Here is a 461,373-nt window from a genome sequence, read left to right on the forward strand (position 1 = left end):
GATTTGCCAATCGGCCGTAACATTGACGATACCATCCGTACCGTTGATGCACTGATTTTCCACGAGCAACACGGTGAAGTTTGCCCAGCTGGTTGGAAAGAAGGCGATGCAGGTATGGACGCATCACCAGCAGGTGTTGCTAAATACTTGGCAGAACATGCTGCCAAACTCTAAGTTTTACTTTCCATGGTAATTCTTGTAAAAAGCCCAGCTCTTTAGCTGGGTTTTTTAATGGGCGAATAGTAATGGCAGCACGCGATAAAAAAATCGATCTTCATCCGAGCTGGCTTGCTCATCTCGCCGCTGAATTTGAACAGCCTTATATGCAACAGCTAAAGGCATTTTTGCTGACTGAAAAACAGCAGAGCAAAGTGATTTATCCCGCCTCAAATCATATTTTTAACGCGTTTAACTCGACACCGCTCGATCAGATCAAAGTGGTTATTCTGGGTCAAGACCCTTATCACGGCCCAGATCAGGCCCATGGGTTATGTTTTTCTGTCCAGCCTGGTATTCGGCCGCCGCCTTCATTGAAAAATATGTTTAAAGAATTGCACCGCGATCTCGGCTTGCCGATTCCTGTCCACGGGTGTTTGCAATCCTGGGCTAATCAGGGGGTCTTGTTACTCAATGCAACTTTAACGGTTGAACAAGCGCAGGCAGGTTCCCATCAGGGGCGGGGGTGGGAGACTTTTACCGACAAAGCGATCCAGTTGGTGAATAATCAGTGTGACGGTGTTGTTTTTCTTTTGTGGGGTAGTTGTGCCCAGAAGAAAGCTGCCTTTATCGATGCCCACAAACATTTGGTACTTAAGGCTCCTCATCCATCACCGCTATCGGCTCATCGCGGGTTTATTGGTTGCGGTCATTTCTCCATGGCTAATCAATATCTGCAACGTTGTAACAAATTACCCATAAATTGGCAGATCTAGCGCTTTCCCCGAACATACGGCTATTTTCGAGTCATTTTGACTATAAGTTGTCACAAGCTCGTACTGCTTAAATTTACATTTAAATCCCCCTTCTTCTGTTTGACAGCGCTGTCATATAGTAGTAGCTTTGTGCGCAACTTAGGGGGGGGGCTGGCTTTTGAGCTTTAGTGGAAGTGGAGGCAATTTTTATTCGTAAAAAATGTTTTCGCGCCTTTCATATTTGAAAACTCAAGCTAGGGTTAAAGCCAGAAAACTAATTAAATAATTTAGAGAATTCGCCTTCATCTCGAAGGTGAAAATGCTTGAACTTAAATCTGCCCAGATTGCAGTTCAGACATGTGTGTACCGGAAAAACATAATTCCTGTCGATAATAAAGGAGAGCTCCATGTACAAAACTACAAGCTTTAAGAGAAAAGTACTGACCACTGCGATTGCCTCGGCAGTCGTGGCGGCTGGTTTCAGTGGTATGGCTTATGCTCAAGATGGCACCGTTGAAGAAGTAATGGTGACGGGTATTCGCGGTTCTTTGACTCGCGCTGTGGACGTCAAGCGTAACGCAGCAGGTGTGGTTGATGCCATCTCCTCAGAAGATCTTGGTAAAATGCCAGATTCAAATTTGGCTGAATCGTTACAGCGTATCACCGGTATTTCTATTGATCGTACCAACGGTGAAGGCGCCAAAATTACTTCTCGCGGTTTTGGTCCTGCATACAACCTAGTGACCCTGAATGGTCGTCAATTGTCGACGGCTGGAGTCATTGAAGGCGGTAATGTTGAGAGTACCCGTTCATTTGATATGAGCAACATTGCATCTGAGTCTGTTACAGGTGTACAAGTTTACAAAACCGGCAGGGCAAGTGTTCCTACAGGTGGTATTGGTGCAACGGTGAACCTTACAACCGCCAAACCCTTCGATTATGACGGTTTCAAAGCTACAGTCGGTGGAAAAGCGTTATATGACGAATCTAACGATATTGGCGACGACGTTACGCCGGAGCTGTCTGGTTTTGTTAGCTGGTCTAATGATATGTTTGGTGCGTCATTATCGCTTGCTCACCAAGAACGTGACAGCGGTCGTTCTGGTTTTGCTAATAGTGGTTGGGGTGACAAGCAACAACGCTACTCCGGCGGTGATATATTCAACAGCGGTTATACGCCAGGTGCTGTTGTGGTTAACGAGCCAACCAAGGCTACGCCAAACGTTCCGTTCACGGGTGACTTGGCTACACGTCTCCAAGAAGCGAATTTCTTCCATACTGATACAACGCGTGAGCGTGATAACGCTTTGTTGACATTGCAATTCCAGCCCACCGATAACCTTACGGCAACACTTGATGTTCTTAGTGTGAACACCAAAATCCAATCGCAACACTCGATTTACTCTTTGTGGTTCTCTGATGGCGCATGGCCAACAAATGCTGTGCAGTGGGATGACAGTCCAATTAGTAAATCACCACTATACGTGTGGCAAGCGAACCCGACCGGCGCACCTCGCGATATTGCGTTGAAAAACTCGTTACGTTCGATTGAGAATAAATTGGACGACGTAGGTTTTAACTTGGCCTTTCAAGCTACTGATGAGTTGAGCTTTGAACTTGATGTTCACAAAGCTGAATCAAGCGCAACCCCATTCGGTGCACCAGGCTCAAATGTTACGCTGGGTATAGGTGTAAACACCTTGCTGGCTCAAGGTTTGGATATGAGTGGTGATCTGCCGCTTATTGCAAGCGTTGTGCAAGGCGGTAGCATCGCGAAGAGCGATGTGGGCTCCACTATTAGCCAATTGGTAAATGCTCGTGCTTGGCAAGATGTTGAAGAGGCCAGAATTTCTGGTAAGTATGAGTTTTCAGAGTCAGGCTCTATTAACTTTGGTATAAGTTCGCTGCAAACTGAATCTATCCAAAAGCAATCCGACATTGGTAATGCCACAATGAGAGGCGGTTGGAGTGTTGCAGCACCGGGCGATATTGATCCTGATTTGTTTGAGCTAATTAATTTCAACGATTATTTTGATGGCTATAACTCCAACTTGTCATCTGGAGCTAAAGATCTGTTTGCTAGGGCAGGCAACAATGGTGACAAGGCTACATCAAACATTACCGGCGTACGCGTTACTAACTTCAATGCGGTGGCTGTGCAAATGTTTGCTGACTCACCGGATAAAATTCCTTATGCAGCTAACCCGGTTGACAGTACTGACCGTAAGATAGTTGAAGATATTCAGGCAGCTTATGTTGAGGCGAACCTCAGTGGTGATTTGGGTGGGATGCAAGTGGATGTGTCTGCTGGTCTTCGTTATGAAACTACAGATGTAGAGTCTTACTCGCGCGTTTCTCCAAGAAAGATCACTTGGACATCAGATAGGGACTTCAACAATGAGGCTGTTGGAGCAGCTGGCTCGCTTCCATACACTGTTAGCAAATATGATTATACCAATGTGCTCCCTAATTTGGACTTGACCTTCCATATTAGTGATGAGCTGATTGCGCGTGCATCCAGCAGTAAAACTATTTCTCGTGCAAACTTCAATGACCTACAGATGGGCGCCGCAGGTAATGCGCCAAGAGGCGGCCCACTGTTGGCTGGCGGTTCATTCGGTACTAGCAACGACGGTAACGTTAAGTTGAAGCCCATTGAATCTAACAACATAGACTTCTCGGTTGAATATTACTTCAACGATACCGACTATGTATCTATTGGTTTCTTCGATAAGCGTGTACCTAACTTCATTGGTACGGAGGAGAGCAATGTTACTTACGCTGGCACATTGGATCCAAGTAATGGTCCGCGTGCATTGGCTGCCGTTGCAGCATTGAACGCTGCTGGCGTTGCGGTAAATGAGCGGAATCTGTTTGAGCAGGTTGCCAGAATGAATGGCACCAATAACGGTTGTATAAATACGAGTGCTGCCAATTTGTGTGGTAGTGGTGGTGTTGCTTCGGGCGACGAAGCTACTTACTTGGCCTTTAAGGATGGAGTAGATATTGTTGCGGTGGCGGGTGATCCAGGTGTTACCAACATCACTTCTATGCCTACAAACTCTAAAGATGCGGTGTTAAATGGTTGGGAATTTGCAGGTCAACACTTCTTCGGTGATAGTGGTTTTGGTATTCAGGCCAACTACACTATTGTTAATGGCAGTATTGGTTATGACCTTTATGCAGAACCAGGCTCTGCTACTCAATTTGCATTGGCTGGCTTGAGTGATTCAGCAAACATCATTGGTATCTTTGAAAATGACCAATGGCAAGCACGTATTGCATATAACTGGCGTGACAAGTTCCTGAGTAATGCAAACGCGGGTGGTGGTGAGCCTGAGTTTACTGACGACTATGGCCAAGTTGACTTTAACGTGGGTTACAAAGTTACTGATGACTTAACCATATCGTTTGAAGGTACTAACGTCTTGGCTGAGGATAAGAAAACCTATGGTCGTACTAAAAACCAAGTAAGATACGTCGATATATTAGAGGCTCGTTATGCGCTTTCTGCGCGTTATAACTTCTAATAGTTTGTAGCTGGTGATAGTAAGAAAAAATGCCGCTCTATGAGCGGCATTTTTTTAGGTGGCTTATTTTTTTATTAAATACAAGAAAAGCGGACAATACGATGAAAGATTTTCAACCATTAAGCTTTGAGCGGCATAAAAACCTTGGTTACGTAGAAAAGTACGGCTCCGAATATGGGCACAAGGTTGGTGCAATCATGATATTGCCCAATGAGTTTTCCAAGGCTCAACGAGAATATCCAATTTTATTTCGCAAAGACTCTGAGACCGGTCGCTTTTTGCCAGTAGTTTTATTAGGATTTGAAGAACATGAAAATCTCTTCCTTGGTGAGAACGCAATTTGGAATGCGCGTTATATTCCTCTCGCAGTGAGACAGGGGCCTTTTCTTATTGGACTTCAGCAGCAAGAGGCAGAGCAGAGACTTGCTATTTATGCGGATCTAAATGATCCAAGGATCGAGCAAAACGCATTACCAGCATTGTTTAATACTGATGGCCATGCTTCAGCCACCCTAAATGTAATTAGAGATGTATTGTCAGCGCGCCATAAGGGCTCCGAACTTCTTGAGCCGATGATTGACGCTTTTTTAAAATACAATCTTCTGGAGCGGGTTGTGTTAGAAATTGACTTAAGTCATGGTGCAACTGTTAAATTTGATGCGGGTTATACAGTACATATTGAGAATTTGATGGCATTAGAAAACGATGCTGTAGTTGTATTACACAAATCTGGTTTCTTATCGCTTGCGTATAACGTTGCTGATTCTGTAAACAACATACAACGTTTGGTTGATATCAAAAATGCGAAAATGAAGTAAATTAGCATGCTTCGATTTGATTAATGTGAGCTGAGCAATGACCGGACATACAACAGTGAATCCTATTCGTAAAATTGTTATCGCGGGTGGTGGCACCTCGGGATGGTTAGCTGCAGCAGCTATTGCCAAAGTGTTAGGAAAAAACCTGGATATAACGTTGGTTGAATCACCGGAAATTGGACGAATTGGGGTGGGGGAGGCAACTATCCCTACCTTGCGAGTATTTCATAAACTGTTGGGTATTAATGAGCGAGAGCTCATGGCACATGTCCAAGGAACATTTAAGCTCGGCATTGAATTTAGCAACTGGGCTAAAAAGGGAGATAGATATTTTCACTCTTTTGGTCTTACAGGGAAAGATTGCTGGGCATGTCAATTTCAGCATTTTTGGCTTGCAGGAAAAAAATACGGTATAGATGCCCCGTTTGGTGATTATTGCCCTGAATCTAAAGCTGCACGTTTAGAAAAATGTAGTGATGAAAATGATGGGATCAATTATGCCTATCATTTGGATGCAACCCTATACGCCGACTTTTTGAAAAAATTTGCTATGCGGAACGGAGGGAGGCACGTTGAAGGTTATATCGAAAAAGTAATTGTCTCTCCTGAAAATGGTTTTATTAAGTCTTTGCTATTGAAAGATGGTCAGGAAATAGAGGGTGATTTATTTCTGGATTGTACTGGTTTTAGAGCACTGCTCATCGATGGAGCCCTAAACACACCATGGGTTCCTTATGGTCATTATCTTCCCTGTGATTCTGCAATTGCGCTGCAAACTGAATTAGTGCGCGCGCCCAGACCCTATACACAATCTATAGCTCATGACTTTGGATGGCAGTGGCGTATTCCGCTTCAGCATAGAGCGGGAAATGGAATGGTTTATTCCAGTCGGCACGTTTCGGATGATGAAGCGATGGCCACACTGATGAAGAATCTGGAAGGGCGTCCGGTTACGGAGCCGCGCGTGATTAAATATAACACGGGGCGACGACTCAAAGCCTGGAATAAAAACTGTATTGCTGTGGGGCTTGCCGCAAGTTTTATCGAACCGCTTGAATCGACCTCAATCCATTTGGCAATGTCCGCTATTTATCGCTTAATGAGATATTTCCCGCAGAATGAAATTGTAATGTCAAATGTGGATGAATTTAATAAGCAATCAGCTGAAGAAACAGATCGTGCACGTAATTTTGTTATCTTACATTATCATGCAACTCAAAGGGATGATACAGAATTTTGGCGCTATTGTAAAAATATGGAAATCCCCGAGGCTTTGGCGCATCGTGTTCAACTATTTAAAGATACTGCTGCCATTGCTTTAGAGGAAAAAGAATTATTCCTCAACGACTCTTGGGTTCAGGTAATGATGGGGCAGGGTATTGTGCCTAACGCATATCATCCTATTGCCGATGTGATGGACGAAAAAGAACTGAAAAACTTTTTGGGGTATTTAAAAAGTAGTGTAGGTGAAAAGGTGTCAGCAATGCCTAGTCATCAGCAGCTCATTGATCAATACTGCAAGGCGATTGCATTGGATCAATAAATATTTTCGACAAGATAAAAGATCTTGAAGCAAAATGGAATGTTTTAAGTGGATTATCTGAAAATATAGCACTACAAAATATTAATCTAGATTTTTAATTTAAGTTTGTAAAAAGTATAGAGAGTTGTATGGAGTCGATTGCATATGAACTGAGCGAAAATGCGAACATTGAATGTTATAGGGTGGGTAATGATCAGCAAGAGGTTTTGGTTGTTGATGATTTTCTTAAAGGTGCATTAGCCTTAAAGAAGCGAGCGATCCAAGAGAATAGTTTTGCGCGCGCTGATTCTTTCTATCCTGGTGTTCGCATGCAGGTGCCTCATGAATATACCTTTGCCATTGTTAAAGCTCTCGGCTTCTTTATGGAGCAATTTTTTCAACTAGAAGTAAGGAAAATAAAAAATGCTGTTTCTAAGTTTTCAATAGTAACTGCTCGTCCGAATGAGCTTGATTTATTGCAGCGCATCCCTCATTTCGATTCTCCGTCGCGCAAGGGTTTGGCTGTTGTGCATTACCTGCAATCGCTTCCAGACATGGGGACAGCGTTGTATCGCCATAAGCCAACAGGTTTTGAATATGTGGATGAACAGCGCTATACGCAATTCATGGAAAGCATACGGCAAAGATACCCTACAGTAAGTGACTACCCGGAAGGTTATATTAATGGTTCTACAGATCAATTTGAGGAAGTGGAGTCATTCGAAGCGGTATTTAATCGACTGCTTATGTATAGAGGGTCGAGTCTTCACTCGGGAAAAATTGGGAAAGATTATAATTTTGACCCCAATCCAGCTACGGGGCGGCTTACGCTTACATCGTTTTTTGAATTTAAATGATTCAATAGTAATTTTTAAGAAAAATCGCAATGGATAATCAGATTACAAAAGTAGTTATTGTTGGAGGCGGAACTGCTGGCTGGCTTACGGCGGGTATTCTAGCTGCTGAATATAAAAATAATTTAGCATTGGGTATGCAGATTACGTTGGTTGAGTCACCTGAAGTCAGCACTATTGGTGTGGGTGAGGGGACTTGGCCGTCAATGCGTGCAACGCTGAGAAAAATTGGTATCTCAGAGGCAGATCTGGTTACGCAATGCGCTGCATCTTTTAAGCAGGGATCGAAATTTGTGGGTTGGAAAACGGGTTTGGAGGGCGATGCCTACCATCATCCATTCACTATCCCGAATGGTTATCTGGAGTGTAATCTTGTGGCTGCTTGGCAGGCTCAGTTTTCGCACTTGCCTTTTGCAGATGTTGTCTCTGTGCAAAACTATGTTTCGGAAAGTGGCCGTTCACCCAAGCAGTTTACGACCCCGGAATATGCCGGTGCAGTAAATTACGGCTACCATATTGATGCAGGAAAATTTGGAGAGCTATTGCAAAAACATTGCACTTCACGTCTTGGAGTTAAGCATATAGTCGATCATGTCACCCATGTGATTTCTGCACCAAATGGAGAGATTGCTGCTGTTAATACTAAAGAGATGGGTGCTGTCGCGGGTGATCTTTTTATTGATTGCACGGGATTTAGTTGTTTGCTACTGGGGCAGCATTTTGGTATTCCCTTTATAGATAAGAATAAGTATTCAATTAATGATTCAGCGATCGCGACACAAGTCCCCTACGCCGAAAGTTCGAGTCCTATCGCATCGGCCACTGTGGCAACTGCTCAATCTGCGGGTTGGACTTGGGATATAGGGCTCTCTTCCCGGCGTGGCGTCGGTTATGTCTATTCCAGCGCGTACATTTCTGATGAGCAGGCTGAACTAGAGTTGCGTGCTCATATTGCAAAAAGCGCTGGAGTTGATGTAGCTGAGAAACTGAGTGCACGTAAATTCTCTATTCGTGTTGGGCATCGTGAACAGTTTTGGTATAAAAACTGTGTTGCGATTGGCATGGCTGCCGGTTTTATCGAGCCTTTGGAGGCATCTGCTTTGGCGCTGGTTGAACTGTCGGCCAATATGATTCGCGATGAGTTTCCGTTGACTGTCGCGACTATGCCGTTAGTTGCTAAGCGCTTTAATAGTGTTTTTCAATATCGCTGGGAGCGTATTGTTGAATTTTTAAAGTTGCATTATGTATTGACTGAGCGCCGCGATACTGAATATTGGCGCTATATGAGTAGCCCTGATGCAATGCCCGAACAATTGCAGCAACAATTATTGTTGTGGGCACAGCGCCCGCCTTATTTTAATGATTTGATTCAAGTAGAAGAGATTTTCCCATCGGCAAGTTACCAATATGTGCTCTATGGAATGGGATTTAAATCCAATGTCAGCGGTATTGTAAAGACATCGGATAATGTGAATCTGGGATTGGAAAAAATTAAAGATAATTTTGAGAAGTCGCGTAAATATGTGAGCTTGTTACCGTCAAATCGGGAACTTATCGATCATGTTTTTAAATACGGCATGCAAAAAATATAAGCTCAACTAAAGCTGCTATAAGGCAATATAAAAGGTGATTTAATGGCAAAGCATGAAATGTTAAATAACATTGCGCATGGCAATTTAAAGGTATTAACAAAGAAATCTGCAGCTTATGGCGATGATGTTAGTGGGGCGTTGATTTTCCCCAGTGAGTTTGTAGATGCTCAGCGCGACTACCCAATTTTTTTTCAAAAGGAAGCGCAGACGGGGGAGTTTCAGGCGGTAGCTATTTTTGGTTTTAAAAAAAATGAAAATTTATTTTTAGATGAACAAGGTTGGCACGCGAACTATATTCCTGCAGTGATCGCCCGCGAACCCTTTTTAATTGGTTTTCAGCGCGAGCAAGATGGAGATGGGGCTTCGCCGGTAATTCATGTTGATATGGATAGCCCTAGAATTAGCCATGGTGATGACGGAGAGGCGGTTTTTTTGGAGCACGGTGGCAATAGTCCCTACATAGAAAACATTAGCCGGATCTTGATGTCAATTCACGATGGTTTGGCGGAAAGTAAGGCAATGTTTTCTGCTTTTTTAGCGTTGGATTTAATTGAGCCTTTTGTGCTCGACATTGAATTTAATAATGGTGCTAAGTATCAAGCATCTGCCTACTACACTATTAATCAGGAAAAGTTTTTCGCGCTGGATGACTCGGCAGTAGGGCAATTGCATAAAACAGGTTATTTGCATTTTGCCTATATGGTTTTAGCGTCGCTCGGAAATATCCGCAAGCTAATTGATATGTGTAATAAGCGCGCTTAATTATTCGTCCTCGGCTGTAAGCTAAGAGTGGAAGTTGCGACTATCACAACTTATATATCAAATTTAATTTGACAGCGCTGTCATTAAGTTTTACATTAGTCTCAGTTGATTGAAACGGACTGAGCTTGAGTAGGTTAACAAACTTGGTTTTGGGTGATTAATGGTCTCTCACCGTCGATGTCTGGTTGATGCATCGACGTCTCCCTCTGCCCTCTGAATTTCAGAGGGCTTTTTTTTGTCTATTGATTTGGTGTTTTTACGGACAAATCCACTTTGGCTGGCTAGGTTATTTAGCATCTAGCTGGCATAATCGATGCCCCGAATTTTCCGGGTTTACTCTTTTTGAAAAGAGAGTAAGCCTCGTTTGGCACGCCTGATTAGCCCTGTTTATCGGATGTGCTGTTTCTGTCAGCTAGAGGATTACCATGAAGCCAGCAGTAAAACCCCGCAATCCCAATTTCTCGTCTGGCCCTTGCAGCAAGCGCCCGGGCTACAGCTTGGATCAGCTGGATGTGTCTACGCTTGGGCGTTCACATCGCTCCACTATCGGTAAAGCGGCATTGCAGCGCGCCTGTGTTGATACCGCCGAATTGCTCGGTCTGCCAGAAGGTTACCGTGTTGGTGTAGTGCCAGGGTCCGATACCGGTGCAGTAGAAATGGCCATGTGGTCGCTGCTGGGTGAGCGTGGTGTGGATATCCTGCAGTGGGAGTCATTTGGTAAAGGCTGGTTGAGTGATGCCACCAAAGAGCTGAAGCTGAATGTGAATGCCCATGAGGCGGATTACGGCTTGTTGCCTGATTTGTCCAAAGTGAACTTCGATAACGATGTAATCTTCACCTGGAACGGCACCACCTCAGGTGTAAAAGTGCCTAATGGTAACTGGATTCCAGCTGACCGCAAAGGTCTGACTATTTGTGATGCCACCTCGGCCGTGTTTGCGATGGAAATGCCCTGGGAGAAGTTGGATGTGATCACCTATAGCTGGCAGAAAGTGCTCGGTGGTGAAGGCGCTCACGGCATGTTGATTCTCAGTCCGCGTGCGGTTGAGCGTTTGGAGTCTTACAAACCAAGCTGGCCTATGCCTAAGCTGTTCCGCATGACCAGCGGCGGCAAAGTAGTTGAAGGTATCTTTAAAGGCGACACCATCAATACGCCGTCTATGTTAGCGGTAGCAGATTATTTGGATGCGCTGGATTGGGTGCGTGCCATCGGCGGTGTAAAAGAAACCATCGCTCGCTCTAACGCAAATCTGGACGTGTTGAAAAAGTTTGTCGCTGCCAATGATTGGATCGATTTTCTGGCGCAAACTCCGGAAACCCTGTCCAACACTTCTGTGTGCTTCACTTTGAAAGCCACTGCCGATCAGGTGAAAGCCATGATCAAATTATTGGATAAAGAAGGTGTGGCTTACGATATTGGCGCCTACCGCGACGCACCGGCTGGCTTGCGCATCTGGTGTGGCGCAACGGTTGAGGCGGCTGATTTGGAAGCGGTATTACCTTGGTTGACCTGGGCTTATAATGAAGCCACGGCTGCTTGATATAGATAGATTCAACGATAGGCCGTGTTTTTACACGGCCTTTTTGTTAGTAGATTTTGAGGAGTAAGACGATGTTTAAAATAAAAACGTACAACGCAATTTCAGTTAAAGGCCTCAACCGTTTTCCGCGTGAAAACTACGAAGTGGCCAGCGATATCGGCCAGCCCGATGCCTATATTCTGCGCAGCCATAAATTGCATGGCGAAGCTTTACCGGCATCAGTCAAAGCCGTTGCCCGTGCGGGTGCGGGTACTAATAATGTGCCGGTTGAGGAATACACCAAAAAAGGTGTAGTGGTATTTAATTCACCGGGCGCTAACGCCAATGCGGTAAAAGAACTGGTATTGACCGGAATGTTGTTGGGTTCACGCGGCATCCTGTCGGGCATGGCCTATGTCAATGGTTTGACCCACATGACCGATGCGGACGAAATGTCCAAATTGTTGGAGAAAGAAAAATCTAACTTTGCCGGTTTTGAACTGCAAGGTAAAACCCTGGGTATTGTGGGCTTGGGTGCAATTGGCTCTTTGATCGCCGACGCTGCTTTAGCCTTGGGCATGAATGTGGTCGGGTTTGACCCGGCCTTATCGGTTGAAGCGGCATGGCGCTTACCAAGTCAGGTTGGCCGCATGGAGAATTTGCAATCGCTGTTGGCGCGCTCGGATTACATCACCCTGCATGTGCCGGCGATTCCGCAAACCAAGCATTTGATTAATGCCGATACGCTGAAGGTGTGCAAAAAAGGCGCGACACTGTTGAATTTTGCCCGTGAAGCGATTGTGGATGCACACGCCGTAGTAGAAAGTTTGGATGCGGGTCATTTGGGTAAATATATTTGCGATTTCCCCGAGCCAATCCTGCTTAACCGTAAAGATGTTTACGCTATGCCGCACATAGGTGCCAGCACGGAAGAGGCGGAAGAGAACTGCGCCATTATGGCGGCCGACCAGCTGGTGGATTATCTGGAGAACGGCAACATCAAAAATTCCGTTAATTTCCCAACCGTGTATATGGATCGCTCGCCCGCAATAGGTTCGCGTATCACTTTCTCTAACGAAAACGTATCGGGCGTTTTGGGTCATGTGCTTTCAGTATTGGCTGACCACAAAGTGAACGTGGTGGATATGGTCAATAAAAGCCGCGGTGAGATTGCCTACAATATTATCGATGTGGAGCTGGTGCCCTCTGCGGAAGTGGTTGCAGCATTGGCAAGTGTTGAACACGTTATTGCAGTGCGAGTGATTTAATCTCGTTGTTGTTCCAGTCTGATAATCGGGGGCAGGGCAGATGTACAAACTAGTCTTCTTTGTTCCCGATTCCCATCTCGATTCAGTCAAAACAGCCGTCTTTGCTGCCGGTGCTGGCCGCATTGGCAACTATGATCAATGTTGTTGGCAGGTGTTGGGGCAAGGGCAGTTCAGGCCTTTGCCGGGTGCTGCTCCTTATCTCGGGCAACATGACCAACTTGCAACAGTGCCGGAGTATCGGGTTGAGATGGTCTGTGCTGATGAGCACATCCGTGCGGTAACTGCCGCATTGCGTGCTGCACATCCCTATGAAGAGCCAGCGTTTGATGTTTGGCGTTTGGCTGATCTGGAGGTGGATTAGTTTGAGCTCCCCTCTGTTTGATGCTCTATCGCAATTGCTTCTCCATGAGCCACTGGAGCCGGTTACTGAGCCGCAGGCGGCCGTGTTGGTGTTGATTGGTCGTGACGATAATCCAGCAGTCTTATTTACCAAGCGCGCAGAGCATTTGCGCCAACATCCGGGCGAGGTCTGTTTTCCTGGTGGTATGTGGGAGCCTGGCGATGCCGATTTGTTTGTCACCGCTCAGCGGGAGACCTATGAAGAGATTGGTTTGCTAGCCGCAGATATTCATCTTCTAGGGCGTTTACCTCAATTTCACACCCGCGCAGGAATCCGCGTCACACCCTTTGTTGCCAGTTTTGATACCGGCGTGCCTTTACTGCCGTCCCCTGATGAACTCGACAGTATTTTTTTGGTGCCTTTGAACGTTTTTAGTGTCGGTATTCAGGTGAGAGAGGATAGGTTCGAACGCAATGGTCGCGTTTTTAGCGTACCTGTCTATCATTATGAGGGGTATGAAATATGGGGGATTACTGCCGCGGTAACGGCGGAGCTACTGCAGTTATTGGGCGAAATCGGATGCTGATTTAGATTGGTCCTAACTTTTAGTTCTTGAAATAACAAAGAAGGCATCTATTTGACATAACGGCTTTATCTGCCAAGATGTAAACCATAATGAAACATCAGCCGCTAGCGATTCTTTTTTAGTAATCACTATTTTCCATTTCTTAACGAGCTTTTGCTGGGTACTTAAGGATGAATAACTACCGAACGCCTTTGCGCGATATTGATTTCACTTTGTTTGAACTATTTAAGTACGAGCAGCATTGCCGTGCGATAGGTCATGTTTCGTTGGATCGCGAATTGACGGGTGCTTTTTTGGGTGAGGCAGCACGTTTTGCTGAAGAAGTGCTGGCACCGCTTGGTTCGGTTGGCGATCAGCAGGGGTGTAAATTAATTGATGGCAAGGTGATTACTCCGCCGGGTTTTAAACAGGCCTATCAACAGTACTGCGAAGCCGGTTGGCCTACATTGTCGCGCTCAACGGCCTTTGGTGGGCAGGGTTTGCCACAATCCCTCGGTGTGATTCTGAGTGAAATTATCGGCACACCTAACTGGGCTTGGGGCATGTATGCCGGGTTATCCCAAGGCGCTATGCACACCATCGAAATCCACGGTAGCGAGCAGCAAAAGAGGCAGTATTTGCCCTCGCTGATATCGGGACGTTGGACCGGAACTATGTGCCTGACAGAAGCCCATGCGGGCAGTGATTTGGGGTTGTTACGTACCCGCGCTGAGCCTCAGCCCGATGGCAGTTACCTGATTACCGGCACCAAGATCTTTATTTCCTCTGGCGATCATGACCTCGCCGAAAATATTGTCCACATAGTACTTGCGCGCCTACCTGATGCGCCAGCGGGTACTAAAGGCATCTCGCTTTTTGTAGTACCCAAAATACTGTTAAAAGAAGATGGCTCGCTCGCCTCGGTCAATGGTGTTAGCTGCACATCGCTTGAAGACAAGATGGGGATTCACGGCAATGCAACCTGTGCACTGCAATTTGAGGAGGCAAGAGGTTGTTTATTGGGGGAGGTCAATAAAGGCTTGAACCACATGTTTACCTTTATGAATTTGGCGCGCATTGGTTCAGGGTTACAAGGCTTGGCTCATGCGGAGTTTGGCTATCAGCAAGCGCGCTTGTATGCTCGTGAACGTTTGCAGATGCGTTCTTTGACCGGGGTAAAAAATACGGCAGGCCCAGCTGACCCCATTATTGTGCACCCTGATATTCGCCGTATGTTGCTTACGCAAAAAACACTGGTTGAAGGGATTCGCATGTTGAGTTACTACGCAACCATAAAAATGGATACGAGCCAGCATTCCACTAATGCGGATGAACGCCAGCAGGCAGCAGATTTGCTCGGTTTGCTGACTCCTATAGTGAAAGCCTTTAGTACGGAAGCTGGATTTGAATCGGCAAATCTTGCACTCCAATGTCTTGGCGGCCACGGTTATATCCGCGATTGGGGCTTGGAGCAGAATTTACGGGATTGCCGCATCGCCACCTTATACGAAGGCACTACCGGTATTCAGGCGCTCGACTTACTGGGGCGCAAGGTGCTGGGAGCTGGGGGCAAAACGCTGGCGCCGTTAATTGATGAAATAACGCAGCTCTGCCGCAGTTGTGATGGCACCGAACAACTGGCAGCACATGCTGCACAATTAGCTACACTCACTGAGGAGTGGCAGCAATTGAGCATGCACATAGCGCGTCAGGCGCAGCAGAATCCAGACGAAATTGGTGCGGCTGCGGTAGATTATCTAATGTGTTCGGGCTATCTTGTGGTGGCTTTTTTATGGCTCAAAGCGCAACAAACGGCATTGCAACAGCTTGCGAAGCCAGTAGCTGACCCCGGTTTTTATCGGACAAAGTTGGCGGCGGCCGAATTTTATTTTGCGCGTATATTGCCGCGCACTATGGGTTTAATTAAGGCGATGGAATCTGGCGCAGACAATTTAATGAGTTTGGCGAGCGCCGATTTTTAATCTTGAAAAAATAACAAAAGTGGAGTGTGTTGTATGTCGCTGAATTATAACAGAACCCTTGCCGAGGTGTTTGCTGAATCCTGTAAATCATTTGCTGACAAAAGTGCGTTCACCTGTATGGATCGAACTCTTACTTATGCTGATCTCGATCGTTTATCCGGGCGTTTTGCTGCTTATCTACAGCAGCATACTGGATTAAAACCGGGCGATAGAATTGCAGTGCAGTTGCCTAATATTTTGCAGTATCCCGTCGTTATTTTTGGCGCATTGCGTGCAGGTATGGTGGTGGTGAATACCAATCCACTGTATACCGCACACGAAATAAAACATCAGCTCAAGGACTCAGGAGCAAAAGCTTTGGTAGTGCTGGCCAATATTGCAAAAAATGCAGCCGCTATTATCAAAGAGACCGGTGTTGAGCAGGTGATAGTAACCGAGTTGGCCGACTTACACTCGCCACTCAAGCGCATGTTGTTAAATTTTGCGGTAAAGCATATTAAAAAAATGGTTCCGCCCTATGAATTTCCGCAGCAGATCAGTTTTAATAAAGCGCTCGCGGTAGCTGCGCATCCTTGGCAAGCGGTAATCCAAACGCCAGATGATGTGGCGGTTTTACAATACACCGGCGGCACTACTGGTGTGGCAAAAGGTGCAATGCTTACCCATCGAAATTTGGTGGCCAATATGGCGCAGCTCAACGATCGTATGAAAGATGTTTTTCGTGCAGCTCAAGAGCTTTATGTCGCACCTTTACCTCTTTATCACATCTATTCTTTTACCATTCATTGCACCTCGGCAATGGCGTTGGGCAATCACAGCCTGTTAATTCCCAATCCTCGCGATATTCCCGGGTTTGTAAAAACACTGCAGGGTAAACCCATCACCTTTTTTGTTGGGCTCAATACTTTGTTTAATGCGTTGTTGCGCAATCCTGATTTTTGCAACTTGGATTTCAGTAATCTGCGCCTTACCTGTTCTGGCGGTATGGCACTCACAGCTGAAACTACCAAACATTGGATCGAGGTTACCAAAGCTCCGATCAGTGAAGGTTATGGTCTAACAGAAACCTCACCGGTTGTGTCCAATAATCCGCTTGTCAATGTGCAATATGGCACTGTAGGGCTGCCTTTAATCGATACTCAATGCAAAGTGATTGATGATGCGGGCAATAGCCTGCCAAGCGGTGAGGCGGGCGAGCTATGTGTGAAAGGCCCACAAGTGATGAAAGGTTATTGGCTGCGCCCCGATGCTACGGCAGAAGTGATTGATGCCGATGGCTGGTTCCAAACAGGTGATATCGCCGTAATTCAAGCAGATGGTTACATTAAAATTGTTGATCGCAAAAAAGACATGATTAATGTGAGCGGTTTTAAGGTGTTCCCCAACGAGGTAGAGGATGCGCTCAGTAGTCATCCTGATATAGTTGAAGTTGCGATTGTCGGTGTGCCTGATGGCGACGGCAGCGAAGCAGTCAAGGCGTTTATTGTTACCACCAATGAGCAATTAACTATTGAACAAGTGCGCAAGTTCGCTAAAGAAACTCTCACTGCGTATAAGGTTCCACACTTAATTGAGTTCCGCAAAGAGCTTCCCAAAAGCAACGTGGGGAAAATTTTACGGCGCGAGTTGCGTGATGAAGGGTTGGCAAAAGCAAAATAAACATACGACTTCAGGATGGTGCACTTGGGGGAATTGTTATGCTTAACCGAGCGTGAATAAATTGTGGTATTTCTGGAGTAAAAGCACCTGCAATCAGGTGCTTTTTTCTTTTAAGGTGTGATAGGTCGGGTTGATTACCGTGCCAATATGGGCGCCAACTGCTAAGCTAAGGTAAATCGATTAAGTCATTAATAAAAATAGATGTTGCAACAATGTTAAATAAAAAATGTAGGCAACTGGTTAAATAGCGTTATGAAAAGAGCTTTGGTCTTATCCGGCGGTGGTGCACGTGCCGCTTATCAAGTGGGTGTATTGCAGGCATTGACTGAAATATTGCCCGACGATTGTGAAAATCCTTTCCCTATTATCTGCGGTACTTCTGCTGGCGCGATTAACGCTATGGCGATTGCGGCTCACAAGGGTAATTTCAAGTCTGCTGTTGCTGCGCTAACCCGCATGTGGCTGAACCTGGAAATCGGTCAGGTATATCGCCATGGCTGGATGGATATTTTTAAAGGTCTGTCTTATTTAGGCTTGTCGTTAATGAATGAAGGTATGGGCCGTCGCAAGCCGCTCTCACTTTTGGATAATGGCCCTCTTTGGAATTTACTGGGTTCTAAAATTCATTTTGAAAATCTTAGCGAGGCGATAGATTCTGGAAAATTGTTAGCTGTCAGTATTTCTGCGATGGGCTATACATCCGGTCATTCGGTTAGTTTTTTTCAGGGTCACCCCAGCTTACAGGGCTGGTCGCGTTATCGTCGTGCAGGTGTGCCAACGCAGTTACGTTTGGAGCATTTGTTAGCCTCGTCTGCCATTCCTACGATTTTTCCCGCAGTGCGTATTAACCGTGAATATTTTGGCGATGGTGCGTTGCGTCAATTGGCGCCGATGAGTCCGGCATTGCATTTGGGTGCTGATTCTTTGTTTGTGGTGGGGGTGAGCGGTAACCGGACCGCGCAAAGAGCGAACCGGCGTGTGCCGCATCGCCATTCACCATCCATGGGGCAAATTGTCGGCCATTTATTTAACAGTGCATTTGTAGATGCGATGGAAAGTGATTTGGAGCATTTGGAGCGAATGAATCAGTTGCTAAAATTGATTCCAGAATCTGTGCGGGAAGAAAATGGGATTATTCTGCGGCCAGTGGCCAATATGGCGATTTCCCCTTCTTATCCCATTGATGGCATTGCGGGGCGCAATGTGCGTTACCTACCTAAGAGCTTGCGCTTTTTTATGCGCGCAACCGGTTCTACCGCAAAAGGTGGCGGTGCAACAGCGGCAAGTTACTTGTTATTTTCCAATGAGTTTATTACTGAGCTAATTGCATTGGGGCGAACAGATACCTTGGCAGAAGCAGACAATATTCGCCGTTTCTTTGCTGAATAATTTTGCCGAAGGAAATAAAAAAACGCCGCTGTTTGTGCAAACAGCGGCGTTTTTATTTAAACGCGGTAAGCGTTTATACATTCATAAAATCAAGCGCGACGACGGAATAGGGGCAGAGGTTGATCAACTGCGGCTTGATAGTATTCCTGCAAATCGCTGAGTGATTTTACCGCTTCTTCCAAGTTGGCTTCCGGGTTGGCAAATGCAAATGCATTTACACCACAGCGGCGTAGGTAGCAGAGCTGGTCGCGGATAAAGTTGCCGGTTGCGCGCAACTCACCTTTAAAACCGTAGCGCTCACGCAACAAGCGTGCAGTAGAGAAGGGGCGGCCATCCATAAAGCCGGGGAAGTTAATACCGATCACGGCAAAACGATTGGCGTCCTCACCAATCAGATCAGCGGTTTCATCACTATCAATCCATACACCAATATCGGTGCGGTTTTGCAATTGCACTTTTTGTGCGATCCATACTGCAAGCGGAATCAATACTTGCCCGGCAGGCACTGCAACCGCAGCGGCTTCACCTTCGGCCTTGGCGATAAATGCCCAAGTGTTTTCAGCGATAACGCCGTCTTTAATTAGCTTTTGCATAAACTTTCTCCTTGAAGGGAGCGGCACCTATACGGCGATAGGTATCGATAAATAATTCTTCCGCGGTGCGATTGGCAACATACACATCGACAATTTTTTGAATCACACTTGGCATATCGTCAGCACCGAAAGAGGGGCCGAGTACATCGCCGAGTGAGGCGTCGTTACTGGCGTTTCCGCCCAACTGTACTTGGTAAAATTCTTTGCCGGATTTATCCACACCGAGAATACCAATGTGACCCACATGGTGATGGCCGCAGGCATTCATACAACCGGAAATATTCAGGTCGATATCGCCCAGGTCATAGACATAATCCAAATCTTCAAACTGGCGCTGAATCGCTTCGGCGATGGGAATGGATTTGGCGTTGGCGAGTGAACAGAAGTCACCGCCGGGGCAGCAGATAATATCGGTAATAGTGCCGATGTTTGGTGTGGCAAAACCGGCTGCTTTACATTCTTGCCAAAGGGCAAATAGCTCGGTCTTTTTCACATCTGCCAGCACGATATTTTGTTCGTGGGTAGTGCGTGCTTCGCCAAAACTGAATTTGTCGGCCAGGTCGGCGATTTTTTCCAGTTGGCTATCGGTAATATCGCCCGGGGCAACGCCGGTCGGCTTCAGCGAGAGAGTGACTGATGCGTAACCAGCAATTTTATGTTCACGCACATTGCGCTGTAGCCATTTGCCAAACGCAACACTCTCGGCGGCTTGGGCATCGACCCTGGCTTGGGCGGCAGAGTTATCAATAGTCTCGTAAGCTGGCGCAGTAAAGAAACCTTTCGCGCGCTCAATTTCAGCTTGCGTCAGTTTGTTCATGCCATCTTTTAAATGCTGCCATTCGTCTTCCACTTTTTGTGCAAAGACTTCCGCAGTTAACGCGCGCACCAAAATTTTGATACGGGCTTTGTATTTGTTGTCGCGACGACCAAACAAGTTGTACACACGCAAAATCGCTTCAAGGTAAGACAGCAAATCTTCTTCCGGCAGGAATTCGCGAATCCCCACACCGATCACCGGGGTGCGACCCAAGCCGCCGCCCACATAGACTTTAAAGCCGACTTCGCCCTTATCGTTAAGCACTAATTGCAGACCGATATCGTGCACTTGCACTGCGGCGCGATCTTGCGTCGAACCGGTCACGGCAATTTTGAATTTGCGCGGCAAAAAGGCGAATTCAGGGTGGAAGCTGGACCACTGACGAATAATTTCGCAGTAGGGGCGCGGATCGATCAGCTCGTCTGGTGCTACACCGGCAAACTGGTCGGAGGTGGTATTGCGGATACAGTTACCACTCGACTGGGTGCCGTGCATGCCCACTTCTGCCAATTCGGCGAGAATATCGGGCACTTCGGTTAGATCCGGCCAGTTGTACTGGATATTCTGACGAGTACTGACGTGGCAGTAACCTTTGTCGTAATGACGCGCAATGTGCGCCAGCTTGCGCAGCTGGGTGGAATTCACCATGCCGTAGGGCACGTTAATGCGCAGCATAGGCGCCAAGCGCTGTACATAAAGGCCGTTTTGCAGGCGCAATGGCAAAAACTGCTCAGGCGGAAGTTCGCCTGCCAGAAAGCGCTCGGTCTGGCCGCGAAATTGCGCGATACGCTGGCGCAGAATGCTGTGGTCGTACTCGTCGTAGATATACATGTAGCTAGATACCTATTTATGTCTAGGGCTGTACCTACAGCTAGGTGAGGCCATCACGGAATGGCACTGTAGGCTGAAAATTGAGGCGCGCAGGATACAGGAAAAGCCCAGTTCCGGCGAGTTTTGCGGCGGCAAGATAGCAGCAGCTTATGCAGATGTGAACACACCTTTAGTGCTAAGTTTGTGCCTATCGGTTATGAGGCGCAAGTTTAGTGGGCTGGGGCTGGTATCATGGCCTTATTGATTTTTTGTCTATCTATTATCGATTTAACTTATGCAAGCAGATATTGACCAATTATTTATCCTTCCGCCTTGCGATGGACAGCTTGAGATATTGCAACGCGATGCCGATTTTCTCCTGATTAACAAACCCACACGCCTGCTCAGCGTGCCCGGCCGCCATCCACAAAACCGCGATTCAGTGATTAGCCGCCTGCTGCCGGATTACCCAAGTGCCGTCATTGTGCACCGGTTGGATTTTGATACCTCGGGCGTGATGGTGATTCCCCTCAATAAGCCTGCGCTGTCCCATATCAGCAAACAGTTTCAAGCGCGCACGGTGAGTAAACATTACACCGCAGTGGTCGCCGGTTTGATGGCGCAAGATGAAGGTGCTATCGATTTAGCTATCGCCGCGGATGAAGGGCCGAAATACAAAATCTGTTCGGCAACCGGTAAACCTTCTATCACTGAATACACGGTGATTAGTAGAGATGCGCAGGCGCAGACCACACGGGTGTTGTTACATCCCATCACTGGCCGCTCGCACCAACTGCGCTTGCATTTACAGGCAATAGGGCACCCCATTTTAGGTTGTGAGTTCTATGGTGGTGACTACGCCAAAGCGGCAGATCGTTTGCTGCTCCATGCAACGGATTTACGGTTTGTGCATCCGGTGAAGGGAGCTGAGGTTTTTATTGCAGCGAAGCCTGATTTTTAGGTGGGGGCATTCTGCGCTTTCTCGCTTAAAGTAAAAACGACATTTTCACTTTGCATTAACTTATGTAAATCCTCGTTAAGTTGCAGTGCTGAAATATCAAATCGGTTGACAACGTTGTCTGGTGTGCGAGAGATTTGCGATCTCAATCAACCACAAAGGATAACAACATGGGCCATCAACGTATTTTTCTCGCCAGTATTCTCTCCGCCTCAATTGCATTTGTCGGCTGCGGTTCCAAAACGGATTCGTCGGTTGAGCAAGTTTCATCGGTAACCCCAGTCTCATCTGCAGCGGCATCCTCAGTCACTGCACCTGCGCCAGCAGCGGTATTTTTCGATGATTTTAATTATTCAGATATGGCTGCCTTTAATAACAATGGCTGGAAGGTGAGAACGGAAACCGGCCACCCTGGGATTAAAGGTGCAACCTGGTCTGCAGAGGGGTTGTCGTTTCATGCCGATATCCCCGACACTGAAGCAGGTGCGGTGCGTATGAGTTCAGTCACCAATGGCACTGGTGAACAAACTCGTCACACACAATTCTGCCATGCACGTAAGTATCGCGAGGGGACCTATGCTGCGCGAGTTTTTTTTCGCGATGAACCAACTTACGGGCCAGACGGCGATGAAGTAATTCAAACGTTTTATGCGATTAGCCCACTCAACGCGCCGATGGATAAAAATTACAGCGAAACCGATTTCGAATACCTGCCCAACGGTGGCTGGGGAGAGGATGCCAATCCTGCGATGTGGACAACCAGTTGGGATACCTTCCAGCTGGAGCCGTGGACTAAGGTAAATGAATTTACCCGCGTAGAAGGTAGCTACGCAGGTTGGCGTACGCTGGTGTTAACGGTTGCCGATAACAAAGTCACTTACTTTGTAGACGGTAAATTATTTTCCGAGCACAGCAGTGCGGTTTATCCAGAAGATTTTATGTCGATCAATTTTAATTTGTGGTTTATGCCTAAAGGTGCGGACGGTTCTATCGGCCCAGTGGACTCACCCGAAATGCGAGAATATCAACAGGACATAGATTGGGTATTCTTTCAGGAAGGTGTGGCTATAACGACCGAGGAAGTAGAAGCCCAAATCGCTGATATGCGCAGCAAAAAAGTGACTTATATCGATAACGTGCAAGAGCGGGATCCTGCATTGCCATCGCCTTGTGGGCTTTAATCGTCGTTCGCTGGCAGTTTTCGATTGTAGGGATGAGTCAGCCGAACAGATTTCGCTTCAAATCGGACAAGGATTTGTCTGATTGTTGTCGCTTAAATGCTTGTCATTTAACCTTAAGGCTTTAAGATGCTCGGTTTCATATTATGAGTGTCCGACGTTGCGCAATGGTTATTCCCAACCTGCAAAACGATGGTCTAACAGGTAAAGAATGCAAAACCAACCTATTGATGAGCGCACTTTTTATCGTGGAGTGCTAGTGCTGCTTGTGCTCACTGGATTTATTGCCGCTTCCGCCAGTATTTTGCACTATCTGGAGCCAGAGCCGGAGTTAATGGATCTGGTGGTTCCGCCGATGGCGGCAGTGGCGAATATTGCTCTTGCTATATGGTTGATGTGTCGGCCGAAAAGTATTTTACGTGTAGTTTATTCTGCTTTTGGTGTGGCGATTGCTGCGCTCTCGTTGCCCGCTTGGTATTACAGTCTGCGCGCCCATCAGGCGCCTGATATACAGCTGATTAATATTTTCCCTCCTATATCATCCTTTCTTATTATTTTGATTGTGTTAGTAATGGTTATGCTTCCGCCACGCCGAGCATTTCCAATCATGATCGCCGCTTGGTTTTTAAATGCAGTACCGATTGTGAGTTATTTGTTGATTAACCGCGAGGAGTTGTGGACACCGCGCGGGCAGGAAATGTTTATGAGTTATGGCCTCGCCATTTTACTGTTATTGGTATTGTTGCCGTTTCAGCACCGCGCGCGATTGCAACTTGAGCGCCTACGTAATGATAATTCTCATATGCACAATGTGGCCGAACGGGATGCCTTAACTCAGCAATATAATCGTTGGGGTGGCCAAAAAATACTCGATGATTTTATGCGCAACGGAACCGTTGGTAGCATCATTATGCTGGACATAGATCACTTTAAATTAATCAACGATACTCACGGACATTTAGTGGGCGATAAAGTGTTACAACAATTTGCTACGCGCGTCAGCAGTGCGCTACGCAGCGACGGCCATCTGATTCGCTGGGGTGGTGAAGAGTTTTTGGTATTGATTCGTGGGATTGCAGAACGCGATGCCTTTACGGTAGCAGAGAGATTGCGCACTGCGATTAATAGTGATTTGTTTCCACCGATAGGCAAGGTGACGGTGTCAGGCGGCGCAACATCGCGTAAAGATGATGATACATTGGAAAGTTTACTTTCGCGGGCAGATAAAGCACTTTATCAAGCCAAATTAAATGGCCGTGATCAAGTGGTACATGATTAATAGCCGTTAATTCAATGTTGTGGGTGCCTTCCGAGGAAAGCACCCGAAATCATCTTAATGTTGCGAAGCTTGCTCGGCCCCAATACCGGTTTGTGAACGTACAAATTGTGCGTCAAATGCGGCTTGTTCGGTTGCGGCGGATGCGGATTTATCGGTGATTGAAAAGAACCAAATACCGATAAACGCAGCACTTACCGAGAAAATGGCGGGATACTTGTAAGGGAAAATCGCCTGTTCAAAACCAAATGCATCAACCCATACGGTCGGTCCAATCACCACTAAAATTACCGCGGTCAATAATCCCAAGCTGCCGCCCATAACCGCACCGCGGGTAGTGAGTTTGCGCCAATACATGCTTAGCAACAGAATCGGAAAATTGGCGCTGGCGGCGACGCAGAATGCAAGGCCAACCATAAAGGCGACGTTTTGTTTTTCAAAAACAATGCCGAGTAATACCGCGATTACACCCAAACAGACTGTAGCAATGCGCGATGTACGGATTTCTTTTTTCTCGTCGTGATTACCTTTTAATACCAGCGTCGCATAGAGATCGTGCGAAATGGCGCTCGACCCGGCCAGCGTTAGACCTGCTACCACAGCGAGAATGGTGGCGAAGGCAACTGCAGAAATAAAGCCTAATAATACATCGCCACCTAATGCTTGCGATAAGTGGATCGCTGCCATATTCGCACCGCCGATCAAAGCACCATCGCTAAAGTAGGCAGGATTTTTCAACAGTAGGATGATTGCACCAAAGCCGATAATAAAAGTGAGAATGTAAAAATAGCCGATAAAACCGGTGGCATAAAATACTGAGCGGCGCGCTTGTACCGCATCTTTCACGGTGAAGAAACGCATCAAAATATGCGGTAAACCAGCGGTGCCGAACATGAGGGCGATACCGAGTGAAATGGCGGAAATAGGGTCGCTCACCAGTGTGCCGGGCGCCATAATTGCGTTTGCTTTGGAATGTACTTTTACCGCTTCTGCGAATAAATTTTCAAAACTAAAACCAAATTGCATCATTACTAAAAAAGCCATTAATGAAGCGCCGGATAATAATAAAATCGCTTTAATTAATTGCACCCAGGTAGTGGCGAGCATGCCACCAAAGGTCACGTAGAGTGTCATCAATACTCCGACAATGATGACGGCATACTCGTAAGGCAGGCCGAACAGCAACTCAATTAATTTACCGGCACCCACCATTTGTGCGATCAGATAAAAAATAACCGTCACTAGCGAACCGCTGGCAGCAAGAATACGAATCGGTTTTTGCTGCAATCGAAACGAGGCTACATCGGCAAAGGTGTATTTGCCAAGGTTACGCAATGGTTCGGCAATCAGCACTAATACAATCGGCCAGCCGACTAAAAAACCAATCGCATAAATCAAGCCATCAAAGCCCGAGGTGTAAACCAATCCCGCGATGCCTAAAAAAGACGCGGCCGACATATAGTCGCCTGCGATCGCCAAACCATTTTGAAAACCAGTAATGCCACCACCGGCTGCATAAAAATCGCTCGCGGTTTTTGTGCGGCGTGCGGCCCAATAGGTAATACCCAGTGTTACTGTCACAAAAGCTAAAAACATCGCAATAGCGATAACATTAATACTTTTTTCACTGCTCGCTTGTGCCCAAGCGCAGGTCGCCATAGCAGAGAGAATTAATGCAATAGGAGCGTTGTACTTCATTGCTGGCCTCCGGCTTTCTGCACTATAGCCTTAGTCAAAGGCTCTAGTACCCGGTTGGCGTAGGAGACATAAATCCCGGTAATCACCATACAAAACAAAATCACACCCAAACCCAACACCATACCGATGGAAGTAACTCCATCGCCAATTGGCATACCAAGGGTAGTGGGGTGGAACGCGATGGTTAGGATAAGCGCAAAATAAGCACCGATAGTAGCTAATGACAAAGGCCACATAACTTTTTTGCGCGCGCGGGTCAGGGCCGCATATTCCGGCAGCTGCCGGATAGTTTCAATCTGCATTTCAGGTTCCCCTTGTTATTGTTAATTAGTAAGGGGGATTAAATGCCGAACTTGTATGCAAGGTCAAGGAATTATTAAATCCAACCTTTTTGACGGGCGATACGCGCAGCATCTACGCGGTTGGCGGCATTGAGTTTGGCAATCGCTTCTGACAGATAATTACGTACAGTGCCTTCCGATAAACACAATACCACCGCGATTTCGGCAGTCGTTTTTCCTTCGGCAGCCAAACGCAGCGCGCGACGCTCTTTATCATTGAGCGGGTCGCTTTCGCCCAGTGCCATCATGGCCAGTTCGCCGTCAATCACACGCTTGCCATCCATCACTTTATAAATGGCCTGAATGAGTTGTTCTGATGGTGCATCCTTTAATAAAAAACCGGAGACTCCCATATCAATCGCCCGGCGAATATAACCAGAGCGGCCAAAGGTGGTGATGATGATAGTTTTAATCGGCAGTTTTTGTTGCAATACCCACTGTGCTAATTCAAGGCCGGAGCGGCCTGGCATTTCAATGTCAGTGAGTAAAATATCGTAGCTGTTTTGTTTCATTAATAACCAAGCGCGATCACCATCTTCCGCCTGTGTGATTTCAAAACCTTCTTCCATGCTTAACAGTGCTGCCAAGGCGCCGCGCACCATGGATTGATCTTCAGCCAATAGAATTTTCATGGATTATGACGCCTGTTGTTGAAGTTCATTGCGCGGCAGCGAAATAACAAATTCACATCCTCTGTGAATAGATGACTGTAAGTCACCGGTTAACGCATGCAAACGCTCTTGTATGCCCTGCAAACCATTGCCCGGCACCAGGTTTTTTACGGCGCCGTTATCGCGCATGCTGACGAGAATTTTATCGCTACTCTGGCGAAATTCAATTTGGCAGTGGTTACCGTTGCTGTGGCGCAACACATTGGTGGTTAATTCCGTTAGTGCCAAAATAATAGCTGTTTCTGCACGTGGTGTAAGTTGTGGAATATCACCGTTTAAATCCACCACAAAACCGTTTTGGCGTAGCTTTTCGCACAGTTCCATTACCTCTCCAGAGAGGCCGCGGTGCTTATAGCCAGATACCGTTTGACGTACCAAACTCAAACTGTTGCGTGCAATGTGATGTAGCTCAGAGAGATGTTGTTTTACCTGCTCATGTTTTTCCTGCACTAATAGTTTTTCGGCCAGCTCGGCTTTGAGAGCAATGCTGGATAACGTGTGGCCAAGAATATCATGCAGATCGCGCGCAATCCGTTCACGCTCGGCAATCACCGCAAGCTGCTCAATTTCCTGATGACTTTTTTGTTGGCTAATACGCGCATCCAAGCGCAATTTTTCAATATAACCAACGATACCAATAGTCGCTAAGCCAGAGAGTGCAGGAAACGCAAAAAAGGGAAATGGGTAATTAAATTGATAATGCATCGCAATAATCAGCGCGACCAATAAGCTGGTAAAGAGCAACCAGGTTTTGGTGCGATAGGTAAATCCAACTAAAAAACCTATGTAAGAAAAAAACGTGCTAGAGCCAGGAGTGTAGGGCGTGATGACTAATGCTAACAATACAATTGCCAGTAATGGTTTCCAAACCTGGTTAGGTTTAAGTGTGATCGCCACTAGATACAGCGATACAAATACACAATAGACACCCACCAACAGTACTTGAGCGAGTGTGCTAAATGGCATGTAGTAGACGGGAACAAAATAATAAAGGCTGAAAACCAGCCAGATCCAAGATTTGGCGGAATAAATAGAGCCTGCGCATTGTTCAGCGTGTGGAGTCATAGTGACATGTCCGGGCGGTAGTTCCAGGGGGAGTGCTTGTCGGTATTATGATCGCCGTGCGTCTTGAAGTCAGCTTTGGCGGTAAATAATCGAACAAGCGAAAACGCAACTAGTTTGCGGTACCACGCATGTCTATGCCAGCCGTGAAAGTCATTAGCTGGCAGTGACAATTGTCAACGAACGCTGTGGATCTGTTTGAAATCTACTGAGAGTCTAGAAATTTCGGCGGCTAGCCAGTCCATTTTTAGAGCAATATTGCCGCATTTATGGTGCGATAGTTTTATGGCACTAAATGTGCTGACAGAGTTAATGGCGTTTGTGTTTATTCTTTCTATACTGGGGTGATAAAAATTTATTAAGGAGATTGTATGAAGGCTGTCATTTTAGCGGGAGGCCTAGGTACTCGCATATCAGAAGAGACCCACCTTAAACCCAAACCGATGATTGAAATCGGCGGCAAGCCTATTCTCTGGCATATCATGAAGCTCTATTCATCACATGGTGTAAATGAATTTATTATCTGCTGTGGTTATAAAGGCTATGTAATTAAAGAATATTTTGCCAATTATTTCTTACACATGTCCGATGTTACCTTTGATATGTCTACTAACGAAATGCAGGTTCATCATCATGCCGCAGAACCTTGGCGAGTGACGTTATTAAATACCGGTGAACATACCTTAACCGGTGGCCGTCTCAAGTATGCAAAAGAATTTTTAAAAGAGGATGAAGCCTTTTGCTTCACTTATGGTGATGGCTTGTCGGATGTCAATATTCGCGAACTGATTGCTTTTCATCAGCAACATAAAAAACGCGCAACGGTGACCGCTGTACAGCCACCAGGGCGTTACGGTGCATTAACCTGTGATGGTGAGCAGGTAAAAGGTTTTACCGAAAAACCACGTGGTGATGGCGGCATGATTAATGGCGGTTTTTTTATATTGTCACCCGATTGCATCGATTTAATTGATGGCGATCAAACTAGCTGGGAGGATAAGCCGCTCAAGTTTTTGGCTGAATCCGATCAATTAATGGCATTTGAACATCATGGTTTTTGGCAACCCATGGATACCTTGCGCGATAAAAATTACCTGGAGCAGCTGTGGGCGTCCGGCAGCGCGCCTTGGAAAATTTGGGAATAATAATTGTGATGCAATTTGCCGATATTTTTCGCGGGCGCAAAATATTAATCACCGGGCACACCGGTTTTAAAGGGAGTTGGCTCGCGCTCTGGTTAACGCAACTGGGAGCGGAAGTCACCGGCATAGCTTTGCCGCCCGATACCTCGCCAGCGCACTGGAACTTACTAAACTTGCCGCTTTCCAGTCACATGGCGGATATTAATAGCCTACATGCCGTCAAAAATTTGGTGCAACAAACACAACCTGAATTGGTTTTTCATTTGGCAGCGCAGCCGCTGGTTCGCGCTTCTTATCAAGATCCGCTCCACACTTGGCAAACCAATGTAATGGGCACTGTTAATGTGCTTGAGGCCTGTCGCGTTCAATCGAGTGTTCGGGCGATCGTTGTGATTACGACCGATAAAGTGTACGAAAATAATGAATCCGGCCAGCATTTTATCGAGTCGGATTCACTCGGTGGCTACGACCCCTATAGTGCCTCGAAAGCTGCATGTGAGCTGGTGGTGCAAAGTTATCGGCGCAGTTTTTTTGCAGAAAAAAATGTGCTGCTCGCCAGTGCCCGCGCCGGCAATGTGATTGGTGGTGGCGATTGGGCAGTAGACCGGCTAATTCCCGATATTGTTCGCGCTATGCAAGCCCAATCACCGCTGACGATTCGCTATCCATTTGCTACCAGACCTTGGCAGCATGTACTTGATGCACTCTCCGGATATTTGTGTTTGGCACATCGCTTGCTACTGCAAGAATCAGATAAAGCGACTGCATGGAATTTTGGTCCTGATTCGGAGCATTGCCAAAGTGTGACGAATGTTTTGACCCAAATGAAATTGCACTGGCCGGAGCTGAAATGGGTTGAAGATTCTCTCGCGCAAGTACATGAAGCCGAGCTGTTAACGTTAGATAGTTCTGCTGCGCAATCAAAATTGGGCTGGAAACCTGTTTGGGGTTTTGCAGAAACTGCCCGTTACACGGCTGAATGGTATCAGCACTTTTATCTGAATCAGCAGGTGATTTCACAGCAGCAGCTGGAAATCTATATTCACAATGCGCAGATGAATCAATCAATATGGGTCAACAACTAGTTGTTTCAGAGACTTCTTTGCATGGCGTTAAATTAATAACGTCTAATGCGTCGGTAGACGAAAGGGGTTCTTTCGCGCGCTGGTTTTGTTTGCCAACATTGGAATCGGTGCTGGGAGGGCAACACATTCGTCAAGTTAATCACTCGGTGAATTTGCGTGCTGGTACAGTGCGCGGCATGCATTTTCAAATTCCCGCTGTCGCCGAGTTAAATGCAATCGATAAATATAAATCGCATGCAGCAGAATACAAATTAGTGCGCTGCATTCGAGGTAAGGTTTACGATGTGGTGTTGGATTTACGCCCACAGTCGGAAACATTTTGTCGTTATTTTTCGGTAGAGCTCAGCGAACACAGTCAACAAATGTTATTGATTCCGCCGGGTTGTGCGCACGGTTTTCAAGCTTTGCTCGATAATAGCCAGCTTTTATATTTACATACACAAGATTATCAACCCGCATTAGATGCTGGTGTAAGAGTCGATGATCCCCAGTTCAATATTCAGTGGCCATTACCGATACAGTATTTGTCTGAGCGCGATCAAGCCTTTGTATTATTTTCTACATCCTCATTTTCTGAATTGTTACAGGGCGTCGGTTTATGAATTGCAGACACTGCCAGCAACCACTGACCTTACCTTTTATCGATTTGGGGGTTATGCCTCCCTCTAATGCGTACCTCAATTCACTCGTGCAATGTGCGCAGGAGCAATCTTATCCGCTCAAAGTATGGGTGTGTGAAAACTGTTGGTTGGTGCAAACAGAGGATTACACCAAAGCAGATGAATTGTTTACGGCGGACTACGCCTACTTTTCATCAACATCATCCACCTGGGTTGCGCATGCGCGACGTTTCGCTGATCAGGCGATCACACAACTTAAATTATCTGAAAACAGCCTTGTTGTGGAGTTGGCTGCAAATGATGGTTATTTGCTGCAACATTTTGTGCACTCGGGTATTCCCTGTCTAGGGGTAGAGCCTACGTCTGCGACTGCCGCTGCTGCTAGAGAAAAAAACATTGAGATTGTTGAAGATTTTTTTGGTGTTGCGCTCGCCAATCAATTGTGTAGCGATTATGGCAAAGCGGATCTAATGGTTGCTAATAATGTACTTGCGCACGTGCCAGACATTAATGATTTTGTCGCCGGTATCGCCGTCATGCTAAAACCCAAAGGTGTGTGCAGTGTGGAATTTCCGCATATTTTTAATCTGATTAAAGAGCGGCAATTCGACACGATTTATCACGAACACTATTCCTACCTGTCGCTGCACAGCGTGAGCAGCATAATGAAAACGGTAGGCCTAGCGGTTTATAAGGTGGAAAAGTTGCCAACCCATGGTGGTAGCCTCAGGGTGTGGGTTGCATTGACTGATGCCATGGAAATTGAATCGAGCGTGAGCACCATAATGGATGAAGAAGTACAAGCGGGGATGGCAAGTGCAGATGGTTATCGTAACTTTCAAACAGTTATTTCAACGGTGGCAAAAAAATTCCATGAATTCTTACAGCAAGCACAAAAGGAAAATAAAACTGTTGTTGCCTATGGCGCTGCCGCTAAAGGCAATACATTTTTAAACTATATACGGGTTGGCGCAGAGTTAATTCCGGCAGTGTTTGATGCGGCAAAATCTAAGCAGGGAAAATTTTTACCGGGTAGCCATATTCCGATATTAGCGCCTGAGCGGCTTGTAGAATTCAATCCTGATTACGTGGTAATACTGCCGTGGAATATTAGGGATGAAGTTACTGATCAATTGAAATCCATAGTGCCACCGCATTGCAAATTTGTGACTGCTATTCCGCAATTGACCGTGGTTTGATGTGCACCTATCTGCAACGATAAAGAATATTATTTGGGTTCGATACACTTATGATAATTATCGATAAAACTGCAAAGGTATCTTCAATGGTAGATATTGAAGATTCCGTAAAGGGAAGTACATTTTCTCTTGGGTCAGAATCCGTTATGGATAGTTTCGTTAAGGTGAAATTTGCTGGGGGTTCAGGAGATATTGTTATTGGCTCCTCCGTGTACATTAACTCAGGCTGCGTACTCTATTCCGGTAATGGGATTACGATTGGAAATAATGTGTCTGTTGCCGCAAATGTGGTTTTTGCTCCGGTCAATCATCAATATAAAGATAAGAATAAACTGATACAGCATCAAGGGTTTTGTGAAAGTAAGGGGGGGATTGTAATAGAGGATGATGTTTGGATTGGAGCGGGTTGCGTGATACTGGACGGGGCTATTGTGCGGCGCGGCGCGGTAATCGGTGCTATGTCACTTGTTCGTGAAGAAGTGGCTGCGTTCAGCATTCAAAGTGGTAACCCTTTGCGCGTGAAAGGCTGGCGCGAATGAAATTCACGATCTTTGGTGGCAGGGGATTTATTGGGCGGCACTTGGTTGAATTCCTTCAATCTTCAGGACATCAAGTTGTCGTGCCAGCACGAGAGGATGTGTTAAATGAAGAGCAATGTTTAGGGCATGTTATATATGCAATAGGCATGACAGGGAATTTTCGGACGCGGCCATTTGATACTGTAGACGCACATGTTGGTTTTCTAATGTCGCTACTGCAACATCATACTTATGAATCTTTCTTATATCTTTCTAGTGCGAGGATTTACTCAGGGCTCAATGCCGGCGCACTTGGAAGCGAGTTGACACCTGTGCCTCTAAGTTCGGGTCCTGATGCTTTGTATGATCTAAGTAAGATGCTTGGTGAATCCCTGTGTTTATCGATAGCTAATCCCAAAGTGCGTATCGCGCGGTTGTCGAATGTCTTTGGTCGAGGGCAGAGCGAACACACATTTTTAGGTTCTATTCTTGCGGCAATAAAGAGTGAAAATAGAGTTGAGATAAATGAGGCTCCAGAGTCTTGCAAAGATTATGTGTGGATAGATGACGTGGTTCCCGTGTTAGTGGAAATTGCCATGTCGGGAAAAGACAGAACTTATAATGTTGCAAGTGGAGAGTGCATTACACATGTAATGCTTGTCGAAAAATTAACTGAAATTCTGCATTGCACTGCCACCTTCAATCAGTATGCTGGTGCGCGAGTCTTTCCACAAATCGATGTGAGTCGAATTAAATCTGAGTTTGGTTTTACTCCTGTGTCATTGCTTGAAAAAATTCCGTTTTCCTGACAGGGTGAAAATTATTTGGCTGAAGATATGCTAATTCATTCTTCCAAATATAAATAAATGATTGTGCATTTTAGGTCGACATATTTCTGTCCTCCAATTATTTTTCAAACAATATGGTGAATTAATATGAATCCTATCGAACAATTTGAAATGGAGCGTCAGTCGAGAATTGAAGAATTAGGAAAAGATGAGGAGTTTCAAGAAAAATCAAAAGCATGGTTAGAGATGAGCATGAGGAAGCAATATGTTTATAACTTCTCATGGATGGGGCGGCCAATCATACAAAATCCAATTGATATAATGGCGATGCAAGAGCTGATATGGAAAGTGCAGCCTGATATTGTGATTGAAACAGGTATAGCGCATGGTGGCTCTATTATTTTCTCGGCTTCTATGCTCGAGCTCATCGCAGCTAGCGGGGGTAATCCGGATGGATTTGTATTGGGTATTGATATAGATATTCGTGAGCATAATCGAGATGCGATATTGCAACATCCCATGGCTAAACGAGTCAAAATGATACAGGGTTCCAGTGTTGCTGCAGATATTGTTGAGCAAGTGCAAAAAATTGTTAAAGATAAAAAGAGGGTAATGGTTTTTCTAGATTCAAACCATACTTACGAGCACGTGTTAGCAGAGCTGGAAGCCTATGCGCCATTGGTGACGAAGGGTAGTTATTGTGTTGTATTTGATACTTTTGTTGAGGATGTTCCTGCAGATGTTTTTGTGGATCGTCCATGGTGTCCAGGAAATAGTCCGAAAACCGCTGTGCATAAATACTTGAGTCAACACAAGGAGTATGTCATCGATAAAGATATGCAACACAAATTGCAAATTACTGTTGCGCCAGACGGGTTTCTAAAAAGAATAAGCTAATTATCAAGTTAATTATGGATGGGTTTATGGATCTGTCAGAAAAAAAAGATTTCGAAGAAAAGGGCTATATTATTTTGCGTCAATTTCTTCCTCTGGAAGTTTTTGATGATATTAAAAAAGAAATAAATAGCATTGGAAAATTTATAGTTGGCGAAGAATTCAATTTTTATCAGGAATCTTTAATTACACCTAAAATGCAATCGCAACTGTATGATCGCTTGCATTATTTACCTGGCTTGAGCCGCTTGTCGGGGAATTTAAAATTGCTTGACGCTTGTCGTAGCTTGGGAATTGAGATTCCCATATTAATGGGGTGTTGTAATATGCGCTATGATCGCCCGAATGATCATAAGCATTTATTTGATTGGCATCAAGATTCTGTTTATTTGTTGGGCTCAAGTAATGCGGTGACAATTTGGATTCCATTTGGTCCGGTGAGTGAATATTACGGGTCAATTCAAGTAATTGAGGGAAGTCATTTGCAGGGAATTCGTCCATTTAAAAAGATATCTAATAAAACTATCAACAGTCAAATTCAGTTCTTGCAAAGAGATTTGGCGATTGATGAAGTCGTTACAGAAAAACCTACTATCGTGGAAGCTGAAGCAGGAGATGTTGTTATCTTCAAGCAAATGTTGTTGCATCGTAGCCTTCCTAATTGTTCTAATGTTGTTAGATGGACTGCCCAAGTGAGGGTTTCTGATCTGGCTTTTCCGGGGTTTCTTGAAGCTGGTTGTCCCACTGGCGACAAGGCTAATATTTTCTTTCAGAGTTATGAAGGATTTAAATATCCAATGGGTGATTTAAAATGAAAACCAAGCTGGGCGAGTCTATTATGCGGAGCGAATTTGAAACGGCTGCTGATGAGCGATTGTTTCAAATAAAGCAATCGGTAGTTCCGTTGATGGGTCCGCATTGGAATATTCATTCAAATTTATTTATTAAAAGAGTCAGTTTGTCTAGAATTATTTACTTTAATAATTTGTACTCTTTAATAAAAGAAATTCCTGGGGTTATTTGTGAGTTTGGCGTCCAGTGGGGAGCGTCACTTTCATTGTTGATTAATTTAAGAGGTATGATTGAGCCTTACAATTACTCTAGAAAAATTATTGGCTTTGATACTTTTTCTGGTTTTGAAACTCCACATTTGAAAGATGGTGACTTGGTTTCCAAAGGGGACTATTCAAGTGTTGATTCCTATTGTGAGCAACTTGAAGAAATTTTGGTGTTGCAAGAGAGCCTTTCACCGTTAGCGCATATTAAAAAATTTGAGCTAGTAAAGGGCGATGCTTCTCTAACTATTAACGAGTGGATTCAAAAGAACCCACACACCATAATTTCAATGGCTATTTTTGATATGGACGTTTATCAGCCTACTAAAGACGTCTTAGAAAAGATTATTCCTAGATTGACGAAGGGTTCTGTACTGGTTTTTGATGAATTAAATTGCCCAAAATTTCCTGGCGAGACATTGGCCCTGATGGAGGTGCTTGGTGTGAATAATTTGAAGTTGCGACGGGACCCTAATCAGCCTTATTGTGCTTGGGCTGTTTTTGAGTGAGTCTGATTGTTCTGCTGTAATAGTTGATTTGATGGGGTCCGTCCCAAAGTCCGTCAATCACATATTTTAATGGTCAAGGCGTTATTTTTTGTCATTGATTGAATTTTGACTGATTCGCCATAACCATTTCGGTCAGGGCAGTTTCAAAATGGGTGGTAAATCTCGCAGCGTCAAATAGCGATGACGCCATAACGTTATCGCGCTGCTCACTGCGCAAGGTCGCTAAATAATCTCTATCCGCTGCAAATGCAGCTGCTTTATTAATGTAGTCTTTTTCATCCTCGGCGATCCAATTTTGCAGGCCAGCATAGTGTATAGGAGCTTCGCCCAGCCGAGACCAAAAGTCTCGACCTTTCATCGTGAGTACTGGCACACTCATCCATAATGTATCAGCGGTAGTTGTACCACCAGTGCATGGGAACGGATCAAGTGCGATATCTATTTTGTTATAAGATTTGAAGTAATCTAATCGTGCAGTAATTCCTTCTAGTATCAAACGATCAGGCGTAATGCCATGCTCTGAATAGCGTGCATAGGTTCGCTCTAGGACAGACGGCTCGCTGAGTTGTTTTGTTTGAAGGTGAAGTTTGGAATTGGGCACGGCATGTAAAATCTGTGACCAGGTGGCAACAACATTGTCACTCATTTTGATTAGGTTGTTAAAACAACCAAAGGTTGTGTAGTTATTCTGAAGTGAGGGTGGTGCGGCAATAGGAATGTCTTCTATTAAGGGCGAAAAACATGCGACCACCTCTGGAAGGCGCCAGACTTTCTCAACGAAAGGCTGTTCCTGGCCCACAGGAATTAGATGGTGATTAGCTAATATGTAGTCCATTTCTGTCATGCCGGTTGTAGCTGGGTACCCGAGCCAAGTGACTTGGATAGGTGCTGGCTTATAAGCAAACATAGGTAAACGATTGCCTGCAGTATGTCCTGATAAATCGAATAGGATGTGTGGGGCATCTTGATGAATAATTGCTGCAGCGACCTCATTATTTTTGCCATAGATTGGTTGCCATTTTGCAAAATTAGGCTTTAGTAAAGCGGTTATGTCATCTTCTTGGGGTTGTGTAGTATAGGCAAATAGCTCAAATTTATCTTTATTAAAGTTGCGGAATAGGCCTTCAATAAAAAATGCAACGGCATGTTTTCGAAAATCTCCAGATACAAAACCTACCTTAATTTTCCCACTAGTGGTGTCGATTGGAAATTTGCAATTCCATTTTGTGTATTTATTTTTTACTCGTGCTGAAGCATTGATTCCAAATGCCTTGGCTTCATCTAAGGCTTCCTCTTGGGACAGTTTTGCGTTGTAACCGGCGGTCAGTAACAGATTGCTATGGGCAATATTCATTGCGGGTTCTATGGTTATAGCTTTTCGAAAGTAGGCAATAGATTCATCGATGCGATTTAGATCTTTATAAATGTTTCCGAGTGTATTGAGCGCATCAGGAAAGTTGGGCTTCAATGCAATAGCTTGTAGCAATAGAGTTTCCGCATCCAGTAATTTTCTTTGAGCGTAATAATTGGTAGCCATATTATTGTATGCATTAGCAAAGTCCGGATTAAGTGCTAATGCTTGGCGATAGCTTGCATCAGCCTCAGAATATTTTCCTTGTTCATTGAGAGCTATGCCGAGATTGTTATGTGCATCTGCCATATTTGGGTTAAGTAGAATGGCGGTTCTGAAGGCAGTTTCCGCGGCCGTTATTTTTTTTTGCCCTAGCAACGCTATTCCCAATTGATCATGCGCTTCTGCCATGTCGTATTTGAGCGTGATTGCTTTAAGGCAGAGTTTTTCGGCGTTTGTAAAATCATCTTTTTCATTTAATATTTTGGCGAGCGAAATATGTGAAAGCGCATCATTTGGATCAAGAGAAATTGACGTGCGAAAATGCGCCTCGGCAGTTTTAATTTGTCCGATTTCCTTTAGCGCGGTTGCCAGGTTTCTATGTGCTTCCGCGTCCTTGGGAGCCAGCATTACGACTTTTTTCATTGGGTCTATGGCGTCTGCCATATTGCCTTGCTCTGCGATCGCAACCCCTAATATTTTCCAGACCACCACAGCTTTGGGGTAGGTTTTACCTAATGATTTTGCACTGGCTTCGGCAGCTGAAAAGTCTCCGCTATTGAGGAGTCGTACTAAATTATTTAATTCGCTTTGGCTTGGGCTTTTTTTAAGCATTAAGTCGTCCTTTGTGATTGTGCTGTACTGTTTAGTTTTAGTTAGAATTTTATATAGAACAAGTATGGATAAATGTATATAGCCTGCGGTGCTATCGCTGGCAATGTTTTAGTTATAAATGACTGATATTTCCAGCTTTAGGTTAAATCACTTTACATGGGGCAATTGTTGTATTATTTTGATATCTAAATGATATCAATAAGTGTTTAAAGGAGCATCTCATGGTTCATGAAGTAAAAGCGCGTAGTGGATCTGGTTACTTTTTGTTGGTGGTTTTGCTGGTCTTGCAGTTAATCAGTGTTGGTGGTGTTGTTCTGCTTCCTGGTTTATTGAAGGTTATAGCTGTTCTGGCAGCCATAGTGGTTTTTATTTGCTGGTTCGGCTTTTACATGGTGCAGCCAAACCAAGGTAAGGTGCTTCAATTATTTGGCCAATATAGCGGTACCGATCGCACAAATGGCTTGCGCTGGGCTAACCCGCTGTACAGTAAAAAATCGGTCAGTTTGCGCGTGCGTAACTTTGAGTCCGGTCGCTTAAAGGTGAATGATGCAAACGGCAATCCGATTGAAATTGCGGCGGTGATTGTGTGGCGCGTGGTAGATACCGCTGAAGCTGTGTTTGAGGTGGATGATTACGAAAACTACGTAACGATTCAAAGTGAAGCGGCCTTGCGTAACCTTGCGACTACTTATCCTTATGAGCACGATACAGACGATGAGCGTTTATCCTTGCGCAGTGATGCTAATGCAATCGCGCTGAAGTTAAAAAGTGAAGTGCAGGATCGATTGCAAAAAGCGGGTGTTGATGTGCTTGAGGCGCGCTTGAGCCACTTGGCTTATTCACCCGAAATTGCTCAAGCCATGCTGCAACGGCAACAGGCAAGTGCGGTGTTGGCGGCACGTAAAATTATTGTTCAAGGTGCGGTCGGGATGGTGGCTGATGCACTTGATCAATTAAAGGAGCAGGGTGTAGTGGATTTGGATGCTGAGCGTAAAGCAGCGATGGTCAGTAATTTATTGGTTGTGCTTTGCGGTGATCAGCAGGCAAGGCCGGTGATTAATACTGGCACCATTTACTCTTAATTCAGGCGTTAGACTGTGGCTAAAAAATCATTTCCGCTGCGTATTAATGATCAGGTTATCGCTGCTATGCAGCGCTGGGCAGATGATGATTTGCGTAGCCTGAACGCACAAATCGAGTTTGTACTTCGTGAAGCTTTAGTAAAAAGCGGGCGCGTTAAGCTCACCCAAAAAGTCACAACAGATCTTGAGTTGCTAGAGGGTGGTGCCGAAGAGTCAAGCTAACGTGGGCGGGGCTTTGCAAAATAATTCTTAAACCAAAAAAAGGGGGGGCTCAACGAGCTCCCCCTTTTTTATGATCGCACTTGCATTCTTATACTGTACGGTACATAGTATTTGCTGTGTGGTGCACAGTATGTGGGATTTATGATGTCAGAAGAGCATTTAGATAAGTTGCGACAGGAGTTGCGGCGAGGGATTTTGGTGTTAGCGGTGTTGGGCTCTTTGCGCCAGCCTCACTACGGCTATTCGCTGCGCAAGCAATTGCAAAACACTGGGCTGGATATAGATGAGGGAACTCTTTATCCGCTGGTGCGCCGTTTGGCTGATCAAGGTTTGTTGTCTAGTGAATGGCAACAAGGGGAGGGGCGGGAGCGGCGCTATTATCAGTTGTCCCCTGAAGGAGCTGTACTGCTCGAGAGTTTAACTGCCGAATGGCAAGCGTTGAACAATCATGTAGGCAACATATTGGAGGTAGAACGTGCAACTAATTGATCGATATATGAGTGCTGTGGCTTCTTATTTACCCGAGGCTCGTCGCGATGAAATTGCGCGCGAGTTACGTGCCAACATTCTCGATAAGCTGGAAGGTTTGGCGGAGCAGCAGAGGCGTGGGGTTACCGAAGCGGATGTGTCTGCAGTGTTGAAAGAATTAGGGCATCCGCAGCAGGTTGCTAGTCGCTTTTTGCCTGCGCAGCAGTTGGTAGCGACCGAGTTGTTTCCTCTCTACAAACAGTCACTTCACTACGGTGTGATTTTGGTATTCGTCTTGGGGTTGATTCAGTTTGCGGTGGGTTTTCTCAGTTCCGGTCATATGGATTTTATCGGCCTGCTGCATGGTTTTGTCATCAAAGGCCTTATTACTTTTGCGCTGATTACTGGGCTTTTTTATGTGTTTAGTAATCCTCCTGGAGGTAAATCTTTATTTAGTCCTTATCAGTCTTGGTCGCCAGAAAAACTGCCTCCCGTTAAAAGGTCTTGGCAGCGTATGAGCGGTGGGGAGCAGGGGGTAGATTTTGCTAGTGATTTATTTTTCTTGTCATTGCTGAATTACAGTTTTTGGATGCCTTCAGAGCAAGTATCAGGTTTGGCGGCAGTGTTTTCTGATTCAGTGAGTGAATGGATTCCACTGCTGTCGGTGGTGATGGTTGTCTCCTTGCTTTTTGGTGCATGGAATATGGTCTATCGTTATTGGACTGTTCCCAAGTTGGCGATAGAAGCATTGATTAATCTGGCCTCGGCTGTGATTTTGCTCAAGCTCAGTCGCGTGGGTCAGATTCTGGTGCCTACCCATAATCCGTTGGTTGAGCCGGTAAAAATGCTTGAGTTGGCCAACAATGTTATTGGAACAGGTCTCTTCTGGGTGGGCATGTGGTTGTTGTTTATGGCGGGTTGGAGTGTCTATCGTATTTGGCAGTTGTCGCGAACTCTGTGAGTGAGTGCAGACTACTTCAAAATGGGTGTGCTATGATCAACACAAGAGCAGCGGGCGTGGCTTGAAATGATTTTGGCGCCTCACTGCAAGGATTCCCTTTAATTTCTCACGTGCCTAATGGCGTAAGGAGTGGCTTAAATGATTCAACTGCAGCGCAACTATAGTAATACCTACAACAACAGTAATACGTCTAATGAGGGCGAATTAAGTCAGCCGTACACACTGACTTATGAAGAGTATCTAACACTGGCGAGAATTCCTCATTGTGATGGAGTGTCTGCACGCGTTATTAATGCGCTGCATTTGCGTGTTGGTCATACCGAGTTATCGATAGAGAAAATCGCTTCAGATTTGAATCTTACCAAGCGCACCTTGCAGCGTCGGTTGCAAAGCCAGAATACCAATTTTGCCCAGTTGCGCGATGATCTGCGATTTCATTACGCCATTAAATACTTGATTGATGATAATTTAAGTGTGGATCTTGTGTCGCGTGCACTGGACTTCTCTGACAGAACAAGTTTTACCAATGCATTCAAGCGTTGGACAGGTTTGTCGCCAAGTACATTCCGTAAATTGTTCCGGGATATCGCTTAAATGCATTCTGTGCAGAGAAGGATCTCTGTATAACTAATGAAGTGAACCTGTAGAAAGCTTGATGGCGGGGACTTCTGTTGCTCCGGTGTCGGCGATTATAGCGCAATAATAATTCACCACTCCTGATACATGTACTGCTGGGTAAATGCTGGCGGTTGCGTCTGCCATGCCCGGCTCGTAATACCCATCTGCCGTTTGAAATAAAGGAACAAGCTTGCGCGACTCTATTGCGCTGTAGAGTGATTTGGGGGCGTTTTCTTCCTGCAATATCTGCAAGTGTTCGGCTATATCATCTTCAGTATAAATAACACAGGAGAAGTTTCCACCATCACGTGTGCGCAACGCAAAGCGAGAAGGGTTGGTTAGATAGTAGTACTCGGTGACCCCTAAAGACTCACAGGATTCTTGAAAATAACGTGCAAGCTGAGGATCCGCAAAAAAAGGCGTGTCGCTATCAATGGCCTCGGCTTTAAAGCTATTTGATAGCTCATTGAAATAAGTATGCTGCAATTGGTTAATTGCAGCTTCTAAATCTTGCAGCATATTTGCATCATTTTTTTTAAGATAATAATGAATCGTATTGTTGTTAAAGGCGCTTACCGCATCTGCCGGGGTCGCATAACCGGTTAGCAGTATTTTCTTAATAGATGGGCTATTTATTTTCTCGCAAAATTCAATACCATTCATGTTAGGCATTGAATAGTCCACTATTAAGACGGACACCTCTTTAATTCGCAATTCATCGAAACGCTTGCTGTTCTTATGAGTAAGAACTTGTTTTACCCAAGCGTCAGAATCTCCCTGTGGCTTTGGCTTTTCACCATTGGCAACAAGCTCGGCTTCGCGTTGATACTCGTTTATATAGCGCAAGGCCGCGTCGGTATTATCAAAAGTTTGCACATTGAATTGCTTGGAAAATGTTGTAGACAGCGCATCTAAAAAGTCTGGGTTGTCATCGACAAACACAATTTGTGTTGGATAGAAACAAAGAGGAATTTTTGATTTCACGCTAAGAATCCCAAGTAATGTAAAGGCCTAATGGCTTGCATATGAGCCGACTATATTAAGTATATGATAGATATTGTAAGCCAATTACGTGGAGGAGGGGTAATCAAATAAGCCTGCTGATGATGGTGCTAGCGAGATGGCACACAGGTTTGCCTTTCTCGTGCTTTTAATCTATTGCATGCCGCCTATGACCTTCTGATGTTAATAGGGCTTCGGGGGGGAATTAGTAAGACTAAATTATTGGCTATTTCTCTTTTCCAGCAGATTGGCGGCACGTCTTTCAGCTAATTCGTCTTTTGTTATATCGGGGTTGTCACCTTCATGGGCAATCTGGGAGGCAAAAAAGCACAATGTAAATTCAGATCCTTTTGCAACCTCACTTGTCACATCAATGTGTGCATTATGCTCATCAACTATACGTTTAATGGCTTGCATGCCAATGCCATTACCAAATTTTTTCCTGCTAAAGCCAGCTTCCCATAAATTGGCTAGCTGGCTTTTGGTCATACCAGTGCCGTTGTCTGAGATGGAAAAGTAAACATTATTATTTTCGACCCAGGACTTTATTTTAATCGTTAGCTCTTCTGTGTCGCGTCGTGCTTCCGCTGCATTTTTGATTAGGTTAATAAAGAGAATTTTCAAATCTTCCGCGTCACCCCTGATATCGGGAATTCCGCTGAGTTCATATTCGATGCGGTCGAAAGATTTTTCGAATAGATAAAGACAGTCTTGAACGAGTGTTTCTAGGGCGCAGGATTGAATTCTCCGCTTATGATGCCCGCCCAGGATGCTGGCCATTGTTGCGATCAGTTTGGAGCCGCGCTCGACTTGTGCCAATACTATGTCCCGCTGTTTGTCGCGATCATAGATGTCATTCGACAAAATGCCGTCGATAATAGCAAAAGGTGCTTTGATATCATGGTGATAGTGATTCATCAAGCTGAGCATGGATAGTGTTTTTTTGGCTTCGCCTAATTGTTCATGCATATTGTTTAGGCGAATAACCCGGTTGAATACCTGCTCTAACTCTGTTCGCAACCATTCAAACACTTTCATATCGTCATAGCGATAATAAGAAAAGTGCGTAGGCTCACCGACGAGCACAATGGCTAAGGTTTTTTCTTCTGAAAGTACAGGAAAGCATAATCCTGCCTTGTGTTTCTCCATTTCACTGCGAATGGTTTCTGGCATTTCATCCGCCATAATCAATTGTGCTTGTTCAGTGCAGTAAATTACCAGTGGTCTGTTTTCGTTAATTAGCTCAAATGGTAGGCTGCTTAGTCTGTTGTTAATATCCCCATCGACTGATTCTACCTGCTGTTTAATCATTAAGATTTTGTAATTAGTTAGTTTAAGTACCTTTAAGAATAAATGATCTAGTACCTCAGTCATCATAGAGAAGTTGATTGAATTTCTCAGTGCTGCCTCGGTATCCTCTTTAACTTGGTCAAATTCATAGCCATGCTTGGCTAAAATCTTTTTTGCATTGGGTAAAATCCATTTTAATAATCTTGGGTAAGCCTCCAGGATTAGTGCGACAAATAACAATAAAATTAATACGCCACCTACTGACTCGGTATGATCGCCGACTACCGATGTCACTACAAAATACAACCAAATAAAGAATCCCAGTAAAATAGCCTTTGTCAGGCCGACACTAAGTGCCAACCTGAAGTCCATAAGGTTATGTTGGATTGTTGAGTAGAATAATAATGAAACGAAAACGACGTTAGTGATAACGCCAACAAATTTAGAGAGATAAAACTCTAATCCTGTTGGCATTGAAAAGAGAACGATTAAACCGCAGCTAAAGCTAACTAATAGAGTTATAAGCAGCCATTTTAGGCGTTGCTGTTCTCTGTTTGATGTTGATTTATAGGAGATGCATACTAAAAAAATAGAACCGACAAAGCACCAAACTAAATAGCCAATAAATATATAGTAAACGACGTCCAGTTCAGGTAGGTGTCCACTATCTGTTTCCTTCAGTGTGGAAGGCGCTATAAACATATTGTATAGCCACAAACCAGCACTAAAAAAAGCTCCAAAGAGAATAAAAGTATTTTTGAATATTTTAGATCGGCTACCAACTAACCTCCAAGTGAGTAATGCAAATCCGAATGGAATAAGGAACATCCCGCCACGCGTAAGATGAAAAACAATGTTTAATAATTCCGGGTTGGTGAGTGTAGTTAAAAAGAAAAGTTCTAATAGCCAAACACTAAGAGAAAACAATAAAAAAGCTAAAGCCTTAGCCGCAGGATTGTCCTTTTTCGAAAAGGCCAATCCAGCCAAGCCAAGATCAAACAGTGCCGTAATTAAGTACTGGATCATTCTTCTCTATGATTTCCACTTTGCTCTTAATAAAGTCTCTGCACTTCATAACGTCATCACAGATCATGAGTACTGTTTTAAAGTTGAGATGTGGGTATGATTTTTCTTCTGAGGCAAGTTTGCCGCCAAACATTTGATAAAATTTGATGTGCTCCGTCCGCACGGCAACTACTATATTAGCTGCATTTTTTCTTACTGCTTGTTCAACTGCAGTGCCTAGGAGCAAAAATCGGGCATGGATGCCTCCTCTTCTTTGGAACTGAGGGTCTATCACAAACTTATTGGGCTCTAAAAATATGCCGTCGTAGCCAATTGTATTGCGTAACTCTTTTTCAAAACAATCCATGATGGGAATGTTTAAACCTTTATCTGGCTCGTAGACGCACGCTCTAATTGACCCTACAACTTGATTCCGATGATATGCAAGAAAACAAGTACTGTTTGGCTTGTTGTCATATTCATCAATAAACTTTAGCGAAGAGTTCTCTTCAATGTAACCCTCCGAACTATAACTTCTATAACGCATTGAATATACCCGGTCTAGCATGGGGCCTTTTGCTACAACACTATAGTAGTCGCTTTGTGGTTTTTCTTGGGTTTGAAGGGCGGTAGTTAACATATGATACCTCTTGGCTTAGTGCACATTAAATTTGAGTAATGCGAGCACAAAAATCACAAATGATGCTTTAAGTGCCACATAAATAGTGTTGGCGCCATATTCAGCTTTGACTTGGCGTCAAACTCCATTATGCTCAAAAAATATGCGACCTAAAACAACACTTTAAATCTTCATAACGAAGTGATTGAATGGTGCGAATTAGTTGGCATTGCCATATTGATGGTAGAAAGCAGTGCTCAAGAAGAAGTGATGTTTGTTGCACAGATGTGCGAGAAAGAAATGCAAGGCGATAAATATCACCCTGTTATAAAGGAGGTAGCATCTTAATAGGACGTCACGATTAAAGAACCTAAGGTCCGCAAGCAATGACAGAAACCAGCAAAGCCCACCTAGAGTCGGATAGCGCGGAAACGCTATTTCATGACCTTGCTACTCCCTTACTAATTGCCAAAATGAAAGCCGGTTTATTGGCATCCTATCTACCGCAATTAATTAGAATATTGGCGGACTCGCCCCATTTGGTGCACTTATTACCCGACGATAAAAAAGTAATTGATGCGCTGATCAGTGCACCGGACATCATGGTCTCAAATTTGGAAGTGGTACAAAAAAAAATAAATTTACTGTCTGAGGCCATTCAGCATCAAGCCAATAATTTTGGCTCTTATCCGGCAGGCGATAACATGGACGCCAGAGTACAGAATATGAATCTTGATTCTGCAACGACAGCATCGGTAAGAACCGCTGCCATCAAAACGATTCTGTTAGTCGATGATGAGGTTGTACATCGCGATATAGGGGAGAGTCTGCTTGCCCCGCATTACCAAGTGGATTTTGCCGAAAACGGTTTGGAAGCCATCCGCAAATGTGAGCAGAAACAATATGATTTGATTCTGATGGATTTGCATATGCCCAAAATGAATGGGGAGCAGGCAACGATTGCCTTGCGTACCCGTGTCAGCGATGAAACGATTATTATCGGCCTGACTAGTTTGCCGCTAGGCGCTAATCAATCGGGACTACTGTCCAGAGGATTTACCGATTTCCTTGAAAAACCTCTGTCCATGAAGGGGTTACAAAATATCTTGCAGGCATACTCCCGCAATGCCTGATCGTTATATTTAATTTCATCCACAACTTTATCATTCCACTTTATTGAGCCAATTATTCATGAGAATAATAATGAAAAAAATACTACTTCCTGGTGGTTTTTGGTTTGCGGGATTTTTTATTACAACGGCGTATAGCCCGGGGGTTTTGTCGCAAAACACCAATAGCTCCGAGTTAGAAGAGGTGATTGTAACGGCACAGATGCGCGATGAAAGTGCGCAAGCCATACCCATTGCTATAGGTGTCTACGATAAAAAGTTTATCGCTCAAGTGGGCGCAAGCTCATTAACAGAAATGGAAGCGGCAATTCCCAATATCAATTTTGGACGGGGTGATAGAAATACTCGCGGAGAAATTGCTATACGTGGTGTCGGTGATTATGCGCGCAACATAGGCACCAATGCTCGCGTTGCAGTTTATATTGACGGTGTGTTGACCGGCCGCTCCTCAAGTTTCGACCAAAGTTTGTTGGACATTGCGCACATAGAAGTATTGCGCGGTCCGCAGGGCACCTTGGCAGGCACTAATGCATTGGCTGGCGCGATCAATATCATTACGCAAAAACCTGAGGATACTTTTAAAGCAGAGTTGCTTAGCAATATCGGCAATTACAATTTGCGCTCGCTTACGGGGAAAATAAATCTGCCTCTAACTTCCGATCTCTCTGCCAGTTTATTGTTGGGCGCTACTGAGCAAGATGGCTATATCGAGAACATCACGCTCAATCGCGACCTGCAGGGCGTTCAGCGTGATGTGGCGAAACTGAAATTTCGCTACATTGGTGTTGAAAATTTAACGCTGGACGTTGGGTTTGATTATTTAAAAGATGATGATCAATCCACCAACGCTGAAGCTCTCGCCAATGGCGGCCTCAATGGATTCACTTTAGCGCCAGAGCCATTTGTGGTGGCGCACAACGCCGATGAGTATGAGCGGCGAGAGTTGCAAGGCACAACCATTGAGGCTATTTACGATACTCCGCAACATTTCCGCTGGACATCGATTACCGGCATTCGCACCAATGAATTCAGTGAGCTGAGTGAAGAGGACTATTCCCCGCTGGATGTTGCATTCAGTGTGTTTGACGAAAAAAGTGATCAGCTCAGCCAGGAGTTTAGGTTGGCCTCTCCCAAAGGTGAGCGGGGCGATTATGTTATAGGTGCATATTTTTTAGAACAGGATATTTCGACCCAGCGCCGTGCCGTGACCGGCGCAATGTTTCGCTCAGCGCCTAATGCGTCAGTACAGACACCGGCTACGGCAGAGGTGCAATCAACATCTTTATTTGTGCATGGTAATTATTCTATTAACTCGCACTGGAGTTTGACCGGCGGAATCCGCTATGTACATGAAATTAAGGATATCGACTATTCCAGTATCGACAGTACCGGCTCATTTATTAACGTGAATCATCTGCGGGATCAAAAAAAGTTTAACGAGCCGCTGCCTAAAGTCGGTGTTAACTTACAGTTGAGTCCGGATGCGTTGCTCTACACTAGCGTGGCGCGCGGCTATAAAAGCGGGGGGTGGAATGCGGATTTTATTACCACGCTAGACAACTTCCAATTTGATCCGGAGTATGCCGTTAATTACGAGTTGGGCGCAAAATCGGTATTTTTTGATCAACGACTCTCGGTTAATCTCGCGGGTTTTGTAACAAAGTTTGATGATTTTCAGGTGTTCCAATTTGTACAAACCCAGTCGTCCGGTACTGTATTGTCATTGACTAATGCTGGGAAGGCCACCACGAAAGGAATTGAGTTGGATATCAAGGCACTGCTGGCTGAGTACTTGAGCGTAAGTTTTAATACGGCATTTACCCAGGCGCGGTTTGACGAATTTAAAAACGGTGGTGGCTTGGGAATGGATTACGATGCTAATTATCTTCCCTATGCGCCCGAGCACACTTACTTTATTGCCATCGATTACAGCAGGCCGCTGTTCCATCACACAGAGGTTTATGGTCACGTCAATTACGGCTACACCGGAGATCATTTTTCCAGCCCGGATAATAGCGCGACCTATGCCATCCCCAGCTATTTTGCTGCCAACGCACGCGTGGGAGTCAATATGAATTCTGGTTGGGATATTTCGTTGTGGGTAAAAAATATCACCGATGAAACCAACCTTCGCCAGCGGTCTCTTTCGTTTCTGCGGGTGCCGCGAGGCTTGTACAATCCACCGCGCAGTTTTGGATTGGCCATTAATTATAAAATGGATTGATGCGTTAAAAATTAATGTGGAGAAAATAGAGCAGGCTGGTTCAGGGGGCGGTATTGATGAAGAGGGCGTTGCCAATCATCGTTCAAGATAAATCAATTCAAATGTAAAAGAAGAAATAAAATGGAAGTAACTAATAGGTTAACGCCAGAACAGTGCGCCAATATGGCTGATATCCGCGAGTTGAAACGGGAGAGTTGCAATTGTGTGCGTGTAGCTGCGCGACTGTATTGGCTGAGTTTACGGAGATTAGGGGCGCGACGACACCATCTAATAATAAGTGATATATAAATTTCCATTCAAAAAAATCCCTCAAATAATGAGGGATTTTTTTACCAGCATATGAAAATTAATTTTTAATGGTCATATCTTGGTAGTTGGTACGGTAATAGCTGTGGATGTTTTTGGCCCAAGTTTCATCTGCCATGTCTGGCCAATCGTCCTTGTCAAAACCGGGTGCATTTTCCAAGCGCTCTTTGTCGATATCCAACACAAAACGTTTGTTAACCGTGTCTAAGGTTAAAGCGCTCCAAGGCACCGCAAATAATTTTCCTCCCATCCCTAAAAACGATCCGAACGATAACACAGCGTAGCTTATAGTACCGCTGGCAACGTCAAGCATAATTTCTTTGATGTCACCTAAGTCTTCATCGGCGCTATTGCAAACGTCATTGCCAATCAAGGTGTCCGCTCCCATTAAACGGGGGCCTGGTCCATTGTGATCAGTATGACTCAGGTTTGCTCTATATATGCCGTAAGTATCACGAGTTTCATAGTTCATGAAACACCTCCTAAGAAGAAGTTAAGCCGGATTGGCTAGGGCTACATTAATAACTCCGATATTGGATATCCGTTCGGAACCACACATTAGCAATTATATTCAACCAAAAAATTATTCACCTGCAATGTTAGTGATCGTACGGATTTATTTCACATCTTGGATCATTAATTTGGAGGTTATGTACAATTTATAAATTGGGAGGGGGGTATGTCAGTTGCTCAAAATGATTTTCTAGTTCTCATTGGATTGGTACTGTTTGTGGCGTTATTTATTGCGATTATGGTGCTGAGAAACCAAGCGGCGAAAAGGGATAGGGTCAACCATACAAAGTCGGATGAGACTGCTAATAGTGTTTCGATCAAGCCAAAAAAGAAAACGATCAAGCAGTTATAGAGTTCTAAACGCGGCGTTGCTACAGGATTTTTTCTCTACGGGGTGTGGGTTTGTCGTCCCAATATATGAAAGCGTAAAAGTGGGAGTTTCAGGTAGCTAAATGTTTGAAAGTTAGACGAGAACTATCTTACATTTTATTGTGTTACCAACTGTCACGTTGCGGTTCGGGGTTGTTCGCGTAAGTGTAACTGCGCTTAACAGCTACATTAAAATGAGTGCCACCTTAACGTAATAAAGTGGGATGATGCATTGGATAAAGTTCGACTTTTTTTAAAACGTATTTTTTTACATGTGGCTTTCAATGATCACATTATATTGTCAGCGCAGGATGATTGAATTTTTACCTAATATTTTTATACTCACTATCGGTTCGGTATCCAAATATAACAATAGCCGGATGCCGATTATGTTCTCTAACCGTTTTATCGTTATTTTTACTCTATCGCTTATGAAGGCTAGCTATATTGGTTTCGCATTAGCGCCATACCTTAACAAATTTTATAATTGGAATTTCATTATGAAGAATAAAAAATCAGTGCGATGGACATTATTATCAGCAATGTTTTTTGCTGTTATGGGTGTTTCATCGGTAGCGAATGCAGTTGTGTTTCAAGCGGAAAATTACAATGCTTTTTACGATACAACGCCTGGCAATACTGGTGGTGCATTTCGCGGCGATGCGGTAGATATAGAAGCCACTAGCGATACGGGCGGTGGTTATAACGTCGGGTGGATTGAGGCCAATGAGTGGCTCGCGTTTAATAACTTATCAATCCCTACTAGCGGAAGTTATACCATTCGCATGCGAGTCGCTTCACCCAATGGTGCAACCGCCTCGGTCGATTTAAATGGCGGTTCGATTGTGCTGGGGGATTTTATTATACCCGCGACGGGAGGTTGGCAAAATTGGACAACGGTATCGCGTACCGTCAATTTAAATGCCGGCAATTACAGCCTTGGTGTGTTTGCCAAAACCAACGGGTGGAATTTTAATTGGATTGAAGTAGTTGCTAATGGTGGTGGCACAGCAAAAGTAACTGTGTTCCAGCATTGCCCTTTTACCGGTTGGTCGGTCGGGTTGGATGTCGGCTCGTACAATTTGGCTGCGTTACAAGCGCGTGGTTTTATCGATAACGATATGTCATCGCTGCGTGTGACTGCGGGGTATGAAGCGGTGTTATATCAGGGTGATAATTTTACCGGTGCGTCGCGTGTAGTAACAGCAGATGATGATTGCTTAAATAACGAAGGTTTTAACGATAATGTCACCTCGGTTATTGTGCGTGCCGCAGCGAGCGGTCGCCAATTGGTATTTTCCGATGAATTCAACAGTATCAATACTGCTAATTGGACCTTTGAAACGGGTGGCGGCGGTTGGGGTAACAATGAGCGCCAATTTTACACGGGTGGACAAAATGCATTCATCCAAAATGATCCTGCAGCCGGTAGCAATGTATTAGTCATTGAGGCGCGTCGCGACAATCCAGCAAATTACAATTGTTGGTATGGGCGCTGTGAATACACCTCAACACGTATGGTGTCGCGCGATAAAAAAACTTTTAAATATGGCCGCATTGAAGCGCGTTTAAAACTGCCACAAACACAAGGCATTTGGCCCGCGTTCTGGATGCTGGGCAATAATTTAGGTTCAGTGGGTTGGCCCACTTCCGGTGAGATCGACATTATGGAACACGTAGGTTTTGAGCCAACGACGACCCATGGCGCTCTGCATGGCCCAGGTTATTCAGGCAATACCCCGTTTATGGGAACCCATAATATGGGTGAATATGTGGATGTGAATTACCACGTTTACGCGGTGGAGTGGGATGCGAATGGTATTCGTTGGTTCCGCGATAATATCCAGTTTTATTCAGTGACTCGCGCGCAAGTGCAGTCTTATGGCAACTGGGTTTTTGATCAGCCTTTCTTCTTGCTGTTGAATGTTGCTGTGGGTGGAACATGGCCAGGTAATACGGATGCAGGCAGCGTATTCCCGCAACGCATGTATGTGGATTATGTACGGGTTTATCAATAATATTTAGCTGTAAAGTTGAGTAATAAAAAACGGCAGCCAGATGGTTGCCGTTTTTATTGACGATGAAAATTAAAATGACTTAACGCGCTGTTACCTGAAATACACCGGCTAACTGATGTAGTTTGGTGGCGGTATTTTTCAAGCGATCCGAACTGGTTTGCAATGCGCGCACGACCTTATTCATGGTGTGACTTGCACTCGTCACTTCACGTACATGGTGGCCGTGTTGTTGGCTGTTGTTGTCAATGTGATGAATAATGTCAAACATGCGCTCGACAATATGATGCAGCTGCGAATTATCGGTTGATGCCTCTTCGGCTAAACGTAAACCACGATCTACATCGGCAACGCTGGCCTCCATATAGGCCGCCGCCGTTTGCGATTCATTGCGGATGGCTTCAATTTTTTCGCCAATATCCTGCGCAACACTGGCAGTTCTACCCGCCAAATTGCGAACCTCCTCGGCAACAACCGAGAATCCGCGCCCATGTTCACCTGCACGCGCCGCTTCAATTGCTGCATTGAGTGCAAGTAAGTTTGTTTGGCTGGTGATGTCGCTAATCAATGACACCATATTGCCAATTTCACTGGTGCGATTATTTAAAGTATGGATGGTGCGTGCAGAGGTCTCCACTACATCGCGAATAGTTTGAGTGCCGGTGCGCACTGATTCAAATTGACTGCGCGCTTGCTCTACTACAGTTTCCATTACTTTTTTCATATCGCTGGCCGTGCCAGAGGCATTGCTGATTTCCTGTAATTGGGTGTGTACCAATTCCAACATTTTTTCCATGGAATTAGATACATGTGTGGATGATTGATTGGCTTCGCTATTGCGCTTGAGTAAGCTGTCACTGTTTTTCATCACTTCATCGGCGGCGCGAATGACTTCGCCCACAATATGGTCGAGGTTATCGATAAAGCTATTGGTCCAGCGCCCTAAATCGCCGGTTTCATCATTTGCTAATTTTCGTGTATCCAAACGCTGTTGTAAGTTGCCACCGCCTTCGGCGATGGTGTGAATGACTTCGGTCATTTTTCCTAAACGTCGCGCCAGTTTGCGCGGCCCACGCTGTTTAAAAATATATCCACCGATGATAAAGGTTAATAAGGTCAACGTATTGATCAGAAGATTCGACCAGTTGGTGTATTCATGCAGTGCTGCGTTGGTTAAAAACCCACTGCCAACACAGGTAGCATAAATATTCATTAATTTAAAATTGAGTGAGCGGTGGCGATAGACTTCTTCTAAATCCGCTTCACACATCATGCCCCAAGTATCGGGTGATCCTTGCAGATTAAAAGTCACCCCTTTGCCAACTACCGGAATATGGCGATAGTCGGAATAGCCGGGGTAGGTGACAAATAAATTGCTGCCCTTGCGAATGGTTTCGCGCACGCCAGGGTGTAATTCGTTGGTAGCTGGGTCAGTAAAACGGATTTCAAATTCCGTATGATGCTGTATTTTGACTGTGCCCCAGTTGGTATGAATGCCTGACTTTAAGTTTTCACCGTGAGAAAAGGTGTTGTCCTCAAAGCGCGAGCGGGATAAGGCGGTGCCGGATTTAATCGCGGGATCGAAATGGGATTGCACCATGAATAAATAGTTATCGCCCGATTCGGTGAAAATATGCCCAGCTTCGCGCTGAATTAAATCACCTAATACATCATTGGGGATACGTGCACACAAGCAACCTTTCGTACTATCACTTAATTCCACCGGCAAATAAAACATCAATGTGACTTGGTCGTGAAAAGCAGAACTGCGTTTACCTATGTGTAATGTTTCGGCATCTTTATAGGGTCCATGTAAAAAGGGTGCGGCTAATCCTGCCGTTACTGCGCGCGGATCTAAATCGCCCGCACCCACTCGGCGGTTATAAGTGGAGAGAACTACTTTTCCATGTCGATCAATAACAAATAGTTCGGTGCAGTCGCTCATGGTCTGCCATGTCTTGCGCAAAATAGCGTCGTAATTCTCATCTTGCAGTTGCAGTTGGCTGCGGCAGGATTCCAATTGTGCCCACTGGCGTTTGGCCCATTGTTGTAAAATTTTGGTGCGGGTATTGGCGATACTGTCGAAAGTTTGTTCCATGATCGGGTAGCGGTTGCGGTTCAACCAGCAAGACCAGCCCATGGAAATTTTGCCTGTCTTTCCATACCAATTCAGCCAGCCTCGCTCCGCGGGCGACAATTGCATAGTCTCGCTTACTAAATGTTGCATAGGTCTTCTTCACCTGCTTCTAGAGTGCTGTAGTCATTTTAGAGGGATAGTTTTTTTGTTTTTTTATGTTGTATCTGACGCAATGCAGAATGTGCGCCAGTTCATTAGTGCTGGTAAAAATAAGCAATCAACTGAGTCTTAATACAAATTTGGTCTGTTTTGGAGCATTTGTGTGATTATTTTGGTGCATTGAGATTTAAAACGATCCATTTTGGCACCTAATCGTTTTCCATTGTTAGTCGTATCCAATGACGACTGATAACATCATCCAAGAGCATATTGCGGCTGGGGTCGTATGAACAATTTATTGCCAATAAAATCTAATCGCGCGAAAAATTTTTGGTTTTTACACAGTCTCGGCCGAAATGCGAAGTTCCGCAGCATGCGCTATGCATCGAATTTTTAACTTCAATATTGGTTTTTTATCGATAGGTCGGGCGAGGGATTTGAATCGCAATTGGGAAGAATGTCATGTTGCGGTTCGTTCCTCACCAGCAACCTACCGTAAGTGCTAATGTCAGTCCTTGTCTGTTATGCGAAGTTGATGTCATTAAAGTTCGGCAAGCGGCCTGCATGGAGGTTAACGTAATGCGGGGTTATTTAAGTAGTTTTAGAAAAATTAAAAAATTCACAGAATAAAAAGAGCCCGCACAACATAATTGTGCGGGCTCTTTTATTACTGGCGATTACGAATTAAATATAGTAATTCGCATCAATAATATCGCCCAGCTCTACTGTGGCAACTTGCGGCTGTGATTTAAGCCATGCGAGCAATTTTGCTTTGTCTGCTTCAGTGGCGGAGCCGTAGCGTTTGTTGGAGCCGACAAAACCGGACAGGCGTTTGCTGGATAAGCCGCCACCAAATGCCAAGCCTTCGGCGTTAATGGCGTCGATAAAAAAGCTATCGACAAATTGACTGATGGTTTCGTCGGTCAAATCATTTTTGAATTCACATTCCAGTTCAAAACCAAAGGTGGCGAATTCGTCTTGAAATAATTTCTTACGCAAACGTTTGCTGCGCTGTGGGGCTTTTTTGTTGTTTGTATTGTCGTTTGCATGGCTTACTGCGGTCATGGTTTTTACCTTTCTTTAACATCAAACTTGCATTAAAAATTTGCGTGGCGGCGCTTAGCTGAGGTCAGCATTGCTTACGCCATTTAAATCCATCAGGGTGGCGACTTGTTTTTCCAACAAGTCGATACGGTTTTCTAACTGCTGAACTTTTTGTTCCAGCTGTGTTACTTGTTCATCGTTGTTGCTGCTTTTACTGGCAGAGCTGCTGGTGCTGGCATTTTGCATGGCGGCGATAGCGGCTAGATCGGGTGCGCCGCAGAGCAGGTGCGTATAGCGGTCTTCGCGCTGGCCAACTTGACGTGGAATGTGAACGATCAGCGGTTTGGTTTTATTGCACAACTGTTGCAGTTTTTCTTCCAGTGCTTGGTGGCTGGCAAATTCCGCCATGCGCTGGGTGCGGGTTAATATTTCGGCGATGGTCTGCGGGCCGCGCAGCAGCAATACCGTCAAAATCGCGTGGGTCTGTTTGTCCACACTCAACACACGGGTCAGGCGCTGGTCGTAGCGCGCGGCGCGGTTGCCGTAATCGACGGCGATGTAGTTGCGGTCTTGCAGTTCGCTTACACAGCGTTGCACGGCGCCGCTTTCGTAATTGCTAATCGGTTCGCGGCTGGTTTTTTGGTTGCAGGCCAGTAATAGACTGTTCAGCGTTAAAGGATATTGGTCGGGAGTGGTGAGCTGTTTTTCCATCAGCGAACCCAACACACGAGCTTCAATGGCATTGAGCAGGGCGGGTTCCTCTGGAGGAAGGGCGGTGCTGGTAGGTTCCATAATGCATCTCGGCGGTATTAAACGGGGCTGCAACTCTACGCCCATAGGCACCGGATTTCACCCCTTTTAACGGGTTTTTGTGGCTGAGCAGTTCATCCTTGGGCGATTAGGCCTCGTCCTGAATAAAGTTATCGGCCTCGGCGTAGATGATCTCATCTAGTAATTGCTCCTGATGTTTGCCATTGCAATCGATCACTATATCGGCATATTGCAAATACAGCGGGCGGCGCTCGGCGTAGACATCGGCAAAGGTTTGATTGGCGGGGCGCGCTATGCCGCGGGTCTCCATATTGTGGATGCGCTGTTCCAGTGTGGCGATGCTGACATCCAGAAAAATAATCGGGCCGAATTGTTTTAAATGCTGCATACCGGTCGCGCTGTAAACCGCGCTGCCACCGGTGGCGATGATATGATTGGGGTATTGCGCCTGAAGCAGCACTTGCTCTTCTGCTTGACGCAGCGCCAGATAGCCTTTTTCATGCAAAATATCTTGCAGGGTTTTGCGGTGTTCCAGCTGAATTAACAAATCCGTATCGACAAAATCTTTGGCTAGATTTTTTGCCAGTAATAATCCCAGGGTGCTTTTTCCTGCACCGGGCATTCCAATCAAAATAAGGCTTTGGTGATAGGGATTCATAACGGGTTCCTGCGGCAGTGGTGTGGCGAGGTGTTTCACAACTATAGCTGATTCTATGCCATGGTAACCGCTAACCAGGTTTTCGATTTGATTAAAATGAAAAAACCACAGGCGCAAGGAGCGCTTGTGGTTGAGTGGTAGTGACAAAAATACAGCGTATTAGTGAACGGCTCTAAGCTGTGCCGGGGTGCTTAATTGGTTTAACAGCAGATTGCCGAGCGGCGCTATTTTGCTGCAGCTCATGCTGGCGGCCAGATTTAAATCTGTTGCGCGGCGGGCCAAATCATTGAAATTGCGCATTACCGCCGGGTTGCGCGGGTCTGGAATGGAGATTCCGGTGAGAAAACCAGAGAGTTGAGCTGGCATTCCGGGAACCGAGTTGTAATCCAAATGCGCAAAGGGCGTGCCGGTTTCCATCAGGTGACAGCCGCTGCAGGTGTTGAGTGCCAGTTCAAAGAGCGCATCATCTCGCACAGTAGCCGGTGGTGGTGTTACTGGTGCAGGTGTCACAGGCACCGTTAATAAGCCTGCTGGTGCATTCCACATCGACATAACAGGCGCACTGCCAGCTGCAAACGGGTTGCCTAAAAAACTTAGCGGGATTGTGTGCTGCCCCGCAGGTGGGCCGACCAGTAGCGGCCAATTGCTATTGATGTAAGTGGCCAGCGTAGCCGAATTATTGAAGCTGAGATGGGGCTCTTGTTTTACATCTGTCTCGATCAAGTTGCCGCCGCTGGTGGGTAGCACAAATTCGCGCAGTTCCCAAAATGGTGAGCCGGGCAATAGTTCATTGGTGCGCACTTGACCTATCGCACTTTGGTTTGGTGATGAGGGGCTGGCACCCGCTGCGGTGAACGCATTAGTCAGATTTTCCAGATCGCTGTTGTAATTGGCAGAACTGGCCAGAGCGACCCATTTTTGCGCCCAGGTGCGAATATTCGTACAGCCTGCGATGGGCACCTTGTATTCGAGAATCAGGGTTTTGCTCAGGTTGTTGCAGTTGCCATCGTGCAGGGCAAATACAAAGCGGCCTTCGCCTGCATCACCACTGGCATAGGGGCCGGTGCCGCCGCGCAAATCAGCGCGCAATACAATGCCGAGCAACCGAAATGGGCTTTCCTGCGGTAACAGGGTTGCGCTTGGGCCACCGCTGCGAATTTCCCAATCCTTAATCACTTTTTGATAAACACCGGGGCGAGCGGCAACATTGAAACCGTTGATTGTTTGATTAACTGTCCAGTGCTTAAATAAAACTTTAATAAAGTCGGAAGTGGACGAGGTGCCGTTGGCCATATTTTCCATTAATCGCCAAAAAGTCCATTCGCCGGTCGGATTGCCATTTGGCGATGTATTGTTAGTGGCGCATGCCCAGGTGCGGCTGGAGTCATTCACTACGCTGATGTCGGTAATCATCAGCGATTGCGGAATGCTAACGGCTGTTGCAGCAGGTGTTATATCGCCAGGTAAGCCCAGCGGGAAATTTAACAGCGGCAGTGCAATCGGCTGATTGGTTTTAATGCTGGATGCATCAAATGGCAGTGAAAATAGTTTTTCTTTGCCGTTATTTAAGCCGATAAAGTCCAGTGTGTTGGCGCCGATGTTAATCCGCTGTTGCGTTAATTCTTGCCTTCCTCCTGATGCAAAAAAACGCGTTTCTTTATTGGCTGCGGTTTGTGCCAATTGTTTATTTGCTTTGGCAAACGCATCAAAATCAAATTCTACTTTGGCACTTAATAAACCGTCGCCAGCGCGTAGATCACCGTTTTCTCCATCATCCGATAAAGTGATTATGTTTTTGTCGAGCATAATGCTGAGCTTTTTTTCGCGTTCAGATAATGTGGAGAAACGCGCACTAATGGTGGCGGTTGTGTCGTCTAATTTGGTGATGTTGAGTTCACTTGGTTTGCTGGTGGTATGTTGCGCCGATGCGGCTGACACAATGACTGTGCTGCTCAATAACAGCAGCATACTGGCTGAAAACAAGCTATTCCTGGCCTGCATAAAAACCCCCTTGCGACAAGAGTGATGAAGTAATCCATAAAGATTAATGCACCTATCGAAAGGGATATTTCCTTGTGCCCGTTATTGATAAGGGATGAGGGTAGGGGCTGTCAAAGGTCGCTGCGCAATATGTCGTATCAACCAACCAAATAAACAAAATAGATTTCTATGTGGATAATTTACTCAAAATGTTCTGTTACTAAATTTCCGCTTTTGTTTTTAATATTCTATTTTGCTTTTATGAAATGCGAGTTTTCTGTTTTTGGTTTTACGGCTTGCATTGGATATTTTTTAAATATAAAAAATCATAGTAATTGGCTGTTGTCGCGCGTGCTTGAATGAAATATGGAAACCAATGAGTAACGAAAAAAAGCGCTGCAACTGGCGAGGTAATCACTTAATAAAAATTTCACCAGCTCATTGGTGGCGGTGATTTTTTCTTGTTGTTCATTTTCCGGTAATGACTGCAGCTCGTGTTGCAGTTGTGCAAAGCGAGTACTGACGTTAATACTCGAATCCTGTTGTTTGCTGGCATCGGTGACCACAATGCTCAGGTCGGCGTGAATGGCATTCCATTCAAATAATAGATAGAGCGACTCGTCCTGAATGTTTTCATCCAATAGGCTAATGGCTTTTGCGGCGCAGGTTTCCAGCGCGTCTTTTAGTGGCGTTTGTACTGCAGGCGTAAATACATAGTGAACGCCTTGTGCGGAGTTTTGGATTTGCCAGTGATTCATTGTCATAGTGGGTGTGATTGTTGGGTGTGAAAGTGATTGACGCAGGTTTGGCAGATGCAGCTGTTGGTGCGCTGATCGGGAGCAAGCTGAGCCAGTAATTCGGGTGGAAATAATTGTGTTTTACACCAGCAAGCACCGGCAAAACTGCCGGTATTTGCGGGAGTACAATGATTGGGTTGACCGCACAGGGGGCATTGGCGGTGCGCTAGCGGTGTGACTGCATCAGGCATTACACAGGTCTTCAAACGCATCGACAACGGCCTCTTCATCGGCCTCGGATAGCTCCGCTAAATCCATAATACAGGGTTCATTGATGCCGAGTATTTCTTCAATATCTTCAAAGGGGAGATGGGCATCCAGCGCATGTTTGACGTAATTTTTTACCGCCGCGTGGATTGCGCTTTCGTTGTCGCGTGCGGCTTGTAATTCGGCGACGGTTTGTTGGGTGAGCCATTGAACAAAGGCAGTGCGCTCGGCGTCGGAAGTGTTGGTGCGGGCATCGTAATTCACGGGAGTACCTCTATAACTGGAAAAACCTCAGTATAAAGGTTTTTAACCTAGCTAGACGAGCGCTGTCTCGTGTAGGTCGATTTGATCGAGCGTATTGGTAAAGTGATTAAATTGAGCATCGTCCCGCGCAATACTTTCAATGATGCGTTCCATCAGGTTTTTAAGGTGTACTAGTTGATCGTAAATCTGGTCTTGCATCACACTGATTTCAACCAGGGACCAGCTGTCGGAATTGCTCTGGTCAGTGCTGATATTGACTAGCCAATCTTCCTGCTCTGGTTGCAAAATCCCACTGCGCACTACGGAAATGGCGAGTCTGCCCATCACGGCGGTGACCGAGCGTATTAGTGGATTTTTACTGCTTGCAAATAGTTGCTGTGCGAGCCCTTTAGCTGTTTCAAATTGGTTGCGCAATTTTTTTTGCCGGGCGAGCAACAAATTAATAGAAGGCAGTTGCACGAGTGCTTCAGTAGGGGGTGGTGTTTCTTTGAATAAAATAGTTGCCGCGTTATAAATCGACTCCAAATAAATATTGTCGCTGAGTTTTAATGCCGCGAGCAACATGCTATGTGCATGTACTCCATAATCTGCGTAGCGACTATGATTAAAAACGATATGATCGGTTGCTGCAAGAATCTGGCTGACCTTGGAAATTTTATCGCCAAAGATATGGCGAGGATAACCGGTGCCATCGATACGCTCATGATGATCGGCAATTGCCATGCCGATTTCTTTGGGTAGCCCTGGCACCATATCTAAAAAGCGTTGGGCGATGAGTGGGTGTACCTGTAAGGCTTTCCACTCCTCGGTACTGAAACCATGGTTTTTTTCCCGTAGTTTAGGCGCTAGATATAAAAATCCAACATCGTGAAATAGACCGGCAATAAAGGTAGCGTGAATTTCTGGCAAGCTGAGGTTAAGTTTGCGTGCGATGGCCATACCTGCCAAAGCGCTGAAAAGACCTTGATGATAAATGTCCTTTGCGCGTAACGCGAGTACGGTCAGGTTTTGTTGTAAGAGTGGAAACTTCTCATAATACAAACAGGCCAAGCGCAGGGTTTTTTGATAGCTCTCATTGTTCGTGACGGCATAGAGACCGGGTAAGTTTTTGGCGAACTTATTTAAATAAACAAATAGTTGTTGGGCATTCATGCTGTTGGCGATGCCGACACAATGCTCCAGGGGTTTGATTAGTTTGTGTTGTAGTAGCACCTGCGAGCGTTTTTCGTCGAGGTTGGCGCCTTCCGACAATAGCAGTAGCCCTTGCTGGTTATAAATGTTTTGATTCGCCGCAACGGGCTGTTTTTTGTTTACCTCTATAAGGTTCAGGCAATAGTAGTTTTGCTGGCTGTCGGTCATACAGGTTTCCAAGCGGATAGACTGCCGTTTACACACCGAAGGTGTGCGGTCAGTACAGGGATTAGAAGCTGCTGTAAGGATAGATCAGAGAACGGGAGACGCCAGACATTGAAGATAAATTATTATTTCAAGAAGCTTCGTTACGCAAAACCACCGCCAGCTTTTAAGAAGGGCAATATGCGCAAGCTGATGCGCTTTGGCCGATGGTCAAGCAATTGTTGGATGCTGGCTGTGGGTGCTAAATACTGTTCGTAATAGCTAGCGGCTGCTTGTGCCAAGGCGCTAACAGTACTCTCATCCATTGCCATCGCTTTAACAATAACGGTTTGTAATTCCGTTTCATTGCGAAAGGTCAGGCAATTTTTTCCATCTTCCAGAGCTGGAAAAAACATTTCCGGATACTGGGTGATGGGGACGCTACCCACCGCCATTGCCTCAATAATATTGTGCGACATAGGGTAGCGTACCCCGGGGCAGGCTAAAAAGAAGTGAGCGTGGGCGATAGTGCTCAACCAGTCCTCCGCTGCGACCTTGCATTGTCGGGTATTCATAACTACTAGTCCGGTATGGTGCTTTTCTTTTGCGTTTTGCAGCATCCCCTCATTTTGTAATTCGATACTGCATTCTGGTCGCAGTATTTTCTCGATGCTTTGCAATAATTGGGCGCGGCTTAATTTGGCATAAATTTTCCGAATCGATTTTTTATTGTATTTGCCGTGCTCGGCATCGCCGCCAAAAAATACCGTCCATTGGCGCTGCTGTTGACGAAAGGTCTCCAACTGCAAATCCTGCTGTGCGGCATAAATAGGTGGGAACATTGGAAACGGCATAGGAAAGCAAGCATCGCCTGCCTGATAATCCGGTTGGTAGTTGACCGTAATGATTTTTTTCGCGTTGCGCGCGAGGCTTGAATACCACTTATCGGTAATCAGTAAATAGTCCTGCGGTAAATCACGCTCGTGTTGGAGTACAGAAAAATCTTCTTGCAGGCAGAGTTGTTTGAACTTTTCCTGAATGTTGCCTAGGGCAAAATAGTTGTCGCGCAATACCGGATAAAACCCGGCGCGAATAAAAAAGATAAATAGGCAATAAAAGCGCCTTCCCTGAGGGCCGTCGATGCGAGTATCGCGAAAATCAAACACCACCAGCGGTTGGTTTTGTGGAACATCTCGCCGCTGCTGTTTCAGCCAGCGGCGATATTGCAGGTATCGCTGTGGATAGAGCACGGATTTATAGCGTTGGAGTGTGCCGTCTAGTTTATGGCCTACACTGGATAGTTGCTGCAACGCTGAATTCATGGTGAACCTGATACGCATTCTGATGGGTGAGCTGGCGTGCTCAAGAGCTTCAGATTAGCGGGCAATTGTTGCAGGATGATGTCGAAATGAGAGTGGTTTATTTTGTGATCAGCAATGGTTTAAGCGACAAACATTACTATACTTATCGGAGTTATAGGGTGTGGAGGTGTGTTTGTTTTGGTCATCTACGGCGTCTACCCAAGCGCTATTCCCTTGGTCACAGGCGCTTTTACTCATCCTGGTATATGCAGCGCTCGGCCATTTAGGGATTCATTACGCTGCTTTTCCCGGCACCTTTTTCGCTCAGGTTTGGCTGGCCTCAGGGGTCGGCTTGATCATGTTTTGCCAGTTTGGCCGCCTTGCCATCCCTGTTGTGTTGTTTGCATCGCTGTTAATCAATACGCCTTATGCCCTGCAGGATATGCCTGACAATGGTGTAGCTGGCACGGCGGCGCTGATTTTTTTCAGCCCCTTATTCGATACCTTGCAAAGTTTTCTCGCTTGGCGTTTATGGCGCCTGGATCGGGAACCGCGCTTTAGTCGTATTGGGTTACAGCGTTTTTTAGCCGCCATTGTTGTGGCGGTGTCGGTCAGTATTGCGGGTATTGCGCTTTTACATCTGGCCGTGGGGATTATTCATATCGATGAGCTATTAACGCGGTTTACGATGATGGTATTGGCGGATATGCAGGGGCTTTTTCTACTGGTGCCATTATGGCTTGCGCTTCGCCGCAACGCCGCCGCCATAATCAGTTACCCACTTTTTTTCAGCGCGTTGGCAATTCCAATTCCTCTCTTGTTGGCCCGGATTGAGCCATCGCTAGCGGCATTATTATTTCCGCTGGTGGCTTTTATTATTATTCGCTTGCGTTTTGTTGGCGCTGCGCTTGCTGTGGCCGTCGCGGGCGGCAGTGCGGCGTTAATGGTCATACTCGGGCTTGATCCGCTGAATTTTGGCGCGGGCATTGAAGCGTTTAGTCGTTGGTCGCTGATTGTGCTCGCACTGGGGACGCCCATGTTATTGATGGGCATAGTGTTAGATGACAATCTCGACTACCAAAGTCATTTGGAGGCGCGGGTAGATGAGCGCACTCATGCATTACAGCATGCGCTCGCCGCCGCCAATATATTGGTTATTACTGATTCCTTGACCCAGTTATTTAATCGTCGCCATATGGAATCCTTAATACAGGATGAGCTAGAGCGGGCGCAGCGCTACCAACAATCAACCGCATTGATTTTGTTGGATCTCGATCATTTCAAAGCAGTGAATGACAATTACGGCCACCCAACGGGCGACAAGGTATTGCGCCATCTAAGCGATATTTTGAGTGGCAACCTGCGGCAGTCTGATTTGTTGGGGCGCTGGGGGGGCGAAGAGTTTTTGATTCTTCTGCCGCAAATTAACCTCGCCGCCGCTGCTAGTGTTGCAGAGAAGTTGCGGCAAGCCGTATGTGCTGCAAACTTTGGTGTCCAAGAGCCGCTGAGTATTAGTTTGGGGGTAGCGGAGTTGTTGCCTGATGAAACTGCAGGTGATTGGATTAAACGTGCCGATCAAGCGCTCTATACGGCCAAGCATTTGGGGCGCAATCAGGTTGCGTTGGCAACAGAATAAATCTGGGGTTGGGCATGGATTGCACGGGATAATTGGCAATCCATGCAACTAGAGGTTATTTGCGGTTTTTCTTGGGTTTGTTTTTGGCTGTGGGTGTTGCGGTCATGTCTGCGCTGATCATCAATTGAAAAGCGCCAAAGAAAACGGCCATTAAACCAATAAGCGCGGAAAATAAAAACGCCCCACCATTGGCTACAAAATACATCCCGATAATGATGACAACACCAAAGAGAATAAATCCGAAGCCTAGTTTTTGTTGTAATTGCATATGCTGGATCACCTAGTCGAGGTTGGATAAACACGCCGGAGAACAATAAGCACCGGCGCAGTCAGCAATAATTTTATGTCAGATGCTGCTCGAGTCAATGAATAATCCTTATCACCCAATGTTTTAGCGACTTTATGGCAACACCACGATAAGTGCCCCCACGCTTGGATAGAGTACGGTGCCGCACAGATTAATCTCCGTGCTAAGCCTAATGTTTGATTTTTCATGGAAAGAGTACGAGGAGGTATTTATGCGCTTATCCACCTGTAATTGCGGGCAGTTGGTGTATTTTGAAAATACTTCGTGCACGCGTTGTAAGGCATTATTAGGTTTTAATCCAAATGACCTGCAAATGTATTCTTTTACTGCGTCATCCGATGGGGTTCTCAGTCGCATCAATGGTAAAAGTTCAACCCAATATCGCTACTGTGCAAACGGTGTAACGCACGGTGCCTGCAATTGGGTAATACCTGCGGATGATCCCAATGAGTTCTGCCAAGCCTGCCAATTAAATCGCACCATTCCCGATTTAACGCTGAATGAGAATGTGACCTTGTGGAAAAAATTGGAAACCGAGAAACGGCGCTTGGTTTACAGCTTGTTGTCGTTGGAGTTACCGCTGGCACCTACTGAGCCGGACGCGCCCCAGCTGGCCTTTGATTTTCTGGCTGAACCTGAAACGATAACGGATAAATCACAGCGGGTACTGACCGGACATGCCAATGGTTTGATTACGATTAATATCAATGAGGCTAATCCGGCCCACCGTGAAAAAATGCGTGAAAATATGGAGGAACCTTATCGAACCTTACTTGGACATTTTCGTCACGAATCAGGGCATTATTATTGGGATTTGTTAGTACGTAACTCGCCATGGTTAGAGCCTGTGCGAGCCTTGTTTGGCGATGATACTTTAGACTACAGCGCTGCTCTCGCCGCTCACTATCAACACGGCCCGCAAGAGGATTGGCAGGCTCACTACGTCAGTTCTTATGCGAGCTCACACCCATGGGAAGATTGGGCCGAAACCTGGGCGCATTATTTACATATTATCGATACGCTTGAGACTGCGCACGCTTTTGGGCTGACGATTACCCCGCAAGTATCTAAAAATCAAAATCTGAAAACTGAGATAAAAATTAACGCCTATGACAGTAAAAATTTCTCCAATATCATTCAGCATTGGCTGCCGTTGACCTACGCATTAAATAGTTTGAATCGCAGTGTAGGGCATAATCACGCATATCCGTTTGTATTGGCTAAACCGGTCATCGATAAGCTTGATCTTGTGCATCGTATTGTTCATGAAAACCGCTCCACCTGATGAAATAATGGCGCCATTGCAGATTCAGCTATCTGTGAGTGTGATAAGTAAAAAACTTCCGGTGTTCCTTGCCCGCGCTGAGCGCATTCACTTTGTTAGGGTGTTTGAATTCTTTCCAGCTATCAACTTGTTTGCCCATGTTTAAACGGGGAAAATCTCCCAGGTTTTGAGCATCTATCCCTATAAAGTCCAGTAATTGTTTCAGGCTGCCAGTTTGGCTGATATCAATACTCAATAAATCATTCCGGTTCGCAAAATAATTTTGTATTGTTTTTTGGTGCGCTAAATAGCATTGCGTTAAATGTTCGCGGCTAAGTGGTTCTGCTGCGCTGAATGGCATAAACGTGTTGTTCATGCAGCGTTTTAGCACAGGATTGAGATAACCTGTTTTGGGTGCTAGTTCCGGCAGCATTTTAGTCAATAACATTTGCATGGATGGCAACCAGGCATCCAAGGCTCTATTCAAATAAACAAATTTTGAATTGGGAAACAGTACATCCAGTTCTTGATAATCAGCAAAGCAAGGCGCATCGGCAATAACATTAGCCAATTCAAATGCGCGTTTGGTGTAAGCCGTGTGCGCCACCTTAAAACCGTAATCCAATAACGCTACGCTAATACTGGTGGTGCCGGTGCGGGGTAGGCCGATGATAAAAATCTTACTCACGTTTTATGCCCACAAAAAACGCATTGCCCGCGCCACTTTGCCAGGGCAATATTTTTTCGTAATCGTGTGCCAATGCATGCACTTCAAAATAGGGCGCCAGTAACTCCTGCAAGTGTTGAAAACTCAGCGCAACCATAGTGTGCTGGTCGCGCCAGTGTTGCGTTATGCCATTGCTGGTTTTTTGGATGCTCAGTTGTAATTCTTGCTGGTCTCCCGCTCCGCAATAATACCAATTGGACTGAAAATAAAAATCGCTGTTATCTTGCTGCAGATTGCGTTTAATGCCCGCGCGATTATCAATGGTATTTTTATCGACCGCATTAAAACAAAAAATGCCGCCGGGCTTGAGTGCAGCATGGATATGGGCAATGCATTTGGCAAGTGTGGCGATACTTTGGTTGTAGTGAATGGAATACAAAAAACAACTGATTAAATCTAACTGGCTGGTCGTTTTTAGCTCGCTCATATCCTGCTGGGTAAATTGCGCTTCGGGGCAGCGCAGCTGCGCAATGTCCAACATGGGCTGATTTATATCCACCCCCTTGGCAGTAAAACCAAAGTCGATAAAGTGACGAATATGCGGCCCGGTGCCGCAGGCTAAGTCCAAATAATCTGTCCCTTGATTACCAAACAGTTGGTGCAGCCTCCGCACATAATCGCTCTGTTCGCGATAATTGATATCAGCACACATTAAATCGTAATAGCCAGATAAGTCGGTGTAGAGCGCGTTGACAGACATGGGGAGGGAAATCCAGAAAGTGGTGTGTGGATTATACCCTGCGCACCGTTTAGCGACAGCTAATGAAACAGAATCTATTGTTGGAACCGTGATAGGATCAAGTTGATCACCATCATGACGTGTGTGAATCCACTTGCATTGCGCCTGTTTACTCCAGTTAAACGAGGGGAAAGAAAATGCAAATCAGACTCGGGTATGAATTACTGTACGAGTGCCCCCAACCTACGCCAATGTTACTGGCGTTAAATATTCACTTCTCGCGCGCCTCCGATATCCTTATTCCCGATCACATCATCACGCAACCCGCTGTTCCTATTACGGTTTATCGCGATGGATTTGGCAACTGGTGCAGCCGCATCGTTGCGCCCTGTGGGCAATTGCGCATTTCTACTGATGCCTTAATCAAAGACAGTGGCTTAACCGATGCTATTTCACTTACTGCACAACAACATGCGGTTGAAGACTTGCCCTCTGACACTTTGGTGTATTTGTTGGGGAGCCGCTACTGCGAAACGGATCGCCTGACTGAAACCGCATGGGGGTTATTTGGCAATACACCTTTAGGTTGGCAGCGGGTGCAAGCCATTTGCGATTTTGTTCATCATCATATTAGTTTTGGCTACCAACATGCGCGCGCTACCAAAACCGCGTTTGAGGTGTTTAATGAACGTGCCGGGGTCTGCCGGGACTTTACTCATTTGGCAATTGCGTTTTGTCGTTGTATGAATATTCCTGCGCGCTACTGCACCGGTTATTTGGGCGATATAGGTGTACCTGCTTCACCAAATCCGATGGATTTTTCGGCCTGGTTTGAGGCTTATTTAGGCGGCCGTTGGCATACCTTTGACCCGCGCAATAATGTCCCGCGTATCGGTCACATCTTAATTGCACAGGGGCGGGATGCAACCGATGTTCCATTGACCAATGTATTTGGCCCGAACACCTTAACCAGTTTTAAAGTGTGGGCCGACGAAGTAAAAAATTAATCTAGAGTTTTTATCTGGCTGTAATTCTATGAAAGATGATTGCAAAAACAGCGGTAATAATTTGCTGGCGGCTGATGAATCGCCAGCATTTACATTGGTTAATGCCGAAGGTAAAAGTAACGTGGTCCTGCTGTGTGATCACGCGTCTAATCGTGTACCACGAACGTTGAATAACTTGGGTTTAACTAACGCGCAGTTAGAAGATCACATAGGCTGGGACCCAGGTGCGGTCGACGTTGCTCGGCTACTCTCGCAACTGCTTGATGCGCCGCTACTACTAAGTGGTTATTCGCGTTTGGTTATCGATTGCAATCGGCCCCTGCACAGTGCGCAATTAATTCCAGAGCAAAGCGGGGGAGTTCTGGTGCCGGGCAATCAATCTCTCTCTCATGAAGATCGCGAGCGGCGGGTGAACGAATTATTTCATCCTTACCACAGTGCCATCAATGAATTGCTTTCTCATCGCCGAACCCGTGCAACACGACTCTTAAGCATTCACAGTTTTACCCCAAATTTGCAGGGGCAAATGCGACCATGGCATATAGGAATTTCCCATTGGCGCAATGATTGTTTAGCGGCTTTATTAATCGATGCGTTAAAGGCGGTGGATAATATTGTCGTGGGCGATAACCAACCCTACGCCATCGACACTGAGTTTGACTATGCCATTCCGATTCACGGCGAGGGGCGTGGTTTACCCTGTGCGATGATTGAACTTCGGCAGGATGGTATTCGCACACCTGAAGGAGGTACACGCTGGGCGGAGGTTGTTGCCCAAGCCTATCGGAAAATTGAAGGGCTGCTACTTACAGCGCGTGTTTAATTAATTAAGCAACTGAACGGTTGGTACAGATTAATAAGAAGAATTCGGCGTGCTATCCGGATTAATCTCACCATACACTTCTTCCGGGTCTACTTCATTCATCAGCAAAACCTCGCGCACGGTTTGAATCTGATCGAGCACGGTTTGGTATCTGTCTCCGTATTCGTATTTATTCACCTCGATAGCCTTAGGCATATAACAAAACGCAATTTTTAGCGCGTGAATAAGGTCTTCATTGGTTTGCTCGCTCATGGCTGTCTCCGTTTCAAAGCTGAGAGAAATTGACTCATAACGATAAGTATCAGCGCAATTAATGTACCTAAAAACTCCCGCGTTTCTTCAATGTACGGCTTATCAGGATTCATGCTCTGCATAAGTGGCTCTTCGGTGCTATGCAAATAATAGTTATAAGCACCGCTGGCATAGAGTGCTAAATTAATTCCGCACAGTGCCAGCGCAATCCAAAACATCGGCTTTATGGGTCGATTAAAAAGCGCCAAGCTGGGAACCACTGCACACACCAAATAAAATAAAATCCAGGTCGTTGGGTCCGGGTCATTGAATTGCAGTGCGGCGAAGGCCAGCAGGCACAGTGTAAATAATAGTTGTATTGTTTTTTCTATTATGATCATAAGCATCCCGTGATTACTTTTTTCGTGCCACTGCTTTTAAATGGAACAGTTCTGATTGAGCGTCTGCGCTTTTGAAGCGAAGTTATAGGTGTTCTGTTTTGGTAAAGTTTCAGTGAGTGTTGACCGCTAATTTTTAACGGTAGCGCTGCACACAATCCTGAACTCAAAGTAGTTGTTATTTTGCCCAAGGTAACTTATCAAGCTGTCTCCGGCAGGGGATTTGAATTTGTATTCTGAACCCACATCGGCATACTTGGTAAGGCCATTTAAGTTAATGGCTACTGATTTTCCGGAGCTGGATACTGATTCCACTCCCAGGGTGTTTTCATTACCGCACACCGTGACTGCGCGCCCCATTTGTAAGACGAGATCAGCATTGGGGTTGTACGCGGCTGAATTGTTGCCTCGTTTTACTGTGTTGGCTATACCTCTAACATCCCTTGATTTTGACTCAATATTTATGGTGGTCTGGACAATATTCGACACACGATTGGATATTTCCTGAAGTTGAATATTGATCTCCGGATTATCGGTGGTTTTTTTAGCGAGTTCCTCAATACTGGCGATGAGATTTTTCTGTTCAAGAACGAGTTCTTTTCCGGCAACTGAAAGTTCGACCACAGCATTATTTAGGGGGTCTTCACGGGTAAAAAACCGTTCTTTTAATAGGTCAAATCCGAACGTTGCTGCGGCACCTATAATGGCGCCTGCAGCACCAATCAAAATTTCTCTTTTCATGTAATGGTTCCTTGCGTATCTGTATAAAACTGCCAAACCTTAATATTTTTTCATGGTGTAAGAGTTCTTTTTGTCTTTTGAGGTGAGTTGTAACTCTCCATCTACCAGTTTGTAGTGAAATATTTGGAATCCATCTTCATCGACAATGCCCAGTTCATCGCCCAGAACATAGTAAATTCCTGAGTATTTTTGGATTTTATTTGCTGTATTAACGGTTTTGCCGGAGAACTTGTAACTTTTTTTGAATTCCAGCATGGCTGATGTTATGTCTTTGAATGGTCTATCGCTAGGTGAGTTATAGGACTTCCAGGTTCCGAGTAATTCTTGTTGGCTTAGCTGAAGATGGGTTTTGGTTTTCTTGGCAGTTTTTTGTAGTTTCTTTTCGTATAGGCTATAGCCAAGAGTGTCAGTTGTGCAGAACTCTGTATCTTCAAGATAATCATTCTTTTCAGAGTCATTGGCATAAACCAAATAGTGTTCGTCAATATTGAAATAGTTCCCGAGAAAGTAGCAGGCGTCGCCGGAAAATACATCAACCGTTTCCCTATCTGTTCCTTTTAATGTTTGATGTACAAACATTGTTGCGATTTTAGGCCCACAAACAACACTTTCATCGTCTTCCCCGTTAGAAATCTTTTTTCTAGCGACAACTTTCGCTATATAAATGTGATCAGCTTGGTTTACTAGCTCGGTCGTGCTGGGAGTTTCGCAAGTGGATGCGAATATGCATGTGGGTTGGAGTATGCCCAGCAATAGAGCGATAAAATAGATTGGTTTAATATACATATTTCTTTGTGATGTTTTACCAGATAGTGACTAGTTTGCCAACCAAATTTTCTGCTGGCACGAATCCCCACATGCGGCTGTCCGCTGAATTGTCCCAGTTGTCTCCCATCACAAAATAATGATTATCTGGCACAACTGTTTCGAAAGTGCGAAAAGAATTTTCTTCATTAAGATACTGTACACGATAAGTTGTTTTTCCAAGTTGTTCGGAAAACATGAAATCATCAACATTCTGTGTTTCTACCAGCACTCCATTTATCCTCAACCGTTTGTCGTTAAAACTAACCGCGTCCCCCGGAGTACCTATTACACGTTTTAGAAAGGTGATGTCGGGAGCTTGAGGTGATTTAAATGCAATAATATCTCCGCGTTGAGGCAGTGTTGCGTTGGCCGAGCCTTTCACTGCATCGCTAAAGATATGTTTATTGACAACAACAAAATCGTTTACATTTATTGTGGGAGACATTGATGCACCGGGGATTGAATACCAGTCATATAGATATGAACGCACCAAATAGCTGGTTCCAAAAAACGACCCTATCAATGCCAAAATGACTAGTAAATTGAACACATTTTTATGCGGCTTTGTGTTATTTTTCCCTCCATTTTTATTTCCTTAATGATATTGCTTAAATATTGATGGTTGTTCTATTGAGCTATTGATTAGCCGGTTGACTTGTCGACCTATGTGTTACTCTGTGTTGTGAGAGCTATCTTCAATTTTCACAGCGTATGTGCTTTTTTCTGCAATCGCTAATTGCATAACTTTTTTGGCGAGCAAGTAAAAGTCGTTAGCTTTTGATTCTTCAAAAGTTGGTGTGCCGATAGCATTTAATTGCTGTTGTGCCAACTGAAACTGACCGGTGCGGCGATACATATCGGTAATGATGATGCTAATCGGCCAATACTCATCATCTTTTTCGGTGAGTTTCGCTTTTTGTTCTGTCGCTTTTTCAATAACCAGAGCGGCGTATTGGGCATATTTATCCTGATTGTTGCAGCCATCTGCTTCCCACGTTGCCTGTAAGTAATACCACCAGAGACTATCTAAATTTTCCTGCAGGGCTTCAGATTGTTTGGCAAATAAAAAGAAGGAGGCATGCTTTTCTCTATACAGCTTTTTGTATTCCTGTGATTCGATAAACACCTTGCGCGCGGCAAGTTCTTTTTCATTAATATCTTGCTTATCTAGGATAAAGCCATTGTGAGGACAAATGGGAATGGCCACTGGGAAGCGCATGTAAGAAATAGGCTGCCAATCCAAATGTAGCCCCATAGTCGAATGGGTACCTAGCTCCAGCGCAGTGAATTTTTTGCCGCCCAACGGGCAGGTGTATTCTTCCTCATACACATGATGCCCACTTGGCCCCACACAGTTCAGTATCTTGGGGTTGTATTGCCTTGCTTCATGTGTGTGGTGTTCGTGATCATGTTTGGTCTGCTTTGTTTGGCTGGCGCAAGCAGATAACAACAAAGTGAGCGCTGCGGTATTGAATACTGCTTTTAACGCTGCATAGTGTTTCATCATTTCCTTCCTTAAGTTTTGAGCGTTGCTGTTTTATGTGGTGTTGCGGTACCAATTTACTAGATTATTCCAGCGTTATTATCCAGCAACCATACTTTTTCACAAGCAGGGCACTGACCTTTTAACATTCCTACCACTTCCGCGCTTTCTAACAGCTGGATTGTGTAGCTTGAGTTGTAGTGGCCTTTTACTTCATCATCGCTGATAGAGAAGGGAGGCCCAGCGAGCTGGGTTTGATCGTATACAAAACAAATTAAAAGTTGTTTGGCATTTTCAGTAATCGTTTTGATGTGCGAGGTGTAGTGCGCGCGCATCTCAAAGGGTAGGGCAACTAGCGCGGCGCGATCGTAAACAGCGTCGACATGACCGAGTAGGCTTGCGGTAACATTAAAAATATCACCTACAAAAATGTCGACATTGGGTGCGCGATAATGTTGCAGGTTTTCTAGTTGCGTAATCTCAGGCGTTACACCCAGCTCATCAAAAAGCTGTTCAATCGCGATAGGGCTTAACTCTGCCCCAACTACCTGAAAGCCTTGCGCGAGAAACCAATGAATATCCAGCGTTTTACCACACAAAGGCAAAAATACCCGGCTGCCAGTTGCTAAGCCCAGTGCGGGAAAATGCTTAACCAATAACGGGTGTGTATCACTGTTGTGAAAACCAATGTCGCTCTCTTGCCATTTTTTATGCCAGAAATCGGGTTGCATGGGGTGCTCTTGTTGTAGTGGGTGTTGTAGGTTGGGCAGTCATGCCCAACATGCCCAAGTTTCCAGTTAAGCCAAAAAATTAAAAATATTACTCTGTGTTCTTAACGGGCATTGTTCCGGTTTTGTTGATCGTGGTGTTGGGCATGGCTGCCAGCGTGGCCAGGCCCAACCGACGCGAACTTGTGAATGCTTGAATATGGCCAGTCTTGCGCGTTGCTTACGTATCCGTGTTTTACGGGGTTATTGTGTATATATTCAATGTGGTTGTAAAAATCCCGTTCGTCACGAATGGTGTGTTCCCAAAAGCGGCGTTGCCAGATTCCGCGTTCGCCCTTTTTTAAGCGCGTGGTTTTTATTAATTCATCTTTTGCAATGTGGCGGGAGAAGTTGGCTTTGATTAATGCCCAGCGGGTAGAGTAGTCAAAGTCATTGTGAGGTAAGGTCAACAGGCAATGTAAATGATCGGGCATTACCACCATCGCATTGATCTCGAATGGATGGTTTTGTTTTACCGTTTTAAATGCCGCCCGCAAACAATCAATTTCCCGCACCAATAAATCGCTCTTGCGATCCGCCAACGCCAAGGTGAAGAAATAACACCCACCCTCAACATAAACCCGCCGATATTGCATAACCACTCCTTGTAATTAACCCATTCCCCATTTATTTCACCGCACCCGTAGGTTGGCGGTGAGGAACGAACCCCAACATGACCATGTATCTGCACCCACCAAAACCAAAATCCATGCACCGTTAATTGGTTATTCATAATTCCAAAACAACGTGCCGTTTGCGATTGCGAATGTTGGGGTTCGCAAGCTCACCACCAACCTACATTTCGCGCGTAATTTAATTCAGGGTGCTCCGTAGGTTGGCGGTGAGGAACGAACCCCAACATGACCATATATCCGCACCCGCCAAAACCAAAATCCATGCACCGTTAATTGGTTATTCGTAATTCCAAAACAATGTGCCGTTTGCGATTGCGAATGTTGGGGTTCGCAAACTCACCACCAACCTACAACAGCCCAACCTACGTGCTCATGGGTTGCAATGATAATTTAAATAGGTTGATGAATTCATCGCTTATGTTACAGAAGTCTTGACCAATCTCTAAAGGTTCATTGGTATTATTTTTAAAAACAAAAATACCATAATGATTGTCTACATCGTCATAACCGACGTAAGTAACTTCATCGTTAATGTTTAATTTCCCAATAGGGATGACTACTTTAAAACGGTCGCCTGTTTTAATCCCTAATTTCTTTTCCTGCCAAGAATTATAAAAAATATAATCAGTTAAAGATTTCATATTTTGTCCTTAATTGTGTTTGTGTAGGTTGGGCAGCCATGCCCAACATGTCCATGTTTCCGATTAAGCCGAAAGTTAAAAATGTAAATCCGTATTTTTAAATTGGATTGTGCTGACTTTGTTGTTGATCGATATAAGGTGTTGGGCATTGCTGCCCGACCTACGTGCCACGGACTATTTTTTAATTTTATGGCTGTCAATTAAATGGCTGTCTTTTTTAACTTCTTTCTTTAATTCTGCAGATTTCAATTTTTCAATTGTTTCTTTGGTTGATTTCTCAATAGCATCTTTATTGCTAGGCTGCTCGTTGTTGCTCATCAGACTTCTCCTTCAGTAATAATAGGCTATGTTCTAACGAAATCCTCAAAACAAAATGATCAAGTATCCACCTATATAGTTCGGTGTGCTTTTCTTCTAAACATTTTTTCTTGTCTCCAGCAATTGTAATGACATATTCGATAGTTCCCGTGGTTGGATGTGTTATTGGATAGCATAGTTGTGCGCCTTCTGTAATTGATGATGATCCTTCTGCATATCTTCTTTCACCTTTTGATTTTTTCTTTAATTCCTTTTCTATGTCTTCAACAACTACAATGTTGTTGTTTTTGATGCTGTGAGATACGGTGCTAGATGGGGAGCTTAGTTGCTGGAAAGATGTTTTTGGTGGCGACTCATTTGGCTCAAAGTGAACCCATTTGGTGGGCTTCTTCTTTGAATCAATTTTCAATAACCCTACTCGGTAGCTTGCATTCGAAGAGTTATCTAAGCTTTCAAAAACGCCTTTAATTGCAGCCACAAGTAATTTAATTTGCTGGTCTGGTTTTGTTATGTTTGTAAAAATTTCTTTGGGACAACATAGGCTTGTTTTTGCTGAGTCTGAAATTCGTTTTGATTTATCACCAACTATAAGGTTCAGCGATTTGAGTATCAGAAGGATGTCATCTCTTCCAAGTTCTTTTTCAGGGCGAGCATTATTTTTTATAAAGGCATAAATGCCTTTTATTATCACAATATAAATATATGCCCCAATTATAATTAGCAATGATGACTGGTTAAGAAAGCTGCCTACTTTGTCTCCAAGTAATGTGACGAGTTCGGCGTTCAATCCATTTTTTGTCGCTATGTTCGTTAAAAGTATTGGGGGGAGCAAAAAAATAACGGGTCTAAGTATGTGTTCTACTGCCCAATGTTCACAAAAATCTACAATACGTTTGCAGGCTTTCGTAAACCAGCTTTCACCTGATATCGGTTTTCGCATATGCTTCCTTATTGTTTAAATTAAAAAAACCGCCATTCAGCCCCACCAGAAAACTCTCTGACAAAACTCAATAGCGGTTTAGGTTTATTCACTCCGGAATATGTAATCCGTTCGTATGGTTGTGGCTACTGCGCCAGCTGAATCAGCTCGATATCTTTTTTTAGCAATTCATTTATAAATACAGAATAATCTTTACCTTTTGCTGCAGCTAAGCTCACGAGTGTGGCTTGCACATCATCATCAAGGTAAACAGGTAAGTGTACTTTTGCATCGGGGCGATAAAATCCGCCGCGCTCGCCTTTGCTGAAATCGTATTCGTCACGCATAAAAATCACCCTTCGTAATTTTTGATCTCATGGACTGTAGCTTTACGTGCGGAAATAATCCGCACGTAAATATTGTCATCGTCTTCTTGCCATGTGTGGACGGTTACAACAATGCGCATGCTGCGAACTTGCCCAATGGTTACCCAGCGTTCTTCTTGTTCGCTGTGTTCATCATCGCGCAACTTAATAGCGAGCGGGTCATTAAATATCTCGCTCGCCTCAATAAAGCTAACACCATGCTTACGTAAGTTGCTGGCCGCTTTATTGCGATCCCATTCAAAGTGTATATCCATTTTGGCTTTCCTTTTAATTTGAAACTGGTTTAAGAGTTACAAATCAATCCCAGCTCAACGCCCCACCTGTTTGATACTCAATCACTCTTGTCTCAAAGAAATTCTTCTCCTTACGCAAATCCATAATCTCGCTCATCCACGGGAATGGGTTTTGTGCGCCGGGGAATTGTTCTTTCAAACCAACTTGTGCGCAGCGGCGGTTGGCGATGAAGTGGAGGTATTCTTCCATCATCGCGGCATTCATGCCGAGTACACCGCGTGGCATGGAGTCGCGGGCGTATTGAATTTCCAACTCGGTGCCTTCCAAAATCATTTGGATGACTTCTTGTTGGAATTCTGCCGTCCACAAGTGCGGGTTTTCCAATTTGATTTGGTTGATTACATCGATACCAAAATTCAAATGCATGGATTCATCGCGCAATATGTATTGGAACTGCTCGGCAACGCCGGTCATTTTGTTGCGGCGGCCCATGCTGAGAATTTGGCTGAATCCGCAGTAGAAGAAAATACCTTCGGTCACTACATAGAATGCAACCAGGTTGCGCAGCAATTCCTGATCAGTTTCTGGTGTGCCGGTGGTGAAGGTTGGGTCGCCCAGGGTTTGGGTGTGTTTCAAACTCCATGCGGCTTTGTTCGCAACGCTCGGCAATTCGCGGTACATGTTGAAGATTTCGCCTTCATCCATACCCAGCGATTCAATACAGTATTGGTAAGCGTGAGTGTGGATTGCTTCTTCAAATGATTGACGCAAAATGTATTGGCGGCATTCGGGGTTGGTGATCAAACGGTAAATCGCGAGTACGAGGTTATTCGCTACCAGTGAGTCAGCGGTAGAGAAGTAACCGAGGCTGCGCATTACGATGCGGCGCTCGTCATCGGTCAGGCCGTCTTTGCTGCGCCAAGTGGCGATGTCGGCGGTCATGTTTACTTCTTGTGGCATCCAGTGGTTGGAGCAGCCATCAAGGTATTTTTGCCATGCCCAGTCGTACTTAAAGGGTACAAGCTGGTTCAAATCGGCGCGGCAGTTGATCATGCGCTTTTCGTCTACCTGAATACGCGCAGCGCCCATTTCCAGTTCTTCCAAACCGGGAGCTGGGTCAAGTGCGGCGAGGCTGGCGCGGGCTTTGGCAAGCTCAGGGCTGATGCCGGTTTCTTTGGCGCTTTGGGCAAAGGCAGTATTCACTGCGTGTGCATCGGCAGCTTTAGAGGCTTGCGCTTGGTCATTTTTCGCTTGCGCTTGGGCAACCTGCGCTTGAGTAGGTTGTACCACTGGCTCAGCCGCTTTGGCTTGTGCGGCGCTGATGGCGTCCTGACGGGTGGTTTCTCTTACTGCTTCTTCGGTGTCGAATTCATCCCAACTTAGCATGGTGTTCCTCATTAATTCTTTAATGCTGGGGCTTTAACCCCACCCTAACCCTCCCCTTAAAAAAGGGAGGGGACTGGATCATCCCTCGGTATTAACTCCTCCCCATTTTGAAGGGGGAGGTTGGGAGGGGGTGTTATTTTTTGAGGCGGGGGTTTTACTGGCACGCCTCACAATCCGGATTGTCTATCGAGCAGGCCAGCGGCACGGGTGCTGCTTGGGTGAAGCTGGTTTCCTCTGCTGCGGCAGGTTTTGCTGCTGCCGGTGCGGCGGATAAACCACCCGCGCTGCCAGACGATACCGCGTTTAATGAGCCGGTATTGATGGTGGACTTCTCGGTGGTAGTCGCTGCCAGGGCACGCAGGTAATACGTAGTCTTTAAGCCGCTGAACCACGCCATGCGATAAGTAATGTCTAATTTTTTGCCGTTCGCGCCAGCGATGTAGAGGTTCAAGCTCTGTGCTTGGTCGATCCACTTTTGGCGGCGGCTGGCGGCTTCTACGATCCACTTGGGTTCTACTTCAAACGCGGTGGAATAGATGGCCTTCAGGTCGGCCGGGATGCGGTCGATCTTTTGCAGTGAGCCTTCGTAGTATTTCAAATCGTTAACCATTACCGAATCCCACAGGCCGCGCTCTTTCAAGTCGTGTACCAGGTGCGGGTTGACTACGGTGAACTCGCCCGACAGGTTAGATTTCACGTAGAGGTTTTGGTAGGTCGGTTCAATTGACTGAGTCACGCCGGTGATGTTGGAAATGGTTGCAGTCGGTGCAATCGCCATCACGTTGGAGTTACGCATACCTTGAGCTTTGACTTGTGCGCGCAGAGTCGCCCAATCGAAGGTTTGGCTGCGGTCGACTTTGATGTAATTCTCGCCACGGTTTTGTGCCAGTAACTCGATAGAGTCGATTGGCAGAATGCCTTGGCTCCACAAAGAACCGTCAAAAGTAGAGTACTTGCCGCGCTCGGCCGCCAGTTCGCTAGAGGCTTTGATCGCGTAGTAGCTGACCGCTTCCATGGAGGTATCGGCAAAGTCAACCGCTTGCTGCGAGCTGTAGGCGATACGCTGTGCGTAAAGTGCATCCTGGAAGCCCATGATGCCGAGGCCGATAGGGCGGTGGCGCGCATTGGATGCTTTAGAGGTCGCAACAGCGTAGTAGTTAATGTCGATCACGTTATCGAGCATACGGATCGCGGTTTTAACAGTGCGCTCCAATTTCGCTTGGTCGAGTTTGCCGTCCACAATGTGTTGCGCCAGGTTGATGGAGCCGAGGTTACAGACCGCGATTTCATCGTTCGCCTTGGTATTCAAGGTGATTTCGGTACACAGGTTGGATGAGTGAACCACGCCGACATGCTGCTGCGGGCTGCGCAGGTTGCATGGGTCTTTGAAGGTGATCCATGGATGGCCGGTTTCAAACAGCATGCCCAGCATTTTGCGCCACAGGTCTAATGCGCGCACGGTTTTGAATACTCTAATTTTGCCTTCGGCGGCCAGTTGCTCGTAGTGCTCGTAGCGCTCTTCAAAAGCTTTGCCGTACAGGTCATGTAAGTCAGGAACGTCGTTCGGCGAGAACAGGGTCCAGGGCTTGTCGTCAAATACGCGCTTCATAAAGGCATCGGGCACCCAGTTGGCGGTATTCATATCGTGGGTGCGGCGGCGGTCATCACCGGTGTTTTTACGCAGCTCAAGGAATTCCTCGACATCCATATGCCAGGTTTCCAAGTAGGCACACACAGCGCCTTTGCGCTTGCCGCCCTGGTTGACTGCTACGGCGGTGTCATTGGCCACTTTCAGGAAGGGAACTACACCCTGTGATTTACCGTTGGTGCCTTTGATGTAAGCGCCCAGTGCGCGCACAGGCGTCCAGTCATTACCCAAGCCGCCGGCGAATTTGCTCAGCATGGCGTTGTCTTGCATGGCGCCGTAAATACCGTGCAGGTCGTCCGGTACAGTAGTCAGGTAGCAAGAGGACAACTGCGGGCGTAAGGTGCCGGAGTTGAACAGGGTTGGGGTGGAGCTCATGTAATCGAAGGAAGACAGCAGGCGATAGAACTCAATCGCGCGGTCTTCGCGGTTCTCTTCTTGAATCGCCAAGCCCATAGCAACACGCATAAAGAAAATTTGCGGCAGTTCGATGCGGGTATCGTTGCTGTGAATGAAGTAGCGGTCGTACAGGGTTTGCAGGCCCAGGTAGGTGAATTGCAAATCGCGTTCGGCGATCAATGCTTTACCCATTTTTTCCAGATCAAAATTTTGCAGCTCGGGGGAGATCAGCTCCAGCTCAATGCCCTTTTTAATATACAGCGGCAGAGTTTGCGCGTAGAGGGTTTCCATATCCGCTTGGGTGGCTGAAGTGGCTACGCCAAAGAAGCTCAAAGCTTCGGCGCGCAGCTTGTCCATCAACAGGCGGGCGGTCACAAACGAGTAGTTAGGCTCTTTTTCTACCAGGGTGCGGGCGGTGATTACCAATGAGGTGTTCACGTCTTTTTCGGCTACGCCATCGTAAAGGTTGCGCATGGCTTCATCGAGAATCGCCTTCTCGGAAACACCGGCCAAGCCCTCGCAGGCTTCACGCACGATGGTGCGCATACGGCCAATATCGAGCAGGGAGCGGGTGCCGTCGGCCAGAATCACGTTCAGTGCGGGGTAATCTGGGTCCGGCTCTAGTGATACCGGTTTTTTCTGGGCGCGCAGGCGGGCGTGTTCTTCGCGGTAGAGCACGTAATCGCGGGCGACTTTTTGTTCGCCCGAGCGCATCAGAATCAGTTCGACCTGATCTTGAATCTCTTCGATGTGAATAGTGCCGCCCGATGGCATGCGGCGCTTAAAGGTGGCGGTAATTTGTTGCGTCAGGCTTTCAACCATCTCGCGCACGCGTGTAGAAGCAGCAGCTTTGCCACCCTCTACTGCCAAAAATGCTTTGGTCATAGCAACGGCGATTTTGCTGGCATCGAAAGGAACCACCGTTCCGTTGCGCTTGATAACGCGCAATTGCCCCGGCGCTGTTGCTGCAAGGCTCGACGAGCCGCCGTGGATGTCGTGTTGGATATTGGTTGTGCCGGTGGTTTGTTCAATGTCGGTGTGCATAGACGTCTCCCGCGTGAGGTCATTCCTGGTTGAATTTGTTACGTGATAAAAAGTACTGCTGATTAGCCTTGCGATCTTGCTGACCCGCTTGTTCACCTTTATAGATAGGGTGAGGCGGTTTCCGTTATTAAAATCAGGGTTCAGAACACCGTTTTCTGCTGATTTTGTCACCACTAGATATAGTGGTTACTACTCAGCCGGTTGTGCCCATACTACTGATGCACGCTTGGTGTGTTGAAACGCCAAGGTAGCCGTTAAAAACAGGCTGTATTTACGCAGTCACTGTGAATAACGTTCAATTGGGTCAAAAATCTGCTTGACGATTAGCTCTATGAACGATAGGGGCTGGCTAGGTGTTTGGCACCTGCAATACCTATATCTAGGGGTAAATCGCGAATGGGCTACAAGATAATGCGGTTATGGGTTTTATGCAAGCTTGAAAACCTGTGGATAAGGTGTGAGTGAGGCCGGTAAAAACTGGGGGCAACTGGTGAAATCCTTGTAAAACAACGGGAAATCCAGCATTCCCGCGAGTCATAGCAAAAATGACAATTTATCGTGCCGCTTAGACTTTTTTTGCATGTATGGGCGGGGGTGATATGACTACATATTGTGTCTGTGGTTTTTAGCAACAACTTGTACTTGCAGCGGGCAAAAGGCGCTATTTTTGAGCGCGATGAAATGAGCATTAGTGATGAATATAAAAAAAGGGGCCTAAGCCCCTTGTAGCGCACAACCTCCCTGTGACCTCCTTGCTATGTAGCCTCCTTACTCTTAACGCTTCTTATAATGAGCTGAGTGAGTTACAACTTGATGACACTTTTATCCTAAAGTGTCTTATTTGTTATCACATACCCATTGGGTTGTAGATCCACAACATGTTGTTTACATGGTTGCTGGTGTCTTCACCAATCAATACGCGACCGTCATCCAATACTTCGATGTTGTCTGGTTGTGCAATACCGTTGGGGTCACATTTGTCGGTCGTGCTGGTGCCATTGTATGTGCCACCTACTACCACCGGTTGCATACGATCCACGTTGTAGTTCATGTCGAAGCCCATGCGGTAAACCGCACCGCAACGGTTTTCTTTTACCTGAATGTCGCCGGTAGTGTCGGCCATTGCACCGCGAACTTCAGCGATGGCAACGTACATAAACGGCACGCTGCGGTCTTTAGCGCCATCGTGGTTGATGTTAATACCTTCCATTTTGTTGAACTCAACCGTTGCGCCTTTGGCTTTGGCGGCGCGCAGGGTTTCAAGGAAAGCGACACGGTTGTCGGGCGCGGTACCTGCGGCCCAAGCAGCTACGTCGGCATCGCTAATGTAGTTAGTTGAACCGGCAACGTAATTGGTTTCGTTGATCGCATCGTAGCTGTCGATCCAGGTTTCAATTTGAGCATTGGTTCCGTGTGCCAACATGATCCACTCGATATCGAAACCGGCTTTGGCTGTATCGTTAGTTGCGTCTTGGGTGACTTTCGCCGCGTAAAGAGTTCCTGCACTCATATCGCCTGCCACATCCGCTACAAATTTGTAGAAGCCTTTATTTGAGCCATCATCGGTCAGATACACGGTTTTTTTGTCGGGCATGATCACTGGGTTTTCATGAGCTGAGCGACCCATAGTGAAGTGCTTCACCGCCACTGGCGCCGCTGCTTTTGGCTGGGTGATTTCCACTATGTAGCCGTAGTCATAAGGGTTGGGGAAGGTGCCGCCCAAGTAGTCTTTGATTTTCAAGACATCGGCGTAGTTGGGGTAGCCGGTGGAGTAAGTCATATCATTCCAGCGCGCGGTATTTTCCGCTTCGTAGTTTTCTTCTGAAGTCAGCGGTGTGCCCCAAGGAGAAACCGTACCAAAACAGTTGATCATGGTGCCTTTTACATTGCCGAAGTTGACGTTCATCGCGTCATTCACGCGCCAGGTACCATCGTTTTGTTTGGCGATATTCAAGCGGCTTACGCCACCTGGGCGATCTTCCCATGCGCTGAACAAGTAACCTTCGCTGCCAGTGCTGTTGCTGGGGATGAACGCATTGAAGTCAGGGTTGTTGGATTGTTTGATGCTCACTGTGCCAGCAGGGTTGGTGATGTTGCCAAACCCAAAGGGCATAGCGCCTGCGTAGGTGTCACCTTCGCGGCCAAGTGCTTGGTAACTACCTATGGCAACTTTGGTAGTTTGTGACTCTGGCGAGCCTTTTACCGGGACCGGAACTGGAGTGATTTTAGGGTCAAGGTTGTCCAGATCGACGCCGTTCCATACACCTACAGCGGCTTTTTTTTCGTCGCCGGGTAAGGTGTCGGACGGGTGCTGGATATTGAAAAAGAATTCACCGTTGTCGGTTTTGAACATGCCGGTTAATTCGGCGCCCATGGGTATAGTCGCAAGGCGGATCAATTTTGCGGGAGCGGTGGCATCCACGCCATCTTTTCCATCGGCGCCATTGCTGCCGTTGGTGCCAGGGGTGCCTGCTGGGCCTTGCGCACCGGCATCACCTTTAGGTCCAGTGGTGCCATCTTTGCCATCGTCACCGCCGCAGGCTGTGAGCAGAAGGGAAGAGGAAATTAACACGGCTAATATTTTTTTGTTGAATGTCATGGTTTTTTGGTCCCAAGGTTAGTCTTTAAAAATGGTCTTTAAAAAGAGGTTTGCGAGACACGAAGCCTAGGGGCGCTGTGTGAAGGTTTGGCAACATATTTGTGTCAGTTAAATGAAGGTTTTTTGACGCCAAAAATCTCCTTGTCGGGCCGCTGTGGTTGTTATGGAAAATAAAAAAGCACTGGTGCTTACGCAGCAGTGCTTCAGAAAAAGAGCCGGCGATTAACCTTGTCTACTGCGCTTTGCTCCAGTCCAAACGGATATCCCAATTGTAAAAACGGAACTCCGGTGCCAATGGTGGTTCGGATTCATCAATCGTGTCGAACACGTTTTTAGCTGGATTCCAGGTTGCATCGCGCCCGTAGATGTAGCTTTGGTGGCGCACTATATGGGTATAGGCCTTGTTCAATTGCAGTGCGCGTTGGTGTGAGGGGGTGATCAGAGTGTACACATCAGCCGCTTTGACTTTATCTGTATCGACCATGCCGTTCCCGGTAAACCAACGGCTGAGCATTTCTGGATTTTCGCGGAATTCACTGCCGCCACCGGCGCGCTGTAAATAATGCAAAATTTCACCGCCGGGTTCGCTCACGCTAGGGGCGTCCTGCATGCCTTTTAAGTTGATGTAGCCCCAGCCTTGCGGGCCGGTGACTTTGCGCGCAAAGGCAAAGGTTTGGTCGATGGTGGCGCCTACTGCGGCGTGGCAGCCCATGCAAAAAAACGTTTCTTCATGGGTCTGGGGGCGCAGCTCACCGGAGTAGTCTTCTATAAACCCTTGCAGCATCCAGCCGAAACCATTTTCCATGCCCTGTTCGCCGTGGTCGACAAAATTGGGTAATTTTTCTTGATTCTTTTCTTTGCGTTCGCGGGCATAGCGGCCGGAAACATCGTATTGGGCAAGCTCCCGGATTTTTTTCATGTAGCGCAATTCTTTCATTCGCGCGGGCACAAAAATATTGCCCTGGGTATCGCTGCCCACATAGCGCACTGAGTGCATAAATTCGGTTTGCTCCGGGTATTGCTGGGCAATCACGGCGATTTGTGCGGCATCGCCAAAATAATGTTTTTGCGGCACGAGTGCAGTAGCAGTACCAAGCTGGCCATCACCGTCTAGATCCATGCCGAGTTGCTGTTCATTTTGCGCCGCAATTGGAATGCGGGTTAATTGTTTGATGTTGAGTTCAACCAGCGCCAAATTTAAAAAGTAGAGCGCGGTATCGTATTCACCATTGTGCTCACGAAATGCTTTGGGCAGGCGGATCATTACATCATCAGTGGCGCCATTTGTTGGCCAAAAGGTACCGGGAAAAGGTTTGTAATTAAAGGCGATCCAGTGGCTGCCGTCTTTGGCGATACCTTGCTCGTCAAAGGCGTCGGCTGCGGTGTGGTAGTTCTGCAGATCGGGGATAAAACCTTGCCAGTTGCGCGCCTGCAGTGATGGAGCGAGTTGAGTGTAGTTTTCACGGTTGACGTAAGTTTGAATGGTGTCGTCACTGATTTGTGCGAGCCAGTCGCTGCGGTCTTGAAACAAATTTGACCAGTGATTGCTCAGACCATCATCTGAAAAAATATAGGCGCCCTGTAGTCCTCCGTCGTCCAGCTCGTTCATGCGAAATTCGCCTTTGCTGCGGTCATACATTTGATGACAGGTATAACAAGGGTTATGGCGATTTTCGGTCTTGGTATAACACTGGGATGGAATGGGCGCTTCCAGATTAGTGATGCTGTCATTGGTCACCAGTGTCTGCTGGCTAGGAGCAACCTCGGGCAAGGCATTAATGGTTGCGGCGCTAGTTGTTCGCTCTGGGGTAGAAATTGCTAATGCGTCATTTAGCTGAGGCTCGCAGCCGCTTAGACAGCATAAAAGGGCGAGGGCCGCAGCCCCTATAACCGGTATAGTCTGTTTCATGGTGCAGCAAATCCCGCTGAATTGGATGACAAAGTGGCTGCAGCCTATCAAGTGGATGTGACATTTTTCTTGCAGCTTCGTACAGGCTCAGCGCGGCGGAGTTTGGTGATAATTGCAGCAGCGGATTCGCGCTTTTAGGCTGGGTGGAGCCAGATCTATGTAAATCTGCTACGCTTGGCGACATAGCTTATTAATGACAAATGTGTGTGATATGGATTCTAGCGTGACATCGGTTCAATCAGATTACTCTCTCTATCGCGATGTCATCCGCGATCTATTAAGCGGCCAGGAACAATTACCGAGCCTGCCTTCTATTACCTTTGAAATTCGCAATGCCATGGAGCAGCAAGACCTGTCCATGTCGGAATTGGGCCGGTTACTGGCGAAAGATCCTGAGCTATCGGCAGTGTTATTGAAGTATGCATCCAGCCCTTTGGTGGGCAGCCAAAATCCGCCCAATAATTTGCTCGATGTGATTCGCCTGTTGGGGATGAATCAAGTTGAGCGTATTACCATGGTGCATTCCATCAAGAGCCTGTTTTCTGTCCACTCAGTTAAACATAAACGTTTGTATCTGGAGGCTTGGCGCCGCTTGGCCTTAAAAGCCAGTGTCAGCACCTATGTTGCCAAGCACATGCATTTTAAAAATGTGCTGCCCGATAATGTATTGATGGCGGCGCTGTTGAGTGAAGTGGGAACCTTGGCGGTGTTGTCTGCTTTTAAAGATGCCGAGCAAACCCCCGATGTTCCCGCCTATGTTGCGCTCTGCCGTGAATACGCCAAATCCCTCGGTGTGATCACCCTCAAGCAGTGGCAGGTCGACGAGCAGTACATCAAGGTGGTGCAGGGTATTGGCAACTGGTCCGGCGAAAGCCCTGGTGCCCCCAATTTACTTGACCTGATCAATCTGGGTTTATATCACTCACTCAAACTCAGCAACGCCAAAACCGATTTACCACCCATTCAGGAATTAACTGCCTACCAAAAACTGGAAGCGCCAGAAAATTCAGTGGTTGCCGGTGGCCTCACTTTTGTGATGACCAATGTGCAGGAAATTAAAATCGTCGCTAAAAGCTTGTTCTGATACTTCTTCTGCGGCTCTCTTGACCGGGAGCCAGTTTATTTCCCTGCCGTAAAAGCCGCTTCTCATGTTGAATGAATTACTCGCTATTCTCGCTCCAATCGTTATTTCTGTTGGCGCCGGTTTTATTTGGGGTAAAACCGGTACTGATTTTCCCTCGGATTTTATTTCGCGCATTGTGATGAACATAGGCACGCCCTGTTTAATCATCAGTGTGATGGCGAAAGTAAAAATTGATCCAGCGGTGATGGGGCAGGTGGCGTTGGCGACCGCGATTGTGATGACGGCGATGGGTGTGTTTGGTTGGCTATTGCTGCGCTGGATGAAACTGGAGATCGGCACCTACCTGCCGCCGTTAATTTTCCCCAACAACGGCAACATGGGTTTGCCCCTGTGTTTATTCGCCTATGGGCAAACCGGCCTCGCGCTCGCGTTGGGTTCCTTTATGGTGATGATGGTCGCGACCTTTACTGTCGGCTTATTGTTAGTGACGACTAGTGAAGGTGGAATAGTAAAACGCATGGAAGCCATCGCCAAACAGCCGGTGATTTATTCGATGATTATTGCGGTGATATTGCTGGTCACTCACACTGAGTTGCCTCGCTGGATTAGCAATACACTCGATTTGCTCGGTGGTATCGCCATTCCCTTAATGACTATCGCACTCGGTGTTTCCCTTGCCACGCTAAAAATTCATTTTTGGAAGCGCAGTTTGTTGTTTAGTGTGTTACGCGTGGGTGGAGGGTTGTTATTCGGGTTTATCGTGTGCGAATTAATGGGGCTGACCGGCGTCTCGCGTAATGTGGTGTTATTGCAATCTGCCATGCCGGTGGCAGTATTCAACTATCTGCTGGCGCTGCGTTATGATCGCCATCCGGAAGAAATTGCGGCGATGGTGTTGGTATCGACACTGCTTGCATTTATCGGCCTGCCGTTTTTACTGGTTGCAATTTTGTAAATCTGTTGGTGGGTGGAGGTATTGGTCAGAAAAGGATTTCATTCAATGAATAAGAGCATTGTGAATGGAAAATCCGGTTATTTCTTTTGTAAAACTCCCTTGTGTTATTCAGCTCGCTGCATTGCAGGCAGACGTTGAAGCGCTGTTACACCACTCGCAACGCGTTGATGCCTGGGTTGATCACGTCAATAAAAACGATTACGCCGGTCGTTGGGATGTAATGCCCCTGCGTTGCCAACGCCAACACCTCAATGCACATCCCATCTTGCAAGGTTTTGCTATTGCCGAAGGCGATGAATGGGAAAATTTGCCGGTGATGCAACAGTGCCCTGAAATACACAAACTGTTTAATCAATTGCACTGCCCCATCAAAGCCGCACGCTTAATGCGCTTAACCGCGGGTGCCGAAATAAAACCCCATCGTGATCACGGGCTAAGTATTGAATTTGGCGAGGCGCGTTTGCATGTGCCGATCCACACCAGTAGTGACGTGAATTTTTTCGTCGATAATAAAAAAATTCCCATGCGCGCGGGTGAGCTCTGGTACTTCAATGCCAATCAAGTTCACGAGGTTTACAATCGCGGCAGCGAAGACCGGATTAATCTGGTGATTGATTGTGTCGCTAATAAATGGCTGTGTGAGCAAATATATTCAGGGGTATTGCAGTGAGTGATTTGTTTACAGCTTACTGCGAACTCATCAGTTCACCTGCACAATTAGCGCGCTGCCAGGAGGCGACTTCGGTTGGTGAATTGTTGTCTGTGATTAAAAATTTGTGGCAACAAACGGAGTTGAGTGATGATCAACTCATTGCTGAATTGGCGCAATTAAATCAGCAGGTTGTTGGTGGAGATAATATTCAATTAGCGGGGCATTGGTTGCCGTACCGCTATCACGCGAAAAGCCGCAATATTTATTGGTGTTTGCCAGCAGGCCATGCCACCGAGCCGTTTCAGGATGAAACGATTGCGCGCTATCGACAAACTGTTTTGGTAAATCAATTCATCGCACCTAAAACGGCTTTGTCATCGCTGGATATTCAAGCGCAGTCCGTGCAGCCTATAATGCCTGCAGGATTTATCTTTCATTTGTCACGCTGTGGCTCCACGCTTATTTCTGGTTGTATTTCAGAGTTGGATACAACCTGCGTATTTTCTGAATCCCCTGTGTTAACTGAAATTTTGCTCGATAAAACCTTGACGGAATCGGCCGGGCGAAGCTATTTGCAACAACTGGTCAATTTACAAGCGAGCGTGTTTCCGTCGCGACCGAATGTTATCGTCAAATGGAATGCGTGGGATATTTTTCGCTGGGGCACTATTCGTGCCCTTTATCCACAGGTGCCGAGTGTTTTTCTGGTGCGCGATCCAGTGGAAATTCTGGCGTCCCATCAACGTTTGGCAGGGCGGCATATGAGTGGTGACAAGGCACTGGCGCATTTTCATTCGGTATTTTTCCATTGGGATGATGGGGATGAGTTGTTTGGAAAAAGAGCAAATGTGCTGCATGGGTTGTTATGTGCAATGCATAATATTTTCCCTGAGCGGCACGCTTATTTAGTTGATTACCGACAATTGAGTTTTCAAACTATAGCAACATTACTTTATTTTATGGGGCTTGATTTGGATGAAAGTAGTTCGGTGAAAATACAAATGCGAATGAAATTTAACTCAAAAAATCCTGTGCAATTATTTTTGCACGATAAAGAAAAGCAACTAAACTTGCTGGCATCACATGAGCAAATGCCACATCACATTTTAACTGCATATAATAATTTGCTGATGATGACAAACAATTCGAAGGAAATGGTTATTAATGTTGGGTGAGATTTCTTTGCCATTCGGGTTACAGTTGCGCGAGCATGAGCCGCAAGATCAGCTGTTTATTGAAGCGTTATTTTTTTCTACACGCGAATTCCTCTATCAAATGCCAATATCGAAGACACAAGTGGATTTGTTGATAAAACAGCAGTTCATTCTACAGCAGTCGTCTTATACAACCTCTTTTCCTGGTGCGCATACGTTTATTATCCAGCTGGCTGCAGAGCCAATTGGAAAATTAATCATTAATAATTTTTCAGGTAGCCTACATATTGTTGATATTGCATTTACAGCATCAGCGCGTGGCAAAGGTTATGGCACAGCTGTTTTGCGAGGATTGAAGCGACTGGCCGATCAAACAAGCCTGTCTTTGCGGCTCTCGGTTGACCAATCCAATGTCGGAGCAAAAAAATTATATATGAGGCTAGGTTTTACCTTGGTTGAGTCCTCTGGCACACACGACATATTGTTATGGTAAAGAGCACTCGCAGCTTAATACATGAACTGTGCGTTATGCGGTGTAATAGCATTCATGTTTGAGTTGTTGTACTTTTTCGTGTGGTTTTTTAACAAGATCAGGCGTTTGAAAATAACGGACTGGTTTTTTTTGAAAACTCATCTAAGGTTTAGGCATATCTTAGGCTAGGAGTTGTGTTGTTTTTGATTCGCTGGATAAGAGTCTTGCAGGTATCGAAAATATAAGGAGCAATTTTTTCAAATAATCGTTCTAAAAACCCGTTAAGGAGAATAATGATGTCAGAGCCGTTTATTGGCGAAATTATAATGTTCGCGGGCAACTTTGCACCGCGTGGCTGGGCTTTTTGTAATGGGCAGCTGCTGTCTATTGCGGAAAATACAGCACTTTTTTCAATTCTGGGTACTACCTACGGTGGTGATGGTCGAACGTCTTTTGGGCTGCCCGATTTGCGTGGGCGCAGCCCTGTAGGTGTTGGAGATGGCCCTGGTCTGCGACCTATAAGCTTTGGGGAAAAAAGCGGTAGTGAAACCGTAACACTGACGACATCTCAGTTGCCTGTGCATACATCAGCAGTTACGGTTGAGGTTGCTATACCGGCATCTTCATCTGGAACAAGTGTTGACGCTGCGCCGTCTAACACCACGGTGTTAGGACCTGTGGCAGCGGGAGGTCGCGCCGGCACCTTGTATGCGACCGATGCTCCAAACACTACACTGAAACCGTTTCAGGCAACGGGTAGCGTTGCACCTGTCGGCGGCAGTCAACCTATTAATATTCGTGATCCTTACCAAAGTATTAATTTTATTATTGCTTTGCAAGGCTTGTTTCCGACGCGTAATTAATTTCATGTTCTAGTATCCATAAGCATTTATATAGTTGTTTATAAATGCTTATGGTCGTTAGATTTTGATTTGTCGTGTTTTAGATATCAGTATCCCATCGTGTTTGGCAATAGAGGAAATATCATGCCATTAAAAAAATTGAGTAATATCCTGAGCATGGGCAGTGGTTGGACTAAACCAATTAGTACAGCTTGGCTGCGTTTATGTTTGGGCATTTTTTTTGTGGCGTTGGTACCGGTCGCTTGGGCGGCGACGCCAGCCGATCAAAACTTTGATGGATTAGGACTGGGTGATCAGCTCAGTAATTCTGTCACTATAGGCGGTATTACCTACACCAATAATGCAAGTTTTAATATTAGGATTGTCAATGATGGCGATATTGCTTCAGGAGGGGATCATGCCTTGGCATATCGGTCTCCGGGCCCTAATACATCAACAGAGGTGAGTTTTAAGACGAGTGATGGCGATGAGTTTAAGTTGAATAGTTTTGTTGTCGCTACTGGCTTTGGGAGCACAACGATAACCATTAAAGGCTATAGAGATAACAGCGAGCAAGTGAGTTCAAGTTTTAATCTTGCAGGTATTTTTGTAGGTACTTTTGATGTTTCTGGCAATTCAAGCTGGGAAAATATTGATGAGGTTCGCATCACAGGCCCTGACCTGGATCTCGATATAGATGATTTGGATTTTAGCCCTAAAGTTTTACCCGCTCCTACGATTACATCTGCTACCTACAATGTCTCATCGGGTGCCTTAGTCGTCACTGGCACTAATTTTACTGCGACCTCTGGCGCAACCAATGATGTTGTCGCCAACAAATTTACCCTGACAGGTGAGGGTGGCAGTACCTATACACTGACCGATACCGCCAATGCTGAAATTGACTCCGCTACCAGTTTTACCTTGGCTTTAAGTGCAGCTGATCGCGCGGGCGTTAATGTTATTACCAATAAAAATGATAACAGCTCCACTGACGGAACCAGCTATAACCTTGCCGGTGCGGCAGGTTTTATTGCAGCTTCACCTGCAGCAGCAGACCTGACGGCTAATGCAATTACCGTCTCAAACGTGCCGCTGCCCCTTATTAGCAGCGCAACCTACAATGCCAGCACCGGTGTGCTCACCGTAGCAGGAACTGGCTTTACCAAGCGTGCAGGCGCCAACAATGACATAGTGGCCAATAAATTTACGCTCTTTGGGGAAGGGGCCAATAGCTATACCCTAACCGATACCAGCAATGTAGAAATTACCTCCAATATCAGTTTCGCGCTTACGTTAAGTGCAACCGATAAAGAGGCCTACAACCTGATAGCCAATAAAAATGGCGGTGTGTCTACCGATATATCTACCTTTTATTTGGAAGCCGCTGATGATTGGGCCGCGGGTGCCGATCCTGCGATCGATATAGAGGATTCTTCAGGCAATAACATTACTGTGAGCAATGTGGCGATTCCGACCATTACCAGTGCGACCTATAATTTCTCAACCGGTGTGCTGGTTGTTACCGGTAGTGGCTATCTAAGCCGGCAGGGTGCGGCCAATGATGTGATCGCCAACAAATTTACTGTTACCGGTCAGGGTGGTGCTACCTATACCCTCACCGACACCGCCAATGTGGACGTCAGTTCCAGCACCAGCTTCACTATGACTTTAAGTGCAACGGATAGAACTGGCGTTAACAGCTTGTTGAATAACAATGGCACCAGTGCGCAGGACAGTACCACCTACAATCTTGCCGCTGCAGATGACTGGGCCGCTGGCGCAGATGCGGCACTGAATGTGGCAGATGTTGCCGGCAATGGCATTACCGCAAGCAATGTAGTGACCTTGCCAGGCGCGCCCACTATCGGCACAGCGACTGCCGGTGACACTCAAGTAAGTGTGACCTTTAGTGCGCCGGGTTCTGATGGCGGCTCGGCTATTACCAGCTACACCGCGACGGCAAGTCCTGGGGGCGCCAGTGCCTCCGGCGCGAGTTCACCCTTAACAGTAACCGGCTTGACCAATGGAGTTGCCTACACCTTTACCGTGACGGCTACCAATGGGGTGGGCACTGGTTCGCCTTCCTCTGCGTCTAATAGTGTTACGCCCAAGGCCGCGCAGACCATTACCTTTGCTAATCCTGGCGCACGCGATTTTGATACTACACCGACTCTCACCGCTTCTTCGGACTCAGGTTTAACCGTGACCTTTAGTTCAGCAACTACAGGTGTATGTACGATCACCAGTGGCGGCGCCTTAACCTTCGTCACCGCAGGCGTTTGTATGATTGATGCAGATCAGGCGGGCGATGGCAGTTATTTGGCTGCATCTACTGTGAGTCAGTCATTTAGTGTCAATGCGGTAGTGCCGGGAGCACCTACGGCGGCGAGTGCAACAGCAGGAGACACCCAAGCCACAGTGAGCTTCACAGCGCCAGCCTCTACAGGGGGAGCTGCTATTACGGGTTACACCGTGACCTCTAGCCCTGAGGGGTTGACGGGGACGGGAGCTACTTCACCAATTACGGTAACCGGCTTAACCAACAGTGTGGCCTATACCTTCACCGTTACAGCCACCAACTCGGCGGGCACGGGGAGCGCATCAGCTGCGTCTAATTCAGTTACCCCAGCTGCTGCTCAGACGATTACCTTCAACAACCCGGGTCCACAAAGTTTTAACTCTCCGCCTACACTAACTGCGACGGCCTCCTCGGGTTTGACTCCCGTCTTTAGCTCATCGACTACGGGTGTTTGTACTATTACCAGCGGCGGCGCTTTAACCTTTGTGACGGCGGGTACATGTACGATTGATGCAGATGAGCCAGGTAATGGAAGTTATTTGGCAGCGCCCACCGTAAGCCAGTCATTTAATGTTAATGCGGTAGTGCCGGGAGCGCCGACTGCAGCCACTGCGACGGCGGGCGATACTCAGGTGTCGGTAAGTTTCACCGCTCCTGCGTTTACCGGCGGTGCTGCCATTACGGGCTATACAGTTACCTCAAATCCTGGTGGATTGACTGGGACTGGCGCAGTGTCACCAATCACCGTGACTGGATTGACCAATGGTGTTTCTTATACCTTTACCGTGACGGCGACTAACTCAGCCGGTACGGGATCGGCGTCAGCGGCCTCCAATGCTGCTGTTCCAAGAGCAACCCAGACGATCACGTTTGCCAATCCTGGTGCGCAAGACTTTGGCACTGCACCCACGTTGAGTGCAACGGCAGACTCTGGTTTGACGCCGGTATTTACCTCGGCAACGACTGGGGTTTGTACTATTACCAGTGGCGGCGGGTTGACCTTTGTGGCAACTGGGACCTGTACCATTAATGCCAATGAGGCGGGCAATGGCACCTACTTACCCGCAGCCCAAGTCAGCCGTAGCTTTACGGTGAATGCAGTGGTGCCGGGTGCGCCGACTGCAAGCACAGCGACTGCCGGTAATACTCAAGCGACAGTGACTTTTACACCTCCTGCTTCAAATGGTGGTGCGGCAATTACCGGCTATACCCTGACCGCTAGCCCTGGTGGCGCTACCACAACTGGCGCTGGTTCACCCATCACTATGACTGGTTTGACCAATGGCACCAGCTATACATTTACGGTGAGCGCAACCAACAGTGTAGGCACAGGTGCACCATCGGCTGCGTCCAATGCGGTAACGCCATCTGTGCCACCGAATAATCTACCGGTGATTACACAGGGCGCAGCTACCAGTGTGGCAATGAGTGAGGATGGCGCGCCTACGGCCTTCGCGTTAACCTTGACCGCAACGGACAGTGATAGCGACCCGCTGAGCTGGAGTGTGACTGGCGCAGCACAGCATGGTAGTGCAAGTGTCTCTGGTGGCAGCGTCAGCTACACCCCGATCGCCAACTACAATGGCAGTGATAGCTTTGTGGTGCAGGTAAGTGATGGCAAGGATACGGCAAGCATCACGGTGAATGTCACCATCACACCGGTTAATGATGCACCGCTAATCAGCGGTACACCAAAGACCAGTTTGGAGCAGGATCAGGCATATAGTTTTACCCCAACCGCAACTGACGTGGATGTGGGCGATATTCTGACCTTCAGTATCACCAACAAGCCAACTTGGGCGAGCTTCAATACTGCAACGGGTGCATTGACCGGCACACCAACAAATGCCGATGCAGGTATCTCAGGTGGAATACTCATCAGCGTCAACGATGGCACTGTGACTGTATCTTTGCCTGTATTTGAGATTGAAGTCATTTCGACTATCGACCCATTACAGCCCATAGTAACCGCTCCCTCCAAGTTGGATATTAATGCCACCGGGCTGTTTACACCTGTGACACTGCGTCAATTGTTGGGGCTGAGTTCATCGGCTACCCAGGCAGAGGTTGATCTTGTGTTGAAAACCTTGGCGAGCGATGGCGTGAGCGGCAACACCTGTTGCACCACCACTCCACAAGGCTTAACCAACAATACGGTGTTATTGGCTCCTGGTCGCCATCAAATCAAATGGAAGGCCACCAATGCGGTGGGTGTAAGTGGCGAGGCGATGCAAGTGGTGGACGTGAAACCGCTGGTCTCCCTGAGTAAATCGCAAATCGCAGTGCGCGGGAGCAATGTGACCTTCAGTGTGATCCTCAACGGTAATTCACCTACTTATCCGCTGGAAATCCCCTACGTTGTCGAAGCATCTAGCACAGCAACCGCTGCCGAGCATAATCTTGTTAGTGGAGTGGCCAGATTTACGCAGAAAGGGCAGCTGGAGGTCCCCATTCCAGTATCCCTGACGCAAGTGACCGGTTTGAGCGACAGCCAATTAGTAGTGACACTGGGCAATGGTATTAATAAGGGTGTAACCAATCGCCATGCCATAGATATCCGCACCGGCAATGTGGCGCCAGTGGTCAGCATGAGTATCAGCCAGGGCGGAGTTAATACCAGCTTGGTTACGCCTAATGGTGGGCCGGTCACCGTGAGTGTGACGGTAAAAGATCCAAACAAGCAGGACACCCACAGCTTTGATTGGTCAGCCACCAATGGCCTTGCAGATACCGATGGCAATCCGGTTGACGCTAGTCGTACATTTGATCCCAGCAATTTGACGGGTGGCCATCAACTGCAAGTGACTGTGACGGATTCAGCGGGCGCAGCTGTATCGACCCAAAGCTATTTCCGTATAGTCGCCAGTCTACCGGTGTTAAGTAACGATACAGATACTGATAACGACGGCATTAGCGATGCGTTAGAAGGCACGGGTGACACGGATGACAATGGCATTCCAGATTACCTCGACAATATGCCATCGCCCAATATCCTGCCGCAAACCGGCAAGACAACGAACTCCTATCTGATTGAGTGTGATCCAGGTGTGCGTTGTGGTCTTGGTTTGTTTGCACGTGGCAGCGCCTCTGGTGGTGTGCAGATCCTCAATGAAGAGGTAGGAAGCTTGGATAATCTGGTTGCCGACCCGGCATTTAAACCGGTTGGAGGCATCTTTGATTTTGCGATTCGCGATCTGCCAGCCCTCGGTCAAAGTGTGCGCGTGGTAGTTCCCCAACAGGCGCCCATCCCCGCCCAAGCTAGCTATCGCAAGTTCCAAAAAGGTCGTTGGGTGACCTTTATTGAGAATGCCAATAATAGTCTGGCATCGGCTGCGGGTAGCGCTGGCTACTGCCCACCTCCTGGCGCGGCTGAATGGACTCCAGGGTTAACGGCCGGTCACTTGTGTGTACAGCTAACAATAGAGGACGGCGGCCCGAACGATGATGACGGCTTGGTTAACTCGGCGGTAGTAGATCCAGGTGCGGTGAGTGAGGCGAAGGTTGTTGAGCCACCGGTTGAGCCGCCAAAACCACCAGTGCAGGTCAATTCCAAAGGTGGCGGTGCAGTGCCTGCGCTCTGGATTCTGCTGCTGGGCAGCTTGGTCATACTCAAACGTGTGAAACCAGCACGTTTGCTGGCCATCGCGGTCGCGGTGTTGTCTCTCAATGCGCAAGCGCGAGATTTGGAAAACACCTATGTGCGGTTGGATATATTCACGGTCAACAGCAGCCATAGTGAGGCCGATTTTACCGGTGCATTGGAAGAAGCCGGGCACAAGTTCACTCTCACTCGTTACGATGATAGTCGCACCGGTTTTCAGCTGGCACTGGGTTATCAGTGGAGCGCGCTAACCTACACCGAAGTAGGGTATCTCGACCTAGGTGATGTGGATGTTCAGCTGATGCTGGATGGCGATACCGATCTGGATGCCTTTGCCCGCGATTTTGCCAAAGAGTATCCAATCACTGCGACTGGTGCGACTTTGGTACAAGGTGTGAGTCACCAACTTAGCTCGGCGATAACGCTCTCTGCAGAAGCGGGTGCTTTTATCTGGAGCAGTGAGATTGATTTGGATAATGCAGTGTTTGCATTAAAAGACGATGACGGTGTTGATCCATTGCTAGGTGTAAAAATTGATCTCGCGTTGAACGATGCCTTTAGTTTTGGTCTGAGTGGGCGCCGCATATTCTTTGGCGGTCAGGATATAGATTTATATTCTCTAGGCAGTACTTTCCGCTTTTGATTTGTCTTAAAGCAGGCGGGTTGTTGCAGATGTTTGTCTGCAACAGCCCGCTTTTTTTTTGGGCTTTAATTTGTGCTGCAAGCCTTTGTGCCGCACATACAAACACTTTGTGCTGACGCACTGTTTTTACAATCGGTAGCTTGAAAACCAAAAATAGTTTTGCACTGCTGAGTAGTGTTGCATTGATCTATAGGCAAACTGTTGGGTAGCGAGCTACTGGATGTTGCGTTACTGCTTTTCGAACTGCTAGAAGCGGCCGCAGGTAAACTAAAATTAACCCAATTGATATTTAGCAAATAGGTGTTGTCACCGCTGAAGTCCAGGCGAATTTTTTGTTTGCCTGCGTTCAAGTAAGCCTGCAGGCTGCGGGTTGTCCAGCTTTGCCAACCGCCGGTATTGCCCAGGTTTAGGTTGGCGAAATTATTGCTATTGATCGATGCAAATATATTGCCGCCATTAGTGCCACTGGCAAGGCGGAAATCTATGGTGTAGCTGCCTGCAGTAGCGACATTAACATCAAACTCTAAAAAATCACCATTTTCGATATAGCCTACATTTTTACCACCATCGGTATCGGTTGTTGCCTCCGTTTGAGTGCCGCGTTCTGCTGAATAGTCTTCAGCTTGAATTTTTCCCGGTATATTCAGGGTTTTGCTGTTCTCCAATTTATAGGTGCGTACCCAGTCAACTTTCATTGTGTTTTTGGTTGGGTCATTAAGGTCTTCAGGAATAGGTAAACCGATATTAGCGACGCCTGCTGTCGCGAAGGGGAACACCTCGGTATCGAAAATCATTTTTAAATTTTCTTCGAGCGGATGTGTTGGCGTAATCTCCATTACTTTCACGTCGTTGTGGTAAAACCACAAGGTCTTGGCATCTTTCCACCAAAAGCCGTAGGTGTGGTACTCATCGCGCCCGCGGGTTGGCATTTTCCATTCTTTTGGCTGGGGGCTGGTGCCTTGGTATTGTCCATAAAAGTGCACGTTGGCGTGATACTGGTAGGGTAAATCAACATCGCGTTTATCTTGGCTTGGGTTGCCAATATGTTCTATCACATCAATTTCTGAATAATTGCCTACGCGGAACCAAAATGATGAGGTCATGGATAAATTTGACGCTTTAATTCGCGCTTCGTAGTAGTAACCCATTTGTGCCGATTTTTCTTTAGATGCGCAGGCGGCCGCATCGACCCAAATGTCATTAAACGGGTTGTTAACTGTAGAAGGGGGTTTGCGTAGAGTTGATTTCAGGTTGAGGTTGCCATTGCCTATATAACAATTGCCTTTTTTAAAAGCACTCGGCGCGCGTCCAGACCAGTTGGGGTGATAGTCGTCCCATTTGTTAGTATCCAGTTGACTTGCATTAAACTCATCGGTGAGTTCTGCAACGGGCACCCAGCCTTTTCCGCTCGGTGCACTTGGCGGTGCGGCAAGTAGTTGCGCGGAAGTGAGCGACAATAAAATAATGGTGTTACGTATAACCCGCTGGAAGCTATTCCGGTATTCAAATGATCGGATAAGAAAATTCATAGTATTGACCTATTATTGTTTTTTAGGGTTTGAATTTTTGTGTGAAGCTAACAAATTTTTGTTGGCTTCACGGATTTAGAATTATTAATTTGTGCTGCAAGCACTAGTGCCACACATACAAACACTTTGCGCCGATTGGCTATTTTTACAGTCAGTTGCCTTGGGGCCAAAAATATTTTTGCATTGTTGGGTGGTGTTGCATTGGTCAATGACTGGCGTTTGCGGTGATGAACTCGAACTCATAGAGCTCGCAGGCTTTGATGAAGCGGGTGTTGAGATCAAACTAAAATTGATCCAATTAATATTCAGTAGGTAGGTGTTATCGCCACTGAAATCCAAGCGAATTTTTTGTTTGCCTGCATTCAAGTAAGCCTGCACGCTGCGGGTTGTCCAGTTTTGCCAACCACCGGTATTGCCCAGATCAACGTTGGCAAAGTTGCTGCCGTTGGAAGATGCGTAAATATTGCCTCCATTTGTATTGCTGGCAACGCGGAAATTTATGGTGTAGTTGCCAGCGGTGGTGACATTCACATCAAACTCTAAAAAATCACCGTTTTCGATATAACCAACATTTTTTCCGCCATCGGTGTCCGTTGTCATTTCAACTTGAGTACCGCGTTCGGCTGTGAAGTTTTCGGCTTCAATTTTGCCGGGAATGTTAGCGGTGTTGCTGGCGGCGGAGCTTTGTGCCTGAGCGCTACTTTTACTGCTGCTGTTTGGCGTTGTGCCATCGACTAAACGATAGGTTTTTACGTAATCGTAGTAGGCAGTGTTTTTGTTGTTGTCGTTAAGTTGTGCTTGGGTTGGAATACCTGGGCCCCAAGTAAAAGTTTCCATATCAAAAAACAAGTACATAGGTTCGTCAAAGTTGCCACCGGTAACCACTGAGCCCATCTCTTGGCCGTCGCGGTAGAAAGTGATATTGCGGTTGTCCTTCCACCAAACGCCGTAGGTGTAGAATTTATCGGCATTGCGGCCATTGCCTGGGTTGGCGAAATGTTTTTGGGTTTTTATATCTTTATCCCACCCGTTGCGAAAATAATGGGTGTTACTTTCCATGGTGTAATCGAGATAGCGCAAGTTGTTGTTTTCAACGCGGCCATAGTTTTCAATCACATCAATTTCACTGTAGGCACCTTGCATCCAAAATGAAGAGGTGACGGATAAATCTGCCACTTTAATTTTCACTTCCGAATACATGCCCTGGGTAAATGCTTTGGTTTTGGAGGTGACGCAGGCAGCCCAAATCCAATTACCTTTTTGGCTTGGGTCTTTTACCGACATGTTTAATTTGAGTGAACCATCAGTCACGGCAATATTATTATTGTTGTAAACACTAGGTGCTCGCCCGCTCCAATAGGGGTGACCTTTTTGCCATTTGTTGTTATCAAAGCTATTGAAGTCATCGGTAAGCTCGCTAACCTCTACCCATTTCTTTCCGGTAGGGGCAGGGGGTAATGCATGGGCAGCTAATGAAAAAAACATACTGCTCAATAAACTGGAAATCATTATTTTTTTAAACATGTCATGCTCCGGTTATGGTGCGTCAAATATTGTGTGTGAAGCATTTTTCTCAGGGAAAAACAGCATAGATGTCACATTAATCCCATAAAAAAATACTAGAGAGTGTCTTCATTCAATGTTTTTGTCGTAATGACTATAACATTGGTTTTTGTATTTTTTATCCATTAATTAATTGTTTGTTCGTTTATGTAGGAGAATTATCGATGTAAACGAAATCATCTTGTGATGCTTATTGTGTTGCGATGTTTTATATTTTTTATTAATTTTTTTTGATGTGAAAATTTCTAGGAGGTAGAGAAAGAGGGAGTTTTTATGCCCTATTTTTTATTTATATGACTAGTGTATTAGTAATTTAAATGATTTTTAATAAGAGCACACTGAAAAAATGTCGGAAAAATATTTTTTAATCGCAATAGGTTCGCTTAATTTTCTGATTAGAAATTTGGTTCGCTCAGAGTTAAGGGGTCAATGTGTTATTGGCAATGAATTTAAGATGCGAGCAGTGTTAGCTCGCTGCAATCAACCCCGCCAAACTCATCAACGCTCGCTCAATACGACTGCCCCATACACAGGCGCAAGAGAGCCGGATAAATTGCCGGTACTTTTGACTCGCTGAAAAAATAGGCCCTGGTGCGATGCTGATTCCTTGTCCCAATGCCTTTCGTGCTAACGCAAAACTGTCTACCTCGCCCGGCAACTCTAGCCAGATCACAAAACCGCCTTCCGGCTTGGTGATTTTGGTGCCCTCGGGAAAATAGTGAATCACCGCTTCCGTCATGCGCGCGACTGACTGCGCATAGTCGCCGCGCACCCGGCGCACGTGACGCTCGTATTGGCCACTTTCCAGCAATTCGGTCACCGCCAATTGTGGGATGGTGGTGGTGGCCAGATTCAGCACATATTTCATGTACTCCACTTTTTCTTGATAGCGCCCCGGTGCAATCCACCCTACACGCAAGCCGGGCGACAGGGTTTTGGAAATCGAGCTGCACAGAATCACGTTCTCATCCAGACCTTTGAGCAGAGACGGGCGCGCATGGCTGAAACTTAAATCGCCGTAAATATCATCTTCAATTAACGGGATTCCACGCGCTTTAAGCATCGCCACCAGTTTTTGTTTGTGCTCGTCGGGCATCAAGCAGCCGAGTGGATTGCTGAAGTTGGGGGTGACCACACAGACTTTGACTGGCCAGCGGCTCAGTGCCAAGTCCAGCGCTTCCAGCGACATACCGGAATGTGGGTTAGTGGGGATTTCCAGTGCCTCCAGCCCCAGCGATTCAATTACCTGCAGCAGGCCATAAAAGGTGGGCGATTCGATGGCGACCACATCGCCGGGCGATGTCACCGCGCGCAACGCCAGCGTCAATGCCTCTTGGCAGCCGTTGGTAATCACCAGATTATCCGGGTGCACAGCGCAACCGGCATCGGCCAACCGGCGCGCGAGCTGGCGACGCAATTCCGGCGCACCGGGCGAGAACTCATAATTCGCAGTGCGTACCCGATAGTGCCGCGCCGCTTTGGTAAGTGCCTGCTCAATAGCGCGGGTCGGCAAAAATTCGGCGGCGGGTACGGCTGCACCCAATTGCACAATCGTCGGGTTGTTCGCCGCTTTAATCAGTTGCAACACCATATCCTGCCCGGTAACCAGAGCAGGGCGCATAGTGGTTACCACAATGCGTGGCGGTGCTACTGCAAGCGCGGTTTTGGCTTTGACGTAAAAGCCCGAGCGATTGCGCACCTCCAGCAACCCCCAATCCTCTAATTGGCGATAAGCGGTAATGACCGTGGCGATACTCACGCCGCGCGCCTGCGCCTGCGCACGCACACCGGGCATGCGGTCGCCCGCTTGAAATCCGCCTGCGTTGATCAGGCTGGCCAGCTCATCGGCAAGTTTGCGGTAGAGAATGTCCATTACAGCTCCAGCAGTGCGTCAGTGGTTCTATAGGTACAGTTTTGGTAGAAATTAATAGGTACAGATACGTATAACTAAAACTGTACCGTATCAATTTTGGCGTTCTGAAACTGTAATGGTTGTTGTTCAGGAAATACACTGCTTTCTCGCAAAACAGTCACCATTTATCCCAGTAAGGACATATCAGGAGGAGTCTATGAGTCACCCATTGTTTTTAGTTGATGCTTTTATCGACCGGCCGTTTAGCGGTAATCCCGCGGGTGTTTGTATTCTCGATCAGGAACAGCCCGCCAGTTGGATGCAAAATGTCGCGCTGGAAATGAATCAAGCCGAAACGGCGTTTGTGCATAAACGTGCCGATGGCAGTTGGAACCTGCGCTGGTTTACCCCAACGGTGGAAGTGAGCCTCTGTGGCCACGCGACACTCGCTGCCGCTCATGCTCTTTGGCAGCACGCGGGCGAAACAGCGGCGACCTTGGAATTCCATACGTTAAGTGGCCAGTTAACAGCAACCCGTATCGGCGATGAAATCCAACTGGATTTCCCTGCCGATTTCCCCCAGTCCATCGCAGCAGTTCCTCCCGTACTGTTACAGCTACTCGGCAGCCAGCCACATTGGTTCGGGCAAGGGCGAGATGATTTGATGGCAGTGTTGGATTCCGCCGATCAAGTGCGCAATTTTGTGCCTAATCCTGAACTAATAGCCTCTTTTACTACGCGCGGTTTAATCCTCACCGCACCTGGTGATACAGGTTCAGGGCTGGATATGGTCTCGCGCTTTTTTGCGCCCAAGGCTGGCATTAATGAAGATTCAGTCACCGGCTCAGCGCACTGTTTACTCGCCTGTTATTGGGGGAATCGCCTCGACAAAACTCATCTGCGCGCACAACAAGTATCATCACGCGGCGGCCTATTAACGCTGGATTGGCAAGGCGAACGGGTTCTATTAAGCGGTAAAGCCCGCACTATGCTCACGGGAGAATTTCATGGTTGATTTAGCGATTAACGATCCGCAGGCCACAGGTGTATCTGCAACCCCTATTTGTTGGTTGAACGGAAAAATAATGCCTGCCCAACAGGCAAGGGTTTCTGTATTCGACCACGGCTTGTTGTATGGCGATGGTGTATTTGAAGGCATTCGTTTTTACCACGGCAAAGCATTTCGTCTGCAGGCACATCTTGAGCGATTATTATTGTCAGCGCGCGCGATTGCATTAAATATTCCCTATAGCATCGAACAATTAACGCAAGCGGTTATCGACATCATTTCTGCCGCCCCAGATAGTAATGGTTATCTCCGCATGGTGGTGACTCGCGGTGTTGGGCCACTGGGTATAGACCCTGCGCGCTGCCATTCTCCGCAGCTTTTTATTATTGCGGACAGTCTGCACATGGTCAGCGAGCGAGTACGCAATGAAGGTGCAAAAGTCATCATCGCCGCCACGCGCCGGTTGGGTGCCGACGGTCTCGATCCGCGCATTAAAAGTTTGAATTACCTCAATCATATTCTCGCGCGAATGGAGGCCACTCATGCAGGCGCAGATGAGGCCATTTTGCTCAACAGTGCGGGTAGAATTGCAGAGGGTAGTGCGGATAATATTTTTATCGTACAGCACGGTGAATTATTAACCCCACCGGTTATTGAAGGCGCGCTCGATGGTATCACCCGTCAAGTTGTATTGGAATTAGCAGACAAACTCGGCATTAAATTTCGCGAGACTCCACTCGCACCTTACGATTTGTTCACCGCGGATGAATGTTTTCTCACAGGTACGGGAGCGGAATTAATTCCCGTTGGCTTTGCTGATGGACGAAAAATTCCCCAGTGCCCGGGCCCGATTTATCTACGCTTGGCGGCAGCCTTTAAAGAATTGGTCAATTAGATAGATTGAGTTTTTGACGCATCCTTGCGTTAAGTTAAAGAGTCCTTTTTATAATGGGGTAATACCTTAGATGCGCTAACAAAAAAATTTAATTAGCTACTTTAGTCATACCTTTAAAATAAACCGCAGGTTTAAAAGGCATTAAACGTGCGCGTTCATTTTTGACAACGGAATAACATTCGCAAACTTCGTTTTTAAGGCCCTCTTTGTCGAGGATTTGAATTTTGCCCCAGTTGTAACGTATGAGACCTTTTTGTGCCAATTTCCCGGCCGATTTAGTGATCCCTTCGCGTCTCACGCCTAACATATTGGCGATAAATTCATGTGTTAAATTAAACTCATCCCGCTCGAGCAAGTCGGCACTTGTTAAAAGGTAACGGCAAAGCTGTTGATCGATCGAGTGCAGGCGATTGCAGACGGCTGTTTGAGAAACTTGGGTGAAAAATAATTGCGAATAAAGCAATGTCATGCGTAACAAGTCCCCTTTCAGATATAGATCCTTTTTAAGGTGACTTGCTCTTATACGATAAGTAAATCCTGCGCTTTGTACAGTTGCATAACAGGTGGCTTGATCATTTCCCATAATGCAAGGCAACCCTACCAAGCCATCTTTTCCTACCAGTGCCACACTGGGCATGGAGCCATTCTCAGTCATGTAACCAATGCAGATCACCGCTGTGGTAGGAAAATAAATCCATTCAACAGGCATTCCTGCCTCGTGCAATACCTCTTCAGTATCTACGGGGTAGAGCTCCATAAAAGGAAGTAGACGTACATAATCATTAGGGGGCAGGGCAGCCAGTAAGTGGTTATGTTTCGGTGAATTCAATTCGGGATGGGACACATGCCCTTCCGCAGATGGGCGATAAATAGATCCTTTTTTTACGGTTGAAAAGTTGACTGCTGGCATAATGTTACCTCGAAAGTGGTTAAAACTAAAAAGTTGCAAGGGCAAATTTTTCTAACCTTTGTATGACTACAGACTCTGTACCAAATAATTAAAGAAATCGTACGGAATGCATCGCAATAGTAATGCCAACTTTTTTATGCCAGAGTTATCAAGGGTTTAGTGCGAATTGGGAGCGAATCAGCCCGAAAATAGAAACCTTTTTTCAAAGTTCATGAAACTTTTACATTAATGCGCTGCGCACTCATAGTTATGGGAAAAGCGGATTTAACGACGCTTCAAAAAAGTCGTTAGAGAAAAAAATCAATATTTTTTGATAAATTATTTTTTACTTGCATCGATTAGCTGCAGGGGAAACAAGACCCGTCATTTTTAGAGGGTCTCGGAGTCGCGAGAGTCTTACGAGCTTGATCAGTGAGCTATTCGCTGACTTCTTTAAAGTCCCCTACTGCACCTTTTATGATGTTTTTGACGACGGTACTTTCTTGTTCTGAGAGTGTTTTGACAACGATCACGTGTTGTCCACTCTTAATCGAGTCTTGCACCAAGTCTGAAAAAGCTTTTGATTTTTTACTCGCGCCCACAGTGGCTCCAAGAAATCCGCCTAGCCCTGCGCCCCAGCCTAATAGAACCAAGGGAGCCACCAAGGGACTTGCAACAAATAAACTAACATTGGCGGTAAGTAAGGCAATTTCTGCTGCAATGCCAGCACCTGTACCCACGGCCGCGCCAATTGCACCGTCTTTTAATATATCAGCTAAAACATGATTACTATCCTCTTGGGGTAAATGATTCGACGGTTCTTGTTTGGCGTGCATGCAATGTATACGTTCTGCTGGAATATCGAGTGTCATCAATTTCTTTGCCACATCCTCTATTTGATCTTTGTGGGCAAAAAAACCGGAAATGAAATGTTTGTAATTGTCCATGATCTTCTCCTTAAAAAAGTAGGTAGACCATACTTATCAAGGACAATAAAATGTTTCTGTTCGTTAATGCACATACCATTGTTCAAAAAAATCAGACTCTAATTTTTGTGAATGGGTAGAAAATTGAGAGTTTTAATTGAGCAAAATTAACGGAAGTTTCGCTCGCTTGTGTAGGTTAATGGCACAAAAATTATAGGGCGGCGGATAGATAAGTAACCGGCATGTTTTTACTCCTATTAAAGATTTGGTTTATACTTTATTAAAGCCTTTTTTCTTTAAGGAGAGTTTCGGTGAAATTTGATGCTCCGCTCGGCATGAATTCATATCATAAAATTAATCAAGTTTCGCAAGCTGATACCTTAACGCCTGCTGATCGTTATCAAGAACTTTTTGTCGATGTTCAGATGGGGTGTGTGTTTGATGATGGTAAAACGTTTGTCGACTGCGCTCCACGACAAGAACCGGAAAAAATAGTAGAGCTATATCGCAATACTCGTAACGATGCTGGCTTTGATTTAAAAGCATTTGTGCTGGAACAATTCGTCGTAGCTGAAGTTCCTACTAGTGCATTTGTGTCCGATTCCAATCGCCCTTTGGCCGCGCATATAGAATCTCTATGGCCGGTTCTGACGCGGCATCCGCAAGAGCATCCTCCTTGTTCATCTATTCTGCCACTACCTTATGATTACATAGTTCCTGGCGGGCGTTTTTCCGAGTTGTACTATTGGGATTCCTATTTCACCATGCTGGGTTTATACAGTGCAAATAGAACCCACTTGCTGGCCTCAATGGCAGATAATTTTGCTTACTTAATTGATACCTATGGCCATATCCCAAATGGCAATCGCACCTACTACCTTAGCCGTTCACAGCCACCGGTTTTTTCGTTGATGGTTGATCTGTTTGAAAAAAATGGCGTCAAACAGGCGATCGATTATTTACCGCAGTTGCGAAAAGAATATTGTTTTTGGATGGCAGGTGGTGATGATCTGAGACCTGGAGAAGACTATCGCCGCTGTGTTCGCATGAGCGATGGGGCTTTATTAAACCGTTATTGGGATGATCGCGATACGCCGCGAGACGAGTCATATCGGCAAGATGTATTAACCGCTCAACAATCCAATCGTCCCGTACATGATGTCTATCGCGATTTGCGTGCAGGCGCAGAATCGGGCTGGGATTTTAGTTCGCGTTGGCAGCTTGATCCCTATGACCTGTCGAGTATTTGCACCACCAATATTTTACCGATTGATCTTAATTGCTTGCTATTCAAGTTAGAACAACAAATAGCGATGTTAGCGCAGTTAAAAGAAGATTTTATATTGGCTGAAGAATTTTCCCAGCGTGCACTACGGCGGCAAGAGGCAATGAATACCTATTTTTGGAATGAGCGCGAAGGTGCGTTTTTTGATTTTCATTGGCGTGATAATGTTCAGCGTAGCAATCTCACTGCAGCAACATTAACCCCTTTATTTGTAAAATCTGCCAGCCGCGAACAGGCGGAGCGCGTAAAACACATCACCGTTCAGCGGTTGCTGGTGGAAGGTGGAATTTCTACCACGGAATTCAATAAAACCGGGCAACAATGGGATCGTCCCAATGGTTGGGCGCCGTTGCAATGGATGGCGATTGCCGGATTGCGAAACTATGGTTATGGTGAATTAGCCGCTGATATCAGTAAGCGTTGGCTTTCCATTGTCTCGGGACTGTATGAGTGCGATAGCAAATTAGTGGAGAAATATATTTTACGCCCGACCGAAGAGCATGCCTGTGGCGGCGAGTATCCGCTACAAGATGGTTTCGGTTGGACCAATGGTGTGACTTATCAACTATTAAAAGAAGATCCGCATCATCCTGCCAATTATTGTCGGGCAGGCAACCGTCATGACTTTAGTCAGTAAAAGTTATCGATGAAAAATAACGTTTACGGTGAGTGTTGAGTATTTTGTTGTTTCATTTTTTTTGCGCGTAGTTCCATGGCAATATAAATGATGGTTGCTAAAGCAAGCGGAATTAAAAAGTACAGTATTCGATACGCAATGAGGGCGGCCAAAATGCTGCTTTTTGCAAATTGACCTTGCAGCATGGTAATAAAAATGGTCTCAAGTACGCCTAATCCCGCCGGTATATGCGTAATGATCCCCGCAATACTACAAATCAATAATATGCCTAATACCGTCGGGTAAGTCGCTTTGTCAGGCATGAGTGTAAATAACAACAATCCCATCAGTGACCAGTTTATTATCGCCAACGATGCTTGTGCTAATGCAAAAGGTAAGGATGGCAATTCAATTTCGTGTTGCCTGATATGAAACGTGCGACGGGTTGAATATTTACAAGCAAAAAAATAAGCACAGGCGATGAATAGCAATGCTATTCCGATAAACTGCAATGCGGTTGTGCCTATTTTCCAATTGTCCGGTAAATCTAATAGGCGCAGGGCGAAGATGCTGCCTGCAAGGATTATATAACCGAGCCAATTGCTAATTAGGCTAATACTGAGAACTCGGGTGATGGTAGCGGTTTTTAATCCAAGGCGATTGTATAGTCTATATCGCAATGCGATGCCTCCGACCCAAGCGGAGAGGTTAAGATTAAAGGCATAACATACAATTCCTAACGGAATAATCTGTTTTACAGGTAGCTCATGGCCCGTGTATTTTTTACCTAGGAGATCATAACTAGCAAAAATTCCGTAACTCGCAAATGTAATTAATATACCTAAGGCTAAATGACGCCAAGTGTATTGTGTTAACGCCTCGCGCACATCTTTCCATTCAATACTGCCGATTAAATTGTACAAAAGGCCAGCGATTAAGATAAAAAAAGCGGCGGTGAGTACACGTTTTCCCCAGACTTTTAAAGCACTGGGTGCGCCATGTTCCGGATTGTCGGTAACTGCAGTTGTGCTGGTCATTGTTGGACACCTCTAAAAGATATACAACTCCGATTAGAAGGAGTTTTCAATTGTCTCGGTAGATTTTGATTTTTGATCCATATCTTTTTGTCGACCGGATTCGGGGGTGTTTTTCCCAATGAGTTTTGCGATGGGTGCGTGGGCAGGAAGCCAGCCAAGCAAGGTGGGAAAATGTCGTAAAAAATGGAAACTAAGAAAAATAGCTGGAGTGCGCCACCAATACCCTTTTTTGGCGACTTCCATATCGATAGGCTTACAGTGTTCCGTGCTTAGGTCATAGAGGTGACGATATAATTTTTCATTTAAGTCGCGATCCTGAATCACTACATTGGCTTCGAGATTCAACGACAAACTTAAAGGGTCTAAATTGCTGGATCCCACTGTGACCCACTCATCGTCCATAACCGCGACTTTTCCATGTAAAGGGCGTTGACAGTACTCATAGATGGTTACACCAGCTCGGATAAGGTAACCATAAAGTAAGCGCGATAATGCGGTTACCCATGGCATGTCAGGCTGACCTTGTAGAATTAGAGTGACTTTAACTCCGCGTTGTGCGGCTCGGCGCAATTCTCGTAGCAACCTGTAACCAGGAAAGAAGTAGGCATTGGCAATAAGAACACGTTTCTTGGATAAGCGTAACGCTAATAAATATTGTCGCTCGATGGATCTTTTATTTCTCCAGTTATCTCGTTCAACATAACCTACTATGGTATTGCCTGTTGCTGCCGGGATGTCTACTTCTGTACGTTTAATGTGGTCTCGGCGCGCGCGCTTGCTCGCAGTACGCATTAATAACATTGTGGCGCTACGATGTATGTCAGCTACCACTGGCCCAGTGATTTTCACAACATAGTCCTGTTTGGCGAGCTTGCCAAAACTTATATTGTGATCGTCTGAGTAATTGATTCCGCCGATAAATGCGAGTTTTTGATCAATAACAACTATTTTTCGATGCAAGCGTCGAAATAAATTTAATCGTACTCCCCAAAGTTTTGGTTGTGGATCAAATATATGTAGTTTGACACCTGCGCTAGTCATACCTTTGACAAAATCGTGGCTTAAGTCCCAAGTGCCATAATCGTCCACTGTGATCTCAACACGTAAGCCTCGTTTAGCTGCTTTAATAAGCGTTTGTTGAAGCTCCTTGCCTACCGAGTCTTCGGCAAGAATAAACGTTTCAATAATTACTTCTGTCTGAGCTTCGTTTATTGCGTTAAAAAGACAGGGAAAAAATTCTTCCCCATTGATAAGCAGATCGGTATGGTTTCCTTCTCTCAAGATTGGCTTCATAACGTAATCTCCGCGAATAAAGGCGCATGATCCGACAGATGGGACCAAGGTCGTTGCGTTAATATGAGCGGATTTTTGGGGGTCGCATTTTTGAGATAAATTCGATCCAGGCTTAGCAGTGGAAAGCGAGCGGGAAAACTTTTCGCATGGTTTCCCGCGGTACGTTTAAATACCTCATCCATGCCGTAGGCTTGTAATAATCTATCTGCACGTTTACGCCAATCATTAAAATCACCGGCGATAATAACGGGCGCATTGTGAGGGAGCGTATCAATTAATTGGCATAGTGAAAGTAATTGTTGCCGACGATGGCTTTCGCGTAAACCTAAATGTAAACATACGGTATGCACCTCTTCATGCCCTGGAATTTGGAGGACAGAATGTAGCAATCCGCGTTGTTCAATTTTTCCGATTGATACATTGATATTTCGGTAACGTAGAATAGGAAATTTTGAAAGTAAGGCATTGCCGTGATCACCTGCTGGGTATACGGCGTTGGGGCCATAGGCGAACTCGGGCCAGATGCTATCAGCGAGAAATTCATACTGGGAGGTGGCGGGCCATTTGGGGTGTCGAAGCGAGTGCTCTGTATGACTTCCGTGCACTTCTTGTAGAAAGACAATATCTGCGGCTACCTGACGAACGGCGTCGCGGAGTTCGTGAAGCACAAAGCTGCGGTTGAAAACGGTAAATCCTTTATGCATATTTAAGGTTAGCACCCGCAACGTTGTGATTGGCGGCATTGTCCTTACAATCTTGTTTTCAATTTCGGCTCGCTCTGTCAAAAAACTGATCATCGGCTCCGTGACGTTCGATCTCATCTTGGGATTGCCTCGTCTTTCTTAAGTTCGAACAAAAGCAGTGAGCGCTCAGTGACAATAAAATCGTGACCGGTAGGGAGCAACTCGTCGGTGATAGGCACAGGGCTATTAGGTCTATTTGTGTCGATGAGAAGGGACCAGCCGAGGCCCAGTGCCACTTCAGGGAGTGTGAAATTTACTGCGATATCGTGTGCGTTTAAAACGAGTAAGAGCGATGCGTCGCTGCCGGGGCGGTGAATGCCGGTTGGCTGCGCGCGACCATCCATTAGCATTCCCACACATGCCCGTTCAGGATTTTGCCAGTCGTCGTCAGACATCTCGCTTCCATCAGGGGAGAGCCAGGTAACATCTTTTACCCCAATTTCTTCGTTGTATTCTCCAACTAGGAAACGTCCCCGCCGCAGCATAGGATATTTCTTTCTCAAATTAATAAGCTGTTGGGTAAATTCCAACAAGGTTTTACCTTTCTCGTTAATATCCCAATTAATCCAACTTATTTCGTTATCTTGACAATAAACATTATTGTTGCCGTGTTGGGTACGCGCGAACTCATCACCGGCAACTATCATGGGCGTACCTTGCGAAAGCAAAAGCGTACCTAGTAAATTGCGTAGCTGACGCTCGCGTATCGCGCGAATATTCTCATCATCAGTCTCACCTTCAGCGCCGTAATTATTGGATAAGTTGTTATCTGTACCGTCACAATTATTGTCGCCATTGGCTTCATTGTGTTTATGGTTATAACTCACCAAATCATTTAACGTAAAGCCATCATGGGCTGTAATAAAGTTAACAGAAGCGTAAGGTCTACGGCCGCGACGATTAAATAAATCACCTGACGCAGTAAGGCTGGTGGCTAACTTAGGTAATACTCCTCGATCTCCTCGCCAGAACGATCGCACGGTATCGCGAAATTTATCATTCCATTCGTGCCAGCCTGGTGGGAATGCTCCTACTTGATACCCGCCTAAACCACAATCCCATGGCTCAGCAATTAATTTTAATTGGCTCAAAATAGGGTCCTGTCGGCAGGCGACGTGAAAACCGTGGGTTTCATTAAATCCGGTGGCTTCGCGCGCGAGGATAGTGCCCAAATCAAATCGGAAACCATCAACACCCATTTCAGTGGTCCAATAGCGGAGTGAGTCAGTTACTAACCGCAATACACAGGGATGGCCCAGGTCCAGAGTGTTGCCGGTTCCAGAATCATTAACGTAGTAGCGTTTATTATCTTCAACCAACCGATAGTAAGTTGCGTTATCTATGCCGCGCATGGAAAGGGTAGGGCCCAGCTCGCTTCCTTCTGCAGTGTGGTTGTAGACAACATCAAGAATTAACTCCAAGCCGGCCTCATGAATACTTGCGCTCATCTCTTTAAATTCACTCAGGCGGCCATTCGATAGGTAGGGAATGTGCGGGCAAAAAAATGCGATGGTGTTGTATCCCCAATAATTCTTTAACTCTTTTTCAAGTAGATGATTGTCATCCACAAATGCGTGTATCGGTAACAGCTCAATACTGGTTACACCCAAATTTTTAATATGTTCGAGTAAAGTTGGGTTGCTCAAGCCGGCAAAAGTGCCGCGTATTTCTTTCGGCACTGCTGGGTGTAGCATGCTGATGCCGCGAACATGTGTTTCGTAAATTATTGTTTCGTTATTAGGAATGCGACACGATTTATGCTCGTTCCATGTAAAAGCGGGGTCTATAACTTTTGCTTTAGGGATGAATGGGGCGCTATCACGTTCATCAAAACTCAAATCGCCATCAGGATGGCCGATAGTGTAGCCAAATAGACTTTCGTCCCATTTCAGCTTTCCTACTAATTGTTTTGCGTAAGGATCAATTAATAATTTGTTAGGATTAAATCGATGGCCAGCTTCTGGCGCATAGGGGCCGTAAACTCGGTAGCCGTAAACTTGGCCCACATTTGCATCGGGTAAATAACCGTGCCATATTTCATCGGTATATTCAGGAAGTTCAATGCGCTCTAATTCCACTTCGCCAGTGTCATCAAACAAACATAATTCAACCTTGGTGGCGTTCGCAGAAAAAATTGCAAAATTAACGCCTACGCCGTCCCAAGTGGCACCCAGTGGAAAAGGTTTGCCTTCCATAATGCGAGTGGATGATTCCACTTTGATACATTTAGTTGATGAGTTCATTGCTACTTCCTCTATGATATTCCATGGCAATACGTCTAGTCTGTGAGCAACAGGATCAATCGCTAATAGATTTACTTTGTTTTGCATTCGATCTCTTCTGCGTTTTTGGCACAACGGAGAGCAGAGTTTCATCTTCTGCCACTATTTTAGGTTTGCGTGTTTTTTTCTCAGACTTGGTGGGCGATGGGGCAGAACCAGGAAGAGAAGATTCATTCAATTGCTTCATAATCGCTGGGCCATGGTTTTCTTTCTCTGCTGCGACAAGTTTGCACGCGGTTTCCCAATGGCGAATAGAATGACCGTGAGGTTTGCCCTCGGATTCCCAAATCTGGTGAGCCAATTCCTGAATGCGTTGTTGAGTGTTGTTCATGGTTAAGCTCCTGTATTAGCAGTCGAGGTGAAAAGAATATTGACGGGAAAATCACTCAGAATTTTACGAACAGGTAAGCGTTGATTCTCACTAATTAAAGGATGGCGCGAGAACAGACTATTAAGGTTTTGGATAGATAATTCTGTTGGCAAGCGCACGTAAGTGTCGCCCCAGTGGTCGGGATTCGGATAAGGTGTAGGTTGATTGGCAAGCATGTGCGCAGTTAATCGCGGTGCTACCACGATGATGATTTGATGCTTCAATTGCCGCGCAAAAGCAATAATGTGGTTGGATTTTTCTCCTTCCACATCGAGTGGAATATAATTTCCCTGGCTAAATACCTGCGCAAATTCCCGACGCAAACGCAATGTTTGTGCAATGAGATGTTGCTTAATTCTGCCGTCAGTCCATTGATTAATAAGCTCATCGATTTCGGTAATTGTATCCTGCAGGTTTGCAATGCGCGGGCCAAAATTTACTGCGCGACGGTTGTCGGGATCTACCAAACTAAAGTCCCACAATTCAGTTCCCTGATAAAGATCTGGAATTCCGGGGGTGGTCATGCGCAGCAATGTTTGCGTCAAACTGTTTAGTGCTCCTGCGGGCGAAATTTCTAATGCTGCCGCGGCAATGCTGTTGCGCAAGTCAACCGCTTCCGGTGCGTGAAATATAGCGTTGGAAAAATCCATGCAGGCAGTTTCATAAGCGGTGTTAGGTGCCGACCAGTTGCTGCGCAATTTGGCTTCGCGCAGAGCCTTTTCTTGCCATGCTTGAATGCGTTTTAAGTAGTGATTAATTGCATTATTGCGATTATCGGCAAACCCTTTCATATCCAGTTCCAGAGGCCAAGTGCCGAGTAGCGTTTGATACAGCATGATTTCATCTGCAGGTGAGGGCGCAGGTTCATCATCTATGGACTGGCGAATGGGTGTTGCGAGTTCTTGCCAATGTTTTACATTGCCAATAAACCATTCTGCACGTTCACTTAACACTGCTAACCGTGCACGTGTATCTTCACCACGCTTATGGTCGTGGGTCGCGGTTGTTAACATAGCTTGCGGAAAGTGTTTTGCACGGGCGCTGCACCGTGTATGGAAATCAGCAATACTTATACTCAGCGTCTCGGGATTAAAACCGACATCATTGCGTGATAACAAAACGCCAGAGCGGTAGCAAGCTGTGTCCTCTACTGATTTTGCAGCAATGGGTGAGGTGAGTTGTTGGAATCGAATCAGTGTTCGGTAGCGCAACTTGCGCATGGCGCCTGGCGGCAATTGATGCAATGGCTCTCCACCTAACCATGCGTCAAGTTGATCGAGTAAGTGCCATTCATTTTCAGGCAAACTTGTACGCGCCCCACTCAATGCTTGTTGGAAAAAGTATTGATCCTGCTCGGATCGTATGGATGCGCGGGAGTAGGTGCGATAAACGGGAAAATGCACAATTAATTCAAAGAGTGCGCGCCGTATAGCGCCAAGGGTAATATCCCGTGTCGCTAACTCGGCACGGGCGATCATTAATAAGCCGTGGGCTACAGTTTCAAAATCGCCAGTGAGGGAGGTGGATAGAATGAGTCTGCGCGCTTCAATTACTTCATCCATAAAATCGGAGGAGCGTCCAGTTTCGTCGTGCCAAAAATCAGCCAGCAATTGTCCATGAGTATCATCGTGTTGTAACAGTGATACCTCATTCATGAAATCGTATCCGGTAGAGCCATCCACCTGCCAGTTTTCTGGCAGCTGTTCTTGATCCGCTAAAATTTTCTCAACATAAATTGGAAAGTGAGAGCTTCTGCCTGAGGCGTTGGTGGGCAATAGTCGCTCTGCTCTACGTCGTAGTTTGCGACAGTAAGCGCGCGGGTTTGCTAACCCATCTATATGATCGATGCGCAACCCGTCAATAAGGCCGCGGCTGATCAAATCAAATATTTTGCTATGAGTTGCTTCGAATACATCATCGCGCTCAGCACGCAGTGCTCCCAACTCGTTTATATCAAAAAAACGTCGCCAATTTATATCGTCAGCGGCAGTGCGCCAATCAGCTAACCGATAATGTTGCCGCTCCAGCAATTGATGCAGCCGTTTTACGGAAGCATCTTGATATTGCTCTACCGGAGGAAGCTCTTGAACACTGTGATCAACCGAAAAGTACTTTAGCGCTGCGTTAATTTGTTGCAGATTGTTATCTTGGCTTGCGTACTCACTCAAGCAGTTGTGTAATTCAAGTGCCTGTTGTAATTGATCCGGCATTTTTTCTAAGAGGGAAAATCGTTTGCCCAATGCATGGAGTGCCGGTGACTGGGTTTTATTTAGAATCTCATTGTAAGTGGGAGGGTAGAGTGGAAATTTGTGATCGTAGTGTTGCGCATAAAATTTCCCAACGCTTGCATCGAAATGCAGGGTGATATCGCCAGCGACTAATACTTCTCCATAACCGGCGCGTAAGACCGGTGCAAGTAATTGCCCCTCCAGTAACGGATCGGGCGAATTCCATTGAATATCAAAAAAGCGCGCATATTGGCTCAGTTTCCCCCATTCCAATACATCCAGCCACCAAGGGTTAGCCGCGCCGCCAACAGCCATGTGGTTCGGCACAAAATCGACAATAAAGCCCATATGGTGCTGGCGTAATTCATGAATTAATTTTTCTAACGCATCTTCTCCTCCCAGCTCGGGATTTACTTGAGTAGGATCAATGACATCGTATCCATAAGTAGAACCAGCACGCGCTGTTAAGATTGGGGATGCATAAATATGGCTAATACCTAATTTCGCAAAATAACTTACCAACGGTAATGCATCTGCGAAGGTAAAGCCCTGGTGAAATTGTAGGCGCGCGGTTGCTCTAATACTCATAGGGTAATTGCCTCCCGGCTTTTGGGTTAGCATTTGCAGCCGTCATCCAAAGTAACTAGTGCACAATGTTTCGGCAGAAAGCTCTCCATGTGACTTAACGAATCTACCCCTTGATTGAAAAGAACACGGCTGCGATTCCATGGTTCTTTTATCGCAACACTCTGTTCGCTGAAGTTCACATCAATACGTAGTTGACTGCCATCTCCCATGGTCCAGGTGGCAGTCACTGCTCCTTCTCCCAAAATTTCTACGCCGGTAGAATAAGTGCCGGGTAAACGGGGAATAATGTCCAAACAACGCAAACGTAATAGGGTGCGATAAAAATCACGCCATTCTTGTTGTTGCTTGGTTAACTTTGAATAAAATGGTTTAGATGTCTCAAATGTACAAACATCGTTTGGGTCGGGAAGTGAATGTTGATCAGATAATTGATGTGCAGTAAAAGAAGCAAACTCTTTACGACGCCCTTCGCGGACTGCAGTCGCTAATTCTTCAGGATGATCGGTAAAATAATAAAAAGGTTGATCTAAACCTAATTCCTCACCCATAAATAAGAGGGGAATCATCGGTGAAAGTAGCATTAAGGTAATTGCGGCTTTTAAGTTATCGGGGTCGGCTAATTGAGTAAGTCGCTCACCCAATGCACGATTACCAACTTGATCATGGTTTTGTAAAAATAAAATAAAAGCTAATGGAGATAAATGAGCGCTAGGTTCGCCACGGGGTTTGCGGGCCAAGCAGTCGTCACCTTGAAAGATAAAACCTTCGCTAAGGCAGCGGGCTAATTTGGTCGTGGGGGAATCGCTAAAGTTGCCATAATATCCCTCTTTCTCGCCGGTGAGCAAATGGTGCAATATGTTGTGGCCATCATCATTCCACTGTGCAATAAATCCATTTTCCAACAACTGGCACGAATTATTTTCGTTTTCTAGCATGAGGTGAAGGTATCTTCCTTGAGGTACGGCGTTATGCAGTCTGTTGGCTAATTTGATTAGAAAATCATTGTCATTGATGGCATGTACGGCATCAAAACGTAAACCGTCTACGCGATAATTGCGCACCCACATAAGGGCATTTTCAATGTAGTACTGCTGTACCTGAGGGCGACGAAAATCTATTGCATTGCCCCACGGTGTTTTTATATCGCTGCGGAAAAACTCACTCGCATATTGCCCAATATAATTTCCCTCGGGCCCGAAATGGTTGTACACCACATCGACAAATACCATAAGCCCGAGTTGATGTGCGTAATCAATTAATCCCTTTAATTCCTCTGGGGTGCCATAACTACTTTCCGGCGCAAAGGGCAATACACCGTCATAACCCCAATTTCTCGCCCCGACAAATTCCCCTAATGGCATTAACTGAATTGCGGTTACTCCTAGTTCAACCAGATCTGGGAGCTGTTTTTTTACCCCACTAAATCCGTCCAACAACCCGACATGTAATTCATAAATGACAGTTTGATACCAAGGCTTGCCATACCAATGATGTGTTTTCCATTGATAGGCGCTGTGATCTATCACTTTGCTCCAGCCGTTTACATCACCGCATTGGGCATAGGCTGCCGGATCTGGGACAGTTAAATTCCTGTTGATGATAAATTTATATTTTGCTCCAGGTCTGCAACCAATAACTTTTGAATACCAGCCTTCATCATAAGGATCCAATGGTATTTCACTTCCATCTGCAAACTGGACAGTCACTTCTTGTGCATCAGGTGCCCAGAGCGAAAAAATTGTCTTACCATTTTTATAATGGGCTCCATGAGTTGGTTTTCTGAGTAAATTTGTATCAATCGATAATAATGTCATTTGAGGTTCTACTCTTGAAAATTAAAATGAAAGATTTAATTTGCGTTGCCATGCTATGGGCAGTTTTCTCAATTTTCTGTAAAAAATCGTATCTTTTTTACACCGGCGGCTGGCGTTCCGGTTTCTCTATTTGCTCTGACGAGGGAACTGCATCAGGCACGGATTCAGTAATGGAGGCACGCAATTTTGGTAGGCAATCAGGCTGATTTTCCATAATAAAATTAATCATTTTTTCGCGAATAAAGCAGCGCAAGTCCCAGTTTTTTGAAGAGTCATTGGAGCTGACCAGCATCCGCAGTTGGATGGTTTTTTCATTGCTATCGGTAACTTGTAACCCGCATACTCTGCCATCCCATAATTCGGGAACTTGAGCGCATAAGCTTTTAAGCTCAGTGCGCAATTGTTCGATATTGATTGAGTAATCAACCCATAAAAATATCGAACCTAATAAGCTAGATGTTTTTCGCGTCCAGTTTTGAAACGGGTTTTCAATAAACCACTGCAGCGGCACGATTAAACGCCGATCATCCCAGATACGAATGACAATATAAGTTCCGGTAATTTCTTCTACTCGCCCCCATTCGTTTTCAACAATCACAACATCGTCCAGGCGAATAGGTTGTGTTATGGCTAATTGCAAACCAGCAATGAGATTGCCCAACACGGGTTTTGCTGCAAAACCCACTGCAAGCCCAGCTACGCCAGCAGATGCAAGTAAGCTTGTGCCAAATTGACGCGCGCTGGGGAAGGTCATCAACATCGCAGCAAGGCCGAATAAAAATACAAAGAAGCTAAGGGTTTGCACTAGAACTCGGGTTTGGGTTTGTATGCGTCGTGCCGCCAGGTTGTCGCTAATATCCATTGGATTCTTTGCGATAATAATTTCCTGAATGGCTTTAACAGCAGCAATGCCCAGCCATGTGATGGTCGCGATTAATGCTAAGGTAGCCAGTTTTTGAATGGCGGAAAGAAAGGGCATCTCATCCGGCGCTGAGTGTACAACGCTATAAAATCCTATGAGTGGTATTAACCAGTGTAGTGGGCGACGGATGTTATTGGCTAAAACATGCAGAAACGGAAATGGTCGTGTAATGCGAATTAATAATTTTGTTAACCAAGGCGTAGTCAAGCGCAATAAGATCATCGCAATAATAGCGACAGCATTGAGCTTTAACGCAGGAACATATAATTCCCAATTGATATCTACAACGGTTTCCATTTCTCTTAACCCATTAGTGTTTGGTAGTCCTTTATTCTTCCTTGAATAAGGTTTGGCAATTTCCTTTGGTGACTTCCGGCGACTCTCTTTTTGTCATGAAAGTGCTTATTCGCAGCGGATATTAATGCGCAGCGGAAATAGGCATATGGAGTAAAGCAAAAATAGATCCAACTTTAAGTAATTTATTAAATGAATAGAGTGTGAAGCGTTTTTTGTCCGCTGCTACAGCTAAGTAATGCTAAATAGGTAAAATAAGAGACCTATCTCGAGTATTGATGTTGCCTTGTCATCTAAATACGCAATTTTAAATGACAATGGATTTACCAATATTTGTATTTTTTTCAAGAAATCTGATTTTTTACAAGGTGAGCGCAGCTAGTGCTGTCCTAGGGGGCATAGACTGCTCGTTATTAATACATCTAGCCCAAGCTTCTATCTGTACGTTGGTGCACTTAGGTGGGGTATTAAGGTGCGTCAATGATTGGGAAAACATTAATTGCGTAGGTAAATAACTATAGGTAGGATGCTCGTTTTGTTGATTTACACGCTAAAGGTAGGCTCAAATCGCCCACTGAAGCAATCTAACCAATAACGGATTTACCGTCATCGGATTGAATAAGAGAACGCTTATGTCTTTCGTCAAAGAAATTGTTTTAACGTTTAGCTGTCAGGATTCCAAAGGTTTGGTGGCCGCTGTTGCCACATTATTTGCAACCTTGGGTTTTAACATCAAAGAGTCTTCGCAGTTTGAAGATGTGCAAAGCAACCGCTTTTTTATGCGCACCGTATTTGAGTGCCCGAGTGGTTATAACCTAGGGCAAATTCGTTCGCTGTTTAAACCGCTGGGTGAACAATACCAAATGGATTGGGATATTTTTGACAGTGGCAGCAAACCGCGTGTGTTGATTGCAGTTTCCCAATGGGGGCACTGTTTGAATGCGTTGCTTAACAGCTGGAAAAATGGTTCGCTGCCGATTGATATTGTCGGTGTGGTATCTAACCACAATGTGATGCGCGATCTCACCGAATGGTATCAATTGCCCTTTCACTATTTGCCAATCACTGCCGACACCAAAGCAGAACAAGAGGCGCAACTCTGGCAATTGATGCAGGATTTACAGGCGGATTTTTTAGTGCTCGCGCGCTATATGCAAATTCTCTCGGATGATTTGTGTAAAAAGTTAAATGGCCGTGCGATTAATATTCACCATTCATTTTTACCGGGTTTTAAAGGTGCAAAACCTTATCACCAAGCCTTTGAGCGCGGGGTTAAACTGATCGGCGCTACAGCACACTTTGTCACTGCCGATTTGGATGAAGGCCCGATTATCGAACAATCTGTCGAGCGCGTATCACACATTAATTCGCCCGATGATATGGCCGAAATAGGGCGCGATATTGAAGCGGTGGTATTGAACCGCGCGGTGCGCTGGCACGCAGAGCATCGGGTGTTGTTGAATGGGACGAAAACGGTAGTGTTTTCACGATAGGCAAAAATCTGATCACGAAAATCAGTAAAAAAGGCGCGAAGGTAAGTGATTACCTTCGCGCCTTTTTTGTTGGAATAAAAATTTGATTAAGTTATGTGCTCGTCGCCTTTTTCGCCGACACCGCCAACGCCAACAAGCCCAGTGCAACAATGCCAAACGACACATTCAAGCTGCTTATCTCAGCGATAAAACCAATCAGAGCTGGCCCCGCCAATAATCCCGCATAACCCATGCTCACCACCGCAGAAATCGCTAAGCCCATGGGCATGGCAGTTTGGTTGCCCGCAGCAGTAAACAGCACTGGCACCAGGTTGGATGCACCCAAACCGACCAGTATAAAACCAATAAATGCTGCGGCGGTAAAAGGGATAAACACTACCAACAAAAAACCGAGTGCAGCGCAGAGCCCGCCCCAAAATATTACGCGGGTGCCGCCGAGGACGTTGACGATTTTATCGCCGGTGAAGCGGCCAATAGTCATGGCGACGGAGAAACAGGCGAAGCCTAATCCGGCGTAGATTGGATCTATACCGCGCAAGGTATTGAGGAATACCGCGCTCCAATCCAGCACTGCACCTTCAGCGAGAAAGGCGACAAAACAGAGCGCGCCGATGAGTAATACTTTGCCCCGTGGCAAAACAAAAAAGGGTTCGCGTTCGTCGCTGCTGTTTTCGCTATTGTTTTTGGGCAATAGATCTTTTGCGCAGTAAGCCAGCATCAGTAAGAGAGCGATGGTCAGGCAGAGCAGGGCGTGAAAGGGCGATAAACCCAGCCACATAAGCCCACTCATCATCACTGCGCCAAAGATCCCGCCCAGACTGTAAAAACCGTGGAAACCCGACATCATCGCGCGGCCGCTGGCTTTTTCTACCACCACCGCTTGCATGTTCATAGCGACGTCGGTGGCGCCGAGTGTCATGCCGAACACCAGCAGGTTTATGGCCATGATGGGAAGGCTTGGGGAAACGGTGAGGCACACCAAACTTACACACATAAGTAACAAACTGACGGTGATTATTCGGCGGTAGCCGTACCGGTTTACCAGCGGCCCGGTCACGGGCATCGCCAGCAGCGAGCCGACGCCAAAACACAGAATCAATAAACCGAGGGTGGATTCGCCAATCGCCAGCCGTGTTTTAACAAACGGAATCAGTGGCGCCCAGGCAGACATGGCAAGGCCGGTGATCAAAAAAGCAAAACGAGTGGATATTTGTGCTTTGCTGGCGTGTGCAACCTGGGGGAGAGATAAATCAGTAACAGCCATAAAAATTCGTCAGACTAGGAAATAAAGGGCGCATAGGGGGTTAGTCAGATAAAACGCGCGCACTATACCAATCCCCATGGCGCGCTGAGGTGAGGAATTGTAAAGCGCTGCTGGGCGATGATTGTGCGCCCAAGATGATCTAACGCAAGTGATGGTGAACCAGAAGGGTTTAGACTTTCACTGAGTACAGACTCCAAATTCATTGCGCAGGATTCGCTTATGGCTCCACTTCAATTACTCGCCGCACTGGTTCCCATTCTTGCTGTTTTTTTGTTGCTAGTGCTGCTGCGTTTACCTGCCTCCCGCGCCATGCCACTGAGTTTATTGGCAACAGCCGCTGCGGCATTTTGGGTGTGGCAGATACCGGTGGTGCAATTGGCTGCGTCGGTGCTGGAGGGCTGGATTATTGCGTTCACGATTTTAGTGATCGTATTGGGCGCCATTGTGCTGCTCAATACCCTCAGGGCGACGGGCGCCTTAGTGGTGATTAGCCAAGGGTTCTCCGGCATCTCGCGCGATCATCGTGTGCAGGTCATTATCGTCGCTTGGCTATTTGGCGCTTTCCTTGAAGGTGCCAGCGGTTTTGGTACGCCTGCTGCCATAGGTGCTCCGCTGCTGGTGGCGCTGGGCTTTCCGCCTATGGCAGCGGTGGTGATGGCGTTGATTGGCGACAGCGCACCCGTCTCGTTTGGGGCAATTGGCACGCCGGTGATTGTGGGTGTGGGGCAGGGTATTCCCGGTGTCAGCCCCAGTGAATTGCAGGCGATAGCTGTGACGGCAAGCGCTATGGATTTGTTGATCGCGAGCTGTTTACCCCTGTTGATGGTGGTGTTGCTCACCCGCTTTTTCGGTGCCCATAAATCCTGGCGCGAGGGTCTGGAACTAGGGCCTTTTGCACTTTTCAGCGGCTTGGCTTTTACCCTTCCCGCGCATTTGGTTGCGCGCTTTTTAGGCCCAGAGTTTCCCAGTTTACTGGGGGCCTTAGTGGGCTTGGGGTTAGTGGTCTTGGTGGCTCGTCGCGGCTGGTTACTGCCGAGCACGCCTTGGCGTTTACCCACTGCCGACGAGCTAGGTACAGAGCATGGCGCCTCGTTCTTATCCCCCACGGGTAGAGCACCAATGGGGTTGTTTGCGGCATGGCTTCCCTACCTGGTTTTAGTCGGGTTATTGGTATTGACCCGCATAGACGCCTTGCCATTTAAAGCGCTATTGCAATCCGTTGTGGTGGATTTTAAGCACCTTCTGGGTACCGGAATATCTACCCGTGTTATGCCTTTGTATCTGCCCGGCACCTTGTTTGTGTTGATAGCACTCGCGGTGGCAGTGTGTAATCGACTGCCCTTGGCGACTACAGCTTTGGTCTGGCGCGACTCTCTTATGCGCTTGCTGCCAACGCTGATTGCGCTGGGTGCTTCTGTGCCCATGGTGCGAATTTTCATCAATTCCGGGGTGAATGGTGTTGATCTTCCCGCTATGCCAACGGCGTTGGGGCAGTTGGCGGCGGCCAGTTTTGCCAGCCATTGGCCGCTGGTGGCACCGTTTATTGGTGCGCTGGGTAGTTTTGTTGCTGGCTCATCCACTTTTTCCAACATGATGTTTGCCAGTCTGCAGCAGGATGCCGCGCTGGCTAGTGGCTTATCGCCCAAGGTGATTGTCGCTCTGCAAATGCTTGGCTCCAATGCGGGCAATATGATTTGCGTGATGAATGTTGTCGCGGCGGCCTCGGTGGTTAAGTTGATGGGGCGCGAAGGTGAGATTATTCGCCTCACGCTCCTGCCCGCACTGCTTTATTGCAGCGCGGCGGGCTTGATCGGCTGGTGGCTTGCTGGCTGATTAAATTCGGCAAGGTTTATTGCTGCCAATAAATCAGTGGGTTTTCATTTGGCACCTGTACCTGTGAATGCGCGGGAATGACACGCAAGCTAAAGTCGCTAGCGGGGCGATCCTGTGGCAGTAGGCCAGTGTAGTGATAGGAATTGGCGATACCGGCGCGGACGAGTGTAAACGCGATGCGCGCAGCGGGGTGCGTATCGGTTGCGTCGGCGATTGCTTCCACCGCGATGTGCTTCGGTGCAATCGCTCCCAAGTGGATATTTGCCTCCCATTGCCAGCCGGTTTGCGTCTCGCTGAGGCTGCGCTCGCCGATATGAATTTCGTGCCAATGTTGGTGTAAGTGACGCGTCCAAAGATTGAGCGCCCGGGCGAGACTCGCCTGATTTTCAATCCGCTGTTGAAACCCCTCTGCAGCGGGTAAGTAATACTGCTCCAGATACTCCTGCAACATCCGGTTGCTGCTAAAGCGCGGGGTCAATTGCGCCATGCTGGTCCGCATCTGCGCGATCCACTCCTTGGGTAGATCGTCGGCATCACGCGCGTAAAAGCGCGGGATTACTTCGTCTTCCAGCAGGCGATAGAGTTGCTCTGCGTCGATGCTGTCTTGCGCTGTGTCATGCTCCTGTCCATCGCCCAAGGCCCAGCCGAACTCGGGCTGATAGGCTTCGGCCCACCAGCCATCCAGTGTCGATAAATTCAATCCGCCATTGACCAAGACTTTCATACCGCTCGTGCCGCTGGCTTCCCAGGGGCGGCGCGGGTTGTTGATCCACAAATCGACACCCTGTACCAAATGTTGCGCCAGGTCTATGTCGTAATCTTCGATAAATACCAGATGGGTGGCGACTTCTGGCCGCTGCAAAAATTGTTGCCAGGCTTTCAGTTTGGTTTTGCCCATGGCATCCGCTGGGTGTGCTTTACCGGCGACAATCAGCTGCACCGGAAAGCGCGCATGGCACAGAATGCGCGCGAGACGATCTGGGTCATGCAGGAGTAAGTCCGGGCGCTTGTACTCGGCAAAACGACGGGCAAAACCCAGAGTGAGAATGGCGGGGTCAAGTGGCATTGCAACGGGGATTGCACAGCTGGAGGACGAGGACTCATGGCGCCATTGGCTCACAAACCGCTGGCGCGCATAGTCCACCAAGCGCGCGCGACCCGCCGCGGCCATCTGCCATAACTGCTGGTCGCTGACGTGCTGCAAGGCGGCGGGGTCGAGTTTATGCAGGTCATCACGCCAGCGATCTTTGCCAAACGCCTGGGTCCAAATGGCATCTGCCTCGGGCGAATCCCAGGTGGGAATATGCACGCCGTTGGTGACATGGCCCACCGGCACATCGCGCTCTGGCCAGCGCGGGAATAGCGGTTGGAAAATGCGTTGGCTCACGCGCCCGTGCAGTTCGCTCACCCCGTTGCTGCGCGCACAGGTGCGCATCGCGAGGTAGGCCATATTGAAGGGTTCGCTGCTGTCGCTGGGGTTGGCGCGCCCGAGTACCAGAATATCGTCCAGTGTTACACCCATCGCCAGCGCCGATTCCCCAGCGTAGCGATGCAAAAGTTCGGCGGGGTAGCGATCAAACCCAGCGGCGACTGGAGTGTGGGTGGTAAACACATTGCCCGCTCGGGTTGCCCAGAGTGCCTCCCAAAAGTTCACCTTGTGTTTGTCGCAGAAACAGCGAATGCGCTCCAAGGTGGCAAAAGCGGCGTGCCCCTCGTTCAGGTGGCAGATGTCGATATCCAAGCCAAGGGTTTCAATCAGCCGCCAGCCACCAATACCTAGCGCGATTTCTTGCACTAGCCGCAACTCCGTACCACCGCCGTAAAGCTGGCTGGTGATGCCCCGGTCATGGGGTTGGTTGCAGGGGTGATTGCTGTCGAGCAAGTAGAGCTTCACTCGGCCAACCTGTGCCACCCAGATTCGAAAGCGCACGCGGCGGCATAAAAAACTGGTTTCAATGTCTAGCCAGCGGCCATCGCTATCGCGCAATGGCTCAATGGGCAGGCTGCCGGGGTCGTTGTAGAGGTATGTTTCTTCCTGCCAGCCGTCGCGGTTGATGCTTTGGTGAAAATACCCCTCTTGATACAAGAGGCCGATGCCCACCAATGGCAAGCCCAAATCGCTGGCGGTTTTAAGATAGTCACCGGCCAACATGCCCAGCCCACCAGCGTAGAGTGGCAGTGCATCGCACAGCCCAAACTCCATGCTGAAGTAGGCGATTCCGCGCAGCTGTGCATTGGTCGAATCGGACGCATTGGTCGCATCGGGTACATTGGTCGAATCGGGTACATTGGTATAGGTACGTGCGTACCAGCCCTGCTCGAACAGGTAATCTTCCCGTGCTTTGACCAGCCGGTGCAGTTCTTGCAAAAACTCAGTATCTGCTGCCAACCGCTCTAATTCCGCGCCGCTGGTCAGTTGTAACACGCTCACCGGGTTGCCGGTCTGCTCCCATACTTCGGCATTTAAGCGCCGCCAAAGTTGGTCGCTCGCGTGGTTCCAGCACCAGTGCAAGTCGGAGGCGAGTTCCTGTAATACCAACAGGGGCTCGGGTAACAGGCGTTCAAAACTGGGCATAACAATCTCCTGGTGAGGCTATTCGGTTGCGTGGCGCCTTTGTTGACGCCGGGCGATGAATTTCTCACCCTCGACGAGCACAACAATCGGGCTGGTGGCGAGCGTGATGATCAGCCAATCCCCAGGGCTAATAGCAGCGACCGAAAACAGCGTCTGACTCAACGGCAGATAAGTGAATAGCAGTTGGAAAATCAGCACCAGGATAATTGCCAATAGGCTGGGGCCTATGCCTTGCCAATAGCGCGAGTGCCAGATGGCGTCGTAAAACGAGCGCGCACCGAGCAAATAAAAACATTCAAAGATGACCAGCGCATTAACGGCGATAGCATGTGCCTGCTCGATGCTCGCCCCCTGCCCAAGTTTCCAGCCGAACAGCGTGAATACCGTCGCTGCGCCTAAACCGCCGACTAGCAGGATGCGGTATAGCAACGCCAAATTGATGATGCCTTGCTGGCGGTGGCGTGGCGGGCGCGCCATGATGTTGGCTTCGCTGCGCTCAAACACCAGCGCCAGCGAGAGAGTCACTGCGGTGATGGTGTTTATCCACAATACCTGAGCGGGGGTGATGGGTAGCATCCAGCCCATGATGATGGCCAGTGCAATCACGCTGGCTTCGGCAAGACCGGTGGGCAATATGAAAGCGATGGATTTGACGATGTTGTCGTAAATCCTGCGTCCTTCAATTATCGCCTGTTCGATTGTGGCAAAGTTGTCGTCGGTCAGCACAATCGCACTCGCTTCGCGCGCCGCATCCGTGCCTTTCATTCCCATAGCAACGCCTATATCGGCGGTGCGTAGGGCGGGGGCATCGTTAACGCCATCGCCGGTCATGGCAACCGTGTGTTGGCCTGCTTGCAGCGCTTCCACCAGCTGTAGTTTGTTGGCAGGGCTGGTGCGCGCAAAAATATTCACGGTTTCAGCAATCTGGCTGAATTCAGCTGGGCTGAGCAAATCCAATTCGGCACCGGTCATCACCTTGGTCGCATTGAGCCCTAGTTCTTTGCCGATCGCTGCCGCAGTCACCGGGTTGTCGCCGGTAATCATCATTACCCTGATTCCCGCACTGCGACAGGCAGAAATAGCGGTGATGGCCTCGGGACGCGGCGGATCACTCAGCCCCGCAAGTGCCACCATTACCAGGCCTTCTTGCATGTCTTGATGGCTAAGTGTTTGTTGGTCATCCGGAAGGCTTTTGCAGACCAGCGCTAATACCCGCATACCCTGAGTGGCGAGATCATTCAGTTGTTGTAACCAGTAGGTTTTGTTCAAAGGCTCATTGCCGCAGGTTCCCAGTTGCCATTGGCAAAGCTCCAGCAAGCGGTCGGGCGCACCCTTTACGGCCATGATGTGTTGGCGCTCTGCTGTGCCATTGTCGTCGCGATACAACACGCCCATGTAACGCTTTTCGGATTCAAACGGTAGCGTATCGAGTCTCGGCCATTGCTGTTGTGCCTGCGCAGCCCTCAGCCCTAATTTGAGTGCTAGCACATAGAGCGCGCCCTCGGTGGGATCGCCATGCAGTTGCCAGCCCTTGTCACTGCGGGTGAGATTGGCATCGTTGCAGAGCAGTGCGATACGGCAGGCCTGGTTTAGTTGATGGTCGCTGCTGAGTGTTTCGGGCCCTATCGGTTGCGGTTCACCTGCGCGGCGAAATTCTCCATGGGGTTCATAACCTTCGCCGCTGACCCAGTAGTGGGTGCTGGCAGTGACAAGCTGCCGAGTGGTCATCGCATTGGCGGTGAGCGTGCCGGTTTTGTCGGTACAAATCACATCCACTGAGCCTAATACCTCTACCGCCGGTAGCCGACGCACCAGCGCATGCTCCGTCGCCATGCGCCCGACACCAAAGGCAAGGGCGATAGTGACTATGGCGGGCAGGCCTTCAGGGATGGCGGCAACCGCGATACCAATTGCGGCTTGGAACATTTGTGCCAGCGAGTAATCGCGCACCAGAATGCCGAAAGCCATGGTCGCAGCCGTCACTATTAAAATCATTAGTGTCAGCTGTTGCGCGAGTTTGCCCAGTTGGCGCTGTAAAGGCGTCGCGCTGGTTTTTGCAGTTTGCACCAGCTCGTTGATGGCGCCAATCTGGGTATGGCTGCCGGTGTTGATCACCAACCCGCGCGCTGCGCCCTGCGTCACCAGGGTGCCCATGTAGGCCATATTGCGGCGTTCAGCGAGCAGTGTGGCGGCCTCAAGTGCGATGGTGGTTTTGCTTGCCGATTGGGATTCGCCAGTGAGTAAAGCTTCATCGCAGCGCAGTTCTTTGCACTCAACCAAGCGCAGGTCTGCGGGCACCTTATCGCCCGCTTGCAGTAGCACCAGGTCCCCCGGCACCAACTGGCTGCTATCGATACTGATGGCGGCACCCGTATCGCTACGCATCACCATGCACAGGCTTTTGCTCATCGACATAATCGCGCGGAGCGCCGCTTCGGCTTTGCCTTCCTGTAGGTAACCGATAGTCGCGTTGATCAGGATCACCGCAAAAATCACTCCGGCATCGATCCAATGTTGCAGGGCGATGCTAATCGCTGAGCTGGCTAATAAAACGTAAATAAACAGATTGTTAAATTGCCGCAACCAAAGGCGCCAAGCGGGCGTGGGCGGGGTGATGGGCAATTGATTAGGCCCCCAGTGCTGGCGTCTGCTGGTCGCTTCTGCGTCGGTGATGCCAGTGGGGCCGCTATCGAGGCTGCTGAACAATTGTTCCGTGGTTTGCGCGTGGGCGTCATCCACCAGCGTTGACTGAGTAACGCTGGTGCTGGTGAGTGTGTCCATCAATTATTCCTTCGGTTGGTCTGTGAATTAATTAACGGTGCACATCTGCGCCAATTCGTTGCGCTCAAAATGGGTGATATTGGCGAGGGTAATATCGGCGATGGCAGTGAGCGCCTCGCGGGTGAAAAACGCTTGGTGGCCGGTGATTACCACATTGGGAAAGGTCAGCAGGCGGGCAAACACATCGTCTTGCAGGAGCGCATTGGACTGGTTTTCAAAAAATAAATCGCCTTCTTCCTCGTAAACATCCAGACCGAGATGGCCAATTTTTTTGCTTTTGAGTCCGCTGATTGCCGCGCGTGTATCAATTAAGCCGCCGCGACCGGTATTGATAATCATCACGTTGTTTTTCATCTGCGCGATGCTGTCGGCATTGATTAAATGGTGGGTGTTGCTATTGAGTGGGCAGTGCAGGGAAATAATATCAGCCTTAGGCCACAGGTCGTCGAGCGCAACATAGCGCACACTCGCCGCAGCGAGGTTTGCGTCCGGTTGTGGGTCGTAGGCGATAACCTTGCACCCAATACCTTGCAGAATGCGCGCAAATACCGCGCCGATTTTCCCGGTGCCAATCACGGCGACGGTTTTGTTAACCAAGTCAAAACCGAGCAGGCCGTTGAGTGAATAATCATTTTCACGTACCCGGTGATAAGCGCGATGCAAATTGCGGTTGAGCATGAGAATCAACCCCAGTGCATGTTCGGCAACGGCGTGGGGTGAATATTCGGCGACGCGCGCAACAACAATTCCACGATTTTTTGCGGCGACTAAATCCACTTGATTAAAACCAGCGCAACGCAGTGCGATTAATTTTATGCCTAAATCGGACAGCTGCTGCAGGACGTTTGCATCCAAATGGTCATTCACAAAACAGCACACTGCGGTACAGCCTTGTGCCAGCAGTGCGGACTGCGAATTGAGTTGAGTCTCAAGAAACACTAAATCGTGGGGCTGCACGAGTGCGCTATTAGCTCGCACTAAAAATTCGCGGTCGTAGGGTTTGCAACTGAATACGGCAACGTTCATAGGATTCTTCCTTTTAATGACGATTCAACGTCTGATCATAATCTTAATTACGCACGATTGTCTCGCGAGCGCTGTGATGCGCAGGGATAGGAAGGTTTAATGTAAGTGTGTTCGCGCACAGAGCTTGAATAGGCTCTTGGCGAGAATGAAGTTAAACGCTTTTCTGGGCTCGTTATGCGCTGGTTTCATTGTCGAAAGTATTCTTTTTTCACCACGATAGCCGCAATTTTTGGAGCGGGAGTGGCGCTATTCTTAGTGTTTATATTGTGTATTGTATTGTTTTCCGAATGTCTATTGCGTGCATTGATTGAGATCAAGGTAAGTCAGTTAATAGAGCGTGATATATCTTTGGATGGCTCTATTGGTGTCGATTGGCATTGGCGCGATACTCGAATTCATCTTGCCAAACTCTCTATAAAGAACAATCCGCGCTTCAATGATAGTTATATGGCCACTGTAAGCGAAATTGATGTAACGTTTAGACCCCTACAATTGTTGCGCGGGCGAGTCGACATTAGCGAGCTTGTGATTCGGTCGCCGAAAATATTTCTCGAGCGAAAACTCGACGAGTCCGCTAATTGGCAGTTTTCCAAGGGAGAGAGGGCTGAATCGCCGGCTGACACGACTGATCAATCTCGTTTTACAGTCCCGCTGATCGATCATTTGCAAATTGCTAATGGTCATCTCGTTTTAAATGATGCCATCAAAAAATTAAATTTCGAAATCAACATTGATTCTATTAATGCGGCGAATAGTAAGTCCCAGAAGGATACTGTGGATAAGGGTTATGTACTCAAGGGTCAAGGAAGCATGGAAGGGCAGCCATTCATTGTTGAGGCTGCGGGCGGTTCTCTCGAAGCGTTGCGCGATTATTCAGTTCCTTTTCCATTGCAATTTAAATTGGAAATGGGTGAGACGAAAGTATTGCTTGAAGGACAATTTCAAGATCCTTTACGACTCGTCGGAATTGACGCGCTGCTGGTGTTAGAGGGTGAGAGCTTGGCGGATATTTTTTACCTTACTGCAATTCCTCTTCCTCCAACCCCCCCTTACACCTTTTCAGGCCGATTAACTAAGAACGGAGAAATATGGGGCTATAAAAAGTTTGACGGACGGGTGGGCAGCAGCGACTTGTCTGGTGATTTATCCTACGACCTTAGTGGTTCCCGCGGTAGTTTAACCGCCGAGTTGCGGTCGCAGGTGCTTGATGCAGCAGATTTGGGTGGCTTTATTGGTCTAACACCGGCCCAGGAACGCGAAAACAAAGATAAAACCAAAACCATAATTCCTAATGTTCCGTTAGCGCGTGAGCGTTTACGTGCGACTGATATGGATATTCGCTTGAATGCAGAGAAAGTGGCAGCACCCAATCTTCCATTTAAAGAAATGGACGTAAAGTTTGATTTGCGCGACGGCATTTTAAAATTGGATCCTCTGAAACTGGTTCTGGCGGATGGTAATGTGGATGGAAAAATTGAAATCAATGCTAATTCAGAAAAACCGCCAATGAAGATGGATTTAAATGTGCGCCAGTTGAACTTGCGGCAATTTTTTAGTGGCACCCGTTTTAAAGAAACCACTGACGGGTTAATTGGTGGGAGAGTTTCGTTAGCAGGTGAAGGAGCTTCATTGTCTGATGTGTTGGCTAGCAGCGAAGGAGAGTTAACGTTTTTAATGTCGGGTGGCAAAATTAGTCAGCTTTTAATTGAAGCTTCCGACTTGGATATAGGGCAAGCGTTGCCGCTATTTTTTGGTAAAGATAAAGCCACGAGCATTAACTGCGGAGTGCTGCATTTTGATGTCAAGAAGGGGCTGCTTCAATCAGATGTGGTGGTGCTAGATACTAAGGACTCATTGTTGGTAGGTGACGTCAGGATTGATTTGGAAGGTGAAAAGATTGATGCGCGTCTTGATGCGAAACCTAAAGATAACAGCATGCTATCGCTACACGTTCCAATTACAATAACCGGTACACTTAAAAACCCGCAAGTAGGTCTTGATCAGGAAAAAACGACTGTGCGTGGGTCCGCAGCTATCGCGCTCGGTGCGCTGTTGAGCCCATTTACCGCGATATTCGCGTTTGTGGAAAAAGGGGATGATCGAGATGCCGACTGTCAAGCATTAATAGACGCGGTGAAAGTGGCTTCATATTTATCGAACGAATAAAAAAACATCTGAAAATTTATGTAGTGACATTATTTTTCCGGTTTGTTATTGGTTACCAGAAATTCCAATCCCACGCCAGGATCTTCTTCGCCGCTGACTGATACGTCGTCAGGGCTGGAAGCTTGAGACGCTTTTGCATCCATCACCATATCTTTATCTAATGGATAAACATGGTCGGTTACTGGGGCTTGATGAGTTTCCTTGGGGTTGATTTTTCCGGGATTGAATTTTTCCTGCCGATCAGAATCAGTAAAGTTAGATTTATTTTCAATGTTGTCGATTGTATCTTTCACGCTGGTGTCCTCATTGATTGTTCCGTTTGTGGAGATGGCGAATTCCGAGGGTTCAATATGCTCGCCACGGCGGTTAGCATAAATGCGGGTAAACTCGGCGCCGAATAATAGGATCAATCCGGCGTAAGAAACCCAGAGCATAATCAGAATAATTGAGCCAGCGGCACCGTAGGCAGAGGCGGGGGAGCTATGGCCGAAATAAAACCCGAGCGCCAATTTAGCCAGTACAAAGAGTAATGCAGTTACGAAGGCGCCAATCCACACATCTTTCCATGGAATTTTGGCGTCTGGAAGGAATTTAAAAATAGCGGCAAAGAGAAAAGTGATAACCGCTAGCGACAATGAAAAATCCAGAAGGCGAAAGACCATATTAAAGGTGGCGGAAAAGTAGTATGAAACCCAATCACCTATAATTGAAAGTAATGCTGACAGTAATAGAGATACTAATAAAATAAATCCGACCGCAAGAATTAGCCCAAAGGAAAAAACCCGATCTAAAATCATTTTCACAATTTTTCGCTCGGTTTGCGGCTGCACTTCCCAAATTTGGTTGAGGGTCTGTTGTAACTGATAAAAAACCCCGGTTGCACCAAAAATTAAAGTCGCCACGCCAATTAATGAAGAGAAGGTAAAGTCTTGATTTACACTTGCGTTGGCAATAATAGTTTCAACATCTTTAGCCGTATTTGCGCCAATCATGCCTTCTATTTCTGAGCTAATCCGACGGGTTATCGCTTCTTCACCATAAAAATATCCCGCTAGATTAATAATAATCACTAACAACCCCGGCAGTGAAAATATCGTATAAAACGAAATTACCGCCGAGTTTCTGAAGGGTTCTCTTTCAAGCCACTGGTTGAATGTGTCACGAAAAATATGGCTAAAATTTTTAATTTGTTGGCGTGGGATCATTTTATATCCTTGAAGAAAGGATTAAGAACGCTATTTATTATTGATTATGGCGGGGTGTGTGCGATGGTCACAGTGCGGTCGCACACCTTGCTTAGTTACAGTCCTTGACTATTGTTGTTCGGCGGTTTCGAGCGCGCTGCTCATTGTGCCCGCCAACATTGCTACAAGTGCGCTATAGGCTTCCGCGAGGCTTTCAGGAGAGCCATTGCAATCTTGACTATCAATATAATGCTGCTGAGCCACTGTTTGTTTGGTGGTACTATCGATAAGTTTCCAGCTGGCATTGATGACTGCTTTCCCATTAATTACGTGCAATTCATGGATATGTAAACGGATGCTAAATGTGGGCGCACTATCATGGCGCCACGGAAACATTTCGATGGCACGGCTCGGGTCTTGGTTCATCAGGTTGATCGCTAATACGCGGGTGATACCTTTTTGTAAGGGTTCACCCCAGTAGGCGTTTTCGGTTAGTTGCAAACTGTTTTCGCTGCGATTCACCTGCAATTGTGAACGTTGTAAATAATCCGCAACCACAATTGGGCCCAAGCCAACTGAGTGGGTTATCGCCGTTGGTTGAGCATTGCTGTTTGTTGCGCTCAATAAATAAAATTGTTTTCGTGGTGAATGCTGGCAGCCCACTAAAAGGCTTGTTGTGATGATGGTGAGAATTAAGGTGCGCATCATATTATTCGTCCTTATTGGTAAGTTGTTTGCCACGCAATAGCGCTTCGGGCTGTTGATCAAGTGTTTCGCTGAGTGAACGGAAGGCTTGTGCCGATTGGCTTATTTCAACCAGGGTTTGGTTGAGTTGGTAGATCAGTGGCGAGTCGTCAGAAAAACTGTGGTGAATGCTATTGGTCGCTTTATCCAATTCATCCAAACTTTTCTGCACCCGCACCATTGTCGTTCTTAATTCATTGGCGACTGCCGGTGTTTGTTGATTGAGGTTGGCGAGTAGCTGGCGCAATTCGCTGTTGGTCTTGTCCAGGTTTTTGCTGAGTCTGCTCACATCTTGCCCCGCTTGTGAAAAGGTATCTGCAGCGGTTTTTACACTGGTTAAGGTGTCTTCTATTGCACCGTTTGCAGCTATTTTTGCTAACCGTGAGGTCAGTTTTTCGAGGTTTTTTGCTATGCCTTTGAGGTTCAATTCTTGTAAGTTCTTGGTGATCTCTTCGAAACCGGTACCCACGGTGGGCAATTCCAGAGAGTCATCTTTTGCTCCGTATAATACGGCTGACGTATCGGGAAAAAAGTCCAGTTCAACATATAACAAGCCGGTCAGAAAACTTTGGAAATTTAATTGCGCGCGCAAACCTTTATTAATAGCCTCTTCAAAAAACTCGCGTTTGACCTCAGTGCCTTTTCGGTTGATGTGTTTCAAGGCCAAGTCACCCGTCACCGCTGTGAGAACATTACCTTTGTTATTGTTGGTCTGATCGTTATTGTCAAAGTTGATTTGAATATCGGTTATTTCCCCAATAATCACCCCTTTTAATTTAATGGGTGCGCCAATTTGCAGCCCTTGGACCGAACCTTCAAAATACATAATGACGCGTTCTTTCTGCGAGAACATATTGCCGCCAGAAAAAAATATCAGCGCAAAAAATATCAATGTTAAAGCGCCGACAATAAACGCGCCTATGGTGAGTGCTTTGTTGTTTTTGGTTTTTTTCTGTTTCAGGTTCTTATTCATTGTCGCTCCGTTTCTGCGGTTCCTGCACGGCTTAAAAATTGTCGCACTTTTTCTTGTTGGCTGTGATGTAGCAAATGTTTCGGGTCGCCTGCATCCAACATGGTTTTCGCTTGCGCATCGAGAAACACACAGTTGGTGCCGATGGATAAAATACTGGGCAGCTCATGGGACACGATGATGACCGTGGAATCCAGCGCTTTACAGATTTGTACAATTAATTGGTCGAGCCGCAAGGAGCTGATGGGATCTAGCCCTGCGGAGGGTTCATCAAAAAATAATAATTCCGGGTCAAGTGCAATGGCGCGGGCAAGGCCTGCGCGTTTATGCATGCCGCCACTGACTTCAGCGGGGTAAAAAGTTTCGTATCCAGCCAAGCCAACTAAGGCCAACTTGTAAGCGACAGTTTCGGCGATTTGTTTTTCCGATAAGTCGGTATACAGCTGCAAGGGCAATGCAATATTTTCGGCGAGGGTCATGCTGGAAAAAAGTGCGCCCGATTGATAAGTAATACCCCAGTTTTGCAGCAGCGTTAATTTGGTTTCGTCGTCTGATTCATAATAGTTGACACCCTCGTAGCGAATTTCACCTTTGCTGGGCGCAATCAAACCAATCATATGTTTGAGTAGTGTGGTTTTGCCGCAGCCGCTACCACCAATCACAAAAAAAATATCATTTTTGCGAATATCAAAATTCAAATCCTGTTGCACCACACGCTCGCCGTAGCCAATGCTGAGATCGCGTACGCTAATAAAGGGCGTAGTACTCATGGTTAAATTCCCAGCTTGTCGTAAAGAATGTTGAAGGCGGCATCGGCTACGACTAGATACACAATGGCGCGCACTACAGCATTAGTGGCGGCCATGCCCACTGCATCGGAATTGCGGCCGCAATCTATTCCCGCTTGGCAGCCAGCAACGGCAATTAAAATACCGAAGAACACGCTTTTAATTAAACCGGTGGCAATGTCCATCCAGTCCACTGCACCTTGGGTTTGCAAAATATATTGGCTGAAGTTCACATCCATTCCGGTGGCGACCAACGCACCGCCCAGCATGCCGACCACATCGGCGTAAACGCACAACAGCGGCATAATAAATACCAGCGCCAACAAACGCGGTAGCACCAAAAATTCCATGGTAGACACCCCCATGGTTTTGAGTGCGTCAATTTCTTCGTTGACTTGCATGGTGCCTAATTGTGCGGCGTAGGCGGCCCCGGTGCGGCCCGCCATGATAACGGCGGTCATCAGTGCGCCCATCTCGCGTACCATTCCCAGCGCAACCAAATCGGCGACATACACTTGTGCGCCCAGTTGGCGTAACTGCACTGAGCCGAGGTACGCGAGAATCATGCCGACTAGCAGTGCGATCAAGGTGACTATCGCGAGGGCGCGAGGGCCGACTTGATGGATAAAAAACAGAATATCTTGGGTACGGGTTTTGGCATCGCCACGCAACCATTTACCCAGCGCGATGCTGGCATCGCCGATAAAAATGAGGGTGCGTGCCAGCCCTTGCCATTGGCTGTTAGCCGTTTTGTACACGCGAATTAAAAAATGTTCGCGTGCGGCACTGCTGCTGGGTTGATAAGCCGGAATGGCGGTGGCGAGCCCGAGCAATTGTTGCAATGTGTCGGGCAGTTGTTGGGTGTCGAGGTTAATCTGCTGTTGATCGCACCACTGGGTTAGTTGCAGCAATGCGCTGGCCAGGCTGGAGTCCCATTCGCCGAGTTCATCGGCATCGACAACAAGTGTTTTGCAGTTTTCAGGGATGGCGGCGCAGAGGCTTTCGCCGTCGGGGCTATCGCCCAATTGCCAGTGACCGCTGAGCCGAAGTTTTGCGGCTGCGGTTTGAGGTTCCGTGTTATCAACGGCTTCGATGCGAAAATGCAAAACATTCATCCTTTCATTTCAAACGGGCTACAGGGGTTCAGCATAATACAAATCGGCAAGCATCGGGCGCAGCAAGCGGAGCCTCCATACAGAGCAATTCTCCTCTGCTTGCCGCGCCCAACACTGTTATCCTGCGCACCTTACGCCGTCAACCATCAAATTAACCGGACATTATGGCCAGATTACTATTCAAACTCGCGCAAGTACCTGATGACGAAGCGGCGGACATTCGCGCGTTGTTAAATGAACACCAGATTCAATTTTACGAAACCGATGCTGGATTCTTCCGTGTGGGCTTGGATGCAATTTGGCTGGCAGATGGCACGCAAGAAGAGCAGGCGCGGGAGCTGCTGAAGGCGTATCAAGCTGAGCGCTCTCTTCGCCAGCAGCAAAATTATGCGCAGTTGGTCGAGGCTGGGCAGGTGCCGAGTGTGTGGCAAGTGTTTTGTGCGCAGCCGATTCGGTTTATTGCATCGGCGCTGGCGATTATTTTTGTTGCGGGTTTAACGCTCATTCCGTTTCTGATGTTGCTGCGCAATCCCTAAAATGACATTGCGCAGATTGCATCAGGCCTCGGCAATCGCGCCTTTGTTAATGCCCTCGTAGGCTTTCACGCGAATAAAAGATTCGGGATTATCCTGCCGGGTTTTTTGTGCAATATGGTGGGCGATAAATTCGACTGTAGTGTCGGTATCGATTAAATAGCAGCAGCGCTGTGGCAGGGTGATCGCAAACGGCCCCTGTTCCGCCTCGTAGTTAAATTGGTAATAGCTCACCCCGGCATGTTGCGGTTGGCCGGTTAGATCTTCGCGCGTCCCCAAGTAGATATCCTTCCATGCATCAGCCCAATGCTGTTCCAGTACGGGCGATTTTTTGCCATTGGCCCAGATATCAATGCGCGAGCGATGGCCGTGAGCAATGCGTTGGCAATTGCCCAAATGTTTTTTCAAACCGTGGCTGTAGTGGTAGTAGGCGGCACCGTCCATTGCCTCCAGCGTGAAGGTCAACTCCAAGCGCGCTACGCTCATGGGAAATTGTTGTTTGAGCTGGGTGATACACCAAGCGGCAATGCTCTCTTGGGTGAGCACTTCGGCATCTACCAGGGCAATGGCATCGCGCGGGGAGCGAGTGCTGAGAAATTCGCCCTCGCTGCCAAATTGCCAGTGGATGTGCAGGAATTCGCCCTCTTCTTCAATGCGGATATTGGGTGAGTGCACCGGCACCGCCAAGCGGTGATCTAATTCAGTATCCAGCCAGTGACGCATGACTTTTTTGACGGTGCCGAAATCGCACACCATGCCTTGTTCATCCAGCTCGCCGTGTAATTGCACATTAGCCAGCCAGGTTTCTCCCAGCAAACCGCGCTGCGGATCGAGGAAACTGAAATCGACATTGGTGAGGTTATCGACAAACAACAACATAAAAAGGCCATTCGGGTTAGTTCAGAGAGGGGTGGCATGATACCACTTGGGGTCGATTGCGTGTTCGCCCCGCTGCGTTTTCCATGCGCATGATTCCATACACTTTTTCGCTAAGCTTTAAACTCTGGGCTATTCTCAAGGCACTGATTTACTAACAGCGCTGTTCTGTTTCTTTATTTGGTTTCTGTTAACCATAGCCGCACAGGTTTGGTTTGGCTGATAACACGCATGAGGCGGGTATCAGGGGGAGGTTGCTTGGTTTTGGGACGAGTGAGGTTGGCTGACAAATTAATGCTGCGATGGGGGGTAGGCATACTTCTCTGCATGCATTGTTTGGTTGCGTCAGCTCAGGCATCGGAGGCGGGTTTACGGGTAGCGTTTGTTTATAACTTCCTCAAGTTTATTGAGTGGCCAGCGTCCGGCAATCAGCACTTCAGACTATGCGCGTTAAATGCGCAGGATGTAACCCGTCAGTCGTTGGCGCAGTTGGATGACAAACAGTACCAAAAGCGGCGTATTCAGGTCGTGCATATTGATTCGTCCAGCGATGTATCACAGCAACTCGATACTTGTCAGTTGCTTTATGTCCCTTATTCGGGGGCAGACTTTGAACTGCCTGAATCTTTTCCTGCGGGAGTGTTATTGGTTGTTGATGAGGCAGATGCGAATGATGCACGGGTTGGCATATCGCTGCAGCGCACGGCAGATAATCGGATCGAGTTCGTGATCAATGAGAAGGCCATACAGCACGCGGGAGTCAAAGTGAGTAGCCAACTGCTCAAGTTGGCGAAGAAGCGTAAAGAGAGGGTGCATTAAGATGAGAAAAGCATCTCTTGCGCGCAAGATCAGTTTACTGGCGATGTTATTAACCAGCATCGCGGTATTGGGTGCTGCGCTGGCGAGTACGTGGCAGCAGTACAACTACATTTCCCACCAGGTAAAAAACCAGCTGCAGATTTTGGCGGAAGCCACGGCACTTAATTTGGCCGCGCCGAGTATGTTTACCGATACCGATGCGGCGCAACAAACTCTCGCGGCGCTGCGGGTCGAATCCAAGGTTTTGGCAGCGCGCCTGCGGCTGAAAGATGACCAGTTACTTGCCCAGTACCAGATCCCACAACAGAAACCCATCTCCAGCGATGAGCAAATGATTGCCAAGGTGTTTTGGGAGGGTGAGCATCTCGGGCAGTTAGAGCTGGACGTCACGCTCGCCCCATTGCGGACCCAATTTTACGGGCAGGTGATTTGGGTTTTGCTTATTGCGTTGGTTGCGTTACTTGTCTGTGGGCTGCTCACTTGGGCGCTGATTTCGTCGGTGTTGCGCCCTCTGGGCAATCTTAGTGAGTTGGCGCAGAAAATTGGCCGTGAGGGGAGGTATCACGAGCGCGCGCCCGAACCGGTTGTGCGCGATGAAGTCGGCCAATTAACGAACCGCTTCAACGCTATGCTGGATCGTATTGAGGCACAGGATAGCGAGCTGCGCCTCAATCAGGAGTTGCTGGAGCAGCGGGTCTTTGCGCGCACCATCGAGTTGGAAACCGCGCGGGAACAAGCAGAGGCTGGCAGCAGAGCCAAGAGTGAATTTCTTGCGGTCATGAGCCATGAAATCCGCACGCCGCTCAACGGTATCATGGGCATGACGGGTCTGTTGATGGACACCGAGCTAGATGCCAAACAAAAACGTTTCGCCCGCGTTGCCCGGCGTTCCAGTGAAGATTTATTGCTCATCATTAACGATATACTCGACTTCTCCAAAATCGAAGCGGGCAAGCTGGAACTGGAGTGTCGGCCGTTCCAACTGAATTTGTTGGTGGAGGATATTGCCGAACGCTACGCGCCTATCGCCCAGGGAAAGCAGCTGGAGTTATTGTGTAAAACACCTTTGCCGCCTATGTCGGTGGTGGGAGATTCGGCGCGCTTGGGGCAAATCCTTACCAATCTCTTGAGTAATGCCATCAAATTTACCGAAATCGGGGAAGTGGAGGTTGATGTTCAATTGCTGGCCGAACAGGACGGTTTGGTGCAGTTGGAATTTGGTGTGCGCGATACTGGGATCGGCATAGGTTTGGAGCAGCAAGCGCGGCTTTTTCAATCTTTTACTCAAGCGGATTCTTCCATGGCGCGCAAATACGGCGGCACGGGTTTAGGGTTGGCCATCTCCCAGCGTTTGGCGCAGTTGATGGGGGGGGATATACAGCTGCACAGCGAGGCGGGCAAGGGGAGTTATTTTCATTTTCAATTGACGCTGCAAAAAGTCAATGACCCTCGGGATTATCAATTGGCCGCTGGTTTTGGCCTGCTGCCTACCTTGGTGGTGGACGACAATCCAACCAACCGCGAAATTCTGGAGTATTGGCTGAAGTCCTGGGGTATGGCGCCGGTGATGGCTGCATCCGCTCCTGAAGCCTTGGCTCTATTACAGCAACACGCGCTGGATGGCACACCCTTTGAGTTGATGCTGACCGACTGGTGCATGCCTGAAATGGATGGTGGCCAATTGCTGGATGCGATTGCGGCCGATGCGCGCTTTAATCACTTGGCCGTTATAGTGCTTAGCTCTGCCGGTATGGCCGCGCGCCCCGAGGTGTCAGAGCGAGCGCCAATGCTATTGAAACCGGTGCGTCAATCGGAGCTGCACAATCTGATCGCGCAGATAATTGCCGGCGACTTAACCCGCAAATTTTCTAAGCCTGAACCTGTATCCGGTGTACGCCCGATCGCTAATAAGTTGGCAGGGCGGGTACTTCTGGCCGAGGACAATCCCGTCAATCAGGAAGTGGCGAATGCCATGCTGCAACGCGTGGGGGTGAGCCTGAAAATCGTCAACAATGGTCAGGAGGCAGTTGATTCACTGCAGGTCGAACAATTTGATGTGGTGTTGATGGACTGCCAAATGCCGATCATGGATGGTTTCGAGGCAACCGCCAGCATTCGCCAGCGCGAAGCAACACAGGGTTTACCCTCGGTGCCTATTATTGCGCTGACTGCCAATGCGATCAGTGGTGATCGTGAACACTGCCTCGCACAAGGTATGGATGATTACCTCAGTAAACCTTTCTCCCAGGAACAACTGCATGAACTGCTAGCGCGCTGGCTGCCCAAGCGCAAAGTGCAGGTTGAGCAACCTGAGTCGGTGGTGAGCACTACACCTGTTGCGCCAATTCCTTCGATCAGCGCGCCAGTAGAGATCGATCAACAAGTCATTCGCCAACTGCGCGAACTGCGCGAAGGGCTATTACCGCGCATTATCGGTTTGTTTCGTAGCAGCAGCCCGCCATTGCTTGCCCAACTTGAGTTGGCCGTCGCCCAGCGCGATGCTGAGCTGTTGTACAAAACGGCACATAACTTCAAAAACAGCGCCGCCAATCTGGGTTTGTTGGAGTTGGCATCCGCCTGTCGCGGCTGCGAAGCGCAGGCGCGCCAAGGTAATCTGGAGAATGCCGAACAACAGTTGCAAAGTATCCAAATACTTTACGGTTTATCGCTGCAAGGGCTCGCTGAACTGGAGCGAGGGGAGCAAAGTAATTGAAAGAATATGAATCTACCGGCATTGCGTTGCCGGAGGCGGGCGCCGGTGCCTGCGTATTGGTTGTTGAAGACGATGAAGCCGCGCGTCTGACCACCAGTATTACGCTGGAGCGGGCGGGTTACCAAGTGATGGAAGCCGCTGACTGTGCTGCAGCCCGGGCCTGTTTTACTGAGCGCAAACCCGACATTGTTTTGCTGGATGTGCTGTTACCCGATGGCGATGGCTATAGCCTCTGCCGCGAGTTTCTGGCGCAGCCCCATGGGCGCGATTTACCCATCGCTATGGTAACGGGGTTGGACGATATCAACTCCATTCATCAGGCTTACGAATCCGGTGCGACCGACTTCATTACTAAACCGGTGAGTTGGGGCACCTTGCCCTACCGCATCCAGTTTATTTTGCGCGCCAAACAAGCGCTTAACGACGCCAGTATCAGCGAGGGCAAAACCCGTGCGCTATTGGCCGGGATTCCCGACATTATCCTGCGTATCGATCGCGATGGGCATGTGATTGATATGCAAGTTGGTGCCTATGTAAATGAGATGGAAGAGTGGGTCATTTATGATCCCGCGACGGGTGACGGCCATTTACCCGGTCCGGTGTACCGTATTTTGGCACCGCAAATTCGCCGGGTTTTTGCCGGCAAGGGTGAGCAGTTGGTGGAGTTTGACTGGTCGCAATCCCAGCAGCGGCCGCGCACTTGGGAGGCGCGCGTAATACTGCGCGAGCAAGATGAAGTAGTGATGGTGGTCCGCGATATCACTCTGCGCAAACAGCAGGAGGCCGAGTTACGCCTGTGGGGCAAAGTATTTGAAGGCAGCAACGAGGCAATTCTGATTACCGATGCGCAATTGAATATTATTTTAGTTAACAAAACCTATGAAAAAATAACCGGTTATACCGAGGGCGAGGTGCTGGGGGTTGATACCGCCACAGTGGGTGCTCGTCTGCATTCGCACAGTTTTTTCCGCAACTTGGTACATATCCTTAAAGAGCGTGGGCATTGGCAGGGGGAGTTGATTAACAAACGCAAAAATGGCGAGAAGTTTCCTACCTGGTATTCAATTAGCCAAGTCCTGAACGAAGACGGGCAACCGGAAAATTACATTGCGATTTTTAGCGATATTTCCGAGCGTAAAAAATCCCGTGAGCGGATCGATTTTCTTGCGCATCACGACAGCTTGACCGAATTACCTAATCGCGCACTGCTTAATGATCGTTTGGATATGGCGATCAACACCGCCAAACGGCGCGGCGAAAAAGTGGGTATTTTATTTATCGATCTCGACCGCTTCAAAAATATTAACGACTCCCTTGGGCATGCTGCAGGCGACCAAATTTTGCGTCAGACTGCCGCGCGTTTGAGCGCTGCAGTGCGCACCGACGACACGGTTGCGCGCTTGGGTGGTGACGAGTTTGTGATTTTGCTGCCGCGCATGCGCAACGAACGCAGCTTGGTGGAAGTGGCGATTAAGCTGCGCGAAGAATTACTGTTGCCTTACATTTTGGAAGATATGCCACTGCATTTGAGTCCGAGCATCGGTATTGCGGTGTATCCCGATGATGGTGATAACCCCAATACATTGATTAAAAATGCCGATGCGGCGATGTATTTGGCTAAAGAAAAAGGGCGCAACAATTATCAGTTTTATACTCCGGTACTGAACGCACGCACGTTGGATCGATTGAAGCTGGAATACGATTTGCGCTCCGCGTTGGAGCAGGGGCAATTTGAATTGCATTATCAGCCGCAAATTATGGCGGGCTGTAAAACACTGTACGGTGCGGAGGCGTTGGTGCGCTGGCGCCACCCTGAACGCGGGCTGGTGCCGCCCAATCATTTTATTCCACTGGCCGAGGAAATTGGCCTGATTATCCCGCTTGGCGCGTGGGTCATCGCCGAAGCGGCGCGGCAAGTTAATCTATGGCATCAGGCCGGGTTTACCGACATGGTGGTGAGCGTCAATATTTCCGCATTGCAATTTCATCAAGCGGGATTTTTAGCGGAAGTGCAGGGGCTACTGGCAGCCGCAGGCACCAAGCCCAGTTCACTAGAGTTAGAGTTGACTGAATCCATGTTGATGAGTGATATGGAGGTCTCTATTCAGGTTCTGCAAGCCTTCCGCGATCAGGGTTATCGCATTGCCATTGATGATTTTGGTACAGGTTTTTCCTGCCTTAACTATCTGCGCCGCCTGCCCGTCAATATCCTCAAAATTGATCAATCGTTTGTGCGCGATATGCAGACCGATAGCGCTTCGCTCGCTATCGTTAGTTCAATCATTCGCCTCGCGGATTCTCTGGGGATGGATACCATCGCCGAGGGAGTGGAAACGGCAGAAGAATTGGCACTACTGGAGCAGCAAGGTTGTCGCTTGATGCAGGGATATCATTACTCCAAGCCCCTGCCACCAGAAGAGTTTCAAATCTGGATTCGGCGATGGACCGGTGTTTAATAATAGTCGTGAGGGGCTGGTGCTGGTAGTTATGTGTTTCATCTACTAGTCTTGATGACACAGAGGGAGAAGTTGTGATGATCACTTGGAACATTGGTTGCCTGTGTCAATTGCGATCCCTGGGGGTGGGGACGGCTCTCTTTTGTTTGCTTGTCAGCCCCAGTCGTGCTGACGATCTCGCCTACCTTGACTTAACGCTCGAGCAATTGCTGGATGTGCCGGTTACAGGTTCTACCCTGACGGCAGAATCACGCAAAACCGTTCCTGCCGCAGTCTCTATCTTCACCCATGAGCAAATTGAACGGATGGGGGTGGATTATCTCTACGAGTTACTCAATCTGGTTCCCGGGTTTCAATTTAATCGCAATGCCGGCACTGGGGTGGCTTATACCTACAGTGCCAGAGGGCGGCGTTTAACCCAGCAATCGCTCGAGGTGTTGTTATTAATTGACGGCCATGTGGTGAATGACCCTCGCGCCGGTAGCCCCGATATTACCTTGCCGCTCTATCCACTGGCGCGGGTGGAGCGCTTAGAGATAATCCGCGGCCCAGGCTCGGCTATTTACGGGAGTTCAGCGTTTAACGGGGTGATCAATATAGTCACCCGCAAACAACAAAAAAGCATTGCGCTGGGTTATGGCTCCCAACAGCGGCGACAGCTAGAAAGTTTGTGGTCAACAAGTGTGGGTGATTGGGCGCTGGATGGATTTATCCATGCCTATAAAGACAACGGGGACGATTATGTGGTGGCGGATAGCTTTAACAAGCTACCGCTTGCAACCCGTGACCCCCGGCAACAACTGGCTGCTGATCTGGCATTTAGCCGTGCACAAACCAACGTTAACTTCTCCTACAGCCGTACAGACACAGAGGATTTTTATCTGTCGGATAATACCGGCAATGGCTTTAACGCCAGCGAACGTGAATTGGTGCATCTGGCCTTGGATCAGGAGTTTAGCTGGCTGCCCGATACTCAATCAAAGCTGGCTGTGAGTTATCAGCAATTTATTTATGACTTCAGACTATACCTCACTGGACCGGGGGCGTTGGCACGAGTAAGCAGCCCCAGCAGCGCGGAACCCTTTAAGGGCGATGCACGGTTAGCCGGTGATAGTTGGCGTATTACCTTCAGTAATGACTGGTCGATAGATGCAGATTCCAGTGCTCAATGGGGCTTGCAGTGGGCGCAGCATGAAGAGACGAATGCCCGTGCGCGAACCAATTTTAATTTGGCGCAACTGACTAAAGGTCAGTTTCCCATTACCTATTATGGCGAAGAGGGCAAAGTATTCCCTTTAGGTGCTGAAGATTCGCAAGATAACATCGGTATCTATGCCCAATACCTGCGCAACCTGCGCCCCAGCACTCGCTTGACCCTAGGCGGGCGCTATGACGACTACCCTGATATCACCAGCCGTTTTAGTCCTCGTTTAGGGTTGGTCGAGCAGCTCAATCATACCTACAGCCTCAAGCTGTTATACGGTGAAGCGTTTCGAGCCCCCACGCTGACTGAAACGGGGTTGCTGAATAATCCGCTGTTGTTTGGCAACCCGGATCTAACCCATGAAATTGTGAAAACCTGGGATCTCATTCTCATGGGCAATTGGCAATCTACCAGCCTTAGCCTGGGGCTTTTTCAAAATCGCTATGAAAAACCCATAGAGACTGCCTTTTCAGGCAACGCCCGTACCTATGAAAATGGTGCCAGAGAGCAGAGCCAAGGGCTGGAGCTTGAATGGATGCAGGAGCTGTCAAGCAGTTGGTCTTTGCGTACCAGTTACACCCAGATGAATTTGCCCGACAGCGCTTTTCGCGAGGCGGAGCAGTTGGGCGCACTAGAAATTAATTATTCAGCCGCGCGCTGGAATTGGAATCTGACCGGTTTTTATCAGGCTCAGCGCGAAACCTTAATCACCAATGCCAGCTGGCAAACGTTGGATAGTTTCTGGGTGTTTAACAGCAAATGGCGCTATGAATTTAATCAGGGGTATGAACTGAATGTGCACCTCAAAAATCTCACCGACGAGGATTACGTAACACCCTCACAAGGTTTGGGTAAGCCCGATGGCATTCCCAATCGCGGGCGGGAATTGATGGTCGAGGTGCAATGGCGGTTTTAATTCTGCTCGCGCTAGTTGACTACTTTATCCGCCACTCAAAAGTTCACTTGTAGCGACAAGCTATAGGCTTCAGGTTTTTCTAAATATTCTAACCGCTCGGGGTAGTATCGGCTTGAACCGGTACTGACGTTATAACGCTTGCTGGAATGGAGCAGGTTTTCCGCGCTGAGCTTAATCAGCACATCCGTATCCTGATTAAACGCCCACAAATAGGTGATGGAGGCATTCAGGTTGTAATCCATACCAAATGCGTCTTCTTGATCCAGTAGATAGCGCTCCCGTTCAAAATTAGCTTTTTGTTGCGCAAAGGCGGCTTGGCCAGCAGCAGAAAGCGCGTTGGTATCAAAGGTGTCATAGGCACGTTGATACATTTTCATCTCGTCGTAGGAACCATCAAAATCCCAATTGATTTGGGCATTCAGATGAAACTTCAGGCGATTATTGATGAACGCATGGGTGTACAACAACTTGGTGATATTCGTCGGCCAGTTGTTCAGGCCGTCGCCATAGCTCTCAAGTAAGATTGGCACACTGCCTGTTGTGTTGTAGTAATAGTCGGAAAAGGAGATGTTGTTGCGCGCACGGCCAGTTTTTAAGTCTGGGTTCATGGTTACGTCGAGCGGGTCAAGATAAGTGTGATTGACACTCAGTGTGACCTGATTTTTTTTATAGCTGGCGTCGAATTCAAGCCCAAATAATTCCATTTCACTTAAGAGTTCGAGCCTTTCTCCGGTGTAGCCAACTGCACTGATCTCGTTGTAATAAGCGCGTAAGTTAAGAACTATGCTCTGCAGACTGGTATTGGTGTAAGAGAGCTCCAGGCTGTCGAGCGTTTCATTTTTTGAATTGTCACCGTTTTTATCGCTTAAATATTGCGCGCGCAGGGGCATCATGCGTTGGGCGCGCTGCAGGGTGCTGACCAAGGTGTTATTGCTGTTGAAGTTAGATACCAACGACAAACGCGGTGAATACATTTGTTTTGCTACATCAGAGAAATCAAGCCGGTGGGCGTAAATCAACTTGTGTGTGCCGGACAATAAATAGTTAGCTTCGAGCAGCTGCGAATGGGTGTGAAAATCCAAGCCATCCCCAACGGGTTCCAACTTGCTACGATTGGGTCTGCCACTCAAGGATGTGTTTTGTAAGTAAACGCTGGTATTCGCGTCACTGATGATATCTACCCCTTCCCTGATCCATAGGTAGTCGTCGCTTTTACCCCAGGGCGCGCCGATTGCAATGGCAGAATATTCATAGCCAATAACACTGTTAAATACGTCGCTGTGCTGTTGGTCGTACATAAAAACGGCCCGTAGGCGATCTTGGGCAAACGCATAATCTCTAATGTTGTTGCTGCTATCCATGTCGAATTGGCGGTTGCTGAAGTCGTAACGAATGTACTCTTGCGAATCCAGTGTTAAGGATGAGGTAAACGACGATATATCGGAGATGGGCAAGTTATATTCAGCTGACATCGCCAAACTGCGTGTTTGATGGCCGCGGCCATTGATCGCTGCAATGGGGTCGCCCGTGCCATCTAAACGGTAGGATTTCTCTCTAAGCGCTCGTGTTTGCCCTGCTTGAGTGTAGCGCAGCCAACTTTTAAAATTCTCACCAAAATCCACACCCAAATGTGCTTTGATTTGTGGGCGGCCAAAGGTGTCGGCCAAATAATCCTGCGGCCCCGCATTTGCTGAGGTGCCTTTGCCGGTATAGCGAATATCCGAAGGCTCAGCCGGATTCATAGTGCGGTAATCGGGGTTACTCAGGCCATCGCTTGTGCGATAAGAGACAAACCCATATCCCCCTAATTGATCATAGCGATTGTTGTATTGCAGATTGATACCGTCGCTGCGATACGTATCATTGCGCGCTAGCCCCACGGAAAATGTGGGTTTGTCGATACTGGCGGTTTTGGTGATGATATTGATAACACCCGCTACCGCACCGGTTCCATAAGTCACCGAGCCTGGGCCGCGAATCACTTCTACTCGCTCTATATCGCCCAGCTCCCATTGATCGATTTCGGTAATGACACCTTCATAGACGTAGTTGGTGATATTTTTGCCGTTAATTAGCAGGAGTAACTTGTAATTCTCCGCCGCAATTTGCCCGCGCAAACCGATCTTGTCGCCTTCAGAGTGGGTCATTAGTAGCAGGCCGGGTACATGTTGCTCAAGCAGATTGGCAAGGTTTTTCGCCCCGGAAAGAGCAATTTCATGTTTGTCGATAATGGTTATACCCGCAGCGGATTCTTTTTCTGCTGCCTCGATCAAGCTACCGGTATTTATCTTTATGTTTAAAAGGTCCTTCAAGGACAGGGCGAAATAATCATCATCTGCGTTAGACGCTACCGCGACATTAGCACCAAGGCCAATAAGCGTATAAAGGGTAAAAATGCGGGGTAATAATTTTTTCATCTGGCCATGGTGTAATTTTATTGTGAGGTTATCTGTTTAGTATTGAGCACCCATGACCATCACGCAAATTAAAACGCTGAACTGATGAAAAATAAAGTCCCGATTAAAAAATGCTCATCCATGAGCAGGGGGTTAAGGCTTAAGCAAATTCAGCGTTTTTGATGGGTTTAGTTGTTCCGCTGGTTTTATATTCCGCACGCAAAATTTTCGCGGCTTCCACCATGCGCGCTAAGGCCGCTTCAGTTTCCGGCCAGCGGCGAGTTTTTAAACCGCAATCCGGATTTACCCATAAGCGCTCTGCCGGAATTTCACGCGCTGCGCGTTTGAGCAAATTCACCATGGTGTTAACTTCAGGAATATTCGGCGAGTGAATATCGTAAACGCCCGGGCCAATATCATTGGGGTAATGAAATTGTTCAAACGCCTGCAGCAATTCGCCATCGGAACGGGAGGTTTCAATGGTGATCACATCCGCATCCAAATCTGCAATGGCTTGGATGATGTCATTGAATTCCGAGTAACACATGTGTGTGTGAATTTGGGTTTCATCCTGCACGCCGCTGGCGGCAATACGGAAGGCGTTGACAGCCCAGGCTAAATAATCTTTGCGATCTTTTTCGCGCAGCGGTAAACCTTCGCGAATGGCGGGCTCATCAATTTGGATGACTTGAATACCTGCCGTTTCCAAGTCGATTACTTCATCGCGCAGTGCCAAGGCAATTTGCAGCGCGGTGGTGGCGCGGGGTTGGTCGTCGCGCACAAAAGACCAAAACAGCATGGTGATCGGACCGGTGAGCATGCCTTTGACCGGTTTTTTACTGAGCGATTGGGCATAGCGCGCCCAGCTCACCGTCATGGGGGTGGGGCGCGATACATCGCCAAAAATAATCGGTGGTTTTACGCAGCGCGAACCATAACTTTGCACCCAGCCAAATTGGGTAAAGGCATAGCCATTTAATTGCTCACCAAAATATTCCACCATGTCATTGCGCTCGGCTTCGCCGTGAACCAACACATCAATATCCAGCTGTTCCTGTTTGGCGATGCAGTCCGCAATTTCCTGACGGATGCGGTTGTCATATTCCACAGCATTAATTTTTCCCTGTTTAAATTCACTGCGGGTTTGGCGGATATAGTCGGTTTGCGGAAATGAGCCGATGGTGGTGGTGGGGAAGGCCGGTAGTTGCAACAAAGCTTGTTGTTTAACGATGCGTTCAGCAAATACCGATTGGCGCTGTGCCTGTTCTGGTTTAATGGCTTGTAAGCGTGTTTGTACTTCCGGGTTGTGAATTTTGCTGGAGCTCAAACGTGCTTGTGCCGCCGCATTGCTGGCCGCTAATGCCTCTTGCGCTATGGCATCAAACGGGCGCGTCAGCAGGGTTTTTAAATTGACCACTTCTTGCACTTTTTGTTTGGCAAAGGCAAACCAGCTTTTAATATCCTGCGCTAATTTTTCTTCGCGTTCCAAATTAACTGGCGAGTGCAACAGTGAACAAGAGGGGGCAATCCACAAACGATCACCCAATCGCTCTTGTGCTTGTTTTAATACGCCGAGTGACTTCTCTAAATCATTGCGCCAAATGTTGCGACCATCGACAACACCGACCGACACAATTTTATGTGCAGCTAAACGGTCGATGACACTGATCAATTGCTCCGGTGCGCGCACCACATCTATGTGTAAACCGGCTACGGGTAAATTCACGGCGGTTGATAAATTATCGCCGAGTGCGCCGAAATAAGTGGCGAGCAACAATTTTAATTTCGGGTGCTGCAAGCGGTTGTAAACCGACTCAAACGCGCGCTGCCATTTTGCGGGTAAATCCAGCACCAAAATTGGCTCATCAATTTGCACCCAGCTCGCGCCGGTGGCGACCAATGCGGTCAACAGTTGTTGATAGGCGGGTAGGAGTTTTTCCAGCAAATCAAAACGATCAAACTCTGTGCCTTTTTCTTTGCCAAGGTATAAATAGCTCAGCGGCCCAAGAATGACCGGCTTAACTTTATGGCCCAAGGCGATGGCTTCGGCAGTTTCATCAATAATTTGGGTCCAGCTCAGCTGAAAGGTTTGGCCTAAGTGAAATTCCGGTACCAGATAGTGGTAGTTGGTATCGAACCACTTGGTCATATCCGATGCCGTCGTTGCATTACCGGTTGGCGCGCGGCCACGGGCGACGCGAAAGAGGGTGTCCAGATCTATATCGGTACAGGGTGTGGTCGCAAATTCATGCACTGGGTAATCGCTCTGTGGGCAGCAAGCGAGATGGTTATGGTGGCTGTACCCCTTTGCTGCCGCCGCCGTTTTGCGATGGCGCGCCGGAATATTGCCGAGCGTAGCCGAGAGCGTCAGCACCTGGTCATACCAAGCAAAATCGCCAGTGGGGATTAAATCCAAACCCGCATCGGCCTGTAATTGCCAGTGGGCTTTGCGCAATTCGCGGCCGGTTTGCTCAAGCTGCGCCTGGTCTATCTCCCCGCGCCAATAGGCTTCCTGCGCCTTTTTTAGTTCGCGGTCGCCGCCGATACGGGGAAAACCCAGATTGTGTGTGGTGATGTGTTGGCTCATGTGAAATTACCTTTTTCGATTCAATTGGAAAGTGAGGCCATTGTTCCGCAGGGCTTAATATGAATCAAACTGGTAATTTTCAGTTTAAACATGAATTTTATTAATGTATCGTTGGTAGGTTGCTGGTGAGGAAGGAACCGCAACACAACTGTTTACCCAGCTGGGGCGACTTGTATTCAATGCTTTATTTTGCCTTTTGGTTTGCGGGGCAAGATGGACATGTTGCGGTTCGCAAGTTCACCAGCAACCTACGGAGCCCCCCATGATCGAAATTCGCCATTTAAAAACCCTGATTGCCCTGCGCGAAAGTGGCAGCCTGGTGGAAGCCGCTGAGCGTTTGTTCCTTACTCAATCGGCACTTTCGCATCAGCTCAAGGAGTTGGAGTCGCGTTTGGAGTGCGAGTTGTTTATCCGCAAAAGTCGCCCTTTACGCTTCAGTGAAGCCGGTAAGCGTATTTTGTTATTGGCTGAAGAAGTGTTGGCCAAAGTCAGCGAAGCGGAGCGCGATGTAAAAAAACTCGTGCACGGTGAGGCGGGGCGCTTGTATATGGCGATTGAGTGCCACAGCTGTTTTAACTGGCTGATGCCGACGATTGATATTTATCGCAATCAATGGCCGGGCATTGAATTGGATTTTTCCGGCGGTTTTACTTTTGAACCTCTGCCTGCTCTGGCGCAGGGCGATATAGATTTAGTCATCACCTCTGATCCGCAGGCGATTAAAGGGGTGGAATACGTACCGCTGTTTAGCTACGAAATGCAAATTGCGCTGGCGAATAATCATCCTTTAGTTGCAAAGAAATTTTTACAGCCAGAGGATTTAGCCGATCAAACGCTAATTAGTTATCCCGTCGCGCGCAATCGCCTGGATGTGTTTAAACAATTTTTGGAGCCTTCCGGCATTGAACCCAAAGCCATACGAACATCTGAATTAACCTTGATGATGGTGCAGTTGGTGGCCAGTGGGCGCGGTGTTTGTGCCTTACCTAACTGGGTGTTGGATGAGTATGTGGCACAGGGGTTAATCAGTGTGCGCTCGGCCGGGAAGGAGGGGATCTGGCCTACTCTGTATGCAGCAGTGCGTGAAGAGCAGTTGAGTAAACCTTTTGTGCAGGATTTTTTGCAGCTGGCTAAAGCGCATTGTTTAAAAAATTTACAGGGGGTGGTGCAGGTTGGTTAACGCAAATACAAAAACGCCAGCTATAGCTGGCGCGGGTGAAGCAGTCGGTGAATTGTTTTGGTTTATGCCAATACTTTCAACGCTGCGTCATAGTTTGGTTCGTGTGCTACTTCGCTAACCAATTCAGAGTGTAAAACTTTGCCTTCAGTATCCAGTACGACAACGGCGCGAGCGGTCAAGCCGGTCAGTGGGCCATCAACCAGTTTTACGCCGTAATCAGCCGCGAAATCGGAGCGGAATGCCGAGGCTGGAATCACTTTGTCCAAACCTTCTGCGCCGCAGAAGCGTGCCAGAGCAAAGGGCAGGTCTTGTGATGCACACACCACAACGGTATTTTCCAATGCGCTTGCTTGAGCATTAAAGGTGCGAACAGATTGTGCGCAGGTTGGGGTATCAACACTCGGGAAAATATTCAATACCACACGCTTGCCAGCGAGATCCGCTGAGGAAACTTCTGATAAGTCCGTTTTAACCAGTTTGAATGCGGGTGCTGTGCTGCCTGCAGCAGGCAAATTGCCATTGGTGTTGAATGGATTTCCTTTGAGGGTGACTGTTGCCATTGTGATGCTCCTAGACGATGGGGATGGGTTTGTTTTGCTTTTTGTCGTAAAAAGTGTGTGTGAAGCCTAGTTGATAGTGGCGAAAAAAGAAATTGCAATGGGCGCCACTGCAATAAAATCTTTTAATAACAAGCGATTGCTCTCGCTCACCAGGGTTTAATTTGCAAAATTGCGCCTTGCATTAGCAGGGCAAAGTGATGATAATGCGCGCCTCTTGCGTTGGCCTCTACCGGTTTTAATCAGGTAAAAGTGTTAGCAAGCTGCAATGGTGATCTAGCCGGTCCCCTCGCAATGACGATCTGTAAACCCCGCCAGGCCCGGAAGGGAGCAACGGTAGCAGTAAGTCATGTGCCGGGGTGTGGCTGGTTAGATTGCCACCTAATCCTCCCCCTTTGTTCATTTTCAGGTCTCATTGCCGGTTACTCTGGCGACTCATCCTCGTTTGCCTGCTTGTCCGTTGGTGTCTATTTCCACCATTGGCCGCTATAATCGCGCCCTGTTTTTGGCAAACCGCCTCCTTTTTGACGAGAGAGCAGCAATCGGCATGAGCTATCAAGTTCTGGCGCGTAAATGGCGCCCAAGAGTGTTCCGCGAAATGGTAGGGCAGGAGCATGTCCTGCAGGCGTTAATTAATGCGCTGGATCACAACCGCTTGCACCACGCCTATCTCTTTACCGGTACTCGTGGGGTGGGTAAAACCACTATCGCGCGGATTCTCGCCAAATGCTTGAACTGCGAAACCGGTGTTAGCTCGGAGCCCTGTGGCCAATGTTCCAGCTGCCGCGAAATCGCCGAAGGTCGTTTTGTTGATTTAATCGAGGTGGATGCGGCCTCGCGCACCAAGGTGGAAGACACCCGCGAATTGCTGGAAAACGTCCAGTACGCACCGACTCGCGGTCGCTACAAGGTTTACCTGATCGACGAAGTCCACATGCTCTCTAACAGCAGTTTTAACGCACTGCTGAAAACCTTGGAAGAGCCACCGCCGCACGTAAAGTTTTTGCTGGCGACGACTGACCCGCAAAAGTTGCCTATGACAATTTTGTCGCGCTGTTTGCAATTCAATCTTAAAAACATGAACCCCGAGCGGATCGTGCAACACCTGAAGTTTGTGTTGAACGAAGAGCTAGTGCCGTTTGAAGAGTCGGCACTCTGGCATCTTGGCCGCGCTGCCGACGGCAGTATGCGCGATGCAATGAGCCTGACCGATCAAGCTATCGCCTATGGTTCAGGCAAAATTACCGATGCCGAAGTCAGCACCATGCTTGGTACCATCGACCAGACTGCGGTTTACGACATAGTTAACGCGTTGGTTTCATTGGATGGCCGTGCGGTATTGGCGGCAGTGGAGCGGATGTCCGAGCAGGCGCCGGATTACGCCAGTGCGCTCGCAGAAATGTTGGCGGTATTGCACCGTATTGCGATTGCCCAAGCGCTGCCGGAAGCGGTAGACAACAGCCACGGTGATCGCGAGCGCATTATGCAACTCGCACAGCAATTGCCATCGGAAGATGTACAGCTGTTTTATCAAACCGCTTTATTAGGCCGCCGCGATTTACCGCTCGCGCCCGATCCCCGCGCCGGATTTGAAATGGTATTGCTGCGTATGTTGGCCTTTAAGCCGCAGGGTGTAATGGAAGTACCCACGCAAGCATTGCCACAATCAACTACACAGATTAAACCCGCCGCTGCAGCTGCAGCTGCTGTTGCAGTGCCAGTGGCCGCTCCGGCTCCCGCGCCACAAGTCATTAACTCACCTGTTGCAGTTGCTCCAGTGGTTGAAGCTGCGCCACCTGTTGCTCCGGCTTCGGCTGCCAGTTCTGCTCCACAATCTGCACCGGCTGCATCCGCCCCGCCGGTGATCGAAGCGGGATACGGCGATGTTCCGACTGATGACTACGTGCCTGCCGAGGAAGATGAATACGAGCCAGTGCCAGCGTACTACGAAGCACCAGTTGCCGCCGCGCCCGAGGTAAATGAACCAAAAAAGCCTGAGGCGGCGCAGCCGCCGGTAGTTACAGCGGCGGCAATCCCGGAAGTCACTCCTACTGCAGTACAACATGTAGCTGAACCTGCTAAAGCGCCTGCGCCAAAAACACTGCGCAAGGTGCCCTATGAGCAAGCCAGCCCAGCTGATTGGACTGAAATTTATTTAGGTTTGGGTGTGACCGGTATTTTGCAAAGTACCGTGGCGAACTGCCAGATGACCCAGCGTCAGGGCAATGATTTTTATTTTGTATTGGATAAAAACAACAGCACCCTGTACGACACAAGTCATGAACAACGTCTTGCCGATTTGCTCAGCGATTATTTTGTCGAACAGGTGCGCGCCCATATCCAGCTGGGTGATATTACCGCTGAAACGCCAGCGGCGATGGCAATTCGTTTGCGCGAGGAGCGTCTGCAAGATGCTATCAACGCAATCCACAATGATCCTATAGTGCAGCAATTGATTGCCCAATTTGATGCGACGCTGCGCGAAGAAACAATACAACCTATTTAATATTTGATGATTTCATTCATTTAATTATTTGACGAAAGGGGATGCTATGAAAGGTCTTGGCGATTTGATGAAGCAAGCACAAGAAATGCAAGCCAATATGCAGAAGATGCAAGAAGACTTGGCCAAAGCAGAAGTCACCGGTTCAGCCGGTGCGGGTTTAGTCAGTGTAGTAATGACTGGCCGCCACGATGTAAAACGCGTGAACATAGATGCAAGCTTGATGACTGAAGACAAAGAAATGTTGGAAGATTTATTGGCTGCCGCAGTGAATGATGCGGTGCGTAAAATTGAAATGCAAAGCCGTGAAAAAATGGAGAAAATGACATCCGGCATGGGTATTCCACCGGGTTTCAAAATGCCATTTTGATTGTGGGGCGCTACGCCTATTTAAATTGTGGGGGCGCTGCTTGCTGCGCCCAAAAAAATACACAACATTAGGGCGCAGCAAGCGGCGCCCCTACAAAATTGGAAACTGAATGTTCAGCCCGCTAATCGATGACCTTATGGCTTCCTTGCGCTGTTTACCCGGCGTGGGCCCCAAATCTGCCCAGCGAATGGCGCTGCATTTGTTAGAGCGCGACCGCGCGGGCGCCGAGCGTCTTGCCCAGAGTTTGCACAAAGCTGTCGAGGGGGTTGGCCGCTGTCAACGCTGCCGCACGCTCACCGAGCAAACACACTGTGGTATTTGTGCGAATAATCGCCGCGACAACAGTTTGCTCTGCGTAGTTGAAACCCCGGGTGATGTGTTAGCGATTGAACAGGCGGGCACTTATCAGGGGAAATATTTTGTGTTGCTCGGTCATTTGTCGCCGATCGATGGTATCGGCCCTGAAGATATAGGTGTTGATCAATTAATTAGTTTGTTGCAACAAGAACCGATCACCGAAGTGATTCTTGCAACCAATCCCACCGTAGAAGGTGAGGCGACTGCTTATTACATTAGTGAGCGCGCCAAAAATTTAAATGTGACTGTTTCGCGTATTGCCCATGGTGTTCCACTCGGTGGCGAGTTGGAATTTATCGACGGCGGTACACTTGCTCATGCCTTTTCCTCTCGCAGAAGTTTGTAATCTTAATGCTAATTCCGAGTGAACCAATCTGGATTGATCAGGACGATCAATTAGCCGAGTTGTGCGCTACCTGGCGTCAACAAGCGGCAATTGCGGTGGATACCGAATTTATGCGCAGCGATACCTTTTATCCAATCGCGGGTCTGCTGCAAATCGGCGATGGCAAAGGCTGCTATTTAATTGATCCGCTGGCGATACAAAATCTTGCGCCGCTGCGCGAGCTGATGCTCGACACTGCGGTAACCAAAGTGCTGCATTCCTGTTCGGAAGATTTGGAAGTATTTCAACGTTGGTTGGGTATCGTGCCCGCGCCTTTGTTTGATACACAAATCGCCGCCGCGTTTGCCGGTTTGGGCTTTAGCCTGGGCTATTCGGGATTGGTTAAAAGTCTATTAACGATCGAAATCCCCAAAGATGAAACCCGCTCCGATTGGTTGCAGCGCCCGCTCAGTGTGGCGCAATTAAATTACGCTGCATTGGATGTTGCACACATGTTGATTGTGTACGGAAAATTATTGCAACTGCTTAAAACCAGCGAGCGTTTGGAGTGGGTCAAAAGCGATTGTGCCGACTTGGTAACCAATGCACGCAAAACAGATGATTACAGCGATGCTTATCAAAAAGTGGGATTTGCTTGGAAGCTGCGCCCACAAGAGTTGGCGATTTTAAAGCAGTTATGCATTTGGCGTGAACGCGAAGCGCGCGCGCGCGACCTGCCGCGCAATCGTTTGATTAAAGAGCCATCGCTGTGGGAAATCGCCCGTAAAAGAATTCAGGATGTAGCGCACCTGGCCAAAGTGGCGGATATTCCATCGCGCACATTAAAAAACGACGCTGACACAATTTTACAGATTGTGCGCGATGCGCTTGAGCTAAATGAATCCAGTTGGCCTGCGCGTCTCGATCCGCCCTTGGCGCAGAGCGAAGGGCCACTGATGAAAACACTCAAAAATTATGTGCGTGAATATGCAGAGCAGGCGCAGTTACCGCCGGAAGTATTAATCCGTAAAAAGGATTATGAATATTTAGTGCGCTCGGGCATGCATGGCGGTCAATACCAATTACCGGAACGGCTGTTGGGTTGGCGCTTTGCGTTGATCGGGGAGGGGCTGCTTAATTTGGTGAGCTCTCAATCACCACACACTGAAACACATTAACGCAGCGGATATTGGCTATGAAAATTATTTGTGAAATTTACCGCAGCCCCAAAGAAGAAGGTATGTACCTCTACGTAAAAAAAGAAGAGGGTTTAACCAAGGTGCCAGAGGAGCTGTTAAAGATTTTTGGTAAACCGCAGCAGGCGATGGTGCTGTTATTAACACCGGGTAAAAAACTGGCCCATGCCAGCGTAGATAAAGTAGCGGAAAGCTTGGAGTCACAGGGATTTTATTTACAATTGCCACCGCGCAATGAACGCGACCCGGAAGCTGAGCGTTTGCGTGCGCTCAATTCAAAATTGTCTGGTCAATAATTCGGATACTTTTGTTACCCACTTGGAAAGATCATGGCACAACAGGTTTTTTGGCTAGCAAAAACACTAGAGCAAATGTCAGCGGAGGAATTTGAATCCCTCTGCGATGGTTGTGGTAAATGCTGCCTGCATAAATTAGAAGATGAAGACGATGGCGCGGTGTATTACACCAATGTCGCCTGTCGCTATTTGGATCATGACACATGCCGTTGTCAGGAATACACTGAGCGCCAGCGCTTGGTAGAGGCTTGCGCGGTGTTGTCGCCTGAATCTGTAAAAGAAACTTACTGGTTGCCAGAAACCTGCGCTTATCGCTTGGTGGCCGAAGGAATTCCGCTATTTGACTGGCATCCACTGATTTCGGGTGATGTTGAATCGGTGCACACGGCGGGTATATCAGTGCGCGGCAGGGTGGTGCATGAAAATAGCGTGAATCCAGATGATCTGGAAGATCATGTTGTGCGTTGGGTCAATTAACCGGCTAAGAGCCTGATTAGGGGCGTGAGGAGACTTGTTCGTGGAAAGTATGACTGACTATCAATATGCTTGGATGATGTACCTGTTCGGTGCCGTCGGTTGCAGCCTCGCCGCTTGGTTGCTATTTCGCCGCGCTGGTCGTGCATGGGTGCATTTTGTGGTAATCACCGTGATGGTAATTTTATTCACTCCTTATGCCGTTGATGCGGAAACCATGACCATGGCGCCCGCGGTTTATACGCTGTTATTCGGCTTCATGGAGGGCGGCTTTATTGCGATCAAGCCGGTATTGAAAGTGATGTTAGGGCTTTGGATTGGAACTTTGGTGCTATCACTTATTTATCAATTGCTGACCCGTAATCGCAGTCAGGCGCAACCGCAAGCTGTTCATCGACAAAAACATACCAAAGAGCGTCACTATGATGAGGAGTACGCCGAGAGTGCGCGCCGCGCTTCTACTCGCCCCTTAACACGTGAAGAGCGAATGGCGCGGGATGAGTTGATGCATGAAGAGCCGATACGCGCGGTTCGTTAGCCCTCAGTGTGTTTGAATGATTTGCGATATTAAAGCCAGCCTCAGTGCTGGCTTTTTACTTTTTTCCTCTTCCGTTTTTCTAAGTCTCGCTGATGCTCAAAATGGCGAAATAGCTGTGAGCTGCTATAACTAATGGCGATATCAGCACAAAAAAGCGGCAGATTACCGCTGCATTTGCGCTGGAGTGACTACTTATGGAAACTCTCATGCGACATTTTATTCATCTACTAACACTTATCGTCTTAGTTTTGGCGCCAGGGCTTTTTTCAGCAGCGTCGGCTGTGGCTAATGAGCAGGCCAAACCTCTGCCTGCTGACGTCAGGGTGATTATCGATATCTCCGGCAGCATGAAAAAAACGGATCCACAGAATTTGCGCAAACCTGCAGTGGATTTAATCGTGCGGCTCTTGCCTGACAACAGTAAAGCGGGGCTTTGGACCTTTGGTCAGTCAGTTAATATGCTGATGCTTCATCGAGTGGTTGACCTACAGTGGCGTAATGAAGGCGCCCAAAAAGCGACTTCGATTAATTCGGTGGCACTGTTTACCAATATTGGCGCTGCACTGGAAAAAGCGACTGAAGATTACGCAACTCCTGCAAAAGATTATCGCCGCAATATTATTTTACTCACCGATGGTGTAGTGGATGTAAGCCAAGAGGCGGTCGTTAATTTAAATGAACGCAAGCGTATACTGACTGAATTGTTGCCGCGTTTAAAAGCATCAGATTATCGCATTCACACTATTGCCCTCTCTGCCGATGCAGATCATGAGTTAATGAAAAAACTGTCGCTTGCCACCGACGGTATTTTTGAAGTAGCTGAGACAGCCGATGAATTAATGAGTACTTTTTTACGCATTTTTGATCAGGCCGTACCGGCTGAACGTGTCCCGCTCGATGAAAATGGTTTTCTGGTCGATGCGAGTATTCAAGAATTTACCGCGCTGATTTTTCGCAAGGCAGAAGTGCCATCCACCATTATTGTTGCGCCAGATGGTAAGGAGTACAGCGATACTGACCCCAAAAATAACGTCAACTGGTATCGCACCAGCAAATACGATTTGATTACCGTACAGAAGCCTGTTCCGGGTCAGTGGAAAGTCAAAACGGATATGGATCCGGGCAGTCGCGTAACAGTGGTTAGTAATTTGCAACTAATTGTGCAGCCGTTAAAAAGTAATATCCGTTCTAATCAATCATTGGGGTTGGTCTACTCCTTTCAGGAAAATAATCAAACCATTACCAATAAAGATTTTCTTGGTGTGTTGGCAGGAAAGGTGCTGATTACCAGTCCGGCCTCTCACGAGGTTACTGAAATTGAGTTGACTAACGCTGTGCCCGCAGACGGAGTTTTTCAGCAAGAGTTAAACGGTTTTGCTGGGCAGGGTGAGTATGACGTCACTCTTGTTATTGATGGCAAGACCTTTAAGCGCGAATATATTCATCATCTCAATATTACTGATTCCGCGTTTAAATTGGAGAAAAGTCAATCTGAGCAAGCAGGTAAAAAGACTTGGAGTTATCGCTTGGCTGCTGATTTGGAAACAGTTGATATTGCCAGTACTCAGGTCATAGCAAAAATTAAAAATTCCAAAGAGAAAAGTTTAGAGCAGAAACTCAATACGATTGCAAAAGAGTATTGGGAGTTTTCGTTTGCGCCCATGCAGGCGGCTAAATATGAAATTGAGCTACAGGTCGAAGGAAAATATATTGATGGCAGCCCTTTAAGTGAAACGATTAACGCCGATCAGTTTTATTTTCCCGATGAGGCCACTGTGTTGGCCGCAGCATCACCCAAACCGACTAAGGTGGAATCTGCTGCAAATGAACCTGAAGTTGCGGTTGAGTCTGAAGCAGAGCCTGCAGCAGAACCCACCGAAGAGAATCCCAGCAATCTGTGGTTATACGTTGGCTTGGGAATTGGCAATCTGATCGTGGTGTTGTTAGGTTACTTTGCCTATCGCTTAATTTCCGGCAAGGGCAGCAAAGACGAATTAGCAGAGATTGAAAAAACATTAACCACAGATACAGCGAATTTGAAGAAGGATGCAGATAAAAAAACCACCATTGATGTGGCAGATGATGAGACGGAGCATATTCCCATCGGAGAGATGACGAACTCCGAGGCGCCAAATGCCGAAACATCCGATTCAGAAATGAGTATGCCGGACGATTTGATGGCAGATAATTTATTTCCGTTGGATAATATGGACGATTCGGATGGCGATAAAAAATAAATTCCTCTATGAGTGCAAAAGATACTGCATCTTTCTCAACGACTGATCTATATAGCGGCTTTCGGCTCATTGACCCAGAAAGCCATCCACTGATTGATCGGTTTTATCGCGCTCAGGGTTACAAAGTAAAATGTGGTGCGAAAGAGCGTGTGTACGCTATTGCTGCCGAGAGTAAGGGGGTTATCGCGGCTGCTCGCTTAGTGCCGCAAAGCTCGGGGCATTTTTGGTTGCGTAACCTATTAGTGGTGAATGATTGGCGCGGGCAAGGCATAGCAACAGGGTTGATGCTGCAGTTGTTGCCGAATTTGGCGCCGCAGGGTTGCTATTGTTTTGCGCTGCCGCATTTAACTGATTTTTATAGCACACTAGGGTTTACGCAAAATCCCGCACATTGCCCTGAGGACATTCTCCGCACCTATAAGACTTATCGCTCCCGTGGGCGAGATTGGGTGCTGATGGGATTTATTCAGGGTTGAATCAAATATATTTATCCCCACCATAGAGAGAGGCAACTAGCAGCGGGGTACATCCCTACCTATAGTCGTTTCAAGCTCTAGTCGTTTCTAGTCAGTTTATTAACCGGTAATAAGGAGTCACTATGAATATTGATATCGGGATTTCTCAAGCCCATCGCGAGGACATCGCCAAAGGGCTGTCTCATCTGCTGGCCGATACCTATACCCTCTATTTAAAAACCCATAATTTCCACTGGAATGTGACTGGCCCCATGTTCCAGACACTGCACTTAATGTTTGAAACGCAATATACCGAATTGGCACTGGCGGTAGATGTGATCGCCGAGCGCATTCGCTCATTGGGCTTTCCTGCCCCCGGTACCTATAAACAATACGCAGCAATGAGTAGCATAAAAGAGCAAGAGGGGATCCCTCAGGCACAAGAGATGATCAAATTGTTGGTTGAAGGGCAAGAAGCTGTGGTGCGCACCGCACGTTCGCTCTACCCATCAGTAGAAGCGGCCAGTGATGAAGCCACCGCTGATCTGCTCACCCAGCGTATTCAATTACACGAAAAAACTGCATGGATGTTGCGCAGTTTGCTGGAGTGACAGTGAGCACGGACACAGTAATGTTTAATTAAAATGAGAGCCTGCGGGCTCTTTTTTATTGCCCGGAATAAATTGATTGTTGTCTCGTCAAAGAAAATTTTTTGGTTGAAAGATAATCGTACGACTTGGTTTGTTTTTCCAGAACGCCCGCAAAAAAGATGAGACGGGCGCTAAATTCGATCGGTTTATATTTTATCTTCATTGGTATATTTTTTTGTTAACGTTATGAATTTAAAAGGATTTATTGTTGATACGGATAGGTTTTATTTATCTGAACTTCCCACGTTGTAAAAATCTGGGTTACTCGGACGCCTCACTTCTTGCGAACCTGTAAACATGCACTGGGATCTAAGAAATAAGTATTTGATCCCGGTAAAAACGACAGCAAGACCAGTAGGGTAACTGGCTAAGGATGCCCCATCGGCGGCAGACCCATAACAGCGAGTTACGATAACAATAAACAGTTCGAGGATTAAGTTCATGCAAACCCCAAACAGTTTTAAAAAGAAGATAATCGCAAGTGCTATTGCTACTTATGCATTGGCTGGTTTCAGCGGTATGGTTGCAGCACAAGACGGTGCCGTCGAAGAAGTCGTGGTGACGGGTATTCGCGCATCGTTGCAGGCATCGATGGATATCAAACGCTCCGCTGCTGGTGTGGTTGATGCCATTTCTGCAGAAGATATTGGCAAGATGCCAGACACCAACTTGGCTGAATCGCTTCAGCGGATTACCGGCGTATCGATTGATCGTGCTGGCGGTGAAGGCTCCAAAGTCACTGTTCGCGGTTTTGGTGCGGATTACAATTTGGTCACGCTGAATGGTCGTGCTATGCCATCCTCAGGGTTTGATTCGCGCTCTTTCGAGTTCGCTGATTTGGCCTCGGAAAGTGTGAGTGGTCTTGAAGTATATAAAACCGGTCGAGCGAACGTAGCCAGTGGCGGTATCGGTGCAACAATCAATATCAAAACAGCGCGGCCATTAGACGCTCCAGGCCTTAAGATGACCGTTGGCGCCAAGGGCGTACACGACACCACTGTGCGCGAAGGCGACTCAATCACCCCCGAAATTTCAGGCTTGTTTAGCAATACCTTCGCTGACGATACCATTGGGGTAAGCTTGAGCGGCAGTTACCAAAAACGCGATCAAGGCAACTCTGGCGCATACAGCCAGCAGTGGAATACCAAAGTGTGGGATGCCGCAAACGGTAATGCCAACATCACTTCAAGACCTACAGCGCTGGTCGAAAATGCCCCGGCAGACAAGCAACTCTTCTCTACTCCTATTGACTACCGTTTAACCTTGGGCGATCAAGAGCGCGAGCGTACAAATGGCCAGTTGACGCTGCAATACGCACCGACAGAAAGATTGAAAGCGACTCTGGATTACACCTATTCGGAGCTGGAGTGGCATCAGCAACGTATTGAGCAATCGCTGTGGTTTGTTTCCACTGGCACTCACATCGTGTTTGACGATCAAACAGTTAAAACCCCGGTTTTGATGACTGAATTGATTGATACACCCAAAGACATCAGCTTTGCTCGTCAGGTTCAGGGCAATATCCGCGAGAACAATGCGGTTGGTTTTAATCTTGAATTTGAAGCAACCGATGATTTGAGTTTCGTTTTCGATTATTTCACGGCGGAAGCCACCACCAAAGAATACGATCCACGCGGTAATCTGAACCTGTCTGTTGCGGCAAACGTGGTGAAAGAGCAAACCTTGGAGTGGAACACCGGCTTACCGATTATGAGCGTCATCATTGACGATAGCGTGTCAGGTAACGGCAACGGTGTATTGGATGCTGCTGACATGACCACCACAGCAGGTACTACCAACTACAACTGGGTAGAAAATGATATAGAACAAGCGCGTTTAGACGGTGCGTACAAGTTTGAAAATAGCAGTTTGGAATTTGGTATCGAAAGCCGTACCAATGATTACCTGGGCCGAGCGCGTGGCGACTGTTGTATTGTGTTTGGCGATTGGGGTGGCGCAAATGCCAACGACGTGCCGGACAGCTTCTGGAGTTCCCGCAACTTCCTGAAGGATTTCGATGGCTACAATTTGGGTAATTCGTTCACCCAAGGCATAGATTATGACTTCGATGAAGTTGCACAATGGGTTGAGAGCCAAAATGGCAAGCTGCCTAATTTCCGTGATTTTCCACCGAGTGGTAAGTTCGAAGCCAAACCGCGCATCTCAACGTATCGCGGTATCGAAGAAGAAGTGCAAGCCGCCTATTTGCAATATAAGTTGAGCAATGAAATCGCCGGATTGCCCTACAACCTGTTGGCCGGTGTACGCTATGAAAAAACCGATGTTACCTCCAGCACCAATGCGGCAAACCCTACCCGTATTCGCTGGACCGGCGACGACGACTTTATTGCTGATGCTTCATCCGAGCTGAGCGCTTTTAGTCGTAAAGCCAGCTACAGCCACACCTTGCCAAGTTTGGATTTCGATATTGATCTGACCGACGACATCAAAGCCCGTGCCTCGGTAAGCGAAACTATTGCGCGCCCAACTTACGGCAATTTGCGTGCGGATATAGGTGTAGGCGACTTCCGCAGTTACACCGCTGACCAAGGCAACCCGGGTCTGTTACCGCTAGAATCGCAAAATTTTGATTTGTCTGCAGAGTGGTATTACGGCGAAACCAGCTACGTTTCTGTTGGTTATTACAGAAAGAAAGTAGATAACTTCAACAGCACCCAGGCAATTGACGGCACGCTGTTTGGTTTGCGCGATGTCACCAAAGGCCCGCGTGCAGAAGCGGCGCGTGCACAATTAGCGGCGGCAGGCAATACCACTCCAAGTGCACAACAAGTGTACGATCAAGTGCTGGCAAACCAAGGTGATGTTGGTCCAAACGGAAACGTGATTCCAAACGATCAAGATCCATTGGCGATATGGCATATCAATACGCCGATCAACAACAAACAAGCCACTATCGACGGATTTGAATTTGCCTTTCAACATATGTTTGGTGAATCAGGTGTTGGTGTATCAGCAAACTACACCACCGTAGATGGCGATATTGCCTACGACAACAACAAGTTGGGCACTCAGTTTGCGCTGGTGGGCATGAGCGACTCTGCAAACGCTGCAGTGTTCTATGAAAACTACGGTGTTGCTGCACGTATTGCCTATAACTGGCGTGACAAGTTCCTTGATACAACTAACCAGTACAACAACGAACCGGGTTACACCGAAGCGTTTGAAACTGTCGATGCAAGTATCAGCTATGACTTTAACGACAATGTTACTGTGTCACTGGAAGCATTGAATTTGTTTGGTGAAGACAAGCGTCGCCACGGCCGTACCGAAGTGCAACTGTGGAACCTTGAAATTCTTGGCCCACGTTATACCTTGGGTGCACGTTATACCTTCTAATTCAACCTAAACGTGTTTGATAAAAGCCGCTGGAGACAGCGGCTTTTTTATTGCGAAACCAAGTATAAATAACCCTGTGTAACCCAGGCATCTGTACTGCTTTTTGATTGTCTAGCTGGGGTAATGGCGTGAAGTCATTTAACTCTGATTCAAATCAATTGAGTTTGGACCTCGATTAATGTTCAAATCTATCCCTCTGCTAATACGCAATCGATCACAAAATAAGCGAAGTAAATTCCATGTTGGCAATTAAGACCCTCGTAAAAGAAGTTCATGGTATAGATCCAAACAACATTCCCCCTGAAATTCTGACCTCGGAACAGCCTCTTATCCTCAAAGGGCTGGCCAGTCATTGGCCGCTAACCCAAGCAGGCCTGGTCTCTGATGAGGAGGCGATTGCTTACTTAAGATCGTTTTATGAGGATAAAACCGTAGGGGCGTTTTTTGGCGCACCCGAAAACGAAGGCTACTATTTCTATAACGCCGATATGAGCGGCTTGAACTATCGCAGCGAGCGAGCGCGTCTCGACGCAGTTCTGGACGCGATTCTTGCTCATAAAAATGACCCCCAACCGCCGACGTTTTATGTAGGCTCCACCACGGTTGATGTTTGCTTGCCGGGAATGCGCGAGCAAAATAATAATGTGGCTATCCCTTTTCCCGATGCGCTGGTCAGTATTTGGATGGGTAATAAATCCCGTATCGCCTGTCATTATGACGCGCCGGATAACTTGGCCTGCAGCATTGTTGGCAAGCGTCGCTTTACTGTGTTCCCACCGGAGCAGGTAGAAAATTTGTACCCGGGGCCACTGGATTTTAATCCGGCTGGGCAGCAAATCAGCTTGGTTGATTTTGCCAAACCGGATTTTGAAAAATTTCCACGCTTTCGTCTCGCGATGGAGGCGGGGCAGGTGGCCAATCTGGAACCGGGCGACGCTTTGTTTGTGCCTAGTATGTGGTGGCATCACGTCGAAGGCTTGAGCACCTTTAATGTGTTGGTCAACTACTGGTGGCGCAACGTGCCGAAATTTATGGGGCCTGCGATCAACGTGCTGAAACATGCCATGCTCAGCATTCGCGATTTACCTGAAAAAGAAAAAGCCGCTTGGAAAGCCCTGTTTGATTATTACATTTTCAGCGAGCAACCCCATGCAGCGGAAAATATTCCTCCTGCGGCGCAAGGTGTATTGGCACCAATGGATGATTTACAGGCCCGTCAGCTGCGCGCCTGGTTAATCAATCGCTTGAATCGGTAATTGATCAATCCTAAGTGTTTGAATCTGCGTTAGTCCCCGCTGTATTATCCCCCCGCCTATTTACCGGCGCGATGAATTCGCATCGCGTCGGCTAGCAATTGCAGCATGCGGGTCGATATGTCAAATATATGGTTAAGTTATAAACAATCCATCGTCGATGTGATGGGGCAAGATAGGCACAAACTGGTGCGCCGTTTGAGTGAAATTGAAAAACTCGCGCGTGCAGATAAGCCCTATGATGTTGCATTGGAAAAGTGGCACAGCCAATTGGCGCAGTCACAAGCTGCGGTGGCGCGCCGCAAATTGCTGGTGCCCACCGAGATTGAATTTCCCAACTTGCCCGTCTGTGAAAAACGTGACGAGATTGCCCAAATCATTGCCAAGAATCAGGTGGTGGTATTAGCGGGTGAAACCGGCTCGGGCAAAACCACCCAGATCCCCAAAATTTGTTTGACCATTGGTCGTGGTGTTAGCGGCTTGATTGGTCACACCCAGCCGCGCCGTATCGCCGCCAATACGGTGGCTAATCGCATTGCCGAAGAATTAAAAACGCCGCTCGGTGAAAAGGTGGGTTATCAAGTTCGTTTTAGCGATCAGTCCAACGAGAACACCCTCATCAAAGTGATGACCGATGGTATTTTGCTGGCTGAAATTCAACACGATCCCTTCTTGAATAAATACGATACGCTCATTATCGACGAAGCCCATGAGCGCAGTTTGAATATTGATTTTTTGCTCGGTTATTTAAAGCAACTGTTAAGCAAGCGCCCGGATTTAAAATTAATTATCACCTCCGCAACTATCGACCTTGAGCGCTTTTCACAGCATTTTAATAATGCGCCGATTGTTGAAGTTTCCGGTCGCACTTATCCAGTGGAGGTCTGGTATCGCCCACTGTATGAATTTGAAAACAGCGATGATAATGAAAATGAACCCGATCAGTACGCCGCGATTGTCGATGCAGTACATGAAATTGAGCTGCACGAAAAAACCGGTTCCGGCGCACGCGGCGGCGACATTCTCATTTTTTTAAGCGGTGAACGTGAAATTCGCGAGGCTGCAGAAGCATTACGCAAAGCGCAATTTGCTCATATGGAAGTCATTCCTTTTTATGCGCGGCTGAGTTTGGCTGAGCAGCAAAAAGTATTTGCGCCACATACCGGGCGGCGCATTGTATTGGCGACCAACGTAGCTGAAACCTCAATTACCGTACCGGGCATTCGCTATGTGATCGACCCGGGATTTGCGCGTATTAGCCGCTATTCCTATCGCACTAAAGTACAGCGTTTGCCGATTGAACCGGTTTCACAGGCCAGCGCTAATCAGCGTAAGGGCCGCTGTGGCCGTGTGGCCGAAGGAATTTGTATTCGCTTGTATAGTGAAGAGGATTTTAATTCGCGCCCGGCGTTTACAGATGCAGAAATCTTGCGTACCAATCTCGCGGCAGTTATTTTGCAAATGCTGCAACTGCGTATGGGTGACATACATAAATTCCCCTTTATTGATGCGCCGGATCATCGTCTGATTAGCGATGGTTTTAAATTGTTGGAAGAGTTACACGCGGTAAATAGTAAAAATCAATTGACCCCAGTCGGACAGCAGCTGAGCAAATTGCCGCTTGATCCACGGCTTGCGCGCATGTTGCTCTCGGCGCAGGAGCAGGGCTGTGTACGCGAGTTATTAATTATCTCCAGTGCGCTTTCAGTGCAAGATCCGCGCGAGCGACCGGTTGAAAAACAGCAAGCAGCTGACCAGAGCCATCGCCGTTTTTGGGCAGAGCACACGGACTTTGTCGGTTTTGTAAACCTGTGGGATTATTTTGAAACCCAACGGCAGGCGCTCACGCAAAACCAATTGCGCAAGCTCTGCAAAAAAGAATTTTTATCCTATTTACGTTTGCGCGAGTGGCGCGATGTACACCATCAGTTGTGCGTTGCAGTAAAAGATTTGGGTATTCGCGTGAATAGCGAGCCAGCCAATTATGAGTCTATTCACAAAGCTTTATTGACGGGATTGTTAGGTAACTTGGGATTTAATCACGAAGAGCGTGAATACTCAGGTGCACGTAATCGCAAATTTTCAATCTTTCCTGGTTCATCGCTCGCTAAAAAAACACCCAAGTGGATTATGGCGGCGGAGCTGATTGAAACCTCTAAATTATTCGCCCATACCGTTGCCAAAATAGAACCCGAGTGGGTGATTGAAGCAGCCGAACATTTGGTAAAACGCCAACATTTTGAGCCCCATTACGATAGCCGCAGCGGGCAGGTAATGGTGTTTGAAAAAATTACTCTTTATGGTTTGACCATTGTTGAGAAAAAATCGGTCAGCTACAGCCATATAGACCCTGCACAGTGCCGCCAGGTATTTATTCGCGCTGCGCTGGTGGAAGGCCAGTATGACCAGCATCCAAAACGCAAAAGTTTGCCTAATAAAAATCCTGCGACAGATTTTTTTGCGCATCAACAACAATTGTTAACTGAACTGGAAGATTTGGAATCAAAAGCTCGCCGCCGCGATATTGTGGTGGATGAGCAAGTCATTTTTGATTTTTACGATGAGCGCATTCCAGACAATATATTCAATCTGGCCGGGTTTGAGGCTTGGCGAAAAAAAATCGAGAAAGACAATCCCAAATTATTATTTCTCACCCGCGAAACCCTAATGCGCCATGGCGCTGGCGATATTACCCAAGCGCAATTTCCCAATGAATTGGAATGGCGCGGCATGGTGTTTCCGCTCAGCTACCATTTTGAACCTAATCACGCGTTTGATGGGGTGAGCATTCATGTTCCCATGAGCGTTTTGCATCAAGTGCCAGAACAGCGCCTGGAATGGTTAGTGCCCGGTATGTTGCGTGAAAAATGTATTGGCTTGATTAAATCGCTGCCTAAAAATCTACGCAAACATTTTGTTCCCGTACCGGATGTGGTGGATAAAATTCTCGCAACCCTCGCGCCAGATAATAAACCCTTAACGGAAGCCTTGGGGCTGCAATTAAAACGCTTGACCGGTATCGATGTCCCAAAAGAGGCTTGGCTTGAAACCAACGTGGATGATTACTACCGATTTAATATCCATGTGGTAGATGACAAAGGCAAAATCATTGCTAGCGGCCGCGACTTAACACCGCTGCGCGAAAAATATCGCGAGCGCGTGCAACAAAATATCCAATCAGCTGCAACCAATATTGAGCGCGAAGGTATTACCGCGTGGGATTTTGCCGAGCTGCCGCAAGCCATTCAATTGCCGCGTGGCGGTATTAGTATTCGCGCCTATCCGGCACTGGTTGATAAACAGACTTCAGTGGCATTGCAGGTGTTGGACAATCCTATGCAGGCGCTGGACGCAACCCAGCGCGGGCTTGCGCGGTTGGTGTCTTTATCGCTGGCGCAAACAGTAAAGTATTTGCAAAAAGAATTATTAAAAGGGCAAGAGGTCGCATTGACGTTGGCAGGCATTGGTAACCGCGAACAAGTCGCCAATGATTTAATTATGGCGGCGATCAAACAGCTAGCACTGCCCGAACAGCACAATTTGCCGCGTACGCAAGCTGTGTTTGATGAGCGGGTTAATCTGACAAAAGATAAATTAATTGCCCATGCACAAGAGCTGGCCAATCATTTGGTGACGAGCTTGAAGTTATTGGTGGATATCAAAAAACAACTTAAGCAGCAAAAAAATATGCTTATGTTGGCTTTTACTATTAGTGATATTAATCAACAGCTCACGCAATTGTTTTACCCGGGCTTGGTGTATAAAACCCCTGCGCAATGGTTGCAGCAATACCCTAAATATATGCGTGGTATTCAGCAGCGTTTGGAAAAAGCGGCGCTCAATCCGCAAAAAGATAAACTGCAACTGGCGGAAGTTGCGCCACATTGGCAGCGTTTGGTGGACTATCTAGCGAAGGAGGGCGACTATCGCTTAGCGCAAAATAACGCTTTACTGGATTACCGCTGGTGGATTGAAGAGCTGCGCATTTCCCTTTTTGCACAAACGTTGAAAACCCAAGTTCCGGTATCTGATAAACGCCTAGACAAACAATGGGAACAGGCAATGCAGGAGGCGCAAAGTTAAAAAGTGTATAGCCAGTGTAACAAAACCGGTGTTGCGGCATCTACCTGTTACCATTTGGCTGGATGCTGTTTACCTTTTTCGAAAAGTGAGGGTAATCACTGGCTCTGCTGCTTTGGCTATGTTAGTTTTTCACGGGCTTGCAAGCCCTAACGACACCTAAATCCACTGGAGTTAATTACTATGAATAACAAAATTTCTTCTATGTCTGCATTGTTTGGTGCTGCTGTTGTTGCATCGGCTGCTTTGGCCCCTTTAGCATCTGCTGCAGATGTTGGCTTCGCTGCTACCTCATTGAATGCAGGTTATACCTTGGCAGAAAATGATGCTGCAAAAACCGACGGCGAGCATAAGTGTGGTGAAGCCAAATGCGGTGCCGACAAAAAAGCCGAAGGTGAGCACAAGTGTGGTGAAGCAAAATGTGGCGCCGATAAAAAAGCCGAAGGTGAAGGCAAGTGCGGCGAAGGCAAGTGCGGTGCCGATAAAAAAGCCGCAGGTGAAGGTAAGTGCGGTGAAGGCAAATGTGGTGCAGATAAAAAAGAAAAGAAAAAAGCTGAATAATGACTATTCAGTTTACCGCTGGTGATTATACCGCTGCAGTCAGCGGCGCAGGTTTAGGTCTGCGCCGCACACTGCTCAATACCTTTGAGCAATCCACACCAGACGATATTCATTTTATGGAAGTGGCACCAGAAAATTGGATTAATATTGGTGGTCGCCTCGGTAAAAAATTTCGCGCTTACACTGAACGATTTCCATTTGTTTGTCATGGTTTGTCCTTATCCATTGGTTCGCCAGCGCCGTTAAATACTGAGTTGTTGTTCGCGATTAAACAGTTGATGCGTGCGCACGGTATTCGTTATTACAGTGAACATTTAAGCTATTGCAGTGATCAAGGTCAGCTGTATGATCTATTGCCAATTCCTTTTACGGAAGAAGCAGTAGAATATGTTGCAGAGCGTATTCAGCGCGCACAGGATATTCTTGGCCAGCGCATCGCGATTGAAAACTCCTCTTACTATTGTGCTCCGCAACAAGAAATGACGGAAAGCGAATTTATTAATGCTGTGATTAAAAAAGCGGATTGTGCGCTGTTGCTCGACGTAAATAACATTTACGTTAACAGCATTAATCATAATTACGATCCCTATGAATTTCTTGCCAGTTTACCCGGTGAGCGCACTGCCTATATCCATATCGCTGGTCACTACAAAGAGGCGGAAGATTTGCGTGTTGATACTCACGGTGCGCCGGTAATTTCCCCGGTGTGGCAATTGCTGGAGAAATCCTATGAGTTGTTTGGAGTGAAGCCTACCTTGTTGGAACGGGATTTTAATATTCCTCCGTTACCTGAATTAATGGATGAATTGGGTGAGGTAAAACAGCGCCAGCAGAAATTTTTATCGGTAACAAGATGAAAAGTTTTCAGCAAACCCAATTGCTCTTTGCCAAACACTTGCGTGAGCCTGCAATCTATCCTGCACCTGTTGATATAGAAGATCGGCGTATGGGGATTTATCGCGAGTTGATTTATAACAATATTGAAAGTTTGATTGCGACTGTATTTCCGGTATTGCGCTCAATACTAAAAGATCAACAATGGCATGTAATGATGCGGGATTTTATTCATCACCATCAGTGCCAGACACCGTATTTTTTGGAAATTAGTGAAGAATTTTTACAATATCTGGCGCAGGAGCGCGGTTTGCGTGAAGGCGATCCGCCATTTTTGCTGGAGCTTGCGCACTACGAATGGATTGAGTTGGCGCTTGATGTCAGCGAAGAAATAATTCCTGATGCAGGTAACTTGCCTGATGATCTTCTGCTGGCCAGACCTCGCATTTCCCCTTTGGTCGCCAATTTGAGCTATCAGTTTCCGGTACATAAAGTCTCCCCTAATTTTCAGCCTCAAACCGTTACACCAACGCAACTTGTGGTTTATCGCAACCGTGCCGATAAGGTCTGTTTTATCCAGGCTAATCCGCTAAGCCAACGGCTCTTGGCCTTGCTGCAATCTCACTCGTTATCATTGGATGAAACCCTGCGCCTAATCGCCGATGAATTACAGCAGCGTTCATATGATGAACTGGCAAGCGATGCTCAAACTTTAATCAAATCATTTTATTCTTCTGGGGTGGTCAGTCACTTTGACTAAATATTGCGCTTTATTGAGTCGTCTAATTGTTCATATATGATGTTTTGATTACCAAAAGCGCAAAATTAGTGCAAAAATTTACTGAATTTGATCTAAAACCACGTTTAATCACAAAACTCTCTGTTTTTTCTTTATATAATCACCCGCCGATACTTAGTGCCTTGTCATAATTTTGTAATCTTTCGGTCACATAATGGCAATACTACTGAAACACAAGTATCACGATTTCAATATGACCTGATCCCCCGGTGTCCAGGAACTGAACACTTAAAACACACATCCAGGAGACGACTCCATGAAAAAATCATTATTGGCTTTGGTTATAGCTTCATTGTTACCAGCGGCGGCATTTGCTGATGTTACTGTTTATGGTAAAGCGAATGTGTCTTTGCAAAATGCTGACGAAGAAGTTTCTGGCAGCAAAGTAGAATTGGTGAGCAATGCTTCTCGCATTGGTTTGAAAGGCAGTGAGGAAGTAAATTCCAGTTTGAAAGTGATTTACCAATTTGAATACCAAACCGAAGTAGATGATGGTACCAACGGCAGCCAAACTTTTGGTCAACGTAATATCTTTATCGGTTTGCAAGGTTCTGCCGGTACCATTATGGGCGGCCATTTCGATACTCCCACCAAGGTTGCACAAGAGAAAGTTGACTTGTTCAATGATTTGGAAGGTGATATCAATCAGATTTTCAAAGGTGAAATTCGCGCAAGTAATATCGTTCAGTACGTAACACCTGCTTCATGGGGTGCGTTCACTTCTTCCGTTGCCTATGTAACTAAAGAAGCTGACGGTGTTGATAATGGCGTTTCTGTTTCTGTTGCTTACAACACTCCTGCTTTTTATGCAGCAGTTGCTGTTGATCAAGATGTTGAAGCAGAAGGTGTTGACTTGGTTCGTGCAGTAGCACGTGTTGTATTTGGCCCAGTACAATTAGGTGTATTGGCTGAGCAATATGAAAATGACAGCACTGGTGCTGATGAAGATGGCGCTTTTGTTTCTGCCTTGTGGAATCTGAATGACAAGTGGGCATTGAAAGGCCAATACGGTCAATCTGACGTGAAAATGGCTGACGGCGAAAGTGCTAGCATTGGTCTGGATTACAAAATGACTAAAGCTGCCACTTTGTACTCTTACGTAACTAGTGTAGAAAATGAGTTGGCATTAGCGGCTGAGCGTGACGATACCTATGTTGGTGTTGGTATCGATTTTAAATTCTAATTCACTAAGTGAACGGGTTTAAATAAACAAAGGGTGCTTCGGCACCCTTTGTTGTTTTAAGTTGAATTTTTTCTAATGATTATGCCCCTATAATTGAAGGGAGAAAATGATGAAGCGTTCAATAATTATGATGCTGGGTTTGATGGCTGCAATTTCTGTATCGGCAAAAGATGATTGTGACCCAGCAGTCGATGCTGCTGACTCAATGAATGTCAATCAACAAGATTGCGATTACAGCGACAAAGGGTTGAATGGGTTTTTGCAAAAAGCCTTTAAAAAAGGTGAAGAGGGAGCGGTGCTCGAAACCGGTAGTGCAGAAAAAAATTCTACTGGAAAGGCTCAGCCGGCGCTGGCTAAGGTACAAAAAAGTGACAGCCATTATTTCACCTTGAGTGTTGAAGTGGATCAGTGGGCGAATGTACCGCTTGCACGTACGCAGTTGTTGCCCAAAGCCTTAGAACGATGCGGTAAAGGTTTTGCCGTAATAGGAGAGCATTATCGCAGTTTGGCAATGGGTAGAATTGAATTGAGCTTACAGTTTGAATGCGATAATTAACATTTTTGTTAGAAACGATTTTAATAAAAAAGGCCACAAGTAATGTGACCTTTTTGCTGACCAGAAAACAGTTTAGTTATTTTTGATAATTCACTACGGCAATATAATGCATGGCGGTAGGTTTATCTTGTACAAAACCAGGAATAAACTTTGATTTTTTCAGTGAGCTTTCAATGCTGTCCGCGTCTGCTTTTTTGCGTAGCGCGGCCTCAATAGTGCTCACGGTTTCTACTTTTCCGTTAGCTTCAACGTTAGCCATTACACGGGTCATCTTGCCTTCGGCGAAAAATAACTTGCCATCGCCGCGCTCTTTGCCGGTGTAATTTGCATACCAATCATTGGTGTCTAATCGTTCTTGCGGTGCAAAATAATGTGTGCCGTATTGTGCTTGCAGTGTTCCTAAATTTGGCAGCAAAACAATTGGCGCCTGGGTGCCGCCAAGTGAGTAGACAACACGCATTTGCATTCTGACCGGAACGGCTTTGCCGTCGATAGTTGCGGGCTCAAAAGTCGCTGATTTGAGAGCAGACTCAGTGATATTTTGCATAGACACCAATGGGCTATTTTCGTAACAGTTAACGCTGTTAATGTTGCCAGTGGTCATTACATCTGCCTGGCAATAAACCGCAACGGTTTTTACGCCCTCACCAAATGAAGTGGGTAGGGTGATTTGTTTTCCCAGTGTTTCTACCGCGTTGCCGAATTTTGCCGGTGTATAGGCGGTGGCATAGCTCGCAATTGGGGTGATTGCCGCTACTATTAACAGAGAGCGAATGGCTTTTTTAAGGATATTTTTAGTCATAGTGTGTTCCTCGTGAATCATTAAACGGCAATCTGCACCCTTGTGGAGCATTGACTTCCGGCTTCATTGTTAGATTAGCACTCGGCTTAGCACATCAATGTGAATAGTTTGTGACAATTTTTGCTTTAAACAGCGAAAATATAAAAATTTTTGGTTATTTATCGATTTTTATTTCCAAGCCATGTCTTTTTAGTGCAGTAATTATTATTTTTGTTTTATTTGGTGCGTGTGACTGATTGGAGGTGCGCACAAAAAAGCCACCCGAAGGTGGCTTGATCAAGCCTGTAAAAACAAATCCTTATCTATCCTTAGTATTCATAGTCTCTATATTGTGAAGTGTTTTAAAAGTTATAACTAATATCCAGACTCATACTGGTGCCAACTTCCTGAGTCAGAATGGTGACGTTTTGTCCCGCAGCATTGGTCTGGCTTATCTCACGATCTTCATCTAACAGATTGCGCAGTTTTGCCTTGAAGGTTAGCTGCTCTGTTGGGTAGTAGGAGTAGGTGAAATCCAATGAACTAAAAGGTTGCTCAAAGGCGTCGTCGTGACCAGTTTCCAGTGCGGCGAAATAGACTTTTTCATCGGCAATATTATAGCTCAATGCTGCACCGTGTTTTCCGTCATCCGAGTCATAGCCTAATTGCATGTTGAGTACGTAGGGCGATTGACCACTCATTTGACGAATCGGGTTGGTAAATCCTTGTCCGTCGGGTGATACAATTTCGGAGTCACTTAAAGTTAAATTGCCTGATAAGAAGAAACCATAATCAAGATTAACTAAGCCTTCTAATTCCAAACCGTAAATCTCGCCCGATTCAGCATTATAAAATCCCATGACTATGTCGGAATCCGAACCGGGATTCAGCTTTTGTTCGATTGGGCCTGTAATATCTTTATAGAAAAAAGTTGCAGTCAGGTTGTTACCGCCATCGAAGTACCATTCACCACGTAAATCAAAATGATCCAATGTTGAAAATACCAGGTTGGGGTTGCCTTGAACGCGCAAATTTAGTTCTGGATCGATATAGGTCACATCGGATAATTCACGCAAATCAGGGCGAACTACTGTTTGCGCATAACTCAAGCGCAGCTGAAATGTTTCAGTCCACATGAAACCATCATTGATAAAAGTCAGCGCTGCAGAGGGATGCCAGTCGTCGTTACGCGAAGCAAACTTCTGATTGTCTTGCGCGAGATCTTCAATCAATTTCTGAATGGTGATGCCGGTGTAATCCAATAGATCGACGGGCAGCAGGGTGGTGCGATAATCTTCATAGCGAGCACCTGCAGTCAGGCGCCATACATCACTGAACTTCGCATCGACCATGCCGTAAAACGCATCGGTCATTTGCCCAGCAATATAACTTTCGGTACCAAAACCGCGACTCATAGTGACTTCAAAGTCGTTGTTCAGGTTGCTGATTTTGCTATCGGTAAAGACGTCACCGGGTGTGCCCAGCAGATAATCACCACCGCCGACATCAATTAACGCGGTGTAGCCGAAATATTCACGGGCTTTATCGTTGTAGCTGTAACCACCGCTTAAGGTTACTTCAGCACTCTCAAATGCCAGTGGTAATTTTGCGTTCCAACCATAACTGCGAACATCATCCTGCAAATTCAAATACGCAAATTGCGCAGAGGAGCTGGAGGTGATACGCGTGGCCAACACTTCACCCGTGGCTGGGTCAACGGTGTTGTCGCCACCAATGTTGGATGCGCCGGGAATATTGGTTTTTACACTGGAGTCTGAATAGAACCAGTCGATATCAAGATTGCCCAGCATACTGCCAGATAGCTGATCAAAACTGTGCTTTCCTAATACTTGCGATATTTCTAATTCGCGATCTTGGAAGCGTGTTTCGTAAGTGACTTTTTGATTGCCGTCGGCCAAATTGTTGTTGCTGTTTTGTGCGAAAGTAATTGCAGCTTCATCGGTCTCATTACCGATTTTCATATAGCTAGCTTCCAGTTCATGCATGTCCTGGAATTTAATGCCCACGCCAATCGAGGCTAACTCTTTGGTGTCTTCTGTGCTGCGCTTTACCGAAGCGTAAGTGACATCCGGTGAGCCGACACCTCTGCGTTCCTGATTTTTATTGCGCCATTCAGTCTTTTGCGACCAGTTAACAATGCTGCCTAAGGTCCAGTCATCACTGATATCCCAAGAGTTACCTAAAGCTACTGCGCCATTTTGATCGAGCGAGGATTTATCTTCTCTGATATCTATATCGCGATTAATAGAGAGTGCGAGGTCGCGGTTAATCTGGATAGATTGCTGTGCTTGTTCTGGAGTAACACTGTTATTAACTTCGGTGCTCAGAATGCGGCGTATGCCGTTGATATCGATGTTGCCTTGATAAGTATCCAGTGCGCTATCGATGTTTTTTGGTAAGCCGGACGTTTTTCCGCCGCCAGAGTAGGTGAGGTCGCCATTACCATTATTGGTATTGGTGCCTGTGCCCAGTGTTAAATTAAAAACAAATTCTTCGGGAACACTTTTCGTTCGAATATCGACATTACCGCCACCGAAGTGTGCAGGTAAATCCGGTGAATAAGCTTTTTGAACTTTCAGGCTTTCAACGATAGAGGCGGGGATGATATCCAGTGGTAATACGTTGCGGGTCAGCTCCGGTGAAGGAACCTGTGCCCCATTGAGTTGAACGCTGGAGTAGCGCTCACCCAGCCCGCGAACATAAACATATTTTCCTTGGTTCAAGGTCACGCCAGTTACACGAGTCAGTGCAACAGCAACGTTAGAATCGCCAGTGCGGGAGATTTGATCGGCGCCCATAAGGTCAGCCGAAAATGCATCTTCCATGCGCTCTTGTGTGAGCGTTTGCGCGCCGCTTTGTTGGCGACCGGTTACCATCATTTCTTCTAACACTGGTGCTTCGATAACGGGCATTTCCAGTTTGGGTTGTTCAATTCTTTCTTGCGCCAATGTGCCGGTGGAGATAAAGGACAAAGAAGCGGCAGACATAGCGAGAAACAGCTTGTGTCGATTAATGGATTGTTTTTGCATAATGTGAACCTTCTGAATAGGTTGGTCTGACTGGTCTCGGCTTAAAAAGAGAGGCGCCCTTGGGCGCCTCTTTTCGTTGCCAGCAACAAGGCGTATGTGAGCCCTGAATTAGTTGGCAGTCATGCCTACGGTCCAGCCTGAAACCCAGTCATTGGCTTCGCTAACAGCGCCGATGAAGTTAACGGCTTCGAAGAAGTCGTTGTTACCAGCAACCGGTGCAGTAGTGGTCGAAGGCTTTTCAGAAAGTTTGGTTACGTCAGTCACGGTTACGTTGATTGCGGCAGAGTTGCCATCAGTCATGGTAGCTGCGGTGATGTAAGCACGTGGATTGGTCATCAAGTCTTTGATGATAGTAGCTGGTAAGCCACCGGTTACAGCTGAGTCAATTACGACATTGTTATTGCCCGCAGCAGTGAACCAGGTTTTTGCATTAAAGCCAGCATTGCTTGGATCAACCTTGCCGGTTTTAATTGCTTCGGTACAAGCAACCAGAGTGCTCTTAACCACAGAGATACCAGCTTCTATTGCATCAACAGTTTCTGGGCCTTCAGTGTCATCTTGCTCAAAACATTCGTTAGATGACATGCCGGTAGCACTGGAGGTGATGATTGAGTTGTAGATCTCGAACTGAGTACCTTCACGCAACAACGGGCCTTCTGAATCACCTTTAGGTGAAGGAACGGTGCCTTGGTTGGTATCCACGCCGTTGGTAATACAGGTATGGTTGGATATACGTGGGTGAGTCATTGGCAGCAGGCCATCAGCACGACCTTCACCCGTGTTATCGCCTTCGATACAACGGTTGGCACCAGAAGTGTGAATCGCCAAGGCAAATTGGATGTTGCCTACGTAGCCATCGGCGAAGTCAAATGAGTCATCTGCTGCGTTAACAGCAACAACGTGCTTTAGGTTAACGGCACCACCAAACATCTCAAAACCGTCATCGCGAGTAGAGTAAGTTTGAACATGGTCAACAATAGTGCCAGAGCCAACGGCATAGAAGGTGATTCCGTTCAGTTCATTACCATCGACAACTTCGTAACCAGCGTGTTTGATAACGACATATTTCAATGAGCCGGAAGACTCGGCATTGTTGTTACCGCCATAAGTACCTGGGCGGCCTTCTGAGGTGATGTGACAGTTATTAGGATTGGTGCATTTGTTAGTCAGGCCTTGCCCCAAAATTTGTACGCCGCCCCACAGGCCGCGATCAGCTTCTGTTGCTGCGTTTTGTACCAGATCTTTAGCGGCACTGAAAATGATAGGTGCTTGTTTTGTTCCATCTGCAAAAATTTGTGAACCGCGTGCGATGCGAACATAATCAACAGGGTTGCTGAATGCCAGTTTAGCTCCTGCTTTAATAAACAAAATCGGACCCGCGCCTGCAGCAGGAACGGCTTTGCCTGCAGCTACTGCGTTGGCATCTACGTCTTCACCGACAAACAGGCTGTCTTCAAACACGTGTACACCGCCATTTGGCAGTGCGTTAATGGTTAAGTCTGTAGTTAAAGGGCGAGTATCGCTTACAAAAGCGACTCCGTAATTACAGTTGTTGCCATTCAAAACGCCTTGAAATTTTTGACCTGCTAATTCGTAATTTGCACAGGGGTTTGCGGCAACTGAAGAACTACTGGCACCATTATTGGTGGTGTTATTGTTGTTCGAGTCGGTTACGGTATTGCTTGGGTTGAGGTTGATGTCGCCACCGCCACAAGCTGCCAAGGTTGCAGCTAATACATTCAATGCAAAAAGATTTTTCAGTTTCATGAGTACACTCTCTTCTCAGTTTCACAGGAGGGGTAAGGAAATCGTGAACGCGTTCTTGCTTTGCGTTAGTGGCGCTATCTTGGGTGACAAATGTGAAACTTAGACGACAGATTAATGAAAGATTTATTTCGATAATGTGGCAGTTTTGTGTCAAAACCTTGTGGGCTGGTACTTTAAAATCGATGTGATAAAGAGGCGGTTAACGCAGATTGCGTCTGGTTATTTGTTGCAATTTGTAACTGCGGGGCATTGATTAGTTGAAAGTGGGTTGTTCAGGCAGGGGCGATTCGCTAAAGTGCCCGCTCTTGCGCGCATCGTTATAGGGGGCGCTTTAATCGCATATTGACTGCGTACAGGGATCATATGAAATCCATTCTTAAGCCTTTAGTGGCTCTGCTATCGCTCGGTTTTGCTGCGCCCTATGTCAGCTTGGCGCAAACCGAACAGAACTCCGACCCGTGGCAAGGGTTTAATCGTGCAATGTTCACCTTTAATGATGTTGTTGATCGCTGGACACTAAAGCCCTTGGCGAAAACCTACAAGTTTGTCATGCCCGACCCTTTGGAGGCCGGTGTAAGCAATATCTTCAACAATGTCTTGGAGGTTCCCAACGCTCTAAATGGTGTATTGCAAGGAGACTTTAAAGGCGCCGCTCACGATACCGGCCGTTTGTTAGTAAATAGCACCATCGGGATTGGCGGTTTGCTGGATGTTGCTCAATATATGAATTTGCCCGCTGATGACCCGGAAGACTTTGGTCAGACACTGGCGGTATGGGGGGTGGGGCAGGGTCCTTATCTGGTGCTGCCATTGTTAGGTCCCAGCACGCTGCGTGATGGTTTTGGTAAACCAGTCGATTTTTACACCAATCCCACTGCTTATATCGAGCACGTGCCGACTGAAAATACTGTACGCGCTTTGTCCTTGCTAGATACTCGCGCAGGTTTGCTGGAGTTGGAGAAAAATATTACCGGCGATCGCTATGTGTTTGTGCGCGATGTGTATTTGCAGCGGCGTGAGTACTTGATTAACAACGGAGAAGTGGCCGATGAGTTCGGTATGGACGATTTTAGTGAAGAGGATTTTGACGAGGAGTTTTAACCAGACGGCTACTGCAAAGTAGCCGTTGTTGTATGGGGTCGTCGCATTGGGTTGGCTTAGGGCAGGATTTGCAGAATCTCCAATCCAATCACATAATCGCCCGCCTCATTGGTCGATACCCGAGCGACTTTGGTTTTTGCTTTTAAGGTTGGGTTATGGCCATGGTCGGAGGAAACTTCGACCTCGGCTTCAGTGCCCACAGCAAGGCTCTTTTTGGTCTCGACTTGCAGGCCACCACCACTCAAATCCAGACATAACCCCTCAATAATGTCTTCAGCGGCAGCCAGTTTGGCACTTAAAGGTGCGCCAATTTTCATCCGGATAAAATCGCGCTTTTCGCTGTAAGGCTTATCGTTAGTCCCCATAGCTTGTTCCTCGTTATTGATTGTGGTGTTGGTTATCGATGCTTGAGTAGTTTTTTCGTTTGAGAGCGATAAATGACTACTGCTTGTGGATATGGTCTGACCCAAACACAACTGAGTGTAGCACAGCCCTTTGAATAGCCAGTGGTCAGTAGCGGATTTCTGCGTGCTAATTGCGGGACAAGTGCCAGGCGAAAAAAAACCGTGCAGGGCACGGTTTTTAATATATCGGCGAGTTTGGTCGCTGCGCAATTAACGCTCAAGGTACTGCAGCTTACCTGGCACACCGTCCCATTCTTCTGCGTCTGCAGGCGAATCTTTAATTTCGGTGATATTTGGCCAGACCTGTGCCAATTCGGCATTTAGCTCCAGGAACACGGCTTGATCTTCTGGCAGTTCATCTTCCGAGAAAATAGCGCCTACCGGGCATTCTGGTTCGCACAGGGCGCAGTCAATACACTCATCCGGGTGAATCACCAAAAAATTGGGGCCTTCGTAAAAGCAATCAACCGGGCAGACTTCCACACAGTCTGTGTGCTTACATTTGATGCAATTTTCCCCAACTACAAAAGTCATAGGAGACTCCCACAATTAACTAAATTCGACAGTCAGCGCACATCACTAGGGCAGCGCCAAAACAAGAGCGCGCATTCTAAACAGCCTACACCCATTTTGGTAGGCTTTAACCGGTTAAAGTCCTTAGAAAAACACCTGTTTGTCCTGTGATAAGTCATTGTTGAGAATGGTTCTTTTTAAATATCACTTACCTTTTGAATAAATCTCTTTTAGGCGATACATCTGCTCTAAGGCTTCCCGCGGTGTCAGGTTGTCAGGATTGATTTTTTTGATGGCATCCAACACTGGATTAGGCAGTGCATCAAACAAACCGGATTGTGCGGGCAAGTCTATTGCGGGCGCTGGTGCAGTAGCAATTACGGGATCTAAAACGGGAGCCGGGTTAGCCGCTAACGCCGGTGCCGATTTAATCGAATGCGGATGTTCGCCATTTTCCAGCAGGTGTAACTGTTGCTGCGCTTCTGCCAACACCTGCGCCGGAATGCCCGCCAGTTTAGCTACCTGCAGACCATAACTTTTGCTCGCTGGCCCTTCCTGAACTTTATGCAAAAACACAATATTGTCTTTGTGCTCAGTTGCATTCAAATGCACATTGGCGATACCCGGCACCGTTTCCGGCAGCGTAGTAATTTCAAAATAATGGGTGGCAAACAAAGTATAGGCGCGCACTTTTTCAGCGAGATGTTTTGCGCAGGCCCAAGCGAGAGAGAGACCATCAAAGGTACTGGTGCCGCGCCCGATTTCATCCATCAATACCAAGCTGCGCTCGGTAGCGTTGTGCAAAATGTTGGCGGTTTCGGTCATCTCCACCATAAACGTAGAGCGGCCACCGGCTAAATCATCTGCAGAGCCTATCCGGGTAAAAATGCGATCCACAATACCAATCGTCGCTTTCTGTGCAGGCACAAAACTGCCGATATGGGCGAGCAGTGTAATTAACGCCGCTTGCCGCATATAGGTCGATTTACCGCCCATGTTCGGGCCGGTGATGATGAGCATATGGCGCTGCGGATTAAATTCCAGATCATTGGGCACAAAGGGGGCGCTAGTCACCTGCTCAACCACCGGATGGCGCCCGCCAATAATATTAATACCGGCGCGCAAGGATAATTCCGGCTTGCAAAAACCCAGTGCATCGGCGCGTTCAGCGAGGGTGGCGAGCACATCCAGTTCGGCAACGGCGGCGGCAGAGTCTTGTAGCGGAATTAATTGCACATTCAAAATATCAATTAATTCTTCATAGAGCGCTTTTTCGCGTGCGAGCGCACGGCTCTGGGCGGAGAGCGCTTTATCTTCAAACTCTTTTAGTTCCGGCGTGATGTAACGCTCGGCGTTTTTTAAGGTTTGGCGACGAATATAATCCGCCGGTGCCTTTTCCGATTGCGCTGAGGTCAGCTCAATAAAATAACCGTGCACCCGGTTGTAGCCGACTTTGAGTGTGGGGATTCCTGTGCGCTCGCGCTCGCGAGTTTCCAAATCAATTAAGTATTGGCCAGCGTTAGTGCTGATGTTGCGCAGGTCGTCTAACTCGGCATCGTAACCTTCGGCAATCACGCCGCCATCGCGAATCACTACGGGTGGATTTTCAATAATCGCGCGCGATAACAAATCCACCAATTCAGGAAAGGTAGAAATTTGTTGCGCAAGATTTTTTAACTGCGGCGATTGTTTTTGCGCGAGTTCATTTTGCAATTCTGGGTAGGTACCAATCGACATCAGCAGGCGCGACAAATCCCGCGGGCGCGCCGAACGCAATGCTAAACGGCCGAGAATGCGCTCCATATCGCCGACACGTTTCAAAATGCCATTAAAAATTTCAAACGCATAATTGTGTTGCAGCTCGGCGATGGCATCTTGCCGGCCGATGAGTAAATCCAAATCCCGCAGTGGGCGATTTAACCATCGGCGTAATAAACGGCTGCCCATACTGGTCGCGGCGCGATTTAATACGGAAAATAAGGTGTGCTCATCGCCACCGGTTAAGTTGATATCCAATTCCAAATTGCGGCGCGTGGCTGCATCCATAATCACCGCTTCATCACGATTTTCATGGGCAAGGCTGCGCACATGGGGCAGGGCGGTGCGCTGGGTTTCGCGCGCGTAACTCAATAAACACCCGGCGGCGCAGAGCGCGGTTTTTAAATGGTCGCAACCAAAACCGGCTAAGTCTTTGGTATTAAATTGCTGGATCAATAACCGCTCGGCTGTTTCTAAATCAAATTCCCAGGGGCCGCGACGGCGCAGGCCTTTGCGGTTTTCAACAAGCGCGGGCGTGGTGATGTGATCGCTGATTAATAACTCTGCCGGACTTAAACGCTGCAGCTCACCGAGCGCAGATTCCAAACCTTCCACTTCCAGCACCAAAAAGCGACCACTGGCCATATCCAGCGAAGCAATACCAAATGTCTCACCCGCTTGATGCACTGCCACCAATAAATTATCGCGGCGCGAATCCAGCAGCGCTTCATCGCTCACCGTTCCCGGTGTAACTATGCGCATCACCTTGCGTTCAACTGGCCCCTTGCTGGTCGCCGGGTCGCCCACTTGCTCGCACACGGCAACGGAAATGCCTTCTTTGACCAGCTTTGCCAGATAGCCATCCGCCGAGTGAAAAGGAATTCCTGCCATAGGAATGGGTTCGCCATTGGACTTACCACGCGCGGTCAGGGTGATATCCAGAATCTCCGAGGCGCGCTTGGCATCATCAAAAAACAGCTCGTAAAAATCCCCCATGCGATAAAACACAATCTCGTCTTTATGCTGGGCTTTAATGCGCAGGTACTGCTGCATCATAGGTGTGTGCTGGTCGGTCGGCTCTATGGTATTCATTGGGGAAAATCTTTTAAGTGATTGATTTTTAATTGAATTTGTGACGCGACAGGTTTATGCCTGTCGCGGTTTCTATTAGGTGGTGGGCATTATCCCACAGTCTGAGGGGGGAGGGGGCGCGCTTCAAATCGGCTGATCGGAATTGCTAATGCGCGGGCACGATTTTTATATCATCAATAGTGGCGTCATACATTTTGCCATTACTGGATACAAATGAAGCACGCAGTTGGTAAAACTGGCCTGCGGGTAGCTCGGCGCTGGGGATTAGATCTTCAAGCGTAAAGGTCATGGTGGATTTTCCTGATTCGGTTTTTAAGGCGCTTGCATCTATCAAGACTCTGTCTTTCACGGGGATCCATTTGGATTGAAAATGGCGCAGCCAAAAGCGAATTCCCCCTTCATCTGACGCAATGACTTTATTACCTGATCCGGCGTGGTATTTGACGGTCAAAGTAATTTTATCGTTTTGAGTCCATACCTTATCGCGCAATTTTCTCTCGTTCGTAAATTTTATAAAGGGCGCTATGGTTGGCGCCACGTGCAATTTTATGGCGTCTTTCACAGTAGGTTTTTTTGCCGAAGCTACTTTGATAGTTGCAGTGCCGGGTTGTAGTGCGGTGATTGTTCCTGCTGTATCTACCCGCACGACTTTTTTATTGCTACTGCTCCAGATGAGTTCCGAGTTGTCGGCATGTGCTGGAAATAAAGCTGCAGTGAGTGTAAGGCTTTCACCCACCAATAATTTTGTCGGTGATGGTTCGAGTTTTAGTGATTTTGCGGGCACGGCAAACCAAGGCTCAATGGTGATGTTGCTCTGCGCATTTACTCCATTGGTGGGACTGGTGGCTGTTATGGTCGCGCTTTGGCCAATGTTACCCAGCGCGGTGATTTGGCCTTGCTGATCTACAGCGATAATATTTTCATCGCTGGATGACCATTGCAGCCGGGTGTCACCATTAGCTGGAGTTAAGTGACTGGAGAGATTTAATTTTGTACCTTGGCGCAGATTTGTTTGTGCCGGTTCAAGCTGCAGACTTTCTACATCTGCTTTGTCGGTATCAAATAATTGATTGGCAGGTTTGTTGGTGAAATGTTGTGTTTCACCATTGCGCCATCTAATACTAATGCGCTCAATTGTTTGCGCACTCCCTAAACCAAAATGCACAATGTTTAACAGGCTTTGGGAAAAAACGCCTCCCGCTGAACCTACCCGTTTGCGATAAACACCTTGCGCGGTGGTGATTTTAACCTCAGCGCCTATGGCATCCACATGAGCTTTAGGTGAATAACCCACTCGTATTAATGCGTAATTTCCGGTTTCATTTTTTTTGTTGCGATAAAGATACCATTCACCACCTTCACTGCCATTTAATAGGTCTAGGCCGCCATCCAAATCAAAATCAAAGGCTTGGCCCATATCACCATTGCCGGGGCCGCCAACATCATTGGCGCCGTGTTGTGTCAGCGTGTAGAAATGACCTTTGCCATCGTTTAATAGTATGTAATCAGAAATGCGCGCACCAATATTCCCCCAGCGATAAAGGAATAAATCCTGATGACTGTCGTTATCAAAATCACCCGTGGTGACACCCAATGTATTGCCGCCGGGTTGAATCTGCCATTCGCGTGATACGTCAGTGAATTTTCCACCGTCATTGCGCAATAGAATGTCATTCATATTGCGATTCTCTGGAATAAATTCGGTAGTGGTGCTAGTAACGCCAGAGAGACTAAATTTAAAATTCCAAAAAATATCCCCATTGCGAACTAATGCGGCTTTCCAGTGGCCTTTGCCCAAGTAACCAAAATAAACACCGTTTTCCGCAATATTATCCGGCCAGCCTTGCGCTTCGCTTGGGTCTATTTCCAGCTCCTGCCCAGCAGAAATCACTTTCGATGTTTTTTTACTGCCCAGAAAAAAAGGATAATCTTTTCCTCTGAATTCACCTTGTGCGAGAAAATAATAATTGTGCAATTTGATTTTTCCGGTGGCGGTGAATTCGAATTTATCCACACCTTTAAAACCACGTGGTTTGATCGAAAACTCCTGTGTGATGGGGTCGTGATCAACTGCGGGTGCTTCGCCTTTGCCGTGTTCAACTTCTTTGCTGCGTGCGAGGTAAAGATCCTGATCGCCATCATTGTCGATATCCAAATCGGCGACTGCCATTATGTTGTGTAAGGCAATGACATCGGTGGGGAATTGCGCGGTAATATCGGTGAAAGTGAAATCGCCATTGCCCAGCCAGACAGAAAGTGGGCCAAATAAAATTACATCATCAATGTTGTCGTGGTTTAAATCAGTTATCAAAGAGCGCGATGGTTCCTGATCTTGCAAACCTGCGATTGTGCGTTGCGTAAAGGTTCCATCACCTTTATTTTCGTAAAAAAAATGTTGCGGCTTTTCATAGGTAAGGCTGGATTCGTTAATGAGCATTAAATCCAGATCGCCATCCAAATCCATATCTGACCATTGCGCGGCACGGCCGCGGCCTCCTTTGTTGATACCCACATCACCTGTGGTGAGTATCATCGTGCCATTGTCATTGGTATAGAAATTGGCTTTGGAAGGATCTGTGCCATTGCCGCCACCTTGGGTGACAACCAAATCCAGATCGCCATCATTATCGTAATCGCCAGCAGCAGTGCCGTGCAGATCATGCATAAACCAGCGCGCCAGATTTTGACTGTGTTTGGTTACGGTACCATCGCCATTATTCCAATAAAGTTTGCTGCTCTCTTCATTGTGATTATTCACGATAAAATCGTAATCACCGTCGTTATCTATGTCGGCGATTGTGGGACCCCCGTATTTAATTGAGCTGACTTTATCTATACCTGCGCTAACGGAGATGTCTTCGAATTGAGGTACATGCTGATCGGGGAGGCCTATAAATTCAAGACGATGAATGTTGAGTATTGCATTGTTGGCTCTAAGGCTGAGCTTAAGTTTTCCCAGCGCAGGAAACTTGATGAGCGCAGTTAATTGCTGCTGACCAGAGTGCGGAATATCGATGTTGTCGAGCAGTAATTCATCGTTGGCGTAAAGGCTAAAGTTGGCATAGTTTTTTGGGTTGTCGACGACTAACACCATTTTTTTTATCAAACTGCCTTGAGCCTGATATTGAATTATTTTCGGTGCTGCAGGGTCGAGATCAATATCGCTGACAAGGGGGGCGGCCTGACTGTTGATTGCGCTTAGGAGCAAAACTGTGCAGAGAAACGATAGGTATTGAAGGCAGGAATAGGTTACTTTTTTTATCATCATCTAACTCACCATAAAATTATAACGGTAGGTATGGCCGCATCAAGCAGCACATTATTGTGCTACTTGGTGCGGCCGAGCCTAAACTTTAACCTAGTGTTTTGATTGGCGATAGTTAAATGTTAACAAAATGGGGTGCAGGAGGGCGCGAGTTACAAATCCCCCAACTGTTGAGCAATTTTATTTGCAGTGGTCACTATTCGTGTGTGCAGTTCTTCTTGTGCTATGGCGGTGCTCCAGTGTGACTTGAGCGGCGAAATAGCCAAGGCCGCAATCACTTTACCCTCTGGTCTACCAATGAGCGCGGCAAAATCGGTGGCGCCTTCGATAAAAGGGCTTTGTGCCGCGAGGTAGCCATCTTGTTTTATCGCTTCCAATTCGTTGAGCAGGGCAGTGCGTTTATTTTTACTGAGTTTGGCGTAGTCGGCGTCGCGCTCCAAAATCATATCGCGTACGGCTGGGTTGCTATTGGCAAGCAACACCTTGCCCGCTGTGGTTGTCATGGTGGGGAATAGGGAGCCTTCGCTCATATTGAGCGAGATAGGGCTGTGGCCGCGCGCGTGCACAATAATCATGGTCTGGCTTTGGTAGAGCATCGCCAAATAGCAGGATTGGCCAATGTTGACCGCCAGATCTTCCATATAGGGCAGGGCGCATTGGCGCATTTGATCGATAGGCGAAATACTGCGCGATAGGTTGTATAGCTTGAGCGACAGCCGATAGCGACCCGATAGCTCATCTCTCACCAAATAACCCCGCGCCTCCAAGCCAACCAGTACCCGATAAATATCATTGGGGTTGCGCCCCAAACCTTGGGCGATCTCAGTTTGAGATTTGGGCAGCTCCTGAGTCACTAGGTATTCCAATATATCCAGCCCTTTATCCAGCGCGGGAACCGCGTATTTATTGGTGGCAGTAGTCAAAGTCGTTCGGTCCTATTGTCTGGTTTTTAGCTCGATTTTTCAGGGTGAAGCAAGCCATGCATTCTTGCCCATCAACTGGCGTACCCGCAAATTAGTTCGTTCACAAAAATACCCTATCCGCCGTCAAATAAACAGAAATTACCGGTTTTTAGCATAGGTCTGATTATTTTTATAGAAATAAAGTATTTATATATAAATAAAATGCTTGCCTTTTATTTTTTGCTGAATGATGATTGTTAACAATGCGAGCATGCAGACATAACCCTTGGAGACCAGATAATGAACGCAAGAAAACTGACTCAAGAACAGATTGATGCCTACCACCGCGATGGCTATGTGATTGTGCGTGGCTACTACACGCCAGAAGAAATCAAACGCTTACAGGATGCCGCCTTTAATGACGATTCATTAAATGAGCGTGCCTGGCAGAAAAAAGATGGCACCGGAAAGGTGAGCAAGGTGTGTTTGTGGCAACAAACAGGCGATGATTTTTACAGCATGTTTTCCCGTGGTCGTCGTTTGGTAGATACGGCAGAAACCTTAATTGGCGAGCCGATTTATCACACCAGTACCAAAATTATGATGAAAGAACCCTTTGTGGGCGGCGCTTGGGAATGGCATCAGGATTTTGGTTACTGGCATCGCGATAACCTTATGCTGTATCCAAAATCCTTGAGTTGTATGGTGGCAATTAACCGTGCAACGGTAGAGAACGGCTGTTTACAAGTGTTGAAAGGGTCGCATCATTTAGGGCGTTTGGATCACAGCAAAACCGGTGATCAAAAAGGTGCTGATATGTTGTTTGTGAACGAAGCAATGAAATATCACGAGCTGATCAATGTTGAATTGGAGCCGGGTGATACCTTGTTTTTCCATTGTAATTTGCTGCACAAATCCAATGAGAATCGCTCATCCGAACCGCGCTGGTCCATGATTTGTGCCTACAACGCCATCACCAATCAGGCGTTCCAGGAAAACGAAGCGATTTATTATCCTTTGTACCCCGTTGATGATGACGCCATTCTGAATTGGAAAGCCGCATAATTTTTTCAGTCGTGTTGTTGGTTATTGCTCTGCCGGAGTAGTACTCGGCAGAGCTTTTTTATTGTTCTATTCGGAGCTTGCCCGCCAATGATTAAGCAAAATATTCCCTTGCCCAAATCCAATATTGATCCACATGGTCTGATTGTAGGGCAGGGCGATTTTCAATATCGCGTTAACAGTCACTGGGGTTTGCTTGATGCGCAAAAAACGCCGGTAGAAAATTGTCATGGCTTGGCGATGGATTCACAGGGGCGCATAGTGATGGTGAGCGATCATCCGCGCAATAACGTGATTGTGTATAACAAGGATGGCAAATTGCTCGATGCCTGGGGCACGCAATTTCCGGGAGCACATGCGCTGCGCATTGTTAATGAAAACGGTGAAGATGTTATTTATTTGGTGGATAGTGGCTGGGTGCTGAATCGCAATTGGGATGGCAAATCTACCGATGATTGGGCATCACCCTACAATAAAGTGATTGCGCAAAGTGGCTTCATCGCCAAGCTCACCTTGGATGGCCGTTTGATTTATACCATTGGCCATCCACAAACCATTGGGGTCTATCGCCCGGATCAACCTTTTCGCCCGACCGACATAGCGGTGGCGCCCAATGGCGACCTCTATATTACCGATGGCTACGGCTCGGATTATCTACTGCAGTACGACGCCAACGGGCGTTACATTCGTCACTGGGGTGGCGGCGATAACGCCAACCCTGCACACAATTTAAAAAACACCCACGGCATAGAAGTGGATTTACGCAATCCGCAAGATCCGCATTTGATGGTGAGCTCACGGGCAGAGCGAGCATTAAAATTATTTGAACTCAATGGCGATTATCGCGGAGCAATCGATGTAGCCGGAGCTTACATAGGTGGGCCGGTGTTTAGCGCCGATCATTTTTTTGCCCCGGTATGTTGGTCGCACATCGATGGAAAAAATGCCGATGATTCAGGTTTTATTAGTGTGTTCGATCGCAATAATCGTGTTGTCGCCAATCTGGGTGGTACTCAACCTGAATATCGCAATGGTGTTTTGCAACCTATGCGCAGCACCTGGGATGTATTCAACCACTGTCACGCACTCTGCGTGGATGAAGATGAAAACTTGTATGTGGGGCAGTGGCGAGCAAATCAAACCTATCCGTTTAAATTAGAGCGGATTTGACGGTCGGTCGTCAGAGGGGGTGTCGTGTGATTTATCGGTTAAATAAGAGTGTATTTTTTTATTCTCATGGTGTAGATTGTTAACAATAGGCAATATTGGCGGCTTGTGGTACATCTGCATGGTGGTCCTTCAGTCGGATAATTGGCATTAGTTGGATAGATATATGAAACCAGTGTTTGTATTAAGTGATCACCCGCACCGTCGGTTTAATCCGTTAACGGGTGACTGGGTATTGGTCTCACCCCACAGGGCCAAGCGCCCATGGCAGGGGCAAATTGAAGAGCTGGCGGTGGACGATAAACCTGCCTATGACTCGTCTTGCTATTTATGCCCGGGCAATACCCGCATCAATGGTACGGTGAATGACAATTATGTCGGTGCTTATGTGTTTACCAATGACTTTGCGGCACTGGAGCCGGAAGATAGGGATTATCAAAGCAGTAGCGATTTGTTTTGTGCCGAGAGTGAGCGCGGCACCAGCCGTGTGATTTGTTATTCCGAAAGTCACAATAAAACCTTGCCAGAAATGTCCCAAGCGGCAGTGACAGAGCTTATCGATACCTGGTGCGATTTGTATCGCGAACTGGGTGAGAATCATTCTTGGGTGCAGATTTTTGAAAATAAAGGCGCGATCAACGGCTGCTCTAATCCTCATCCCCATGGACAAGTCTGGGCAACAGGTTCGGTGCCGACGTTGCCGCAACGGGAAGATGAAAAGCAGCTTGCGTATCAACACAAGCATCAGAGTCCTATGTTGTTGGATTATGCGCAGCAAGAGTTGGCCTTTAAAGAGCGTATTGTGGTGCAAAATCAGGATTGGTTAGTGGTAGTGCCTTATTGGGCTAGCTGGCCATTTGAAACGCTGCTCTTACCACTGCGTCATGTGCCTGATATGTTGAGCCTTTCTTTGTTGGAGCGTGAATCACTTGCCGATATTTTGATTCAATTAACAACGCGTTACGACAATCTATTTAAAACCTCCTTTCCCTACAGCATGGGGTGGCATTGCGCACCTTTTACCGCAGAAGACCATAGCCATTGGCAGTTGCACGCCCATTTTTATCCGCCGTTATTGCGCTCGGCATCTATCAAAAAATTCATGGTGGGTTACGAAATGCTGGGTGAAGTTCAGCGCGATATTACTCCTGAACAAGCGGCGCAGTATTTGCGCGATCAATCCGCTATTCACTATAAAAATGCGGCATCTACAGATTAAAAGGTAATTGGTTATGACTATGTTGGAAAATGTTACCCAGTGTTTTACCGAGCATTTTGATCAATTGCCGGATTTTGTTTCCAAAGCGCCGGGGCGAGTGAATTTGATCGGCGAGCACACAGACTATAACGATGGTTTTGTATTGCCAGCAGCGATTGATTTTTTCACGCTGGTTGCCACTTCTGTGCGGCAAGATAATTTAATTAAAGTGATTGCGCTGGATTACGCCGGGCAGACCGATGAGTTTGCGTTGAACTCTCTCTATGAAGCTCACCCCACTCAGATGTGGAGTAATTATGTCCGCGCGGTGGTGCGCACACTGGTAGATCGCGGCTATCAGCTCAAGGGTTGTAATTTAGTAGTGTCGGGCAATGTCCCACAGGGCGCTGGTTTAAGCTCTTCAGCATCTTTGGAAGTTGCTTTGGCGCAGGCGTTATTAACGGTTGCCGACATTCAAGTTCCAGCCACTGAATTGGCGCTGATTGGCCAGGCAGCCGAAAACAATTATGTAGGCTGTGCCTGCGGCATTATGGATCAACTGGTATCGGCTGGCGGAAAACAAGGCCATGCATTGCTCATCGACTGCCGCAGTCTGGAAACTAAACCAATCCTTATGCCGTCACAATTGTCGATTGTTATTATCAACTCGGGCGTTAAAAGAGGCTTGGTTGACAGCGAATATAATTTACGTCGTGAGCAATGTGCGGCAGCAGCAAAATTTTTTAATCAATCCGTTTTGCGCGATGTGACCAAAGAGCAGTTTTTCGCTGCTGCGCATCAATTACCTGATGTGGTGCGCAAGCGCGCACAACATGTAATTGAAGAGAATGAGCGAACCTTGAAAGCAGCTGAGGCCTTGGCAACCAATAATGTTGCGCTATTAAGTCAGCTTATGGCAGAGAGCCATGTGTCCATGCGCGATTTGTTTGAGATCACCACAACTGAGATTGATTATTTAGTGGCAGCGCTGGATAAAGAATTGGGCAGCGACGGCGGTGTGCGTATGACCGGTGGCGGTTTTGGTGGCTGTATTGTCGCTTTAGTGCCACAACAAAAGCTGTCCATAGTGGCGCCCATTCTCGCGGATTACCAATTAAAAACGGGTTTAATTGCAACGCCTTTTATCTGTACGTCAGAGCAGGGCGCTAGTTTAGTGGCCTTGGAAAGTTAATATTCTCCTCGCTAATTTTTACTAGTGCTTGCGCGCACGAGGGTTATATCTTGGGTGAAATAATTGCCATTGATTGGGGCGGCACCAATTTTCGGCTGCAGGTGGTAAATTCCCTGGGCGATATTGTGTATAACCTTACCCAGCCTATAGGTGTTAATCATTCATCGCGCGCTGAACTTGAGCAATGTTTAATGAATGCGATTGCGCAGTTGCCGGCGCAGTATGCGAATGCGCCGATTGTAATGAGCGGGGCGGTGGGTTCCAATGTTGGCTTGTATGAAACGCCTTATATTGAATGCCCCGTGAATCCTTATCAATTGGCTGAGCAGTTAATCAACATTCAAGTGGGTGCAGTGAATGCCTATATAGTCCCAGGCGTGAAAACTCTTGTGCGAGCAGGCCTGCCCGATGTCATGCGCGGGGAGGAAACCCAAATAGTGGGCTGGATGCAGCAGGCGAGCAAAGCAGAGTTAAAAGAGGCGCTCTTATGTTTACCGGGAACCCACTCGAAATGGGTGCTGCTTAAGCAGGGAGAAATCGTTGATTTTTACACAGCATTTTCGGGCGAGCTCTTTGGCAGTTTATGTGCGCAGAGTTTGTTGGTGAGTGGTACACAAATTCACGATGAGGCTGCATTTGTTCAAGGCGTTAAGGCCAATACGAGAGATGCTTTTTTATTGAATTTGATGTTCAGTGCCCGCTCCAGAATGTTAGCAGGTCTGCATGAAAAAAATGTGAGTGCCGCATACTTATCGGGTGTATTGATTGGCGCTGAGGTAAAAGCGGCAATGCATCTTTATGGTAAAGGAAAAAAAATACATCTGATCGGTGCTGATCATTTAGTGGATAGCTATGCTAAAGCAATAAAAATTTACCAAGGCAAATTGGTTAAGTATCAGGGAGCTTTGATAGCAGCGCAGGGGGCAATGTTATTGGCGAATCGATTTTTCAGGAATCATTCGCTAGAGCGTCGCGCCTGATAAGCCTTGCTCCTGATAAACACTGTACCTGATAAAAATAGTTCAAGTCATCATTTTAAAAAGTGAGTGAGATATGGGTGATCTTCCAGAAAAAAAATTAAGTAAAGCCAGTTTACGCGCTATTGAACGTGGCTACGATCAAAAAAATGCCGACTGGGTATTTGAGTTTGATGTAAAACCCTTGGGCGGTGATTTTTCCTACCAAGAGGGAGTGATTCGCCGCGACCCTTCAGCGGTTATCAGCGTGGATGGTGTTTACCATGTTTGGTACACCAAAGGCGAAGGAGAAACTATTGGTTTTGGTAGTAATAATCCTGAGGATAAAGTGTTTCCCTGGGATAAAACTGAAGTGTGGCATGCAACCTCCAGCGATGGTTGGGATTGGAAAGAGCAGGGTGCTGCGATCGTAGCAGGTGCGCCTGGTTCCTATGATGATCGCGCGGTATTTACACCTGAGGTTCTCGCCCATGAAGGCCGCTATTATTTGGTTTATCAAACTGTCAAGGCGCCTTATTTAAATCGCACCAAAGAGTGTATTGCTCTTGCCAGTGCAGATTCGCCTTATGGTCCTTGGGTTAAAAGTCCCGCTCCCATTTTAACGCCGGCCGATAATGGTGTTTGGGATGGAGACGAAGACAATCGTTTTAATTGCAAAATCCGCGGCGATTTTGACAGCCACAAAGTGCATGACCCATGTTTGATGTTTTATCAAAATAAATTTTATCTTTATTACAAAGGTGAAATTATGGGAGAGCGTATGAACTTTGGTGGACGTGAAATAAAACACGGAGTTGCCATTGCCGATAAAATTGAAGGGCCTTATGTGAAATCGGAATTTAATCCGATCACCAACAGTGGGCATGAGGTTGTTGTATGGCATGTGAATGGTGGCATCGCCAGTTTGTTGACTACCGATGGGCCCGAAAAAAATACCTGCCAATGGTCACCGGATGGTATTAATTTTGACATCATGGCGCATATTAAAGGTGCACCAGAGGCGTTGGGTTTATATCGCGATCCCGCTGCGGACACTCAAGATCCTATGGCTGGATTGGCATGGGGGCTGTGCCACAAGTACGATCCCTCATGGAACTGGAATTATATTTGCCGCTTCAAGACTCGTCGGCAAATATTGGACCCAGGTACCTTTCAGAATGTAGCATCCTGATAAGTCCTTCATCTATATCTCTAAAGGCGCTGCGATACCACATGTCGCAGCGCTTTTTTCGTTTTTAGGCATATTCCCGTCGTGCCTCTATCTGCCTAGGTTCGCGTAAACGGTCTTAAATTTCCGCAAAAACTTCCCGCTTATGGCATTGCAATCTACCTGTATTGGCGCTAGCATTGTGTAAAATGTTAACAATTAACGGGTGGTGTATGTTGCGTATAATAATATTAAGTATCGCCATGTTTGCGCTAAATGTATTTGCTGCGGCTCCTACCGTTATTACATTTGGGTCGGGGGAGATAGCGCCAAAAGAGGAAATCTACGAATACCACCTGTTGCGCCTCGCGCTGGATGCCACCAAGGCGGAATACGGAGACTATGAAATTAGGGATTTGCCTAAAGGCGATGTGCCCACTTACTCGCGCCTGCGGGTTTATGCTGAAGATAATCAGTTTGAAAATTTTGTCTATAAAGATTCGGCTTCCAATGAGATTGTTGAAAAATTACATGGGGTAGAGTTTCCCGTAGATTTGGGTGTGACCGGCTATCGCATTGGCTTTGTGTCGCCCGAGTCCAAACGAAAGCTAGAAAAAATTGAAACCTTGGCTGAATTGCAACAGCTTAAAATTATTCAAGGGCGTGGATGGTTAGATAGCGAAATACTCAAGAAAATTGGGTTTAAAGTTGTTGAGGGTGGCAATATCAAAGGTTTGTTCTATATGGCCGCTAATGATCGTGGCGATATATTTTTGATTGGTGCAAATGAATTGGAGCGGGAGTGGAAGAAAAACCAGGATGTTAAATATTTAAACTATGACCAACATGTGTGTATTTATTATCCTCTACCAAAATTCTTTTTCTTGAATAAAAAAAATACAGCCCTGGCTGATCGTATTGAAAAGGGGCTTCATATTGCCTATGAATCTGGTGCCGTTAGAAAGCTGTGGGATGAGTACTACGGTGAGGCGGTGAAGTTTTCTGCACTGCACAAGCGGAAAATATTTCGCTTTGAAAACCCGTTAATTGATTCGCTGGGTAAAAATTATGAGCAGTTTATCATAAACCCTGAGTTGCTATAGTTTTTTGGAGCGGGTCATGCGGTGGCAGTCAGTTAATGTGAAAAATCCTTTTGAGTCCGCCATGCGTTATCAGCGGCTATTTTCGGCTCATGTGATGGAGTTAAAGAATCCGTTTGGAAGTAGTAGCTTTTTTATAAGCTTAGCTGGCGCCTCGTTGAAATTGGTGTGCGTTCAAGGAGTTGATGCTGAAGCTAAAAAACGGATTCGATTACGCATGCCAGAAAAAGATATTTTTACAGTGCTTGATAGTTTGATTAAAGAAAGAGAATTATTTCAGGTTGAATCTATTAGTGGGGATTTATTTTATACAGATGCTGATGGCAATGTATTTGAAATTGTCTGTGTCAACTAGTGTTTAATCAAGTTGGTGGTGAGAGAAATTAATGAAATCGTATCTTAGGAAGGTTCTGGTAACCGGAGGTGCAGGTTACATAGGCAGTCATGTTTGTATTGAATTGATCAATAATGGTTATTTTCCGATAGTGGTCGATAATCTATCCAATGGAAAATTCGAGTCGCTGGTCAGAGTTGAAAAAATTACCGGTGTTAAGCCGGATTTTTTTCAGTTGGATATCAATGATAAAACAGCTTTACATCAAGTTTTTTCTGATTATGCAATAGGTTGCGTAATGCATTTTGCGGGCCTGAAGGCGGTAGGTGAATCTACCCAGATACCTATCAAGTATTACCGGAATAATGTGGCAGGTACTTTGTCTTTGCTGGAGGTCATGGAAGAACACTCCGTTTTTGATTTTGTATTTAGTTCTTCGGCGACTGTTTATGGTGACCCCGTATCTGTACCCATCGATGAATCATTTCCCCTGTCAGCTACCAACCCTTATGGCCGCAGTAAATTGATCGTAGAGGATATTCTGCGCGATATGGCCAAGGCGCCGGAATACCACTGGAATTTTTCAATTCTGCGTTACTTTAATCCTGCGGGTGCGCATGAGTCTGGTCTAATTGGCGAAGACCCTAGGGGGGTGCCTAATAATTTGATTCCCTATATCGCTCAGGTGGCCGTAGGTAAGCGTGAGGCGCTTACTATCTATGGCAATGATTATGCGACTCCCGATGGTACCGGCGTGCGCGATTACATACATGTCGTGGATTTGGCACGAGGTCATGTGGCAGCACTCAATGGTTTGGCGCAGCAGTCGCAAGGTTGTTCAACCTATAATCTGGGTACTGGCACTGGCTATTCCGTATTGGAGATGTTGAAAGCATTTGAGCTGGCGAGCGGCAAATCTATACCCTATGTGATCAGCGCGCGCCGCCCCGGTGATATCGCCAGTTGTTATGCCGACGTCTCTCTGGCTAAGGAGCGTTTAGGTTGGACTGCTGAATACAGTGTAGAGCGAATGATGGCAGATACTTGGCGCTGGCAATCGCACAACCCAAATGGTTTTGCTGAGTAAGTTTTCTCTGTGCTTGCTGTTGTGTTCTTTGGGAGGCGCTGCCTCCCTTTTTTGTTTTATCGCTATTGTGGGGTATGCCCTATGGTTACCTTTTTTCACACTTCTTGAGATTGAAGTGTAAATTGCTAACAATCTACAATTGATTATTGACAATGGTGATTGGCTGAGTAGTATTGGAATTGGCGTTAAAACTTAGCTTTTGTGCTCGTTCCATGGAAGTGGGCGGCATAAAATAAAAAAATAAATACCTTACATGGGGGCTTTACGATGTCAAACATCACTCACCGTCTTAGAATTACGGCGTTATCAGCGGCAATATGTGCAGTTAACAGCGGTGTTGTCTATGCACAACAAGAAGCGGTTTCAGCACAGCAAGATCAAGATGTGGAAGAAGTTGTGGTTACGGGTATTCGCGGGTCTATTAAAAGATCTGTGGATGACAAGCGTGAGGCACGCAAAATTGTCGATACCATCAACGCTGAAGATATTGGTAAATCAACCGACCAAAATATCGCGGAAGCATTGAACCGCGTTTCAGGCGTTAGTATGAATACCTCTGATGGTGAGGGTAAGACTGTCTCTATCCGCGGTGCAAACGCGGATCAGACCGTTGTTACTATGAATGGTACGGCGTTGGGGTCTACCGGCTTTTCTCAGGGTGTTGATTTGTCTTCCTATTCAGCCGACATCCTTTCAAAAATTGAAGTTATCAAAACGCCATCAGCAGATGATGAAGAAGGTTCGCTTGGCGGCTTGGTGAATTTAACCACTCGCAAGCCGTTGGATATTAAAGAAGATGTCCGTACCGTTTCCCTGCAAGGGCGTATGGATGATCAATCAGATGAGTTTGATCATAAGTTCGTAGGTACCTTCTCGCAAAAATTCATGGATGATGATTTAGGTGTGCTTATCACAGTAAATGACGAAGAGAATAAGCTTCGTCGCGATCAATTCAGTGCATCTAACTATGGTGCTTTTGGTTCTAACGTATATACAGATGGCAGCACCGGTCAGGTTTATGCAAACCCTGCTGCGATTGCCGCAGATGCAGCGTCGGCCGCAAAGGCGGGGCGTGCTCCTACCTTTGCGGGCGCGCAAGCTGTTGATGCTTACACCAATCCCCTGTTTTGGACCCATGGTGGTGCAGCGCACAACCGTGACATAGTGCAAGGTTTAGCGGCTAATCAGACCGGTTATAAGTTGTTTGAAAATAGTTACAAGCGTCAAGGTGTTGATCTGTCGGTTCAATGGCAAGCCAGCGATACAACCGATCTCACCTTCTCTGCAAATTACAGTCAGGCAGATGTTAGTAACCGAATGGACGGTGTGTTTGTAAACACCTCTCGTATGAGTAACTTTATTGACGGTGTTTCACAGCAAGGTTTGGGGCTGGGTTCTGCGTTTTGGAACCGTACGGGCTTTTACGATAATAACCCAGTGGAATACGGTGGAACCCAGGGTGGGGCGCCAACTGACAATGATCAAATGCAGTGGACAGACCCTCAGCAGCAGTGGCATGTGTTGGATCCTAAAACACGTACTTGGACCACCTTGTTAAACCGTGAAAGCATTGGTTCTATCGAGGCCTCTATTAATGAGTATGAAATTGAAAACTCACTCTATGCGCTAGAACTTAATCACGATTTTTCAGATCGTTTCCGCATGGTTGCGGGTGTCTCAGCCAATGAATCAATACAAACTCCAAATCATAATGTCTATTTGACCGCTAACACCAATCGTGTTGTTGGCCCTTGGAATTTGCACCATGTTCCGGCTGATATTCTTAATCCTGCAGGTTATGACTGTTCTAGTGGAAACTGCCGTTTGAATGGTGGTTATACTGCGCCTGCTTCTCTGGGTAATAATGTTGATCTTGATCCAGGTATGGGTGATCTCTGGGACAACATAGGTACCTCAGGTTTTGATCCAGATGTACTTGAAAACCACACGCTAAGTTATATTCAGGCAACTATCACTGAGGTGAGTGATAAACAAGAAACGGCGTTTGTTGATTTTGATTTTGATTTGGATACCTATGGCATTACAACAGTAGAGTTCGGAGCGAAATTCACTCACCGCGAGAAATTTGTGAATAACCAGTCCGGTACGCCTCGTCCAAGTGATGAGCGAGTGGCGAGTGTTAGCCCGTTTACTGGCGAGACTCTTTTAATTGATGCTAGTAATATCAACTTAATTCAAGTCACTAATTTTGCCGATGGTAAAGTTGATGCAGATGGTTTTTTGAGTGGATTAGGCTATAAAACGGACAATATTACGGATGGTTGGTTGCGCTTTGACCCATTGGCTGCATTGAATGCGGTTAGTCAGGGTGAGCGTTCCTTTACTGTTGACAATACACAAACTCGTGGTGCCGAGTTTGATAATGTCGCTGCATATATTAAGGCCAACTTCTCGTTTATGGATGATCGCTTGCAGGGTGATGTTGGTTTCCGTTACGTAAAAACCGAGCTTGAAACCAATGGTTTTGCGGGTACTGTTTTCGGCACTACCAGTTCAAATGGCGGCAAGGTAATAGACCCTATCCAGCTAATGAAAATGCGTGAAGTGGGAGCTGGCGGTGTGCAATGCCCGTCGTTGGCGGAAACTCCATCTCCAGTTGGTTTGGGTGCTAATTCATCATTCTGGGCGCCGAGAAATGGCAGCACTGATGTTAATGAGCCACTCAATTATGATCTCACTCGTTTTGTTGAGCGCAACCGCTGGGCTCGTGTAGACGGTAAAGGTTTTAACATCAACGGAACTCCATTTAACTATGGTGATGACACGCCGATTGCTGGAACAAATAACGGCATTTGTTATGACCCATTACTTGCGCCGGGGGCAATACCTGCAACCTTTTTCGAACGCAATTTGATTCGTTATGCTGATATTTCAACTGACTTGACTTACCCCTTTGATGCGAATGGCGTACGCCAGGTAAGTGAAAATGGCAGCATCGTTACTCATGACCGCAGTCGCAACTCTGTTGCAGCAATTGATAATTATAGCTACGACATTATTCTGCCAAGTTTGAACGTGAGTTTTGCAGCGAGAGAGGACTTAATTACTCGTTTTGCTGCATCTAAAACTATGGCGCGCCCCCCGATTGATGACTTGCGTGCTGGTGCCCGTACTAATGAAGGTGATATTTTTGGTTCGGGTGTAGGCTTGCGTCCTAGCTCAACAGTGCAATTGTTTACTGCGAAAATTGATCCGCTTGAATCAACCAATTTGGATTTGTCGGTTGAGTGGTACTTCAATGACTCAGGCATGCTATCAGCAAATATTTTCACCAAAGATATTAAGAACTTGATTGAAGTGAAAGACTATTTGTCGTATATCGGCGATCTGCGTAAAACTGCTGCGAACCCGGATGGCACAACCTACAATAATGGTGTGTTTAGTGTTGATGGCACAGATATTCCATTACTGTTGAGTGCTGCAGATGTAAACACCTGTATGCCTCGTCGTTTACAAGGTGAAGCAGCACTTCAAGGTACACCTGAATTAATTTATGGAAACAACCCTGAATATCTGTGTAATCAATACACTGTTACGCAAAACGTAAACGCGGCAAAGGCATCGGTAGAAGGTATTGAATTGAACTACGTTCAAAACTTTGACTTCTTACCGGGTATCTGGTCCGGTTTGGGCACCTCTATGAACTTTACCTATCAAGAAGGTACCTTTGATAAGTCTCGTGAAGTAATTCCTGGCGCGCCAAAAGAATCCTACAACGCGACAGTCTATTGGGCGCAAGATGGTCATCAAATTCGCCTTGCATGGTCTGGTGCGAGTGATGTGTTAGAGCAAACAGCCTTTGCCGGTGGTTCACGTTGGAGAGAAGGTCGTCAGACGCTGGATCTGTCCAGCAGCTATGCATTAACTGACTCGATCAGCCTGCAATTTGACGTAGCCAACTTGACTAACGAAACTGTGCGCACTTACTTCACTAGTCGTACTTTGGTATTGCCTGATGCCAATGGCAATCCAATTACCTTTAATGAAGGCTCGGCTATTAACGGCAGCGCACCCACCAACCGTACTCTTGATGAATACACTGTTGGCAGAACATTCCGTGTAGGTATTCGTGCGGAGTTCTAAGTGATGGAAGGACTGACAAATCTTGATTTGTTAGTCTGATAAAAAAGAAGCGCTTTGGGTCTATCTCAAGGCGCTTTTTTTTGGATAAATATTTTTAACTGAAAATGTTGCCTGGTGAGACTATCATGAATGTTCGGGCGCATTGCGCAAAATCACGCAATTAAATATTTAACAGGTGTAGTGTTTTGTCATCGAAACGATTTGTCATAGTGGGCGGTGGAACGGCGGGTTGGATGACGGCAATGTTATTCCAACATGCGTTTCAGGATTGTACGATTACGCTGGTTGAATCTGCCGCTACCGGAATTATCGGTGTAGGTGAAGGCTCTACACCTGCATTAAAAGCATTTATGGATGCTATAGGCATCAGTGAAAGCGAGTGGATGTCAGCTTGTCAGGCAACCTATAAGTCGGGCATATCATTTAAAGATTGGTCAACAAAAAATGGATTTCAGGAATATTTTCATCCATTTTTTTCTCATTTTGATCGCGACCATATTAAAGCGCTTATATTTAATTCCGCATTGCGGCGCGCAGGTAAACGTGTGCATGCGCATCCTAATTTGTTTAGTTATGCACACTACTTGACCGCGAATTCTCTGTGCCCGATTACCCCATACGCATTTCCGTTTGAAGTTCAATATGGCTACCATTTTAATGCAGCCCTGTTGGGCTCATTTTTAAAAGAAAAAGCCATTGAGCGGGGAGTGATATGGAAAAGCGCTCATGTGGAAAACGTCGCATTAAATGCAAAAGGTGATATTGCACACTTGGCGTTCGAGGGTGGGGCAATACTTGAGGGCGATTTTTTTGTAGATTGCACGGGCTTTGCATCGCTTATTACCGGTAAAACACTCGACACTCCTTTTATTTCTTATAGAGATGTTTTATTTAATGATCGTGCCGTGACATTAGCCACTCCAGTGGAGGAGGTTATTTCAACGCAAACTGTAGCTACCGCATTAAATAATGGTTGGGCCTGGAAAATTCCTCTGCAAAATCGTGTGGGAAATGGCTATGTGTATAGTTCAGATTTTTGTAGCGAAGCAGAAGCAGAAGCGGAACTGCGCGCGCATCTGAATATGAATAATGGCGAAGGCGAAGTGCGCCACTTAAAAATGCGGGTTGGGCGAGCCAAAACTATGTGGAATAAAAATTCCTTGGCAGTTGGTTTGTCGCAAGGATTTTTAGAGCCATTAGAAGCAACGGCATTGGCGTTGGTGCAATTAACGCTTGTTAGGTTTGTTAAATTGTATAAGGCGGGTGGATATACCAATCAATACGCAGAGCAACTGAATTCAGAAATCGCAGAAGCGTTTGATAATGTGAGGGACTATATACATACACATTATTTAACCTCTGACCGTGAGGATACACCTTACTGGCGCGCCTGCCGCCACAATTCTGCGGTGGCATCGAATCGCCTTAAACTGGTGTTGCAAGCTTGGTTGAGTGGTGCGGATATTAGTGAGGCGCTGCAAAGCACGGGGCTTAATCGTCACTACAAAGTGAATTCATGGGTGTACTTATTAAGTGGCATGGGAATATTTCCTCCTGAGCATCAACTGGTGCAAGCCAGCCCGGATGATTTAGCTAAAGTGCCGCTAGATTCAATTGTCGATTTTTTTGAGAGGTGCTTGTTAAATCATATGCCGCAAAAAGAAGCGTTGGAGATTATGCGCACTGGCGTTAGTCCATTTGATTCAGAAGGCCGGAACGCAGTGAGTAAAGAGCAGGCGCTTGCGCGTTTACTGGGTCTAAATTTTGCAGCCTCATCTTAAGTTGATCTTAAGGGTTCCCTAGTGGCTTTGGTTTTTTGGACAGTAAGGCTGCGAAGTTTTATGGTGTTGAGCGCAGAGCTTCCAGTGCCATTTGGTGTGAATCAGGAATTTTACGTACTTCATTTTTAATGGCGTTGGATACATTTTGTAAGAATTGAATAAAGTCGGGAGCTTTGTCTGCAGGCATTGAAAACTTTTCATAGTCGCGGAAATATTTTTGACCGATCAATACTTCCAGCCAACTATCGGTACCAAAAATGGAATATTCGGGTGGGGATATCCAACCGGTTTTAGAGAACTCTTCGAGCAATACATCTAAGGACGCAGGGCGCGGCCCCAATCTCCGCTCCTTCCAAAATAAATCTTCGTCACGGCGATTACACAGGTAGTGCACTATTAGAAAATCGCGCACTCCCTCGGTCTCTGCGCGCCAGGACTGATTAAATTTATCTCTGCCCACCGCATTTAATTCGTTATTGTCGATACTATCGCGCAATTTTCTCGCATAGGCGCAAATTAAATGAATGCTGGTGGATTCTAATGGCTCTAAAAATCCTGCGGATAAACCTATGGCCACGCTGTTGAGCATCCAAGGCGATGACAATCGTCCGGTGGTGAATTCAATTTTGCGTGGTGTAGTTAACAGCTCGCCTTCAGCACCCTCTAATAGATGTTGTTTTGCTGTGTCGTAATCCATGTGTTTTGAGCAATAGACAATGCCGTTACCGGTGCGGTTCTGAAGCTGGATTTCCCAGCGCCATCCGGCTGCGTGGGCAATTGAGCGAGTGTACAAACGAGGCGCTTTATTCAATGTTGTTTGTACTGCAATTGCAGTATCACAAGGCAAGTATGCTTGCCAGTTATCAAAGTTTGCTTTTAATGCTTGTTTATTTAGGGCGCCATGCATTCCCGAGCAGTCTACATATAAATCGGCGCTGAGTGTTTCGCCATCCTCCGCAATAAGTGCGGTTATACCGTTCTCATCTGTTTCGACTTTTACTATGTGCTTGGAAATATGGGTTGCGCCATTGTGTAACGCTTTTTCTCGAAGTAATCGAGCCAGAAGAGATGCATCAAAATGGAGTGCGTAAAGTAGGTTGCTTAAAGGGTAGAAGAGGCCGTTTGTGTTTTCGGGCGCTTTTGAACCGCGAGAAAACTTATCTGAATAAGCCGCAACAGCGGAAGGGATAAAAGGCATGAGGTCAGGATTTTTAAAATAGCGTGCCGTGCTTAACCAAATTTTAAAAAACTCAGCCTGTCCTAGGTTGTGCCCCATGTTGCCAAAACCATGCATATAGCGTTCGCCGGGACGGGACCAGTTTTCAAATTGGATGCCATACTTAAATGTTGCTTGGCAGTGCTTAACCAGATCCTGATCGCTTATTTCTAGATAATTTAAGAGATCGTAAATGGTGGGAATGCTTGCTTCCCCAACGCCTATGGTTGGAATTTCTGCTGTATCAACTACTACAACCTGATAGCCATGTGCTTCCCGGTTTTTTGATAAAATAGCGCCCGCCACCCAACCAGCGGTTCCGCCACCTAATACAATGATTTTTTTTGATTCGCGTATCGACATAAATTGAGTCCGGCGTAAATTTTGTTATTTGTATCATAGCTCAAATACTGAGCTTATCTGATATTGTCAAAGGTATGAATAATTTTTTAGATTTGCAGTGTAAATATCAATCTTCTTTCAGTCGTTTGTCCAAGTTGAAAATTTATTATGATTTCATTAATAAATTTTCAACTTGTGTGTCGCGCTTGAAAAAGATAAAAATAAAAAATTATGAAGTGAAAAATTTGTAGGTTAATGATTAATGGTTGACTTTAGGTAACACTGACAAGCGAAATTGTGATGGTGACTGACCTATCTGCCTGCGGAAGAATTTCACAAAATTAGTTGCTTCGGAAAACCCTAATTGATAGGCAACTTCTGCAATCGAAATTGTGCTGTGCACCAGAAGGCGTTGCGCTTCTATAACAATGCGCCGGTCGATAATTTTCTTTGCCGACCGACCTTCCATGGCGATGCATGCACGGCTTATGGTGCTTTCGGAATAGCCCATTTTTTTTGCGTAATATTGCAGTGAATGTTCTTGTGCGAAACGTGTTTCCACAGTTTGTATGAACAAGCGGTATGTTAGTCGGCTAACTGAAGTGATCGCTAAGTTTGCCTGCGATTGACGGCTCCATTTAGCGATCCGCAATAATAGGGTTAGTAGTTGATGGCGAATTAACGCTACCTCTAAATCCTCGCCTGAAAACTGGTTGAAATCCAGCCGCATTTGCTGAATGCTGGCAACCACTACTTGCATTATTGCCGTATCGAGCGTCATGCTCGTGCTCCATTCGTCTAAAGCCAATAGTTCTAGCTCGCGTACAAGGCTCAAGCCTCCGTGATGCGGTAATGTACTTGGCGCTATCACAATTAAATGCGCCTCAAGGTTTTCCTCAACATGCCATTGCTGAACCTGACCTGGGCGCACAAATATCAAACTTCCTGCCAGCAGCGGCCACTCAACAAAATCTACGGTGTGTCGGCCACTTCCTTCAGTAACCAGCATTAACATGAAAAAATCAATTCGTTCAGGCTGCTGAAACCAAGTGAGAGGCAGCTTGTTGCGCAATTCTGACCAGAAAAGCAACTCAATACCTAGTGCGGTAAGACGCGAGTTATCAAAGCGGACTTTTTTTAATTCGGGATTTGCAGTTTTAGTTCGCATTATTCGTTGCTGCTCGATTTTGACCATTTGTTGAGTCTAACTGACCTCTCCTTAAGCGACTAGATTCGGCAGTATGATTCACTGATTAATGACGTCTATAGAGCAAGGGAAACATATGAAACTCAGTACCACAGTAACGCTTATTGCATGCACTGCCGCAGGACTGTTATTCACGGCCTGCACTAGCCCCATCAGCAACACATTGGAGAACAATGCGGAGAAAAATGTGAGCAACCATAAGGATAAAGTATCAGCGCTATTAAAAAGCATAGAAACAGGTGACTCAGCACCGATCGCCTACATCAACCCAACCCTGTACACCCAACACAATTTATCGGTAGGTGATGGACTTGCTGGTTTTGGCGCGGTATTTCATGCGCTGCCACCGGGTTCAGCTAAAGCGAATCCTGTACGCGTATTCCAAGATGAAAACTATGTGTTTAGCCATACGGAATATAACTTTTTTGGACCAAAAATTGGCTTTGATATTTTCCGTTTTGAAAATGGCCAAATCGTTGAACACTGGGATAATTTGCAAGAGACCGCAACCACTGCTAACCCCAGTGGTCGCAGTATGATTGACGGCGCCACCACTGTTACTGATCTTGATAAAACTGCCAACAACAAGGCTTTAGTTAGGGGTTTTGTAGAAGACATTCTACAAAATGGTAAATTCGAAAAGCTCGCGGGTTATTTTGATGGCGATAATCTCATTCAACATAACCCGCAGGTTGGCGACCAGTTGAGTGGGTTGAGGGCGGCTATGCATGCCATGGCCGAGCAGGGTATTACCATGAAATATGATCGCATTCATAAAGTGCTGGGCGAAGGAAATTTCGTGTTAGTCGTCAGTGAAGGTCAGTTCGCCGGAAAACATTCCTCCTTCTATGATTTGTTCCGCGTTGAAAATGACAAGATCGCAGAGCATTGGGACACCATTGAGACTATTCCCGCCAAGGCTGAGTGGAAGAATTCTAATGGTAAGTTTTAAGGTTTAATTCACCCGTTTAATTTTCTAGCTAATTATTTTTTTACCAATCATTTAATTTTTTATTCATTTAAGGATCGTCATTATGAAAATCTCCCAATTGCTCTGCACCGGTTTAATGACTTGCGCTATGTTCATCACTTCTGGTTTTGCAGTGGCAGATTCTGCCCATACAACGCAGGTGATTGAAGTGGCAAGTTTTCAGCTCAAACAAGGTGTAACGCCCGCTGAATTTGCTGTGGTCGACAAGGCCATGGAACGCGAATACATATCCAAGCAGCCTGGTTTCCTATCACGCGAAAGTGCAGTAGGACCGAATAATGAATGGCTTGTGATAGTTCATTGGAAGTCGCTTACCGACGCTGATGCCTCTATGGCATCTTTTGAAAAAGCCGCACCTACCGCAGCTTTCATGGCGAAACTTGATGCTTCCACCATGGTCATGAAGCGCTATCAAAAACAAGCGCCATAAAGTCATCAGCGATCAGATAGAGTTAAATAACCCTCGTCACACAGTGTGTAACTAATCGTTTACGATAATTGTGATGGGGGTTATTAATTATTAGGGGTAATTAAGTTTCTTAAAAGTTCTTAGTCAAAAGCATTATTTTAGGGTTCTTTCAATACCATCAAAAAATTGGAATGTCTTGATAACATGTTGATGCCAGTATTCCCAAGAGTGACTCCCTGGTAGTGATTCCAATTGCGCGGGAATACCGAGCTGTTTTAATTGCTCATTAAACTTCAGGTTGCCTGAATAGAGAGTATCTTCGGTGCCGCAATCGAATCGAATTGGGGGGAGGTGGGTTTTATTCACCTTTAACCAATGCAATATGTCGCTCTCATGGGTTAAGTGAGTGTTATAAAGCGATAAATCTTCATCGACAAATTGCGCCATTTCCTGAATGTTTGTTATTGAGGAGTGCCCCGATATACCTTGAAAGATGTTGGGATATTTAGCCCCTAAGCGCAGCGCGCCATAACCGCCCATAGATAGGCCAGCAATATAAATATTGGATGCGGCTGAGGCCGCTGGATTGCATTTTATAACTGCATCAATTACATCCTCCACAATCCATTTTTCATAATTCTCACCGTTTGCTAGCGGTAAATAAGCTGAGCCTCCATAAAATCCGCCATCCGAAGGCATAACCAGCATCATTTTGGTTAAGCTACCTTTTGCATATTCATTGCTATAAGCCTTGTGCACACCGCCCAAACCTGACCATACCCAATTATTGCCATAAACCCCGTGTAATAAAATCACAATAGGCATGTCTTTACCGTCTGGATGAGCATTAAAGACGCTGATATCACAGCGTCTATTTAGATGTGAGCTCTGAACAGTGAGTAATTGAAAATGTTCAGGAAGATATTCAGGATTAGATTGTTCAATTCTAATAACGGCCATTTGTATTACTCCTCATCATCAAAGATAACAACACCTTTGGCGATACGGCCATTAATTAAATCGTCAAAACCCTGTGCAACATCTTCAATACGATAGGTTTTGGTGACCAATTCATCGAGCTTTAATTGCCCTGAGCTGTAGAGATCCATAATGCGCGGAAAATCCCGGTCGGGATTGCACATGCCATAAAGTGGATTGATATAAATTTTGTCCCATTCAAATAATTCACAGTCAAAATCAATGCGCTGCTCAATGCCACTGACTTGCACCGCCGTTCCGGCACTACGAATAAGTTTGAGTGGTGCGGAGCCAAGCGCGGGAACAGCGGTGCACTCAAAAGCATAGTCTGTTCCGCGCCCGCAGTTGATCGCACGTACTTGCGTGGCAACTTCGTTAAAATCCTTATCATCTCGTGTCGCTATGACACCGTGGGTCGCACCGAATTTTTTAGCTTGATCCAAGCGCTCGCTATTGATATCAATGGCGATAATTTTATTGGCGCCTGACAATTTTGCCGCTTGAATAACATTTAAGCCGACGCCACCACAACCAATTACACAGACGGATGAGCCCAGCTTCACGTTGGCGGCATTGACTACAGAGCCCCAGCCCGTCATAACACCGCAACCAATAATTGATGCGGTAGCGTAGGGGATGTCGCAGTGAATTTTGACCACTGCAGATTCTTTAACAATAGTATGTTCAGACATAGTGCCGAGATGAAAAGAGCGTTCAATCGGCGCGCCCTGATGGCTTGCAGCATCTGGGTGTGCATGTCCGCAAAGACCTTGCCCACAAACCGGTGAATTTATTTCGCAGATATGGGTATTGCCTTCACGGCATTGAAAACAGTGACCACAGGGAATTGCCCAGTTTAAGATGACTCTATCGCCAGCTTTTACTTTGGTTACTGCTGAACCAACGGCCATAACAATGCCTGCACCTTCATGGCCAACAATAAAAGGTTTGTTCCAGGTATTGATGGAGTCCCAGTCGGTGTGGCAAATGCCCGATGCTTTTAATTTAATCAGCACCTCGTCTTGTGCCGGAGTACCAATTGCAATTGTGGTTAAATGGAAGTTTCCTTTGCCATCAGACAATATGGCTTTTGAATGAATCATAAAAGTTAGCTCCAGTAATGTTCGTGAAGTAGGTGTTGAATGGGTTAAAAACGAAATATATAGACTAGAATTAGTTTGATTTTCATTGTTGATGATCGGCCACAGCTAAAAAAATATTGCTATCGCATTAAAAATATAATCAACTTTGTTCCAAGAATATTGACTACTGGAAAATGAGCATGGGCAAGAATAACGTATATTGTGAGCCGTTTTGCATACAGCATGGTTATGATTTTGAAATTCATCATGTGGTGTATTCGGAGGACTCTCCCTATTCCTGTTTTATGCATTTTCATGAGGTTCACGAACTTATCGTCTTTGATTCTATTGAGGGAACTTTTTTTTACAGCCAGGGTAAGTCAGCTTTGTGCGATCAGGATCTCGTCTTCACTCCCGCATTGGAAACCCATGATTTTGAGCTGTCATCGCGCAATAAATCCTGGTATATCATCCAGTTTTTACCCGCTCTTTTGCTGGCCCCTGGGTTAGAGCAGGCAGAAAATTTCTTTAAGTATGGTATGCATTTACGTCTAAAATCTGATGATGCAAGTGCTATTCAAACCCTGTCAAAATGGCTGCTGGATTCTTATCGTGATTCACCTTCCAGCAATCGCAGCCAGGCATTGTTGCGCGCGCTGTTAACCTGGGTGGCAGAGCGCGCAACTCCGTTAAAACCTCCGCACTACGACACACTGTTAAAATCTTCCGGTTATATGAAGCTGGAACCGGTAATTAATTTATTTCGCCACAATAAAAGTGTTGAACTTTCCCTGGATCAGGCCGCGGAGTTGTGTTGTATCTCTCCGGCGTATTTTTCACGCTTGTTTAAATCCGTGTTTCGCTGCAATTATTCTGACTACAATGTTAAACACCGGCTTTACAGCGCTGCACGAATGTTAAGTCAAAGCCAGTTTTCAATCACTGAGATCAGTTATGAGCTCAATTTTTCCAGCCCCTCTCATTTCATTTCCCAATTCAAAAAATTGTTTGGTGTAACTCCAAAGAAATTCAAAACCACCATGCTACAGCGGGTTACCGAGCTCTAGATCTAGTGCGTGAACATTGGTGTGCTGCAATAGATCCTCGCATTGAGCCGATTTAATGTAGCAAAATGCATTTGTTAGAAATGGCACGAATAAAGCCAGGAATGTCATTTATTTGACATTCGGGGTGCCGCCATGTCTGGATTTGTTAAGAGGCATTTATCGAGGTTGATAAAATGTGAACTTGGTGTATATTGTTTATTGTTGACAAAATAACTGAGATATTGGGATGTTGGGTTGTTTCATAAGGTTTTTTTAAGAAATCGCAGTTATTGATAACACTTCAATATATAAATTAAAAAATAGGTGATTCATGATGTGTTCGAGTTATAAGCTTGATCGGCCCATTACATTGTTTCTGAAAACCAGCGTGCTTAGTGTGGCCGCATTGTTCCTTATAGCCTGTCAAGATAAGGCGGTAGACAATGCTCCCGCTACAACCTCAGTCGAAACTCCTACCATTGAGAAGATGTTATTTGATTTCGAGGGCGATCAGTTACCGGCGGAAATTAGTTTTTTTAACGCTCAGGGAAGTTTGGTTAAATTCTCAGCGAGTGATACCTCCGCATCGCAAGCATTAAAAGTAAAGTTCAACTCTGTTGATCATGAATACACATCCTTGGTTATCCAGCCAAAGTCAGACAATTGGAATTGGACTGATATCGGCGATGCCAGCCTTGCCTTTGATATTGCCAATGACGGTGAACATTCCGTACAGCTATTCCTGGATGTGTCTGATGCAAAAGGCAATAACTTTACCCGCAGTGTCAGTGTGCCGGTAGGCAAGTCGCGTGTTTATTATTCCAAGTTAAGTGGCCACGATATGGTCAGTGCAAATCCTGATTCTAAAGTGGAGCTTAATGCTGCTTCGGGTTTACGCGGCAACCCGCCGACATGGAAAGGCGATGATGTGCAATTCATCTGGATGTGGGGCGTTATGAATTTGGATTTGTCCGCTATTAAGCGCATATCCTTAAGTGTTCAATATGCTTTGCACAATAAAGAAATTACTCTAGATAATATTCGTGTAATCAAAAGCCCTGCAATGGATAAAGACTTTTTGGTGAGTTTGGTTGATAAGTTCGGCCAGCCAGCCAGGGTGGATTTTGAAGGGAAAATTCATACCGATGCGGAGTTGGCTGAAGCCACTAAACAAGAGCTTGAAGCCTTGAAAAATGGTGCGCCATTGGCAGATCGCTCTCAATTTGGTGGCTGGAAAAATGGCCCTAAACAAGCGGCTACTGGTTATTTTCATCCTAAAAAAGTAGATGGAAAGTGGTGGTTGGTTGATCCAGAAGGCTATTTATATTTTGCCACTGGTTTGGATATCGTACGCTTGGCTAATGCTTACACTATGACTGGTTACGACTATGACGCATCGACTATTGAACAGCGCCGCGCGGATGATCTGACCCCTGAAGATTCAAAAGGTAAAATTGTTATCAGTGAAGCTGCGCAAGAAACCCGTCATTTGGTTTCTAAAACCCGTGCAGACATGTTTGAGTGGTTGCCCAAGCACAGTGATCCTCTGGGAAATCATTACGACTACAATCGCGATGCTCACTCTGGTCCTTTACTCAAAGGTGAAGTGTTTAGTTTTTACAGCGCTAACCTTGAGCGCAAATACGGTGAGTCTGAACCTGAATCCTATTTAAGACAGTGGGAAAAAGTCACTGTGGATCGTATGTTGAGTTGGGGATTTACCTCTTTGGGTAACTGGACTGATCCAAAATTCTACAATAATAAGCGCATCCCATATTTCGCCAATGGCTGGATTATTGGTAACTTCAAAACAGTTTCCAGCGGCAATGATTTTTGGGGCGGTTTGCCTGATCCATTTGATCCTGTTTTTAAAGAACGTGCATTGGTAACAGCCAAAGCAATTGCTGAAGATGTAAAGAACAGCCCTTGGTGTGTAGGTGTATTTATCGACAACGAAAAAAGCTGGGGGCGTTCGGATAGCAAAGAATCTGAATACGGCATAGTGTTAAATACACTGACTCGCGATGGTGCTGACTCTCCGACTAAAAATCAATTTACCCATATGATGCAAGAGAAGTATCAGGATGTGGCTGCATTAAACACTGCTTGGGGAACCTCTATTAGTTCTTGGGAAGAGTTTCAAAAAGGTTTTAAAACTGGCATCAACAACGATGTGCAGTTGCAAGATTTTAGTTTGTTATTCACCAGCTATGCAGAAGAGTATTTTAAAATTGTTGAGGGGGCGTTAACGCAACACATGCCCAATCACATGTATTTAGGTGTGCGTTTCGCAGATTGGGGAATGCCTAAAGACGTAGTTAAAGCAGCGACTAAATATGCAGATGTGATGAGTTACAACCTCTATAAAGAGGGTGTTACTCAAAACAGATGGAAGTTTTTAGCGGAACTGGACAAGCCCAGCATTATCGGAGAGTTTCATATAGGTACAACTGAATCGGGTTTATTTCACCCAGGTTTAGTGCATGCCGCTAATCAAGAAGATCGCGCCAGAATGTACAAAGAGTATATGCAGACGGTAGTAGATAACCCTTACTTTATCGGTGCTCATTGGTTCCAGTACATGGATTCACCGGTCACTGGTCGCTCTTACGATGGCGAAAATTACAATGTGGGTTTTGTGTCGGTTACTGATACACCCTATGCACCTATGGTGAAGGCTGCTAAAGAATTGCATAGTGAAATGTATGAGCGTCGCGCTAAAAAGTAATATGAGTAAATAATGTGATCTGGGCAAGGGAGCTAGTCAGCAATGACTGGCTCTTTTTTTAAAGAAAAAACTAATAATTAATAAAAGCAGGCTTGTTTATGATAAAAAATATACTGGTATTCATTCTGTTAGTCGTGGCGAAACAAGCGTACTGCGCAGAAAAATCACCCAGCCAGCTCCCTTGGTTTGATGCTGAAAAGAGTTTCGAACATCGTGCCGATTTATTAGTAAGCGCAATGACGCTGGATGAAAAAATTGCACAACTCTCTCACGCTACTCCCGCGATTCCTAGGCTAAATGTGCCTGAATATAATTGGTGGAATGAGGCATTACATGGCGTGGCGCGCAATGGCAAAGCCACGATTTTCCCCCAGGCGATTGGTTTGGCTGCAACTTTTGATTTGGACCTTGCTTATAGAGTGTCGTCGGCAATTTCCGATGAGGCGCGAGCGAAATATAAAATTGCGCAATCGATTGGTAATAATGGCCAGTATGCAGGCCTGAGTTTCTGGACGCCAAATGTTAATATATTTCGCGACCCTCGTTGGGGCAGAGGGCAAGAAACTTATGGTGAAGATCCTCTATTGACCGCACAAATCGGCACTGCGTTTGTAAAAGGGTTGCAGGGAAATGATCCAAAATATCTCAAGTCTGCCGGTGTTGCTAAACACTTCGCGGTTCATTCTGGCCCAGAGTCATTGCGCCATCATTTCGATGTGGTTCCTTCGAAAAAAGATCTGTTTGAAACCTATTTGCCCGCTTTTGAAGCTTTGGTTAAGGATGCAAAAGTAGCCGGTGTTATGTGTGCTTACAATGCGGTGAATGGTGACCCTTCTTGCGCAAATAGCTATCTGATTGATGATTTACTTAAAAAACAATGGGGTTTTGACGGGTATATTGTTTCTGATTGCGGTGCACTTAACGATTTTCAAGCTGGTCATAAAGTGACTAAGAGCGGCGTTGAATCGGCAGCATTGGCATTGAAGTCGGGTATAAATTTAAACTGTGGGGACACTTATACACAATCCCTAAAAAAATCCTTTGCTCAGGGTTTGGTCGCTGAAGCGTTGATTGATGAACGCTTAAAACAATTATTATTGATTCGATTTCAGTTAGGTTTTTTTGATCCGGCGGATTTGAATCCTTATGCAAATCTCTCCTCCGATATTATCCACAGCGATAAAAATATTCAGCTATCGCGTGAGGTGGCTACTAAATCTATCGTATTGTTGAAGAATAAAAACAATACACTGCCGCTGTCAAAAACCATTAAAGTGCCTTACGTTACCGGGCCGTTTGCTGCTTCATCTGACATGTTGATCGGAAATTATTACGGCATTACGGATAATTTGGTAACAGTGTTAGAAGGTGTTGCCGGCAAGGTTTCACTGGGCTCATCACTTAATTATCGCAGCGGCGCATTGCCATTTCATAAAAACATCAACCCCCTGAATTGGGCTCCGCAAGAAGCCAGGGCGGCGGATGCAGTTATAGCGGTAGTCGGGGTGACGGCGGATATGGAAGGTGAAGAAGTAGATGCTATTGCTTCTCCAGATCGAGGTGATCGCGTTGATATTACCCTGCCTCAAAATCAAATCGACTATGTAAAAGAAATTGCAAAAAACAAAAAAGGCCCATTAATTTTGGTTGTTGCAGCGGGCAGCCCTGTTGTCTTGGGTGAGCTGCATGAGCTGGCAGATGCGATTCTGTGGATTTGGTATCCAGGTGAGCAGGGCGGTAATGCGGTTGCCGATGTATTATTTGGTGATGCTAATCCATCGGGTCATTTGCCCTTAACTTTTCCCGCGTCAATTAATGATCTGCCTCCATTTGAAAACTATTCGATGGCGGGCAGAACATATAAATACATGGCCAAAACCCCTCTGTACCCTTTCGGTTTTGGTCTCTCTTATACAAAATTTTTATTTAAAAAATTGCAGTTGGATAAACAAAAAATTACTGAAGATCAGTCGTTGATATTTAATGTTGATGTAGAAAATTCTGGAAAGATGGCTGGAGAAACAGTGGTTCAAGCTTACCTTTCAGCTCTATCGCCTATTGAAGGTGAGGCGATAATGGAATTAAAAGTGTTTAAGCGCGTATTGCTTGAGCCTAATCAAAAACAGCGCGTGCAATTTGAGATAGATAAAAAAGATTTATACAGAATTAATCAGGAAGGAAATAAGGTTAGGCTCTCGGGGCGCTACACGTTATGGGTGGGGGATTCTTTACCATCTAAGCGCAGTCTTGACTTAGGTGCGGCTGTACCCCAGCACCAAGTAATAGAGTTTCATTAGATTTTTATCTTGTAGAGCTGTTTGGTATTAATAAACGTTTCGACTTGTGTTGATTCTTAATATAAAAAGTAGGTGATATATGACTGATAATTTTTCACGTCGCAATGCATTAAAACTTGCTGTTGCAGGGCTAGCTACCAGCGCTATTGGGTGTTCAATAAATACAAGTAGTGATAAACCGGTAAAACAACAGGTACTTGATTCATCCGTATCTGATACCTGGAGCAATAGCCATGATCGCGTATGGATTGGCGGTGATTATTGGGCTAACCCCATGGAGGATTGGCGTATTGTTAATGGTGGTGCGGAGTGTTTGAGTGCCGGTGGTAATCGCAGTATTCACTCTCTGACTCATCAGCTGACAAATGCTTCGGGAATTTTTTCTCTTTCAGTTCGCCTTAAGCGAGTTAGTCACGGTGAGCAAGATGGCGGTGCCGGTATTCGCATTGGTGTGAATAGCGATATTAAAGAATATCGCAGTAACTGTTTTGTGCAGAAAGGCTTTGACGCTGGAATTATTCATAATCAACTTGCATTGGGCGATAAACGCGTCGAATTACTGCAAGCTTTGGGCGATGCAGAAGTTGAATTGAAACTCTCTGGTGAGCCGCGTATTGGTGTCTACGCGTTAAAGTTTGAAGCAAGGTTAGTCGGCAGTGGAAAATTAATTGGCCAAATAGATGATTTGGTAGCAACCGATAACATCATGGGTAATGTCGCTGTGGTCAGCAACTTTGCTATTTCTTCTGAGATTGCCGCGAACCCGAAAGGCACCACCTATCGGTTTTCAAAATGGACACTGCAAGGTGATGCATTTAACTATATGCCGGAGCAGAAGTTTGGTCCCATTTTGTGGACCATGTATACACTCAATGATACTCGTACAGATGAAGGCTTTGTGTTGAAGCTGAGTGTATTAACAGGCCCTATGGGTCCTAATGATAGCAACGAGGTTGAGTTGCAAGTTGAAAAGTCCGGTCATTGGAAATCCTTGGCAAGCGCTACGCTTGATCCAGATTCTTGGTTGGCAACATTTCGTATAGCTCATTGGAATGAAAAAGACGATGTGAGCTATCGTGTGGTTTATCGCGAGCAGCGTCGCGATGGCAGTCATGTGCCAGATTATTTCCCTGGTCTTATTAAAGCCAATCCTGTGGGTCGTAATTTGCGTATGGCAGCACTGACTTGCCAAAATGATTATGCGTTCCCCTATGCACCGGTAGCAAATAATGTTGCCAAATTAAATCCGGATTTAGTGTTTTTTTCCGGTGACCAACTCTATGAAAATCACGGCGGTTTTGGTTTTATTCGCACGCCCACGGAGCCCGCTATTTTAAACTATTTGCGAAAATTTTATCAATTTGGTTGGGCGTTTAGAGATGTGATGCGCAATGCACCAACCATTTGTTTGCCAGATGATCACGATATATTGCAAGGTAATTTATGGGGCGAGGGCGGCGCAGCTGCACCTGCCGACGCCCCCATCGCAGGTAATGTGGATGCTTGGGGTGGTTATGTAACGCCGATACGTGTTGTTAATGTGGTGCATAAAACCAACACGGCGCATCACCCGGAACCCTATGATGCAACTCCTACCCCGCGTGGCATGAGTGTTTATTACACCGATTTAGTTTACGGCAATGTAGGCTTTGCGATTCTTGCTGATCGCCAGTGGAAGAGCGGTCCGGAACGTTTAAATATTCATGTCGGTGTGACCGGCGAAGGTGAAGTCCCAACTTATATTAACCCCAATTTTGATCGCGCTGATTTACATCTGTTAGGAACCAAACAAGAAGAGTTTTTAGCGCAGTGGGCTAGTGATTGGCGCAGTCATTCATTAAAAGCTGTTTTAAGCCAAACTGTTTTTGCTGGTATATCGACGCATCAACCGTTGCCCACAAAATATTTAAAATATGATTTTGATTCCAGCGGTTGGCCTGCCAGCGCACGCAATCGTGCGATTGAAATCATGCGCACATCAAAAGCGTTGCATATTTGTGGTGATACGCATTTGGGAACATTATCGCAATATGGTGTACACGCACAGCGCGATAGTAACTGGGCATTTTGTACCCCTGCCATTGCAGCAGGTTGGCCAAGATGGTGGCGCCCTGACGATATAAAAATTCCTTTTGCTCATCGTCCTGCCCATGGTCACTCACAAACCGGTGAATATTTGGATAGTTTCGGTAATAAAATCTATGTTTATGCCGTTGGTAATCCCGAGGTGGGTAAGTCCAATAATCGTTATATTCAAGCTCATGAAAAAGGCAGTGGTTTTGGTTTTATTGTGTTTGACACCGCCGCTAAAACCTATACAACCCAAGCCTTTAAATTCTTAGTGGACGTCGCAAGTAACAGCCCAGAAAATCAATTTTTGGGTTGGCCGGTGACTATTCATCAAGACGAAAATATGGGCATGAATAAGTTAGCCTGATATTCATGCAGGGTATTTTAAAACTGAAAAGTGGTGTTTGCGATGAAGAATAGTAATTTGTTGAAAGGGGTAAATATGTCTTTTAAGTGGAGCATATTTTTTATATGCACCTTGATGCAAATTACTATTGTTCAGGCTAAAAATGCTGATGGGGTTGTTTATGGGGGCGAGTTAAGAAAGTGGCATAGTTTATCCTTAACATTTGATGGCCCCTATGTAACTGAGCAAGACGAATTTAATCCTTTTTTGAATTATCGCTTGAATGTGATTTTTACGCATGAAGCGTCTGGTAAATCTTATCTTGTACCTGGCTATTTTGCTGCCGATGGCAATGCAGCTAATAGCTCAGCTGATGCGGGGAATAAGTGGCGAGTCAATTTTTCTGCAGACGAAACTGGACGTTGGCAATGGCAGGCGAGTTTTCGTAAGAATAACTGGGTTGCGGTATCCGATAAGCCGAATGCGGGTGTTTCTGCGGGCTTTATGGATGGTCAAAACGGACATTTCATTATTGATAAAAGTAATAAAAAATCACCTGATTTTCGTGCTGCAGGACGATTGAAATATGTAGGTAAACCCTATTTACAATTTGCACAAACCCAAGAATATTTTATCAAGGCAGGCGCGGATGCTCCGGAAAATCTACTTTCTTATTTTGATTTTGATGGGGATTTTGCGACCGACGGACATAAGGATGACCTTGTTAAAACCTGGTCTGCGCATTTAAAAGATTGGAAAAAAGGCGATCCAACATGGCAAGGAGATAAAGGGAAAGCCTTGGTGGGGGCGCTTAATTATCTTTCATCCAAAGGTATGAATTCAATTTCATTTTTAACACTAAACATCCTTGGTGATGATCAAAATGTATTCCCTTATATAAACTACAACACCTACGATAGGTTTGATGTATCTAAACTAGCGCAGTGGGACATTATCTTTGAGCATGCGCAGCAACGTGGATTATTTTTGCATTTCAAAACGCAAGAAATGGAAAATCAGGGGTTGCTGGATGGTGGCGGTTTAGGTGTTCAACGCAAACTTTATTATCGTGAACTGATCGCGCGGTTTGGTCATCACCTCGCGTTGAATTGGAACATGGGTGAAGAAAATGGCGAATGGGTAAACAATCATCCGACGCCACCACAGAATACATCGCAGCGTCTGGCGATGGCGGATTATTTTTATCATTTAGATCCCTATCAACATCATCGCGTTATTCATAATGGCAATGATTTTAAGGATCTTGTTGCTGCCCGCAGCCATTATACCGGCGCTAGCGTGCAAACAGGCTTAAAGAGTTTTTCCGATGTCCACACAGCCGTTAAACGCTTGCGTGATTGGCCTGTCGTAAATGATCAGTCTTGGGCAATTGCCGTAGATGAACCTGGTGATGCCGAGGATGCCTTATTGCCAGACCATGAAGATCCAAAGCATAATCTGGCGCGAATGAATGGTTTGTGGGGTGCGTTAATGGCCGGGGCTTGGGGAACTGAATGGTATTTTGGTTATGCCCATGAACACTCGGATTTAACCGCACAGGATTGGCGTTCACGGGATTTATTCTGGTCGCAAGCTAAACATGCGTTGGACTTTTTTAAAATTATTAATGTTCCCTATCAAAAAGCTGTCTCTGCCGATGGCTTATTAAGTGGAAAAAATTTCCAGCAGGGAACTGATGGTTATGTATTGGCCTCGGACGCAGAATTTTATTTGGTTTTTATCAAGGATGCTTCAGTAGCGTTAAATTTATCGTTACCTGAAAAGCCTGCAAGCTATTCGGTGGAGTGGTTTGACCCAAGGAATGGAGGAAAGCTGCAAAAGGGCACGATAACTAATATTAAGTTAGATAAGCCGGCGGGTGGAGAGGGCTGGGAAAGAGCTGCTGCCAGTTTGGGTTTTCCTCCGAGTGATAAAAACTCTGATTGGGCAGTGTTAATAAAACGAATGTAATTACCCTGCATGCTTATCTCACAAAGCTGCGGCCACATACCGCGGCTTTTTTATTTAGATTAAAATGTCGCCTCACGTTATTGATAAATGTTAACAGTTAACATATATTTGAGTTGCTTTAAGGTTCGAGACATAGATGTCGCCTAGTTATAAAAATAATAATTAATGTAATTCTTTAAAATTCATATCGCTAAACATTAGTTTTCCATCCATCTAAATATAATCACGTGGAGCTTTGTTATGAAAAAATATATTTCATGTTGTATTGCATTAATGTTGACGTCGACACCACTATTCGCCGCCGACTGGGATTCTTTTCCAATTCCTGCACCGGCTGGAGCAGGTAAAACATGGCAGCTGCAGTCAATATCTGATCAGTTTAATTACAATGCTAGTCCTACCGTTAAACCGGCGGAGTTTAACTCGCGCTGGGTTCCTTCTTTTATCAATAGTTGGACTGGGCCTGGCGATACTGAATTTAATGCCGGCCATTCTTATACAACGGGAGGCTCTTTAGCGTTGCAATCAACAGCTAAGGCGGGCACCAACAAAATCTATACCGGTATCATTTCATCTAAGCAAACCTTTACCTACCCATTGTATTTGGAGGCGCGGGTGAAGCATACCGGCAACACTCTGGCTAATGCGGTGTGGATGCTAAGTGCTGATTCAACGCAAGAAATTGATGCGATGGAATCCTATGGTAGTGATCGTGCTGGGCAGGAGTGGTTTGATCAGCGTATGCATGTAAGTCACCATGTATTTATTCGCTCTCCCTTTCAAGATTATCAACCAAAAGATGAGGGGTCATGGGTTGTAAATCCGGCGGGCGGCACTTGGCGTGGCGCAATGCATGTGTACGGAGTGCATTGGAAAGATCCGTGGAATCTAGATTACTACATTGATGGTGTAAAAGTTCGTACAGTTTCGGGCCCGGCAATGATCGACCCTAACAACTTCACTAATGGCACAGGCATCAATAAACCTTTGCATATTATTATTGATGTTGAGCATCAAGACTGGCGCGACGTACGACCAACGGCAGCGGAATTGGCCGATACCAGCAAGAGCATTATGTTTGTGGATTGGATAAGAGTTTATAAGCCAGCAGCTGCAACCGCTAGTTCGGCGGCCACGAGTAGTTCTTCTAGCAGTGCTGCGACTAATAATGTTCAGCTTATTGATTTTGCCAACTATTTTGATACCGGTAAATCGACAGCTAGTGTCGCTGGCGATACCTATGTTGGTTTTAATAAGTCTGGAAACGGCAATATTAATTACAACACAGCCGGTGATTGGGGCGACTACTTTTTCACTTTACCTAGCGATGGAAGTTACAAATTTGAAATTATTACCGCATCACCCATGGCAACCAGTGGTATAGGTGCGAAATTAATTATCGACGGAATATATGTGGGGACTATTAACGTTGGTTCTACAGGTGGCTGGGAAGTTTATGCTCCCTTTGCGCTATCCAATAATATTTCGATAGGCTCTGGCACTCATACACTTCGAATTGAAAGTGTGGGTACTAGCGCTTGGCAGTGGAATGGTGATCAAATTCGTATTACTAAGGTTCAATAACCTTAACTTAGTAAGCCATGACTGCCTATAAAAATTCTATATGGCTCATTTGGGTATAAACCTATTGTCACAAGAGTATATTCTCTTGCAGGCAATAGGTTTTTTTATTAGTTGTTACGCTTATTTTTTTCCTGAATTAACTGCAACTGTTCGATGTAAGTTTGTGCTTCGTCTGTACGCTGTTCTTGCTTTAAATAGGTAATTAGCAGATTCAAATTGTCCGGGCGTTGTTCGGGTGTCTTGATCAATATATTTATCGCATCGGATCTGCGTCCAAGTTGTTCCAGCGTTAAGGCATGAGCTTGCAAGTAAGTAAGGTTGGCGCCGTCCAGTTCGGTTGCGCGGCGCAAGGCTTTTTCAGCCGCAATGTAAATTTTTTGACGAATCAAGCTTAACCCAAGGGCGTAGTGTAAGGATGCGTTAGCGGGATTTTGAGCGATGCCCGTTTGCAAACTTTTTTGCGCTTCCGTTTCTAGTCCTTGCATGCGGTAAAGATCTGCTAGGTTCAAATGTGCATTGGCAAACTGGGGCGATAATTTAATCGCCAGTTCATAGGCGGTTTTAGCAGCGGCTATGTTTTGTTGTCGGGCGTAAAAAATACCCAAATTCATTTGTGCTTCGGGTGTATCAGCATTCACCTGTTGGGCTTGAATATATTCCGCAAATAGAGTGCCCAGTTGCGCTTGAATATCTTTGTTTGAGTTTTGAATATTTATTTCTGCTAACAGGCGTGCCACCTCTAATCGCACGACTTTGGCTTTATCCTTGGCCAGTGGTAATAAATAATCTACGCGTTGAGCGGCGGGCAGCGCTGCAAAAAAACTTACCGCCGCTTTGCGCATCAATGGGTCTTTAGCTGTTAATTGCTGCTGGGCACTGGCCAAACTTGCTGCTGTGGGTGGCAGTAAACTCAGTGCAGTGGCTTGCACCAGTGAAGGTGCTGCAGCACTAGTGGGCGAATTAATTAGTTTTATGAGTGCTGGTTCGGCGCTGGCTTGTCTTTGTTGCGCAGCGTGAATGGTTTGGCCGTAGTGTGCGGGTAGGGATTTATCCTGTTGTGCTAACCAACCTTGTAGTGCTGTTGCGGCCCAGGGATTTGTTTTGTTTTGATGGCAATTAACGCAGGCATTAGGCGCATCTAATGCATCGCTCAAATCGGGACGCGGAATACGAATGCTGTGATCTCGGCGCCCATCGACCACCATGTAATTTGTGCTGGGCATATGGCAATTAACACATTGTGCACCTTCACTCTTAGATGTGTGATGGTGATGCTTGGGGGTATCAAAATGGTCGGGCGCGTGGCACTGGGCGCAAACCTGATTTTCCGGCGCACGCAATTTGAGTGAATGAGGCTCGTGGCAATTGCTGCAGGTCACACCCTTATGAAACATTTTGCTTTGCACAAAAGAACCCATTTCAAATACTTCATCACGAATTTGACCGTCGGAGTGATAGAGCGGTTCTTCCAGGAGTGATAAGTCAAATGCATTATGAAATTCAGCGGCTGGGGTGCCATAAGGTAGTGCTTCGCTAATTTGTGCGCGTCGCCCATGGCAAGAGCCACACACATTTATTTGAGTATCATCTCGCTCGCCACTGTGAACCAAGGTTGGATGTGCTTGGGTTTTTAGCCAAGCGCCAACAGGGCTAAGGGATACATCAAAACCACTATGGGGATGCTGTTTAGCCGTGTCCTTTTTTACTAACTGTAAATGTTTTTTACCTGGCCCATGGCAAGCTTCGCAACTCACATTAATCTCTGACCAGCGAGTGTTATAAGTATTGTTGGTTGAATTGTAATTGCGTTCAAGGTTGGTAGAGTGGCAGGCAGCGCAGCGACTGTTCCAATTAAAATAAGCACCGGTCCAATGCAATACATCATTGTGCGGAATAGCTTCGTTAGGATAAAGGTGATACCAGCGTTGTCCGCCCTCAGTTTTAGGGCGCGAGTCCCAGGCGATATTCAGTGCTTGATAGCGACCATCGGGAAAGCCGATCAAATATTGCTGTAACGGAAAAAAACCAAAGGTGTAGTTAATTTTAAAATTTTGCTGAACTCCCTCAGCATTTTCGGTCTCTACCCAGAATTCGTTATCTTTGCGATAAAAACGCGACTTGCTGCCAAAGTGTTCAAACACTTGATTATTAAAATTCCCTAACACCGACTGTTCAGATGCTTCGCGCATAGCCCAATCGTGATCGGAATTTTGCCACTGTTGGTATTCTTTAAGGTGGCAGCCTTTGCAGGCCTCTGCGCCGATAAAATTCTCGGCAGGGCGGGTAGGGCTTGCTGCACTGACATTCAGTACATAAGCCATTAACGAAAAAATACTCAAGGTGGTTGCAATAATACGAATCATAAGCGGTGTAGCATTTACAGAATGTTAAAATACAAAAGCAAGGCAGTTAGCGCCAGAAAAAATTCGCTTGCTTTGGGTGTAGTGGAAGTTGATTGTTATCGCCCTGTTACTTGAATGTAGACTAGGCTTATGGGGTTATACTAGCGCGAATACTTGTTTATGTGTCGACCAATATTATGATTGATATTCCCCTTGATACCATTCTTTATATTTTGCTTCCGATATTATCAGCACAACTGATACTGGTGGTGCTGATCTATTTTTCATTGGTGAGTCGGCGAGTTTTATCGGGTTATGGTTTTCATGTTTGTTATCTCGTTTGTTATGTTATTTATCTGTTGGGCAAAGCGCTGCAAAATTTTGCTGAGGCTGATTCACAATTAAGGATTTTATTTTTTCGCGTACTGGTGTTATTTGCTTTGGGCATACCTTCAATGGTGATTGCCACGGCGTTACAAACTGGAACGCATGTAACCAAGCGCTGCCAAGGGCTGCTGTATTCGTTGGGTTTGCTCGCGAGTGGTGGTTACATTGTCATAATGGATGCGACTACGGGGCAGCTGTTAGTGCCTGATGGGTTTAGCGCGCTGCTGCCGTTTACTCCGAGTGTTAAGCTCGCTGAATGGAGTTTAACGTTTTACCTCCTGCTCGCACTTATCGCGCCCTGTTGCTATTTGCTTTACCAGCAGCTCCAAGGGCGGCGCAGCCCCGTAGCACTCAGTTTTTTGGCAGGCAGTATTAGCTTCGGGCTGTTTCATGGTGCGACTACTTTGTTTCAGCAAGCCTATTGGTTGCTTTACCTTGGTGCCATAGTGACAGTGTGCTGTTGGTGCTGGGCGGTGTATCAAGACATTCGTTACACCAAAGGGCGAGCTGAGTTATTGCAAGAGGAGTTGCAGTTATTGATTGGTTCGGGAAAAAACGCTTCAAAGCAAGCTATCGATATCTTATTGGGGCAGTTGGAAGCCAGCACTCGCGGCAACCTTGCGCTTTATAAACTTAAAGTGCGCGAAACTATTGATCGTCTAACGGGCTTAGGGATTGAGGCCGGTGGCAATCTCGATAATCTTCTTGCGCGCAATGTGGAGCGCAATCAGGCGCTTGAAAATAGTGGCGATTTGCTCGCAGTGCGCGCGATTATTGCGGATGAAGCCCTAGCGTTTTCTACATTGATTGCGCAGTTACCCAAAGAGCAGGAACATTCAATTGCTGCGCGCGCACAAGCCTTTATCAACCAACATTATCGCGATGAGATTGATGTGGCGAGTATCGCGCAAGAATTTAATGTCAGTCAGTCTTATCTTATGCGGGTGTTCAAAAAAAATACGGGGCAGACCTTGAATCAGTATTTGGTCAGCACTCGCATTAATCAGGCTAAAAAATTACTTTTGGTGCAATCAGTCACAACAACCGCTTTTGATGTCGGTTTTAACAGTGCAAATTATTTCAGCACTGTATTCAAAAAAGAAACCGGTCAAGCACCGGTCGATTTTCAAAAAAACCATCAGTCACCACAAACAAATTAATTTAGCGCATAGAATGTTTCCCTAAGCAATTAATTAATCATTGTTAATCAATTGCTTAGGTTCTTGTTCAGGATTTTGAAGGGCGTGGTGCAGGATTCTGAAGGCCGAGTTTTGAACTAATCATTAAGCTATTAATAATGATTAGTCCTTTTCTGCGAGCCAAATACCATGCATAAAAATCAGCGCAATTCTATTCACAACTACCTCTCTTACCTTGGCTTAGTGCTACTCATCTGTAGTGCTTGGGCCTGTTATGGCGCCGCACCGGCAAAACCCAATATCGTTTTTATTCTTTCTGATGATGCCGGTTATGCGGATTTTGGCTTTCAGGGCAGCACTGAAATTCCCACGCCCAATTTGGATCAATTAGCGCAAGAGGGCGTGGTATTTAAACAGGCTTATGTCAGCGCCTCGGTCTGTGGTCCCTCGCGCGCTGGATTACTCACCGGTAAATATCCGCAACGTTTTGGTTTTGAAGAAAACAATGTACCGGGTTATATGAGCAGCTCAGGCGCCACTGGCGATGATATGGGCATGCGTTTGGATCAGCTCACCATGGCTAATTATTTAGCTGAACGCGGTTACCGCACCAGTCTTATAGGTAAGTGGCATCAAGGCAATGAGGATAAGTTTCATCCTCTTAAGCGGGGATTTGATGAATTTTTTGGTTTTCGCGGCGGTGCGCGCAGTTATTTTCCCTTTACTCAAATACACCCCAGTTCGCGCCGGGAGGATTTTTTAGAGCGCAATTTTAATAGTTACGGCGAAAGCTCTCTTTACCTGACTGATGCTCTTGCGAATGAGACTATCGAGTTTATTAAGCGCAATAAACACCAACCTTTTTTTGCTTTTTTGTCCTTAACGGCGCCCCATTATCCAATGGAGGCAGAGCAGGGCGATCTCGACCAATTTCCTCATCTTACCGGGGAGCGAAAAATCTATGCTGCCATGATGTTAAACATGGATAGAGCTATAGGCCGAGTGTTGCAAACACTGCAACAGGAAGGCTTAAGTGATAATACCTTGGTGATATTTACCAACGATAACGGCGGGCCTAGCGATCACAATGGCTCGATCAATCTCCCCTTGAGTGGCACCAAGGCCAATCTGCTAGAAGGTGGCATTCGGGTGCCAATGGTTATGCGCTGGCCGGGTATAACTCAGCCCGGCAGTAGTTATGCCCCTATGGTTTCTACTCTGGATTTATTACCCACTTTTTATGCCGCCGCCGGAGGCAATTTGCGTCAGGCTAAAGGTTTGGATGGTGTTTACCTTAAACCCTTTTTACAGGGAAAAAATATTCAGTCACCGCACAAAAATTTATTCTGGCGTGAGGGGCCGATTGCCGCTCTGCGGCAGGGCGATTGGAAATTGTTGCGCTTTCCTGATCGCCCAGCAGAGTTATACAACATTGCTACAGACCCCTCCGAGTTAACTGATTTGGCGCTGCAAGATCCCGCTAAAGTTAGCCAACTTTATCGCCAGCTATTTGCATGGGAATTAACGCTGGATCGCCCCGCGTGGCAACTAAAACCCGAATTTTTAGGTGCGGTAATTAAACGTATGGATGATTACTGGCATAAACCCGAATAACAACATTAATGTAAAACCCGTGACAAACAGGAGTATCAAAATGATGAAACTAAGCCAGCGGTTAATGCAGGCCGCGTTTATGGTGGTGATTAGTTGCAGCGCACTGGGTGCGGATAAACGCCCGAATATTTTGGTGATATTGGCTGATGATTTGGGCTATAACGATGTTGGATTTACCAACGGCCAAACAGAAATAAAAACACCGCATCTTGATGCACTTGCAAACGAGGGTGTGGTTTTTGAAAACGGCTACGTCACTCATCCTTATTGCGGGCCGTCCCGTGCGGGTCTAATCACTGGGCGCTATCAAGCGCGCTTTGGTATGGAAAATAATGTGAGTTATTCCCCCGACGACAAGTACATGGGGTTACCACTAACAGAAAAAACCTTTCCAGCCCGCTTGCAAGAAGTCGGTTATAAAACGGCGGTGTTTGGCAAATGGCATTTAGGCGGTGCGCCACACTTTCAACCTAATGAGCGCGGTTTCGATTATTTTTATGGGTTCTTGGATGGCGGTCACAATTATATGCCCGGTGAGGTTCATCTTGGGGCTGGTGGTTATTTGCTGCCGATTATGCGCAACAAAGGTGTTGCTGAATTTGATGAGTACTTAACCACGGCCTTAAGCCGCGATGCAGCGCGATATATTGAACGCACCAGCAAAGAACAGGCGCCATTTTTTATTTACATGAGTTACAACGCGCCCCATGCACCGCTCCAAGCGCCACAAAATTATCTTGATAAATACGCGCATATTAAAGACGAAAAACGCCGCACCTATGCCGCTATGGTGGATGCGATGGATGATGGTATTGGTATGTTGATCGACGCCTTGGATAAAAGTGGTGAGCTGGACAATACGCTCATTTTTTTCTTGAGCGATAACGGTGGGCTTTATCCTTACGCATGGTGGCCTGACTATACCTGGGCCGATAACAGCCCTTTCCGTTTCGGTAAAGTAGCGCTTACTGAAGGCGGAGTGCATGTGCCTTTCATTGCTCACTGGCCCAAAAAAATTACCAAAGGTAAACGTTTAAACGGATTGGTTTCCGCCTTAGATATTGCCGCCACTTCTTTAGCTTTGGCGGGCGCTAATACTAAAGACGCCAAACTCGATGGCGTAGACCTAACCGCGTACGTTACCGGTAAAAGTAAACAATCACCGCACAAAGCCTTATTTTGGCGCATGGAAGAAGCCGATAATTTATGGGCGGTGCGCACGCAAACAGAAAAATATTTAAACCAGCCGTTGCCAGATTTAGGTCTCGCTTTTTTTGATATGGTTAAAGACCCTATTGAACAGCACAATATTGCCGGACAAAGACCAAAGCAAGAACAACAGCTGGCCAAGCTTTGGAACGATTGGAATAAAAAGAATCAACGCAATGTGCTGTTGCAAAACGAGGCTTACGAAAAAAGACGCAATAGTTTTTATGAGGCGCTCTATCAAGAAAACCTGAAGGATGCGCAAAAACCCCAGTGGTATATCCAATGACTTTGGCGCGCTCAATGTGTTGAGCGCTAGGTAGTCTCAATTTATACCTTCTAACAACGGATTTTTATCACCCGTGTAAATACAAGCCCTTCAGTGGAGGGTTTCCCTAAAGTTGTGTATTGTTTATTGTCTACAACTTAAAGGGTAATCCTATGAAGCGCAGAACTGTTATTAAAACTGGCGTTGCAGCTCTAGGCTGCGCACTGTTCTCTCGCCCTGGCCTTGCTGCTGCCATTGAGCGAGATGATTTATGCCAATTGTCGGCTCCCTTAAAACTAGCTAAAGGTTCAGACGCCTATTGGCTGGGAGCTGATTTTTGGAGCAATCGTCTGCAGGACTGGAAGCTGCAAAATAACCGCATTGAGTGTATTCGCGCCGATAAAAGTTTTGAAATGCGCACAGTGTCTTTATTAACACGCTTTCTTGAGGCGGGCGATAAACCCGGCCGATTACAGATGACAGTGGGCACGCTGGATCCGGAAAAACCGGGTTTTTGTGGGTTTTTATTGGGGGTCGGTAAGGGCGAATTGGATTATCGCGGTTGCGCACTGGCTCAGCGCGCCAGTGGTACCAATGGTGGTTTTATGGCGGTACTGACTAGCGCTGGCAAGCTCGAGTTTCGCGATTTTACTCGCAAAGATAACACTCTTGCCTTTGATCAATTGGAGCGCACCGGCAGTGAGCCGATTAGTAATGTCGGCGATAAAAGCATCATTCTCGACTGCCATCTTGATCCTGTGGCTAAGGGAATCTTCGATGTGCGCCTAGTCGCCAGTGATGCGGCAACCGGTAAAGAATTGGCCTTCGCCGTGCGTGCAGCCGTACCTGCCGATGAGTTGCGCGGTGGAGTGATGCTGCTTTCTTCACCGCCTACCGGCCAGGATGGTGCGCGCTGGTGGTTTAAAGACATTGCCACCGGTGGTGAAAAAATTGGGGAGTATCCTGAGCGGGCACTGGGCCCTGTATTGGCCTGCTTACATAGCTTGAATGTAAATGTGCTTAAACTCACTGCACAGTTTATGCCTATAGACCTTAGCCAAAATCCGCGCGCGCAGTTGCACTACAAGGCCCCTGGCGCAAAAGGCTGGCGGCAAGCTGGGGTTGCGGATATCGAAGAGGGTTTTATCGCCGTATTTCGCCACGCCAAGTGGAACTCTAGTAAAACCTGGGATTACCGCATTGTCCTGGAGGGTAGTGATGAGACACTGTTCAGTGGCCAAATTCGCCGCGATCCAGGCAAAACCAAAGAGCTAAAAGTCGCCCTGTTTTCCTGCATCACTCCCACATCGCGCAATCTGGAGGAGGGTGTCTATAGCAAATTTGTTCCTCAGGAGCGCGAGCTGGGGCGTTACACCCAAGACAATATTGTTTTCCCCCACAAAACCTTGGTTGGTCATTGTGAAAGCCATGAACCTGATTTGTATATTTTTTGCGGCGATCAATTTTACGAAGCCAATCCTACCCGTTGGTGGGCAAATCGTCCCGATACTAAGATAGATACACTTTACCGCTGGTATATGTTCCTCTGGACTTTTCGCGATGCAACGCGCGATAAGCCGGCAATAGTGCTTATTGATGACCACGATGTGTTGCAGGGCAATCTCTGGGGGCAAGCGGGGCTAGATGGCACTGGTGAGCGGGAAGAGGACGGTGGCTATCGCTGGGACAAAGACCTAGTACGTATGGTGCATCGAATAGAGAACGCCCATAACCCAGATGCGTATGACCCCACGCCTATCGCCCATAATATTCCTGTGACTTATGGCGCCTTTCGATATGGTGGTATCAGTTTTGGTCTGCTCGAAGATCGCAAATTTAAATCAAAACCCGACCCAGCTAAACCCTACGCCAGCCAAACCGGTGAACTGCTAGGTGAACGGCAAGAGGCTTTTTTAAAGGCCTGGAAAAATATGCATGTGGGGTATGAAAAAGTGGTTATTACCGCTTCGTCTTGGGTGTGTGCGCAAACCACTCCGGATCAAAAACCGCTGGTCGATTTTGACTCCAATGGCTATCCGCCTATTGCTCGCACGCGGGCAGTGCATTTGGTGCACGAGGTAAGCAATTTAATTTTGGCGGGCGATCAACATTTGGCGATGCTAAAACAAATAGGGGTGAATGATTTCGATGATGGCCCCGTACAATTCTGCGGCCCTGCTGCGGGTGTCTTTTGGCAGCGCTGGTTTGAGCCGGGCGGTAGCCTGCCCAACCAGCGGGAACAAGACCCCAATACCGGCAACTTCACCGATGCCTTTGGCAACAAAGTGCGCATACTCGCGGTTGTCAACCCTAAAATCAGCTATCGGGAATATCTAAAACACGTTACCAATGGTATGCAATTTTTAGCCGATCCAGAGTTAAAAAGTGAAGGCTATGGTTTAATTCGTATTAATCACCAGAAAAAGCACTTCGACATAGAGTGCTGGCCTTGGCATGCTAATCCAAAAACCGATAAACAGTTTTCCGGCTGGCCTTACAGGGTGAAGTTCCGCGGTTAGGTGTAATTTTTTTAATAGGCAATATGAATATAAAATAACCCCCTGTGTTGTCGCACAGGGGGTTATTTTTTATTGCAAGTGTTCTAAGGTCAATTCCAGGTTGCTGTTCATCAACGCGGTTTTGTTGATCCGCATTTTGGCTTTGATTATTTTTGTGCCCATTACATAAGCCTTGGCATTGTTAATTGCATCTACGGCCAGTAATTCATCTCCTGAAAAATACCAGGTAGATAATTTCTGTTCAGCATTATTTTCGCGTCTAACTATGACGTGATCGTAGCCAGTTGAAAGCCCCACCATCTGTAATTTCACATCGTACTGATCGGACCAAAACCAGGGTGGGGCATGGTAATCTTGCCCTTTGCCGCAAATAGCTAAGGCGGCAATTTTGGCTTGATCGACAGCGTTTTGTACCGACTCCAAACGTATGTGGCGTTGATAGTGAGGGTTAAAGTGATAAGTGCAGTCGCCAATGGCATAGATGTTTTCATCGCTGGTGCGTGCCTGTGCGTCAACACAAATACCATTTTCAATGGTTAAACCCGCTTGTTCAGCGAGCGTTTTATTTACTCGCACACCGACACCCACAATAATAATATCGGCTGGGTATTCCGCGCCGTCACTGGTGATCACTTTATTAACGCCTGCGTCAGTGGTGATGGCACTGACATTTTTATCGGTAATAATGTTTACACCATGAGACTCGTGCAATTGTAAAAAGAAAGCCGACATTTCAGGCGCGGTGACACGGGCGAGAATACGATTTTCGCGCTCTACCACCACCAGGGATGCGCCCAATTTTTTCAGTGAGGCCGCCGTTTCCAAACCTATATAACCGCCGCCAATAATCACAACACGCTTGTTTGAGCTGTTGTGAAGAGCCGCTTTGATGCCTAGGCTATCTTCCAGGCTGCGCATAAAAAATAGATTGTGCGCATCAGTTAAGCCACTGATCGCCGGCACTATAGGGCTTGCGCCGGTCGCTAGAATTAATTTGTCGTAATAGAGTTCATCACCACTATGGGTAGAGATTTTTTTTGCCTTAGCATCCAGCTGGGTGACTGTAACCCCCAGCAATAATTCGATGTCATCTTGTGTGTAACTGGCTTCTGGCTTGAGCGCCAGTTTTTCGATTGGATCATCGCTGGTGATATAGGTTTTTGACAGTGGCGGACGGTGATAGGGAAGCCTTGGGTCGCTATCGATAAGTACAATTTTTCCTGCCCAGCCCTCTTTGCGCAGTGCAAAGGCGGCGTTAACACCGGCGTGACTGGCGCCGACGATAATACAAGTTGCTGTTGTAAGCGGATGCTTAGTCATAGCCTTTAACCCACAAATAATTGTTTATGGTTGTTTGAATGTTGTTGATTGGTTTGGATTGTTTAGCCAACAACTTCGAGTACCAAGCCATCTACCTGAGGGGTGATTTCAATTTGGCAACACAAACGACTGAACTCATTTACATTGTCGTCCAGCTCCAGCATGTCTTTCTCAATGTCACTGGCAGCGGTTAATTTACTGGCATGCTCTGCTGGAACATAAACATGGCAAGTTGCACAGGAGCAGACGCCACCACAGTCGCCGCCAATACCTGGAATGCCATTGTTAACCGCCAGTTCCATTGCATTGCCTGAAGTTGCCTCTAAAGTGATACTGTCTTTACCGGGAGTAATAAACGTAATTTTGGCCATTTTGGTTTCTCGTGTAAAAATGTTGTATTCAAGAATTGTTCGAATAAGAGATTATTTTGATAATTGCAGCTGCAACTTGTGGTAACCCACCTTGCGCTGAAATTCACCCCAGTTTTCAATATTTTCCTGTGCATCACTCAGGGTTATTTTATCGACTTGTTGGCACAGCTCATCCAACAGAATTTGCATGATTACCCGCGCGTGAGTTGCACCAAGGCAATTGTGATGACTAAAACCAAAACCGACGTGCGGATTTAATTTTCGATCCAGCATTACCTCGTTAGGGTTTTCAAAAACGGTTGCATCGCGGTTGGCGGAGGCCCAGCAGAGTGAAATTCGGGTGTCGTTTTTGACTGCATGGCCACAAACTTCACTGTCTTTAGTCGCAACTCTTCCCATATGGGTGAGGGGAGAGAAATAACGTATGAGTTCTTCAATCGCACGGTTATGAATTTCAGGTTCTTTGCGTAAACGCGTCAGGGATTCGGGTTTTTCACCCAAATAAGCGAGAGTATTAGTGACCATATTGATCACTGTGTCGCGACCGCCAGCAAAGGTGAGCACAATGATGCCTTTAATTTCATCGTGAGTTAATTTTCTGCCTTGCACTTCAGTGGTTAATAACACCGAAAAAATATCGTCGCTGGGCGATTTTTCTGCCTCGGCGATTTTTTTATCAATATAGTTATAAAGTACCTGGGCTTTGCTGCCATCTAATGGATTATCTTCACTGCGAAATACGTGGGTTCCCCAGCTGATAAATACCTCCGCTTCTGCATAAGGAATATTGAGCAGTAGGGTTAAGGCGCGAGATTGTAGCGGCAGCGCAAAATCGTAAATGGCTTCAATGGAATCCTGTTGTAGAGATTCCTGTATTAATGCCGAAATTTGTTGGCGCAACGCTTGGCGATAAGTTTCTTCCAGTGGCCGTTTAAACCAAGGCTCTAAAAAGGCGCGGTAATCGCCGTGTAGGGGCGGGTCTACTTCAAAGGGAACCTGGCGAATATCGCGAATATTGACTTCGGACGGCACCACAATTCTGCCGGGAGTGGCGGCAGAGCTAAAGGTTTTCCAGTCGTGCGCACATTTTCGTAAATCTTTATGGCGCAGCACCATCATCACCGGATCATTTTGATCATCCACAAAACCAACACCTTGCTCAGTGCGAGCTTGCTCAAAAGGGTCGGGAATACCAGTGTGATTAAACGGGCACTTGCTCATAGTGGGCGTCTCCAAGCGATCATTGATGGCTTTTATGATAGAGCGGAGACCTTGCGGCTAATACACAGATAAGGTGAAAAAGTATCAGAAATTTGACATGAACTTCAATGGACTAGTTGAGCTAATACAGAGTTGCTTGTTCGCCGCGAGTAGTAAAAACGACACTTTCAACGGCTAGCTGAAAGTGTCGCTAATTTATTCAATATAGCAATTTATTTAACATTTTACTCTTTTAAGAATTCATCAAAAAATGCTTTGGAGTTATTAAGTGTTAAGAATCCAAATATCCAGGCATTTTCAACGCAGTCGGAAAAATCAAAACCACCGGCTTTAATTGAGGGGTTTTCGTATCCGCTGATATTGTTGTTTGCATCCGCAACTCGTTGCGCTTCACTCCAGATATTGCCTACACCAACATCGGCTTTTGCTCTCTGCCAATCACTACCGTCTTTGGTGTTAAATCCAGGTGTGCCGTTACCCGTCGAATTACCATCAGCAATTTTGTTGTATTGCGCGGTATTTTTCACATAGGTTAAATCGGCGGGTGTTGTTTTATCTTCGTTCCAGTTGCTGTGTTGAACAACATGAAAGCGCGTTTTCAAATTAATGCTGGGATTAGCCTGCTGAATGGCTCTGAGTACATCGGCGGTAAAATCCGATTGACCCGCTTCTTGTACCCAAATATCGCCGCCGGCATTCAATGTTGCCAAGGTTTTTTGCGTGACGTTATTAACGGCAGCATTCCAATTGGTAGAAGCGTTGGACCAATTGCTTCCAAACGCTAAGTTAAAAAGTTGTGGTGCATCTATATAGCGGCCACCTTGAGTGCCGATAGTTCCAGCTACTGCATGGTATTTCACATTATTAAAGCGTGAATCGCGCAACATGGTGGCTAGGGCAGCAACTGCGTGCACATCATCTAGATCAGGTTTTTGATCGAAGTGGGCGAGCAATAAATCCTTGGTTGTATTGAATTTTCCGAGAATGACATTATCCACTGGTGGATTGTTGGTGTCTGGTTCTACTTTTTTAATGTCGATCCAATTGATGTTGAATCCACCTGTGAGCATATTTAAACGCAGCATTTTTTTGCCTGCGGTCAGACTTTTTTTAGCCGAGCTGAGTGTTTGCCAGCTTTGCCATCCGCCTGTGTTTGGAATAGTCAGCGTGCTACCCAACAGAGCGCCATCAATATCAATACTGAGTGTGCCGGAAGTATTGGGCGATGCAATGCGGAGTTGAAGTTGGTATTCGCCTGCACTAGTGATATTGATGGGATATTCCAGCCATTCCCCACTATTAATCCAGCCGATATTGAGGCCACCGCCAGTATCGCTTGTTGTTTGAATATCGACATTGCCGGATTGCCCTTGCCCGCCTTGATTGCCGGGTGTTGTATCAAATGCTGTTAAAAAATCTTCTGCCTGAATTTTGGCTGGGACATTGATGTAGCTGATAGTAGGTTGACCAAAACTGTCGCAGCGCAGTGTGCCGCACATGCAAATACTAAGGCTGGATTTGCTGTTGGCACAGTCTGTCGCAGAGCTACCATAAGTGTTTTTACACTCGCTTGTAGTGTTGCACTGATCCTGTGCCAATAATGTGCTTGAAAACAATAATGCAGAAATAGAAAAACAAAATTTTATTTTATTCATGTTTATCTCCTTTTAGCTAAAGCTGACAGTAAATGGGTGTGTTTGAGTAGGTGTAGCGGAATCCGCTAACAGATTGAGTTTATGCTGATGGTAGAATTATTTCGTGTTGCTGTTCGCAAGGATTAGAATGAAAAAATTATGCGGATCTATAATTATTTTATTTGTGATCTGCTTAGTAAAAGCTCCAGCGGAACTGGAGCTTGTTTGCTTGAGTGTGAGGTGAAAAAGTAGCGGTAAAAGGCGATTTTAATGAGTTGATTTGCTGAGGTGGCGCATGAATAGGTCGCGATTAAGAATAGCTCCTTTATGTTGAATCACCAGTGCAGATATTTTTGCTGCAAAACGAATGGCATTTTCGGGGTTTAGCCCGCGTGCGCGCGCCGCTAGATAGCTGCCATTAAAAGAATCACCTGCTGCAGTTGTATCTATAACCTGAGTGACGGGCTCAATAGCGACTTCCAATTGTTCTTGGTTTGACTGATAAATAATAGGAGCAGGGCCATCTTTAATAATAATTTCATCAATATCATAAGCACTTAAAAATTTGCTAACCGCGATTGCGGAGTTTAGCTGATAAAGATTGGTGAAATCCTCCAAGCTCGGTAAAACCAAATTGCTTGCATGAAAAGCGAGTTCGTATTGGGCTTTACAAGCCTCGACGGAAGACCATAGTTTTGCGCGATAGTTGGGGTCAAAAATAACTTGTGTGCCCTGTTGTTTTAATCGATGGATAAAATCCCAAAAGAGGTCGCGGTTGTCTTTTTCTAATATGGCCAAAGAAATGCCGGAAAAAAACACTTGATCGGGAGCTGTGAAAGTCGCAGCGGAAAATTGCGCATGATGCAAATGCATGACTTGTTTTGCTGCTGAGTCATTGCGCCAATATTGAAAGCTGCGCTCGCCACTGGGGGTATTGTTGATCATATAGAGCCCCAAGGTTTTACTCAGGTGCTTATAGATCAACGAGGTATCTATATCTTCTTGCTGCAAACTAGAGATTAGTTCAGCGCTGGCGGCATCCACACCGACCGCGCTCATAAACGACACTTGTATCGCTTCGGGTGCGCAGCGTTTTAAATATACCGCCAAACTGTGTACATCTCCGGCAAATGATTGTTGCCATAAGCCCGGGCTAGCGGGGCTTAGTTCGAGCATACTTTCGCCAATAATCACAATTCGTTTCATCGCATATTCGCTTATTTCGGGCACTGTTAAGGGGCTGCTTTCTATTCTATAGATGTACCGGCTTTATGTAAAATGTTGACAAAGTTTAGGTGGCGCATGTTGGAAAGAATCGCAGTGTCCAGACGATGCTTACCCGTTTTATGAACAATGATCTACTCTTGTGTATAAGATGACATTGCAGGTTAACAGCGAATTCAGCGGGAGAGGGATTGTGTGCTTACATCTGCGCCATATAATCGGAATTCTATTCTTTTCGGGAGTGGGGGTCTCTTGCGGCTGCTTTGGCATGCAGGTTGTCAATTATCGTGTCCCCAGCACCCCTATAGATCAATACGAAAACTATACGATTGAGCTACTGACCTTGGCTCTTGAAAAAACTCGCGCTCGCTATGGTGACTATGAGCTTCAGCCTTTGCCTAAGGGGTTTAATAGGCTTAGAGCCAAACAAGCGATTGCAAGTAATGAATACCCTAACTTGGTTATTGAAGATAGTTATGATGGAGTCGAACGATCTGCTATTGCTTACATAGAGTTTCCCATCGATTTAGGAGTTTTGAGTTATAGGGTATGTTTTGTCAATCCGGGTGTGGCCCAAGCAGTAGCAGCAGCGAAGGCTTCTGATGAGCTCAAGCAGTACCGTATTTTGCAGGGTATTAATTGGACTGATACAAAAATTTTGCATGCCAACGGATTTAAAACACTAGAGGTGCCTGCTTACAAAAGCTCATTTCGTATGGTTGCCTCTGGCCGGGCGGATTTATTTTGTTTGGGGGCTAGCCAGATTATGAATGAGTATCTGCATAACAATTCAGGTTTGCATCTGACTATTGATGACAGTTTCTATTTTTATTATAAGTTGCCACGATTTTTTTTCGTTAGCGTGCAGAATAAGATATTAAAAGCCAGAATTGAACAGGGGTTGCTGGCTGCCTATAAGGATAAAAGTTTGCAGGCGCTTTGGGATAAAAAGTTCCTAACCAGCTTGAAGTTTATACAACTGAGTAAGCGAAGAATGTTTTTGCTCAACAATCCGTTAAATGCAAAGTTAAATTCTGCCTACGAACACTACTTTGCACCACTGCCAGAAATTGCCAAGACAATTGATGTTTCCGTAAAAAATAATCAGTAAAAATAAAAAAGCCATACTCGGGTGAGTATGGCAAACGGCACGACAAAGAATGTTTAGTGGGTAAAGTTTCGGCTGTAGTGAAATGCTCTTAATGCCGCTGAGCTTATGTGGCCGCCATCATCCGCAAAGGTCACCTCAATCTGATTGTTAGCTTTGAGGATTGAATAGGGCACAGGGATTTCAATTACGCCAAAAAAGTTTTCCCGCCCTTTGCCTTGGTGGTATTGATCATAGCCGCGATAATCTTTTGGTACAGTTACTTCGGTGCCATTAATGGTCACTTTAGGCTGCAAGGATTTTCCGTGATCCCTACCTATGCCCAAGCGTAACGTAGCCTCTCCAAATGCTGCTGGAGTGATGCCGTTTATCGCAAAGTTAAGGGGACTATTGGTTTTAATTGCCTGCAAATAATTTGTTGCATATGTTTTCTGTTCAACTTTAGTTTGATCGATTACTACTGCACTTTCATAGTTCATGGTAATGATCATGGTGCCACTACCTCCAATGCTTAACGAATCTGGAAACTTGTCGCTAACCGTTTCGCTTAAGACCGGCGCGTTTTGGCTATCCAGATGTAAGTGTTTAATCGTCGCATTGGCAAAGGCAGGATTATTTAATGAATAATCATTCAGTGTGAATTCTTGCGCGTTAAATTCCAAATTGTTAATGATGAGATACACCCGCTTATTGTCGGCATAAGCATTGACGACCAGATCGGGATCGCTAGAGGTAATATCAATACGTGTTCCTTTTACGTCTGACCACAATTGATAAAACTTGATCATGTCAGTGAAAACCCATTCGTCACCAGTTTCGCCGGGTGCCTCTTTGCGTTGACGCATAAGGCGGTCATTGTAGGGTATGCCATTAACGCGGCCCCACTCGGCTTTTATCGGCAGAAACGGAATCGTTTTAGCAATATTGTTGGGGCGTTCAAGAAAACTCATCAATAGACCGTTAAATGCAATCAGGCGTAATCCGTCGCGCTGTGGGGTCCAGGGATCAGAAAACATGGAGTGAATGCTGGCGCCATATTCCGATATCACTAAGGGCTTGATCTTGCCAAATTTAATCGTGTCATATTGCTCGAGCAGATCGAGGGTTGCCTCGACGTTGCTGCCGCGACGATATTTCTCGCGATTATTGTGCGCCGGAAAGTCATAGAGATGGATTGAGTAAAAGTCCATATTGGCACCGGCCAGATCAATAAAAACTTTGTCGCGGTTTAGCCATTGTTGAAAGTCATTTTTATCGTAATCGGGAAAGGCCACTGTGTAGCCGCCAATTAAAACATCGCTATTGGTCTTTCGAATTTCTGCCGCCACTGTGTTGTGAAACTGGAATACTTTTTCTACTGGCACTGGTGATGCACTAGCATCCACCAGGTCGTAAAGAGGTTCATTCATAACCTCAACATAGAGCGGCTTAGGTTGACCATATAAATCGCCTGCGCCTTTATTAAAGTATTTCGCGAGATACTGCCCCATGTAGTGGCCAGTGGCAGTTCCAAAAGGTTCACTTGGGGTATCGGTCTGTGAGAGTGCCCAGCCTTTGCGGGTAGTTTTGCCATCTGGCCAGAAGGGGTGTTGCTGTGCCCCTATAATCATATCCGTTAGCCGGTTTTCAAACTGACGAATTTTGGTGCTGTTGGCATTGTTGCTATACACCCAGCGTGCGTCGCCACCTTTGGTTTGTGCGTGACTCTCGCTGACAAAACCCGGGCGAGCGGGGTCTTGATTGAGTTCACCAAGTTGCCAGGTAATGCCTCCGGTATCGCGGCCGAAATACACGTCATAGCCGTCCATGACTTCGGTAATCAGGTCAGGTGAGGCGTTGGGGGCTCCCAAACTTTGGGCGTTTGAACCAAACCAATCGGCTTCGGTATTGGACGAGTGAATGGTGATGAATTTGCGTCGGTCAAAGCTGTCGATACCGCCAACAATATGTTTGATGTCTCTATTGAAACTGATTTTTGGTCTGCTGTCAGTTGAAGCGACTGAGCTGTTCGGTGTGCTCGACAGGCTAGTGCTGCTACTTGCGACTAGACTGCTAACGGCGGTGGACGATTGTGTGGGGCTGACACTGGCTTTGCTTGATGCTGGGGGAGTTGATGTTCCGCCACCGCCACCGCCACAGCCGCCCAAAATAAGGGTATAGGTTGCGATGCTAATTAGTTGAGTGAGTTTCATATCACACCTGCAATGGTTATGTTTATTTGGCCAACTGATTGGCTGCAACGCGAAGGTTAGCAGTAGATTTCCAATATGTATATATTTAATTGTTAACAAAAATGGCGCGTGTTACACTTGAATCAGGGTTTCTATTTAAGTGGTGTGTGTTCTGCAGATCTGCCCTGGATGCGCCAGAGTAATTGCAGTTGTTCTATTGAAAGGTGGCGATAGCCTTGCAATAGGCTTGGTTTTGTCGGTATTGATGGGCTGGGCGATCAGTTCAAATAATAACTATTGAGTGGTAATTAGATATGCAGAGAGCAAATAGAAACGCATTTTTCTTTTCCTTTATTGTGGCTCTGGGTGGATTTGTATTTGGCCTGGATATAGCCCTGATCTCCGGCACCATTAAATACATTATTGCTGAATTTAGTTTAACGGCCTTTCAAGTGGGTGCCATTGTCGGTGGTGCTACGGGGTTGGGGTCAATTGTTGCGTTGCTATGCGCGGGTTATTTTTGTGAGCGCTTTGGGCGGAAAAACACCTTATTAGTCATTGCTGCGTTGTATTTAATTTCCGCGTTGGGGTCGGCATTTGCCGTTAGTTTTGAGACGCTTTTTGCTGCGCGCTTTTTGGGCGGTTTAGCTTTTGCGTCGCTCACGCTGGCATCAATGTACATTGGTGAGATTGCCCCGCCAGACTTGCGCGGTAAGTTGGTGGGACTGAATCAAATGAATATTGTGGTGGGGATTTTTATCGCGCAGCTATTAAATTTCTACATAGTGACGGTAATTAGCACGCAGCCCGCTTGGGCAAATTGGATTGGTTTGACCGAGTTGACCAGTTGGCGTTGGATGTTGGGCTTGGAGATTTTGCCGGCGTTAATCTGGTTTTTACTGCTCTTTTTTATTCCGGAAAGCCCGCGCTGGCTGGTGATGAATGGTAAGAAGCATAACGCGGAAGAGGTAATTGCCAAAATTGCACCTGCTGAGATGGTTGCTCAGCAGTTCAAACAAATTTGTGACAACTTAAAAGGTGCTGAGCATTCGCTGAGTGTAAGTGAGCAGTTGGGGTTATTGTTTAAATCCAGGTTGTGTATCGCGCTATTCATTGGCGCTGGTGCGGCCATGTTGCAATCTTTGTGCGGTATGAATGCTGTTTTAGGTTATATGCCATTTATTTTTTCGCAGGTAGGCGGTGGCGATGCAAGCGCCTTTCAGCAAACCGTTTGGGTTGGTGCTATAGGGTTATTTTTTACCTTCCTGGCGCTGGTGATGATTGATCGCATGGGGCGCCGTCCTATTTTGCTCTGGGGTTCGGTCTGGGCTGCTGTGAGCATGGGTGTGGTGACTTATTGTTTTGCGGGAGCGACTTATATGTTGAGCGCAGAATCTGTCGCAGCCTTCGCTGATCGGATTGATACGTCACTATTGGCCCCTATGCTTGGGGTTGAGTACGCCAGTGATCTGGAATTTAAACGGGCATTGGTGACTCATTTGGGATCGGCAGCGCTGGGTTCACTGCAGGTTGATTTGCTCAATACTGCTGCGCATATGCAGGGCGTGTTGGTGTTTATTGGATTAATTAGTTTTGTGGCGGCATTTAACTTTTCCTTAGGCCCAGTCATGTGGATTTTGTTTTCCGAAATATTTCCTACGCGCATCAGGGGTGTTGCCATTCCTGCTTGTGCGCTGGTCTGTACACTCTTTGGTGGCGTATTGGTGCCTACATTGTTCCCGTGGCAGATAGAGGTTCAGGGTGTTGCGGTCACATTTTTGATCTATACCTGCTTTTGCGTGTTGGGTGCTATTTTTGTTCTAAAAATGGTGCCGGAAACCAAAGGGAAAAGTTTGGAGGAAATCGAGAGTCAACTTGTCGCCGTCAAATAAAACTCTGGTTATTGATCGCCGCTGTTTTATCTCTTCTGTTTAGTCTCTTATCGCTCGCCAGATGTAGGCAAAAAGTGCCGCCATCTGGCCGTATTGGTAAGTATTCCCTCGCGCTTTAGTACTTTTTTATCGTTATTGCATTTCCGTATCCCACTTTTGAAATTATCAGACTTTTCTCCTTTACAAGTGCTTATCCTGAGTGTAGATTGTTAACAATAAACAAATGCGTCGGGATAGGTCTATGCTAAATACAATTTCTTGCGTGAGTCACAACGAACTCTCTGCAACACATATCAAAGCCGTCAAAGTTGAATACTACCAAGTGCCATTGGCCGAGGTGTTATCCGATGCAAAACATGGCGATCACACCTGTTTTGAATTGCTGGTGTGCCGCATTTATTGTCAGGATGGCACCGAAGGTGTTGGTTACACCTATACCGGCGGCAAGGGCGGACGCGCCATTTACTCACTTTTGGATGATGAACTAAAGCCAATGCTGATTGGTCGTGATGCATCGGATATTCATGCAATTTGGGAAGATTTGGGTTGGCACCTGCACTATGTGGGTCGCGGCGGTTTGGTTAGTTTCGCTATTTCTGCGGTCGATATCGCCCTGTGGGATATTCGCTGCAAACGCCTGAATTTGCCTTTGTGGAAATTGGCGGGCGCTGCCAGTAACAAAACCCGTTGTTATGCGGGTGGTATTGATTTGAATTTCAGCGAACAAAAACTATTGAAGAATATCGATAGTTATTTGGATCGCGGTTTTAACGCGGTAAAAATTAAAGTCGGTAAAGACAATTACAAAGAAGATGTTGCGCGCGTTGCTGCGGTGCGCGAATTAATTGGTAAACACACCACCTTTATGGTCGATGCCAATTACTCAATGACCGTTGAAAAAGCTATTCGTTTTGGCCGGGCGATAGAGCAGTACGATATCACCTGGTTTGAAGAGCCAACCATTCCCGATGACTATGAAGGTTATGCCCGCATTGCGGACAGCATTAACATCGCCTTGGCGATGGGTGAAAACCTACACACTATCCATGAATTCACCTATGCCATCAGACAAGCAAAATTAGGTTTCTTGCAGCCAGATGCATCCAATATCGGTGGTATCACCGGTTGGTTAAAAGTCGCTGAGCTTGCGTATGCGCACAACTTGCCTGTTTGCAGTCACGGCATGCATGAGTTGCATGTATCGCTGATGTCTTCCCAGCCGCACGCGGGTTACCTCGAAGTTCACTCCTTTCCTATAGATGCTTACACCACGCGCCCAATTGTGATCGCCGATGGTCTTGCGGTTGCTTCCGATGAGCCGGGAACCGGTGTGACATTTGATGAAAAATTATTACGTCCACATTTAATCAAACAATCCTGAGGGGATCGAAATTATGTTAGCTGCTCAATATGTTGGTAATAAAGGCTTTCAGGTTGTTGAAGGTCAAATGGTTGCTCCTGCTGCGGATGAAGTGCGTTTGCAAGTAGGGTTTGTAGGTATCTGTGGAACGGATATGCACATCTATCACGGTGTTATGGATCAGCGCGTTGCACCGCCGCAAATTATCGGCCATGAAATGTCGGGCACCATTGTTGAGATGGGAGCCAATGTAAAAGGTTTTGCCATTGGTGATCGCGTTGTTGTGCGCCCGCTCGATTATTGTGGCGAGTGTCCTGCGTGTGCTGCAGGCCACAGCCATGTGTGCCACAAATTAAAATTTATGGGTATCGATAGCCCGGGCGCTTTCCAAAATTCATGGACTGTAAAGGCGCGCACTTTGCACAAACTGCCTGAGAATATTGACTTAAAACAAGGTGCGCTGATTGAGCCACTGTCGGTAGCGGTGCACGATATTTCCCGTGCGCGTTTAACGGCTGGTGAAAAAGCGGTTGTGATTGGTGGCGGCCCCATTGGTCAGTTGGTTGCATTGGTAGCAAAAAGTGTTGGCGCTGAGGTCATGATTTCGGAAGTGAATCAGGTGCGCAATGAATTTGCCCAGAAAAATGGTATTAAAACCGTTAATCCGCTTGAGCAAGATTTAGATGCAGCTGTCAAAGAGTGGACCAACGGCAAGGGCGCAGATGTTGTGTTTGAAGTGTCTGGTGTGAAAGCGGCGATTGAAGCTATGACCAAGATTGCCTCGGTGCGCGGTCGTATTTGTATGGTGGCGATTCACTCACAAAAGCCTGAAGTGGATTTGTTCCAATTCTTCTGGAAAGAGCTGGAGTTAGTGGGCGCGCGCGTTTACGAAGCGGCTGACTTTGATATGGCCATTGAATTGGTTGCATCCGGTAAAGTCAAACTGGAGCCATTCATTAGTTCGGTATCTAGCTTGAACAACATTGGCAGCGCTTTTGCGAGCATGGATAACAATCCTGCTGGTATGAAAGCCCTTGTGTCTTGCGCGGAGTAATCACGATTATGTTGGAACAATTTAGCTTAAACGGTAAAGTCGCTTTGGTCACTGGCTGCAAGCGCGGCATTGGTAAAGCAATGGCGGTGGCCTTGGCAGAAGCGGGTGCAGATATTATTGGTGTATCGGCATCACTGGAGTTGCAAGGCTCAGAGATTGAAAAAGCGGTAACCGCTACCGGAAAAAAATTCAGTGCTTATCAATGTGATTTTGCTAATCGCGACAGTCTTTATGCCTTTATTGAAAAAGTAAAAGCAGAGCATCCAGTGATTGATATTCTGGTCAATAACGCCGGTACAATTTTGCGTGCACCTGCGGCCGAACACAGCGATGAGTATTGGGATCAGGTGATCAATGTAAATCTGAACTCGCAATTTATTTTGAGCCGTGAAATTGGTAAAACTATGCTTGCGCGCAAAAGCGGAAAAGTTATTTTCACCGCTTCATTGTTAACCTATCAGGGTGGTGTGACTGTGCCTGGCTATGCGGCAAGTAAAGGTGCTTTAGGCCAGTTGGTGATGGCGCTGTCAAATGAGTGGGCATCGCAGGGGATTAATGTGAATGCCATTGCGCCCGGTTATATCTCTACCGATAACACTGAAGCTTTGCGTAATGACAAAGAGCGTTCTGCGTCTATTCTTAGTCGTATTCCGCAGGGCCGCTGGGGCACACCGGAAGATTTTAAAGGGCCGGTGGTGTTTTTGGCATCTAGCGCTTCTAACTATATGAATGGCAGCACCGTGTTGGTTGACGGCGGCTGGATGGGGAGATAAGCACCATGAAAAATGATCTCAATTTTATTAATGGCCAATATGTGCCATCAAAAGCCACTGGGCATATTGCTGTTTACAGCCCAAGTACGGGTGCTGAAATTGGCCGCATTCCCGAAGGATGTAAAGAAGATGCACAGGATGCATTAGAAGCGGCACAGGCAGCACAAAAGCCTTGGGCTGCCCTTACGGCGCGTGCGCGTGCAACATTGCTGCGTAAATTCGCTCAGGCCATTCGCAATGAAACTGAATTGCTTGCCACTATGTTGGTGCAAGAGCAGGGCAAGTTGCTCGATGTGGCGCGCGGTGAAGTAACTGCAACGGCCACGTTTATCGAATACGCCTGCGACAATGCACTCACGATAGAAGGCGATATTTTACCTTCCGATAAACCCAATGAAAAAATCTACATCCACAAAGTGCCGCGCGGCGTAGTGGTAGCGATTACTGCCTGGAATTTTCCACTGGCATTGGCAGGCCGCAAAATTGGCCCTGCGTTAATAACAGGCAACACCATTGTTATTAAGCCGACTCAGGAAACGCCTTTAACAACATTGGAGCTGGGTCGTATTGCCAATGATGTCGGCATTCCTGCTGGTGTATTAAATATTGTGAATGGCTCTGGTTCGGTAGTAGGGCAGCACCTATGTGAAAGCCCCATCACCCGTTTAATTACCATGACTGGTAGTACTCGTGCCGGACAAATCATTTACAAGGCCAGTGCGCAGCATTTAACTCCTGTCATGTTGGAGTTGGGCGGAAAAGCCCCCTTTATCGTGATGGAAGATGCAGATCTGGAATTGGCCGCTGAAGAGGCGCTCTGGGCGCGTTTTGCCAACTGCGGACAAGTTTGTACCTGTGCCGAGCGTCTCTATGTGCATGAAAAGGTATACGACGCGTTTGTCGCCAAGTTTGTACCTAAGGTAAAGGCCTTGGTGGTGGGAGACCCAATGAATCCTGCAACGCAAATGGGCCCCAAGGTTAATCGCCGTGAAATCGAGCAGATTGATGGTTTGGTAAAACAGGGTTTGGCGCAGGGGGCGGAATTAGCCTGTGGCGGTAAACCTGCGGTAGTGCCTGGTTTTGAGCAGGGCAATTGGTATGAGCCGACAGTCCTGGTGAATGTGAAACAAGATAATATTTTGGTTCATGAAGAAACCTTTGGTCCCATATTGCCAATTGTGAAAATCAGCAGTATCGATGAGGCCATTGCTTACACCAATGACAGTGAATACGGTCTGTCGGCCTATTTATTTACCCAGAGCCTGAACTACATCCATCGCTCTATTGCGGAAATGGAAGTGGGAGAGGTCTATGTAAACCGCGGTCTTGGCGAGCAGCATCAGGGTTTTCATAATGGTTGGAAGATGAGCGGCGCCGGCGGTGAAGACGGTAAGTATGGTTTGGAACAATATTTGGAAAAGAAAACTGTTTATTTAAGTGAAAAATATTAGTCGTTAATCCGCCGTTTTATCATTGCCGGGCTCAGTGGGTAGATGTGCTTTTTGGAAACAAATAGTCACATCTACCCATTGTTATATGCAGAGATTATTGTCTAATGTCTGCAAATAGCTTAGCCTTATATCACTCTCCAATAAGGCTATTTGCGAAAAGGTCATCCAGATCATGAAAGAAACAAAAAAAATCATTCCGGTTCGGGATCAAATTGCTGATCAAATCAGATCAGACATTATTGCGGGCGATATGCCGCCCAATGCCAAATTAAATGAAGTGGCATTGGCTGAGCGCTTTGGTGTCTCACGCGGCCCGGTTCGCGATGTATTACTGCAACTCACCAAAGAAGGCTTGTTGGTCGCTAAAAATAATTGTGGCGTTTCGGTGAATAGTGTTCTGTCACCAGAGCTGCAGGAGTTGATGATCGACATCCGCACCAAGATTGAGCTTCATGCAGTAAAAAGCTTGAAAGGCAAGTTGCAGGAGGCAGATTTTGCCGAAATTGATGCAATTCTTGATCGCCTCCAAGATGCATTTGATAACGAAGATTACACAGAGGTGACAAAGGCTGACATGGACTTTCATCGCTATCTGGTTATGAAAGCGGGTGGGGAAGAGCTGGTTAACTTATGGCAACCGATCATTTTGCGCATGCGTATGAATTACAAGCGTATTTCCAAGCCGGTGGATTGTGTTAACGAGCATAGAGCGATAAGTGATGCACTGCGCAAAGACAATATTCGCGAAGCCACTGCCGCGCTTAAAGCGAATATTCGGTAAAGTTAGTAATTTTTGGTTGGTTTGATTGATGATTAACCTGAGCTTGAGTTGCCTTTCACCTGATGATATTGGTTGGCAGTTTTAGTTCAGGTTTTTTATTGCTGTAAATTGTACTAGCTCAGACCCGATCTGACAGTTACCGGTTTTTACGAGTGTCTGTCAGTTTAGATTTGAGCTAAATTTTTTTTCAGCCCAAACCTTCTTACCATCCAGCAAAGCTTCCAAGGGTATGCGACCGCAGCAAACCTTGCCTTGATGAGTTCGTTCATTGTTGTAGTATTTCATCCATTCGTCCAGATCCTTTTGCAACTCCTCCAGCGCTGCATAAAGTTTTTTGCGGAACGTTACGTGATAAAACTCTTGCGGTATCGTTTTATGGAATCATTCACAGATGCCGTTGGTTTGCGGCGATTGGATTAAAATTGGGCTAAGCACCAAATACTATTCGCCGCGTAGTTTTGATGTCCCAGCGAGCCTACGAGCGACTTGATGCGTTTGTTAGTTGTATGGCCACACCCAAAGCATATAGATACTTAGCGACAATACCGCCCAAAAAATACCGAATGCAGCAGCGATAAAGCCTGACTTACCTGCGACTTTAACACTCCAAAAAGACTTAGCAAGGCCTCCTGTACACATTAGAAGTAAACCTGCCTCCAACCAGCGATACCAAAATATCAGGACCGAAACAAAAATAAACAAAAGAACAATTACGAGTGCCCCCACCTTAGTAAAGGTCCATGGAGGGGTAAGATATTTACGCTCAATATCGATGAATCTTTCAACGACAGGGCTTACTTCCTTAGGCTTAGGAAACCAAAACCAGCTAGTAGTAAGACCAATGATGCCTGCAGCTAAAACATACCAATCATTGAGCCAAGCACCATAAAATAATACGAAGCCAAATACAGGTCTTATATACCAGCTCCATATGTTTTTATGCCTTTCCCACAATACGTCTACCATACTCAATCCATGCTGCTAACGCCAAGCTGTAGAGCACACGAAGTGTGCGGTGCTGGAGCGCCTGTTATGGCTGCGACGGTTTGAGCTGTAAGAAACTGCGTTTTTACAAAACCAACCGAAACTACCGGTTAACATTACTGATGCGAATGCTCGCAACTATTTCTCTTAATGGCAAGCCACAATGCGAGGTGCATGCAGGAATGTACTTTCTGCAAGTTGATTTATGGTCCAAAGCATGAAATATTTTCTGCAATATGCTCACCTTTAGACAGCAACACCTTTTCAACAATGCCAGTGGTTTCGGCATATGCACGAATAATACCTTCGGGTGGCTCAAACCAGCCTACAACGGTTTCTTTGCGCGCATAGTGGCTGAACAAAAGCCAAACAAAAACAGCAAATACCCACAGCAATAAAGCGCTGAGTATGTGCGTATGGGATAGTTGAGGTAGCAAAACAACATCTCCAAGCACTCTTTGCTTGCGATAGTCTATTGCTTGTTGACGAAAAAGCTGTTTGCTCATTCCTTTAACACGCTTGAATTATTTATATTTATTTACATGGGCAGGATAATTTCTGAAATTCTATATGTCAATGGTATAATGTTGACAAAATTGGTTGGGTTTTACAGGTTCGATCTTTTATTAGACTTATTATTTTTAAATTAATTTTGGCGCTATAGAGGGGCGGAGCGTAAGGGCTAAAAAGTGGACGGCCCTCAAGATTAAATCTTGAGGGCCGCACTTCATTTATTGGATGGGCGGAATTTTGCTGCGGCGTGTATAGAGCGATTTATTCACCCGCTTGGCTGCATCCACCATGGGTTGATAGGGGATGTCGGTATTACTTACCCAGCCTACATTGTAATTTTCACCATCGTAGGCGCGGCCGGTGACTGGGTCATCAATATATTGGAACCAATGCGCGCCCACCATGTAAGGGTTGTCGATTACGCTATTCATGTAGTTTTCATACATTTTTGCGCGGTCGGTTTGGTTGGCGGCAATGACTAAACCGGGGTGATAGAAATCTGTATCCGACGTTGAGCCTATGTGGTATTCACCGATGATGGTGGGAAAATCCAAATCTTTTAAAAATTCCCAAGTGTCAGGGTGCATGCCTTCGCGATAATTATTAAAGCTCAATACATCGCTGTATTTTTTTGCAGCGGCGACCACTTCAGTCGGCATACCCCATTCGGCGGCGATTCTTACACCCATGTACATATGGTTGGGCAGGGCGCGTTTTAGTTCGCTGCTGACAATGCGGAAATAGGTTTCTGCGTAATCGGCGTAGAGCATAGAAAAATCTGCGCGAGAAGCATCATTCAACTTGTCCATAGTGATGCCAGTTGCAAAACTTGACCATGAGTCAATCTTCGTTCCCCAGGCTTGGTTAAGCGTCGCTATATCGCCGTATTTTTTAGTGAGCAATTGGGTAAATTGTTTCTTTGCAGGGCTTTCATCGGCAGTTCTGCTGAGTGCGTAATAGACAGCGCCGAAGTGAGCGCGGTCATTTTTCATCGAGCCCCAACCTTTTTCATTATCGACAAATACGCCGACACACCAGGGCGTATTTTTTACTTCGCGAGCAATTTGTTTAATAGTCAAATGCGCGCGACGTTTAAATTCCGGGTCGTAAACATCGGGTAGCGGCGACCAATAGTCTTGCCCGGAATAGATCACTTTAAAGTCGCCAATAATCCAACCGTTGGCAAAAAATGGCATGCGCTGGTTGTCGTAAAACATGGGATCAATCCAATTGCCAAATGAGGTAAAGCCCCAGTCGACCATACGATCCAGAGTCACATCGCGCCAGATTTTTATGTAGGAATTGGGTGAACTTTGGCCGTAGCGGCGTTCCAGATTGGCTTTGTAAAAGCTGTAGACTTCGCCCTGTTCGAGTACGCCTTGGTGCACTGTGCGACGGTAGCCATAGTGTTCGCCCAGCTCGTGATCGTAAGGAGGCAACCATTCAAACATTTCTCGGCGCAAAGGCGACGCGAGAAAGCGCGAATTCAAGGATTTTTTACCGACAGGAATAATATCGCGCGAGTCTTCCGGGGTTAATTCTTCCGGATCTATTTTGCGCACGCTGGCATCGTTGAAATCATAACCGGTGATGGTTTCCAAATTGGCCATACGTACATTGGCGATAGCGCTGGAAAAAAACAAATAGCCTTCCGGGTCTACCATCCACCAGCGGCCATCTACTTTTGCGGTGCGGAAATAACCTGTGCCTTCCAATTTAGGGCCTTTGCTCCAGCCACCAAAACGCGATCTGTCTTCCGGTTGTTTGGCATTGGCCAAACTGGCTAACTCGGCATCTGCCGCTGCTTTTAATTGTTTTTCTGAATGAATTTTAGTGGGGTAATTTTTTTTGGCGGCTTGACCAAATTTATCGACTATCCCTACCAGATATTCAGGATCTTGGGCTGGATTAACACGCAGCTCTAGGTTGTCCACAATTAAGGTATTGGTTTCAAATTGGGCGTAAGCTTTGAAAATAATTTTAGTCACTTTAGTGAAATCAAAATCGCGATCGCCTGAGCGCCACGCCAATTTCTCTTCGCTGGTTTGCCATGCTGGTGGAGTTTCACGCATGCCGGTTTGCGCATTGGCAACACGCCCGGTTAAGAGTGCATAAAAACGGGCAGATTGCCCCGCATTAATCACTGCGCTGCGCTCTTGTTTGCGGCCGTTTGCATCTATTAATGTCAACCAAAATTGAAACGATTGACTGCCGGGATTGGTAACGTCTAGTGCTAGATTCAAATCACCTACGTAATCCCAATTCCAATAACCTTGAGCGGGAGTAGGCAGCTCAATTGTAGATTCTTCGCGGGGCTCGAATACCAGTTTTAGTGCTTTGCCATATTTTTTCTCTTGTCCCTCTATCAAGCTTGCCTTGACGTTATTTTCCACAGCTTTATTCAGCGAAAAACTATCAAAGTTTTCGACGCTGCCAATTGGGGAATCTTGATTGGCGGCGCAGCTGAGTGACAACCCCGCCAGAGTGCCAGCAAGTATCTGCTTGATTAGACGTAGTTGATTTTTTTTCATTTTTATCTCCTCTTTTGGGTTGGTAGTGGCTCGCGTGATCTTTCAGAAAGTTGAATTCTTCTTAGCTAATGGTAATTATGTCAACAATTTACAATGTAAGGTTTTGTAAGTTGCGTTAATTTATGGACAACCTAAAGAACTCTTGATTATTTAAGATTGTATACAATATTATGTTAATTGTATGCAATATGAGGCGTAATGATGGCGTTGATAGATACGGAATTGGCTTTTTCGGTGCTCCTGGGGCGGGAGCAGGGGCTGGTAGAGCAAATATTGGCAGATATCGCCCTGGGAACTTTTGTAAGTGGTAATCGCTTGGTTACGGCTCAATTGGCCGAGCGCTATGGAACCGGCGTAAACCCTGTGCGCGAGGCCCTTAAGCAGCTAGAAGGTGAGGGGTTTGTAACTTCGCAAAAAAATAGTGGTGCGCGCGTGGCAAGTTTTGAATACACCAGCATGCGTGATCTATTTGAGATTCTGCAATTGCTTGAACCGTATTTTATGGCTTGGTTTGTGGATCATTACAGCGATGAAAATGTGGCACAGCTAGATCAATTATTGCAGCAAATGCGTGGTTTAACGGCTAATGACCGGGTGGGATTTTTGCATTTAGACAATTTGTTTCATTGGGAAATGTATCGCCATCACTACAACAAAAGTGCACTAAAGATTTGGAAAACAAAACGACTAATGCTGCTTGCGATGCATGGAAATTTAGCGGTCAGTCGTACGCGTATTGAGCATTCAATTGGTGAGCATCAGCAGATAATTGACGCACTGCGCGCGGGCAAGGGTGCGCAATCACTGCAGGCATTAGCGCTGCATTTATCTTCCAGTGAAGATTACTGGTCAAAATTAATTCGTTAATACAGAGCAAAGAATGAACATAGTGGATATTAAAACCTATGCTTTTTGGCTGGGGTTTCGCAACGTCTGTTTGGTTAAAGTGGAGACCGATGAGGGTATCTATGGCTGGGGCGAGTCAGGCTTATCAGGGCGTGAAAAAGCGGTAATAGGCGCTATTGAACATTTTAAACAATTTCTGATTGGTCGCTCGGCATTGGATATAGGTGCACTGTGGCAAGAGTTGTATCGGAGTCATTATTTTGAAGGTGGGCGAGTATTGGCTGCTGCAATTTCTGCTCTGGATATTGCTCTGCACGATGCCTGCGGAAAACATTTGAAGGTGCCTGTATATCAGTTGCTGGGTGGCAAGCAGCGCAACAGCATTCCGCTGTTTGTTACTTCTGCCTTGGATTTTGGCCCCGCTTTTGTTGACCATCTACTGCAATTACAAAGCGATGGTTGGCAAACCATTCGAGCGACTACCGGTGAGCATGGTGTAAGCCATAGGTCGACTGTATTTGACGTGCGTAAATCGATTGCCAAATCTTCTCACTGGCTCACGCAGGCACGCGAAGCTTTGGGAAGTGAAATAATGTTAGGGGTGGATTATCACCACCGTTTGAGCGTGGCCGAAGCGGCTTCTTTTTGTCAGCGGATGCCAGCAGGCACTTTGGATTTTATTGAAGAACCTATTCGCGATGAATCCCCTGCGGCCTATCAAGCGTTGCGCACTATGGTAGATATACCCTTCGCTATTGGTGAAGAGTTCACCAGCAAGTGGGATTTTTCTCGCTATTTGGCGCCGCTGTTAACCCAGTTTGCTCGCGTAGATATTTGTAATGCGGGTGGTTTTACTGAGGCGATGAAAATTGCTGCGTTATGTGAAGCAAAATATGTGGACATGATGCCACACAATCCACTTAGCCCTATTTGTACGGCTGCCTCCATTCATTATTGTGCAGCTATTTCCAATCTCGCGAGTTTGGAATTGTCGCCTTACGACGGGGATATGTCTGAATTCGATCGCATTTTTACTCATCGCCCGCTCGTGCAAGCTAATGGTTTCAGTATCCCCACTGACCCGGGATTAGGTGTGGATGTTAATGAGCAATTAATTAAAAATCTTTCCTTCAAATATTGGGAGCCACCGCGACTTATAAAACCGGACGGCTCCTATACCAATTGGTGAATAAAATAATGAAAAAAAATGCACCTGCAAGTAAAAGTGGAATTTTGATTCTGCTGTTTTTGACAGTCGTTATAAATTACATGGACAGAACCAATATATCGGTTGCTGCCAATGCTATTGCGCAAGATCTTGAATTAACTAAAGTGCAAATGGGAATTATCTTCTCGGCATTTGGTTGGACTTATTCAATTATGCAAATTCCTGGTGGATTATTGGTTGATGCGCTGCGCATTAGAATTTTATATCCCATTATTTTGGTTGCTTGGTCATTAGCGACTTTAGTTCAAGGTGTTGTAAGTAGTTTTGCCGCTTTGGTGGGGTGCCGTATGGCGATTGGTTTATTTGAGTCGCCATCCTATCCCGCCAATAACAAAATTGTGACGCAATGGTTCGCAGAGCAAGAGCGTGCTGGAGCTATTGCTGTTTATACCTCAGGCCAATTTATTGGGTTGGCATTTCTAATGCCTGTTTTAGCATTCATTCAAGAGTTATTTGGCTGGCGCGGGTTGTTTATTATTTCAGGCTTAATCGGAATTGTTTGGGCACTGGTATGGCACTACTTTTATCGTGACAAAATAATTCAGTCTACCGCTTCGGTCATATCATCACCGGCTACATCAAAAAAAGAACCCATCGAAATACCTTGGAGCAATATCAAATTAGCTTTCTCCAATCGTAAACTTTGGGGCATTTATATTGGTCAGTTTTGTTTGGGTGGTACCTTAATTTTTTTTCTAACCTGGTTTCCTACCTATTTAGCCGAATATCGTGGCTTGAGTGATTTAAAAACCGGAATTTACGCGTCTATTCCGTTTTTGTTTGCTTTTTTCGGCGTTCTGTTTGCTGGGTTTTTGTCAGACTATTTGGTGCGGCGTGGTGTTTCTACTGAGGTTTCAAGAAAGGCGCCTATTATTCTTGGCTTTATATTATCTGCCAGTGTCGTTGGTGCAAATTATGTCGACAGTATTGCCTGGGCAACTTTTTTCCTGTCAATCGCTTTTTTTGGTAATGGATTAACGTCTATAGCCTGGGTTTTTGTATCACTGCTTGCCCCGCAAAAAATGGTGGGATTGGTCGGCGGATGTTTCAATTTTATTGGTGGACTTTCAGCCGTTATGGTGCCGATTGCAATTGGCTATTTGGTACAAGATGGTGACTTTAAGCCTGCGCTATTATTGATTACCGGTTTGGCATTGGCAGGCTTATTTTCCTATGTTTTTTTGGTGGGAAAAATTGCTCCCATTACAGCCGTTAATCTGGAGAAATAAATTGAGCATTACATTTTTTGGTGAGCTTATGTTGCGTTTAACCCCAGCGCAACCACAGCAGCGGCTCATTGTGGCACAGCAATTGTCGGTAGATTTTGCAGGGGCTGAAGCGAATGTTGCGGCCGCATTGGCTCGGTTAGGTGTGGCGACGGATTTCATTACGAAATTGCCAGACAACCTAATTGCGGAACAGGCTATTGCCAGTCTCCATCGCTGCGGTATAGCTACGAATAATGTCTTGTTCGGTGGAGAGCGCATGGGTACTTATTTTATCGAATTAGGTGCTTCGCTTCGTCCAACGCGAGTGGTTTATGACCGAAAATACTCCGCTATTTCAACCATCGTTGAAAATGAATTTAATTGGAATGAAATATTGCAGGGTAAACAGCGATTGCATTTGAGTGGCATAACGCCAGCACTTTCAGAGCAGTGTGCACTAGAAACAATCAAAGCTGCAAAAATTGCACATGGCATGGGGGTCAGAGTAAGTTTTGATCTCAATTTCAGGCGCAGTCTTTGGCCAGAACCGGCATTTGCCAAGCACTATTTTAAACAAATTATGCAGTATTGCGATTTGGTATTTGCCAATGCAGGTGTTATCAGTGATGTATTTGGATATCAATTTTTTAATTCTGATGCACTTGCAGAAGTTCAGGCTGTGGCTGAATTTTTAGGTGATGAGTTTAATGTAGATGCCGCCGTTACTAGCCGTATTCATCACAGCGCTTCAGTTAATTCGCTCACTTCACTGTTAAGGAAAAATGCCGACTCGTTTAAGAGTACCGAGTTGCGGGTAGATATCCTTGATCGATTAGGTACAGGGGATGCATTCGCCGCAGGAGTTTTATACGGCTATCAGCAAGCCTGGTCAGCGCAACAAACTATTGATTTTGCCAATGCCGCCTTTGCGCTGGCGCACAATTGTTATGGCGATCAGGCTTGGATGAGCGAGACAGAAATTAATGAGGTGGCGCGGGGTAATACTGCTGGTTATGTGGTGCGTTAATTCGTGTTTTGTTGAGCGCAAGTAATAGATGCAGCCAAAGTTTAAGGCTGCTGGATTAATAGTGGAATACATCGATGAAGTTTGAACGAGTCAACAAGTTGCTTGCCGAAAAGCTAATTGTCATTTTACGAGTAAAACACTCAGAAGATATTATTCCCATTGTGCAATGTTTGGCGGCTGCGGGAATAAAGGTATTAGAGGTGACTGCCAATACGCCCAACTTTTGTGCGGCGATTAGTCGTATTCGTGGCGAGTTTCCTGAGGTTTTGGTAGGGGCGGGTACTATTACCAATGTGTCGCTTGCGCAGCAAGCGATGGCGGCAGGCGCCCAATTTTTAGTGACGCCGAATACCAGTTCCGCGGTTGTAAAGGTTGCTCATGAGCAAGAAGTTCCAGTTGTGATGGGAGCATTCACACCAACGGAAATTGTGGCTGCAATTGAGGCGCAAGCTGATATTGTAAAATTATTCCCGGCTGAGCCAATGGGCCCTGATTATTTAAAATCTCTGGCTTTTGGACCATTTAACAACACAATTTTTTTTCCGGTCGGTGGTATTAATGAACTCAATGTCGAACGCTGGGCGAATTCAGGTGCTAAAGGAATCGGTGTGGGTGGGAGTTTGGCTGCGCCGGTGCGTACACCAGAAGAAGCGCAGCGCTTGGTTGAGCGGTTAAAAATACTAATAGAAAAAGTTGCAACATTATTTTAATGACAGGCTCATTAAGGTGTCGTGGGCGGTAATAAACAAAGTTTTTTCATCGCTGGAAAGTGTGCAATTGGCGGTGAGTTTTTCAGTGTAAATTTTAGCGAGCACTTCACCCGCCGGAGAAAAGACCCACACACCACCGGGGCCTGTCGCAAATAAAACGCCGGATGAATGTGTCGCCATTCCATCAGGTACACCTTGGTGTTCGATGTTATTTTTAAATTTGGTCGCATCATAAAAAACACGTTTATTCGATGTGTTTCCTTGCTCATCAAGGTCATAGGCCAACCAATGGGGATGTTCTGGATCTGACACGCCGATGTATAGCGTTTTCTGATCTATTGAGAGGCCTATACCGTTAGGGGACTTTACTTGATCATCCAGCAGTACGCTTTCCCCTGAGGGTGTTACTTTATAAATACCTTGAAATGCAATGGCTCTACGCTTGTCAGTCATGCCACCTGCCAAGCCGTAGGGAGGGTCAGTAAAGTATAAATTTCCGCTGCGACTGAGCACGGCATCGTTAGGGCTGTTGAGTCTTTTTCCTTTGAACTCGCTGGCAACATTTTTGTATTGTGGCGCAGGGCGGTTTAACGGGGCGTTCATAAGTGCAATGCGTCGGTCGCCTTGCTGCAACAAAATCAATTCATTGTTGTTATTGAGTAATAATCCATTGGAACCACCGTTATCATCATCGGGAAAGAGTGCAGTTGCACCAGCGGGCTCTAAATAAAGGCGAGTTCCTATGCCGGGTTGATATTGCATAATGCGGTTGTTGGGAATATCTGAGAATAGCAATGCTTGCAATTCATCAACCCATAACGGCCCTTCAGTCCAGCGAAATCCATCGGCACGAATAAAGATTTTTTTCGTTGGGTCGATCAGCTGCAAAGCACGAGGATCAATAATCTCAATGGATCCTATCGCTTGGTTGAGTTCTGGCGCTAAGTGGCCTTCACTTTTATCCCATTTGTTTGTCGTGCAAGCAGCAATAGTGCAGGTCATCAAGAAAAGTATTGCAATTACATTAAGCTGTTTCATGTGTTGATCCTTGCAGGCGATTGTTTTTAAAATCAATTAGACGTTGTAATTGCTGTAAGGATTGGATAATAAATTTTATGGGAGCCAAAAAATGTTGCTCTTGTAACCGGTTTATTTCCACTTCACTTAAACTATTCAATCTATCGGTGTTGATGGTATAGATACCTTCGTAACTAAAACTTGATCCGTCATTAAGCGCGATGTTAATGCGCGCCGATTCCAGCAACTGATGGTTTAATAGCTGTGCAATAAATACTTTTGTCATGGTTTCACTGGGTGTTAATTGACTCAGTAATTCATTGATGGAATTTAAATAAGCGGTGGGTGTTCCGTTGCTATTAAAAAGCGACTCTCCTTGTGTGTGGCTAATACGTTTGCTCTGATTGTTGATGCTAATAAAACCACTGTCGTGTTCTGTGTTGGGTGCTTGGGTATTCTCAGTAGCATGGCGACGCCCAACAATAAATGGCTGACGTTGGATATGGAGCGGAATATAATTGGCGTTCCATTGGTGTTGATCTAAATAAAGATTCTCTTCAGGCGCAAAACCTAATAGGGCATATAGATTAAACTGACCTGTGTCTGGGTCTTTCATAAAACATATCGGGTATTCATGGGCTAATTTTTTTAGCTCATGGATCAATACCGGAACGTTATTAATATTTTCACCGTATTCTGCACCATGCTCAGTAATCACTTTCAGTTGCGTGTGTATTTGGTGATTCAGTATTTCAATAGAAGTGCTCATATGTTCTCGCTATCGTAATTGGATAATAAAGTCCAAATTAAACGGGCTGTAATCCATATTCTTTAATTTTGTTAATAAGTTCTCTGTTGCTGGGAAGTTGGCTTTTGAGTTGTTGCGCCAACGTTGCATTTTTTTTGAATAACACTTGCGCTAATTGTTGATTGTGTTGCGACATACCTAGAGTGCTGGCTTCTGTTGTGTAGCCCATTCCGTACAGTAAATATTGATAGCTGGCAGCGGGGAATACCTCAGCCGCGCGATCAAAATCCATATGCCAAGGCGGTTGGTAGCGCCACAAAGTCATTAACTCTTGCAAGCTTTCTGGAATGCTACTTAAGCGTCGATTGTCTCTCCAAAAATCACTGTCGTCGCGTTTGCTAAGGGTGTAATGCAATTTCAAAAAATCAATAATGCGTTGCCAGCGATATAAAAAAGTTTCATTAAATCGTTTTGCGATGATGTCCATCGCGGGGCGTGTTGCTGGTAGTTGGTCGGCAATCATCGCGGCTGATATTTCAATCAATACCAATGCCGATGCCTCCAGCGGTTCAAGAAACCCTGCGGATAACCCTACAGCGACACAATTTTTTTCCCAAAACTTTGCTCTGTGCCCTGGTGTTATAGGAATTTTTCGCACAGAAATTTGCTCGGTGTTGGAGGAGTGTTGTCTGAGGTATTGGTGCAGTTTTTCTTCGGCTTGCTCTGTGCTGGTGTGCGCGCTGGAAAATACGTGGCCTATACCGCGTCTGCTTGGCAGGCCTATATCCCAAATCCATCCGGAATCCTGCGCGGTAGAAATGGTGTGCGAGGCGATAGGGCTGTTGTCATTTTCATAGGGCAGGTGGACTGCCAAGGCTGTGTCGATAAAAAGTACATCTTTACAGGATATAAACGGCACTTTGTAGTGTTTGCCAAGCAGCAGCGAATTAAATCCACTGCAGTCTATAAATAAATCGCCTGCAATATCGCCCTGTGTATCGGTAGCAATTGAGGTGATATCGCCATTGTCGGCGGCATTAACATGAATAACATCGGCTAATAAATGGGTGACACCAAGGTTGGTAGTGCAATGCTTTTTTAAAAATTCGGCAAATGCACCGGCATCCAAATGGTAGGCATAGTTTGCAACAGCGGCATATTCCGGTGTGGTAATTAATTTCGGCGCTAAGCCCGCTTCACAAAGGGTTTCTTGTACGCAGACGGCGTTGGAGAAAGATTGGTTGTGTGGATTAGCTAACCAGTGGGGCGCAAGATTAATCTCGGAAAAGCCTTGCGGTAAAACTAAAGGGTGATAATAAAAATCGTCTTTTTGGCCAGTGCACCAATGCACAAATTTTGCTCCCTGTTTAAAGGACACATTACATTCACGCAGAAAATCTGTTTCACGCACGCCCATTTTTTTTAAGGTGTTACGCATGGTGGGCCAGGTTCCTTCACCGACGCCAATGATGGGTGTTTTGGGTGATTCTACGAGGCTAATTTGTATGCCTTCGCTATGCTGGCTGCGTATTTTGGCTGCGAGCGTGCCTGCGGTAATCCAACCGGCTGCACCACCGCCAACAATGACAATGGATTTTATTGCTTTTGTCATATTTGCACCGCCGTTTTTATTATCCATTTAATCTGTTTCGTTTTAAAAAAAAGGTCGCCAATAGTAGGCGACCTTTTTTGTACTCAATCATAATTGGGTGTTAAACACTGACAATTAGAATTTCGCACGTACACCTACGTTGTAACGAGAACCGTATTGCTCGTAATCTTTAATTTGATTAGTCCAACGGCCGTAACGATGGGTTGCTTCATCGGTTACGTTCAAGCCTTCGATAAATACGGATAGATTCTCATTGATTTCATAACTTGCGTTGATATCAATTTGATCATAGGCCGCAGTAAAGACGGGTTCATTGCCGGATGACAGGAGGAACTTGTCGCGCCAGTTATAGGCAATACGAATTTGGAAACCATTATTTTCGTAGAAGCCGACAAAGTTGGCTGAATCGCTCAAGCCTTGTAGCGCCAAATCATTGTCCAAACTGTAGACGTCGTAACTGTCATCGCTATCTACCATGGTGTAGTTAACAATGGTGCCGAAGCCTGAGTCGCCGAACATGTGCTGTACATTAAACTCCCAACCATCAACCAAAGAGTCGTTCAGGTTTTGTGGTGTGGAAACTTCCCAGACAATAGCTTGATCACCAGGTTGTGAAGTACAGGCTGATGTTGGGTTAGCTACTGAGCCACCTGGGCAACCAGGGCGCGGATTGGCGCTGGGGTTAGTCAGTGGGCCATTGGGGCTGTTGATGATGCGGTCTTCTTGGCCTACAGCAATAAAGTTATCCACTTTCTTGCGGAAGTAACCACCGGATACATAACTGCCTTCGCCGTAGTACCACTCAAGTGACAGGTCGAGGTTTTCGGATTCGAACGGTAATAAACCCGGGTTGCCTTGATTTGCTTTGAATGGGCCGGTTGATAAGTGCGTGACTAAATCTGTGCCGGGATACATTGCATCAATATTGCTGCGCGCAATGGTTTTGCTGTACGAGAAACGCGTTACCAGGTCATCGGTTAAATTTAAACTTAAATCGAAGTTAGGTAAAAAATTATCGTAATTTCCTTTGAGTGTGTCCGACTGTTCGGTATCAGCGTATATCTTCGACATCTCCAGTGGCGATACCCAGTTAAAACCTATCACTGGTTTAGTGATGGTGTAGGAGCTAACATCGGTTTCTTCGTAGCGCAGGCCAACATTGGCTTTAACCGGCATTTGGTTAAATTCCGCATCAAAATCAAATGATAGATAAAGTGCGCTGGTATCTTCCTCTATGCCGTTAGTGCCGTAGTTCATTGGGTTATTCAGATTTTGTGCATACACCAAATCAATAAACTCATTGGCACTAAATACAGGTACATATTCAAAGCCGATGTCGCCTTTATCAAAACTGAGATTCAGATTGCTCAGATCCATGCCGCTTAATGCAAAGTTCGCGCTGTAAATATCTTTTACATCTACGGTGTTTTTGGTTTGTGCTACACCAAAATTAATCGCCGTAAGTGCACCTGCATCGGCATTTTGCCAAACGCCGTGCAATTGAACTTGTTGAATATTATTTTCCAGTTCATGACCGCGCTCTTGATACAGGTCGCCGACAATATTGGCTTTGTTGTAGGCGCCGCCGGGTAAGTCTGAATCGTCATAGGAAACGCTGGGCAATTTGCCAGAGAAATCCGCTGCGATATCCACTGCACCAAACGGGTTTTTGGTATTGGCAATGCGCTCGGCAGGTTGTGCACCTGGGTTCGCATGAGAGGTTGAGTCATGTGCATCTAGAGTGAAAGACAATTGATCATTAACGTCCCACTCTACATTTACACCGAATGAATCATTTTCAGTATTAAAACCGTATTCCCACGCCCAAAAGTTCAACTCATCGTTGCTGCGCGCCGGGTTAATGATGGTGCCATTGGCATCGGCTTTACCGGTTTGTACATCATCAAACCAAAAGCTCATGCGATTCATCGCGCCGTCTTCTTCAAGGCGTGACATGGTGTAATCAACAGTCGCGGTCAGGTTGTCGGTTGGGGCAAATTGCAATACCAATTGACCGTTTTGGCGGGTGCGCTCGTAGTTGGCATTTTCCAAATCGACAGTGGGGATGCGCCAAGTCGCTTTAGTGGGATTGCGATCAGTATCAATAGCGCTGGTGTCAGGATTTTGTTGGCCGGGATAGCCGCGGCTCCAACCATTTTGTGTGCCGATACGATCGACATGGAAGTTGCGTTCGGCGTAGGAATAAGATGCGAGTACGCCAAATTTTCCATCGGCAAAAGTGTTGCTAATCATGCCGGAAATTTCCGGTGTTACTTCATCGCCTGTTTCAACAGTGGGCTCGATTACACCTTTCACGCTCGCGTGAGCAACCAATTCATTAAAATCAAACGGCTTGGCGGTTTTCAAGTTAATGGTTGCGCCCAATCCGCCTGAGGCCACGTTTGCTTTGCCGGTTTTATAAACCTCTACGCCGGAAACACTTTCTGCGGCTATTTCACGGAAATTAAAGCTGCGAGAAATGGGTGTGCCATCCAACGCGGATGAGTTGGGCATTTGACGGCCATTTAAAGTCACCAGATTAAAACTGGGGCCGAAGCCCCGAACGGTCACTTGGTTACCCTCATTGTTGCTCCGGTCGATGGATACACCGGTAATCCGTTGTAAAGATTCAGCGAGGTTGGTGTCGGGAAATTTACCTATGTCTTCGGCACTGATGGCATCTACAACGCCGCTTGCTTGGCGCTTGGTTTCCATTGCGCCGGTGAGTGAGCTTCTAATCCCGGTCACTACAACTTCTTCGACAGCGCCGGAATCTTGCGCATAAATATTGATGCTGGATGCAGCAATCACTGCTGCTGAAAGTACTTTTAGTTTGAAGCGGTCTTGAATAATCATCGCCATACAACACTCTCCTAATGGTCTTTCATTTTTCTTTATTGGCTTGTTTTGCCTTTGTTCGAATCAAAACAGGCCTTATGGTTGATTCGAAAGTAAGGGCGGTTTGCTAAAGATTGAAACGCGTGGTTTCCGCGCCTTGCCTTGCGCAAGTATCATCTGCCCACTTCTTTTTAATGTCAAACATTAATTGTTAACAAAAGGTGTGGTTGTTGGTCGAAGTGATGGGGCACGGGCTATGACAGTGAGGAGAATGGGTATCAGCTGCACATGGGGGGAGGTGGCAGTGTAAAAAAAGTTAAAGATTAACTGTGAAATGTTAACAATGTTGTGTTAATGCAAAAAATATCGGTGTAAGATTCTATTTCTGCTACTGGCACAGTTTCACCAGCAGGGGCTTGGGATTCGCGTACATCAGAATCGTCTTGGCCAATCATTAATAACAATAATATGTTCTTCAGCTGTTAGTGTTTTTCCAATAACGATAATTATCATTTCATCAAAGAGGCAATTATGTTTAAACAACATAAACTTCGCCTTGCTGTTGCCGCTATTACTACTGGGGTTTTAAGTAGCATGGCGTCTTTAGCATTGGCGCAAAACGTTAAGGTCGATATCAACGCGAATATCAAACACTCGGTCAATGGCGTTTCTGATTTTGGACGCGAGCGGCGCATTACCATTCATGCCAGCCCAATGGAAAATGATTTCTTGGGTGAAAAAGAAAAGCTCGATTACCTGATGGATTTAGGTGTGACCTTTGGTCGCGATAATGGTTTGTCGATGTACTATTTCAGCCAAACCGGTGGTGATAAGGCGCGCTCTACCGATACCCCCGGCCCATTTCCTTTTGGTTATGCCAACAAGCCTAATCTGGCACAGTTGAGTGCTCTCTCGGCGCAATACAAAGAAAATTTGGATACCAAATACGCCGATGCGCAGGAATATTTTGGGCGCACTTCTTCATTGATTATGGGGTCACAACCCAGACCCGCTTACCCTAACTGGAGTTCGTATTCCTGGTTTGGTGGTGGCTTGACCAGTGAAACTCCGTGGCGCCCACGCACCGCACAAGATGCTGCAGAATGGTATGCGGAATTTTTAAATAAATTTTTTGTGCAATACGAGAATGATCCTACGGCTATTCCTATGCCCAAATATTGGGAGGTAGTCAACGAACCCGATATGTTGATGAACGTTCCCAGTCATGAAGGGCATGTATCTACCTGGGAAGAACTGTTTGAATTTCACAATGTGGTTGCCGATACCGTACGCGCCAAGCTGGGCAATAAGGCGCCCAAAATCGGCGGTATGACCTGGGGTCTGCACGATTTGGAAAAAGGCGATGCAACTGCAACAGGTTCGCCGCGCAATCGTGGCGATGCATTATTGAATATGTTTTATGGCTCGGATGCGGGTAGTGAGGCGATCAAAAATGCTATCCGTGTAAACAGCTTTAATAAATCGCCCACGATGTCGCTCAATGGCCCAAGCCCAAGTTCGGATTGGTATCAATGGGATGTAATCTGGAAAGGCTTTATGGATGCCGCCGGTAAAAATATGGATTTCTATTCAGTCCATTTGTATGACTGGGCTTCTTGGGACGGAGCATCTACTCGCACCGGCGCTTTGCGTACGGGTTTCCAATCTGAAGGGGTTTTGGATTTGCTCGAATGGTACGACATGAAAATGCTCGGTCAACGCAAAGAAGTGGTGATGTCGGAATACGGCAATATTACCGGCACCGACATTACTAAATTGGATCGTCAGCGCATGCGCTGGGAAGTATTAAAGCCCTTCTCGCAAATGATGATGCAATTTATGGAGCGCCCTGATTACGTCACCTTGTCTATGCCGTTCATCGTGGTTAAGGGTGAGTGGGGCGATGAGGACAAAACCCATCCTTACGGCCAAAGTCTGTTGGATCGTGACTACTCAACTTGTACCGAAACACCTACGGCTTATACCAACTGTACCTGGAACTTTAACCCTTCCATTAAATGGTATGAATTGTGGCGTGACGTTGATGGCACCCGTGTAGATACCTATGCCAGTGACCGCGATATTCAAGTGGATGCCTATGTTAAGGGCAAACACATGTATGTCATTTTAAACAGTTTGGAAGCAAAGCCGACCACCGTAGACATGAACTTTGCGGGCATCAGCGGCAATGCGATCAAGAGCATCAAAATGCGCCACTTATATTTAGACGAGGCCATTGATGATGATAACAATCCAGCCAACGGTGTGGGTAAGCCAATTCTGGCCGATGCCACTCTGACCAGCCTGCCTAAAAACATCACAATTGGCGCAGATGCAACGGTGATTTTGGATATTGAGTACACCAATAACCCAAACCCCACACTCAACAGCAAAGAGCAGAAATACCCGGCTGAACCACTGACCGCCAATGCCCCGTATCGCGTTGCAGCCGCAAATGTGAGTGCGCAGGTGAACGGTGTGCCCAAACCGGCTAAAGGTGAAGCGCAACTGCGTGTGACCGGCGCCTTCTTTATGAATACCGGCATAGCGACTGGCTCGTCCGACAGCCGCGTATCGCTCAAAATTAACGGCAATACAGTACCGGTGAAAACCGATTGGCGCGGCGATGAGTCGAGAAGAAACGGGCGCTCCATGGCAACTTTGGAGATTCCGTTTGATGTGAGTTATTTAAGTGCAACCGGCAATAACAACATTCAGTTAACGACGATTGCCCAGGGTGAAGTTGCGGCGGTGAGCCTGCAAGTGTGGGATATGGATACTCAAGTTACCCGTAGCATTCCTGCTGCTTGCAGCCCATGCACGGCCGTTACTGGCTTGAGCCTGAGCCAAACCAGCATCAGCAATCTGTTGGTGACTCAATCGGTAGCGCTTCAACCAAGTGTTAGCCCAGCCAATGCCTCCAACCAAAACGTCACCTGGGTTTCATCTAACCCCAGTGTGGCCAGTGTTGATCAAAATGGTTTGGTGACCGGTAACAAGCCAGGTTCTGCCACTATCACCGCTAAAACGGTGGACGGTGCGTTAACTGCTACGGCTTCGGTATCTGTCAGCCAGTTGGTGCCTGCTGCTGTTTCTGTGGTTGGTTTACCCAACCCTCTCTACATAGGTGCGAGCAAACAGCTGAGTGCGGCAGTTACGCCAATTCATGCCCCTAACCGTAGAGTGACCTGGAGCAGCTCTAATCCGACCATTGCAACTGTGGATGCCCAAGGGGTAGTCACTGGCCTTAAGGCAGGTAATGTCACCATTACCGCAAAAACGGTCGCGAACAACATAGTGGGCACGGCAAACATTCAGGTGAAAGCCAAGTTGTTGACCGGGATGGCCATATCGCCCGCGAGCACCTTGATCCCACAAAATGACAGCCTGCAAATCCAAACCAGTTTCACTCCGGCAGACGCCAGTGATAAGTCGGTCACTTGGACCTCCAGTAATACCGCAGTCGCGACCGTGAGCAGTACCGGATTGGTGAAAGGTGTTGGGTTGGGTGTGGCCGAGATTACCGGGCGCAGTAACGACGGTGGCTTTAGCGGTAAAACCCAAGTGGAAGTTGTTGCCTCCAATACCACACTGACCTATATCGAAGCTGAAGCTTTTAATCGCACCGGCGGAGCCTATGGCGGTTTTGTGAAAAGCATCACTGGTGCCGGCAATATCAATGACAACCAAACCGGTGACTGGGTGGAGTTCGATATTAACTTTGCGCAGGCGGGTATTTACCAGTTGGTGTTGGCAACCGGTACACCTTTAGATGGCGCGGGTGTGGAATTCCTAGTGAATGGCGTCTCCAATGGCCGCTCCTCCTTGCCCAACAATGGCAATTGGGATCAGCACGTGACAACGGTAGTAACCAATGGTCTGCAGATTAACTCTGCAGGTACCCATACGCTGCGCTTGCTCAGTGTGGGTGCTGGCGGTGCTTATCAGTGGAATTTGGACAAGATTGGTTATCGTATTTTGAAAACGACGACTGGTGGGGCATCGTCAATCGCCGCATCGACACCGGCATCTTCTTCACGTTCATCAACGCCGCTGTCATCTTCATCGCGTTCATCTACACCACTGTCATCGTCATTGCCGTCTTCGGCTCCATTGAGTTCATCATCGCGCTCATCCACATCTGTATCGTCAAGCTCGTCGGTTGCATCCAGTGTGGCAGCAGGTGGTTCGAAGTTGGTGTTGCAAGCTGAGGCATATACTGCGACGGGTGGCACCTATCAAGGCTTCCAAAAATACACAACGGCAGCTGGAGTAGGGGCTATCAACTACAACCAACGTGGCGATTGGGCCGATTACACCCTGAATGTCACTAGTGCGGGCACCTATAGCATTGACGCCTTCCTGGGTACCACACAAGACGGTGGTGCTATAGAGGTGTTGATTGACGGTGTGTCAGTCGCGAAAAAGACCGTTGCCAATAACAACAACTGGGATGTGTTTACCAAGTTGGCAGTAGCGACTAGTGTGCAATTAAGTGCGGGTACACACAGCGTGCGCATTATTTCGGCCGGTACTACAGCGTCGACCTGGGAGTGGAATGCAGATCGCATTGAGTTCACTCAAGTGACAGTCGCTACTCCTTCCTCTTCATCGCGCGCTTCAAGTTCGGCGCCAGCGGCAGTACCGGTAGTAATGCAGGCTGAGTCGTACATCGCAACTGGCGGAACCTATCAGGGCTTCCAAAAGTACACCACTGCGGCGGGAGTAGGTGCTATTAACTACAACCAAACTGGAGACTGGGCGGACTACAGCATCAATGTGGCTGCAACTGCTAACTATCGTATCAATGCTTATCTCGGCACCACCCAGACTGGCGGCGCTATTGAGGTGTTGGTAGATGGTGTGCCAGTGGCGAAAAAGACCGTGCCCAACAATAACAATTGGGATGTCTTTGCCTTGTTGGAGGTAAGTAGCAGTGTTCGGCTTACTCAGGGAACTCACACAGTGCGCATCATTTCTGCCGGTTCTACCAGTTCAACCTGGGAGTGGAATGCAGATCGCATTGAGTTTATCCCAGTAAATTAATCGTTTAAAAATCCCCTTGCTCGTTTGGCTCACGCTGTAATTAGTGTGGGCCTTTTTTATGGGGCTAAAAACGTTCTTGAACAATTGGGATGTCTTTGCCTTGTTGCGGTGCTTATGCGGTTAAGTGTTTGGTAATAAATGGCGACTTGACGTAAGTCAACGGCATTCAAAATGAAGCCGGTATGCTGAAAGACTATTGCGCACAAATAACTCTGACCCAATAACACAAGGTTAGCTATGGCACACTTTCAAGCTCCGCTTAAATGGGATTCCAATCTAATTCGTCAGTACGATTTAACCGGCCCGCGTTATACCTCTTACCCCACAGCACCACAATTCCATGAAGACTTTTCGGCGGCTGATTTTAACGCGGCGGTTGCGCGTAGCAATGCAAGCGGTAGGCCGCTGTCGCTTTATTTTCATATTCCCTTTTGCGATACGCTTTGTTTTTATTGCGGATGCAACAAGGTGGTGACTAACAATAAAGGCCGTGCGCAACCTTATTTGGAGCGTATGGGGCAGGAGATGGCGCTACAGGTGGCGCTATTTGATACCGCGCGGCCTGTCACTCAATTGCATTGGGGTGGCGGTACGCCCACATTTATTAGCGATGAAGAAATGACTTGGCTGATGAATGCAACACGTAAGCACTTTACCTTGCTGGATGATGACGCAGGCGAGTACTCCGTAGAAATTCATCCGGGGCGCGTATCGGCTAACACTATGGCGCACCTGCGCCAGCTTGGCTTTAATCGTGTCAGTATGGGCGTGCAGGATTTTAATGCCCAGGTGCAAAAAGCAGTTAATCGTCACAACAGTGTTGAAGAAGTCAGTGCGCTGGTAAAAGCGCTAAGGCAGCAGGAATATCATTCAATCAGTATGGATTTAATCTATGGATTGCCCATGCAAACATTGAGTAGTGTTGGCGAAACATTGGATCGAGCAATTGAGTTGTCTCCTGATCGTTTGTCATTATTTAATTATGCACACATGCCGCATCTGTTTAAGAGTCAGGAATTAATTAATCAACAGGATCTTCCATCTGCCGAACAAAAACTCGAACTTTTGTATATGGCGATAGAGCGTTTGCAAAACGCTGGGTATATTTATATCGGGATGGATCATTTTGCCAAACCGGAAGATAGTTTGGTACAGGCGCAAAGAGCTGGAAAATTGCAGCGTAATTTTCAGGGCTATTCTACGCATGGCGATTGCGATTTGCTGTCTTTTGGCGCCTCTGCAATTAGCGCCTTTGGAAATACTTATATACAAAACGCAAAACGCGTTGAACCCTACCAACAAGCTATTGATGAAGGCGCTATTCCTTTTATTAAAGGTGTGGTACTCAGCACAGAAGACCTGTTGCGCCAGAGTGTTATCAATCAATTAATTTGTCACTTTGAGTTAAATTTTGCCGCTATCGGCAAGGCATTTGATATTGATGTGCAACGTCATTTTGCTGCGGAGTTATCGCAATTAAAACCCATGGTTGACGATAACCTGTTAACAATTAATGATGCAGGAATAAAAGTGCTAAATGCTGGGCGCTTATTAATTCGCAGAGTTTGCATGGTGTTTGATGCCTACCTCAACAACTCATCCGCGATTCGTTACTCCAAAGTAATTTAATTCAAGATCCCTGCGTCGTTATTGATTATTGTTTCTTTCGCTAGTGTCAAGCGCTAGAGTTAAAACAGCACCTAACTTCACTTGGCGAAATTGGCCGTGTGATGTTGGTGCTGTTGTGTTAGTGATATGAAAAGAAGCAGCCAGAATTAGGGGTTATAAAATTCACCCTGTTTGCGTAAATAGAATCCCCAGTTCAATAACACACAAACCAAATAAAATACGGCAAAACCTATCATTGCATATTCAGGTGTAGCCGCTTTTATTTGCTCGCCAAAAACCTGCGGAATATAAAACGCGCCGTAACCCGCAACCGCAGAGGTCCAACCCAATGCTGGCCCGGCTTGTTCTTTTGGAAAAATATTGGCGATAGAGCAAAAGGTTGAACCATTGCCCATGCCGCTTGCGGCAAACAAACCCAAAAAGACCAAAAAGAAAGGGACAAAATAATGCTCAGGGTGAGCGGATTGATAGGCCATGCGCATGTAATAAGCTGCCGCCACCGACAAAATTACCATGCTGATCGCACACACTTGGGTGACCAGTGCTCCGCCAAATTTGTCTGATACCCAGCCACCTACAGGGCGAATTAGCGCACCAATAAAGGGAGCAATCCAGGCGTAGGTCAAGGCACTCGGCGCATTTGGGTTCACCGTGTTGTGAGTCATTACCCCATCAATCGCGACATGACTAAAACCAAATATCACTTGAATCGACAGAGGAAAGGCCGCTGAAAATCCAATAAAGGAGCCAAACGTCATCACATACAACACACTCATAACCCAAGTGTGTTTGTTGTTAAAAATTTTGTATTGCCGATCCAGGCTGGTGCGAATTGTACCCGGCAGTGCTTTCAGTAACATCACGGTGGCAAACAATACCAGCACAAGTGCCAGCTCTTTAGGAATACCAAAACCGGAACCGTTTACACTGGCAGGCATAATTAACCACAGCCCAAATACCGAAGTGGCAAAACCAATTAACATCATGGCAATGATAATGGCAAAAGAGCGCGGGGCCCCACCAGCCAGGTTGGGGGTAACGTCGGCGGTGTTGATATTGTTCATGCCAAACCAAATCGCAAAGGCCAGCGGAATCAGCAGGAGCAACCATACAAAACCGGCATTTTGAATCCAGGTTTCAGTACCGGCTGGAATTGAACCTATGAGTGTGCCACTTGCAGATTTCAAAATCATCGGGTCGCCGCCCAATGCACCAAAAGCGCCAAAGGTCATAAATAGCGGTACCAGAATTTGCATACTGGTTACTCCAAAATTGCCCAGCCCGGCATTTAGGCCGAGTGCTAATCCCTGTTGTTTGCGCGGGTAAAAAAAACTGATGTTAGACATAGACGCAGCAAAATTTCCGCCGCCAATACCCGACAGCAACGCCATTAATTGGAATACCCAAAAGGGTGTGTTTTGATCCTGCAATGCGAGGCCGGTGCCCACTGCCGGTACCATCAACAAACTGGTTGTTAAAAAAATGGTGTAGCGCCCGCCGCACAGGCGAATAAAAAAACTTGCTGGAATACGGAGTGTTGCCCCGGTTAAACCAGCAATTGCGGCAAGGCTAAATAAATCACCTGCCTGATAAGGAAAACCAAGGTTTAGCATTTGTACCGTGATAATGCTCCACTGCATCCACACGGCAAAACCACACAATAAACTTGGAATCGAGATCCACAGATTGCGATTTGCAATTGTTCGCCCGCTTGAATCCCAAAAGGCTTGCTGTTCCGGTTCCCATTGTTTTAGATCAGACATGTGAAATCCTCGGTCAAAAAGTTGTTGTCGCGCAAAGATCACTATGGCGCTGCGCCGCTAGGTAAACTATTCAACCTCAGTGTTAAGTTGCCGTATTAGAGGTGTTAGCTGGCCTACCCAGTTGGGGTAGTTGTGCGCACTATGCCTACCTACAAATGGGCAGGAGCTGCAATTGAGTACTACAAGCAGTTAAACTGCCGTTATTGAGCAATTTATAAGAAGAGGAGAATCTTGTGACAGAGACAGCCGCGAGCATCATGTTGGTGGACGATCATCCGTTATTGCGCAAAGGCTTGCGTCAACTGTTAACCCTATCGGGCGACATGGAAGTGGTAGCCGAAGCGAGTAATGGCAAAGATGCAATTAAATTGGCGAGTGAGCTCGACCCGGATTTGATTCTGTTGGATTTGAATATGCAGGGCATGGATGGGTTGGAAACTCTGCGCCATTTGCGCGATGAGGGTGTCACGTCACGCATTGTGATGCTGACCGTTTCCGATGCCGATGAAGATGTGCTCAGTGCAATTTCAGCAGGAGCCGATGGCTATTTACTGAAAGACATGGAGCCGGAAGATATGCTGGTGCAAATCGAACGCGCCTTGTCGGGCAAAATGGTATTGAGTGAAGCGGTTACACAAGTGTTGGCTACTGCTATTCGCAACCCCACCACTAAAGCCGCCGAGGGGAGCGACAGCCTCACCCAGCGCGAATTGGAAATTCTAAAATTAATTGCCAAGGGCATGAGCAATAAAGTGATTGCTCGCGAATTGGATATCTCCGACGGCACCGTCAAAGTACACGTTAAACATTTGTTAAAAAAGTTGCATTTGCGTTCACGGGTGGAAGCCGCAGTGTGGATGATTAATCAGCAAAACTAATATTCAGTAGAGGCTTATTAATGGACTGTTGTGCACAACCTGGTTTATTACCGGTAGAAGATGCGCTGTTGCGTATGCAGCAACAATTAATTCCAGTGCAAGAAACGGAATGGGTTGATGTAGCGTTTGCGTTGGATCGTGTGCTCGCTGAAGCGGTACTGGCCAGCATTAATGTTCCTGCCAGCGATAATTCGGCGATGGATGGTTACGCACTGCGCAGTGCCGATGCTCAAATTGAAGGCGCGCTGTTTGAGGTGATTGGGCAGTCGCTGGCCGGGCACCCATTTTGTTTTGCAGTGCAACAGGGTACAGAGTCTGCGCTCGGTAAGATGCAGGCAGTTCGCATTATGACGGGTGCGATGATTCCTGCCGGTGCCGATACAGTAGTGATGCAAGAAAATGTTACGCGCACCGGCGAAACTCTGCAGTTAAATACAGCGGTTGTGGCCGGAGATAATATTCGCCGCGCGGGTGAAGATATAAAAAGCGGCAGTGAAATTCTAAGCCAAGGCCATCGTATTAGTGCGCTGGATATAGGTCTGCTGGCATCGCTGGGTATTGCGCGAGTAAAAGTCTGGCGGAAATTGCGCATTGCGGTGTTGTCTACCGGCGATGAATTATTGCCACCGGGCGCGCCGCACAATGCCGACAAAATTTATGACAGCAATCGCCCGTTACTCTGTGCACTCTTGCAGCGTTTAGCGGTGGAAGTTAAAGACCTTGGCATAGTTGCCGATGATCTGCCCGCATTGCGGACGGCATTTACCCAAGCCATGCAATGGGCTGATCTGGTTATTTCTAGCGGCGGTGTATCGGTGGGGGATGCGGACTACACCAAAGCCGTGTTAACAGAATTAGGTGAAATCGATTTTTGGAAAATCGCCATGAAACCGGGCAAGCCATTTGCTTTCGGTCGCTTGGGTGCAGGTTGGTTTTTTGGTTTGCCGGGCAACCCTGTGTCAACAGCGGTGACTTATCATCAGCTCGTGGTGCCTGCGGTTCGATATTTGGCCGGTGAAAAAACGCTTGAGCTTATGCAGTTGAGTGCCATCGCCGAGCAGCGATTAAAAAAACAGCCGGGGCGAATGGATTTTCAGCGCGGAATTTTAATTAATGACCAAGGTGTTAATCGCGTTGTCAGTGCCGGTTCACAAAGTTCCGGTGTGTTAAGCAGCATGGCAAAAGCCAATTGTTATATTCGCTTGGAAGCGGAGCGGGGCACAGTGCAACCTGGTGAAACCGTTACTGTTATCCCGTTTGATAAATTTATTCGCTAATGACAAAGAGGTTTTTTCTTGGACTTGGTTTTTATTTTGATCGCGTGTGGGATTTTTATTGCCGCAGTTCTTTATTCTTCGGTGGGGCATGCAGGGGCTTCTGGTTATATTGCCATTATGGCGCTTGCGGGCTTGGCTCCAGAAAGTTTAAAACCCGCCGCGCTGGTGTTAAATATTTTGGTGGCGAGCATTGCCAGCACTAAATACATTCGGGCCGAAGCATTTTCCTGGCCGCTGCTGTGGCCATTAATTATCACTTCAATTCCCTGCGCTTTTATCGGCGGTGGCTTAACGCTACCGGGTCATTACTACAAACCCATTCTTGGCGCAGTCTTAATTTATGCTGCGTTCCATTCATTTTTCACTGCTAAAGCCGCTGTTTTACAAGAATCCAAAACACCACAAAAACTGTGGCTAGTTGGCACGGGTGCGATTATTGGTTTTTTGTCTGGCCTAATTGGTGTGGGTGGTGGCATTTTTCTTAGCCCCATTTTGTTATTTCTCCGCTGGGGTGAAGCGCGCATTATTTCCGGTGTAGCAGCGGTATTTATTTTGGTGAATTCTATCGCTGGCTTGCTGGGGCTAATTGCCAAACATCCGGTTTTGCCCGAGGGCATTAGCTACTGGGCAATTGCCGCGATTATGGGCGGCTGGCTGGGCGCCGAGTTTGGCAGCAAGCATTTTAGCGGCACTGTGATTCGGCAAGTAATGGCAGTAGTGCTGCTAATTGCGGGTGGAAAAATGTTTTTGGGGTGAGTGCAGCAGTGTTTACCAGCGTTGTGCGAGTTGTTCGTCGCTGTCTTTGGCGGCAACCCAGTAAGATTCTGGAGCGCTGCCAGGGTATTGTTTAAGCGTTTCTTTTTTCCAAAACGGCGCGCTGGTTTTTAATGTATCCATAATAAATAGAGCGGCTTCAAAAGCATCGGTGCGGTGTGCGCTGGATACACCCACCAATACAATCTGGTCGCCCGGCAACAGCTTTCCAGTGCGATGAATAATTGTTGTGCCGAGTAATTTCCAGCGTGCGGTTGCCGCTGTGCTAAGTTGATGAAGCATCGCCTCGGTCATACCGGGATAGTGTTCCAGCTCAAGGCTAATTAGCTGCTGTGGCGGCAAGAAATCGCGCACCAGTCCGCTAAAGAGTACCACCGCACCACAGGGGTAATGCGCCGCTCTTAAATGGTTGTATTCTTTATTTAAATCGAAATCCTCTGTTTGTACACGCACTGAAGTGCTCATATATACCTACTTAGCCACCTGTCACTGGCGGAAAAAAAGCGACCTCATCACCTGCTACAATCGCAGAGTTATTGTTGGCCATGGCGTGATTGACGGCGACCAACAATTTTTTTTCTAAAAATATTTTCTCCCACTGCGGATGTTGTTTAACGATAAAATCTTTCAGTTGGGCGATGCTTTCACCTGAAAAATGCTCGACCAACATGTCCGCGCAGCCGAGGCGCTCGCGCAAGTCGGCAAAAAAACATACTTTAATCATGCTCGCTCTCCTTTTGCCAATCCCCTGTTTTGCCACCGGATTTTTGTTCTACATAAATAGAGTTTATTTCCATGTGTTTATCTACCGCTTTGCACATATCGTAAATAGTTAGCGCGGCAACACTGGCTGCGGTCAGCGCTTCCATTTCCACGCCGGTTTGACCATTGGTGATACAGCGCGCGCGAATAGCGATAGAGCCCAGAGCGAGATTGCAATCAAAGTCGATACTGACTTTGGCGAGCGCCAAAGGGTGGCAGAGTGGAATTAAATCGGCCGTTTTTTTCGCTGCCATAATGCCGGCAATACGCGCGGTGGCTAATACATCGCCTTTTTTCAAGCTGGCACTGTTGATGAGTTCAATCACATCGGGACGGGTGATCAGCATCGCACTGGCAACGGCAATGCGTTTGGTGACCGCTTTATCGCTGACATCCACCATGCAGGCAGCACCGGTTTGATCCAGATGCGTCAGGCCTGATGGGTTTTGTGTTAGGTATTGTTGGTTCATTGGTGGGTGCCTGATTAGCCGCGTGTGCCGCAGGGTGAGCGCTCGGTCTTTTTTAAATGTGGCACAAAGTTGCAAGGCCCCTGGGTTGAATCCAGTTGGTATTTAATAATTTCATCCCAGGCAGTTCTGCAGGCATTGGTAGAGCCAGGCAAGCAGAAAATGAGAGTGTTGTTTGCAAGCCCTGCAACCGCGCGCGATTGAATAGTTGACGTGCCTATGTGGCGATAAGAAATCTGGCGAAATAATTCACCAAAACCTTCCACTGTTTTATCAAACAGCGGTGTCATCGCCTCGGGTGTTGAATCGCGTCCGGTAAAACCGGTGCCGCCGGTAATTAAAATAACCTGAATGGTTTGATCGGCAATCCACTGCGAACACTGAGCGCGGATTTGATAAATATCATCAATAACCAATGCGCGCGCAGCCAATTGGTGCTGCGCTTCTTGCAGCCGCTCAATTAATGCGGCACCGGAAGTGTCAGTGGCCATGGTGCGGGTGTCTGATACGGTTAGAACTGCAATTGCCAGCGGCAGTGTAGTGTCAGTGGTGTGGTGTCCCATAAATAGCTCGCTTGTTGTTAACAGGGTTCAGCCGCCAATCATGGCCAGGTGGCGGGTTGAGCCAGTGACCTGTTGGTGTAAATCGTGACTGGCGGTTTTATGTTGCAGTGCGGCGCGCAAAAAATGCATTAGTGGTTGCGGATCATCACTTTGTAATAGTGCGCGCATGGATTGATGTTGTTCGGCGAATAGACATAAATACAGCTCTGCCTTGCTGGATACCCGTAGGCGATTGCAATCCGCGCAAAAATTTTTGCTGTAGGGCATGATCAGCCCAATGGCGCCGGCATAATCCGGGTGGATAAATTCTTTGGCGGGGCCTGCATTGGCGCTGCGAATTTTTTGTGTCCAGCCTTCGGCTAACAAACGCTGCTGAATACTTTCGCCACTTAAATGTTGGCGCGCAAAAAAATCGGCATTGTCGCCGGTGCGCATTAATTCAATAAAACGCAGCGTCAGCTTGCGCGTTTTAATAAACGCGAGAAAATCATCCAGCTCACTGGCATTTTGTTCACGCAGTAATACTGTGTTGATTTTAACTTGTTTAAAAGCGAGCGCCTGAGCCTGATCCAGCCCGGTTAAAATGCTGCGCAATTTTCCGCTGCCGGTGATTAATTGGAACATTTCCGGGCGCAAACTATCGACGCTGACATTAAGTGCATCCAAACCGGCGGCGCGCCAACTGGCGACATCTTTTTCCAAGCGGAAGCCATTGGTTGTGAGTGCTACAGAGGTAATTCCCGCAACACTTTTGCAGATAGCTATTATCTCGCATAGATCGCGGCGCAAACTGGGTTCACCGCCGGTGAGGCGAATTTTTTGGGTGCCTAACAATGCAAACCCGGTGACTAGGCGGCGAATTTCAGTGGGATTTAAATCGCCATTCATAGAGCGGCATTCACTGCCGTCGGGCAGGCAATAACTGCAACTGAAATTACATTTTTCGGTGAGCGATAGGCGCAGGTAACCAAAGGCGCGTGCAAACCTGTCCGTCAAGGGTGGTTCAATCAACATAAAACACCTTTCCAATCCGGGAGGCCTGTTCATTTCTAAACAGACCCATTGGCTTAATGCCATAGTCGGGATGACGTTAGGTCATGAAGCTCGGCGTTGTTTCTAGTGAGATTTATACTAGCGGGTTTACGCTGTTGGTGTTATTGCCGTAAATGGGTGTGCGATTACCCCTTTGTAGGTAGGTCGCTTTTTGTTGAAGCTAATAATTGATGTGCGCTGCTCAAGGCTTTATGCATGTCGCCAACAGAACAGCTCTGGTGTTCAATTTTTTTCAAGCCCAAACTACTTAGTTCCAAATGCCAGCGGGGTGTAATCTCATGGTTTCCCAATACCTTTTTCACACAAGCTATTCTGCAGCCATCAATGGCGAGAATAGGGCGCCCGGATTTTGCGATTTTGACTAACCCTTTGATATTGCCGCCTACGCCCGCAATACAAGACATTTGTGCATGCCCTTCGCGGTCGAGTACAACGGCAACATCATTAGCCAGCTGCGCCACATTTGAACAACCTGAGCAGGAATAGACTAATGGTAAGTCGGCATTTTTTTTGGTCATGATTGTGTCCTGATACGTTTATACGATGGTAAAAATAAACTGTAATCAGTATAAAAATGACGGGCCTGTTGCGCTTGATCTGCATCAAGCCCTCTTGAATAGCATTAATTTTGCTGCAGATTGCGTTGTATTTCTTGTTCGGCGTGCACTGGGCGAACTTCGGTAAAGTACATCCACATCAATGATGTCCAAATAATGCCGAACATGAACATAAATGCAGATGAGCGCACGCCGGTAAAATCGACCAACGCACCAAATATGATTGGCAAAATAAACCCACCTAAACCACCTGCGAGCCCGACAATACCAGACACTACACCAATATTTTGTGGGTAGTCATCAGCAATATATTTAAATACCGAAGCCTTGCCGACTGCGAAGGCTATGCCCATGGCAAACATAATAATGGTGAAACTGGTCGCGCCCAGACCAAGGTGAAAACTTGTCGGGCCGTTGATTGTGGTGATGACAATTTCAGTGGGTGGATAAGAGAGAAAAAATAAACAGACAAGTGACACCCAAAGTACCCACCAAGTGACTGTGTGAGCACCAAACTTATCGGAGAAGTAGCCGCCCAGTGCGCGCAACATGCCGCCGGGTAAACTAAATGCAACTGCCAGCAGTGCCGCTGTTTTTAAATCAAAACCATATTCGGTGATGTAGTATTTTGTCATCCATAGTGAGAGCGCCACATAGCCGCCAAATACAATGGAGTAATACTGGCTGTAGCGCCATACGCGGGGATCTTTTAATACCATGAGCTGTTGTTTAATGGTGACTTTACTGGTTGCGCTGTGGGATTTATCGGTAAAGCTAAAAAACCAAAATAGCATGGCGGTAATCAGCATTAACACGGCATAGACTTTGGGTACCATTGTCCAGCCATAGGCAACTACAATTAATGGTGCCACCAATTTGGTCACTGCAGCACCGGTATTGCCCGCGCCAAAAATTCCCATCGCCAAACCTTGACGCTCTTTTTTAAACCAGCGTGCGCAATAGGCAATACCAACGGTAAATGAACCGCCGGCGACTCCCACAAATAAACTCAGTACTAAAAATTGCCAGTAAACTGTTGCGTAAGAAATTAGCCAGATTGGTAGTACAGTGGCGAGCATTAATATTAAAAATACAATTCTGCCGCCAAAGCGATCGGTCCACATACCCATGGGCAATCGGATTAAAGAACCGGTCAATACCGGCATAGCAATTAATAAACCAAATTCCGTTTCATTGAGCCCGAGCATTTCTTTGATGGGAATGCCGATAACCGCAAACATCATCCAAATCATAAAACAAATGGTAAATGAAAACGTACTGGCGATAACCACCGACCAGGCTTTGTATTCACTTTTTTCCATAACTATCTCCTAGCGATGCCAATAAATTGCAGTGTGAGTATCATTAAGTGGTGCTCTTCAATAGCAGTTTACTAGGCTTGTTATGGTTGCGCGGTGGTTTGAATAGGTAGGCGCTACCCACAATGAGGTAATTAAAAATGGCGGGTTTATCGTGATAAGAAAGTTGTTACGGATAAGCCTAATATGATTTCGCTGCGCACCCATTTGCGTGATTAGTCATCGGCCAATACCAGGGAATCGCTTGTTCCGTTAATGTTCTCCGCTGCTGGCGATGATTAATTCTTTGCCCGCTTGTTCGTGCCAAAAACCATTGCAGTCAGGTTTTTGTAGCGGAAACAGGGTTGGATTTTTCGCTTGTTGTTGAAAACGTTCGAGCCAGACAAAGGTGTCTTGGGGCTGTGGGCTTAAGCGAATAATATCCACGCTATTGTGCAGCGTTGGTAAATCATTAATAAGATTGTGGCGATAACCGGACTGGGTTTGAATACCATTCAAGGTAAATAATATTTCGCCTTCCTGACTGGTTACAGTGCGCCCCGCTGGATATTTATTGCAGCATAAATCGCATTGGTCTTTTGGTTTTCCCTCTGCGCGCGCGGTAAAACAGCGCGCCGACCACGCAAGCGGTAAATGGCCAAAGGCAAATAACTCGGTTGTAAAACATTCGCGCACATCGTTTATTTCGCTGCTGTCCAACATGGCATTGATCCAGCGCAGCGGCAATTCCACTGGAATTACCCAGCGCTGCATGCCCATTTTCATTAGGTAGCGCACACTGTGCTGGTTGTAACAGTTCAGTGTATTGCCTGCTACAAATGGCAGCCCGCGTTCATTTAATAAACCCACCGCACCTACATCATTGGCTTCAATTAAAAATTCGCCATTGTCGCAATAGCGGTTTAGTTCGCGTAAATCGGCGGGCGATTCCAGCAGGGTCATGCTGGAGAGCACAATTTCTTTACCGGCTTCGCGTAGTTGGTGGGCGATGGTGAGGTAATCTTCCAATCTCAACTCGCGCCGCTTGGGGCACACAGTTTCACCTAAATAAATAATATCCACCGGGGATTCAGCTGCAGTGCGATAAAAATCCAATACGCTATTTTTATCCCAAAAATATAAAATAGGGCCGAGTGAAAATTTCATAATCGCAACCTTTTATTGTTATCGCCACTGCCGTTCATAGGCGCCCAGTGTAGTTTGGCTACCTTCAGCCAGTTGTGCGAGCGCAGCTTGCCATTCCGCTTTTACTAAAAATTTTTCAGGATCGGCGTGGCAGCAATCAATCGCCGCACGCCATGCACGGGTAACCTGCGCGACATAAGCGGCGCTGCGTTGGCGCCCCTCGATTTTTAAAGAGCGAATTCCCAGCGCTAATAATTCTGGCAATAATTCCATTGTGTTTAAGCTGGTGGGTTCTTCCAGTGCATGGTAAGGCGGAGTGTCGGTTTCATCGGCGAGTGCGAAGCGGCCTTTGCACAGTGTGGGATAGCCCGCCGTTTCTTGCGCGCCAAAACGATCAATCAACACATTGTTCAAGCGCGAATCCAATACACCGTTGCGGTCTTCCCAGCGCACAAATTCAGCCGGTGAGCAGGCGCCAAATGTATTGGGCGATTGCCCGGTCAAATAGGAACTTAAATAACAGCGTCCTTCCGCCATAATGCAGAGGCTGCCAAAGGCAAATACCTCCAGCGGTGTGGTGCAGGAACGCGCCAAATTTTTTACTTGCGCGATAGACAATACACGGGGCAATACCACCCGCTGCACATTAAATTGCTGCGTATAAAAATCGATGGCGGCTGCGTTAGTTGCGGATGCTTGCACAGATAAATGCAGCTCTGCTTCTGGATAGCGTTCGGCGGCATATTGCAGAATGCTCATATCGGCAATAATTAATGCATCAACTCCGCAGGCAATCGCCTCATCTACTGCGCTGCTCCAATGCTGCCAGGTATCCGGGTGGGCAAAAGTATTAATTGCCAGATGCACCTTGCATTGGTGTTGATGTGCATAGTGTGTTGCCTCTTTTAGTTTGAGCGCATCCAAATTCAAGCCGGCAAAATGGCGCGCGTTAGTTTTGTTGCGCAACCCCAGGTAAACCGCATCCGCACCATTTTCAATGGCGGCCTTAAGTGCAGGAATATTGCCTGCCGGGCATAACAATTCCATCGTCTACCTCCAATGGTTAATAGCCAGCCTGCGGTTGACTTGTCATGATGTTTTGCATTGCTCTATTGTCAATCATGAGGTGCAAAAATGTTATACCAACAAAGGGTAAGTCAGGGGGTAGATGCGCTCGCACAGGCGATGATTCCACGCCTGCCAAGTGCAATGAATTGGGCGGCGCGACGGGTGCCAGATCGGCTGCAGCAAGTAGCCTTGGCGCGCAGCCTTAACTATGCCCTGCGCGAGGCTATTGCTGCGGGTGAATTGGATTTTTTTTGCAATAAATTACTGCATATTTGTGTGAAGGATATAGATGTGCAATTTGGAATTCGCTATCACCGCCATAAGTTGGTGGTGACAGATGCAGTGGCGGAACCGGATCTACGTTTTAGTGCAAACAGTTATGATCTGCTACTGATTGCAACACAACAGCTTGATCCGGACATGTTGTTTTTTCAGCGGCGGCTGGAAATGAATGGTGATACTGAATTGGGTTTGGGGATTAAAAACTTATTGGCCAGTATTGAGTTAAATGCCCAATTGCCCCCGCGTATCGCTAGGGTGATACAACAAATTGCCGGGATTATTGCGCGTAACCGAAAATAGCTGTGCAAAAAACTGCACACCGGCTAGGGGAACCGGGTGCAGAAAGTGCTGAGGAGATTTCAGCAATATTGGTGGTGAAAAAGTGCTGTTAACAGGTTAAGCGGATTTTACTAGGCGAATTAATTATCCTAGGCCGTAGCGGTTGATTTATATCGCACAGCTTGATATTGCGCACTATTTGCCGAACTGGTGCGCGCTTTTTTCACATGGTAGTGACGCAATTTGTGCTCTTTGCGCCGCCCTGCACTGAATGACGAAATACGTTTCAAATAACCAATTACGCGAGTGCCATAGTCCACATCGCCTGAACCGCAGGCGGAGCAGTGGTGCAGGGTGCGTTTATCAATCTGCTGGCACTGATTACAGATTGTGATTTTTACGTTGATGCAGAAGTAGTTGCAGCCGGTTTTAGCGGCGATATTAATCAGGTTTAGATAGGCATCTGCACTTAATGCTTCGTCCAGATTTAAATGCAGTGCCGAGCCGCCATCGAGATAATCAATCAACTCGCGGCCATGCAAAATAAACTTATCAAGCGGGTTGGTCGCTTCATCTTCTACTATATAAAAATACGAGTTATAACAGTCGCGTTTCACTTCATAGCCATCGGCCTTATCCCATTTTGCATTTTTAATTCCCAAATTTTCGGCGGGAACAAATTCGGTATTAAATAAATATCCGAATTCTGCTTTGGCCGCTTTGTTTGCGTTGTAAATCACCTTTAAATGATTTTGGACAAAGGCAATATACTCTTTGTTATTGCTGACTTTTATGCCTTGTGACTCAGCGGCCTCCGCCATGCCGTTAATGCCGATGGTGAGGAATTGTTTGTTAAGGCTAATAAAACCTGCGGAGTACACGTTTAGCATGCCAGCGGCTAAATAATCTTCCATTAATTGGCGATATGCGACCTGGTAACAGTGAATTTTTTTCACTTCGGTGAGGAGGTCGCGTTTGTCTTGCACCAAACGGTTCATATTAAGGGTGATGACATTAATTGAACCGGTGGCGACACCGCCAGCACCGAGGGTGTAAGAAAATGTGTGGTCGCTAATTTCATTGCGCAGGCGGCAGCAAGAGGCGAGCGAATCGGCATTGTCAGAGAGATACATAAAAAACGCACTGCCTTGCGCGAGATGTGAACCTATAGCGGCAGCAAAGGCCTGATCTTTACACTGACCATCTTCGGTTAACATGGCAACGGTCACCACCGGGAAGGTCAGTAAGGTTTTGCTGCGCTCGGCATTAAACCAGTGCAGGAAAAAATCTTGCAGTTGCGCAACACTATTCCATTCGGGCTTGGTGAAATCCGGGAATACAAATTCGCCAAACATCGAATCAAAATAGTGTTGGTCATAAATAGAAATGTTCCAGAACACACTTTGATAACCACGCGCTGCCGCCGGTTGATTCAGGGCATAAACAACATGTTGCAAGTGGTTGGCAATTTGTTTGGTGTGGGTGGTGAGGTAATTGTCGCCATAGTCTTTGCGCGCAAAATAGTCAAAGTAGGTAAGGAATTCGACGGTTGCTATAGCACCGGCAAATTGCGAACTTACTGCAAAAACAAAATTCACAAATGTGCCGCAAAAAGATTCCAGGTGCTGTGGCGCGCGGGATTCCCCGCCCAGCTTGGTCAACCCATCCAATAAAAATGGATACATGGTGAGCGATGCACAATAGGGTTTTAGGCTGGTTTCATCGTGCACATAAATTTCATGTTGTTCAATTTGGCGAATATATTCAGTTGCCATTTTATCGCCAAACAATTCGGAAATTTTCCGGCTGACTTGCGCGCGATTAACCTGCACAAAAAAATCCTTCATTAACTCCGCCTCCAATGTGGCAATATTTTTTTGCGTGACATTGGCATTGGCGTCCATGGTGGAACCGTCAGCGGCATTTTCTGCCGCTAAATAATGCTGAATAAAATTTAATTTTTCATCGAGTTGAGCAGGGTTCAGGCGCAGCATAAAAAACTCCTCGTGATAGATGATGACTAACGTGTAATTAACAATTGGCAGTGGCGTGAAATTTGTAATTCAATAATTCATTGGTGCGTAAATCGATGAAGCGCTGATTGGTATTAGGGTTGTCCAAACCGCCGCGCGCTGCAGTCCAAGCGCCGGTTTTTACATAGGTCAAGTGCGGTAATAAACAATTGGGAATCAAATCAAAACCGCTGTAGAGGCAGGTGTGTAAGTTGGCGCGTTGCGCTTGTTCAAGCAGGGGCTGTAAAAGTGCGGGAAGCCATTCCCCGCCAAAAAAAACGACGCAACTAATGAGCCCGCGATACTCGTCCAAACGGCTCTGAAAATAGTCTTTGTAGAGTGGCTCCCCTAACTTGGGGTTGCGGTATTCGCTGCTATGACAGCCTTTGCAGCGCAGGGGGCAGCCAGTAATGGTGTAAGCCAGTGAGGTTTCACCGGGCACTTCCTGCCACACAATCTGTTCGTTCACAAAACGTAAGAATTTCATAAAACACCATATCTAGTATTCATTTTTTAGTTTGTATCTATATGTGGTGCAAGGCTAGTCTGTGAGCTGGCTTAAATATTTGATCTACATCAAGCCTTGGGCGCTGCTACCCACAAAGGAGTAGGTGGCTGGCGGGGAGGTAGCTAAACCTTAATGGGTATTTAACCGCTCGGGTGGAGTGCGTAGATTGTGTGATTGGGTAATTAGACGAGGTTAAGCCAATGGAACATTTTGATGATTTTTTAATAGCTGCACGGGCGCAAGCAGATGCGCAACGTTTATTGTTGGTATTTGTGGCGGTAGATGAGGTGGCAAATAACAATACACAGGAGGGCGGTTTTCTAACCCCTAAAATGTGTGTTGATAAAACGCCGAATGAAATTACCAGCTTCAATGATCTGATCGCGGAAGCGGCGCAGACGGGTCAGGCTTGGTCGCTGGTGTTTGCTGCCAGCCTTGCCGGTAAAGGCGCTGATGCACCAAGCAGCAGCGATGCCAACAAACCCCTTGATGCAATGATTGCAGGTATTAATACCGGTATGATTCAGCAGTATTTGGTATTTGATAAGCAGGGGGATATTTTGTCGTTAACGGCCAACGAGTAGCGCGAATTTACCAGAAGACGCGCGCATCATCCAATTCATCAAACGGAATCTGCGCGCGTATTGGTTCCACTAAGACTGTCATCGTATGAACGGTGCCAGGCTTTTTCATTTCACCTTGCACCGCAAATCAATGATTAAAATTTATTGTATGAGCGGTGATGCAGGCACAGAAAAATCATAACCTTCTATCTTTGCATCATTAATCAATTGCTGAATATATTGGGCGATAGCTTTGTGGCGTACACGCTCCTGTAAAAAGTGTGCAATTTTGGTTTTGACATCATCAAATTGCAGTGCTTGCCCCGGGGTGATGCGATTGACTTTTACAATATGAAAACCATAGCGGCTTTCCAGTGGTTGGTGATGTAAACCCACAGGCAATAACAATAACTGCCGTTCAAACTCTGGCACTGTTTGGCCGCGGCTGATAACACCCAAATCGCCGCCCTCATGTTTGGACGGGCAGGCGGAATGGGTTTGTGCCAGCTGGGCAAAATCTTGCCCCAGCTGCAATTTTATTAACAGCGCTTCAGCGTCTTGTTTGGCGGTAATACGCGCAGCTTCATCGTCTGGTGCTGCAGCAATTAAAATATGCTGCAATTCAAGCAGTGGTGAACTCATAAAACGCTGTGCATTAGCGCGATAATATTGCTGGCAGGCCTGTTCATCCGCCGTTGGCAATTGCACTTCCTGCGCAAGTAAGGCTTCAATAAAATCTTCATCGGAAGCCTCTGCGTTATCGTCGCCCACTTGCAGTTCAAGTTGCGCTGCGCGCTGGCGCAGCAACTCGCTGATGATTAATGCCTCAGCGGCTTTAATCATAGCTTCGCGCTGCGAAGCCGCCGGATGATATTGCATTTCAGCCAGAATATGTTGTTCATTAATAGTGGTTTGGTTGACCTGAATCATAGGGTTCTCCTTCGCGATTAATGCCAGGCTTTTTTGCGCACAATTTGATAGCGGCGCCCCAGGTATTGCACCGGCACACTGAATACATGCACCAAGCGGCTAAAGGGGAATACCACAAATAAACTCATTCCCAAAAACACATGGAGTTTATAAATCCAGTGTACTGAAGCTATAGCCGTTGCCGCTTGCGCAGGATCAAAGGTGACAATGTTTTGCGCCCAACTCATTAACAACAACATTTCTTCGCCGTCGGTATGTTGCGCAGAAATAAAAATCGAACCCAACCCCAAAATCAATTGTGCGTAGAGTAACAGCAATACTGTGATGTCCATGGTGCTACTGGTGGCGCGAATGCGCGGATTAAATAAACGACGACGCAGTAGAATCGTCAGTCCGATAAAACAAATAACACCAAATACACCGCCGAGTGTCATCGCAATCAATTGTTTGTGATGCGCGTGAATGCCGAGCACATGCCAAACTTCAACGGGTGTTAATAACCCGACAAAATGACCCAGCAATACCATGATGATACCTACGTGAAATAAACGGCTACCGGTTTTGAGTTGTTTGCTTTCCAGCAATTGGCTGGAGCTGGCTCTCCAGGTGTATTGCTCGCGGTCGTAGCGAATCCAGCTGGCGATAAAACAAATAATTAATGCCAGATAGGGGTAGAGGCCAAATAATAATGTGTTGAGATAATTCATAACTGCTCCTATTACCGCGCACTGGCTTGTAAATTTACTAATTCATCGACATTGAGAAATTCGACATGATCCCGGCTCTGTTGTGGGGTGGGGCGCGCCGTTGTATTACTGCAGCTGTCGGCATTTTTTTCAGCGCCGAAATTCACCACTTCATCCTCCCAGACCTTATCTAATGCCTCGGGTGTGTCATCACGTTTTTCTTGCTCTAGTTGTTTGTGCAGTTCGTCGATATTAACCTCGACTCCCGAAAGCAAAATCAGGCAGTGGAATAGCCCGGCATAGGGGTTGTCGCGCTTTTCCAGACGGCAGGCCAATACCGCTAAAATCGGCGCAACTTCCTCTAAACCTATGCGTGCATTTTCTTCACCTTGAGTGGATAAGAATTCCAGATACAGCGGTAAATAATCCGGTAATTCTTTTACTCCTATTTCCAGACCTGCATCCCGGTATTGTTGTTGGAGGTTCACCATCGCTTGCCCTCTATCGCGCGATTCACCGTGGATATGCTCAAATAAATGCAGTGAAAGCGCGCGGCCACGCTCAAACAAACCGTCATAGTCTGATTGCAAATCCAGCAGCGAACTGTGGCTGTAGTGTGCTAAAAAATTATCTAAGAACCTGTGCAATTGTTGCAGATGATCCGGTATTGCCATCTGTTGCACGGTTGCATGCAACTCAGCCACCAATTCGGCAGAGTTGTCTTGCGGATAATCTAACAGGAGTGATAAAACCCTTAACAATTTCATATGCATTACTCCTGAATTGATACGGGAATGACTTGGCGAACCCCTTTGGCTTTAGTGCCAAATAAGCTCACATCATTGTTGCCATCGCCGCAGCCATTACCAAAACTAAAACCGCAACTGCTTTTTAAATCGTAGGCATTTTCGGCATAGGCGCGGTGGCTGGTCGGCACCACAAAACGGTCTTCGTAATTGGCGATGGCCATATAGCGATACATTTCTTCAACCGTGGCGACATCGAGACCGACTTGTTTCAGTACTGCCAAATCCTGCACACCATCTACATGTTTGCTTCGCATATAGGCGCGCATGGCAATCATGCGTTCAAGGGCATGCACAATCGGTTTTTCATCGCCTGCAGTTAACAAATTGGCGAGATAACGCAGCGGAATACGCAGCGATTTTAAATCGGGAATTTCGCCGTTCATGCCGATATGACCTGCTTGCGCTGCATTTTGAATAGGCGATAGCGGCGGTATGTACCACACCATTGGCAAGGTGCGATATTCAGGGTGCAAAGGCAGTGCGACTTGCCAATCAACCGCCATTTTGTAGACCGGCGAACGCTGTGCAGCGTCAATCCACGCCTGCGGAATACCTTCGGCTTGTGCGGCGGCAATGACGCCGGGTGAGTTGGGGTCAAGAAAAATATCCAGCTGTGCTTGATACAAATCTTTTTCGCTCGCCACACTGGCCGCTTCAGCGATGCGATCTGCATCGTATAACAGCACGCCTAAATAGCGAATGCGGCCCACACAGGTTTCTGAACAAACGGTTGGTTGACCTGCTTCAATGCGCGGATAACAAAAAGTACATTTTTCTGATTTGCCACTTTTCCAGTTGTAATAGATTTTTTTGTAAGGGCAGCCAGATACACACATCCGCCAGCCGCGACATTTATCCTGATCGATTAACACAATGCCGTCTTCTTCGCGTTTGTAAATTGCACCGGAAGGGCAGGAGGCAACACAGGCCGGGTTTAAGCAGTGCTCACATAAACGCGGCAGGTACATCAAAAATGTTTTTTCAAATTGTCCGTAAATTTCGGTTTGCACTACATTGTCAAAGTTTTTATCTTTTTTGCGTTTGGCAAACTCGGTGCCGAGAATTTCTTCCCAGTTTGGACCCCAGTTAATTTTTTCCATGCGCTGGCCGGTAATGAGCGAGCGCGGGCGCGCGGTGGGTTGGTGCTGGCTATTACCGGCGGTGTGCAGGTGCTGGTAATCAAAATCAAAAGGTTCGTAATAATCGTCAATTTCCGGTAGATCCGGGTTGGCAAAAATATTGGCGAGTACACGCAGTTTGCCACCAATGCGCGGGGTTAGTTTTCCGTTGGCACTGCGCTGCCAGCCGCCTTTCCATTTATCTTGATTTTCCCATTCTTTGGGGAAGCCAACGCCAGGTTTTGTTTCTACGTTATTAAACCAGGCGTACTCAACGCCTTCGCGAGAGGTCCAAACATTTTTGCAAGTAATAGAGCAAGTGTGGCAACCGATACATTTATCCAGGTTCAACACCATGCCAATCTGGGCACGAACTTTCATGTTAATTTCTCCGGTCGAGAATAATAATTTAAGAAGCGGCGATTTTTTAACAGTGATCGCCTTGGTTTAGGGTGTATCTAACCAATCCACTTCTGTCATTTTTCTCACAACCACAAATTCATCGCGGTTGCAGCCAACGGTGCCGTAATAATTGAACCCGTATGCCTGTTGTGCATAGCCACCAATCATATGGGTGGGTTTCATAACGGCGCGGGTTACAGAGTTATGCATGCCGCCACGTGTTTTGGTGAGCGATGAGCCGGGCATATTAATAATGCGTTCCTGTGCGTGGTACATCATACCCATGCCTTGCGGTACACGTTGGGATACCACAGCACGTGCAGCAATGGCACCGTTCACATTAAAGATATCGATCCAGTCGTTGTCTTCAATGCCTGCGGCTTTAGCATCTGTTTCACTCATCCAAACAATCGGGCCACCGCGCGATAAGGTGAGCATTAACAGGTTGTCGCTATAGGTACTGTGAATGCCCCACTTCTGATGCGGTGTGATCCAGTTCAAAATAATTTCTTTATTGCCGTTTGGTGTGCGGTTCATCACCGGGTCGATGGTTTTTAAATTGACCGGCGGTTTATAACAGCACAGCTGCTCGCCAAAATCGCGCATCCATTCATGATCCTGATAAAACTGCTGGCGGCCGGTGATGGTGCGCCACGGAATTAATTCATGCACATTGGTATAGCCCGCGTTGTAGGACACATGTTCATCTTCCAAACCTGACCAGGTGGGTGCAGAAATAATTTTGCGCGGCTGGGCAACAATGTCGTGAAAGCGAATTTTTTCCTCTTCTTTGGGTTTGGCTAAATGGGTGTGGTCGCGCCCGGTAATTTTTGAAAGTGCATCCCAGGCTTTTACCGCAACATGCCCATTGGTTTCTGGTGCGAGCGATAAAATAACTTCGCAAGCATCAATTGCTGTTTCAATTTTCGGGCGACCTTGGTGCGCGCCTTCCTCATGGTGAATGCGATTTAATTTACCGAGGAATTCCACTTCTTCTTTGGTATCCCACTTAATACCTTTGCCGCCATTACCGAGTGATTCGAGCAGCGGGCCAACGGAGGTAAAACGTTTATAGGTGTTGGGGTAATCGCGTTCTACCACCACCATATTGGGCATGGTCAGCCCGGGTATGGCTTCACATTCACCTTTCCACCAGGCTTTAACACCGTAGGGTTGAGCGAGTTCATCGGGTGAATCGTGCATCATGGGTTGCGTAACAAAATCTTGCTCGACCCCCAAATGACCTTCACAGAGTGATGAGAATTTTTTGGCTATACCTTTAAAAATGTCCCAGTCACTGCGCGATTCCCATACCGGATCAATGGCTTTGGTGAGTGGATGAATAAACGGATGCATATCCGAAGTATTCATGTCGTCTTTTTCATACCAGGTTGCGGTTGGCAGCACTATGTCGGAATACAAACAGGTGGTGGACATTCTGAAATCCAGCGTGACTAGTAAATCCACCTTGCCTTCCGCACCTTCTTGATGCCATTTCACATCTTCCGGTTTTTTGCCATCCGTACCCAAGTCTTTGCCGAGCAAGCCGTGTTTGGTGCCGAGTAAATGGTTGAGCATGTATTCGTGGCCTTTGCCACTGGAGCCTAATAAGTTAGAGCGCCAGATGAACAAATTGCGCGGAAAGTTTTCCGGTGCGTCGGGGTCGATACAAGAAAATTCAATTTCACCGCTTTTGAGTTTTTCAACTACATAATCCTTGGGTGATTTTCCTGCGGTAGTTGCGGCCGCAACAATGCTCAGTGGATTGGTTTTTAATTGTGGAGCAGAAGGCAGCCAGCCCATACGCTCAGCGCGTGCATTAAAATCGATAATGCTGCCGCTCCATTTTTCTTTGTTGGCGAGTGGTGAAACCACTTCACTCATATCCAATTTTTCGTAGCGCCACTGGCTGGCATGATTATAGAAAAATGAAGTGCCGTTCATTTGGCGCGGTGGGCGCTGCCAATCCAAACCAAACGCAAGTGGCAGCCAACCATTTTGCGGGCGCAGTTTTTCCTGACCGACATAATGTGCCCAACCGCCGCCACTTTGGCCAACACAGCCGCACATCATCAGCATATTAATCAGGCTGCGGTAATTCATATCCATGTTGTACCAGTGATTGAGTGCGGCGCCCACAATCACCATTGAGCGGCCATGGGTTTTGTCAGCAGTGCGCGCAAACTCACGTGCAACCCGAATAACATCTTCGCGTTTCACGCCGGTAATTTTTTCTTGCCATGCGGGGGTGTAGGGGGCGTCCTCATCAAAACTCTTGGCTACATTGGCATCGCCCAAACCATTGTCTACACCGTAGTGTGCAACCATCAAATCAAACACACTGGCTACCCAAGTGGTTTCACCATTGGCCAGCAGCACTTTGCGCGCTGGCACTTTGCGCAATTGAATATCACTGTGGTCCGTGTGTTTAAAATAATTGTGCTCGTGTTCATTGCCGCCGAAGTAGGGGAAGGCAACGTCAATAATTGCATCACAATTATTTTTTAACGACAAAAGCGTATCTGTTTCAGCGCCGTTTTTTCCGTCGCGCTGTTCAAGGTTCCACTTGCCACTTTGCCCCCAGCGGTACCCAATGGAACCATTGGGGCTGATCAATTCTTGTGTCTGTGAATTAATCGCAATGGTTTTCCAGTCGGGATTATTTTCCTGCCCGAGATTGTCCACTAAATCTGCTGCGCGTAAAAAACGCCCCTGTGTTAAATGCTCGCCATGTGGTTCGAGCATTACCAGCATGGGCATATCGGTATATTGTTTTACATAGTTGGTGAAATAGGTGCTGGGATTATCGATATGAAATTCTTTTAAGATTACATGACCAAACGCCATGCCCAGTGCTGCATCGGTGCCTTGTTTGGGCGCCAGCCAAGTGTCGCCAAATTTCGATGCCTCTGAATAATCGGAAGTAATAACACAGGTTTTGGTTCCCTTATAGCGAACTTCAGATAAAAAATGCGCATCGGGTGTACGTGTTTGTGGAACGTTAGAACCCCATACAATAATGTAATTGGAGTTATACCAATCGGCAGATTCAGGTACGTCGGTTTGCTCGCCCCACACCTGTGGTGATGAAGGTGGCAAGTCGCAATACCAATCGTAAAAACTTAAACAGTTGCCGCCAATTAATGACAAGTAGCGCGAGCCAGCCGCGTAGGACACCATCGACATAGCGGGAATAGGCGAGAAACCGCTAATGCGATCTGGCCCATAGGTTTTAGCGGTGTACACATTTGCGGCGGCAATAATTTCATTTACTTCGCCCCAGTGTGCGCGCACAAAACCACCCAGACCGCGACGGGATTTATATTTTTTTGCGCGTGCGGGATCTTCCACAATGGAACCCCAGGCTTCTACCGGGTCGCAATATTCCTGCCGCGCTTCGCGCCAAAGTTCAATTAATGCCTGACGCACTTTGGGATATTTCAAACGATTGGCGCTGTAAATATACCAGGAGTAACTGGCGCCTCGAGGGCAGCCGCGCGGTTCATGGTTTGGTAAGTCAGGGCGTGTGCGCGGGTAATCTGTCTGTTGGGTTTCCCAAGTTATCAAACCGTCTTTCACGTAAATTTTCCAGCTACAAGAACCGGTGCAATTGACTCCGTGGGTTGAGCGCACAATTTTATCGTGCTGCCAGCGTTGACGATAACCTTGCTCCCAAGTGCGATCTTCATTGGTGGTAGCACCATGCCCATCAGCAAAGGGTTCTTGACGTTTTTTAAAAAAACGTAATTTGTCGAGTAGATGACTCATTCTTCGGCAGCTCCTAAAAGTGTGCGCGTCAATCCATTACAGCCCCAAGGTGGTTATGTTAATGGCGCGCTTTCGGTTCACGGTTGACACTTGAATACTGCGCCATTCATGAGTTGTCTGCCAGTGAGGGAAAAGTGTCAAAAACGGCGCTAACTACCTCTTTGTGAGTATTTGATTTGTTAGGCTAAGCTTATGAATTTATTACATTTATTGTATTTTTTATAAAGCTAGTTAAAGTAAAAAAATACACCCTAGTGCAGAAGGAGTACTCCAATAAAAAGGCCGCTCTACCATGTGGGGAGCGGCCTTAAAAAAACAGGATAATAAGAATAAAAAAATTAATGCGGGGCGAGGGCGGCGAGCACATCCATAGCAGTAATAACACCGATTACTTTATTGTTGTCGGTGACAAATACGCGATGTAAATGTTGTTCAAGCAGCAATTGTGCGACTGATTTAATTGATTCGCTCTGGTCGATTGCAATTACTTCATGGGTCATTATCTGATGCACCGTGCAGTTTTTGTCGGCATCCTTCACCCAGGAGCGCAACACCTCTTCATTTATTTCCTGACCGCAGCTATCCCTATAGTGATTGCGCAGTGCATTACTTTTATCGCCCTCGGTGAGATTATTAAATTTAAATACATCGCTTATGCTTACCACGCCTACTAATTCGTGGTCTGATGCTATGACCGGCGCGGCGGAAATTTTTCGGTTAATAAAAAAATCCGCCAAGCGGCTGATCGTCCAGCCCTCATAGGCGGTTAATAATGTGCTGCTCATAATATCTTTGGCGCAAGAGCCGCTAGTATTGGTAGTATTCATCATTGAGCCTCGTGTGGTTTGATTGGCGCTAGGTAATAAAGCTTATCGGCTAAAAAACACTTTTTAGCAATTTCTCTGAGTGGCTAGATGAACCTAAAAAAATACCTATTAAGAGGTATTTATCTTTTTTACATGAAGCAGTCTTATGAATTTACTTGCATCCAAATCTTCTATTATTGTGCGCGTCAGTGCGGCGCTTGCTGGCATCGTCGTGTTAGGCATGAGCACAATGTTAGTTTCTTATTGGCTGTCGGAGCGCGCTGAAAGCGATTCCTTGGCGATCAATATTGCTGGCTCCTTACGTATGCAAAGTTATCGTTTGGGTTTATTGGCGATGGATGACTCGTCCGACATGACGCAGTGGTTAGATGCAGTGCAGAAAATAGATGACACCTGGAATAACCCGGTGTTTATTCCCTTTTTGCATGAGAAGCCCAAAATCCGTGACTTGTATAATCAGGCTGTGAGGAATTGGCAGGAACACCTATTGCCTGAATTCAATAGGATTAAGCATCAACAGGGTGGGATGGCCGGGCGACAATTGCAAACACTGCTGGATGAGCATGTTCAAATACTGGATGCGCTGGTACAAGTCATTCAACAAGATGCAGAGCAAAAAATTCGCAGTTTCCGCCTGGTACAAATTATCGCGCTGTTTGCCACCTTATTGGTTTCGGTACTGGTGATGTATTCATTGAGGGTTAAAGTTGAGCAGCCACTGAATCAATTAACGACCATGGCCAAGCGCATTTCTCAAGGGGATTTTAGCCACCAAATACCGGTACATAATCAAGATGAGTTGGGCGTGCTTGCCAGTACGTTTAATCTTATGAGCCGCTCAATTGCCAATAGTTACGATCACCTTGAGCAACAGGTAGATGAAAAAACCAGGGCGTTACAACAATCCAATCGCTCGCTGCAATTTTTATATGAAACCGCCAAAATTATTATCGAGCATAATCCACAGGGAATAAATTACGATGCTGTTATTTCTCACTTAGGGGAAACTATTGGTGTTGAAAATCTGGAGTTGTGTTTGATGACAACCGAGGGCAATAGCCCTTATCTGCAAATAAAACCGGCCAGTGAAATTAATTCCGAGCTGTGCAAAAAACAAAATTGTTCAAAATGTTTATCCAGTCGGGGTGTGGTAGAAAAAGCGAGTGGAATGGCAATTTATCGTTTTCAATTAACACGCTATGAGCGACATTATGGGTTGATAGTGTGTCGTGTCAGTGATCAGCAGTTATTGTTGCCTTGGCAAGAGCAGCTAATCCAATCAACCACCGATCAATTGGCGGTTGGCATAAGTTTAAAAACCGATGAAGACCAATCCCGTCGCCTGGCGGTTCTGCAAGAGCGCAACGCTATTGCCCGCGAGCTGCATGATTCCCTCGCCCAAGCGCTGTCCTACTTAAAAATTCAAGTAACTCGCCTCAATCGGGCAATTGATCGCGAAGATAAAATCACTATGGAAGATGTGGCCGATGAATTGCGCGAGGGACTAAATAATGCTTATCGCCAATTGCGCGAATTGTTAACCACGTTCCGCTTGAAAATTGATGGTAGCGGTTTAAAGGTTGCACTTGAATCCAGTATCGAACAGCTGCGTGCACAAAATTCAATGAACATTCGCTTTGATTTTGCGCTCAGTAATATTCCGCTGACGCCCAATGAGGAAATTCATTTATTACAAATTATTCGGGAGGCCAGTCAGAACTCGATCAATCACAGCGGTGGAAAAAACCTGGCAATACGGCTGTGGCAAAGTGCGGAGCAGGCGATCAGTTTAACGATCGCCGATGACGGCAGCGGCCTGCCGGACTCACCGGAAAAAGTGAATCATTATGGTTTGGCCATTATGAAAGAGCGGGCTAAACATTTAGGCGGTGAGCTGCTGGTATCTAACCAGACCGATGGCGGTGTGCTGGTTAGTTTTGAGTTTGTGCCTGATTTTATTAAGGTTCGGCAAAAGAATGGCATTATCACATCCGATATATTGAATGAATCGCGCTAATCATTTGCTGAAATTGAAATTAATTAATACCTAATAATTTAATCAGCGCCGCTTGTTTTTGTTTGGGCAGTAGGTCGGCTAGAGTATATTGATCGAGCACTTTGAAAAACGCTTCCAAGGCTTCTGCAAAAACGGATTTAAGGTGGCATGCAGGTGTGATGGTGCAGCCCTGAGCGCCAGTGAAACATTCTACTAAGGCAAAGTCCTGCTCTGTGTCGCGCACCAAGCCGCCGATATTAATATCTTCAGCGCGGCCATTTAAACGCAGCCCGCCATTTTTCCCTCGCACGGCAATTAAATACCCTTTGGCGTTAAGTTCTTGCACGACTTTCATTAAATGATTTTTAGAAATGTTGTAGCTATCGGCAATCTCACCAATGGTGGAAATTTCTTCGCCCTTGAGGGCAACGTACATAAGTACACGCAGGGAGTAGTCGGTATAACGGGTTATATGCATAACTTTCTCTTTTTATCCGGGGCGGCCATCTGCCCGTGGGCGGGTGAGTATTGGCCAGTAAATCAGGGTAAATACGCCAAAAGCGAGCGACCAACAGAGCGCGGCGGTGAACAGCCCGGTACGGTAATCCAATAATTGTACTGCGGCCAGTACACGGGCTAATGCGGCTGCGCTAATCGCGAGATAAATCACTACACCAAAGCGCGGCAAGCTGAGCGGGCGACCAGTGTGCCCAAGAGCGACGCGAGTCATTACCCCCAGAATCAGGGTGCCCATAGCGCCGACGCCGAGTGCATGTTGCCAGGCGCTAGGGGCGATGAGGTTAAAGGCTGCAGCGCTCTTGAGCAAGAGTGCAACCACAATCCAGCCGTAACCCAGGTGCAAAATCCATAGCAGTGGTTCCCGCGCCGTGCGCCAACCCGACCAGCCGAGTAAACGCAGCGCGTTAAGTACACCGGCACTTAACGCGGCAATGCCGGTTAACCAAGGTAGACTGCTGAAAAAATCGATGGAAATTAACAGTAGTGTGGCAATAATTGCCGCGCGATCTAGCAAAGGAAATGATTTTATTGCATCAGTCTGCATGACTTGATTGCGCAGCCAGTTGGCGGTAAAGAGCGGAATTATTCGGCCACCAATAACAATCATCATCAATGTTATTAAGCCCAGTGCCATCAATTCGCCGCGCTGTAACCACAGCGGATCGGTTGTGATAAAACCAATATGCACAAACAGATTGGCGAGGCTAAGTAAGATTAAAATCGCAGCGATGGGCAAATTGCGCGTATTGCCGTGCTGCAATAAAACGCGCGTCATATAAATGGCCATTACCGGCATAAATAATAAATCAATGGCGGCCACTGCAGCTACCGGCCACCAGCTTGCAGTCCACATCGCCGCGCGGCCAGCGAACCAGAGTGCAATCAGTGCAGCTAGTGCTTTGCCGTGCAGGGGCGCCGCACCAGTCCAGTTGCATACGGCAGTCAATAAAAAACCAGCGATAGCCAGTGGAATCAAACCAAATAACATTTCATGGCTGTGCCAGTGTACCGGCGACCAGCCAAAGGGTAGTGATAGGCCACCAAATAAAAAACCTATCCAGGCGGCAAGGGTAATAACGCCATACAATCCTGCTAATAGAAAAAAGGGACGAAAGGGATGCGCAAGAAGTGCGGACGCTGGGAAAGAATGATTCATGAAAACCTCTGGGGTAGCGAAAGCGCGGCAAAGCGAAAAATCTTTTACTTTAAACATGTATTTAGTTTACATCTTTAAAAGGTGCATTTACAATGCATGTTATTAGGTTGTTTGGCAAGATGCCAGATGGCCTTAAATAAGTAGCATTTTTTTGCAGCCGATCTGAAGGATCATATCCATTTGGAAAGCACTATTTTTTTGAACGTATTGATTATTTACTTGGAGGCGAAAGCCATGCATGAGTACAGAAAATTATGGTGGCTATTAATTGCTGTCCTGATAGTGACCTTTTCAATTCTCGGCTATTTTGGCCACGAAGTTTATCGCCAGGCGCCACCGATTCCCGCGCAGGTGGTGACTGACAATGGCCGCTTATTAATGACCCATGACAGTATTCTTGATGGACAAACGGCATGGCAATCCGTTGGCGGCATGCAGTTGGGATCAATCTGGGGACATGGTGCGTATCAAGCGCCGGATTGGACCGCTGATTGGCTGCATCGTGAATTAACTGCCTGGTTGGAATTGGCTGCGCAGGAGGAGTTCAATAAACCCTATGCCGAGTTGGATGGTGCGCAAAAAAATGCGTTGCAATACAAATTAAAAATTGCGTATCGCACTAATACTTATGATTCAGCGACGGACAGTTTAATTGTGAGCGAGCGCCGCGCCGAAGCGATACAAAAAACAGCAGCCTATTATGTCAGCCTATTTGGTGCAGAGCCTGAGTTGCGTAGCACACGCATAAGCTATGCGATGAAAGAAAATACCTTGCCTGATGCTGAGCGTCGTGCGCGCTTAACAGAATTCTTCTTTTGGACCGCTTGGGCTGCGGGAACTGAGCGATCTAACGGAACTGCGACCTATACCAATAATTGGCCGCACGAGCCGTTGATTGATAATAAGCCCACCGCTGAAAATATTATTTGGTCAATTGTGAGTGTGATTTTATTAATTGCTGGAGTAGGTGGTTTAATTTGGGCGTGGGCATTTTTGCGCAAAGAGGATGAACAAGAATTATCGGCGCCCGTACAGGACCCTATTTCGTTGGTGGCGCTGACCCCCTCGCAGCGCGCATTGGGGAAATATTTGTTTTTAGTGGTGGCCTTATTTTGTTTTCAGGTGATGCTGGGTGGTTTCACTGCGCACTATACGGTTGAAGGTCAGGAGTTTTATGGCATTGATGTATCGCAATGGTTTCCTTATTCATTAACCCGCACCTGGCATATCCAGTCGGCACTGTTTTGGATCGCCAGCGGATTTTTAGCTGCCGGTCTATTTCTCGCGCCGATTATTAATGGCGGGAAAGATCCAAAATTTCAAAAGCTCGGTGTCGATATTTTATTTTGGGCATTAGTTGCTGTTGTGGTGGGCTCTTTTGTTGGAAATTATTTGGCGATCGCACACATAATGCCGGCGAATTTAAATTTCTGGCTTGGACATCAAGGCTATGAATATGTTGATCTTGGGCGTATTTGGCAGATTGGTAAATTTACCGGAATCGTATTGTGGTTGGTATTAATGCTGCGCGGCATAGTGCCTGCATTGTATCGCCCGGGCGATAGAAATTTACTCGCATTGTTAACGGCATCGGTTGCGGCAATTGGTTTGTTTTACGGTGCCGGTTTTTTCTATGGCGAGCGCACAGTGCTGTCAGTAATGGAATACTGGCGCTGGTGGATTGTGCATTTGTGGGTGGAGGGCTTTTTTGAAGTATTTGCCACAGCGGCGCTTGCGTTTATTTTTTGCAGTATGGGTTTGGTTTCGCGCTCAATGGCAACCACTGCGAGCCTTGCTTCTGCGTCGCTGTTTATGCTCGGTGGTATTCCCGGCACCTTTCACCATTTGTATTTCGCTGGTACCACTACACCGGTGATGGCAGTAGGGGCAACCTTCAGTGCATTGGAAGTTGTGCCGCTGGTCGTACTGGGTTATGAGGCTTGGGAAAATTGGCGGTTAAAAAATAGCGCGCCCTGGATGCAAAATATTAAATGGCCGCTGTTGTTTTTTGTCGGTGTTGCCTTCTGGAATATGTTGGGTGCAGGAGTACTGGGTTTTATGATTAACCCGCCGGTTGCGCTCTATTATATTCAGGGTTTGAACACCACGCCGGTGCATGCACACGCGGCACTCTTTGGTGTATATGGGTTGCTGGCATTAGGCTTTACGCTATTGGTGTTGCGCTATATTCGCCCGCACTTAGTATTTAACGAAAAGTTAATGAACGTCGGATTTTGGTGGCTTAACGCAGGCCTTGCACTGATGATTTTCACCAGCCTTTTGCCGATTGGTTTTATACAGTTTCATGCCAGCGTACCGGAAGGTTTATGGTACGCGCGCAGTGAAACCTTTATGCAGCAGGATATATTGCAAACCTTGCGCTGGGTGCGCACGTTTGGTGATGTGGTCTTTATTATCGGCGCGCTCGCGGTGAGTTGGCAGGTCGTATGGGGGTTGTTTTCTTCAGCGAAGCCTGTTGTTTTAATCGTTGAACCTGTTACAGGTTCCGCCACTAAAGAGCCGGTATGTTGCGGTAGTTGTGGCGGGAAATAAAATCGGTTGTCTATTCTTATATTGATCAAAACTAGTGATTCATTTTTAATTGAATCACTAGTTTGCATAAATTCCGTTTTATTAAACAATAATTTTATAGTTCCAGATAAAAGTGTTGTTGATAGCGTTAAATTTTAATGATTTGCTGTGGTTCCATCTGTTTGGCTAAGTCGTCCTCGCGTAGATATTTATGTAGTGTTTTTCTCTGAAAGCTTTTGTAGATACATGGCTCCATCATCTTCTACTTGAAAAATTTCTTCGCCATCTGCATGTAAGCCTGCAGTAGATGATTAATTCCACCCTTTTCATTGCCAAGATGAATTTCACATTGGCCTAGACGATAGTGTACAAATGGGTCTTCTTTTCCATCTGGTCCATTAGCGCATCAAAAAAATTCTCGCGGGCAGCGAAAAAATCTTTTAACTGGTAGAGCCCATCTCCGATGGAGGATGACAGCCATGTATACGCTTCCCCGTCAGATTTTGGATCGGGAAATAGCATTAAGGATCCGTTCCATTTTTCAATTGTAGTGGTCAAATTTTCATCATCACATAGCTGGTTGCCAGCTTCTGACAGTTCTTCAATTTCAGTATAAATATCGTCTTTGAGCGTGATGCATTTACCCGCTTCCAGCACCAAATTTTCACCGGTGTTGAGTGTGGTATTTTTGCCGACTTGAATATTTTTGGTGTGGCCGACTTGTTCGGTATTACTCAAACCAACGATAGTATTCATCGCCGCACCTACGTTTAAACTGTAAGCCGCTCCCACGTTGTCCATTCTGGCCAAGCCAACATTTTGCATGCTGGTTTTAGCGATGGTTTCTTTTTTGTGGCCGCCGATATCGATGGATTCATTTTTACCAATTGATTTGTCGCGGTTTTTTCCAATCGTAATTTTTTCGTTAATGCCAACATCTTCGGTGCGGTTGTCGCCGATGCTGATGGTTTCATCTTTATCCACGCGCTCTTTGCGGTTTTCATGCACGGTGATGGTTTCATTGCCGTCTACCGTTTCGGTGCGGTGGCGTTTGACGTGCACGGTTTCGTCGCGGTCGATGGTTTTGCTGCGGTCGTTGCCGACCCAGTGGGTTTCATCGTGTTCGACTTCTATGTCTTGATTGCGCTGTGCGTGAATCCAAATTTGTTCGGCGCCGATTTTGTCTTCAAAGCGAAACGCGTTGGCATCTTCTGCGGTGCCTTTGGGGGTTGAGCGGGTGAGAAACCCGGATTGGGTGGCGTTAGCAGGTAAGCCCCAGGGATGCGGCTGCAAATTGTTGTACACGCGATTGGTGATGACCGGGCGATCCGGGTCGCCGTTTAAATAATCCACCAATACTTCTTGGCCGATGCGCGGTATGTGTACGCCGCCAAAACCGGAACCGGCCCAGGGGTGTGATACACGAATCCAGCAGGAGGAGTTTTCATCATTGTTGCCGTAGCGATCCCACTGAAATTGCACAATCACACGACCAAATTCATCGGTGTGAATTTCTTTGCCGGCGGGGCCGGTGATGACGGCGGTGTCTGGCCCCTGGCTGATGGGTTTTTGGAGTGCTTGGGTGAAAGGCTCGGGCATTAATCCAGGTTAAGCTGCAAAAGAAAATCCAGTTGGCATTTCGCATCGCAACGATCTGTGTGCTCTGCTGATCTCCTGCCACCTAGTTTTAGTGCGGGGATAAATGTAAATATTTGTTTTTCTTCCAGTGCCCCATGTTTTTCGGTGGCGGCATTTTGCATATCTTTATTTAAGAAATTCTCGATCACTTCACTATCGCAGAGCCATTCGTTAAAAAAATCATTCAGCGACCACACTGTGCAGCCTGATTCAGGTGTATGTGGATCAAGGAATGACACATCTTCATGAGTTTCGTCTTCATCCTCTTCCTTGCTACTTAAATTCCGGTAATAAAAAATATCACCAAATGCAGACAGGGCGATGGGTAGTCGAGTCATATCTTCATCGCGCAATAACCATGACCAGAGAATTTCTTTGTAGTCATCAGGGTTAATCACTTGAATAAGCCCGTTGCCGTAAAATCCAAATCCTGTTGTCTGCCAAAGTTCCAATAAGCTATCGGGTAGAACACCTTTGTAGGATGCGATAGTCTCGGCACCGGCTGGTGTATTTTTGGAGGAGGGTATATGCGTGTCGATAAAATTTTGTAGTGTAATGGATGTCATGCATCAGTCCTTGTTGAGTGCGGTGTTTAAATTTAGTCGTAGATCAGCTGGGTAGTGAGGATGATTGCGGAAGCTACTATCGTCAATGTTGAGTAGGTTTACCACTAAAACAGCTTCTAGGCACCAATAACCAAAATAAAAATCCCAGTTGCCTTCTTCTTCGTCTTCTTTGCTATGACTACCAAACCACAAAGCTTGCCAGCAGCTGGTATACCACTCAGACAAAAATTGTTGTACAAAGGAAATACTCTTTGTGTTCGAGCTAGAAAATGCTTCAAATAGGGTTTTGTATAGATGAGGATAAGCAAGTGTATCTGCTTGCTTACGACTCTCTTCACCCATTGCAAATGCAATGTAATCCAAAAGCGCGTCCTTGCCTTTATTGCCAATGCAATTGACTACTTCAAGGCAATGATCTTTTGGCTGCTGCGTAGCAACGACCAAAGACAACCACCAAAGTGTATTTATGTAGTGAGTTAAATGGCGGTTCTCATCGCCAATAATCTCTTCAAACTGATTTCGGTAGACCTGTTGCCGCTCAGGTAAAGTATTTGCTTTGTCCATATAAAGCTTTCTGATAGAAAGTATTTTCTCTACCTTTGGCTTAAGTTCTTCCAGTGTTTCACCGCTTGAGTAACTCGCAATGCAATACGTTAATTGCAATTCGAATAATTCATGGGTGTATTTGGTTTGTTCATCGGGTAGGGTGATAGAACCATCGTTTAATGCAGATGCTATATCACTTTTTCCCTCACAAAATTGGGGCAACAGGTGGTCGAAATAGTCGGCGCTTTTTCGAGTGTCTCTTAGCATGAATATTCCTTATAGAGTCGTTTAATCGCCATGCACTAATGCGGCCGGGTAGTATTTATGATTTCTGTAACTGCTATCGTCAAGCTTAAATACCATAGTGACCAGTGCAGCTTCAAAACACCAATACCCGCCGTAACCGAAATTATTGGTGATGTTGTGAGTTTCATAAAAACCGTTTTTTGCACAGGCTGGGTACCAATCATCCATAAACTTATTCATTAGTGCTGCTTGTTCCGATGGCGCAGCATCAATCACGTTTAATAACAAACCGTAAGGTTTTTCATGCAATACTTTCTCTGCAACTGGTCTATCGCTATCACCTAGTTTCACTGCAATGCGGTCGAAAATGGCATCCAAACCTTTGTTATCGACTAGATGAAAGAGCTTGGAAAAATATTCTTTCGATGCACCTGCGGCTACGGCGAAAGCAAGCCATGAAAAAGTTTTTTTATAGTTTGAAAAATCTAAGCGTTCCCATTCAACTCTTCTATCCGCATCTTCTGGCGGCAAGGCATCTGCATAATGTTTTTGAATTTCTCGATACTTTAATAAATCTACCAAGTTCTGCTGTAAATCTTTCAGAGAATCACCTCTTGAATAACAATATTTCATCCTGTCAAGAATAAGCCGACAAAGCCCCGCTGCCCCCCCCATCCTTCCGTATGGTACTAGTTTTTCTGGATGCTCTAATCGCTTTTGATAGCGCGCAATACTATCGTCTGTGTCTGCAATGGCTTCGTCGAAATAGTCTTTATCTCTTATAGAATCACGTAACATTTTATTCCTCACTATTTAATTGTTTTTGATGTGACGCTTCCGTCCGGCTTCACACGAATTAATCGTTTTTCAACGGTGCCATCACCAAATTCCAAGCCTTCGCGGATCGCTTTGATATCTTTTTGAGTTAACCCTGCGTTCTCCAATCTTGAACCACCTGTAACCCATGAATCACTCAGCTGCTTACCATCAGCAGTTTTCCCTAATTTCGCAGTGCCATATTTTGCTTCAGTAATTATGTAGTCTGGAGGTGGGCTAGCATTTTTATATACTCCATCAATTCCCGTTTGTCCTGGCTGATAAACACCATCGGTATTTCCTAGTGGTGTATGTCCCTGACTTACCATTTCATCGTGCGCTGTTTTTTCTCCAATAGCAGCTTTTTGGTGGTTTGTTAAATCCTGTGGTTTCTTAGATGGTGGTGTTTGTTTTATCTTCCCCCCATTCCCCTTAGGCCCCTGCGGCTCAGGTGCTTTTTCCGCTTCACTGGCGTTGGCTGGTGTGCTTGTATCCCCTGCCTTTGCAGCTTTATTCGCGGTGCTTGCATCGCTCGTTACTCCTCCAGACTTGTTGATTTTAGCCGGATCAATGAGTACGTCAGCGCCTTTTGCAGCCTTACTGGATTTTAACGCAACAAACGGTAGTGTGGCGATTTCTGCTGTTGCGCGCGTTATTGATTCTACATATTCCCCTTTTGCCCAAGCATCAGTAACGGGGGCGACGAGTGCTTTGCCAACACTGGTTGCGGTGTTTGCTGCGCCGCTTGTCATAGTGCCGGTGGTGACATTACCGAGGCGTATATTTTCAAGAAGGATTTGTGCATCGAGAATTTGGCTTTGAATACCAGCGGGGGTGAGCATGGCCTGTTGTGCATCAAATACCAGCTTGCTGCCTTCGTAGGCGAGTTCACCAACACCTACCAGAGCATCTTTTGCAAAGCCTAATAAGCCGCGTGTACCTTGCGCCGCATAATCGCCAATGGTGCGGGGTTCGCCCCTAATTTCACCAATCAAATCATTGAGTGAGCTGTGTAAATCATCAAACCGAACGTATTCATCGGCAGCATCTGAATTGATGAGTTTTTTATTTAAAGCTTCGCGCTCTGCGGTTAATTGTTTTATTTTTTCACTGGTTCTTTCGCCTTCGGGTGCTTCAGGGTTTTCAACATCTTCTGGCGGTATTTCCGGTGGGTTGGCCAGTGCAGCGCGTGTGGGGCTAACAGAAGGTTTGAAAGTAATCATGCCTAAGGTGTTGCCGATTTTTTCCGCTGGCATGGGTGGCAACTCAAGCACACGGCCTTGCGGCGATTGACGCAACTCTTCGTATTCTTCGTGCGACATTTCGGTGTAAGCTATAGAGCGTGTTTCACCGGTGATGCTATCCGTGTGAGTTTCATAACCGATATTACTCAGGTTATGTTGCTGTGCATGAGCTTGCGGATCAAAACCCGGTGGTGGCTCCCAGGATGCAACCACGCCATTGGGATTATTAATAAATTTCACGCCACCGCGCTCAACTGTTTCGGAGGTGAAGCGGTTGATTTTTAGTGGCTCTTGTCTGACGACGGAATGCTCACTCATCGCCCAGTGTCCTTGCAGTTGTGGTGTCCTTTAGTTGCATTTGGGGTGTTTTCCTTTCGAATTTCACGATTGAATAAAAACGCACGGCCACCGGCACAAAAGCCAATCCCAGGCACAAGAGCCGGTTGTGGTGGCGGTGCAAAAGCTTTACGAATGGTTGAGCCAAAATAAATCACCATGGCGTAGGATCGGTTGTTTATCGGCGCGTACAGTTGAGCTGTGGGATTTACTTTTGTATGAGGCTTTTTTACCTACTGTGCCGCTCTTAAGCCCTTTTTTAACACCGGGTTCGGCGCCGATTGTGGTAGGTACGTGGCCGGCAATCGTGACCAAAGGTGCGCCGTTGGCACGCACGTGTTTCACTTCTTTGGCGGCGTCGCCCAGTTTTGCAATGGTGGGGTAGGGAATAGGCACTATGGCGCTGCCAACCGGCGTTTTACACACATCCGGCAGAGTAAAAATCACCATCCATTCGCCGTCTTTGCGGGCGGTAAGATTGTTAGGCATAACTGACTTCCTGCGGTGCTGTAGGTACGGGTATTTGTTGCGATAGTTGTCTTTTTTTCCATTTTAAAAGTGGCGCAGAGGGGTCTATTTCAAAACGAGCTTCCAGTTTTGCTAAAAGCGACGATTGAATTAATCGACAGCGCCAGGTCACAGTTAATTCGAGTGCCTCTGTATCCAATATCAGTGTGTCAATTTGTGCTGGCAAGGGTAATAGTGATTTGTTGTTCAAACGCGCCATCACAAATGCGCGATGTCCCGGCAGCGTTAATTCAACATAACCTTTTGGGGCAATGCTTGGGCTGAACAAAAACCAGGTATTTATTTGGCAATCAGCACTTGGCCACGCAATTTGTTGATCTTGTGGTGCGCAGTTCCAAAAGTGTTCATTAAAATCCTTAGGCAGCAATGGCCAGCGGGTATTTAACCAGTTGTCATCGTAAGTGCCGGTATGTGCAATACGGGGTGCCCAATGACGAGCAATCGCCCCGAAACCTGCTGAGCGATACGGATAAGTTTTGCTGGCTGCACAGATATCGGCAGGTGATTGAACGCTGCGCGGGTGTTTAATCGTGGCCGGTTTATCCAAGTGTTCACCGGGATAAAAAATACAGGGTGCGGGTAGAGTATCCTCAATCGGCAATCCCGCTTTTTGTATCGCTGCATTAAAGCCTTTGTGTTGCCAACCGCAGCCAAGTGAATTAGTGAAACAGACTTCGTTGAGTAAATGCTCAGCTTGATCTGGTTGTTCTGCAAACTTTGGATTGCGCACTTGGCTTGCACCACCAAAACTTTGCTCCCAACGTAGCGGTACCACAGTGGCTGATTTCTCGCGCTCCAATTTCGGGCCCAATAAACGGCGCCGGAAAATGCCCGGCTGAAAAATGGTGAGAGTTTTGTCTAAAACGGGTTGTAGAACGTCGGATTGATTCGCAGATTTATTTTCGGTTCTACTGAGCAGTTGAATGCGCACCGGCCACGCGTGCGCAGGTTTTCCTTCGGGCGCATAAGCATTGCCCAACACCAATACATCGCACGCCGGTTTGAATGGCACCACATCGGACTCTTGGCGGACACTGGTGAGTAGCGGCTCGCCCCAATAGACATCCTCCATCTGCAATAGCGAAGGTTCTGTTTCTTTGAGGCTCAGCGTGGCCACACCGCTACCGGCATCTACTAAAATGTTGTAACCCACGTTGATCACAACTGTGCTGCATTCGCGACCTTGCGTATCAATAGAGTCGAAACACAGAGCATCGAACGGCGTTAAATTTTTAAACTGCATCAATCCAATTCCTTGTGATCGGCCTAGTTCAGGTCGATATCCTTGCCGGTGATTTGCAATGGGCCGCTGGCTTCAAAAGTGATGTCGCTGCCGGTCAAGGTAATCTTGCCGTCGCTGTCCATTACTAACATGGATTTACCCACTTTGAGCATGATGGATTTACCCGCTTCCAACACCAAGTTTTCACCGGTGTTGAGTGTGGTATTTTTGCCGACTTGAATATTTTTGGTGTGGCCGACTTGTTCCGTATTGCTTAAGCCCACCACCGTATTCATCGCCGCGCCTACGTTCAAACTGTAAGCGGCACCCACGTTGTCCATTCTTGCCAAACCAACATTTTGCATGCTGGTTTTGGCGATGGTTTCTTTTTTGTGGCCGCCGATATCGCGTGATTGGTTTTTGCCGATGGTGATGGTTTCGTTTTTGCCAACGTCTTCGGTGCGGTCTACGCCGATGCTGATGGTTTCATTTTTATCAACACGCTCTTTGCGGTTGCTGTGGATGGTAATGGTTTCATTGCCATCGACTTCTTCGGTGCGCTCTTTGTGCACAGTGATGGTTTCGTTGCCGTCTACTGTTTCGGTGCGGTGGCGTTTGACATGCACGGTTTCGTCGCGGTCGATGGTTTTGCTGCGGTCGTTGCCGACCCAGTGGGTTTCATCGTGTTCGACTTCTATGTCTTGATTGCGCTGTGCGTGAATCCAAATTTGTTCGGCGCCGATTTTGTCTTCAAAGCGAAATGCGTTGGCATCTTCCGCAGTGCCTTTGGGGGTTGAGCGGGTGAGAAAACCGGATTGGGTGGCGTTAGCAGGTAAGCCCCAGGGGTGCGGCTGCAAATTGTTGTACACGCGATTGGTGATGACCGGGCGGTCCGGGTCGCCGTTTAAATAATCCACCAATACTTCTTGGCCGATGCGCGGTATGTGTACGCCGCCAAAACCGGAACCGGCCCAGGGGTGTGATACACGAATCCAGCAGGAGGAATTTTCATCATTATTGCCGTAACGATCCCACTGAAATTGCACAATCACGCGGCCAAATTCATCGGTGTGAATTTCTTTGCCAGCGGGGCCGGTGATGACGGCTGTGTCTGGCCCTTGGCTAATCGGTTTTTGTGTTACCCGTGCAGGGCGATAGGGTTGATTGCTCGGATGCGCGTAGACACTGGTTTCCATCGCAAACGGTGTGGTGCCTGAATCGGCTTCATAGTCGTTGGCTTGAAAAAAATAACTGCAAGCCAGAATTAAATATTCCCGATTGAGTTGTGCTTGGGTGTGATCTTTTAGGGTAAACGAGCGGCCGGGTGCAATACCGCGCGCAGAAGCTTGACCACCGGCGCGTTGATGGGGACTGTGTAATTCATCCATGCGCACTTGTGCGTAACTATTGCCTTCACCTGCTTCGTAGTAGCTGCCGGGATAATCAAATATTTGAAAACTATTGTGCGCGTGCTCGCCCGGTTTTTGTTGTCGAGTATCGAGCAGGGCGCTAGCTTCTTTAAACGAATAATCGCGCGCGGCGTAATCGCCCGATGTCACTGCGCCAGCGGCATGCCACTCGCTAACAAAATCTTCATTGGGGTTGCCCTGTGCGGAACTGCGATAGGGCAGTGAGGCGCAACCGGGTGCGGGGCTGGCACTGCCAATGTCATCGGTCATCACCAATGCATGGGAACCGGCTTTGTGATCAAACCAAAACCAAATGCCTTCATGTTCTAACATCCGCATCACAAAGTTTGCATCTGTCTCGCGGTATTGCACACAATATTCCCAGGTGCGATAGCTGCGGGTTAAATCAAAACGAAATTCAAACGCGTAGGGCGCGAGTACTTCTTGCACCATGTCTTTGACGGTTTTGTGTTGGAAGATGCGATAGTCCTGCCTGCGTGTAGCGTACCAAAGCCAGGGTTGAATTACCGCGCTATAAGCGTAATGGCGCCCCGATTTTGCGGCGCTGGAAAACTGAGTGCATTGGCCGTTAATGTGGCGCACGCCGCCGCCGGGCAGACTAATCGCGACTGATATCGGCTGGCCGAGCAGATCGTTCGGGTTGATGTCTTTACGCGGGCTTTGCAAATTTAATGTGAGCGCAAAGAGCTGCGATACCGCCTCGGTACCTTTCATGCTGACAAAGCGTAAATCGGTTGGCGGTAAAGGGCTGAGTAAATTGTAATTCCTTTGCATGATCGATTCCGTTATGCCTCTACTGCTGCGCTGGGCGCAATCTGAGTGATAGAAGGTTCAATGTTCGCGGGCGTAAAGTGAAAATTAAATTCACTTGCGTTGACATCCAAATGAATACTGGTGAGCGGTGTGTTGTTCGCAAGGCGCCCCAAGAGTTCACGGCTAATTACTGGCAATAAATGATGAGTAAGAATCGCATCGATCATTCGCCCGCCTGACTCCACATCGGTGCAGCGTTGAATAATTAAATCTACCGCTGCTGTGGTGTAAGTGAAATTAATATGGTGTTGCTCTAATACTCGTTGCTGAATGCGCGCGAGTTGCAAACGCACTATATCGGCGAGGGTGGTATGGCTTAGTGGGTAATAGGGAATTACCACCATGCGCCCCAAAAATGCCGGCGGAAATACTTGCAGTAGCGGTTCGCGCAAGGCACCGGCAAGCGCTTCTGGCTCCGGGCATAAATCAGGGTCGCGGGTGAGGCTGCTAATTAAATCAGTGCCTACATTAGATGTGAGCAAAATGACGGTGTTGCGGAAATCAATTGCGCGGCCTTCACCATCTTCCATCCAGCCCTTATCAAATACCTGGAAAAATAATTCGTGCACATCGGGATGGGCTTTTTCAATTTCATCCAATAAAACCACTGAGTAGGGTTTGCGTCGCACGGCTTCGGTTAACACACCACCTTCGCCATAACCGACATAACCTGGCGGCGCACCTTTGAGTGTAGAAATACTGTGCGCTTCCTGAAATTCACTCATGTTAATGGTGATGAGATTTTGCTCGCCGCCATAAAGTGTTTCAGCAAGTGCCAATGCGGTTTCCGTTTTACCCACACCAGAAGGGCCAACCAGCATAAATACGCCGATAGGTTTATTGGGGTTATCTAAATGCGCGCGCGCGGTTTGAATGCGGCGGCTAATTAATTCCAATGCGTGGCGCTGGCCAATCACGCGTTGGTCGAGATTGTCGGCCAAGTGCAATACATTGGTAATTTCATTGCGCAACATGCGCCCGAGTGGAATGCCGGTCCAGTCGGCGACGACTGTAGCAACGGCGGCTTCATCCACGGCAAGTAATACCAGCGGTGATTCACCTTGAATATCGGCAAGTTGTGCAAGTAATGTTTGATGCTCCTTGCGTAGTGCAACGAGGTCAATATCGCTTTCGGTTTCTTCAGGCTGTTGATTCGCCGTAAACAATTGTTGGCGTAATTGTAATAATTGTTCGATGCAGGTTTTTTCTGCAACCCAGCGATCGCGTAATGTTTCTTCTTCGGCGAGTGCTAAATCTAATTCTGTTTGGCAAGCTTTTTGTTGCTCTGGATCGGCCAAACCGTACACCGCTTCACGGTCGAGAATACCCGCTTGGGTGCGCAAATTAGCGATACGTTTTTGACAGTCTTCAAGCGCTGCGGGTGTGGCGTGCTGGCTAATGGCGACACGCGCACAGGCAGTGTCGAGCAGGCTGATAGCTTTGTCGGGTAACTGGCGCGCGGGAATATAGCGATGCGACAGTGTTACTGCAGCAGTGATGGCTCCATCGAGTAGAAGTATTTGGTGATGCTGCTCAAGGTTGGCAGTAATACCGCGCAACATAGCAATCGCTTTCTGCTCGTCTGGCTCGCCTACTTGAACGGTTTGAAAACGGCGGGTGAGTGCAGGATCTTTTTCAATATATTTTTTGTATTCGCTCCAGGTTGTTGCGCCTATGGTGCGTAAGGTTCCGCGCGCGAGTGCGGGCTTTAATAAATTAGCGGCATCGCCTGTGCCGGCTGCGCCACCGGCACCAACTAGGGTATGAATTTCATCGATAAATAAAATAATCGGCGTGGCGCTAGTTTGTACTTCATCAATCACTTGGCGCAGGCGTTGTTCAAATTCACCTTTCATGCTCGCGCCAGCTTGTAACAAGCCAATATCCAACAGCAACAAGCGCACGTCTTTGAGTTGTGGCGGTACATCGCCCTGCGCAAGGCGCAGCGCAAAACCTTCAGCAACGGCGGTTTTACCCACGCCAGCTTCGCCGGTAAGTAGCGGATTATTTTGGCGGCGACGCATTAATATATCGATGATCTGACGGATTTCTTCATCGCGACCGGTAACAGGATCTATCTCACCATTGCGTGCGCGCTCAGTTAAATCTACTGAAAAACGATTGAGCGCTTCCTGCTTTCCCAGGGCGCCGGGCGCCATAGCGCCGCTAAATTCACCGGGGTTGCCAACGGCCAACGAGTTATCGCTAGCACTGAGTGTTTGCTCGGGTGACTCATTTAAAATGCGGGCAAATTCCTCGGCAAGTTTTTCACTATCGAGCTTGGCAATAGTGGGTGAAATAGCGGTGAGTTTACTGCGCAGTTCTGGTGTTTTTAATAGACCTAGTAATAAGCTGCCACTGCGCACTTGCACTTCATTCAGCATAAGCGTGGCGTAAACCCAGGCGCGCTCAACCGCAGATTCTATGTTAGGTGACAAATCACTAATGCTATTGGCGCCACGTGGCAATTGCTCTAATGCCTGCGTAATTTCGCTGGCGATTTGACTGGAGTCCAATTGGTAATGACGCACAATGCGGTGCATATCGCTATCGTCTAACTGCACCAATTGATGCAGCCAGTGAGCTAATTCCACATAGGGATTACCGCGCAATTTACAAAATACGGTTGCACTTTCAATGGCTTTATACAAAACCGGATTTAATTTTCCAAACAGAGCGGTGCGGCTTATTTCACGCATAAAAAATTCCTTTTTGATCGATTAACGTTGTGATATGGGTTTACTATTTTTTTTAGTTGTCTTTTTGGCCGATTTTTTATTGGATTGTTTTTTGGATGGTTGCGCTTCCTGTAATCGGGCTTGATACTCATTAGCAGATAAGCGTGCACCAGTAAAATAGTGACCTTTTCGATCAAGCTCGTCAGCAACGGGCGTAGTTGATGCAGGGGTAAGTGTCCATAATGGGCTGTCAGTATTTTTGGTGAGGTTATACGAGACGAGAGATCCATCTTCCAGTGTGCGATTTATTCCATTGCGATCTAAATTGTAAAGCAGTACTTCATAACTACTAATGTTGTTGTTTGCGTCCCATTGCGCGGGCACTACACGGGCATAATTTAGTACGGGTGAATTCGGTAATCGGCCAAGTACACGCTCACCCAAGTGAGCTTCGGAAAAAACAGAATAATAATTAGTAATGTAGCGGCTGCGCCCCATATCAAATACATGCAAAAACCGATAACGATTCCAGTCGGTGGCAGAAAATAAATTTTCACCTTGGCCTGAAAGAACCCAATAGCGGGTCTGTGGAATACTGATTTCTATCAAGCGCATAGTGTCAGGATTCAAATGCGGAAAGCTACCCCATGGGGTTTCGATGGAGGAGTATTTTTTACGGCGATATTCAATTTCACCTATTTCATAAGATTTACGCAAATAGACGGGCGCATCTTTCACTTGCGGCTCATGGAACAATATACCTTGTTCAGCGCGTGTATTTATACGGTCAGTCAATAGCGTGGTGGCGCTGCGCTCCATTTTCCACACGCCTTCAAATGCTTGAATAAGGTATAGGTCAGGTTCGTTAGCGGCTTGTATTGGCAAATGCAGGCTAGCTAGCATCAAGCTTGCGAGGCCAAGAGTGTGTTTAATAAGGTTCGCACAGGGTAATTTTTTAATCATGATAAAAGTCTTCAATTGTGTTTTGATGTTTAGATTTAAAAAGAAATTGGATGAGTAACTTCAGGGTCTGGAGTGAATGTTACTTTGTCAACACGACATTGATTGCAGCCAGATAGTTTGCCAAGCCATGTACTCCAGCCAAGGTTTTTCTTATTGCCAAGTTGTAGTCCTGTGTTATCGATAGATTTATGCAGGTGCAGTTGTAGATCCCAGCTAAACTCTTTGCCGGTATATGTACGAACCCAATCGCGCAATTGCTGATATTTAAGTGTATTAGGCAGAAATTGTTCGTATTGCTCCATGCTTAACGAGTCCAGATGGACACGAAAATGCTGTTGTTTACTCATCACCTTACGCCCTAGTACTGCATCAAATCCCAGTTGAGCACCTTTAAAATTACCTAAGCGAGTTTGTTCATCTGCTGGCAAATTTAACCAACGTAGAACAAATTCTTCTATTCGTACGGGCACGTTAAAAAAACCGGATAAAATATTCTTTAAGCCTTCTGCGGTACGTGCCTGACGCAACAAATGCCCAGTATTGTGCCAGCGCGCATGAGTTGGAATTGTGTCTGTGTTTGTGTTGTGCGGCAGGCTGGATGCACAGAGGCTAGAAATATAAGTGGTAAATTTTTCCTCTGTGTCATCCATATTGGTACAGGAGTTAGCATCGGCCCATGCCCGGTAAAACAACATAATTAAACGATTGTGAAAAATATCGATAAAATCACTCAGGGCATAGTCGCCGTGATGCGCCATTCGCTCTTTGACGTATTCGGTAAAAACCAGTGGCATAGCGCCATTTGCACCAAACAAACCAAAGCTATGAATGGCTAGTTTAGGCTTTCTACCATTGGAGTATTGATAGAGTTTCGCGATGGTGGAGCTCGGAAAAATGGATGATGGCTCTTGACCAAATTGCAATTTTTCATCGTGATATTTATTGGCATAGCCCCATTTAGTCGCAGTGCTGTCGCTTGCTTCCAAGCGGCGCATCAATGCAAATAGATCCATTGAATGGGGTGCTGCTGCTAACTCGCTCAGCAACATCTCTGTTGTGCTTGGTGATTGTGCGAGGTTTGTCATAGATTGCCTCGCTCGCCAAATCGCGTTGGCCAGTGGCCGATTAAACCGCGTTGAGCGCTGACTAATTGCATTTCAGTAAATGAGTTAATGCTGGCATGGCGAGCGAGATAGCGTTCTAACACAGCGCCAAAAGCATAAGGGCTGGCACCTGCAAACGGAATTTCATCCACTTCGATTTTAATGCTAGTGCCTCTACCAAAAATTAATGGCCCTTTGCCCGGCATGCGGCGGGTAATAGGTTGCATTGCACATTTTATCAATGCACTGCTATAGCGCCCCAATGCTGCATCGCCGAGTGCCGTATACAAGCCTAATAATTCGCGCAAGGTTTTTGCATTTTGCTCTGGGTTCGGCTGCGCCAAACTTTGGTAAGAGAGATTCAAGTGGCTGATAAAACGCCAGTGCATGTGCCCTTCATTGATGGCTGCTACAGGTCTAGTTGGTCCGCTGATAATGCGCACGCCCTCTACCGGTAATGATGATACGGGGCGCAAATCCTGCTCTGATCCGGTAGGAATTAATAGCGGAAGATCGCGATTGGTGGCTAGTATATCGGCACCTAACTGCCGCAGTTTTCTATCAAAAGGTGCATCTTGTTGATCGACGAGTGAAATAAAAACTTCTGCACCTTGATAGGTTGAGCGAGCTCCATTTTGTAAAATATCTTCTGAAGCAACTCTCGGTTCGCGACGAATAGAAAAATAGGCACCGTGATTGCTGCGATCATCAGCATGTGTTGCATAAAACGGGCGAAATTGACGCTGTATGCGATGATCGCGATCAAATCCCTCAGCCGCACTCACGCTGTAGACTTCGTAATCTAGAGGGCGGCTTTTATCCGGCACCAGATGAAATTCATTGCGGCCATCTGACAACGGCAAACGATCTGCGCGCATGGATATTAAATTGATTGCGGGTGAACAAAATAATGCAAACTGTGTGGTATCGACTAGTTTTTCATAATCGCCGGTGGATCTATCTAAAAGTATGGCGATTTCAAATTCGCGACATTTTGGTTTTGATGATAGAAACCGTTTGATACCTTGCAGTGCAAAAAAATGAAAACGCCCGGGCAGGGCAAAGTATTCATGCAACAAACGATAGCCTTGAAAGCTTTGGTTCTCATAGGGTAATAAGGCCTCTTTTTCGTCAAACCCTACAGGTTTTATTGCATCAGCTTCAAAATGCCAGGCCTTATCGTCACTACCGCTGATCGCCCGCAGAGCAATGCCTACATTATGCCCCATGATAATTTCATAGAGGCGTGAAGCTAATTGTAAATCGCCACATAAATGAATAGGTATTTGGTCATCGCTTAACTCATTAAACTCCAGGGGAATGGTGAGCGAAAAGCGTAAATGCAAGCAAGACAATGGTGCGGGTTTACCTGGCGCATGCAAATTTTTTAATTCGCTACTCACTGCGTGAAATTTAGCGCTGGCTAATTTAAGTGGTAAGAGTTCTACAGTGTGCGCGGTGCGAAATTCACAATAGCTCGCACCAGGAATAGGGTGAGAGCGCAGACGCGCACCTTTAGGTGCGATGTATGAGCTGCGCTGGTTTCTCACCAATTCACCTGGGGTGAAACGTACAATGCACATTGAGGGAGTTGGTGCAAGGTAGTTAGGGTAGGTGACTTCAATTAAGCGTTGAATAAAGCGCGGAAATTCCGCATCCATTTTTAACTTGATACGTGCGGTTAAAAAGCTGAAACCCTCAAGTAAACGCTCTACATAAGGGTCGGCAACTTCTGATTCATTCAGCGCCAAACGCCCGGCAATTTTAGGGTAATGTACAGCAAATTGTGTACCTGCTTCCCGCAGATAGGCTAGCTCGCTGTTGTAGTATTCCAGCATTTTCTGAATCATAGTGATGAGTCCAGAATATCAGTGAGTTGGACCAATCCAATTTCCAAATCAATATGACTGCGCAGTAAAAATTCGAGCGGGTAGGGCTCAGCCCAAAGCTGCCCTTTTATTTCAAGTGAGAGTTGGTTGCGTGCCGCATAGCCATCATCCATTGGTAGTGCTTTGACCAATAAACTTTTTGGAATAATGCGTGGCTCATATGTAAGTAATGTTTGTGCTATAGAATTGGCAATCATATTGCGGTCATCATCTACCAAATATTGCCCCGATAAAGGAACAACACCAAAATTTAATACAGAGTTTTTAGCATAATTTAGTTCATCAAACGGAAGTGCTGAATCTGCATTAGTGGTATTCAATAACCATGAAATATCACGTAATACACTTGCACGATAATCGCGCTTACTCATTCCCTGAGCGCTGACGGTTTCGCGCTTATTGAGCGGCTCTTGATCGGTTAGGCGATCTAATAAGCTTGGCGTTAGCCGATTGCTGCGGGCTATGCGACTAGTGGTGGTCGGTTGTTGCACTGTCATTCACTCATCACTATTTGGGTGAGGGTTCGTACGGCAAGCAGCGGATATTCTCCGTGATTGGTCACTAGTATTTTTTGTCCTAATCCTGCCCAGCTGTGTTCATCAATTGCTGCCCATTCGGTCAGGCTGGCTAAACTAAGTTGATCGTTGGCCTGCGCATAGCTCAATGGATAACGGCTTGGCAAAAAACCAAAATGGCGGGAGAAATCGGTCAGTGTGATGGTGGCCGGGATCCATACAAGATCGCGTAGATCTTGCGGCGCTTCAATGGTAATTTGATGTATTTTATTGAAAGGAACCCAAAAGTATTTTCCGTTGATAAATACTTCACATACTGGCCCAAGGCGCGAGTCACCATCGGCAATCCAAGCAGCAGCTGATCCATCAATGGTAAATGCGCATGCCGGTGCATCATTAAATGCCTGCTGCAAAAATTTTTCGGCCGCATCCAGTTGATGGTGCGCACGCGCAACGAGTGATTCTGCTAACAAAATTTCCCAGTCATCCGGGCTAGAAATATGTTGAGGGTTGACCAACCCTTGAAAAACCTGTTCTCTGGCAGTTTCGGCTTGAATCAGGGCACGATAGCTCTGTGCCATAGCAGCAGCTTTGGTATCAAGCTGCGCTGCTGTTTGTAATTGTTGTAATGCTTTATTCCACTGCCCATTTACCATTAATAATTGAGCCAAATGAATTCGATATTCAACTTTTCCGGGATGGTTGCGAATATCTGCATACAATTGTTCAATTTGCACTGCGATTGCTATGTCATGTGAGTGAGTTTTTTTGACCGCTGTTGCTTGCATTCCGTTATTCCTTGGCTTTTTCTGGGAGATTTTTAATGCTTATTAAGGTTTACTTTTCTAATTCTGAAAGGTCGTTGGCATATTTTTTCACAATATTTTCAAGTTCTATGCTGTGATAAAAGTCAATGCATTTCATTATTGTGAGATTTGATTCTGAATTGCTTTTGTATTCTTTTTTTAAGTATTGTCGTCCCAGCAGCGCTGCTTCTGTGTGAGCCTCCAGAGGGAAATCTCCAAGTTCTAGGTACCCACGAGCGGCAGCAGCAGCATCAGCCCTGACTTCTGTTTCTTGAAAACCATCAGATATACATGTGCTTAATGCATAGTTTTTAAAATATTCATTTGCAGAGTATTGTTTTGTTTCTTGGGCTAGCGCAGAGATAGAAAAAACAAAAAATAATAGCTTTATTATTTTAAAATCCATATCGATGCCTCTTGAGCTTCTGGAAAATAACAATGATCAGAACATGTTTGTCCATCCCAAAGTGTTGCGTGTCCTGTAGCATCGCTCCAGCTTACATTGAATATTAAAATGCCTTGCAGTCCGGAAAAATCTTGTGGTTTTGGATTTTTTATGACCTTATCAGGCTTTCCAAGTGAATGATTAATATAGGTTAATAGATCTTTCACTCTGAATATGTACCATTTATTGTCTGCCCCAGATACGGTTTTCCAGCTTCCACGAGGAATGTTCATGCCAGAATAATTTAATGCATAACTCATTCTCAAAGCACATGCATTTGTAAATCCTAAATTTGGATCGCTAACTCCAAGATCAATATTTTGTTTTACTTTCCCCCCAATTTTATTTCCGACACTGGTCACCTTGCCATCAGCATAAATACTTTTAAAGTTTCCCCATATCGAAAGAAATTTTGGTCTAGGGACGCTCATAATAGAATTCCTTTAGCAAACTCAGAAAAACAGTTGCCTGCGGACAGGCAACTGACAGGCAAATTAAGCGGCCTTGTTTTGTTTTACATCCCAGGCGCCGGTAACTGCTGCGCCCATAGAGCCGTTGGCATTTTGTTCTTTTACTTCCACTTTGATTGTGGAGTAAGAGAGACCAACTTCTTCCATTACACGTGGGCTGCTTGAGTCGCCAGTAGGGCGAACGTGAGTGATTAGCACGTCAGTCATTACAACTTTCATGTACTCTTGTTGACCATCACCTACTTTGCAGCAAGACAGTTCCACGCTTGGAACGTGTTTACCGCTAGCGCAGTATTTCATTAGGTTAGGTGTGGATTTATCAATGTAGTGAGTAAATACCAGTTCACTAAAGTGAGCCTTACCAACACCGCCACCACCGCCTGTATTGGCGGAAGAGGATTGAGATACTGCGTAGCCCCAATTTAAAACGTCAATCTGGCCCGCGTGTTTGGAATCTTTTGATTCGCCAGCAATGCCTTCAATTTTGATAAAAAAATCCTGTAGGGATTCATGTGCAGACATAGTCATTCTTCCTTAGTTAATACAACATCATAAATACATACCACCTTACATGGTGATACCTGGTTTATTAAGATCCCGCCATATTTCAACAGCAGGATCTTAATATTTATTGACCGCCCGATTTTACCGATGGCAATTTAGATACCAGTCGTAATGAAACGGTCAGTCCCTCCAATTGATAGTGAGGGCGCAAGAAAAATTTTGATGTGTAGTGGCCTGGATTTCCTTCCACTTCTTCTACGTATACTTCCGCAGCTGCTAACGGTTTTAATGCTTTAGTTTGTTGTGATGAGTTGGCAGGATCGCCATCTACATAATTCATGATCCAATCATTCAGCCAACGCTCCATATCTTCACGTTCTTTGAATGATCCTATTTTGTCGCGCACTATGCATTTTAAGTAATGTGCGAATCTGCAGCAGGCAAACAAATAGGGCAGGCGAGCGGCTAGGTTGGCATTTGCTGTTGCATCAGGGTCAAAAAATTCACCGGGTTTTTGTAATGATTGGGCGCCAATAAATGCAGCCACATCAGTGTTTTTGCGATGAATTAATGGCATGAATCCATTTTTTGCTAATTCCGCTTCACGGCGATCGGAAATGGCAATTTCGGTTGGGCATTTCATATCAATGCCGCCGTCATCTGTTGGGAAAGTGTGTGTGGGTAAATTAGGGACTGCGCCACCCGATTCAACACCTCTGATTGATGTGCACCAACCGTATTGCTTAAACGAGTTATTGATATTTACCGCCATTGCATAAGCAGAGTTTGCCCAGCAGTAGCGTGAGTGATCTGCGCCATCAATGCTTTCTTCAAAATCAAATTCGTCAACAGGATTAGTTTTTGCACCATAGGGTGTGCGCGCTAAAAAACGTGGCATGCTAAGCCCTAAATAACGTGAATCGTCTGACTCACGCAGGCTACGCCACGCGGCATATTCAGTATTTTCAAAAATCTTGGTCAGATCACGCGGATTCGCTAATTCCTGCCATGATTCCATTTGCATTACCGCTGGGTCAGCGGCAGAGATGAATGGGCAGTGGGCGGCAGCCGATATTTTTGCCATTTCACCGAGTAATTCAACATCGGGAGGTGAATGATCAAAAGTGTAATCGCCTACTACACAGCCGTAAGGTGATCCGCCGAGTTGATCGTATTCTTGTTCATAGATTTTTTTGAAAATGGGGCTTTGATCCCAGCCCACGCCTTTATGGCGGCGCAGAGTGCGATGAAGCTCCTGTTTGGTAATAGGCATGAAACGAATTTTTAACATTTCATCCGTCTCGGTATTGTTGACTAAATAATGCAGCCCACGCCAAGCGCTTTCTAGTTTCAGAAAGTCGGGGTGATGAATTACAGCATTGATTTGCTCAGATAGGCGTATATCTATTTCAGCAATGATAGATTCAATGGCTTTGTATGCGTCACTATTAATAGTGCCCGACATCGATAGAGCTTGTTGAGCTAATGTTTGCACAGCAAATTGCACTGCTGATTTAGCTTCATCGGTCTTTGGCTTAAATTCTTTTTGTAATAGGCTGGAAAAATCGCTGAAATTAACTTGCGACTCCTGAGTTCTGATAGCTTCGCTCATCTCCATGGGGATGCTCCTGTCGGTGGCCTGGATTACACTGCGTCAGCAGCTTCTAATGTTTCGGTAGTGTTGCTTGGCAGAGCCAGGCTTTTTAGCAGAGTTGGGTCTTGCAGAACTTTACTAATCAGTTCCTCTGCGCCCGTTTTCCCATCCATGTAGGTCAGTAGATTATTTAACTGGGTGCGAGCCTCAAGTAGTTGTGCAAGTGGTGCAATATTTTTTGCAATTGCAGATGGAGAGAAATCGTCCATGCTGTTAAATGTTAAATCTACTGTTAGCTCACCTTCGCCCGTCAATGTGTTGTCTACGCGGAATGCCGCGCGTGGTTTAAGTGCCTTCATTCGATCATCAAAATTGCTGACATCAATTTCAAGAAATTTACGGTCTGCAATTGCTGGCATTTCTTCCTTTTGTTTGCCTGCGAGGTCAGACATTACGCCCATGATGAATGGAATTTGAATCTTTTTTTCGGCGCCGTAAATTTCTACATCGTATTCAATCTGCACACGTGGTGCACGATTGCGTGCGATAAACTTCTGACTGCTTTGACTGTTGCTCATGGTAGCTCCCCTGCAATGCGCAGATGTTGGTTGTTAAAGTTGTGTTCCGGTAACTTGTTCCGCCTGAGCTATAGCATCGGGTGCCAGCTGGCTGAGAATAGTAAAAAAGTCCTGTCCAATCATGTTGCGTGCGCGTTTAATCAGCAGAGGAGCAGGGTTTGATGGATCATTTTTCTCAAGAAATTCGCAGACTTTATCCAGTGTTTTTATTGCATCAGTACGAGATTTGATCTGGCCTGATATGGCGCTGAACTCTTGTTGATTGATTGGTAAGTTTAGAGCGGCAGCATCCTCATCTATCGGTTGTAATTCAATAGGGCTATCACTGTAGTTAATTGGATTGGCCTGGCTCAGAAGGTTTTTCAACTGTCCAAAGTCAGGTGCTTGATCGCTTCCAAACAACAACGAAAGCTGCTGTTCTAGGGCGACGACTTGCATGTGTAATTCTTTGATTGCTAATAATTCACTATTATCTGCTAGAACTTCATTTTGCAATATTTGCAATAGTTGTTCGCGTGTATAGTCTTCGTTATCGACTCTACCACTAAGAATTTTCTCTATTCGACTGATGGAAAGTTTTCCGCTTGCACCTAGTTTAATTTCGCTCGCGCGTAAATCACCTAACAAGCCTGTGTTGGAGTTGAGCTCTGCAATGGCATTTGCGCGAGGGAAGAAGTCTGCTTCTCCATCATAGATGGTGGAGGGAAAAGATTCATTCCAGGAGCGCTCCGTAAGCAAGCGAATTGCATCAATACCTTTAAGTGTTCCTTGAACACCATACTTATGTGTTAGTGCGCGAGTAATAATGCAACACAGACGATAGTCTCTACTTTTATTGAGTAATTCGCATGCCTTGGTTAGTGTTTTAGACCAATCAATAGGTGTGGCAGGAATGATAGTATCGCCATATTGCTGTTCAGCTTTTACGGCTACCATATTTTCCAGTTCTAGAAAATCCGGATCGTAATCAATTTCTATGCCGCGATGCTCGCTGTGAAGTAATTTGTTTTCAAGCGCGTCAAAATAAAAATCAATATTGCTGTAATCCATTTGTTTGTCCTTTAAGCACGGTATTAATTAGTTTCCTTTCAAGCCGCTTTGAGCTACAACAAATTCTGGGCCCCATAGCGGATGAGTGCTTTCAGCCGGTGTCAGTTCAAAAGTTGGATTTAATTGCAGTGCTTTATAGAAAGAATGGCGGCAGAGTGTTACTCGATCAGTAACACAATAAATAAAAGCTAAATATTTTAGTGATTCAATCTGCAGTTCCTTCTCGCCATGCCAAATGCTCGGATCAAGGAATGAGCTTTCCGCTACGCCATATTCGCCATTTTGAAAGCTGGATTTTCCCGCTTGTACCTTCATCTGTGACGGGGTGAGTTCTATAGGCTTCTGTGGTGTAGTGTTACAGCCACTTATTAAGAGGCCTGATATTGTGATAATGGCGAATAAATTATTTTTTAAACATGTAGTTAACTGCATTGCTTTCATGGCTTCCGTATCTTGATAAATTTATTGAAAATGATGTTCGAGCGTTTCCGATGCTGGATCTTCTGCACCTATTTTGATGGTTTTTGTGGCATAGCTTGGATGGCGAATCTCAATAATGTGATCGCCAGGTGTTAACGTAATTTGACGTAATGGTGGAGTTACCCCCTTCATTTTTCCATCTAAATAGATCTCACCCCAAGGTATTACTTTAATATTCAGTGTTCTATCTTTTGTGATAGGTTGAGCGGTACTATCTTTTGAGTTTTCTTGTGGTTGAGACTTTTGCTCACTATTTTCTTGCGCTTCGGTCTGCGCAGCTGTTTGTTCACTTTTTTTATCTTCTGCTTCTATGGATTCATTATTGTTTGTTTCTTTTTTAGCGCTAACAGGGTTAGTTTTTGGGTCAGTAAAATTGTGATAAATGACTGGTTTATCACCCTGTTCAAAATGTATGGTGCGGATTTCGGTTGCTAAACCTGGGTTACGTAATTCAATGGTATAGTTGCCTGGCGCGAGCAATATTTCGCGAAGCGGTGGGCTCACACCGTAGCGTTGGTTGTCTATCCAAATTTCACCCCAAGGAACTAGAGTGACTTTTATTGAACTCATTTGAACGGCTTGAGCTGCGCTCTCTACAGTTTTCACCTTGCTGGGAGCAATGGAATTTGATGTTATTGGTGTGTTATTATCCTTAGGTTGCGCATTATTTTGTGTGGAAATATTTTCGGACTCATCAATGGTTTTCTGTGCTGGTGAGTTTTCACGCACGGCAGAAATTTCTTCTGATTTATTTTGGTTTGCTTCGCCTGCTTCCATAATGATTGGAGATTCTTGTTGCCCGGCAATACTTGAGGGGGGCGTTGTTAAATAATTGTTTTCGATAGCATGTTCAGCAATGTTTTGATTATGTAATAAGTCATAGTTTTTTACTTGCGACAGCGCAATAGCCGCTTCGACTGATGTTTCATCTTGTTGTAATTCTTCGATAGCTTGTCTGCTTGTTTTTTCGTCGTTAGAATTGCTGTCGGTGACAACAAAAGCTACTGCTAAAATAATGCCAGCCAATGCAGACAACACAATTACTAGCGGAAGTGCAATAAGGCGCCTTTCCATCGGGGCAGAATTCTGCTGAGTTGTTCTTGTACCCCTCTTATTCTTGAGAATCTGATCTTCTGCATTTTGCGCATTATTTGTAGTTACTTTTTTCAGTCCATCTTTATTGGAGTTTGTAATCTGCGTGTTTTCAATTAGATCTTTTACATCGGCAAAAGTACTTATAGAAGTATCTTTCTTGGGCGACACATGGTCTTGTAGTATGTTGTCGTTAACCCGACTATTTGTGGCGGGCGATTGCAGTGATTGAAGGAGCTTTTCCTTAAAAACACTTATTTCATCCTCTGAGAGAATAAGGGTGATTTCGTCATCTTTATGTAGATGATTGGCGTTACCTTTTTGGTTTTTTGCATTTTCTTGTGCTAGCTCAACGAGGGGGGTATTGCCAGTTAATGAGGTGTGTATAGTTAATGCGTCTCGAAAATCAGCAACAGATTGAAATCTATCGCATGGACGTAATGCTAGTGCTTTATTTATCGCTGATAAAAAGCTCTCACTGTATTGTGGATAATCACTAATGTTTAGAAGTTTGAGTGAATCGCGCATCATTCGTGACACTGATGCAGCGGGTGCTGAACCAGTAATCGCAAAATGCAGTACGGCACCGAGTGCGTATATGTCTGTCCATGGCCCCTGTTCGTTAGCTGTGTCTTCCGTGTACTGTTCTATCGGGGCATAGCCAGGTTTTACGACAACAGTAAGAGCACTTTGCATTCCGGCAATTACACGTCTTGCAGAACCTAAATCTAATAGTACAGGTTGGCCATTATCTTGAATAACAATGTTATCGGGCGCTATATCGCGATGATAAATATGATTGGTATGAAGCAGTTCTATGGCATCGAGCACCGGACCTAGAATGCATTTTAACCAGCGTTCTGAGCACAAGTTGCGCGACGTTTTTAACAGGTTGCGCAATGTTTTGCCTGAGTAGTGCGGCATTACCATATAAGCTGTGCCGTTGGCTTCCCAAAAGCGCAATATTTCCACAAGGGCAGGGTGTTTAAACTGCGCTAGTAGCCTTGCTTCGTCAATAAAGCCTTGCATACCTGCGGCAAAGGTTTGTTGATGACGCACTGAACGTAGATTAATGTGCGATGACGCCTGCCGATTTGCAATAGCAGCGGGCATATACTCTTTAATGGCTACATTTCGCTGTAGCAGGGTGTCATCAGCTGAATAAACAATCCCAAATCCACCTTCACCAATGATTCCAGTGACAACAAATTCTTTTAACTTTGCACCTGTAGCAAGGGCTGACGCGGAGTAGTTTCCTCTTTCGCTGGAGGTAGGTTGTTTTGTTGGAGGTGTTGCAGTTGCATTGGCGTCCATGCAGATTCCGCTATGAGTAGTGAGAGGTGTGTATTGGTTAATGCGGGATGTACTTCACAAATTAATTTGCAAGTTTAGTAACTGCATCCCTTTAATTTACAGGGGGCGATTCTATTTACAAATCAAATTTATCTTTGTGATGCAGATCTACATTTTTGATTTGTGATGTAAAAAAATATCGTTATGATGGCGCCACTTTTCATGAGTCACATTATCAATAGTGTGTTAATTACTTACAGAAATTATTTTCTGCAACTATATGGATATAGATTTCATGTTGTACTCTTCAAGATTAATGGTTAAGGCTATTTCTTATAATGGCGCATCAATAAACAGTGGCGGTGTGCTTTGTGATTTTGGTGCTGGTGAGCGTATTTCCATTGGTAGAGGCTCTGCTAATCATCTTGTGCTCGAAGATCCTTCCCGTTTAATTTCTCGTGTTCAGGCGCATCTTGCTTATAGAGATGGCTCATCAGCAACTATTAATAATGTAAGCAGTTCGACTGGTATATTTATTGGTGCCACCGAATTGCAACCTGGTTTTTCAGCTGTTGTTAGTCTTACCGATACCCTGATGATTGGCGCTTACATACTAAAATTGGAGCCAGTAAAAACATCGTCTGTTAATGCGTCTGTTATAGGATCAGCGGAATCAAGTTACAAATTTCCTGATTCGACAAGTATTATCCCTGATGACTTCGATTTTTTTTCAGCTGAGAAATCTTTAGAAAATGTCGTTTCTAGCAATGCGTCATTGGAATCCATTAATGATGAAAATGAAAATAATTTGCTACTCGGTAATTTAAGTGAATTGGGATTGCATGAAGATTTACTTAATTTTGGTGATGGCGTTTTAGATGACAGATTATTGAAAAAAGAGGAATCGGATCCTTTAGCTTTATTGGCTTCTGGTGCCGCAGCGAATTCTTCGGAAACTTATAATCTTGATGAGGGGATTGAAGTTGGCTCTTTATTTGTAGTTCCTCGTGTAGCTCGTTCAAGCGACTCTGTTTATCAATCATCCGCAAAAATGGAATCTGGGTCTGATATTTTTGTTCCAGTTCACGATCACCGCGCAACACAGATACCTGTTGATAAACTAGCGGTTGAAGCACTTAATCCAAGTGTTGGTTTGCCCGATGAACATCGTCATGCTTTAGCTCGTGGGTTGCAAATAGAACCAAATAAACTACCTGAATTGACAACGGATTTTTTTGAGAAGTTAGGCGGTATATTGCTTCATTTAACCGCTGGCGCGGTCAATATGATGCACGAGCGAGCACAAATTAAGCATGAGATGCGCGCTGACGTAACTATTATTGCTTCCTCTGGTAATAATCCATTGAAATTTGCACCTGATGCTCAATCGGCACTGGTACATCTACTTGGCGAACGAGTTCCCGGTTTTATGCATTCGGTCGAGGCTATTGATGATGCTTTTGACGATCTTTTGGCGCATCAAATTGGGATGATGTCTGGTGCAAGAGCGGCTGTTTATGATGTTGTAAAGGATTTTAGCCCTGAAAAAATTCACAAATACATGGTCAATAAAAATTTCATTGATTCATTTTTGCCGATGTCAAAAAAATCCAAGCTCTGGGAATTGTACGAAACACATTACTCGGACGTGGCCGGTAATGCCAAGGAGGATTTTGAATTGCGTTTTCAACAAGCGTTTTCACAAGCCTATGAGCAGGAAATCGACAGGATGTGTGAAGCTCGGGAGCGTGCATGAGTTCTTATTTAGCAACATCAGGTATGAGAATAGAGTTTGCCACCCTCTCTCGGCAGGGGGCGCGTGACTATAACGAAGATGCTTGTGGTTATTGGATGTCAGAAGACGGAGCTTGTTTTGTTGTGGCTGATGGCGCAGGTGGCCACGGAGGTGGTGATGTTGCATCGGAAACTGCAGTAAAAACATTTTTAATGGGATTTTCAGCTCAACCTAGCATTAACAAAAATCATGTCGACCAATTGCTGCATCAGGCTGATTCGGCTATTCGTTATGGTCAAACCCTAGCTAATCAATTAAAAAAAATGAGCACTACTGTTGCCTGTCTCTTTTTAAATGATGATGCAGGTTTGGCGCAGTGGATTCATCTTGGTGATACACGTATTTATTTAATAAGGCGACGTAGCTGTACGCTTTTAACTAAAGATCATAGTTTGCTACAACGCTTTATTGATTCCCCTGCGATGAGTGAGGGTTTGGTTCAAGGCAGTATTGCAAGAAATATTCTCTATGCTGCTTTAGGTACCGGCGAAGAGGTTTACTTTGAATCGCTCGACGAACCATTTTCTCTTCATGAAGGTGATGCGTTTTTATTGTGTTCAGATGGTTTTTGGGAAGGGGTGGGTGCTGATGCAATGGTGTCTTCCTTGGGGTTGGCTGGTTCCGCTGAAGAGTGGTTAATTAGAATGGAACAATTGGTGCTAGATAGAAACTCTGCGACGCAAGACAATTATAGTGCATTGGCAGTCTGGGTTGGCAGCCCAAACGATATAACGCTCAGTTTGGGATCTGGTGATATTTCCAAACTCCCTATGGATATAGTTTGACATGGCAGCAATAAGCTATAGCTTAATTACGGCTTTCAACAATAGAGTAGTTAGGCTTTGCAATAAGTCTAGTTTCCATTTTTTATTGTTTATAAAATGTGTTTTTTTAATATCACTTTTGGCGATTGTTTCCTGTTCTAGTACCACTGCTAAAAAAAATAAAATATCGTTAACGTTGGTTGCGTCACCCGATTTAAATCCGGATATTAATGGCCGTGCTTCACCGCTAGTGCTAATTATTTATCAACTAAAAAGTTCTTCTGCGTTTAAAAAGGCGGACTATGTTTCGCTGATTGAAAATGGTAAATCCGTGCTAAGTGAAGATCTCACTGCAATTAACTTTATTACGGTTCGGCCCGGTCAAACTATTGAGCTTAACTATGTCATTGCTGAGGCTGAGGTTGCCTTTGGCATTGTGGCTGGCTATAGAGTTACTGACAGTAGTACTTGGCAACTTGTATACGACTATCCACGATCCAAGGAAGGTTTTTTTTCCAAGTTAAATGGGGCCGTTGTATATTCTCATAGGGTGGTGCTCAGAAGAAATAGTATTCACTTAGAGCCTCTACCTGCAAAACATTAATGGGAGTTTTTGTTTTATGGATACTTACAAAAAGGTTGTTTGGTCTGAGGGAATGTTTTTACGACCACAACATTTCCAGCAGCAAGAACGACATATAGAGGCGATGCGTCATCAGCGAGCACAAGCGCCTGCACATTACTTTTGGGGGTTTAGACGGCTGCAGTTAGATACATCATCTCTGGCTCTTGGTGTTATTGCGATTTTAGATGCTGAAGGTGTATTTCCAGATGGTACGCCATTTAGTTTTTCTTCTGCTAGTGATGCACCTAAGCCGCTTGCGGTGAAAGAGGGTGTTGCTGATCAAGTTGTTTATCTCGCTTTACCAATACACAATAATCAAACTGAATTGATCATCTTTGATGCGGATGAGGCAGGGCTTGCCCGTTATTCAGTAGAAGATGTTTTAACAGACGATATCAATTCTGTGGGCGGCGAAGCTGCAGAATTGCAATTGGCTAAGCCTCGCTTAAGGTTATTGTTGCAAGCTGAATTGACAGACTCATGGGTTGCTTTGGGGCTTGTGCGCATTTTAGATAGACGCACTGATAGGCAGTTGCTATTAGATCATCATTATATTCCTGCCTTAATTTCTAGCTCTGCATCAAGCGGTTTGACATCCTTGTTAAACGAAGTGCTTGGCTTGGTAAAACAGCGCGCTGATGTATTGAGTACACGTATTAGTCAGCCTGGCCGAGGCGGTGTTTCCGAGGTGGGTGAGTTCTTGATGTTGCAATTACTGAATCGGAGTGAGCCGCAATTAACACATTTATTGCAAAGTCAGGGGGGAACCCCTGAAGAGGCTTACAAAATGTTGGTTGCGCTTTGCGGTGAGTTAGCGACCTTTGCAAGTGATAACAAGCGCACTGGGGATTTACCCCTATATTTTCATGATGATCTTGATAGATCTTTTGTTCCTTTGGTGCAAATACTCAGACGTTATTTGTCTACTGTATTGGAACAAAATGCGATTGAGATTCAGCTGGTAGAAAAAAACTATGGTGTGCGCATTGGTCAGGTAGTTGATCGTGATCTATTCACCTCCAGTCAGTTTGTTTTAGCTGTTCATGCAAGCGTCCCTCCTGATTTACTGAAACAAAGTTTTCCTAAGCAAATAAAAATTGGGTCTGTTGATAAAATTAGGGATTTGGTCAATTTGCAGTTGCCGGGTATTTTATTGAGTGCGCTGCCTATAGCGCCACGCCAAATTCCCTATCATACAGGGACGCACTATTTTGAATTGGATACTAGTTCGGATATGTGGGCCGCATTTAAGGCTACAGGTACTATTGCTATGCATGTGGCGGGTGATTTTCCCGATTTACAAATGCAATGCTGGGCAATACGTAGATAATCCAACGATTATAGGGAACGATTATGCTCGATATTGATTCATTCGGAGTTAACACGTCTAGGACCTTTGTGGTGCCAAATCCCGGAGGGCGATCAAAGGTAGCAACTGAAGCACCTGTACTAAATTCATTTTTTAATGAGTCTGATGAGGTGTTTTCAGGAAGTAATCCGCTTTTGGCGGTAGCTAATCCGATTCTAAATATGATTTATCAAGTGCGCACTTTGGTGCACAATCCTGACCCTTCCCAGCTGCGTAATTACTTAATTGAAGAAATTAAAAAATTTGAAGCGAGAGCAAAGGCTGAAGCTATATTACCTGAACATATTACTGCTGCGCGGTATTGTTTATGCACTGTGATCGATGAGACGGCTGCTCAAACTCCTTGGGGTGGAGGTGGTGTATGGCCTCGCTACAGTTTGTTGGTGACGTTTCACAATGAGACATGGGGTGGTGAAAAGTTCTTCCAAATTTTGGCTAGGGTATCGCAGACGCCTGCATTGCATCGCGATCTTATCGAACTAATGTTTTTTTGTATCTCTCTCGGCTTTGAAGGGCGATATAAAATAGTACCCAACGGCAATTCCCAATTAGAACTATTACGCCGGCGCTTAGCAGACATGCTTGCTGATCTTAAGGGTGAAAAAATTAAAGCCTTATCCTCTCACTGGATGGGGTATGCAAAACCGCGTACTGCTATATGGACAGTGTTGCCGGTGTGGGTGTCAGCGCTATTTTGTGTGATTGTGGGCGCGGTTTTGTTTATCTATTTTGCACTTAAGTTATCGGTTTATTCTGACTCTTTATTTGCTCAAATTGTTGCTTTGCCTATACCTAAAGTAGTTGCTGCACCAGTGGCTCAGGCTGACAATCCAATATCACTAATGCTTCAGGAGGAAGTTAGGCAGCAGTTGGTGAGGGTAAATGAGTCTGCGGGAGCCGCTGTGGTTACTCTTATGGGGGACGGTTTGTTTGAGTCGGGCAGCGCTACTATTAGTGCAAGTTATTTGAAGGTGATTAATAAAATTGCTGATGCTGTTAACCGTTATGGTAAGGGCGCTTTGATTTCTGGTCATACGGATAATGTTCCTATTCGCACTGCACGATTTCCTTCTAATTGGCATTTATCGGTGGACCGTGCAGGAAGTGTTGCGCGACAGTTACAAACAAGCCTTCTTGGCGATCGCCTAATTGAAGTGCAAGGACTGGGTGATGCTGAACCTCTTGCTGAAAACAATACAAAAGAGGGGCGGTCATTGAATCGTCGGGTTGAAATAAAAATAGTGCTTGCCTCTTCAAAATACTAAAAGGAATTTGTTCTCGTGATTCGTAAAATCATTCATTTTTTATCTCACCCTGTACTGTGGAAGCTAATCGCAGCACTCTTGCTTATCTGCGCCATCTGGTTTGTAGGCCCATTGTTTGCGTTTGCAGAATGGAGGCCATTGGAGGCCATTAGTCATCGTGTTTTACTGATTTCGTTTTTACTTACGTATTTTTTAATTAAAAAATTAGTTTCTGTCTGGCGCGTACATAGAATTAATGACAAGTTTCTTGATGCCTTGGCCGGTAAGGGATTGTCTGAATCGAAAAATGCGCCAGCAATAGATGAGTTGAGCCGTAATTTTTCCAATGCTATGGGGCGTTTAAAAGTTACGACTAATGATGTACGTAGCGGTTTTTTCTCCGGTTTACGAAAAAAGTTTGTTTACCAGTTTCCTTGGTATGTTTTTATTGGAGCCCCGGGTTCAGGAAAAACCACAGCGTTAATCAATAGCGGCTTGCAATTCCCATTGGCCGAAGTTGTGGGGCGAGAACCTGTAAAGGGTGTGGGCGGCACGCGTAATTGTGACTGGTGGTTCACTGATGATGCTGTGTTTATCGATACGGCAGGTCGTTACATTACACATGAAAGCCACAGTGAAAATGATAAAGATGAATGGCTTGGATTTTTGGGGTTGTTGAAAAAATTTCGACCAAGACAACCTTTAAATGGCGCTGTGTTAACCATTGCAATGAGTGATCTTTTGGCTGGTAGTGAACAGTCACGTGATAGGCACGCGGCCATTATTAAGGCGCGCTTGAATGAGCTAGGAAAGTCTTTAGGTATTAGTTTCCCCGTGTATATTCTGATCACCAAAACTGATCTATTAGGTGGTTTTGGCGACTATTTTTCTGATTTTTCTAAAGAGGAGCGGGAACAGGTATTGGGATTTACCTTCCCCTTTCAGGCTAATCATGGATCTGCAGAGAGCGGGGTGAATGAGCTAATTCGTAAGGAGTTGGGGCTGATTGCTCGGCGTTTATTCGATGGAATGCCCGATATTATGCTGCGCGAGGCTGACTTTTCGCGTCGAGCGCAAGCTTATGCATTCCCACAAAATTTTTCTAATTGTCTTCCATTAATAGGCGATATGGTAGATAAGATTTTCTTGGGTGGCGATTGCTCTGGGGCTTTAGTTCGAGGTATTTATTTTACTAGCGGCACTCAAGAGGGAACACCTTTTGACCGGGTGTTGAGTGCGCTGGGGCGTCGTTTCGGTGTTAGTTCGAGTATAAATATTAATAAAAAAGGTAGCGGTGGGCGCAGCTTTTTCTTAAAAGATCTGGTTACCAAGGTGATTCTTCCTGAGGCGCATTTGGCGGGTAAAAATCGTCGTGAGGAAAAAAAGGAATTGTGGCTTGGCCTGGGGGCACACAGTCTCATTCTGCTTATTTTTTTGACTTTTTGTGTGTTTTTGGCGGGAAGCTATTATAGAAACGTTGATTATTTACAGGGTGTCGAAGTAAGAAACAAGGCTGCATCCAAAGAATTTATAGACTTATCCAATTCCGGTGTGGTCGATTTTGTTCGATATCTTCCCGCGCTTAATGAACTTTGTTGTATCGCAGCTGGAGCTGATTTTCTGGCAGGTGATCCACCACTTGAAATGACCTTTGGTTTATATCAAGGATTGAAAGTTGATACTGCAACTCGGTATACCTATGATCGCGCTTTGCGAAGTAAATTGCTGCCGGTAGTAGCACAACGATTAGAGCTGTTGCTTAATGCTTCAACGGGGCGCGACTTGGATTCTACTTACCAGGCATTAAAAGCTTATTTAATGCTTAATCAGGCGGAGCATTATAATGGTAAGCAGTTGCTGAAATTTGTTGAGGCAGATTTCAAACAGCATTTTTCTCAAAATGTTTCTCGTGAACAGCAAGCGGCTATGTTGTTTCACTTGCGTAACTTGTTTTCTCAGCAAGAACTGATTTCTCCGTTTGCATTAAGTGAAGCATTGGTTCAAGACAAGCGTAGAGTATTAAGTGGTTTTTCTTTTGTGGAGAGAGCTTATCAAACGATTAAGGCTCGCCTAATGAGAGACAACGTGGTTGATTTTTCTTTTTCAAGTGGTAGCGGTGCAAAAGGCAATTTTGTATTCCAGCGTAGTAGTGGAAAATTACTAAGCGATGGTATTCCTGGGTTTTTTACTCGTGCTGGCTATCGCGAAGTGTTTTTGCCAAGGTTAGAGACTGAGCTTGCAGGAATTGCTACAGAGGAGTCTTGGGTGCTGGAGTCCTTTTCATCGGCTGGTTTAAAAGGTATGGAGGCTTTAAATCAAGCGGATGCAGCGCGCGCTATAAACCGCTTGTATTTACAGGAGTATGCGGCTGTTTGGGAAAGTTATCTTGGCGACCTGCGCCTTGCTGAGACTCGTTCCATGTCTGAATCTATCGATATTGCACGAATTTTATCTGCTGCGGACTCGCCATTAATTAAACTATTAAATGCGGCTGCACAGGAACTAAATCTTACAGAGCGATTGTCTGACCAATCTGGTGCGGTAGTTGATCAGTTGGCAAAACGTGTCACTGCTAGAGTGTCAGGTTTGAATAGTCATGTTGAGGGTTTATCTCTGGCTGCGTTAATGGATGATGAGCTTGATGAAATAGTTGGCGTTCGTTTCAAAGAGTTGATTGAATTTAGTCTTGGAGCTAACAAAGAGGCCGAGGCAAATGCACTGCTGAAATTATTTAATGATTTATATGTGAATCTTTCTAATATTGATTTTTCTATCCGCAGTGGCGTAAGGGCGTTAGATCAACAAGACACCGTTGCAAAAATCCGTTCAGAGGCAGCACGTTATCCTGTACCTATTCGCACAGTTCTGGAAGGGTTGACCGATGAAGGGAGGCGGCAAGCTGATGGAGGGATTAGGGGGGCCTTAAGTGCTGAGCTGGAAAGCTCGGTGGGTGAATTCTGTCGCGTTGCTATACGAGGGCGTTATCCTTTTGATCGCAATTCAAAACGTGATGCTACCTATGCCGATTTTTCCAAAATTTTTTCCCCGGGCGGAATGATGGATAGCTTTTTTAATACACATTTAAAACTGATCACTGATGTCAGTGGTAGGGTGTGGACTTTGCGGAAAGCCGATAATGGTCAGTTGCCCATTAAATCGTTTCAGCAAGCGGCGAAAATTCGCGATGTGTTTTTTGCCTCTGGCTCCTCAATGCCTGCATTAAATTTTGAGTTCAAAGTGCTGGAAATGGACGCGGCGATTAGTCAACTTTCCGTCGACTTTGATGGTCAGTTATTTCAATATGCACATGGGCCACAAATTCCACGAGCTGTTTCTTGGCCTGGCCCATTGGGGAGCAATCAGATACGAATCGAATTGAGTAGTGCAGAAGCCAATCGAAAGTCTTTGGTCGTAAATGGCCCTTGGGCATTGATGCGTTTGTTTGATTCGGGGGAGCGTCGTCGTTTACAGCCGGAAAAGTTTATCTCCACCCTGTTTATTCAAGGATATAAGGTGGTGCTTGAAATTACTTCCAGTAGCGTTAACAACCCATTTTATTTGGCGGAGTTGAGCGATTTTTCGTGTCCGGTGCGATTAAATTAGTATGAGTGATGCTATACCTCGGTTCAATTATGGTTTTTATGGGAAAATCCCCAGCGCTGGCGATTTTGTTTCGCGGGATATTCCCTACGGTTATGTGCAGTATTTTGATGATTGGTTTAGTGCGGGTATGGTTGGCTTATTTTCCGACCATCAGGATTGGTTAAATAATTATTTAACTGCACCGGTCTGGAATTTTGTCATTTGCCCCGGAGTATGGGGGGAGGAATATCTGTACGGTGCTGTCATGCCGAGTGTTGATTCGGTGGGTAGGTATTTTCCTTTTGCTGCTATTTTGCGCGGTGATTCTTTGGTTGATCTTGTGTCTGTATCAGATCTGCATTTATTGGCAAGTAACCTTCCGATCTTATTGCAAGGGAATTTTCTACCCGATGAGATATGTGCTTTTCTTGCTGAGCATGTCAAATCTGAAATGCCTGTATCAGGTGTATTGGCCGCACTTGATTTGATTGAATCTGACGCGGACGAAAGTTATTGGTGGTGTGCTGATACTGGGTTGGATATGCATACCGCCATTGAGCATCATGGCCCTCTTAATTATCAGCTTTTCAAACGGTTATTTTTGGAGTTTTAATCGCTATTAGGTTAAAAACAATAGCGATATATATCCTTCTTTTGTGAGTGAGTATTAGTGCGACCACTCTTCCTCTAGCACTTCTGCTTTGCCATTTTCTAATTTCACTTCTTTTTTCAGTGTTTTTTGATGTATCTGCGTTGAGTAAAACTCATAGATAATAACCCCATCGCCCTGATCGCTTTCGATAATACGATCTACAGTGAAATCAGGTGCTGTTTCAAATAGTGCATCAACTACAGATCTTGGGGTGGTGTTGAGGCTGAGGTCCCGTTGAATTTCAACGATGCGCCACTCTTCTTTGTCTAGCAGTAAATCAAATTCAATTTCTTTTCCGTCGGGTAAAGTGCCTTCTATGTCCATGTAATTATTGCCGTTCTTGCTTTCGGTTTCTGCTTCTTTGATTTCGAACCCTGGATAGCGCTCGGCCAGCATTTTGATGATGGCAGGTGGGATTTCAGCGACGGTTATTTCTTTTTTTTCATATAGATCGGCGCCTATCTTAGGCGGATTTTCTGCAACAGCATCAAGCGCGATCGTAAAGCAAATTGCTATCGTGGTCAGTGTAAATAGTTTGGTCATTTTTATTTATTCTCTCTGGTTAATTTGTTGTTGCGTTTTAAAGCAACAACGACATAGCTGCTTCCATTTCTTCACTTAAATTTTCTGACTCTGCAATCTGCATATCCGGGTCGAGACCCAAGCGCTCAAAAGCTGTTACTTTGGTGCAATCTATTTTGGCCATGGGGGAATCTGTGCCGAGATAACTTTGCAGCATGGCTACGGTAACGACATCGCTATAGTCCGCTTTGGAGCTTTGACGAGTGAAATTGATATGCTGGGTCGGGATGTAAGCCAGTTCTTCAGGGAATCCCCATGTTTTTAAAATGAGATCGCCAATGGGCCCGTGTAGTTGGTCGATGACGGCGTCGAGGGTGAAGCTGTCCTGAAGCAATGCAGGGTGATCTTCTGCGTAGGTGAGAATGGGAAGTACGCCAATTTTATGGATGAGACCGGCGAGGGTCGCTTGGTCTGGCCGCAAGTTGGTGTAGTGTTTGCACAATACATGGCTGATTCCCGCGACCTCACTGGAGCGACTCCAGACTTCACGCATACGCATGTCGACCAGGTCGGAAGTGGCTTGAAACATTTGTTCCATCGCCAGACCGGTGGCGATATTGCAGGTGTATTGAATGCCGAGGCGCATGAGTGCAGTGCGCAAATCTTCAATAGCGCGGCTGGCGCGCAAAAGGGGGCTGTTGGCGACACGGATAATTCGGGCGCTCAAAGCTGCATCACCACCGATCACTCCATTTAGTGTCTCGATACTAGCATCCGGGTCGTCAGCGACTTCCCGCACCTTTAGTGCAACTTCGGGGAGGGTAGGTAAAACAAGCCGGTCGTTGTTGATTGCGGTGATAATTTCAGTGCGAACTTTTTCAGCAATGGGGTTCATGCGTGATCCTATAGCAGCGTTTATTCAATGATGTCATCTGCTGTAGGTATAGCATAGGGAAGCGGTAGTTGACTGAAAATTTCCCCGCTGTTTTCCAGCGTTACCTGATCTAATTGCTCATCCAATAAAGAAGCGAGAATCTCAATTTGGCCTTCGGCGGCGAAAGCAGCGGCAACAAGGTGCCCACAGGCCTGCCGGGTTGTGGCGTTGATAAGTGCGCTGCCGGGCGTTGGGAGCTGGGTACTACTCAGGGTAAAACGGTACATATGACGTTTTAGTTTGCCGCGATAATGCAAGCGCGCCACGATTTCCTGACCGGTATAACAGCCCTTGCGGAAATTAATGCCGTTAACGAGTTGGTAGTTGATTTCCTGTGGGGTAAAAAGCTCGATGGTTTCGGGATAAATATCTGCAATTCCAGCACGAATATTTTGTAATTCCCACCCATTGATGTCGCCGGAAAGCGTGTGGTTGGCTAGTTGTTGTTCAAAGATGTTTATTTCGCTAGTCTTGACCCAGCATTCATAGCGATTCTCGCTCAGTTGAATCAGAAAATTTCCCTCCTGCTCGATCCAACCATCATTCTCTGCCGGCAACTTTTTAAAAATGGCCTCAACCGTTTGCTTGGCTGTATCGCCATAAATTCCATAAAGGCTATAGCCGCTGTCATCGCGCAACTTGGCTTTGGAAAACACGATGTATTTACCGAGCGAGATTTTGGCCTTTTCCAGCATAGATGCGGGAATACGCAGGGCGATGGTTTCTGCATCTATTTGCAGGGCGCGGAAGCTGAGCAGGATGCGCCCTTTAGGATTGCACTGTGCGCCTATGCGGGTGATGGGAGCGCATAACTCGCGCAGATCACATGTGACCTGACCTTGTAAGAACTTACTGGCATCTGGTCCTTTGACCAGCAGTAATCGAGTTTGGTTAAGGGACACCCGGTAAGTGGAATGGTTGGTGGTGATGCTGGCGTGGGTCATGACGATCAAATACCGCTAAAGTGTGTGATTCTCTGTATGGTGTAAATGACAAAACCTAAATTTATCAAGGTGATGCTCACTGCATCATACCGTTTTTGACGATCTGCTGCGTATTGGTGAGTGCATAGTTCTACGGAGAGTTCGCTCATAGGTTGCGGCTCGTTTATAATCGCTGCCTGTCGAATCATCGAAATAGGTAGTAGCGTGGATATCAGTCGTTTGTTTTGGGGTAGTCGGCGCGGAATGTTAGAGTTGGATTTGGTGCTGATGCCGTTTTTGGAAAATGTCTATCCGACCTTGGAGCAGGCAGATAAAGAGCGTTACTGGTTGTTATTGGAAGAGCAGGATCAGGATTTATTTGCCTGGTTTATGCGCAGGAATGATCCTGCCGACCCTGAACTACAACGGATTGTAGGTATTATTCGTGCAAATACCGGTCTTCAAAAAAGCAGTTGATACTAACCTCATCACCGCTGATTCATCTGTATTAAAACCGCTGCCACGATTGGCGGCGGTCTCTATTAATCGCTCCCGTTTAGGCTCTCTGCTTTATTTTTGCAGTTACGGCGCATTCGCCGCCAGTCTGTTGTTGGTGTTTTATCCTTTTATCATTGAGCAGGCTCTCTGGGGGCTGGCTCTGCTGTTGTGTTGGGGTGGAGTCTGGTGGGCATATCACCAAACAAACGGCCATTTTGTAGTGGGTGCGCTCAGCTTTGCTGACAATCATTGGCTGTTAGAGCAGGCCGGACGGTCCAGTCAGTTGAAGCTGGCTGGTGAGGTTTTGTGTTGGTCTTGGTTAATTATTTTGCCCTTGCGCGATATCGAAAGCGGCAAAACCTGCCGCTTGTTATTGTTTAGTGACGCGCTAAGTAAAAATGATAATGCCCGCTTACGCCGCTGGTTGCGTGCTTGTTTGACGCCCAAGGCGTAAGTGAGTGATTAGGCATCTTTGCTGACTATCACATCCTGCCCGGCAAAATTAGTGGGCACCAGAATGGTATCGCGCGCGATAGGCGATTTTTCCGGATAGTCGGGGGAGTAGTGCAAGCCGCGGCTCTCTTTGCGCTCATGAGCCGAGCGAATAATCAACTCCGCCACAGTCGCAAGATTGCGCAGCTCGATCAAATCGCTGCTGACGGTGTAGTTGCTGTAATACTCGGCGATTTCTTTTTGGAGCAGCTTGATGCGATGTGTCGCGCGTTCCAAACGTTTGTGGGTGCGCACAATACCTACGTAATCCCACATAAAACGGCGTAATTCATCCCAGTTATGGGAGATAACAACGTCCTCATCTGAATCTCTTACACGCGACTCATCCCATTGCGGCGATAACTCCGGTGCTTGAATGCTCTCGAGCTTGGCCAAAATGTGCTGTGCGGCCGACTGCGCATAGACAATACATTCGAGTAGGGAATTGCTCGCCATGCGATTGGCGCCGTGCAAACCGGTGAACGAGGTTTCACCGATGGCGTAGAGATGTTGTAAGTCGGTTTGGCCATTTTTATCGACCACAATCCCACCGCAGGTGTAATGCGCTGCAGGTACTACTGGGATGGCCTCCTTGGTAATGTCGATCCCAAACTCCAGGCAGCGCGCTTTTACGGTTGGAAAGTGTTCGCTAATAAACTCTTCGGATTTGTGGCTGATATCCAAGTACACACAGTCGCAACCCAAACGTTTGATTTCATGGTCAATGGCGCGGGCGACTATATCGCGCGGCGCCAACTCTTCGCGCTCATCAAAACGCGGCATAAAACGCTCGCCACTCGGCAAACGCAAATACGCGCCTTCGCCGCGAAGCGCTTCGGTAATCAAAAAGTTTTTCGCCCTTGGGTGATATAAACAGGTGGGGTGGAATTGATTGAATTCCATATTGGCCACCCTGCAACCAGTGCGCCACGCCATGGCGATGCCATCGCCACTGGCGCTGTCCGGGTTGCTGCTATACAAATAAACCTTGCTCGCGCCACCCGTTGCCAGAACGACAACCTTGGCTTGGAATACATGCACTGCATCATTTTTACTGTCTAACACATAGGCGCCACTGCAGCGCAGTTTGCGGGAGTCTGCATCGGCTTGAGAGATCAGGTTGACCGCCACGTGGTGTTCAAAAATATCAATATTGGTTTGTTGCTGAACCTGTTCGATCAGGGTTGAGTGCACCGCTTGGCCGGTGGCATCGGCGCTGTGAATAATGCGTCGGTGGCTGTGGCCGCCTTCTTTGGTCAGGTGATAATCGCCGTTGTTATTTTCCTTGGTGAAATTGACGCCTTGGTTAATCAGCCATTGGATCGCGTCTTTACTGCGCTCAACGGTAAAACGCACGGCGTCTTCATGACAGAGACCGGCACCGGCAATCAGGGTGTCGGCAACATGTGCGTCAATGGAGTCTTGATCGTCCAACACTGCTGCTATGCCGCCTTGGGCAAACCAGGTAGAGCCCTGATTGATTTCATTTTTGCTGAGCACAGCAACCCGCGCTTGTTGGGCTAGACTTAGCGCCAGCGTCAAACCGGCTGCGCCCGAGCCAATAACCAAAACATCGTATTGATAGTGTTTTTTCATGCAAGTAATACCCAGTGGGCGATAGGATTAGGTGAAGCGGGTAGATTTTGGCGCAGTATATCAAGCCCGCAGAGGTTTATACGAAGTAAACAGCCTTTGGACTAATAACTCCGTATAATCACTCATGAACTTTTTAAGCATGGTTTTGTCTATGAGCCAACCAGCTTTAATAGTTGAGGTTGTAGAAAAATGCTTGCACCATTGCAGATCGCTCCATGGATAGCAGGTGATAAAGTTGGTTTAGTGAGGTCGGTTTCTGAATTGAGACGATTAGCTCTGGAATACTGACATAGATTTGCCCATAACCAGCAAGGTTAGGGCGCTTGGGGGTTAAAAGAATGACAGCGCAACTGGCGCCTGATATTGATCAGCAACTGGTCGAGCGAGTTCAAAAAGGCGATAAACGCGCGTTTGATTTGCTAGTAATTAAATACCAGCACAAAGTACTGGCGGTGATTAGCCGTTTTATTCGCGATCACGCCGAAGCTCAGGATGTGGCGCAAGAGGCCTTTATCAAAGCCTATCGCGCGCTGCCCAATTTCCGCGGAGATAGTGCGTTTTACACCTGGATTTACCGTATCGCTATTAACACCGCCAAAAATCACATAGTTGCGCGCAACCGCCGCCCGCCAACGAGCGATGTGGAAATCGAAGATGCTGAATTCTTTGATGGCAATGACGGCATGCACGAATTAAATACACCTGAGCATAATATTTTATGCGCAGAGCTGCAGGATACGATTGAGCAGGCATTTCAGGATCTGCCGGATGATCTGCGCACTGCGGTGACTCTGCGTGAAATTGATGGTTTGAGCTATGAGGAGATCGCCGAGGTAATGGCTTGCCCGGTTGGCACAGTGCGTTCACGTATTTTCCGCGCGCGCGAGGCGATTGATAAACGCATCAAACCGCTCATTGAAGATTAACCAATCTCTAGTCAATTAGAGTGTGTAAGGGAAATAGCAACCCTATTGAAAAACTTGCACATTTTTTTGTAATTTCGTGAACCAATTGACTATTGTCTAGTCATAGAAAACAGCTGGGTCAGAGCTGTTGAGTATTAAGGTTACTGGCCCGTTAATAACGCAATGCATAAATAATTTTTTGCGCACCTGCGAGCACTTCTAACAGAGGCACCAGCGAGAATGACAGAGCAAATCCAACCACCAGTGCTTGCCGAATCTTTGTCAGCACTTATGGATAATCAGGCGTCTGAGTTGGAGATTCAGCGGCTGCTCAAGGCACTTGATGCAAGCCCTGAACTCAAATCTACTTGGTCTCGCTATCAAATTGCCAGTGCAGGCCTCAAGGGTGAACTCCCTGTTATTGCTTCCAGTGACTTTGCGTCACGTATTAGTGTGGCAATTGATGCTGAAGAAACTTATACGCTTAAACCACAGGCTGCGTCGCAACCAGAGGCTAACCAAGCTGACTCGGGCAATGTGGTTGCCATGCCGTTGCGCTGGTGGCAGCAGGCAGGCCGTGTTGCAGTAGCGGCATCGGTCGCTGGGGCTTTGATTGTTGGTGTGCAGCAATATCAAACGGTGGCACCACAAACGGCAGAATTCGCGGTTAATACTGCTGTTTCTGCACCTGTTGCAGCGACCGAAACCAAAGCGGCCAATTTGCCCTCTGGTATCAATGCGCCTGCACTTTCTGCGCGAACTGTAGCTGTGCAAAGTGGTTATGAATCGCGCCCTCAAGAAAATCGTCGGGTAATGTTTGTGCCACGCCAAGAAGCGGCACCTATTTATAATGAAGACGTGAGTACCTACGTTAACCAGCTGATTCAAGAGCATACTGATAATGCGTCGATTAATAGCGGCCAAGGTATGCTGCCTTATACTCGCGTTATTCTGGTGGAAGAGGAATAGTTCTAGCTAGCCGTTGCTTTAACAGGTGGAGCAGTTATGCTGCTCCCTTGATCCACTCTCTCACGAGCTTCTAATGTTAACGCCGCTGTTTATTCGCCCCGTTTTATTTGTATTGCCTTTGTTGGTATCGCTGAATCTGCACGCTCAAGATGTAGTTGTCTCATCTTCCCAAGCACAATCCAATATTACCCAGTCGCAAGAAGTAACCAAACTATTGCAAAAAATGGCGAGTATTCCGCACACCCTGAATTATCAGGGATCTTTTACTTATCAGCACAAAGATAATCCCTCATTGCAAAGTTTCCGGATTATCCATTGGGTGCAAGACGGTATAGAGCATGAGCGGTTGCAGCACCTGAATGGACCAGAGCGGGAGTTTTTGCGCTCGGGTAAGGCGATAGGTTGTGCATCACTTGGCGATCAGCTATTGCAAGGTAAGATTGGCCAACTGGGCGCTAATCTGGCACGTATGGATCAATTGTATAAATTTGAAATTCGCGGTCCGGAGCGGGTCGCAGGGCGCGAAGCCACTGCGCTACTTGCGCTGCCATTGGATACTTATCGTCACAGCTCATTGTTGACGATTGATAATGAGACTGGCCTGGTATTGAAATCCTGGCTGGTCGATGAGTCGGCTCGGCCACTAGAGCGTTATCAGTTCATCGATCTAGATTTGAGCCCCGATGTTGACAGCATTCGCCAGCAGCCAGCCGCTAAATTGCAGCGCTCGGCAACTGCCCAGATCAGTGAATGTAATCCCTCCGATTTAAAACAATCTGAACATTGGCGCTTGGCTTGGGTGCCGCCCGGTTTTGCGTTTGCGGGTCAGCGTCAGGTGCGCGACCATATTGACATGATGATGTATACCGACGGGCTAACAACATTTTCGGTATTTGTTGAATTGGCAACTGGTGCTATTCCTGAAGGTGTTGCTTCTCGTGGCGCAACCCTGGCGGTAATGGATTCCTTGGTGTATCACGGCAAAAATTATCGCATCACCGTAGTTGGTGAAATACCGGTCGTCACCGCGCAAAAAATTGCGCAGAATATAAATGGGCTCTAATTTCCTTTAGTAGTCTGCACATTCAAGGTAGGCGTATGATTCTCGAAACTGGTCGCATAGTGGCGATAGAAGCTGAAGGTGTTTGGGTGGAAACCATCCAGAAATCGGCCTGCGGCTCTTGTAAAGCCGAAAAAGGTTGCGGGCAAAGTCTGATCAATAAGTGGGATGGTCACACAGCGTATATTTGGGTACTGCTGGAAGGGCGCAAGCCGGAAACCTACCACTTGGGTGATGAAATCCAAATTGGCATTCCCGAAGACGTTATCGCCAAGGGTGCGTTACTGGTTTATATGCTGCCTTTAATCACCCTGCTGATTGCTACCGCCGTGGCCCATCACCAATTTGCTCACGAAGGTATTACGACACTCAGTGGTTTTGTTGGGTTGCTTTTAGGTGGGTTGATTGTGCGCTGGCACTCATGGCGTAGCCGATTGGATCGGAATCTGCAGCCAGTATTGGTCGACGATCGAAAACCACTGCATTTTTACCAAGCGGCAGGGCAACACTAATATGTTGCGCGTGAATGCGTCGATTGTCATTCCCCTGAGTGAGATTGAGTGTAACGCCATGCGCGCTCAGGGTGCGGGTGGGCAAAATGTCAACAAGGTGTCGAGTGCGATACATTTGCGGTTTGATATCCCTAAGTCATCATTAAGTGAATTTTGCAAAGCGCGATTGCTGGCCTTGGGTGATAAACGCATCACCAGTGAGGGCGTGCTTATCATCAAAGCCCAGCGGTTTCGCACCCAAGAACAAAACCGTGAGGATGCGCTCGTGCGATTGCAAGAAATTATTATCGACGCAATAAAAATTGAAAAAATGCGCCGCGCAACCAAACCAACCTTTTCTTCCAAACAGCGCCGGATGGATGCAAAAACCCAACGAGGGTCGATCAAATCGGCGCGTCAAAAAGTCTCGTTGGATTAGTGCAAAGCATTTTTATTTAGCCAGCAATCCTGCCAACTCTGTTTCCTGCGCGATACTTTCTTGCCATAACTGCTGTTGTAAATCACTGATATTTTCACCGCCGCCATTCATTAACCAATGCACGAGTGCTTTAGCAACATCTGGGTAATGGCGCGGGCCAGCTGGCGGTTTTAGTGGCAGCCATTTACTTAAAGTTGCTACATCAAACTGTTTAGTGGCATGGCCATAACCTAATTTTTCCAGTGCCACGGCGTTGGACTTTTGTTCCATTTGCCCGGCAACGGGCTGCACTAATATCTTTTTACCCAAATGAATGGCTTCGCTGGGCAGTTCAAAACCGGCACTGCAAATCACCCCTTCACATCTGTGCAAATCCATTTGAAAACCTTCACGGGAGAAGGGGCGAACATGGATGTGTCCTTCGTCATAAGCTGCAGGCACTGGTTGATAAATAAAAAAATCATAATCGGGAAATTGGCGCAGCTGCGGCACTATGTCGTCCAGCCCTGCAAATGGCAGATAGACCAAATAATGTTTTGGTGTAGAGACATTGGGGTAGTGAGATGGCTCTACCAGTGGCGGCAATATCGGCTGATTGAAGTGATGCCAGTGCAATCCAATTGCTTGCGTGACAGGCGCAAAGTTATGCATGAACCAGTCGGTGATAAAGTTGCTATCGGCTTTGGGAATATCGTAAAAAAAAGCATTTTGATGTGATATGCCGATTACTTTTTTACCCGCACGTTTTGCTGCCCAAGCGGATACCGGTTCAAAATCATTGATAATAAAATCGTAACCTTCTACGTTAACTTTTTTGGTGTCTTGATAAAGTTGGGCGATGTTAGAGGTCAGTGCGGTTTTTACAAATAAAACCTTACCTTTTTCGGTGGCAAAGGTAAGCCCGCGATAGCATTGGAAATCGCCAAAGGCTTCCATATCAAAAAACTTGTCACGCTCCCGGCCTGAAAAAACCCAATCAACTTGTGCGCCAACATCGGCAAAGGCTTTAGCCATAATGCGCGCGCGTGTCGTGTGGCCATTGCCAGTGCCTTGAACTCCGTACAATATTTTCATGCGGTCTCGCTCTTTGGTTGAATATCGAGTGGGTTAATCATCACTCTGCTAATGCAATGCAATAATTAACGAGTGCAAATAAATGCCCCAGAAGGCGCAGGCGCTACCTAGCAGTGCTCCGGCGACTAAATCTGTCGGGTAATGTACGCCGAGTAATACGCGGCTCATGCCAATCGCGCTGGCCCAAATAAAACAGGGGATTGCAAATATTGGATAAAAATTAAAAATCAAACAGGCAAATAAAAAGGCAGCAGCCGTGTGCCCCGAGGGAAAACTGAATTGATCCGATGGTGTGATCCACGCTTGATAGGTGGTGATTTTTACTGCTGGGCGATCGCGCTTGATCACGTTTTTCAAGAGCAAATATAAGCTGACATCAAAAATATAGGCGATAATGCCGGCCCAGAAAAAATGTGTGCCCGCAACAGGTTCGAGGGCCAATAAACAGAGGGCGACAATTAAATAGAATGGGCCATCGCCGGTCTGCGAAATGAATTTGACGGAGCGACGATACTGAAAGCCTTTAGTCACATGAACCCACAAAAAAGCGAGGGTATCCAAGTGATGGACGCGCTGTAAAAAAGTGTTCATGATTCACCGCCGTGCTAAATAGTTGCAGATGAAATCGCACAGGCAATCTAATTTTTGCTTGCGCCATCTATTAGTAACATTGCTGTGTGACTATTGTGTGAATATGTAATTAATCTGTAGTGACAACCCAGTGGAGACAATGAATGAGTAAGCCAGGCAAAACCGGTATCGCGCGCGTAATAGATGCGTTTGGTTATTCGATGAAAGGGTTTGCTGCCAGCTGGAGGTACGAAGCTGCCTTTCGGCAAGAAGTAGGGTTGGCCGTTATTTTGATCCCTACGGCGTTTTGGCTTGCGCGAAATCACATAGAGTTGATTTTATTGATCAGTAGTGTGTTTTGGGTATTGATGGCCGAGTTGGCCAACTCATCAGTTGAAGCGGTAGTGGATCGCACAGGCTCTGAGCGCCACGAACTATCCGGGCGTGCTAAGGATATAGGCTCAGCACTGGTTTTTATGAGTTTGGTGTTGCTGGCTGTTGTGTGGGGAATTATCGCGTTTAATCGCTTTGGTTGATTTTAGTAGTAGTGATCCCTTTTAAAGCCTCGGCTCAATTGTCGGGGCTTTTTCTTTCGGGTAAAACAGCGCGCTTGATTGCAGAGCATCTCTGTTTAGGGTAAATTACACCAATCGGTTAATTATCATATTTATATGCCCTATAAGAAATGCTATGAACGAAGAATTTTCAGTAAACGAACACCCTCATCGTCGCTATAACCCGCTCTCGGGTGAATGGCTATTGATTTCCCCCCATCGCACCAAGCGCCCCTGGCAGGGGCAGCAAGAACAGAATCAATGGCCGGAAAGTCCGCCCCATAACCCTGCTTGTTATCTTTGTGCGGGAAATGCGCGCGCAGGAGGGGAGGTTAATCCCCTTTATAAGACCACATTTGTATTTACCAACGATTTTGCCGCTTTAATGCCCGCGGTGCCTGATGCACCCCTTAGCCGTGATCCGCTGTTTCAAATTCAGGCGGAGCATGGCACGAGCAGGGTGATTTGTTTTTCTGCCGATCACAGCAAAACCTTACCACTGCTGAATGATGAGGAGATGAGCGCGGTTATTAAGACTTGGATGGCGGAAGCTGCAGATCTCGGTAAAAGCTATGCCAGTGTGCAGATTTTTGAGAATAAAGGTGCGGTAATGGGCTGCTCAAACCCTCATCCCCATGGTCAAATTTGGGCGCAATCGCAATTGCCTACGCTGGTTAGTAAGGAGGATCAACAGCAGCGCGTCTATCTTGATCAACATGCAATTCCTCTGCTATTGGACTATGCGCTGAAAGAGTCCGCCAATGGTGAGCGGGTGGTAGTCGAGAACGATGATTGGCTCGTGGTGGTGCCATTTTGGGCGGCTTGGCCCTATGAAACCCTTCTGTTGCCCAAGCATAAGCTCGCGCGTATCACGCAACTCAGGGCTGCTCAACAGTTAAGTCTTAGTAATATCTTGCGCGATATCACCGCCCGCTACGACAACCTGTTCGAATGCTCATTCCCCTATTCGATGGGGTGGCACGGTGCACCCTTTATGGTTGATGACACAGCGCATTGGCAGTTGCACGCACACTTTTATCCGCCGCTGTTGCGCAGTGCCAGTGTACGTAAGTTTATGGTGGGGTATGAAATGTTGGCTGAAACCCAGCGCGACCTATCTCCTGAGCAAGCCGCAGAACGTTTGCGTCAACAAAGCCCTATTCATTTTAGACTGAGGTAAGACGAGCATGAAGACTCTCTCCAATGCTCGTGTGAGCGAATTATTTGAACACTATTTTGCTGTGGCGCCAGTGGCGGTAGTCAAGGCACCGGGTCGGGTGAACTTGATTGGTGAACACACTGATTACAATGGCGGTTTTGTCTTGCCTGCGGCAATCAATTATCACACCTATATTGCGTTCGCACCGCGCGCTGACCGCAGCTTGCGATTAGTCGCGTACAATTTTGATAATGAGTTAGTCACTGTTGACCTTGATGTAGATCAGGTTCATGACAGCAATGCCTCATGGGCTAATTATGTGCGCGGTGTAGTGCAAGAAATGCGGACTCAGGGTTTTGCTCTTGCCGGTGGTGATTTATACATCGCCGGTGATCTGCATTCAGGCGCTGGTTTAAGTAGTTCGGCATCGCTTGAAATGGCGTTGATTCGCGCGCTGACAGCGCTTAGTGGTGAGCCAGTTGAACCTACCCAAGCGGCGTTGATGGGGCAGGCTGCAGAAAACAATTTTGTTGGCTGTAATTGCGGGATTATGGATCAGTTGATTTCAGCACGCGGCCAAGAGCATGCGGCATTGCTGATTGATTGTCAGGAGCTCACGGCTCGCGCAGTGCCAGTTCCAGCAGATTGGGAAATTCTCATAGTACATAGCGGTGTTAAGCGAGGCTTGGTCGAAAGTGAATACAATCAGCGTCGCCAGCAGTGCGAACAAGCGGCGGCTTATTTTGGCCAAACTTCCTTGCGCGGTGTGGCGTTGGAACAATTACTGGCAGCCGAAGGCCAGCTGGACGAGTTGAGTTTTCGCCGTGCGCGCCATGTGCTTACAGAAAATCAGCGCACGCTGGCAGCGGCAAACGCGCTTGCCGAAGGCAATCTGGCGGGGTTGGTTAAAGTGATGGCAGAGTCTCATGCGTCCATGCGCGATGATTTTAATATTACGGTTTCGGCAATTGATACATTGGTGAATATTCTTGTTGATGCCGGTGAGGGCAATGCGGGGGCGCGTATGACCGGTGGTGGCTTTGGTGGCTGTGTTGTCGCTATGGCACCAGCTGAAGTTATTCCGCAATTGGTTGCTGCTGTTGAGCTCTATTATCAAGCGCAAACTGGCTGTGAGCCTACGTTGATCCGCGCCAAGGCTAGTGCAGGAGCCTTCGCCTAGTTCTCTTCTCCCATTCGAGGCGCTGATAGCCGCGCCCCGATGTCTCTATTTCATTTTTTTCAGGGCGCAGTAAGCGGCGTTCCTGCCTATATAAATCAATGCTGCGTTTTGCCTGCTGTATCTGCATCACTTAAAAATGCCAAATAGTCATCTACCACACTGCGCTCCTCTGTCCGCCGGTCGGTAGATTTGCGGCGTTTACGATGATAGAGATCTAGCGGCATGTTTTTGCACGGGTCGCGATCTAGTCGGCGATCATTACCTTTGCGGCGGTCGAAAAAAAACTTGTGCTCATTCATAGTCAATACTTCTTCTTTCGGGCTGATTATCGTTATAACCTTGAATTTAACTGTTCACTGGTTGCGCCAAGTCAACACAGTGTAGATCTTTGTCGTTAAAATGCGGCAAGTTTTTTTGCATAAACAGGTCTAGTTGGATAGTAAATGTCTATCCCTCTGTGATGCTGTTGTTGCCTGCGCAAAGGTTGAAGCTATGAATCCTGTTGAGAGTCGAATCTGTACCAAGCTGAGTGCCAACTTCCAGCCGGTACATCTGGACGTTGTTAATGAGAGCTATATGCATTCGGTGCCACCTGGCTCTGAAACTCATTTTAAGGTGGTATTGGCGTCTGCCGCATTTGCTGGAAAGCGGCAAGTGCAGCGCCACCAAGCGATCTACGCCTGTTTGGCCGAGGAGCTGCAGTCCGGTGTTCATGCACTGGCGTTGCACACTTTTAGTCCAGAGGAGTGGCTGGCGAGCAATCAGGTTCCGGAATCTCCCCAGTGTCTGGGTGGGAGTAAACACGACCAATAATAAATGCTGGTTGTGCAAAAACTAAACGCCTATAATGCGCGCCCTGCGCCATCTTGCTGCCTTTGAATACCTAAATCTGATTACTGTTAACCCGTTAAGTGATGTTTATGAGCCAAATTGTCGTCGCCGCCCTGTATAAATTCGTTAAATTACCTGATTACGAAATTCTGGTTCCGCGCCTGAAAGATCTGTGTGATCAATTGGGTATCAAGGGAACCTTACTGTTAGCGGAAGAGGGCATTAACGGTACCGTTTCTGGTTCGCGCGAGGGAATTGATCGTCTGGTTGCCTTTTTGGATGCTGACGGCCGCTTTGATAATTTAAGTTACAAAGAATCGTTCTACGATGAGCAGCCTTTTTATCGGATGAAGGTCAAACTCAAAAAAGAAATCGTCACTATGGGTGTCAATGGCATAGATCCACAGCAGATAGTGGGCACCTATGTTAAGCCTCAGGATTGGAATGCACTGATCAGTGATCCCGATGTGCTAGTTGTGGATACACGCAACTCCTACGAATATGAAATAGGCACTTTTGAACGCGCTATTGATCCTAAAACCGAAACCTTCCGTGAGTTTCCAGCTTACGTTGCAGAAAACCTTGATCCTGCCAAACACAAAAAAGTGGCCATGTTCTGCACCGGCGGTATTCGCTGTGAAAAATCCACGGCCTACTTAAAAGAGCAGGGATTTCAAGAGGTATATCACCTTGAAGGTGGGATCCTGAAATATTTGGAAGAAGTGCCGGAAGAAGAGAGCTTGTGGCGCGGTGAATGTTTTGTGTTTGATAACCGTGTAGCGGTCAATCACAAATTAGAAAAGGGTATTTACGATCAATGCCACGGTTGCCGCTACCCCATTACTGAAGATGATAAAAAGTCAGAACACTATATGCTAGGTGTTTGCTGCCCACGCTGCTTCGATAAGCTGACCCCCGAACAAACCACTCGTTTTGCCGAGCGACAAAAACAAATCGAATTAGCCAAGCAACGCAATCAAGCGCACATTGGTGTATTGCCGCCTGAGCGTCAATTGCGTCGTGCGCAAAAGCTTGAGCATCGTGAAGAGCAGCGTCGGTTGTCGTTGGCTGCAGGTGGTGATAGATCTAATCGGTGACAAATAGTATTTAGCTATTTTGTCACACATTTACTTTATGCTTTAATGCTGTTTCCGTTAATAAATATCTGTGGTAGCTATGAATTTTGACGATTGGACAGCTGATATGGCTGCAGGCACGGCAACTCATGCCACTGGGTTTACTATTCGTATTGAAGGTAATCCAAAAGATCCTTCCGAAGTGTATCCCGGCAAGTTTCCAGAAGGGATGAGCTTTGTCGATCAGGCGCGCTTATTGCGTTCAGGGTTGGAATTTTTAGCCAAGTCAGGTGGAAGTGCGCTTAAATCCTGGCAATCCAGCCCGGTGCAGGATGCAAAATCAGAAGCGATTAAAGCCCGCGAAGAACTGGCAAAACGTTTCGCGGATCGGCCAGATAAGCCCCAGCGATCAGTGCTTTCACTGAAAAAGAATTCCTGACCTGTTGCAAGAAGCAGAGGCAGCATAAAAAAACCGGCGTAATCAGCCGGTTTTTTTATGCTTGTTAAGTCTTGTGAATTCTGGTTGCTACTAGCCAAGCTGTTCTTAGAGTAATCCACGTCTTTGTAATTCGAGATAGTGTGCATCAATCAGCTTGAAAAGTTCATCAAATTTGGCCGCCGCAGGTGCGATAACCATTTCCAGACTTTCAATTTCAGATTTCGGGCGGCGCATGATTTTGTGCAGCTCCTCGGCTGTTCCGGTCATTGCAGCTATTATTTTCTCGGTAGTCTCTTTGTCGCGGAAAATGCGGCCTTGTTCTGTTAACTCTAAATAATTATCGCACTCTTGCAGCCAATCTTTACGCTGCGAAATGAAGTTACGGATGTTCTTGGCGCCGCCACGGTGTGCGGTAGGCAGTTGTTTGTCGCGATAACTCTGCAGGCTTCTGCGCCCTTGCATTAAAAAATCCAGACCAGTCGATTTGCAATATTTGGCATTTAAGTAACTGGCAAACTTCACATTATTGGCTGTTTCTGCCTTGGTACGCTTACAGGCTTCATCGCAACTGAAGCTGACTTGGGATAGCGATAGCAGGGCAATGATCAAGAGGATTTTTTTCATAGGGGCTCACCGATTATTAAAGTTATATGAAAGCTGAACAACTGGACTGTGATATAAATCACTTTTAAAGATACGTCAAGTATTGTAAATAATATCGAGCTTGGATATAGCCATTAGTATTAAGACTAGGGGGTCACTGCGAAAATGCAAACATGAATCGATTTAATTGCCCAACAGGAAATAGGGTAGTGGTAAGGGGGCATTGGAGGAATTAGGAACGCGGCAGATAATAAGAAGGCAGCTCTCGGCTGCCCTACATCATAAGAATTAATATTATGTCTAGCTAAAAAAGCCCATTGGGTTTTTGCTGATAGCCACGCTAACAATATAACCAAATACAATTAGCGCGCTGATCCAAAGCGCTTTGCGTACACTGGGATTCGGCACTTTAAATGCCGCTATACCAAGGCCGATATAAACAACCAAGCCGACAATTTTGGCTATCAACCACGGCTGGCTGCCGGGCGACATACTCAGGTGCACTGCTAACACTATGCCACTAACCAATAAAATTGTACTGATGATGTGTGGAAGTATTTTTACCCACTTTTTGCTGAGCATGTTGGAGCTCATAAACAGCCACAATCCGCGCACAACAAACGCCAGTAGTGACAAGGCTACAAAAGTGAGGTGAAGGTGTTTAAGTGCTAAATACATGAGGTTTTCCTTTTTATCTATATTAAGTGGGGGCGCTAATCAGTGTGCTCAGGCTGCAGCCAGCGCTTTCCCAACCAACGCAAGCATAGCATCGGACAGGGGCAGTTTTAATGCGGCTGTGTGGCCTTTGTCAGACATTTTGTTCCAGGTTTTGCGAATGATATCGATAAGTTTTTCTTCGTCATGTTTACTGGCAAAGTCTTCCAAATAAAATTCAATAAATACCAAGCAGATAACATCCTCCAGTGCTTGCACTTCATTGTCTCGTTTTAGGCTGCGTTTCAGCAGTAAATCTTTCACGCGCTCAATCATGCTTGTGTCGTAACCTTCCTGGGCCATGATTGCACCGGCGATTTCTCCGTGCAGCTGCGCCAAATCCAAGCGCCATTTTTTATAGCCACTGCGATCCATCGGGTAATCACTGCGCGGACTTTTCCAGCGACAGATATGCTGGCTGCGCGCGGCGAGTTGCAGTGCTTCCGATGGCGCCTCACAAAAACGATGCAATTGCGCACTCATGCGCTGTGCATAAATCCATTCTTTGGCAACGGCTTTCCCATCGACAATCTCGGTATTGGGGTCCTGTAAATTGGCGGCATCAAATGCGGCGAGAGTTTTTTCTAATCGGTTTTGGTTGGTCATTAGGGGGGCTCGTGAATAGTTTTTTTGTTCTGTTTTAGTTGCCAGATTCGCCATTGGCGATACTGCGCAGCTTATCCATGTCATTAATTACAATTTCTTTTTTATCTACTGCAATCACATCTTGTTTTTGCAGGCGAGTGAAGATGCGGCTGACGGTTTCTATGGTCAGACCTAAATAATTGCCAATGTCGGTGCGCGACATGGGTAAGCGAAACGCATTGGCGGATAATTGACGACGGCTATTGCGGCTAGAGATGCTTAAGAGTAATGCGGCAATTCGCTCTTCTGCGCTACTTTTGCTGAGCAGCGTAATGATCTGTTGATCCTGAGTGATTTCGCGGCTCATTAATTGAAAAAAATGCCGCTGTAGATTAGGAATCTGCAAGCTTAATTCTTCCATGCGATTAAACGGGATTTCGCACACGGATGCTGTTTCGAGCGCAATAACGGAATTGGTATAACGATTGTCGCCAATGCCATCCATACCCACAATTTCACCTGGCAAATAGAATCCAGTGACTTGTTCTACGCCGTTATCGTTAATGGTAATAGCCTTAACAGCGCCAGAGCGGATTGCATAAACCGAATCAAAGAGATCATTAGCGCGATACAGATAATCGCCTTTTTGTAGAGGTTTACCGCGCTGAATAATACTGTTGAGCCGGTCTATATCATCAATGTGCAAGCTAATAGGCAAGCAGATAGTATTTAATCGACAGTTGCCGCAGCTTACTTTTTTATCGTGTGGGCAGTTGGAATCCTGGGATTTTACGATTGTGTGATTCATAGTCATAACACAGAAACCTCAAGGGACCCTTATCCCTCAAGTGGATTGGGCGGGGATAGGTAGATTAAGCGATTGTTGCAGCTTTGCCATGAGGGGTAAATAGTTGATTTACATCAAGGGTATGCTCAGTGGCTGTGCGCGCACCCTTGATGAAAGATTAGTCAGCCAACGCGAGTGATGAAGCGTTCTCTGTTTGAATCCACTCCTTCGCCATGGCTTTCGCCAAACTAAAGTCCGTTTTACCTGAGCCAAGCAGCGGCATGGCTTCGATCAGCATCCAGTCGCTGGGAATAGCGAGTGCGTTTAAGCCCTGTTTTAACACCTCGGTGCGAATTTCATCTTTTGCCACGTCGGCATTGGTGATGGCGATTAGGCGTTCGCCTTTTTTCGCATCTTCGATGGCCACTACAATGACATCGATCGCATCGTTGTTGATCGCTTTTTTCAAGGCGCTTTCCACCAGTGTTAAACTCACCATCTCGCCGCCAATTTTGGCAAAACGCGAATAGCGATCCTGAATGAATAGGAAACCATCCTGATCAATTACACCTTTATCACCAGTCACATACCAACGCATATCCTGTATTTCTTTTATGGCGCTGGCCGTTTTTTCCGGATTATTTAAGTAGCCCACCATCACTTGCGCACCGCCAATTAAAATCATGCCTGCTTCACCGGTGGGCAGTTCTTGAAATGTCACAGGGTCAACAATCATGCAGCTGGAGCCGGGCAGGGGCATACCCACTGAGCCGGGGCGATTACCCGCTTGCACCTGCCAGTATTGAGTATCAATTTTATCCGGCAGATTGACGCTGGCGACCGGTGTAGTTTCCGTTGCACCATACCCTTCGTAAATCGGCAAATTAAATTTCAGATTAAAGGCCGTGCGCACTTCCTCTTGCAATTTTTCTGCACCAGCAACAACAAGCCGTAAACTCTCTAACATCAATGGATGAATTTTGTGGTTGCGGCAATACAAACGCAGGAAGGTAGAAGTGCCGAATAAAACCGTTACGCGGTTTTGCGCTATAGCTTTCGCACTGCCTAACGCATCGGTTGGATCGGCGTGGCACACCATGGGTACTGCTTCCAGCAGCGGCATAAATTGCGTTACCGTTAAGCCAAATGCATGGAATAGGGGCAGGTTGGCCATTACTACATCTTTTTCTTCCACATTTAATACATCGGTAATTTGTTTAACATTGGCGATAATATTTTTGTGGCTGATCTGCACCCCTTTAGGAATTCCCTCGCTGCCGCTGGAGAATAAAATCACGGCTATGTCGTCTGCGTTCTGTTTGCGTGCCCAAAGTGCTTTTAGTGCAAATGCGGGAAGAATTTTAATTAATAGCAGGCGTGCGATTTTTTCGGCGGTAGAAATGCTGCCGGAAAAATCTTCCATGGCAATTACATTAACGCCTTGCAATAAATTGTTTGCGGGAATGCCTTTGTCTTCCAGTTTTTTCAAAAAGCGCGCCGAGGTAAATACGGTGTTGATATTTGCCTGCGCGAGTGCCGATGCAAACGCGCTTTGGCTTGCGGTGTAATTTAAATTGATCAGAGTTTTGCCGGTTAACACAACTGCGAGGTTGGTGAGTACACCCGCTGCGCTAGTTGGTAGGAGAACTCCGATATTTTGGTCGGGCAATTTTGCAATGCGGCTGGCGATTGCGCTGGCGCCTGCCAATGCGCGGTGCGCGCTCAGCTCGGTGCCCATGGTGTCGATTATTGCAAGTTGGTTGCCCATTTTTTTAGCAGCGTCAATCCAGCAGCGGCCAATGGTATCCAAACCGTCTACATATTCTTGCCAGGAGTGAATGGATAAATCCAATACGCGACGTTTGAGTACATCGGCTTTGGTTTCTTTGGACAAGGATTTGCCAAATGCGACGATCAAATCGCGTTTCAATAGCGGGCGGTTTTTATTTTTCAAATGGGCAGATGAACGGGAGAATTGGCTGCCCCATAAACCGCGCAAATAGAAGGGCACAATCACCACATCGTCATTGGCTTTTTCGCAGGCGCGCTCGTAACCGCGGCGAAATTCACCCAGGTGACCGGTGCGACTAATAGCGCCTTCAGGAAATAAACAAACGACTTCACCCTTATTTAAACTCTCGGCAACTGTATCCAGCGCATTGCGGCTCTGCGCACCGGACTCGATTGGAATACAGCCAAACAAATCGAAAAACCATTTCAAATACCAGCGCTGGTAAATCGCCCGCAGCATTACAAAGCGAACCGGGCGCGGGCTGGCAAGTTGCAACACCGCCCAGTCAATCCAGCTGACGTGATTGCCCAACAATAATACGCCGCCTTTGGCTGGAATATTTTTCATGCCTTGCACTAGCACGCGATAGCGCTGGGAAACTAGGCGCGAGAAAACAAAGCGCACCAAGCTTTGCGGTAATTCATAAATCGTGTAGCAACAGCCAATCAAGGTAATAACAGCAATTATTTCCAGCAGGGTTTTACTGCTAAATCCAACATAGGAAAATCCAACGGTCACGCCGAGAAAAACCAGCATCACCACATTTTGTACCCAGTTATTGGCAGCGAGGGTGCGGCCTAATTCATGTTCGCCCGCGTGGAATTGAATCATGGCATTAAGCGGCACGGTAAAGACACCGCCACTGAAACCGATAAATAAAAATGCAATCACAAAAGCGCTGTAGGAATGCAGGTGCGGTAAACACAACAATCCTAATGCAAAGCCCAATGCGCCTAAGGGCAGCAGCCCGGTTTCAATATAATTGCGGGAAAAACGCCCGGCGATAATTGAACCCAGCGCGATACCAATGCCGCTACAGGCAAGAATACCTTGCACAATCATCGCGTTGTCCATGTGTAATTCTTCTTTAATAAACGCGGGGAAAGCAGCGAGCATCACTTGGCCAACACCCCAAAAAATGGCGAGGCCGACAACCGATAAACGAATCACCCGGCGGCGCATAACCGGCGCCATATCCTCGGCAAATAATTTTCCGGTTAAATAAGCTTTGGTGGAAAAACGGGCAGTAGTTTGCGGCGCGGTTTGTTCCGGCAGGCGATGAATCATTACCACTTCGATAATGGCGCTGAGCACCAATAACCAGCCGAGTGGGGCAATGGCTTGAATAACTTGCTTCTCTGTACTGGCGCCTGTGGGATAAAACATTTCAAAGAAAATGGAAAATACTGCAATGCCAGCCAGAATCGCGATCATCGACAGTGCGCCCACCGCGCCATTTGCCTGTGCAAGGCGCTCTTTGCCGAATAATTCTTTGATGTAGCCAAACTTGGCGGGTGAATAAATCGCTGCTTGTGCGGCGAGTAAAAGCGTCATGCCAAAGGCAGCCCAAAACCAACCGAGATAGTAGAAGGCGGTAATTAACAAAGTCAGCGCCAGAGCGAACCAAGCCATGGCGCGCATCACGCGGGTTTTGCGCATCACATCGGATAAAAAGCCAGCGGGGCTAAGCAAGAGGATAAACGGCAGTAGCATCATCGCATTGACTATCGCGGTGAGAAAAATTTGCTCGTTGCCATCGTAAAGTTTAAATACGGTGTTTTGCACCACGATCTTATGGCCGAGATCGACAAATGCATTAAGAAATACCGCGATAAAAAAGGGGATTGCCCCAATGACCTTATGAACCTGTTGCATGGATTGCTTCCTTTACCTGTTATTGGTGGGGTCAGTCTGCCCGAGCGCATTCTAAACGCAACTGAACCGGTAATGGTGTACACAGGCGGTACTTAAAGTCGCATTTTGCGCAACTTGGCAGATGGGAGTGGAGTGGTGCGGATAAAAAAGGGCTGGCAAACCAGCCCGAAGGAGATTAACCGGCAACCCGGTTAAGTGAAAGATGAGGGGGCTTGAGGTGTGGAATGAACCCATCTTATCGGGCTGTAGCCATTTGCGGGAGTGACAAATTGCCGCACATTCAATCGCTTATCCCTAGAAAACATGGATAAACCGCCACAATAAAGCCTTTACATCAAGAAAAGCTGGGAATATATTTAATCAGCTGGTCTGTTCGCAGCAATATTTATGGTAAGTCACCTCGTTGTTCTAGCAGTACATCTATTAGCACCACGTTTTGTTCTTCATAAGTAGCATCTGAATCCGCCAGCATAGCTCCACCTTGGGGTATTCATTTTTTATTGATAAAGAACATCGAGGTTTATTATGGCTAGAAGTACTGGTACCGTTAAATGGTTCAACGAATCCAAAGGTTTTGGTTTTATTGCAAGTGAAGCGGGTCAAGATGTATTCGTTCACTACAGCGCTATCAGCGGTGCAGGTTTTAAAACTCTGGCAGAAGGCCAAAAAGTAGAGTTCGACGTTAAGCCCGGTCAAAAAGGCCCACAAGCTGAAAACGTCGTAGGTCTGTAATCTGGTCGTAGTAAGCTCCGGGTTAGATCAAAAAACCGCCCAGGCAACTGCGGCGGTTTTTTTATTGCCCAAAAGTTTTTTCAAGGAGATTGTGATGACTATTAATGTAGGTATTTTTCTTTTTTCCGAAGTAGAAGTGTTGGATTTTGCTGGCCCCTATGAGGTGTTTACCACAGCTGCGCGTGTTGCTGCACGCCTGCATTCTGAATCGCCGAAGGCGTTTTCAGTGTTTTCAATTGCTGAAACTACGACTCCAGTTGCAGCAAGGGCAGGGCTAAAGTTTGTACCTGAATTTACCTTTGCTCAGCACCCTGCAATCGATGTTTTAATTATCCCAGGTGGTGTTGTGAATGCTGAAATGGAAAAATTATCGGTCATCGATTGGATTAAACACACGGCAGCCACAGCAAAAATTACCGCCTCTGTCTGTACAGGAGCTTTTTTGTTGGCAAAATCTGCTGTGATCACCTCGCAAAAAGTAACCACTCATTGGGAAGATATTGCCGACCTCCAACAAGCATTTCCCTCACTCAATGTATTGAATAATGTGCGCTGGGTTGATGAAGGCACAGTGGTAACATCAGCAGGAATTTCAGCGGGCATCGATATGAGTTTACATTTAGTTTCGCGTATTGCCGGAATGCCGTTGGCTGAAGCTACCGCACGGCAGATGGAGTTTGAGTGGACGCAAAGGAATGTTTAATAAAATGAAAGTATTTTTCGTCACCGAATAAATGAGCTGAAAATAACTATCATGCTTTGGATTATTCTTGGGCTTCAGATTTTTTTGAGCTTATGATTGCTGCACAGCAATCACTTTCAAACGACGAACTTTCCCTAATGGCACCGGCCAATCAATTTCGCCGCCAATGCGCAAGCCGATTAATGCGCTGCCAACGGGCGATAAAATAGATATTTTCATTTGTGCTACATCCGCTTCGTTTGGATAAACCAGCGTAATGGTTTTTTCTTCATCTGAATCCAGGTCAGTAAACGTAGCGGTCGAGCCCATTGTTACTGCATCGCTCGGTACGTCTGCGCTTGGTGCTATTTCCGCACGACCCAATTCAATATCTAAGGCTTCGGCTGCGGGTGTGTCATGCTGCTCAATCAGTTTGATGAGTTGTAAATAATCGGTTTTTGAAATGATGGGTAAGGTTTCTTTTTTTGCGCGCACGGCTTGCTCCAAAAAATAAAGTGAGGTCGGCGATGTGGCCAATCCTAAGTGAAATAATAAGGAAGTAATGAGTATTAAAAGGTTTTGATGGTAGGGCGATTAAGCGATAAAAAAGCTTAACCGCCAAAAACGACAAAGGCGCGGATGGAATTGCATTCCGGCGCGCAAACTGAGGTGATGGAGTAAGAAGTGGGTAAGCAAGTATTCATGGCAAGACCATAGCACTTCGCTTGTTTACCTTGCAAGTCTCAGCGGCGTCTAGCGTATAAAGTGCGCCGAGTATTAATAGGTAGTTAACTTGCTCTGCTATATAATCCGCCCGCGCTGTAAGGGCATATTTGGTGGTTATATTCTTGAGTTATTGATTGCGATGCTTAAATCTGAACAAATACGCGAGTTCAAAGAAAAGGGTTACCTTGTGCTGTCCGGTTTCTCTGATGGATCATTTTGTGAAAGTGTTGTGACTTTGGCAAAAAGTGAACTGCAACGGCAAGCCATGCCGATTGAATTTGAGGCGGATACCCAATACCCCGGCGCACCGCGATCGCGTACTGCTGAGGGCGGTGCAACAGCGCGGCGCTTGTTGATGGCATCGCAGCGTCATCCTATGTTGTTGGATTGGGCTACGACTGATCCCCTAAAGGGAATTCTGCATCAGTTACTTGGCGCAGATGTGTTTTTGTCGCAGGCACATCACAACTGCATTATGACCAAACAACCTGCTTATTCGAGTGTGACCGGCTGGCATCGCGACAGTCGTTACTGGAATTTCGCGCGCGCCGATTTAGTCTCTGCCTGGTTAGCTTTGGGCGATGAGCAACGGGAGAACGGTTGTTTACTGGTGTTGCCGGGCTCCCATCATTGGGCGATTACCACGGACCAGCTGGATGCATGCCAGTTTTTGCGCACTGACCTTGACTCCAACAAAACCTTGCTCGACCAAACCACTGCGGTGCCGTTGAAGCAGGGCGATCTATTGTTATTTCACAGCAATTTATTCCATGCCGCTGGGCGCAACATTACCGATAAGACCAAATTTTCCATGGTATTTACCTATCGTAGCGGCGATAACCCACCTAAACCCAATTCCCGCTCAACTTCACAGGCTGAAATTCCACTTTTGTAAGGCGTTTACCTCCTCCCTAGTTGTAACCCTTTATTGCCACCGCCTAAAGGGTCCTTGCATAAAATTATTATTTATAATATAAATAATATGTGAGATGCAGTTATCTTGCATGGGGCTATCTCCGCAAGTCTGAGCGGGATAGTTGAGAAAACCCTTAATAACAATAATGGTGAATATCATGAAACTAACGAAATGGGCGTTATCTGCCTGCATTGCTACAGTATTAACTTTTCCCGTCGCCTCCTGTTTTGCTGCACCTTTAAAAGGGGCTGACGTAAGTTGGATGTCGGAAATTGAAGCCAATGGCCTAAGCTTCTATAACCGCAGCGGCGTTAAGAAAGATATTTTGGCGATTATGAAAGAGCAGGGCATGACTGCGGTGCGTTTACGTGTATGGGTTAACCCGGCTGATGGTTGGTACAACGGTACGCAAGATGTAGTTGCTAAAGCCAAGCGTGCCAAAGCGGCGGGCATGAAAGTAATGATTGATTTTCACTACAGTGACAGCTGGGCCGACCCTGGTCAGCAAACCAAGCCCGTTGCGTGGAAAAATTATACTTTCCAACAATTGATGGATGCGGTGTGGAATTCAACGAGATATACATTACAAGCCGTAAAAGATGCGGGCGTTACCGTGGACTGGGTCCAAGTCGGTAATGAAACCAACAACGGTATGTTATGGGATGATGGAAAAGCATCGGTCAACATGAAAAATTATGCGTGGCTCACCACGACGGGTTACAACGCCGCTAAATCTATCTACCCCAGCAGCAAAGTGGTTGTGCATCTTGCCAATTGCCATGACAACGCCAATTTCCGCTGGATTTTTGATGGCCTGAAAGCAAATGGCGGGAAATTTGATGTGATTGGCGCATCGTCTTATCCCACCAACGCTTCGGGTTACACATGGCAGAATGCCAACACCGCGTGTTTAAATAACTTGAACGATATGGTCGCACGCTACGCTGTACCGGTGATGATTTCTGAAATTGGAGTACCTTGGGATAACTCTCAGGCGCAAACTATCGTGAAAGATATGGTCACCAAACTAGGACAGGTGAGTGGCAATAAAGGCTTGGCAATTTTCTATTGGGAACCAGAAGCGCGTCCGGGTTGGAAAGGCTATACACTCGGCGCTATGGATAATAACGGTAAAGCGACTGCGGTGTGGGACGCGTTTAAGTAAATCCCAATAGCGTAATTATCTTTAATCATCAAAAGCGAAAACCGCATCGAATTTTCAATGCGGTTTTTTTTTGCGAAAATTTTGTAAAAAATGCAAGAGTGAAAATATTTTCTCTATTTTTACCTGGTTTGCGTGGGCCAGCGAACATATTTCGAAGCTAAAAAGAAATGTAATAGGCGGGAGGATATGCACTCAAGTGTGAGGTGATATCTGCTAAGAAGTTTTTGGTAGAAAAAATTGAATTTTCGTCGATATATTTTACATTTTTATTTTTCTGTCATTACCTAGTGGAATCATGGATTTTATCTGGCATAGCTATTGCTAACTCACTAATGCATTAATTCCTTAATACTGCAATTTAGCTTATGTTTTCAATTCACGGAGAAAGATTATGTTTAAACAACTAAGTATTGCTGTAGCCGCTTTAAGTGCTTCTCTCGCGATGTCATCCAACGCAGCCACCATTCCGTATCCGAATATAGGTACACCTGCTCCCACCAGTTCGTTTGTGGCCGAAGCTGATGGTGGTGTTACCGCATATTTTTATGCAACTGATGCTGGCTATAACAGCATGATCGGTATGTGGGTTAATGGAGTTCCGACTGGCTTATATGGCTTAATGAATCGTACCTCATCCTATGGTGATTCATTCTTTCTGGGCAACGTCTCCGCTGGAGATCATTTAACGTTCGAGTTAAAAGTGCTTACAACTGGAACATCATGGTATTCCGATGAAACCTTAAATTCGGATGGCAAGAACCATACCTACGCTACAAATTTTGGCGGCGGTGGTTTGATTCCGGCCGGTGCTTATACCTATGTGGCATTCGAGGATTTGCCTGATTTAGGTGATTTCGATTACAACGACCACCAATTTGTATTCACAAATATTAAGACTAGTGTTCCTGAGCCGTTTAGTCTGGCACTGTTTGGATTAGGCATTATCGCCTTGGGTGTCGCACGCAAGCGTATTGTTTAATTCTTTGTGTTAAAAACCGCGCAATCGCGCGGTTTTAGTTTTTCAACGAAGGCATAAACGTAATGACCATTCACGATTTTTATTGAATTTTGATGCTCGCAGGAGAGTGCTCTCCGAGTCTTGCGCTAACAATAATATCTTCTAATGAATCGCCAACCTCAATTAACGCACTGGAAACACCTCCGCTGGTGCTTACTTCTGCAGGACTGATTAGTGTTGCACTGCCTTTCACACTGAAGGTGATCGGGATATTGTTGCTGTACACCGGATTACCCTCACCATCTACTAATTGCGCGTATACAAATATTGCATCCTTAACGCCTGCTTGTGCAGCTTTGCCGCTGGTGTCTAAAGTTAGTCGCAAACTTTTTGCGGCACCTGCGGTAACCTGACGATGTTCGGCGACGGCTTTGCCATTGATGTACGCAATAGCTTTTAATTCACCTGCTTCAAATTTTTCTAATGCAAAGGTGAATGGTGGGTGTGGCAAATTGTTGCTATTGCCGTTTGTCTCCGGTGTTTGTTTGGCAATAATTTTTCCGTTAAGCAACAGTTCTACTTCATCCGCGTTACTGAATATGCGCACATTGGTGTCGGATGTTTCATTCCATTCACTGGCAATAAATACCATTGGGCCGGAACTGAATTTGTCTGAGATTTCACTGGCATCGCGTTGGCTTTGGTAAAAGTAGTAGCTGTATTTGGGTAAACGATCAATGCTCATAATGCCTGAACTTTCTAAATCCGGTGCATAACCGCGATTGTAATCAAACATCACCCAATAACCATCGGCAAAAGCGGGGGTGTTGAAATTATCATTGTGAGCTTCCTGAATGTTAGATGCCTGTTGCAGTAAACGTTGTTCTCCATCGCTCAGTAATTGGCGGCTGGAGCGGTCTGCTTGTAACAAATTTGCCCAGGCTGTTTGGTTTAGACCAGCATTCATTGCGTAGTATTCCCAATCGCCGTATTCGCTCACGACATAAGGTTTGTTTGGCTTTTTGTAATGTTCCAAACGATGCTGGCGTGCTTGTAGATAAATATCGTAACCGTATTCCTGCCAGCCGGCCGACATGGCACCGGGATATTCTTCTGCGATAATGTTGGTGAGGGAATCGATAAAAGGCTCCGTCATCCATGATTCGTTGAGCGAACACTCCCAAGCCATTACGGATGGATGATTGCGGTCGCGGCGAATTAAGTCGCGACAGGTTTGTTGAATCTGCGTTTGAAATGCCGGGTCTTCAGAAAAATATTGCCAGCCTAAAATTGAATCTAGTAACACTAAGCCCAATTCATCGGCCGCTGCCATAAAGGCTGGCGAGTGCGGGTAGTGCGAGAGACGCACATAATCAAAACCGGCAGATTTTATTTTCACTGCATCGCGATAATCCGCTGCATCCGAAGTTGCATAGCCAATGTAAGGATACTCTTGATGGCGGTTGACACCGCGCAAAAACGTTTTTTCGCCATTAATCAATAATTGATTGTCTACCCATTTGAATTCGCGAATACCAATGCGTGTAGTCTGCTCATCAACCAACGATTCCCCCTCATAAACTCTTGTTACCAAATTGTAGAGGTTGGGGGTTTTAGGTGACCAAAGACGCGGCTTGTTGAGGGTTAAGGTAATGCTATTTTCCACATTAGTTTTACCATTGACGGCTTGTAGGTCACCAGTCTGATCAACTATAACTTTGTCGCCGTCCAATAATTTTTGTACCACGCGAAATTTCTTCGGATCGATATGCGCATTAAATAAATGAGTATTAATCTTGATAGTTGCTTGTTCACGAGTGACTTGTGGGTAAGTGACAAAAATGCCGCCGCTGGCGGTTGTGTTTGCGGCAACTGCATCAGTAATATGTAAGTCATTATTAATTTGTAAATACACATGGCGATAAATGCCGCCATAGGTATTAAAATCCAAATCTTTTAAGGGTTTGGGGCCGGTGATGGCATTATCGCGGTTGTCCAAACGCACCAACAATTCATTGGCTGCGCCCCATTTTAATTTTTCGGTGAGATTAACCGTAAAGGGCAGATATCCGCCTATATGGGTGATGAGCTTTTCGCCATTCAGCCAAACTTCCGCTACATTCATCGCCGCTTCAAATTTCAGGGAGATTTGTTTTCCTTGCCAGCTCTCTTCTGTAGTAATGGCTTTTTTATACCAGGCGTCGCCTTGAAATTGCTCGTTAACAACCAGTGGTTCAATTTTGGGTGTGTGGGGAATTTGCACTGTTTCCCAGTTTTTGTATTGCTGTGCTGCGGCTAAATCGAGCGCACTGTCGCTGCGGAAAAATTGCCAGTCTTTGTCATAGAGCATGTCTGTAACCGGGGCTGTATTTTGTGCGCTGGGCGAGCAGCCGGTGATTAGGCTGTATAACGCGAGGCTGTACACGTAAAATTTGCCCCGGTTGAAAATTTTGGTATTTATCATAATGTCTCTCACTCGTTTTCTTTTAAATTACAGGGGGATTTAATTATTCGGTGTACTCTGCCGAAAAAAACAAAAAGGAGGGCAGGGCGTTGTTGCGGCGCGTTGCATCAAAAAAGCTGGCATTTTCCCAGTGCGAACCTGTTCCCCATAGCGTTTTGCAACGGCTGCTAACCCAAGCAGGCTCCCAATAGATAACGCCTAATCCGCCCGCGCTTTTGACTAATTGGGTTAATTTGAGTAAGTAACTCAGTTGGCCTTTGGCTGTGGCGGGATGCTCGGGCAGTACAGCTTTTTCTCCCAGCACATTGCTGGCTTGGTCGCTATTATTCAGTGTCCAAGGGTAGGCCGTTTCTACAATCATGACGTCTTTGTGGTAGGTTTTTTTTAATTCTTTAAGCGCTTTGGGTAGATCTGACAGCGTATAAATAGACCATTGTGGATAATAGGAAAGGCCGATGATATCGTAATCGACAATGCTGTTTTCGTCGGCCTGCTTAAACCACCAAAGCGCATTTTCCGGTTGCGCAATGTGCAACACAATCTGGATGTGCTTATTGGATACTTTGCTGTAATCACGCACTGCTTTAATTCCGCTGTTTAACAGTTGTGCATTGCGTGGCCAATTGGGAATGTCATGCACGATGAATTTTTCTTGTTGCAGTATTTCGATATTGGTTTCATTGCCGACTTGCACCATATCTGGCAAAAGATTTTTCGCATCGAGTGCGCGAAGGGTTTCGGTAGTGTAATCGTAAAGTGCTTTTGCGAGTTCATCGGTATCGCTGATATGTGCCCAGGCTTTGGGAATAAATTGTTTTTCCGGGTCAGTCCAAGTGTCGGAATAGTGAAAATCCAGCAGGGTTTTCATTTTGTTGTCTTTCGCGCGCTTTAGCGTTTTTTCTACATCTGGCAAATCAGAATATTTTGTCCATTCAGCGTTATGCCACAAGCGTACACGCACAATGTTGGCGCCTTTATTGGCAAACAGGGCAAAAGGATCAACTTTTTTGCCTGCGTCGCGGTAGGTCGCACCGCAGTCTTCCATCTCATTGACGTAGGATAAATCGGCGCCGATATAAAAAGGCGTTTCGGCCCAGCTGTTTGCATGCAATGCAGCAAGCAAAATACCTAGAAGGTAGGCGAATTTTGTTAACCAGTTTTTCATCACATTCTCGCGTTACAAACGACTCAAAAAAACACGGCTGCACATGCAGCCGTAATAAGGGGTGGTTCATGCAGAGAAACCAATGCTTACAGTTTCCAGGTGAAATCAATCAAGTAGCTGCGACCGTAATCATCGAAACGTTTCAGGTTAGCTGAATCGTTATTCTGAGTTAGGCGCAGCGGTTCGTTGGTAAGGTTGAACACTTGGAAGCGCACATTGTAATTTTCGTTAATTTCATAGGCGAGGCTGAGGCCAACACCCAGTTCAGCGTCTAAGGTGGTGAGGTCATAACTATCCCAGCTGAAGGCACTGGTGTAAGTCGAGTGGTATTTCCAGCCCAAGCGCGCATCTAAACCGAAGTTGCTGTACCACAAATCCAGCGTCGCCGTATCTCTTGCCAAGCCAGCCATGGGTAATGGATTGTCTGATGGGGCAAATTCATAAATATTGGATTCGGCAAAGGCGTAGTTAGAGTAGATGCCAAAACCTTCTACTGGCAGAAATTCAAACGGCATTTGGAACGTAACTTCCGCGCCGCGCACATAGCCGCCATTGCCATTCACCGGGCCGTAAATTTCAAATGTGCCTTGCTGGCTGGTGAAGGTTCCTACAGTGGCGTTGCCGATGTAGTTATCGATGTCTTTGTAATACAGACTCAGTGCCGCCAATGATTCTGATGCAAAATACCATTCGTATGAGACATCAATTTGATCTGAAGTAAATGGATCCAGCAGTGGGTTGCCAGCACCACCGGAACTGCCCGTGTTAATAGCGTTGATGTATTGACCTGCGCGCAGCTCATCTAATGGCGGACGGGAAATTGCTTGCGCAACGCCAATGCGCAGTTTGCGAGTATCGTCGAGATCCAGGTTCAAGCTAGCGCTGGGCAGGGCTTTGGAGAAATCATTGTCCACGTGATCGCCATTTAATGCGTAGCTTTCGGTATTGATTTCAACTTGGCGTACACCGATATTGGCGTTGTAATCTAAACCGCCCAGTTGGCCTTCAAAATCCAGCTTCACATAAACAGCTTCGTTTTGCTCTTGCACTTTCCAGTAGCGGCTTTCATTCACGGCTGCTGTGCTATAGGCGACACCTCCGTAAATGATGTCTGCTGTTTTTGCGTAAGAAGGAGCGTTCAGGAACGGAATGGTATTAAACGCACCGAGGGTGTATGCGCTGAGAAAACCTTGAGGGAATGCCACGGCGTTGCCGTTATCGTCTGCGCGATTCATGCTGAAATCGGTCCAGATCACTTCTTTCTCGCGGTCAGCGGTACGTGCACCAAATGTCAGTGCACGTAAATGGCCGGCGTCCAAATCGCGTTTGATATCAAACTGAGCACTCTGCAGTTCGTCTTCCAGCGTTGAACCTTCGTTAGCATTGCCAATGTAGTTATACGAGGCATTTTGCGGCGTTAACAATGGTGAGCCTTCAGGTGCGGTAATAGAGGGGCGACCACGGGTATCGTAGCTAAAGGTTTCGGCATACTGATCCAGATAGATCGCATTCCAGTAGTTTTTACGTTCTGCGGTGGAATGCGAAAAATCCACATCGATTTGCCAGTTGTCAAAACCTGTGTGGCTGAATTTTAAGCCTTGGGTAACACCGCTATTCTCTTGTTGGTAAGCAGCAATCACATGGCGCATTTGGCCTTCCCACCCATTGATGGTCGCTGCAACCGCTTTATCACCATCAATTACTACGTTGCTTAATAAATTATCCGGGCGACCATCTGCATTAGTATCTTCAATGCCCCAGCCACCCCATGGGCCGGGATTCAAACCTATATCTTGTGCCCAGGTTTGATTTTGTTGTTCGTCCATCGCAAATTTGGTGTAAAGCACATCGTATTTTACGTTGAGCGCGTCGGTCGCCTGCCACTCAAACGTAGTCATCACGCCATCGCGATCGGTATCGAGTTTTTTCACTTCAGCTGCTACACCCCAAGGGGTATTGCCTACAGAGCCTTGGCCATCCAGATCCCAGTTGCCGCTGCTGTAACCCCAGCCTTGCAAGGAGCCGTAGGCATTCTTTTGAGTTTGGGTGGATGCACCAATGGCCACCGCAAAGTTATCACTGAATTGATGAATAAAAGCACCGCTCATGCGGTTGCCGAGAGGATCGTAATTGGGAATATCTTCAGCACTTTCGTTGTACTGCACACCGACACGAATGGTCGCTTTAGGGCCGGTGTGTGTGAGTGGGGAAATCGTTTTAAGGTTGATGGTGCCAGCAATACCGCCCTCTACCAATTCGGCAGATTGGGTTTTAAAGACCTCTGCAGCTGATACCAGCTCAGAGGGATATTGTTCATAACGAATAGCGCGGCCAGGTTCCGGGCTTGCTGCTTCTCGGCCATTTACTGTACCTAATACCATACGTGGACCTAGGCCACGAATAGCGGCTTGGCTTTCATTGCCGCGGTCGCGGGAGCCATTTATACCGGGTAAACGCACCAGGGCTTCGGCAATAGTCACTGCTGGAGTGGCATTGATATCATCCATTGCCAAAGCCTCCATTACCTTAGTGCTTTGCCGTTTCACGGCAATCGCCTTCTCCAGTGACGCGCGCATACCGGTTACCACAACCTCCTCAATTTGGACATCTTGTGCAGTGCTCTGGGCATTCGCCCAAGGTCCTAACAAGCTGATCGCTAAAAACAGGCTGGAGCGGGCATAGCGGGTTGATGCGGTGTATCTCATGGCTTCCTCTCATTTATTGATTGTTATATAAATCATATTTATAAGCTAATAATAGCGGTCAGTTGAAAAGTGTCAAGAGAAAACTGGGCTTCATATATATAGGTCACTTTGGGGCTTAGTTGTTTGCTAAGGGGAATGGGGGAGTCAATGCCGTATTGAAGGTAGGTTAAATCCGCATTAGGTATGGCGCCAAAGGTTGGGTAGAATTCATCCCTGCGTGGAGTTGGCGGCCGAATACCAGCTAAATTTTTGTCTCAGTGCGACCCAAAAAGGAATAGAGAATAAACAATGATTATAGTCCCCACCGAAAAACAACTGGATTGGCGCAATGCTCCCATAGTGCTGTGCACGTTGGTATTGCTGAACGTAATGGTATTTTTTTTCTACCAGAGCGGCGATACCAAAAAAATTATTGAGGCCATTACCACTTACCAAACCAAAGATTATTTTGCGCAAGAGTGGCCGGTATTTGAAAAGTATCTGGAAGAAAAGCAGGACCTCATACTGCTGAAGAACTATCGCCAACAATTTCAGCAGGGTGATGTTGACTTGATTATTGGCGATATGGTGATGAACGAAGCCTTCTACGCCTATCTGCAGAAAAATTACCGCAGCTATTTTACCCCGGACTATTACGCTGAGTGGGCGCCTGAGCGGACGCGCCTGCATGCGCAATTACAATCTGTTAGCTACATCGCCAATGGTTTGCGAGCGAGCGATATGCGCGTCTCCACGTTTATTACGCATCAGTTTTTGCACGGCGATATTATGCATTTGTTGGGCAATATGTTCTTTTTAATTATCTGTGGCTTTGCGGTAGAGGCGGCAATTGGCCACTGGCGATTTTTGTTATTTTATTTAGTCTCGGGTGTTGCCGCTGGTTTTGCGCAAGTCGCGTCGGATTGGAGCAGTACTACACCGCTGGTGGGTGCATCCGGTGCTATTTCGGGTGTCATGGCCATGTACCTTGCAGTTTTCCGCTTAAAGAAGATTGAATTCTTTTATTGGTTTTTCTTTTTTGTCGGTTATTTTCGTGCCCCAGCGCTGTTGATCTTGCCATTTTATATTGGCAAAGAGATTTACAGTTATCACAGCGATACTGAATCCAATGTGGCGTTTATGGCGCATGCGGGCGGTTTTATCGCCGGTGCGCTATTGATTGGGATTGCCTGGCTTTTTAATCGCAACACGCTCAACACTCACTATATTGAAACCGATCAAACGATTGATCCTCGTCAGCAACAATTAGCCGATATTTATACCGCTATTGAAAAACATCGCTTTGACCAAGCCTTAGCGCTAGTGGATGCGCTGATTCAAACTACCGGTTTGACATTTGATGTGGCGATGATTCGCTACAATTTGCTAAAAATTTCGCGAGGCGACGCCTATTTGCCAGCAACGTTAAACTTATTAACAGTGCCGCTGCTAGCGCCGGAAGAGGTGAAAAAGTTGGACAAGGTGTGGAAGGATAATCCTGATGTGCACATGCAGTTATCCGAGCAAGCCGCCTTAAAATTGGGCATGCAATTTACTGCGTTGGAAAGCCCGCAATCGGCGGAGCAATTATTTTTGCAGCTACAGGCGCGCGGTTGTAACAATCCAGCGCTTTCGGTTTACGCGAGCAAATTAGCGGCAGCCTTTCTGCGCTTGCGCGATACGGGGAAAAAATCCCATTACGATGCTGTAGCCCAACAACTCGCACAAGGAGCTGAACGTGGATTACTGTAAATATCATCCGCTGGATGGCGCCACCTATGCGTGCCGTGCCTGCAATAGTCGGCAATGTGATAAATGTGTTGATGACGCACACAGGGCAGCGCATTGTTTTGTTTGCGGCGCAGTGCTGGAAAGTCTCGGCTCTGCCAATACGGTAGAGCCATTTTGGCGCAGGTTAAAAGAAGCGTTTAAGTATCCGGTCAATGCTAACTCGATGAGTTTGATTGTCATCACGGCGATCATTTCATTGCTCGCAGCGCTTATGCCGTTTTTATGGATTCTATCCTTAGCGATGTATTTGTTCGCTGCCGGCTCACTGATGAAGTACAGCTTTACTTGTCTTGAACGCACCGCGATGGGTGAAATGAAAGCCCCGGATGTGATGGATGCCTATTCCGGCGGGATCAAGTTGTTATTGCAACTGGTGCTAATGACAGTGGTGTTAACTGTACTTGTTGGGGCTGCTTATTATTATCTCGGCGCAGCGCTCGGTGGTTTATTGGGTTTTATCGCGGTGTTTTCTTATCCAGCGATTTTGATTCGTTTTGCGCAAACGGAAAATATGCTAGGGGCTATGAATCCTTTTGCCGCTATTGCGCTGATGGCAGCAATCGGTTTGCCTTACGGACTGCTAATTGTGTTTATGTTAATCATGATGACCTCGGTCGGTGTGTTGCATGAGTGGATCGGTGCAGTGTTTCCGGCAATGTCGTATTTATTGCAATCGATTGTTTCAAATTACTACACAGTGGTGATGTTTCATTTGATGGGCTACATGTTGTTTCAATATCAAGAACAATTAGGTTACAGCGCACGTTCGGATGAAGACGATGAAGGTTCACAGCGCAGTGAACAAGAGCGGCTTACCGCAAAAATTGAAGTCATGCTAAAAGAAGGGGATTACGAACAGCTAATAAAGCTTTATTACCATGCGTTTAAGCAATACCCCAATGAACCCCTATTTTTTGATAAGTTTTTTGATTTACTTTACGCATGCAAAAAAACGGCTTTGATGGAAGATTACGGGCTGACCTATTTGGAATTCCTCAATCGTCGCAAACGATTCGATAAACTGACGCCAACGTTTAAGCAGATCTTGTGTGTCGCACCTGATTATCTTCCCGATTCACCCATCATGCGTGTGCAACTGGCTACTTTGTTGAAGCAGCAGGGGGATTCAAAGTTAGCGGTGAAGTTGCTAAATGGTATGCATAAATTGTATCCCGAGTTTTCCGGTTTACCTGATGCGTATAATTTATTGGCTGATATTTTGACTGAAATACCGAACTTGCAATTGCAAGCGGATAAATGCAGGCAAATGGCGGTGCAGTTAAAACGTAAGGCCGATGAAAGACAGGCTGCCTTGGTTTTGCAGCAAGAACAGAAGCGCGCGGCCGAAGCGCAGGCGCAACATAAACCGACAGGTGTGAAAGCGGTGCGTAAAGGTGGCCCACCATCTGGAACTACAATAAGCGGACTTACCTTGGAGTTGGTGCCACTTGAGCCAGTTGCGGAAAAACCGGATTAATTGCCAATCATTTTTTCCAGAATCTGTGTTTTTTGCTCGCCCTGTAGCTGGCTAAATACGCTGCCAGCCAATTCCGCACTCGCAATACGTTTGTGCGGGCTAGTGTGGATAATTTGCAAAATCAAGCGGCCCACTTTGGGTGGTGCTTTGCGTAACCGCCAGCGATTTTTTAATCCCCATAAGCTGGGTGAGGGCAAGGTTCCGGTAAATAATTGGAATAGTATTGCACCCAAAGCATAGACGTCAGCACCGGTAGATACAGCTTCATTGGCAGGTTGATACCAGTGAGCATCATCGCCATAGCTGTGTGCAGGAAAGCCAAAGTCACTCAGTTTTAAATGATTCTTTTCCGCAAACAATACATTGCTAGGGCGTAAATTGCCGTGCACGATTCCGTAAGAATGGGCGCAGGCGAGGGCGTTACACAGTTGCTGTGCAATCGTTAAACACTGCCCTAGGCTGAGCGATTGAGTCAGTCGCTCTTGTAAGCTTCCGCCGGGTAAATACTCCATTGCGCTGATGAATACCCGCGGATTTTTCCCTGTACCAAAGATGCGCACTATATGGGGATGTTGCACCTGGGTTAATTTGGCAGCGTATTGCGGCGCGTTACCTAGGTGATCGAGGTTTTGTTTTTTTATCACCAAAAAACGTTGGCGATTGGGATCGTTCACTAAATAAGTTGCACCAAAAGGATTTTCTTTTAAAACATCGAGCAAGATGTAGTTCGGCGGAATGTTATCGCGGGTAGATTCGTTGCCCCAGCGATTGCCTTGTAAATGTCGCCCCTGCGAAATTAATAATAGTTGCTGGCGAACTTCATCAGCGCTGCTAGGGCGCTGCTTGAGATCAGCTTCAATACAGCGATTAATTAATGGCCGCAATGCATTGGCCATTTGGTATTTGTCGTTGGTTTGTTGTGCGTAAGTTTGCTCATTGGCGAGCATGGGCACTACACCAAAAATTAACTCGTGCATCAAAATTCCAAGAGAATAAATATCACTCAATTGATTGGTGTGCGATGTGCCACTGTGTTGCTCGGGTGCCATGTAAGCATCGGTTCCCATAATTCTTTCTTGATTGGGGTCAGTTGCTTCTTTATTCGCAGTAAAGTAACCAGCAATACCAAAATCCACTAAGTAGGCGTGACCATCATAATCCACCAAAATATTGGCTGGTTTGATATCGCGGTGCACAACCCCGTTGCGATGTGCATAGGCCAATGCGCTGCATAGCTGGATAAGAATATTTAATTTGCGCGTGAGGCTAATATCGGTGCGCGGTAATATGGTTTCGAGCGAAACACTTTTCACATACGGCATAACAAAATAGGGCAATTGTTGTTCGCTCATCCCTTTATCAATTATTTGAATAATATTCGGATGGCTTAACCGCGCCACCAATGTGGACTCTTGTTCAAATTGCGCTTGAATGATCGGATCTTGGTTCAGGCTTGCATCCAATACTTTGATAGCAACGGCCCGGTCGAGGGATTTCTGTACTGCCAAATACACCTTGGCCATACCGCCTTCGCCAATCAGCGTTTTAATGTGATACCCCGGAATTGTCTGCACGCGCAATCTCTCACCAGTTATATGGCTTCAAGTATAGATCGCCTTATCGCACCCGCTTAAAAGTTTCCCGTGCTGGCATCTATAACCAATTGGCGGCACACTATCGCCATCTTATTTTTTGCTAATCGGGTTCCACAATATGGATGATCATCTACACCAGTTAAGCCAATGTCTCGGTGAGCAATTACTACAGCGCAATTGGCGCATCGCCACCGCAGAATCTTGCACTGGCGGTGGCGTCGCTGCGGCGATCACGGCAATTCCTGGCAGCTCCGCTTGGTTTGAATACGGAATCGTTAGCTACGCCAATGCCGCAAAAGAAAAGCTGCTCGGTGTATCCAGCGAAACTCTCGCACGCGAAGGTGCAGTGAGCGAAGCCGTTGTCATCGAAATGGCCAGAGGTGTGCTGGCATTATCGGGCGCTGATATAGCGGTTGCGATTAGTGGTATTGCCGGGCCAAGTGGTGGCTCAGTTGAGAAGCCGGTTGGCACGGTTTGGTTTGCTTGGGCTACGGCAGCTGGAGAAATAAAAACTGAATTGAAGCGGTTTGATGGGGATAGGGCAGCGATACAAAGGCAGGCGGTTAGTTTTGCTTTGACCAAGCTATTAGAGGTTTCCGAACCAAAGTAAAGTGATTAAAAAAGCTCTTCGAAAACGAAGGCTTTGATAAAAAAATTCTTTTTTGTTGCCGGTGATGTATGCGGTTAATAGCATTGGAAGGCTGTATATTATTTCTTTTATTTGGTTCTCTAAAACGCCAAGTGGTTTGTTTAGAAATCGTTTTCCTGGTTGCAGTGTTGCGATTCTTAATATGGGTTTGGCGCACGCCATATATTGATTGGTTATGTTTTCCTCTTTGTATTCCCGTGGCTTTAATCTATGCCTGATTGTCAATTCGGGGCAATAGTAAATAGTCTTTTCTGCTTCAACAAGACGATAAAATACCAAAGTTTCTTCTCCGCCAGCTAATAGCGCGCCTTTACGCCCCAAGGTTGGGTCGAATCCACCAATTTCGATAAGACAGTTTTTTCTAATACAGGCATTTTTTGAGAGAAAGGGGTATCTCTTATCGCTTATTTGAAACTCTTCATCTCCATAATCAAGCGCAGCAAAAAAACTTTGATATTTTTCATCTTCATACCACCATGGCGACGGCATATCCCAAATAACAGTAATTTTTCCGAAGATGCAATCTGGATTGCTGACCAATATCCTGTTGATATACTTCTCTAACCAATATTGAGGTATTTCAGCATCATCATCAGTATATAAAATATATGTGCCAAGTGAGTTTTCGAACCCCGTATTTCTAGCATGGGAAATGCCTTGGCGAGGCTCAAAGTAATGCCTAAAAGGAAAATTAGTATGTTGTATGTTTTCTAATACTTGATGTGTGTTGTCAGAGCTATTGTTATTAATGACAACTAATTCTACTCGCTCAGGATTACTAATTTTTTGCGATAATATTTGCTGTATGGTAATGGCTAATGATTCAGAATTATTATAGGTACAGATCACAATGCTCAACAGTGGGGAGAGTACTCCATTTCCGTCTAATTGTGGGTTCAATTCAACTCTCCTGCCAATTTTTCGCTGATGCCAAATTTGCTGTTACAAGGTGATACATATCATTTGGCGTGTGTGGCCACTGCAGAGGACTTCATTTTAAATTGCTGATAGTGCAAGATCATCAGTATATCCTTTTTGCTGATGAAAATCAGTCTGTCACTTTGAGGTGTCTCATGTTAGCGGAGTGGCGATTATTTATTTAACAGCACAATATTTGCCTCCGGCAAATAACACTCCGTCTGCAACAATCCTTTATTTGCATTAAAAGAGGTGGTCGATACGGCGCTGTTTTGTTGCGCTAGAAATATCGACTTGCTTGGTGTTGCATAATCTTGATAAAAGATGTCGGATTCCTGACAGACGCCGCCGTTTATAAAATAAATTCCTTTGCTGTCGGCTTTCAGTAATTTGCTGTATTGCTCCAGGTTGGACGTTATGCGTTCAAGCGTGTCATCTTTGTTGCGCAAAGCCCAAAAGCCGTTTTCGCCGATGTATTGAAAATAAATATCACCGCCGTATTCTATAGCTGAGCCGACGGCACCAAAGGTGAGTTGTTTTTGTTGCTCGCCTTCAATACGCCATAAGTTTCTAATGTCGCCGCTGTACTTAAGTGCATACAGACGATTGCTGGTGGGAAAATAGGCGATTGGTTCGATTTTATCGCTATTGCTCAACAACAAAATTGTTTCATTGCTGAGGAAGTTGTGGTGGAAGAGCTGATTGTTGGCGTTGAAAACAATATGCTCGCCGTCATCTGACCAAATAATGCTATCGATTTTTTTGGGGACAGGTTGTTGGGTCAGTTGGCGTTCTTGCCCGTTCTCTATTAACCACAAGTGTATTTGATTGTTGCGCACCGAGGCATATACCACTTCATCGCCGTTGGGTGAGAAGCTTGCGGCATAATTTAAGTTGGTGTTTTCAGTTAGCTGCTTTTTTGTGCCGTCTAGTCCTGCCAATACAATATTGGCGCTGCGCTTTTCTTCCGTGTAAAAAATTCCACTGCCGTCTGCACTATAGTGTGGGCGAGAGAAAATTTTATCTTTGCTGTCGGCGAGTGGGATGGGTGTTTGTTTTCCATCTAAATAGACGGCGATTAGTTTTCGCTCATCTTCGGCATAGACTAGTACACCGCTGCCGTCAGGAATCCAACTCATATCGGTCAAGTTCACATCCAAATTCACACGGCTGATGGGTTTTTGTTGGGCACTTAAAAAATCAATGTTGATTTGATTTTTATGCACACTGGCAATGGCCGTTTTTTGTTTCAGAACAGCGCTAGCAATTGGGTTGGTTGCACCTTCGAATTCATCCAGTAGGGTTAATTGTTGATCCAGAATGGAGTAGCGATAGCGTGCATTGCCGGCGTTGGGCCCTTGCTTGGCGACAATTTCGACTGTGCTTTCATCCCACCAAGTGACACTGAATATATGGCCTTGCCATTGGCTTAGCTGTTGTTTTTCCAGTAATCGTTCCTGCGCAAAATCCAGGCTGAATATATGAAAAGAATAAAGATAATTAGGCGGTTGATAAAAATGGGTGCCTAGTGGCAAACCGTCGCGGCGTTTTACTTCAATCGCTACCAGATTGTTACCGGCAGGTGACCAAGCTAGTTTGAACCAGTTGCCATCAGTGTTGGCGATGCGCCAATCTTTACCGTTTGCATTGCGAATAATGATTTCACTTTCGCTTTGACTTAGCTTATCGGAAATGCGTTTTTCGCGGATATAGGCGAGATGTTGATTGTCAGGGTGTGGGGTCGCGTTACGCTCGTGGCCGGTTTCGTTAGTGTAGCCCTGAGTTGTGGTAAAAACTGTTTGGTGATTGTGTGGTAAGTAGACGGTATGCCAGTTGACGGTGTTATACGTCACTGCAATCACCAGTAGTGCCAATGCCACCATGCTTGCGATGCGCCACTTGCGCAGATTGCGCCTGTTATTTGGTTGGTTTGCAACTGCGTAGGATTCACTCGTCGTGCCGGATGGTAGCGGTGTGAGAAACTGCGGTTCGATCCTGAGTTGATAACCGCGTTTGGAATAATGCGCAATCCATTCCTGATTGCCAATTAACTCATGTAATGCAGTGCGCAGTGCATTAATACTTTTTTGTACTGAACCATGAGTGACGACACGGCCCTCCCATAAGCGTTCAATCAGCTCTTCATTGCTGATCACTCGGCTTTGATTACTGGCAAGGTAGTGCAGCACTGCCATCGCTTTGGGTTGCAGCTTGAGGCTTTTGTTGCGTGCCCAAAGTGTGTTGTGTGATGGCGATACCCTTACTTCACCCAACATAAAACTGTTTTCTTGCTGGGTGTTCATTGCAGGGGGTGGCCTGTTGCGGTCAGCATAGTTGAGCCTTTTCCGGTCAGTGTTTTTATTGGTCTGTTTGGCGTGCAGTCAATTCGGTAAGCTGCGACTATGGGTGTAATTTTGCAAGATATGAATGTGTAAATACAAGTAATGTGCGTTTTTAGGGTTGTTCTAACTTATTGATTTTTAATTGAAAAAAGTTGGTAAGCAAAAGGTAAGCACGAGGTTTTAGTATGGTCAGTGTTTTTATCGCCATTTGCAATATATTCAATTCACACACATCCTCCGACGTATCGATGAGTGCCTCATTAATCGCACACCTACTTAATCGTAACTACAAAAGGTAAGGTTATGAAACTTTCATTATCACTGATAAAACGCTCTCTATTCCTGTCTGTATTTATATGTCCCCTGTTTGCTGTCGCTGCACCTGAATCCGCGCCTAGGGATGAGAAGGTGCCGCTGGTCTACATCAATAAAAATATTGGCTTTAATGTGAAGGGTTATAACTACAAGCAATCCGAGTTCCCTTGTAATATCGATAAGATATTGGTTAAGAATATTGTCGAGCAGGCCAAACAGGATGGCATTCAGATTGAGCCTGTTGGTACAACAGACAAAATCCTCAATGGTGTTATACCGGTAGTCGCGATCGATATTGAACAGTTGGTTTTGGGGAGTGAGGAGCGTCAATTTGGTACCAAGCAAAGCAATCCGCTACCAAAGGTGCAAGTCACTGTTGCGTTAATCAAGGGGGCGGAGGATATGGTCACTGCGAAACACACCTGCGCCATCATGACATTGAATGAGTTTACCCCATCGACTAACGTATTGGATTTGGGGAATGGCGTGACTGTCTGTTCAGCGACGCGCAAATGCTTGAGGGATCTAAGTAAAGATGTGGTGGAGTGGGTATCGCCGCAGGTTAAATAACAGCTGGCAGCCATGATAATAAAAAACGCCGGAGCAATTCAGTTCCGGCGTTTTTTGCATCGCAAAACAATCAGTTTGTTGTGTGACTATTGAATCCGAATTGGAATGTAAGTCATGTTGTTATTGCCATTGGTTTCGGAAATAGTATTGTTTTCATCGATAATAATACCGAGCCAATAATTTTGCCCCAGGGTTAAATCGCTGGGAATAAATACCGGAATGGTGGTGGTGTGTACATCGTCCGGGCTAAGTGAACCGAATGTACCGCCGCCAAGCCGCCTGTCGCCTGTGCTAATAAAATCGTTGGTGGACACATAAATTCCAAAACTGATATTACTTAGTGTGGATTTACCATTGTTTTCCAAGGTGAATTCCGGGCGCACAGTGGTGCCACGGGTGACTCGGAAACCCGGTTCACCGGCGATGGTAATGGGCGTTAAGGTTGCGGTATTGGCACTGTTGCGCACTCTTACGCGATCGTGGCTGGAGTATTCGCCATCGGCACCAGTACGACGCCAGTGGGATACCGACACATCATTAAACGCGCTGCTTTGATTGCCGTACAAAATTCTCGCGCCGTGGGACGCGTCCTCACCGAAATAAATACTGGCAGTAGTGCCATTGGTGTGGTGGTGTCGCCATGAATCCCCCATCACGTTGTATTCCCAATTTACATGCATTAAACCGAGAAAATGCCCCGCCTCGTGCGTGATAACGGAGTCAATCGGGCGCGCTGAACCTGTGTAGCTAAAGTTGGATGATTTGGCGGTAGAGCTAGTCCAGGTTCGATCTGAATCCAACACTATATCCACCTCATCCAAACCGTAATGCCAGCCAAAAAACCAATAGCAGTGATAATTCATTTGTGCCACACCCGGTGGCGATATGTTTTTTGCGTAAATTTCGTTTTGGCCATTTCCTCTACCGACAGTGCCAGTTTCAGTGATGGCATTAATAACAAAAGGTGAAGGGTTGGCATTGGTAGCAGTAATGCCCCGTTGTGCAGCAGTTAGATTGCTGCCACTGAAACTGGTGGTGTTGATGCGCGCGCTAGTGGAGTTTCCACCCCAGCGCAATTTTTTACCGCTGTCGCCATCGCACTCGAGCCATGATGCACTCAAGGCGGGTTGTGCGAGCAATACAATTAATGAGCTGATTAATAGATTAAACCGTAACATGATGTCTCTCCTTATATTACTTAACGGTTAATGTTGAGGTTGTAGCGGCCTTGCTTACAGATCTTTCTGCTTGTTCGCGAAATTTCAATTCTTCGGCGCTGGGTTTTGGTTCTGCGACTGTAATTTCTTTTACTGTTTCCGCTACGGGAGGTTTTACAGTAAAGGCTAGCTTCGCGTTAGCCATAACGAACTTTTGTTCGGGTTGACCGAGTTCCGCATTGAAGTGTTCGATCAGAGCAAAAAACTCATCGGTGATTAGCGGCTCGCGATATTTCTTAATGACCTGAGCGAGCGCTTCCCCGGAATAATCATCGGCTTTGGTATAGCCTTCGACATTCATCGCGATTTGATAAGTCGCCGGTGCCTCTGCTTCATATTTTTTGCGCAGATCTGCTAAGCCTTTGGCATCAATTTTATTTGCTTCAATCCAGCGCGCAGCATCAGGTTGTTTAATGACTCTATCGAAATTAGGGCGGGGCATTTCCATGGTGTTGACGTCAAAGCGCGGCTTGCCACCAAATTCCAGCGATTTTTCTGCGGCCACTAAAGGCACACCAAATCCGCTGTAGATACGTTCATCGATCACGCGAAAACGGCCTTCTACACAATTAACTAATTGACAGTCGCCAGGTTCGCCGCCGGGAATAAACAATACATCGGATTCACCTCGGGCAAAGGTGGGGGCAGTGGTCTCGATGTAAGCGCCGCCGCTGCCATCCGCCCCGCCGGGAATACGCAGCGTAATTTTTTCTGGTAGATAACCGCGAAATACTTTTCCTATTTCATAGGTTACAAATGTGTGGGGAATGCCGTTGGGTTCTTCGCGGGTAGGCTCGGAATTGCGGTATTGGACATCTACTACCTTGCCATAAGCCACTGCGGCACTTTGCGCCATTAATTCACGCAGACCACCTGCATCGGCATCGGCAGCACCGTGAGCCATAAGAGTTTGACTGGATAGAAACAGGGAACAGGCTGTTGCCAGCCTAAATAAAAATTGCGGCTTCATAACGAAACTCCTTCTAATGATTAACAACACGGCTTGGCTACCGAATGCAACCAAGCGCCTTCAAAGAACATTGAGAATCCTTAATGTTCTGAACAGTAGAGTAGGGTGAGTTTCGGGTGGGATCGAGGAAATAATCCCACCAGATTTTGGCATTATTTCACAGCTTGGATGATGCTTGCGCTGCTGATAGATATGCCGTTTTGGCTGAATAAACGCAACTGTGTGCGATCTTCTTCCCAACAGACTTAGGCATTTATTGATATAGTTACAAGCCCTTAAAATGTCTGAACTTTACTTTTCGCAGGAATAGAAATGATGAAAAATCTCGTGTCCGCTTTGTTGTTAAATACTCTATGTAGTGTTTCAGTGGTAATGGCGCATGAGGGGCATGACCATAGTTTTATTACTGAGCCTGCTGCGGTAGTGGTCGGGCAAGACTATGCTGTGCAGTTAACTCAAAAAGACGCCGGATATGATTTTGGTAAGCTTCCAGAAAGCTGGCGTAGCGTGCCTGCCAAAAATGCCAAGCTGCATCGAAATGGCGACGGCTTTTACATAGTTACCGTGACAAATGATGCTGAGCAGAAAACGTTGTATATATTGATGACATCCAACGGCGATGTTACCGATGTAAACTTTACTGGAGAATTTAAGGGGCTGAATCAATAAGTACTGCACAAAATACTGTATAAAATGCTAGTACTGTTTGCACATACAGTTTTTTGCTGTATGCTATCCCTAATGGTGTGATTTTGAGTCTACCTGAGTAGCCTAAAAGAGCTGCTAGATGGCATGGTTCGATAGAACTCATCGCAATTTCATAACAATGTGTTTCATTATTTTTATGTTGAGGTGTCAGATGGATGCGAATAAAGAGAAGGCGCTGCAGGCCGCACTGAGTCAGATTGAGCGTCAATTTGGTAAGGGTACTGTGATGCGTATGGGCGACAAAGAACAGGTCGCCATTCCTGCAATTTCTACCGGATCCCTTGGTCTTGATGTGGCTTTGGGGATTGGCGGTCTGCCTAAAGGTCGGATTATCGAAATCTACGGCCCTGAATCCTCTGGCAAAACAACTCTGACACTGCAGGTTATTGCTGAGGCTCAGCGTGCCGGTGGTACCTGTGCGTTTATCGATGCCGAGCATGCTTTAGATCCTATTTATGCATCCAAACTTGGCGTCAACGTTGAGGATTTGATTATCTCCCAGCCAGATACCGGTGAGCAGGCACTAGAAGTTACGGATATGCTGGTGCGCTCCGGTGCGGTGGATGTATTGGTTATTGACTCTGTTGCTGCATTAACGCCGCGCGCTGAAATTGAAGGCGAGATGGGTGATCACCATGTGGGCTTGCAGGCGCGGTTGATGTCGCAGGCGCTGCGCAAAATCACTGGCAACATCAAAAATGCTAACTGTCTAGTGATTTTCATCAACCAGATTCGCATGAAAATCGGTGTTATGTTCGGCAATCCTGAAACCACTACAGGTGGTAATGCACTTAAATTTTACGCATCAGTGCGCTTGGATATTCGTCGGACCGGAGCTGTTAAGGAGGGCGAAGAGGTAATTGGTTCTGAGACTCGCGTAAAAGTGGTGAAGAACAAGGTCGCGCCTCCCTTTAAGCAGGCAGAGTTTCAGATTCTTTATGGTATGGGCATTAACCGCATGGGGGAGATCGTTGATTACGGTGTGAAGCTGGGTCTAATTGATAAAGCTGGTGCTTGGTACAGTTATCAAGGTAACAAAATTGGTCAGGGCAAAAACAATGTAATGAAGTTTTTGCAGGAAAATCCGGTTATCGCCAAAGAGCTGGAGCTTAAAGTCAGAACGGAACTTTTGGCTACTCCTGCGCTCTCATTGAGCCCAGGTGGTGGCGAAGTAACGGAAGATGCGGAGGCCTAAGTTTCAGTAGTTCTCTAAAAAACCTTCGTTTGCTTGTGCGCAACGAAGGTTTTTTTGTATTAAATAGTTTCCTTGCATCCCCCGGTGCCGCTCACTATGCTGTAGTGCAATCCTCATTGGCAGTTCATGGTGTGGTGGCTAGGCGGAATCTGCAGGCGTTTAGGTGATATTTGATAATCGGATTGGCGATAAGGGGTGTGTTTGTGATGAAGCAATTGAGTATGTTGTTGGTAGTGTTAAGTACTTTGGTTTTTGCTGGCTGCACAGTGCAGCCTAAAGTGGAAACTGATCATCAGGCTGATTTCGATTTTTCATCGCTAAAGACCTTTGCTGTTGCTGAGACAAAGCAAGACAGCAAAGACAATATTTTAATATCCCCGTTCACCTTGAGTCATATTCACTCCGCGTTAGAGGCTGAGCTGGCCAAGCGTTACCAGAGTATATCTATCACAGCAAAGCCAGATTTCATTGTGAGCTATCATGTGGTAATCGAGGAAAAACTTGATCCGCGTAGTTACGATGATCTTTATGGTTTTGGTTACTACGGGCGGGGTTATCGCTACCCATATCCATTTTTTCGTGGCCCTGGTGCGGGGTTGCGTGTATATAATCAAGGCAGCTTGATTATTGATATTGCCGATGCCAAAACCGAAAAGCCTATTTGGCGTGGTGTTTCCGAGAAACGGTTGAGTCGTAGCATGGCGCCACAACAGCAACGGGAAGTGTTGAGTCGTGCTGTTACTGAAGTTATTAGTCAATTTCCGCCAGTTAATTAAAGCGCGAGTACCTTTATCCAAGTGGCCGCGTTTGCGGCCATTTTTATGGGGGCATAGTTATCCTTATGCAGCAAGCACCATTTACACTCAGTGATATTCGCTTTAGTGCTATGAGCTTTTTGGCGCTGCGTGAACACTCCGTAAAAGAGTTAAAAGAAAAGCTGGGGCGAAAATTTTCATCTTCGGAGCTGATTGATAAGGCTGTTAGTGGGTTGGTTGAGCAGAACCTGCAATCAGATGAGCGTTTCTGTCAGGCCTTTGTATCCATGCGTCAACGGCAGGGCAAAGGCCCTGTTGTAATCAAAATGGAGCTGCGTGAAAAGGGTGTTGCCCCTGAGCTGATTGCCCAATTTGTCGATGATGCGGACTCTTTGTGGTTTGAGCTCGTACGCGATGTTTGGAGCAGAAAATTCCGTGGCGCCACACCTGCAGATGCCCGCGAGCGAGCCAAGCAGATGCGGTTTTTGCACTCCCGCGGTTTTGCCTCCAAGCATATTCAGGCTGTGTTTGTTGCAGCCTCTGATGTGGATGGTGATTTTTAGACGGTTTTGTTGCTTGTTATTTTGTTGTTTATTTGTCCGAATCCATTCATCAAGGCTCAGGTTTTGATACTTGGGCGAGCTTTTCGTTGAGCCGAAAAGGCCTTTCTGTTACTCTGGCGCCCCGTCCTGAACGATAAATCCCCCCTGCCTCTAACGAGTGCTGCTGTTGGCATTTATCTCCAATCCGCTCCGCATTTTCACAGTTAATCAGGTTTTACATGACGCGCTATATATTCGTAACAGGTGGTGTTGTTTCCTCATTGGGCAAAGGCATCGCCTCGGCTTCTCTCGCGGCTATTCTTGAGGCTCGTGGCCTCAAAGTAACCATTATGAAGCTCGACCCCTATATCAACGTAGATCCGGGCACTATGAGCCCGTTCCAACATGGCGAGGTGTTTGTAACCGAAGATGGTGCCGAGACCGATTTGGACTTGGGGCATTATGAGCGCTTTATTCGCACTAAAATGACTCGCCGTAATAACTTTACCACTGGGCGGGTTTACGAGACCGTTTTACGTAAAGAGCGTCGCGGTGATTATCTTGGTGGCACCGTGCAAGTTATCCCTCATATTACTGATGAGATCAAGCGCCGTATCCTTGAGGGTGGCCGCGATGTTGATGTCGCGCTGGTTGAGATTGGTGGTACCGTTGGTGATATCGAGTCGCAACCTTTCCTGGAAGCTGTGCGTCAGTTGAAAGTAGAGATGGGTTCGCGAGCATTGCTGATGCATTTGACTCTGGTGCCTTATATCGCCACTGCCGGTGAGACCAAAACCAAGCCAACCCAGCACTCGGTAAAAGAGCTGCGCTCCATTGGTTTGCAACCCGATATTTTGTTGTGTCGCTCCGAGCGCTTGGTGGATGAAGATTCACGCCGCAAAATCTCCTTGTTTACCAACGTTGCTGAGCGCGCAGTTGTGCCGCTTCCCGACGCCGATACAATTTATTCAATTCCACGCTTGCTGCAAAGTTATGGTTTAGATCAAATTGCTGTTGAATTGTTGGGGCTGCAATGTCCTGAAGCTGATTTGAGCGAGTGGGATAAAGTAGTAGAAGGTAAATTGAATCCTGTTAATTCCATTACCATTTCCATGGTTGGTAAATACATGGAATTGTTAGATGCTTATAAATCATTAATAGAAGCATTGACACACGCAGGCATTCATACCCATACCAAAGTAAACATTAATTACATTGATGCTGAACGCGTTGAAAATGAAGGTGTTGGCATTTTAAGTGATGCAGATGCCATCTTGGTTCCAGGCGGATTTGGTGAGCGCGGCGTAGAAGGTAAATTAATGGCCGTGCAATATGCCCGTGAAAACAAAGTGCCTTATCTGGGCATTTGTTTGGGGATGCAATCGGTTGTTATTGAATTTGCGCGCAATGTGCTGGGTCTAAAAGGGGCGAATTCAACCGAGTTTGATCGCAATTCTCCACACCCTGTTATTGGTTTGATTACAGAATGGATCACCTCTGACGGCGAAGTAGAAAAGCGCGATGAGTCTTCCGATCTTGGCGGAACTATGCGTTTAGGTGCGCAGGAGTGTCGTTTGGTCGCTGGTTCAAATGCACGCAATGTTTATGGTGCAGACGTTATTGTTGAGCGTCACCGTCATCGCTATGAAGTGAACAACAATTATGTTGATCAACTACAAAAAGCGGGTTTGAAAATTGGCGGTTGGTCTGCAGATGATACCTTGGTTGAAATGGTCGAGATTCCTGACCACCCTTGGTTTGTGGCATGTCAATTCCACCCGGAATTTACCTCGACACCGCGTGACGGCCACCCATTGTTTACTGCGTTTGTAGCAGCGGCACTGGCAAATAAAAAATAGTTTGAGGGGCGCACATAGCTGCGCCCCTTTTTATACAATTCATCAACGAAAGTTAAAACTATTCTGAAAGGAATACATGTGTCTCAGCAAATTGTAAAAGTGGGCAGTTTGAGCGTTGGCAACTCATTGCCATTTGTATTGTTCGGCGGCATGAATGTACTTGAGTCGCGCGACATGGCGATGCAAGTAGCTGAAGCCTATGTGCGGGCAACTCAAGCACTCGCCATTCCCTACGTTTTTAAAGCCTCGTTTGATAAAGCAAATCGTTCATCGATCCATTCTTATCGCGGTCCTGGTATGGAAGAAGGCTTGAAGATTTTTCAGGAAATCAAACAAACCTTTAATATCCCTGTTATCACCGATGTGCATGAAATTGAACAGTGCAAACCCGTCGCAGAGGTTTGCGATGTGATCCAGTTGCCAGCTTTTCTCGCGCGTCAAACCGATTTGGTTGTCGCTATGGCCAAAACCGGTGCGGTGATTAACATCAAAAAGCCGCAGTTTTTAAGCCCTGGGCAAATGAAAAACATCGTCGAAAAGTTTGGCGAATGCGGCAATGATAAAATCATTCTTTGTGATCGCGGTACCAACTTTGGCTACGACAATTTGGTGGTCGATATGCTCGGTTTCCGCACTATGCGCGAAGTTAGCGGCAATGCTCCGGTGATTTTTGATGTGACCCACTCCCTGCAGTGCCGCGACCCGATGGGCGCAGCGTCTAGCGGCCGCCGTCATCAGGTGGCCGAGTTGGCACGTGCAGGTATGGCAGTTGGTTTGGCTGGTTTATTTTTAGAAGCTCATCCAGATCCTGACAATGCTAAATGCGATGGCCCCAGCGCTTTGCCGCTCGACAAGTTACAGCCTTTCCTGCAGCAAATGAAAATGATTGATGATGTGGTGAAAAATTTTCCACCGCTCGATATTAAGTAGCTTTTTATTAATTAGTAGGCTCTAACTGATTTTGTAGAAACACACTCTGGAGAAAACGAATGACTAAGATTGTTGATATCAAAGCTTTTGAAATTTTGGATAGCCGTGGCAATCCAACCGTTATGGCGGAAGTGATTTTGGAAGATGGTTCTATTGGTTCTGCAACTGCACCATCAGGTGCTTCTACTGGTTCGCGTGAAGCGTTGGAATTACGCGATGGCGATAAATCACGTTATTTGGGCAAAGGTGTTTTAAAAGCAGTTAATAACATCAACACCACCATTAAAAATTTGGTTGTGGGTTTTGATTCGCTTGATCAGCGCGCGCTTGATAACGCTATGATCAAAGCGGATGGCACCGACTTTAAAACCGTGTTGGGTGCAAACGCCATTCTGGCTGTATCTTTGGCAAATGCTAAAGCAGCTGCCATCTCCAAAAAAGTACCACTCTATGCACACATTGCTGACTTGAATGGCACTCCTGGCAAATACTCTATGCCAGTTCCAATGATGAACATCATCAACGGTGGCGAACATGCTGATAACAACGTTGATATTCAAGAGTTTATGGTGCAACCAGTAGGCGCAAAAACTTTTGCTGAAGCTTTGCGTGTTGGCGCTGAGATTTTCCACACCTTGAAAAAAATTCTGCACGACAAAGGTTTGAGCACCTCAGTAGGTGATGAAGGTGGTTTTGCACCAAACCTACCGTCTAACGAAGATGCGTTGAAAATTATCGCTGAAGCAGTAGAGAAAGCTGGCTACAAGCTGGGCGATAACGTTACCTTGGCATTGGATTGCGCCTCTACCGAGTTCTACAAAGATGGAAAATACGATTTGGCTGGCGAAGGCCGTGTATTTACTACTAATGAGTTCTCTGATTATTTGGCTGACTTGGCTGCTAAATACCCAATCATTTCTATCGAAGACGGTAAAGATGAAAGCGACTGGGCTGGCTGGGCTGACTTAACGCAAAAAATTGGTCACAAAATCCAATTGGTTGGTGATGATTTGTTTGTAACCAACACCAAAATTTTGAAAGAGGGCATCGATAAAAAAATCGCTAACTCTATTCTGATCAAGTTTAACCAAATTGGTTCTTTGTCTGAGACGCTTGACGCAATCAAAATGGCGCAAGATGCAGGTTACACTGCCGTTATTTCGCATCGTTCAGGTGAAACCGAAGATACCACCATTGCTGATTTGGCTGTGGCTACTGCAGCGGGTCAGATCAAAACCGGTTCTCTGTGCCGTTCAGATCGCGTATCCAAGTACAACCGTCTGTTGCGCATTGAAGCTGAATTGGGTGCGGCTGCTCCTTATAAAGGCCGTGCAGAATTCAAGTCGTAAACTGATTAAAAAAACAAAGGCCGGTTATTCGGCCTTTGTTTTGTTCAATAATAATCAATTCGCAATTAACGTTTATAAAGATCGCTCAATGTTATGAAATGGCTGCTGGGTGTATTAATAATATTACTTGCCGGGCTGCAATATCGTTTGTGGATTGGCGAGGGTAGTTTGGCGCAAGCGCACCGCTTGGAAGCCGACATTAAACTGCAACAAGCTGAAAATGATCGTATGCGTGAACGTAACCGCATTCTGGACGTTGAAGTAGAAGAGTTAAAAACGGGCCTTGATACTATCGAAGAGCGAGCGCGTAACGATATCGGCCTGATCAAAAAAGACGAAACTTTTTTTATGATTTTGGATGAAGAGCAGTAGTTACCCATAGCTACATTTTTATTAACTATCCAATTTCGATGTCCCCTCATGAATAAGTTGTCATCCCCTCAAACCTCTTCCTACTGGATTATTGTGCCTGCTGCCGGCATCGGTGCGCGAATGGGAGTGAATTGCCCAAAGCAATATTTGTCGCTTGCGGGAAAGACCGTCATTGAGCATACGTTGGAGCGCTTATTAACCTTGCCTAATGTTGCCGGTATTTATTTGGCGCTAGGCGATAGTGATAGTTATTGGGGTGAATTGCCTCTCGCAAAAAATAATCATATCCACCGAGTTGTGGGCGGTGCTGAGCGCTGTAATTCAGTATTAAATGCACTTGATCAGTTGCAAGATAAGGCATCACCTAATGATTGGGTGTTGGTGCATGATGCGGCTCGTCCTTGTGTATATAAGCAGAGTATTTTGCGTTTGATCGAGCAGGTAGGTGATCATCCGGTTGGTGGTATTTTAGGTGTGCCGGTGAGTGACACATTAAAACAAGTTAATAGCTCAGTTATCGATACCACAATTGATCGACGCTTATTATGGCAGGCTCAAACACCGCAAATGTTTCGTTTTGGATTATTGCGTGAGTGTTTGCAGCGTGGATTGGCGGAAGGCCAATTAATTACCGATGAGTCTTCTGCGTTAGAGTTGTATGGTCATCAACCATTAATGGTAAAGGGGCGCAGCGATAATATAAAAATTACTCGCCCGGAAGATTTGGCAATAGCAGCTGTAATTTTGCAGCAGCAAGCCCACCTTATTAATAGTTAAGTACAGTTACGGAATTACTCTATGTCTATGCGAATTGGTCATGGCTATGATGTCCATGCTTTTGGTCCCGGCGATAAAATTGTGATTGGTGGTGTTGTTATTCCGCATCACCATGGTTTAGTAGCTCACTCCGATGGGGACGTGCTGTTGCATGCATTGTGTGATGCATTGTTGGGTGCTGCAGCATTGGGTGATATAGGCAAACATTTTCCCGATACGGATATGCAATACCGCAATGCAGATAGTCGTGCCTTGTTGCGGATGGTGTACGCAAAAGTAAATCAGTTGGGCTGGCGGCTTGCCAACGCGGATATGACAATAGTTGCACAGGCGCCGCGTATGGCGAATTATATTTTTCGTATGGTCGAAACTATTGCTGCGGACTTACAGAGTGAATTAACCCAAGTCAATGTTAAAGCAACAACTACTGAACGCTTGGGTTTTACTGGGCGGGAAGAGGGGATTGCTTGTTATGCTGTAGTCTTGCTTGAAAAATGTAGCTAATCCTGCATTTATATTTTACTTATATATTGTCGATTTTCGGCAATGTGTTTAAAAATTTTATATTGTGAGTTGTATTGTGACTGAGTTTTCACTGGAATTTCCCCGCGCTTATGGTGCGTTAACGGCAACAGCTATTTTTCGTGCGCAACCAGAGGATTTTCAGGTTGATGAAGAATTAGGTTATGTTCCTTCTGGCTCGGGCGAACATGTTTTTTTACATGTGTGTAAGCGCGGCGAAAACACTGCTTGGGTCGCCGGAAAAATTGCTGAGCTTGCTGGTGTCAATGTAACTGATGTGGGTTATTGCGGGCGCAAAGATCGTCACGCAGTAACTGCCCAGTGGTTTAGTGTTTATCTTCCTAAAGCGCCTGAGCCAGATTGGACATTATTGAATACAGAGTCCATCCAACTTTTATCGGTTTCCAGGCATCAAACAAAATTGCGGCGTGGTGAACATCAACAAAATAATTTTGTGATCCGTTTGCGTGAAGTGCAAACAGATGATCGAAGTATACTGCAACAAAAAATCGATAGTGTTTTCACACAGGGTGTTCCCAACTATTTTGGTGAGCAACGTTTTGGTTTAGGTGGAAATAATTTGCAGGAGGCTGAAGCGATTCTTGTTGGTGGAAAACGTTATCGCGATAAACAAAAGCGCGGTCTGATGTTATCTGCAGCACGCTCCTATTTATTTAATCAGGTATTGGCAGCGCGAGTGTTCGCCAAGAACTGGGCTAATCAGATTGACGGTGAAATCAATCCCAACCCATCTGGACCATTGTGGGGCAGGGGGCGACCGTTGGTGTCAGGTGCGTTGCTTGAGTTGGAGCAAAACGCATTGGCTGATTGGGCCGCGTGGTGTGATGGTCTTGAGCATGCCGGCTTATCGCAGGAACGACGTGCTTTGCAATTGATGCCACGCAATGCTCGCTCGGTCTGGGAGGGAGATGACCTCATTTTGTATTTTTCACTGGATGCAGGCGAGTTTGCGACAGCGATTCTGCATGAGTTCGCTGTGCTGCAGTCTCAATCGAATGAGGAGCCTGTTCCCATCTAGCGGGAAATATAAGAACCCGTGCTATAGTTGCTGTTTGGGGTGTTTCAGCGCCAGTGGCTCGTATTGATTTTTGTGTTTGCGTCAGCTGGATATACATAGGAGAAGATCTGAAGATGACCAACTTATTGATGCAAGGTGTAGGTATGACCTCGCTACGCACCCGTGAGCGTCTTATTCAGCGTTTGCGCGATCAGGGCGTAACCAATATGCGGGTGTTGGATGTATTGCTGAATACGCCGCGCCATATTTTTTTGGATGAGGCGCTTTCTCATCGCGCCTATGAGGATACTGCGCTTCCCATTGGCCACGGCCAAACTATTTCGCAACCTTATATTGTTGCGCGTATGACGGAAATATTGTTGGGGGCTGCGGGTGGCAGGCTCAATAAGGTACTGGAGGTTGGTACTGGTTCTGGCTATCAGACTAGTGTTCTCGCCCAATTAGTACCGAACGTATACAGTGTGGAACGAATTAAGCCGCTACAAGATAAAGCGCGCGAGCGCTTGCGCCAATTAGGGTTGCGCAATGTGCAGTTGCGTCACGCAGACGGCGGTTTTGGTTGGCCGGAAGCAGGGCCTTATGACGCCATTCTCAGTACTGCAGCGCCGCAAGCCGTTCCCGATGAGTTGTTAAAGCAGCTTGCGCCAAGTGGCGTTCTGGTTATTCCTATAGGCGGGAGAGAGCAGCAATTGCATTTGATTTTGCGTGATGGTGAGACCGAAAACTATATTACGCAAATATTAGAGCCAGTAAAATTTGTTCCTTTTCTTTCAGGCACTTCCCGTTAATACTTAATCTTAAATCTAAGATTTAAATAGGCGGTGTTACCTGTGAGTCATAATGAATTCAAATCGTGCGTTTTTACTCACTATCGCGGCTTTTTGGTTTCGTTGATTCCTTTTTCGTGCATGTTTTTATAAATATATTAGATAATTTTAAAATAAATTACGATTATTAAGTTCCAAATGGAATAAGGGTGATCAAAAAGCAACCTAAGCTCTTGAGTGATTTCATGTCGGAAGTGTCATCAAATAACCGGGTTAAATCATTAAGGGTGTTCTTAATATCGATCACTTTGCTGCTGGTTACTTCCTGCGCCTCTCATTCTCCTGCTCCTGTATTGGATCGCTCTCAGCGCCTTTCTGATCGTCCTAAGACACATGTAGTTATTGCCGGTGATACCTTGTTCTCTATTGCTTGGCGCTATGGTTTGAAATACGAAATTCTCGCTAAATATAATGGCATTTCTCCACCTTATATTATCAGACCTTCCCAAGTGATTCGCCTTGATATCAATGAGGCTGGGACTCGCAGGGCGGGACCTGCTACTAGTATCGCCAAAGCGTCGAACGCCAATACCAAACGACCTCCAGTAAAGGCAGTAACCAATTTAAACCGTCAAGAAAATAAAACAAACGTTGCAGCTAATAACGCAGGTAAATCACAGGCTTGGGGTGCACCACAATGGCGCTGGCCTGCAACCGGGCCATTATTATCATCATTTCAGGGCAGTAATGCCTTGAATAAGGGTATTGATCTTGGCGGAAAATTGGGAGAGCCTGTGCTGGCGGCGGCAGCTGGACAGGTTGTGTATTCTGGAAGTGGGCTGCGCGGATACGGCAAACTACTAATCGTCAAGCATAATGAAACCTTCCTTAGTGCCTATGCTCACAATGATAGGTTGTTAGTAAAAGAGGGCGATTTTGTTAAAGTTGGACAGAGAATTGCCGATATGGGTTCAAGTGGTACTGATAGAGTAAAGCTTCACTTTGAAATTCGTCGTGATGGTACCCCGGTAGATCCATTAAAGTTTCTGCCACGACGCTAAAGTGTCATATTCATAAGTTAGAACGGGACTTTTGAATAATACCTAAAAACATATGGCATCTATGTGAAAGGTACAGCTTGAGCGAGCTGGATGACTTATAAAAAAGCCAGCCGGTTAAATAAAAATTGATATAAGGGGCTGAAAAATGACTATACAAAATAGGGATACAGCTACATTTGATCGCGATGATGTATTTATTGCTCCAGATGCAGACTTGGATGAAGCAGAATTATTGTTGGCCGAAGAAGATGAGTCTCCCAAGTCTTCATCATCGAGCTCAAGTGAGCGAATCATTGATGATAAGTACAACAAAACACTCGATGCTACCCAGATATATCTAAATGAAATTGGATTTTCCCCTCTGTTGAGTGCCGAAGAAGAAGTGTTCTTCGCGCGCAAAGCTTTAAAGGGCGAAGAGGCAGCGCGTAAGCGTATGATCGAAAGTAATCTTCGTCTAGTTGTAAAAATCTCCCGTCGTTATGTAAACCGTGGATTAGCGCTTCTCGATTTAATTGAGGAGGGGAACTTGGGCTTGATTCGTGCCGTTGAGAAGTTTGATCCAGAGCGTGGCTTCCGTTTTTCAACCTATGCCACTTGGTGGATTCGCCAAACTATCGAACGTGCGATTATGAATCAGACTCGCACAATCCGTTTGCCAATTCATGTTGTTAAAGAGTTGAATATTTATCTGCGTGCAGCGCGCGAGTTATCCCAAAAACTAGATCATGAGCCAACACCGGAAGAAATTGCCAAGTTGCTTGATAGGCCAGTGGCTGATGTTGAGCATATGCTGAGCTTGAATGAGCGCGTTACCTCAATTGACGCCCCCATTGGAAATTCTTCAGACCGCGCGATTGTGGATACCATTGCTGATACTCATGTATCAGATCCGGCGGCACTGTTACAGGATGCGGATTTGACTACCAGTCTTGATCATTGGTTGGATGAGTTAACCGAAAAGCAACGTGAAGTTCTTGCGCGCCGTTTTGGCTTGCGTGGATATGAAGTGAGTACGTTAGAGGAAGTAGGGCTTGAAATAGGCTTGACTCGTGAGCGTGTTCGTCAAATTCAAGTGGAAGCATTGAAACGTCTGCGCGATATAATGGAAAAGCAAGGCTTGGATAGTGCGGCTTTGTTTAGTGTGTAAATAACCAAGCTTCCCCGTTTTTGATTAAAAAAAACCTCGCGCCAAAAGCTCGAGGTTTTTTATTTGCGTTAAAATTCTTTCGTTTTTTGCATGGCCCATAAATGCGCCGCAACAAGGGCGCGCCAAGGTGAAAATGTGTCTAGCCAAGCTTGGGTTGCGTTTGATCGGGCTTTTCAACTGTGTTTAACAATAACACCAAATACCTGATGAGTGCCGCAAGCCTACATGCTGAATTAATATGTGGTGTACAGTCACTGCAGCGCTCACGTTGATTTGTTGGTTGATAACTGCTCATCTCAGCGTTTCAGATGAAGGTCGGCATAAACTTATGATTTTGCGTGTTCTGTTTCCGTCTGTAATAATTTTTGTTTGCGCTCAATACCCCAACGATACCCTGATAAGTTGCCGTCGCTGCGGACTACTCGGTGGCAGGGAATAATGACGGCTATGGTATTGGCAGCGCAAGCACCGGCAACTGCACGTACAGCCTTGGGTGATCCTATCGCTTTTGCTATTTCGGCGTAGCTGCGTGTTTCACCAGCGGGAATTTGCCGTAGTGTTTTCCATACTTGTTGCTGAAACACGGTGCCGCGAATATCTAGCGGCAAATCCACCTTCAGTTGTGGTTGCTCGACAGCACGCATGATCTGCATGGCTATCTTTTGAAATGCTGAATTTCCCATAATAAGTTCTGCGGAGGGAAAGCGTTGTTGCAAATCATCAAGTAGATATTGCGGCTCATCGCCGAGCAATACAGCGCAAATACCTTTTTCGCTTTGTGCGACCAAAATAGTACCGAGTGAGCATTTATCCAGCGCAAAAAAAATTGTCATTGCAGCTAGTTTCCTTGATGTGGGAGCAGGGCGTTCTGTTTTATGGCGGTGAGCTTTGGCGTAGGCCTTGGGGGTTAAGTTCGTTGCTGCTTTAAACAAACGCTGCAGATGATAACTGCTGATGCCTGAATATTCTGCAAGCTGAGCAAGGCTGGGCTCCTGCTCGGAGGATTCAATAAAGCGGCATAGATTGATGATGCGCTGTGTTTGTATCGCATTGCTGCTCAAGTGTTGTGGATGGCAGCGTTTACAGGCGCGAAAGCCTGCTGCTTCTGCCTGAGTGCAATCGGCAAAGAAGCGCACATTGTCGGGATTGGGGCGACGTGACGGGCAGCCAGGGCGGCAGTAAATACCGGTAGTGATAACGGCATACACAAATTGACCGTCAGCGCCTGCATCACCCAATAGCGGCCAGCGTGGGTCAGTAATTGCGTTAGTGGCGGTAGTATTCATGGCAATATTTGGGTGATGGCATTTAGTTTACTTTAGCGGTAAAACTGCCGCACTACATCCCGAGTATTGCTATTGCATTCGAAATACTTATTGTCGTTCCTCGTGCACAGTATCGCGCTTAAGTAATTGCGGCATGCTTAGGCTTAACAGTAGCAGGATTGACAATATAGCGAGTGGTCCGCTGCCGTACACCATGAACGGTGTCCAATCTTTTACAGCATAAATCACACCAGTAAAAGTTTGCGCCTTGAATGAATCGCTGTGGCTGAGGATTTTTCCGTGGTTGTCGATAATCGCGCTGGGGCCATTGTTGGTGCTGTAAACCAGATAGCGGCCTGTCTCAAGTGCGCGCATTTGTACCATTTGCATAAATTGTTTCGACTGAATTGAGTCGAGAAACCAGCCGAGGTTATTCACGCTTAATAGCACTTGTGTTTCTTTCGCTCCTTGGGCGATTAAATCCGGGTAGACAATTTCATAACAAATTGCAGGGGTGATACGGACTCCTTTTGCGATAAGTCCATGCTGGTCTTGTGGCCCCAAATGAATAAATGAAGTGGGCAGGTTAAAAAACTCAATCAGGCCGCGCAATTGATCTTCCAAAGGTACGTATTCGCCAAAAGGAACCAACCGGCGCTTGTGATAAAATCCATAGCCCTCACCTAGCCCTGCGATGGAGTTGTAGTATTTTTGTTTGGCGCGGTCTTCATAAATTACACCGGTAAATAATGCTGAACTGTGTTCGCTGGCTTTGCTGTTCATTTCCTCTAAAAAAGGCAGTGCATCCTGATAGGTAAGCGATGTCGGAATTGCTGCCTCTGGCCAGATTACCCAATCGTTCGTCCATAAATTAGTGCTGAGATCACGCAATTGATCGAGTGCGGCGATAGTGGTGTCCTGATTAAAGCTGAGTTTAGTGCTCTGATCGATATTGGGTTGCACCATGCCGATTTTTATCGGCGCAGTATCTGGCTCTGCCCATGTGATGTTTTTTAAGCTGGTGCCAACAGCCCAAAATGCCGCGCAGCTTAAACTGGCAATAATTAGCGATATTTTTTTTGTTGGTTGGCCTTTTATTTTCCATATCCATTCGGCAAGCACGGCGGCGCTCGTTACAACAATAAAGCTGATGCCCATCACCCCTGTTATTGGCGCCCATCCCGCCAGTGGTGTATCTAAATGCGCATAGCCTATAAATAACCAGGGAAACCCGGTCAACAACCAAGTGCGCATCCATTCTCCAAGTAGCCAGCATGCAGGCAATGCAACAAATAATCCGAGTGAGTGGCGATTAAACCAGCGACCAAAAATATAAAAGGGCAGCATAAAAATACTTGCCATAAAACAAGCAAATATAAAAACCAAAAAACCAGCAAGCATCGGAGATGCGCCGCCGAAGTTATGGATGCTGACATAAATCCAGTGGATGCCTGCGCCGTAAAGCCCTATGCCAAACACGAAGCTGCGCCAGAGAATAGATTTGAGCGATTGTTCTTTTAATAGAAGTGCGAGGGCCGTCAGGCTGAGGAGTGTAATTGGCCAGAAATTGAATGGCGCAAAGCTCAGTGTAATTAATGCGCCGCAGAGTAGTGCGATAAATAGCGCTAAGGGGTTTGGGAGATTGAGGAATTTATCTGGCATAGATGTTATCTGTCTGGTTAAAAAAATCCCGCCGGTTGGCGGGATTGTTGTTGATATCACTTTAGTTAACTTAGTCGTTAAGCACTGTCAGTCGCAACAAGTGAATTTGGCGATTATCAGCGTAGAGTACGCGGAATTGCATATTGTCCATTTGCACAACTTCATTGCGTTTTGGTAGGTGACCAAATTCTTGCATCAGTATGCCGCCAATGGTGTCGAAGTCTTCATCGCTGAATTCTTTATTGAAGAAATCGTTGAAATCTTCGATGGGGGTCAAGGCTTTAATGATGTAATCATTTTCACTGACGCGTTTGATAAAGTCGGTTGCTTCTTCTTGTTCGTCTGTTTCATCTTCAATTTCGCCGACAATTTCTTCCAGAATATCTTCAATGGTGAGCAGTCCGGTAATGCCACCATACTCATCCATTACTAGAGCCATGTGGTAGCGATTTTCGCGAAACTCGCGTAGCAGTACGTTGACGCGTTTGCTTTCGGGAATGATGGTGGCGGGGCGCAGAATGGTTTCAAGATTAAAATTATCTGTGCCTTTTAATGCGAGAGGTAACAGATCTTTAGCGAGCAGTATGCCTTTTATATCGTCAATATTTTCGCCGATAACCGGAAAGCGTGAATGACCCGATTCGATAAGTTGCGGCAAATATTCTTGAGGCGTGTCGTCGAGGCGGATTGCAACTATGTGTGAGCGCGGTACCATAATTTCGCGCGCTTGCAGCGAGGACACATCCAGTGCGCCCTCGATAATGCTCAGTGCTTCCTGATCCAGCAATTGGTTATCAGCGGCATCTTTAATAATTTCCAGCAGTTCATCGCGGGATTTAGGCTCCGCACTGAATGCATGGAGCAATTTATCCAGCCATGATCGTTCGTGTTTTTCAGTAGTGATGCTACTCGGATGGTCGTCCGACATGATGTAATTTCCCAAGGTTTTTTATTCTTCAGTGATGTCTTGATAGGGGGCAGGATACCCCAAACCGGTGATGATTTGGGTTTCCAGTGACTCCATTTCTTCAGCTTCGCCATCATCGATATGATCGAAGCCAATCAAGTGCAGGGTACCGTGCACCAGCATATGTGCCCAGTGGGCGGCTAAGGCCTTGTTCTGCTCTTGAGCTTCGCGCTCTACAACCGGAGCACACACCACTAGGTCACCTAGCAATGGAGTGCCGACTTCCTCAGGGATGTCGGCAGGGAAGGAGAGCACATTAGTAGGATAATCTCTGCCACGATACTGCGAATTTAGTTCCTGCCCTTCTTCTTCATCGACGATATAAATACTGACTTCAGTATTTTCAAGATCTTGACTTTGCAGGGCTGCTCCGATCCAGCGTTCAATATCGCTCAGGTCGGGAATTAACTGGCTTTGGCTGTTGCTTTCAATATCGATTTGATGAGCCATTTTTAGTCTTGCTTTGGCTGCTGTTGATCAAATGCTTCGTAGGCCTCTACGATGCGTTGCACTATAGGGTGGCGTACCACATCTTTAGAGGTAAAGTTAGTGAAGCTGATGCCATTGACCTTATCAAGCACTTCCATCGCATGCCGAAGGCCAGAGGCCATACCGCGGGGCAAATCGATTTGTGTTGGGTCGCCCGTGATGACTGCCGTGGTACCAAAACCAATTCGGGTCAGGAACATTTTCATTTGTTCACGCGTTGTGTTTTGGCTTTCATCAAGAATGACGAAGGAGTTGTTCAATGTGCGCCCGCGCATAAATGCGAGAGGAGCTACTTCAATCACGCCACGTTCCATGAGTTTGCCAACGGTATCAAAACCGAGCATCTCAAATAGCGCGTCGTAAAGTGGGCGCAGATAAGGATCAACCTTCTGCGCAAGATCACCGGGCAGGAAGCCTAGTTTTTCACCGGCTTCAACTGCAGGGCGTACCAACAAGATGCGTTCTATTTCATTTTTTAGCAGTGCTTCAACGGCGCAGGCAACGGCGAGGTAAGTTTTGCCGGTACCCGCTGGCCCAATACCAAAGTTAATGTCGTGTTTTTGTACAGAGCGTACATAGCGCTGTTGGTTTAAGCCGCGCGGTTTAATGGTGCACTTTTTGGTGCGAATCAGAGTGATTCCCTGATCGCTGCTGTCTTCAGTGGATGAGGAGTTGGCTTGAGTTTCAACGGATGTTGACTCAGCGTTATCGAGTTCTTGCATAAGTTGTTCAATACCTGAAGTTTGCAGTGCTAGGTGCACTTCATCGGGAGTGAGCTCGTTGTGCTCAGTGTGCTTATAGAGGTTGCGTAACAGTTCGGCAGCGGCGCGCGTGGCATTGGCGGAGCCGATCAGCTCAAACTCTGTACCACGATTGCGGATTTCAATCTCAAGGCGCTCTTCAATCTGGCGCAGGTGCTGACCAAGTAAGCCATTAAGGCTGGCAAGGCGACGACTATCGCCTGGTTCTAGGCTGAGTTGGTGAGTAATAGGTTCAGGGCTAATGACGTGAGTGTTCAAAGCGGATATGAGTCTCGTACAGCTTCAGTTAAGGTAAGACTAAACCATTCAAGTGGCGGGATAAAGAATAAATTACACTTGAGGTGAGGTCGGGTGGGTGGGGTACTGCGCCAATGGACGATTAAGTCTTTGAATTTAAAGAGTTTAGTAAGCTAAATGAGACTGCGGGGTTGCCCCCCCGCAGTGGCTACCGAACTCTGCTTGTCTCGCTCCTCTTAGGACTTAACCTGCAGGTTGTTAATAACACCTTTCACGCCATCATGTTTTGCTGCGATTGCTTGAGCCAGTGCTTTCTCTTCTGCGGATGTAACCTTGCCAGTTAGAGTGACCTTATTGTTCAAGGTGTCTACATTTATATCAAGACCTTTCACATTCTTAGAGGCCAGTAACTCAGTTTTGATGGCGGCAGTTGTCGTAACATCGTCTACATATTGTGAAAAATTGCGGCTTTTGGAGGGCGCGGATTCGGCAACTTTTGTTGATTTGGCATTTACCGTGATTTTGTTATCCACCGAATCAATGCCTTCGACGCCTAAAGCAATATTTTCCGCAAGCTCTTTTTCAATATCTGAACTTACCTCTCCTTCCAGGGTTGCGATGTCATTGTCGACGCGAATATCGATTTCAAATGGATTCAAATACCTGTTAAGGATCAAGGCCGTTTCCAGCTTGCTTTCAATCCACCCATCTTTAAATGCCGACTTACTGTCTTTCCAAGTTTGTTTGCTGTCCTGTTTAAAGTCCGCCCAGAATTCAGCGGCCGTCTTTTTGTCCGTATAACCACTATTTGTATTGGTGGCACTGTTATCTGCAGCTGCCGACAGTGAGGTGATTAAAGCGATGGTGCCAACGGACATAATAGTCGAATTCAATAGTGAACTTTTCATGGTGTGCTCCTTTGAATAACTTTCGCAATAGAACAAATTGTTGAATTGATGCGTTCAGAGTGAAGCGCATAATTAGCTCACTGCTTTTTTTGTGCCAAAAGTAAAATTTTGTAGCTAAGTTACTGCTGTTATTGGAATTGCTATAAAAATAGGTATGGCCATCCATTACTTTTTTTAATAGAGCCAATATTTTCTTTGAAAGGTTTACATTGAAATGTAATTTTTCTATACGTTCTATTGTGTGGCTGAAAAGTTGTTGAGAGGTTTTTATTTTCGGACTTTAATTTTGATTAAGCCGGTCATATTTATCTTAATAGCTGGGAGGCAGAGGGGCGGAGGCTTAATAATGCTTCTTGTAAAGTTTTCCAATTAGTGCAAGTTTTGCAAAAAATAATGCAATTGTAGTGGTTGATGAAGGCGTCAATCGCTGTGAATGACGTCAACAGCGCGTTATCGTACTTTTTGGTTATGTTTGGCACGCTACTTGAAGGTAATGCATTGAAGGTTAATTTATGAGTCTTAAAAGGAGAGAATTATGCTTTATTATGCGTTAGTCTTTTTTATTGTTGCAATCATTGCCGGCCTTTTAGGGTTCGGCGGCATTGCAGGTGCAGCTTCGGGAATCGCACAAATTTTATTCTTTGTTTTCCTTGTGCTATTTGTTCTTTCTTTAATTTTCGGTAGGCGTCGCCTTTAGTTTTTTTATATCACTGAGGTAATTTTTTTAACAACACAAAAGAGGTAATATCCATGGCTACTCAAACATCTGTTAAAAATGCGGTCGATGAAAAATTAAATGATATCACTATGGCAGAGGCCATCTCGCAATTTAAAGAGGCGACTTCAAGTATTTACGATGCTGTCGGCTCTATTGGTAGTGCGACGGCCGCTAATGCCAAAGTTCGCCTTAATGAGGGCAAGGCTCGAGCAGTCGAATTGGAAGAGAAGGCAGAGGAGGTAGTAAAGGCGAGACCGCTGGTTACTGTCGGCGTTGCTTTTGCTGCTGGCTGGTTGGTCTCGCATTTATTACAACGCCGCCATTAAGGCTGAGTCATGAATAACCATGACCCTAATGAAATTCCTCTTGGGGCGCAAGTGCCCCAAGAGGAAGGCTCAAATCAAAATGCTCAGCCGCAATGGGTCGATGATTTGGAGCAAACCCTAATATTGGGTAAACAGTTTAGTAAGTTTGCAGTCGATTTGATGGATCTTGCTGGTGCAGAAATGTTGCTGGCAGTTAAAAGTTTTCCAAAGTTGATCATGTTGTGGCTGCTAATGATGCCGATTATTCTGTTGAGTTGGTGCGCGTTTTCAGGATTAATCGCGTGGCTTGTGTTTGCTTTGAGTGCGCATACTGGTTTAAGTCTGTTTGCCGTATTTCTATTGCAAATTCTATTATTAATTTCATGCCGTTGGCTATTTTTTCAATATCGTAAACGTATGACATTACCTTATACTCGCAATCAAATTGCTAGTTTTGTGCGGAGCATAAATAATGAGTTTAATGACAGAAATTCAACAGAAAAATGAATGTTTAGCGATGCAGAGGTCTACGTTACTGCAGCAGTGTAATCGCAGTGCAAAAAAATCCAAGTCAGGTACTTTTCTAGTGGCGTTTATATTGGCTCCGTTTGCGCTTGGTGCAGTCGCTCCCTTTTTTCTTGTGCGGCAGGGAGCTATGATGCGAGCGTTACGCACACTATTGCTGCCCTCCATAATGCCATTCCTCCTTCCTCAGGTTGCAAGTCGTAATTAAGTGTAAAAGGTGATTTTCATTGTCAGGTTATTAATTGGTGCTGATTTTTAATATCCTGCTGATGCTAGAATGAGCTTGGATGCTGACTGGCTAATGAGAGGAGTTTAATCGTGGCTGACGTTTTATTGGTTGACGATGACAAGGGTTTTTTGGAAGCAACTGTACAATTGTTGCAGCTCTTAGGGCACAGTGTAACTGCAGCGGATAGCGTTGTAGCAGCACGTAAATTGATGTCTAATCATCAATTTACACATGTGATTTTGGATCTCATTCTACCCGATGGTAGCGGGCTACATCTACTGGAAGATATACCGGAAAATAGCAAAACAAAAATTACGTTGATTACCGGACACCCCTCTATTAAGTCGATTGTAAAAAATCTTTATGGTTCAAATATTGGCTACCTTATTAAGCCGATTGATCTGCAGCAGCTCGAAGCTCTTTTCGACGAGAAAATAGCTTTTTCCTCTCGCAATCCATCAGGCGAACTGCATTTCAACTATTTGGTGGGTGAGTCTGCACCTATGCAGCATTTATATGAAATGATTGCGCGTGTGGCCACAACAAACGCAAATGTTATGTTGCTGGGGGAAAGTGGTGTAGGTAAAGAGATGGTGGCTGCAGCAATTCACTACGCAAGTAATGTGGATGGTGATTTTGTTGCCACCAATTGCGGTGCATTTTCGCGTGAGCTTATTGGTAGTGAATTATTTGGGCATGAGAAGGGAGCATTTACTGGTGCTGTACAGCGTAAAATTGGGGTGTTCGAACAGGCCAGTAAAGGTACATTATTCTTAGATGAAGTAACTGAAATGCCGGTCGATCTTCAGCCAAATTTATTGCGCGCATTGGAGTCGAAAAAAATTACTCGTGTTGGCGCAATCAATACAGTGGATATTGATTGCCGTGTGATTTCGGCAACCAATCGTGCGGAACAGGATATAGCCCAGCAGGGCTGCCTACGAGAAGATTTGTATTTCCGTCTGGCCGTTTTTCCAATTCATATTCCTCCATTGCGGTCTCGTAAAGAAGATATTCCTTTGCTAGTGAGATATTTTTTGGCGAATTTTAATCGTGAATATGATGGTGAAATAGGCGTTAGTGATGAATCGCTGCGGCGCTTAATAGATTACGATTGGCCGGGAAATGTACGGGAGCTGCGTCATGCTATTCATCGCGCCTATATTATGGCTGATAAGGATAAAAAACTATTAGTTCTACCTGAAAAGCTCACATCCCCTTTCTCTAAAGTACAGGCTCATGCGGCTGCAGGTATTCGAGTCGGGAAAACGGTTGAGGAAGTGGAACGTGAGCTTATTGAGTCGACGCTGGAACATTTTGATGGTGATAAAAAACAAGCGGCAGATATTTTAGGCATTAGTCTAAAGACGCTTTATAACCGTTTAAATACATATGGTGAGGCAGGGCTTTAATGATAATGGGAACAGGTGCTGACGATGACAAAAAATCAATTTATACATGACTTGCGTAACCCACTTAATACTATCTCTATTAATGCTGAGTTGGGAAAATTAACCTTGGAGCGCACAGGAGATTTACGTAAAGCAATTAGTATCTTTGAAGTAATTTTGGCCGAATGTAAACGAGGGAGTCAGATATTGGATGATGCAAAAGATTCACATTTTCTTAATGGCATAGAGAATGACAAATAGCTGCCACAGCATATACCGGAAATTAAGAAAATGAATACAGGCACTCTTAGCAAGATTCCTCGCTCTATCTGGGTAATGGCGCTTATGGCCTCTATTACATTTTTTTCGGTCAGTGCGGTACTGGCATATCGTGCTATCGATGTAATCACTGCAAATAATGTCAGCATTAACAATACCTTGCAAACCATTAACTTGATCAAGGATCTGCATAGAGAGCTTGCCGCTGCAGAATCCAGTCAGCGAGGGTATTTGCTGACAAGGGATCCTGAATATTTGGGGCCTTATCATAAAACCCTGGGTTCTATTGATGAGTTGCTGCATAAGCTGAGTGAGTCATCTACTGAATTACCCGCGCAAAAAAAACGTTTTAAAAAACTTTATAGACATGTACGCGATAAAATTAATGAAATGCAACGAGTTGTGTTATTAACAGATCGAGACAAAATCCTCGCTGCTATACGGCAAATTAAGACGGATGAAGGAATTGAGCTGATGCGAGCGATCTCTCAATTGATCAAAGAAATGGAATACGAAGAGTTCGCATTGTTAGGGAAAAGTAAAGCGAGTGCTGCTAAAAATCGTGAATTTATTATTATCACTTTATTACTGGCGAACGGTATTGGCTTGGTCTTGTCATTAGGTGTATTTTTTCTTTGGTATCGCAATGCGTCTAAAGTGGCGCTGCTTAATGATGAGTTAGCAAAGGCCAACGCTGAGTTAGAAGATAAGGTGAATGCGCGCACACAAGTATTATTGCAATATTCTGAGGAACTACAGCGCAGCAATCGCGAGCTCGAAGAGTTTGCTTTTGTAGCATCCCATGATTTACAGGAACCCCTGCGAAAAATTCGTGCCTTTGGTGATAGGCTACAGCAAAAATTCTCTGCAGAGCTAGGTGAAAGCGGGGCCGATTACGTGGCGCGGATGCAAGCCGCATCTGGGCGTATGTCGGTTTTGATTGATGACCTATTAAGCTTTTCGCGCGTGACTACCAAGCAGCGCCCCTTCGAAAAAATTGATTTGAATAAAATCATGCATGAGGTAATGGGCGATCTTGACTATGCAATAGAAGAGTCGGGAGCGCAGCTGCATATAGATCCTTTGCCAACACTGGATGCTGATGCTTCACAAATTGCCCAGGTATTTATGAATTTAATCTCCAATAGCTTGAAGTTCCATGCGCCGGGTGCGCGGCCAATTATTACTGTTAGCTGTGAGCATAATCTTACCTCACCTTTAACGGGTGACGAGCGTTTTTGGTGTTGTTTACGTTTTGCAGACCAAGGCATTGGTTTTGAGTCTCAATACGCCGAGCGTGTATTTAGTTTGTTTCAGCGCTTGCATGGCCGGGATGAGTATTCCGGTACAGGTATCGGGTTGGCTTTATGCAGAAAAATTGTTGAACGTCACGGCGGAACTATTGCAGCACAGAGTGCGCCGGGTGAGGGAGCGGTATTTATTATTCATCTCCCAATGACACAGGTTGCTATAGAGTCACTAGCTGATTTGTTAACGGATGAGCCGTAACACTCCGCATTCATCATAGATATTATTACTAAATACCGCAAAGGATGTAGATATGAATCTTCCCAAAAAGACTCTGGTAATTTTGATGGCCGATGACGATGCCGATGATCGGTTGTTGGCACAGGATGCGATGCATGAAAGTCGTGTGCTTAACGAGCTGCATTTTGTTGAGGATGGAGTTCAGCTGTTGCGTTATTTGCGCGGCGATGATGAGTTCAGTGATCGAACGCTTCATCCTATGCCGGGTTTAATTTTGCTTGATTTAAATATGCCCAAAATGGATGGCCGGGAAGCATTGGCAGAAATTAAATCTGACCCGCGATTGCGGCGTATTCCGGTAGTCATTTTAACTACCTCCAAAGCTGAGGAGGATATGTTTAAGGGCTACGATCTTGGCGCCGCTTCCTATATTACTAAACCTGTTACCTTTGATGCGCTCGTTGAGCTGATGCGAACCCTGGGAAAATATTGGGTTGAGTTTGTGGAGTTGCCCTGATGAGTAGCAAACCCTACAGGCGAGGTAGGCGGTAAAATGCAAAATGTAAAACTGTTAATTATCGATGACGATGAAGATGATTTTTTTCTCGTTAAAGATTTAATAGCAGAAATTAGTCAAACCTGTACGTTTGACTGGGCTCCTACCTATGAAGCAGGGCAGTTACTGCTGCGTGAAAATCGCCACGATCTTTGTTTGATGGATTATAAACTGGGTGCGCGCGACGGCATTGAATTGTTGACCTTTGCTAATGAAGTTGGATTCTCTGGCCCCATAATATTACTCACCGGAATGCACCAGATTGAGGTTGATCGGCAGGCATTGCGCGCAGGTGCCGTCGATTATTTGGTGAAGTCTCATCTTAGTGCTGAGCAATTAGCGCGTTCGATACGCTATGCATTGGCGCGGCGCGAAGTGGAGCGGGAGCGGGTCGAGCGTTTAAAGGCTGAGGCGGAGAATCGCTTAAAAAGTGAATTTCTAGCGCATTTAAGCCATGAGCTGCGCACGCCTTTATCTGCGATTCTAGGGTTTACCGAACTCTTATTAAATAAAAGTTCCGACACTGAGAATGCAGCACATTTGCGCATAATTCACCGCAACGGAAAACATTTGTTGGGTTTGCTCAACGATATTCTTGATCTCTCAAAAATTGAAGCTGGCAAGTTGGAGTTAGAGGCGCAATCCGTTTTACTATCCGCTTTTTTGACGGATATTTATTTTCTTATGCAGGGCGCAGCTATCGATAAAAATCTCAAGTTGCGAGTAGAAGCGCCTCAACCATTACCGGTGGCTATTTACACTGACCCCATGCGTTTGCGCCAGATCTTGCTCAATTTAATGGGCAATGCGATTAAGTTTACCCATGAGGGTGAGGTTCTGCTAAAAATCGATTGGTGTTATGAGAATGAAATAAAAAAATTGCGTTTTTGTATTAAAGACTCTGGCATAGGTATTTGCTCTGAAACGCTCGCAGTGATTTTTGAGCCTTTTGTGCAATCGAAAAATGCGCAAGTCCATCCGCGTGCAGGCACTGGTTTGGGATTGACTATAAGCAAACAATTGATTGAGCGCTTGGGTGGAAATATTCAGGTTGACAGCGAAGTAGGCAAGGGCAGTGAATTTAGTTTTACCTTGGATCCTGGGGCGATTGAAGGCGTTGAGACTGAAATTTTGCAATTAAATATGGATGTGGCACCAGATCATCAGATTGCAATTCCCAGATTTGGCGGAAGAGTGTTGGTAGTAGATGATTTACGAGACATTCGAATGTTGATTGGGCACTTTGTACAGTTAACCGGTGTTGAAGTGGTTTATGCTCGCGATGGCGCAGAAGCTGTGCGTATCGTGAGTGCTGATAATTTATTGGGCAAACATTTTGATTTGATATTGATGGATGTTCATATGCCCATTTTGGATGGGCATCAAGCAGCGCAACAATTACGCCGCGAAGGGTATTGCCAACCATTGGTCGCTTTGACTGCAGCCCATATGAAGGGTGATATGGATCATTGTTATGCCTCGGGGTTTACCGCGTATTTAGGTAAGCCTATCGATCAAATGCGCCTGTATAAATGCCTAGCCACTTATTTGCCTGTCCAACATATTCAACGTTCGGATGCAGGGCCTTTGCCAAAATCGATTTTGGTTGTAGAAGATGATGCAGACGCGCTGGTGGCGATGGAGGGATTATTAAGTTTAATAGGTTGGCAAGTGATAGGTGTGCAAAGTGCAGAAGCCGCATTGCAGGCGTTGCAGCAAAAAATCCCGCATGTTGCGTTACTGGACTTAAATTTGCCTGATATGAATGGCTATGCTTGCGCTGCAAAAATTCATCAACACTACCCATCAGTGCGTATTCTTGTTGCGAGCGGTGAGTCAGTTGATAATTTGCGTGCGGTAGAGGCGGGCATTTCAAACAGTTTGTTAAAACCTGTTTCGCTCGCACAATTGGAGGCGGCGCTAAATGCTTAACAAATCCTGCCGCAAATATCTGTATGTGTATTTGTATTTTTTGAATTTCTTTTTGTAAATATTGCAAATTATTAGCGTGTTTTCCTCTCTATAACTTCTGCTGCTGCGCTAACCCCTTGCCAACAGGGCATTTGGTGAAATTGGCACGCAATCCGCATTGGTATCCTTGCCACTACCACTAATGGATAGGAGTTTTTATGAATTTACTTCAACGTGTATTTATCATCGCTTTGTTGGTTGCGCCTTTGGCAGCATGTGATTCCAATGATGGAGCCGCAGAAAAGCTGGGCGAAAATGTCGACAAGGCGCTTGATAACACCCGCGATACATTGGATGACGCGGCCGACGAAGCTAAGGATGGTATTGAGGACGCTTGTGAAGAAGTGTCCGACGAGAATTGCTAGTTTTGCGCTATTGGATGGTTTAAAGCTACAGTCTCGGTAAATAAAAAATCCCCGTGTTGGTGCTGCCAACACGGGGATTTTTTTATTGGGAATATTTATTTGTAGAGTAGTTACTTTATCCAGTCCGCGTCCAGTTCAGAGCCCACCAGTGTGCCGCGCAAGGAGTTGGTCAGCGCTTCTTCGATCAATATGTCAGCGAACTTGCCAATCAAATCGGCGTTATCGCTGCGGAAATTGACCACACGGTTATTCTCGGTACGGCCACAGAGTTGGCCTGGGTCTTTTTTGGAATAACCGGTCACCAAAATGCGTTCAGTGTTACCCACCATGCGGCGGCTAATTGCCAGCGCTTGTTGAATCAAACGATCCTGCAAAATAGCGAGGCGATGTTTTTTCACTTCTTCCGGCGTGTCATCGGGAAAATCTGCCGCTGGTGTGCCTGGGCGTGCGCTGTAAATAAAACTGTAGGAAGTATCAAAATCCATATCCTGAATCAGTTTCATAGTCGCCTCAAAATCCGCATCGGTTTCACCGGGGAAACCGATAATAAAATCGGATGAGAAGCTGATGTTCGGGCGATTCTTTTTAATTTTGCGCAGCTTGGATTTGTACTCCAGCACCGTATGGCCGCGCTTCATTGCCATCAAGATGCGGTCTGAACCACTTTGTACCGGCAAGTGCAAATGGCTCACCAGTTCGGGAACCTGGTTGTACACTTCGATTAAGGCATCGCTAAATTCCACTGGGTGCGATGTGGTAAAGCGAATGCGATCAATGCCATCGATAGCGGCAACGTAAGTAATTAACTCCGCAAGATCAATTTGGGTTCCGTCGGCAGTATCGCCGCGATAGGCGTTGACATTTTGGCCGAGTAGATTCACTTCGCGCACACCTTGTTTGGCGAGGTGGATAATTTCAGTCATCACATCTGCAACCGGACGACTGACTTCTTCGCCGCGGGTATAGGGAACTACGCAGAAGGTACAGTATTTGGAGCAGCCCTCCATGATCGATACAAACGCACTTACGCCATCGGCATCGGGTTGCGGTAAACGGTCGAATTTTTCGATCTCAGGGAAACTGATATCGACCACCACCACGCCGTTATTCTTTTTGGTTTCCATCATTTCCGGCAGGCGATGCAGGGTTTGTGGGCCAAAAATTAAATCCACGTAAGGCGCACGTTTGGCAATGGCTTCACCTTCCTGACTTGCTACACAGCCGCCAACCCCAATCACTAATTCAGGGTTCTTTTTCTTGAGTTTTTTCCAGCGGCCGAGTTCATGGAACAGGCGCTCTTGTGCTTTTTCTCGGATTGAACAGGTATTGATGAGGATTACATCGGCGTCTTCCGGGTCTTCGGTCGGCACCATATTGTGCGACTCGCCCAACAAATCCTTCATGCGCGACGAATCGTACTCATTCATCTGGCAGCCGTGGGTTTTGATATAGAGCTTTTTAATGGGCGCTTCTGTGGTGGACATCGAACTACTACCTGCTTGGAATTACACTGACTGATGCGTGTTTCAACTAATCTGTTGATCGAAAAACGCGCAGAAAAAGAAGGCGCGCATTATAGCTATCTTATGGGGTAAAGCCTATAGAAAAGGCCGGCTATCCGGCAGATGCTTGCAGCGGCAACATCCTGCCCGTGTTAAACTGCGCGCCCGCTTACTGCCTGCATCTGGCTGCGGTCGAATTCATTTCTTATAGGTAAACCATGAAAAAGACGTTCAAACTCCATGTCGAAGGCAAAAACAATGACCGCGTATTGGAGGCCATCAAGCACGAAGTGCGCAAATACGTAAAACGCGAACGCCGCAAAACCCTGCCCAAGGGTGTTGATTACTGGGCATTTGATTGCAAATTTGGTGCGACCTCAGAAGTCGCTGAAGTTGTGCGTTTGAGCGAACTGACCAAAAAAATGGATGAAGTGGCGGTTGCCGGTGGCGATAGCTTTTACGTCGAGATTTTAGCCGCGCACGGTATTCGCAAGCCCCGCGAAGAAGGTGATCACAGTTTGGATGATGACGAAGACTTGGGCGAGTAAGCATTTGGCTAGTAAACATTTAGCCAGTCAACAATTGGCCAGTGATAAAAAGCCGCTTCCAGCAATCTGGAAGCGGCTTTTTTATTGCCCTGAATTTTGTTGCTCTGAGTTGTACAGAATTATTTCTTTTTCGGGCGAGTTGATCGGCCTAAGGTGCTGGCTGGGCGCGCATCTTTTGAACCGGCGCGTTTGGGTTTACTCGCCGGTTTGCTGCCGGTTGCGCCAGAGCCTTTGGCTGATTTAGGCGAGCCAGCTTTTGATGCGCCCGATTTGGCAAAGCCGGATTTTTTAGGGTCGCCCGCTCTGGATCTGCCGGAAGGCTTGCTCGCCAATTTCAATAAACCGCTTTTGGGTTTGCTCACCACTTTGACGACTTGTTCCGTCACTTCAAAACCGGCGATTTTTTCGCGTTTGATTTTGGTGCCTATAGCCTCTTCAATCAGCGATATTTTGTGCTCTTCCGCCGGTGTCACCAATGAAATCGCGACCCCTTTTTTACCAGCGCGACCAGTGCGGCCTACACGGTGCACATAGTCCTCGGTAAAGAACGGCAAGTCGAGGTTGACTACATAGTCCAAGCCCTGAATATCCAATCCGCGTGCGGCCACTTCGGTCGCCACCAGCACTTGCAGTTTGCTGTCTTTAAAATCTTGCAGCGCGCGTTTACGTGAGCCTTGGGTTTTTTCGCTGTGGATAACCGCGGCATCTACCTTGTCGTCTTTCAGCGCTTTGTACAGATTCTCTGCTTCTTCACGGGTACTGCTGAACACCATTACCTGATACCAGTTCTGCTCGCGTAATAAATGAATGAACAGCTCGTATTTGCGGTCGCTATCGACGGGATAGAGCACGTGGTCAACAGTTTCAGCGACTGAGTTGCGCTTGGAGATGGAAATCAGAGTAGGGCGATTCATCGCCTGTTTGCCCAGATTAGTCACCAGCGGCGAACTGGTCGCCGAGAAAAACATTGTTTGATGCTTGCGCACGATGCTGGTGAGGATCGCATGCATATCGGTCACAAAACCCATATCCATCATGCGGTCGGCTTCATCCAGTACGGCAAATTCCACTTTAGCGAGATTGATATTGCCCAGCTCGACATGCTCCATCAGTCGACCTGGCGTGGCGACCAAAATATCGACACCGGCGCGCAATTTACTGGCTTGGCCAGTCAGTTTGACGCCGCCATAGACGGTAGTGATTTTAAATTGGGTGAACTGTGCGAATTGCTGCATCGCCTCAGCGATTTGCTGCACCAGCTCGCGAGTGGGCGCGAGGATCAGCGTGCGCACAAAACCGGCTTCGCAGTGCTTGGGCTTTTCCAGCATTTGTTGCAATACCGGCAGGCTGTAGGCGGCGGTTTTCCCCGTGCCGGTCTGGGCGGTGGCGAGCAGGTCTATACCGCGGCGCGCAGCGGGAATCGCTTCCTGCTGGATGGGCGTCAGGGTTTTATAGCCAATCACTTTAATGGCATGGAGTAATTCTGGTGCGAGGCCGAGGGAGGCAAAGTTCATAGGGAATCGACTGGGGAATGTAAAAAATGGGCGCGCAGTATACCGGTTATCGGTGATGCAGTGGGTGCGGGAGGCTTATTCACTGCAAGATAGTGATGGTTTTATAAGCGAAACCAAATTTTCGAGTTGGTTTGTCGGCCTGAATGAGGGCTCATGATCCAATCGCCTGATGGGCCTGTATAAAAATCAGTCAATATGGGCGAGAATAGAGAAAACATGTGGTATCCTGCGCGCCCTTTACAAGGCCCTTCAGGCGCCTTACTCAAGCTGTTGATTGCGTTATTTTCAAGAGAGTTTTATGGCAGTTAAACCCGTTTACAAAGTGATATTCCTCAACCAAGGTCAGGTTTACGAAGTGTTTTGCTCGGCGATTTATCAAAGCGAAATGTATGGCTTCATTGAAATTGAAGAATTTGTGTTTGGTGAACGCAGCGGTTTATTGATAGATCCCGCCGAAGAAAAGCTCAAAACCGAGTTTGCCGGAGTAAAGCGCTCCTACATCCCGATGCATTCTATAGTGCGTATCGATGAAGTTGAAAAAGAAGGCCCCGCGAAGATTACCGAGGTCAAAGGTGGCGGCGATAAAATAGCCCAGTTTCCCTATGGCGGATTCATACCTAACCCCACTGAGTAAACCCCTTCCTCCAAGTTGACTCAGCCTGAGTCGCTGCTGCTAGTTCCGTCATTGTTACATGTCTATTTGATCCAGCCCTGTTGTTTAATCATCAGCGGCTGGTTTCGCTTTGTTTCGCATCTGATTTGTATCAATTGGTAATACATTATTTGTATATGGATCTATTTTTTATATATGACGGTATTTTTTGATTGGTATTACCAATTTGTCGCTTAATGCTATAGGTGGTTTGTTTTATTGCTTAAATTGGTTTGTAATAATATTTGTTATTTGTTCTCATTATTGAGTTGCCAATCATTAATTGGTAATGCCAAAAAGTAAGCATGGCTAATAACCCTAATAAATTTTCATGTAGAGAACTCATTATGAATATCACCAACTTTCTGCGCACTGCTGCGCGCCCGTTTTGTTATGCCGGTCTAATTAGTGGCCTGTTGTTTGGCGCTAACGCCATGGCACTGACCGTTACCTCCAGTGGTTCAGATGGCAATGTCGCTGCCAATACTATCGATAACAACCTCAATACTCGCTGGTCTGCCAACGGCATAGGTCAGTGGATTCAGTATGACTTGGGAAAAACCTACACAGTTGATGATCTGTCTATTGCGTTTTACAAGGGCACTGAACGCTACGCAACGATTGAGATTCAAGTATCTACCGATAAAAATTATTGGACGACTGTGTTTTACGGTGTGCAACCGTCAAAAACTAACAGCCAACAAAATTTTAATATCACCGATACCGCGGCGCGCTACGTAAAAATAATTGGTCACGGCAACACCTCCAACAATTGGATTAGCCTGACCGAGGTGGATATCAATACTCTGGGCGGCACCGTCAGTTCAGCCGCCAGTTCCAGTGTTAAATCGAGCAGCAGTTCCTCCAGTTCAAGTACGGCAACTGGTGGCAGTATTCCTGCGGCGATTTATTCCAACTTTGAAGCAGAGGGCAGCAGCCCTTATGTAAATGGCAGCTCCATGGTGTTCCAGGCATTGGTGGAAAAATTTGTAACGACTAACGGTAACGGTTGGCGCCATGAATTAAAACTGAAAAAAGATTTACGTCAGGGTATGACTAAAAACTACGAATACTTTAAAGCTGATGTAAAAATTGACTTATCAAAAGGTGGCAAGTTAATCGCATTGCAATATCACGCGGAAGATACAGGCACCATCGTAAAAGTATACGTATCCGATACTGATGAATCAGGTTTTATCAACAGCGTGGCAAAAGACGGCATCTTTGATGTGTATGTGCGCATGTTGCCGGCAAGTGGCGGTAGTGAAGAGAAGTATGCGTTGGGCACGATAAAAACTGGCGAAAGTTTCACCTTAACTTCTACCAATAACTACGGCAAAGTGACAGTATCTGCACTGGGTAAATCGAAAACCTTATCGGTATCAGATGGCGGCGCCTCTTACCTTAAATTTGGTAACTACCTGCAATCGCAAGATCCCGTAGGCAGCGTTAAGTGCTCTGATTTTGCCGCATGCTATAAAAAGTTCGGCATAACCACCGCTAAAGTGACTATGACCAACGTGTCTTACAACCGCAAATAAGTAAGCGCTTTACTGCTTATTTAAAATGTGTGTCCAAAACCGCTCTTGAAGGTAAAACCTCAAGAGCGGTTTTTTTATGTTTCTCGCACGCCTGCTACACTGCAAGCACTATTATCGTGTGAGCAGCATCATGAATAATTCTCTTTATCTCGCCATAGACCAAGGCGGCCAAAGCACTCGCGTTGCTATTTATACCTCCACTGGCGAACTCATCTGTGTTTTCTCTGCCGAGTGCGCAACAGCGCACCGGCAGACAGAGCACTCTGCTTACCCGTATATTGAACAAAACGGCGAAGAAATTCTCGCGGGTATTCGTGAGTGTTTGCAAAAAATTCAACAGTATTTGGGTGATGATTTAACACGCATCCAAGCTGCGAGTTTTGCGGGGCAGGGCTCATCACTGTTGTGTTGGGATAATCAAACCGGTGAAGCCTTAACGCCGGTGTTGAGCTGGCAAGATATTCGCGGCGAGCCTTATTTAAATAATATTCCGCTCACACACCTGCAAACCCAACAGCTCACCGGCCTGCGCTTATCGCCACACTACGGCGCCACGAAAATGCGTTGGTGTGTAGAGCAGGATAAAAATGTTGCACAAGCGCAACAAGATAATTGCCTCAGTATCGGCCCCATCGTCAGTTATATTTTTTGGCATTTGTTGCAGAGTAATGAGCATGACGATAAAAAATCCTTTGTCGATCCCGGTCACGCACAGCGAACCCTGTTATGGAATTTGCAACGCAATGAATGGGATCAATCGCTGTTGGATATTTTCAAAGTGCCGCGTAACGTATTGCCGCGTTGTGTTGCGCACAACAGCCACTTCGGCAATTTAATTATGGGTAATCACACCATCCCGTTTACCGCCAGCGCCCGCGATCAAGGCGCATCGCTATTTGCCCGCGGCCTGCCAGAGCGTCATAGCTGTTATATCAATATAGGTACGGGTGCTTTTATCCAGCGCGTGAGTGAAAACCTGAAAGCGCCCGAGGGTTTACTGGTCAGCCCTTTGTGGTTGCCAGAAAATCCGTTAGAGAAAAAATATTACGCATGGGAGGCAACTGTAAATGGCGCCGCCGCGGCGATCAGTTATATCCAACAGCAAACCGGTTTGGATATCACACCGCAAGCAATAAATGAGGCACTTGCATTAAACCCCAACAAAGATTGCTATTTTTTAAATGCCGTCGGTGGTTTAAGCGCGCCGTATTGGCGAACCGATTTACAATCACAATTCAGCAGCGGCTTATCCCCGCAAGAAAAAATTCTCGCGTGGATCGAATCCGTCATTTTTCAAATTGTGATTAACGTGCAGTTGATGAATCAATTAGGCTGCGCGCAAAAAATAATTATCAGCGGCGGTTTCAGCAAAGCCGATAAAGTCTGCCAAAAAATCGCCGACCTAACCCAAGCCAACATCCACCGCAGCGACAACGCCGACGCCACTGTCCAAGGCGCTGCCTGCATGGCTGCTGGATTACCGTCGAGTTGGCACCCAGCCTTGCAGGAAGATGTATTTACCCCACAGCCCAACCCAGCGCTGTTGCAGCGCTTTGCCAAATGGCAATCAGCGATGCAACAGTGGCTGACGTAGGGGCGTCGCTTGCTGCGCCGCTACATTTCTATTCTGGTATGGCAGTTAGAGTGGAATGAGTCTTGAAAAATATTAATCTTATTGCTTTTGTTCTATTGCTCTTCTGTAACTCGGCATTTTCGTGTAGCTGTTATTTTCCTGATGAGCATATGGAAGAGAGTGATGCAGCAGCTACATATGTGTTTATCGCTAAGCCTGCGGGAAAAAACGGCTTTTTAAACTTTTCCAATAACCGCTTTAAATTCAAAGAAATCAGCTTCCTAAAAGGTGAACCAAACGAAAAGATTAAAGTTTGGAGCGAAAAAATGTTTTTAGGTTGCGGTCAATTCTTTAATGAGAAACAAGAGTATGTGGTTTTTGCCTATATGGAAAATGAGAAGCTATTTACTAGCCGCTGTTCCTCATGGGTTGCTTCTACATATCCAAAATCAACTGAAACCGTAATAGACTTTTATAAAAGAAAAAATCAATAATTCTAACAAGCGACTGTGGTAATAGATCGGCAGGTTCGGCATTAAAATCATCCGTCACTCTTGCTGGGTATGCTGCCGCCAAGTTCCGCAATTTGGCCGAGAGCCAATATTCTAAAAATCTAAAGCGGTCACGCAACCGCTCTTAAAACCATCCGGTTTTTCTCCCATAAAACGCCCCCTTCGACACACCAATCCATAATGCCTAGGTTGTTTACCGCACAGTCCATTAATCAAATTTGCTATAGGGTGATAAACACAGGTTGCATTAGTAACAGTCACTTTTTAACGCTATTTGAGCGAGGTCATTATGAATTCGATTAATGAAAGCCAAACTGAACATAATCATGAAAATTTAAGAGGTGCAGCAGCGGTCGAAAAAATTAGAGAGCTGGTGGATAAAGCCGAGAGCTGCTTTTTTAGCACATCTATTGCCGTTTCTGGATCTTGTGGTACGCGCCCTATGGGTGTGCAAAAAGTTGATGATGAAGGGAATCTGTGGTTTTTGAGCGCCTGTGATAGCCACAAAGATCAAGAAATTGCAATTCAGCCTGAGGTTACTTTATATTTTCAAGGCTCTGGGCATTCTGATTTTCTGGCGATAAAGGGCACCGCCAGTGCCTCACGCGATGAAGAAAAAATCAAAGAATTTTGGCAGCCCCTGTTCAAAACATGGTTTACCGAGGGTGAGGATGACCCGCGTATAACGGTCGTGAAAGTAACACCAACGGAAGGCTATTATTGGGATACCAAGCATGGCTTTGCAGTAGCAGGGATTAAAATGGTTGTTGGTGCGTTAACGGGTAAAACAATGGATGACTCAATCGAGGGTAAGGTGAAGCTTTAATCATCTCTAATCCGAAATTTACGAATAACCATTAAGTGACTGCATGAATAAATTGTAGGGGCGCTGCTTGCTGCGCCCAGTCTTTTTATCTTGTTTGTGTGATTTGGTATTTTGGTGCGGCAAGGAAACGGGCGCAGCAAGCAGCGCCCCTACGTTGTTGATATGCGTTTATGGCTTGCTGCGCCCAGTCTTTTATCTTTTTGTGTAATTTGGTAATTTGGTGTGGCAAGGAAACGGGCGCAGCAAGCAGCGCCCCTACAATTTGATATTTGGGGGGCGGTAAGTTGTACGCCAGTAATTCAAAGGAATGAGATATGAAATACCATCCGGATGTACATCATCGTCGTTCAATTCGCCTTAAAAATTATGACTACTCGCAATCGGGGGCTTATTTCATCACGCTCTGCATACAAAACCGTGAATGTTTATTGGGTGAAATTATCGATAGGAAAGTGCAATTATCACCTGCTGGTGAAAATGTGTTTTTGCAATGGATTAATTTGTCGCAACGTTTTTCTGGTTTGGAATTGGATGAATTTGTCGTCATGCCGAATCATTTTCACGGGATTATTTCGATCAACCCCGTAGGGGCGCCGCTTGCTGCGCCCTGTTTTGTATCAAATGAGATGGGCGAGGTATTGGGCGCGGCAAGCAACGCCCCTACGGTGGGGAAAATATTGCGGGCGTTTAAATCTATTTCTGCCATAGAGGGGAATAGGTTATTGAATCGACGTAGCCAACCTTTTTGGCAGCGTAATTTTTGGGAGCGTGTTATTCGCAATGAAAAAGAATTAATGATGCTGCGCCAATATATTTTGAATAATCCGGCGCAATGGGAACTGGACTCCTTATTTGAGAGCAATACCTAGGAGTGTTGCCTGCTGCATTCCTAGCGGTTCCTAAACTTTTCTATCAATACTGCTGAAATTATCGGCAACCACATTTTGCAGGTGGCTATTCTCTATTTTCCTAAAAGATCGCTTGCGTACATTTGTTGGAGGTGAATTCGTGCAAAATAGGTGCTCAATATATCCAAACTTGATTGAATAACGAGTACCTTTGGGAAATGTACCTATGGAAACCGGCACCTGGTTTTTACTGATTGGCGTGCTCATGCTTGGGCGTGGTTTAACCTCTACGCTGCTCGCTCGATCCCCTTTTAGTTCATCCATTGTTTACCTCGTCGTCGGGCTGATTGCCGGGCCGATGGTGTTCAAATTGTTTTACTTTAGTCCGATAAAAGAAGCCGCTCTGTTGGAAATACTGACGGAAGTCGCGGTGTTGATTTCGCTTTTTTCAGCGGGTATCAAAATGCCGGTGCCGGTCACGATGAAGCGATGGGTCAGGCCTGTGTTACTTGCTTGGGTCGCGATGGCGCTTACCGTGGGTATGGTGGCGCTATTTGCGTATTATTTTTTGGGTTTTTCGTTGGGCCTGGCAGTGTTGTTAGGAGCGATATTGGCGCCCACAGATCCGGTATTAGCGACTGATGTGCAATCGCGCCACCCGGGCGATAAAGATCGCTTACGCTTTAATCTTACCTGTGAGGCAGGCATGAACGACGGGACGGCGTTTCCGTTTGTGATGCTGGGTTTGGGGCTTCTGGGATTGCACGACTTAGGCGAGGCAGGGTGGAAATGGATAACGCTGGATGTGTTGTGGGCGACTTCGGCCGCTATCGCCATCGGTATTCTGGGTGGGATGTTGGTAGCCCGCATCGGATTCAAGCTGCGTGGCAGCGAATATAAACATGAAATTCTCGATGATCTGGCCGGTTTAGGGTTGATCGCAGCGGTATACGGCATCAGTTTGATGGTTGATGCATGGGGTTTTCTGACGGTCTTTTTTGCTGGTGTGGCATTGCGCCAAACCGAATTGAAATTATCTGAATGTTACTCACGTGAGAATGAAGCCGCGAAACTAAATGCCACTCCTCAACCCGAGGAGGCAGATGATATTGAACCACCAATTATCAGTGTGGAGTCATTAATTTTTGGTGCACATCTTGAACGCCTATCAGAAATGTTGTTGGTGTTTTTACTGGGGGGGATGCTGGCGTTTCAGTTTTGGAATTGGCAAACCATCGGGCTGGCGCTGTTTTTGTTTTTAGTGGCGCGTCCGTTGAGTGTGTTTTTAACGCTAACTAACACCAGTACCAGCTGGAAATTGCGCGGCATGATCGGATGGTTTGGTGTGCGCGGCATAGGTTCAATCTATTATTTGATGTATGCCATTCAACACGGATTAGATCGGCCACAAGCGGAACAGTTAATTCAATTTGTTCTTGTCGTCGTCACCCTTTCAATTATTGTGCACGGCACGAGTGTAAAACCCCTCATGGAAAAATTTTGGCGTAGATAGCGCGCTAGTACCAAGTGGATTCTAGTTGCAGTGTAAAGTTTAATCCTGACGATAATATTAATTTCCAAATATCGGGCGCGGAGAAAATGACGCATTCATATTTTTCAGAACAAGACAGAAAAGAATTGCAAGTCGCTAAAAATTTATTGGAAATCCCGGGTGTCGCTGCCAAGGTGACTAATTTCATCGGCACACCGATCGAGAAAGGTTTGGCGTTATTGCCCGATAGTTGGAATAAAAATATTGGCCAGGTCACTCAAGCGGCGTTACTCAAAGCGTCGCAGGCTGCAATTTTTACCATGAAAGATATTCCCGGCGAGGAGTCATCGAATTTGTGGCACAAACTGGGCGTGGCGGTGAGTGGCGGGGTAGGCGGCTTTTTTGGTATTGCCGCTATATCGATTGAATTACCTGTATCTACTTCAATTATGCTGCGCTCAATTGCGGATATTGCCAGAAGTGAAGGTGAATCCGTTTCGGTAATGGAAACAAAACTGGCCTGTTTGGAAGTGTTTGCACTTGGCGGTAACAGCAAATCTGACGATGGAGCCGAGAGTGGATATTATGCGGTGCGTGCGACACTTGCCCAATCTATCGCCGCGGCCTCAGAATTTATCGCAAGTAATAAATTAGCCGATGAAGGCGCGCCATTGTTGCTTAAGTTTATCGCCATGGTGGCCAAACGGTTTGGTGTGCAGGTGACCGAAAAGGCAGCTGCGCAAGCGATTCCTGCTATCGGCGCTGCCGGTGGTGCAATTATTAACACTATTTTTATCGATCACTTTCAGGATATGGCTCGCGGGCATTTTATCGTGCGCAAACTGGAGCGAAAACACGGTAAAGAATTGGTAGAGCGTTTGTATCGTGAACTTCCAATGCTTGACTAAAAAGGAACGATAAAGTTAATGAATGACTATTTTAGATTTTTATTGCGCCGCATAAGCGAAATGCTGTGGGTAAAGCCATTGGCGATTTGTATTATCTCTATTGCTGTAGCCTTTCTTACCAAAATGGCAGATCAAATGCCCATACTTGAATTGGCTCCTAAAGTGAAAGCGGAGACTATAGAAACACTCTTATCGATTATTTCGGCAAGTATGTTGGTCATCGCGGTATTTGCTGTGGGTTCAATGCTGTCTGCCTATCAATCGGCGAGCAACGCGGCTACTCCGCGCTCGTTCACGCTAGTGCTTGCAGACGATGTTTCGCAAAATGCCTTGTCCACTTTTATTGGCGCATTTATTTTCAGTATCGTGGCACAAATAGCACTGATGAATGGCTATTACGGAGATGCTGGCCGGTTTGCACTTTTTGTGATTACGATTTTTGTATTCGCCTTGGTGATTTTCGGTTTTATTCGCTGGGTTGATCGCATTGCAAAGTTGGGCCGGTTAAGCACTATTATTGAAAAGGTTGAATTGGCAACAGAACAATCTCTGTGCCGGCGCTTAGCGCAGCCGTTTATGCGCGGCGTAAAAGCGAAGGGGCGTACCGATGGCTTGCCGGTGTACGGCGCGGATATTGGTTATATTCAGCGAATAGATATTGCTGCGCTTCAATCCGTTGCTGAAAAAGAAAATATGCAAATCGAAGTGGCATCACTACCGGGCAAATTTGCTACGCCGGATATGCCGTTGATGTATGTTCGATTTGCATCGACTTCTGGCCACGCTGCGGTTGACCAAATAAACACAATGCACGACAAACTCACCGATGCCTTTGTGATTGGAAAAAACAGAACATTTGACGATGACCCGCGTTTTGGGTTGATTGTGTTATCGGAAATAGCCAGCAGAGCATTGTCGCCCGCCGTAAATGATCCAGGCACGGCGATAGGCATTATTGGATCATTGGTGCGCTTGCTAGCGCCCTGCGTGAGCACTCAGCTGGAGAAAAAAGAATCTCCTGATGTTCAGTATGATCGTGTTGCAGTTCCTGAGGTGTGTTTGGAGGATATGTTTGATGATGCCTTCAATCCCATTGCCCGCGACGGTGCCGCGATGATTGAGGTGATTATTCGCCTGCAAAAAGCCCTGCATACGTTGGCTTCGCTTGGTGATGAAAACATGCAAAAAACAGCCATGGTTCATGCCCGACTGGTCTTCGCCTTTGCCGAAAAATCCTTACCTATCGCATCCGAGCTGGATAAGCTAAACAATGTTTCATCATTTCTAAAAACCCCAATAGATAAATAAAGTTTGCTTAGGTAACGTTTTAGCGTCGAACATTTTTACAGCTCTGATCTATACTTCCCCTGTCCTTTTTACGGAATAACAACAATGAAATACGACATAGTCGTCATTGGAGCAGGCATTCAGGGGGCAGGGGTTGCGCAGGCAGCCGCTGCTGCGGGTTATTCGGTGTTGGTGGTTGAGCAAACAGCACCTGCAGCGGGCACATCGAGTAAATCATCCAAACTAATTCACGGCGGATTGCGTTATTTGGAATCGGGTCAGTTTGGCTTGGTACGTGAAAGTCTGCGCGAGCGAGCGCTGTTATTAAAGCTTGCACCTGAGCTGGTCAAGCTGCAGCCTTTGCATATTCCCATTTATCAAGAATCGACTCGCTCGCCGCTGACCATTCGCGCGGGTTTAAGTATGTATGCCCTATTGGCAGGGTTGAATAAGACTTCCCTGTTTAAGCGGTTGCCGCAAAATGATTGGGCAAGTTTGGCAGGGTTGCGTCAGGAAGGGCTTAAAGCCGTCTTTCGCTACCAAGAAGCGCAGACCGATGATGCCGCTTTAACGCGCGCCGTTTTGCAGTCGGCAATCGTATTGGGAGCGGATGTGATGATGCCCGCGCGCTTTGTGGGGGCTGAGCGCAATGGGCAGTGTTGCAAGGTGGAGATAGCAGAGGGCGGCAGCATCCAATCAATTAGCTGCCGGGTGCTGGTGAATTGTGCCGGGCCTTGGGCAAATGAAATATTGGCGCGAATTACCCCGGCGATGGCACCACAACCCATCGAGTTAGTGCAGGGCAGCCATTTGTTATTGCCCCCCTTGTTGGACCAATATTTTTATGTAGAAGCGCCTCAGGACAAGCGCGCGGTCTTTGTTTTGCCGTGGAAAGGTAAGTTAATGGTGGGTACCACCGAAAAAGTGCACGATGGTGTGCCAGAGCAGGCTGGCTGCTCGCCAGAGGAGCAGGCGTATTTGCTGGCAACTTTACGCCATTATTTTCCGCAGTTACCGATTCCAAGTGAGGGCATAGAAACCTTTGCCGGTTTGCGTGTATTACCCAAGAGCGACAAAAACGCGTTTGCGCGCCCGCGTGAGGTGATGTTTGCGGTGGATAACGAAGCGCATCCGCGGGTGTTATCCATTATGGGCGGTAAGTTGACCACTTACCGTGCGACTGCAGAGGCAGCCTTGGCCCGGTTGATACCTTCGCTACCGACTAAAGAGCGGCGAGCAGATACCGAGTTGGTTCCCTTAATTCCGGTCGATTAATTCCCGCAGGGATTAGTGGTGCGATGAATACTGCGGCGCGTTGGATTTTTTTTGCATATGCCGTTGGTATCGCGCCGCACTGTCGCTAAAATGTCGCCGTTTTACATCTTCTACTGTTACTTTCAGGCATTTGCCTTTCCTGGCCAGCGGTCTCCGCTAAGGAACTCTTGTGATTTTTACCGGCGCGCACATTCTCTCTATCACGCAATTTGAACGAGCTGATATTCAGCGTATTTTTGATGTGGCCGATGCCATGGAGCCTTATGCTTTGCGCCGCAAGGTCACGCGGGTGCTGGAAGGTGCGATTCTGGGCAATATGTTTTTTGAGCCGAGTACACGCACCCGGGTGAGCTTTGGTTCGGCGTTCAACCTGTTGGGCGGCAATGTGCGTGAGACGACCGGATTTGAAAGCTCATCGCTCACTAAGGGTGAATCGCTGTTTGATACTGCACGGGTTCTGTCGGGATATAGCGATGTGATTTGTATGCGCCACCCGCAGTCTGGCTCTGTGGCTGAATTTGCCGAGGGCAGTCGGGTACCGGTGATCAATGGTGGAGATGGTGCCAATGAGCACCCCACGCAAGCGCTGTTGGATTTGTACACCATTCGTAAAGAATTGCGCTCTAAAAATCGCACCCTCGACGGTTTGCGTATCGCCATGATCGGCGATTTAAAACACGGTCGCACCGTACATTCATTGTGTAAATTATTGTGTGTATTTAACAATATCAGTCTGACCTTGGTATCGCCCAAAGAATTGGCTATGCCGGAATACATCGTCGAAGATTTGCGCAAAGCAGGGCATGCAGTGTTGGTGACCGATGATCTGCATAAGAGCATTGGCAATATCGATATCGCATACTCCACTCGTATTCAAGAGGAGCGCTTTGCGAGCAAAGATGAAGCGGACTTGTATCGCGGGCGCTTTCGTTTAAATCAATCGATTTACACTCAATACTGTGAGCCTAATACAGTGATTATGCACCCGCTGCCGCGCGACTCTCGCGCCGATGCCAACGAGTTGGATAATGACTTAAATGCAAACCCGAACCTAGCGATATTCCGTCAAACCGATAACGGTGTATTGGTGCGTATGGCGTTGTTTGCCTTGGTATTAGATGTGGTTGATCAAGTGGATAAGTATGCGCGCGAAGTGCGTTGGTATAACTCATTGCGTTCGCACTGATAAAAGTTTTTAGTTTAGCCAATAAAAAAATCCGCTGATGCAGTGCAACAGCGGATTTTTTATGTGCGAATTTTTTCAGTGGAAATAGGTTGGTTAAGTTTAGTGCAACACTTGAACAATTTTGTTTAGTAGGGCTGGCCCACTGAGGGTTTTATCAAATAGGTGGTCAATATCTAATTTTTTACCCAGTGCTGTTTCATCGCTGTTGGTTTCTTCACTTACAATCGCCATCGCAATGCTCGCTGTTTTAGGGGTGCGCGCTAAAATTTTACACAGCTCAGCGCCTGCTTCTGTCTCCGCTATACTGCTACCTAGCAAAATTAAATCCGGGTGTAAATCTACGGCCAGCTCCAAACATTCGCGCTGGGAGTCTGCAATCAACAAATTAAAATGTGCCTGTAAATGGCCACTGAAATGGTTGATCAAATCCTGATTGGTGTCGGCGAGCAATAAAGTTTTGTGTGTTGCGACTTCATCCACCCAGCTGCGGTTGCGCCCGGCGCGTTTGGCTTTATACAGCGCACGGTCAGCATTTTTAATCAGCTCTTCCAAATCGTGGCCGGTTGTGCGCAAGCAAGTTGCGCCACCAATACTGGCTGTAACGAAATTCGTAGTGGGTGATACATCATGGCGCAGTGCCAAATCCTCCAGTGCTTCGCTAATCGCTTGCGCAACACGCATAGCGCCATTGGCATCTGTTTCCGGTAGCAGCACCACAAATTCTTCACCCCCGTAACGCCCTAAAATATCCGAGCTGCGGTGCAAACAACTTTTTATTGCGTGGGTTACTTTTTTCAAACAGGCATCGCCTGCCGGGTGGCCGTAGTGATCATTAAATAGTTTGAAATGATCAACATCAATCATCAGCGCGCTGATCGGTTGTTGGTGACGTTTTGCCAGTGCCCACTGCTGCTGTGCTAATTCATTGAAGGTGCGGCGATTATAAATTTGGGTGAGGCTATCGAGTTGGCTGAGCGCCTCCAGTTCGGAATTGAGTTGATTGAGCTGGTCTCGCATTTCAGCGATGCGCTCCATTGCGCGAATTTTCGCCTTAATGATCATATAGCTTACTGGCTTGATTAAATAATCATCACCGCCAGCCTCAATCCCTTCGCGATAATTTTCATCTTCATTTAAGCCGGTAACAAAAATAATCGGAATCCAGTGGCCTGCGAGCCATTCCCGTATTAAACGGGTGGTTTCAAAACCGTTTAAGCCGGGCATTTCGACATCCATGATAATCATATCAACGGGCGTATTTTCCAGCAGTTGTAGAGCCTCTTCACCACTGCGGGCAAGCAAGGGTTCATGACCTGCATCAATAATATAATTGCGCATGGCAAAGCGGAGAGTTGCACTGTCTTCAACCAGGAGAATTTTCATAGGGCGTGTAAGCGGCGCTGTATCTATATGACAAGAATGAGTGTAGACGTTTTTATTGCTTTTGTAGTTTATGACGCTGCGCACAGTTTATGCAGCCAAAGTCGATGAGTCGAATGTTGGGTGAGATGAGCGGTGATTTTTTATCCGGATCGGTGCTTGAGTCACATTTCCTTGTAATTCTTGTTCAATTTTTATGTTTGATGGTCGATGTATAGCCATTTTCCCAGTACTTTTTTGAATTCTGAGATTTCATGGTGTTGATGTAATTGTCCTTCTTGTCGAAATAGGGCGATAAACTCCACTGTGCCACTGTCATCCTCTGCGCGGCCTTGTTGGGTGCTGAGTATCTGTAGCCCCAGCCATTCGCAACTTTCCGCCCAAGCCTGAATATCGGCCTTACTTGAACGTAGTCGCTGCTCCGGGCTCCAGGTAGCCCAGAGGTAGTCAGTCGCCAGAAGCACGTGGGCAGTATAGCGAGAACGCATTAACTGCTCTGCCGTGACGGCATGGCATGCACTCTCGATAAATGGTAGGCAGCAGCTGTTCAGTGCTTTTGTACTTCCGCACGGGCAGTGCGTATGGGCTTCGTTAAGGGGCGGTTTTGGTGGCATTTTGCGGCTCTTTTCGGTATTTTGTGCGGCTATTTTCGCTGGCTTTAGCCAATAAGCCAAGCGCGCGGCACCATTTCAGTTCGGCGCGCCGTCTGCAGTTCTGTGCCAGACTTAACGTCTATGTTTGACCTTCGAGTGATGATCTCCTGCTATGAATGAATTTGATGATATCCGTCCTTACCGTGACGATGAAGTTCGCCCCACAATCGAGCGCATGTTAGCTGACCCTGAATTGGCTGATGCGGTAACCCGCTTAAAATTTCCAGGGCTGTACAGCTGGTTAGGTTGGTTGCTAAAACCGCTTGCGCGCATGAAGCTCGCGCAGCAATTGGCCGGCATTAACGATGTCAAAGGCTTTCAAAGCGTAGTTGCAAATTACATGGAGGGTATGATCAATACCCGGGTGAAATTGCTTAGCGTTTCCGGTTTGGAAAAATTGGATAAACACACGCCGTATTTATTTATTAGTAATCATCGCGATATTACGATGGACCCGGCATTTGTGAATTGGGTGTTGTATCACAACGATTGCAATACATTGCGCATCGCCATTGGCGACAATTTGCTCACCAAGCCTTTTGTGTCAGATTTGATGCGTCTCAACAAAAGTTTTATCGTCAACCGCTCTGCCAAAGCGCCGCGTGAAAAATTAAAAGCGGCAAAATATTTGTCGAGTTACATCTATCACTCGATTTGCAACGAGCACTCTAGTATCTGGATCGCCCAGCGTGAAGGTCGCGCAAAAGATGGCTGCGATAAAACTAACTCTGCCGTGTTGGGCATGATTGCGCTCAACAAACCTAAAACTGAAACTCTGGGGGATTATCTGCGCAAATTGCGCATAGTTCCTGTGTCGATTTCTTATGAGCTTGACCCCTGCGACGCGGCTAAAGCGCGCGAATTATATTTGCAGCGCACCGAAGGTTCTTATCAAAAAGAAGAACACGAAGATGTTAAAAGTATTGCCTTGGGTATTGGTGGTAACAAAGGTAATGTGCATTTGGCCTTTGGCGATGTACTCGATGGCGATTACGCGGATACCGACGAATTAATGGCAGCGTTAGACCACCAAATTCTCGGTAATTATGTATTGCACGCAACCAACTGTTTTGCCTACGAAATGCTGCACGGCAAAGTGCCTGCAGTAAAATATAGCGCTGAGAATATAACCTATGACCCAACCAAATTGCGTGCAGAAAAAGCAGAGTTTGAGTTGCGCATAAATGCAATTCCCAGTGGTCAGCGTGAAATTGCCTTAGGTATTTATGCCAATGCTGTGGTGAGTAAAATCGCTAATGCTAACTGATGCGCTCAAAAAACAAATTCAAAGTGCGTACAGCCAATTTTTGGAGAACAAGGGCTTAACCTCCCGCTATGGCCAAAAATTAATGATTGCCGAAATTGCCAAAACCCTCGGCAGCATTAGCTTAGATGACGAAAATCACCGCGAAATTGTTGAGCGCGCCGGTGGCCATATCTGCGTAGTAGAGGCGGGTACAGGCACGGGTAAAACCATCGCCTACTTATTGCCGGCGATTATTATGGCAAAAGCCTTGGGTAAAAAACTGGTGGTATCTACCGCAACCGTGGCGTTGCAAGAGCAAATTGTTAATAAAGATTTACCCGAATTGCATCGCAACAGCGGTTTGTCATTTTCGTTTACCTTAGCAAAGGGGCGTGGCCGTTATTTGTGTTTGAGCAAACTCGATAATGTGATTGCGGAATACGAAAGCGGCGCTAATCCTACCCGTGCATTGTATGAAGATGAATTACCCAGTGTATCTGCAGTAGGTATTAAACTTTATCAATCCATGATGGATGCCCTGGCGGGAAACAAGTGGAACGGTGAGCGCGATACCTGGCCACAAGCGCTGGAGCAGAACGAGTGGCAAATAATTACCACCGACCATCGCCAATGCACCGGGCGCCGCTGTTCGAATGTGTCGGCGTGCAGTTTTTTTAAAGCGCGCGATTCGATGCACTCGGTCGATTGTATCGTCACCAATCACGATTTAGTTCTTGCTGATCTCGCTCTCGGTGGCGGCGCAATTTTGCCCGCACCGGAGGATACGATTTACGTATTTGATGAAGGTCATCATCTACCGCAAAAAGCGCTCAATCATTTTGCTCATCACAGCCGCATGCTTTCCACCAGCAAATGGTTGGATCAATGCAATAAATCTCTTGGCGCTATGCTGGGTGTAATCAGCGGTGCGGGCAATGTGGATCGCTACGGCGAACAACTTCCCGCCGCATTAATTGACTGCAAGCAGCGGTTGGATCAGTTGTATCCCGTGTTTGAACAGCTTGCACAATCCATCGCGTTTGATGATCGCCAATCCCACTATCGCTTTGAAAATGGTGTTATCCCACCCGATTTAATTATTCCCTGCGTGGAGTTATACAAAGGCTTTGATCGCCTGAGTGAACTGCTCAAAAAAATGTGCGATGAATTAAACGAGGCGATGGAAGATGCCCATTGCCCGGTACCCAAAATTGATTTGGAAAATCACTATCCGATTCTCGGAGCGTGGCAAACCCGCGCCGATGCCAACCGCGATTTGTGGGCCAGCTTTGCCACGCCCGATAAAGCGACATCGGTGCCTAAAGCGCGCTGGTTAACGCCAGTTGATAGCAGTGGCAATATGGATTTGGAGGTCTGCTCCAGCCCTATAGTGGCAGCAAAAACCCTTGAATACAGCTTGTGGGAAAAAGCCTGCGGCGCGGTGATTACCTCCGCAACTTTAACGGCGCTGGGTAATTTTCACCGCTTTCAAATGCGTGCAGGCACGCCGAACGATGCGCACTACCAAGTGGTGCCCAGCCCGTTTAATTTTCAACAGGCGACACTGGAAATTCCCGCCGCAGCGGTAGAGGCAACCAATGCCGATGTGCATACGCTCGCTATTATCGATGACTTGCCCAATTTAATTGATCCGGATGCGGGCAGTCTGGTGTTGTTTTCATCGCGCAAACAAATGCTCGATGTGTTTGAGGATATGCCTGACGAACTGCGCGAAATTATTTTGATTCAGGGCGATAGTTCCAAGCAGGAAATGCTGGTTCAACATAAAAAGCGAATCGATGACGGGCACGGCAGTGTGTTGTTTGGTTTGGCAAGTTTTGCCGAGGGTGTGGATTTGCCTGGCAAGTATTGTACTCACGTAATTATCGCCAAGTTGCCCTTTGCGGTGCCAGATGATCCGATTGAGGCGGCGCTGTCGGAATGGATTGAAGCGCGCGGTGGTAATGCCTTTATGGAAATAACCGTGCCCGATGCATCGCTTAAATTAATTCAAGCCTGCGGGCGTTTGTTGCGCACGGAAAGTGATACCGGGAAAATCAGTTTGTTGGATCGCCGGATTATTACCAAGCGTTACGGCAAGGCGATTTTAAATTCGCTGCCACCGTTTACCCAGATTATTCATAAATAATTGTAGCTTGGTGCTGAGCGCAGCGATGCCCAACAATGCCCAACAACACAAATCACAGAATCCTATGAGCAACATTTACATTTCCGTCGCTGAACTGTTAATCGATGTTGAAAAAGAACTGCGTTATTTGCAGCTCTGGGATGCAGAAATGATTTCGGCAGAGGCGCTGGCAAGTGAACAGCCGTTTGCAGTTGATACCATGAGCTTTCCGCAATGGCTGCAATTTATATTTTTACCGCGTATGTATTTTATGATCGAGCAGAAAATGCAACTACCGGGTAATTGCGGTATTGCACCTATGGCAGAGCAATATTTTTCTGTATTGAAATTGCCATCTTCCTCTCTAATAACACATTTACATAAAATAGATGTGCTGTTAAGTAGCCAGTGAACGTAACTACTTTAAGTATTCCGCTAATTTTTTTAATTCTTTGTTGGTTTTAATTTCTTTCGCAACTAACTCCGCCATTGCCTCAGCGCCATTTTGTTGAAAGTGTGTGCCATCGGGCGCCTGCTTGCTACCAGCAACATTATTGGCATAAAAACGATTGATGGCGGGGTCAACCACCAGCCAATAGTTTTTCCACTCACCAGCGGCTAATCCATTAACAAATTCAATACTCGCCGCTTCCAGATCGATTAGCGGCACTGCGTTAGCGGTGGCAGTGTCTTTAATCGTTTGCGTATAATCTCCAGTAAATAAATAACCATTGTTTGTATTTTGTTTGGTGAAATGGCTGTGCACCACTGGTGTGGCTTGTTGACCCTGCGCATTCTTGATGCGCGTAGTCGGTGTAAATAAAATTGGCTTTGCGCCGCGTTCGCGCGCGATTGTTATATAGCGCTCCAGTGAATGTTGAAACGAAAGTTCAGCTTGTGCATCGGGATATTGTGGTTGGCCTTCACTGTTGTTGGGGTAGGTGCAGAGATTTTTTACATCTGCCGCGCCGCGCACCGGTTTGCTGGAGTCGCAATTTTGGTCGTTATGGCCGTGGTTAATAAATACATAATCGCCTGGCTGTATTAATGGCTCCATTTGCGCGAACCAACGGCCATTATAAAAATCCCGCGAGCTGCGCCCGGAGCGTGAACCGATAATTACTTGCACGTCGCTGTCTGACTTAAACTGTGCGGCAAATGCTTGGCCCCAGCCCATTCGTGGATAACGTAGCTGTTCGTACACCGCTGAGGTTGAATCACCTACAACAAAAATACGCTTTTGCGCGGATAGGATTTTTTGCCGCTCTTGCTGCGCCCGATTAAAATCAAACGTTTCGTAAATGCCATCTGCTTTTAATCCGACGATAGGGCGAAAACTGATGTCGCTCAGTGTGGCATGGCCAGTTTCACCGGTATTGTTATCGTAATTACGGTTGTGGTGCAGGAGAGATAGCAGTTCTGCTAGGCCATCATTTTTCTGCATTGGGTAAGTGGCAGGGTTAAAGTGATTCGCATCTTTAATGCCTGCTTGCTGTAATGCTTTTTTAAACCCTTTGCGCAACTCAGTTTGCGCTGTGTGTAATTGGGCTGCATTGAGTGATTTTATGGACTTGCTGTTTACCCATTGTTGTGGGCCGATAAACCCTTGCGCAACCGCAACATCAGAAACAATGCGATCAGTGAGCGGATTAATGTTGCCGACTTGTTGCTGATCGGTAGAAAAGCTGTCTATAACCGCTGCCATACAAATAGGGCGCAGCGTTGCATTTTGATTGCAATCCTCTGGTTTACCTTCAGCAACTATTGAAAGCAGTAGGGGGGCAGTAATACCGTTTAAAGATAAAGTGTAGCGCCCGGATTCATCGCTAGTCGTATGCAACTGTTTGCCCTGCGAATCCACTAATTGTATCTGTGCATTAGCCAGCGGCCTTTGTTCAAATGTCACCCCGGTTAGCTGGGCGGATGGTGAGGGTGGCTGTAATGTATGAACAGTATTTTGGCAGGCACTCAGCGTAAAGAGCATTGTTGCAATAGATGTTGTGCTAATTTTGCAGATACTTTTTTTCATGATATGCCCGTTATCAGTAGATTCTTATCGGTGTAGCTATAAAAATGCCGCCGCTTTTATTCGGGATTGAGCAGTGGGATTCTCACCAGGCGTTCACCGCCACCTAGCAAGGCGTTGCTCGCGGAATCTATCGCCAATGTTTTAATGGATGCTTGAGTGATAGGTTCCATTGTAGCCCAATGTTGGCCATCATCTCTGGAGTAAAGAATGGCGCCGCTCCGGCTGGCGAGATAGATAATGTCGGTTGCAGGGTCTTGCACAGGTTTGCGTAAGACATCCTGGGTGGGATTAGCAATAATTTGCCACTCGCTAGCAGAATTGGCTAAGCGCAAAATCAAACCATTATTGCCAGTTGCGAGCAGTGTGCCACTGCGCAATGCAACAATACTGAGAATTGTATGCCGGGTATTGGTATTAATGGTTTCCCAGGTTGATCCCGCATCGTTCGAGCGCAGCAGTAATCCTTCCTCGCCACCAATCCAAACTGTGCTTTTAGTGAAATAAATCGCGTGTAAATTTTTGCTGATATGGGCGGTTATGCTTGTCCATTTTTTTCCGTCCTGTGAAATTTGAATCGCTCCCGCTTGCCCGATAGCGACAAATTGGCGATGTGTTACGTCGTAGATTCCGGCAAATAAATGTTTATTGTTGTCGTGTTCGCTTGCCGCCCAGGTTGTACCTGAATCGCGAGAATAATGAGTGTTGCCTGGGCCGGCGAGCGCGACGATGGTACCTTTGTCATCGCTCAATAATTGGTGGAAATACCCTTGATTAATATCGCCCAGTGAAAACCGAACATGCCAACTTTGGCCTTGATCATTAGATGTTAACACTGTACCAGGTGGGCCAGCAGTAATCAGTGCGTCAGTTTTTTTATCGCGAATAATTGAGAAAAAATAATCGCTAGATTGTTGTGCTGAATCAATAGGTTGCCAATCTTGCCCTTGATTGTTGCTAGTCAGTAACAAACCTTTGGCACCTACAGCTAGCCAATTGCCGGTAGTGAGTTGAATTAGTTGATGTACAAAACCGGTAACTGGTGCATGAACAAGTTGCCAGTTTTCACCCGCATTATCTGATTGCATCAACAGGCCGCCCTCGCCGTAGGCGACGACGCGACGATTATCTATATCAATAAGCCCATGGATACTTGCTGACGTTAATGGCGGGAGCTTGCTCCAGGTGCGGCCGCCGTTATCAGATATTAATTGCATGCCGTTTGCTCCGGCGACAATTAGTTTTTCTGAATTTTTTAGTGCCAATATATCGGTGAGGTATTCATTGGTTTCGGCCACTGGTGCCCATGTTTTTCCGCCATCATCGGAAATAATAATTTCACCATCAGCAGATATAATCAGCAGAGTGTTGTGTGCCGCATCATGAAGTAAATCAGTGAGATAAGCTGAGCTGCCAGTGTTAATTAGCTGCCAGTCTTCCCAGTCTTTCTCACTGCGCAACAAGGTGCCATCTGCACAGGCAATTATTATTGTGCGACCCACCGCAACCAGTTTTACCAGTGCGGCAGAGGTGGGTAGGGTGATAGTTTGCCATTGGTTTCCGCCATCCCGCGATAGCATCAACAGGCCATTTTCTCCGATTGCGGCAAGTATTTTTTGCTCTGTTAAATAATAGATATTGCTCAGATTAACATTGTGGCGAGTATCGATTTTTGTCCATTCAGTATCGGTTGTTGTACCACGTAATAGCACACCTTGGTCACCACCAGCGATCCAGGTTTGGTGTGCCGAGTCAAATATAACTGCTGTTAATTTTTTGTCGGTATGGCTAATTTTTCTTTGCCAGTTTTTACCCTGCTTAGTTGAGTGGAGGATCAATCCATTTTCGCCCACTGCAACAAATTGGGCATTGTTTGGAGCGCTTGCGATGGCAAGAATGTTATCGCTCGACTGTGTTTTTACTGCGCTCCATTGAATCGTTTTTGTGGCAGCTGGGTTTATGTCAGCCTGAATTATTGTGCCGTCGCTGCCGGAAATAAAAACCTGCTCTTTATTGTATAAAGCGGCAAAAAAAGCAGGGTTTTGCACCTGTAAATGCTGGATGACGGTGGTGTTTTGCTGGTTGGTATCAATCTTGGCTGTGTTTATAGGCGGATTATTTTTTTCGCAGCCCCATAGCGTAAGAATGCAGCTAAGGAATAGTCCCAAAAAAATGGTTTTTAATGTTTTCAGCAATGGTGAAGTGGTTTTCATAAAATAGGATATTTTTTTAGGCGATAAAAAACGGCCCGCTGTTACGATTGGTAGCGGAAAGTTGCGTGTTTGAAGTTGTTAATCAATACAGGTAATAGGAATGCCACTGCCGTGGTGCGCGTTTATTTTTTTGAAAACCTTATGTCTCAAGGAGATCTAATTTGCGTTTAGCTAAGTTACCAATAAATTTATTAAATTCCTACTGATAAATCATATTTACATGTATCTAGAAGCTAGATATTCTAATCGGGCTAGGATTTTTGCGGGCATAAACCAGCAGTTTATGTTCTTCGCGGTCAGTGGAGTGTGTTCATCATGCATACATTGGTAGTACGCGATTTGCAAAATCTGCTCCTCTCTATTCTCTGGAGTTAGGAGTTTTTAGTATGTTAAAAAAAATAATGATAACAACCGTATTGATTGGTGCTTCTGCCGCTGTTTTGGCAGCCAATCGTCCGAGTGGCTATACCACCATCTGCAAGATTGGCGAAACTTGTTCTGTATCTAAGGCAACTAATGTTGCGTTTGGTGCGGACGACAAGTTTGTGTACAAAGTGCTAAATGGTTCGTTTAGTTGTAGTGTAGCTACTTTTGGTTCTGATCCGATTCCTGCTAAATCAGTAAAAGAGTGTTCGATTCCTTCCAGCGGTACCGGAGTGTCGTCCACCAGTTCGTCTGTTGCATCCAGTTCGGGTTCAACCGGCGGTAGTGCTGAGTGTAAAGCCGGAGCGGTAATTGAGAACAAAACCGTCGATTGCGGTGGCAAGACTATCGGTCTGACTTGCCCCGGCGACGCAGAAGGACAGCCACCTGTTATTACCTTGAAAAATGCGACCATTAAAAATGTGCGCATTGCTGGTAGTGGCGGTGCTGATGGGATTCACTGTACGAGCGGTGCTTGTCGTGCAGAGAATGTGGTGTGGGAAGATATTTGTGAAGATGCAGCTTCGCTATTGAGTAGTGGTACTAAATTCACTATTTCAGGCGGTTCTGCGTACAACAACACTAGTAACTCCCCAGGCTCAAAACCCGATAAAGTTTTCCAGCACAATTCCAAAAACAGTACCTTTGAAATTACCAATGGGTTTACTGCCAAGGGTGTGAATGGAAAATTGTGGCGCTCTTGCGGTAATTGTTCAAGCAATGGCGGCCCACGTTATGTGGTTATCAACAATGTCACAATTGATGGAACCATTGGTAGCATCGCGGGAGTGAACCGTAATTTTGGTGATAAAGCAACGATTCGCAATCTGAAAATTAAAGGTTACAAATCTGGCTCACCAAAAGTGTGTGAAGAGTTCCAGGGCGTTCAAAAAGGTAGCGAGTCTACCAAGTATGGCGAGTACTGGAACACTGCATACTGCGATGTTAGCAAGTCAGATGTTACGGCTTTCTGATTTTTTTATAATAATGAACAAACAATAATCGGCTCGCAAAAATCAGTAGCCCCTCTCTGGCAACAGAGAGGGTTATAAAATATGCGTTACTCAATGCTACTGTGCGCCCCATCCCGCCTTCAAGCTTTCCCACATTTCATTAAAGTGTTTTTGTTCGTGTTCACGCAGCGCATCGTATTGCGCTTCAGTTAAGGTGGCCCGAGCAGTGTTGAGATAATTGTCTTTATAGTCATGCAAGGCTTCATGTGCCTTTTCAATTAAAAATGGTTTTTCTGCCGCTGTTGCATTGGCGATGGTTTGTCCAGTGGTTTCCAAATAGCGATTAAACTCTTGCTTTTGCTCTAATTTACTCAGTAGCAGCGCTTCGCGATTTTCGCTTGGGATAGGTGATTCGGTCTGTAACTGATCAAAAAAATTGTTCATTTGATATTGCTCGTAGGCTGAGTCTTTGAGCAGTTCATAGGTTTTTCTGTCTTCTGGTGAGTTGAGCAGCTGGGCAATTTTTCTATCAATCTCGGCCAGGCTCTCTTGCTGTTTGCGAATAGCTTCTTCGGTGTCGGCTTGTGACGAGTAATAACCTATGCTGCTCGCCCCTAAAATTTGCTCACGCTGCAGTAGTAGATCCTGCAGTTCACTGCGTGCATATCCTGCGAGCGCCAATTTTGACATAAGCAGCGCATATTTTTTTTCCAGTGTTCGTTTAAGGTTTTCTTGTTGAATACTCACAAATGCACTAGTTGTGGTTGTTGTTGCATTGGAGTTGGCAGCAGCTATTTTATTAGTGGCGGGCAGCGCCGTTTGACCAAAGGCAATAAAATCCTGCAAGTCATTAATTGCTTTTTGATGGTTGTCGCGTTCTAGCTGCAAGCGCGCATCAAAATCTGCCCGTTGCTGAGCTAATTGTTGAAGCAGAGTTTGCTGATCCAAATAGAGCACGCCGTAACGCGCCGATAGCAACAGTAATACGATCGCAAGAATTGTGCTTAATAGTTTCATTTTTACCTCCGTAAATACGGAATCATTATTATGGACTGAGGTAAATATGACCGAATGTCGCCAAGTAAGAATAGGTGGTTAGTCGCAGCCGAGTATAGGCTTCGCCACACTTGTGTATAGCTGGATTAGATTACATTTTCTCTCTTGCTTCAAGCTCTTGGTGCGGGTAGGGTGTTGCTATTCACTATATTGTGAAGTTTTGACGGCTTATCTCCATAATGAAAAAGAACCAAAAGGATGTAGTCAATGATGCTTAGGATGTTAAGACAGGCACTTTTATATTTGCTTATGTTGATACTGCTGTTGTTTGTACTTTTTGCTGTTGGAGTGTTTTGGCCAATCGCGACAGTGGATGCCATTAAAACGAACGCTCCAGTTGCAATAGTGAATGCCTCGGTTGTCGATGTCGCCGCTGGTGTGATCCTGTCTAATCAAACAGTGTTAATTGATCAAAAACGTATCCAGATTGTTGGTTCAGTTGATGAGATTGAGCTTCCTCAAAATGCTATTCGTGTCGATGGGGAAAATCGTTTTTTGATGCCCGCATTATGGGATATGCATACCCATGTTTATAAAGTAACGCCGCTTTTGGATATGCCGCTCTATATCGGCTACGGCGTTACTAATGTCAGGGATATGGCGAGTTGCCCTAAAGCGAATGACCCCTTTGCCGCGTGCCCAGAAGATTTCAAACGCTGGACTGCACAGGCGAATAATGATCAATTGGTGGGGCCGCGCATACAAGGCATAGCAAGCTGGCATGTAAACGGCCCCGGAATCCATAAGAAAATTAAAGGATTGCCAGATTTTTTTGGCGTTGCTACGGAGCAGCAGGTGAGGGAATTTGTTCGCTATTATTCGGGCAAAGTCGATGCAATCAAAGTCTACAATTACATTGCCCCTGAGGTTTATTTTGCATTGGTAGATGAAGCGAAAAAGGTGGGTGTCGATGTGGTCGGGCATCGCCCGCTTGCGATCAGTGCAATTGAAGTGGCGAAGCATCAAAAAAGTATCGAGCATGCACGATTTATTTTGCATGAATCTTTTCCGGGCAGTGCTGCGTTGCGTGAATCGGTTACCAAAGGAACATGGAGCGAAGATCGTCGTCAAATGTTGGATCAGCATGACCCGCAGATGGCCGCCGCAATTTTTTCAGAGATGAAAGAATCAGGTACTTGGTACGTACCAACACATCTCACTCGTCGTGTGGATGCCTATGGTGAGGACGCGCTTATTTTGGAAGATCCAATTCTGCGTTATCTGCATCCATTAATGAAATGGCAATGGCTTGAGGATGTTAATAAGGTTATTAGTGAAGATCCGTCACCGATAGCACGACAGACCTATCGTGATTTTTATCATAAAGGTCTTGAGCTAACGGGTGCTGCTCATCGCGCGGGGGTAAAAGTATTAGTGGGAACAGATTATATTGTTGCTGGAATCACTGTACACGATGAATTAGAGCAATTGGTAATCGCAGGTCTTACACCTGTCGAGGCATTGCGTGCAGCGACAGTATTACCTGCTGAATATTTTGGCTTGCAAGAACAGTATGGTGCTGTTGCTCCAGGCATGTTCGCGGATCTGATTCTGTTAAATCAAAATCCTTTAAATGATATTCGCAATACGCTGGCAATTGAATCGGTCATATTTAACGGAAATTTATATGATCGTAATAAACTTGATGAGATATCAGCAGTCGCGAAAAAGCGGGCAGGGAGTTGGAGTGTTGGATGCAAGATAGTGTGGGAGTTTATTAAGAATCCAGTGGGATATTAGCGCTGATTCTTAATCCACGGTTTATGTGCCGATCTCGTTGAGCAGGGCAGTCAGTATTTTAATATCAATTGGTTTGGTTAAGTGACCGTTAAAGCCTGCATCTTTAGCGAGTTCTTTGTCTTTGCTTTGACCCCAGCCGGTGGCGGCAACAATAAATATTTTTTCACCCCAAGGTTGTTGTCGGATACGGCGGGCAACTTCGTAACCATTGATGTCGGGTAAACCTATATCCAGTAAAATTGCATCGGGTAAAAACTCTTCTGCAATACTAATACCACTGGTGCCAGTATAAGCTACACGCGTTTTATGTTCAGTTAATTCTAGTAGCATTGAAAGACTGTCAGCTGCATCTGTATTGTCATCAACAATTAAAATCTTTTTATTTGTCATCAGCGTTACAGTTGCATTTTCAGGAATGATGGATGTTTCCGGGGCGGACTCAGCGATGGGGAGTCGAACAATAAATTCACTACCTTTCCCTTCGCCCTCGCTGTGCGCAATAATGCTTCCTCCGTGTAGCTCTACTAGCCCTTGAACTAAAGCTAGGCCAATACCTAACCCACCTTGAGAACGTTCAAGGGCTGGTGTGAGTTGCGAAAACATACCGAACACGTTGGAGAGTTGTTCGGGCGGTATACCAATACCTGAATCAAGTACCGATAGGACAAGTTCATCGTCCTCCTGAAAAGCTTTTAAACAAATTGTACCCCCCTCCGGTGTGTATTTGGCGGCATTATTTAATAGGTTGGAAATAACCTGAATTATCCGCGTGGCGTCAGCATTGATGGTGATTGGGGTGTCTGGGTTAATTATTGTGAAGGTGTGCTTGGATTTTTCCATTATCGCATAGGCAGATTCAATTGCGTGTTGTATCAGCTGAGCGATATCGATTTTCTGTTTGCGTAATTTCAGGCGTCCTTGGGATATGCGCGAAATTTCCATCAAATCATCAACCAAGTGAGTCATCTGCGAGAGGTGCCGTTCGAGAATTTCTCGAGCCCAGTGGAGAAATGGATCCTGGGCCTCCTTCATTCTAATAATCTCCAATACGTTGCGCATGGGTGCTAGAGGGTTGCGTAATTCATGTGCCAGTGTCGCGAGGAACTCATCTTTGCGGTTATCAGCAATTTTTAATTGCTGATTTAACTCGTAAAGTTTGCGCTCCACTTTTTCTCGTTCAGAAACATCAATCACAATACCGAATACAGATAGTGCAGCGCCTGTATCTGAATAGATCGCATGGCCTCGACATTCCATTGTCAACCAGGAGCCATCTGCATGGGCCAATTTAAACTGAATGGAGTAGTCTTTTTTGCTGGTGATTGATTGTTCTATTACTTTCAAAAAGTGAGCTTGGTCATCAGAATGGATCAGTTGCGCTAATGGTTCTTCATTGCTTTCAAAATAGCCTGCATTAAAGCCGGTGAGTTGGCATAGTTCGGTACTCCACCAGGTGTGTTGGGTGACAAGATTTTTTGACCAGACTCCCATTTGCGCACTGAGCATGGCGATACTTAACAGATCTCTGCTTTCCTTTAATTCTTGTTGGGTTTTTTTTAGGGCGCCAAGAGAAACCTCAGCGTTTTTTCTCGCTGCCAATAATTCCCTTTCGTAATTTTTTCGATCAGTAGCAATAAAGAATGCTAATTGATCAAAACTGCTATCGTTGTATTGCTGACGCACGGCGTTGATTAGCATAGGGATTGGCGTGCCGTCTTTACTTACAACATCGATTAGTATTTCGGCTACCGAACCCTGCAGTTGTAATAGGGGTGCCCAGTGGGTGTGATAAAAAAAGCGCCCTCCAACAGTGAAGAGTTCTTGTATTTTCTTTTTTCCAACGATGTCTGTTTCGCTGAATCCTATCCACTTGTAAAAAGTTGAATTGGCTCGGCGGATAGTGCCATTTACTTCGGTAGTTACCAAGCCACAAGCGGCATACTCGAAAGATGAGGCTATATCTGGAATGGAATCCATAATGCGATGGTCAGTCAGAATGTTTAGAGAGGTAATTCATGATGGCTTCAGTACTTTTATGGGGTGAACTTAGGTGAGGGCAGTGTCCTACATTGGTAATTAAACAGAGCTCCGCTGCCGGCATTTTTTGGAGCATGTATTCCCCTACACTGCAAGGAGCAATGAAATCATCACTACATTGCAGAATTAATGCCGGGGTTGTTGATTGCGGCAGCAGTCGACGATGGTCAGATGAAAACGTGACTCGAGCAAAGTGCTTGGCAATTTCAGGGTCAGTTCTACAGAAACTATTGGCTAATTCTTCTCTCAAGTCGGGACGATCTGGTGTGCCCATGATGGCTGGTGCCATTGAGCTGGACCAACCAAGATAGTTACTATCGATGGTGTCGCATAGCTCTTCAATGTCAGTACGCGAAAAGCCACCGATGTAGTCATGATCATTAATGTAGCAAGGTGAAGGGGCAATCATGATTTGGCTAACAAATTTTTCTGGGGCTGTTACAGATGCAATTAAGCCAATCATTGCGCTTACCGAGTGTCCAACAAAAATAACAGGTTGATCGGTCACTGCATCAATAATTTCAATAAGGTCACAAGCGTAACCGTTCAATGATGAGTACTTGGTGAAATCATAGGCTGATAGGTCAGATTTTCCACTGCCCACCAAGTCAAATAAAATAATTTTAAATTGATCTTGAAATTCGGGCGTCAAGTAACGCCACATGTTTTGATCACAGCCAAAACCGTGTGCAAAAACAAGTACTCTCGATCCTTGGCCAATGATGTGAATGTTGTTGCGAAGAAAAATATTCATACTCCTTGTCTCCTCGGGTTGTTCGCACCACGCAAGTAATTTGAGGTTGGGCGCTGATTAATCTAGTTTGAATTGATGCTTAGGTTGGTTTGATGAAAAGGTTTAGTGGTGGGTGTAAATATATAAATCAAGAGTGCGGCTGCATAAGAGTGAATAGTAAGAAAGCTTATACCGCGTATAACCATTCTTGGCAAATCAGAGTGAGCTTAGTGTGCTAGTGAGCACAAGGAGGCATTTGCCCACTTTACTTTAAAATAAGGTGGGCAAAAAAAATTTCCGAATGCGCTTTGGGATGTCTAGCTAGATAAATACTTATTTATTACATTTTCTCCATTACTTCAATACCCAACAAATCCAACCCTTGTGCAATGGTTTTTGCCACCAAATGACACAAGCGTAAACGGCTGTCGCGCAATTCTGGTGCGACACCATCTTTAAGGATGGGGCAGGCTTCGTAGAAGGTCATGTATAAACTGGCGATTTCATATAAATAAGTACAGAGAAAATGAGGCATGGCTTCCCGTGCGACTTGATCTAATACTTCACTGAATTGTAGCAGTTTGATCGCGAGGGTTTTTTCTTGTTCGGTGCCAATTAAAATCGCGCTAGTGATCGATTCAGGTGTAACACCGGCTTTGCGGAAAATACTTTGTACGCGGGTAAAGGCGTATTGCAAATAGGGCGCAGTATTACCTTCAAAACTGAGCATGGATTCCCAGCTAAATACGTAATCGTTGGTGCGCGTTTTACACAAATCGGCGTACTTTACTGAGCCTATGCCGACCTTGCGGCCAATTTCTGCAACTTCGCCGGCGCTAAGTTCGGAATTTTTTTCGCTTACCAAAGCAGTTGCGCGTTCAACGGCTTCAGTCAACAACTCGGCGAGTTTTACTGTGCCGCCGGTGCGGGTTTTAAAGGGTTTTCCGTCACTGCCCATCATTGTGCCGAAGGCCAAGTGTTCAAGGCTCACTGATTCGTCCACAAATTTTGCTTTGCGTGAGAGCGTAAATACTTGCTGCATATGCAATGACTGACGCGCATCAATAAAATACATAATGCGATTAGCGTTAAGCGTTTTTATGCGGTAACGCAGTGCCGCCAAATCAGTGGTGGCGTACAAAAATCCTCCGCCTTGTTTTTGAATTAGCATCGGCGATGGATTGCCTTCTTTATCGGCGAGTTCTTGCAGAAATACAACTTGCGCTCCGTCGCTCTCAACGGCCAAACCTTGTTCTTGTAGTTCTTTTACAACAGGTGCGAGATCATTGTTGTAAAAGCTTTCACCGCGCACATCGCTATCTTTTAGGGTGACGTTGAGCTGCTGATAAATTTCGGTGCTGTGATGCAGGGAGATGGTTTTAAACTGCTCCCAGAGTTTTAACATCTGTGCATCGCCGGATTGCAAACGCACTACATAGTCGCGCGCCTTATTGGCGAAGGTTTCGTCATCGTCAAAGTGTTTTTTGGCTTGTTGGTAAAACACTTCCAAATCTTTGAGTGCCATGGCTTCATCGCCCTTGGCTCCCAATTGTTCTTCCAGCTCGGCAATCAACATGCCGAATTGTGTGCCCCAGTCGCCCACATGGTTTTGGCGAATGACATTGTGGCCCTGGAACTCCAGCAGGCGGGCGAGGGCGTCACCGATAATGGTGGAGCGCAAATGGCCCACGTGCATTTCTTTGGCGAGGTTGGGGCCGGAATAGTCGATCACTACATTCTGTGGTTCGGCGACCTGCTCAACCTGCAGGCGTGCATCGGTTTGAGCCTTGGCGATTTGTTCGCCCAGCCACTCGGGGTTGAGGTCGATATTGATAAAGCCGGGGCCGGCGATTTCCAGCTTTTCTGCAATGCCATCCAACTTCAGTGCGGCGACAATTTTACCGGCCAGTTCGCGCGGGTTAGTGCTCATGGCTTTAGCCGCGCCCATGGCGCAGTTGGCTTGATAATCGCCAAAACCAGCTTTTTTACCTGGGGCAATTAATGCGGGTAAGCCAGCGGGAACGCCTACAGCGGCCATGGCAGACAGGACTTTCTGATTAAGTAATTCGCGGATATTCATAAAGTAAGGGAATCGCTAAAGGCTGAAGAAATAAGGGCTGGAATTGTACCCGCCGAGGGTGGGCGATGCCATCTTTTATAGGTTTGTGCGGCCTCGCTGCGCATACTGGGTGAGTTTGTCTATACTCATACGACTCTTTTATCCAGCTTGTTCCAATTTCCATTAACGACCCCTATGAAGGAACCGATAATGATAACTAGCCCTATTCCCCAGATTCTCACCCAGCTTGAAAACCGTGTCCTCACTCTGAGCTTTAATCGTCCTGAACGAAAGAATGCCCTGACCCTTGCCATGTATGGCGCCTTGGCCGATTTGATTAAAGCCGCCGATGGCGATAACGAGGTGCGCGTGGTGGTATTAACGGGCACCGATGAATTTTTTACTAGTGGCAATGATCTGATGGATTTTATGAATGAACCGGAGATTCATGAGAAGCATCCGGTGGTGCGCTTTATGGATGCTTTGCGTTATTGCAGCAAGCCCGTTGTTGCAGTGGTGCGTGGCCACGCTGTGGGGATTGGTACGACCATGTTGCTGCATTGCGATTTGGTCTACGCCGCAAACGATGCGCGCCTGCAACTGCCGTTTGTCAATTTGGGCTTGTGTCCGGAGTATGCCAGCAGTTATTTGGTGCCGCGTTTAGTGGGTCAACAAAAAGCAGCGGAGTTGTTTTTATTGGGTGAATCTTTTTCTGGCGCCGAAGCAGCAGCATTAGGTTTGGTTTCTCAAGCTGTTCCCGAAGTGGAGTTAACGGAGTTTGCGCGCGCCAAAATCGCCCGCCTTGCCTTGCAGCCGCCGGGCGCCGTACGCCGCACCAAAGCCTTGTTGCGTGCGGCGACCAGCCTAGCCGTGGATTCCTCACTAAGTACGGAATATGCCGGTTTCGCGGCGGGCTTGGCATCCGATGAATGCAAAGAATCAGTGACTGCTTTTTTTGAAAAGCGTGCACCGGATTTTTCCCGCTTTTAATAAAAATACCCTGAGAAAATCTTATGAATACTCCGTTTGATTTCAAAAATAAAAATGTGCTTGTCGTGGGTGGTACCAGTGGCATCAATCGCGGTATTGCAGAAACCTTTGCGAAAGCTGGCGCGCGTGTTGCTGTGGTGAGCCGCACACAGGACAAGGTGGACGACACTATTGCATCCTTAAAAAATTGCGGTGCTGCGGATGCTCGCGGTTTTGCCGCTGACGTCCGCGAAGTAGAGGCGGTCAAAAATGGTGTGGCCGAGATTGCGGCTGCATGGGGAAAACTGGATGTGGTTGTGTCGGGCGCGGCGGGAAATTTTCCCGCACTAGCGATGGGTATGTCACCCAACGGATTTCGCTCGGTGATCGAAATCGATTTGCTCGGTACTTTTCATGTGATGCAGGCGGTTTATCCTCATCTGCAAAAACCGGGCGCATCGATTATCAATATATCGGCACCACAAGCAGAAGTTCCCATGGCGGGGCAAAGCCATGTATGCGCTGCTAAAGCGGGGGTGGATATGATTACCCGCACTCTGTGTTTGGAATGGGGTGCAGAGGGTATTCGTATTAACTCTATTATTCCCGGCCCGATTGATAATACCGAAGGCATGAAACGTTTGGCGCCTAATGAAGCAATTCGTGCTGCAGTAACAAAATCAGTTCCGTTGCAACGCATGGGTTCCACTGATGATATTGCCAATGCTTGTTTGTTTTTAGCGTCTGATTTTGCCAGCTATATCAGTGGTGCTGTTATTCCGGTTGATGGCGGTTGGGCACAGGGTGGCGCCGCTTTAGTAGGGGCAGGTTTGGCTGAGATGTTGAAATCTAAACCGGTTTCTACTTAGCAGCATAAATTCTTTTCCATAGGCAAAATTTAACTCGATTCTCCGCAAAAATTGCAGGCCACTTCGCAATTTTTTCGGGGGAGTGGCTTTTAAAGTAATTGCGTCCTGGTGATTATCCATGCATGCTGCATAACAATAATAAAAAATTCGACTGAGCTAGTAAGTATTTTTATTCTAATAATAATTGTTCGACGTCCGATCCAGTATCAATAGTATTTTGATTCGAAGGTGAGAGAACCTCCCGCCAAAGATCCTGCTGCGTGCTTGACATCAATCACATCAAGTTTGTGCAGTTTTTAAATGGCGTTCAAAAAATTCTGTCTTATCCATACTGGTTAAAAGGAAATGTTATGAAAAATTTTTCATGTAGTAAGATATTCCAATTGAAAAAGGCCTTAGCCGTTACAAGTCTCGGTCTTCTGGCTGCGCCTGTGTTGGCTCAGCCGCCTGCTGCGCCATTATTCTGGAGTGTTCAGAGCGGTAAATTGTTAGATCCTCAGGGCAATCCTTTTGTATTTCGCGGCGTGACAATTGATCACACCTTGGCGCCAGAGAAAACAATCCAAGCGATAAAAGATGTTGCTGCATTGGGGGCAAATTCTGCGCAGATTGAGTTTGCTATTAAACCTGTATGGGTGTCTGGTGAGTTCCCGCGTGAGGCAATATTGCAGCTGCGCGAGATCATCAAGACCTGTAAAGATAGCAAACTGGTTTGCGTGTTAGAGGCAAACGATGCCAGTGGTTATACCCAAGGCCCTGGTTCGGAAAGTCCTTCGGCCATTGCTAACTACTGGGGCATTTCTGATATGCGCGACGCGCTGAATGGTGCGCAGTCGCATATTATCATTGGTTTCAGTAATCAAATATTTGACATGAGCATTCCTAGCCAAGAATATCAAGTGCGTATGAATACTTATTTGGGAGAGCTAAGAAGTGCGTTGCCTACAGGATTTATGGTGATGATTGATGGGAACAAATGGGGGCAGGATACTGATAATGGCATGCTGCAATTTGCGCAATCAAATATCGCATCGGGTAGCTATTTGAATAGCAGTGTTATTTATTCCATTGATATGTTCGATGCCTACACAGATCCGGCGAAAGCGCGTGACTATATCGCCAAGTTTACGCAAATTGGCGCCCCGTTGGTTGTGGGCGGTTTTGGTCCTGCCCCGTATTATCATCCGCATAACAATGCACCACGTCCTGCTGTTGTTTATGATTTGCCTAAAGAGTCGGTGATGCAATACGCAGAGCAATATGGTGCCGGTTATTTTGGTTGGAGCTGGAGTGGAAATAAAAATCCAGCATTAGATTTGGTGGCTAATTGGAATCCAAACAGCCTGACTACTTGGGGTAACACACTATTTAATGGCGCAAATGGTATTAAGGCAACCGCAAAACCGGCGAGTATTTTTATCAAGAGTTCAAGCAGCAGTTCCAGCAGCAGTTCAGTGCCTGTCAATCAACCTCCTGTAGCCGCCATTACCTACAACTTTGAAACTGTGCGTTGCGGATCCTGGTACGGCAATGTAACTGCTTCCGGTTCTTTTGATCCGGATGGGGATCCACTGACTTATCAATGGGATATCAGTGGTTACGGAAGCTCGATCACATCGACTGAACCTTCTGTGCGTTTTTATATGCAGCCGCCGCATTCTTACACCATCAAGTTAACGGTAAGTGATGGTAGAGGTGGGGTGACTAGCACGTCGATTGTTCGTAATCATACGAATTCAGACAATTGTATAGGTTCAAGCTCCTCGATAATTAGATCATCAAGCTCATCGATCATTCCGTCCAGTTCATCTGTACCTTCGGTTGTTTCATCAAGTTCGTCTAGACCCTCCAGTGTTTCCAGTTCCTCGCGCAGCTCTTCCAGTGCGATAGCGGTAGGTAACTGCAGTTATGTGATTAACAGCCAATGGAATAATGGTTTTACAGCCGCAATCCGCATTAAAAATAATGGCTCACAGCCAATCAATGGTTGGAATGTAAATTGGCAGTATAGCGATGGTTCAAAAGTGACTAATCTTTGGAATGCTTCGCTGTCTGGCTCTAATCCCTATGCTGCAAATAATTTGAGCTGGAATTCAACTATCCAGCCAGGTCAAACCATTGAGTTTGGTTTTCAGGGAAGTAAAGGCGCTGGCGCTGCAACTATTCCAGCGGTGACAGGAAGTGTTTGCCAATAGGAGTTATTAATGAATTGATATTGCCCCGCCTGGTGCGGGGCTTTTTTTACTGCGAAATTCGAATCAAAAACATTTTCGGCCAGAGCTTTCCGGTAATCCAAAATGCTTGTTGTTTTTCATCCCACGCAATGCCGTTTAATACCTTCTCGCTGTTGTTGAGTTGCAGTGTTTGTTTCAGCCCAGATAGATCCATTTCGCCCATTACATTTCCAGTGACTGGATCAATTTTTATAATGCGATCCTGATACCAAATATTGGCCCAGATAAATCCCCCCGCAAACTCCAATTCATTCAGTTGCGAAATGGGCTTGCCCGCGTCAGTTACCTTTAGTGTTTTGGTGATGGTGAAATCGTCCGGGTTGTGAAAGTACAATGCATCGCTGCCATCGCTGCGGATAAGTTGTTTGCCATCTTCGGTCAAGCCCCAGCCTTCTCCTTTGTAGGTAATGCTCTTTTCGTAATTGAGTGTGGTTTTATCGTAAATCAATAGAGTTTGCTCTTGCCAGGTGAGCAGATAAAGTTTGTCGCCCAGAAGTGCCAGCCCTTCAGCAAAATAGCGTCCGGGAATGGTTTGTTTTTTAGTAAAAGGCGCCGATATTTTTGCCCATGTGCTGGCGGGTTCTGCGATAGGGTAACTGACCAGCAGGGATTGGTTATAGAGGCCGCTGCTTTCATAAAAATGATCGCCATCCACCAACAGGCCCTGGGTAAAAAGAGTGGGTTTGTGCGTGCGCTCGGAGATCAATTCATAGGCGATTGATTCGGCTGCGATCGCTGGGGCAAGGTTCGCTATAAACAATAAGCTAGTGCACAATAGTGCGCAAAGTGTTTGTCTCACTCGGAATTCCATCTTTATTTGAAAGGCTCTCATCATGAAGCGTTTGCGTTCGTTTGTCAGCATTACCCTGATCGGTGGATTTATGGTAATCCTGCCAATAGCGATTTTTATGTGGTTGGTTGAATGGTTGTTGGGGATAGTGAGTTCACTGATTGAGCCGCTCAGTGTTTGGTTAGTGGAACAGACGGCATTTACCAATTTTATGGCCGATGTGCTGGGCGTTTTGTTATTGCTCAGCGCTTGTTTTTTGATTGGTTTGTTTATTAAAACCAGTGTGGGTGAATGGGTTCACGACCAAATTGATGCATGGCTAACCCGTTTGGCGCCCGGCTATAAAACGATTCGCGAAATCGTGTCCCAGTTATTGGGTGGCGAGGGGAATACCTCGCTGTTAAAAGGCGAGGTGTGTCGCGCGTATTTGATGGGTCGCGCTGCCGGAGTGTCGGTAACGGCGATTGTGACCGCTAAACACAGTAATGGTGACGTCACCGTTTATGTGCCTACCGCGCCTATTCCTACTTCGGGATTTGTTTATCATTTGTCAGCTGAATGCGTGGATCTATTGCCGCACATTAATGTAGAAACTGCCATGCGCACCGTGATCGCTTGCGGCAGTGGGTCACAGATCATCTCGGGGGATGCGGTAGTAGGATCAGTGAAATAGGGGTTGACTAAGGGCGATAAAAACCGAAGTTGGTTCTTATCGCCCAAGATCGAGTCATGACTTTTTCTTGCTGGCCTTCGCTTTCGGAGCAGCTTTGGCCGGTTTTACGTCCTCTCCCGCGTTTTTGCTGCCGGCTTTTGCGGGTTTGTCCGCACGGGTAGAGATTAACGAGACCTCTACGGCGGGCAATTTAGGATTTTCACCGCGCTCGCGGCTTTCCACGTAGTTCAATGCTTCTGTCACTGCCTGCTCAACTTTGCGTTCAATTTCCATCATGTCCTGCGGTGACATAAAAAACGTCATGTCGACATCGTGGCGAATGTAGCGAGGCGGCAGGCGATTCAAGGCTACGCAGGCCACATCTGCGAGAAAATCCCGGTCGCCCTGCTGGACTCGCTCGCTTTGGTCGTGCACTTCCTGTACCACCAGTCGCTCATAGTAATTGTGCAAAAAATCGACGTCATCGTCCAAAACATAGGTGCGGTTGGTCAGCATAAGGTTACCTCTCTTTAGGGAATGCTAAAGAGTATAGACAGGGTTTTCCCTTAGCGTTTGTTCTTGATGAGGTCGCGAATTAAAAAACGCCCCGGATTTAACGCGTTGGCGAGTTCTCGTGGCAGCGGCAATGTTTCCTGATTGATCTGCGCTGCTAATAATTCTGCACATAAGGGCGTGTAAGCCAAACCACGTGAGCCGTGGCCGATGTTGATAAACAAACCTGAGTGGTAACGCCCAGTTTTATGGATTGCGGCGCGCGCATTTTTGCGCAGAGGGGCAAAGTCCTCCAGCATGGCCTGTTCATCAGGTACTGCTCCTATCAGCGGCAAATAGTCGGGCAGGGTGCAGCGAAAGGCTACGCGCCCTAGTAAATTTTCAAGCGTCAAATCGCGCCATTCATTCAATAAATCTGGCAGCGGCGAACGCAGGTTTTCCAAATTGGTGTGATGATCTTCTGCGCGCAGCTCGCGGGTATCGTCTTTTAAATTGAAGGTCGCGCCGGTGCAGTGTTCGCCGTTTGTGGCGGGGCCGATATAACCTTCGCTGCAAACGACTGTTTTGAGTGGGCTGCTTGCATTTGTTTGCGGAAGATAGGTTATTTGCCCGCGAATCGATTTGATTGGCAAGTGCTGCGTTAGCGCAAACGCTTTAGCATCGTTGGCATTGGCAATAATCACTATCGGTGCGCTGAGTTCGGGGTTGTTATTAATTTGCCAATGTTCACTCCGTTGTTCCAATACCAGTGCGGCGCGTTCAGTAATAATTTTTATGGCGGGGTGATTGGTGAGGGTTTCGCAGAGTTTGCGCGGATTAATCCAACCGGCGTTGGGAAAATACAATGCACTTTGCGGAAGTGTTACCCCAGCAATCGCTGTTGCTTGCGCAGCATCGACAAATTGCACCAGTTCATCGGCGGCTGAAAATTTTTCGTGCAATTGCTGATGCAGCTGTTGTTCCGATTCGCAGTGCGCCAGTTGCAGCACGCCACATTGCTCGCCTATATCATTCCATCGTGATCGATAAAACTGTTGTGCAAACTGCAACGCATGCAAATTAAATTCTGCCTGCGCTTCACTTTTGGGTGATAGCTTTGCGTAGAGCACACCTTGCGGGTTGCCCGATGCTTCTTGTGCAAGTGCTGCATGGCGCTCCACCAAAGTAATTTTCCAGCCGCGTTCGGCCAAGGCGCGCGCGCTAGTGCAGCCCGCTAATCCTCCGCCAATAACCAATGCATGTTTTTTTTCAGCGACAGTATTTGTATTGATCGTCCAGGGCACAGGGTAGGGTGAGTAGCTGCGCGGTTGCAGTGAATCTTGGTAATCAATCGCTGGCGCTTGTTCCATGCAGGCTTTTATCATTTCGCGCTTGCGCCCAAAACCCGGCACTTTTTGGATGTTGAATCCCGCCAGTTTCAAACCTTGTTTAACAATGCCTGCCGCACTAAAAGTTGCGGCGGTTGTACCTGTTTGACTGAGTTGGCGAATCGCGGTAAATAATGCATCGCTCCACATTTGCGGATTTTTTGATGGCGCAAAACCATCTAAAAACCAGGCATCAATTTTGGCGCACTGGCTGGCAAAAGCGGGGTGGGTGGTGGCGAGTAATTGGGCAAAACCAGTGGCGGCGTCATTAATAATCAACGTTAGTTTGATGCGACCATCCATAAAACTCAGGCGATGAAAGCCGGTGCCGACAAAGGTGGGATAGGCGGCGAGCAGTTGTGCGATAAATTCATCCAGCTCGGGCCAGAGTGCCAAGGCGCGCTGTAAATCCGGTTTGGTCAGCGGAAATTTTTCCACGCTGACAAAATGCAATTGTGCGCTGGCAGGCGCGGTGTTCAACCACAATTGCCAAGCGGCTAAAAAATTTAATCCAGAACCAAAACCGGTTTCGGCAATGGTGAAGTATTCGCCAGCTGTAAGTTGCTGCCAGCGCTCGCTTAATTGATTGTGCTGCAAAAAAACGTGGCGCGTTTCTTCTAGCCCATTGGCGCGGGAAAAATACACATCGCCAAATACGCTGGATACTGGCTGACCATCTTCATCCCACTGTAATTGGGCGTGGCCGATGCTGGATGAATCACTCACAAACCAAACTCTTCCACAATTTGTGTGCACCACTGCTGGATGCGCGCATCGCTCAATTGAAATTCGGTTTCGTCGTCTAATGCGAGGCCAACAAAATATTGCTCATCGGGCGTGAGTGCTTTGGATGCTTCAAACACATAACCCGCGCGCGGCCAGTAACCGCAGGGAGTTGCACCGCGATGCACGAGTTTGCTATGCAAATAACCCATCGCATCCAAAAACCATTCGGGGTAGCCAACCTGATCACCCAAACCATAAATGGCAACTTTTTTGCCGCTGAAATCAAGTGTATCCAATTCGTCCCAAATATCTTCCCAGTCTTCTTGCAGCTCGCCGTAATCCCAGGTGGGAATGCCAAAAATTAAATAATCGTAAAATTGGGTTTGAATAATCGGGGTGTCGGCGATATTAAAAACATCCACGCGCTCTTCGCCGATCAGTGCGTGCAGTGAGTTGCGGATTTTTTCACCCGCCATTTCGGTGTAGCAGGTAGACGTGCCGTAAAACAGGCCTATGGTTGTGGTTTCACTCATATCGATCACTTACGTTTCATCACATCGCTAATGACGGGCATCAACTCAGTTAATACACATAGATTAGTTACAGCAGCTTTGCCCAATCCTGCACCCACTCGCGCGCTAGTGTCGCTGCATCGTCACCACTGCTAGCGTCCAGCACTAATGGCTCGCCAATACGCTGTGCACCCAGATCTTCAAAGGCTGCATCCAGCAAGCGCCCAGCTTCGTTAAACGTGGTGTAACAGCTATCGCCGAGATTGACCACGCCGTAGCGGCGCCCGGCAATACGTGGAAAATCGCGGGTGAGATGCAAATACAGCGGTTGGATATTATCGGGCAATTCGCCTGAACCGGTATTGGAATGGCACAAAAGGATGATTTCATCCGGGTCGCGCGCCAGATCCTCTGCGCGTGCGTAAGTATTCAAACTGACTTCGTGGCCGAGTTTGCCCAGTTCTTCGCTCAGAATTTCGCCTACTTGCTCGGCACCGCCATAGACACTGCCAATAAAAATCTGGATTTTGCTCATTACTCAATCTCTTCATTTATAGCGGCATTTGCCTGCCTGTTACTAAAGCGCGCCAGCATACCCCAATTGGCGCCAAGCTTCATAAACCATCACCGCCACCGCGTTGGATAAATTCATGCTTCTACTATTAGCGGCCATCGGGATGCGTAGAACTTGCTCGGCGGGCAGCGATTCGCGGATGTCTACCGGTAGCCCACGTGTTTCCGGCCCGAACAATAAATAATCACCGGATTGGAATTGCGCATCGCTGTGGCAGCGGGTGCCTTTGGTGCTGAGAGCAAATATTCGCGTGGGTTTTTCATCGGCCAAAAATGCTTCCCAGTTTTTATGCAGTTGTACGTCCTGCATTTCCCGATAGTCCATTCCAGCGCGGTTTACGCTTTTTTCATCCAATTTAAAGCCCAGCGGTTCAATTAAATGAAGTTGGCAGCCGGTATTGGCGGCGAGCCGGATGATGTTTCCCGTGTTGGGTGGAATTTCCGGCTCAAAAAGAACTATGTGCAGCATTTGGCGTTTTTTACCTTTATGGTCTATGTTCTTAGTTAAAGGTTATGTTTCCACGGTCAATTATAAGCAAGAGTTATTAGCTGTCCTGCACAATCTTTTCCGTTTAGTTAAAAGTTGATAGTGCAACCATTGTAAACCCGATAGGTGAGAGCCCCGATTTGAAGCAGCTTGTGAAAAAAGTAGCCAGCGTTTTGCGTGGTGCAAATGGCCATAATCAGGTTGTGGGTGTGGACTTTAGCACCACAGGCGTGGCTTTTGCACATATCCGCCGCCCTGCCACACAACAACCTTGTCTAGTGAACTGCGATTTTATCCCTGCTGAAACCGGTGTTGAATTAGCCGATCTTCTGCGTGCCCGGTTAACCAAGCTGGGTTTGCTGGGCGTGCCTTGTAATTTGGTGATGAGTCCGGGTAGCTATCAATTAATTTTGGGCGAAGCACCCAAGGTGCCCGCAGAAGAATTGGCGGAAGCATTGCGTTGGCGGATAAAAGATCTGGTGCAGTTTCCGATTGCTGAAGCTGTTGTCGATGCTTTCTTTCTGCCGGAAGACAGTGCCCGTGGTACCAGCCGTATGTCCTATGCTGTGGCCGCTCAACGCAAAAATATAGAGGCGGCAGTAGCGGCGATTAGCGCGACTGGCTTGAAATTAAACAAGATCGATATTCCTGAATTGGTACTGCGTAATTTGGCCGAAGACTGCTGCGATACAAAACGCGGTGTGGCGATTGTGAAACTTCAGCAAGGTGGCGGCAGTTTGCAAATTATTCGCGATGGTAATTTGTATTTATCCCGTCAGTTTTCGCTCTCTTATAACGCTGGCTTGCTCGATGATTTGCCCGGCGAGGCATTGGTGTTGGAGTTGCAGCGCTCGCTGGATTATTTTGAGCGACAAATGCGTCAGGTTCCACCGAGCCACATTTATCTCTGTGGGGAAAATGTGACGGCCGATAAATTAACGCCCAGTATTCGCAATGCCCTTGCGGTAACCATAAACTTGCTCGATCTCACCAGTGGCTTACAGATTGCTGATGGAATTCCCGAACATATTTGCTCGCTCGCGTTACATGCGATAGGTGCCGCGCTGCGCCAAGATCAAGTGGAGCAAGGCTAATATGCAACAGATCAATTTATATTTGCCGGAGTTTCAGCCCAATCGCGAGCCCCTGCGCAGCGTGCAAATGCTATGGGGTTTGGGTCTATTCGTTTTATTGTTGGTGATTGTTAGCGCTTATAGTGCAAATTCCAATCGTGAGCGCGAATTAGCCTTGGAGCAAAGCCGCGCGCAAGTAGAAGAGCTTAAAGCGCGTATTGTGCAATTGGAGCAACAGCGCCCGCGCAATAATCTCGTCGAGCTTGATCAGCAAATTGTACAGCTAATGCAAGAACTGGATCGACGCAAACAAATATTTTCGATAATCGCCAATAAGGACTTGGGCAATAACACAGGCTTTTCCGCACATCTGCAAGCCTTGGGGCGGCAATCTTTGGATACGGTAAGTCTTTCAGTGTTTTCACTCCAGTCGGGTGGCAACTACGCTGAGTTTGCCGGTAAAACACGTGCAGCAGATCAAATTCCTTTATATATACAGCGTTTGCGCAGTGAAGCTGTGTTTGCTCAGGCGGCCTTTGGTGTGCTCAATATTGAACCGGTAAAAAGTAATCCGGGGTTATTTGAGTTTTCGCTCGCCAAACAAAACGCAACCAAAAATATGCAGTTGAAAGAAAAAACTGCAGTGCAGATGTTGTTGGAACTAAATGAAAAAGCACGAGGTACACCTTAATGCCTCCAGCAATAAAAGATCTATTTGAAAAAATTGATAGCCGCATCTTGCGCGAGCGGATATTGATTTTTATTACGCTGCTCGCCGTGGTATTTCTGTTGTGGAATTTTCTGGTGCAGGCAAACTTTGATCGCGATCGCAAAGCCTTGCAAGCGGAGGCCGATAATATTGCCAGTGAGCAGCGCTCACTCGAAACACAAATCAACTCTCTTGCGATGGCAATGGCGAGTGATCCGGCTATCGCAAAACATAACGAAATTCGCAAGCTCAATACTGATATTGATGTGGTGGAAACTAAGCTGTCAGGCTTGTCGCAAGGATTGATCAGTGCTGAACAGCTACCTAAGGTATTGGAAGAGGTGTTATTACGCACCGCCAGTGTGAAACTGTTGCAGGTGCGCACGTTAGCGGCTTCAGAATTGCAGTTAGCGTCTGGAGTAAGCGATGCAAAGGATGAAGGTAAAATACATGCAAGTGGTACTGGCGTTTATAAGCATGGGGTGCTGATTCGTGTTGCCGGAAACTATGCGCAGTTAATCCAATTGATGACCGAAATAGAGGCGCTGCAATGGAAGTTTTATTGGGAGTCACTTGATTACACAGTAAAACAATATCCCAACGCAGAGATCGATATCCGGGTATTCACTCTGAGTTCAGAGGAGGGGCTGCTAGGTGTATAAAATTATTGCAATTTGTTTGAGTGCAGCACTGCTCAGTAGCGAAGTGGGGGCTGAGGCTAATACATCTGATGTGCGAGACCCAACAACGCCGTTAGGGCATGTCGCCGTTAATACTTCTGGTAATGCGGTGCAACAATTTACGCTAAATTCTATTTTAATTAGTCCGCAGCGAAAACTCGCCATCATTAATGGTAATACGTTACACGAAGGGCAGCTAATCCCTGGGTCAGCTAATGTAAGAGTACAGCGCATTTCGGCGCAGGGAGTTGTGTTGCTGCAGGCCGAAAAAACCCGGACGCTGCGTTTATCACCCAGCATTATAAAAAGACATTAATCGATCAAAAAATATTTGAGGCAGTGACAATGTTCACCAACCCTAAAAAGCTTTCCTGCGTTGCATTAGCTGTATTTATGCTTAATGCATGTTCAACCAATAATAGTGACAAACGGTTAGTAACTGAAAACGCAATGGATCAAGTAGTTGAACAGCAGCGTGAACAAAAAGCCGCGGCCAAAGTTGTGCCGCCAGAAGTGAATAAAGCACTGCTCGATAATCAAGCGTTACGAACAAATGGTGCGGTGAAAAACAGCTATGAACGTTTTGACGTCTCCGTGCGCAATGTGGCTGCTAAAGATTTCTTTCTTGGGCTGGTAAATGGTACTGGCGTCAATGTGGTGGTACATCCGGATGTGCACGGCAGTGTGACGCTCGATTTGAAAAATGTCACGGTTGATGATGTGCTGCGTGTTACTCGCGATATTTATGGTTACGAATTTAAAAAAGAGCGTGGCATTTACACTATTTACGCCAATGCTATGCGCACTGAAGTATTTCAGATTAATTATTTGGATGTGCAGCGCGTAGGTGTTTCAGATACAAGTGTGATGATTGGTCGGGCGCAAGCATCCGGTAATAATTCGAATTCCAATTCAAATTCCGGTGGGGGGAATAGTGGCGGTAGTGATACTGCAAATTTGCTGGGCATGATTGAAAGTGCAAGACAAGGCGAAAGCAGCGGTGGCTCCGGTTCAGCATTAACCCCGGGTTCCCGCGTACAAACATTAAACCGGACTGATTTTTGGGCTTCGCTGGAAAAAACGCTGGTTTCTATTATCGGCGGTGAAACAGAAAGCCGCTCGGTTATGATTACGCCACAAGCCGGAATGGTAGTTGTGAAGGCTATGCCAAATGAATTAAGTGCTGTGCGCACCTTCCTTGAGCGCTCGGAATTAAGTATTAAACGGCAGGTTATTTTGGAGGCAAAGATTTTAGAAGTTCGTCTAAGTGAAGGGTTTGAAGCGGGTGTAAATTGGGGCGCGATTAGCGGACAAATATCGGCTGCAAAAAACCTTCAGGATGGCTTTGCTCTAAATACCGATGGCACTTCATCCGTAGATGAGTTTAGAGATCTGACTATTACACGAATTTTCACTAATCCAGACGGAACAAGAGAAGTTATCTCAACCGATGGGCGCGAGCGTATCGGTGGCACAGTAGCTGGTTTAATACAAGTTACCGATATAACAAAATTGTTATCGCTATTGGAAACCCAAGGTAGCGTGCAAGTGCTTTCTAGTCCGCGTGTTTCTACAGTAAATAATCAAAAAGCTGTTATACGTGTAGGCTCCGATGAGTATTTTGTAACCGGTATTTCCAGCAATCAGACATCCAATGCAGCCACCACAACCAACACGCCTAATATCGAACTCTCCTCTTTTTTTAGTGGCATATCACTTGATGTAACACCCCAAATCTCTGAGACAGGCGAGGTGATTCTGCATATCCATCCTGTGGTGAGTGAAGTAACCGATCAGCAAAAAGTATTTACAGTGGGCGATCAGGAGTTTGCATTGCCTCTGGCGCTACGCGGTGTACGCGAGTCAGATAGTATTGTGAAAGCGGCCAACGGGCAGGTTATTGTGCTTGGTGGCCTGATGACTGAGTCGACTAATAATGTCGATGGAAAACGCCCGTTGCTCGGTGATATTCCTGGCGTAAATGCATTATTTCGTACCAAAAATAAACGTAAATCAAAAACAGAACTAGTGATTTTGCTGCGCCCAATTGTTGTTGATGATAAAACCTGGGATGCGCAACTGAATGACGCACAGAATAGTATGCAGAGTATTGGTGATGCCTATCGTAAGCAGTAAAAAGGTTTAGTAAGTAGAAATAAATAGCAAATGCACAGAGTGTTTGCCTGAGAGGCTTTCCATGTATCGTCAACATTTTGGATTACAGGAGCATCCGTTTTCGTTAACACCGGACACCCAGTTTTATTTTAATAGCCAGAGTCACCGTGAAGTGTTGAGTACACTCGTGCTGGCTCTGCGCCACAGCGAAGGGTTTATTAAAATTGTGGGGGAGGTTGGCACCGGTAAAACTCTGCTGAGTCGAAAATTATTGGCAAGCCTCGGCGATAATTTTATCACTGCCTATATCCCTAATCCCTATTTGACTCCCGATGAGCTCAAATGGTTTTTGGCCGAGGAAATCGGCATTTCTTACTCGCCTGAAATTCCCTCCTACCAGCTGTTAAAAGATATCAATTTACGTTTGGTTGAGCTTGCCCAACAAAAGCGGCAGGTTGTACTGATTGTGGATGAGGCGCAAGCCATGCCGCGTGAAACTATCGAAGCGCTGCGGTTGTTGACTAATCTTGAAACTGAGAAAAGCAAATTGCTGCAGGTTGTTTTGTTTGGGCAGCCAGAGCTGGATGAGTTGTTGGATCGCCCGGACTTGCGCCAACTTAAGCAGCGCATTGTTTTTGCCGAGTATTTACAGACAATTCCCAAAAAAAATCTGGCGGATTACCTAGCCTATCGATTGAGCTCTGCGGGTTACCGCGGCGCCTCTTTATTCTCATATTCTGCAATAAATTTGTTGTATAAAGCATCCGGTGGTGTGCCGCGTTTGATTAATGTGATGGCGCACAAGGCAATGCTTGCAGCTTATGGGCAGGCGGCCAAACGTGTTAATCGCAACCATATGGTGCGCGCAATCAGCGATACTGCTGAGAGTAAATCATTGGGGCGTTGGTTAGCGCGGCGCGATTATTGGTTGTGGCCTATGTTGGCCGCTAGTGCAGCAGCGATTATTGTTTTGGCCCCGGGTTTGTTGGGGAGCACCTCATGAGTTTGCTTAACGACATGCTGAGGGATCTCTCCCACCAACAAAAAATAACGGATCCAGTTTCGGTTGCGCCGCAATCGAGCGTTGATTTCCAGGCGGAAGAGCAACGCGAATTATTTTATAACTCCAGTGCAGCAAAGCCTTTGCCGCGCACGCTACTGCCTAGTTTGATTATATTTTTTCTAGTATTAGCCATTCTTGTGTTTTGGAAACTGAAGCCAGCTACGCAAGAAGCTGCGGATGAACCGTTGAATACATTACCCGTTGCTGAGCAAGTTCAAGTGAAGAGTAAATCCGTTGCACTAGATGAACCGAGTGAAGTTGAGCGAATTATTGTTGCACCTGCAGTTTCGGCGCCGGAATTAGGTGAGCGAATTGCTGCGCTGGAATCTGCGATTACACAATTATCAACTGTGGTTGCCAATGCAAATATTCAACCGGCTAGCGATGAAATTGTCGTAGCGACAAACGAACCTCAAACCCAAAATGCCAATGCAGATCTGCAAGTGGTTGAGCGAGAGCTGCAAGCCGAACACGCGCCTGTAGAATCAACGGAAGAAAATTTAACGTCTGTCAGTATTCAAGAACCATTTGTCGCGTCAGTGGTAGGGCGTGAAATGGTGCAGGGCGAACCAGCGTTGTCAATTACACCCAATGCCAAGTGGCAAGATCAGCAGCAAGTGCAACAGGCGAATCAATTAATCGCGCAAGGGCAGGTGGATATTGCGATAGAAAAACTGCGGCATTTTATTACAGCCGCCATACAGCCACGTGAATCGGTAAAAGCATTGCTGGATATTTTTGCGACGCAAGAGCGCACTGAAGCGATGCAGTCACTCTTGTTGCAAGCGGATTATTTGCCGGTAGTTGAGCGAATTTTTTATGAGGCAAAAATAGCTGTTATTCAACAACAGGATGCACAGGCTATTCAGCTTTTGGAAACACATATGCAAGAGGCGGAGCAGGATGAAAATTACCGTGCGTTACTGGCTGGCTTGTATCAGCGCACAGGAATGAATCTGGAGGCGGCTAATCATTATCGCCGCTTGCTCAGCGTGTTTGGTGATAAGCCCGCTTATTGGTTGGGGTTTGCACTGGCACAGGATGCCCTTAACCAACCACAGGTGGCTGCGCAAGCTTATCAGCGGGTAAACCAATATGCCGACTTGCAGCCGCAAGTACGTACCTATGTTCAGCAGCGAATTGCTGCGCTGCAGCAATAATTTTTATTGCTACATCATTAACACTAATAGTTGGTTAAACAGTTATGACTAACAATTTTTCGCAAAAACGTATTCGGATCGGCGATTTACTGGTCGAGAAAAATATGATTTCGGAAACCCAGTTGCAACACGCTTTGCAAGAGCAAAAACTCACTGGGCGAAAGCTGGGTGCCACCTTGGTGGAACTTGGTTACGTTGAAGAAAATGCGCTATTGAGTTTGTTGTCGGCGCAATTGGATATTCCATTTGTGGAATTAAAACAATTTCGTTTTGATCGCGATTTGGTACAGCAATTACCGGAAACCAGTGCGCGTCGTTACCGTGTAATGCTGCTGCGCGAAGATTTTGATGGTCTTCTGCTGGGTATGGCTGACCCGACGGATATTTTCTGTTTGGATGAATTGCAGCGTATTTTGCAAAAGAATCTTAAACCGGCGGTGGTGCGTGAATCAGAGCTGCTGGATATTCTGGATATCGCGTATACCCGCGCTAGTGAAATCGCCACGCTTGCCGGTGAGCTTGATGAAGAGCTGCAAGAGTCTGCGTTGGATTTGGCTGATTTTGCTGTTGATGCCACAGACAGCGAAGCACCGGTAGTCAAACTACTGCAGAAAATATTTGAAGAGGCGATCAATACTAAAGCCTCGGATATTCATATCGAGCCCGATGAAAAAGTGCTGCGCATCCGCAATCGTATCGATGGCGTGTTGTTAGAGCAGGTGATGAATGAAAAACGTATTGCCTCTGCTTTGGTGGTTCGTTTGAAACTTATGTCAGGTATGGATATTTCAGAGAAACGTTTGCCGCAAGATGGCCGCTTTAATTTAAAAGTGAAACATCACAATATCGATGTGCGTATTTCGACTATGCCAGTGCAATTTGGTGAGTCAGTGGTAATGCGTCTGCTTGATCAAACAGATGGCGTTCGCCCCTTAAGTAACGTGGGCATGCCAGATTATTTGATTGATCGTTTTCGCAAAGCCATCACACGCCCGCATGGATTGGTATTGGTAACCGGCCCTACAGGTAGCGGTAAGACGACCACGCTTTATGGCGCTTTGTCAGAGTTAAATAAACCCGAGAAAAAAATCATCACCGTTGAAGATCCCGTCGAATATCGTCTGCCGCGGATTAGCCAAGTGCAGCTGCATGAAAAAATCGGTTTGAATTTTGCCAGTGTATTGCGCGCAACACTGCGTCAGGATCCGGATATTTTATTGGTTGGTGAGATTCGCGACGCGGAATCGGCAGAAATTGCGCTGCGTGCATCCATGACCGGCCATATGGTGTTATCAACCTTGCACACCAACGATGCGGTTACCTCTGCACTGCGTTTAATGGATATAGGTGTAGATGGCTACTTAGTGGCGACAGCACTAAAAGCAATCGTTGCACAGCGATTGGTGCGGCGTATCTGTACTAGCTGTGTTCAACCTTACACGCCTAATGCCAATGAGCGGCAGTTATTGGCAACCATTGGTAAAGGCCGTGATTTTAGCGGTGCTACATTTAAGCAGGGTACAGGTTGTCCTCATTGTCATAACACCGGTTATCGTGGGCGCATTGGTATTTTTGAAATGTTGGAATTAAATCTGGAAATGGCCGAAGCCTTGCGGGTGAATGATATTAATGGATTTACTCGTGCGGCTTACGCTGTTCCTAATTTTGTCACGCTGAGCGAAGCGGCATTGGGTTATGCAATAGAAGGTACAACTACACTTGAAGAAGTGATGAGTATATCCGCACAAATTGATGACATCTAAAATGTCGGGTAATAAATAACT

Annotated in this window: 381 protein-coding genes, 1 other RNA gene, 1 pseudogene and 1 riboswitch (1 of these 384 only partly in view); of the genes and pseudogenes, 204 read left to right on the forward strand and 179 right to left on the reverse strand. The window is 46.4% G+C overall.

Annotation, left to right across the window (positions count from 1 at the left end; translation table 11 throughout):
• The 15 genes from AC2CG4_RS00925 to AC2CG4_RS00995 form a co-directional block, all read left to right on the forward strand.
• Positions 1 to 174, forward strand: partial view of a peroxiredoxin gene (locus tag AC2CG4_RS00925; protein WP_062064155.1) — the end only. Its footprint begins 429 nt before the window's first position; the window shows 174 of its 603 coding nt (coding positions 430-603); the start codon falls outside the window, past its left edge; it ends in the stop codon at positions 172 to 174.
• Positions 175 to 245: 71 nt separating this feature from the next.
• A complete protein-coding gene (gene ung / locus AC2CG4_RS00930) occupies positions 246 to 932 on the forward strand; it encodes a uracil-DNA glycosylase (RefSeq protein ID WP_484484464.1) in 687 nt (228 codons plus the stop codon).
• 386 nt (positions 933 to 1,318) lie between these two features.
• On the forward strand, positions 1,319 to 4,441 hold the full coding sequence (locus tag AC2CG4_RS00935; protein ID WP_484484465.1) for a TonB-dependent receptor: 3,123 nt from the start codon (positions 1,319 to 1,321) through the stop codon (positions 4,439 to 4,441).
• Between the two features lie 101 nt (positions 4,442 to 4,542).
• Positions 4,543 to 5,259, forward strand: coding sequence for a SapC family protein (locus AC2CG4_RS00940; RefSeq protein ID WP_484484466.1), 717 nt, complete (start codon positions 4,543 to 4,545; stop codon positions 5,257 to 5,259).
• Between the two features lie 55 nt (positions 5,260 to 5,314).
• Positions 5,315 to 6,802, forward strand: a complete 1,488-nt coding sequence (locus AC2CG4_RS00945; protein ID WP_484484467.1) for a tryptophan halogenase family protein — start codon at positions 5,315 to 5,317, stop codon at positions 6,800 to 6,802.
• A 128-nt stretch (positions 6,803 to 6,930) separates the two neighbouring features.
• Complete coding sequence (locus AC2CG4_RS00950) at positions 6,931 to 7,638, forward strand: DUF6445 family protein (RefSeq protein ID WP_484484468.1); 708 nt, start codon at positions 6,931 to 6,933, stop codon at positions 7,636 to 7,638.
• Positions 7,639 to 7,667: 29 nt separating this feature from the next.
• The gene (locus tag AC2CG4_RS00955) at positions 7,668 to 9,227 is read left to right on the forward strand and encodes a tryptophan halogenase family protein (RefSeq protein WP_484484469.1); all 1,560 of its coding nucleotides are present in this window, start codon (positions 7,668 to 7,670) and stop codon (positions 9,225 to 9,227) included.
• Between the two features lie 42 nt (positions 9,228 to 9,269).
• The gene (locus tag AC2CG4_RS00960) at positions 9,270 to 9,989 is read left to right on the forward strand and encodes a SapC family protein (RefSeq protein ID WP_484484470.1); all 720 of its coding nucleotides are present in this window, start codon (positions 9,270 to 9,272) and stop codon (positions 9,987 to 9,989) included.
• 425 nt (positions 9,990 to 10,414) lie between these two features.
• Positions 10,415 to 11,530 (forward strand): phosphoserine transaminase, encoded by a 1,116-nt coding sequence (locus tag AC2CG4_RS00965; protein WP_484484471.1) that lies wholly within the window; start codon positions 10,415 to 10,417, stop codon positions 11,528 to 11,530.
• 71 nt (positions 11,531 to 11,601) lie between these two features.
• Positions 11,602 to 12,777 (forward strand): phosphoglycerate dehydrogenase, encoded by a 1,176-nt coding sequence (locus tag AC2CG4_RS00970; protein ID WP_484484472.1) that lies wholly within the window; start codon positions 11,602 to 11,604, stop codon positions 12,775 to 12,777.
• Between the two features lie 40 nt (positions 12,778 to 12,817).
• Positions 12,818 to 13,138, forward strand: a complete 321-nt coding sequence (locus tag AC2CG4_RS00975; RefSeq protein ID WP_484484473.1) for a YqfO family protein — start codon at positions 12,818 to 12,820, stop codon at positions 13,136 to 13,138.
• Position 13,139: 1 nt separating this feature from the next.
• Positions 13,140 to 13,703: an NUDIX hydrolase gene (locus AC2CG4_RS00980; protein WP_484484474.1), complete on the forward strand. Its 564-nt coding sequence runs from the start codon at positions 13,140 to 13,142 to the stop codon at positions 13,701 to 13,703.
• Positions 13,704 to 13,873: 170 nt separating this feature from the next.
• A complete protein-coding gene (locus AC2CG4_RS00985; RefSeq protein WP_484484475.1) occupies positions 13,874 to 15,664 on the forward strand; it encodes an acyl-CoA dehydrogenase C-terminal domain-containing protein in 1,791 nt (596 codons plus the stop codon).
• Between the two features lie 33 nt (positions 15,665 to 15,697).
• Positions 15,698 to 17,323 carry an AMP-binding protein gene (locus AC2CG4_RS00990; RefSeq protein WP_484484476.1) on the forward strand — a complete coding sequence of 542 codons (1,626 nt, stop codon included), beginning with the start codon at positions 15,698 to 15,700 and terminating at the stop codon, positions 17,321 to 17,323.
• Between the two features lie 252 nt (positions 17,324 to 17,575).
• Complete coding sequence (locus AC2CG4_RS00995) at positions 17,576 to 18,712, forward strand: patatin-like phospholipase family protein (RefSeq protein ID WP_484484477.1); 1,137 nt, start codon at positions 17,576 to 17,578, stop codon at positions 18,710 to 18,712.
• A gap of 89 nt (positions 18,713 to 18,801) precedes the next feature.
• Here the strand turns inward: AC2CG4_RS00995 and AC2CG4_RS01000 are convergent, their stop codons facing one another.
• Entirely contained in the window at positions 18,802 to 19,305 is a 504-nt protein-coding gene (locus AC2CG4_RS01000; protein ID WP_484484478.1) for a DUF934 domain-containing protein, read from the reverse strand.
• Positions 19,289 to 20,953: a nitrite/sulfite reductase gene (locus tag AC2CG4_RS01005; RefSeq protein ID WP_484484479.1), complete on the reverse strand. Its 1,665-nt coding sequence runs from the start codon at positions 20,951 to 20,953 to the stop codon at positions 19,289 to 19,291. Before AC2CG4_RS01005 ends, AC2CG4_RS01000 begins: the two co-directional genes overlap by 17 nt.
• Before the next feature lie 274 nt (positions 20,954 to 21,227).
• Here AC2CG4_RS01005 and AC2CG4_RS01010 point away from each other — a divergent pair, with 274 nt between their 5' ends.
• The 3 genes from AC2CG4_RS01010 to AC2CG4_RS01020 all read left to right on the forward strand — a co-directional run bounded on the left by AC2CG4_RS01010 (position 21,228) and on the right by AC2CG4_RS01020 (position 24,347).
• The gene (locus AC2CG4_RS01010) at positions 21,228 to 21,893 is read left to right on the forward strand and encodes an RluA family pseudouridine synthase (protein ID WP_484484480.1); all 666 of its coding nucleotides are present in this window, start codon (positions 21,228 to 21,230) and stop codon (positions 21,891 to 21,893) included.
• 167 nt (positions 21,894 to 22,060) lie between these two features.
• On the forward strand, positions 22,061 to 23,071 hold the full coding sequence (locus AC2CG4_RS01015) for a glycoside hydrolase family 16 protein (RefSeq protein ID WP_484484481.1): 1,011 nt from the start codon (positions 22,061 to 22,063) through the stop codon (positions 23,069 to 23,071).
• A 208-nt stretch (positions 23,072 to 23,279) separates the two neighbouring features.
• Complete coding sequence (locus AC2CG4_RS01020; protein ID WP_484484482.1) at positions 23,280 to 24,347, forward strand: GGDEF domain-containing protein; 1,068 nt, start codon at positions 23,280 to 23,282, stop codon at positions 24,345 to 24,347.
• A gap of 54 nt (positions 24,348 to 24,401) precedes the next feature.
• Here the strand turns inward: AC2CG4_RS01020 and AC2CG4_RS01025 are convergent, their stop codons facing one another.
• From AC2CG4_RS01025 to AC2CG4_RS01040, 4 genes are all read right to left on the reverse strand, one after another.
• On the reverse strand, positions 24,402 to 26,042 hold the full coding sequence (locus tag AC2CG4_RS01025) for a cation acetate symporter (RefSeq protein ID WP_484484483.1): 1,641 nt from the start codon (positions 26,040 to 26,042) through the stop codon (positions 24,402 to 24,404).
• A complete protein-coding gene (locus AC2CG4_RS01030; RefSeq protein WP_484484484.1) occupies positions 26,039 to 26,344 on the reverse strand; it encodes a DUF485 domain-containing protein in 306 nt (101 codons plus the stop codon). The genes AC2CG4_RS01025 and AC2CG4_RS01030 overlap by 4 nt, the downstream gene beginning before the upstream one ends.
• Before the next feature lie 74 nt (positions 26,345 to 26,418).
• The gene (locus AC2CG4_RS01035) at positions 26,419 to 27,015 is read right to left on the reverse strand and encodes a response regulator transcription factor (RefSeq protein WP_062064101.1); all 597 of its coding nucleotides are present in this window, start codon (positions 27,013 to 27,015) and stop codon (positions 26,419 to 26,421) included.
• A 3-nt stretch (positions 27,016 to 27,018) separates the two neighbouring features.
• Positions 27,019 to 28,119, reverse strand: a complete 1,101-nt coding sequence (locus AC2CG4_RS01040; RefSeq protein WP_484484485.1) for a sensor histidine kinase — start codon at positions 28,117 to 28,119, stop codon at positions 27,019 to 27,021.
• A gap of 368 nt (positions 28,120 to 28,487) precedes the next feature.
• Between AC2CG4_RS01040 and rfbF the strand changes: the two genes are divergently transcribed.
• The 9 genes from rfbF to AC2CG4_RS01085 all read left to right on the forward strand — a co-directional run bounded on the left by rfbF (position 28,488) and on the right by AC2CG4_RS01085 (position 35,926).
• On the forward strand, positions 28,488 to 29,261 hold the full coding sequence (gene rfbF / locus AC2CG4_RS01045; protein WP_484484486.1) for a glucose-1-phosphate cytidylyltransferase: 774 nt from the start codon (positions 28,488 to 28,490) through the stop codon (positions 29,259 to 29,261).
• Positions 29,262 to 29,269: 8 nt separating this feature from the next.
• Positions 29,270 to 30,343, forward strand: a complete 1,074-nt coding sequence (gene rfbG / locus AC2CG4_RS01050; RefSeq protein WP_484484853.1) for a CDP-glucose 4,6-dehydratase — start codon at positions 29,270 to 29,272, stop codon at positions 30,341 to 30,343.
• Positions 30,328 to 30,945, forward strand: a complete 618-nt coding sequence (locus AC2CG4_RS01055; RefSeq protein ID WP_484484487.1) for a dTDP-4-dehydrorhamnose 3,5-epimerase family protein — start codon at positions 30,328 to 30,330, stop codon at positions 30,943 to 30,945. The genes rfbG and AC2CG4_RS01055 overlap by 16 nt, the downstream gene beginning before the upstream one ends.
• The gene (locus AC2CG4_RS01060; protein ID WP_484484488.1) at positions 30,942 to 32,162 is read left to right on the forward strand and encodes a methyltransferase domain-containing protein; all 1,221 of its coding nucleotides are present in this window, start codon (positions 30,942 to 30,944) and stop codon (positions 32,160 to 32,162) included. The genes AC2CG4_RS01055 and AC2CG4_RS01060 overlap by 4 nt, the downstream gene beginning before the upstream one ends.
• Before the next feature lie 50 nt (positions 32,163 to 32,212).
• Positions 32,213 to 32,701, forward strand: coding sequence for an acyltransferase (locus AC2CG4_RS01065; RefSeq protein WP_484484489.1), 489 nt, complete (start codon positions 32,213 to 32,215; stop codon positions 32,699 to 32,701).
• Complete coding sequence (locus AC2CG4_RS01070) at positions 32,698 to 33,489, forward strand: NAD-dependent epimerase/dehydratase family protein (RefSeq protein WP_484484490.1); 792 nt, start codon at positions 32,698 to 32,700, stop codon at positions 33,487 to 33,489. Before AC2CG4_RS01065 ends, AC2CG4_RS01070 begins: the two co-directional genes overlap by 4 nt.
• Before the next feature lie 126 nt (positions 33,490 to 33,615).
• A complete protein-coding gene (locus AC2CG4_RS01075; RefSeq protein ID WP_484484491.1) occupies positions 33,616 to 34,365 on the forward strand; it encodes a cephalosporin hydroxylase family protein in 750 nt (249 codons plus the stop codon).
• Between the two features lie 26 nt (positions 34,366 to 34,391).
• Positions 34,392 to 35,177: a phytanoyl-CoA dioxygenase family protein gene (locus AC2CG4_RS01080; RefSeq protein ID WP_484484492.1), complete on the forward strand. Its 786-nt coding sequence runs from the start codon at positions 34,392 to 34,394 to the stop codon at positions 35,175 to 35,177.
• A complete protein-coding gene (locus AC2CG4_RS01085) occupies positions 35,174 to 35,926 on the forward strand; it encodes a hypothetical protein (protein WP_484484493.1) in 753 nt (250 codons plus the stop codon). Before AC2CG4_RS01080 ends, AC2CG4_RS01085 begins: the two co-directional genes overlap by 4 nt.
• Positions 35,927 to 36,017: 91 nt before the next feature.
• Here AC2CG4_RS01085 and AC2CG4_RS01090 read toward each other — a convergent pair whose 3' ends face one another.
• Complete coding sequence (locus AC2CG4_RS01090; protein WP_484484494.1) at positions 36,018 to 38,111, reverse strand: tetratricopeptide repeat protein; 2,094 nt, start codon at positions 38,109 to 38,111, stop codon at positions 36,018 to 36,020.
• Positions 38,112 to 38,332: 221 nt separating this feature from the next.
• On the opposite strand from AC2CG4_RS01090, the gene AC2CG4_RS01095 reads away from it, so the two are divergent.
• From AC2CG4_RS01095 to AC2CG4_RS01115, 5 genes are all read left to right on the forward strand, one after another.
• Positions 38,333 to 39,193, forward strand: a complete 861-nt coding sequence (locus tag AC2CG4_RS01095; protein WP_484484495.1) for an SPFH domain-containing protein — start codon at positions 38,333 to 38,335, stop codon at positions 39,191 to 39,193.
• Positions 39,194 to 39,208: 15 nt separating this feature from the next.
• Entirely contained in the window at positions 39,209 to 39,415 is a 207-nt protein-coding gene (locus AC2CG4_RS01100; protein ID WP_484484496.1) for a type II toxin-antitoxin system antitoxin, read from the forward strand.
• A 144-nt stretch (positions 39,416 to 39,559) separates the two neighbouring features.
• Positions 39,560 to 39,904, forward strand: coding sequence for a PadR family transcriptional regulator (locus AC2CG4_RS01105; protein ID WP_484484497.1), 345 nt, complete (start codon positions 39,560 to 39,562; stop codon positions 39,902 to 39,904).
• A complete protein-coding gene (locus tag AC2CG4_RS01110; RefSeq protein ID WP_484484498.1) occupies positions 39,891 to 40,844 on the forward strand; it encodes an HAAS signaling domain-containing protein in 954 nt (317 codons plus the stop codon). Before AC2CG4_RS01105 ends, AC2CG4_RS01110 begins: the two co-directional genes overlap by 14 nt.
• Positions 40,845 to 40,982: 138 nt before the next feature.
• A complete protein-coding gene (locus tag AC2CG4_RS01115) occupies positions 40,983 to 41,438 on the forward strand; it encodes a helix-turn-helix domain-containing protein (protein WP_484484499.1) in 456 nt (151 codons plus the stop codon).
• Between the two features lie 33 nt (positions 41,439 to 41,471).
• On the opposite strand, the gene AC2CG4_RS01120 is transcribed toward AC2CG4_RS01115, so the two are convergent.
• The 3 genes from AC2CG4_RS01120 to AC2CG4_RS01130 all read right to left on the reverse strand — a co-directional run bounded on the left by AC2CG4_RS01120 (position 41,472) and on the right by AC2CG4_RS01130 (position 45,399).
• Entirely contained in the window at positions 41,472 to 42,446 is a 975-nt protein-coding gene (locus tag AC2CG4_RS01120; protein WP_484484500.1) for a response regulator, read from the reverse strand.
• Between the two features lie 237 nt (positions 42,447 to 42,683).
• Complete coding sequence (locus AC2CG4_RS01125) at positions 42,684 to 44,780, reverse strand: sensor histidine kinase (protein ID WP_484484501.1); 2,097 nt, start codon at positions 44,778 to 44,780, stop codon at positions 42,684 to 42,686.
• Positions 44,749 to 45,399, reverse strand: a complete 651-nt coding sequence (locus tag AC2CG4_RS01130; protein ID WP_484484502.1) for an N-acyl amino acid synthase FeeM domain-containing protein — start codon at positions 45,397 to 45,399, stop codon at positions 44,749 to 44,751. Before AC2CG4_RS01130 ends, AC2CG4_RS01125 begins: the two co-directional genes overlap by 32 nt.
• A 365-nt stretch (positions 45,400 to 45,764) precedes the next feature.
• Here AC2CG4_RS01130 and AC2CG4_RS01135 point away from each other — a divergent pair, with 365 nt between their 5' ends.
• Together AC2CG4_RS01135 and AC2CG4_RS01140 are read left to right on the forward strand one after the other, a co-directional pair.
• Positions 45,765 to 46,511, forward strand: coding sequence for a response regulator (locus AC2CG4_RS01135; protein WP_484484503.1), 747 nt, complete (start codon positions 45,765 to 45,767; stop codon positions 46,509 to 46,511).
• Positions 46,512 to 46,581: 70 nt separating this feature from the next.
• Complete coding sequence (locus tag AC2CG4_RS01140; protein ID WP_484484504.1) at positions 46,582 to 48,732, forward strand: TonB-dependent receptor; 2,151 nt, start codon at positions 46,582 to 46,584, stop codon at positions 48,730 to 48,732.
• Positions 48,733 to 49,078: 346 nt separating this feature from the next.
• Here AC2CG4_RS01140 and AC2CG4_RS01145 read toward each other — a convergent pair whose 3' ends face one another.
• Positions 49,079 to 49,510, reverse strand: coding sequence for a PRC-barrel domain-containing protein (locus tag AC2CG4_RS01145; protein ID WP_484484505.1), 432 nt, complete (start codon positions 49,508 to 49,510; stop codon positions 49,079 to 49,081).
• A gap of 207 nt (positions 49,511 to 49,717) precedes the next feature.
• Between AC2CG4_RS01145 and AC2CG4_RS01150 the strand changes: the two genes are divergently transcribed.
• Both AC2CG4_RS01150 and AC2CG4_RS01155 read left to right on the forward strand, forming a co-directional pair.
• Positions 49,718 to 49,903 carry a hypothetical protein gene (locus tag AC2CG4_RS01150; RefSeq protein ID WP_484484506.1) on the forward strand — a complete coding sequence of 62 codons (186 nt, stop codon included), beginning with the start codon at positions 49,718 to 49,720 and terminating at the stop codon, positions 49,901 to 49,903.
• Positions 49,904 to 50,420: 517 nt separating this feature from the next.
• Positions 50,421 to 51,938 carry a family 16 glycosylhydrolase gene (locus AC2CG4_RS01155; RefSeq protein WP_484484507.1) on the forward strand — a complete coding sequence of 506 codons (1,518 nt, stop codon included), beginning with the start codon at positions 50,421 to 50,423 and terminating at the stop codon, positions 51,936 to 51,938.
• 79 nt (positions 51,939 to 52,017) lie between these two features.
• On the opposite strand, the gene AC2CG4_RS01160 is transcribed toward AC2CG4_RS01155, so the two are convergent.
• The 10 genes from AC2CG4_RS01160 to AC2CG4_RS01205 form a co-directional block, all read right to left on the reverse strand.
• A complete protein-coding gene (locus AC2CG4_RS01160; protein ID WP_484484508.1) occupies positions 52,018 to 54,162 on the reverse strand; it encodes a methyl-accepting chemotaxis protein in 2,145 nt (714 codons plus the stop codon).
• Positions 54,163 to 54,855: 693 nt separating this feature from the next.
• Positions 54,856 to 55,236, reverse strand: a complete 381-nt coding sequence (locus tag AC2CG4_RS01165; RefSeq protein ID WP_062064076.1) for a YggL 50S ribosome-binding family protein — start codon at positions 55,234 to 55,236, stop codon at positions 54,856 to 54,858.
• 54 nt (positions 55,237 to 55,290) lie between these two features.
• Positions 55,291 to 56,007 (reverse strand): YceH family protein, encoded by a 717-nt coding sequence (locus AC2CG4_RS01170; RefSeq protein WP_484484509.1) that lies wholly within the window; start codon positions 56,005 to 56,007, stop codon positions 55,291 to 55,293.
• 106 nt (positions 56,008 to 56,113) lie between these two features.
• Positions 56,114 to 56,644 carry a shikimate kinase gene (locus AC2CG4_RS01175; protein ID WP_484484510.1) on the reverse strand — a complete coding sequence of 177 codons (531 nt, stop codon included), beginning with the start codon at positions 56,642 to 56,644 and terminating at the stop codon, positions 56,114 to 56,116.
• A gap of 159 nt (positions 56,645 to 56,803) precedes the next feature.
• On the reverse strand, positions 56,804 to 58,645 hold the full coding sequence (locus tag AC2CG4_RS01180) for a hypothetical protein (protein WP_484484511.1): 1,842 nt from the start codon (positions 58,643 to 58,645) through the stop codon (positions 56,804 to 56,806).
• A gap of 305 nt (positions 58,646 to 58,950) precedes the next feature.
• Complete coding sequence (locus tag AC2CG4_RS01185; RefSeq protein WP_484484512.1) at positions 58,951 to 59,388, reverse strand: hypothetical protein; 438 nt, start codon at positions 59,386 to 59,388, stop codon at positions 58,951 to 58,953.
• Entirely contained in the window at positions 59,385 to 59,612 is a 228-nt protein-coding gene (locus AC2CG4_RS01190; RefSeq protein ID WP_484484513.1) for a cysteine-rich CWC family protein, read from the reverse strand. The genes AC2CG4_RS01185 and AC2CG4_RS01190 overlap by 4 nt, the downstream gene beginning before the upstream one ends.
• Positions 59,605 to 59,892: a hypothetical protein gene (locus AC2CG4_RS01195; RefSeq protein WP_484484514.1), complete on the reverse strand. Its 288-nt coding sequence runs from the start codon at positions 59,890 to 59,892 to the stop codon at positions 59,605 to 59,607. Before AC2CG4_RS01195 ends, AC2CG4_RS01190 begins: the two co-directional genes overlap by 8 nt.
• A 51-nt stretch (positions 59,893 to 59,943) precedes the next feature.
• On the reverse strand, positions 59,944 to 61,251 hold the full coding sequence (locus AC2CG4_RS01200; protein ID WP_484484515.1) for an HD-GYP domain-containing protein: 1,308 nt from the start codon (positions 61,249 to 61,251) through the stop codon (positions 59,944 to 59,946).
• Between the two features lie 140 nt (positions 61,252 to 61,391).
• Complete coding sequence (locus AC2CG4_RS01205; protein ID WP_484484516.1) at positions 61,392 to 62,549, reverse strand: glycosyltransferase; 1,158 nt, start codon at positions 62,547 to 62,549, stop codon at positions 61,392 to 61,394.
• Positions 62,550 to 62,721: 172 nt separating this feature from the next.
• Between AC2CG4_RS01205 and AC2CG4_RS01210 the strand changes: the two genes are divergently transcribed.
• Positions 62,722 to 64,164, forward strand: a complete 1,443-nt coding sequence (locus AC2CG4_RS01210) for a GGDEF domain-containing protein (RefSeq protein ID WP_484484517.1) — start codon at positions 62,722 to 62,724, stop codon at positions 64,162 to 64,164.
• A 55-nt stretch (positions 64,165 to 64,219) separates the two neighbouring features.
• Here AC2CG4_RS01210 and AC2CG4_RS01215 read toward each other — a convergent pair whose 3' ends face one another.
• Complete coding sequence (locus AC2CG4_RS01215; protein ID WP_484484518.1) at positions 64,220 to 64,432, reverse strand: hypothetical protein; 213 nt, start codon at positions 64,430 to 64,432, stop codon at positions 64,220 to 64,222.
• A 250-nt stretch (positions 64,433 to 64,682) separates the two neighbouring features.
• Between AC2CG4_RS01215 and AC2CG4_RS01220 the strand changes: the two genes are divergently transcribed.
• Positions 64,683 to 65,756: a zinc-binding metallopeptidase family protein gene (locus AC2CG4_RS01220; RefSeq protein WP_484484519.1), complete on the forward strand. Its 1,074-nt coding sequence runs from the start codon at positions 64,683 to 64,685 to the stop codon at positions 65,754 to 65,756.
• 28 nt (positions 65,757 to 65,784) lie between these two features.
• On the opposite strand, the gene AC2CG4_RS01225 is transcribed toward AC2CG4_RS01220, so the two are convergent.
• Complete coding sequence (locus tag AC2CG4_RS01225) at positions 65,785 to 66,423, reverse strand: sulfotransferase (RefSeq protein ID WP_484484520.1); 639 nt, start codon at positions 66,421 to 66,423, stop codon at positions 65,785 to 65,787.
• On the reverse strand, positions 66,416 to 67,162 hold the full coding sequence (locus AC2CG4_RS01230) for a class I SAM-dependent DNA methyltransferase (protein ID WP_484484521.1): 747 nt from the start codon (positions 67,160 to 67,162) through the stop codon (positions 66,416 to 66,418). The genes AC2CG4_RS01225 and AC2CG4_RS01230 overlap by 8 nt, the downstream gene beginning before the upstream one ends.
• A gap of 176 nt (positions 67,163 to 67,338) precedes the next feature.
• Between AC2CG4_RS01230 and AC2CG4_RS01235 the strand changes: the two genes are divergently transcribed.
• Complete coding sequence (locus AC2CG4_RS01235) at positions 67,339 to 68,148, forward strand: transglutaminase-like domain-containing protein (RefSeq protein WP_484484522.1); 810 nt, start codon at positions 67,339 to 67,341, stop codon at positions 68,146 to 68,148.
• Positions 68,149 to 68,176: 28 nt separating this feature from the next.
• Positions 68,177 to 68,971, forward strand: coding sequence for an N-formylglutamate amidohydrolase (locus tag AC2CG4_RS01240; RefSeq protein WP_484484523.1), 795 nt, complete (start codon positions 68,177 to 68,179; stop codon positions 68,969 to 68,971).
• Between the two features lie 30 nt (positions 68,972 to 69,001).
• Here the strand turns inward: AC2CG4_RS01240 and AC2CG4_RS01245 are convergent, their stop codons facing one another.
• From AC2CG4_RS01245 to AC2CG4_RS01325, 17 genes are all read right to left on the reverse strand, one after another.
• Positions 69,002 to 69,223 (reverse strand): penicillin-binding protein, encoded by a 222-nt coding sequence (locus tag AC2CG4_RS01245; protein ID WP_484484524.1) that lies wholly within the window; start codon positions 69,221 to 69,223, stop codon positions 69,002 to 69,004.
• On the reverse strand, positions 69,220 to 69,603 hold the full coding sequence (locus AC2CG4_RS01250; protein ID WP_484484525.1) for a transmembrane 220 family protein: 384 nt from the start codon (positions 69,601 to 69,603) through the stop codon (positions 69,220 to 69,222). Before AC2CG4_RS01250 ends, AC2CG4_RS01245 begins: the two co-directional genes overlap by 4 nt.
• 126 nt (positions 69,604 to 69,729) lie before the next feature.
• Positions 69,730 to 70,341: a hypothetical protein gene (locus AC2CG4_RS01255; RefSeq protein WP_484484526.1), complete on the reverse strand. Its 612-nt coding sequence runs from the start codon at positions 70,339 to 70,341 to the stop codon at positions 69,730 to 69,732.
• A 39-nt stretch (positions 70,342 to 70,380) separates the two neighbouring features.
• The gene (locus AC2CG4_RS01260; protein WP_484484527.1) at positions 70,381 to 71,127 is read right to left on the reverse strand and encodes a hypothetical protein; all 747 of its coding nucleotides are present in this window, start codon (positions 71,125 to 71,127) and stop codon (positions 70,381 to 70,383) included.
• A gap of 16 nt (positions 71,128 to 71,143) precedes the next feature.
• Positions 71,144 to 71,698, reverse strand: a complete 555-nt coding sequence (gene lepB / locus AC2CG4_RS01265) for a signal peptidase I (protein ID WP_484484528.1) — start codon at positions 71,696 to 71,698, stop codon at positions 71,144 to 71,146.
• Between the two features lie 120 nt (positions 71,699 to 71,818).
• Positions 71,819 to 72,655, reverse strand: a complete 837-nt coding sequence (locus tag AC2CG4_RS01270; protein ID WP_484484529.1) for a hypothetical protein — start codon at positions 72,653 to 72,655, stop codon at positions 71,819 to 71,821.
• Positions 72,656 to 72,711: 56 nt separating this feature from the next.
• Positions 72,712 to 73,362 (reverse strand): thiopurine S-methyltransferase, encoded by a 651-nt coding sequence (gene tmpT, locus AC2CG4_RS01275; protein WP_484484530.1) that lies wholly within the window; start codon positions 73,360 to 73,362, stop codon positions 72,712 to 72,714.
• A 101-nt stretch (positions 73,363 to 73,463) separates the two neighbouring features.
• Positions 73,464 to 73,994 (reverse strand): REP-associated tyrosine transposase, encoded by a 531-nt coding sequence (locus AC2CG4_RS01280; protein WP_484484531.1) that lies wholly within the window; start codon positions 73,992 to 73,994, stop codon positions 73,464 to 73,466.
• 401 nt (positions 73,995 to 74,395) lie between these two features.
• Positions 74,396 to 74,674: a hypothetical protein gene (locus tag AC2CG4_RS01285; protein ID WP_484484532.1), complete on the reverse strand. Its 279-nt coding sequence runs from the start codon at positions 74,672 to 74,674 to the stop codon at positions 74,396 to 74,398.
• A 174-nt stretch (positions 74,675 to 74,848) separates the two neighbouring features.
• Positions 74,849 to 74,992: a hypothetical protein gene (locus AC2CG4_RS01290; protein WP_484484533.1), complete on the reverse strand. Its 144-nt coding sequence runs from the start codon at positions 74,990 to 74,992 to the stop codon at positions 74,849 to 74,851.
• On the reverse strand, positions 74,970 to 75,932 hold the full coding sequence (locus tag AC2CG4_RS01295) for a hypothetical protein (RefSeq protein ID WP_484484534.1): 963 nt from the start codon (positions 75,930 to 75,932) through the stop codon (positions 74,970 to 74,972). Before AC2CG4_RS01295 ends, AC2CG4_RS01290 begins: the two co-directional genes overlap by 23 nt.
• Positions 75,933 to 76,057: 125 nt before the next feature.
• Positions 76,058 to 76,258, reverse strand: coding sequence for a hypothetical protein (locus AC2CG4_RS01300; protein ID WP_062057479.1), 201 nt, complete (start codon positions 76,256 to 76,258; stop codon positions 76,058 to 76,060).
• Positions 76,259 to 76,263: 5 nt separating this feature from the next.
• Complete coding sequence (locus AC2CG4_RS01305) at positions 76,264 to 76,551, reverse strand: BrnT family toxin (RefSeq protein WP_062057482.1); 288 nt, start codon at positions 76,549 to 76,551, stop codon at positions 76,264 to 76,266.
• A gap of 43 nt (positions 76,552 to 76,594) precedes the next feature.
• Positions 76,595 to 77,917: a ribonucleotide-diphosphate reductase subunit beta gene (locus tag AC2CG4_RS01310; protein ID WP_062057484.1), complete on the reverse strand. Its 1,323-nt coding sequence runs from the start codon at positions 77,915 to 77,917 to the stop codon at positions 76,595 to 76,597.
• 154 nt (positions 77,918 to 78,071) lie between these two features.
• Complete coding sequence (locus AC2CG4_RS01315) at positions 78,072 to 81,005, reverse strand: ribonucleoside-diphosphate reductase subunit alpha (RefSeq protein ID WP_484484535.1); 2,934 nt, start codon at positions 81,003 to 81,005, stop codon at positions 78,072 to 78,074.
• An 847-nt stretch (positions 81,006 to 81,852) separates the two neighbouring features.
• Entirely contained in the window at positions 81,853 to 83,604 is a 1,752-nt protein-coding gene (locus tag AC2CG4_RS01320; RefSeq protein ID WP_484484536.1) for an alkaline phosphatase PhoX, read from the reverse strand.
• 232 nt (positions 83,605 to 83,836) lie between these two features.
• Positions 83,837 to 85,513 carry a hypothetical protein gene (locus AC2CG4_RS01325; RefSeq protein ID WP_484484537.1) on the reverse strand — a complete coding sequence of 559 codons (1,677 nt, stop codon included), beginning with the start codon at positions 85,511 to 85,513 and terminating at the stop codon, positions 83,837 to 83,839.
• A 223-nt stretch (positions 85,514 to 85,736) separates the two neighbouring features.
• Between AC2CG4_RS01325 and AC2CG4_RS01330 the strand changes: the two genes are divergently transcribed.
• The 7 genes from AC2CG4_RS01330 to AC2CG4_RS01360 all read left to right on the forward strand — a co-directional run bounded on the left by AC2CG4_RS01330 (position 85,737) and on the right by AC2CG4_RS01360 (position 97,218).
• On the forward strand, positions 85,737 to 86,597 hold the full coding sequence (locus AC2CG4_RS01330; protein WP_484484538.1) for an HDOD domain-containing protein: 861 nt from the start codon (positions 85,737 to 85,739) through the stop codon (positions 86,595 to 86,597).
• Between the two features lie 64 nt (positions 86,598 to 86,661).
• Positions 86,662 to 87,552, forward strand: a complete 891-nt coding sequence (locus tag AC2CG4_RS01335) for an AEC family transporter (protein ID WP_484484539.1) — start codon at positions 86,662 to 86,664, stop codon at positions 87,550 to 87,552.
• Positions 87,553 to 87,616: 64 nt separating this feature from the next.
• Positions 87,617 to 88,222: an aspartyl/asparaginyl beta-hydroxylase domain-containing protein gene (locus AC2CG4_RS01340; protein WP_484484540.1), complete on the forward strand. Its 606-nt coding sequence runs from the start codon at positions 87,617 to 87,619 to the stop codon at positions 88,220 to 88,222.
• The gene (locus tag AC2CG4_RS01345) at positions 88,219 to 89,379 is read left to right on the forward strand and encodes a sulfotransferase family protein (protein WP_484484541.1); all 1,161 of its coding nucleotides are present in this window, start codon (positions 88,219 to 88,221) and stop codon (positions 89,377 to 89,379) included. Before AC2CG4_RS01340 ends, AC2CG4_RS01345 begins: the two co-directional genes overlap by 4 nt.
• Positions 89,369 to 89,851 carry a GNAT family N-acetyltransferase gene (locus AC2CG4_RS01350; protein ID WP_484484542.1) on the forward strand — a complete coding sequence of 161 codons (483 nt, stop codon included), beginning with the start codon at positions 89,369 to 89,371 and terminating at the stop codon, positions 89,849 to 89,851. The genes AC2CG4_RS01345 and AC2CG4_RS01350 overlap by 11 nt, the downstream gene beginning before the upstream one ends.
• Positions 89,852 to 90,126: 275 nt before the next feature.
• Positions 90,127 to 90,693 carry a phage tail protein gene (locus AC2CG4_RS01355; RefSeq protein WP_484484543.1) on the forward strand — a complete coding sequence of 189 codons (567 nt, stop codon included), beginning with the start codon at positions 90,127 to 90,129 and terminating at the stop codon, positions 90,691 to 90,693.
• Positions 90,694 to 90,816: 123 nt separating this feature from the next.
• Positions 90,817 to 97,218: a beta strand repeat-containing protein gene (locus AC2CG4_RS01360; RefSeq protein ID WP_484484544.1), complete on the forward strand. Its 6,402-nt coding sequence runs from the start codon at positions 90,817 to 90,819 to the stop codon at positions 97,216 to 97,218.
• A 65-nt stretch (positions 97,219 to 97,283) separates the two neighbouring features.
• Here AC2CG4_RS01360 and AC2CG4_RS01365 read toward each other — a convergent pair whose 3' ends face one another.
• The 3 genes from AC2CG4_RS01365 to AC2CG4_RS01375 form a co-directional block, all read right to left on the reverse strand.
• The gene (locus AC2CG4_RS01365; protein ID WP_484484545.1) at positions 97,284 to 98,747 is read right to left on the reverse strand and encodes a carbohydrate-binding protein; all 1,464 of its coding nucleotides are present in this window, start codon (positions 98,745 to 98,747) and stop codon (positions 97,284 to 97,286) included.
• An 84-nt stretch (positions 98,748 to 98,831) separates the two neighbouring features.
• The gene (locus AC2CG4_RS01370) at positions 98,832 to 100,271 is read right to left on the reverse strand and encodes a carbohydrate-binding protein (RefSeq protein WP_484484546.1); all 1,440 of its coding nucleotides are present in this window, start codon (positions 100,269 to 100,271) and stop codon (positions 98,832 to 98,834) included.
• A 505-nt stretch (positions 100,272 to 100,776) separates the two neighbouring features.
• The gene (locus tag AC2CG4_RS01375) at positions 100,777 to 102,183 is read right to left on the reverse strand and encodes an aminotransferase-like domain-containing protein (protein ID WP_484484547.1); all 1,407 of its coding nucleotides are present in this window, start codon (positions 102,181 to 102,183) and stop codon (positions 100,777 to 100,779) included.
• Between the two features lie 196 nt (positions 102,184 to 102,379).
• Between AC2CG4_RS01375 and AC2CG4_RS01380 the strand changes: the two genes are divergently transcribed.
• Both AC2CG4_RS01380 and ilvE read left to right on the forward strand, forming a co-directional pair.
• Positions 102,380 to 103,177, forward strand: a complete 798-nt coding sequence (locus AC2CG4_RS01380) for a PhzF family phenazine biosynthesis protein (protein WP_484484548.1) — start codon at positions 102,380 to 102,382, stop codon at positions 103,175 to 103,177.
• Positions 103,170 to 104,066, forward strand: coding sequence for a branched-chain-amino-acid transaminase (gene ilvE / locus AC2CG4_RS01385; RefSeq protein ID WP_484484549.1), 897 nt, complete (start codon positions 103,170 to 103,172; stop codon positions 104,064 to 104,066). The genes AC2CG4_RS01380 and ilvE overlap by 8 nt, the downstream gene beginning before the upstream one ends.
• Positions 104,067 to 104,154: 88 nt before the next feature.
• Here the strand turns inward: ilvE and AC2CG4_RS01390 are convergent, their stop codons facing one another.
• Both AC2CG4_RS01390 and AC2CG4_RS01395 read right to left on the reverse strand, forming a co-directional pair.
• Entirely contained in the window at positions 104,155 to 104,976 is an 822-nt protein-coding gene (locus AC2CG4_RS01390; RefSeq protein WP_484484550.1) for a Crp/Fnr family transcriptional regulator, read from the reverse strand.
• Positions 104,977 to 105,392: 416 nt separating this feature from the next.
• Positions 105,393 to 105,902, reverse strand: a complete 510-nt coding sequence (locus AC2CG4_RS01395) for a hypothetical protein (RefSeq protein ID WP_484484551.1) — start codon at positions 105,900 to 105,902, stop codon at positions 105,393 to 105,395.
• 290 nt (positions 105,903 to 106,192) lie between these two features.
• On the opposite strand from AC2CG4_RS01395, the gene treF reads away from it, so the two are divergent.
• Positions 106,193 to 107,803 (forward strand): alpha,alpha-trehalase TreF, encoded by a 1,611-nt coding sequence (gene treF, locus AC2CG4_RS01400; RefSeq protein ID WP_484484552.1) that lies wholly within the window; start codon positions 106,193 to 106,195, stop codon positions 107,801 to 107,803.
• 23 nt (positions 107,804 to 107,826) lie between these two features.
• Here the strand turns inward: treF and AC2CG4_RS01405 are convergent, their stop codons facing one another.
• The 8 genes from AC2CG4_RS01405 to AC2CG4_RS01440 form a co-directional block, all read right to left on the reverse strand.
• The gene (locus AC2CG4_RS01405; protein ID WP_484484553.1) at positions 107,827 to 108,819 is read right to left on the reverse strand and encodes a lysylphosphatidylglycerol synthase domain-containing protein; all 993 of its coding nucleotides are present in this window, start codon (positions 108,817 to 108,819) and stop codon (positions 107,827 to 107,829) included.
• Between the two features lie 33 nt (positions 108,820 to 108,852).
• On the reverse strand, positions 108,853 to 110,112 hold the full coding sequence (clsB, locus tag AC2CG4_RS01410) for a cardiolipin synthase ClsB (RefSeq protein WP_484484554.1): 1,260 nt from the start codon (positions 110,110 to 110,112) through the stop codon (positions 108,853 to 108,855).
• Positions 110,109 to 110,933: an endonuclease/exonuclease/phosphatase family protein gene (locus tag AC2CG4_RS01415; RefSeq protein ID WP_484484555.1), complete on the reverse strand. Its 825-nt coding sequence runs from the start codon at positions 110,931 to 110,933 to the stop codon at positions 110,109 to 110,111. Before AC2CG4_RS01415 ends, clsB begins: the two co-directional genes overlap by 4 nt.
• Positions 110,930 to 113,185 carry a glycogen debranching protein GlgX gene (gene glgX / locus AC2CG4_RS01420; RefSeq protein ID WP_484484556.1) on the reverse strand — a complete coding sequence of 752 codons (2,256 nt, stop codon included), beginning with the start codon at positions 113,183 to 113,185 and terminating at the stop codon, positions 110,930 to 110,932. Before glgX ends, AC2CG4_RS01415 begins: the two co-directional genes overlap by 4 nt.
• Positions 113,154 to 113,468 (reverse strand): DUF2934 domain-containing protein, encoded by a 315-nt coding sequence (locus AC2CG4_RS01425; RefSeq protein WP_484484557.1) that lies wholly within the window; start codon positions 113,466 to 113,468, stop codon positions 113,154 to 113,156. Before AC2CG4_RS01425 ends, glgX begins: the two co-directional genes overlap by 32 nt.
• 2 nt (positions 113,469 to 113,470) lie before the next feature.
• A complete protein-coding gene (locus AC2CG4_RS01430; protein ID WP_484484558.1) occupies positions 113,471 to 116,323 on the reverse strand; it encodes a malto-oligosyltrehalose synthase in 2,853 nt (950 codons plus the stop codon).
• A gap of 26 nt (positions 116,324 to 116,349) precedes the next feature.
• Positions 116,350 to 118,137 (reverse strand): malto-oligosyltrehalose trehalohydrolase, encoded by a 1,788-nt coding sequence (gene treZ / locus AC2CG4_RS01435; protein ID WP_484484559.1) that lies wholly within the window; start codon positions 118,135 to 118,137, stop codon positions 116,350 to 116,352.
• A 97-nt stretch (positions 118,138 to 118,234) separates the two neighbouring features.
• Positions 118,235 to 119,356 (reverse strand): mechanosensitive ion channel family protein, encoded by a 1,122-nt coding sequence (locus tag AC2CG4_RS01440; RefSeq protein ID WP_484484560.1) that lies wholly within the window; start codon positions 119,354 to 119,356, stop codon positions 118,235 to 118,237.
• A 629-nt stretch (positions 119,357 to 119,985) separates the two neighbouring features.
• On the opposite strand from AC2CG4_RS01440, the gene purU reads away from it, so the two are divergent.
• Positions 119,986 to 120,846, forward strand: a complete 861-nt coding sequence (purU, locus tag AC2CG4_RS01445; protein WP_484484561.1) for a formyltetrahydrofolate deformylase — start codon at positions 119,986 to 119,988, stop codon at positions 120,844 to 120,846.
• Between the two features lie 91 nt (positions 120,847 to 120,937).
• On the opposite strand, the gene AC2CG4_RS01450 is transcribed toward purU, so the two are convergent.
• Positions 120,938 to 122,110 (reverse strand): MFS transporter, encoded by a 1,173-nt coding sequence (locus tag AC2CG4_RS01450; protein ID WP_484484562.1) that lies wholly within the window; start codon positions 122,108 to 122,110, stop codon positions 120,938 to 120,940.
• A 219-nt stretch (positions 122,111 to 122,329) separates the two neighbouring features.
• Between AC2CG4_RS01450 and AC2CG4_RS01455 the strand changes: the two genes are divergently transcribed.
• On the forward strand, positions 122,330 to 123,943 hold the full coding sequence (locus AC2CG4_RS01455; RefSeq protein ID WP_484484563.1) for an L-lactate permease: 1,614 nt from the start codon (positions 122,330 to 122,332) through the stop codon (positions 123,941 to 123,943).
• 16 nt (positions 123,944 to 123,959) lie between these two features.
• Here AC2CG4_RS01455 and glgP read toward each other — a convergent pair whose 3' ends face one another.
• The 3 genes from glgP to AC2CG4_RS01470 are packed head-to-tail and all read right to left on the reverse strand — an operon-like array spanning position 123,960 to position 130,325.
• Complete coding sequence (glgP, locus tag AC2CG4_RS01460; protein WP_484484564.1) at positions 123,960 to 126,518, reverse strand: alpha-glucan family phosphorylase; 2,559 nt, start codon at positions 126,516 to 126,518, stop codon at positions 123,960 to 123,962.
• A gap of 18 nt (positions 126,519 to 126,536) precedes the next feature.
• Positions 126,537 to 129,299 (reverse strand): cation-translocating P-type ATPase, encoded by a 2,763-nt coding sequence (locus tag AC2CG4_RS01465; RefSeq protein WP_484484565.1) that lies wholly within the window; start codon positions 129,297 to 129,299, stop codon positions 126,537 to 126,539.
• Between the two features lie 27 nt (positions 129,300 to 129,326).
• On the reverse strand, positions 129,327 to 130,325 hold the full coding sequence (locus tag AC2CG4_RS01470) for a 2-hydroxyacid dehydrogenase (RefSeq protein ID WP_484484566.1): 999 nt from the start codon (positions 130,323 to 130,325) through the stop codon (positions 129,327 to 129,329).
• Between the two features lie 174 nt (positions 130,326 to 130,499).
• Here AC2CG4_RS01470 and AC2CG4_RS01475 point away from each other — a divergent pair, with 174 nt between their 5' ends.
• Positions 130,500 to 132,491 carry an AsmA family protein gene (locus tag AC2CG4_RS01475; RefSeq protein WP_484484567.1) on the forward strand — a complete coding sequence of 664 codons (1,992 nt, stop codon included), beginning with the start codon at positions 130,500 to 130,502 and terminating at the stop codon, positions 132,489 to 132,491.
• A gap of 29 nt (positions 132,492 to 132,520) precedes the next feature.
• Here AC2CG4_RS01475 and AC2CG4_RS01480 read toward each other — a convergent pair whose 3' ends face one another.
• The 5 genes from AC2CG4_RS01480 to AC2CG4_RS01500 form a co-directional block, all read right to left on the reverse strand.
• Positions 132,521 to 133,696, reverse strand: a complete 1,176-nt coding sequence (locus tag AC2CG4_RS01480) for a YihY/virulence factor BrkB family protein (protein ID WP_484484568.1) — start codon at positions 133,694 to 133,696, stop codon at positions 132,521 to 132,523.
• A 108-nt stretch (positions 133,697 to 133,804) separates the two neighbouring features.
• Complete coding sequence (locus AC2CG4_RS01485) at positions 133,805 to 134,383, reverse strand: PqiC family protein (RefSeq protein WP_484484569.1); 579 nt, start codon at positions 134,381 to 134,383, stop codon at positions 133,805 to 133,807.
• A 1-nt stretch (position 134,384) separates the two neighbouring features.
• A complete protein-coding gene (locus tag AC2CG4_RS01490; RefSeq protein WP_484484570.1) occupies positions 134,385 to 135,392 on the reverse strand; it encodes an MlaD family protein in 1,008 nt (335 codons plus the stop codon).
• Positions 135,389 to 136,159 (reverse strand): ABC transporter ATP-binding protein, encoded by a 771-nt coding sequence (locus AC2CG4_RS01495; protein ID WP_484484571.1) that lies wholly within the window; start codon positions 136,157 to 136,159, stop codon positions 135,389 to 135,391. The genes AC2CG4_RS01490 and AC2CG4_RS01495 overlap by 4 nt, the downstream gene beginning before the upstream one ends.
• Before the next feature lie 2 nt (positions 136,160 to 136,161).
• Positions 136,162 to 137,292, reverse strand: coding sequence for an MlaE family ABC transporter permease (locus AC2CG4_RS01500; RefSeq protein WP_484484572.1), 1,131 nt, complete (start codon positions 137,290 to 137,292; stop codon positions 136,162 to 136,164).
• Positions 137,293 to 137,456: 164 nt separating this feature from the next.
• Between AC2CG4_RS01500 and AC2CG4_RS01505 the strand changes: the two genes are divergently transcribed.
• A complete protein-coding gene (locus AC2CG4_RS01505) occupies positions 137,457 to 137,828 on the forward strand; it encodes a DUF6164 family protein (RefSeq protein ID WP_484484573.1) in 372 nt (123 codons plus the stop codon).
• Between the two features lie 21 nt (positions 137,829 to 137,849).
• Here the strand turns inward: AC2CG4_RS01505 and AC2CG4_RS01510 are convergent, their stop codons facing one another.
• Positions 137,850 to 138,704 (reverse strand): 6-carboxytetrahydropterin synthase, encoded by an 855-nt coding sequence (locus AC2CG4_RS01510; protein WP_484484574.1) that lies wholly within the window; start codon positions 138,702 to 138,704, stop codon positions 137,850 to 137,852.
• A gap of 324 nt (positions 138,705 to 139,028) precedes the next feature.
• Between AC2CG4_RS01510 and AC2CG4_RS01515 the strand changes: the two genes are divergently transcribed.
• The 4 genes from AC2CG4_RS01515 (at position 139,029) to AC2CG4_RS01530 (ending at position 146,809) form a co-directional block, all read left to right on the forward strand.
• Positions 139,029 to 139,520 (forward strand): YfiR family protein, encoded by a 492-nt coding sequence (locus tag AC2CG4_RS01515; protein ID WP_484484575.1) that lies wholly within the window; start codon positions 139,029 to 139,031, stop codon positions 139,518 to 139,520.
• A 1-nt stretch (position 139,521) separates the two neighbouring features.
• Complete coding sequence (locus AC2CG4_RS01520) at positions 139,522 to 142,233, forward strand: response regulator (protein WP_484484576.1); 2,712 nt, start codon at positions 139,522 to 139,524, stop codon at positions 142,231 to 142,233.
• Positions 142,230 to 144,689, forward strand: a complete 2,460-nt coding sequence (locus AC2CG4_RS01525; RefSeq protein ID WP_484484577.1) for a two-component system response regulator — start codon at positions 142,230 to 142,232, stop codon at positions 144,687 to 144,689. The genes AC2CG4_RS01520 and AC2CG4_RS01525 overlap by 4 nt, the downstream gene beginning before the upstream one ends.
• A gap of 146 nt (positions 144,690 to 144,835) precedes the next feature.
• Entirely contained in the window at positions 144,836 to 146,809 is a 1,974-nt protein-coding gene (locus tag AC2CG4_RS01530) for a TonB-dependent receptor plug domain-containing protein (RefSeq protein ID WP_484484578.1), read from the forward strand.
• A 35-nt stretch (positions 146,810 to 146,844) separates the two neighbouring features.
• On the opposite strand, the gene AC2CG4_RS01535 is transcribed toward AC2CG4_RS01530, so the two are convergent.
• Both AC2CG4_RS01535 and metE read right to left on the reverse strand, forming a co-directional pair.
• On the reverse strand, positions 146,845 to 149,226 hold the full coding sequence (locus AC2CG4_RS01535) for a TonB-dependent receptor plug domain-containing protein (protein ID WP_484484579.1): 2,382 nt from the start codon (positions 149,224 to 149,226) through the stop codon (positions 146,845 to 146,847).
• Between the two features lie 139 nt (positions 149,227 to 149,365).
• Positions 149,366 to 151,792: a 5-methyltetrahydropteroyltriglutamate--homocysteine S-methyltransferase gene (gene metE / locus AC2CG4_RS01540; protein WP_484484580.1), complete on the reverse strand. Its 2,427-nt coding sequence runs from the start codon at positions 151,790 to 151,792 to the stop codon at positions 149,366 to 149,368.
• A 262-nt stretch (positions 151,793 to 152,054) separates the two neighbouring features.
• On the opposite strand from metE, the gene AC2CG4_RS01545 reads away from it, so the two are divergent.
• Positions 152,055 to 152,972 (forward strand): LysR family transcriptional regulator, encoded by a 918-nt coding sequence (locus AC2CG4_RS01545; protein ID WP_484484581.1) that lies wholly within the window; start codon positions 152,055 to 152,057, stop codon positions 152,970 to 152,972.
• 62 nt (positions 152,973 to 153,034) lie between these two features.
• Here AC2CG4_RS01545 and tpx read toward each other — a convergent pair whose 3' ends face one another.
• Positions 153,035 to 153,532 (reverse strand): thiol peroxidase, encoded by a 498-nt coding sequence (gene tpx / locus AC2CG4_RS01550; RefSeq protein ID WP_484484582.1) that lies wholly within the window; start codon positions 153,530 to 153,532, stop codon positions 153,035 to 153,037.
• A gap of 275 nt (positions 153,533 to 153,807) precedes the next feature.
• Between tpx and ffs the strand changes: the two genes are divergently transcribed.
• The 19 genes from ffs (at position 153,808) to AC2CG4_RS01645 (ending at position 175,553) form a co-directional block, all read left to right on the forward strand.
• Positions 153,808 to 153,903, forward strand: an RNA gene (gene ffs, locus AC2CG4_RS01555) — signal recognition particle sRNA small type.
• 173 nt (positions 153,904 to 154,076) lie between these two features.
• Positions 154,077 to 156,035, forward strand: a complete 1,959-nt coding sequence (dnaX, locus tag AC2CG4_RS01560; RefSeq protein ID WP_484484583.1) for a DNA polymerase III subunit gamma/tau — start codon at positions 154,077 to 154,079, stop codon at positions 156,033 to 156,035.
• 46 nt (positions 156,036 to 156,081) lie between these two features.
• Complete coding sequence (locus AC2CG4_RS01565) at positions 156,082 to 156,402, forward strand: YbaB/EbfC family nucleoid-associated protein (RefSeq protein ID WP_484484584.1); 321 nt, start codon at positions 156,082 to 156,084, stop codon at positions 156,400 to 156,402.
• 109 nt (positions 156,403 to 156,511) lie between these two features.
• On the forward strand, positions 156,512 to 157,105 hold the full coding sequence (gene recR, locus AC2CG4_RS01570; protein WP_062065181.1) for a recombination mediator RecR: 594 nt from the start codon (positions 156,512 to 156,514) through the stop codon (positions 157,103 to 157,105).
• A gap of 5 nt (positions 157,106 to 157,110) precedes the next feature.
• On the forward strand, positions 157,111 to 158,262 hold the full coding sequence (gene rnd, locus AC2CG4_RS01575) for a ribonuclease D (RefSeq protein WP_484484585.1): 1,152 nt from the start codon (positions 157,111 to 157,113) through the stop codon (positions 158,260 to 158,262).
• Between the two features lie 17 nt (positions 158,263 to 158,279).
• Complete coding sequence (locus AC2CG4_RS01580) at positions 158,280 to 158,576, forward strand: YcgL domain-containing protein (protein ID WP_484484586.1); 297 nt, start codon at positions 158,280 to 158,282, stop codon at positions 158,574 to 158,576.
• A 33-nt stretch (positions 158,577 to 158,609) separates the two neighbouring features.
• On the forward strand, positions 158,610 to 159,053 hold the full coding sequence (locus tag AC2CG4_RS01585; protein WP_484484587.1) for a YcgN family cysteine cluster protein: 444 nt from the start codon (positions 158,610 to 158,612) through the stop codon (positions 159,051 to 159,053).
• Between the two features lie 49 nt (positions 159,054 to 159,102).
• The gene (locus AC2CG4_RS01590) at positions 159,103 to 159,588 is read left to right on the forward strand and encodes a hypothetical protein (RefSeq protein ID WP_484484854.1); all 486 of its coding nucleotides are present in this window, start codon (positions 159,103 to 159,105) and stop codon (positions 159,586 to 159,588) included.
• Positions 159,589 to 159,782: 194 nt separating this feature from the next.
• Positions 159,783 to 161,825 (forward strand): VWA domain-containing protein, encoded by a 2,043-nt coding sequence (locus tag AC2CG4_RS01595; protein WP_484484588.1) that lies wholly within the window; start codon positions 159,783 to 159,785, stop codon positions 161,823 to 161,825.
• Positions 161,826 to 161,833: 8 nt separating this feature from the next.
• On the forward strand, positions 161,834 to 162,301 hold the full coding sequence (locus AC2CG4_RS01600; RefSeq protein ID WP_484484589.1) for a GNAT family N-acetyltransferase: 468 nt from the start codon (positions 161,834 to 161,836) through the stop codon (positions 162,299 to 162,301).
• A 122-nt stretch (positions 162,302 to 162,423) separates the two neighbouring features.
• On the forward strand, positions 162,424 to 162,891 hold the full coding sequence (locus AC2CG4_RS01605; protein WP_062065161.1) for a Dps family protein: 468 nt from the start codon (positions 162,424 to 162,426) through the stop codon (positions 162,889 to 162,891).
• A gap of 480 nt (positions 162,892 to 163,371) precedes the next feature.
• Positions 163,372 to 166,287, forward strand: coding sequence for a TonB-dependent receptor (locus AC2CG4_RS01610; protein ID WP_484484590.1), 2,916 nt, complete (start codon positions 163,372 to 163,374; stop codon positions 166,285 to 166,287).
• A gap of 239 nt (positions 166,288 to 166,526) precedes the next feature.
• Entirely contained in the window at positions 166,527 to 167,543 is a 1,017-nt protein-coding gene (locus AC2CG4_RS01615) for a cupin-like domain-containing protein (RefSeq protein WP_484484591.1), read from the forward strand.
• 117 nt (positions 167,544 to 167,660) lie between these two features.
• Positions 167,661 to 171,623 carry an ATP-dependent RNA helicase HrpA gene (gene hrpA / locus AC2CG4_RS01620; RefSeq protein WP_484484592.1) on the forward strand — a complete coding sequence of 1,321 codons (3,963 nt, stop codon included), beginning with the start codon at positions 167,661 to 167,663 and terminating at the stop codon, positions 171,621 to 171,623.
• A 180-nt stretch (positions 171,624 to 171,803) separates the two neighbouring features.
• Complete coding sequence (locus tag AC2CG4_RS01625; RefSeq protein ID WP_484484593.1) at positions 171,804 to 172,181, forward strand: HvfA family oxazolone/thioamide-modified RiPP metallophore; 378 nt, start codon at positions 171,804 to 171,806, stop codon at positions 172,179 to 172,181.
• Positions 172,181 to 173,038: an HvfB family MNIO-type RiPP peptide maturase gene (locus tag AC2CG4_RS01630; protein ID WP_484484594.1), complete on the forward strand. Its 858-nt coding sequence runs from the start codon at positions 172,181 to 172,183 to the stop codon at positions 173,036 to 173,038. Before AC2CG4_RS01625 ends, AC2CG4_RS01630 begins: the two co-directional genes overlap by 1 nt.
• Entirely contained in the window at positions 173,035 to 173,775 is a 741-nt protein-coding gene (locus AC2CG4_RS01635; protein WP_484484595.1) for an HvfC family RiPP maturation protein, read from the forward strand. Before AC2CG4_RS01630 ends, AC2CG4_RS01635 begins: the two co-directional genes overlap by 4 nt.
• A gap of 295 nt (positions 173,776 to 174,070) precedes the next feature.
• Entirely contained in the window at positions 174,071 to 174,997 is a 927-nt protein-coding gene (locus AC2CG4_RS01640; RefSeq protein ID WP_484484596.1) for a porin, read from the forward strand.
• Positions 174,998 to 175,106: 109 nt separating this feature from the next.
• Positions 175,107 to 175,553 carry a hypothetical protein gene (locus AC2CG4_RS01645; RefSeq protein WP_484484597.1) on the forward strand — a complete coding sequence of 149 codons (447 nt, stop codon included), beginning with the start codon at positions 175,107 to 175,109 and terminating at the stop codon, positions 175,551 to 175,553.
• Positions 175,554 to 175,629: 76 nt separating this feature from the next.
• On the opposite strand, the gene AC2CG4_RS01650 is transcribed toward AC2CG4_RS01645, so the two are convergent.
• The 3 genes from AC2CG4_RS01650 to AC2CG4_RS01660 all read right to left on the reverse strand — a co-directional run bounded on the left by AC2CG4_RS01650 (position 175,630) and on the right by AC2CG4_RS01660 (position 181,151).
• Positions 175,630 to 176,355, reverse strand: a complete 726-nt coding sequence (locus AC2CG4_RS01650) for an energy transducer TonB (protein WP_484484598.1) — start codon at positions 176,353 to 176,355, stop codon at positions 175,630 to 175,632.
• Positions 176,356 to 176,696: 341 nt separating this feature from the next.
• Positions 176,697 to 179,384, reverse strand: a complete 2,688-nt coding sequence (locus AC2CG4_RS01655; protein ID WP_484484599.1) for a TonB-dependent receptor domain-containing protein — start codon at positions 179,382 to 179,384, stop codon at positions 176,697 to 176,699.
• A gap of 108 nt (positions 179,385 to 179,492) precedes the next feature.
• The gene (locus AC2CG4_RS01660; RefSeq protein ID WP_484484600.1) at positions 179,493 to 181,151 is read right to left on the reverse strand and encodes a hypothetical protein; all 1,659 of its coding nucleotides are present in this window, start codon (positions 181,149 to 181,151) and stop codon (positions 179,493 to 179,495) included.
• A gap of 363 nt (positions 181,152 to 181,514) precedes the next feature.
• On the opposite strand from AC2CG4_RS01660, the gene AC2CG4_RS01665 reads away from it, so the two are divergent.
• The gene (locus AC2CG4_RS01665) at positions 181,515 to 182,252 is read left to right on the forward strand and encodes an MlaA family lipoprotein (protein WP_484484601.1); all 738 of its coding nucleotides are present in this window, start codon (positions 181,515 to 181,517) and stop codon (positions 182,250 to 182,252) included.
• 56 nt (positions 182,253 to 182,308) lie between these two features.
• Here the strand turns inward: AC2CG4_RS01665 and AC2CG4_RS01670 are convergent, their stop codons facing one another.
• The 5 genes from AC2CG4_RS01670 to AC2CG4_RS01690 all read right to left on the reverse strand — a co-directional run bounded on the left by AC2CG4_RS01670 (position 182,309) and on the right by AC2CG4_RS01690 (position 190,207).
• Positions 182,309 to 182,617, reverse strand: a complete 309-nt coding sequence (locus AC2CG4_RS01670) for a PilZ domain-containing protein (RefSeq protein ID WP_062065124.1) — start codon at positions 182,615 to 182,617, stop codon at positions 182,309 to 182,311.
• A gap of 249 nt (positions 182,618 to 182,866) precedes the next feature.
• A complete protein-coding gene (gene fdxA, locus AC2CG4_RS01675; protein WP_040391760.1) occupies positions 182,867 to 183,190 on the reverse strand; it encodes a ferredoxin FdxA in 324 nt (107 codons plus the stop codon).
• Between the two features lie 183 nt (positions 183,191 to 183,373).
• Positions 183,374 to 186,019: a DNA mismatch repair protein MutS gene (mutS, locus tag AC2CG4_RS01680; protein ID WP_484484602.1), complete on the reverse strand. Its 2,646-nt coding sequence runs from the start codon at positions 186,017 to 186,019 to the stop codon at positions 183,374 to 183,376.
• 145 nt (positions 186,020 to 186,164) lie between these two features.
• On the reverse strand, positions 186,165 to 189,287 hold the full coding sequence (locus AC2CG4_RS01685; RefSeq protein WP_484484603.1) for an FG-GAP-like repeat-containing protein: 3,123 nt from the start codon (positions 189,285 to 189,287) through the stop codon (positions 186,165 to 186,167).
• A gap of 149 nt (positions 189,288 to 189,436) precedes the next feature.
• Positions 189,437 to 190,207: an IclR family transcriptional regulator gene (locus AC2CG4_RS01690; RefSeq protein WP_484484604.1), complete on the reverse strand. Its 771-nt coding sequence runs from the start codon at positions 190,205 to 190,207 to the stop codon at positions 189,437 to 189,439.
• A gap of 279 nt (positions 190,208 to 190,486) precedes the next feature.
• On the opposite strand from AC2CG4_RS01690, the gene AC2CG4_RS01695 reads away from it, so the two are divergent.
• From AC2CG4_RS01695 to AC2CG4_RS01745, 11 genes are all read left to right on the forward strand, one after another.
• On the forward strand, positions 190,487 to 191,251 hold the full coding sequence (locus tag AC2CG4_RS01695) for a phytanoyl-CoA dioxygenase family protein (RefSeq protein WP_062065029.1): 765 nt from the start codon (positions 190,487 to 190,489) through the stop codon (positions 191,249 to 191,251).
• Positions 191,252 to 191,338: 87 nt separating this feature from the next.
• Entirely contained in the window at positions 191,339 to 192,418 is a 1,080-nt protein-coding gene (locus AC2CG4_RS01700; protein WP_484484605.1) for an NHL repeat-containing protein, read from the forward strand.
• 163 nt (positions 192,419 to 192,581) lie between these two features.
• On the forward strand, positions 192,582 to 193,634 hold the full coding sequence (locus AC2CG4_RS01705) for a UDP-glucose--hexose-1-phosphate uridylyltransferase (RefSeq protein ID WP_484484606.1): 1,053 nt from the start codon (positions 192,582 to 192,584) through the stop codon (positions 193,632 to 193,634).
• 13 nt (positions 193,635 to 193,647) lie between these two features.
• Entirely contained in the window at positions 193,648 to 194,805 is a 1,158-nt protein-coding gene (gene galK, locus AC2CG4_RS01710) for a galactokinase (protein WP_484484607.1), read from the forward strand.
• A gap of 50 nt (positions 194,806 to 194,855) precedes the next feature.
• On the forward strand, positions 194,856 to 195,785 hold the full coding sequence (locus tag AC2CG4_RS01715; protein WP_484484608.1) for a 2-dehydro-3-deoxygalactonokinase: 930 nt from the start codon (positions 194,856 to 194,858) through the stop codon (positions 195,783 to 195,785).
• 73 nt (positions 195,786 to 195,858) lie between these two features.
• Entirely contained in the window at positions 195,859 to 196,953 is a 1,095-nt protein-coding gene (locus tag AC2CG4_RS01720) for a glycoside hydrolase family 117 protein (protein ID WP_484484609.1), read from the forward strand.
• A gap of 209 nt (positions 196,954 to 197,162) precedes the next feature.
• Entirely contained in the window at positions 197,163 to 198,032 is an 870-nt protein-coding gene (locus AC2CG4_RS01725; RefSeq protein ID WP_484484610.1) for a hypothetical protein, read from the forward strand.
• Positions 198,033 to 198,048: 16 nt separating this feature from the next.
• On the forward strand, positions 198,049 to 198,384 hold the full coding sequence (locus tag AC2CG4_RS01730) for a hypothetical protein (RefSeq protein WP_484484611.1): 336 nt from the start codon (positions 198,049 to 198,051) through the stop codon (positions 198,382 to 198,384).
• Between the two features lie 31 nt (positions 198,385 to 198,415).
• The gene (gene galE / locus AC2CG4_RS01735; protein ID WP_484484612.1) at positions 198,416 to 199,450 is read left to right on the forward strand and encodes a UDP-glucose 4-epimerase GalE; all 1,035 of its coding nucleotides are present in this window, start codon (positions 198,416 to 198,418) and stop codon (positions 199,448 to 199,450) included.
• Between the two features lie 267 nt (positions 199,451 to 199,717).
• On the forward strand, positions 199,718 to 203,554 hold the full coding sequence (locus tag AC2CG4_RS01740) for a TonB-dependent receptor (protein ID WP_484484613.1): 3,837 nt from the start codon (positions 199,718 to 199,720) through the stop codon (positions 203,552 to 203,554).
• A 185-nt stretch (positions 203,555 to 203,739) separates the two neighbouring features.
• Positions 203,740 to 205,335: a tryptophan halogenase family protein gene (locus tag AC2CG4_RS01745; RefSeq protein ID WP_484484614.1), complete on the forward strand. Its 1,596-nt coding sequence runs from the start codon at positions 203,740 to 203,742 to the stop codon at positions 205,333 to 205,335.
• 58 nt (positions 205,336 to 205,393) lie between these two features.
• Here the strand turns inward: AC2CG4_RS01745 and AC2CG4_RS01750 are convergent, their stop codons facing one another.
• Both AC2CG4_RS01750 and AC2CG4_RS01755 read right to left on the reverse strand, forming a co-directional pair.
• Positions 205,394 to 206,914 carry a tryptophan halogenase family protein gene (locus tag AC2CG4_RS01750; protein WP_484484615.1) on the reverse strand — a complete coding sequence of 507 codons (1,521 nt, stop codon included), beginning with the start codon at positions 206,912 to 206,914 and terminating at the stop codon, positions 205,394 to 205,396.
• A gap of 238 nt (positions 206,915 to 207,152) precedes the next feature.
• Positions 207,153 to 208,061, reverse strand: a complete 909-nt coding sequence (locus AC2CG4_RS01755) for a helix-turn-helix domain-containing protein (RefSeq protein WP_484484616.1) — start codon at positions 208,059 to 208,061, stop codon at positions 207,153 to 207,155.
• A 115-nt stretch (positions 208,062 to 208,176) separates the two neighbouring features.
• Between AC2CG4_RS01755 and AC2CG4_RS01760 the strand changes: the two genes are divergently transcribed.
• Both AC2CG4_RS01760 and AC2CG4_RS01765 read left to right on the forward strand, forming a co-directional pair.
• Positions 208,177 to 209,052, forward strand: coding sequence for a nuclear transport factor 2 family protein (locus tag AC2CG4_RS01760; RefSeq protein ID WP_484484617.1), 876 nt, complete (start codon positions 208,177 to 208,179; stop codon positions 209,050 to 209,052).
• Positions 209,053 to 209,134: 82 nt separating this feature from the next.
• The gene (locus tag AC2CG4_RS01765) at positions 209,135 to 209,521 is read left to right on the forward strand and encodes an antibiotic biosynthesis monooxygenase family protein (RefSeq protein ID WP_484484618.1); all 387 of its coding nucleotides are present in this window, start codon (positions 209,135 to 209,137) and stop codon (positions 209,519 to 209,521) included.
• Positions 209,522 to 209,653: 132 nt separating this feature from the next.
• On the opposite strand, the gene AC2CG4_RS01770 is transcribed toward AC2CG4_RS01765, so the two are convergent.
• Positions 209,654 to 210,460: an alpha/beta hydrolase gene (locus AC2CG4_RS01770; RefSeq protein ID WP_484484619.1), complete on the reverse strand. Its 807-nt coding sequence runs from the start codon at positions 210,458 to 210,460 to the stop codon at positions 209,654 to 209,656.
• Positions 210,461 to 210,465: 5 nt separating this feature from the next.
• Positions 210,466 to 211,581, reverse strand: a complete 1,116-nt coding sequence (locus tag AC2CG4_RS01775) for a Zn-dependent alcohol dehydrogenase (protein WP_484484620.1) — start codon at positions 211,579 to 211,581, stop codon at positions 210,466 to 210,468.
• A 179-nt stretch (positions 211,582 to 211,760) separates the two neighbouring features.
• Here AC2CG4_RS01775 and AC2CG4_RS01780 point away from each other — a divergent pair, with 179 nt between their 5' ends.
• From AC2CG4_RS01780 to AC2CG4_RS01805, 6 genes are all read left to right on the forward strand, one after another.
• The gene (locus tag AC2CG4_RS01780) at positions 211,761 to 212,627 is read left to right on the forward strand and encodes a helix-turn-helix transcriptional regulator (protein WP_484484621.1); all 867 of its coding nucleotides are present in this window, start codon (positions 211,761 to 211,763) and stop codon (positions 212,625 to 212,627) included.
• A gap of 376 nt (positions 212,628 to 213,003) precedes the next feature.
• Positions 213,004 to 215,334, forward strand: coding sequence for a beta-galactosidase (locus AC2CG4_RS01785; protein WP_484484622.1), 2,331 nt, complete (start codon positions 213,004 to 213,006; stop codon positions 215,332 to 215,334).
• Positions 215,335 to 215,570: 236 nt separating this feature from the next.
• A complete protein-coding gene (locus AC2CG4_RS01790; RefSeq protein WP_484484855.1) occupies positions 215,571 to 217,631 on the forward strand; it encodes a glycoside hydrolase family 3 C-terminal domain-containing protein in 2,061 nt (686 codons plus the stop codon).
• Between the two features lie 79 nt (positions 217,632 to 217,710).
• A complete protein-coding gene (locus tag AC2CG4_RS01795; RefSeq protein ID WP_484484623.1) occupies positions 217,711 to 220,068 on the forward strand; it encodes an alkaline phosphatase D family protein in 2,358 nt (785 codons plus the stop codon).
• A gap of 42 nt (positions 220,069 to 220,110) precedes the next feature.
• On the forward strand, positions 220,111 to 222,018 hold the full coding sequence (locus AC2CG4_RS01800; RefSeq protein ID WP_484484624.1) for a DUF5060 domain-containing protein: 1,908 nt from the start codon (positions 220,111 to 220,113) through the stop codon (positions 222,016 to 222,018).
• A gap of 240 nt (positions 222,019 to 222,258) precedes the next feature.
• On the forward strand, positions 222,259 to 223,602 hold the full coding sequence (locus tag AC2CG4_RS01805; RefSeq protein WP_484484625.1) for a carbohydrate-binding protein: 1,344 nt from the start codon (positions 222,259 to 222,261) through the stop codon (positions 223,600 to 223,602).
• A 107-nt stretch (positions 223,603 to 223,709) separates the two neighbouring features.
• Here AC2CG4_RS01805 and AC2CG4_RS01810 read toward each other — a convergent pair whose 3' ends face one another.
• Positions 223,710 to 225,965: a multiheme c-type cytochrome gene (locus tag AC2CG4_RS01810; protein WP_484484626.1), complete on the reverse strand. Its 2,256-nt coding sequence runs from the start codon at positions 225,963 to 225,965 to the stop codon at positions 223,710 to 223,712.
• Between the two features lie 176 nt (positions 225,966 to 226,141).
• On the opposite strand from AC2CG4_RS01810, the gene AC2CG4_RS01815 reads away from it, so the two are divergent.
• The 4 genes from AC2CG4_RS01815 (at position 226,142) to AC2CG4_RS01830 (ending at position 233,077) form a co-directional block, all read left to right on the forward strand.
• Complete coding sequence (locus tag AC2CG4_RS01815) at positions 226,142 to 227,491, forward strand: helix-turn-helix transcriptional regulator (RefSeq protein WP_484484627.1); 1,350 nt, start codon at positions 226,142 to 226,144, stop codon at positions 227,489 to 227,491.
• A 168-nt stretch (positions 227,492 to 227,659) separates the two neighbouring features.
• Positions 227,660 to 229,084, forward strand: coding sequence for a sulfatase-like hydrolase/transferase (locus tag AC2CG4_RS01820; protein ID WP_484484628.1), 1,425 nt, complete (start codon positions 227,660 to 227,662; stop codon positions 229,082 to 229,084).
• Between the two features lie 40 nt (positions 229,085 to 229,124).
• Complete coding sequence (locus AC2CG4_RS01825) at positions 229,125 to 230,579, forward strand: sulfatase family protein (RefSeq protein WP_484484629.1); 1,455 nt, start codon at positions 229,125 to 229,127, stop codon at positions 230,577 to 230,579.
• Between the two features lie 152 nt (positions 230,580 to 230,731).
• Positions 230,732 to 233,077: an alkaline phosphatase D family protein gene (locus AC2CG4_RS01830; RefSeq protein ID WP_484484630.1), complete on the forward strand. Its 2,346-nt coding sequence runs from the start codon at positions 230,732 to 230,734 to the stop codon at positions 233,075 to 233,077.
• A 69-nt stretch (positions 233,078 to 233,146) separates the two neighbouring features.
• Here the strand turns inward: AC2CG4_RS01830 and AC2CG4_RS01835 are convergent, their stop codons facing one another.
• From AC2CG4_RS01835 to AC2CG4_RS01855, 5 genes are all read right to left on the reverse strand, one after another.
• Entirely contained in the window at positions 233,147 to 234,397 is a 1,251-nt protein-coding gene (locus AC2CG4_RS01835; RefSeq protein ID WP_484484631.1) for an NAD(P)/FAD-dependent oxidoreductase, read from the reverse strand.
• Between the two features lie 62 nt (positions 234,398 to 234,459).
• Complete coding sequence (locus tag AC2CG4_RS01840) at positions 234,460 to 234,768, reverse strand: 2Fe-2S iron-sulfur cluster-binding protein (RefSeq protein WP_151030841.1); 309 nt, start codon at positions 234,766 to 234,768, stop codon at positions 234,460 to 234,462.
• Positions 234,769 to 234,819: 51 nt separating this feature from the next.
• Positions 234,820 to 235,989 (reverse strand): cytochrome P450, encoded by a 1,170-nt coding sequence (locus AC2CG4_RS01845; protein WP_484484632.1) that lies wholly within the window; start codon positions 235,987 to 235,989, stop codon positions 234,820 to 234,822.
• 224 nt (positions 235,990 to 236,213) lie between these two features.
• A complete protein-coding gene (locus tag AC2CG4_RS01850) occupies positions 236,214 to 237,644 on the reverse strand; it encodes a carbohydrate-binding protein (protein WP_484484633.1) in 1,431 nt (476 codons plus the stop codon).
• A gap of 246 nt (positions 237,645 to 237,890) precedes the next feature.
• Positions 237,891 to 238,829 (reverse strand): sugar kinase, encoded by a 939-nt coding sequence (locus AC2CG4_RS01855; RefSeq protein ID WP_484484634.1) that lies wholly within the window; start codon positions 238,827 to 238,829, stop codon positions 237,891 to 237,893.
• A gap of 286 nt (positions 238,830 to 239,115) precedes the next feature.
• Between AC2CG4_RS01855 and AC2CG4_RS01860 the strand changes: the two genes are divergently transcribed.
• A complete protein-coding gene (locus AC2CG4_RS01860; RefSeq protein ID WP_151030845.1) occupies positions 239,116 to 239,958 on the forward strand; it encodes a type 2 periplasmic-binding domain-containing protein in 843 nt (280 codons plus the stop codon).
• 53 nt (positions 239,959 to 240,011) lie between these two features.
• Here AC2CG4_RS01860 and AC2CG4_RS01865 read toward each other — a convergent pair whose 3' ends face one another.
• Entirely contained in the window at positions 240,012 to 242,147 is a 2,136-nt protein-coding gene (locus AC2CG4_RS01865; protein WP_151030846.1) for a cellulase family glycosylhydrolase, read from the reverse strand.
• A 293-nt stretch (positions 242,148 to 242,440) separates the two neighbouring features.
• Here AC2CG4_RS01865 and AC2CG4_RS01870 point away from each other — a divergent pair, with 293 nt between their 5' ends.
• From AC2CG4_RS01870 to AC2CG4_RS01895, 6 genes are all read left to right on the forward strand, one after another.
• Positions 242,441 to 244,018, forward strand: a complete 1,578-nt coding sequence (locus AC2CG4_RS01870) for an MFS transporter (RefSeq protein ID WP_484484635.1) — start codon at positions 242,441 to 242,443, stop codon at positions 244,016 to 244,018.
• Positions 244,019 to 244,259: 241 nt separating this feature from the next.
• Complete coding sequence (locus AC2CG4_RS01875; protein ID WP_062064960.1) at positions 244,260 to 245,399, forward strand: mandelate racemase/muconate lactonizing enzyme family protein; 1,140 nt, start codon at positions 244,260 to 244,262, stop codon at positions 245,397 to 245,399.
• Positions 245,400 to 245,412: 13 nt separating this feature from the next.
• On the forward strand, positions 245,413 to 246,432 hold the full coding sequence (locus tag AC2CG4_RS01880; RefSeq protein WP_151057322.1) for a zinc-dependent alcohol dehydrogenase: 1,020 nt from the start codon (positions 245,413 to 245,415) through the stop codon (positions 246,430 to 246,432).
• 8 nt (positions 246,433 to 246,440) lie between these two features.
• Positions 246,441 to 247,205 (forward strand): SDR family oxidoreductase, encoded by a 765-nt coding sequence (locus AC2CG4_RS01885; RefSeq protein ID WP_484484636.1) that lies wholly within the window; start codon positions 246,441 to 246,443, stop codon positions 247,203 to 247,205.
• A gap of 5 nt (positions 247,206 to 247,210) precedes the next feature.
• Positions 247,211 to 248,656 (forward strand): aldehyde dehydrogenase, encoded by a 1,446-nt coding sequence (gene aldA / locus AC2CG4_RS01890; protein ID WP_484484637.1) that lies wholly within the window; start codon positions 247,211 to 247,213, stop codon positions 248,654 to 248,656.
• Positions 248,657 to 248,828: 172 nt separating this feature from the next.
• Entirely contained in the window at positions 248,829 to 249,437 is a 609-nt protein-coding gene (locus AC2CG4_RS01895) for a GntR family transcriptional regulator (RefSeq protein ID WP_484484638.1), read from the forward strand.
• Positions 249,438 to 249,601: 164 nt separating this feature from the next.
• Here the strand turns inward: AC2CG4_RS01895 and AC2CG4_RS01900 are convergent.
• From AC2CG4_RS01900 to AC2CG4_RS01915, 4 genes and pseudogenes are all read right to left on the reverse strand, one after another.
• Positions 249,602 to 249,848, reverse strand: a pseudogene (locus tag AC2CG4_RS01900) (integrase core domain-containing protein); the annotation flags it as partial.
• An 87-nt stretch (positions 249,849 to 249,935) separates the two neighbouring features.
• Complete coding sequence (locus tag AC2CG4_RS01905; protein WP_484484639.1) at positions 249,936 to 250,403, reverse strand: hypothetical protein; 468 nt, start codon at positions 250,401 to 250,403, stop codon at positions 249,936 to 249,938.
• Between the two features lie 221 nt (positions 250,404 to 250,624).
• Positions 250,625 to 250,927: a hypothetical protein gene (locus tag AC2CG4_RS01910; protein ID WP_484484640.1), complete on the reverse strand. Its 303-nt coding sequence runs from the start codon at positions 250,925 to 250,927 to the stop codon at positions 250,625 to 250,627.
• 225 nt (positions 250,928 to 251,152) lie between these two features.
• Positions 251,153 to 253,465, reverse strand: coding sequence for a beta-galactosidase (locus AC2CG4_RS01915; protein ID WP_484484641.1), 2,313 nt, complete (start codon positions 253,463 to 253,465; stop codon positions 251,153 to 251,155).
• Positions 253,466 to 253,666: 201 nt separating this feature from the next.
• On the opposite strand from AC2CG4_RS01915, the gene AC2CG4_RS01920 reads away from it, so the two are divergent.
• The 5 genes from AC2CG4_RS01920 (at position 253,667) to AC2CG4_RS01940 (ending at position 258,484) form a co-directional block, all read left to right on the forward strand.
• Positions 253,667 to 254,332, forward strand: coding sequence for a GntR family transcriptional regulator (locus tag AC2CG4_RS01920; RefSeq protein WP_484484642.1), 666 nt, complete (start codon positions 253,667 to 253,669; stop codon positions 254,330 to 254,332).
• A gap of 13 nt (positions 254,333 to 254,345) precedes the next feature.
• Entirely contained in the window at positions 254,346 to 255,500 is a 1,155-nt protein-coding gene (locus AC2CG4_RS01925; RefSeq protein WP_484484643.1) for a mandelate racemase/muconate lactonizing enzyme family protein, read from the forward strand.
• Between the two features lie 8 nt (positions 255,501 to 255,508).
• Positions 255,509 to 256,768, forward strand: coding sequence for an MFS transporter (locus AC2CG4_RS01930; RefSeq protein WP_484484644.1), 1,260 nt, complete (start codon positions 255,509 to 255,511; stop codon positions 256,766 to 256,768).
• The gene (locus AC2CG4_RS01935) at positions 256,713 to 257,774 is read left to right on the forward strand and encodes a sugar kinase (RefSeq protein WP_225318343.1); all 1,062 of its coding nucleotides are present in this window, start codon (positions 256,713 to 256,715) and stop codon (positions 257,772 to 257,774) included. The genes AC2CG4_RS01930 and AC2CG4_RS01935 overlap by 56 nt, the downstream gene beginning before the upstream one ends.
• A 74-nt stretch (positions 257,775 to 257,848) precedes the next feature.
• A complete protein-coding gene (locus tag AC2CG4_RS01940; RefSeq protein WP_484484645.1) occupies positions 257,849 to 258,484 on the forward strand; it encodes a bifunctional 4-hydroxy-2-oxoglutarate aldolase/2-dehydro-3-deoxy-phosphogluconate aldolase in 636 nt (211 codons plus the stop codon).
• Here AC2CG4_RS01940 and AC2CG4_RS01945 read toward each other — a convergent pair.
• The 4 genes from AC2CG4_RS01945 to AC2CG4_RS01960 all read right to left on the reverse strand — a co-directional run bounded on the left by AC2CG4_RS01945 (position 258,476) and on the right by AC2CG4_RS01960 (position 264,723).
• Positions 258,476 to 259,522, reverse strand: a complete 1,047-nt coding sequence (locus AC2CG4_RS01945) for an SMP-30/gluconolactonase/LRE family protein (RefSeq protein WP_484484646.1) — start codon at positions 259,520 to 259,522, stop codon at positions 258,476 to 258,478. The genes AC2CG4_RS01940 and AC2CG4_RS01945 overlap by 9 nt on opposite strands.
• Positions 259,509 to 260,270 carry a SapC family protein gene (locus tag AC2CG4_RS01950; protein ID WP_484484647.1) on the reverse strand — a complete coding sequence of 254 codons (762 nt, stop codon included), beginning with the start codon at positions 260,268 to 260,270 and terminating at the stop codon, positions 259,509 to 259,511. Before AC2CG4_RS01950 ends, AC2CG4_RS01945 begins: the two co-directional genes overlap by 14 nt.
• A 37-nt stretch (positions 260,271 to 260,307) precedes the next feature.
• The gene (locus AC2CG4_RS01955) at positions 260,308 to 261,861 is read right to left on the reverse strand and encodes a tryptophan halogenase family protein (RefSeq protein ID WP_484484648.1); all 1,554 of its coding nucleotides are present in this window, start codon (positions 261,859 to 261,861) and stop codon (positions 260,308 to 260,310) included.
• 114 nt (positions 261,862 to 261,975) lie between these two features.
• Positions 261,976 to 264,723 (reverse strand): TonB-dependent receptor, encoded by a 2,748-nt coding sequence (locus AC2CG4_RS01960; protein WP_484484649.1) that lies wholly within the window; start codon positions 264,721 to 264,723, stop codon positions 261,976 to 261,978.
• Between the two features lie 507 nt (positions 264,724 to 265,230).
• On the opposite strand from AC2CG4_RS01960, the gene AC2CG4_RS01965 reads away from it, so the two are divergent.
• Both AC2CG4_RS01965 and hemN read left to right on the forward strand, forming a co-directional pair.
• Positions 265,231 to 269,745: an Ig-like domain-containing protein gene (locus tag AC2CG4_RS01965; protein WP_484484650.1), complete on the forward strand. Its 4,515-nt coding sequence runs from the start codon at positions 265,231 to 265,233 to the stop codon at positions 269,743 to 269,745.
• 237 nt (positions 269,746 to 269,982) lie between these two features.
• Complete coding sequence (gene hemN / locus AC2CG4_RS01970; RefSeq protein WP_484484651.1) at positions 269,983 to 271,374, forward strand: oxygen-independent coproporphyrinogen III oxidase; 1,392 nt, start codon at positions 269,983 to 269,985, stop codon at positions 271,372 to 271,374.
• Positions 271,375 to 271,520: 146 nt separating this feature from the next.
• Here the strand turns inward: hemN and AC2CG4_RS01975 are convergent, their stop codons facing one another.
• Entirely contained in the window at positions 271,521 to 273,137 is a 1,617-nt protein-coding gene (locus AC2CG4_RS01975) for an MFS transporter (RefSeq protein WP_484484652.1), read from the reverse strand.
• Positions 273,138 to 273,370: 233 nt separating this feature from the next.
• Here AC2CG4_RS01975 and narL point away from each other — a divergent pair, with 233 nt between their 5' ends.
• From narL to AC2CG4_RS01990, 3 genes are read left to right on the forward strand one after another with little or no spacing between them, the layout of a single operon-like run.
• A complete protein-coding gene (gene narL / locus AC2CG4_RS01980) occupies positions 273,371 to 274,015 on the forward strand; it encodes a two-component system response regulator NarL (RefSeq protein WP_484484653.1) in 645 nt (214 codons plus the stop codon).
• Positions 274,016 to 274,035: 20 nt separating this feature from the next.
• Entirely contained in the window at positions 274,036 to 275,292 is a 1,257-nt protein-coding gene (moeA, locus tag AC2CG4_RS01985) for a molybdopterin molybdotransferase MoeA (protein WP_484484654.1), read from the forward strand.
• Between the two features lie 18 nt (positions 275,293 to 275,310).
• Positions 275,311 to 276,048 carry a sulfite exporter TauE/SafE family protein gene (locus tag AC2CG4_RS01990; protein WP_484484655.1) on the forward strand — a complete coding sequence of 246 codons (738 nt, stop codon included), beginning with the start codon at positions 275,311 to 275,313 and terminating at the stop codon, positions 276,046 to 276,048.
• 12 nt (positions 276,049 to 276,060) lie between these two features.
• Here AC2CG4_RS01990 and AC2CG4_RS01995 read toward each other — a convergent pair whose 3' ends face one another.
• From AC2CG4_RS01995 to ubiU, 9 genes are all read right to left on the reverse strand, one after another.
• On the reverse strand, positions 276,061 to 276,531 hold the full coding sequence (locus tag AC2CG4_RS01995; protein WP_484484656.1) for a molybdenum cofactor biosynthesis protein MoaE: 471 nt from the start codon (positions 276,529 to 276,531) through the stop codon (positions 276,061 to 276,063).
• A 10-nt stretch (positions 276,532 to 276,541) separates the two neighbouring features.
• Positions 276,542 to 276,790, reverse strand: a complete 249-nt coding sequence (locus AC2CG4_RS02000; RefSeq protein WP_484484657.1) for a MoaD/ThiS family protein — start codon at positions 276,788 to 276,790, stop codon at positions 276,542 to 276,544.
• Entirely contained in the window at positions 276,783 to 277,298 is a 516-nt protein-coding gene (gene moaC, locus AC2CG4_RS02005; protein ID WP_484484658.1) for a cyclic pyranopterin monophosphate synthase MoaC, read from the reverse strand. The genes AC2CG4_RS02000 and moaC overlap by 8 nt, the downstream gene beginning before the upstream one ends.
• Before the next feature lie 14 nt (positions 277,299 to 277,312).
• Positions 277,313 to 277,858 (reverse strand): molybdenum cofactor biosynthesis protein B, encoded by a 546-nt coding sequence (moaB, locus tag AC2CG4_RS02010; RefSeq protein ID WP_484484659.1) that lies wholly within the window; start codon positions 277,856 to 277,858, stop codon positions 277,313 to 277,315.
• Positions 277,859 to 277,885: 27 nt separating this feature from the next.
• Positions 277,886 to 278,872: a GTP 3',8-cyclase MoaA gene (moaA, locus tag AC2CG4_RS02015; protein ID WP_484484660.1), complete on the reverse strand. Its 987-nt coding sequence runs from the start codon at positions 278,870 to 278,872 to the stop codon at positions 277,886 to 277,888.
• A riboswitch (molybdenum cofactor riboswitch) is annotated at positions 278,861 to 278,980 on the reverse strand. Its footprint overlaps the gene before it by 12 nt.
• Positions 278,981 to 279,036: 56 nt before the next feature.
• The gene (locus AC2CG4_RS02020; RefSeq protein ID WP_484484661.1) at positions 279,037 to 279,429 is read right to left on the reverse strand and encodes a putative zinc-binding protein; all 393 of its coding nucleotides are present in this window, start codon (positions 279,427 to 279,429) and stop codon (positions 279,037 to 279,039) included.
• A gap of 104 nt (positions 279,430 to 279,533) precedes the next feature.
• On the reverse strand, positions 279,534 to 280,790 hold the full coding sequence (locus tag AC2CG4_RS02025) for an MFS transporter (protein WP_484484662.1): 1,257 nt from the start codon (positions 280,788 to 280,790) through the stop codon (positions 279,534 to 279,536).
• A 249-nt stretch (positions 280,791 to 281,039) separates the two neighbouring features.
• Complete coding sequence (locus tag AC2CG4_RS02030) at positions 281,040 to 281,933, reverse strand: U32 family peptidase (RefSeq protein WP_484484663.1); 894 nt, start codon at positions 281,931 to 281,933, stop codon at positions 281,040 to 281,042.
• Between the two features lie 18 nt (positions 281,934 to 281,951).
• Positions 281,952 to 282,959, reverse strand: a complete 1,008-nt coding sequence (gene ubiU, locus AC2CG4_RS02035) for a ubiquinone anaerobic biosynthesis protein UbiU (protein ID WP_484484664.1) — start codon at positions 282,957 to 282,959, stop codon at positions 281,952 to 281,954.
• Positions 282,960 to 283,046: 87 nt separating this feature from the next.
• Between ubiU and ubiT the strand changes: the two genes are divergently transcribed.
• Positions 283,047 to 283,562 (forward strand): ubiquinone anaerobic biosynthesis accessory factor UbiT, encoded by a 516-nt coding sequence (gene ubiT / locus AC2CG4_RS02040; protein WP_484484665.1) that lies wholly within the window; start codon positions 283,047 to 283,049, stop codon positions 283,560 to 283,562.
• Between the two features lie 128 nt (positions 283,563 to 283,690).
• Here ubiT and nrdD read toward each other — a convergent pair whose 3' ends face one another.
• The gene (nrdD, locus tag AC2CG4_RS02045; protein ID WP_484484666.1) at positions 283,691 to 285,535 is read right to left on the reverse strand and encodes an anaerobic ribonucleoside-triphosphate reductase; all 1,845 of its coding nucleotides are present in this window, start codon (positions 285,533 to 285,535) and stop codon (positions 283,691 to 283,693) included.
• A gap of 37 nt (positions 285,536 to 285,572) precedes the next feature.
• Positions 285,573 to 286,040: an anaerobic ribonucleoside-triphosphate reductase activating protein gene (gene nrdG, locus AC2CG4_RS02050; protein WP_062065066.1), complete on the reverse strand. Its 468-nt coding sequence runs from the start codon at positions 286,038 to 286,040 to the stop codon at positions 285,573 to 285,575.
• A gap of 221 nt (positions 286,041 to 286,261) precedes the next feature.
• Between nrdG and AC2CG4_RS02055 the strand changes: the two genes are divergently transcribed.
• Positions 286,262 to 286,645, forward strand: coding sequence for a ribonucleotide reductase subunit alpha (locus tag AC2CG4_RS02055; RefSeq protein ID WP_484484667.1), 384 nt, complete (start codon positions 286,262 to 286,264; stop codon positions 286,643 to 286,645).
• A 141-nt stretch (positions 286,646 to 286,786) separates the two neighbouring features.
• On the opposite strand, the gene AC2CG4_RS02060 is transcribed toward AC2CG4_RS02055, so the two are convergent.
• The 6 genes from AC2CG4_RS02060 to AC2CG4_RS02085 form a co-directional block, all read right to left on the reverse strand.
• On the reverse strand, positions 286,787 to 287,554 hold the full coding sequence (locus AC2CG4_RS02060) for a peptidylprolyl isomerase (protein WP_484484668.1): 768 nt from the start codon (positions 287,552 to 287,554) through the stop codon (positions 286,787 to 286,789).
• Positions 287,555 to 287,571: 17 nt separating this feature from the next.
• Positions 287,572 to 288,261 carry a respiratory nitrate reductase subunit gamma gene (gene narI, locus AC2CG4_RS02065; RefSeq protein WP_484484669.1) on the reverse strand — a complete coding sequence of 230 codons (690 nt, stop codon included), beginning with the start codon at positions 288,259 to 288,261 and terminating at the stop codon, positions 287,572 to 287,574.
• Positions 288,262 to 288,272: 11 nt separating this feature from the next.
• The gene (gene narJ, locus AC2CG4_RS02070) at positions 288,273 to 289,007 is read right to left on the reverse strand and encodes a nitrate reductase molybdenum cofactor assembly chaperone (protein WP_484484670.1); all 735 of its coding nucleotides are present in this window, start codon (positions 289,005 to 289,007) and stop codon (positions 288,273 to 288,275) included.
• Positions 289,008 to 289,012: 5 nt separating this feature from the next.
• Positions 289,013 to 290,548, reverse strand: coding sequence for a nitrate reductase subunit beta (gene narH, locus AC2CG4_RS02075; RefSeq protein WP_484484671.1), 1,536 nt, complete (start codon positions 290,546 to 290,548; stop codon positions 289,013 to 289,015).
• A 66-nt stretch (positions 290,549 to 290,614) separates the two neighbouring features.
• On the reverse strand, positions 290,615 to 294,337 hold the full coding sequence (locus AC2CG4_RS02080; protein ID WP_484484672.1) for a nitrate reductase subunit alpha: 3,723 nt from the start codon (positions 294,335 to 294,337) through the stop codon (positions 290,615 to 290,617).
• A 338-nt stretch (positions 294,338 to 294,675) separates the two neighbouring features.
• Positions 294,676 to 295,167 (reverse strand): CBS domain-containing protein, encoded by a 492-nt coding sequence (locus AC2CG4_RS02085; protein ID WP_484484673.1) that lies wholly within the window; start codon positions 295,165 to 295,167, stop codon positions 294,676 to 294,678.
• A 142-nt stretch (positions 295,168 to 295,309) separates the two neighbouring features.
• On the opposite strand from AC2CG4_RS02085, the gene AC2CG4_RS02090 reads away from it, so the two are divergent.
• Entirely contained in the window at positions 295,310 to 297,181 is a 1,872-nt protein-coding gene (locus AC2CG4_RS02090; protein ID WP_484484674.1) for a histidine kinase, read from the forward strand.
• Positions 297,182 to 297,200: 19 nt separating this feature from the next.
• On the opposite strand, the gene AC2CG4_RS02095 is transcribed toward AC2CG4_RS02090, so the two are convergent.
• Together AC2CG4_RS02095 and AC2CG4_RS02100 are read right to left on the reverse strand one after the other, a co-directional pair.
• The gene (locus AC2CG4_RS02095) at positions 297,201 to 297,638 is read right to left on the reverse strand and encodes an RrF2 family transcriptional regulator (RefSeq protein WP_484484675.1); all 438 of its coding nucleotides are present in this window, start codon (positions 297,636 to 297,638) and stop codon (positions 297,201 to 297,203) included.
• A 12-nt stretch (positions 297,639 to 297,650) separates the two neighbouring features.
• Positions 297,651 to 298,835 (reverse strand): NnrS family protein, encoded by a 1,185-nt coding sequence (locus tag AC2CG4_RS02100; protein ID WP_484484676.1) that lies wholly within the window; start codon positions 298,833 to 298,835, stop codon positions 297,651 to 297,653.
• A 234-nt stretch (positions 298,836 to 299,069) separates the two neighbouring features.
• On the opposite strand from AC2CG4_RS02100, the gene AC2CG4_RS02105 reads away from it, so the two are divergent.
• Positions 299,070 to 301,388 carry a nitric-oxide reductase large subunit gene (locus AC2CG4_RS02105; protein ID WP_484484677.1) on the forward strand — a complete coding sequence of 773 codons (2,319 nt, stop codon included), beginning with the start codon at positions 299,070 to 299,072 and terminating at the stop codon, positions 301,386 to 301,388.
• A gap of 333 nt (positions 301,389 to 301,721) precedes the next feature.
• Here the strand turns inward: AC2CG4_RS02105 and AC2CG4_RS02110 are convergent, their stop codons facing one another.
• The 22 genes from AC2CG4_RS02110 to AC2CG4_RS02215 form a co-directional block, all read right to left on the reverse strand.
• Positions 301,722 to 302,966 carry a type VI secretion system Vgr family protein gene (locus AC2CG4_RS02110; RefSeq protein ID WP_484484678.1) on the reverse strand — a complete coding sequence of 415 codons (1,245 nt, stop codon included), beginning with the start codon at positions 302,964 to 302,966 and terminating at the stop codon, positions 301,722 to 301,724.
• Positions 302,966 to 303,571: a GAD-like domain-containing protein gene (locus AC2CG4_RS02115; RefSeq protein ID WP_484484679.1), complete on the reverse strand. Its 606-nt coding sequence runs from the start codon at positions 303,569 to 303,571 to the stop codon at positions 302,966 to 302,968. The genes AC2CG4_RS02110 and AC2CG4_RS02115 overlap by 1 nt, the downstream gene beginning before the upstream one ends.
• A 3-nt stretch (positions 303,572 to 303,574) precedes the next feature.
• Positions 303,575 to 304,384: a PoNe immunity protein domain-containing protein gene (locus AC2CG4_RS02120; protein WP_484484680.1), complete on the reverse strand. Its 810-nt coding sequence runs from the start codon at positions 304,382 to 304,384 to the stop codon at positions 303,575 to 303,577.
• 21 nt (positions 304,385 to 304,405) lie between these two features.
• Positions 304,406 to 305,161 (reverse strand): PoNe immunity protein domain-containing protein, encoded by a 756-nt coding sequence (locus AC2CG4_RS02125; protein WP_484484681.1) that lies wholly within the window; start codon positions 305,159 to 305,161, stop codon positions 304,406 to 304,408.
• 11 nt (positions 305,162 to 305,172) lie between these two features.
• Positions 305,173 to 306,741, reverse strand: a complete 1,569-nt coding sequence (locus AC2CG4_RS02130; RefSeq protein ID WP_484484682.1) for a hypothetical protein — start codon at positions 306,739 to 306,741, stop codon at positions 305,173 to 305,175.
• A gap of 147 nt (positions 306,742 to 306,888) precedes the next feature.
• Positions 306,889 to 307,248, reverse strand: a complete 360-nt coding sequence (locus tag AC2CG4_RS02135) for a DUF4150 domain-containing protein (protein WP_484484683.1) — start codon at positions 307,246 to 307,248, stop codon at positions 306,889 to 306,891.
• Positions 307,241 to 308,530 carry a DUF2169 family type VI secretion system accessory protein gene (locus AC2CG4_RS02140; RefSeq protein WP_484484684.1) on the reverse strand — a complete coding sequence of 430 codons (1,290 nt, stop codon included), beginning with the start codon at positions 308,528 to 308,530 and terminating at the stop codon, positions 307,241 to 307,243. The genes AC2CG4_RS02135 and AC2CG4_RS02140 overlap by 8 nt, the downstream gene beginning before the upstream one ends.
• A gap of 23 nt (positions 308,531 to 308,553) precedes the next feature.
• Positions 308,554 to 310,713, reverse strand: coding sequence for a type VI secretion system Vgr family protein (locus tag AC2CG4_RS02145; protein ID WP_484484685.1), 2,160 nt, complete (start codon positions 310,711 to 310,713; stop codon positions 308,554 to 308,556).
• A gap of 11 nt (positions 310,714 to 310,724) precedes the next feature.
• Complete coding sequence (gene tssH / locus AC2CG4_RS02150; protein ID WP_484484686.1) at positions 310,725 to 313,451, reverse strand: type VI secretion system ATPase TssH; 2,727 nt, start codon at positions 313,449 to 313,451, stop codon at positions 310,725 to 310,727.
• Positions 313,452 to 313,472: 21 nt separating this feature from the next.
• Entirely contained in the window at positions 313,473 to 314,393 is a 921-nt protein-coding gene (locus AC2CG4_RS02155; RefSeq protein ID WP_484484687.1) for a hypothetical protein, read from the reverse strand.
• A gap of 35 nt (positions 314,394 to 314,428) precedes the next feature.
• Complete coding sequence (gene tssG / locus AC2CG4_RS02160) at positions 314,429 to 315,478, reverse strand: type VI secretion system baseplate subunit TssG (RefSeq protein WP_484484688.1); 1,050 nt, start codon at positions 315,476 to 315,478, stop codon at positions 314,429 to 314,431.
• Positions 315,475 to 317,346, reverse strand: a complete 1,872-nt coding sequence (gene tssF, locus AC2CG4_RS02165; RefSeq protein WP_484484689.1) for a type VI secretion system baseplate subunit TssF — start codon at positions 317,344 to 317,346, stop codon at positions 315,475 to 315,477. Before tssF ends, tssG begins: the two co-directional genes overlap by 4 nt.
• A complete protein-coding gene (gene tssE / locus AC2CG4_RS02170) occupies positions 317,343 to 317,882 on the reverse strand; it encodes a type VI secretion system baseplate subunit TssE (protein ID WP_484484690.1) in 540 nt (179 codons plus the stop codon). Before tssE ends, tssF begins: the two co-directional genes overlap by 4 nt.
• Complete coding sequence (locus AC2CG4_RS02175; RefSeq protein ID WP_484484691.1) at positions 317,879 to 318,688, reverse strand: type VI secretion system accessory protein TagJ; 810 nt, start codon at positions 318,686 to 318,688, stop codon at positions 317,879 to 317,881. Before AC2CG4_RS02175 ends, tssE begins: the two co-directional genes overlap by 4 nt.
• A gap of 49 nt (positions 318,689 to 318,737) precedes the next feature.
• Entirely contained in the window at positions 318,738 to 319,112 is a 375-nt protein-coding gene (locus AC2CG4_RS02180) for a T6SS amidase immunity protein Tai4 family protein (protein ID WP_484484692.1), read from the reverse strand.
• A complete protein-coding gene (locus AC2CG4_RS02185) occupies positions 319,097 to 319,582 on the reverse strand; it encodes a type VI secretion system amidase effector protein Tae4 (RefSeq protein WP_484484693.1) in 486 nt (161 codons plus the stop codon). Before AC2CG4_RS02185 ends, AC2CG4_RS02180 begins: the two co-directional genes overlap by 16 nt.
• Positions 319,583 to 319,645: 63 nt before the next feature.
• A complete protein-coding gene (locus AC2CG4_RS02190) occupies positions 319,646 to 320,143 on the reverse strand; it encodes an Hcp family type VI secretion system effector (RefSeq protein ID WP_062064915.1) in 498 nt (165 codons plus the stop codon).
• 106 nt (positions 320,144 to 320,249) lie between these two features.
• On the reverse strand, positions 320,250 to 321,737 hold the full coding sequence (tssC, locus tag AC2CG4_RS02195) for a type VI secretion system contractile sheath large subunit (protein WP_484484694.1): 1,488 nt from the start codon (positions 321,735 to 321,737) through the stop codon (positions 320,250 to 320,252).
• A gap of 32 nt (positions 321,738 to 321,769) precedes the next feature.
• Complete coding sequence (gene tssB, locus AC2CG4_RS02200; RefSeq protein ID WP_484484695.1) at positions 321,770 to 322,297, reverse strand: type VI secretion system contractile sheath small subunit; 528 nt, start codon at positions 322,295 to 322,297, stop codon at positions 321,770 to 321,772.
• Between the two features lie 33 nt (positions 322,298 to 322,330).
• Entirely contained in the window at positions 322,331 to 323,347 is a 1,017-nt protein-coding gene (locus AC2CG4_RS02205) for a type VI secretion system protein TssA (protein ID WP_484484696.1), read from the reverse strand.
• A 27-nt stretch (positions 323,348 to 323,374) separates the two neighbouring features.
• Entirely contained in the window at positions 323,375 to 323,788 is a 414-nt protein-coding gene (locus AC2CG4_RS02210) for a TssQ family T6SS-associated lipoprotein (protein ID WP_484484697.1), read from the reverse strand.
• 21 nt (positions 323,789 to 323,809) lie between these two features.
• The gene (locus AC2CG4_RS02215) at positions 323,810 to 326,233 is read right to left on the reverse strand and encodes a serine/threonine protein kinase (RefSeq protein WP_484484698.1); all 2,424 of its coding nucleotides are present in this window, start codon (positions 326,231 to 326,233) and stop codon (positions 323,810 to 323,812) included.
• A gap of 274 nt (positions 326,234 to 326,507) precedes the next feature.
• Here AC2CG4_RS02215 and tagH point away from each other — a divergent pair, with 274 nt between their 5' ends.
• From tagH to tagF, 7 genes are read left to right on the forward strand one after another with little or no spacing between them, the layout of a single operon-like run.
• A complete protein-coding gene (gene tagH / locus AC2CG4_RS02220) occupies positions 326,508 to 327,968 on the forward strand; it encodes a type VI secretion system-associated FHA domain protein TagH (protein WP_484484699.1) in 1,461 nt (486 codons plus the stop codon).
• Complete coding sequence (locus tag AC2CG4_RS02225) at positions 327,965 to 328,792, forward strand: PP2C family protein-serine/threonine phosphatase (protein ID WP_484484700.1); 828 nt, start codon at positions 327,965 to 327,967, stop codon at positions 328,790 to 328,792. The genes tagH and AC2CG4_RS02225 overlap by 4 nt, the downstream gene beginning before the upstream one ends.
• A gap of 1 nt (position 328,793) precedes the next feature.
• A complete protein-coding gene (gene tssJ / locus AC2CG4_RS02230) occupies positions 328,794 to 329,375 on the forward strand; it encodes a type VI secretion system lipoprotein TssJ (protein ID WP_484484701.1) in 582 nt (193 codons plus the stop codon).
• Between the two features lie 16 nt (positions 329,376 to 329,391).
• On the forward strand, positions 329,392 to 330,726 hold the full coding sequence (gene tssK, locus AC2CG4_RS02235; RefSeq protein ID WP_484484702.1) for a type VI secretion system baseplate subunit TssK: 1,335 nt from the start codon (positions 329,392 to 329,394) through the stop codon (positions 330,724 to 330,726).
• 23 nt (positions 330,727 to 330,749) lie between these two features.
• Positions 330,750 to 332,030, forward strand: a complete 1,281-nt coding sequence (gene tssL / locus AC2CG4_RS02240) for a type VI secretion system protein TssL, long form (RefSeq protein ID WP_484484703.1) — start codon at positions 330,750 to 330,752, stop codon at positions 332,028 to 332,030.
• Positions 332,031 to 332,045: 15 nt separating this feature from the next.
• Entirely contained in the window at positions 332,046 to 335,612 is a 3,567-nt protein-coding gene (gene tssM / locus AC2CG4_RS02245) for a type VI secretion system membrane subunit TssM (protein WP_484484704.1), read from the forward strand.
• Position 335,613: 1 nt separating this feature from the next.
• Positions 335,614 to 336,204 carry a type VI secretion system-associated protein TagF gene (gene tagF / locus AC2CG4_RS02250; protein ID WP_484484705.1) on the forward strand — a complete coding sequence of 197 codons (591 nt, stop codon included), beginning with the start codon at positions 335,614 to 335,616 and terminating at the stop codon, positions 336,202 to 336,204.
• A gap of 54 nt (positions 336,205 to 336,258) precedes the next feature.
• On the opposite strand, the gene AC2CG4_RS02255 is transcribed toward tagF, so the two are convergent.
• From AC2CG4_RS02255 to ygfZ, 3 genes are read right to left on the reverse strand one after another with little or no spacing between them, the layout of a single operon-like run.
• Positions 336,259 to 336,786: a hypothetical protein gene (locus AC2CG4_RS02255; protein ID WP_484484706.1), complete on the reverse strand. Its 528-nt coding sequence runs from the start codon at positions 336,784 to 336,786 to the stop codon at positions 336,259 to 336,261.
• 37 nt (positions 336,787 to 336,823) lie between these two features.
• Positions 336,824 to 337,660, reverse strand: a complete 837-nt coding sequence (locus tag AC2CG4_RS02260; protein ID WP_484484707.1) for an HDOD domain-containing protein — start codon at positions 337,658 to 337,660, stop codon at positions 336,824 to 336,826.
• 20 nt (positions 337,661 to 337,680) lie between these two features.
• Positions 337,681 to 338,643, reverse strand: a complete 963-nt coding sequence (gene ygfZ / locus AC2CG4_RS02265; protein WP_484484708.1) for a CAF17-like 4Fe-4S cluster assembly/insertion protein YgfZ — start codon at positions 338,641 to 338,643, stop codon at positions 337,681 to 337,683.
• Positions 338,644 to 338,847: 204 nt separating this feature from the next.
• Here ygfZ and AC2CG4_RS02270 point away from each other — a divergent pair, with 204 nt between their 5' ends.
• Entirely contained in the window at positions 338,848 to 339,099 is a 252-nt protein-coding gene (locus AC2CG4_RS02270) for an FAD assembly factor SdhE (protein ID WP_484484709.1), read from the forward strand.
• Positions 339,068 to 339,574 (forward strand): protein YgfX, encoded by a 507-nt coding sequence (locus AC2CG4_RS02275; protein ID WP_484484710.1) that lies wholly within the window; start codon positions 339,068 to 339,070, stop codon positions 339,572 to 339,574. The genes AC2CG4_RS02270 and AC2CG4_RS02275 overlap by 32 nt, the downstream gene beginning before the upstream one ends.
• 8 nt (positions 339,575 to 339,582) lie before the next feature.
• Here the strand turns inward: AC2CG4_RS02275 and nadB are convergent, their stop codons facing one another.
• Positions 339,583 to 341,208: an L-aspartate oxidase gene (gene nadB / locus AC2CG4_RS02280; RefSeq protein WP_484484711.1), complete on the reverse strand. Its 1,626-nt coding sequence runs from the start codon at positions 341,206 to 341,208 to the stop codon at positions 339,583 to 339,585.
• 338 nt (positions 341,209 to 341,546) lie between these two features.
• Here nadB and rpoE point away from each other — a divergent pair, with 338 nt between their 5' ends.
• The 5 genes from rpoE (at position 341,547) to arfB (ending at position 345,072) form a co-directional block, all read left to right on the forward strand.
• Complete coding sequence (gene rpoE / locus AC2CG4_RS02285; RefSeq protein WP_062064879.1) at positions 341,547 to 342,134, forward strand: RNA polymerase sigma factor RpoE; 588 nt, start codon at positions 341,547 to 341,549, stop codon at positions 342,132 to 342,134.
• A gap of 219 nt (positions 342,135 to 342,353) precedes the next feature.
• Positions 342,354 to 343,082: a sigma-E factor negative regulatory protein gene (locus tag AC2CG4_RS02290; protein ID WP_484484712.1), complete on the forward strand. Its 729-nt coding sequence runs from the start codon at positions 342,354 to 342,356 to the stop codon at positions 343,080 to 343,082.
• Between the two features lie 73 nt (positions 343,083 to 343,155).
• Entirely contained in the window at positions 343,156 to 344,145 is a 990-nt protein-coding gene (locus tag AC2CG4_RS02295) for a MucB/RseB C-terminal domain-containing protein (protein ID WP_484484713.1), read from the forward strand.
• A 35-nt stretch (positions 344,146 to 344,180) separates the two neighbouring features.
• The gene (locus AC2CG4_RS02300) at positions 344,181 to 344,654 is read left to right on the forward strand and encodes a SoxR reducing system RseC family protein (RefSeq protein WP_484484714.1); all 474 of its coding nucleotides are present in this window, start codon (positions 344,181 to 344,183) and stop codon (positions 344,652 to 344,654) included.
• Position 344,655: 1 nt separating this feature from the next.
• Positions 344,656 to 345,072 (forward strand): alternative ribosome rescue aminoacyl-tRNA hydrolase ArfB, encoded by a 417-nt coding sequence (gene arfB, locus AC2CG4_RS02305; protein WP_484484715.1) that lies wholly within the window; start codon positions 344,656 to 344,658, stop codon positions 345,070 to 345,072.
• A gap of 12 nt (positions 345,073 to 345,084) precedes the next feature.
• Here arfB and AC2CG4_RS02310 read toward each other — a convergent pair whose 3' ends face one another.
• Both AC2CG4_RS02310 and AC2CG4_RS02315 read right to left on the reverse strand, forming a co-directional pair.
• Positions 345,085 to 346,146, reverse strand: a complete 1,062-nt coding sequence (locus tag AC2CG4_RS02310) for an MJ1255/VC2487 family glycosyltransferase (protein ID WP_484484716.1) — start codon at positions 346,144 to 346,146, stop codon at positions 345,085 to 345,087.
• A gap of 48 nt (positions 346,147 to 346,194) precedes the next feature.
• The gene (locus AC2CG4_RS02315) at positions 346,195 to 346,737 is read right to left on the reverse strand and encodes a phosphatase PAP2 family protein (RefSeq protein WP_484484717.1); all 543 of its coding nucleotides are present in this window, start codon (positions 346,735 to 346,737) and stop codon (positions 346,195 to 346,197) included.
• Positions 346,738 to 346,880: 143 nt separating this feature from the next.
• Between AC2CG4_RS02315 and AC2CG4_RS02320 the strand changes: the two genes are divergently transcribed.
• From AC2CG4_RS02320 to galK (AC2CG4_RS02330), 3 genes are all read left to right on the forward strand, one after another.
• Entirely contained in the window at positions 346,881 to 347,252 is a 372-nt protein-coding gene (locus tag AC2CG4_RS02320; protein WP_484484718.1) for a diacylglycerol kinase, read from the forward strand.
• 154 nt (positions 347,253 to 347,406) lie between these two features.
• A complete protein-coding gene (locus AC2CG4_RS02325) occupies positions 347,407 to 348,450 on the forward strand; it encodes a UDP-glucose--hexose-1-phosphate uridylyltransferase (protein WP_484484719.1) in 1,044 nt (347 codons plus the stop codon).
• Positions 348,451 to 348,457: 7 nt separating this feature from the next.
• The gene (gene galK / locus AC2CG4_RS02330; RefSeq protein WP_484484720.1) at positions 348,458 to 349,609 is read left to right on the forward strand and encodes a galactokinase; all 1,152 of its coding nucleotides are present in this window, start codon (positions 348,458 to 348,460) and stop codon (positions 349,607 to 349,609) included.
• Between the two features lie 95 nt (positions 349,610 to 349,704).
• On the opposite strand, the gene AC2CG4_RS02335 is transcribed toward galK (AC2CG4_RS02330), so the two are convergent.
• Positions 349,705 to 349,908 (reverse strand): hypothetical protein, encoded by a 204-nt coding sequence (locus tag AC2CG4_RS02335; protein ID WP_062064860.1) that lies wholly within the window; start codon positions 349,906 to 349,908, stop codon positions 349,705 to 349,707.
• A 193-nt stretch (positions 349,909 to 350,101) separates the two neighbouring features.
• On the opposite strand from AC2CG4_RS02335, the gene AC2CG4_RS02340 reads away from it, so the two are divergent.
• The 3 genes from AC2CG4_RS02340 to AC2CG4_RS02350 all read left to right on the forward strand — a co-directional run bounded on the left by AC2CG4_RS02340 (position 350,102) and on the right by AC2CG4_RS02350 (position 351,955).
• Positions 350,102 to 350,422 carry a BolA family protein gene (locus AC2CG4_RS02340; protein WP_484484721.1) on the forward strand — a complete coding sequence of 107 codons (321 nt, stop codon included), beginning with the start codon at positions 350,102 to 350,104 and terminating at the stop codon, positions 350,420 to 350,422.
• 107 nt (positions 350,423 to 350,529) lie between these two features.
• Positions 350,530 to 351,537, forward strand: coding sequence for an oxygen-dependent tRNA uridine(34) hydroxylase TrhO (gene trhO, locus AC2CG4_RS02345; protein WP_484484722.1), 1,008 nt, complete (start codon positions 350,530 to 350,532; stop codon positions 351,535 to 351,537).
• Positions 351,538 to 351,616: 79 nt separating this feature from the next.
• On the forward strand, positions 351,617 to 351,955 hold the full coding sequence (locus AC2CG4_RS02350; RefSeq protein WP_484484723.1) for a hypothetical protein: 339 nt from the start codon (positions 351,617 to 351,619) through the stop codon (positions 351,953 to 351,955).
• A gap of 105 nt (positions 351,956 to 352,060) precedes the next feature.
• Here the strand turns inward: AC2CG4_RS02350 and AC2CG4_RS02355 are convergent, their stop codons facing one another.
• From AC2CG4_RS02355 to AC2CG4_RS02375, 5 genes are all read right to left on the reverse strand, one after another.
• Positions 352,061 to 352,579, reverse strand: a complete 519-nt coding sequence (locus AC2CG4_RS02355; RefSeq protein ID WP_484484724.1) for a hypothetical protein — start codon at positions 352,577 to 352,579, stop codon at positions 352,061 to 352,063.
• A gap of 279 nt (positions 352,580 to 352,858) precedes the next feature.
• Positions 352,859 to 353,236, reverse strand: a complete 378-nt coding sequence (locus AC2CG4_RS02360; protein ID WP_484484725.1) for a SirB2 family protein — start codon at positions 353,234 to 353,236, stop codon at positions 352,859 to 352,861.
• A gap of 48 nt (positions 353,237 to 353,284) precedes the next feature.
• Positions 353,285 to 353,878, reverse strand: coding sequence for a DUF4202 domain-containing protein (locus AC2CG4_RS02365; protein ID WP_484484726.1), 594 nt, complete (start codon positions 353,876 to 353,878; stop codon positions 353,285 to 353,287).
• Between the two features lie 34 nt (positions 353,879 to 353,912).
• Positions 353,913 to 354,671 carry a fumarate/nitrate reduction transcriptional regulator Fnr gene (gene fnr, locus AC2CG4_RS02370; protein WP_484484727.1) on the reverse strand — a complete coding sequence of 253 codons (759 nt, stop codon included), beginning with the start codon at positions 354,669 to 354,671 and terminating at the stop codon, positions 353,913 to 353,915.
• Between the two features lie 151 nt (positions 354,672 to 354,822).
• Positions 354,823 to 358,311, reverse strand: coding sequence for an acyl-[ACP]--phospholipid O-acyltransferase (locus tag AC2CG4_RS02375; RefSeq protein WP_484484728.1), 3,489 nt, complete (start codon positions 358,309 to 358,311; stop codon positions 354,823 to 354,825).
• A gap of 525 nt (positions 358,312 to 358,836) precedes the next feature.
• Here AC2CG4_RS02375 and AC2CG4_RS02380 point away from each other — a divergent pair.
• Together AC2CG4_RS02380 and AC2CG4_RS02385 are read left to right on the forward strand one after the other, a co-directional pair.
• Positions 358,837 to 359,043 carry a cold-shock protein gene (locus tag AC2CG4_RS02380; RefSeq protein WP_062064842.1) on the forward strand — a complete coding sequence of 69 codons (207 nt, stop codon included), beginning with the start codon at positions 358,837 to 358,839 and terminating at the stop codon, positions 359,041 to 359,043.
• A 94-nt stretch (positions 359,044 to 359,137) separates the two neighbouring features.
• Positions 359,138 to 359,746 carry a DJ-1/PfpI family protein gene (locus tag AC2CG4_RS02385; protein WP_484484729.1) on the forward strand — a complete coding sequence of 203 codons (609 nt, stop codon included), beginning with the start codon at positions 359,138 to 359,140 and terminating at the stop codon, positions 359,744 to 359,746.
• Positions 359,747 to 359,836: 90 nt separating this feature from the next.
• On the opposite strand, the gene rnk is transcribed toward AC2CG4_RS02385, so the two are convergent.
• Positions 359,837 to 360,220: a nucleoside diphosphate kinase regulator gene (gene rnk / locus AC2CG4_RS02390; RefSeq protein ID WP_484484730.1), complete on the reverse strand. Its 384-nt coding sequence runs from the start codon at positions 360,218 to 360,220 to the stop codon at positions 359,837 to 359,839.
• A gap of 298 nt (positions 360,221 to 360,518) precedes the next feature.
• Between rnk and AC2CG4_RS02395 the strand changes: the two genes are divergently transcribed.
• From AC2CG4_RS02395 to AC2CG4_RS02405, 3 genes are all read left to right on the forward strand, one after another.
• Positions 360,519 to 361,346, forward strand: a complete 828-nt coding sequence (locus tag AC2CG4_RS02395) for a phytanoyl-CoA dioxygenase family protein (protein WP_484484731.1) — start codon at positions 360,519 to 360,521, stop codon at positions 361,344 to 361,346.
• 178 nt (positions 361,347 to 361,524) lie between these two features.
• Complete coding sequence (locus AC2CG4_RS02400) at positions 361,525 to 362,532, forward strand: glycoside hydrolase family 53 protein (RefSeq protein WP_484484732.1); 1,008 nt, start codon at positions 361,525 to 361,527, stop codon at positions 362,530 to 362,532.
• A 391-nt stretch (positions 362,533 to 362,923) separates the two neighbouring features.
• Positions 362,924 to 363,511, forward strand: a complete 588-nt coding sequence (locus AC2CG4_RS02405; RefSeq protein ID WP_484484733.1) for a DUF4114 domain-containing protein — start codon at positions 362,924 to 362,926, stop codon at positions 363,509 to 363,511.
• 79 nt (positions 363,512 to 363,590) lie between these two features.
• Here the strand turns inward: AC2CG4_RS02405 and AC2CG4_RS02410 are convergent, their stop codons facing one another.
• The 3 genes from AC2CG4_RS02410 to AC2CG4_RS02420 form a co-directional block, all read right to left on the reverse strand.
• Positions 363,591 to 365,954, reverse strand: coding sequence for a glycoside hydrolase family 2 TIM barrel-domain containing protein (locus AC2CG4_RS02410; protein WP_484484734.1), 2,364 nt, complete (start codon positions 365,952 to 365,954; stop codon positions 363,591 to 363,593).
• Between the two features lie 43 nt (positions 365,955 to 365,997).
• Positions 365,998 to 367,119 carry a glycoside hydrolase family 53 protein gene (locus AC2CG4_RS02415; protein WP_484484735.1) on the reverse strand — a complete coding sequence of 374 codons (1,122 nt, stop codon included), beginning with the start codon at positions 367,117 to 367,119 and terminating at the stop codon, positions 365,998 to 366,000.
• A gap of 86 nt (positions 367,120 to 367,205) precedes the next feature.
• The gene (locus AC2CG4_RS02420; RefSeq protein WP_484484736.1) at positions 367,206 to 369,824 is read right to left on the reverse strand and encodes a TonB-dependent receptor; all 2,619 of its coding nucleotides are present in this window, start codon (positions 369,822 to 369,824) and stop codon (positions 367,206 to 367,208) included.
• A 288-nt stretch (positions 369,825 to 370,112) separates the two neighbouring features.
• Here AC2CG4_RS02420 and AC2CG4_RS02425 point away from each other — a divergent pair, with 288 nt between their 5' ends.
• Entirely contained in the window at positions 370,113 to 371,555 is a 1,443-nt protein-coding gene (locus AC2CG4_RS02425; RefSeq protein WP_484484737.1) for a rhomboid family intramembrane serine protease, read from the forward strand.
• A complete protein-coding gene (locus tag AC2CG4_RS02430) occupies positions 371,542 to 373,071 on the forward strand; it encodes a hypothetical protein (RefSeq protein WP_484484738.1) in 1,530 nt (509 codons plus the stop codon). Before AC2CG4_RS02425 ends, AC2CG4_RS02430 begins: the two co-directional genes overlap by 14 nt.
• Here the strand turns inward: AC2CG4_RS02430 and AC2CG4_RS02435 are convergent.
• The gene (locus AC2CG4_RS02435) at positions 373,068 to 374,645 is read right to left on the reverse strand and encodes a protein kinase domain-containing protein (RefSeq protein ID WP_484484739.1); all 1,578 of its coding nucleotides are present in this window, start codon (positions 374,643 to 374,645) and stop codon (positions 373,068 to 373,070) included. The two genes, AC2CG4_RS02430 and AC2CG4_RS02435, sit on opposite strands and share 4 nt — an antisense overlap.
• Before the next feature lie 139 nt (positions 374,646 to 374,784).
• Here AC2CG4_RS02435 and AC2CG4_RS02440 point away from each other — a divergent pair, with 139 nt between their 5' ends.
• Positions 374,785 to 375,276, forward strand: coding sequence for a CinA family protein (locus tag AC2CG4_RS02440; protein WP_484484740.1), 492 nt, complete (start codon positions 374,785 to 374,787; stop codon positions 375,274 to 375,276).
• On the opposite strand, the gene AC2CG4_RS02445 is transcribed toward AC2CG4_RS02440, so the two are convergent.
• Both AC2CG4_RS02445 and AC2CG4_RS02450 read right to left on the reverse strand, forming a co-directional pair.
• Complete coding sequence (locus tag AC2CG4_RS02445; RefSeq protein ID WP_484484741.1) at positions 375,253 to 376,215, reverse strand: glycosyltransferase family 2 protein; 963 nt, start codon at positions 376,213 to 376,215, stop codon at positions 375,253 to 375,255. The two genes, AC2CG4_RS02440 and AC2CG4_RS02445, sit on opposite strands and share 24 nt — an antisense overlap.
• Positions 376,216 to 376,406: 191 nt before the next feature.
• The gene (locus tag AC2CG4_RS02450; protein ID WP_484484742.1) at positions 376,407 to 378,536 is read right to left on the reverse strand and encodes a winged helix-turn-helix domain-containing protein; all 2,130 of its coding nucleotides are present in this window, start codon (positions 378,534 to 378,536) and stop codon (positions 376,407 to 376,409) included.
• Positions 378,537 to 378,878: 342 nt separating this feature from the next.
• Between AC2CG4_RS02450 and AC2CG4_RS02455 the strand changes: the two genes are divergently transcribed.
• Positions 378,879 to 379,460, forward strand: coding sequence for a hypothetical protein (locus AC2CG4_RS02455; protein ID WP_484484743.1), 582 nt, complete (start codon positions 378,879 to 378,881; stop codon positions 379,458 to 379,460).
• 86 nt (positions 379,461 to 379,546) lie between these two features.
• Here the strand turns inward: AC2CG4_RS02455 and AC2CG4_RS02460 are convergent, their stop codons facing one another.
• On the reverse strand, positions 379,547 to 380,638 hold the full coding sequence (locus AC2CG4_RS02460) for a CARDB domain-containing protein (protein ID WP_484484744.1): 1,092 nt from the start codon (positions 380,636 to 380,638) through the stop codon (positions 379,547 to 379,549).
• A 16-nt stretch (positions 380,639 to 380,654) separates the two neighbouring features.
• A complete protein-coding gene (locus AC2CG4_RS02465; protein WP_484484745.1) occupies positions 380,655 to 381,647 on the reverse strand; it encodes a hypothetical protein in 993 nt (330 codons plus the stop codon).
• A gap of 312 nt (positions 381,648 to 381,959) precedes the next feature.
• Between AC2CG4_RS02465 and AC2CG4_RS02470 the strand changes: the two genes are divergently transcribed.
• The 14 genes from AC2CG4_RS02470 (at position 381,960) to rpoS (ending at position 394,670) form a co-directional block, all read left to right on the forward strand.
• Complete coding sequence (locus tag AC2CG4_RS02470; RefSeq protein ID WP_484484746.1) at positions 381,960 to 382,316, forward strand: DUF6488 family protein; 357 nt, start codon at positions 381,960 to 381,962, stop codon at positions 382,314 to 382,316.
• A gap of 190 nt (positions 382,317 to 382,506) precedes the next feature.
• Positions 382,507 to 383,550, forward strand: coding sequence for a recombinase RecA (gene recA / locus AC2CG4_RS02475; protein ID WP_484484747.1), 1,044 nt, complete (start codon positions 382,507 to 382,509; stop codon positions 383,548 to 383,550).
• 278 nt (positions 383,551 to 383,828) lie between these two features.
• Positions 383,829 to 384,326: a DUF4136 domain-containing protein gene (locus AC2CG4_RS02480; RefSeq protein ID WP_484484748.1), complete on the forward strand. Its 498-nt coding sequence runs from the start codon at positions 383,829 to 383,831 to the stop codon at positions 384,324 to 384,326.
• A 65-nt stretch (positions 384,327 to 384,391) separates the two neighbouring features.
• Entirely contained in the window at positions 384,392 to 384,868 is a 477-nt protein-coding gene (locus tag AC2CG4_RS02485) for a regulatory protein RecX (RefSeq protein ID WP_484484749.1), read from the forward strand.
• A gap of 218 nt (positions 384,869 to 385,086) precedes the next feature.
• Positions 385,087 to 386,706, forward strand: a complete 1,620-nt coding sequence (pyrG, locus tag AC2CG4_RS02490) for a CTP synthase (protein WP_484484750.1) — start codon at positions 385,087 to 385,089, stop codon at positions 386,704 to 386,706.
• Between the two features lie 78 nt (positions 386,707 to 386,784).
• Positions 386,785 to 387,636: a 3-deoxy-8-phosphooctulonate synthase gene (gene kdsA / locus AC2CG4_RS02495; protein ID WP_484484751.1), complete on the forward strand. Its 852-nt coding sequence runs from the start codon at positions 386,785 to 386,787 to the stop codon at positions 387,634 to 387,636.
• Between the two features lie 59 nt (positions 387,637 to 387,695).
• Positions 387,696 to 388,985 (forward strand): phosphopyruvate hydratase, encoded by a 1,290-nt coding sequence (eno, locus tag AC2CG4_RS02500; RefSeq protein ID WP_484484752.1) that lies wholly within the window; start codon positions 387,696 to 387,698, stop codon positions 388,983 to 388,985.
• Positions 388,986 to 389,078: 93 nt separating this feature from the next.
• A complete protein-coding gene (locus tag AC2CG4_RS02505) occupies positions 389,079 to 389,357 on the forward strand; it encodes a septum formation initiator family protein (protein WP_062067145.1) in 279 nt (92 codons plus the stop codon).
• A 48-nt stretch (positions 389,358 to 389,405) separates the two neighbouring features.
• Positions 389,406 to 390,134 carry a 2-C-methyl-D-erythritol 4-phosphate cytidylyltransferase gene (ispD, locus tag AC2CG4_RS02510; RefSeq protein ID WP_484484753.1) on the forward strand — a complete coding sequence of 243 codons (729 nt, stop codon included), beginning with the start codon at positions 389,406 to 389,408 and terminating at the stop codon, positions 390,132 to 390,134.
• A 27-nt stretch (positions 390,135 to 390,161) separates the two neighbouring features.
• Positions 390,162 to 390,638 carry a 2-C-methyl-D-erythritol 2,4-cyclodiphosphate synthase gene (ispF, locus tag AC2CG4_RS02515; protein WP_484484856.1) on the forward strand — a complete coding sequence of 159 codons (477 nt, stop codon included), beginning with the start codon at positions 390,162 to 390,164 and terminating at the stop codon, positions 390,636 to 390,638.
• Between the two features lie 76 nt (positions 390,639 to 390,714).
• Positions 390,715 to 391,695, forward strand: coding sequence for a tRNA pseudouridine(13) synthase TruD (gene truD / locus AC2CG4_RS02520; protein ID WP_484484754.1), 981 nt, complete (start codon positions 390,715 to 390,717; stop codon positions 391,693 to 391,695).
• Positions 391,696 to 391,808: 113 nt separating this feature from the next.
• A complete protein-coding gene (locus AC2CG4_RS02525) occupies positions 391,809 to 392,483 on the forward strand; it encodes a protein-L-isoaspartate(D-aspartate) O-methyltransferase (RefSeq protein ID WP_484484755.1) in 675 nt (224 codons plus the stop codon).
• Positions 392,484 to 392,749: 266 nt separating this feature from the next.
• Complete coding sequence (locus AC2CG4_RS02530) at positions 392,750 to 393,523, forward strand: peptidoglycan DD-metalloendopeptidase family protein (protein WP_484484857.1); 774 nt, start codon at positions 392,750 to 392,752, stop codon at positions 393,521 to 393,523.
• A 145-nt stretch (positions 393,524 to 393,668) separates the two neighbouring features.
• Positions 393,669 to 394,670: an RNA polymerase sigma factor RpoS gene (gene rpoS, locus AC2CG4_RS02535; RefSeq protein ID WP_484484756.1), complete on the forward strand. Its 1,002-nt coding sequence runs from the start codon at positions 393,669 to 393,671 to the stop codon at positions 394,668 to 394,670.
• 326 nt (positions 394,671 to 394,996) lie between these two features.
• Here the strand turns inward: rpoS and AC2CG4_RS02540 are convergent, their stop codons facing one another.
• The 6 genes from AC2CG4_RS02540 to AC2CG4_RS02565 form a co-directional block, all read right to left on the reverse strand.
• The gene (locus AC2CG4_RS02540; protein ID WP_484484757.1) at positions 394,997 to 395,956 is read right to left on the reverse strand and encodes a bifunctional transcriptional activator/DNA repair enzyme AdaA; all 960 of its coding nucleotides are present in this window, start codon (positions 395,954 to 395,956) and stop codon (positions 394,997 to 394,999) included.
• Between the two features lie 87 nt (positions 395,957 to 396,043).
• Positions 396,044 to 397,597, reverse strand: coding sequence for an apolipoprotein N-acyltransferase (gene lnt, locus AC2CG4_RS02545; RefSeq protein ID WP_484484758.1), 1,554 nt, complete (start codon positions 397,595 to 397,597; stop codon positions 396,044 to 396,046).
• Between the two features lie 70 nt (positions 397,598 to 397,667).
• On the reverse strand, positions 397,668 to 398,525 hold the full coding sequence (locus AC2CG4_RS02550; protein ID WP_484484759.1) for an HlyC/CorC family transporter: 858 nt from the start codon (positions 398,523 to 398,525) through the stop codon (positions 397,668 to 397,670).
• Between the two features lie 21 nt (positions 398,526 to 398,546).
• A complete protein-coding gene (gene ybeY, locus AC2CG4_RS02555; RefSeq protein ID WP_484484760.1) occupies positions 398,547 to 399,014 on the reverse strand; it encodes an rRNA maturation RNase YbeY in 468 nt (155 codons plus the stop codon).
• A gap of 2 nt (positions 399,015 to 399,016) precedes the next feature.
• Entirely contained in the window at positions 399,017 to 400,072 is a 1,056-nt protein-coding gene (locus AC2CG4_RS02560; RefSeq protein ID WP_484484761.1) for a PhoH family protein, read from the reverse strand.
• Positions 400,073 to 400,287: 215 nt separating this feature from the next.
• Complete coding sequence (locus tag AC2CG4_RS02565; protein ID WP_484484762.1) at positions 400,288 to 400,959, reverse strand: BON domain-containing protein; 672 nt, start codon at positions 400,957 to 400,959, stop codon at positions 400,288 to 400,290.
• Between the two features lie 535 nt (positions 400,960 to 401,494).
• On the opposite strand from AC2CG4_RS02565, the gene AC2CG4_RS02570 reads away from it, so the two are divergent.
• From AC2CG4_RS02570 to AC2CG4_RS02610, 9 genes are all read left to right on the forward strand, one after another.
• Positions 401,495 to 401,656, forward strand: coding sequence for a DUF1328 domain-containing protein (locus AC2CG4_RS02570; protein WP_484484763.1), 162 nt, complete (start codon positions 401,495 to 401,497; stop codon positions 401,654 to 401,656).
• 53 nt (positions 401,657 to 401,709) lie between these two features.
• Complete coding sequence (locus AC2CG4_RS02575) at positions 401,710 to 402,003, forward strand: hypothetical protein (protein WP_484484764.1); 294 nt, start codon at positions 401,710 to 401,712, stop codon at positions 402,001 to 402,003.
• A 9-nt stretch (positions 402,004 to 402,012) separates the two neighbouring features.
• On the forward strand, positions 402,013 to 402,489 hold the full coding sequence (locus AC2CG4_RS02580; RefSeq protein WP_484484765.1) for a hypothetical protein: 477 nt from the start codon (positions 402,013 to 402,015) through the stop codon (positions 402,487 to 402,489).
• A gap of 336 nt (positions 402,490 to 402,825) precedes the next feature.
• Positions 402,826 to 404,148: a sigma-54-dependent transcriptional regulator gene (locus AC2CG4_RS02585; RefSeq protein WP_484484766.1), complete on the forward strand. Its 1,323-nt coding sequence runs from the start codon at positions 402,826 to 402,828 to the stop codon at positions 404,146 to 404,148.
• Positions 404,149 to 404,172: 24 nt separating this feature from the next.
• A complete protein-coding gene (locus AC2CG4_RS02590) occupies positions 404,173 to 404,388 on the forward strand; it encodes a histidine kinase dimerization/phospho-acceptor domain-containing protein (RefSeq protein WP_484484767.1) in 216 nt (71 codons plus the stop codon).
• 30 nt (positions 404,389 to 404,418) lie between these two features.
• A complete protein-coding gene (locus AC2CG4_RS02595; RefSeq protein WP_484484768.1) occupies positions 404,419 to 405,915 on the forward strand; it encodes a sensor histidine kinase in 1,497 nt (498 codons plus the stop codon).
• 52 nt (positions 405,916 to 405,967) lie between these two features.
• The gene (locus AC2CG4_RS02600) at positions 405,968 to 406,411 is read left to right on the forward strand and encodes a response regulator (protein ID WP_484484769.1); all 444 of its coding nucleotides are present in this window, start codon (positions 405,968 to 405,970) and stop codon (positions 406,409 to 406,411) included.
• Positions 406,412 to 406,447: 36 nt separating this feature from the next.
• Positions 406,448 to 408,382: a response regulator gene (locus tag AC2CG4_RS02605; protein WP_484484770.1), complete on the forward strand. Its 1,935-nt coding sequence runs from the start codon at positions 406,448 to 406,450 to the stop codon at positions 408,380 to 408,382.
• 197 nt (positions 408,383 to 408,579) lie between these two features.
• Positions 408,580 to 408,786: a hypothetical protein gene (locus AC2CG4_RS02610; protein WP_484484771.1), complete on the forward strand. Its 207-nt coding sequence runs from the start codon at positions 408,580 to 408,582 to the stop codon at positions 408,784 to 408,786.
• A 110-nt stretch (positions 408,787 to 408,896) separates the two neighbouring features.
• On the opposite strand, the gene miaB is transcribed toward AC2CG4_RS02610, so the two are convergent.
• Complete coding sequence (gene miaB / locus AC2CG4_RS02615) at positions 408,897 to 410,270, reverse strand: tRNA (N6-isopentenyl adenosine(37)-C2)-methylthiotransferase MiaB (protein ID WP_484484772.1); 1,374 nt, start codon at positions 410,268 to 410,270, stop codon at positions 408,897 to 408,899.
• 236 nt (positions 410,271 to 410,506) lie between these two features.
• Here miaB and AC2CG4_RS02620 point away from each other — a divergent pair, with 236 nt between their 5' ends.
• Complete coding sequence (locus AC2CG4_RS02620) at positions 410,507 to 410,836, forward strand: DUF6172 family protein (protein ID WP_484484773.1); 330 nt, start codon at positions 410,507 to 410,509, stop codon at positions 410,834 to 410,836.
• 119 nt (positions 410,837 to 410,955) lie between these two features.
• Here AC2CG4_RS02620 and AC2CG4_RS02625 read toward each other — a convergent pair whose 3' ends face one another.
• Positions 410,956 to 412,350: a DEAD/DEAH box helicase gene (locus tag AC2CG4_RS02625; RefSeq protein WP_484484774.1), complete on the reverse strand. Its 1,395-nt coding sequence runs from the start codon at positions 412,348 to 412,350 to the stop codon at positions 410,956 to 410,958.
• A 298-nt stretch (positions 412,351 to 412,648) separates the two neighbouring features.
• Between AC2CG4_RS02625 and AC2CG4_RS02630 the strand changes: the two genes are divergently transcribed.
• The 11 genes from AC2CG4_RS02630 (at position 412,649) to AC2CG4_RS02680 (ending at position 424,450) form a co-directional block, all read left to right on the forward strand.
• Positions 412,649 to 412,984, forward strand: a complete 336-nt coding sequence (locus AC2CG4_RS02630) for a DUF1820 family protein (RefSeq protein WP_484484775.1) — start codon at positions 412,649 to 412,651, stop codon at positions 412,982 to 412,984.
• Positions 412,985 to 413,349: 365 nt separating this feature from the next.
• Positions 413,350 to 414,543 (forward strand): polysaccharide lyase family 7 protein, encoded by a 1,194-nt coding sequence (locus AC2CG4_RS02635; protein WP_484484776.1) that lies wholly within the window; start codon positions 413,350 to 413,352, stop codon positions 414,541 to 414,543.
• Positions 414,544 to 414,673: 130 nt separating this feature from the next.
• A complete protein-coding gene (locus tag AC2CG4_RS02640; RefSeq protein ID WP_484484777.1) occupies positions 414,674 to 416,137 on the forward strand; it encodes an FGGY family carbohydrate kinase in 1,464 nt (487 codons plus the stop codon).
• A 62-nt stretch (positions 416,138 to 416,199) separates the two neighbouring features.
• On the forward strand, positions 416,200 to 416,610 hold the full coding sequence (locus AC2CG4_RS02645) for a hypothetical protein (protein ID WP_484484778.1): 411 nt from the start codon (positions 416,200 to 416,202) through the stop codon (positions 416,608 to 416,610).
• Positions 416,611 to 416,917: 307 nt separating this feature from the next.
• Positions 416,918 to 417,454, forward strand: coding sequence for a pyridoxamine 5'-phosphate oxidase family protein (locus tag AC2CG4_RS02650; RefSeq protein WP_484484779.1), 537 nt, complete (start codon positions 416,918 to 416,920; stop codon positions 417,452 to 417,454).
• Positions 417,455 to 417,768: 314 nt separating this feature from the next.
• Entirely contained in the window at positions 417,769 to 418,323 is a 555-nt protein-coding gene (locus AC2CG4_RS02655; RefSeq protein WP_484484780.1) for a transposase, read from the forward strand.
• 205 nt (positions 418,324 to 418,528) lie between these two features.
• Positions 418,529 to 419,815, forward strand: a complete 1,287-nt coding sequence (locus AC2CG4_RS02660; protein ID WP_484484781.1) for a cation:proton antiporter — start codon at positions 418,529 to 418,531, stop codon at positions 419,813 to 419,815.
• An 86-nt stretch (positions 419,816 to 419,901) separates the two neighbouring features.
• Positions 419,902 to 420,702 carry an EcsC family protein gene (locus tag AC2CG4_RS02665; protein ID WP_484484782.1) on the forward strand — a complete coding sequence of 267 codons (801 nt, stop codon included), beginning with the start codon at positions 419,902 to 419,904 and terminating at the stop codon, positions 420,700 to 420,702.
• A gap of 18 nt (positions 420,703 to 420,720) precedes the next feature.
• On the forward strand, positions 420,721 to 422,010 hold the full coding sequence (locus tag AC2CG4_RS02670; protein ID WP_484484783.1) for a DUF2254 domain-containing protein: 1,290 nt from the start codon (positions 420,721 to 420,723) through the stop codon (positions 422,008 to 422,010).
• 84 nt (positions 422,011 to 422,094) lie between these two features.
• The gene (locus AC2CG4_RS02675) at positions 422,095 to 423,264 is read left to right on the forward strand and encodes a glycerol-3-phosphate dehydrogenase/oxidase (protein ID WP_484484784.1); all 1,170 of its coding nucleotides are present in this window, start codon (positions 422,095 to 422,097) and stop codon (positions 423,262 to 423,264) included.
• 169 nt (positions 423,265 to 423,433) lie between these two features.
• Positions 423,434 to 424,450, forward strand: a complete 1,017-nt coding sequence (locus AC2CG4_RS02680; RefSeq protein WP_484484785.1) for an aspartate carbamoyltransferase — start codon at positions 423,434 to 423,436, stop codon at positions 424,448 to 424,450.
• 99 nt (positions 424,451 to 424,549) lie between these two features.
• Here the strand turns inward: AC2CG4_RS02680 and AC2CG4_RS02685 are convergent, their stop codons facing one another.
• Both AC2CG4_RS02685 and AC2CG4_RS02690 read right to left on the reverse strand, forming a co-directional pair.
• A complete protein-coding gene (locus AC2CG4_RS02685; protein ID WP_484484786.1) occupies positions 424,550 to 425,833 on the reverse strand; it encodes a diguanylate cyclase in 1,284 nt (427 codons plus the stop codon).
• Positions 425,834 to 426,024: 191 nt separating this feature from the next.
• Complete coding sequence (locus tag AC2CG4_RS02690) at positions 426,025 to 426,444, reverse strand: YchJ family protein (protein ID WP_484484787.1); 420 nt, start codon at positions 426,442 to 426,444, stop codon at positions 426,025 to 426,027.
• A gap of 151 nt (positions 426,445 to 426,595) precedes the next feature.
• Here AC2CG4_RS02690 and AC2CG4_RS02695 point away from each other — a divergent pair, with 151 nt between their 5' ends.
• The 3 genes from AC2CG4_RS02695 to AC2CG4_RS02705 all read left to right on the forward strand — a co-directional run bounded on the left by AC2CG4_RS02695 (position 426,596) and on the right by AC2CG4_RS02705 (position 430,269).
• Positions 426,596 to 427,750, forward strand: coding sequence for a 1-acyl-sn-glycerol-3-phosphate acyltransferase (locus AC2CG4_RS02695; protein WP_484484788.1), 1,155 nt, complete (start codon positions 426,596 to 426,598; stop codon positions 427,748 to 427,750).
• Positions 427,740 to 429,878, forward strand: a complete 2,139-nt coding sequence (dinG, locus tag AC2CG4_RS02700) for an ATP-dependent DNA helicase DinG (protein ID WP_484484789.1) — start codon at positions 427,740 to 427,742, stop codon at positions 429,876 to 429,878. The genes AC2CG4_RS02695 and dinG overlap by 11 nt, the downstream gene beginning before the upstream one ends.
• Positions 429,879 to 429,942: 64 nt before the next feature.
• Positions 429,943 to 430,269: a YqcC family protein gene (locus tag AC2CG4_RS02705; protein WP_062065419.1), complete on the forward strand. Its 327-nt coding sequence runs from the start codon at positions 429,943 to 429,945 to the stop codon at positions 430,267 to 430,269.
• 6 nt (positions 430,270 to 430,275) lie between these two features.
• On the opposite strand, the gene AC2CG4_RS02710 is transcribed toward AC2CG4_RS02705, so the two are convergent.
• Positions 430,276 to 431,886 carry a GDSL-type esterase/lipase family protein gene (locus AC2CG4_RS02710; RefSeq protein WP_484484790.1) on the reverse strand — a complete coding sequence of 537 codons (1,611 nt, stop codon included), beginning with the start codon at positions 431,884 to 431,886 and terminating at the stop codon, positions 430,276 to 430,278.
• 56 nt (positions 431,887 to 431,942) lie between these two features.
• Positions 431,943 to 434,096, reverse strand: coding sequence for a WD40/YVTN/BNR-like repeat-containing protein (locus AC2CG4_RS02715; protein ID WP_484484791.1), 2,154 nt, complete (start codon positions 434,094 to 434,096; stop codon positions 431,943 to 431,945).
• A gap of 386 nt (positions 434,097 to 434,482) precedes the next feature.
• On the opposite strand from AC2CG4_RS02715, the gene AC2CG4_RS02720 reads away from it, so the two are divergent.
• Entirely contained in the window at positions 434,483 to 435,493 is a 1,011-nt protein-coding gene (locus AC2CG4_RS02720; RefSeq protein ID WP_484484792.1) for a pectate lyase, read from the forward strand.
• Between the two features lie 96 nt (positions 435,494 to 435,589).
• On the opposite strand, the gene AC2CG4_RS02725 is transcribed toward AC2CG4_RS02720, so the two are convergent.
• The gene (locus AC2CG4_RS02725; protein WP_484484793.1) at positions 435,590 to 436,489 is read right to left on the reverse strand and encodes a hypothetical protein; all 900 of its coding nucleotides are present in this window, start codon (positions 436,487 to 436,489) and stop codon (positions 435,590 to 435,592) included.
• A 288-nt stretch (positions 436,490 to 436,777) separates the two neighbouring features.
• Between AC2CG4_RS02725 and AC2CG4_RS02730 the strand changes: the two genes are divergently transcribed.
• On the forward strand, positions 436,778 to 438,268 hold the full coding sequence (locus AC2CG4_RS02730) for an amidohydrolase family protein (RefSeq protein WP_484484858.1): 1,491 nt from the start codon (positions 436,778 to 436,780) through the stop codon (positions 438,266 to 438,268).
• Between the two features lie 21 nt (positions 438,269 to 438,289).
• Here the strand turns inward: AC2CG4_RS02730 and AC2CG4_RS02735 are convergent, their stop codons facing one another.
• From AC2CG4_RS02735 to argS, 3 genes are all read right to left on the reverse strand, one after another.
• Positions 438,290 to 440,245 carry a hybrid sensor histidine kinase/response regulator gene (locus AC2CG4_RS02735; protein ID WP_484484794.1) on the reverse strand — a complete coding sequence of 652 codons (1,956 nt, stop codon included), beginning with the start codon at positions 440,243 to 440,245 and terminating at the stop codon, positions 438,290 to 438,292.
• A 10-nt stretch (positions 440,246 to 440,255) separates the two neighbouring features.
• The gene (locus AC2CG4_RS02740; protein ID WP_484484795.1) at positions 440,256 to 441,059 is read right to left on the reverse strand and encodes an alpha/beta fold hydrolase; all 804 of its coding nucleotides are present in this window, start codon (positions 441,057 to 441,059) and stop codon (positions 440,256 to 440,258) included.
• Between the two features lie 319 nt (positions 441,060 to 441,378).
• Positions 441,379 to 443,118, reverse strand: a complete 1,740-nt coding sequence (gene argS, locus AC2CG4_RS02745) for an arginine--tRNA ligase (RefSeq protein ID WP_484484796.1) — start codon at positions 443,116 to 443,118, stop codon at positions 441,379 to 441,381.
• 189 nt (positions 443,119 to 443,307) lie between these two features.
• Between argS and AC2CG4_RS02750 the strand changes: the two genes are divergently transcribed.
• The 3 genes from AC2CG4_RS02750 (at position 443,308) to AC2CG4_RS02760 (ending at position 447,130) form a co-directional block, all read left to right on the forward strand.
• On the forward strand, positions 443,308 to 444,087 hold the full coding sequence (locus tag AC2CG4_RS02750) for an enoyl-CoA hydratase (RefSeq protein WP_484484797.1): 780 nt from the start codon (positions 443,308 to 443,310) through the stop codon (positions 444,085 to 444,087).
• Positions 444,088 to 444,110: 23 nt separating this feature from the next.
• Positions 444,111 to 444,935: an SDR family oxidoreductase gene (locus AC2CG4_RS02755; protein ID WP_484484798.1), complete on the forward strand. Its 825-nt coding sequence runs from the start codon at positions 444,111 to 444,113 to the stop codon at positions 444,933 to 444,935.
• 350 nt (positions 444,936 to 445,285) lie between these two features.
• The gene (locus tag AC2CG4_RS02760) at positions 445,286 to 447,130 is read left to right on the forward strand and encodes a cellulose binding domain-containing protein (RefSeq protein ID WP_484484799.1); all 1,845 of its coding nucleotides are present in this window, start codon (positions 445,286 to 445,288) and stop codon (positions 447,128 to 447,130) included.
• Between the two features lie 46 nt (positions 447,131 to 447,176).
• Here the strand turns inward: AC2CG4_RS02760 and AC2CG4_RS02765 are convergent, their stop codons facing one another.
• On the reverse strand, positions 447,177 to 447,968 hold the full coding sequence (locus AC2CG4_RS02765; RefSeq protein ID WP_484484800.1) for a glutaminyl-peptide cyclotransferase: 792 nt from the start codon (positions 447,966 to 447,968) through the stop codon (positions 447,177 to 447,179).
• A 34-nt stretch (positions 447,969 to 448,002) separates the two neighbouring features.
• Here AC2CG4_RS02765 and AC2CG4_RS02770 point away from each other — a divergent pair, with 34 nt between their 5' ends.
• Positions 448,003 to 448,632: a DUF502 domain-containing protein gene (locus tag AC2CG4_RS02770; protein ID WP_484484801.1), complete on the forward strand. Its 630-nt coding sequence runs from the start codon at positions 448,003 to 448,005 to the stop codon at positions 448,630 to 448,632.
• A gap of 54 nt (positions 448,633 to 448,686) precedes the next feature.
• Here AC2CG4_RS02770 and AC2CG4_RS02775 read toward each other — a convergent pair whose 3' ends face one another.
• From AC2CG4_RS02775 to trmL, 5 genes are all read right to left on the reverse strand, one after another.
• Positions 448,687 to 449,127: a late competence development ComFB family protein gene (locus AC2CG4_RS02775; protein ID WP_484484802.1), complete on the reverse strand. Its 441-nt coding sequence runs from the start codon at positions 449,125 to 449,127 to the stop codon at positions 448,687 to 448,689.
• A gap of 50 nt (positions 449,128 to 449,177) precedes the next feature.
• A complete protein-coding gene (gene mnmC, locus AC2CG4_RS02780) occupies positions 449,178 to 451,217 on the reverse strand; it encodes a bifunctional tRNA (5-methylaminomethyl-2-thiouridine)(34)-methyltransferase MnmC2/FAD-dependent 5-carboxymethylaminomethyl-2-thiouridine(34) oxidoreductase MnmC1 (RefSeq protein WP_484484803.1) in 2,040 nt (679 codons plus the stop codon).
• A complete protein-coding gene (gene fldB / locus AC2CG4_RS02785) occupies positions 451,214 to 451,750 on the reverse strand; it encodes a flavodoxin FldB (RefSeq protein ID WP_484484804.1) in 537 nt (178 codons plus the stop codon). Before fldB ends, mnmC begins: the two co-directional genes overlap by 4 nt.
• A 67-nt stretch (positions 451,751 to 451,817) precedes the next feature.
• Positions 451,818 to 452,264, reverse strand: coding sequence for a flavodoxin domain-containing protein (locus AC2CG4_RS02790; protein ID WP_484484805.1), 447 nt, complete (start codon positions 452,262 to 452,264; stop codon positions 451,818 to 451,820).
• A 42-nt stretch (positions 452,265 to 452,306) separates the two neighbouring features.
• Positions 452,307 to 452,771, reverse strand: a complete 465-nt coding sequence (trmL, locus tag AC2CG4_RS02795; RefSeq protein ID WP_484484806.1) for a tRNA (uridine(34)/cytosine(34)/5-carboxymethylaminomethyluridine(34)-2'-O)-methyltransferase TrmL — start codon at positions 452,769 to 452,771, stop codon at positions 452,307 to 452,309.
• 170 nt (positions 452,772 to 452,941) lie between these two features.
• Between trmL and pilM the strand changes: the two genes are divergently transcribed.
• The 8 genes from pilM (at position 452,942) to AC2CG4_RS02835 (ending at position 461,352) form a co-directional block, all read left to right on the forward strand.
• A complete protein-coding gene (gene pilM / locus AC2CG4_RS02800) occupies positions 452,942 to 453,883 on the forward strand; it encodes a type IV pilus biogenesis protein PilM (RefSeq protein ID WP_484484807.1) in 942 nt (313 codons plus the stop codon).
• 1 nt (position 453,884) lies between these two features.
• Positions 453,885 to 454,553, forward strand: coding sequence for an MSHA biogenesis protein MshI (locus AC2CG4_RS02805; protein ID WP_484484808.1), 669 nt, complete (start codon positions 453,885 to 453,887; stop codon positions 454,551 to 454,553).
• Positions 454,553 to 455,233 (forward strand): MSHA biogenesis protein MshJ, encoded by a 681-nt coding sequence (locus AC2CG4_RS02810; RefSeq protein ID WP_484484809.1) that lies wholly within the window; start codon positions 454,553 to 454,555, stop codon positions 455,231 to 455,233. The genes AC2CG4_RS02805 and AC2CG4_RS02810 overlap by 1 nt, the downstream gene beginning before the upstream one ends.
• On the forward strand, positions 455,226 to 455,567 hold the full coding sequence (locus tag AC2CG4_RS02815) for a hypothetical protein (RefSeq protein WP_484484810.1): 342 nt from the start codon (positions 455,226 to 455,228) through the stop codon (positions 455,565 to 455,567). The genes AC2CG4_RS02810 and AC2CG4_RS02815 overlap by 8 nt, the downstream gene beginning before the upstream one ends.
• Before the next feature lie 29 nt (positions 455,568 to 455,596).
• Positions 455,597 to 457,387: a pilus (MSHA type) biogenesis protein MshL gene (gene mshL, locus AC2CG4_RS02820; protein WP_484484811.1), complete on the forward strand. Its 1,791-nt coding sequence runs from the start codon at positions 455,597 to 455,599 to the stop codon at positions 457,385 to 457,387.
• A gap of 61 nt (positions 457,388 to 457,448) precedes the next feature.
• Positions 457,449 to 458,369, forward strand: coding sequence for an ExeA family protein (locus AC2CG4_RS02825; protein WP_484484812.1), 921 nt, complete (start codon positions 457,449 to 457,451; stop codon positions 458,367 to 458,369).
• Complete coding sequence (locus AC2CG4_RS02830; RefSeq protein WP_484484813.1) at positions 458,366 to 459,589, forward strand: hypothetical protein; 1,224 nt, start codon at positions 458,366 to 458,368, stop codon at positions 459,587 to 459,589. Before AC2CG4_RS02825 ends, AC2CG4_RS02830 begins: the two co-directional genes overlap by 4 nt.
• Before the next feature lie 44 nt (positions 459,590 to 459,633).
• Positions 459,634 to 461,352: a GspE/PulE family protein gene (locus tag AC2CG4_RS02835; protein WP_484484814.1), complete on the forward strand. Its 1,719-nt coding sequence runs from the start codon at positions 459,634 to 459,636 to the stop codon at positions 461,350 to 461,352.
• Positions 461,353 to 461,373 lie beyond the last annotated feature (21 nt).

Source organism: Cellvibrio sp. ATLC23 (genome assembly GCF_057196725.1).

What these genes read in the sequence shown, in the direction of transcription:
- ung (WP_484484464.1), top strand. Translation starts at nt 246, where the DNA reads ATGGCAGCACGCGATAAAAAAATCGATCTTCATCCGAGCTGGCTTGCT.
- AC2CG4_RS00935 (WP_484484465.1), top strand. Translation starts at nt 1,319, where the DNA reads ATGTACAAAACTACAAGCTTTAAGAGAAAAGTACTGACCACTGCGATT.
- AC2CG4_RS00940 (WP_484484466.1), top strand. Translation starts at nt 4,543, where the DNA reads ATGAAAGATTTTCAACCATTAAGCTTTGAGCGGCATAAAAACCTTGGT.
- AC2CG4_RS00950 (WP_484484468.1), top strand. Translation starts at nt 6,931, where the DNA reads ATGGAGTCGATTGCATATGAACTGAGCGAAAATGCGAACATTGAATGT.
- AC2CG4_RS00955 (WP_484484469.1), top strand. Translation starts at nt 7,668, where the DNA reads ATGGATAATCAGATTACAAAAGTAGTTATTGTTGGAGGCGGAACTGCT.
- AC2CG4_RS00960 (WP_484484470.1), top strand. Translation starts at nt 9,270, where the DNA reads ATGGCAAAGCATGAAATGTTAAATAACATTGCGCATGGCAATTTAAAG.
- AC2CG4_RS00965 (WP_484484471.1), top strand. Translation starts at nt 10,415, where the DNA reads ATGAAGCCAGCAGTAAAACCCCGCAATCCCAATTTCTCGTCTGGCCCT.
- AC2CG4_RS00970 (WP_484484472.1), top strand. Translation starts at nt 11,602, where the DNA reads ATGTTTAAAATAAAAACGTACAACGCAATTTCAGTTAAAGGCCTCAAC.
- AC2CG4_RS00975 (WP_484484473.1), top strand. Translation starts at nt 12,818, where the DNA reads ATGTACAAACTAGTCTTCTTTGTTCCCGATTCCCATCTCGATTCAGTC.
- AC2CG4_RS00985 (WP_484484475.1), top strand. Translation starts at nt 13,874, where the DNA reads ATGAATAACTACCGAACGCCTTTGCGCGATATTGATTTCACTTTGTTT.
- AC2CG4_RS00990 (WP_484484476.1), top strand. Translation starts at nt 15,698, where the DNA reads ATGTCGCTGAATTATAACAGAACCCTTGCCGAGGTGTTTGCTGAATCC.
- AC2CG4_RS00995 (WP_484484477.1), top strand. Translation starts at nt 17,576, where the DNA reads ATGAAAAGAGCTTTGGTCTTATCCGGCGGTGGTGCACGTGCCGCTTAT.
- AC2CG4_RS01000 (WP_484484478.1), bottom strand. Translation starts at nt 19,305, where the DNA reads ATGCAAAAGCTAATTAAAGACGGCGTTATCGCTGAAAACACTTGGGCA.
- AC2CG4_RS01005 (WP_484484479.1), bottom strand. Translation starts at nt 20,953, where the DNA reads ATGTATATCTACGACGAGTACGACCACAGCATTCTGCGCCAGCGTATC.
- AC2CG4_RS01010 (WP_484484480.1), top strand. Translation starts at nt 21,228, where the DNA reads ATGCAAGCAGATATTGACCAATTATTTATCCTTCCGCCTTGCGATGGA.
- AC2CG4_RS01015 (WP_484484481.1), top strand. Translation starts at nt 22,061, where the DNA reads ATGGGCCATCAACGTATTTTTCTCGCCAGTATTCTCTCCGCCTCAATT.
- AC2CG4_RS01020 (WP_484484482.1), top strand. Translation starts at nt 23,280, where the DNA reads ATGCAAAACCAACCTATTGATGAGCGCACTTTTTATCGTGGAGTGCTA.
- AC2CG4_RS01025 (WP_484484483.1), bottom strand. Translation starts at nt 26,042, where the DNA reads ATGAAGTACAACGCTCCTATTGCATTAATTCTCTCTGCTATGGCGACC.
- AC2CG4_RS01030 (WP_484484484.1), bottom strand. Translation starts at nt 26,344, where the DNA reads ATGCAGATTGAAACTATCCGGCAGCTGCCGGAATATGCGGCCCTGACC.
- AC2CG4_RS01035 (WP_062064101.1), bottom strand. Translation starts at nt 27,015, where the DNA reads ATGAAAATTCTATTGGCTGAAGATCAATCCATGGTGCGCGGCGCCTTG.
- AC2CG4_RS01040 (WP_484484485.1), bottom strand. Translation starts at nt 28,119, where the DNA reads ATGACTCCACACGCTGAACAATGCGCAGGCTCTATTTATTCCGCCAAA.
- rfbF (WP_484484486.1), top strand. Translation starts at nt 28,488, where the DNA reads ATGAAGGCTGTCATTTTAGCGGGAGGCCTAGGTACTCGCATATCAGAA.
- rfbG (WP_484484853.1), top strand. Translation starts at nt 29,270, where the DNA reads ATGCAATTTGCCGATATTTTTCGCGGGCGCAAAATATTAATCACCGGG.
- AC2CG4_RS01055 (WP_484484487.1), top strand. Translation starts at nt 30,328, where the DNA reads ATGGGTCAACAACTAGTTGTTTCAGAGACTTCTTTGCATGGCGTTAAA.
- AC2CG4_RS01060 (WP_484484488.1), top strand. Translation starts at nt 30,942, where the DNA reads ATGAATTGCAGACACTGCCAGCAACCACTGACCTTACCTTTTATCGAT.
- AC2CG4_RS01065 (WP_484484489.1), top strand. Translation starts at nt 32,213, where the DNA reads ATGATAATTATCGATAAAACTGCAAAGGTATCTTCAATGGTAGATATT.
- AC2CG4_RS01070 (WP_484484490.1), top strand. Translation starts at nt 32,698, where the DNA reads ATGAAATTCACGATCTTTGGTGGCAGGGGATTTATTGGGCGGCACTTG.
- AC2CG4_RS01075 (WP_484484491.1), top strand. Translation starts at nt 33,616, where the DNA reads ATGAATCCTATCGAACAATTTGAAATGGAGCGTCAGTCGAGAATTGAA.
- AC2CG4_RS01080 (WP_484484492.1), top strand. Translation starts at nt 34,392, where the DNA reads ATGGATCTGTCAGAAAAAAAAGATTTCGAAGAAAAGGGCTATATTATT.
- AC2CG4_RS01085 (WP_484484493.1), top strand. Translation starts at nt 35,174, where the DNA reads ATGAAAACCAAGCTGGGCGAGTCTATTATGCGGAGCGAATTTGAAACG.
- AC2CG4_RS01090 (WP_484484494.1), bottom strand. Translation starts at nt 38,111, where the DNA reads ATGCTTAAAAAAAGCCCAAGCCAAAGCGAATTAAATAATTTAGTACGA.
- AC2CG4_RS01095 (WP_484484495.1), top strand. Translation starts at nt 38,333, where the DNA reads ATGGTTCATGAAGTAAAAGCGCGTAGTGGATCTGGTTACTTTTTGTTG.
- AC2CG4_RS01105 (WP_484484497.1), top strand. Translation starts at nt 39,560, where the DNA reads ATGTCAGAAGAGCATTTAGATAAGTTGCGACAGGAGTTGCGGCGAGGG.
- AC2CG4_RS01115 (WP_484484499.1), top strand. Translation starts at nt 40,983, where the DNA reads ATGATTCAACTGCAGCGCAACTATAGTAATACCTACAACAACAGTAAT.
- AC2CG4_RS01125 (WP_484484501.1), bottom strand. Translation starts at nt 44,780, where the DNA reads ATGATCCAGTACTTAATTACGGCACTGTTTGATCTTGGCTTGGCTGGA.
- AC2CG4_RS01130 (WP_484484502.1), bottom strand. Translation starts at nt 45,399, where the DNA reads ATGTTAACTACCGCCCTTCAAACCCAAGAAAAACCACAAAGCGACTAC.
- AC2CG4_RS01135 (WP_484484503.1), top strand. Translation starts at nt 45,765, where the DNA reads ATGACAGAAACCAGCAAAGCCCACCTAGAGTCGGATAGCGCGGAAACG.
- AC2CG4_RS01140 (WP_484484504.1), top strand. Translation starts at nt 46,582, where the DNA reads ATGAAAAAAATACTACTTCCTGGTGGTTTTTGGTTTGCGGGATTTTTT.
- AC2CG4_RS01145 (WP_484484505.1), bottom strand. Translation starts at nt 49,510, where the DNA reads ATGAACTATGAAACTCGTGATACTTACGGCATATATAGAGCAAACCTG.
- AC2CG4_RS01150 (WP_484484506.1), top strand. Translation starts at nt 49,718, where the DNA reads ATGTCAGTTGCTCAAAATGATTTTCTAGTTCTCATTGGATTGGTACTG.
- AC2CG4_RS01155 (WP_484484507.1), top strand. Translation starts at nt 50,421, where the DNA reads ATGAAGAATAAAAAATCAGTGCGATGGACATTATTATCAGCAATGTTT.
- AC2CG4_RS01160 (WP_484484508.1), bottom strand. Translation starts at nt 54,162, where the DNA reads ATGCAACATTTAGTAAGCGAGACTATGCAATTGTCGCCCGCGGAGCGA.
- AC2CG4_RS01165 (WP_062064076.1), bottom strand. Translation starts at nt 55,236, where the DNA reads ATGACCGCAGTAAGCCATGCAAACGACAATACAAACAACAAAAAAGCC.
- AC2CG4_RS01170 (WP_484484509.1), bottom strand. Translation starts at nt 56,007, where the DNA reads ATGGAACCTACCAGCACCGCCCTTCCTCCAGAGGAACCCGCCCTGCTC.
- AC2CG4_RS01175 (WP_484484510.1), bottom strand. Translation starts at nt 56,644, where the DNA reads ATGAATCCCTATCACCAAAGCCTTATTTTGATTGGAATGCCCGGTGCA.
- AC2CG4_RS01180 (WP_484484511.1), bottom strand. Translation starts at nt 58,645, where the DNA reads ATGCAGGCCAGGAATAGCTTGTTTTCAGCCAGTATGCTGCTGTTATTG.
- AC2CG4_RS01185 (WP_484484512.1), bottom strand. Translation starts at nt 59,388, where the DNA reads ATGACAATGAATCACTGGCAAATCCAAAACTCCGCACAAGGCGTTCAC.
- AC2CG4_RS01190 (WP_484484513.1), bottom strand. Translation starts at nt 59,612, where the DNA reads ATGCCTGATGCAGTCACACCGCTAGCGCACCGCCAATGCCCCCTGTGC.
- AC2CG4_RS01200 (WP_484484515.1), bottom strand. Translation starts at nt 61,251, where the DNA reads ATGACCGACAGCCAGCAAAACTACTATTGCCTGAACCTTATAGAGGTA.
- AC2CG4_RS01205 (WP_484484516.1), bottom strand. Translation starts at nt 62,549, where the DNA reads ATGAATTCAGCGTTGCAGCAACTATCCAGTGTAGGCCATAAACTAGAC.
- AC2CG4_RS01215 (WP_484484518.1), bottom strand. Translation starts at nt 64,432, where the DNA reads ATGCAATTACAACAAAAACTAGGCTTCGGATTTATTCTCTTTGGTGTT.
- AC2CG4_RS01220 (WP_484484519.1), top strand. Translation starts at nt 64,683, where the DNA reads ATGCGCTTATCCACCTGTAATTGCGGGCAGTTGGTGTATTTTGAAAAT.
- AC2CG4_RS01230 (WP_484484521.1), bottom strand. Translation starts at nt 67,162, where the DNA reads ATGTCTGTCAACGCGCTCTACACCGACTTATCTGGCTATTACGATTTA.
- AC2CG4_RS01235 (WP_484484522.1), top strand. Translation starts at nt 67,339, where the DNA reads ATGCAAATCAGACTCGGGTATGAATTACTGTACGAGTGCCCCCAACCT.
- AC2CG4_RS01240 (WP_484484523.1), top strand. Translation starts at nt 68,177, where the DNA reads ATGAAAGATGATTGCAAAAACAGCGGTAATAATTTGCTGGCGGCTGAT.
- AC2CG4_RS01245 (WP_484484524.1), bottom strand. Translation starts at nt 69,223, where the DNA reads ATGAGCGAGCAAACCAATGAAGACCTTATTCACGCGCTAAAAATTGCG.
- AC2CG4_RS01250 (WP_484484525.1), bottom strand. Translation starts at nt 69,603, where the DNA reads ATGATCATAATAGAAAAAACAATACAACTATTATTTACACTGTGCCTG.
- AC2CG4_RS01255 (WP_484484526.1), bottom strand. Translation starts at nt 70,341, where the DNA reads ATGAAAAGAGAAATTTTGATTGGTGCTGCAGGCGCCATTATAGGTGCC.
- AC2CG4_RS01260 (WP_484484527.1), bottom strand. Translation starts at nt 71,127, where the DNA reads ATGTATATTAAACCAATCTATTTTATCGCTCTATTGCTGGGCATACTC.
- AC2CG4_RS01270 (WP_484484529.1), bottom strand. Translation starts at nt 72,655, where the DNA reads ATGATGAAACACTATGCAGCGTTAAAAGCAGTATTCAATACCGCAGCG.
- tmpT (WP_484484530.1), bottom strand. Translation starts at nt 73,362, where the DNA reads ATGCAACCCGATTTCTGGCATAAAAAATGGCAAGAGAGCGACATTGGT.
- AC2CG4_RS01280 (WP_484484531.1), bottom strand. Translation starts at nt 73,994, where the DNA reads ATGCAATATCGGCGGGTTTATGTTGAGGGTGGGTGTTATTTCTTCACC.
- AC2CG4_RS01285 (WP_484484532.1), bottom strand. Translation starts at nt 74,674, where the DNA reads ATGAAATCTTTAACTGATTATATTTTTTATAATTCTTGGCAGGAAAAG.
- AC2CG4_RS01290 (WP_484484533.1), bottom strand. Translation starts at nt 74,992, where the DNA reads ATGAGCAACAACGAGCAGCCTAGCAATAAAGATGCTATTGAGAAATCA.
- AC2CG4_RS01295 (WP_484484534.1), bottom strand. Translation starts at nt 75,932, where the DNA reads ATGCGAAAACCGATATCAGGTGAAAGCTGGTTTACGAAAGCCTGCAAA.
- AC2CG4_RS01300 (WP_062057479.1), bottom strand. Translation starts at nt 76,258, where the DNA reads ATGCGTGACGAATACGATTTCAGCAAAGGCGAGCGCGGCGGATTTTAT.
- AC2CG4_RS01305 (WP_062057482.1), bottom strand. Translation starts at nt 76,551, where the DNA reads ATGGATATACACTTTGAATGGGATCGCAATAAAGCGGCCAGCAACTTA.
- AC2CG4_RS01310 (WP_062057484.1), bottom strand. Translation starts at nt 77,917, where the DNA reads ATGCTAAGTTGGGATGAATTCGACACCGAAGAAGCAGTAAGAGAAACC.
- AC2CG4_RS01315 (WP_484484535.1), bottom strand. Translation starts at nt 81,005, where the DNA reads ATGCACACCGACATTGAACAAACCACCGGCACAACCAATATCCAACAC.
- AC2CG4_RS01320 (WP_484484536.1), bottom strand. Translation starts at nt 83,604, where the DNA reads ATGACATTCAACAAAAAAATATTAGCCGTGTTAATTTCCTCTTCCCTT.
- AC2CG4_RS01325 (WP_484484537.1), bottom strand. Translation starts at nt 85,513, where the DNA reads ATGAAACAGACTATACCGGTTATAGGGGCTGCGGCCCTCGCCCTTTTA.
- AC2CG4_RS01335 (WP_484484539.1), top strand. Translation starts at nt 86,662, where the DNA reads ATGTTGAATGAATTACTCGCTATTCTCGCTCCAATCGTTATTTCTGTT.
- AC2CG4_RS01340 (WP_484484540.1), top strand. Translation starts at nt 87,617, where the DNA reads ATGGAAAATCCGGTTATTTCTTTTGTAAAACTCCCTTGTGTTATTCAG.
- AC2CG4_RS01350 (WP_484484542.1), top strand. Translation starts at nt 89,369, where the DNA reads ATGTTGGGTGAGATTTCTTTGCCATTCGGGTTACAGTTGCGCGAGCAT.
- AC2CG4_RS01355 (WP_484484543.1), top strand. Translation starts at nt 90,127, where the DNA reads ATGTCAGAGCCGTTTATTGGCGAAATTATAATGTTCGCGGGCAACTTT.
- AC2CG4_RS01360 (WP_484484544.1), top strand. Translation starts at nt 90,817, where the DNA reads ATGCCATTAAAAAAATTGAGTAATATCCTGAGCATGGGCAGTGGTTGG.
- AC2CG4_RS01365 (WP_484484545.1), bottom strand. Translation starts at nt 98,747, where the DNA reads ATGAATTTTCTTATCCGATCATTTGAATACCGGAATAGCTTCCAGCGG.
- AC2CG4_RS01370 (WP_484484546.1), bottom strand. Translation starts at nt 100,271, where the DNA reads ATGTTTAAAAAAATAATGATTTCCAGTTTATTGAGCAGTATGTTTTTT.
- AC2CG4_RS01375 (WP_484484547.1), bottom strand. Translation starts at nt 102,183, where the DNA reads ATGGACATTCTCTACCGCAAACTTGCCGATGAGCTGGCCAGCCTGATC.
- AC2CG4_RS01380 (WP_484484548.1), top strand. Translation starts at nt 102,380, where the DNA reads ATGAGTCACCCATTGTTTTTAGTTGATGCTTTTATCGACCGGCCGTTT.
- ilvE (WP_484484549.1), top strand. Translation starts at nt 103,170, where the DNA reads ATGGTTGATTTAGCGATTAACGATCCGCAGGCCACAGGTGTATCTGCA.
- AC2CG4_RS01390 (WP_484484550.1), bottom strand. Translation starts at nt 104,976, where the DNA reads ATGCCAGCAGTCAACTTTTCAACCGTAAAAAAAGGATCTATTTATCGC.
- AC2CG4_RS01395 (WP_484484551.1), bottom strand. Translation starts at nt 105,902, where the DNA reads ATGGACAATTACAAACATTTCATTTCCGGTTTTTTTGCCCACAAAGAT.
- AC2CG4_RS01405 (WP_484484553.1), bottom strand. Translation starts at nt 108,819, where the DNA reads ATGACCAGCACAACTGCAGTTACCGACAATCCGGAACATGGCGCACCC.
- clsB (WP_484484554.1), bottom strand. Translation starts at nt 110,112, where the DNA reads ATGAAGCCAATCTTGAGAGAAGGAAACCATACCGATCTGCTTATCAAT.
- AC2CG4_RS01415 (WP_484484555.1), bottom strand. Translation starts at nt 110,933, where the DNA reads ATGAGATCGAACGTCACGGAGCCGATGATCAGTTTTTTGACAGAGCGA.
- glgX (WP_484484556.1), bottom strand. Translation starts at nt 113,185, where the DNA reads ATGCAAAACAAAGTAAATCTATTAGCGATTGATCCTGTTGCTCACAGA.
- AC2CG4_RS01425 (WP_484484557.1), bottom strand. Translation starts at nt 113,468, where the DNA reads ATGAACAACACTCAACAACGCATTCAGGAATTGGCTCACCAGATTTGG.
- AC2CG4_RS01430 (WP_484484558.1), bottom strand. Translation starts at nt 116,323, where the DNA reads ATGAGTATTAGAGCAACCGCGCGCCTACAATTTCACCAGGGCTTTACC.
- treZ (WP_484484559.1), bottom strand. Translation starts at nt 118,137, where the DNA reads ATGACATTATTATCGATTGATACAAATTTACTCAGAAAACCAACTCAT.
- AC2CG4_RS01440 (WP_484484560.1), bottom strand. Translation starts at nt 119,356, where the DNA reads ATGGAAACCGTTGTAGATATCAATTGGGAATTATATGTTCCTGCGTTA.
- purU (WP_484484561.1), top strand. Translation starts at nt 119,986, where the DNA reads ATGTCTTTCGTCAAAGAAATTGTTTTAACGTTTAGCTGTCAGGATTCC.
- AC2CG4_RS01450 (WP_484484562.1), bottom strand. Translation starts at nt 122,110, where the DNA reads ATGGCTGTTACTGATTTATCTCTCCCCCAGGTTGCACACGCCAGCAAA.
- AC2CG4_RS01455 (WP_484484563.1), top strand. Translation starts at nt 122,330, where the DNA reads ATGGCTCCACTTCAATTACTCGCCGCACTGGTTCCCATTCTTGCTGTT.
- glgP (WP_484484564.1), bottom strand. Translation starts at nt 126,518, where the DNA reads ATGCCCAGTTTTGAACGCCTGTTACCCGAGCCCCTGTTGGTATTACAG.
- AC2CG4_RS01465 (WP_484484565.1), bottom strand. Translation starts at nt 129,299, where the DNA reads ATGGACACACTCACCAGCACCAGCGTTACTCAGTCAACGCTGGTGGAT.
- AC2CG4_RS01470 (WP_484484566.1), bottom strand. Translation starts at nt 130,325, where the DNA reads ATGAACGTTGCCGTATTCAGTTGCAAACCCTACGACCGCGAATTTTTA.
- AC2CG4_RS01475 (WP_484484567.1), top strand. Translation starts at nt 130,500, where the DNA reads ATGCGCTGGTTTCATTGTCGAAAGTATTCTTTTTTCACCACGATAGCC.
- AC2CG4_RS01480 (WP_484484568.1), bottom strand. Translation starts at nt 133,696, where the DNA reads ATGATCCCACGCCAACAAATTAAAAATTTTAGCCATATTTTTCGTGAC.
- AC2CG4_RS01485 (WP_484484569.1), bottom strand. Translation starts at nt 134,383, where the DNA reads ATGATGCGCACCTTAATTCTCACCATCATCACAACAAGCCTTTTAGTG.
- AC2CG4_RS01490 (WP_484484570.1), bottom strand. Translation starts at nt 135,392, where the DNA reads ATGAATAAGAACCTGAAACAGAAAAAAACCAAAAACAACAAAGCACTC.
- AC2CG4_RS01495 (WP_484484571.1), bottom strand. Translation starts at nt 136,159, where the DNA reads ATGAGTACTACGCCCTTTATTAGCGTACGCGATCTCAGCATTGGCTAC.
- AC2CG4_RS01500 (WP_484484572.1), bottom strand. Translation starts at nt 137,292, where the DNA reads ATGAATGTTTTGCATTTTCGCATCGAAGCCGTTGATAACACGGAACCT.
- AC2CG4_RS01505 (WP_484484573.1), top strand. Translation starts at nt 137,457, where the DNA reads ATGGCCAGATTACTATTCAAACTCGCGCAAGTACCTGATGACGAAGCG.
- AC2CG4_RS01510 (WP_484484574.1), bottom strand. Translation starts at nt 138,704, where the DNA reads ATGTTGTTGTTTGTCGATAACCTCACCAATGTCGATTTCAGTTTCCTC.
- AC2CG4_RS01515 (WP_484484575.1), top strand. Translation starts at nt 139,029, where the DNA reads ATGCATTGTTTGGTTGCGTCAGCTCAGGCATCGGAGGCGGGTTTACGG.
- AC2CG4_RS01520 (WP_484484576.1), top strand. Translation starts at nt 139,522, where the DNA reads ATGAGAAAAGCATCTCTTGCGCGCAAGATCAGTTTACTGGCGATGTTA.
- AC2CG4_RS01535 (WP_484484579.1), bottom strand. Translation starts at nt 149,226, where the DNA reads ATGAAAAAATTATTACCCCGCATTTTTACCCTTTATACGCTTATTGGC.
- metE (WP_484484580.1), bottom strand. Translation starts at nt 151,792, where the DNA reads ATGAGCCAACACATCACCACACACAATCTGGGTTTTCCCCGTATCGGC.
- AC2CG4_RS01545 (WP_484484581.1), top strand. Translation starts at nt 152,055, where the DNA reads ATGATCGAAATTCGCCATTTAAAAACCCTGATTGCCCTGCGCGAAAGT.
- tpx (WP_484484582.1), bottom strand. Translation starts at nt 153,532, where the DNA reads ATGGCAACAGTCACCCTCAAAGGAAATCCATTCAACACCAATGGCAAT.
- dnaX (WP_484484583.1), top strand. Translation starts at nt 154,077, where the DNA reads ATGAGCTATCAAGTTCTGGCGCGTAAATGGCGCCCAAGAGTGTTCCGC.
- AC2CG4_RS01565 (WP_484484584.1), top strand. Translation starts at nt 156,082, where the DNA reads ATGAAAGGTCTTGGCGATTTGATGAAGCAAGCACAAGAAATGCAAGCC.
- recR (WP_062065181.1), top strand. Translation starts at nt 156,512, where the DNA reads ATGTTCAGCCCGCTAATCGATGACCTTATGGCTTCCTTGCGCTGTTTA.
- rnd (WP_484484585.1), top strand. Translation starts at nt 157,111, where the DNA reads ATGCTAATTCCGAGTGAACCAATCTGGATTGATCAGGACGATCAATTA.
- AC2CG4_RS01580 (WP_484484586.1), top strand. Translation starts at nt 158,280, where the DNA reads ATGAAAATTATTTGTGAAATTTACCGCAGCCCCAAAGAAGAAGGTATG.
- AC2CG4_RS01585 (WP_484484587.1), top strand. Translation starts at nt 158,610, where the DNA reads ATGGCACAACAGGTTTTTTGGCTAGCAAAAACACTAGAGCAAATGTCA.
- AC2CG4_RS01590 (WP_484484854.1), top strand. Translation starts at nt 159,103, where the DNA reads ATGACTGACTATCAATATGCTTGGATGATGTACCTGTTCGGTGCCGTC.
- AC2CG4_RS01595 (WP_484484588.1), top strand. Translation starts at nt 159,783, where the DNA reads ATGGAAACTCTCATGCGACATTTTATTCATCTACTAACACTTATCGTC.
- AC2CG4_RS01600 (WP_484484589.1), top strand. Translation starts at nt 161,834, where the DNA reads ATGAGTGCAAAAGATACTGCATCTTTCTCAACGACTGATCTATATAGC.
- AC2CG4_RS01605 (WP_062065161.1), top strand. Translation starts at nt 162,424, where the DNA reads ATGAATATTGATATCGGGATTTCTCAAGCCCATCGCGAGGACATCGCC.
- AC2CG4_RS01610 (WP_484484590.1), top strand. Translation starts at nt 163,372, where the DNA reads ATGCAAACCCCAAACAGTTTTAAAAAGAAGATAATCGCAAGTGCTATT.
- AC2CG4_RS01615 (WP_484484591.1), top strand. Translation starts at nt 166,527, where the DNA reads ATGTTGGCAATTAAGACCCTCGTAAAAGAAGTTCATGGTATAGATCCA.
- hrpA (WP_484484592.1), top strand. Translation starts at nt 167,661, where the DNA reads ATGTCAAATATATGGTTAAGTTATAAACAATCCATCGTCGATGTGATG.
- AC2CG4_RS01625 (WP_484484593.1), top strand. Translation starts at nt 171,804, where the DNA reads ATGAATAACAAAATTTCTTCTATGTCTGCATTGTTTGGTGCTGCTGTT.
- AC2CG4_RS01630 (WP_484484594.1), top strand. Translation starts at nt 172,181, where the DNA reads ATGACTATTCAGTTTACCGCTGGTGATTATACCGCTGCAGTCAGCGGC.
- AC2CG4_RS01635 (WP_484484595.1), top strand. Translation starts at nt 173,035, where the DNA reads ATGAAAAGTTTTCAGCAAACCCAATTGCTCTTTGCCAAACACTTGCGT.
- AC2CG4_RS01640 (WP_484484596.1), top strand. Translation starts at nt 174,071, where the DNA reads ATGAAAAAATCATTATTGGCTTTGGTTATAGCTTCATTGTTACCAGCG.
- AC2CG4_RS01645 (WP_484484597.1), top strand. Translation starts at nt 175,107, where the DNA reads ATGAAGCGTTCAATAATTATGATGCTGGGTTTGATGGCTGCAATTTCT.
- AC2CG4_RS01650 (WP_484484598.1), bottom strand. Translation starts at nt 176,355, where the DNA reads ATGACTAAAAATATCCTTAAAAAAGCCATTCGCTCTCTGTTAATAGTA.
- AC2CG4_RS01655 (WP_484484599.1), bottom strand. Translation starts at nt 179,384, where the DNA reads ATGCAAAAACAATCCATTAATCGACACAAGCTGTTTCTCGCTATGTCT.
- AC2CG4_RS01660 (WP_484484600.1), bottom strand. Translation starts at nt 181,151, where the DNA reads ATGAAACTGAAAAATCTTTTTGCATTGAATGTATTAGCTGCAACCTTG.
- AC2CG4_RS01665 (WP_484484601.1), top strand. Translation starts at nt 181,515, where the DNA reads ATGAAATCCATTCTTAAGCCTTTAGTGGCTCTGCTATCGCTCGGTTTT.
- AC2CG4_RS01670 (WP_062065124.1), bottom strand. Translation starts at nt 182,617, where the DNA reads ATGGGGACTAACGATAAGCCTTACAGCGAAAAGCGCGATTTTATCCGG.
- fdxA (WP_040391760.1), bottom strand. Translation starts at nt 183,190, where the DNA reads ATGACTTTTGTAGTTGGGGAAAATTGCATCAAATGTAAGCACACAGAC.
- mutS (WP_484484602.1), bottom strand. Translation starts at nt 186,019, where the DNA reads ATGAATACCATAGAGCCGACCGACCAGCACACACCTATGATGCAGCAG.
- AC2CG4_RS01685 (WP_484484603.1), bottom strand. Translation starts at nt 189,287, where the DNA reads ATGATGATAAAAAAAGTAACCTATTCCTGCCTTCAATACCTATCGTTT.
- AC2CG4_RS01695 (WP_062065029.1), top strand. Translation starts at nt 190,487, where the DNA reads ATGAACGCAAGAAAACTGACTCAAGAACAGATTGATGCCTACCACCGC.
- AC2CG4_RS01700 (WP_484484605.1), top strand. Translation starts at nt 191,339, where the DNA reads ATGATTAAGCAAAATATTCCCTTGCCCAAATCCAATATTGATCCACAT.
- AC2CG4_RS01705 (WP_484484606.1), top strand. Translation starts at nt 192,582, where the DNA reads ATGAAACCAGTGTTTGTATTAAGTGATCACCCGCACCGTCGGTTTAAT.
- galK (WP_484484607.1), top strand. Translation starts at nt 193,648, where the DNA reads ATGACTATGTTGGAAAATGTTACCCAGTGTTTTACCGAGCATTTTGAT.
- AC2CG4_RS01720 (WP_484484609.1), top strand. Translation starts at nt 195,859, where the DNA reads ATGGGTGATCTTCCAGAAAAAAAATTAAGTAAAGCCAGTTTACGCGCT.
- AC2CG4_RS01725 (WP_484484610.1), top strand. Translation starts at nt 197,163, where the DNA reads ATGTTGCGTATAATAATATTAAGTATCGCCATGTTTGCGCTAAATGTA.
- AC2CG4_RS01730 (WP_484484611.1), top strand. Translation starts at nt 198,049, where the DNA reads ATGCGGTGGCAGTCAGTTAATGTGAAAAATCCTTTTGAGTCCGCCATG.
- galE (WP_484484612.1), top strand. Translation starts at nt 198,416, where the DNA reads ATGAAATCGTATCTTAGGAAGGTTCTGGTAACCGGAGGTGCAGGTTAC.
- AC2CG4_RS01740 (WP_484484613.1), top strand. Translation starts at nt 199,718, where the DNA reads ATGTCAAACATCACTCACCGTCTTAGAATTACGGCGTTATCAGCGGCA.
- AC2CG4_RS01750 (WP_484484615.1), bottom strand. Translation starts at nt 206,914, where the DNA reads ATGTCGATACGCGAATCAAAAAAAATCATTGTATTAGGTGGCGGAACC.
- AC2CG4_RS01755 (WP_484484616.1), bottom strand. Translation starts at nt 208,061, where the DNA reads ATGCGAACTAAAACTGCAAATCCCGAATTAAAAAAAGTCCGCTTTGAT.
- AC2CG4_RS01760 (WP_484484617.1), top strand. Translation starts at nt 208,177, where the DNA reads ATGAAACTCAGTACCACAGTAACGCTTATTGCATGCACTGCCGCAGGA.
- AC2CG4_RS01765 (WP_484484618.1), top strand. Translation starts at nt 209,135, where the DNA reads ATGAAAATCTCCCAATTGCTCTGCACCGGTTTAATGACTTGCGCTATG.
- AC2CG4_RS01770 (WP_484484619.1), bottom strand. Translation starts at nt 210,460, where the DNA reads ATGGCCGTTATTAGAATTGAACAATCTAATCCTGAATATCTTCCTGAA.
- AC2CG4_RS01775 (WP_484484620.1), bottom strand. Translation starts at nt 211,581, where the DNA reads ATGATTCATTCAAAAGCCATATTGTCTGATGGCAAAGGAAACTTCCAT.
- AC2CG4_RS01780 (WP_484484621.1), top strand. Translation starts at nt 211,761, where the DNA reads ATGGGCAAGAATAACGTATATTGTGAGCCGTTTTGCATACAGCATGGT.
- AC2CG4_RS01790 (WP_484484855.1), top strand. Translation starts at nt 215,571, where the DNA reads ATGACGCTGGATGAAAAAATTGCACAACTCTCTCACGCTACTCCCGCG.
- AC2CG4_RS01795 (WP_484484623.1), top strand. Translation starts at nt 217,711, where the DNA reads ATGACTGATAATTTTTCACGTCGCAATGCATTAAAACTTGCTGTTGCA.
- AC2CG4_RS01800 (WP_484484624.1), top strand. Translation starts at nt 220,111, where the DNA reads ATGAAGAATAGTAATTTGTTGAAAGGGGTAAATATGTCTTTTAAGTGG.
- AC2CG4_RS01805 (WP_484484625.1), top strand. Translation starts at nt 222,259, where the DNA reads ATGAAAAAATATATTTCATGTTGTATTGCATTAATGTTGACGTCGACA.
- AC2CG4_RS01810 (WP_484484626.1), bottom strand. Translation starts at nt 225,965, where the DNA reads ATGATTCGTATTATTGCAACCACCTTGAGTATTTTTTCGTTAATGGCT.
- AC2CG4_RS01815 (WP_484484627.1), top strand. Translation starts at nt 226,142, where the DNA reads ATGATTGATATTCCCCTTGATACCATTCTTTATATTTTGCTTCCGATA.
- AC2CG4_RS01820 (WP_484484628.1), top strand. Translation starts at nt 227,660, where the DNA reads ATGCATAAAAATCAGCGCAATTCTATTCACAACTACCTCTCTTACCTT.
- AC2CG4_RS01825 (WP_484484629.1), top strand. Translation starts at nt 229,125, where the DNA reads ATGATGAAACTAAGCCAGCGGTTAATGCAGGCCGCGTTTATGGTGGTG.
- AC2CG4_RS01830 (WP_484484630.1), top strand. Translation starts at nt 230,732, where the DNA reads ATGAAGCGCAGAACTGTTATTAAAACTGGCGTTGCAGCTCTAGGCTGC.
- AC2CG4_RS01835 (WP_484484631.1), bottom strand. Translation starts at nt 234,397, where the DNA reads ATGACTAAGCATCCGCTTACAACAGCAACTTGTATTATCGTCGGCGCC.
- AC2CG4_RS01840 (WP_151030841.1), bottom strand. Translation starts at nt 234,768, where the DNA reads ATGGCCAAAATTACGTTTATTACTCCCGGTAAAGACAGTATCACTTTA.
- AC2CG4_RS01845 (WP_484484632.1), bottom strand. Translation starts at nt 235,989, where the DNA reads ATGAGCAAGTGCCCGTTTAATCACACTGGTATTCCCGACCCTTTTGAG.
- AC2CG4_RS01850 (WP_484484633.1), bottom strand. Translation starts at nt 237,644, where the DNA reads ATGAATAAAATAAAATTTTGTTTTTCTATTTCTGCATTATTGTTTTCA.
- AC2CG4_RS01855 (WP_484484634.1), bottom strand. Translation starts at nt 238,829, where the DNA reads ATGAAACGAATTGTGATTATTGGCGAAAGTATGCTCGAACTAAGCCCC.
- AC2CG4_RS01860 (WP_151030845.1), top strand. Translation starts at nt 239,116, where the DNA reads ATGCAGGTTGTCAATTATCGTGTCCCCAGCACCCCTATAGATCAATAC.
- AC2CG4_RS01865 (WP_151030846.1), bottom strand. Translation starts at nt 242,147, where the DNA reads ATGAAACTCACTCAACTAATTAGCATCGCAACCTATACCCTTATTTTG.
- AC2CG4_RS01870 (WP_484484635.1), top strand. Translation starts at nt 242,441, where the DNA reads ATGCAGAGAGCAAATAGAAACGCATTTTTCTTTTCCTTTATTGTGGCT.
- AC2CG4_RS01875 (WP_062064960.1), top strand. Translation starts at nt 244,260, where the DNA reads ATGCTAAATACAATTTCTTGCGTGAGTCACAACGAACTCTCTGCAACA.
- AC2CG4_RS01880 (WP_151057322.1), top strand. Translation starts at nt 245,413, where the DNA reads ATGTTAGCTGCTCAATATGTTGGTAATAAAGGCTTTCAGGTTGTTGAA.
- AC2CG4_RS01885 (WP_484484636.1), top strand. Translation starts at nt 246,441, where the DNA reads ATGTTGGAACAATTTAGCTTAAACGGTAAAGTCGCTTTGGTCACTGGC.
- aldA (WP_484484637.1), top strand. Translation starts at nt 247,211, where the DNA reads ATGAAAAATGATCTCAATTTTATTAATGGCCAATATGTGCCATCAAAA.
- AC2CG4_RS01895 (WP_484484638.1), top strand. Translation starts at nt 248,829, where the DNA reads ATGAAAGAAACAAAAAAAATCATTCCGGTTCGGGATCAAATTGCTGAT.
- AC2CG4_RS01905 (WP_484484639.1), bottom strand. Translation starts at nt 250,403, where the DNA reads ATGGTAGACGTATTGTGGGAAAGGCATAAAAACATATGGAGCTGGTAT.
- AC2CG4_RS01910 (WP_484484640.1), bottom strand. Translation starts at nt 250,927, where the DNA reads ATGAGCAAACAGCTTTTTCGTCAACAAGCAATAGACTATCGCAAGCAA.
- AC2CG4_RS01915 (WP_484484641.1), bottom strand. Translation starts at nt 253,465, where the DNA reads ATGAAAAAAAATCAACTACGTCTAATCAAGCAGATACTTGCTGGCACT.
- AC2CG4_RS01920 (WP_484484642.1), top strand. Translation starts at nt 253,667, where the DNA reads ATGGCGTTGATAGATACGGAATTGGCTTTTTCGGTGCTCCTGGGGCGG.
- AC2CG4_RS01925 (WP_484484643.1), top strand. Translation starts at nt 254,346, where the DNA reads ATGAACATAGTGGATATTAAAACCTATGCTTTTTGGCTGGGGTTTCGC.
- AC2CG4_RS01930 (WP_484484644.1), top strand. Translation starts at nt 255,509, where the DNA reads ATGAAAAAAAATGCACCTGCAAGTAAAAGTGGAATTTTGATTCTGCTG.
- AC2CG4_RS01935 (WP_225318343.1), top strand. Translation starts at nt 256,713, where the DNA reads ATGTTTTTTTGGTGGGAAAAATTGCTCCCATTACAGCCGTTAATCTGG.
- AC2CG4_RS01940 (WP_484484645.1), top strand. Translation starts at nt 257,849, where the DNA reads ATGAAGTTTGAACGAGTCAACAAGTTGCTTGCCGAAAAGCTAATTGTC.
- AC2CG4_RS01945 (WP_484484646.1), bottom strand. Translation starts at nt 259,522, where the DNA reads ATGAAACAGCTTAATGTAATTGCAATACTTTTCTTGATGACCTGCACT.
- AC2CG4_RS01950 (WP_484484647.1), bottom strand. Translation starts at nt 260,270, where the DNA reads ATGAGCACTTCTATTGAAATACTGAATCACCAAATACACACGCAACTG.
- AC2CG4_RS01955 (WP_484484648.1), bottom strand. Translation starts at nt 261,861, where the DNA reads ATGACAAAAGCAATAAAATCCATTGTCATTGTTGGCGGTGGTGCAGCC.
- AC2CG4_RS01960 (WP_484484649.1), bottom strand. Translation starts at nt 264,723, where the DNA reads ATGGCGATGATTATTCAAGACCGCTTCAAACTAAAAGTACTTTCAGCA.
- AC2CG4_RS01965 (WP_484484650.1), top strand. Translation starts at nt 265,231, where the DNA reads ATGTTTAAACAACATAAACTTCGCCTTGCTGTTGCCGCTATTACTACT.
- hemN (WP_484484651.1), top strand. Translation starts at nt 269,983, where the DNA reads ATGGCACACTTTCAAGCTCCGCTTAAATGGGATTCCAATCTAATTCGT.
- AC2CG4_RS01975 (WP_484484652.1), bottom strand. Translation starts at nt 273,137, where the DNA reads ATGTCTGATCTAAAACAATGGGAACCGGAACAGCAAGCCTTTTGGGAT.
- moeA (WP_484484654.1), top strand. Translation starts at nt 274,036, where the DNA reads ATGGACTGTTGTGCACAACCTGGTTTATTACCGGTAGAAGATGCGCTG.
- AC2CG4_RS01995 (WP_484484656.1), bottom strand. Translation starts at nt 276,531, where the DNA reads ATGAGCACTTCAGTGCGTGTACAAACAGAGGATTTCGATTTAAATAAA.
- AC2CG4_RS02000 (WP_484484657.1), bottom strand. Translation starts at nt 276,790, where the DNA reads ATGATTAAAGTATGTTTTTTTGCCGACTTGCGCGAGCGCCTCGGCTGC.
- moaC (WP_484484658.1), bottom strand. Translation starts at nt 277,298, where the DNA reads ATGAACCAACAATACCTAACACAAAACCCATCAGGCCTGACGCATCTG.
- moaB (WP_484484659.1), bottom strand. Translation starts at nt 277,858, where the DNA reads ATGGGACACCACACCACTGACACTACACTGCCGCTGGCAATTGCAGTT.
- moaA (WP_484484660.1), bottom strand. Translation starts at nt 278,872, where the DNA reads ATGTTGATTGAACCACCCTTGACGGACAGGTTTGCACGCGCCTTTGGT.
- AC2CG4_RS02020 (WP_484484661.1), bottom strand. Translation starts at nt 279,429, where the DNA reads ATGACCAAAAAAAATGCCGACTTACCATTAGTCTATTCCTGCTCAGGT.
- AC2CG4_RS02025 (WP_484484662.1), bottom strand. Translation starts at nt 280,790, where the DNA reads ATGGAAAAAAGTGAATACAAAGCCTGGTCGGTGGTTATCGCCAGTACG.
- AC2CG4_RS02030 (WP_484484663.1), bottom strand. Translation starts at nt 281,933, where the DNA reads ATGAAATTTTCACTCGGCCCTATTTTATATTTTTGGGATAAAAATAGC.
- ubiU (WP_484484664.1), bottom strand. Translation starts at nt 282,959, where the DNA reads ATGGAATTGTTATGCCCGGCAGGCAATATTCCTGCACTTAAGGCCGCC.
- ubiT (WP_484484665.1), top strand. Translation starts at nt 283,047, where the DNA reads ATGTTATACCAACAAAGGGTAAGTCAGGGGGTAGATGCGCTCGCACAG.
- nrdD (WP_484484666.1), bottom strand. Translation starts at nt 285,535, where the DNA reads ATGCTGCGCCTGAACCCTGCTCAACTCGATGAAAAATTAAATTTTATT.
- nrdG (WP_062065066.1), bottom strand. Translation starts at nt 286,040, where the DNA reads ATGAAATTCTTACGTTTTGTGAACGAACAGATTGTGTGGCAGGAAGTG.
- AC2CG4_RS02055 (WP_484484667.1), top strand. Translation starts at nt 286,262, where the DNA reads ATGGAACATTTTGATGATTTTTTAATAGCTGCACGGGCGCAAGCAGAT.
- AC2CG4_RS02060 (WP_484484668.1), bottom strand. Translation starts at nt 287,554, where the DNA reads ATGATTCAGGTCAACCAAACCACTATTAATGAACAACATATTCTGGCT.
- narI (WP_484484669.1), bottom strand. Translation starts at nt 288,261, where the DNA reads ATGAATTATCTCAACACATTATTATTTGGCCTCTACCCCTATCTGGCA.
- narJ (WP_484484670.1), bottom strand. Translation starts at nt 289,007, where the DNA reads ATGAAATTGTTAAGGGTTTTATCACTCCTGTTAGATTATCCGCAAGAC.
- narH (WP_484484671.1), bottom strand. Translation starts at nt 290,548, where the DNA reads ATGAAAGTTCGTGCCCAGATTGGCATGGTGTTGAACCTGGATAAATGT.
- AC2CG4_RS02080 (WP_484484672.1), bottom strand. Translation starts at nt 294,337, where the DNA reads ATGAGTCATCTACTCGACAAATTACGTTTTTTTAAAAAACGTCAAGAA.
- AC2CG4_RS02085 (WP_484484673.1), bottom strand. Translation starts at nt 295,167, where the DNA reads ATGATGAATACTACCAATACTAGCGGCTCTTGCGCCAAAGATATTATG.
- AC2CG4_RS02090 (WP_484484674.1), top strand. Translation starts at nt 295,310, where the DNA reads ATGAATTTACTTGCATCCAAATCTTCTATTATTGTGCGCGTCAGTGCG.
- AC2CG4_RS02095 (WP_484484675.1), bottom strand. Translation starts at nt 297,638, where the DNA reads ATGCATATAACCCGTTATACCGACTACTCCCTGCGTGTACTTATGTAC.
- AC2CG4_RS02100 (WP_484484676.1), bottom strand. Translation starts at nt 298,835, where the DNA reads ATGAATCATTCTTTCCCAGCGTCCGCACTTCTTGCGCATCCCTTTCGT.
- AC2CG4_RS02105 (WP_484484677.1), top strand. Translation starts at nt 299,070, where the DNA reads ATGCATGAGTACAGAAAATTATGGTGGCTATTAATTGCTGTCCTGATA.
- AC2CG4_RS02110 (WP_484484678.1), bottom strand. Translation starts at nt 302,966, where the DNA reads ATGCCCGAGCCTTTCACCCAAGCACTCCAAAAACCCATCAGCCAGGGG.
- AC2CG4_RS02115 (WP_484484679.1), bottom strand. Translation starts at nt 303,571, where the DNA reads ATGACATCCATTACACTACAAAATTTTATCGACACGCATATACCCTCC.
- AC2CG4_RS02120 (WP_484484680.1), bottom strand. Translation starts at nt 304,384, where the DNA reads ATGCTAAGAGACACTCGAAAAAGCGCCGACTATTTCGACCACCTGTTG.
- AC2CG4_RS02125 (WP_484484681.1), bottom strand. Translation starts at nt 305,161, where the DNA reads ATGTTACGTGATTCTATAAGAGATAAAGACTATTTCGACGAAGCCATT.
- AC2CG4_RS02130 (WP_484484682.1), bottom strand. Translation starts at nt 306,741, where the DNA reads ATGAGTGAGCATTCCGTCGTCAGACAAGAGCCACTAAAAATCAACCGC.
- AC2CG4_RS02135 (WP_484484683.1), bottom strand. Translation starts at nt 307,248, where the DNA reads ATGCCTAACAATCTTACCGCCCGCAAAGACGGCGAATGGATGGTGATT.
- AC2CG4_RS02140 (WP_484484684.1), bottom strand. Translation starts at nt 308,530, where the DNA reads ATGCAGTTTAAAAATTTAACGCCGTTCGATGCTCTGTGTTTCGACTCT.
- AC2CG4_RS02145 (WP_484484685.1), bottom strand. Translation starts at nt 310,713, where the DNA reads ATGCAAAGGAATTACAATTTACTCAGCCCTTTACCGCCAACCGATTTA.
- tssH (WP_484484686.1), bottom strand. Translation starts at nt 313,451, where the DNA reads ATGCGTGAAATAAGCCGCACCGCTCTGTTTGGAAAATTAAATCCGGTT.
- AC2CG4_RS02155 (WP_484484687.1), bottom strand. Translation starts at nt 314,393, where the DNA reads ATGATTAAAAAATTACCCTGTGCGAACCTTATTAAACACACTCTTGGC.
- tssG (WP_484484688.1), bottom strand. Translation starts at nt 315,478, where the DNA reads ATGACAAACCTCGCACAATCACCAAGCACAACAGAGATGTTGCTGAGC.
- tssF (WP_484484689.1), bottom strand. Translation starts at nt 317,346, where the DNA reads ATGATTCAGAAAATGCTGGAATACTACAACAGCGAGCTAGCCTATCTG.
- tssE (WP_484484690.1), bottom strand. Translation starts at nt 317,882, where the DNA reads ATGACAGTGCAACAACCGACCACCACTAGTCGCATAGCCCGCAGCAAT.
- AC2CG4_RS02175 (WP_484484691.1), bottom strand. Translation starts at nt 318,688, where the DNA reads ATGCAAGCAACAGCGGTCAAAAAAACTCACTCACATGACATAGCAATC.
- AC2CG4_RS02180 (WP_484484692.1), bottom strand. Translation starts at nt 319,112, where the DNA reads ATGGATTTTAAAATAATAAAGCTATTATTTTTTGTTTTTTCTATCTCT.
- AC2CG4_RS02185 (WP_484484693.1), bottom strand. Translation starts at nt 319,582, where the DNA reads ATGAGCGTCCCTAGACCAAAATTTCTTTCGATATGGGGAAACTTTAAA.
- AC2CG4_RS02190 (WP_062064915.1), bottom strand. Translation starts at nt 320,143, where the DNA reads ATGTCTGCACATGAATCCCTACAGGATTTTTTTATCAAAATTGAAGGC.
- tssC (WP_484484694.1), bottom strand. Translation starts at nt 321,737, where the DNA reads ATGAGCGAAGCTATCAGAACTCAGGAGTCGCAAGTTAATTTCAGCGAT.
- tssB (WP_484484695.1), bottom strand. Translation starts at nt 322,297, where the DNA reads ATGAGCAACAGTCAAAGCAGTCAGAAGTTTATCGCACGCAATCGTGCA.
- AC2CG4_RS02205 (WP_484484696.1), bottom strand. Translation starts at nt 323,347, where the DNA reads ATGGATTACAGCAATATTGATTTTTATTTTGACGCGCTTGAAAACAAA.
- AC2CG4_RS02210 (WP_484484697.1), bottom strand. Translation starts at nt 323,788, where the DNA reads ATGAAAGCAATGCAGTTAACTACATGTTTAAAAAATAATTTATTCGCC.
- AC2CG4_RS02215 (WP_484484698.1), bottom strand. Translation starts at nt 326,233, where the DNA reads ATGGACGCCAATGCAACTGCAACACCTCCAACAAAACAACCTACCTCC.
- tagH (WP_484484699.1), top strand. Translation starts at nt 326,508, where the DNA reads ATGTTGTACTCTTCAAGATTAATGGTTAAGGCTATTTCTTATAATGGC.
- AC2CG4_RS02225 (WP_484484700.1), top strand. Translation starts at nt 327,965, where the DNA reads ATGAGTTCTTATTTAGCAACATCAGGTATGAGAATAGAGTTTGCCACC.
- tssJ (WP_484484701.1), top strand. Translation starts at nt 328,794, where the DNA reads ATGGCAGCAATAAGCTATAGCTTAATTACGGCTTTCAACAATAGAGTA.
- tssK (WP_484484702.1), top strand. Translation starts at nt 329,392, where the DNA reads ATGGATACTTACAAAAAGGTTGTTTGGTCTGAGGGAATGTTTTTACGA.
- tssL (WP_484484703.1), top strand. Translation starts at nt 330,750, where the DNA reads ATGCTCGATATTGATTCATTCGGAGTTAACACGTCTAGGACCTTTGTG.
- tagF (WP_484484705.1), top strand. Translation starts at nt 335,614, where the DNA reads ATGAGTGATGCTATACCTCGGTTCAATTATGGTTTTTATGGGAAAATC.
- AC2CG4_RS02255 (WP_484484706.1), bottom strand. Translation starts at nt 336,786, where the DNA reads ATGACCAAACTATTTACACTGACCACGATAGCAATTTGCTTTACGATC.
- AC2CG4_RS02260 (WP_484484707.1), bottom strand. Translation starts at nt 337,660, where the DNA reads ATGAACCCCATTGCTGAAAAAGTTCGCACTGAAATTATCACCGCAATC.
- ygfZ (WP_484484708.1), bottom strand. Translation starts at nt 338,643, where the DNA reads ATGACCCACGCCAGCATCACCACCAACCATTCCACTTACCGGGTGTCC.
- nadB (WP_484484711.1), bottom strand. Translation starts at nt 341,208, where the DNA reads ATGAAAAAACACTATCAATACGATGTTTTGGTTATTGGCTCGGGCGCA.
- rpoE (WP_062064879.1), top strand. Translation starts at nt 341,547, where the DNA reads ATGACAGCGCAACTGGCGCCTGATATTGATCAGCAACTGGTCGAGCGA.
- AC2CG4_RS02290 (WP_484484712.1), top strand. Translation starts at nt 342,354, where the DNA reads ATGACAGAGCAAATCCAACCACCAGTGCTTGCCGAATCTTTGTCAGCA.
- AC2CG4_RS02295 (WP_484484713.1), top strand. Translation starts at nt 343,156, where the DNA reads ATGTTAACGCCGCTGTTTATTCGCCCCGTTTTATTTGTATTGCCTTTG.
- AC2CG4_RS02300 (WP_484484714.1), top strand. Translation starts at nt 344,181, where the DNA reads ATGATTCTCGAAACTGGTCGCATAGTGGCGATAGAAGCTGAAGGTGTT.
- arfB (WP_484484715.1), top strand. Translation starts at nt 344,656, where the DNA reads ATGTTGCGCGTGAATGCGTCGATTGTCATTCCCCTGAGTGAGATTGAG.
- AC2CG4_RS02310 (WP_484484716.1), bottom strand. Translation starts at nt 346,146, where the DNA reads ATGAAAATATTGTACGGAGTTCAAGGCACTGGCAATGGCCACACGACA.
- AC2CG4_RS02315 (WP_484484717.1), bottom strand. Translation starts at nt 346,737, where the DNA reads ATGAACACTTTTTTACAGCGCGTCCATCACTTGGATACCCTCGCTTTT.
- AC2CG4_RS02320 (WP_484484718.1), top strand. Translation starts at nt 346,881, where the DNA reads ATGAGTAAGCCAGGCAAAACCGGTATCGCGCGCGTAATAGATGCGTTT.
- AC2CG4_RS02325 (WP_484484719.1), top strand. Translation starts at nt 347,407, where the DNA reads ATGAACGAAGAATTTTCAGTAAACGAACACCCTCATCGTCGCTATAAC.
- galK (WP_484484720.1), top strand. Translation starts at nt 348,458, where the DNA reads ATGAAGACTCTCTCCAATGCTCGTGTGAGCGAATTATTTGAACACTAT.
- AC2CG4_RS02335 (WP_062064860.1), bottom strand. Translation starts at nt 349,908, where the DNA reads ATGAATGAGCACAAGTTTTTTTTCGACCGCCGCAAAGGTAATGATCGC.
- AC2CG4_RS02340 (WP_484484721.1), top strand. Translation starts at nt 350,102, where the DNA reads ATGAATCCTGTTGAGAGTCGAATCTGTACCAAGCTGAGTGCCAACTTC.
- trhO (WP_484484722.1), top strand. Translation starts at nt 350,530, where the DNA reads ATGAGCCAAATTGTCGTCGCCGCCCTGTATAAATTCGTTAAATTACCT.
- AC2CG4_RS02350 (WP_484484723.1), top strand. Translation starts at nt 351,617, where the DNA reads ATGAATTTTGACGATTGGACAGCTGATATGGCTGCAGGCACGGCAACT.
- AC2CG4_RS02355 (WP_484484724.1), bottom strand. Translation starts at nt 352,579, where the DNA reads ATGAAAAAAATCCTCTTGATCATTGCCCTGCTATCGCTATCCCAAGTC.
- AC2CG4_RS02360 (WP_484484725.1), bottom strand. Translation starts at nt 353,236, where the DNA reads ATGTATTTAGCACTTAAACACCTTCACCTCACTTTTGTAGCCTTGTCA.
- AC2CG4_RS02365 (WP_484484726.1), bottom strand. Translation starts at nt 353,878, where the DNA reads ATGACCAACCAAAACCGATTAGAAAAAACTCTCGCCGCATTTGATGCC.
- fnr (WP_484484727.1), bottom strand. Translation starts at nt 354,671, where the DNA reads ATGACTATGAATCACACAATCGTAAAATCCCAGGATTCCAACTGCCCA.
- AC2CG4_RS02375 (WP_484484728.1), bottom strand. Translation starts at nt 358,311, where the DNA reads ATGCAACAGGTTCATAAGGTCATTGGGGCAATCCCCTTTTTTATCGCG.
- AC2CG4_RS02380 (WP_062064842.1), top strand. Translation starts at nt 358,837, where the DNA reads ATGGCTAGAAGTACTGGTACCGTTAAATGGTTCAACGAATCCAAAGGT.
- AC2CG4_RS02385 (WP_484484729.1), top strand. Translation starts at nt 359,138, where the DNA reads ATGACTATTAATGTAGGTATTTTTCTTTTTTCCGAAGTAGAAGTGTTG.
- AC2CG4_RS02400 (WP_484484732.1), top strand. Translation starts at nt 361,525, where the DNA reads ATGAAACTAACGAAATGGGCGTTATCTGCCTGCATTGCTACAGTATTA.
- AC2CG4_RS02405 (WP_484484733.1), top strand. Translation starts at nt 362,924, where the DNA reads ATGTTTAAACAACTAAGTATTGCTGTAGCCGCTTTAAGTGCTTCTCTC.
- AC2CG4_RS02410 (WP_484484734.1), bottom strand. Translation starts at nt 365,954, where the DNA reads ATGATAAATACCAAAATTTTCAACCGGGGCAAATTTTACGTGTACAGC.
- AC2CG4_RS02415 (WP_484484735.1), bottom strand. Translation starts at nt 367,119, where the DNA reads ATGAAAAACTGGTTAACAAAATTCGCCTACCTTCTAGGTATTTTGCTT.
- AC2CG4_RS02420 (WP_484484736.1), bottom strand. Translation starts at nt 369,824, where the DNA reads ATGAGATACACCGCATCAACCCGCTATGCCCGCTCCAGCCTGTTTTTA.
- AC2CG4_RS02425 (WP_484484737.1), top strand. Translation starts at nt 370,113, where the DNA reads ATGATTATAGTCCCCACCGAAAAACAACTGGATTGGCGCAATGCTCCC.
- AC2CG4_RS02440 (WP_484484740.1), top strand. Translation starts at nt 374,785, where the DNA reads ATGGATGATCATCTACACCAGTTAAGCCAATGTCTCGGTGAGCAATTA.
- AC2CG4_RS02450 (WP_484484742.1), bottom strand. Translation starts at nt 378,536, where the DNA reads ATGAACACCCAGCAAGAAAACAGTTTTATGTTGGGTGAAGTAAGGGTA.
- AC2CG4_RS02455 (WP_484484743.1), top strand. Translation starts at nt 378,879, where the DNA reads ATGAAACTTTCATTATCACTGATAAAACGCTCTCTATTCCTGTCTGTA.
- AC2CG4_RS02460 (WP_484484744.1), bottom strand. Translation starts at nt 380,638, where the DNA reads ATGTTACGGTTTAATCTATTAATCAGCTCATTAATTGTATTGCTCGCA.
- AC2CG4_RS02465 (WP_484484745.1), bottom strand. Translation starts at nt 381,647, where the DNA reads ATGAAGCCGCAATTTTTATTTAGGCTGGCAACAGCCTGTTCCCTGTTT.
- AC2CG4_RS02470 (WP_484484746.1), top strand. Translation starts at nt 381,960, where the DNA reads ATGATGAAAAATCTCGTGTCCGCTTTGTTGTTAAATACTCTATGTAGT.
- recA (WP_484484747.1), top strand. Translation starts at nt 382,507, where the DNA reads ATGGATGCGAATAAAGAGAAGGCGCTGCAGGCCGCACTGAGTCAGATT.
- AC2CG4_RS02485 (WP_484484749.1), top strand. Translation starts at nt 384,392, where the DNA reads ATGCAGCAAGCACCATTTACACTCAGTGATATTCGCTTTAGTGCTATG.
- pyrG (WP_484484750.1), top strand. Translation starts at nt 385,087, where the DNA reads ATGACGCGCTATATATTCGTAACAGGTGGTGTTGTTTCCTCATTGGGC.
- eno (WP_484484752.1), top strand. Translation starts at nt 387,696, where the DNA reads ATGACTAAGATTGTTGATATCAAAGCTTTTGAAATTTTGGATAGCCGT.
- AC2CG4_RS02505 (WP_062067145.1), top strand. Translation starts at nt 389,079, where the DNA reads ATGAAATGGCTGCTGGGTGTATTAATAATATTACTTGCCGGGCTGCAA.
- ispD (WP_484484753.1), top strand. Translation starts at nt 389,406, where the DNA reads ATGAATAAGTTGTCATCCCCTCAAACCTCTTCCTACTGGATTATTGTG.
- ispF (WP_484484856.1), top strand. Translation starts at nt 390,162, where the DNA reads ATGCGAATTGGTCATGGCTATGATGTCCATGCTTTTGGTCCCGGCGAT.
- AC2CG4_RS02525 (WP_484484755.1), top strand. Translation starts at nt 391,809, where the DNA reads ATGACCAACTTATTGATGCAAGGTGTAGGTATGACCTCGCTACGCACC.
- rpoS (WP_484484756.1), top strand. Translation starts at nt 393,669, where the DNA reads ATGACTATACAAAATAGGGATACAGCTACATTTGATCGCGATGATGTA.
- AC2CG4_RS02540 (WP_484484757.1), bottom strand. Translation starts at nt 395,956, where the DNA reads ATGAATACTACCGCCACTAACGCAATTACTGACCCACGCTGGCCGCTA.
- lnt (WP_484484758.1), bottom strand. Translation starts at nt 397,597, where the DNA reads ATGCCAGATAAATTCCTCAATCTCCCAAACCCCTTAGCGCTATTTATC.
- AC2CG4_RS02550 (WP_484484759.1), bottom strand. Translation starts at nt 398,525, where the DNA reads ATGTCGGACGACCATCCGAGTAGCATCACTACTGAAAAACACGAACGA.
- ybeY (WP_484484760.1), bottom strand. Translation starts at nt 399,014, where the DNA reads ATGGCTCATCAAATCGATATTGAAAGCAACAGCCAAAGCCAGTTAATT.
- AC2CG4_RS02565 (WP_484484762.1), bottom strand. Translation starts at nt 400,959, where the DNA reads ATGAAAAGTTCACTATTGAATTCGACTATTATGTCCGTTGGCACCATC.
- AC2CG4_RS02570 (WP_484484763.1), top strand. Translation starts at nt 401,495, where the DNA reads ATGCTTTATTATGCGTTAGTCTTTTTTATTGTTGCAATCATTGCCGGC.
- AC2CG4_RS02575 (WP_484484764.1), top strand. Translation starts at nt 401,710, where the DNA reads ATGGCTACTCAAACATCTGTTAAAAATGCGGTCGATGAAAAATTAAAT.
- AC2CG4_RS02580 (WP_484484765.1), top strand. Translation starts at nt 402,013, where the DNA reads ATGAATAACCATGACCCTAATGAAATTCCTCTTGGGGCGCAAGTGCCC.
- AC2CG4_RS02590 (WP_484484767.1), top strand. Translation starts at nt 404,173, where the DNA reads ATGACAAAAAATCAATTTATACATGACTTGCGTAACCCACTTAATACT.
- AC2CG4_RS02595 (WP_484484768.1), top strand. Translation starts at nt 404,419, where the DNA reads ATGAATACAGGCACTCTTAGCAAGATTCCTCGCTCTATCTGGGTAATG.
- AC2CG4_RS02600 (WP_484484769.1), top strand. Translation starts at nt 405,968, where the DNA reads ATGAATCTTCCCAAAAAGACTCTGGTAATTTTGATGGCCGATGACGAT.
- AC2CG4_RS02605 (WP_484484770.1), top strand. Translation starts at nt 406,448, where the DNA reads ATGCAAAATGTAAAACTGTTAATTATCGATGACGATGAAGATGATTTT.
- AC2CG4_RS02610 (WP_484484771.1), top strand. Translation starts at nt 408,580, where the DNA reads ATGAATTTACTTCAACGTGTATTTATCATCGCTTTGTTGGTTGCGCCT.
- miaB (WP_484484772.1), bottom strand. Translation starts at nt 410,270, where the DNA reads ATGTCCACCACAGAAGCGCCCATTAAAAAGCTCTATATCAAAACCCAC.
- AC2CG4_RS02620 (WP_484484773.1), top strand. Translation starts at nt 410,507, where the DNA reads ATGAAAAAGACGTTCAAACTCCATGTCGAAGGCAAAAACAATGACCGC.
- AC2CG4_RS02625 (WP_484484774.1), bottom strand. Translation starts at nt 412,350, where the DNA reads ATGAACTTTGCCTCCCTCGGCCTCGCACCAGAATTACTCCATGCCATT.
- AC2CG4_RS02630 (WP_484484775.1), top strand. Translation starts at nt 412,649, where the DNA reads ATGGCAGTTAAACCCGTTTACAAAGTGATATTCCTCAACCAAGGTCAG.
- AC2CG4_RS02635 (WP_484484776.1), top strand. Translation starts at nt 413,350, where the DNA reads ATGAATATCACCAACTTTCTGCGCACTGCTGCGCGCCCGTTTTGTTAT.
- AC2CG4_RS02640 (WP_484484777.1), top strand. Translation starts at nt 414,674, where the DNA reads ATGAATAATTCTCTTTATCTCGCCATAGACCAAGGCGGCCAAAGCACT.
- AC2CG4_RS02650 (WP_484484779.1), top strand. Translation starts at nt 416,918, where the DNA reads ATGAATTCGATTAATGAAAGCCAAACTGAACATAATCATGAAAATTTA.
- AC2CG4_RS02655 (WP_484484780.1), top strand. Translation starts at nt 417,769, where the DNA reads ATGAAATACCATCCGGATGTACATCATCGTCGTTCAATTCGCCTTAAA.
- AC2CG4_RS02660 (WP_484484781.1), top strand. Translation starts at nt 418,529, where the DNA reads ATGGAAACCGGCACCTGGTTTTTACTGATTGGCGTGCTCATGCTTGGG.
- AC2CG4_RS02665 (WP_484484782.1), top strand. Translation starts at nt 419,902, where the DNA reads ATGACGCATTCATATTTTTCAGAACAAGACAGAAAAGAATTGCAAGTC.
- AC2CG4_RS02670 (WP_484484783.1), top strand. Translation starts at nt 420,721, where the DNA reads ATGAATGACTATTTTAGATTTTTATTGCGCCGCATAAGCGAAATGCTG.
- AC2CG4_RS02675 (WP_484484784.1), top strand. Translation starts at nt 422,095, where the DNA reads ATGAAATACGACATAGTCGTCATTGGAGCAGGCATTCAGGGGGCAGGG.
- AC2CG4_RS02685 (WP_484484786.1), bottom strand. Translation starts at nt 425,833, where the DNA reads ATGAAAATTCTCCTGGTTGAAGACAGTGCAACTCTCCGCTTTGCCATG.
- AC2CG4_RS02690 (WP_484484787.1), bottom strand. Translation starts at nt 426,444, where the DNA reads ATGCCACCAAAACCGCCCCTTAACGAAGCCCATACGCACTGCCCGTGC.
- AC2CG4_RS02695 (WP_484484788.1), top strand. Translation starts at nt 426,596, where the DNA reads ATGAATGAATTTGATGATATCCGTCCTTACCGTGACGATGAAGTTCGC.
- dinG (WP_484484789.1), top strand. Translation starts at nt 427,740, where the DNA reads ATGCTAACTGATGCGCTCAAAAAACAAATTCAAAGTGCGTACAGCCAA.
- AC2CG4_RS02705 (WP_062065419.1), top strand. Translation starts at nt 429,943, where the DNA reads ATGAGCAACATTTACATTTCCGTCGCTGAACTGTTAATCGATGTTGAA.
- AC2CG4_RS02710 (WP_484484790.1), bottom strand. Translation starts at nt 431,886, where the DNA reads ATGAAAAAAAGTATCTGCAAAATTAGCACAACATCTATTGCAACAATG.
- AC2CG4_RS02715 (WP_484484791.1), bottom strand. Translation starts at nt 434,096, where the DNA reads ATGAAAACCACTTCACCATTGCTGAAAACATTAAAAACCATTTTTTTG.
- AC2CG4_RS02720 (WP_484484792.1), top strand. Translation starts at nt 434,483, where the DNA reads ATGTTAAAAAAAATAATGATAACAACCGTATTGATTGGTGCTTCTGCC.
- AC2CG4_RS02725 (WP_484484793.1), bottom strand. Translation starts at nt 436,489, where the DNA reads ATGAAACTATTAAGCACAATTCTTGCGATCGTATTACTGTTGCTATCG.
- AC2CG4_RS02730 (WP_484484858.1), top strand. Translation starts at nt 436,778, where the DNA reads ATGTTGATACTGCTGTTGTTTGTACTTTTTGCTGTTGGAGTGTTTTGG.
- AC2CG4_RS02735 (WP_484484794.1), bottom strand. Translation starts at nt 440,245, where the DNA reads ATGGATTCCATTCCAGATATAGCCTCATCTTTCGAGTATGCCGCTTGT.
- AC2CG4_RS02740 (WP_484484795.1), bottom strand. Translation starts at nt 441,059, where the DNA reads ATGAATATTTTTCTTCGCAACAACATTCACATCATTGGCCAAGGATCG.
- argS (WP_484484796.1), bottom strand. Translation starts at nt 443,118, where the DNA reads ATGAATATCCGCGAATTACTTAATCAGAAAGTCCTGTCTGCCATGGCC.
- AC2CG4_RS02750 (WP_484484797.1), top strand. Translation starts at nt 443,308, where the DNA reads ATGATAACTAGCCCTATTCCCCAGATTCTCACCCAGCTTGAAAACCGT.
- AC2CG4_RS02755 (WP_484484798.1), top strand. Translation starts at nt 444,111, where the DNA reads ATGAATACTCCGTTTGATTTCAAAAATAAAAATGTGCTTGTCGTGGGT.
- AC2CG4_RS02760 (WP_484484799.1), top strand. Translation starts at nt 445,286, where the DNA reads ATGAAAAATTTTTCATGTAGTAAGATATTCCAATTGAAAAAGGCCTTA.
- AC2CG4_RS02770 (WP_484484801.1), top strand. Translation starts at nt 448,003, where the DNA reads ATGAAGCGTTTGCGTTCGTTTGTCAGCATTACCCTGATCGGTGGATTT.
- AC2CG4_RS02775 (WP_484484802.1), bottom strand. Translation starts at nt 449,127, where the DNA reads ATGCTGACCAACCGCACCTATGTTTTGGACGATGACGTCGATTTTTTG.
- fldB (WP_484484804.1), bottom strand. Translation starts at nt 451,750, where the DNA reads ATGAGTGAAACCACAACCATAGGCCTGTTTTACGGCACGTCTACCTGC.
- AC2CG4_RS02790 (WP_484484805.1), bottom strand. Translation starts at nt 452,264, where the DNA reads ATGAGCAAAATCCAGATTTTTATTGGCAGTGTCTATGGCGGTGCCGAG.
- trmL (WP_484484806.1), bottom strand. Translation starts at nt 452,771, where the DNA reads ATGCTGCACATAGTTCTTTTTGAGCCGGAAATTCCACCCAACACGGGA.
- AC2CG4_RS02805 (WP_484484808.1), top strand. Translation starts at nt 453,885, where the DNA reads ATGCAACAGATCAATTTATATTTGCCGGAGTTTCAGCCCAATCGCGAG.
- AC2CG4_RS02810 (WP_484484809.1), top strand. Translation starts at nt 454,553, where the DNA reads ATGCCTCCAGCAATAAAAGATCTATTTGAAAAAATTGATAGCCGCATC.
- mshL (WP_484484811.1), top strand. Translation starts at nt 455,597, where the DNA reads ATGTTCACCAACCCTAAAAAGCTTTCCTGCGTTGCATTAGCTGTATTT.
- AC2CG4_RS02825 (WP_484484812.1), top strand. Translation starts at nt 457,449, where the DNA reads ATGTATCGTCAACATTTTGGATTACAGGAGCATCCGTTTTCGTTAACA.
- AC2CG4_RS02830 (WP_484484813.1), top strand. Translation starts at nt 458,366, where the DNA reads ATGAGTTTGCTTAACGACATGCTGAGGGATCTCTCCCACCAACAAAAA.
- AC2CG4_RS02835 (WP_484484814.1), top strand. Translation starts at nt 459,634, where the DNA reads ATGACTAACAATTTTTCGCAAAAACGTATTCGGATCGGCGATTTACTG.